Genomic DNA, 340,256 nt, shown 5'->3' on the forward strand with positions numbered 1-340,256 from the left:
TAGGTACCGGTGTAGCGCTGGTAACACCCTTTCATTCAGATTTAAGTATAGATCATAAAGCACTTAGTAATATTGTGAATTTTAACATTGATAATGGGACCGATTATCTTGTTATTTGTGGCACAACGGCAGAGAGTGTTACGCTTTCTAAGCAAGAAAAGAAAGATGTTATAGCTACAATATCGAATGCAAATAATGCACGAGTGCCTATGGTTTTAGGTATTGGTGGAAATAATACGGCTACTATTATTGAAGAAATAGAATCAACTGACCTGACTGATATTGATGCCATCTTATCGGTGTCACCATATTATAGTAAGCCAACTCAAGAAGGTATTTATCAACATTTCAAGGTTATTGCGGAAGCTTCACCAGTTGATGTTATTTTATATAATGTTCCTGGCAGAACGTCTAAAAATGTAGATGTTCAAACTACTTTGAGGTTAGCTCAGGATTTTAACAATATTATAGGAGTTAAAGAAGCTGGAAATAATATGTCTCAATATTATGAGTTATTAAAAAACAAGCCTGAAGATTTTTTAGTTATTTCTGGTGATGATGATTTGGCATTAGGAGTTACTTTAGCAGGAGGATCTGGTGTTATTTCGGTAATTGGTCAAGCTTTTCCTAAAGAATTTTCAAATATGATTCGTTTGGGGTTAAAAGGAGATGCAAAAGATGCTTTTGAGTTGCATTATAAATTAATGGATGTTATAGGTTATATTTTCGAGGAAAATAACCCAGCAGGTATTAAGGCTGTCTTTGAAGCTTTAAATTTATGTAGTGATCAGGTAAAACTACCTCTTGTTCCTGCTTCACCAGAATTAAAAGAGAAAATACATAGCTTCGTTCGAAATTTTTAGTTTTGGGAAAAAAGATTAAAGACCCTGGGATTGGTAATTCGTCGACGCAGTTTGCAAAACGAATGATAAATGAAGATGGATCTTTTAATGTTGTTCATTTAAATAGAAATAGAAGGTTTTCTGAGGCATATAATTACCTTATAGGTATTTCTTGGTGGGAGTTTTTTAGTTTGTCATTTCTATCATATGTATTAGCAAATTTTTGTTTTGCATTGATATACATGTTAATAGGGGTAGATCAAATTGCCATACCTACAAGTGATTTTTTTCAGGATTTTCTCCATGCTTTTTTCTTCTCATCACAAACGTTTACTACTCTTGGTTACGGAACAATGTCTCCCAATGGACTTTCAAGTGGAATTGTTTCGTCTATTGAAGCCTTTTTAGGTTTAATGTTTTTTGCTTTTACCACAGGATTATTATACGGCCGTTTTTCTAAGCCAAAAGCAGCAATTCGTTTTAGTAAGCATTTGGTGTTAAGGAAATTTGGAAAGCATAAGGCTTTAATGTTTAGAATTGAAAACGACAGAAAAAGTACAATGATTGATCCTACGGTATCGGTAACCCTAATGTTATCAAAAGAAAGAAAAGAGGGTGAATATCATAATGAGTTTTATACTTTAGGTTTAGAGCGTCAAACCATTCGGTTTTTACCAACTACCTGGACCATTGTACATGAAATAAACAAAGAGAGTCCATTACATGAGTTTTCAGAAAACGATCTAGCAAAGCAACATGGTGAATTGGTTGTTATGGTTAGTTATTATGACGAATCTTTTAATCAAGTCGTTCATCAAATGTATTCTTATATGATAAGTGATGTTAAGTTTAATTACAAGTTTGTTAAAGCTTACTACTACAACGAAAATGGTAAAATGGTACTTGATCACAAACTTTTTGATTGCATAGAATCAGTAAAAAGTTAAATATTACTTAAACCTTGCTATTACTGTATTTCAAGAATTATTTTCGTTATAAATAATATTTTTATAATCCATTTTATTAACTTAATTTTGCATTCTGTTTAAAAATCTATGAACAAGTTTTTTTATATATTATTTGTAGCCATCGTTTTAACAAGTTGCAGTGAATATCATAAGGTGTTAAAAGCACCAGATGTTGGTGCAAAGTTTAAGCTGGGAGAGCAACTTTATAACGAAGGTAAATATGAAAAAGCAAATAAGCTTTTTGCTCAAATTGTGCCAAACTATAGAGGGAAGCCGCAGGCAGAAAAATTAATGTATTTATACTCTTATTCTTTTTACAAAACAGAAGATTATTATGTAGCTGGTTATCAGTTTGAGCGTTTTGTATCTAGTTATCCGCGAAGTGAAAAACTAGAAGAAGCAGCTTTTTTAAGCGTGAAAAGTTACTATATGTTGTCTCCAGTATATAGTAAATCGCAAAAAGAAACTAAAGAGGCCATTGAGAAACTCCAAGAATTTATCAATTTATTTCCGGAGTCAAAATATTTGGATGAGGCTAATGAGTTGATGAAGGAATTGGTTTTTAAATTAGAGAAGAAAGCATTTGAAATAGCGAGACAATATAACACGATATCAGACTACCAAGCATCCATTAAATCATTTGAAAATTTTATTTTTGAATATCCGGGATCAACATTTCGTGAAGAAGCTTTGTATTACAGATTAGATTCTGCTTATAAATTAGCTGTAAATAGTGTAGAGAGAAAGCGTCAAGAACGTTTGGAAATAGCAAAAGACTACTATAATACCTTTAAAGGTTCATATGCCGAATCAAAACATGTTGAAGAGGCTGATGAAATGGCGGTTGTTATAGATGAAGAATTAAAAGAATATAGCCCAAAAGTTAAACAATTATAATAATGGATTTAAAGAAGACCAATGCTCCAGTTAATACGGTAACGTATGACAGAAATCAAGTAGATGAGCCAACAGAGAACATTTATGAGTCAATTTCTATCATTTCTAGACGTGCTGAACAAATTAACACAGAGATTAAAAAAGAACTAATTGATAAGTTAGAAGAGTTTGCTACTTACAATGATAGTCTTGAAGAAATCTTTGAAAATAAAGAGCAAATTGAGGTTTCAAAATTTTACGAAAAATTACCTAAACCTCATGCGTTAGCGGTTCAAGAATGGTTAACCGATAAAATTTATTTTAGAAATACTGAGGAAGACTCTCAGGAATAATTTCTTATGAGTATACTAAGCGGCAAAAATTTACTATTAGGCATTACTGGTGGTATTGCCGCTTATAAAACGGCTTCATTAGTTCGGTTTTTGGTAAAGCGTGGTGCACATGTAAAAGTTGTTATGACTCCAGCTGCTAAAGATTTTATTACACCATTAACCCTATCAACACTTTCAAAAAATCCAGTATATTCTTCTTTTACAAACGAAGACGATGATAATGCGGTATGGAATAATCACGTAGACTTAGGCTTATGGGCAAACTTATTTGTTGTTGCACCGGCAACTGCAAATACCATGTCTAAAATGGCAAATGGTGTATGCGATAATTTATTATTAGCTACATATTTGTCTGCTAAATGTCCCGTATATTTTGCTCCAGCCATGGATTTAGATATGTACAAGCACCCTACGACATTAGAATCATTTGAAAAATTAAATGCGTTTGGAAATGTAATGATTCCTGCGACTAGTGGTGAATTGGCTAGCGGATTGGTTGGGGAAGGCAGAATGGCAGAACCTGAAGATATTGTAGCTTTCATTGAGAAGGATATCTTGAATAAACTACCATTACGCGGAAAAAGAGTTTTGATTACTGCTGGACCAACTTATGAGGCCATAGACCCTGTTCGATTTATAGGCAATCATTCAAGCGGCAAAATGGGGTTTGAAATAGCTAAAGCATCTGCTGATTTAGGAGCTGAGGTTATTTTGGTTACAGGACCAACACACGAAAACATCTCTCATACGCTCGTTAAGGTTATTCCTGTTGTAAGTGCACAAAATATGTATGATGCTGTGCATAGTCATTTTAAAACTGCTGATATTGCTATACTTTCGGCGGCAGTTGCAGATTTTAGCCCTAAAGAAGTAGCTATTCAGAAAATAAAAAAGAAGTCCTCAACGTTAACTTTAGAGTTAGAAAAGACTAAGGATATTTTGGCTTCTTTAGGAGATATTAAAAAAGATCAGTTTTTGGTTGGGTTTGCTTTAGAAACTAATAACGAAATTGAAAATGCCAAAGGGAAACTTAAAAGAAAGAATTTAAATTTAATTGTATTAAATTCGTTAAATGATAAAGGTGCAGGTTTTAAAGGTAATACGAATAAAGTCACTTTTATTGATGATAAAGAAAAGATTACTGAATTTGAATTGAAATCAAAAGCAGAAGTTGCTATTGATTTATTAAATAAAATCATATCAGATATTGATGCGTAACATTTTAGTTTTAGTATTAGTTTGTTTTAGTTTTACGGGAATTGCTCAAGAGTTAAATTGTAATGTTGTAGTAGATGCTAGACAAACTGGGAATGAGAACTTCCCTATTTTTAAGACTCTGGAAAAGCAGGTAACAGAGTTTATAAATAATACAAAATGGACTGATAAAACGTATAAGTCTCAAGAGCGTATTAACTGCAGCATGGTTATAAATGTAAGTAGTTATGCAGGCGAAACTTTTAGAGCTACATTACAAGTGCAAGCTTCAAGGCCCATTTATGCATCTTCATTTAGCACACCTACATATAATTTTAACGATAAGGATTTTACATTTACATATCTTGAGTTTCAAAATTTAATATACAATCCAACGCAGTTTGAGTCTAACCTTATATCTGTTTTAGCATTTCATGTTTATATGATATTGGCGTTAGATGCCGATAGTTTTTCGCCTAAAGGAGGACTTGATTATTATAAACAAGCTCAAGTAATTACAAATTATTCTCAGCAAGGAAATTTTAAGGGTTGGAAATTAGAAGATGGTTTACAAAGCAGATTTGCGCTTATTGATAATATCTTATCTCCTACATTTAAGGAATATAGAGATGTAATGTACGATTATCATAGAATGGGATTAGATGTAATGAGCGAAAACGTAAAAACCGGTAAAGATGCTATTGCAAAGTCATTAACTAAGTTTGCCTCCATGAATAGCAGAAGACCTAATTCTTTTTTATTGCGGACCTTTTTTGACGCAAAATCTGATGAAATTGAGCAAATTTTCTCTGATGGTCCAAGCGTAAATATTACAGAGGTTAAAGAAACGCTTCAAAAAGTAGCGCCTATGTACAGTAGTAAATGGCAAAATATTAAGTATTAAAGTTTTAATGCTTTTGTCTCTCTTTCACTATATTTAACTTATCCTAATTTAAACGCTTTTAGAAGTTTTGTTAACAACATTATCAATTAAAAATTACGCTTTAATAGATAACCTTCATGTGGGTTTTAATGACGGTTTTTCAATTATTACAGGCGAAACTGGTGCAGGAAAATCTATTTTATTGGGAGGTTTGTCTTTAATACTAGGTAAGCGCGCAGATTTAAGCAGTTTAAAGAATGCGTCTAAAAAATGTGTTATCGAAGCTGTATTTAATATTTCAAATTATAGCTTAAAGAATCTATTTGAAGCTGAAGATTTTGATTATGATGATCAAACCATCATAAGAAGAGAAATATTACCTTCTGGAAAATCAAGAGCATTTGTTAATGATTCTCCAGTAAATCTTGCCAGTTTACAACTTTTAGGAGCGCGATTGATTGATATACATTCACAGCATCAAACTTTGCAACTAACAAGTAATGAATTTCAATTTCAGGTTATTGATGCGCTTGCAAATAATGCTATAAATACCCAAGAATATAAGAAAGAGTTTAAGGTTTATAAAAAACTTCAAAATGAACTTAAGGAACTCTTAGCTTTTCAAGCGGAGGCTATAAAAGAATATGATTACAATTCGTTTTTGTTGAATGAACTGGTTGAAGCTAATTTGGTAGAAGGTGAAATAGAGTCTCTTGAGGCTGAATATGAAACCTTAAACAATGTTGAGGGAATTAAAGAACATTTAGCGGAGGGCTATCAATTATTAACAGATGAACAATTAGGTGTATTAAGTTCATTAAGTTCCTTAAAAAATGTTTTTCAAAAATTATCTGGATTTTCATCTAAATATGAAGATTTATACAATAGAGTAGATAGCAGTTTGATTGATATGGACGATTTGTATAGTGAAGTTCATGATTTACAAGAAAGTCTGGATGCCGACCCCAAGAGATTGGAAGAGGTAGACTCAAAGTTGAAAGTACTGCATGATTTGATGCAAAAACATATTGCATCAAACGTTGCTGAATTAATCTCCATAAAAAACCAATTGGAAGATAAAGTGTCCATCACAGAGAATTTAGATGAAAATATTCAAAAAAAACAAGATGATATTCTTTCTAAAGCGGAGACATTAAATACAATTGCAAAAACCATTCATAAGAAACGCATAGAAGTTGTTCCAGAGTTAAAATCTCAACTAGAGAGCCTATTAGTGAGCTTAGGAATGCCAAACGCACAATTTAAAATTAGTGTTATAGCGGGTAATGCGTTTTATGTAAACGGAAAAGATGAATTATCTTTTTTGTTTTCGGCTAATAAAGGAGGGAATTTTAACGAATTGAAAAAAGCAGCTTCTGGAGGGGAGATGTCTCGAATTATGCTGGCAATAAAATCTATTTTAGGAAAATATATTCAATTGCCCACCATTATGTTTGATGAGATTGACACAGGTGTTTCGGGAGAGATTTCAAATAAAATGGGAGATATCATGTTGCAAATGAGTAAAAGTATGCAAGTGTTTTCTATTACGCATTTACCGCAAATTGCAGCCAAAGGACATTCTCATTTTAAAGTATATAAAGAGGATGTTAATCATGTAACTCAAACCAACTTAATACGCCTTAATCATGATGAGCGCATTGTAGAAATTGCTCAAATGCTAGGCGGTAAAGAAATGTCAACATCGGCGATTGCACATGCTAAAGAATTACTCAATTAATTAGTATATTTGTGCGCTGAACACACTAACGAACTAACAAAATCAAAATATATGTACAACTTATTGAAAGGAAAGAAAGGAATTATTTTTGGAGCATTAGATTCAAATTCAATTGCTTGGAAGACGGCCGAAAGAGTTCATGAAGAAGGTGGACAATTTGTGTTAACTAATGCGCCGGTGGCCATGCGTATGGGGCAAATTAATGAACTTGCTGAAAAAACAGGTTCTCAAATTATTCCTGCCGATGCAACATCTCTTGAAGATTTACAGAAATTAGTAGATCAGTCTATGGAGATTTTGGGAGGTAAAATTGATTTTGTTTTACATTCCATAGGAATGTCTATAAATGTTAGAAAAGGAAAGCATTACACAGATCAAAATTATGATTGGACGCAAAAAGGAACAGATGTTTCTGCGATGTCGTTTCATAAGGTCATGCAAACATTATATAAGGCAGATGCTATGAACGAGTGGGGGAGTATTGTGGCGTTAAGTTATATGGCTGCGCAACGTGTATTTCCTGACTATAATGATATGGCTGATAACAAGGCCTATTTAGAAAGTATTGCCCGCAGTTTTGGTTATTTCTTTGGAAGAGATAAAAATGTAAGAGTAAATACAATTTCGCAATCGCCAACACCAACCACTGCAGGTAGTGGTGTTAAAGGTTTTGATGGTTTTATTGCGTATGCCGATAAAATGTCGCCACTTGGTAATGCTACAGCTTTAGATTGTGCGAATTACACGGTATCATTGTTTAGTGATTTAACGAAACGTGTTACATTACAAAACCTTTATAACGATGGAGGATTTAGTAATATGGGAGTTAGCGATGCAGTAATGTCAACCTTTGTAGGAGAAGACGAATAGAAACAATAATATATTGAGTAAAAGCCACCCTTAAAACGGTGGCTTTTTTGTTACATTTGTGTTATGTCATTACAGTTTTCATTTATAATTCCAGTATATAATCGTCCAGACGAAATTCAAGAACTTTTGCAAAGTTTTGATGCTCTGGAAGGAGATCGTATATATGAAATTGTAATTATTGAAGATGGTTCATCAAAACCATCAAAAACGGTTGTTGAATCTTTTAGGAATAGATTAAATATTTCATACTTTTTTAAGCCAAATTCTGGCCCTGGAGATTCCAGAAATTATGGGATGCAAAAGGCAAAAGGGAATTATTTTATTATTTTAGATTCAGACTGTATTCTTCCAAAGAATTATTTAAAAGAAGTTGAAAAAAGTCTAGTAAGTTATTACGTGGATTGTTTTGGTGGCCCTGATGCAGCTCATGAATCGTTTACAAATCTTCAAAAAGCCATAAATTTTTCAATGACTTCGGTTATTACTACCGGAGGCATTCGCGGTAATAAGTCTAGTGTAAATAAATTTCAACCCAGAAGTTTTAATATGGGCCTTTCTAAACAGGCATTTGAAGTGTCTAAAGGTTTTGGTAGAATTCATCCTGGTGAAGACCCAGATCTGTCAATAAGGTTGTGGAATTTAGGGTTTAAAACGAAGTTAATACCAGAAGCTTATGTGTACCATAAACGTAGAATTTCTTGGCGTACATTTTATAAGCAGGTTAATAAATTTGGGTTAGTCCGGCCTATTTTAAATTCATGGCACCCAGATACTAAAAAGCTTACCTATTGGTTTCCATCTGTTTTTATTATAGGTTTTGTTTTGTCAATTGTACTTTTGGTATTTAGCATTAAATGGTTATTTATAGGATATATATTGTATTTTGTTTTAGCATTTGTTCTGGCTTTAATTAGTACTAAAAATATATGGGTTTCAATATTTAGCATTCCAGCAATTTTTATTCAATTTTTTGGATATGGTTATGGGTTTTTGGAATCTACAATGGCACTTTCGGTTTTAAATAAAGATCCAGAAAGGCATTTTCCTAAATTGTTTTTTAAAGTAAAATGATAAAAAGTTTAAAATCACAAATATTAGCCTCAATTAGAAATAAAAGAATCAATGTGTTCTTGTTTTTTCTGTTATCGGCATTCGTGATTTTACTATTTACAAAACTATCTAAGGAATATACGAATACCATTCCTTTTGAAATAGAAAAGCTTAATGTGCCTCAAAAATATGTGATATTAAACGATTCTGTTAAATTAAATATTACTTTAAAGACGCATGGTTTTAATTGGTTAAACTATTACATGTCTAAACCAAGTATCAAGATAGATTTTAGCAAAGATGTTTATAAAGATGGTAAAGTGTTTGTTTATAGTAAATCTAAAGCTTATTTAAAAAACACACAGTTTGATAAAAATGTTGAATTACTCAATTTAGAACCTGAAAAATTGACCTTTAGGTTTGGTGTAAACTTGGTAAAGAAAGTACCCATTGTATCCAATACAGATATTAAATTTAGTCTTGGTTATGATAAAGGAACTAAGGTTTTTTCTGAACCAGATTCCGTTGTCATAGTTGGACCTAGCAGTTTAGTATCTAACTTTGAATATTTGGATACAGAAACCTTGGTACTAAGTGATGTTAGAATAGATATTGAGGAGTATATAAAATTAAAGTTACCAGAAAATAAATCAGATTTAAAATTTTCCGTCGAAAGCGTAGTTTTAAAGGCTAAGGTTGAAAAGTTTACAGAAGGAACTTTCAAAATTCCTGTAAGCCTCATTAACGTTCCAAAAGGTTTAAATGTGAAATTTTTTCCAAAAGAAGTAACGGTTTCTTACTATGTAAGCCTTAGTAACTTTAAGGGGGTCACACCAAATGATTTTAAAGTCATTTGCGATTTTAAAAAAGTTAGTGAGAATCAAAAATTTTTAAAGCCCGAGTTGGTTGAAACATCAGATTTAGTAAAGAACACTAAAATTGATCAAAAGCATATAGAATTCATAATAACAAAGTGATTGTAGTAGGACTTACAGGAGGTATTGGCAGTGGTAAAACTACTGTAGCTAAAGCATTTAGAGCTTTGGGTATTCCAGTATACATAGCTGATGAGGAAGCTAAAGGATTGATGCTTAGATCTAAAATCATAAAAAGGAAACTTATTCAATTATTTGGTAATCAGGTGTATGCGGATGGTAATCTTAATAAATCCTTTATTGCTAGTATTATATTTAATGATAAAAACTATTTAAATAAGATGAATGCTATTGTTCATCCTAGAGTAGCGAGGCATTTTGAGAAATGGCTTATAAAGCAAGATGCTCCTTATGTAATTAAAGAGGTTGCTATTTTATTCGAAAATGGCGGACATAAGGCTTGTGATTATGTAATAACCGTTACAGCTCCTAAAGCTACAAGAATTGATCGTTTATTAAAACGCGATAATACTTCTGAAGAAAAGATTGAGGCCATCATGAAAAATCAATGGGCAGATTCTAAAAAAGTAAAGCTGTCAAATTTCGTTATTCATAATGTTTCGATTGAAAAAACTCAGGCACAGGTTGTTAAAATTCATAGCCAAATACTAGAAAACCTTAAAATTTAACATTTTTGTTAATGTAAGGTTAAAAGGAAGACCTACTAAATGTTAAAATGTTAATTTTGAATGATGAGCAAAAGAATTTTCATCTTATTAATAATATTAATGAGTTTATCTCTCATCGGTATTATTTCTATTCAGGCTTATTATATCAACGATGCCGTAAAAAACGAAAAAGATCGTTTTAAATTCAATGTGGTTACGGTATTAAACAATGTATCAAATACTATTGAGGAGCGTGAGTTTGAGAAATATTTTGCAGAATACTTAAGTTTAGATAAGGAAAAAAAAGGAGATGAAGAGGCGGTTTCACAGCTATTAATATACAGGAAGAATAATAGTACTAAAGAAATGCTTCTTTTCAAGAGTAATGTGTTTCAAGAGGATTATAAACTATCTTCTTCGCTCTTTGACATTGGTTTAGATAGTCTTGATATTACAAATATCATAACTAATTCGAGCACAGAATTTTATAGTGATGTATCGAGTTCTTCTGAAAAAGACTTAAAAAGTCCAATTTCTGAAATTATTAGAACGGGTACTATTGATGAAGCACAAAAATTGAGCTTTAAAAAAAGCTTTAAAGAAATTTTTAAAAGAAAACCTATTCATAAAAGGGTTTCTGAGAATGAAATTAAAGCCTTGTTAACTGAAAAACTTGCAAAATACGGTATTAATATTGAGTTTGAGTTTGCCATTTATAGTGCCGATTTAGCGACTAAGGTACACAGTGATAATTTTGAAAATGATTTAAAATCTACCTTTGGAGTACCTGTATTTTATGATGAAAATAATAGAAGTTTATATCGCCTTTTAGTTAATTTTCCTGATGATCGGGAGTTTATATTATCAGGAATTATCGGGATGATAATGTTATCGATAGTTTTTACTTCTATCATTATTATAGCTTATGGGAGTGCTTTGTTTCAATTAGTGAAGCAACGTAAAATTTCTCAAATTAAAACAGATTTTATCAATAATATGACGCATGAGTTTAAAACACCTATTGCGACCATTAATTTGGCTTTAGATGCTATTAAAAATCCTAAGGTTATTGATGATAAGAGTAAGGTGTTACGATATCTTACGATGATAAAGGAAGAAAATAAGCGCATGCATGCGCAGGTGGAGAATGTCTTAAGAATATCTAAATTAGAAAAAAACGAGCTTAATATTAGTAAAGACCGAGTTGAGTTACATGAGTTGATAGAAGATGCTATTACACATGTAGAATTAATTGTAGAAGATAGAAAAGGTTATATAAAAACATTTTTTAATGCCAATAAAACTTCTGTTTTAGCAAATGAAACGCACTTTACTAATGTGATAGTTAATATGTTGGATAATGCGATTAAGTATTCTCCAAACGCTCCAGAAATTGAGGTGTCTACTGAAAATGTGGGTACTAATATTATATTAAAAATAAAAGATCACGGTAGTGGAATGAGCAAAGCAGCTGCCAAAAAAGTGTTTGAAAAATTTTATAGAGAACACACCGGAAATATTCATAATGTAAAAGGTCATGGTTTAGGTTTGGCCTACGTTAAACGAATTGTAGAAGACCACCAAGGTCATGTATCAGTAGAAACAGAAAAAGACAAAGGAAGCACCTTTATAATTAAGCTTCCACTAATATCATAATTATGGAAGAATTTAAAAAAAGAATACTATTAGTTGAAGATGATCCTAATTTCGGAACCGTATTAAAGGATTATTTAATGATGAATGACTATGAAGTAACGCATGCTAAAAATGGCATGGAAGGGTTCGAAAAGTTCAAAAAAGATGATTTTGATTTATGTATTCTTGACGTGATGATGCCCTATAAAGATGGGTTTACTTTAGCTAAAGAAATACGAGAGAAAAATACAGATGTACCTATTATCTTTTTAACAGCTAAAACCATGAAGGAGGATGTTTTAAAAGGATATAAAGTAGGTGCTGATGATTATTTAAATAAGCCTTTTGATAGTGAAGTACTATTGATGAAGATTAAAGCGATTATACAACGTAAAGCCACAGAAACTATTTCTGATAGTAAGCAATTTGAATTTAAAATTGGACGTTTTGATTTAAATTCGAAATTAAGGTTTTTGAAATTTGATGGAGGAGAGCCTGTAAAATTATCTCCAAAAGAAAATGAGTTATTGCGCTTATTGGCATTACATGAAAACGATTTAATGCCACGAGAATTAGCATTGACTAAAATATGGCGTGATGATAACTATTTTACATCGCGTAGTATGGATGTTTACATCGCTAAATTACGTAAGTATTTAAAGTTGGATGAAAAAGTAGAAATCTTGAATATTCACGGTGAGGGTTTTAGACTTGTAATAAATAGTTAGAACTGTTTTAGTTTACAATTATCAAATAAAAAAATCCAGCTTTATGCTGGATTTTTTTATTTATTTAACGAGGAAATTTTTAAATTTCGTTTAACTTTTTCTAAGAGATACGCTTACTTAACCAGACTTTAAACTCATGAAAATTCTTTGGAGCCACACCATGACCAACAGGGAATTCAGAATACTGATTTTTAATATTTAAGCTATTTAAAAAAGTAGGCGTTTGTCTTGCCCAATCAACAGGTATCACTTGATCTACGCTACCATGGGAGCAGTAAAAATCAAGATTTGAATAATCTCTAGATTCTAGATCTTCTGGAAAAATATCACTAACAATATAACCGCTTAAAGCAACTACATTCTTTACTTTTTCAGGATAGGTCAATGCCACAGCATAACTTAATATACTTCCTTGACTGAACCCTAATAAAGATACATTGACGGCATTTACCGGATATGCATTTAAGGCTTCATCTATAAACTTTGAGATTAAATCTCTAGATTGTATAGCCTGTTCATTATCGTTCCATTTTCCGCGTTCGGCATCAAAATTAATGGCATACCAAGCGTTGCCATAAGGTTGCATCGGGTAAGGTGCTTTTACTGAAATAATGAATAGTTCTTCGGGTAATTCTGAAGCAAATGAAAACAAATCATTTTCATCACTACCATAACCATGCATCATAATGAGGAGTGGTGCGTTTTTTGATAAACTCGATTCACGTATAACGTGGTGCAGCGAAAGAGATGTATTTAACATTTAGTTTCCAAGGTTTGCAAATAGTTTTTGATATAGGGGACCAACGAGCGGTACAGCTTGGGCCTTTCTGCCTATGGCATTTGAAAAGCCATAAATAAATAACACAGCAAAAAACAAGTAAAAACTTGAGGTTATTAGCCAACTATTAAAACTCCCAATAATATAGCCAAGAGCAAAAAAAGTAAGCCAAAGCCCTAAAGATTGTCTGATATGAAAACTAGCGAAGTCACTCTTATTATCGTTATTTATGTAATACGCTATAATGGTTCCAAAAATGGTTATATAACTTATTATGGCGTTTTTACGGCCTTTTTCAATATCTTGCTCTGTCATGTTTATGAATTTAAAACAGCCTTATTGTTAGAAATAATACCATAAACGCCTCCCTTTAAAGTTTCGTTTTTAAAAATAGCATTCTTAGATCTAGAAACAATATTCTCTTTCGAGAAAACATATTTGGTGTCCGGATTAAACAGTGTCAAGTTTGCGATATTATCTACTTTAATCGGTGACTGTTCTAGTCCAAATCTGGCCTTGCCTTTGGTTAAAAGATCAATGGTCTTTTTGGTAGTCAATATAGATTGCAAAGCTCCAAAAGCGCTTTCTAATCCTATGGTGCCAAAGTTTGCGTGGTCGAATTCAACTTTCTTTTCTTCAATGTCAATTGGGTTGTGGTCTGTAGTCACCATATCAATCGTGCCATCTTTTAAACCTATGATAAGTGCGTCAACGTCGTCCTGCGTTCTTAACGGCGGTAAAACTTTAAAGTTGGTGTCAAATTCAGTTAGCGCTTCATCAGTAAAATATAAATTATGAATAGCTACACTACAGGTTACATCCAGTTTCTTTTGTTTGGCAGCTCTAATTAGTTCTACGGAACTTTTTGTTGAGATGGTAGGGATATGTAATTTACCTCCTGTATATTCCAATAAAAACAAATCTCGCGCAACTTGTAATTCTTCTGCCAGAGATGGAATGCCTTTTAAGCCGAGTCTTGTACTGGTTACGTTTTCATTCATAACACCATGCCCTGCAATTTTATTTTCTTGAGGAAATGAACAAACTAAACCATTAAAATTACTTGCATACTGCAGAGCAATTTTCATTAGGTTAGGGTTTGATATTGGTTTCTTGTAATCATAAAAAGCTACGGCTCCTGCAGAACTCATATCGTAGAGTTCGGCTAAATACTCACCTTTACTCCCTACGGTTAAAGCGCCTATTGGTAATAAGGTTACGGCGTTTTCATTTGATTTCGAATTAACAAAAGTAATGTCTGTATTTGAATCTATAACAGGGTTACTGTTAGGGTTTAATGCAACTGAGGTAAACCCAGATGCTGCTGCTGTTTTTAGTCCGTTGGTAATAGTTTCTCGTTCTTCATATCCAGGCTCTCCAAAACTAACACTACTATCAAACCAACCTTGTGAAACATGAAGGTTATCGAATTTTATTTCTTTATAATTCTTGGGGTTTTTAACCGTATTTCCGATCGCAGCAATCACACCATTTTCAATTAATATATCTTGAGTAGAATTATGGAATTCGCTTTTAGAATCTATTATTGTGGCCGATTTTATAAGTATGTTCATTTAAAGAATTTTAAGATGAGCATTTCAATAATCAATAACGCTAGAGCAAAAATAACAAACCATTTCCATAGGGCGTTAACTTTTGTTTCACTTTTTATAGTATCGAAAATATTGCTGATTGAATGACTAATGCTTATATTCTCAAATTGAGAAAGATCTTTATAGCTGAGTGAGCTTTCACGTCTTGAAAAATTAAAGCTTACATTTTTTAAAATTTCATTTTTATTAAGAATAGCATAGGTGCCCGCTTCCGAAGGTTCTTCGGAAGTGCTTATTTTTACTTTTGAGTTAAAATACTGCTGCCTAGGAATTATATTAATGTCATCTTTTTTCAGCGAAAGTACCGCGTCTTGTTGCATTTGTGTTTCCACTTCAAAAGTATTGTCTTTACCAATGGTATAATACAAACTAGGTGTTTTAAAACTACTTTTAGCAATATTATAGAAAGTAGGAACTATTAAAGGGGAGTTTCTAAAACTAGAATTATTCTGGTTTAAGGGCGCAGAGAATACAAATATATTATTGTGATTTCCTAGAAATTGCTTTCCATCTTCAAACTGTAAAACCGCGTTAAAACGGTTAGAGTTAAATTCATAAAACGAATTTGCTTTCGGATATTGAAAGTTTTTTACTTGTTTTTCAAATACGCCAGAATTGTATAACTGATGGGAATAATTAATTGTAGTAATACTTTTTTGATTCTTATTTACATCTGAATAGCTTCCACCGTAGTTATTTAATAATTGATTGTAAGATATGATGTTAGTTTCTTCCGATGGTATCAAAACCAGAGCGCCTCCCTGAGTAACGTATTCTTTTAAAGATGAGACTAAAGCCACGGGAATACTTTCTAATTCATTTAATATAATAAGGTGTTGCTCGTCAATAGTATTGTAATTGAGTTGTTTTTCTGAGGTAGCAGTGTAGTTAAATTCATCTTTATTGTAAAGACGTCTTAAAAAGGAATCATCAGCATTATTAATTGCTAATATTTTTGTATTTGGCGTTTTGTTGATATTGAAATACAGGGTGTTGTCAAACTTTAAACTATTATCATCAATAGATATTTTTCCATTAATCACTTGATTTACAGGTAAAGAGAACGAGGTTTCCGAAGTGTCAGAAATCGCTATTGATGTTTTTGCAATTAATTCGTCACCATTATAAAGCGCGATAGGCAAATTCTCAATCTTGTCACCGCTATTCTTTAAGCGTACTTTTAAGGTTATAACCGTTGGTGTTGTTTCGATAATATATGCACTGTCGATAGCAATATTATTTGTATTGACTGCATTTAACTTTACAAAATGTGATGTCGTATTGGTATCGGAAACTGGTTTTAAATTGGTCCCGTCTTCTTGAAAATCAGAAATAAATACTAGATTTTTTAATACGTCATTGGTTTGAGAAAATAGAGTTTTACTTTTTATAAGTGCAGCAGCATTGGTTAAAGTATTGGAGGTATAGTCTATTTTTAATAATTCATTTTTGATAGCGCCTATAGTTGTATTTTTATAAACTAGGTTATTTGTGAAAATTGTAAAGTTTTCATTTTCTGGGATATTTGAAACGATATCTTGAATAGCCCTTTTTAAGAGTTCTCCTTGATTCCCTTTAGCTTGCATACTAAAAGAATTATCTAAATAAACAACCGTTTCTTTTGGAACATTAAAGGTCTCTGTTTTCGAGATAAAAGGTTGTGCAAAAGCAAGAATTAAAGCAGCTAAAAGTAATAACCTTGTGCAAAGAATGAGCCATTTTTTTATACGCGAACTTTTTCTAGTTTGCAGTGTAGCTTCTTTTAAAAAAGCCACATTTGTGAAATCTACTTTTTGGAATTTACGTAATTGAAATAAATGAACAATTATGGGGATTAGCAGTAAAAATAAGGCGTAAAGAAGTTCTGGATGTTTAAACTGCATGTCTAATTTAGATTAAACAAACCTACATAATTTTTTTGATTAACAAAAGAAAACATAGTCTTCAATAGGCTTGCGTTTTAAGCGATTCATGTATTTTAAAATGGTTTTTTGCTCGTCTTTATTAGCCACCGTTATGATGCTTTGGGTATGCGGTACTTCTTCTAAAAAACTAAAAGGCTTTAAAACTGTACCGTAAATATCTTTTCCAATCTTTTTTGGATTATCACATACCCATTCAAAATCAACTTTTTTTTCTGAAAGCAATTTGGCGACTTTTTTTCCTTTTCTTCCAGCTCCCCAAACCACTAATTTTCTATCAGGGTTATAGTCTAGTTTTAAGAAATAATGTAGCTTTATGTCAATAAAATGATTTTCTGCATAATGCACATGTGTTCTGGAGGCTCGGGTAATATAATCCCTCCAATCATGCAGTACGGTTTCGCAAGGGATGCACTTGTAGTCTTGTTTATAAAAACGGAAAGCTAAATCATAGTCTTCAGGATATCTACTGGGGTTAAATGCATCACAAGCTATTAAATCTTCTCTATGAATCATCCAGCAGGGTGATGGAATAACACATTCTTTGTAAATTTCGGTATAGTTTGCTCCGTTTTTGGTTAGCGTGTTTAACCAGGTTTCATAACTCTTATAACCTGCCTTAATGCCATCTTTTGAAAAATAGTTAACTAAACCTAATGCCACATGACTTTTACCGTTAACTATAAGGTTTTTTGCTAAAACCTCAATTTTGTTTTTGCGCATAATATCGTCACTATCCATTCTCGTGATTAAGTTCCCTTTACTATGTTTAAAAGCAAGCTGCAGTGCATCTATAATGCCGTTTCCTAGGTTTTTTAAAATTAAAATTCGTTCATCTTTTTCTGCAAAAGCGTTCACTATATTATAACTTTGGTCAGAGGAGTTGTCATCTACCATGATCAATTCCCAGTTCAAGTAAGTTTGATTTAGAATGGATTTGATACATTCAGCTAGGTAAAGCTCCGTGTTTTTAAATGGGATTAAAATACTAACTAGAGGATTTTGCATGTTGCGAATTTAACAAAACCTTAAGAATATGCCCCGCAACATAATGGTATTTTGCAGGTCACATAAAAAAAGTAAAAAAATAGATGAATACAAGAATTTTATCCGTGTTGTGTGTGGCCATTTTAATGGCAAGTTGTAATTCAACAAAAACTACACAAAATGATTTGGCCATTAATATACCGATTGAAACGGCTATAGATTTGGTTAATATTAATGAAGATCGGGCACCTGTAACCATTAACCCTGGACGTTTTACGACCGAATCGGTTACGTATAGATTGCCTAGAGTTGTACAAGGTACATATGAGTTAAATGATTTTGGAAAATATGTTGATGATTTTAAAGCTCTTGATTATGAAGGAAATGAAATGCCTGTTGTTAAAGTTGACTTGAATACATGGACTATTGCAGATGCAAAGAAATTAGATAAAATCACTTATTTGGTTAACGATACTTTTGATATTGAGGTAGAAGGAGGTATTGGTAAAGATGAACCTTTTTCGCCTTCAGGGGTGAATATTGAGCCCAATAATTATGTGTTAAACCTACATGGTTTTATAGGGTATTTTGATTCTTTAAAAAATAGTCAATACAAATTAGACATTGCAGCACCTGCTGATTTTGTGCGTTCCTCAGCTTTACAAACTGTAGGATCTTCTACAAGTGAAGATGGAAAAACGATTACTACAAGTTACTTTGCTCCAAGATATTTTGATATTACTGATAACCCAATGATGTTTGGTGATTTGGAAGTAGAAGAGTTTCAAGTGGGAGATATAAAAATTGTATTGAGTGTATATTCCCCTAATAAAGTACATTCGGCAGCATCTCTTAAGGAAACGATATTTAAAATGATGCAGGCCCAAAAAACATATTTAGGCGATATAAATGCAACGCCTAGATACGATATCTTTTTATACTTGTCTGATGGTAAGGAAAATTCAGCAAAAGGTTTTGGAGCTTTAGAACATCATACTTCAACTGTTGTTGTTTTTCTTGAATCTATGTCCGAAGAGTCTTTAGCTGAAAATATGACTCATGTAGTAGCGCATGAGTTTTTTCATATTGTAACGCCTTTAAGTGTGCACTCTGAAGATATACATTACTTTGACTATAATAACCCAACCTTCTCAAAGCATTTGTGGATGTATGAAGGTGTAACCGAGTATTTTTCAGTACTCTTTCAGGTAGATCAAGGGTTGGATGATGATACTGAGTTCTACAAAAAGATTATGGAAAAAATAGAGTATTCTAAAAGGTACGATGATGCTATGAGTTTTACGATCATGAGCGAAAATGTATTAAAGGAGCCTTATAAAAGCCAGTATATCAATGTGTATCAAAAAGGTGCTTTAATAGGTATGTGCATTGATATTTTAATGCGAGAAGGAAGCAACGGACAACGTGGTATTTTATCACTAATGAAAGAGTTGACTAATAAATATGGAAAAAATAAACCTTTTGAAGATGATAAGATTATTGATGAAATTGTTGAGATGACTTACCCTTCATTAGGTGTGTTTTTTAGTGATCATGTAGTTGGCGATATTCCTATTGATTACAACAAGTTTTTTGAAAAAGTTGGTCTGGAAATAGGTGAGGGTAGAGTTGAAACCAATTATATTTTAATGAATGGTGCACCAATTGTAAGTGGTGATCCAGAAAATGGAACTATTTTCTTTTCAGAAGCTGTTTTGGAAAACAGTTTTTGGGCAGATCAAGGAGTAAAACCTAATGACGTAATAAAAACTGTTGACGGGTCTGAGATGACCATGGCAAATGCCAACACTATTTTGGGTGAAATGTTTAATTGGAATCCTGGAAAAGAAATTGAGGTTAAATTGGATCGAGAGGGTGAAGAAATTGTTATTAAAACAACTACCACAAAAACCTACACAAATGGCGCTGGTATTATGGAAAAAGAAGATGCCACAGATGCTCAAAAAACATTACGCGAAGCTTGGTTAAAAGGTTAGTATTATTGCTATCCTGAAATTTAAAAACGATTGATAAACGGTAAGTTTATCAATCGTTTTTTTTATCGAATGGGGTATATGTTTGGTACTTGGTTTTAAATTTAAAACCCCTCGAAAACCCCTAAGCCAAATAAAGCGAAATCGTATTTAACGGGATCATTTTTATCTAGTTTTCTTAAGGCTGTATCTAATTCTGCTAAAGCTTTGGCATCATTTTGTTTTCTTTTTAAAAGTCCTAGTTTCCGAGCAACATTCCCAGAGTGTATATCTAATGGGCATGACAATGCTTTTGGAGAAATGGATTTCCAAATGCCAAAATCTACGCCTGCATTGTCAGCTCTAACCATCCAACGTAAAAACATGTTGATGCGTTTAGCTGCAGAATTTTTTAATGGATCGCTAACATGCTTTTGTGTGCGTTGCAAATGTTCAATTTCAAAAAAATAGGATTTAAATTTAGAAATAGCAGGTTGAAGAGAATCGTTTTTAGCTTCATTTGAAAAAACGTTTTCTAAACCATTATAGGAGTTATAAATATGTCTAAGAGATTTAATGAATTGAATACAATCATCGCCATTAAAAGTGCGATGTACGAAAGGCAGAAGCTTCTCTAAATCATTTTCTGAGTGATTCATGACAAAATCAAAAGGTGAATTGTCAAGTAAATCCATCAATCTAATAGCATTATTAATAATGCTTTTACGATTGCCCCACGAAATAGTAGCTGTTAAAAAACCTGATACTTCAATATCCTCCTTTTTACTAAACAGATGTGGGATTTGAATGGGGTCACTCTCGATAAACTTAGGATTATTATAGATGTCTACTTTGTTATCTAGGAATTCCTTTAATTCAGATGTAAGCAAAATTTATACAATTTTTGAAATTCAAAAATACTATTTATTATCATCAAAAAGGACTTGTTTTATATGCATGCTGGTGCGTTCTTTTCCGTTTACGTCAAAAAGGGCAACGAATTCTTCTGATTGTTGAAGGTGCGTTTTATTGAAAATCGCCAGAGAATCAGGGTTTGTAAAGTACTCTACTGCAGCCGTTCCACCAAATCCATGATTTGAAAAAAACAGGAAGTTAACCGTGTTATTATCACCATTTAATTTTGCAACTAAAACATGTTCATGGCTATGGCCATTTGATTTTAACTCAATAATTGTGTCAATATTTTTTTGAGCATCTTTATATTGAATGTTCCTGCCTTCATTATATTCGGCATTTCTACCATCAAAGTATTCAATGTTTTTTGTTTTTGGTGTAATGTTTGAAGAGATTAATTTAACATGTTTAGATTTTAAATTGAAAAAATCGACAAAAGCATTATCTGATTTCAAAGTCCCTAGGTATATGGAGTTTTGTTCCTTAAGCTGTTGAGGTGATAAGTTGTGAAATTTATGAATTTTAAACTCATTTTTATGCCTACTAAAGTGTTTTGATAAATCGTTTACAGAATAGGCGCTTAAAAAATTAACGTAAACATTTCTTCCAGGAGAATAATCTTTTAATAAGTCAGGATGACCTTCTATAGCATTGTAAAAATCGGAAGATGAATTTAGTTCATAATCTCTATGCCAGCCTATTTTATTAAATAATGTAGGACCATAATATCCAAAGATATCATATAAGTACAATGTTGTTTCCTTGCCATTTGTAAAAAAGGCATGCCAAATAGGGTCTCTTTTACTTTGTTTTAAATAAGTAAAAAAGCCTGCAGTCAATAGTATAAAGATTCCTGCAGCTAAGGCGAACTTTACTTTTTGAATATGCCTAGATTGCGTATTTTCTTTTTTGTAAAAAGAAACGCCGTATTGCCCACGCTTTATTTCAATATGTATGGAATCATTTAATCCTTCACCTTCAAAATATTTTTTAAGTTTTTTTCTTAAATGATATATGTTTACTCGAACTGTGGCCTCGCTCTTTTCGTGCTGATATTGAGATCCAAACAATTCTATGCTGATGTCGCTTGCATTAAGATTTTTATTAACAATTGATGATTCAATTAGGTATTTAAGCAAAATATTACTTGTAGTAGATTTAGAGAAAGTTTTACTGTTTAGTAATAAGTTTAAAACATTAATTTTCTCTTCTTTTGAAATCATCAGGTATAAATCTTGGGTAAAGTAAAGAAAAATATATCCAATTGGCAATTCTATTGTTTGCACTTCTTTTAACCATTAAAACAACCGTTAAAGGGCGTTAAAAGCTAAATTTTAATATCTACTTCATTAAATTTGAAACCATAGGATTTCTTGATGTACCGCTGGATACTAGTTCAAGAGATGTAATTAAAAGCTAAATTTTAAAAGAACTAATTAGAATGAAAAGAAACATTTTTAGTGTGCTTGCATTCATGGTAATAACACTTACGATAAATGCTCAAGGAAAATCAACTCAGCTTTTTAATGGTAAAAATTTAAAAGGATGGAAAGTCTTAAATGGAACGGCTGAGTATAACGCTGTTGATAATGAAATTGTAGGTACGTCGAAAACAGGAACGCCTAATACCTTTTTGGTGACGAAAAAGGAATACACAAATTTTATTTTAGAATATGAAATGCTCCTGGGAAGTGGACTAAATTCTGGTGTTCAAATAAGAAGTCATAGCACGAAGGAGTATAAAAACGGAAGAGTACATGGTTTGCAAGTGGAGGCTGATGATTCTCCTAGGAATTGGTTTGGAGGGATCTTTGATGAAGCTAGAAAGGGGTGGCGTTATCCTTTGGAGTATAATCCAGAAGTAAAAAAGGCATATAAGAAGGGTAAATGGAATAAAATAAAGGTAATAGCTTCTGGCAATCGGATAGCAACATGGGTTAACGGTGTTAATTGTGCCAATTTGTATGAAGAAAATGTAGAAACAGGTTTTATAGGCTTGCAGGTTCATGGTATTGGTAATGATAGAAATAAAGCCGGAAAAACTATAAAATGGCGAAATATTTTATTGACCGAAATATCGGCAAATTATACTTTTGAAACAACTGTACCAGTAATAAGTTTTTTGAGAAATGAACTTACTGAATACGAGAAGCTTAATGGCTGGAAAATGCTCTGGGACGGAGAAACACCCGATGGATGGCGAGGTGCAAAAATGGATAAATTCCCAAGTAAAGGCTGGACTATAACAGATGGTGTTTTGACTGTTCACGCCTCAGGTGGAGCAGAATCTGAACATGGAGGAGATATTGTCACAACTAAACCGTATGAAAATTTTATTCTTGAATTGGATTTCAAATTTACTGAAGGTGCAAATAGTGGAATTAAATATTTTGTAGATACAAGTTTGAATAAAGGCAAAGGATCGGCTATAGGTTGCGAGTTTCAAATTTTGGACGATAAAAAGCACCCAGATGCTAAAAAAGGTGTAGATGGCAATCGTACCTTATCCTCTTTATATGATCTAATAAGGGGAGATGCTCAGGAATATATTCCGTCGTTATATACAAAAAAGTATGTTAACGTTAATGACTGGAATAGAGCGCGAATTGTTGTTAATGGAGCAAAAGTACAGCATTTTTTAAATGGATGTAAAATGGTTGAGTATACTAGAGGAAACCAACAGTGGCGTTCTTTGGTGAAATATAGTAAATATAAGGATTGGCCAAACTTTGGAGAAGCAAAAGAAGGCCTGATTCTTTTGCAAGACCACGGTGATGAAGTTCATTTTAAGAATATAAAAATTAAAGAATTAAACTAATCTATAAACTAAATCGAAAATATAATGTCGACACGAAGAACATTTCTAAAGAATTCTGCCTTAGGGGTTGCAGGAATCACTTTATCAAGTGCCGTTTCCTACGCAAGTATTATAGAGGCAAATGATAAAGTGAATTTTGCAATTTTAGGTTGTGGAGGTAGAGCACATGGGTTAGCTAAGGCCATTGCAGAATCCAAACAAGGGAAAGTTGCCGCTATTTGTGATGTAGATGCGACACGTTTAATTGGATTCAAACAATTTTGCGAAAAGGAAATAAGACAAAGCCCAGTAATAGAAAACGATTTTAGAAAATTATTGGAAGATAGGACTATTGATGCTATTGTTGTTGCAACACCTGAGCATTGGCATGCTCCCATGTCAATAATGGGAATGCAAGCTGGAAAGCATGTATATGTAGAAAAGCCATGTAGTCATAATCCACATGAGAATGAACTTTTAGTTCAGGTACAGAAAAAGTACGGGAAGGTTTGTCAAATGGGTAACCAACAGCGTTCGTCACGAACATCTGCTCTGGCTATAAGTGATATTAAATCAGGCATTATTGGAGATGTTTATGCTGGTAAAGCTGTTTATGCTAATGCTAGAAAGTCTATTGGTACTGGGAAGAAAATTCCTGTCCCAGAAACTTTGGATTGGGATTTGTGGCAAGGTCCAGCACCAAGGGAAGCTTATCGCGATAATGTACACCCTTATAACTGGCATTGGTTTAGAACGTGGGGAACTGGTGAAATACATAATAATGGTACACATGAAATAGATATTTGTCGTTGGGCTTTAGGAGTTAAATATCCTAAACGAGTGGTTTCGGCTGGAGGGAGGTTACATTATAAAAATGATGATTGGGAATGGTTTGATACTCAAATGGTAAATTATGAATTTGAAGGCGGGAAACTTTTAACATGGGATGGTAGAAGTTGTAACGCATTTAAATCTGTTGGAGGTCGAGGAGCTGTTATTTATGGAACAACAGGTAGCATTCTTTTAGATAGGTCTAAGTATGTACTTTTTGATATAAATGGAAAGGTTGTTAAAGAACAATTTGAAAATGAAAAGAAAGATTCAAAAGCGAACAAAACTTCTGATACCGTTGGTTTTGATGGATTAACGGTAAGTCATATGCAAAATTTTATAAATGCGATATTGACAGGTGAAAAATTGAATTCACCTATTGCTGATGCAGCAATATCAACGCAATTGTGTCATTTAGGAAATATAGCGCAAGATCTCGAAGAGAGTTTAAATATAGACTCAAAAACAGGTAGAGTACTAAACAATAAGGGAGCCGATATGTTTTGGAAACGTAGTTATGAGAAAGGCTGGGAACCCAAATTATAACGTGTGTTTTTATAATTGAATTAAGGTAAATTCAAGATTAAATAAAAAAATGCCTCAAATTTTATTTTTGGGGCGTTTTTTATTTAGGTTTTTAATTTAATTTCGACGGAGTATATAGAAAAAGTCAGACTAAAGCACCACAAGTTTTGAATGGGTCATAAAAAGTTAGTTTTACCTTTAATTATTATTTCACAGTTTTGCTGTACCTCTTTGTGGTTTGCTGGAAATGCAGTAATTGAAGATTTGATTATCAGTTTTAAATTGGATTTTTCAGCTTTGGGACATCTGACTTCAGCAGTGCAATTAGGTTTTATTTTTGGAACATTATTATTTGCAATTTTAACAATCACAGATCGATTTTCACCTTCAAAAGTATTTTTTTATAGTGCCATAATCGCATCAATATTTAACATACTAATCGTTTTTGATGGTCAAAATTTGAGTAATTTAATTTTATTTAGATTTTTGACTGGTTTTTTTTTGGCTGGAATTTATCCTGTGGGTATGAAGATTGCATCTGACTATTATAAGGCTGGTTTAGGGAAATCTTTAGGGCTTTTGGTAGGAGCTTTGGCATTAGGAACAGCCTTTCCTCATTTATTAAAAGGAAGTTTTAATGATATAATTTCTTGGAAAGGTATGATACTAACAACCTCTTTATTGGCTATAATAGGAGGTGTATTAATACGATTATTTGTACCTAACGGACCATATAGGAAATCTCTAAAACGTTTTGATATTTCGGTAAGTTATAAGGTCTTTAGGGATAGTAAATTCAGATCTGCAGCTTTTGGGTACTTCGGGCATATGTGGGAGTTATATGCGTTTTGGGCATTTATCCCTGTATTATTGTCTGCTTATACCAAGATACATCCTGACATAAAATATAATATTCCTTTGCTTAGTTTTGTTATTATTGCTTTTGGGGGTGTTGCTTGTGTAATATCTGGGTATTTGTCGCAAAAATTTCATTCAAAAGGTATTGCAACGGCCTCGCTTTTTTTATCGTGTACGTGCTGTTTGTTATCTCCAATAATTTTTCAGATACATTCAGAATTGATTTTAATTTTATTTTTGATTTTTTGGGGCATGGTGGTTATTGCCGATTCACCATTATTTTCCACTTTGGTAGCTCAAAGTGCAAACGAAAATTTTAAGGGTACTGCACTCACCATAGTTAATTGTATTGGTTTTACAATTACCATATTTAGTATTCAGATATTGAACAATCTTATGGTGTTTGTCAATGAAAAATACCTGTTCTTATTTTTGGCAATCGGTCCTGTTTTTGGGTTGTTTTTCCTTTTAAGGAAAACGAAAGTCAGCTCTTTGGATTAATTATTTTTCCATCAGTCATGGTCAGTTTGCGATCTGCCATATTAGCTAAATCCGCATTATGCGTAACAATTACAAAAGTTTGACCAAATTCATTACGTAGTTTAAAGAATAAGTCATGTAAATTTTTAGCTGATTCACTATCTAAATTTCCAGAGGGTTCGTCTGCAAAAATCAAATCGGGGTTATTTATAAGAGCTCTGGCTACAGCTACACGTTGTTGTTCACCTCCCGAAAGTTCGTTAGGCTTATGATCATATCTGTTAGACAAACCTAGGAAGTCTAATAGTTCTTTAGCGCGTTTTTCAGCATCACTTTTTTTTGTACCCTTAATAAATGCAGGCAAACATACATTTTCGATGGCCGTAAATTCAGGTAATAATTGATGAAACTGAAAAATAAAACCAATATGTTCGTTTCTAAACTTGGCTAAAGCCTTATCCTTTAACCCACTAACATTAGTGTTATTAATACTCAATTCAAAATCTACATGGGATGAAGCGCTGTCTAAGGTTCCTAATATTTGTAGCAAGGTTGTTTTTCCAGCTCCAGAAGCCCCAACTATAGATACTACTTCTCCTTTTTTTATGTGAAGATCAACACCTTTTAAAACCTGTAAATCACCGTAGTATTTATGTATGTTTTTTGCTAGAATCATCTTTCAAAATTGAGCTGTGAATTTAATACTTTATGTGCTCATGTACAATTATCCTTTTGACTTGTTTCTTAATGTCTTTTTTATATCATTATAGTCTATGAAATAAACAAGTCGCAAAGAGAAGGTGTTTCTATTGTCCTGCTGAAATAACTCATCAAGGCTTTCTTTATACGTGGCCATAGCGTCATCTGATTCGTTAAAAATTTGATTTCTATATAAAGCCGTTAAAAAACTTCCTGGAGCAAATTGCCAAGTGTAACTCAAATCTAAGTTCCAGGTATTGAAATTAATGTCAGGATTAAAATCTGAATCACTACCAATCGTATATTTTGTATGTGTATCTGATGTTTTTAGTGAGCCATCATTTTGTAAGTCGTAAACTTGGTTATCATAAGTCACCCGACTTAAATAGTTTCTAAATGTTAAGTTTAGTGAGTTAAAAGGATCGAATGTATAGCTGCCCGATATACTTAATTCTGTAATAGTTCTATCGCGTTGACCAAAAATAATACTGTCTTCAACATCTTGCCCGTTAATATAGCCTCGATCTGCCGTATAATCGTCATATTGAAGTCTAAATATTAATAAGAATTTATCATTAAATTTAAAACGAGGGCTAAAACCAAACCACCAATTGTTGAAATTCTCTCGTTCTTTATCGAAGAATAAGCCATAACCAAAATTAGCATCAACGGCGAAAAACCTGTTGAAATCTGAGGATAACCAAACGTTAGATTCTGTATAGTTCTTAGTTACAAAAAAACTATTAAAGTCGTCTCTAGGTTCAAAATAGTCATAACGTTTATTAATATTCCAAAAAACGTTAAAGCCGTACGAAAGTAATTTTTTATTTGTAGCACGAATTCTGAAACCCGTGTTGGCATCTGTGAATGTGCTGGGGTTAGCAAGTTGTCTATAATTAAACCAGCTATTTATTCTAAAATTATTTAGCTTTTTTGTAGGCTCGAAAATTCTATAGCTAAAGTCAGCTCCAAAATTACTAAAGTTGTTCCTAAATTGAATGCCCATGTCGTTAATATCAAAATTTTCATCAGCATACCTGTAATCTGCACTATATTGAAAATTCCCACTGTTTTTGCCTATTTCTAATTTAGCACTATACCCATTAGGTTTATCTTCAATATCGTTAAAGCTACTCATTTTTATTTCTCCATTGGTGCCGTAAATGTTTTTCTTATTATTTATGTCAAACAAAAAGCCGGTGACGTTTGAGTCTTTAAAGTCGCCATCTCTGGTAACGTTGGTATTTATTAATGTGACCGAAGAGTTTTTATTGAATTGCTGATCTAGAACCATTATATTATAATTAGTTAAGGGTTCAACAAGTTCAGTTCTTCTCGTTTTTACAGTTTCTTCTTCAGAGGTACCTTCATTTTTAATTTCAGAAGTTTCAATCGTGGTATAAGTTTCTTTTGTTATGGCATTAAAAAAACCAACTCCTAGGCCTTTTCTAGTTCGTCCAGAAACTTTAATAGCATTAATTAATTGTACTTTTTCAGGATAATCAACAAACTCTTCATTGTCTTCGAGTTCTGGAGTATAGTAAGGACTTCCTCCTACACGTCTGGAATAAAACAAATTCCCCTTATTAAAAAGGTCTATACCTTCAGTAAAAAATTGACGCTGCTCTGTAAAACGTTGCTCAAAGGGACCTAAATTTAATCTAACATTATCAAAACCAACTTGACTAAAATCGGGTATTAAGGTGGCATCTAATGTGAAATTTTCGGTAATACCATATTTTAAATCTAAGCCTGCGGCGAAATCAGTTTCTGTTTTTCCTTCAAAGTTACTTACCAATCCTGATGCATAGGGATAAAAGCTTAGTCGTGTAGGTGGTTTTATGTTTTTTAAACCTTTTAGTTGTCCATGATAAAGACCAAAATTTCCTTTAGTAACATCAATGGCATTCCATGTATATTGTTTTCGTGTCTTCCTGTAATGCCTGTGAAATTGAATTCCCCAAGTAGGGTTTTCCTGTTGCGTGAAGCGTAACGTTCTGTAGGGAATTTTCACTTCCAATGTCCAACCGTCTTTCTGGATTTTTACGGCGCTATCCCATACAGCATTCCAATCAAAATCTTCTCCTACTCCGGGGCTGTCAATAGCATCGGCCTGTGTACCCGAACTAAAAATAAAAAACTCCGTATTATTTTGGGCATCATTATTAGGATTAAAAATAATACCAAAAAAATCAGATTGTCCAAAATTATCACGTTTGGTGAATTGCCGCATCATATCCTCTGGGTTGTCATACAGATAGGCCGAAATATAAATGGCATCATCATCATAAGTCAATTTAACTTCGCTTCGTTTCTCTTTGCTTGGCGTATGACCGATATCTGGTCTAAATTGAATAAAGTTTGAAGCAACTTGTAGGGTGTCCCAAATTTTTTCATCCAATACACCGTCAATAGTAGGCGGAACTTTTGTTCTAGTTATTTGGTAAACTTTTTTGTCTTGGGAATACAAATGTAGAGATGTGCATAATAATATGAATATTATTAGATGCTTCATAGTTTTGATTTGATAGATGAAAATGTAGTTATCCAGCTTTAAAGACAAATACTAAACAAATTTAAATTTGAGTATTTTTAATACTCCCAAAAAAAAGTTAAAAATTATAGAGGTTACTTAATTTTAAGCTTAAGGTTTATTTTAAGTAACTTTATTCTATATTTAATATCTCGAAAATAAAATATTATGCCATATAAAAGCTTTGAAGAATATAACATGCAGGTAACCGATGATGTAAAGGACAGGTATAAAAGTATTATTGAAGATTTAGGAGAAAATACGACCCGAGAAGGACTTTTAAAAACACCCGAACGTGCTGCAAAAGCTATGCAATTTTTAACCCAAGGTTATGATCAAGATCCTGTTGAAATATTAAAAGGCGCTATGTTTAAGGAGTCTTATAATGAAATGGTTATTGTAAAAGATATTGAACTTTATTCGCTTTGCGAACATCATATATTGCCGTTTTTTGGCAAGGCGCATATTGCTTACATTCCAAATGGTCATATTGTGGGTTTAAGTAAACTTCCAAGAATTGTTGATGTATTTGCAAGGCGATTACAAGTGCAAGAACGCTTAACAGAGCAGGTGTTAGATTGTATTAATGATACGTTGAAACCTCAAGGCGTTGCCGTAGTTATTGAAGCTTCTCATATGTGTATGATGATGCGTGGTGTACAAAAACAAAACTCTGTTACTACAACTTCTGGATTTAGAGGGCAGTTTGAAAAAATAGAAACTCGAAATGAGTTTTTAAAGTTAATAGGGAAGTAGCATTATAACATATTTTGGTATGTTTATTGTTTATCATATAGCATCAATAAATACTTAATGAATAAATACAAAAAACTTTTAATAGGAATAGTGCTTGACGCCATTGGCTGTATTTCCTATTTCATACCTGGCATTGGTGAATTTGCAGATGTTGTTTGGGCACCAATAGCTGGTTGGCTTATGACTAAATTATATAAGGGGAAACCTGGTAAAATTGCAGGTATCGTGGCTTTTGTTGAAGAAGCTGTGCCTGGCTTAGATATTATACCAACATTTACCTTAATGTGGTTATACACTTATGTTTTTAATAAGGAAAAGTGATTTTTATGGTTTTGTTTAACAGTTTAGGTTATAAAAAATAATTACTTATAGCAGTGAGATATGAAATCATTTTAATATGTGGTGTCTAGTTTTAAATAAACGTAACCGAAAAATATACAAAATCAAGCTATACGAACCTTTATACAATCTAAAAACGCACCTAAAATCATTGTTAACAAATCACTTTTAAATAACTAAAAAACAATTCCTGAATAACTGTTTTAATTTTGTAAATTTGCCTGCGTTTAAAAGCGCAACATGACAACTACAGCAAAATACATATTTGTAACCGGTGGAGTTACATCTTCACTTGGAAAAGGCATTATTGCAGCATCTCTTGCTAAATTATTACAAGCCCAAGGTTACAGAGTTACCATTCAAAAATTAGATCCTTATATAAATGTTGATCCGGGAACATTAAATCCTTATGAACATGGCGAATGTTATGTTACCGAAGATGGTGCTGAAACAGATTTAGATTTAGGACACTACGAGCGTTTTTTAAACAGACCAACAAGTCAGGCAAATAATGTAACCACAGGTAGAATTTATCAAAGTGTTATTCAAAAAGAACGCCGTGGGGAGTTTTTAGGCAAAACGGTTCAGGTTGTTCCTCATATCACAGATGAGATTAAGGAGCGTGTTCAAATGCTTGGTAAATCTGGGGATTATGATATAGTAATTACCGAGATTGGTGGAACTGTAGGTGATATTGAGTCATTACCATATATAGAAGCTGTACGTCAATTACGTTGGGATTTAGGAGAAAATAATGGAATTGTTATTCATTTAACTTTGGTACCATTTTTATCAGCAGCTGGTGAATTAAAAACGAAGCCAACGCAACACAGTGTAAAAACATTAATGGAAAGTGGTGTGCAGGCAGATATATTAGTTTGTAGAACCGAACATAACTTACCAAAAGAATTACGCCGAAAATTAGCATTGTTCTGTAATGTAAAGGAAGATGCGGTAATTCAATCTATCGACGCATCGACTATATATGATGTTCCAAATTTAATGCTTGATGAAGGTTTAGATAGAGTAGTGCTTGATAAGTTGAATCTTAAGAGCTCTTCTCCAGATATTGAAAGATGGAATCAATTTGTACACCGACATAAAAACCCTAAATCAGAAATAACCATTGGTTTAATTGGCAAGTATGTAGAGTTACAAGATTCTTATAAATCTATTTTAGAGGCATTTATTCATGCAGGTGCCGAAAATGAGGTGAAAGTAAAGGTGGAGTCAATTCACTCTGAATATATAAATGAAGATAATGTAGAACTTAAGTTAGCGCATTTAGATGGTGTGTTGGTGGCCCCTGGATTTGGAGAACGTGGTATTGATGGGAAAATTGATGCAGTAAGATATGTGCGTGAAAATAATATTCCATTTTTAGGAATTTGTTTAGGTATGCAAATGGCAGTTATTGAGTTTGCTAGAAATGTACTTGGTATTTCCGATGCTGCATCTACCGAAATGAATGCAGAAACGGCAAACCCTGTTATTGGTTTGATGGAAGATCAAAAAACAATTACCGATAAAGGTGGGACTATGCGTTTAGGTGCTTGGGCATGTGATCTAAAATTAGGGAGTGCCGTACGTGATATTTACAAAGCAGAAAGTATTACAGAGCGACATAGGCATCGTTATGAGTTTAATGGGCAGTATAAAGAACAAATTGAAGCTTCAGGTATGATGGCAACAGGGTTAAACCCAGATACTGGCTTGGTAGAAATTGTTGAAATACCAGAGCATCCGTGGTTTGTTGGCGTACAATATCACCCTGAATATAAAAGTACAGTTGCTAATCCGCACCCATTATTTGTAGCATTTGTAAAAGCAGCATTAAATTATAGTAGAAGTAAGAAGAGTGCCACTATGGCACAAAACTAATTTTGGATAGCTTATTGATAAGTTATTGACATTCCTGCTTATGCAGGAGTCTTTTTAATAGAGATAGAATACATGGAAGAAAAGAAGTTAGACATTAATTCGATAATAGGGTTTGTTCTTATTTTTGGAATATTAGCTTATATGCTTTGGCAAAATCAACCAACGCCTGAAGAATTAGAAGCTCAAGAAAAAGCAAAACAAGAGCAGGTTGAAGCAGAGAAAAAGGCAAATACACAAAATCAGACTATGGAAACTGCTGCTGCAGATTATGGCATTGGTTCTGGTGTAGATTCTTTACAACAAATTCAACTTAAAAATAAACTAGGTGCTTTTGCTTATTCAGCAATTAATGCCACTACTGAAGAAACTGTTGTTGAAAGTGATGTATTGGCCTTAACATTTAGTGCTAAGGGAGGTTATCTTTCTGAAGTAAGATTGAAGGAGTTTGTTGATTATGATTCTATTCCTATTTACTTAGTTAAAGATAATAATGCTTCTTTTAATATCAATTTTGGAACTACCGATAGTAGAATATTAAATACTAAAGATTTACCGTTTATACCTTCGGTTTCGAAGAATGGTGATTTGACCATAGTGTCTATGAAACTTAAGGTTTCAGAGTCTCAGTTTTTGGAATACCGTTATGAGATTAAAGAAGGCGATTACATGATTAATTTCAATGTGCGTTCTCAAGGATTAAACAATGTTATTAATAGCTCCCAAGCTATTAATTTAGACTGGAAACTAAAAGGTTACCGTCATGCCAAGAGTATTTCTTATGAAAACAGATATACCGATATTCATTATGAATATGAAGGAGGAAAAGATGATTACACGGGTGCTAGAGATTCAGATGAAGAGATAGAAGATGTTTCATGGATAGGGTATAAGCAGCATTTCTTTTCTTCGGTTTTATTGACTGATAGAAATTTTAAGAAAGCTAACATTACTGCGAAAAATTTAGTTGAAGATGAAACCATTGATACGGTTTATACAAAATCGTTTGCTGCAAAAATTCCATTAGAATTACAAGCAGGTGAGATTAGCGAATCGATGGATTGGTATTACGGCCCTAGTGATTTCAAGGTTTTAGATGCATATGGAAGAAACCTAGATGAGTTAGTGCCATTTGGTTGGGGTTTATTCGGATGGATTAACCGCTATATTTTTATGCCGCTATTTAGCTTTTTAGGTGGTTTTATGCCTTATGGTATTGCTATTGTAGTGATGACTATTTTAGTAAAAATATTATTGTCGTTTGTACAGTATAAGCAGTTCTTATCTCAGGCTAAAATGAAAATACTAAAGCCTGAATTAGATGCTATTCGTGAGAAGCATAAGAACAATAAAATGAAGGCGCAGCAAGAAACTATGGCGTTGCAAACTAAAGCGGGAGCAAGCCCTATGGCAGGATGTTTACCGGCATTGGTGCAGTTACCTGTATTTTATGCCTTGTTTCAATTTTTTCCTTCAGCTTTTGATTTAAGGCAAAAATCATTTCTTTGGGTAGATGATTTGTCTTCGTATGATACTATTGCAAATTTACCCTTCAATATTCCATTTTACGGTAATCATGTAAGTTTGTTTCCAATTCTTGCTTCTATCGCTATTTTCTTTTATATGCGTTTAACGACAGGGCAAAATATACAATCGCAACCACAGCAGGAGGGGATGCCAGATATGGGAAAAATGATGAAGTATATGATGTACTTCTCTCCAATTATGATGTTGTTTTTCTTTAATAATTATGCCTCTGGTTTGAGTTTGTATTATTTCATTTCTAACGTTATTAGTATTGGAATTATATTAGTAATTAAGAATTATATTCTTGATGAAGATAAAATTCATGCTGAGATGCAGGAGAAGAAAAAGAAGCCTAAAAAACAGAGTAAGTTTCAAAAGAAGATGGCTGAAATGATGGAGCAGGCGGAACAGCAAAAACAAGCTCAAAAAAAACGTAAATAAAATATACCGAAAACATATAAAAAGCTGTCAAGACAATAATTTTGGCAGCTTTTTTGTTATTATATGTTCAGAATTTAAGTGTTTACTATTTTTAATTTTCAAATAAAACGACCTAAAAGAATATAGCAATGAAGACTCTATTTAGTTTTTTATTCATAATTATTTCTAGCAATTATTGTTTTGCTCAAGACCTGAATCAATTTGATGCCAATGGAAAACGACATGGTGTTTGGAAAAAGAATTTTGATGATACGGATGTTATTAGGTATTCAGGTCAATTTAATCATGGTAAAGAAATTGGGTTGTTTAAGTTTTATAAAAACATACGAGATAAGGCCGTTTTAAGTGCAACTAAATTATTTAATGAGAATGATAATATTGTTGATGTAAAATTTTTAGCATCTAATGGGCGTGTTATTAGTGAGGGTAAAATGGATGGTAAAACATACATAGGGACTTGGAAATATTACCAAAAGAATTCTGATACACTTCTGACCATTGAAAATTATACTACTAATGGTGAGCTTGTTGGTGAGCGCTTCGTGTATTACCCAAATGGACAAATAGCAGAAAAACAAAACTATATTAATGGGAAACTAGAAGGACCAGTTTTGGCATATTCAGTTAAAAATGTTGTTTTAAAAGAAATGCTGTATACTAATGGCGAACTACACGGTCCGGCTAAATTTTATAATCCTAAAGGAGAACTAGTTTCAGAAGGGCAGTACAAAAGAGATAAAAAAGATGGAGTATGGAAATATTATGAAAACGGAGAACTCATAAAAGAAAAAGACTTTACTTACATTCCTAAATATAAAAAGAAAACCCCCTAATAAGTTAGGGGGCCTCTTTTTCATAGACAATGTTTAGAGGGAATTGCTAAAGGGATTGCCTACAAATCAACAAACCAAACTAAAGTTTTATATATGTTATGGTAATGCTGGTAACATTACTGTATCTAATACATGTATTACACCGTTACCCGCTTGAACATCCACAGCTACTATTCCTATTCCGGTGTTTCCGGCTCCATCAGTAACGTCTGCAATGTTTGGATCCGTTCCTGGTAAAGTGATGGTAATCATTTGCCCATCTAACATAGTTGGCATAGTATCTCCTGGATTGGTTAGCATTCCTGAAGTTACATTGGCTTCGCTAATTACATGATGCAGTAAAACTTGTGTTAATACTGTTTCACCTGGTACGGCTTCTAATTTGTCAAATGCGGCGTTAGTTGGGGCAAATACTGTAAAGTCAGGATTGATTCCATCTACTGGACTACCCACTTCTGTTCTAGATAAAATTTCAAAAAAATCGGTTGCTGGAGTCAATTCTGTAAGTGCCGTTACCAATGTTGAGAAATTAGGATCAGCAGCAGCAAATGTTACTACCGTAGGAATTCCTATAACGGCATCAACGGCATGTATCACTCCATTAGTTCCAACAACATCTGCCTGAGTCACACTAGAGATACCATTAAATTTAACACCATCCGTTGCATTAAAGTAGATACTCATTGGGTTGTCTCCTGCACCAGTTGCAGATGTATTATTGTATCCTGCCTCTAAAGCTATTAAGTCGTCTGCTTTGATGTTAGCACCTAAAACATGATTTAGTAATATTTGCGATAAAACAGCAGTATCCACACTCCCTAATGAAGCTCCATCTAAAAATGTTTCAAAGGCGTTGTTGTCTGGTGCTAGAACCGTAAATGGTCCATCACCTTGTAAAACACTTACTAAACCACCATCGGCAGCACCTAAAGCTGCTACTAAACTAGAGAAGGCAGCAGAATTGTTTATAGCATGATCAACAATATCTGGTAGGCCTAGAACGGCATCAATGATATGAATTGTTCCGTTTGAAGCGCTAATATCTGCTGTCGATACTTTTCCTGTATTGTTAAATCTTACATTATCCGCAGAAGGCGCATTAAAATAGATACTTATATTGTCTCCTTGGCTGTTTTCTGAACTTCCAGAAGCATACCCTGCTCCAGCCGATAATAGATCTGCTGCTTTAACATCCGCCATAATGACGTGATTTAGTAATACTTGAGCGAGAACATCAGTTGGAACTTCATCAAGACCGGCATAACCGTTTGCATTTAAGAAAGCTGTAAAAGCCGCATTCGTTGGAGCTAATACAGTGAAAGGACCATCGCCCTGAAGAACATTTACAAGGTCACCATCTGCAGCTTGTAAAGCAGCTACTAATGCTGTAAGTTCAGGAGTTTCCAAAGCAAGTTCTACAATGTTTTTAGGACCTGGTGGAGGTGTAGTTGTGTTGTCGTCATCATTGCTACATGATGTTAGTGCTACAAATGCTAGAATAACTAGACTTAATCGTTTTAAATAATTTAAATTTTTCATGTTTTAATCTTTTTTTGTGGTTTGAATTAAAGATATATTTCATTTTGTTTAACAAAAATATGCAAAAATTAAACAAAAAACAAAATTTTGTTTCACATTTATTAAAAAAAATTAAACAAAAGTGTGGTTCGTCGATAGTTTTGGTTTGATAGGATCTACAGAAATGTTATAATATTATGTATCTTTGTGCACTAATTTTTTAAGATGGAACGTGTAGTTATTGGACTTTCAGGAGGCGTAGATTCTAGTGTTGCTGCTTACTTATTACAACAGCAAGGTTATGAGGTTATTGGCTTGTTTATGAAAAACTGGCATGACGATTCTGTTACAATATCTGATGAGTGTCCATGGTTAGATGATAGTAACGATGCCATGTTGGTTGCTGAGAAACTAGGTATTCCATTTCAAACTGTTGACTTAAGTGAACAATATAAAGAACGTATTGTTGATTATATGTTTCATGAATATGAGAAAGGTAGAACTCCAAATCCAGATGTGCTTTGCAACAGAGAAATAAAATTTGATGTTTTTATGAAAATAGCATTAGAGCTTGGAGCAGATTATGTGGCTACCGGACACTATTGTAGAAAAGGAACCATCAAAAAAGAAGGTAAAGATATTTATCAATTATTAGCCGGTGTTGACGGTAATAAAGATCAATCTTATTTTTTATGTCAGCTTTCACAGGAGCAATTGGCTAAGTCATTATTCCCTATTGGTGAATTAACAAAGCCTGAGGTTAGAGAAATTGCCGTGGAACTAGGCTTGGTAACTGCAGAAAAAAAAGATTCTCAGGGTTTATGTTTTATTGGCAAGGTAAAGCTACCGGATTTCCTTCAACAACAATTAAAACCAAAAGAAGGCTTAATAATTGAAGTTCCTAAAGAACAGGAGGTTTATTCCGAAGTTGAAACAGACTTTAGTTCAACAGAATCTAAATTAAAATACTTATCCAGAAAAATAGATTACAAGGTGGATTTTGGAAAAGTTGTGGGTAAACATCAAGGTGCTCATTATTTTACTAAGGGACAACGTAAAGGTTTGGCTGTAGGAGGAACCGTAGAACCCTTATTTGTAATTGATACCGATGTCAATGAGAATATTATTTACACGGGGCAGGGCAAAGCACATCCTGGTTTATTTAAAAAAGCACTTTTTGTTTCTAATGAAGAGTTACATTGGATTCGTGAAGACTTAGCCTTAGAGCTGGATGAAACTATGAAAGTGAAAGCAAGAATTCGTTACAGGCAAGCTTTAGAACATGCTACATTATATAAAGTAGATAGCGGATTGTATGTCGAATTTGAGAACTTGCAATCAGCAATAACAGAAGGTCAATTTGTGGCTTGGTACCTTAATGACGAACTTATAGGTTCTGGAGTAATTTCATAACTTAGCATAAAACTAAGTTAATGAAAAGGGGGTGTTGCTTCTTAATATGTCTTATTATATTTTTTGATGTTTTCCCCCAAGAAGATGCTTGGGTGTATTTTACTGATAAAGAAAATGTAGCCGCTTCCATTAATAATCCCATTAGTATTCTTACTCAAAAAGCAATTGATCGAAAAGCCAAACACGATGTGAGTATTGATGCTCGAGATGTTCCGGTAAATGAAGGCTATATAGAACAAATTAAAAATGCTACGGGCATAAGCGTAAAGGCAAAATCTAAATGGTTTAATGCCGTCCATATTCGGGGATTAAAGACCGATGTAGATAATCTAGTTTCAGATCCAGATTTAAATTTTATTGAACGCATTGTTTATGCTGATAAAAGTCTAAATTTAAAAAAGCATTCAAAAAAGAAACCTGAAATTCTACATAATAAATTTGAATTCGTAAATACTTTAGTAAATTTTACATTTGGTGATACCCAGAATCAATTAGAAATGATTCATGTAAATGATTTGCATTTTGATGGATATACAGGCGAAGGAATTACCATAGCAGTACTGGATGCAGCTTTTACAAATGTAAATACTATGAGCGCTTTTCAGCGTTTAAGAGATGCTGGACATTTACTAGGCGGTTATGATTTTGTGGACAGGACGAGTGCTATTTATCATTATAACCCGACCCCAGTTAGCATTAGTCACGGAACACAAGTTTTAAGTACAATGGCCGGGTTTATTGAAAATAGTTATGTGGGCACTGCTCCAGATGCATCATATTATTTGTTTAGAACTGAAGATAATAACGATGAGAACCCTGTTGAAGAAAGTTACTGGGTTGAAGCAGCTGAACGCGCTGATAGTTTAGGTGTAGACATTTTAAATACCTCACTAGGCTATAAAGATTACAGTCCTAATTATACACGTTACAGTTATGATGCCTCAGAGATGAATGGTAACACAACATTTATAACAAAAGGAGCAAACATTGCGTTTGAAAAAGGATTGCTTCTAGTGACTTCTATAGGTAATTCTGGAAGCTCTGGTTTAGGAGCTCCTGCTGATTCTCCAAATGTATTGTCTGTAGGTGCGGTAAATTTAAATGGAGATTATGCTCCTTTCAGTTCTATAGGAAGTGCGGTTCAGCCTTCTCAAAAACCCGATGTGGTAGCAAGAGGAGAAGCGCCTTATTTAGTTGATGTTAATGATAACATAGTACAGAATAGCGGGACTTCTTTTAGCGGTCCTATTATGGCTGGAGGTATTGCTTGTTTAATGCAAGCTTTACCAAATAAAACCAATATTGAAATTATGAACCTTGTTCGAAAGGCTGGTTCACAATACGAAATGCCTGATTATAAATTGGGCTATGGCATCCCTAATTTGTATCAGGCGTTCGAAGATGCTTTATCTATTGGTGACTTTGGAAATGAGCACATCAAAATATATCCTAATCCTATCACCGCCGAATTATTTGTCAACCTATCTTCTAATTATAAAAATGTTTCATTTCAATTATATGATACTTTAGGGAAATTAATTTTCAACTCTATAATTGAGAGTCCATTTTCTATGAATTTAAGTAACCTTCACCAAGGCATTTATGTTGCTAAAATACATTTAAATGGAGATGTTAAAACTTTTAAACTGATTAAGAAATAATGAATAGAATTACTCAATTATTTAATATTCAATATCCAATTATTCAAGCTGGTATGGTTTGGAATAGTGGTTGGCGATTGGCGGCGGCATCAAGTAATTCAGGAATCTTGGGTTTAATAGGTGCTGGATCTATGTATCCCGAAGTATTACGAGAACATATTCAAAAATGTAAAAAAGCTACAGATAAACCTTTTGGGGTAAATGTGCCTATGTTGTATCCAAATATTCAAGAAATTATGGATATTATTGTTGACGAAGATGTGAAAATTGTTTTTACGTCAGCAGGAAATCCTAAAACATGGACATCTTGGTTACAGGAACGAGGAATAGTTGTTATACACGTGGTAAGTAGTGTGAAATTTGCATTAAAAGCTCAAGAAGCAGGTGTAGATGCTATTGTAGCAGAAGGTTTTGAAGCAGGTGGTCATAATGGGAGAGATGAAACTACAACATTGACGCTTATACCTATGGTGAAAGAAAAGATTGAAATCCCCCTTATTGCCGCAGGAGGTATTGCAACTGGAAAAGCAATGTTAGCAACAATGATTTTAGGTGCAGATGGAGTGCAAATTGGAAGTCGCTTTGTTGCTAGTGAAGAAAGTTCTGCGCATCAAGCATTTAAGCAAATTGTGGTAGATGCAAAAGAAGGCGATACTCAATTAACGCTAAAAGAATTAGCCCCGGTTAGATTAATTAAGAATACGTTTTATAATCAAGTTCAGGAATTATATAGAAAATCACCATCCATAGATGAATTAAAAATACTTTTAGGAAGAGCACGCGCTAAAAAAGGCATGTTTGAGGGGGATTTAGAAAATGGAGAACTAGAAATTGGTCAAATTTCCGGACTAATTCATGATATTAAACCTGTCTCGGAAATTGTTCGAGATATTATGGAAGATTTCGAAGAAGCCAAAAATCAGAATTTAAACTTTTATTAAAAAAAAAAGGAGAAATAGAAATTTCTCCCTTTTAGATCTAGAAAAAAATAGCATTATTTTTTAATCCCTATAAAATAGTTTGCTAGTAGTTTCTGTTTGCGCTATTTATTCTTTCAAGGGTGCTTCTTAAAGCCGGACAAATGTATGTAATTTGATTTTAAAAGAATAGCAAAACATGAACAATTATTAACATTTGTTAATGAGTAATTTCTATTTGTAAAATATTCAATTTCCCTGAAAATTAGTTCTATTTTTGTTTTATGCAACTATCGGCTTATACACGTGAGTTTAAATACAATTGGCAACTGGCGGCACCAGTTATGTTAGGAATGCTTGGGCACACTTTTGTGAGTTTTGTAGATAACATTATGGTAGGTCAATTGGGTACAGCACAGCTTGCAGCAGTGTCGCTAGGAAACAGTTTTATGTTCGTAGCGATGTCTTTAGGAATTGGTTTTTCAACAGCTATAACACCCCTAATTGCAGAAGCAGATACTGCCAAAGATTTTAAAAAAGGAAAATCGGCTTTCAAGCATGGATTATTTTTATGCACCATTATAGGGATACTTCTTTTTTTACTGGTATATTTTGCCAAACCTCTCATGTATTTAATGGAGCAGCCTGTTGAGGTGGTTGAATTGGCAATGCCTTATTTAGATTTGGTAGCGATTTCATTAATTCCTTTGGTTATTTTTCAGGCATTTAAGCAGTTTGGAGATGGATTGTCTATGACTAAATACCCTATGTATTCTACTCTCTTTGGAAATGTAATAAACGTTATTTTAAATTATTTGTTAATTTTTGGAAAGTTTGGTTTTCCTGAGTTAGGTATTGTGGGCGCTGCATACGGAACCTTAGTTTCTAGAATAATTATGGTTTGGCACATCTGGTTTTTACTTAAGGGGAAAGAGAAATCAAAAGCATTCGTAACCCATATTAAAATATTTGTACTTAATAAATTGATGCTTAAAAAATTGCTTAATCTTGGAGCTCCAAGTGCCATGCAAATGTTTTTTGAAGTAGCTATTTTTACCGCTGCTATTTGGTTGAGTGGACTGTTAGGAAAGAATCCGCAAGCAGCTAATCAAATAGCTCTAAATTTGAGTTCTATGACTTTTATGGTGGCTATGGGTTTAAGTGTTGCTGCTATGATTAGAGTGGGTAATCAAAAAGGATTAAGTGCTTATTTTGAATTACGGCGTATTGCATTTTCTTTATTTTTAATGGGGACTCTTTTTGCCATGAGTTTTGCAATTATATTTTTTGTTTTTCATAATCAATTACCAAAAATTTATGTGGATTATGATGATGCCAAGAATTTAATAGACAATAAGGAAGTGGTAACCATAGCATCTAAATTATTAGTAGCTGCAGCCATTTTTCAAATTAGTGATAGTATACAGGTCTTGGTTTTAGGAGCCTTACGTGGCTTACAAGATGTTAAAATACCCACGGCTATTACATTTATTTCCTATTGGTTGATTGGCTTTCCAATTAGTTGGTTTTTGGGAAAAGAAGAGGTCTATGGTAGCTTTGGTATTTGGCTAGGTCTGTTGGCGGGTTTAACAACGGCAGCTATTTTATTATATATTAGGTTTAATTATTTAACTAAAAGGTTAATTTTGTCTAACAACTAATATTTCAATTTAATGAGTCTTCCAAAATTTATTCTAGGAGATAATACAGATTATCCAAACGCTATTTATGTGATTCATACGGAGTTTCCAAGATTTATTATCAATCTTGAAAATGATGAAGTAGAATGGTTTGAAGACTTTGATGCCGAAGACCAAAAGGAACTAGAAGCCGAAACAGAGCATGCTATAAAGTTGGCAACAGAGTTTTATGATAGTGAAGTTGAAAAATACGAAGCATAGATTAGAAAACAATGATTGAACAGCTTTTAGAATACGATACAGAATTATTTCTGTTTTTAAACAATTTGGGTTCAAGTACTTGGGATGGTTTATGGTTGGCTATAACTGAAAAACTCACCTTTATACCACTTTACGCATTGTTGTTATTTTTGCTTTATAAGAAGTTTGGAGCAAAATCATTGTTAGTTTTTGTTGTGGTAGTCGCTCTTATGATAACGTTTACCGATCAAATCACCAATGTTTTTAAACGTGGTTTTATGAGACCAAGACCCTGTGGTGAAGCTGATTTAATAGATTATATGCGTTTTATTGCTGTACGCTGTGGTAAGTACGGTTTTTTCTCTGGACATTCTTCTAACTCTATGGCAGCTGCAGTTTTTGCGGGGTTAATGCTAAAACCATATTATAAAAATTTGATTTTTATATTGCTGATTTGGAGTGTTATTGTTGCCTATAGCAGAATATACGTTGGGGTTCATTACCCTTTAGATATTATTTGTGGATTAACGTTTGGCGCATTATCTGGTTTTATGTTTTATAGAATTGCCAATTATGCTTTAAAAAAGTTCGTAAACTCTTATGGGGCTAAACTTAATAAATGATCTGCCGCTGCAAAGGGAGTTGTCTCATGGTTTTCAATAAGCTTCAGTTGGTTTTCTAACTCTTTTTTAATAGTTGGTTTATTAAAAAAAGCATATTTTAAGTGCTCCTCTATAGTTTGAATCAACCAATATTTGTTTTGTTCAATGCGCTTAGAATGAAAGAAATTGTTTTTCGAGGTGATTTCTATGTACTCCACAACTTGTTCCCAAATACTTTCTATGCCTTCATTATTTAAAGCACTGCAAATAGATACTTGTGGTTGCCAATTTGAAGTTTTTTTAGGATAGAGATGTAAGGCTCTGTTAAATTCTACTTGGGCTAGTTTTGCGCGTTTTTGATTGTCACCATCGGCTTTATTTATTACAATAGCATCGGCCATTTCAATAATACCACGTTTAATACCTTGTAATTCATCGCCTGCACCCGCAAGTTTTAAAAGTAAAAAGAAATCTACCATGCTATGTACGGTTGTTTCACTTTGACCAACACCTACGGTTTCTATAATAATCACATCAAATCCAGCAGCTTCGCAAAGTATAATGGATTCTCGAGTTTTTCGAGCTACACCTCCTAAATTTTTACCAGACGCCGAAGGTCGTATAAAAGCATTGTTGTCTTTAACCAAATCTTCCATTCTGGTTTTATCACCTAAAATACTTCCCTTAGAGATCGTACTACTAGGGTCTATAGCTAAAACTGCAATGCGCTTTCCTTGGTTGGTTAAATGTTTTCCAAAAGCCTCAATAAAAGTGCTTTTTCCAACTCCAGGAACACCAGTAATACCAATTCTAATGGATTTATTTGCATAAGGTAGACAAGCTTTTATAACGGTATTGGCATTTTGTATATGCTTAGGGTTTTTACTTTCAACTAAGGTAATGGATCTGCTAAGGGCCGTTATGTTTTTGTTGATTATTCCAGAAATAAGAGCGTCTGTGTCAACAGGATTTTTTCGCCTCGTTTTAATCCGTTTAATGGAAGTCTTATTATAAATTTCTGTATCAGAAACCCCTGATTTTTCCTGTAGAGCTGATTTCTTTTTTTTTGACACGAATGGTATAAGTTTACTAAAAAATAATGTTCCCTTGAGTGCTAATTTATTTATAGCTACTTTAAAGGTACGGCAACTTTAACATCATCCCAAGCCATGGTAAGGAATAATTTGTCTGTAGAATTGTCGAAACCTATAGTGAATTGCTCAACAACATCGTCAAGTTTCTGCACAGGTACTTCAACATTAATAACATCGTAATTAGGATCCCACATAGGTTTCATTTCTGCATTTACACCCCAAGCGTATTGTTTTGAATTAAAAATAACGGTCCAAGTTGAATCTTTTGGGACGGTCCATAAGGTATATTTACCAGCGGTTAAAGGTATTCCTTTTATATCAAGGGTGCTATTGGTTTCAAACGTAGTGGCTTCGTTTGCACCTGTTCGCCATACTTGATTGAATGGGACTAAAGCACCAAAGACCTCCCGTTCTTTTTTAAAAGGCCTATTGTAAAACACCTCTAGTTTTAAATCATTTAACTTAAACTCAACAGTATCTTTTGGACTTAAACGTTGGGCAAAAATATTTTCTATTATAACTGAATACAAAAATAGTCCTAACGCTATTACAGATAATAGAATTAAGACGCGCTTTAAAAAGGTGTTCATGAATAGCAATTTAACTTGGTATAAAGATAATTTAAAAGGGGTAACTACTAAAATTCAAACGTATATTTATTTAGCTTTGTTATAGTTGCACCAAAAAAAATATTCATTTTTTGCAACACTTCTTTTTTTTAGTCGTCTTTTAAATGAACTAATACAACCTAGAAGAACAATCAGTATGTTTCAAGTTGACATTATAGAAAAATGTAAACAGAACAACAGGAAGGCGCAAATGCAGTTGTACAACCAATACTGCGATGGTATGTATATTGTAGCTAAACGTTTTTTAATAGATGCAGCTGATGCTGAAGATGTAGTTCAAGAAGCCTTCCTAAAGGCTTTTACAAAATTACATCAATATAAAGCAGAAGTTACTTTTGGGGCGTGGTTAAAACGTATTGTTATTAATAAGAGTATTGACTTTTTAAAAACTAAGAAACAGCAATTAGTTGAGTTGGAAGAGGTGCACCTCAAGGTGGTTGATACTCCAATAGATAACAAATGGTTAGTTGATGATGCCATTACATTGGATGATGTAAAACAGGCTATTAATAATTTACCAGATAAGTATCAATTCGTGCTGATGCTCTATTTAATTGAGGGTTATGATCATCAGGAGATTTCGGAAATTCTGGATATATCGGAAGTTGCTTCAAGAACTCAATTGTCAAGAGGTAAATCAAAATTGCAAGGACTATTAAAACTTAAAAAGAATGGCACAAGATATTAGAGAGTTATTTAAGAATGATAAAATAACAGATGAAAAGATGCCTTTGGAACATGAAGATCGATTTCTCCAAAAGTTAGAAAAAGCATTACCTGAAAAACGAGATTATAATTTGGGCTGGATGAAAATAGCGGCAACTATAGTGGTGCTTTTGGGTTTAAGTTTTGGCGCTTTTAAATATTTTCAATCACCGGTAGCTGATGCTGTTGATATTCAAGTAGCGAATACTGAAAAAGAAGAAACCAAAACTTTGGGAGATATCTCTCCTGCACTTAAAAAGGTTGAGGATTATTATTTAGCCAGTATTAATTTAGAATTATCAAAGATGAGTTACACTTCTGAGACTAAAGATTTATTTGATGGATATTTGGCGCAGTTAAATGAGCTTGATAAGGAGTATCAGAGGTTGTCTCAGGAAATGACTGCTTCTGGTCCAAATGAATTATCAGTAAATGCACTAATTGATAATTTAAAACTTCGTTTGACTTTATTGTATCGTTTAAGAGGACAATTAAAGGAGTTTAATTTCAATAATACGGATTCGAAAGAGGTGCAGCAATCAATTTAAAAAAAACAAAAAATGAACAGAATAATCAAAAGAATAGGTATGTTGGTTTTAAGCTTCCTTATTATGGGTAGTATAAAGGCTCAACAAAAACTAACAAAAGTCTCACAATCTATAAAAGTAAATAAAGATGTAAAAGTAAATTTGAATACGAGCAATTGCAATGTGATTTTTGACACTTGGAATAAAAATACTGTTGAAATTGAAGCCTATATCGAGGGAGAGGACCTTAATAATGAAAGTTTACAAGATGTTTTAAAATCTTGGGATATTGATATTGATGGATCGACTAATGAGGTTTCTATAAAAACTACAGCGCACGGTGAAAATGTTTGGGTTTATAATACAGATGATCATGGTGATACAGATGCAGTAACAGCAGTATTGAATGAGCTACATTTTGAATTAGCTGATGTTCCTGATATTGTTGAGGGTTTTGAAATGGCTGAACTCGCCCCGTTAGCACCCATGCCACCAATGTCGCCGATGCCAGAGCTACCAGAATTACCACAAGGTGTTCATAAAATAAAATTTGACTATGAAGCCTATAAGAGAGATGGAGATAAGTACTTAGAGGAGTACTCTAAGGAATTTGATACCGAGTTTGGGGAGGATTTTGCTGAAAAAATGGAAGCTTGGGGGAAAAAGTTTATAGAGCAATGGAGTGATAATTATGAAAGGCAAATAGAGGCTTGGGCAGAAAGTTTTGAGGATAGATATGGTAGTGAGGAGTATGCTCAAAAAATGGAAGCATTGGGCGAAAAATATGCGGAACGAGCAGAACGACAAGCGGCAAGAATGGAAGCTCATGCAGAACGACAAGTTGCAAGAATGGAAGCCCATGCTGAACGTATGGAACATAGGGCACACGCTATTAAAGATAGAAAAACCTATATTAAAGAGCGTGATTTATTATTACAAGAACGTCAGAACAAGATAAAGAAAATGGTTCATGGAAAATCTAATTCTAAGGTTAAAAAGATCATAAAGATTAAAATACCTAAAAGTGCTAAGTTAAAAATTGATGTCAGACATGGAGAAATTGAATTTGCTACGAATATTGATAATCTGAAAGCTGATTTAGCTTATACCAAGTTTAAGGCATATAGCATTAATGGAAGTCGAACTTCCATTAATGCTTCTTATTCTCCCATTACGGTTGCGAATTGGAATACGGGTGAGTTGAACTTAAGCTATGTAAAAAGTGTGGATTTAGAGCATGTTAATAGATTGGTGTTGAATGCAAAATCTTCGAATATTAATATAGGAGATTTAGTAAATAGTGCGATTATTGATGGAGATATTGGACAGTTGAAGATTGCGCATATAGAAAATGAGTTTAGCAACTTAAATATTATTCTTCAAAATAGTGATGCGGTGATTAGTTTGCCTAAAGGAGCACATAATTTACAGTACAAAGGCACACATTCTAGATTTACGCATCCGAAAAAAACGTCTAAAGAAAATACATCAAATTTTACACTTGGAAATACCACAAGTGGTAAAAATATTGTTATTAATGCTAAGTATAGCAATGTGAAACTTCAGTAAGATTATTTCTTCTCTATTTGATTATTAATCTTGGTAACAATGTCTTCAATCTTAGTTAAATAATCAAACCACAAAGTATCCTCTTTTTTCCTAAACCAAGTTAGTTGTCGTTTTGCAAAACGTCTTGTGTTTTTTTTGATTTCTGATATTGCAAAATCTAACTCCCAATCATCATTTAAAAAGTTAAAAATTTCTTTATAACCAACCGTGTTAAGTGCATTTAAATCTTGATAAGGTAATAGGGTCTTAACCTCTTCTAGTAAGCCTTCTTGCATCATAATATCCACGCGTTGATTAATACGATGGTATATTATTTCTCGGTCTGCAGTAAGTCCTATGCTAATGGTTTTAAAACGGCGCTTGTCTTTATTTTTATTTAGAAAAGAGGAATAGGGCTGATGACTTCCAATACAAATTTCTAAAGCTCTAATAACCCGGTGTGGGTTATCAAGGGCTATAGTTTTATATGAAATAGGGTCAAGATTTTGAAGTTGTTGTTGTAAAAACTCCAGTCCTTTGGTTTCTAGTTCTTTATTTAAGGTTTCTCGAATGCTTGGATCTACTTTAGGGAAATAGTCTAGCCCTTTGGTAACTGCGTCTACATATAAACCTGAGCCGCCAACCATAATAACCACATCTTTTGTTTTAAACAGGTCATCTAAAAGGGTTATGGCATCTTTTTCAAAAGCACCTACGTTATAATTATCTTGAATAGATTTGTGGTGTATAAAATGATGCTTTGCCGATGCTAATTCGGTTGGAGACGGTGCAGCTGTTCCTATTTGCATTTCTTTAAAAAACTGACGGGAATCTGCCGAAAGTATTTCGGTATTAAAACGCTTCGCTAACTTAATACTTAATGCCGTTTTACCTATGGCGGTTGGACCAACTATGGAAATGAGGTATTTAACTTGTGCGCTAATTAGTTATTTATTTAGAATGCTTTGCAAAGTTAAATTGAAAATAGGATTGAGCAAGTGTTTGAGGTAAAATAAACTTCACAGATAATTGCGTTAAGGATTGAAGCGTTTGTTGGAGCTCCTTGCAAAGAGCGACCGCTGAAATAGTAGTATTCATGAGTTCAATAATTTTAAATAAAAATCAACTAATAAAACCTGACCTGTTCCTGAACTAAATTCAGGGACAAAAGGTAACGCCTAAATACTACTCAAACAGTTTTTCGCCACAGTTGTAGCAGTATTCTGCATGGTCCTTATGGTTTTCGGCTAAGCAGTTTTCGCAAGATTGTGAGTTTAGATGTACTTCGTCTTCAGGAGATTTGGGGTCATCATTCTTATGGCGGTTAGTATATTCGGCGGATACGATACCTGTTGGGACCGCAATAATTCCATAACCTAATATCATAATTAAAGCTGCTATAAATTGTCCAAAAGGAGTTACCGGGTGAATATCTCCGAAACCTACTGTAGTTAACGTAACAATGCACCAATAGACACTAACTGGTATACTTGAAAAACCACTAGCCTCGCCTTCGATGAGATACATAAGGGTACCAAAAATGATACATAGGATGAGTACAGCAAATAGAAACACAGATATTTTTGCTTTACTCGCTTTTAAAGCAGAGGTAAGGGTTTGCGATGCTCCTAAATAACGAGCAAGCTTTAAAATTCTGAACACTCTTAATAAGCGCAATGCTCTTAAGGCTGCTAATGCATGTATGCCTCCGAATAGTAAGGAAATGTATTTTGGAAGGGTAGATAGTAAATCAATGATACCATAGAAACTGGTGATGTATTTAATGGGTTTTTTAACCGTAATTATACGAGCAATGTATTCGATACTGAATAAAATGGTGATTACCCATTCTGATATATTTAGAAAACTATGAAACCTTTCGTCTAAGCTTTTTATACTTTCTAGCATGACCAGAATAATACTAGCAATGATGGTTATGAGCAAGATAACATCAAATAATTTACCTGCTGGTGTTTCTGCTTCATAAATAATATCATGAAGTTTTGTTTTCCAACCGGGTTTTGATGTGTTAGTCATACTTTCAAATGTAAGAAAAGATTAGATGTTTTTTTTAAGTAGGACGATTGAATTATTTTGAATATCGACTATTTTACTCATAAACTCTTTCAAATAAGGATAAAATTCTGGAGAATAAATAGCTTCTTTAAAGTTAATTTTGAAAGTTATGACTAAGGAGTTTCTGATTTGCCTTGTACTAAATGTAATTTGTCCAGCTTTATTAGGCAAACTCATGTTTATGTTTTTAGGTAGCTCTACTATGGTGTAATCATTATTTAGGCTTAAATTGACTGAATAATAGTAGGTGTCTTTATAGCCAAAATCTATAGGATATGTACGTTCTTGAAGCTTGAAAGGGTTTTCGTCAAAAAACGTTACAAAAAAAGGATTCAAATAAATAATATCTCCAGTATCTTCAGGAAGATACTCAATGTTGTAAGATTCTCTAAATTCTCTGTTGGTTTTGGTATCACAATCAATTTCTAAATCAGAGACTTCCATATCGTTATGAAGCTTTTCTAATTTCTCAATATAACCTCCTTTATTAGGGAAATATTTTTTTTGAGGTTTAAAGCATGATATCCCGTTACCTTAGATTTTATTGAAGCTATGAAAACGTCATCTTCAATATCTACGTTTACATTGTAAAGGATATTTGAAGTAGAATTAGCTTCAAGATCTACCCATTTACTACCATTTTTAAAATCCAATAATCTACCATATTGATTAAGACATCTGAAAGGAATAGTACCAAAACTTAAATATTGGTCTGTCGCATCAAGAATATATATTTTTTCGTTTATAGTTACTTGAACAATTAAATAATTAAATTCTGAAATAACTGGAAATATTTTTGTTGGAAAACCATTACTTCGAGTTGATAGGAGAATGGGTTGTGCTTCAATTCCATTTTCAATGAGCATATTATGAAGCAATATATTAATAGCAGAAACATTTCCTGATTTATTTTTAATAAGGTCTTTTACTGAAACATCTTTAAATATTTTGTACTCGTCATTCCAAGTATAATTATCTTGGACATATTTGTAAATGCCTTCAGCCTTTTTCAAATTATCAACTTCATTAATTATACTTTCACTTAAAAACTCTTTTGATTTAACTGATTTAGATAATTGCTTTCCAATACTAGGGTCTGCTCTTAATTCGTCATCAACACTTTCCCAAGTTTTTGTGTAATTATTTTTAACACCGTCAAAACCTTCAAAAGATTTGAGTTCATACTCTATTCTTGCCACATAGTTAGTCTTATTAGTCATGTAATCTTCCTCAATAAAAGCAGGAATGTCTTTCATAGCATAATGGTTAATACTGCAACCGGAGTAGGCACCACGAGCACCTTCTAAACAGTTTGGTTTAACGTCAGAAGTATTGATATCTAAAGGCTTATATCCTACAAGTTTGACATTATATTGCCAGTTTCCCGGGATACTTGTTTTGTATTCACTATATAACTTTGGAATATCATCTTGAAAATACCAACTTTTATAATTAAACATAAACTGAGAACTTGTTTCATAGCTATACGTTATTACCGAACCTACTTTGGCATTTGGTAAGGTAAATTTGACTATGGTATAGTTATTATTATATTTTTCTTTATAAATGTTATTTTTGTCCAATTTTGTTTTTGTAACGTCTTTACTACCTTTAACTAAATTGTATGTTGTGGCATTAATATCTTTGACACGCTCAGCGCTATTTTTGTTATTGTAGAGGTAAATTTTAACTGTCGCCTTTTCCAAACCTTCACTTTTTAATATTTTAATCTTACATTTTACCTCTGTTTTTAATTTGTAATCATTTTGACTTACATAGCTGTTGCCGGATTCATAAATTACTATAGCATTAGCTGTTGAGTCTTTCGTAAATGTTTTGGCTGCAATATCTCCAAGGGTAACTCTAAAAGCTTCCGAATTATAGTTTTCTTGGGCAAAAACAGAAAAAGAGGTTATGCTAATAATAAGAAATATTATTTTTCTAATCATGTATCAATTATTATGGTTTTTAATCTTTTATGTCTTCTTAAATAGCTTTGAATAATATGCTGAGTATCCCTATTATTCTGCATAGGAGTAATGATGGACTCTAAAACATCGAGATTGTTTATCTGATAATTTAAGTTGAAGAAACCAATCCCTTTAAATACGCCATTTTCTATTAATATAGCGCTGCGTTCATCTACATCTCTCCCTTTGTCAACAATAACCATATTTTTATTATTGTAGCTGTTTTTGTCTATTAAAGCTGTTACTTTTTTGTTGTATAATTCTGAGGGTTCTTTTTGGATGCAAGCACCTTCACAGGTTTTTATATCATAATTAAAACAACTTGTTTTTGTTTTATATAAACCTGTTAATTTTTGACATAGGTTAAAATCTTCAACAGCTTTGGTTATAAAGCTTTTTCCACTTTGACGATTACTAAACGTTGTAATTGGTTTTTTTCTACCGTCGGCAATATCAATTTTCAAGTTAATATAGCCATGTTCATCTTTGTAATGATATAAAGCGTGCGTAAAAATTGATCGTCGTAAAGATTTGTTTAATATAGGTTTAACGCGTTTTATTTCCTCACTTTCCTTTAAAAGAGCTACAAGTTCACTACCAGTGGCTTGGTAGGTTACCGTGTTAACTTTAGCCTGAATTTTTTTAGACTTAGCATTGGTACCCGTGAAGTGTTGATTGAGGCGTTTTTTTATATTGTTGCTCTTACCAATGTAAATAATATCTCCATCGCCATTATGAATATAATAAACCCCTGTTATGGATGGAAGGCTGGCAATAATGTCAATATGTTTAGGCTCAAGTTGATGTTTTGGATTTAAGCGTACAGAATTTTGAATAATGCTTTTATCTGAATCCTTATCCAGCAACATTTTAAATAATTTTACGGTAGCCAGAGCATCGCCAGAAGCTCTGTGTCTATCTGTTACGGGAATACCTAATGAACGCACTAACTTACCTAAACTATAAGAAGGTTGGTCTGGAATTAAATCTTTTGATAGCTCAACAGTGCAGAGTGATTTGCGTTCGTATTCAAAACCTAATCGCCTGAATTCTGTACATAAAATGCGATAATCAAATTGAGCATTGTGAGCGACCAATATGCAGTCTTTTGTTATTTCTACAATTCGCTTTGCTACCTCGTAAAATTTAGGTGCATTACGAAGCATATTGCTGTTTATTCCTGTAAGGTTCACTACAAAAGGTTGTATTTCACGTTCTGGATTTACAAGACTTATAAATTGATCGACCACTTCATGCCCATCGTATTTATAGATGGCAATTTCTGTAATTCCTTCTTCATTATACTTGCCTCCTGTTGTCTCTATGTCTAGTATTGCGTACAATTATTCGAGTTAAAAGTTAAAAACTAAAAGTGAAAAATCACTTGAGTTTAGATTTCATGGTGTTAATTGTTGGGACTAACATTTTTATAAGTTCTTTATTGAGGTTTGACAGTGAATTAAAATTATTGATTTCAATATAGTCAGTATCTTTTAGCAATAAAAGCCAATATTCAGTTTCATTTACTTCTTTTAGAGCAATACTCATTTTATTAATAAAATCTTTGCTAGATTGAACGAATTCTGCCTCTCTAATATTTGCTCCAATTGATGTCCCGCTTTTAAGTAATTGCCTTGATAAAGTATATTCTTTTTTATCTGAAGAAATAGATTTATAAGTTTTAACAACTAAAATGGGAAAACTATAACTTTTGGTTCTTAAAATAGATTTATCCATAAAACTGTTCGTTTTTCATTTTTAGTTTTTAACTTCTAGAGCCAAAAATACTACTACCTACTCTAATCATGTTGCTTCCGCAATCAATGGCTAACTTGTAATCTCCGCTCATCCCCATGCTAATGGTTTCAAGTTCTAAATTATCAAAATGAAACTCTGATAGTTGGTTAAAAGCTAATTTTAGTGATTTGAATTCTTGACTCACTTGATTGTAATCATTGGTAAAAGTAGCCATTCCCATAACTCCAGTAATTCTAATATTTGTTAATTCTGAAAACGTATCAGAATGAATAATGTCAATAGCATCTTTTGTTGTCATTCCAAATTTAGAATCTTCTACAGCTATTTTTATTTGAAGTAAGCAATCAATAATTCTATTGTGCTTTAAAGCTTGCTTATTAATTTCTTTTAATAATTTAACATTGTCTACACCATGAATTAGGTTAACAAACGCAGCCATATGCTTTACCTTGTTGCGTTGAACATGACCTATCATATGCCATTCGATGTCTTTGGGCATAGCTTCATGTTTTTCAGCCATTTCTTGAATTTTGTTTTCTCCAAAAATCCGCTGACCAGCATTATAGGCTTGCATGAGGTCTGCTATTGGTTTCGTTTTTGAAACCGCTACCAATGTAACATGCTTTGGTAGTGCTAATTTAATTTTATTAAGATTTTCTGCTATGGACATCTAGGTCTTTAATAATGTTGTAATTTGTAGGAGGACTTGGATTAATTTAGAAACTGTTTTGCAATCTTTTCTGCTTTTTTATTATTTGAATAATCATAGAAACCTTCACCAGATTTTATTCCTAATTTTCCAGCTCTTACCATATTAACTAAAAGTGGACAAGGTGCGTATTTAGGGGTTTTAAACCCGTTATACATCACATTAAGTATAGATAAACATACATCAAGACCAATAAAATCGGCTAATTGTAAAGGCCCCATTGGGTGCGCCATCCCTAATTTCATTACCGTGTCAATTTCATAAACACCCGCAACACCATGGTATAGTGTTTCAATAGATTCGTTAAGCATTGGCATTAAAATACGATTGGCAACAAATCCGGGGTAATCATTAACTTCAACAGGAACTTTGCCTAAGGTTTTGGATAACTCCATAATAGTGGCAGTCACCTTGTTACTTGTGTTATAACCCCGTATAATTTCAACCAATTTCATGATGGGTACGGGGTTCATAAAGTGCATCCCAATTACACGTTCAGGTCTTGAAGTTACTCCAGCGATTTGTGTTATTGAAATTGATGATGTATTAGTTGCGAGTATCGCGCTCTCAGAACAGGCTTCGTCTAATTCTTTAAATATTTTAAGTTTAAGCTCAAGGTTTTCAGTGGCAGCTTCAACAACCAAAGCAGCATAATCAACTCCTTCTTTAATGTTAGTAAAAGGAGTAATATTATTTAGTGTATCTAGTTTTTGTTGTGCTGTAATTTTTTCTTTAGCTACCATTCTATCTAAATTGGTAGCTATGGTCTGTATTCCTTTTTTTAAAGCTTCTTTGTTAATATCAATTAATTGTACTTTAAATCCGCTTTGAGCAAAAGTATGAGCAATACCGTTGCCCATAGTTCCTGCTCCAATTACAGCAACGTTTTTCATATTAAAAACTATTTATAATTTGAGTGGCAACTCTTAAGGCTTCGGTGCCATCATGTAAAGTTACTATTGGGGTACTGTTACTATTAATAGCATCAGCAAAGGTTTCTAGTTCGTCTAAAATTGAATTATTATCTGGAATAGAAGGGTTGTCAAAGTAAATTTGTTTTTTCACACCTTCAGCATTTTGTAATATCATATCAAAATCTCCAGGGTTTTTTGGAGCATCTTTCATTTTTACAACTTCACATTTTTTGGTCAGAAAATCAACGGAGATGTAAGCATCTTTTTGAAAGAAACGTGCTTTGCGCATTTTTTTAAGTGAAATCCTACTCGCCGTTAGGTTCGCCACACAGCCGTTTTCAAATTCTAACCTGGCATTTGCAATATCGGGTGTATCGCTAATTACTGCAACTCCGCTGGCAGAAACATGTTTCACCTTAGATTTTACGATGCTTAAAATAATATCAATATCATGGATCATGAGGTCTAAAACCACAGGAACATCTGTACCTCTTGGATTAAACTCTGCCAAACGATGTGTTTCAATAAACATTGGAGATTTAATATCGTCTTTAACTGCTAGAAAAGCAGGGTTGAAGCGTTCAACATGCCCAACTTGTCCACGTAAATCGTTTTCAGCTAAAAGTTCTCTTATGTGTTCTGCTTCTTCAACGGTATTGGTAATTGGTTTTTCAATAAAAATATGCTTTCCTTTTGCAATAGCTTGTTTTGCACAGTCATAATGCGAAAGTGTTGGGGTAACAATATCCACCATATCTACTGCATCAATAAGCGCTTCTACTGAATTAAAGAATTTATATCCAAACTCGGCTTCTACCTTTTTTCCATTGTTCTCGTCAGCATCATAGAAACCAATAAGGTTGTATTTTTCAGATTGATTAAGAAGTCTTAAATGTATTTTTCCTAAGTGCCCAGCACCAAGTACTCCTGCTTTTAGCATAATGTTTCGTTTTTACAAAAATAAGATATTTAAAAGGTGAAGTTAAGTAAAAGCTGCTAAAATTTTAGCCAATTAAATTGAAAAATTAATTCTGAATAAATAGTTTCAGTCTTAAAAATCTTTAACTAAATTTAGCTGCTAAACCCCAACCAAAATTGAAAGACACTTTTAAACATCAAGGATTAAGACAGCAGCTAGTTAATGTATTAAAAAACAAAGGCATAAAAGATGAGGCTGTTTTAAATGCTATTGGTAAAATCCCTAGGCATTTGTTTATGGACTCTAGTTTTTTAGATCATGCTTACCAAGATAAAGCATTTCCTATTGCTGCAGATCAAACAATTTCGCAACCCTATACCGTGGCGTTTCAATCAGAATTACTTAAAATTAAAAGAGGCGACAAAATTCTTGAAATAGGTACAGGGAGTGGTTATCAAACAGCGGTTCTGTGTGAGTTAGGCGCTAAGGTTTGGAGTATTGAGCGTCAAAATGAATTGTTTAAAAAAACGAGTAAATTTTTACCAAAATTGGGATACCGCGCTAAGAAACTCATTTTTGGAGATGGGTATATTGGATTTAAAGAAGAAGCGCCTTTTGACAGTATTATAGTAACCGCAGGGGCACCTTATGTTCCTAAATCTTTGTTAAGTCAGTTAAAGGTGGGAGGGAAGTTAGTAATTCCGGTTGGCGATGATGTACAGGTGATGACTATGTTTATTAGAACAGGACCAAAGGAATTTGCTCAAGAAGAGTTTGGTGATTTTAGATTTGTACCCTTGTTAGGAGATAAAAACTAGTGTTTTATCTTTTTAGATAGACTTCTGGAATAGGATTATCTTTTGATTCTTGTGACCAATATATATTTATAATCCACCAGCGCTTACCATCATTTAGAAGCTGAATACTGTTTATGCCGCGCATAAATGGTTCTTCATCTGATTCAGTATGAAAAGATTCATAAGAGCTAAAAATATGGGCAATACTTCCAAAATACTCAACGCGCCTTAAAATTTCTTTTTCATAAAATCCGTTAGATTGAAACCATTTGGTCGCTTCTTTAATATATTCATCAGGAGACATGTAATTAACCTGATAGATTCCAGCTTTGTTTTTTCCAGATGGAATTAATTTGGCGTTTGGTTTGAATAAATATTTGAATTGCTTCCAGTTTCTTTTAGCTCCTTTTTTTCCAGAAATGGTGCTATATAGCGTTTTTATTATGTTGTCCATGGTAAGAACAACAGTGCTGTCCACTGCAAAAACTTCAGGGGATTCAGGTACGCTTGTATTCGTTTTTTTTTGGGTATGCCCTAAAAAGAAAACTAAAAAGAGTATAATGAGAAGAAGCCTTTTTTGCATTATTAAAATTTTAATATTTGGTATAATCGATATAACGTAAGAACTGAAACTAATATTATTTATAGGCTTTTTTTATTCTATCTAAATCTCGTTTATTATCTCTGTCTTTAATGGTTTCGCGTTTATCAAAAAGCTTTTTACCCTTGGCTAGAGCAATATCTAATTTTGCATATCCTTTATCATTAATGAATAAACGCAGCGGTATTATAGTTAATCCAGTGTTTTGAACTTCTTTATTTAATTTCTTAAGTTCTTTTCTGTTTAATAAAAGTTTGCGCACCGCTTTAGGTTTGTGGTTGTAGTAATTTCCAAAGGCATATTCCTGAATCGTCATGTTAATTACAAAAAGTTCGCCTTGTTCATTAAATTCACAAAAACTTTCTGCTATTGATGCTTTACTACTTCTAATAGATTTTATTTCAGTACCCGTTAAAACAATTCCAGCGACGTACTTATCTAAAATTTCATATTGAAACCTAGCTTTTTTATTCTGTATGTTAATATTCTTTTGCATGAGTGACAAAACTACATAAATTTAGGAAGTTTCATTTTCAAAATGAGTAGATTCCGAAAATAAAGTAGTGTAACGATGGTTTTATTTCATTTTCATAAAGTTTTGAGGTATTCATTATATGAATTGTAATTCTATTTGATAAAACTTAATTTTTATTGCCACACAACAAAACATTCGTATTTTTGATATTCTATATTTAAAATCACAATTCAAAATAAAATATTGATATGAATTCATATGATGTAGCCGTAATAGGTTCGGGTCCTGGAGGGTATGTGGCAGCGATACGTTGTGCACAATTAGGCATGAAAACTGCCATTATAGAGAAGTATTCAACATTGGGGGGTACTTGCTTAAATGTAGGTTGTATTCCTAGTAAAGCACTTCTTGATTCTTCGCATCATTATGAAGATGCTGTAAAGCATTTTGAAGAACATGGAATTGACATTCCGGGAGATGTTAAGGTGAATCTAGAAAAAATGATTGCTAGAAAGCAAGCTGTTGTAGATCAAACTACTGGAGGGATTGATTTCTTAATGAAGAAGAATAAAATTGATGTTTATCAAGGTTTAGGTAGTTTTAAAGATGCCACTCATATTAATATAGCGGGGGACGAATCTATTGAAATAGAGGCTAAAAACACGATTATAGCAACTGGAAGTAAGCCTTCAAGTTTACCTTTTATAAATATTGATAAAGAGCGTGTTATAACTTCAACTGAAGCCTTGAAATTAAAAGAGATTCCGAAGCACTTGGTTGTTATTGGTGGAGGTGTTATAGGTCTTGAGTTAGGTCAGGTTTATAGACGATTAGGATCGGAGGTTACCGTTGTAGAATATATGGATAGAATTATCCCTACTATGGATAAAGGCTTATCTAAAGAACTGAATAAAGTTTTTAAGAAGGCGAAGTTCAAAATGAATGTATCTCACAAAGTAAAATCTGTTGAGCGTGTGGGTGATGAAGTGATTATTAAGGCAGATAATAAAAAAGGTGAAGAAGTAGAAATTAAAGGCGATTATTGTTTAGTATCTGTTGGGCGCCGTCCATATACTGATGGATTAAATATGGAAGCAGCAGGCGTAAAATTAAATGATAGAGGGCAAGTAGAAGTTAATGATCATTTACAAACAAGTGCTTCTAATATTTATGCTATTGGAGATGTTGTAACAGGAGCAATGTTGGCTCATAAAGCTGAAGAAGAAGGTGTTTTTGTTGCTGAAACTATTGCAGGCCAAAAACCACATATTGATTATAATTTAATACCTGGAGTTGTTTACACATGGCCAGAAGTTGCTGCGGTTGGTAAAACAGAAGAGCAGCTTAAAGAAGCTGGTGTAGCTTATAAAACAGGGTCATTTCCAATGCGTGCTTTAGGTAGAAGTAGAGCTAGTATGGATTTAGACGGGTTTGTTAAAATTCTAGCTGATAAAACTACTGATGAAATTTTAGGTGTACATATGATTGGTGCTCGTGCTGCAGATATGATTGCTGAAGCCGTTGTAGCAATGGAATATAGAGCGAGTGCGGAAGATGTTTCAAGAATGTCTCATGCTCATCCTACGTTTACAGAAGCCATTAAAGAGGCCGCATTAGCAGCCACTGAAGATAGAGCACTGCATATTTAGAAAAGTGTAATAAAACAAAAAAGCAGCCACTAGGCTGCTTTTTTGTTTTTGATATTTTATTGTTGTTCCATTTCCCAGCCGCCACCAAGAGCTTGGTACAATTGTATGATTGAAAGTATTTCCTGTTGGAGGGCAGCAGAAGCTCTTAATTCAGAATTAAACTGAGACTCTTGTAACGTTAGAACCTCCAAATAGCTTGTTAAACCACCATCGTATCTTACCCATGATAATTGAGCAGCTTTTGTAGCTAATTCCATTTGCTCATTACGCAAAAGATACTCTTTATTAAATGTATTTTGAGCAATCATAGCATCTTCTACTTCTTTGATGGCTGAAAGATAAGTTAGCTGATAATTGTATAATAAGGCTTCGGTTTTAGTTTTTTCTATTTCTATGCCTGTTTCAATTCTTCCACCATTAAAAATAGGTCCTAATAATTGAGCACCCAAATCAGCAAAAAGAGATGTGGGATTTAATAATTGGCTTCCCATATTCAAACTAATGGTCAATGATGGATATTTTAAGGCTTCAGCGACTCCTATTTTTATGGTTTGAGCTTCCAGTTGGCGTTCGGCTTGCAGCACGTCAGGTCTTCTGCTTATTAATTCTGAAGGTACTCCAGTAGGGACTTCAGGTAAATAAATTTGTTCCGCTAAAGGGAGACCTCTTTCAATATCTTGAGGTGTTGTGCCTAATAAAACACTAATGCCATTTTCAAGTTGAACTCTCGATCTGTTTAGAGCAGTGATTGTGGCCTGGGCTTCTATGAGTTGAATTTTAGATTGCGATAAATCTACTTCGTTCACAAAACCACCATCATAACGCGCTTGCATGATGTTGTAGTTTTCATTAAAGTTTTTAGCTGTTTTTTGAGATATGAGAAGTCTGTTATCTAAATCTCGAAGAGATATGTAGGCGATAGCTACAGAGGTTATGATACTTATTTTTAAAGATTTAAAACCTTCTTCGGTGGCTAAATATTGTTGTAAAGCCACATCATTTTGACTTCTAATCCTGCCCCAAAGATCCACAGTATATGAGGCATTAACTCCAGCATTAATAGAATTTTTGAAATCTGATGAATTCGAATTTGTTACTGAAGAGGCACCCGCGAAATAATTTACACTTGGGTATAAATCGGATTTGGACAATTCAAAATATAAATAAGATTCTTTTAAACGTGCAAGCCCTTCATTTATACTTTTGTTATTCGTTATAGCCTTATTGATTAAATCTACTAAAACGGGGTCTTTAAATAATTCCCACCATGGGATGTTAGCAATAGATTCATCACTTGAAGTGTCTTGTCTAAAATGAGTAGGTAAGTCTTGTTCCTCCCTAACATAGTCTTTGCCAACTTTACAGGATGTAAAAACTAAAATTGAAACAACAATAATCGCTATAATAGTAAATTTGCCTAGTCTCATTGTAATTTCAATTTTCTGTTTGATTTAAAATGGGCGATAATTCTAAAAGCTATCACCACATACAATACGGCTATTGAAATTTGAACAACTCTTGTCCAAACTTCCGAACCAGCTTCAGAATCTGACGAGGTAACAGATCCTAAGATTAATAGAAATGTAGAAAAGCCCGTGCCAAAAATAGGTGCTAGTTTGCTCTTTGAGAATAGCTTACTTCCAAAAATAAAGCCGACGCATAAAGTGAGTAATAGCATAAATACTAATAAAGGAACTACAACCAATAATTTGTAGGCGACAATGGCCATGATGCCTCCCAATATGTTTGCAACTATTAAAACAGCTCCAACTTTTGCATTTGCAAGGGCTGGATTCATCGATAAAATCCCAATAAATATTAATATTAATAAGCCTCCAGATAATTTAAAAATGAAGAATAAAAACAAAACTGGCAGTAGAATTAATAAAATATTTCTCGCATATAAAAAGCGATTCATCTCGTTGGATTCAGCATTGCTTTTTAATTTAACAAATACCTCATCTGCTTCAGACCAAGGAAACACCCAAAACACCAATTTGGTAAGTAAAACGGCCATAAACGCATTCATTATTAAATTAATAGCTACAAAGCCACTAACCCCCTGTGGTTCTAATGATAACAATGGAATCACTAAAAGGCTAACTAAGGCAAATAATTTAACCATGGTTGGTATTTTATTTGTGTAATACAACCATAAAATCCCTAAGCATATTAACGGCATAAAAACCAAGGGGTAGTCCTTAAAAAAGGAGCTAAATACATATGTGATTAAATTAATGATTATAAGTATTAGAATAAAAGTAGCACCTTGTTTTATTGTAATAGGTTTTGCGCCAGGTGCTATATAGCCTATAGCTAAGACTGTAGTTAAATATGACAGCGGGTAGTCTAGTATCGAGCTTATAAATAAAATAAAGGTTATTCCAAGTACATATCGCATTAAGGGTTTTGAATCTAACCAGTTATATTTAGAAATCGATAAGTAAGCTAATTTACCTAGCATAAGATAGCCATGAATTAAATTTAATTCTGAAAGAACCAATAGCGTTTAGAATCCAATTGTTGCCTGTATATGCCACAACATCAACTTGTCCTCCTAAACGAATAGGAAGTTTGTTAATGGTTTCGTTATCAAAACTAATTATAACAGGAAAACGCTGCGGATCTCTAAGCCATGAGTTTTTGCTGTTTATATTTGGCAGTCCGCCCTTATTTGTTTGGTCTGAAGTAACGCCATAACCTAAGCTTCGTACGGTGCCCTCATAAACTTCACCTGGTGCAATATCGAAGGTGTATTTTACTGGATCTCCAACTTTTAAAAGCGACAGGTTGTTTTCTTTCATATCGGCTTGTATCCAAACATCGGAGTGAGATATTAAAGTCGTTAATGGATGTCCGGCAGACGCAAAATACCCTAAATCAATATCAAAACTTTCAATGACCCCATCTGTTGGTGCGACTATGGCTGTAAAAGCTAAATCTAACTGTGCCTTTTCCAGATCTTGAATGGCTGCTCTTATTTTTGGATTATCGGGTCCTGAGTCTCCTAAAGATTGTTTTGCTCTATCTAAATTAGCCTGAGAGGAGGCTACTTGTTCCGTGGCTTGCAGTAAGGCTGTTTCCGACTGGTCCTTATCAGATTCAGATAAGGCTCCAGCATTATCTCGCATCACTTTTTCTACACGGTTCCAATTTCGTTGTGCACGTTCTAGTTGAGCTTTGGCTACACCTAATTTTCCTGCTGCAGATTTTACAGATGATGAACTTGCCGCAACAGATTGTATGGCGTTGTCTATGTTAGCTTCTGCTTTTAAAACAGCTATTTCAAAAGGGGATGGGTCAATTAAAAACAGAGTGTCCCCAGCTTTTACTTGGCTATGAAGTTTAATGCGAATATCAATAATGTTTCCTGAAACCCGAGAGGTTACAGGGGTTACTAAACCTTTTATCCTTGCTTGGTCTGTATATGGTGTATGTCTTTCAGATAAAATATACCACACAAAGAATAAGAGGGAAACAATTAATACAATTCTTGTTATTAGTTTTATAGGGCTCTTTTTCTCTTTTTTGGTTTGAACTTCTGCTTCCGTGAATTCTTTATCTACTGTTATAGGGTCTTTTTCTTCAGCCATATTATAAATTACCTTTTAAGCATGTCTTTAATAGTTAATTGAAGGACAGAAAACATAATGGCAGTGGTCCAGCCTAATAGTAAAACGCCATCCATGGCTTCAAATCCAGCTAACATTCTATTTGCAGAACTAATGGTTATTTCGCCATAGCCAAGGGTTGTAAACGTGACTAACGAAAAGTAAATAGCCTTTTCGATACTTTCAAATTCAGTCACACCTGGTAAAATATAATATGTGAACCCCCAGATAATTGCTTCAATAAAGTTTAAGGTTAATAAAAAAATGGCAGTATATATTAGCAGCCAAACGTTTTTTGTGTTTAATAAAAGGTTTTGTTTGTTTTGATACTTTTTAGCAAGGAATTTTACCCAGAAAAAGGTACCATAGCCATGAATTAAAATAGTAATTCCTATAATGAAACCCCCAATTGTTATATTTAATAGCATAGAATGTGATTGTAATTCAAATATATGAATTCGAATTAAACTAGATGATAAAGTTTAAAATGGTTTTTGGGTTTGTAATTTATATTATTAATGAGATACTCCTGAGGATTTAATCTACTATTGCCTTAATTAAGATTGACCTGATATAATTGAATAGCTTGTTTTTTTCCTCGAAGCAATAAGTTTTTAACTTTAACAAGAGAAAGTTTATCATGTTTTTCTAATTTTTCAGCCAGTTCTTCAGAAATAAGAATTTTAGAATTAAGGCTATTACATTCTTCCTGAATCCGAGCAGCAGTATTTAAAATATCACCTGTATAGATAAGCTCCTTTCGTATAATTCCAATATTGCCAACAGTAACCACCCCGGTATGGTAGCCTGCTTTAAACTCTGGAATTAAACCAAAACTGGTTATATAGTCATCTTTTTTGGAGTTTATGGTTTGGGTTATTTTACTAAAACAGCGCAAACAATTGTTTTTATACAACCCTTGTACTTCTGTCCAAGTCACCACAATTTCATCACCCACATATTGATAGACTTCTCCGGAGGTTTCTAAAATAGCGCTAGTCATATCGGCATAATAGGCTTGTAATAACTCAAAATATTTTTGGTGTCCTAAGGATTCTGCAATACTAGTTGAAGATTTCATGTCTAAAAACATGAAAATCCGTGTTTCTTGTTTTGGTTTATGGTACTTTCCAAGATAATTAGATAATACATTTTCGCCAATATAATCTTTGATTTCGGAATAGAATAAGGCAATATCTAAAATAATACCAATATATATAATAATACTCCAAAAGGAGAATTCTGTTATGAATGCATGCATGCTATTAATTACAACAGGAGCAAACAATGGAGCGTTATATAAGTAGGAGTTATTAACGAATGTTATGCTAATTAGAAAAATAAAAATAAAAAAAAGATAGAATAAGCTTTTAAGAATAAGTTTAGCCCAAAAAGAGGTTTGGTTAAATATTTTTTTGAACCAAAAAATTTCTATAACACCTTGTATGGTTCCCATAAAAAAACCTCCAAGGCTAATTGCGATTAAGGAGCTGCGCAGGCTATATTTATTTCCAGTAGATGGGTAAAACGAGGTTTCTCCCATAATGCCATACTCTATCATTATATAAACTAAACCAAAGAACACCCAAATGATTCCAAATGAGAAAATCTGCTTAAAATAGTATTTGTGTAGGGGATTAAGTTTCACAAAGTAAAGATAGCTAAATGTCTATGATTTTGCTTCCTATTTAATGAAGAGCGAAGCTTTAAAAGATTAGCCTGATCATAAACTTAAAGTTGTTTTCTTGTTATTGTAATTTTTTTATTTTCATCGTCTATCTGGGATTCAATTCAGAGAAAAACCTTCTGAATTAAAGTTTGAATCTTGTTGAAGCTTAGGGGTGGTTAATTAAGTTTGTCTTAGTATTTAATAATATAGTCGGCATGAGCCCAACTTTCAGACAAAAGTCCGTTTACCTGTGCCAAATTTTCTATTTGTTTCGTAGCGCTATAGGCTTCTTTTAATCCATGATATGCCCAACCATTTTTAGGGAATTTTATTAAATCTGCCTGATAGGTTTTTATGGCATCTTCGTATAGTCCCCCTTTTAATTGGATAGCTCCCAAATGATGTCGAATAGAAAAAAACCAGTCTGGAGGTTCGTTATAATTTAAGGCGTCTTCCGTCTCTACAGTTTCTTTTAATAAGGTTATACTTTTTTCTAAATGCCCTTCTTTTGCTAGTATTTCAGCTTCTAAAACATTTTTGGAAATTTGTACTAGAGTAAATACAGAATTGATCTCCCAGATAGTGATCTCACTTATACTTTCATCTTTTGCCAATACATTAAGCTCCGCCAATTCGACTTTAGCTTTATCCATATTATTTTTACCTAAATAGGCCATACCTTCGGCATAATGGCGAATAGCTTCAATATATTTTAAATCGTAAGTGTCTAGTTTCATTTTTAGGATATCATCCCACATTTCAAATTTAACAGCAACATAATACGGAATAGTATAATAGTGTTGTAATGTACCCCAACCAGGTTCTTTCATGATCTCGGGATATACATGCTCCGACACTTTATTGGCACCAATCATAGCCCAATGGCTATTACCTTCTAAGGTTGCAGTTGCTGCCATGAAATGATAATTATGAGGGTAATAGCCTAATGGATACGCCCCTTGTGCATGACAATTACTAACATAAGTGCTGTCTGCCTTAACTGCCGCAATATTTGATAAGGTTCCTTTGTGGTATTCTCCGGTTCGAATGTAGGTATGAGATGGCATATGTAATAGATGACCAGAACCAGGTACTAAACCGTCATCGAAGACCTTTGCAGAACCATCAGATCGCTCAGGTGTGCTAGAGGCTTCAACGGCATGAATATAAAAATGGTGTGCTCCAGGATGTTCAGGGTTTTTCCGTATCAACGATTCCAAAAGGTTTACAATTTCAGGTGTCCAAGGCTTTGGGGCTCCGGCTTTATCATATAAATCCCACGGATGTAAATTCATCATTGATTCTACGTAAAGCACACTAATTTCAGAATCTTCCGGGTATGTATTATAGAGTTTTTTTAAGGCTTTTGAATAATCTATATCTAATTGACTTCTATCTTCTGGAGGTTCTGGAGCATAGCGCATCGACATAACCTCAATAAAAGCCTGTTCTTTTTCAGTTGCATCGCTGGCAAGCGATTTAGCTTTTTTAATGGCTTCAAAGGCACGTTCATAATTATCGGGCTCCATTCCAGCATTGTAGTTGGGACCTAAAACATATGCAAAGCCCCAAAATGCCATTGCACAATTGGGATCTAGTTTTGTCGCGTAATGAAATGATCTGGCGGCTTCAGCATGATTAAAAGCATAAGCTAAAGCCATGCCTTGGTTAAAATATTGTTGCACTAAGGGATTATTGGTTGTTATGGGGTAATCTATAACATCATAACCATCTAAAAGAGGTGCTACATTGTCTTCTTTATACCAAGCGGCATCCGTTACAGGAGGCACGCAGGTATATTTAGAGCTCGAAGTTTTAGTAACGATAAGTTCTGTAGGTTGTTCTTTTTGTTTTTTACAAGAAAAACATAGACTTATGGCAATCAAAATTGTAATTACGTTTTTCATGGTGTAAATATTTGATTGTGAAAGTGTTGTTATTTTTAAATTTAGTAAATTTAAGTGATATTTTAAACTTCATAGCGCTTTTTGTTTTAAATAATTGAGGTCGTTGCTAATTAGTCTGTTTTTTAATTAACTGTAAGAAGGCTTATTTTTTAAAGAAAATTTCAATTGCGTATGTAGTGCGTATAGGTTTCTGTCACTGTTCATGGTGAATAAGAGTATTTTTATTTTTTTCGAAGACATGTGACTTTGTCATTAAAAAGGTGTCTTAACTATTAGAACCACTAAATTGGCTATTAGCTGCATTTGAAAACCCTAGAAGATATTAATAAGTTGCCAGATGAAGATTTGGTAAAGGCAATTGTAACAACAAATAATACATTGCTTTTTGAAATTTTGTATGATAGATATTCTGGATTAGTATATAACAAATGTTATGGTTTTGCGAAGGATGAAGATGAAGCCAAAGATTTAACTCAAGATGTTTTTTTGAAACTCTTTGTTAAATTGGCTAGTTTTAAGGGGAAGTCTAAATTTTCAACATGGTTATATGCATTCACTTATAATCACTGTGTAAATTATGTCACTAGAAATACGGCTAAGAAATTTGAAAAACAATCAGTAGATTATAAAGACGTAGAAAACCTTTCAGCAGAAGACGAAGATGACGATAGTTTTTTGAGTATGAAGGTAGATAAATTGAAGGTAGCTTTAGAGCTGATTTCTCCAGAAGAGAAAATGATATTGTTGCTAAAATATCAAGATTTTTTATCAATAAAAGAAATTGAAAGTGTTTTAGGCATTGGTGAAAGTGCTGTGAAAATGAGAATTAAACGCGCTAAGGATAAGTTGAGAACTGTATATAATGCTAATATGACGTAATGGATAATCCGTTTAAACAAATAAATCAGCCGCTTAAGGAAGTGCCTCATGAGCTTAAGTCTAAGGTTATGAGTGATATAGCTACAGCTAAATTGCTCATGGATTTGGCTACACTATTTTCAGTTGATATGGCAAAAATTGTAGAACACACTATTAGAAAGCGAAATAAATAACGTTAACGAAATAAATAAAGAAACATGGATAAGATATCAGCGTGGAATGAAGGTATTATAAACTCGTTATCAGCTATGACTCAAGAAGTGGCGGCTGTGGTTCCTAATTTATTAGGCGCTCTTGCGGTACTAACTATTGGATGGTTACTAACAAAACTTGTTGTTGGTATAGTTAGAAAGGCATTAAAATTAGCTAAAGCAGATAAGCTAGACGACAAGATTAACGATATTGAGCTATTTGAAACCAAGAAGCTTAACTTTAATGTTATTAAAATTACTACAAAGTTTGTTAAGTGGATCATGTATATCATGATACTTATTATAGTAACGGATATTCTAAACTTAACCCTGGTTTCGGAAGAAATTAAAAACTTTTTAGGGTATTTACCAAGGTTATTTTCTGCACTAATCATCTTCACGGTGGGGTTGTTATTGGCAAACTTTGTCAAGAAAACCATAAAATCATTTTTTGAATCTATGGATTTATCAGGAGCAAAATTAATAAGTCAAATTGTTTTTATGCTTTTGCTGGTTTTTATTTCAGTTACGACATTAAATCAAGCGGGTGTAGATACGGCCATTATTACCAGTAATATTACATTAATTCTTGGAGCCTTTTTGTTAGCCTTTGCATTAGCTTTTGGTTTAGGTGCTCAGAAGGTAGTAGGTGAATTATTAAAAACGTTTTATGCAAGAAAAACTTATGAAATTGGCCAAAAAATTGAGTTTGGTGATATAAATGGCGAAGTAGAGTCAATAAATCATATCACTGTTACGTTAAAAACTAAACAAGGTAAATTAGTAGTACCTATTAAAGATATTGTAGAGAGTCAAGTAAGTATACGGGATTAACTTTAAGTTAGGGTTAAATTTGGTTGGTTACTTTTTTCTGTATTCTGAACACTCTCTACATAGCACAATCCCTTTTCAAGTATTTGTTAAGGGATTTTTTTTATGTCGAGCTAAATAAAATGATGCTTTACTTTATATTTTTTTTGGAATAGATTATTGGATCTACATTAATTTCAATTCAATAAGTATAAATCGTAAAAGGATCGACTAATTTCTCTTGCTTCACGGTAGTTTTTCTTTTATATTTAGCCAAACTTCTTTAAATATTTACGATTTCTAATTTATACATTTTGAATGGGTTAATAGGTGTTGATAAACGCAACGCAGTAGGAGGTTATTTTTATAATTAAATAGTATTACATGACAAACAAAGGAAATGAAGCAGAACGGTTAGCAGTATCTAATCCGTACAAGAACTGGAAAAAATGGGGGCCTTATTTAGCAGAAAGACAATGGGGAACGGTAAGAGAAGATTATAGCCGGTATGGAGAAGCTTGGGAGTTTATAGATCATGATAAAGCAAGGAGTAATGCTTACAGATGGGGAGAAGAAGGTATAGGCGGTTTTACCGATTCGAGAGAAATATTATGTTTAGCACCCGCATTTTGGAATGGAAAAGACGATATTTTGAAAGAACGTCTTTTCGGTTTAACCAATAACCAAGGTAATCACGGTGAAGATGTTAAGGAATTGTATTTTCATCAAGTATCCTCACCAACACATTCTTATTCTAAATATTTATACAAATACCCAATTGGAAAATTTCCTTATAGCGAATTAGTAAGAAAAAATCAACGCAGTAGGGAGGAAAACGAATTCGAAATATTAGACACCGGATGTTTCAATAACGGCAATTATTTTGACTGCTTTATTGAATATGCAAAAGCAGGGGTTGATGATATTTTGATGAAGGTAACTGTGGTTAATAGAAGTGCCCAAGAGGCCGAAATTCATGTACTTCCGCATTTATGGTTTCGAAATTTCTGGAAGCATAATGTGCGGTTTGAGCGCCCAAGTATGAAATCAATTCAAGATAATTGTATTCAATCGAGAAGTATTAGAAATGGACGTTATTATCTTCATCATGAGGGCGGAGAACAACTTTTTTGTGAAAATGAAACCAATAATAAGCGTATTTACAATGTGCCAAATGAAGTAGAATATGTTAAAGATGGTATAAACGATCATGTTATTCATGGAAAGCCAACCGTAAACCCAAAAAAGACTGGGTCTAAGCTTGCTATATGGCATAAATTGTCATTACAGCCAGGAGAAGAGAAAAGTGTAAAAGTACGCTTGAAAAAAAGAAAAATTGCCGATCCGTGGGCAGATTTTGATACCATTTTTAATCAAAGAATTGAAGAGTGTGAGGAATTTTATGGGCATATCTTAAATGATAAATTACCTGAAGCTCAGCAAACCATTGCAAAGCGTGCTTTTTCCGGTTTGCTATGGACTAAGCAGTTTTATTATAATGATGTGTTTAAATGGTTGTTTGGAGGCCCCGGTGAGTCAAAACCAGATAGACAAAATGCAAGAAATTATAGTTGGCAACATTTAACAAATAGAGATGTTATTTCAATGCCAGATAAATGGGAGTATCCTTGGTATGCTGCATGGGATTTGGCATTTCATATGGCATCTTTTGCCGAGATTGATCCGCATTTTGCCAAAGAGCAGTTATTACTTGTGCTTCGAGAAAATTATATGCATCCCAACGGCCAAATTCCTGCTTATGAATGGAATTTTAGTGATGTTAACCCACCTGTGCATTCTTGGGCAGTATGGTCGGTCTATGAAAAAGAGAGCGAACAAAATGGGAAAGGGGATATTAAATTTTTAGAAAAAGCATTTCAAAAACTACTATTAAATTTTACTTGGTGGGTAAACCAGAAAGATAAAAATGGAACCGATTTATTTGAAGGAGGCTTTTTAGGTTTAGACAATATTGGAGTGTTTGATAGAAATCATATGCCACAAGGTATTACCAGGATGCAGCAGGCAGATGCTACCAGTTGGATGGCTATGTTTACACTTAACATGCTAAGAATGTCGTTAGAGCTGGCTAAGACTAACAAGATTTATGAGGAGTCTGCCGCTAAGTTTTTTAGGCATTTTTTAAACATTGCATGGGCGATGCACCATATTGGGAAAAAGGATATTTCGCTTTGGGATGACGAAGATAAATTCTATTATGATGTGGTTGAAATGTCGACAGGAGCAACAGATAGATTGCGAGTACGTTCTTTGGTTGGGATCATTCCACTGTTTGCGGTCGAGATTATTAATCAGGACATGTATGAGCAATTGAAAGAGTTTAAGGTAAGGGCGGCAAATATTGTGAGAACTAGACCAGATTTAGCTTCTTTAATTTCTAATATTGAGGAAACTAATGAAGATGGGAATCACCTATTTTCTATTATGCGTGGTTTTAGATTAGAACACTTATTAAAACGTTTATTAGATGAAGATGAGTTTTTATCTGATTATGGTATCAGGTCGCTTTCAAAGTATCATGAAAAGCATCCGTTTGTATTTCAGCATCATGGGCATCATCAAATTCAATATGAGCCTGGAGAAAGCAGATCGAGTATGTTTGGAGGAAATTCTAACTGGCGTGGGCCTATCTGGATGCCCTTAAATTACATGATTATTCAGTCTTTAAGAAAATACTATAAATTTTACGGACCAACGTATGTTTATGAGTTTCCAACAGGCTCTGGCAATAAATTAAACTTAAAAGAAATCGCTAACGAACTTAGTAAGCGGTTGGTTAAGCTTTTTGAAAGTAATGATGATGGTAAGTTTCAGTATCATGCTGAAGATTCAAACCAACTTTTCACAAAAGATGAACATTTCAAAAATCAGCACTTCTTTTATGAGTTTTTTGATGGCGATAATGGTAGAGGGCTAGGAGCATCTCATCAAACAGGGTGGACAGCGCTTATTGCAAACCTGATTATGGAAATGGATTAGAAATTTAAACCCTTTTCGAATTCGTGAAAAGGGTTTTAATAACGTTCTAGAACTTTTAAAACCTCTTTTTTGTAACTTCTGCTAATAGTTAGTGAGGTGTTATTAATCGTTATTTCTTCGTTGGTAAAAGAGGAAATATTATTTAATGATATGATAAAAGACCTATGAATTCTGAGAAATCTGCTTTTAGGTAGTTTGGCTTCAACAGCACTTATGGTCTCACGAGTAACTATAGTTTCGTTGGTTAAATGAATTTTAATGTAGTCACTATAGCTTTCGATATAAATAATCGATTCAAAATCAATTTTAATCATGCGTCTATCTGCTCTAACAAACATGAAATCATTCTCCTTAAATTCTTTTGTTTTATCCTGCTTGTTATCTATGTTAAGAGTGAAATAGTTGTTTATAGATTGCAGCAATCTGTCAAAAGAAATAGGTTTTAGTAAATAATCAACTGCTTGCAATTCAAAACCCTCAACGGCAAAATCTCGGTATGCAGTAGTAAAAATTATTTTCACATCTTTATTAATAGATTTAGCAAAAGAAATACCAGATATTTCGGGCATATTAATATCTAGAAAAATTAAATCGATATCATGTTCACGCAAATTATTAAAAGCTTCAATCGCACTACCGCAGCTAGCAACCATATTAATACTAGGTATTTTAGAAAGGTGGGTAGCAATAACTTCTCTAGCTATGGATTCGTCATCAACAATCATGCATTGTATATTATGGTGTTGATTCATTATTAAATGGTTTCCAGTTTTAAGTTTATTTTAAATAAATTGTCCGTATTATTAATATCTAGCTTGTAATGATTTTTGTATAATAAATCTAATCGTTTTTTTATATTAACTAAGCCAATACCTTTGTTTGTTTCATCATGTTTTAAATGGGTGTTTTTAATTTGAAAAAACACATTTTTTTCTTCACAATAAAGCTTGATGTTAATCTCTAAAATACCATTTTTAAGTGTGCCATGCTTAAAACTATTTTCAATGAACGGCAATAACAACATAGGGGCAATTTGCGTATCTTCCAATATGTTTTCTGCAGAAAAATCAATATTCAGCGTATCATGAAATCGCATTTTTTCTAATTCAATGTAATCATTAATGTGATTAATTTCATCTTGCAAAGCAACAAATGGTTTGTCTACTTGGTATAATAAGTAATCTAGAAGATTGGAAAGTTTTAATATCATTTCAGGAGTTTCATCGGCCTTCTTTAAGGCGAACCCATACATGGTATTTAAGGTGTTGAATAAAAAATGCGGATGAATCTGCATTTTTAAATAATTCAATTCCTGCTCTTTTAGTTTTAATTGGGTTTCTAAAATTTTGGTTTCTAGTTTTTTAGCATCTTGGGTGTGCTTTAAATTTAGTTTTAGTAGTTTAAAAGCACTTACAATAATGACTATGATGTATACAGCTGTTGTCACAAAAATTAAACTCCTGCTTATAGGAGCCATATTACCATATTGAAAATTTGATAGATAAATAAGCCCGTAAAAAACAGAGACTATAATCAAAAAGGCAGAAATTACAAGGGTGAAAAAGCCATACAGCGCAAAGCGTCCATAACGTTTTTTAATGAGATAATGGGGGATGAGATTGTAAATAGAAACATAAGTTGTGGCAATGGTAATAGGCATTAAAAACAGAGAAAAAGAGAATACATAGCTAAAATCGTTACTGTCAAAACCAAAAAAATAGGTGTAAAATAGGAGGACTGTACACCAGAAAATAGTATGCAGAATAATTTGACCAATTTTTCTTAAAATGAAACGCCGTGAAAACATCAATACAATAATAGGGGAAATTTGGTGTAACCAATAATTTTAGAGACAGATAACCGATTTAAAGCGGAGTTTAACATATGGTTATATCCGTGCTTAAAATGGTTGTTTATCGCTTTTCAAACTTTTCAAAAAGTAAGCTGGATAAATTTGGTGTCATCAATTATAAAACGAACAAACATGAAACAAGCACTAATTATTTACCTTTTTATTTTCTTCTGTTCCAATGCTCAAAATACCAAATTTGATGAATTGGATACCTACATCGAAACCTTAGCTGGTCAAAATAAATTTATGGGAGCCGTTGTGGTTTCCATAAATGGAAAGGTTGTTTACGATAAGCAGGTGGGTTATGCTCATATTTCAGAAAGTAACAAGGTCCCTATTACCAAGGCGACGAAATTTAGAATTGCCTCCATCACTAAAACCTATACCGCAACAATGGTGTATCAGTTGGTCGAAGAAGGCAAATTAAAGCTAAGCGACAAACTTTCAAAGTATTTTCCGCAAATACCCAATGCAGAAAATATTAGCATTAACCATATGTTGAAACACAGTAGCGGATTGTATGAAGTTACAAAGGACAAAGATTTTAATATTTGGATTAGAAAAGAATCCACCAGAGAAATGATGCTAAAAAGAATGCAGAAAAATACCAGCATTTTTGAACCTGGCTCAAACAGTGAATATAGCAATACCAATTTCATCCTTTTAGGTTACATTATCGAGGACATAGATAAAAGAACCTATGCTAACTCGCTTAAAAAACGGATTGTTAATACATTAAACCTAAAGAATACCTATTACGGGCGCAAAATAGATATTGCTAATAATGAATGTGATTCCTATGAGTTTAAAAACGGTGCATTTGTGCAATTGGAAGAAACCCATATGAGCAATCCAGGAGGGGCAGGAGCTATTGTTGCTTCACCTCATGATTTGGTTGCTTTTTATGATGCCTTGTTTACGGGCAAGTTAATTTCAGAAAAAAGCCTTGAAAAAATGCTTACAGCTAAATTCGCTAATTATGGAAGTGGAATATTTGTGGGTGACTCATGTGGTCATGGAGGTGGTATGGATGGATTTGCTTCAGAGATTTTACATAAGCCTGAAAATAAAACTACGGTTTTAGTGATTTCGAATGCTTTAGGGTATTCCATTACAGATATTGGTACTAATGCTTTTTATGCCAGTAAAAACAAGGACCTATTGAAGTTTATAACAGAAACGAAAGCAATAGAACTGACAGTTGAACAGGTAAAGGCTTGTGCAGGAGATTATGGCGGGGTATACGGGAAAGATAAAAAACCATTCAATTTTACCTTTGTTGCCGAGGCTAATATGCTAATGGGAGGTCCAAATCCTAATATGTTGATTCCTTTCAAAGCCATTACGCCTTATGAATTTGTTCATGACGACTTTGGGATTCACCTAAAGTTTGATTTTGAAAACAAGACCTTAACTTTTACACAAGCTGGCGAGTCTCATATATTAACTAAAAAACAATAAATTTACAGATTATGATTGCACTATTAATTTTAACAAATGGAAATTTTTTATCAGAATTAGGTAAACGTTTTAACGAAGGCGGTCCTTTTTTTATGTCTCTTATTTTAATATGCTTTATACTGGCATTGGCTTGTATTGTTTTAGCTTTTTTTAATGTAAAAAAGAATGTAAGTAAATCTAAAAAAATGACTGCTTTAGCGTCAGACATAAGTATCCTGGGGCTGGTATTTGGGCTTTTAGGTTCTATAATTGGAATGATTATGGCTTTTGATGCTATTGAAGCTCTAGGAGATGTAAGCCAAGGGATGATGGCGAGCGGACTTAAAGTGGCTTTTTTAACAACGGTTTTTGGATGTGTTACTTTTATTTTACCTAGAATAGGCATTATCATTTTAAAAACCTTGCAGAAAGCTTAGTTATACAATTTGTTTTAACGAAGCCTCTTTTCCATAAACAAGAAAAGGGGCTTTTTTTGTTTACAACTGTTTATAAGTCTTGTAATATAAAATTGACTTTGTAGTAGGAAAAGTATAGATTAGCTTATCGGCTGATATACGTCATTGAAATTCGGGATAAGTAAGAGAAACATTAATGAAAAAAATTGACCTACATACACACACAATACCAACTGTAAGCGATAGCGACTTTGAATTTAGCTTGCCGAAAGTCAAGGAATATGTGGAAAGGTTAGAACTTGATGCTATTGCAATAACGAATCATAATACATTTGACTTAAAACAGTATTTCGAAATTCGGAATGGTTTAACTATCACTGTTTATCCAGGAATAGAAGTTGACTTAGAAGGTGGTCATATTCTTGTGATTACTGATCTAAATGAATTTGAAATATCTGATTTTGAACAAAGGTGTAATAAAGTTTCTAGTCTAATTCGAACAAGTGAAGACACCTTATCAATCGAGGAATTCAATGAAATATTTCCAGATTTATCCAAATATATACTAATACCACATAACGATAAGAAACCAAATATAAAGCAAGAAATAATTGATGCTCTAAAGCCTCATATAACATCAGGAGAGGTTGCAAGTGTTTCTAAGTTCAAACGTGCGATAAAAGATGATGATGGTTTAGTTCCTGTCATATTTAGTGATGTTCGTTTTAAGGTTCAGTTAACTAATTTTCCATCACGTCAAACATATATTGACCTAAATGACATATCACTTTCAGGAATTAAATCTTGTCTATGTGACAGAAGTAAAATATCATTAACGAAAGAAAGTGGGAATGATTTTTTCCAAGCAACAGATGATGGACTCGTTCTATCAACAGGCTTGACAATTATATTAGGAGAAAGATCGTCCGGTAAATCTGTAACACTAAATAAAATATCTGCTTCGTCTGGTAATGCAAAATATATAAAACAGTTTTCGTTATTACATAATGATGAACAACAATTCAATGACACGAATAACGCAAGGCTTAGTTTGGTTCGTCATAACTTTTTAGGAGAATTTAGAAAAGTAGTTGAAAAAACTGTTCAAGTAGATTTAGAAAAAAATCATATAGAAATTGATAATTACCTTGATTCATTAAAAAAATTCGCATCCGAAAACGAGAAAAAAGACTTATATTCTAAATGTGTGATATTTAGTAAAAATCCTTTTGTAATTAATGACTTAAGTAATCTAGATAAAGTTATAAAAGCAGTTGAGACATTAATCAAAAACAATGAATATCAAGATATTATCCAAAAACATTTGGAAACTAAACAATTGAAAAGTTTAGCAATTGAACTAAATCAAAAGGCTTTTGATTCGAATGTTGACAACAATAAAAAAAATTGGATTAATTCCTTGACAGGCGATATAACAAGAGAATTAAGGATTAAAACTACTGGTTCCGTAATTGAGGATTTAGATTTTTACAAAATAGCATTGGATGAAGTTAGAGTGAATAAATTTAATGCAGTAGTATCTGAACTCAAAATAAGTAGAAATATTCATAGAGAAGAATTAGGTAAATTCTCAATTGTAACTTCTACAAACAAAATTGAAGGTGCATCTGACCTTGTTAAAATCGGCAGAGATAAAAAACCTTATAGTACTGCTTTTAGTCATTATAACACATCACCTTATCAATATTTATTAAAACTCAAGGAATTAGGTGTAGAAGATGCAAACCTGTTTAATTTTTTCGTAAAAATTGAATCCTTTACCTTAAATAAAGATGGTTTTATAGTTTCAGGAGGAGAGCGTTCTGAATTCAATCTAATTCACGAAATTCAAGACGCCACGAAGTATGATTTATTATTAATAGATGAACCTGAATCCTCTTTTGATAACAATTTTCTTAATAAGGAAATAAACTCAATAATAAAGCACATTTCTACTTTGATGCCAGTTGTTGTCGTAACGCACAATAGTACTGTTGGTGCTTCGATAAAGCCAAATTTTTTAGCGATAACCAAAAAAAGTATTGAAGAAGGAGAATTTATTTATAGAACTTACACAGGTTATCCATCAGATAAAGAGTTGGTAAGTCCAGACGGAAACAAAATCGAAAATCATGAAACTCTACTTAGTTGTTTAGAGGCAGGTCTAGATGCATATAATGAAAGAAAAGAACAAGCATATGATATACTTAAAAATTGACAAAAATAAAGGATATTACAGACTTAAAGGGACATCTGAAGAATGGACAGAATTGGACCAAATTAATAAAGATGATTTGCTAAAACTATTGGAAAAAGCGACAACAGAAGAATTCTCAATGGATGAATACAAAGATGAACTTCTTCAAAATCCAGCTCATAACATAATTTACAAGAATATTTATGGAAAATTCACCGAACTTTTAAGTAATAAAACTAGATTCCAAGATAGTGTGAATTTAATGTACAAATCAGCAATTGATAAATACAAAATTGAGTTAATGGAAGAACAAGAAGAGTAAGAAATTCAAATGGTTGACAATGTTCAATATAAAATTACTTCCTCTTATTCCGTTTATTATAATTCTTATCGCCTCGAGTTTTTGGTTTTTTATACTTAGCTGCGATTTTAAATTTATAAGAACCACCTAAATTCTCTTTAGAATTTTTTTCAGATTTCTCATGGAAAGCAGGTCCAGGAGCGTCTTCATCTTTTCGTTTAGTTGGGTTGTTACGCTCTCTAATTTGCGGACGCTCTTCTTCAATGAGCTCCGTTGAAATATCTACAACATCTGGGATTTCTATAACAGGAATCTCCATTTGCATTAAGCCTTCAATGTTTTCGATAAATTCTTGTTCTTTTTCAGTAGACAACACAATCGATTCGCCTTCGCGTTCAGCACGTCCCGTTCTACCAATGCGGTGCATGTAATTTTCAGGATATTCCGGCGTGTCAAAATTAATAACATGGCTCACGTTATCAATGTCCAAACCGCGTGCCATAACATCGGTTGCAATTAAAATTCGGTTATGTCCTTCTCTAAATTGCTCAATGCTTCGTAATCTGTAATTTTGCGTTTTATTAGAGTGGATAACACAAAGTTCTTCTTTAAAATAGGTGTCTAGCTTCTCAAACAAGCGGTCTGCCATCCGTTTAAAAGCTACAAAAATTAAAACTTTATTATACTGTTCTGTATCTCGAAGCAAATGCTTTAAAAGATTCACTTTAGTATAAAAATTAGGAACGTTATATCGTGTTTGCTTAATATTATCAAGAGGTGTTCCAGAAACTGCAATAGATACCTGTTCTGGTTTTTTAAAAAAATCATTAATCAGTATATCTACATCTTGAGTCATGGTCGCAGAAAACATAATGTTTTGTCTGCGTTCAGGAAGAATATCAAAAATATTAATTAACTGATGTCTAAAACCTAAATCGAGCATCACATCTACTTCATCAATAACTAATTTCTGAATAGATTTTAGTTGTAAAACGCGACTTAAGGCTAAATCATACAAACGCCCTGGTGTAGCAACTAATATATCTATACCCTGCGCAACGGCCTGCTTTTGTGTATTAATATTAGTGCCGCCATAAACTCCTAAAACACGATTATTAATATATTTAGAAAGCTTTTCAATTTCATCAACGACTTGAACCACAAGTTCTCTTGTAGGAACCAATACTAAAACTCTTGGATTGTCTTGCTTTGAGAATTTCAGGTTTTTAAGTATAGGCAGCATGTAGGCAAAAGTTTTACCTGTTCCTGTTTGCGCGATACCAACCACGTCTTTTCCCGAAGCTACGACATTAAAGGCTTGATTTTGAATAGGCGTTGGGGTTACAAATCCTAAATCGTCAAGTGCGTTATGAAGTGGCGTGTTTAAATTTAATTCTTGAAAAGTCATAGTGTTTCCTAATATGCCGCAAAGTTAAGCTTATTATTTATAGTAAATGCGCTTTGTTAATTTCAATAGTATAACTGGCTTTAAAGTCGTTTTTGGCTTCTAGTTTTATAATACCTTCTTTAGTTGTTAGGTCTTGATTGGTGTTTTCATTATCAGCAATTCCTAGCCAAGGCTCAATGCAAATATAGTTACCATTAGGTTTTGCCCAAATGCCTAAATAATCAAAATCGTTAAAGCTTACCGATAATATGGCACCACTTAACTTACTCTTTAAAGTAACTTTTCTAGATTTTAAATCTTTGAAAATAAGTGCATCCTGATTGAATAAATCATGTTTAAGAGGGAGTGTTTTTGAATGGTTAAAAACCGGTTTGATTTTGGAAGAAATAAGGCCATTTCCCATATTAATAAGATGTGTTTTTAAATTTTCGGGGTGTTCAAATTCTAAACTATTATCATGATATAATTCATTTTCAAAAACGGGGCATTTAAATGCAGGATGCCCCCCAATTGAAAAGTAAATTGGCTGCTCATCTATATTTTTAACAGTGTGACAGACTTCAAGGGTGTTATCAATAAGCTTAAATTCCAAATAAAATTCAAATTTAAATGGATAGATTTTTAATAATGATGCGTTATGAGTAAGTTTAAAAATCAAACTATTGTCCGTTTGTTTATAAAGTACAATATCTTGATTATGCCTTATAAAACCATGTTTTGGAAGTTTATAAGGTGTATTGTTAAAAACATAGGTGTTGTTTTTTAAAGCCCCAATTACAGGAAATAGGTTAGGAGCAAAACTCCCCCAAATATCGGGGTTGCCATTCCACATAAAACCCGTATTGTTTTTAATACTCTCTATTTTACAGAGTTCAGCACCAGTTTTTTTTACTGCAATTTTTAAGATGTCGTTCTTTAAAGTATACATCGCGTTTCTCTTTTAAACTTATTTACAAAAATCTTAATTTTTTAAGTATTCTAAGTAACTTTGTGTCTTATTATTTTCTATTGAGAACCACTCGTATTCATAAATTACAAGACGTTGCAAAGTTTAAGAATAAGCTCTTAACTTGGGCGCAACAGTTTGATGATGTGGTTTGGTTAGACTCTAATAATTATAAGCAAAATTACGCGAGTTATGATGCCGTTCTTGCTGTTGATGCCTTTACAAGTATTAGAACCGATTTTAAACAAGGGTTTGAAAAATTAAAAGAATATCAGACTTATTGTAACGATTGGGTGTTTGGGTATTTATCTTATGATTTAAAGAATGACGTTGAAGCTTTAAACTCTAAAAACATGGATGGTTTAGGCTTTTCAGACTTATGTTTTTTTCAGCCCAAACGCCTATTTTTAATAAAGGGGAATCAGTTAGAGCTAAATTATTTAAATGCTGTTTCAGATGAAATTAGTGACGATTTACACGCCGTTGAACACGTTAGAGAAGCACCACGAGGCACTGTACAAAAAGATATAAGAATAAAACTTCGCATTCATAAAGACGATTATTTTGAAAAAGTAGAGTATATGTTGGAACGTATTCATAGAGGTGATATTTACGAAGCTAATTTTTGCCAAGAGTTTTATGCTGAGGATACTCAAATTAACCCTTTAGAAACGTATCAAAAACTGAATAGCATATCGAAGCCTCCGTTTGCGGCCTTTGTTAAAATTGATGATAAATATATATTGAGTTCGTCGCCAGAACGTTACATTAAGAAAGCAGGGAGTCATATAATTTCTCAACCTATAAAAGGTACCGCTAAGCGCGCTATGAATCCGGATGTTGATCGAGATTTAATGATTAGTTTGAAAAACGATAAAAAGGAGCGAAGCGAAAATATTATGATAGTTGATTTGGTTCGTAACGATTTGTCTAAAACCGCCCTAAAAGGCAGTGTGCAAGTTGAAGAACTCTGCGAAATATATACTTTTGATCAGGTACATCAAATGATTTCAACAGTTACATCCAAAGTTAGCTCTGAAACGCATCCTGTTGATATTATAAAAAGTACATTCCCTATGGGAAGCATGACGGGAGCTCCTAAAATTTCGGCAATGAAAATTATTGAAAGCCTTGAAGAGTCTAAGCGTGGGGTGTATTCTGGTGCGATTGGTTATTTTGCGCCCTCAGGAGATTTTGACTTTAACGTGGTTATTCGAAGTATTCTTTATAATCAAACAAAAAAATATGTGTCATATTCGGTAGGCGGAGCTATTACAGCAAAAAGCGACGCGCTTAAAGAATATGAAGAGTGCCTAGTAAAGGCCAAAGCGATGCGTATGGTTTTGGAGAACTAAATAAGGTGTTCCTTAAAATCTTCAATTGCCAGTTCTAATACGCGTTCTACACGTTTTACTTCGATGTTTTTTACTAGTGCAATGTCTTGAAAAGATAACTTTCCAAAAACAAATAAGTCTACAATATCTGAAACCCTTAGCGGTAACCAGGTATAGTATTTTCCTAATAAATGTTTATTGCGTTTGGTGGAAATATCAGAGATTTCAAAAGTGTTCTGTAACGACATATTGTTATCATCATAAACAAAAACATGCTTTTCTTCTTGGTCTTGATGATATGATATATCGCTTAATTCATCATGCATTATCAAATCATAATCTTCGTCTACAGTAAATTGTTCTTCCAAGCCACCAAGTTCGTCCTTCAAAATAGAATCTGTACTCACAGTTTTTTGATGGAATGCTTCTTTTTTAAACAAATCATCTAAATCGGTATCAACTATTTTGAAAAGTTCAATTTTAATATAAGCGGCATCTGCCTCAATATCATAACCTTTTTCATAAAACTTGGCAATGCCTTCATCAATAAGGTCATTGGATTTATACATGTTTTTAGGGATAATTTTAGTAGACTCCGCAATGTATAATCTATGTTTAGTATATGCCTGTAAATGTTGAGTTACCGATACAACTTTGTTATTAAATGCTGTTTGGGTCGCTTTATCGTTTAATTTTTCAAGAGAACACATAGCAAACGGTTTTAAAATTAATACTTTAAAAATACGAAATACCTAGTTTTAACTTATGACATATATCATTTGATAGTATGTTTAAATAGTCAAAGTTGTATCTTTGAAAGCATGTTAAATCAATTCAAAACACATATTCAAAGTCACCTTTCCTTTTTAAATCAAGGTAAATTACTTATTGCTATTTCTGGCGGTATAGATAGTGTGGTTTTAACCCATTTATGCCATCAATTAGATTTGGATATCGCCTTGGCGCATTGTAATTTTAATTTGAGAGGTACTGAAAGTGATACCGACGAAGATTTTGTTTTACAGCTGGCAGATAGCCTAAATCTGGAGTTGTTTGTGCAACATTTTGATACTGAACAGTACGCCGCAGAGCATAAATGTTCTATTCAAATGGCGGCTCGCGAATTGAGATATAGTTGGTTTAATGATTTATCAGAACAGTTGGGTTTTGGTTATATTTTAACAGCTCACCATGCAGATGATAATTTAGAAACTTTTCTAATTAATTTCACCAGAGGAACTGGTTTGGAAGGTTTAACGGGTATTCCAGAAATTAATGATGTATTTATACGACCGCTATTGCCGTTTTCTAGTCATAATATTGAATGTTTTGCAATAGAGCAACGCATAAAATGGAGAGAGGATAGCAGTAATCAATCTGTTAAGTATTTGCGTAATAAACTACGACATGAAGTTGTTCCTATTTTGAAAGAAATAAATCCTAATTTGTTATCTAGCTTTCAATCTACTTTAAGCAATTTAAACGATACTGCCGATATTGTAGAAGAAAGCTCTAATGCGGTTTTAAAAAGAGCTATTGAAACCATCGATGATGATCATATAGCGTTTAAAATTTCTGAATTTAAAAAAGTGAATAACCCTAAAGCCTACTTATATGAAGTTTTTAAGGATTATGGTTTTACCGAGTGGAATGATGTTGAAGATTTATTGGATGCTGAAACGGGAAAGCAAGTACATTCTTCAACACATCGATTAATTAAAAACAGAGCGCATTTACTTTTAAGTGAAATATGTGAGGAAGTATTTAAGGAGGTTTTAGTTTTAGCAGATGAAAAGGAAGTTCAAACGACATTTGGGACTTTGTTTTTTGATGAGGCCGATGCCCTTTTTGATAAACAGACTAACGTGATTTTTGTAGACAAGGATAAATTGAAGTTTCCATTAACTATTAGAAAACATAAGGAAGGCGATGTGTTTTATCCTTTGGGAATGACGGGGAAAAAGAAAATTAGTAAGTATTTTAAGGATGAAAAGCTCTCCTTGCTAGAAAAAGAAAAGACGTGGTTACTTTGCTCAGGTAATACCATCATTTGGGTGATTAATAGAAGAGCAGATAACAGGTTCAGGGTTACTGAAAACACCAAAAACATTTTAAAAATCAAATTAAAATAATGTTGCATTCTCTTTAAACTAAGAATGTATAGAACAGAATATCAAATTGAAACTTCAAGGACAAATAGTAGATATCGAGAACAAGCGCATTTTTAAAGGAGAAATAACTTTTAAGAATGGAAAGATAAGTTCTATTACTGAGCAAATGCACGATGTAAATCATTATATCCTTCCAGGTTTTATTGATGCCCATATTCATATAGAAAGTTCCATGCTTGTACCATCTGAATTTGCTAGGATAGCGGTTAAACATGGCACAGTAGCTACGGTTTCCGATCCGCATGAGATAGCTAATGTTTTAGGTATTTCTGGTGTGGAGTTTATGATTGAAAATGGTAAGAAAGTCCCGTTAAAATTTAATTTTGGAGCACCGTCTTGTGTGCCAGCTACGAATTTTGAGTCGGCGGGAGCTATTATAGATTCGAAAGGCATTAAGTCACTTCTTGAAAATCCTGACATTAAGTATTTAGCAGAAATGATGAATTACCCAGGAGTACTTTTTGATGATAATGAAGTTTTAAGAAAGTTAAAATGGGCGCAACATTATAATAAGCCAATTGATGGGCATGCTCCTGGTTTACGAGGAAATGATGTTACTAAATATATTGCAGCTGGTATTTCAACAGACCATGAATGCTTTACCCAAGAAGAAGCTTTAGAAAAGCTTAAAAAGGGGATGAAAATATTAATTCGAGAAGGGAGTGCTGCAAAAAACTTTGATGCTTTAATTGATTTGTTGCCTGAGCATTTTGAAAATTTGATGTTCTGTAGTGATGATAAACACCCTGATGATTTATTGGTTGGGCATATGAATCAGCTATGTATGCGAGCTGCGGCTAAAGGCATTGATGTTTTTAAAATATTACAAGTAGCCTGTGTTAACCCAGTTAGACATTATAATTTAGAGGTAGGTTTATTGCAAGTAGGAGATGCTGCAGATTGTATTGTTGTTGAAAATTTAAAGGATTTCAAGACCCTACAGACCTATATAAATGGTGAATTGGTTTATCATCATGGTGAATCTTTAATAGAATCAATAAAATTTGAAAAACCTAATAATTTTAATTGTGATAAAAAAGATGTTTTAGATTTTAAAGTAGCATCCTCGGCAAAACAAATTAGAGTTATTGAAGCTTTAGAAGGGCAGTTAGTAACCAATGAAATTATTGAAGAGGCTAAAATTGAAAATGGGAATCTTGTTTCGAATGTTGAAAAAGACGTTTTGAAAATGACCGTGGTTAATAGATATCAAAATGAAAAACCGGCCATAGCTTTTATAAAGAATTTCGGTTTAAAAGAAGGAGCTATCGCATCATCAGTGGGTCACGATTCTCATAATATTATAGCCGTTGGTACTACCGATGAAGCTATTTGTAAGGCTGTTAATTTAATTATTGAGAGTAAAGGCGGTATCTGCGCAGTTTCCAGTTTAGAAAATAAAATAGTATCTCTTCCGGTAGCCGGCATTATGAGTGATAAAGATGGCAAGACTATAGGCGACCAATACGCTGAACTTGATAAAAATGCCAAAGCACTGGGAAGTCAGTTATATGCGCCTTACATGACGTTGTCTTTCATGGCTTTACTCGTAATTCCTTCTCTTAAACTAAGTGATAAGGGCTTATTTGATGGAACTCATTTTAAGTTTACTTCATTAGAGAACCATTAGAAATTACCTATAGCCGGACTTGTTTTAAGTATTGCGTTTAATTTTGTAGCGCAGAATTTTGTTTTTCTATGCGCTCTAATTGCTTTTTACTTAAACGGCGTTTAAAATAATCTTCTGGAGTATATTTTACACGTGGTTCTTTCATTTCAGGATCATTTAAATCTTTGCTTAAATCGCAATCAAAACGTGTTAAAATGGAATGAAAAGTATCCCATCCATTAACACCAATAAAATGTGCCATGCCCCAGGTAATGCCTCTACCATCTTTAGTGTCTGTAAAAGCATCAGGAACAAAAGGAGCTGCAGCATAAGGCATCATTTCGGTTATTGAGGCTATTTCAAAATTAACACCATCTTTTGCAAACTGTATGGTATTATGTTCATTTCCATCTTTATAGACTAAAGCAGCAATACCATCTTCAAAAGGAAAAAGTGAAGTTTCATGACCTGATGAAATAACCGGATTTAAGGGGTGTTTTGTAAATGGCCCTAATGGGTTGTCGGCAGTTGCTAATCCTTGCATTCTTATCCAATGACCTGGCTCTCCAAAATCAGATTTATAATATAGATAGATTTTACCATTATGTACCAATGGGTAGGGATCGTGAATTGAGAATTGATCCCATTCACCTTCGTCTCCGTTTGGAATGACAATCTTATTATAAGGGGTCCATGGGCCATCAGGAGAATCTGCATAAGAAACAGCTACAGGACAATCGTCACCACGTTTTCCACTGGCTTCCATAAAACCTTGGTAGTATAAATAATATTTGCCTTTCCATTCTAGTATGTCTGTAGTAGTTACAGAGCGCCAACCAACAATAGGTTTTTCAGGTCGTTTAATAGCAACGCCTTGTTCATCCCAATTAAATCCATCTGTACTTGTTGCGTACCAGATTTCAGCTAAATCCCAATCAGATGAAGGAATCGTATCATTAGATTTTGCTGCGCCTTGCGGAGGAGTTGGTGTATTTCTATAGGTGTACCAAACATAATATTTATCATCATATCTAATCACTTTTGATGGGTCTCTGCGAGAAATGGTGCCATCATGATTATTATAATCAAAACCTTTGACATCAGTATACTTAAACTGCGAAAATAGCTCGTTTTTTTGTGGCTGGTTAGCTGGGTAAGCATCATAAAGTCTTTCAATTGCTCTACTTAATTTGAAATTCGGTTTTTGATCAGGGAGCTTTTGAGGAAAAACTTCATTCTTTTTAGTTTCTTCTGACGGCGTTTGAATTTTATCCGCACAACTAACCCCAGTTAACACTAAGAAAAGAAAACATAGTATATTTTTGGTAGTCATAATAGTTTAAATAAATAGTTTATTAGTATAATTTCATGCTAAGATAGTTTAAAAAGTAAATCTTTTTAAAATCCTTTTTAACACGGCTACTCAGAATATTATGTATAAATTTAAACCTGTGAAATTTGAATTATTAATTAAGCCATTTTTAAAGTTAAATGCCTATAGTTAAATCCGCTTACAAACCCCCATTTTATTTCAAAAATGGATTTATTTCAACTGTTTATGCAGGTTTAGTTAGGCGTGTTCATTTAAACCAAGAACGCGAAAGAATTACATTACCCGATGGTGATTTTATGGATTTAGATTGGAGTTATTCCGAAAAGAAAACTAATAAGCTTATTGTTTTGCTTCACGGATTGGAAGGTAATGGCCAACGACCATATATGACAGGGCCTGCAAAACTTTTTAATAAAAATGGTGTGGATGCCGTATGTGTAAATTTTAGAGGCTGTAGTGGTGAAGATAATTTGAAATTTAAAAGTTATCATTCTGGAGCTACTGAAGATTTAGAGGCTGTGATTGAATATGCAATTACTGTTAAAGGATACTCTGAAATTTATCTAAAGGGAATTAGTCTTGGTGCTAATATGATTCTAAAATATTTAGGTGAAAAGCGAAAAGTACCAAATGAAATTAAGGTAGCAGTAACAGTATCGGTACCTTGTTATCTTTTAGGATCTGCTAAAGCTTTATTAACATTCAAGAACCGCCTATATCATGATAGATTTTTAAAACCCTTATTAGCTAGAATTAGTGTTAAGCAAAAAAAATTTCCTGATCAATTAAGCCAACAAGAATTAGATTCTATTAGAACGTTGTTAGATTTTGATGATGTTTACACTGCGAAAGCTCACGGGTTCGAAGATGCTTTGGATTATTATGCTAAGTGTAGTAGTCTGCAATTTTTGCCAAATATTAAGGTGCCTACGTTAATTATAAATGCCTTGAACGATTCATTTTTATCTGCAGAGTGCTATCCAGTTAAAGAGGCAAAAAACAATGCCATGTTATTTTTAGAAATGCCTGAGCATGGTGGACATTCTGGTCTTATTGACAAAAAGAATGTGTACTATAACGAAAGGAGAGCCCTAGAATTTGTAAAAGAAAACACCTAGTTTTTTAAGTTTTCAGGGAAACCTTCAATAACAATATTCCATAATTCGGGGAGTACAAAATACACAAAAAGGGTAAGTATAATTATGGAAACAATATTCATAATAACGCCTTTGCTTACCATGTCTGGAATACGCAAATAACCAGACCCAAAAACAACAGCATTTGGCGGTGTTGCTACAGGTAGCATAAAAGCACAAGAAGCTGCTACGGCAGCGCCAACCATTAAAATAAATGGGTGCATATCAATGGTTAATGCCATGGGAGCAAGAACAGGTAAAAGCATGGCAGTTGTTGCTAGGTTTGAGGTGATTTCTGTTAAAAAGTTAACAGCAGCAATAAGTAGCAGTATCAAAACTATGGTGCTTACTCCCTCTAGCGTGGTCATTTGATTGCCTATCCAAAGTGCTAAACCACTACTTTCAAAACCTTTTGCCAGAGCCATACCGCCACCAAATAACAGAATGATACCCCATGGTAAATTTTTAGTGTCTTTCCAACTCATTAGTTTTTTGTGTTTGGATTTGGAAGGGATTAAAAACAATATTAATGCGAAACCAATAGCAATTATGGTATCATCAATTTGAGGTAGTATTTTTTTAAGCAGAAATGAACGTGTGATCCAACAAAATGCTGTTGCTGCAAATACTATAGCTACTGCTTTTTCTTCGTAGGTCATTTTTCCTAAAGCAGATAACAACCTTTTAATTTCTTGTTTTCCACCAGGAAATTCTTTTTGATTAAAAGTAAATGCGAAAGAGGTTAAATATTTCCAGCAAATAAAAAGTAATAAAACTGAAATAGGAAAACCAAAAATAAACCATTGGGAAAATGTAATTTCATAACCATAGGTTTCCGATACAATTCCGGCTAAAACTAAGTTTGGAGGCGTGCCAATTAAAGTAGCTATTCCTCCAATAGATGCGCTGTATGCTATAGCTAGCATAAGGGCCTTACCGAAAATTAAATTTTCATCTTTTTTTGTTGAGGGATTGTTCTTTAGTTGAGAAATAATAGCTATCCCAATGGGAAGCATCATTACAGAAGTAGCTGTATTAGAAATCCACATAGATAAAAAGGCAGTAGCTATCATAAACCCCAGTATAATGTTCTTTACATTAGAACCAATAAGGTTTATAATGTTCAAAGCCATGCGTTTGTGTAAATTCCATTTTTCAATCGCAATGGCAATAATGAATCCTCCTAAATATAGGAACACAAATTTATGACCAAATGATGCAGTTGTATTTGTAATGTCCAAACTACCAGATAATGGGAATAAAACAATGGGTAAGAGGGCTGTTGCTGCAATAGGAATAGCTTCTGTTATCCACCAAATGGCTATCCATATTGTTGCTGCTAAAACACCATTGGCTGCTTCTGGTAAACCTTCAGGTGAAAAAAATAATCTGATAAGAATATATAACAATGGACCAAGAATAAGTCCAATACGTTTTGTGCTTGTCATGAAGTTCAAGTTTGCTTTCTTGCTCTAACTTACTAAAACAATGTTAAAATAGTTCGAATTCTTTAAGAGAACTTTAATTTTATTGTATTTTCAGAATTATTTATAGTAAACAATTTCAATATAACAATATGCCAACATTCAATTTGAAAATTAATAACGAAACCCATACTGTTGAAGCAGATATGGATACTCCTTTACTATGGGTGCTTAGGGATAAAATTAACCTAGTGGGTACTAAATATGGTTGCGGGATAGGGCAATGCGGTGCTTGTAATATCCATGTGGATGGTAATGTAATGCGTAGTTGTTTGTTACAGGTGTCTCAAGCCGAAGGTATGAGTATAACTACAATTGAAGGACTTTCGGAACACGGAGATCATCCTGTTCAGCAGGCCTGGAAAGAAATTGATGTCCCACAATGTGGGTATTGTCAGGCCGGACAAATTATGACGGCTTCAGCGTTTTTGGATAAGAACCCAAAACCAACAGAATCTCAAATAAGAAATGCTATGCACGGAAATATTTGCAGATGCGCTTCCTATAATAGTATCGAGCAAGCTGTTAAAGTCGCTTCAGAAAAGATGAGTTAATTAACTTATAAATTAAAAAAATGACACCTTCAAAAAAAATAACATTCAGTAGAAGATCGTTCTTAAAATCATCAGCTCTAGCTAGTGGTGGTATGATTATAGGTTTTAACTTGTTCAATGCTTGTAAACCTGAAGCAAAACTTCCTGTAGATTTAAGTCAGTTAAATTATAGTGATTTTAATGCTTTTATTAAAATTTCCGAAGAAGGAAAAGTGACTATTTTTTCACCAAATCCAGAAATTGGTCAAGGTGTAAAAACATCAATGCCAATGATTATTGCAGAGGAACTTGAGGTGGCTTGGGATGATGTGTATGTGGTTCAAGCGCCTTTAGATACCAAAAATTATACCCGGCAGGTAGCAGGAGGTAGTCAGTCAATAAGACATGGTTGGGAAGCCTTACGTCAAACCGGAGCAACGGCTAAACAAATGTTGGTAAATGCAGCCGCGGCAAGATGGGGCATTGAAACTTCAGAATGTAAGGTTAAAGAAGGCGTAATAACAAATACTAAAGATGAAACACTGGGTTATGGCGATGTGGTTTTAGAAGCTGCTTTACTTGAGGTGCCTGAAGAGGTGACTTTAAAAGATCCTAAAGATTTTACAATTATTGGTCAAGGAAAAAGTAATGTTGATATAGATAAAATTATTACAGGCAAACCACTTTATGGTTTAGATTATAAAGAAGAAGGTATGCTTTATGCGGCAGTTTTAAGGCCACCAGCATTTGGTCAGGTATTAGAATCTTTTGATGATTCTGGAGCAAGATCTCTACCAGGTGTCGTTGATGTGATAACCATTGGTGAGAAGTTAAGAGCTTTTAAAGATAGCGGTAAAACAAATTGGTCTATGCAAATGAGTACTACAGATAAAGTAGTGGTTATTGGAAAAACTACTTGGGATGCCATGAAAGGTAAAAAAGCAATTAAAGCTATTTGGAAAAAAGATTCGGAGCTTGAAAGTACAGAAAATCATGATAAAGAATTATTGGATTTATTGGATAGTAAGGATTTGACGACAAAGCGTTCTGATGGTGATGTAAAAAAAGCTTTCGCCGAAGCAGATACGGTTTTAGAGCGGATTTATGAAGCCCCTTTTTTACCACACAATTGTTTAGAGCCTATGAATTTCTTTGCTAATGTGACACCAGAAAAAGTTCATTTAGTAGGGCCAGTCCAAACACCCGCTTCGGCGCAGAAAGTAGTTTCAGAATTACTGGAGCGAGATATTGAAGATGTACATGTGGAAATGACTAGAATGGGAGGTGGTTTTGGAAGACGATTATATGGTGACTTTGTTTATGAGGCCGCAGAAATTTCTAATGTCATTCAAAAACCAATTAAAATGGTTTCTTCGAGAGAAGACGATATGACTACCGGAGTATATAGACCAGCTAGTAAATATAAAATAGCTGCCTCTATAAAAGATGGTAAATTAACGGGGTATCATTTAAAGGAAGCTTGTATTAATGTAAATATGTATGGGTTAATTCCTAACTTTTTTCCGGCGGGAGCTGTTAAAAACTATCAAGTAGATACGGCTAATTATAAAAGCAATATTACTACGGGTGCTTGGAGAGCACCTTATACAAATTTCTTAGCGAGTGCAGAACAAAGTTTTTTTGATGAACTCGCAGAGGTTTTAAATATAGATCGTGTAAAGTTACACATGGATTTGTTGGAAAATGTAAAAAACAATCCCGAACCGAATATTGAATATAGCCCGGAGCGTCTGCAAGGTGTTTTAAAACTGGCTGTTGAAAAATCAAATTGGGGTAAAGCAGCTGATGGCGTTTATCAAGGATTATCGGTTTACTATTGTCATAACACGCATGTTGCAGAAGTAGCAGATGTGATTTTGGAAAATGGTGTTCCAAATGTAAAGAAAGTAACTTGCGCGGTAGATTGTGGTATTGTTATTAATCCACTAGGGGCCATGAATCAAATTAGGGGAGGCGTTCTAGATGGTATAGGTCATGCTATGTATTCTGATTTTGGCTTTAATAATGGAGTGCCTCAATCAAGTAATTTTAACACATACCAGCTTATTCGCATGGGGCAAACTCCAAAGGTGGATGTTCATTTTGTAGAAAGTAATTTGGACCCTACTGGTTTAGGAGAACCTACGTTACCACCTGTTGGTGCCGCGGTTGCAAATGCCATATATAAGGCTACTGGTAAGCGTTTAACTAAACAGCCATATATGAAAAATATGAATGTTGAAGAAAAGGTTTTAGGATAAAATTATACAGACTTATGGTAAAAAGAGCCTTTATTATGAAGGCTTTTTTGTTAGTTTTAGCGTATGACACACGAGTTTAAAAACATTGTCGAAGAAGGAATAAACGGAAAGAAAAAAGGGCTTAAATCTGTTTTAGCTTCAGTAGTTGCATTAGATGGTTCTTCATATCGTAGACCTGGAGTAAGAATGCTTATTTTGGAAAATGATAAGATGATTGGAGCGGTTAGTGGAGGTTGTGTTGAAAAAGAAATTCTACTACAATCCCAAACCGTCTTTGAAACGGGGACGTCGAAATTAATGACATATGATGGTAGGTACCGTTTAGGCTGCGAAGGTGTGTTGTATATACTGCTTGAACCTTTTAACCCAAGCGAAGATTTTGAGGCTGTTTTTTTTAAATGCTTAAAGCAACGACAATCTTTTGAAGTGCTTTCATATTTTGAGAAAGATGAAAGTATGAATTCAAAGTATGGGTCTTTTTTAAAGGTAGGTACACATACTTTTCCTGTTAATTTCTTAAATGATAAAATAGATACAAACTCATTGCTCGTTTTTAAACAAGAAATGCAACCTTGTTTTAAATTATTAATAATTGGAGCAGAACATGACGCGGTTCAATTATGTCAATATGCATTCTTAACAGGGTGGGAGGTTACTATTGTGGCAGGTGCAACAGAGTCAAAATCTATTGAGGATTTTCGAGGAGCGAACATGTTTTATGCTATTACTCCAGAGGCATTAGATACAAATAGTATTGATGGACAAACAGCGGTAGTAATAATGACCCATAATTTTGCTTACGATCTACGCCATTTGGTTGCTCTCAAAAACACAAAACCTAACTACATTGGTTTACTAGGGCCTCGAAGACGTAGAGATGATTTATTAGACCAACTCATAGAATATTGTCCAGAGATTTCAGATGAATTTTTAGAATCTATACATGGTCCTGCAGGACTTAATATAGGATCAGAAACACCTCAAGAAATTGCAGTTTCTATTATTTCAGAAATTTTGGCCTATACACGTCAGCAACACCCCATGTCTTTAAACAAAAAGACTAGTAGTATTCATTCAAAAAGGGATTGAGTCAGATTAACTCAAATATAACCATTGTTATTTTGGCTGCAGGAGCGTCTAGTCGAATGGGGACTCCAAAACAGTTATTATCTTGGGGTGATTCCACATTACTAAAGCATACTATTCAAATAGCAAAAAATGCTGATGTGGATGAAATTGTTGTTGTTCTTGGTGCTCATTGTGAAATAATAGCTCATACTATTGAAGGTCATTCTATTTCTGTGATTGTTAACAAAAATTGGGATAAGGGATTGGGGTCCTCAATTGCCTATGCGGTAAATCATATATTAAGGATTAAAGAAAATGTTGATGGTGTCTTATTTATTCTTGCAGATCAACCTTTTGTTACCACTACTTATTTAAGAAAAATGCTTAATAGTTTCAAACATGGTGAGGCTAAGATTATTGCTTCAGCATATGATAATGGTAAAATTGGAGTACCCGCATTATTAGATAGTAGCTACCTGTCGGAATTAGCTCTTTTGAAAGGAGATTATGGAGCGAAGTTTATTTTAAAAAAACATAAAGACAGTTTGAACCTGCTCTCACCAGATTTTGAAAACATCGATATTGATACAAAAGAGGTTTACAATAGAGTTTTAAAACAATAGGATAATTTTAATTAATCTATGATCTGCGGTTACTATTTTGGTTTCGAATTAATTTTTATTTCATCACCGAGAAAAACTTGAAATTTTGTGGGATTACCGGCTTCATCACCTGTTAATAAGTAGTAAACCATTCCAGCGTCTGATATGTCTGCCCTGTGCTCTTTATGTTTTTTCATGCATGTCCAAATCCATGCTAAATCAGCATTATCATGATTTTCTAACCATTCCCAAACGCTCCAATCATATAATGAACTCCATCCTTCCGTAGGAACGTTTTTATTGTTTTGATCTTTAATTCGTTTAAACTTTAAACGATTACCACTTAGTTTTATAACTTGATCTATAGTGTGATGATTTGGCCGTCTTAAATGATTATCATTATAGTTACTATGCGATATGATATATACATTTGATAAGACTTCAGATTCACCTTTGTCAATCACAAGCTTCACAGCTTGGTAAAGAAATTCCGATGGTCCCATGTTTATAAAAAACAAAGGGTTTTCTTTGGTTGATTTAAGCAATTCCTTTTCAAGGTGTTTAACAGCTTCATTTTTATGAGTACCCACATCGAAAAAAATATCTTTGTTAAACGCCCACCTAGAAATGGATCCATCAACACCTTCTTTCATGTAATTTCTTGTTGTGGTATGTGGGGGAGATGGCATAAAATTGTTATACGAAAAATGCACCAATTGTCCTTGCAGACCTTTTTTGGCAAGCATCGCTAATGCTGCTGGAGTGGCTCCCCAATCATCAGGATCTGCATAATTATATTTGCCTTTATAATTTAAATCTGGTTGAGCATTACCATCGGCACTGCAAGCTATCCGGTTATTATTATAATTAAAATCTTGAGACTTAATAATATTGGGCATAATTATGGCAATTATGACAAGAATTTTAGCAAAACTGCTTTTCATCTGTAGTAATTTTAAAGTCGAATATGCTTTTTTTAATCGCAATTTAACGTTTCTCCTTGATTTCTAGATGCTTCTTGGGCATCATCATCAGTTATTCCCGATGAAAGTACAAGTCGATCTAATTGAAAATACTCTGATCTAGCACAAATTTTAAGGGTATATTCTCCTGCTGCAGGAAATTTTGCTGTAAGCCAAGAACTCGCTTTTGGATTATGAAGATCAAGTACACCTCCATATGCGAATTCCTCTTTCCCTCTACTTACAAATTTTTCATAATGCTCTAAATTAAGGTCTGCGTTGTTAACCCAAGCGTAACCAACATTATCAGATAAATAAATCCAAGCATCATTAGATTTATCACCCTCAGCTTCATCGGGTTGACGCATAAACCATCTAACACGGTAATGTGATGCTTTATCAACCGTAAATTTTACTGTAATCTCGTTAGATAGGTTTTGATTATTATAACTATTAGGTCCATAATATTCAATATACTTCCCTCCAGACGCTTTTTCATCTTCTTTTATTCTCCATTGTCCTTTAAGTTCAAAATTTTCAGCTTCAATAATAATCAACCCGTCCAAATTTGTGATTTTACATTCCTCGGCGTTATTCTTTTCTTCAGTTTCAGTTTCAGTTTCTGTTTTTTCGATTGGAGATTCTTTAGTGGTTATTTCTGGTTCGGTGTTATCACTTGAACAGGAAATAAATAGTAGGAGTAAAAGAAAAGTAATATAAAAATTCTTCATTAGTAAAGATTTAAATGTTTTAGATTATACTGTGTTATTAAGATTTTAAATTTCTGCTAAACTACTAGAATTGACATTTATAAAGGTTCAATAAGACTTAGCAATAACTTTACTGTTAGATAAAATATGCTAATAATAGTTTTACTAAAATCATGTTTTATATTTTTGAAAAACTTATCAAAATCATTGAATAGCTTAACATGAAAAGAGATATGCCTTTTTTTTTAATGCTTTTTTTGCTTGTAATAAATGCTTTTGGCGTAACTAAAAACAACTTTACTAGTCAATATTCTTTTCAGAATTTGAGTGCTGTTATTTTAATACAAAATCAACTACAAAAAACTACTAATAATACCATGGATACATTAGCCATGATTAATAATCATTTAAAACTGGCTGATGAAAACAAAAACAAAGGTTCTTATTCTCTTTCTTATGATCATTTATGGGATGCTCTGCTATTGGCAAATGCGTCTAATAATTACTTAAAGCTTAGTTCTATTCATGACGAATTGGGTTTGCTTTATAGTATATATATAAAAGAGGAAAAAGCGATTAAGCATAAAAAACTTAGTTTATTTTACGCAAAGCAAACAGACAAATCAAGTCATAATTATGAAGGAAATCTTACAAGAGCTTATTATGGTTTGGCCATACAGTATCGTAAAGCAAAGCAATATGATAAAAGTTTGATATATCTTGATTCTTGCTTATTTATAAAGAAAAATATATCATCGGGAATGAATAACCCTTATGTGTATGCAGAAAAAGCTAATATATTTTTAATAACTAATCAACTAGAAAAGTCTGAGAAGATTTTATTGAAAGTAGCTAAATCTTTTGAAGCGGATAAAAAGTCTTTTTTGGTTGTGGTGTATTCTTTTCTAGGAGATCTATATTATAAGAAAAATGATCTAGAAAAAGCTGAGTCGTATTATAAAGAGAGTTTAGAAATTATGGCGATTTTCGAATCTCATACTGATTTGAAAGCCGACATTTTAAAGAAAATATCGGAATTATATAAACGAAAAGGGCATATAAGTGATGCTTATTTTTACTTAAACGAATCCATAAAAGTGTCAGATAGTCTTTTTAGTATTCGCAGTAAAAATAATAATGAACTTTTTGAAATAAAGGACAGGTATAAGGAGGCAATTGCAAAGAAGGATGCTTATATAAATAAACAAGAAAGTATTATTAAAACGAAAAACCTTGTTCAGTCAAGGCTCATCATTAGTATTGCTTTTATTTTGTTTACCGTAGTTATATTGTTGATTGTTTATTATCAACTTAATAAAATGCGCAAACTTAAAGTTGAAAAAGAGAATATTGAGTTAAAAACAAAAAATGATAAGGAAAAGCTTAATATTATTCTAGAGACAAAAAGCAAAGAACTCACCGTTTCAGCCTTACAACTAATTGAGAAAGATAAAAAAGTAGATAAGTTACTAGACATTTTAAAAGATGAAGCGCCTGGTAATATATATAAAAAGGTGAAAAAAGAAGTAACACGAGGTAATAATGATATGTGGGAGCGATTTAATGTGCGTTTCACTGAAGTAAATACAGATTTTTACAATCGCTTAAGAGAAAAGCACAAGACATTAACTCCAACAGAGCAAAAGCATTGTGCATTAATTAAGTTGAATTTTGACAGTAAAGAAATGGCTGGGTTATTGAGTATATCAATAAATAGTGTACATATATCCAGGCATAGAATAAGAAAAAAAATGGGTTTGAAACGGGATGAAAGCCTGAGCAACTATATTGCAAATATTTAAATACTATTTCCAAAATATTATAAATGATTTAATGAAGCTGTTATTCAAGGAAGTGAATGCCACCTTGAATTTGGCTTAGCATTTATTATATTTGGCAAATGAGCAAAACACCTATTGACAAAGCATTAACACCTGAAAAGTTTGAGAGTTTGAAGATTAAAACTCCACCTACAAATTCTGCAGGTATAGGAGGTTTAGTAGCAGCGACTTCGCATGCTTTTAAATATATTAAACCCAGTAATATCCTAAAAATTTCTACTAATTTAAACCAAAAAGGTGGTTTTGATTGTCCGGGTTGTGCATGGCCAGATCCAGATGACGAGCGTTCAATATTAGGAGAGTATTGTGAAAATGGTTTGAAAGCCATGTCTGAGGAAATGCAAAATAAACTTATTAATCGAGAGTTTTTTGCACAACATTCTGTGGATGAATTAGGAGGATTATCCGATTTTGAAATAGGTAAATCTGGCAGACTTGCAGAGCCCATGTATTTACCGAAGGGAGCTTCGAATTATGAGCCCATTTCATGGGAAGATGCTTTTAAAAAAGTAGGAGCGCATTTGAACGCTTTGGGTAATCCTGATGAAGCTGCATTTTATACTTCGGGAAGAACAACTAATGAGGCCGCTTTTTTATATCAGTTATTTGTACGAGAATTTGGTACAGCAAATTTACCAGACTGCTCTAATATGTGTCATGAAGCCAGTGGAAGCGCACTTTCTGAAACTTTAGGTATTGGTAAAGGTTCTGTGACTTTAAAGGACTTATACAAGGCCGATTTGGTTATGATTATTGGTCAGAATCCAGCCACCAATCACCCAAGGATGTTATCTGCATTAGAAAAAACAAAAAAGAATGGTGGTAAAATAATAGCCATTAATCCGTTGCCAGAAGCTGGACTGATGAAATTTACTGACCCACAAAGTCCAATAAAAATGTTAACTGGAGGAACAAAACTTTCAGATGTTTTTGTGCCTGTAACTATTAACGGTGATGTTGCTTTTTTCAAGGCTATACTATTAAAACTTTTGGCTAAAGAAGAGGAGTTAGGTGATGTTTTTGATAAGGTCTTTATTGAGGAATATACAGATGGTTATGATGCTTTTATTTCAGATTTAAGAATTTATAATTTTGATGAGTGTTTGAAAGCCTCGGGAGTTTCAAAAGAGATTTTTGATCAAGCCTTTGAATTAATTTTAAATAATGATAAGATTATTATTTGTTGGGCAATGGGCTTAACACAGCATGAAAATGCAGTAGATAATATTCGAGAAGTTGTTAATTTATTATTACTAAAAGGAAGTATAGGAAAGGAAGGCGCAGGAACATGTCCTGTTCGCGGCCACTCAAATGTACAAGGCGATAGGACTGTTGGTATTTGGGAGGCGGCTCCTCAAGCGTTTCTAGACAAAATTGAAGCTAAATATGGGTTTAAGCCAACGGTAAAACATGGTTATTCTGTTATAGAAGCCATAAAAGCTATGTATGAAGGAAAAGTAAAGGTGTTTTTTGGAATGGGTGGTAATTTCATTTCAGCTGTCCCAGATACAGTCTATTCCGCGCAAGCTATGGCTAACTGTAATTTAACGGTTCATGTAAGTACTAAGCTTAACCGCTCACATTTGGTAACAGGTAAAGAGGCACTTATATTTCCGTGTTTAGGGAGAGCGGAGAAAGACTACCAAAAAACAGGTGTGCAAACGCAAAGTGTCGAGAATTCTATGGGAGTTGTGTCTTCAACTAAAGGCGTTTTAGAACCTTGTTCTAGTGATTTAATTAGTGAAGTTGCAGTGGTATGTGGAATTGCAAATGCGACTTTGAAAGACCGTTCAAAGATTAATTGGTTAGCTTATAAGGATGATTATGATTTGGTTAGAAATGATATTGCTGAGGTTGTTGACGGATTTACGGATTATAATAAAAAACTTAAGAATCCGTCAGGGTTTTATTTGCCAAACGGAGCACGTATAAGAAAGTTTAAAACCAAAACAGGAAAAGCTAATTTCTCAAAGAATAAGTTGCCAGAATGGACATTAAAAGAAGATGAATTAATCATGATGACCATACGTAGTCACGATCAATTTAATACAACTATTTATGGTTTAGATGATCGCTATAGAGGTGTTTTTAACGAAAGACGTGTCATTTTTATGAATAAGGAAGATATGAAACTACGTAATTTAAAAGAGCATGATGTTGTTAATCTAAAATCTGAATTTAAGGGCGTAATTCGTGAAGCCAATGCATTTAAAGTTGTGGGTTACGATATACCGAAAAACTGTTGCGCAACCTATTTCCCTGAAACGAATGTATTAGTGCCTTTAGATAGTTTTGCCCACACGGCAAAGACTCCGGCGTCAAAGAGTGTTAGAATTACTATTGAGAGTCTTTAGGTATTCAGTAAAATCTAAACCCATTATTTTGTTAATAATCAATTATTCTTATTCCAATTTATCAAATTGACAATAATGACCTTTCTACGTGAAATTCTTCTGAAGAAATAAATAAAAATACGTATAAATACTTAGTTTTGTTTTTAAATACGTAATTTATGCAACATATTATTGTAGTTGGAAATGGAATGGTTGGATACAAGTTTTGTGAAAAATTTGTAGAAAAGGCTGAAAGTAAAGACTTTAAAATAACAGTTTTTGGTGAAGAGCCAAGACCTGCATATGATCGAGTTCATTTAAGCGAATTTTTTGAAAACCAAGACGCAAAGGCTTTAGAAATGGCGCCAGCACAATGGTATGCCGATAATAGTATTGATTTAATTACTGGTGAGCGCGTTGCAGATATTAACAGAACTTCTAAAACTATAAAAACAGCAAAAGATCGTGAGTTTTCTTATGATCATTTGGTGTTGGCTACGGGATCTTCACCTTTTGTACCTCCAATTAAAGGTGTTGAGAAAGAAGGTGTTTTTGTTTACAGAACTATTGAAGATTTAGAGGGTATGCTGGCTTATGCTGCTAAGCTAAAAGCTAAAAAACCAGGTGCTAGAGCAGCAGTTCTTGGAGGTGGATTATTAGGTTTAGAGGCAGGTAAAGCTGTTATGGATATGGGGCTAGAGCCACATATTGTAGAATTTGCTCCTAAATTAATGCCAAGGCAATTAGATTCTAGGAGTAGCCAAGTACTACAACTTAAATTGGAGTCTATTGGTTTAAATATTCATTTAAGTAAGGCAACAAATCAAATTTTAGGAAATGGTGCAATAACTGGAATGGAATTTGGCGAAGATGACGTTCTTGACGTGGATATGCTTGTGGTTTCGGCTGGTATTCGCCCTAGAGATGAGCTAGGGAAAGCTTGCGGATTAGACGTTGGTGTTCGTGGAGGTATAGTAGTCGATAACAAAATGCAAACCTCAGATAATAGTATATATGCTATTGGTGAGATTGCTCTATATAATCAAATGATTTATGGTTTGGTAGCCCCAGGCTATGATATGGCTGCAGTTGCAGTAGACCAAATTATTGGTAAAACTGAAACTTTAATGCCTGCAGATATTGATATGTCAACAAAATTGAAGTTGATTGGGGTAGATGTTGCAAGTTTTGGCGAACCGTTTATGCCAGCTTCAAAAGGACACTCTATCATATTTGAAAATAAAACACAACATTTATATAAACGTATTAATGTAAGTTTAGATGGTAAGTCACTTCTTGGAGGGATATTAGTAGGTGATGCAGCAGATTATAATATGTTGCACCAAGTGTATTTAAATGGCATGGCTATTCCTGAAGATCCTTCACAATTAATATTACCTGCAAGCGAAGGCGGATCGTCTTTTGGAAGTGTATTAGATTTACCAGATACCGCTCAAGTGTGTTCTTGTGAGAGTGTGTCTAAAGGTGATATCTGTTGTTCAATTACAGATGGTGATTGTAATGATTTTGGTGATGTTGTGGCAAAAACTAAAGCGACTTCAGGTTGTGGTGGTTGCAAACCTATGGTGACAGACTTGGTTAATGAAACCCTAAAATCTTTAGGCAAGGAAGTTAAAGAGACCATATGTGAGCACTTTAATTTTAGCAGACAGGAATTATATGATTTAATTAAAATAAATAAAGTACCTAATTACCAGGAAGCGCTTAACCTATTTGGTGAAGGGCATGGATGTGAAACTTGTAAGCCATTGTTAGCGTCAATTTTTGCAACCATTACCATGGAAACACCAAATCGTCAGCCTGATATTCAAGATACCAATGATAGATTTTTAGCGAACATTCAACGTAATGGTACATATTCTGTAGTACCTCGAGTTGCGGGAGGTGAGATAACACCAGACCAATTAATAGTTATTGGTGAAGTTGCTAAAAAATACGATTTATACACTAAAATTACGGGAGGGCAACGTATTGATTTATTTGGTGCTCAGATTCATGAATTGCCAATGATTTGGAAGGAGTTAATTGATGCCGGTTTTGAAAGTGGTCATGCTTATGGAAAATCATTGAGAACAGTAAAAAGTTGTGTAGGGTCAACTTGGTGTCGCTATGGTATGCACGAAAGTGTAACCTTTGCTATCGATATAGAAAACAGGTATAGAGGTTTGCGTTCTCCTCACAAATTAAAAGGAGGTGTTTCTGGATGTATTAGAGAATGCGCAGAGGCAAGAGGAAAGGATTTTGGATTAATTGCTGTTGATGGTGGTTGGAATTTATACGTATGTGGAAATGGTGGGGCAACACCAAAACATGCCGTATTACTTGCAGAACAACTTGATGACGAAACTGTTGTAAAGTATCTGGATAGATTTTTAATGTTCTATATACGTACTGCAGGACCATTAGTAAGAACGGCACCTTGGTTAGATAAGTTAGAAGGAGGTATAGACTATTTAAAACAAGTGGTTATTGAAGATTCTTTAGGTATTGCTGAAGATTTAGAACAAGAAATGCAAGGTTTAGTAAATAGGTATGAATGTGAATGGAAACAAGCTATTGAGAATCCAGAAATGATGAAACGTTTTAAGCATTTTGTGAATTCTGATGATACGGACGATAACTTGGTTTTTGTACCCATGAGAGAACAAAAAATGCCTAAGCAGTGGGCTTAAAAGTTGTTGAACTGTTTACAGTTCAATAAACCAATACATTAACAAATCAACAAAAAATAGATTATGCAAGATATTTTAAGTCAGTACGAATCCGTTGCAGTAGATGCTGTAAAAGAATGGTTTAGAGTTGGAGAAACTTCTGATTTTCCAGAGAATAGCGGAGCCTGTATAAAACACAAAACCAAACAGATTGCGGTTTATAATTTTGCAAGAACAGGGAAGTGGTATGCTACTCAAAATTTATGTCCACATAAAATGGAAATGGTACTGTCTTTAGGTATGATTGGTGATAAGGATAATATTCCTAAAGTAGCTTGTCCAATGCATAAAAAGAACTTTTCTTTAGAAGATGGTAGTAGTCTAGGCGGGGAAGATTTGAAAATAGCTACCTATCCTGTTAAAATTGAAAATGGAAATGTGTATATTGGCTTTTCGGATTAACGATAAGTAATATACATTATGAAGCCTACACGATTTGAAACTGCTATTGCCTTAGTTGATAAAGCTAATTCTGAAGATGTAAACAGCTACGAAGTTGCTGGTTTGCGATACCCTAAAGAGTTGTTGTACTCGCAGCGCATGACTAGGACGTTGTTGCAGTTTGATCCAAATGCTTCAAAAGCACTTCAAATAGCTGCTCGTGCACAACACATCTGCCGGTGGAAAATAGCTCGTGATGAATATCCAATGGATCGTGTTGGTTATTTAAAATGGCGAGAAACCTTAAAAAGAATGCATGCTGATTTAACGGCAGATATTTTAAAACAAGTGGGTTTTGATGACCCCTTTACAGATAGGGTCAAGACTATTATCTCAAAAAAACTTATTAAGAAAAACGAAGAATCTCAAGCTCTTGAAGATACTATTTGTTTAGTATTTTTAGATTACTACTTTGAAGAGTTTGCTGCTAAACATGATGATGAAAAAATTATAGATATCTTGAAAAAAACATGGATAAAAATGTCTGATAAGGGACACGAAGCAGCCTTGAAAATACCCTTCTCCGAAAAAAGTTTAGCTTTAGTCAAACAAGCCATTTCTTAAATGTGAAGTATGACTACATCGAGTAATTCATTAGACCAAAGTACGTTTGATAAATTACGCCGTTTATACATTATCGCACTTAGTACTATTGCGGTTTCGGTTATTATTAGTCAGATATTAATTCGTACACATCTTAGTCGTCAAGAGAGTGACTCAACAGTAATTAATGTGGCTGGAAGACAACGTATGTTGAGTCAGAAATTAACTAAAGATATTGTATCTCTTTCTGCCGAATCTAATATAGATAATCGTATTCTTCTTAAAAATCGCATAAAAGAAACGCTCCACCTCTGGGAGTTATCACATAATGTACTTCAAAACGGTAATGATAGTTTAGGGTTGCCTAACAAGAAAAGTACGAAGGTCGCTACTAAGTTTATAGAATTAAATCCTGTTTTTGATACTATTAGTATGGCATCAAAATCTATTATTAATAAGATTGAAAATATACCGCCATTGCCATTATCGGCATACGCCTTAGATATTGAAAAAGTAAAAACGAATGAGGCGGAGTTTTTAAAGATGATGGATGATATTGTAAATCAATATGATTTAGAGGCAGATGAAAAAGTAGAGTGGCTTCGTCAACTCGAAACTTGGCTAACCGGTCTTACTTTACTTATTCTTTTAGGGGAGTTTTTGTTTATTTTTTGGCCAGCTGCAAAATCGGTAAAATCTATTTTGGCAGATTTATTATTAGCTGAAAAACGCGCGAAGAAAATGGCGTTTGATGCGGATGAATTAAGTACTGCTAAGGAAAAATCTATAAAGGAGCTTCGGGCTCTAAGTCGAGCTATGGATGATACGCTTTTGTTTGCTCGTATTTTACCAAATGGCCATGTCGTGCATATGGGTAATAAGTTTACCAGATTATTTAAGTTTTCTAAATTTAATGATAATGCTTTATTTTGGGACGTGCTGTCTTTTGAAGATCATGAACGCACTATAATTGAAGATTTAATTACAAAGCATAAGAAAAAAGGCTGGCAAGGTGAAGTTAAGGCGAGCACAAAAAATGGTGATGATGTTTGGTTAGAAATGGCGATTATACCATATACTCCTACAGATGATAAATCAGAGTTATTGGTTATTGCTTCTGAAATTACCAAACGTAAACGGGCACAAATAGAAATTGATAGGTTGACAAACAAAAGCTTTGAGGAAAAGATGAGTCAACAAAAAATAATTTCTAGTAAAATTATTGAGAATCAGGAGAAGGAACAAAATCGTATTGCTAAAGATGTGCATGATGGTATTGGCCAAATGCTAACCGGTTTAAAGTATAATTTAGAGAGCATTGATGCTACAGATATCAAAAAGGCTACCGCAAAAATTGAACATTTAAAAGAGCTAACGTCTAATATTATAAAGGGAGTTAGAACGGCTACTTTCAATTTAACACCGCCGGAGTTAACAGACCATGGCATTGTGCCTGCAATCACAAAACTTACTCAGGAACTTGCTCGTTTAACAGGGAAGGAAATCGTATTTTTTAATAAAACAGATTTCACACAAAGATTGGATTCGTTAGCTGAAATTAATATTTATCGTATTACGCAAGAGGCTATTAATAATGCGATTAAGTATGCGGAATCTAGTCATATTTTGGTGTCGTTATCTCACAGTAAAAATATATTAAGTTTGGTTATTGATGATAATGGAAAAGGGTTTGACCCTTCGGAGGTGAAGCATGTTAAATCAGGAGATGGAGGTATGGGAATGACCTTTATGCAAGAGCGCATCAAATATATTGATGGACGTATGTTTTTAACTTCTGAGATAGATAAGGGAACAAGAGTTACATTAAATATTCCGTTAAATAAATAATTATGGATAGAAAACTATTAAGTTCAGGGTCGACATTTGAAGCGCAAATAGGCTATTCCAGAGCAGTAGTTCAAGGCGATTGGGTTTTTGTTTCGGGAACAACAGGTTATAATTACGAAACAATGACTATTAGTGATCAGGTTATAGAACAAGCAGAACAATGTTTTATAAATATTAAAAAGACCTTAGAGCAAGCTGATGCTAGTTTATCTGATATTGTTCGCATAATTTATATTCTACCAGAAGCTGATGAGTTTGAACTATGTTGGCCTGTACTTAAAAAGTATTTGGGTAGTATTAAGCCAGCTGCAACTATGTTTTCGGCTAGATTGGCAGATGACAAAATGAAAATTGAAATTCAAGTGACTGCGCTTAAAAGTTAAATACGTAGTATTACGTAATTTTATTACTTTTGTACTTATATTATTGTTATTTATGGATATAATAAATGTTGTACTTGCAGATGACCATGTTTTGGTAAGAGATGGTATTAAAGCCTTAATAGAGGACCAACCTGGAATTATAGTTATTGATGAAGCTTCAAACGGAATAGAGGCTTTAGAAGTGATAGCGAGGAACAAACCGCATGTACTAATCATCGATATCAGAATGCCAGAAATGAATGGCATTGAGGCTGTTGGAGCCATTACCAAAGCTGGGATTGATGTTAAAACACTAGTTTTATCAATGCATGATTCTGAAGAATACGTGGTGCAAGCAATTCAAGCCGGTGCAGATGGTTATCTATTAAAAGGAGCAAGTAAAGAAGAGTTTCTAAAAGCAGTAACAAAAGTAGCCTCAGGAGGTAAGTATTTTACTGGTGATGTTTCGGCAATTATCATGAATAATTTTGTGAACGGTAATACCAATGTGGTTTCTAAGTCAAAGGTTGAAATCAAAGAAGATCCCTTTAAATTAACAAAGCGCGAAAAGCAAATACTTAGTTTAGTATTGCAATTAAAGAACAATAAAGATATTGCTGATGAACTTAAAATCAGCAAGCGAACTGCTGAAGTACATCGTTTTAACCTCATGAAAAAGCTAGAGGTTAAAAACTTAATGGAATTAAGTAATAAGGCTAAAGAGTTTGGGTTGGTATAATCGATATACTAGGGTTTTTACATGATTGTATCTTAGATTTTTTGCTATCAGTGAACGACACGTTAAGAAGTGATGCTTTTTTTGAGGGTTTAGTAAACCCATTTCATTGATCTTGTTTTATAATGATTCAATTTTTTTTAATTTCAAATACAATAAAAACCAATAAACCCTAGTTGATTATATACTTCATTTTGATAAATCCTCAAAATCAACAATCCAAAATTGTCAACCTCATAATTTTTTATAATTACGTAATTTTAAATGTTTAAATTAAGTATTAATACGTAGATTTGTACGTATAAAAGTACTTAATTATGAATACTACAGCGCAAACTAAATCAACGACTTTAAATTTATTAAACTTTAAAAACGTTTCTATACGTACATTTTGGATTACGGCCATATCATTTTTTCTGTGTTTCTTCTCATGGTTTGGTATTGTGCCTTTTATGCCAGATGTAGTGAGAGACCTAGGTTTAACACCAGATCAAAAATGGAACTCAATTATTTTGGCGGTTACAGGAACAGTATTTGCTCGTTTACTAATTGGTAAATTATGTGATAAATATGGTCCAAGGCTGTGTTACACTTGGTTATTAATGTTAGGAGCAATTCCCGTAATTTTATGTGGGTTGGTTCAAACCCCTGCTCAATTCTTAACGTGTAGATTGTTTATTGGTTTTATTGGGGCTTCTTTCGTAATTACCCAAGTACATACATCATTAATGTTCGCTCCAAATATTGTTGGTACGGCAAATGCAACGTCTGCAGGTTGGGGAAATCTTGGGGGCGGAGCCAATAGATTAGGCATGCCTATTATTGCTGCAGCTGTCATTGGTTTTGGAGTTGCTGAAGGAGAAGCTTGGAGATATTCTATGGTTATTGCTGGTGTGGTTTGTTTTCTTATGGGCTTGGTATATTACTTTTTTACTCAAGATACGCCGCAAGGAAACTTTAAAGATTTAAAGGCTTCAGGTATTGCAATTGAGAAAAAGAAGGATCAAGTAGGTTTTGGAACGGTGTTAAAAGATTATAGAACTTGGATTTTATTCTTAGTATATGCGGCATGTTTCGGTATCGAACTAACTGTTTATGGAACTATGGATGATTATCTTCAAAACACGTTTCAGTTAGAAAGAGCGACGGCAGGAAACATTGTTTTATCATTTGCACTAATGAATATTTTTGCTAGAACTTTAGGTGGTTTTTTTGGAGATAAATTTGGAAAACTTAAAGGACTAAGAGGAAGAGTATTATTCTTGTCAGGTATTTTGGCAGTGCAAGGTGCAATGTTGATGACCTTTTCTACGACAACAAGTATCGTTGTGGGGATCTGCTTTTTAATTTTATTCAGTCTTTCAGTTCAAATGGCCGAAGGAGCTACGTTTTCAGTAGTGCCATTTATTAATAAAAAAGCCATTGGATCTGTTTCTGGTATAGTTGGAGCCGGTGGTAATGTTGGCGCTTTTTTAGCAGCCATGTTATTAAAATCACAATCAGCTGTTGCAGAACAAGCTGCTATTGCTGCTAATCAAGGATTAGGAGAAGAAACAATAAAAGCTGCTCAATCGGCAGCTTCAGCTACCGCAGTCTCTAGTGGTTATTTCATAATTGGAACCATAGTGGTTGTAACTGCGGTAGTTTCTTTAGCTATTCGTTTTTCAACTGAGGATGAAGCAGTAGCAAAAAAGGATTCTAATATAAATCCTGAAGATTTAATTCCTATTAAAGTAAAGAGTTAAGTCCATTATAGAACGACAAGTTGAAAGTAAAATTGATTATATGAGGAGTTCATTTTTATGAATTCACAAATATAAAGAGCCTTTTTTATGGTATTCAAAATAATGAAGTTGAAGCATATAAAGTGGTAAATAAATGTCTTAGTTTAGTATAAAAAGTTTGTCTGAATGATTAAAAGTGAAGTAAAAACAACGTGTTCGTACTGTGGTGTAGGCTGTGGTATTATTGTTAAAAAAGACAATAACAACAAAGTTTTTGTTGAAGGCGATAAGGATCATCCAGTCAATAAAGGTATGTTATGTTCAAAAGGGATGAATTTGCATTATGTTGCAAATGATACTTCTGATAGAATTTTGTACCCTGAGATGCGCTGGAGTAGATCGCACCCAAGAGAACGTGTAAGTTGGGATGATGCATTAGATAGAGCTGCCAGCGTTTTTAAATCTATAATAAAAAAGCATGGACCAGATAGTGTGGCTTTTTATGTTTCTGGCCAAAGTTTAACTGAAGAATACTATATCGCTAATAAGCTTACTAAAGGCTTTATTGGTACAAATAATATTGATACGAATTCAAGATTATGCATGAGTTCGGCTGTTGTTGGTTATAAAAAAACATTCGGTGAAGATAGTGTGCCTATATCGTATGCAGATATTGAATTGGCCGATACGTTTTTAATAACAGGTGCTAACCCGGCTTGGTGCCACCCCATTTTATTCAGACGATTAGAAAAGCATAAGGAAGAGCATCCTGAGGTTAAAATTATAGTTATTGACCCACGTAAAACGGATACAGCTAATTTTGCAGACCTACATTTGCAATTACTACCGGGAACAGATGTTGTATTATACAATGCCATTGGAAGGTGTTTGTATAAAAGCGGATTAATAGATGAGGATTTTATAGCAAATTACACCGATGGTTTTAAAGGTTATAAAGATTTAATCTTGTCTACATCATTAAAACAAGCATCAAAAATTTGTGGTGTACCTGAAGATGATATTAAAAAAGCAGCTAAGTATATTGGGCTTTCTAAGGGCTTTATAAGTATGTGGGCTATGGGGCTTAATCAAAGCGTTGTAGGTACCGATAAAAACGTATCCCTTTTAAACTTGTCATTAATTACTGGGCAAGTAGGAAAACCAGGAGCAGGTCCTTTTTCTTTAACAGGTCAGCCCAATGCTATGGGAGGGCGTGAAGTAGGAGGGATGGCAAATTTACTAGCGGTTCATAAGGATTTAATGAATGAGGAACATCGTCGTGAGGTTGCTCAGTTTTGGGGTGTAGATAAAATAAATCCGAAACCTGGATTAACCGCTACCGAAATGTTTGATGCTTTAGAAAGTGGAAAACTAAAAGCAGTTTGGATTGCATGTACAAACCCTTTAGTAAGTTTACCAAACTTGAATAGGGTTGAAAAAGCCATGAAGAATGCTAAATTCGTCGTGGTTCAAGAGATTTCTCATAAGTCGGATACCGTAGGTTTTGCCGATTTGGTTTTACCAGCAGCAGGATGGCTAGAGAAGGAAGGAACGATGACAAATTCTGAAAGGCGAATTTCTTATTTACCTAAAGAAATAGAAGCACCTGGTGAAGCAAGAGCAGATGTTGAAATATTTTGTGACTTTGCGCAACGCATGGGCTTTAGAGGGTTTAACTTTAATAATGCGAGCGAGATTTATGATGAGTATGCTTCAATGACCAAAGGTACCAACATTGACATATCCTTTTTGAATTATGATAGACTGAAAACAGAAGGCACATTTCAATGGCCCGTACCAGAGCACAGGCATCAAGGAACTCCAAGGCTTTTTGAAGATAAAAAGTTTTATACACCATCTCAGAAAGCACAGTTTAATCTACCGAGCTCAATTCAAAATACCTCTGATTTACCAAATGATGACTTCCCTTTAATATTAACAACAGGGCGCATAAGGGATCAATGGCATACCATGACTAAAACAGGGAAGGTGTCTCGATTAAAAACGCATTATCCAACCCCAGTTTTAGAAATTAACCCAGTTGATGCTTATTTATATAAAATCAAGGATGGCGATATTACCGAAATAAAAGGTGAAAATGGTGAGGTAAGAGTACGTGCTAAAATTACCGATACAATTAAAAAAGGCGTGGTGTTTTTACCAATGCATTGGGGGAAACAACTGCAAAGTAATTTAAATAGAGCTAATAATTTAACCAATACGCATGTCGATCCAACATCAAAAGAACCCGATTTTAAGTTTACACGTGTTGCAGTTTCGAAGTATAAAAAAGCAGTAGAAAAAATTATTATAGCGGGAGCAGGAGCAGCAGCCTTTAGATTTGTGCAAAATTATAGAGAATATAATGAAGTTGATGAAATTCATGTATTTTCAAAAGAGCCTAATTTATTCTATAACAGGGTTTTATTGCCTGAATATGTAACAGAAGAATTAACATGGGAACAGTTACTAAAGATTAAAGAAAAAGAACTAAGCAAGTTAAATATTCATTTGCATCCCGAGACGTTTATCGCTAGTATAGATAAAAAGAATAAGGTTGTTATTGATAATAAGCATGAAGAGCATAGTTTCGATAAACTTATATTGGCTACAGGTAGTCGCGCATTTATTCCTAAAGATGTCCAGATAGATTTACCGGGGCGATTTACTATGCGAAACAAAATTGATGCCGATAAGTTTAAATCTTATTTAGATGCTACAGGATTGCCTCCAGAAGAGCAACATGTTGTAATAGTAGGAGGAGGGTTATTAGGTTTAGAGCTTGCAGCTGCGATGAAGCATAAAAATGCTAAAATAACTATTGTACAAAGGGCTTCACGCTTAATGGAACGTCAATTAGATAAGATTTCAAGTAAACTATTGGCTTTAGATGTGCAAGAGCGTGGTATTCAAATCTATTTTGATAATGAGGTAAGTACCGTGTTTGATGATGAGGATACTAAAGAATTGAATATTACCTTAAAGAGTGGAAAATTAATCACAGCTAACGCCATAGTTTATGCTATTGGGACGATTCCTAACGTTGAAATAGCTAGAGAAAATGGTATATTATGCAGTAGAGGCGTTAAGGTAAATCAGCATCTTCAGTCCTCCGATCCAGATATCTTTGCCATAGGAGAAATTGCAGAGTTTAATAACCAGTTGTTTGGAATAACATCGGCAGCTGAAGAACAAGCTAATATATTAGCAAATTTTATAGCTGGAGATATTAGCTGTTCTTACAGAGGTTCTGTGCTAATGAACATTCTTAAATTCAATGATTTGAACCTTTGTAGTATTGGAGAAATTAATGTTCCGGAAAATGACGATAGTTATGAAGAAATTATCTTTACAGATATTAAAAAACGATATTACAAGAAATGTATTGTAAAAGATGATTTACTCTTAGGAGCAGTTTTAATGGGAGACAAGAACGAGTTTGCCGAGTTTAAAACTATGATAGAGAGTAAAATAGAGATGGCCGATAAGCGAGATAAATTGCTTAGAGGATCTTCAAATGATGTTCCTGTTTTGGGTAAACTAGTATGTTCATGCAGTCAAGTTGGAGTAGGTAATATTGAAGAAGTTATAACAAGCGGGTGTACTGATTTTACAGAGCTTTGTAATAAAACAGGTGCTGGTTTAGGCTGTGGAAGTTGTAAAACAGAAGTTCGAGAGATCCTTCAAAATTCAAAAGTATTAGTATAATGGAAGAACCGTATAGATTAAGAATCAATGGAGGGGTGTTATCTCCTGGTGAACTAAAATATATTTGTGAGGCAGCAGAAGCTCTAGGTTTAGATGCTATATCTTTTGGTTCGCGACAAGATGTTATTTTTCCTGAACAAATAGATGAGACTAAGTTTAATCAATTTGATAAAATTAAGTTTGTAAAGCCAAAAAGAGATGGAGTAGAAAATATTGCATCGTCCTATGTGTCTTCTGAAATATTGCCAAGTACGCCATGGCTTACAAGTGATAAATATTTATACGTTTTAGAGCAATTTAAGCACAACCCAAAGTTGCGTATTAATGTGATTGATCCGAAGCAGCGCCTAGTCCCTTTATATACAGGGAACATTAATTTTATTGCTTCTGTGCACGAAGATTATTGGTATTTATACGTAAGGCTCCCTGGTTGGGAAAAGACAAGAATGTACCCTGCCCTTATTTATAGTTGGGATATGGATAAAATTGAATTGGCTATTGAAAACATATTAATTGAAGAACCTGAAACTATAGAAATGGTTTTTGATTTGGTTAGTGATGCTGTAGACACCAATAATAGAACCGTAGATAAGCCTCTGGAAGTGCCGTTTTATCCATTTCCATATTATGAGGGTATGAATAGAATTGGTCCAGATAGATATTGGTTAGGCCTCTATTGGAGGAATAACCGCTACGATATTCCCTTTTTAAAAGCCATGTGTGAGTTGTGCTCTGAAAACAAGATTGGTAAAATATCAATTACCCCATGGAAATCTTTTATCGTTAAGGGGATTCCATTAAAATCAAAATTACAATGGGAAAAGTTTTTAGGTAAGTTTGGTATTAACGTGCGTCATTCTATGTTGGAGATGAATTGGCATTTACCAGTAAATGATAAAGAAGCTCTGAGTCTCAAAAAGTATTTAGTTACCAACTTTGATCAAAATGATATCAGTACCTACGGTTTAACCTTTGGAATTACGAACTATGAAAGTGATACCTATAATTTCACGTCTATAGTTATTGAGAAAAATAAACAACCAGAATTAAAAGGAGGTTTTACAGTAAGGGATACTTATAACTTACTGTATGCTAAAAACTTTGATCCTAATTCACGAGAATATATTATGCATGTTCAAGATGTAGACAAAGTTGAATTACCTGGTTTGTTGATGGAACTTAGCCAGTTGTATTTTGAGCAATTAGGAGCAGAAAGAGACGAGGAAAGCACGAATAATGTTATTAAGGAATCTTACGAAGAGGAGGTATATCAATGTTCGCATTGCTTAACCGTATATAATGAGGTTTATGGTGATATTACGCAGGATATTGAGCCTAATACACCTTTTGAAGCGTTATCAGAAACTTATGAGTGCTCACTTTGCGAAGCACCAAAAAGTAGTTTCGAGAAGAAGGTTTTAGTAAAATCGTCTTAATCGAATAGAAAAGAAAAGAGGAACTTGCGTTCCGCTTTTCTTAATATTTGAATAATCTAGTTGAGAGTCATGTTATCAAACTCAATATGTTTATTTAGTCCGTCCTTCCTAATAACAATCATATAAACTTTTTTTAGAGTCTTAGTGTGATCGTAAGCTATCTTAAGTGTGCTTTTTTCAAGTGCCCATCCTGGGAATGATTTGGCTATGGAAACACTTATTTCATAAGGTACTTTAATATTATGGTAAATTTCATTTGAGGAAAGTATTTCTCCAGAATTGCTATAGGTTACCAGAGCTCTGGCATTTTTTCTTTTAAATTTCACTTGGTAGGAAGCAGCTTCCGTAGCATTGTAGATTGCCTCATTCTTTATTTTGTAATTTAGAATCTCCTTTTCAAGATTAGCAACATGTTTGGATGTGTTATTGTTAAATATAGTTTTGTAATAATGATTTGTGTTTGTTTTGATTACGTTCTTCTTAATGATTGAAGGCTTATATGTCTCCAATTCATTCGAATTTAAATACGCTAGGTCGTTTTGTTGCGCATAAGCTGTATTTATAATAAATGCGCTTACTATTGTAAATAATAAAGTTTTCATGATTATATATGTCTTAGTTTATAATTAATTTTTTCCTTTTAAAAAAGGGATAAGCATTGAGGTTTGTGTTTGATAGTTTTTATAAGTTTCTCCAAATTCTTTTTTTAAATCATGCTCTTCAAATAAAGTTCCTATTATAAAATATGCTGTTAGACTTAATGCGAATACAAGGTGGGTGGTGGTCATAGTGGGAGTTGCCCAAAGACCGATAATACCACCAAAGTATAGGGGATGTCTAACGTGTTTATAAAAAGATACCACCTTGAATTTTAATTTGGTGTAAGGTTTGTTTTGAAGTTCTAAGAAAGTCTGTCTTAAGCCAAATAAATCAAAATGATTAATTAGAAATGTACTAATGAAAAGAATTATCCAACCCGTAAAAAACAAGACGTATATTAAATAAAACAGGATGTTTTCGTTTTGAATATTCCATATAGTCCCTCCCATAGGTTCCCATTGAAACACGAGTAGAATAAGTAAAAGTCCAGAAACCAAAACAAAAGTGCTGCGTTCAATTGGTTTGGGGAAATATTTTTCAAAGGTATTTTTAAAAAATTGACGTGCCATAATACTATGTTGCAGACCAAATAATAATACCAGACCTAGGTTTTTAATTAAGGCATGAAAGAAAGGCTTTGTAGGGGTTTGATCAATGGATATTTCAGGAATTATATGGCTAACAGAAATTATCCATAGCAGTAACGAGGCGAAGCCAATTAGGTAAGCAATTACAGAATAAGAGAACATTAATACTTTTTTCATGACATGTTGGTTTTAAATTATATGTCAAAAGTATCACTAGAATGTCGTTTAGAACTTTCTTAAAAGTTCAATAAGTTTATTCTAAGGTTCACAGGAAGGAAGACTAATAGTTTTTAGGCTGAATGACGTTTTCTAAACTGGTTTGGGGGTAGATTAAATTTTTGTTTAAAGCTACTGTTAAAATGAGAGGTGTTTTTGAAACCACTCTCATAGCAAACCTCACTTATGTTTAATTCTGAATTCTTAAGTAATGTTTTTGAATACTCTAGTCTTTTGTTTATCAGCCATTTGCCAGGTGTTTCTTTGAAAAAAGCTTTAAAGTCTCTTTTGAAGGTAGACAGACTTCTTCCGCAAAGCCTTGCGAACTCCTCCAGCTGTAAATCGTAATGAAAATTTTTCATCATGATATCGTTGATATTCGTTTTTTCAATTTGTTTAAGCGAATGAAAAAAGGACAACAGGTCATCGTTCTTTTTATTTAAAGCGATATTGAAAAGTAATTCATTGAATTTAATCTCAACCAGTTCTTTGGGAATTTCACCGCTCATATTAAAATAACTAAACACCGATAAGAAAAGCGAGTTTAAAGAATCGGAAACGTCTATGGGGAATATTTGATTGTCCTTTTCGTATTTAGTACTTATTTTGTTAAGTAACGATTCATTTTTACTTATAAAATTTCTAATAAAATCTTCGGTTATAAAAAAAAGAATGGTACAGTAGTCTTCCTCAAAATACTGTTTTGTGTTGTAAATACCTTTTCTTATAAAGAGCGCTTCTCCAGAATGTAAAGGGTAGGTTTTATTAACAGAGGTCCAATCTTTTTTTCCACTAATAACGTAGGTTATAAAAGGAGTGTCCGTCCATAATTTAAACTTTTCAATGTCTATAGGGCATTTGTATTCTACAAATAAATAGTCATCACCAATTAGTTTATTATTCTTTGGGTCGTTTTTAAAATATTCGAAAACATCAAGTGTCATATTCAAATTTAGTAATAATCTTTTGAAAACTACCCACCAATAGTAATCATACTTCTATTATTGTTGTGCAATTTTGGCTCTTGTAGTTTTTGCAAAGTATCCATTCCGCCACGAACTTTAAATTTAGCTTGTACCGCTTTTTGTATTATAGGTTCAATAGATTTTCCAGTACGTAGCGTAGTTAATAAATCAGATTCGGCAGAAGAAAATAAACAGTTTTTTAATTGCCCGTTTGCCGTTAAGCGCAATCTATTACAAGAATCGCAAAATGGATTAGTAACTGAACTAATTATCGCAAAACTTCCTTTGTAACCTTTTATTTTATAGTTTTTGGAGGTGTCGTTTGGGGCATCTTGTAAACGTTTTATTTGATCTTTAGGAAACGATTTATTTACATATTCCATAACTTCATTATAGGATACTAGCTTACTCATATCCCATTTATTACCATCAAAAGGCATAAATTCTATAAACCTAATAGAAATAGGTAAATCTTTAGTGAAATGAATAAAATCTATAATTTCATTATCATTAAAACCTTTCATTAGAACAGCATTTACTTTTACCGTAAAGCCTTCTTTTACAAGAAGTAGAATATTGTCATAAACCTTTTGGAATTCATGACGACGCGTAATATGCTTAAATTTTGAAGCATCTAAAGAATCTAGACTTACATTGATCTTATTGACACCATTTGCTTTTAGAATATCGATAAATCTATCAATAATTACAGCATTTGAGGTGATAGAAAGCTCCACAGGAAGTGTTGCTAATTTTTCTAAAATTATTGGAATATCTTTTCTAACAAGAGGCTCTCCTCCAGTTAATCTTATTTTGGTTACCCCATGATCTACGAAGGTTTTCGCAATATTGAAGATTTCTTCATAAGTCATTAAATGACTTTTGGGAGAAAGTGGTACGCCATCTGCAGGCATGCAATAGGTACACCGTAAATTACAACGTTCTGTTAACGAAATACGTAAATAAGCATGATCTCTGCCATGTAAGTCTTGTAATATGTTTGTAGTGTCGCTCATATCTTCGCTCCGTTTAATTGTTTAATCGGTTTAACGATTTAACGATGCACAAATAAACATTTTAGTCATGTCTAGCACCTTTTAAAATTCTAAAACTGTGTAATACGGCAGGAAAAATAGCATCCATAGATTCTTTTGCACCGTTGGTTGAACCAGGTAATGCTAATACTAGGGTATCTCCTAAAGTCCCTGCTAAACTTCTCGATAGCATCGCAAATGGCATACGCCCTTGTCCATAATTTCTAATCGCTTCTTCAATACCTGGAATTCGTCTGTCTAATAAAGGAAGTAAAGCTTCTGGTGTCACATCTCTTCCTGAGAGTCCAGTGCCGCCTGTGTAAATTACTAAATCTATGCCTTGTTCTTGATACCCTTTTGCTTTTTGCTGAATATCTTCAATTTCATCAGGAATTATAACGTATTCAGAGATTTTTACATCACAACTTTCAAGTTTACTAATAATAGCTTTTCCTGCTTTATCTTCTTTATGACCAGCAGAAATAGTATCGCTACATACTACAACTGCAGCTCTTAAATCTTTTCTGAACTTATCTCTAAAATCAGATTTACCACCTTTTTTCTTAAGCAGCTTTATAGCGTGTATTTCAATACCTTTATCAATAGGTTTTAACATGTCGTACATGTTTAAAGCAACAACACTGGCGCCATGCATAGCTTCAACTTCAACTCCTGTTTTGTAAATAGTTTTTACCGTAAAAATCACAGTAATTTCTAAGCCATCAACTTTATATTCAATACCAGTAAACTCAATAGGTAAGGGGTGACAATCAGGTAATATATCCGGAGTACGTTTAACACCTAATAACCCCGCTGCCTTACTCATAGCAAATACATTGCCTTTTGGAACAGTATCATTTTCAATAGCAGTAATGGTTTCAGATTTGCTAACTTTTACAACCGCTTGGGCTACTGCTGTTCTTAGCGTCGTGCTTTTATGTGTAATGTCTACCATTTTCTAACTATTTACTTTCCATTGATGTGACTCATCTTCAAATATTTCCTTTCCAAAAACCGGAACATCTGCTTTTATAGCTTCAACTATGTATTCTAAAGCTTTAAAAACCACTTTTCTTCTAGGTGAGGATACAAAAACGAATAAGCATATTTCGCCTGCTTTTACAATTCCTAAACTATGGTAAATGTGCATGCATGTTAAATCGAATTTTTCAAAAGCAGCTTCTCGAATCTCATGAAATTTTTGGTTCGCCATGTCTTCGTAAGCTGTATAATCAATTGCCGAAACTGTTTTGCCATCTATTTTATCAGCACGAACTTGACCTAAAAAAATATTATGAGCACCAATGCTTGTTTTGGTTTGATGCTTGTATATGGAGTTACCTATAAAATCGGAAGATATAGGACCTTCTCTAAATACATTTTTTGGTTTTTTATTTGTCATTAGATAGTATTTTATGTTGTTCTTTTAAATAGTTATTTATTTCTGTGGCGCCTTCAATTAAGCTAAAACAATTATTAATATTGCGTTCTTTTAAAATTTCGACTGCCTTTTTACTTCGCATACCAGACTGGCAGAAAAGAACGGTCTTTTTAGAAGTATCAATTTGGTCTAAGTTTTTTTCTAACACACTTAAAGGTATAAGTTTGGTATTGAGATTATTAACTTTAGGTTGTTCATGGGGTTCTCTTACATCTACATATTGAATGTGATCTTCTAAATAGATGTTTTCAAATGAAACATCTTGGTCTTCATTAACGCAATTGAAACTTGTTTTTTGATCCTTAAAACTGACTTTTTCATTCAAAACAGTTTGAATTACCATATCATTTCGTTTTATTTTTAAGGTTGAAGTTTGATTATTTAAAGCATTGTAGCAGAGTAATTTACCTGAAAGTGTATTGCCTATACCAAGAATGATTTTTAATACCTCATTGGCTTGCATACTCCCTATGATTCCTGGGAGCACTCCAATAACACCAATTTCAGAACAATTAGGTACGGTATCTTTTTTTGGAGGAGAAGGAAACAGGCAACGGTAACTAGGGCCATCTTTATAATTGAAAACAGAAACCTGACCTTCAAACTTATAAATAGCGCTAAAAACTAAAGGGGTTTTAGTAATAATACAAGCGTCATTCACTAAGTAACGTGTTTCAAAATTATCTGAGCCATCAACAATAATATCGTATTGATAGAATAATAAAATAGCATTTTGATAGGTTAGTGGTTCAGGATACGCTTGTATTGAAATAGCATCATTTAAATCTTCTAACCGTTCTTTTGCGGCGAGTGCTTTGTTTTTTCCAAGTGAAGATTTACCATACAGCACCTGACGTTGTAAATTCGATAATTCTACAACATCAAAATCGATAATCCCGATAGTGCCAACACCAGCTGCAGTTAGATATTGCAAAACAGGGCAACCTAAACCACCAGCTCCAATCACTAAGACTTTAGCGTTGGATATTTTGTCTTGACCTACTTGACCAATTTCTGATAAAATGATATGTCGGTTGTATCTATTCATTTGATGTTTAATGGTTTGTGTTTATTACCCTCCTGCAAAAGGAGGTAATAAGGCAATTTCATCACCTGTTAGTTTTGTTTCAAAATCAACTAACTCTTGGTTTTGTGCGATTTGAAAATCTTTGTTTTTTAATGAATCATATTTAGAATGTAAAGCATTTACTAAGTCAGAAATGGTAGTCCCAGAAAACTCTAAACTCTCCTCTTCGGTATTTGTTACTTCAGCTATTAGACCAAAATATTTAATCGTTATAAGCATCTTCTATTTGTTTAAATTCTTCTTTTGTATTGACGTTGCTTGTTGAAATTTGATATTTTTCAGCTAAGGCAACATTTTTATAATTACAGGCTTTAATTGCTATACGTAATCTGCGTTCATCATTTTGTAAAAATGTATTGAATATGTCTTTTATCTCTTTGGGATATAGCGCAATTAAAGGCATAGTTTTGCCATTACTTTCAGCTTGAATAATTTCAGATTTATCATCAACAGCATCAATTAGTTTTTGTAATACTTCAGATGTTATCAAAGGGATATCACAACTTAAAATCAAGTTATATTCGGTTTTTGAAGCCTCAAGTCCAGAAGAAATTCCCGCTACTGGTCCAGCATCTTTGGTGATGTCATTAATACGTTTTAATCCCAAAATATCATAATCTGAAATGTCAGAAACAATGATTATTTCAGAGACTAATGGTCTCAATGCATCAATACTATATTGAACAAATGGTTTGTTATTAAGTATTAAAAAACCTTTATCTGTTCCCATCCGTGAACTTTTGCCACCTGCCAAAATAATACCTGTTATGTTTGCTTTTTCTATCATCTATGTGAAAAATAATTTAGCACAGGCTATAATTAATACAAAGGCTAAAATATATCGTAAACGTTGATTGTTAATTCTTTTACTTCCATAATATCCACCTAATACACCTCCAATAAGTGCAATTGCTACAAGTAGGAATGATTCTATTTCTAGTGTAACACCAATACTAAATTGACCAATCAATGCCGAAGCAGAATTAACCCAAATAAATAATGCCGATACAGCTGCTGCCTCTTTCATTTTACCCCAATGAAATAATAAAATAAGAGGAGTTAATATAATGCCCCCTCCAATACCAATAAGTCCAGAGAAAAAGCCAATAAGAGCTCCAACTAAGAGCCCTTGCCATATTTTTACTTGTTTAATAGCATCGCCCTCTTTCCCAAATACATTTAGCATTTTAAGTATGGCAAAGATTAATAATACCGCTAATATTTTTTTGTATAATGTTGCTTCAATATCAAAACGCCCGCCTAATAAAGAGAGAGGTACTGAGGTTACTGCAAATGCAAAAAAGAGTTTCTTGTTAAAATGGCCTGCTTTAAAATAGTAGTAAAAGGAAATACCCGCAACAAAAATATTAAGTAATAGGGCAGTAGGTTTCATGCTTTCTGGTGCAAAAGAAAACAATGCCATAAGCGCCAAATAGCCACTTGCACCACCATGACCTACACTAGAATAAAGGAAGGAGACTATGGGTAGTATAGCTAGGAAAATGTATATGTTTTCGTTTTGTAGCATTTTTTTTTGAGTGCCTAAAGTGAACTAAAGTATTTAAAGTTATAAGTTAGAGTTTGTTTGCTATTGAAGTAAAAAGTGCTAAAAGTTCTTTTACTTCTTTTACAATAGGACTGAGTTTCTCAGCTTCAATCCAATTCATATCTTTTATAATTTCCAGCCAATATTCAGTCTCACTTGCTTCACTTTCAGATATTTTGATCTTATTTTTAAAATCTCTTTTACTTCGAGATCGGTTTGCTTCACGATAATTTGCGCCTATACTAGTACCAGATTTTGTAATTTGATTTTTGATAACCTTTGCTTCAATCGAATTAGGTAAAGCACTTGATAATTTGATAATAGATATTCCAAACTGTCTCGTTCTATATTCTAATTTTCTAGCAAATTCTTTATTATCCATAACCAATTTTTTAACTGTAGGCACTTTAAGTATTTTAAACTTTAGGCATTTATAATTGTTTAATTTTCTCCAATTGTTTATCTAAAAACGACCAACAATTTCTATTAATCTCGTCAAATACTTTTACTAAAGATTTGCCATACTCAGTAAGTTCTGCACCACCGCCACCTTTACCGCCAATACTATTTATTGTCACTGGTTTTTTAGCAGATTTATTTACGGAGTCTAATAATTGCCATGCTTTTTTATAGGATATGTTTAAGGACTTTGCCGCTTTTGATAAGGAACCAGTTTCATCAATGGCTTTTAATAAATGTACGCGACCTTCACCTAAAAGCACGTTGTTTTCGGACTCAATCCATATTCTGCTTTTTATCTTGTAACTCATATGCTTGATAATTGGAAGAGTTTGTTATATTGTTTTTTGGAAATGGAAGTTGGTGTTAATTGTAATATTTTGTTTCTTAATCCGATTAGAATAGGATTAGAAATATGAGCCATTTTTCCAATAGACCAACTCGTTTTTACAACATGGTGCGCTTTAGGTAATCTTATATTTTGAAACTTTTCAAACGCTTCATCTGTTTCGTATGTCTCTAAACATTCTGAAAATACAAAAGCATCTTCAATAGCTTGACAAGCACCTTGCCCCATATTTGGAGTTGTTGCATGCGCAGCATCACCAATAAGACAAACATTATTTCTATACCAAGTAGTTGTAGGTTTCAAATCTGAAATCTCAGCAGTATTTAATTTTTCTTTTGGCGTCGCACTAATGAGGTCTTTAATACACGAATGATAATCATTAAAGTAGTTACCAATATTGGTGTGAGTTAATTCATTTTTATTTTTTTTAAATGATTTTAAGGCATACCAATATACTGTGCTATCTGAAATTTGAACAAAACCAAAGCGTTCGTCTTTTCCCCAGGCTTCATTCAATTCATTTTTAAATTCTTTGGGTAAAGTATAATTTGTAATGCCTCTCCAACAGATTTGATTTGCATGTCGGATTTCACTTTTAGGAAATAAACAGTCTCTAACAACAGAGTTTATGCCATCTGCTCCAAGTACTATTGGCGTATTATAAGTTTTATTATTGTTAAATTTTAATATATAGTCATCGTTATCTTGAACGATATCTTCTAACTTATGGTTTAATAGTATTTCAGATGACATTAATTGATTAATTAATAGTTGTTGTAATTCACCCCTGTGAATAGCAATGTTCTTCGTATTATGCTTTTTTTCAAAAAAACTTAAATCTGCTTTAGATAGCGGTTTGAGGCTAGGCTTTGTAATATTAAGAGATGAAATGGCATTACCATGACTTTCAATGATTTTGTTTAAACCCAATTTAGTGTAAACTTGCATGGCATTATTAGCGAGAATAATACCAGCACCAACCGGTTTTATTTTTTCAGATTGCTCAAAAATTCTTGTTTTAAATCCTTTTTGTTCTAAAGCTATGGCGGTTGTTAAACCTCCAATACCCGCACCAATAATATTTATTGTCTTGTCCATTTTATAGCGGTAATAAAATAGTTTCAACTAAATCATCCTTCTCTATTTTAGAAACTTCCGCAGGCACAAAAATTAAAGCATTAGATAATGCAAAGGTTTGCAACATCGATGAGTTCTGTCCATCTAAAACCTCAACAGTATCATTTTGATAAATACCCTTTAAAAATTGTGGTCTATCACCTCTTTTTTGAAAACTATTAATAGCTTTAGCATTGATTCTAGGTAATTCCAAAATATTACGATTCATGAGTTGTTGTAAAGCGATATACACATAGACATAAAAACAGGATAACGCAGCAGCTGGGTTTCCAGGTAAGGCAAAAATTTGTGTGTATTCTTTTTTACCAAAAAACAAAGGCTTTCCTGGTTTTTGTTTTACTTTATAAAACAGTTCTTTAACCTGTAGTTCTTTTAATGCTTTGCCAACAAAATCATAATCACCAACGGAAATGCCGCCCGTAATCATTACTAACTCATTATCGTTTATGGCGGTTCTTAATGTTTCAACAGTTTTGCTGTAATCGTCTTCTACTTTATAAAGTGTCACATCATAGTATTTCAAATTGTAAAGTGCACTCAACAACATTTTAGAATTGCTTTCATATATCTTTCCGTGAGGTAATTCTTGTCCGGCTTCAATCAATTCATTCCCTGTGGTAACGATGCCAATATTTGGTTTTTTAAATACCGAAACTTTTGTGATTCCTAAAGAAATTAAATAGCCAATGGCTGCTGGGGTGAGTTTTGTACCTTTTTTTAAAGCGACATCACCAGTTTTAACTTGCTCACCTAACGGGCGAATATTATGTTCTAAAGGAATTTGAGTTTCAATAGAAATTGTTGAACCATTAACAACAACTTTTTCCTGCATCATAATGGCATTTGCCGAATCTGGAACAGGAGCACCTGTAAATATTCTAACTGCATCCCCTTTTTTAAGTTGGAGTTCATGACCATCACCAGCTTTTACCTCGCCAATTAAATTATAGCTTAAGTGGTTGTGTAAATGTAATGCATAACCATCCATAGCCGATTGTCTGAATGGTGGCATGTTAATAGGGGAGTAGATGTCTTCAAACAGTATATAACCACCTGCCTTTTCTACGGTTTTAGAGGTAGGTTTTAAAAGCGGTTTGACGTTGTTTTTTACTGTTGTAATAGCGTCTAGAATGGTTGTCATAAAATAATTATCGTTATGTATATGCAAATATAACGATTTCTGTTTTTTATGATATATGACATGTGTCATAATTTACCAAATAACTATTTAGAACAATTGTAAATAACTAAAACCTGATTTTTGTCAGTTTTTTTTCTGCGATAATACAGGATATTTATGTCCGAAATAAAAAACACTAAGCATGCCAATAAAAAGTTACTTAGCCCATCCTCATGATGGTAAGAAACAGCATTTAATAAATGCCTTGTCAGAAATAAAAGAATGTGAGGTTATGCCTGCTACAAATCAAGATGTTTTGGTAGTTGTTACAGATACTTTGGACGATGCTTCCGAAGATCTACTCCAAGTGAAAATAGAAAAAATTGATAGCCTAAAGCTGTTGGCTATGGTTTCAGGTTTTAATAGTCCAAAAATTTAGTAAGCAGATGTACAATTCATTATCAACCAGAAGAAGTTTTATAAAAAAAATGGCGCAGTTATCTGCAATGACGGCTGCGGCATCCATGTTTCCGGGAATATTATTCGCTAGTGAACAAGAAGAAGGCATACCTAATGGCGCAAATTTAGATTGGAAAAAAGGGCCATGTAGATTCTGTGGTGTAGGCTGTGGGATTTTAGTAGGGACCGAACAAGGAAAGGCCGTAGCTGTAAAAGGAGACCCCAATAGTTCTGTAAACAAAGGGTTGCTTTGTGTGAAGGGTTATCATCAGACCATGTGTATCCAATCCAAAGACAGGTTAACACATGCCTTGGTAAAGAAAAACGGAAAATACGTTCAAACACCTATTAATGAAGCCTTAGATATTGTTGCTAATAAAATGAAGGAAACCATTGCAGCGCATGGTAAAGATTCTGTTGCGATGTATACTTCTGGTCAATCCACAATTCCTGAGGGGTATGTAGCTTCTAAATTAATGAAAGGAGCTATAGGGACTAATAATTTAGATTGTAATGCCCGTTTGTGTATGGCAAGTGCGGTTGCTGGGTTTTTGACCACTTTTGGAGCAGATGAGCCCATGGGTTGTTATGAAGATATAGACCATGCGGATTATTTTATTACATGGGGAAATAATATGGCGGAAATGCACCCTGTTTTATTTTCTAGAATGTTAGAGCAAAAAACAAGACGAGGTGCTAAAATTATAGATTTTGCCACACGAACATCGCGTTCTAGTACCGCTTCAAATAAATCTATTTTATTCGAGCCTCAAACCGATCTAGCCGTGGCTAATGCTATTTGCTATGAGATTATAAATAATGGATGGATTAATAAATCTTTTGTTGAAAAACATTGTAATTTCAGTAAAGGACTTACTAATATAGGTTATGGTACTGAAGATAAGTTTAAGTTTAAAGACAAACCTGAAAAAATAGATTTTGCAGCTTATAAAGAATTTCTAGAAGATTATACTCCTGAAAAAGTAGCCCAATATTCAAAAGTATCTGTTAAAGATATTAAGTATTTAGCTTCTATATATGGCGACCCAAATAAAAAAGTGGTTTCCTATTGGTGTATGGGAATGAATCAGCATACTAGAGGAACTTGGATGAATAATTTAGTGTACAATATTCATTTATTAACGGGGAAGATTTCACAACCAGGAAATGGTCCTTTTTCATTAACAGGTCAGCCATCAGCTTGTGGAACAGCTCGTGAGGTAGGAACATTTACGCACAAGCTGCCTAAAGGGGTAGTAATGAATCCGAAGCATAGAGAATTAGCTGCTAAAATATGGAAAGTTCCTGTAGAAAGGATTCCAGCAAAACCAACATATCATGCCACTGAAATGTTTAGAGCTATAGATCGTGGCGATATTAAATTTATATGGACACAAGTTACAAATCCATTAGTATCCTTACCTAAAACCAGTCGTTATCGTCCAGGAATGGAAAAGGAATCTTGTTTTGTGGTAGTTTCTGATGTATTTCCAACACCAACCTCAGATGTGGCAGACGTGATTTTACCTGCCTCATGGCATATTGAAAAAAGTGGCTTGTACGGAAATTCAGAACGAAGAACCCAACACTGGGATAAAATGGTTGAAGGTCCGGGAGAAACCACACCAGATGCGTGGATGACTATTGAAGTTGCTAAGCGTATGGGCTATGGCGATTTGTTTCCGTATAGTGAAGAAAACCATGTTGAAGAAATATATAATGAATACAGGCAGTTTCATGAAGGCGCAAAACATGGTATGGCACCTTTAGAAGTTTTAAAGAAGGAATCGGGAGCTATCTGGCCATATGTAAACGGGAAATCAACACAATGGCGTTTCAATGCTAAATATGATCCCGCATGCGCTGAAGGTAAAGATTTTGATTTTTATGGAAAGCCAGATGGGAAAGCGGTTATTTGGCAAAGACCATATGAACCTGCTGCAGAGTCGCCTGATAACGAATATCCATTCTGGTTAAATACAGGACGAGTAATAGAACACTGGCATACAGGGTCCATGACACGCAGAATTCCAGTATTGCATAAAGCTATGCCTGAAGCATACGTGGAATTTCACCCAGAAGATGCTAAAGCTTTAGGTATAAGAAATGGTGAAAACATTAGAGTAACATCTCGAAGAGGTTCATGTGTATTACCGGCATCAATTAATGAGAGAGGATTGCCTACTAAAGGACAGGTTTTTGTGCCGTTTTTCGATGAAAACATGATGATTAATGATGTGACATTGGATGCTTTCTGCCCAATCTCTAAAGAACCAGATTATAAGAAGTGCGCTGTTAAAGTAGAAAAAGCATAGGTAATATAAGCCCGTAATGGGTGTTTAATATAAAAGATCAATACCAACGTAGGTTCGTTAGATGCCTAAAAACGTGGTGAAAATTTATTTAGATGAAAAAAAGACTCGGAATCATATCACTTTTTGTGTTGTTATTTGCTGCCTTTATTATGGTCTGGAATTTTAGCTATCAAAAAGGAAAAGAAGAAGGCTATGTTCCCATAAAAGAAAATAGTTCGACTCAAACAAGTATTCCTTCGGAGAGTGGTGTTTTTGAACGTTCTGAATTTGCTTTAGAATACGAAAATATGCCTGTTGATGAAAACCACCAGCGTACCTTAGATACATATTATAACAACCGAGCTTATTATGGTGCACCGCCAAGTGTTCCGCACCCTATTAAAGATGAAAAAAGTTTGGGGGGAAATACCTGTTTACAATGTCATCAAAATGGAGGTTTTGTAGAGAAACTTAATGCATATGCTCCAGTGACACCGCATCCTGAAATGATTAGTTGCAGACAATGTCACGTAGCACAAAATAGTCAATCTCTTTTTGTAGCTGCTAATTCAACTAAAGTACATGCTCCAAAAGTGGGGGTGAACAATGCATTAATTGGAACGCCACCAATGATTCCTCATCAATTACAAATGCGAGAAAACTGTTTGTCTTGTCATGCAGGTCCTGCGGCTCCAAAAGAAATTAGAGTGTCGCATCCGGAGCGAATTAATTGCAGACAATGTCACGTACCAACAGATAAAGTGGTTACCGAAATAAAAGTTTTTGAAAGAACTAATAGTATTACAAATGAATAGAAACCTATATAAATATATTCTAGTCGGTTTGTGCCTTGTTGCTTTGTTTTCTTGTAAGCACGGAGAAGGAGAGTATCATGGTGTTACAGAACGTATTGAAGCAGAAAGTAAAAATTATCATGGAACACCTATTTCATCTGAAAAATATTTAGAAGGACTCGAAACTATTGAGATTTCTGAAGACGGACATACCTTTTTAATACCAGATCGTAAAGGACAAATAAAGTCATATGCATGTACCGAGTGTCATTCAAAACCTTTAGCACAAATGCAAAGTAAGGATTTAAAGAAAGCGCACTGGGACATCAAATTAAATCATGCAAATAGTAACACAATGAACTGTGTAACCTGCCATAATCCAGACAATATGGACGAATTAAAAAGCTTGACAGGAAACACCATAGATTTTAATAACAGTTATAATTTGTGTAGTCAGTGCCACACTAAACAGTTTGAAGATTGGAAGGGTGGTGCGCATGGTAAGCGTATTGGTGGGTGGGCACCTCCAAGGGCATCTATGACCTGTGTGAACTGTCATAATCCACATAAACCTCATTTTGAGTCGCGATGGCCAGCACGTTTTAATACAGAGAAAGTAAAAGAAAGAGAATAGGTATGAGTAGCAATGGTAAAAAATGGTTTTCATTAAATCTTGGCGCAAAGCCTAAGACATCTGGTGGTTCTTGTTCTTGTGGCAAAAACTCTGGAGGCTGCGGCGGTAACGGTTCGCATTCGCATGAGTCAAAAGAGCCACAACTAACAGAGGAGGAATTTGCAGCAGCAGCTATAAATGCATCTATTGGAGAAGAACGTACAAAGGACGGTTTTGATCAAGTATTTGATGTTAAAATGGACAGACGTTCTGCATTTAAAAAGTTAACAGCTAGTTTATTGATTGGAGCAGGAGCTGTAAGTACATCATGTAGCGTGATTAGTGGTGAAGACAGTAAAGAAAAAGCTCAGATAGATTGGGAGGAGCAATTTAAGGGTAACTATAAATTGATGAATGATGAGGAGAAGAAGGCTACTGTAGATAGATTGGTCCGCTCGTACCAATTACGAACCGGTAAAAACATTAGTATGTCTTCTAAGAATGCTGAAGAAGATGTGCTGTTTGGTTACGCTTTTAATATTTCTAAATGTCAAGGGTATATGGATTGTGTGAATGCCTGTGTTGAAGAAAACAATCAGGACAGAAATTCGCAAATGCAGTACATCCGTATTCATGAAATGAAGGATGGTAAAGGCTTTAATTTTGATGAAGCTGATGATAATTATTACCACGAAGTTCCTGCCGAAGGTCATTTTTATATGGGGACGCAGTGCTTTCATTGCGATAATCCGCCATGTGTAGAGGTATGCCCTGTACAAGCAACGTGGAGAGAAGATGATGGTTTGGTGGTTGTAGATTACGATTGGTGTGTTGGCTGTAGATATTGTATGGCAGCTTGCCCTTATGATGGTAGACGTTTTAATTGGAGTAAGCCAGAAGTGCCAGAAGCTGAAGTGAATAAAAATCAGCATTACTTAGGAAATAGAATGCGTAAAAAAGGCGTGATGGAGAAGTGTACGTTTTGTGTACAGCGTTCTAGAGCGGGTAAAAATCCTGCTTGTGTTGAGGCTTGCCCAACAGGTGCTAGAATATTTGGAAACTTACTTGACCCAGAAAGTACAATACGATGGGTTTTAGAGAATAAGAAAGTATTTAGACTGAAAGAAGATTTAGGGACCGAGCCTAAGTTCTGGTATTTTATGGACTAGATTTAGATGTTGATTTGTTGAATTGTGTAATCGTTAAATTGTTAAGTCGGTTAAACGAATAAACGTCTCAACGATTAAACAAGGCTGAAAAAGGAAGATAGCAAATAAACCCGCGTTAGGGATTGCAGAGGAAAGCCCACAGCGACGCAGGAGCGAGGACTTGTAACGTAAAGCCCGACCCTTGTGGTAACGCCCAAAAAATAAAAACTAAGAGTGATAATAAAATTTTAGATGAGACGATTAAAAGTTTTTAAAAGTTTAGTTAAAGATAGTTTAGACACCATAACGCATGGTTCTAGAAGATATCATATTTGGATGGCGGTACTAACCTTTGTTATGTTGGTTGGAATGTATTGTTATGCAATACAGTTAGATCAGGGGCTTAGTGTAACAGGGATGACTGACCGTGTAAGTTGGGGGTTGTATATTTCTAATTTTACGTTTTTGGTTGGTGTAGCCGCTGCGGCAGTTATGTTAGTAATGCCAACGTATGTGCTAAAAGATATAGATTTTAAACAGGCGGTTTTAATAGGAGAGGGACTTGCGGTATCGGCATTAATTATGTGTTTGGCTTTTGTGGTTGCAGATATGGGAGGTCCATCGGTTTTATGGCATATGCTCCCTGGTATTGGAGTGTTTAATTTCCCGAATTCTATGTTAACTTGGGATGTTTTGGTACTTAATGGGTACTTGTTTTTAAACATTACCATTCCGTTTTATATTTTGTTTAGACATTATCAAGGCAAGGAATCAAAATCTAGTGTTTATGTTCCGGGGGCTATTTTATCTGTGTTTTGGGCTGTTGCGATTCATTTAGTAACTGCATTTTTATATCAAGGTTTACAGGCACGTCCGTTTTGGAATAATGCTTTGTTAGGACCACGTTTTTTAGCTTCGGCATTTGCAGCGGGTCCTGCTTTAATTATTTTGGTGTTAGCTATTATTAGAAATTGTACCGAATTTAAAATACAAGATAAAACCATTAAAAAAATTGCCATGGTGGTTACTGTGGCTGCTCAGATAAATTTAATAATGCTGGTTTCTGAGTTGTTTAAAGAGTTTTATGCGCCAACACACCATAGTGAAAGTGCTTATTATTTGTTCTTTGGTTTACACGGGAAAGATGCTTTACTGCCTTGGATATGGACGGCTATTCCTTTAAATGTTTTGGCCACCGTATTACTAACCTTTCATAAGCTTAGAAATAATTTTAAAGTACTGTTCTTCTGTTGTTTTATTTTGTTTATTGCCATTTGGATAGAAAAAGGATTCGGATTGATTGTTCCCGGTTTTATCCCAGGGCCTTATGGTAAGATTGCAGAATATTTACCCACTAAAATAGAGGTTGGGGTCACGCTCGGAATTTGGGCTTTAGGGGCTTTTGTGTTTACCATTTTAGCTAAAACTGCCATTGGTATAGAACTAGGGAAACTACGGTATAAGAAAAAATAGTGTTACAAATTTGACATTTTAGATGTACTAAAAACACCAATTGATTAATTTCGGTTGGTGTTTTTTGCTGGTCTCGTAAAAATTATCAATGCGTTTTATAAACTAAGTATTATTACTTAATTTTGAATTGGATTTTTATAATTATGACATCAACTAACGTATATATTAGTTCTAAATCTAAGGCAAATACAGATTTGTCATGTGGGGCGTGTTTAAACAACAACTGTCTTATTAAACGTAATTTGTCCATACTTTCAGATTCCGAATTTGTAAAAAATAAGAATACCTTAAAATGTAAAAAGGGACAACAGTTTATTATGGAAGGCGCTCCGGTTAACGGATTGTTTTTTATATTAAAAGGTACTGTAAAAGTGTTTAGAACAGGCATTAACGGCAGGGAGCAAATTGTACGTTTTGCCAAAGAAGGCGAAATTATTGGGCATCGAGGTTTTGGTACAGAAGAGTATTATTCTATAGGGGCTATAGCGCTGCAAGACTCGGTATTGTGCTATTTTTCAAAAGACCATTTACAAAGTACATTGCTTGAAACACCTAAGTTTGCGTACGATATGATGCTGTTTTATGCCAACGAACTCAACCGAAGTGAAAACAAGGTAAAGTCTATTTCTCAAATGACAGTTCGCGAGCGCGTTATAGATTCCTTATTGTATATCCATAGAAAGTTTGGTGATCTAAGTGGTTTTCTTGATTTACCATTAAGTAGAAGGGAGTATGCGGATTATGCAGGTACTACAGAAGAACAAGTTATTCGAGTGTTTTCTGCGCTTAAAAAAGAAAATTTGATAATTGCCAAAGGGAAAAAAATTGGGATTAACGATGTACGGTTTCTAAAGCAAGAAATAGACGATCATAATTACTTTTTGGATTCGTAAGAATCATTTAGGCCCAAGGCCTATTTTTTATGCTTTTTTTTAGATACCTGCTTTTTCACAGTTTTTTGTATGGCATAAAAGATGCTTCACAACTGCTTATTTTCATAATTGCTTAGAGATTTACATTCTACATTTGTCACATATAAGTATTAATACTTATTTAAGTTAAGTAGACAAATCAAAATATAAAACTATGGAAGCAAAAACAGTCTCTCTTGTACAAGAATCATTCGAAAAAGTAAAACCAATAGCACCAGCAGCCGCTGAAATTTTTTATTCAAAATTATTTGAATTAGACCCAGCACTAAAACCACTCTTTCCAACCAATAAAGAAGGTGCGATGGTAGAACAAGGTAATAAGTTGATGACTATGCTTGGAGCTGCTGTAGCAGGATTAAGCAATATTGAAGCTTTAATTCCTGTGCTAGAAGGTTTAGGGAAACGCCATGTAGATTATAAAGTGGAGCCATCGCATTATGACACTGTAGGTGCTGCATTATTAGGAACACTTGAAGCAGGATTGGGAGATGATTTTACTGTAGAAGTAAAAAATGCCTGGGCAGATGTTTACGGAACTATGGCTGATGTTATGATTAAAGCGTCTTATTAATTAACCCCAAAAACTATTCATTATGAAAACGATATATAAATTCTCATTATTAAGCGCATTCGGTTTACTTCTTTTAAATGCTTGTGGAGGTGTTCCAGAAGAAAAATCAGCGACGGGAGGTGTAGAAAATGCATTTTCAGTTGAAGAAGTATTAGAAATGGTAGCCAAAGAAAACGATATTACCAGAACATTGTATACCAAAGCCATTGTTGGAAAAGGGAAGAAGCAAGGGATGAAGTTTGACGAAGATTGGAGAAAAGACGATGTTGAAGCTGGACCATTACCTGCTTTGTTTTTAAGAGGTGTAGCTACAAGCATTAGAAAAAGTCCTGTACCACTAGGTTTATATTTAGGATCTGATTTCCCTGTAAATGCAGCCAATAAATTTGAAGGTAAGCAAGCAGAATTATTCACAGAGATTAAAAAAGACCAAAAGCCGCAGTTTTTCTATGATGAAGATCAAAAATTACATACTGCCATGTTTGCAGATTTGGCAAGTGCTGGTGCCTGTGTATCTTGTCATAACGATCACCCACAAACTTCAAAAACCGATTGGAAACTAGGTGATGTTATGGGAGCAACGACATGGCAATATCCAAAAGATTCTTTATCGTATAAAGAAACTGTAGCCGTATTAAATTCTTATGCACAAGGTACAGTAGATATCTACTTAGAATACCTTGATGAAATTGAAGCATTTAAGGATAGTGAAAAACCAGAAATAGGTAAAAAATGGCCAGCAGAAGGGAACTACCTGCCAACAGCTGAAGTGTTTTTAGATAGTGTTAAGAAGTTAACATCTTACGAAACTATGAAACACTTAGTCGCGGCAAACGAATAAATAGTTTAGTGTTAAGATGGCAATAGTGCTCATTTATTTTTTATTTGGATGTGGGCATGTACAATTGCTTTTAATTAAATCGTCCTAAAATATGGTTATAAGCAATAACAAATCTACCTTAATTGGGTTGGTATTACTCGTTGCGTTCTTTTTACAATTCTTATTAAAATTAGAATGGAGTTGGTTATTTCAGTTGCAACAAGAAGAAATGTATAAACGCTGGTCTGGTTTAGGACTAGCTGTATTTATTACATTTCAATGGGTGTTAACCTTAACCAGAACCATTGGTAAATGGCGCAAACATGCTATGAGCATGCAGACTATTCATAAGTGGTTAGGTGCTATGAGTCCGTTATTGTTTTATATCCATAGTATGACTTTAGGTTACGGTTATTTATTGCTGTTATCCTATATATTCTTCGCCAATACGCTACTTGGGTATTTCAATTTAGATGTTCTAAAGAATAGTAGTGATGCTTTATTTAAAGGTTGGATGATTGCCCATGTAGCGCTTTCTATAGTGGTTACAATTATAATGGTATTTCATATGACCATGGTGTTTTATTATAAATAGATGATGTATGAAGTTAGTAGTAAAAGATATAATTAAAGAAACCAATGATGCTGTAAGTATCTGTTTTAAAAATGGTAATTTTTTTAAAAAATTAAAATACAAACCAGGGCAATTTTTAACCATACATGTACCCATGGATAGCATGGTACAAAAACGCGCCTATTCCTTCAGTAGTAATCCATACACCGATAAAGACTTAAAAATTACTATCAAGCGCGTAGAAAAAGGATTAGTTTCAAACTACGTACACGATAATTTAAAAGTAGGCGATAAGCTAGAAGTTGATGACCCTGCTGGCTCTTTTTACATAGAACCTTCTAAAAAAGCAGAAAAACAATATGTGTTATTTGCTGGCGGAAGTGGTGTAACACCTATGTTCTCCATAGTGAAATCAGTATTAACAGAAGAACCATATTCTAAAGTATTACTTATTTATGCTAACCAAAATATGGAATCTATCATTTTTCATGATGAGATAAAAGCCATCGAAAAACAATATCCAGAACATTTTATAGTAGAGCATATTGTATCTTCAAACAAAGAAGATAAAGACAATTATAACGCAGGTTTAGCCACAACAGCACTTATTAATGCCATACTTGCAAAGCACCATATAGCCTACGATGACCATAGCTATATGATTTGCGGACCATTTGGTTACATGGAAAAAATTAAAGACATTTTAAAAGAAAACGGTATTGCCAGAAATCAAATAAAACTCGAAGTCTTTAAAAGTCCAGAAGTAAAAGTTACGGGGAAAGATTTGTTGAGCGATGTTACACTAAAGTTAGATGGTAAAGCGCATAATATAAAAGTAAAAGGTAATGTATCCATATTAAAGCAGGCGATGTCAGATAATATCGTTCTACCTTATTCATGCAGGTCAGGTATGTGTTCTACCTGTAAAGCCAAATGTGTAGAGGGCGAAGTAAAAATGACGGACGGCCATTTTTTACCACCATCCGATGTCGATAATGGTGATATTTTAACCTGTATCAGTTATCCAGTAAGCGAAAAAGTGGTTATAGAGATTTAATATTTTAAAATAATTAGCACAATGTTTAAAGTAAGTCCATTACGTAAAAGACAATTTTTAGGCGGTATTATAGGTTTAGTTTTGGGCGCATTTATATGTTATATTCTAACCTTAGAGGCTACCGAAGACTACGTGTCTATTGGCCCCATGAATACAGGTCATCAAGATTTAAACTGTTTTGCGTGTCATGCCGATGCTAAAGGTAATTTACTTCAGCAAGTGCAATCTAATATTGCCCATGCGGTGGGTGCTAGGGACGAAGGTGTCGATTTTGGAACTCAAGATGTAACGGTCGATAACTGTTTACAATGTCACGACCGCCCAAATGACAGGCATCCCACTTATCGTTTTTCCGAACCTCGATTTAAAGAGGCTGTGCAGCATATCGATGCCACAACTTGTGTTACCTGTCATACCGAGCACGAAGGCGAGCGCGTTTCGGTAGCAAATATTAATTACTGTATGAATTGCCACCAAGATTTGGATGTTGAAAACGATCCTTTAGACGTATCTCATAAACGCCTTATAGCCAAAGAGCAGTGGTCAACCTGTATACAATGTCACGATTTCCACGGTAACCACAGGTACGATGTACCAGAAAAGTTAAAGGACACCATACCTATGAAATTGATTCAGCATTATTTCGAGGGAGGCGAAGATCCCTATGGCAGCAATAAAAAATACATGGCCCTATCTCAAGAAGCATGGCTTAAAACCTTAGAAAATTAAATGGGCTAATTTTTGCTTCATACATTCGTGTATGTATTCTTCAGCAACCAGTCTTTAGAGATAAAGGCTGGTTTTTTTGTGAAAGATGTTTTGGGCGTTACCCGCCTTAGGTCGGGTCGGGCTTTTATTCATGGGTTGCTATCTTAAACTATTGAATTCATGAACATAAATGTTTCGCTATATCTTTTGTTTTCTGTGCTTCCCACAAAGATAGGGCTATACCATAAAAGTCACTTTTCCTTAAGATCGGTCATCTTTTCTTGGAAAACAAAAGGATGCCGTTGCAGTCCCTAACGCGGGTGTGTTTGCTAATACCGTTTTAAAAAGCTAACACCTCTGCATTGTTGTGGGAGCAATAACCGTGCAGTATTTTAACTTTTCCTTGCGATTTCAACATGACGGATTTATTGAAAAATAAGTGTAAACATAGTTGATTTTTCTGTCATAAAACACGAACTTAGCTTATCGAACGTTATAGTTCATTAAGAACTTACTATATCTAACCGTTGGCAATATTGTGAATAAACCCAAGAACTATCAATAAATGAAAGTACTTTTAGATACTAACATAATTATTCATAGAGAAGCTAACAGAGTTGTTGAACACGATATTGGACAATTATTTAATTGGATTGATAAGCTACATTATGAAAAATACATTCATCCAATCACAATATCTGAAATCAATTCTTATCAGAATAAACATGTAGTTGAGACTTTTTCAATAAAATTAGATAGCTATAATAGAATTAAGCATCAACTTCCTTTTTCGGAGACTGTACTAAGTGTAAGTGCAGAATTTGATGTAAATGATAATGATATTAATGACACTCATCTGTTAAACGAAATCTATGAAGGCAGAATAGATTTATTAATTACGCAGGACAAAAAAATACACGCTAAAGCGTCAAGGCTTGGACTTTCTGAAAAAGTTTTTAAAATTCAGTCATTTCTCGAAAAAGTCACATCTGAAAACCCAGATTTAGTTCAATACAATGTCCTGGCAGTTAAAAAAGCTGATTTTGCAGAAGTAGATATTAGTGACAATTTTTTTGATAGCTTCCGACAAGATTATAATGAATTTGATAATTGGTTTAAATCAAAATTTGACAAAGTTTGTTATGTATGCTACAGCGATAATAACTTAACGGCATTTCTTTACATAAAAGTTGAAGAAAAAACGGAAAATTACTCTGAAATAAAACCAATATTCGACAAGAAGAAAAGACTGAAAATTGGAACCCTAAAAGTAATTAGTAACGGATATAAAATTGGAGAAAGATTCTTGAAAATTGTATTTGATAATGCTATTCAATATAAAGTTGATGAAATATATGTAACTATATTTGATAAAAGACCAGAGCAAGGACAGCTAATAGATATGCTTAAAGGTTGGGGTTTTGTAGAACACGGAATAAAATCTACAAAAAATGGGGATGAAATTGTTTTAACAAGACCTTTTGGAAAATCACAACCAATTGAAATTAATAAACCAAAACTTTCTTTTCCATTTTTTTCAAGAGATACAAGAAAGTATATAATCAAAATAGAACCTCAATATCATACGGAATTATTTCCCGACAGTATTAATACAAGAGAAGACAAAACAAAATATACAGAAAACGAACCACATCGGAATAGAATTGGAAAAGTATACATTTCACACTCTAAAGACAGGCATCTTAAGCCAGGAGATATTATTATTGTTTACAGAATGGGAGATACAAAGCCAAAAAAATATTCTAGTACAGTAACATCAATTTGTATTGTAGAGGAAGTAATCGACGGATTTGCATCTTTTGATGAATTTTATAAGGCTTGTTTCAGAAGAACAATGATTAAAAAAGAAGATTTACAGAAAGACTGGTGGAAAAAATACCCCAAATACAGACCTTTTGTTATAAAGTTTCTTTACGCTCACTCTTTTCCGACACCAAAGCCAACGCTTAATGACTTGAATATAATTGGCGTAATTCCTGATATTATGAATATGCCACGTGGATTTATAGAATTAAATAACAATCAGTTTAACAAATTAGTTAATTTTGCTTACAACCGAAAATAACCTATGAAAGTCGTTTTATCAATTAAACCAGAATTTGCTTTTAAGATTTTTGATGGCTCTAAAAAATTTGAATTTAGAAAAGCCATTTTTAAGAATAATAATGTAAAATCTATAATAGTTTATGCATCATCACCTGTTCAAAAAGTAATTGGCGAATTTGAAATCGGTAAAATCTTCAATAATGACCTTGAAACACTTTGGAACTTGACAAAAGAACATTCGGGAATTACAGAAGATTTTTTTTATGAATATTTTTCGGAGAGAGAAAAAGGGTTTGCCATTCAAGTTAAGAACAAGAAAAAATACAAAGAACCAAAATGTTTGAAAGCGGATTTTAATTTGCATCCACCTCAATCATTTGCATACGTGAAATAAAACACTATTGCCAACAATGTTTATAATTCATTACTAGTAAAAGCCTATTTACGAAAGTCCTCGCGGATTTTCTATACGGTTTTTATTTGCTAAATTCAGTCCTACGTACGAAAGCTCTACTCTTCTTATACTGGACGGATGTATCTTCATAAAGTTTTATTATTTCTTTAAATCCTATTCTTTCAATTGATGCTATCTGCCAAAAAATCAATTAGTAGTTATATAAATTATTTAAGCTAGTAGTTCGCCACTCCAAACCTTTCACTTTTCTGTTCAATTTTCCCCCTTTCAACTTAAAATTCTTGAAACTTTATCAACAAATTCCTGTTCATACGTAGTAATTTAAGTAAATCTACGTGTGTTTGTTTTGTAGTTAAATTGTTGTTTTTCAAATTGTTAATTTATAAACCTGTTTTAATACAGGTTTTTACATGGATTAAAAAGAGGTTTATACATGATCATCACCATAATCTAAAATTAATACTACTTATATATTTGCCTAAAAATAAGTAATTATACTTAGTTTAATAAAAACATAACTTATGAAATCTCTAATTAAAAAATCAATTTGGATCTTACCATTAGCAGTATTACTTGTTGCTTGTGGAGGTAAAGAAAAAAAGAAAGACGTTGTCGAAGTTGCGGTTGCCGAAACTTCAAAAACAAAAACACTAGATATTGAAAAGCCACAATTAACATTTGGATTTATCAAATTAACAGATATGGCACCATTAGCCATTGCAAAAGAAAAAGGATTCTTTGAAGATGAAGGCTTATTTGTTTCTGTTGAAGCACAATCCAACTGGAAAAATGTATTAGACCGTGTTATTGATGGTCAGTTAGACGGATCTCATATGTTGGCAGGTCAGCCCATTGCTGCAGGCGCAGGTTTTGGTCGTCAAGCAGATTTAGTAACACCATTCTCCATGGACTTAAACGGTAACGGTATCACAGTATCAAACGATGTTTGGTCTAAAATGAAGCCAAATGTACCAAAAGGTGCCGATGGAAAGCCGATTCACCCAATTAAAGCAGAAGCTTTAAAACCAGTAATAGACGAATATAAAACTAACGGTAAAGCGTTTAAAATGGGCATGGTATTTCCCGTATCTACACATAACTACGAAATTAGATATTGGTTAGCGGCAGCTGGAATTCACCCAGGCATGTATACTGCAGATAATGTTCAAGGACAAATTGATGCTGAGGTTTTATTATCTGTTACCCCTCCGCCACAAATGCCAGCAACACTTGAAGCAGGTACAATATATGGGTATTGTGTAGGTGAGCCTTGGAATCAACAAGCCGTTTTTAAAGGTATTGGTGTTCCTGTAACAACAAACTACGATATCTGGAAAAATAATCCAGAGAAAGTATTCGTAATGACAAAGAAATTTGTTGAAGAAAACCCGAATACTGCCATTGCTGTAACAAAAGCATTAATTAGAGCAGGGAAGTGGTTAGATGAGCCTGGAAACAGACAAGAAGCTGTTGAAATCTTATCGATGTCTCAATATGTAGGTGCTCCAGTGGAGGTTTTAGCAAACTCAATGACAGGTACTTTTGAATTTGAAAAAGGTGACAAACGTGAGATGCCAGACTTTAATGTATTCTATAAGTACAATGCAACTTATCCGTTTTACTCTGATGGTATCTGGTTCTTAACTCAAATGAGAAGATGGGGGCAAATTCCTGAAGCTAAGCCAGCCGATTGGTATGCAAGTACGATTAAAGATATCTACAGACCTGATATCTGGACTAAAGCAGCTAAGCTTTTAGTGGAAGAAGGTAATATTCCTGCGTCAGACGTTCCAACTACAGACGGATATAAAGCGCCAACTTCCGATTTTATTGATGGAACTACATATGATGCTAAAGACCCTATTTCTTACATCAATAGTTTTAAAATTGGAAACAAAGATAAAGCAGTACAGTAAAAAATAATTAAGTTTTGTCATTCCGTTCCGGTTTTTTCGGAATGGAATGACAAAACTACTAGAAACTAACTTAAGAAGTCATGAAGCAAAGCATAACATTAGGAAAAGTAACCAAGTTTATGGGATTAGGTTTTTTAGGCACAATAAAAGACTTATTCACTGGGAAACTAGAAAAGGAAGATTTTATAAGCTTTCTTCGTAAAGTAGTCGTACCACTTGCTTCCATTCTATTATTTATAGGACTGTGGCATATGGGTTCTCAGTCATTATATAATATAGAGGCGGAATTTAAAATTGAAAAAGCACTGGAAGATCAAGGACCAGCTGCTGCTGAGGCATTACGTGAGTGTATAGCCTCTGGGGAGTCTGGGTGTCAACCAAATACTTTGCCGTCGCCAAGTCAGGTTTGGGCCTCTTACCAATCCTTATTAAGAGATCACAATATTATTAGTGCAGATAAAGCAGCTTTTATAGAAAAAACAGCAGTGCTAAATGAAAAGCGTATTGCCGAGGGAAAAGAACCTATTACATATACTGGGAGACCATCATTTGTTGATCAAATTTTTAGAAGTCTAAAAACAGTATTTGCTGGGTTTTTATTAGCGCTATTAATTGCTGTTCCTTTAGGAATTTTTATAGGATTAAGTCCAACTTTAAAGAGTGCATTCAACTGGTTTATTCAAATATTTAAGCCTGTATCTCCTGTAGTTTGGTACTTATTAGTGTTCATGATTGTAAAAACGGTATTAATAGATTCCAATGAAGATAGCTCATTTACTATTTCATTTATTAGTGTAGGACTATGTTCTATGTGGGCAACTTTGGTTAATACGGCTATGGGTGTATCATCGGTAGATAAAGATTATATCAATGTGGCTAAAGTATTAAAATTAGGGTCTTTTCAAAAAATATTTAAAGTGGTGTTGCCATCATCTTTACCATTAATATTTACAGGTTTAAAAATTACGTTATCGGTAGCTTGGATGGTATTAATAGCGATTGAATTATTGGCTCAAAGTCCTGGTCTAGGGTTGTTTGTGTGGGAGGAATTCCAAAACGGTGCAAACGATTCCAATGCCAAAATAATCGTAGCCATGTTTGTTATTGGTATCATTGGGTTCTTATTGGATCGATTGATGTTAACGATACAGAACTGGGTGTCTTTCGATAAAACAGACGCGATTTAGAAATATGTTGAATGGTTTATTTGTGGATTTGTGAATTGAAACAAAGATTGAACAGCTGAACGAATAAACGCTTAAACAATACAAAAATGGCATACTTAGAATTAAATAATATTTATAAAACTTACGGACAAGGGGATACCGAAACCGAGGTGCTTTCGAATATAAATTTATCGATTGAGGAAGGGGAGTTTGTTGCAATTGTTGGATTTACGGGAAGTGGAAAAACAACTTTAGTAAATCTTATAAATGGCTTAATAGAACCGTCAAAAGGTGAAGTTTTATTTAAAGGACAACCGGTACAAGGCACTAGCCATGAACGCGGTGTTATTTTCCAGAATTATTCGCTGCTACCATGGTTAACTGTTGGACAGAACGTTTATATGGCTGTTAAAGAAGCTTTTCCTAAGAAGAGTAAAAAAGAGTTAAATGAGATTGTTGCCAATTATGTTGAAATGGTAAGTTTAACACCAGCAATAAATAAACGACCTAAAGAGTTGTCAGGAGGTATGCGCCAGCGTGTAGCTGTGGCTAGAGCCTTAGCCATGAAGCCTGAAATGATAATTATGGATGAGCCATTAGGGGCTTTAGACGCTTTGACTCGTGGAAACCTGCAAGATGAAATTTTAAACATCTGGGAGCAAGATAAACGTACCGCTTTATTGATTACCAATGATGTAGATGAAGGTATTTATATGGCAGATCGAATTATTCCCCTACGTCCGGGGCCAAATGCAACTTTAGGACCTGAATTTAAAATTGATATTGAACGTCCTAGAGATAAAACAGAATTAAATGATGATGCGAATTTTAAGGAAACTAGAAATGCCATTATTGAATATTTGATGGACATAGGGAATGAACGTAAATCTGAAGCACAAGAAGCTTACGTTTTACCAGAGTTAGAACCTAAAAGTTTTATTGGACGCTTTAAATAATATAGAAATATGAGTACTAATGTATTAGAACATAAAACCAGTAATTTAATAAAAGATGCAGGATCATTTCCTTCTTCTGAAGTGATGTTGGATTTAAAGAATTTAAAGAAAGTTTATCCAACACCAAAAGGGGATTATGTGGTTCTAGAAGATTTAAATCTTCAGATAAAAAAAGAAGAATTTGTCACCATTATTGGGCACTCTGGTTGTGGTAAAACGACCATGCTATCTATGATAGCTGGTTTAAATCCCATTTCTGGAGGTTATATTTCCGTATTAGGAAAACATATTAAAGGTCCTGGACCAGATAGAGGTGTTATTTTTCAAGCACCAAGTTTAATGCCTTGGATGACTTCACTTCAGAATGTATTATTAGGAGTAAATCAAGTGTTTCCTCATGCTACAAAAGCCCAACGCCATGATATTGCAAAATATTATCTGCAAAAAGTTGGACTAGAAGATGCCTTTAATAAAAAAGCGAGTGACTTATCACAAGGAATGCAGCAACGTGTAGGTATTGCAAGGGCATTTGCTATTAAACCAAAAGTATTGCTTTTAGATGAGCCTTTTGGGATGTTAGATTCCCTAACACGCGGGGAGCTTCAGGATACCTTAATTGAAATATGGAATAAAGAAAAAATCACGGCAGTTATGATTACTCATGATGTCGATGAGGCCATCTTTTTAGCAGATAGAGTTGTTATGATGACTAGTGGGCCAAAAGCAAAAATTGGTGATGTTTTAGATATTGATTTTGAAAGGCCAAGAACGCGAAAAGCGGTTTTGGAACATGATGACTATTATAAATACAGAAAACACTTAATAGATTTTTTAGAACATTAAAACAAAATTTAGAATAAATGAAGCTACTCAAAATATGAGATATATCATAAATAAGATATTTATATCCTTTTATATTTGCGGTGGTTTAAATTTTAATTAACACAAACAAAAACTCAAAAGAAAATCAAAATTTTAAAACAAGAACGTATGAAAAAACAATATGTAATACTAGGATTATTGCTTGCATGTTTACAATTTGCGCAAGCTCAATTTACTCTAGATGGTGAGTTTAAACCAAGAACAGAATACCGTCATGGATTCGGGTCATTAATTCCAAAAGATGCAGAGCCAGGGTTTGGAATTTCAACAAGAGCACGTTTAAATGCTGGATATGCAACTGAAACATATAAAGTATATATTAGTTTTCAGGATGTTATGGTATGGGGTGAAAACAGACAAATTTTACCTTATGACATGAATAACTCTTTTGCAATTTTCCAAGCATGGGCAGAATTACAATTGGGATCTGGTTGGTCAACAAAAATTGGTCGTCAAGTGTTGTCATATGATGATCAGCGTATACTTGGTGGATTAGATTGGGCACAACAAGCACGTAATCATGATGCTGGACTTATCAAGTATAAAAAGAATAAGTTCGCATTGGACATTGCATTGGCTTTCAATCAAGATTATTCACACCCAACAGGATTTATTTCTCAAGGGAATGCTTATAATACATCTGGATTCTTTTCGTACAAAACGATGCAAATGGTACATGCAACTAATGCTTGGGAGAATTTTTCTGGAAGTCTATTGTTAATGAATAACGGTTTCCAAAATGCAGCTGCCGGCTTAGGAGATATCGCTAATTTACAAACTATAGGAACGCACTTAAAATATGGTAAAAATGCATTTAGCGCAGCTTTTAATGGTTATATACAAACCGGTACAGCCATTTATGGAACATCTTATAAAGATGTAAAAGGAGCTTATTTAGTAGGCTTAGATTTAGGTTATAAGTTATCATCAAAAGTTGGTTTAGGAGCAGGAGTTGAAATTATTAGTGGTAATGATAAAACTAATACAGATGAAACCGGAGCGTTCTTCCCATTATATGGTACAAACCATAAGTTTAATGGTTTTATGGATTATTTTTACGTAGGTAACCATGCCAATAGTGTTGGTTTATTAGATGTGCATGTAGGTGCTAACTTTAAACTGGGCGAAACAACAAGTTTAATGGCAAAAGTATTAAACTTTAGCGCAGAAAAAGAATTGCCAAGTGGAGAGAAGTCATTAGGTACTGAGGTTGATTTAGTGTTTTCAAAGAAGTTTAAAGGGTATGGTTTAAAAATTGGATACTCTCAAATGTTTGCTAGCGATGGTATGTATGAGTTAAAAGGCGTTGCTGAAGCAGATGCTGCCGATTTACAAAACTGGGCTTGGGTACAGTTATTAATTAAGCCTAAGTTTTTAAATACTGCAAAAAAATAATATAATAAAACATATTAAATAATTAAGAATCCCCTTTTTAGGGGATTTTTGTGTTTGTAAATGAAGTTTATAGTTTTTTAAAAGTAAAACTTTGCCTAAGTGCAAAGTAGGTTTCACGAAATGAAATGCGAGGTTCTCTAATTATTGGTAGATATTATTTTAAAGTCTTCATAGTTTAGAGACACTAAAAAAACAATATTATGAATCAACATTTAAATCTTACAATTAGTAAACCGTGCTCAGAAAAATTTAGTCGGTTTGAAACGACACCATCGGGAAGATTCTGTAACTCATGTCAAAAAGAAGTCATCGATTTTAGAAACATGACGGACCAAGAATTAAAGGCGTACTTTATTAAAAATCGAGAGAAGCGTACATGTGGATATTTTAAGGTATCGCAATTAAATACACCATCAAAAAACCATGAAATTAGAAAAACTACAAATAAGTTTTTAAGAATTGCCGCACTAGCCGTTTTCTCTTTAACGTCATTATACCAAATTCAAGCTCAAACCATAGAACCTAAAACAGAAATTGTGCAGAAATCTCAAAATGAAGGCAGCGATAAAACCCAAAAAAATGAATTGCAAGAAAAACTCCTTTCAGGAATAGTTTCTGATGAGACAGGTGTGCTTCCCGGCACAAATATAGTTTTAAAAGATACGTCCATTGGGACAGTAACAAACTTTGATGGGGAGTTTGAATTCCCAAAACCATTAAAAGAAGGAGATGTATTGGTTGTAAGCTTTTTAGGTTATGCCACACAGCATATTCAAATAAAAGATGAGACTAGTCCATTAAATATTATCATGCAAGAAGATATATCATGTGTACTAATGGGAGAAGTAGACGTGAATGAAATATATGAGTCTAAGGTTAGTTTATGGCAAAGAATAAAGAACATATTTTAGATGAAGCAGTTGTTAATCGTCTTCATCATATTTTTAAATCTATTTGTTAATGCGCAAAAATCTGATTTTAAACATATAGATTTTGAAAAGGCAGATAGCATAGCAAAAATATATAAGGGCGCAACTTTAAAGAACATGCCTATACTGGCCTATAATCTTACAAATAGCTTGGAGTCTCAGGTTGAAAAATTTCGAGCTATTTATATTTGGGTGTGTTCAAACATTAAGAGTGATCATAGTTTTGGAGAGTTAACTTTAAGAAAACGAAAGAAATTTAAAAACGATAGCATAGCGTTTTACCAATGGAATAGTGAAGCACGATCAAGAGTATTTAAAACCTTATGGCAAGAACAAAAAACTATTTGTACCGGATATGCCTATTTGATAAAAGAGCTGTCTGCTTTTGTGGATATTAATTGTGAAATAATTGATGGGTATTGCAGAACCTCAAAAAGGAATGTCGAAAAAATAGATGTGCCAAATCACTCCTGGAATGCAGTAAAATTGGACGATAAATGGTATTTAGTTGATGCTACTATGGCAAGTGGCTATTTTGATTTAGACCGTAATAGATTCGTTAAAAATTATAATGACGGCTACTTTTTAGCCGATCCTGATTTGTTTATAATAAAGTACTATCCGTTGGTCGAAAAGTGGAGACTTCGAAGAGATAAAGTTAGCCTAAAAGAGTTTGTAAGTGCTCCGATAACCTACGGTAGTACGTTTAAGTATGGCATTATTCCTATGACACCTAAAAATCTAAAAACAACAGTTTTAGTAGGTGAAGCGTTGATGTTTAAATTCAAAATAACAAGTAATAATGCGAGTGAGGAAATGCGGTTAATAATAAGCAGTGGTTTGAGTCGTAAAACGATTAAGGTTTCTGCTTTAGATTATAGAAATGGGTCTATTGAACTGAAATACCATTTTATAAAAAAAGGTAACTATAATATTCATTTTATGGTAAACAGCGATATTGTCGCATCTTATGCGGTTCATGCAGAAAAATTAAGAAAGCAAAAACATCTAGCTCAAAATTAATTAAAATAGTATACCTGATTAAGGATAATTACTATATGTTTTAAATTACTTTTCTTACATTTATGCTGTAAAGAAAGAGTATGCTTAAAAAAGTTTTCGCTAGTGCCGTATTTGGCGTAGAGGCTTCAACGATTACTGTTGAGGTAAATGTAGATAAAGGAATAGGATATCACCTAGTAGGATTGCCGGATAATGCTATCAAAGAAAGTAATTATAGAATAGCTGCTGCGTTGCAAAACAATGGATATAGAATTCCTGGAAAGAAAATAACAATTAACATGGCACCTGCCGATTTAAGAAAGGAGGGTAGCGCCTACGATTTAACCTTAGCTATTGGTGTTCTTTCTGCTTCCAATCAAATTAAGGCTGATGATTTAGAAAAGTTTTTAATTATGGGTGAACTGTCTCTTGATGGCAGCTTACAGCCTATAAAAGGAGCTCTGCCTATAGCGGTCAAAGCAAGAGAAGAAGGTTTTAAAGGATTTATACTTCCAAAACAGAATGCCAAAGAAGCAGCTATAGTTGATAATCTGGAAGTTTATGGTGTTGAAAATATAAAGGAGGTTATTAATTATTTTGATAAAGGAGAAGTATTAGAACAAACCATAATTGATACTCGAAAAGAGTTTGAAAAAAATCTTGATTTCCCTGAGTTTGATTTTTCAGATGTAAAAGGGCAGGAAGGCATAAAGCGTTGTATGGAAATTGCAGCAGCTGGCGGCCATAATATTATTTTAATAGGTCCGCCAGGAGCCGGTAAAACGATGTTGGCAAAACGGCTTCCGAGTATTTTACCTCCTATGACCTTGCATGAAGCTTTAGAAACCACAAAAATACATTCGGTTGTTGGTAGAGTAAAAGATACAGGGCTTATGGCACAACGGCCTTTTCGAAGTCCCCATCATACTATTTCAAATGTCGCTTTAGTAGGCGGCGGCAGTTATCCACAACCTGGAGAAATATCATTGTCCCATAACGGTGTTTTATTTTTAGATGAATTGCCAGAATTTAAGCGCGAAGTTTTAGAAGTTATGCGTCAACCTTTAGAGGATAGAGAAGTCACCATTTCTAGGGCCAAATTTACGGTAACCTATCCATCATCATTTATGTTGGTGGCGAGTATGAATCCAAGCCCTGGGGGGTATTTTAACGATCCGGATGCTCCAGTAACATCTAGTCCTGCAGAAATGCAGCGGTATTTAGGTAAAATATCTGGCCCGCTATTGGATAGGATTGATATTCATATTGAAGTAACACCAGTACCTTTTGATAAATTAAGTGATGACAGAAAAGGAGAAACTTCTGTAGATATACGTAAACGCGTTACAAGGGCAAGAGGTATTCAAAGTAAGCGTTTTGAAACCTCTGAAAAAGTTCACTACAATGCGCAAATGAATGTGAAGCAAATAAGGAAGTATTGTGTGTTGGATAAGGCTTCAAAAGAACTTTTGAAAACGGCGATGGAACGTTTGAATTTATCGGCTAGGGCGTATGACAGGATCTTGAAAGTTTCTAGAACAATCGCTGATTTAGAAGGTTCGGACAATGTAAATGGCTCTCATATTAGTGAAGCGATTCAGTATAGAAGTTTGGATCGTGAGGGATGGCTGGGGTAGAAATTCCACAAAATAAATATTAAAAACTCTTTTTCAGACACCATTATAAAGTTTATGTTTAATAACCTTCAAGTAAATATTAGTAATAAAATTCTTGATTATTGATTCTTATAAAAAAATAGACTAAGTTTAAAACCTGTTAATTTTAAGATTACTAAAAATGAAAAAGTTTTTTATACTTATTATATCGCTAACCTCTTTACAACTATTTCATTCTTGTAAAGAAGAAAAAAAAGAAATTAGCAGCGCTAGCCTTACCCTACCTGCGCCAGATAAAAATAACGGAGACATTAGTTTGCCTAAAGATTTTGGAGCTCTAGTGGTTCATAATGGACTAGGAAAAATGGCAAGACATATAACGGTAAGAGATAATGGAGACATATATGTAAAAATGCTAAAAAAAGTAGATAATAATGGTATAATTGCTTTTAGAGATACTACTGGGAATGGAAAGTCTGACATTGTAAAAGAGTTTGGTAACTTCTCCGGTAGTGGTATAGATATTAACAATGGTTTTTTATACGCCTCCTCTACAACAGAAGTTTATAGATACGCCCTTAAAAAAGACAGTTTACTACCAAACTTAGAGTCAGAATTAGTAATCTCTGGTTTTCCAAAACAAAATGATCATTCTTCTAAACCTTTTACTTTTGATGATAAAGGTAACATATACGTAACTGTAGGCTCTCCTTCTAACGCATGCCAAAAAGAAGCTCGTAGTCCTGGAAAAAAAGGAATGGACCCATGTCCTCATTTAGATTTACAAGCAGGAATTTGGAGTTTTAAAACTAATAAAACAAACCAGATTCACGGCAAAGATGGTTATAAATATGCTACAGGTATACGTAACGCTATGGGACTTGACTGGAATTTTTCTACGAACAGTTTATATGCCATGCAACACGGCAGAGATCAACTACATCAATTATGGCCGGATTTATATACAAAAGAACAAAATGCGCAATTACCAGCCGAAGAATTTTTACAAGTAAATATGGGCGATGATTTTGGATGGCCCTTCTGTTATTTTGATCAAAATAAAAACAAAAAAATGTTAGCTCCTGAATATGGAGGAGATGGCGAACAACAAGGAAGATGCGAAGGAATAAAAGCCCCTATTATGGCATTCCCTGGACACATGGCTCCAAACGATTTATTATTTTATACGGGAAACCAATTTCCAAAACGATATAGAAATGGTGCTTTTATAGTATTCCATGGTTCTTGGAATAGATCCCCTTTACCTCAAAAAGGTTTCTTTGTAGTTTTTGTTCCTATGAAAGATGGTAAACCGTCCGGTAAATGGGAAATTTTCGCCGATAATTTTGCTGGTATGGAAGAGGTTAAGAACCCTGCAGACGCTATAAATAGGCCAATGGGAATTGCGCAAGGTTCAGATGGATCTTTATATGTTACTTCTTCTGCCACCGGAAAAATATGGCGAATTATGTATTATGGCGAAAATTCTAACATAAAAAAAACTGTTATTACTTATAAGAAATCCGAAGAAACTACGGAAAAAATCACAGATAATCCTAATGGAAAAAAAGTATACGATACCTATTGCTTAGCTTGCCACCAAGCTAATGGAAAAGGGGTAGAAGGCTTAAATCCTCCGTTAACAAATACAGATTGGATTAAAGGCGACAAAAACGCTCTTATTGGGGTATTACTTAATGGTATGGCTGGAGAAAAAGTAAATGGAGAAGTCTATAGTAATGTAATGGCTGCTCATGATTTTCTAACTGACAAACAAATAGCCGATGTACTAACGTATGTACGTTCTAATTTTGGGAATGACTATAATAGTATTACAAAAGATGAAGTAAAAAAATTGAGAAACAATAATTAAATTTATTGAAAAGTATGAAGGCGTAAGGTATAATACAGAAAATGATGCTAACACTAGTGTGGAGGCAACCCTAAAGAATGTATTACCATTATTTGCCATAATAAATACTGATTTATTAGAATGGGACAGTAAAGTTTCCCATCCATGGATTGCAGAATTAAATATAAAGTATGATAGATCGAATTCTAATGGCATGCCTAATTCTGAGGATTATGAATTGTTAAATGTTATTGAAGACGAAATAATGAAGGCTATGAAAGATTCTGAAGGCTATCTAAATAATGGTAGACAAACTGCAGATTCCGGTAGAACTATTTATTTTGCTTGCAAAGATTTTAGAAAACCATTCAAGATTTTCGATAATTTGAAGTCGAAACATAAAAATAGAATAGCTATAGATTTTGATATTTATAAGGATAAATACTGGAGATCTCTTGAGAGGTTTAGACTGTATTAATCTTATGTTATTAATAAATTATAAAAATATCGTAATCTACCACTAGTTTGTAACTAGTGTCGGTAAAATTTTTAGAAAAAAACTAATATGGTATAACTGTACCGTTAAGTATTCCTCACTTTTACGACTCATATTTAAAACCTAGTTTTGATAAAGAAAGTCATAGTAATATTTGTATTTACCTCACTTTTGGTTAATTGTAAAAGGGAACTTCAAGATGCAGATGAGATTGTTCAAAAATCTATTGCGGTATCTGGTGGTAATACAATTAAAAGCACAACAATTAGCTTTGATTTTAGAGATAAACATTATAGAGCAGTTCGTGATAACGGACAGTTTCAACTAGAAAGAATATTCAAGGATTCTGTAAATAGTGTTAGAGATGTTTTGTCGAATGACGGATTTCTGAGGTTTATAAATAATAAACCTTATGAGGTTTCTAAAGAGAAAGAAGAAAGTTATTCTGCTTCTGTTAATTCTGTACATTACTTTTCCGTATTGCCTTATGGTTTAAATAGTAAAGCTGTTAAGAAAAACTATTTAGGAAAAACGAATGTAAAGGGAACCGATTATCATAAAATTAAAATTACTTTTAGTGAAGATGGTGGTGGCGAAGATTTTGAAGATGTGTTTATTTATTGGATAGATACCGTGACTTTTAAAGTTGATTATTTAGCATATTCTTATGCAGAAAAACACGGTATAGGTTTGCGATTTCGCGAGGCATACAATGAACGTTTTATAGAAGGTATTCGATTTGTAGATTATAATAACTATAAACCAAAAGGGGATAATGTAGTTTTAGAACATTTAGATTCTAAATTTGAAAATAACGGTCTAGAATTACTTTCAAAAATTGACTTAGAAAATATATTGGTCAAGGATTAAACGCCATGTTTGACTCCTAGCTCACCAAAGTCTACCAACTTTGGGAACAAATATTCCTAAATCAATTTTCATTCCTGAAAGCTTTCAATTAATAATCTTATTAAAAATCGAAAAAAAAGGTCAAAATTTAAAACTTATAGTTGGCAGATAGCTGCGTTAGGGATTGAACGGCATGTTTGAAATCTCCGACGCAGGGGGAATTGAATAGAGAAATATTTATATTCATGAGTTCAATAGTTTAAAATAGAAACCTAAGAATAAAGTCCGACCTCTTTTCGAGGTAACGCTCAAAAAAACCTTCTGAAAGTATACATAACATTTTCCGACATAAATTTATAACTAATACACCAACGATGTCTTTTTCTAAAATGGCTTTATACCTTGTGCTTTTTTTGAGCATAAGTATATCGGCACAAATTTCTGGGCCTAATTTGATTTTGCATCTTAGGTTTGATGGGAATTCTCTTTCTGATAGTTCTACTTATAATCATACCGTTATTAATCATGAAACGAGTTTTACAACTGGAGTTGGAGATTCGGGGTTGTTCCTTGATGGTACAAATCAGTATTTAGAGGTATCACATTCTATAAATTTGGAAATTTCGGGTAGGTTGACAATGAGTATGTGGTATAAGCATAAAACGCAAAACAACACGAATAGTTTTTACTCTTTGGTGGAGCAAAGTGCAAATGAGGATGGCGGGCATTCTAGATACGGTATGTGGATTATTGGTGATGCTTTATGGATGTGTATTGAGCCTGATAGTTGCCCTGGTGACGGCGGACTTTGCCAGCGTTGTACTTCTGGAAATGTTTCTTTTGTAGAAGACCAATGGTACCATATTGCTGGGACTTATGATGGTCAGGTTCTGAAGATTTATGTGAATGGGCAACTTATTAGCGAGCAAGATTATGGAACGGATACTGGGATTTCGGTGAAGCCATATCCATTAACCATTGGTACAGATGTTTATGACCCAAACCCTGTTTATCTTAAGGGAAGCTTGGATGAAATTCAGTTGTATGATGTTGCTTTGACGGCGGCACAAATTAACCAGCTATACAATGAGTTTAATACGGCTAGTGTTTCGGAAAATAGTGTAAGTGTTTCTATGTATCCAAATCCAGCATCATCTATTATTTCTATTAGATCTTCGCTAAGATTTGATACTGCAAGTGTATTTAATTTAAATGGTCAGTTAATAAAAACTATTTCTATTGAAAACGAAATGGTTGATATTGGGTTTCTTAATTCTGGAATTTATTTGATGCGTTTATCAGAAGATGGCAATTCAAGTTTAGTTAAGCGATTGGTTGTTATTGATTAATTTAATAGCAAGGTGTAAAAGCTACTAATTTTGTAAAAGAATACTAAAGCTTTACTTTAATGGTGTAAGTTCTTTTTATTAAGTTATAACCGTAGGTTGTTTTGTAATATAAAGTCTCTTCTACAATAGTATCTGTAAAAGCATCTCCTTGCTTTATTATTTTTTCTTCTGTTTGCACAAACTTTCCTACTGCGCCGTCAATCCAGACTTTATCATAAATTATATGGCGCCCGTTTTTAACAATAATTACTTGTTTTCGTGTTTTAGGGCCTTCTTTTAAAGCTTTGAAAGTTCTTTTAATATCTTTAGTTAGGCTATCGATGTTTTTAACACTTTCATTTTGTATGGCTGTAACTCCCATAGGGCTAAGTCTTATGAGCGTAGTCGTTCTTTTTTCCTGCTTGGGCTGCGGCTTAGGAACCGGCTTTTTAACTTTATTAGGATTTTCGGTACTAAGAATGTTGACCTTAAAAATTTCTGAAGCTGAGTTACATAATGAATTGAGCAAATTAGTAACTCCTTCTGCAATTAATACTCTATAATAGCTTGTGCTATTTATATTATTTACCGAAACACTATTATTATTTTCTCCTTCAATATTAATCCAATCAAGACCATTACTGCTTTCTTGCCATTGATAGTAATGTTCAGAAAACACCGAGAAATCTGGGGTAGCAGAAAGCTTAGTAGAATAAGGCAGCTCATTTTTATATAATGAGATATTCGTTGTTTTTTTTACTTCATCCTTTATTATAACTGCATCTCCGCAGGTTTTAAATACGATATCGTCTATGGCCAAATCATTACCGCATCCACCTCTACCATTATTGCGCATTTTTAAAATAACAGATGTTTGTCCTGATTTGGTTTTAAATACGAGTCCGTATTCTTGCCAATTTGGCGTATTCGTTCCATATATATCGTCTGTATCTCCACTTTTTAATAAGGTAGTACCGCTACTGTCCCAAATTTCAAAAGTTACATTTATAGGTAGTGCGCTACCATTTTTAAAGAAACCACATGGTGTATTATAAGAAGGAAATATGTTAATTAACCAAGCTGAAAATTCATAAGTTGTGTTTTCACATAAACCAGAAATAGGTGTTTTAAAAAACTCCCCTGGTTTATAACTTGCATTTACTATGAGTGATCTTCCACTAATATCTCCAGATGTATGGTCTCCTTCAGAAAACCAACCAAAATAATCAGAATTAGAAGATACTTTATATGTACCATCTGCCGGCAGACCTTTAGTGAATTTATAGGTTGTAGTGCCTGATGGTATTTTTACATCTCCTTTACCAGCACCAAAGTCTTCAATAAAAATGGGGTCGCCAGAATTACCGGTGCAAAAGCCTAATTGCGCTTGTAAGGTTAAGCCTATAAAAAAGGGGAAGACTAGAAATAATATTTTTAGATTCTTTTTAACTGCTTGTAAGTTTAGTTTTATCAAAAAAATATTTTAAATGAGAGCATCCCTCTAAAAAGTCTGGTCTCATTTATGCTTATCTGTTGGACGTTAAAAACTTACTCTTGTTACAAAAGTGTCTTAAAAACTAATTGATTCTGGTTTTATATTACCACTAAATGGCACTAAGTAAAACGAATAGTTATAGTTGCCCGGTAAATTTCTATATTGCTCGTAAGCCTGAGCGCGGCTAGACCAAGTGTCATCTCCACCAAGTCCTTGTTGTTTTAAATCTACATTCACGGTATAAATATCACGCTCAATGAGTTCGTTGGTAAAATTTGCTTCTTGTAAGTTGTCTATACTGTAAGATACTACACTAAAGCTGAGTGGCTGTTCTCCCTTAACTAAAACACCGGTGTTAGATGAATTTCTGAGTTTAAACCAACTAGTTTCAGTGTGGTTTCCGTATTCTTCTGGATATACATACATGTAATTTAGGTTTTCTGGTTTTCCAGAATACATGCCTATATGAGACCCGTAATTTCTATCGGAATAGTTAGGATGCGGACCTTTACCTAAATATGTAAGATTACTATAGCTTTTAGCAATGTCAAACTGCATTCCAATTCTTGGTGCGTTAGGCGCGTCTTTGTCTATAGTAGCATCATAATCTACTTTTACTTCGCCATTTCCTAATATGGTATAGGTTAGTGCAACAGCTGTTTTTGGACTTTCAATATTACCTTTAACAGAAATCACAACTTTACTTTTTTCATCAGAATTAATTGAAATACTATCGACTTTGAACTTCTCACCAGCATGCATCCAATCTAATTCAGATTGTAAATTTAAGGAGTTTCGGTAAGCTAAATCATTTTCTGTTTCAGCTCTCCAAAAGTTTAATCTTAGAGGTGATTTTAAAACAGTTACGCCTTTTGATTTATATGTTGAAATGTATCCTGTTGTTTTGTCTACTTCTATGGAAACAGATTTATTGGTTATAGATACGATATTATTGTTTTCTGAAACATTTAAAGGTTTATTGTATTTTAGAGTAGCAGATGTTTTTACATTATAATTTAGTTTGAATTGCTCTTCAAAAACGGCATAGCCTTCCTTAGCCCATAAAGTGTTTTTATTTAGTTTTCCTGTAATATTTAAGTGGTATATGCTGCCTGGTCTTAATTTAGGTTTCTTAAAATTAATATTGAATTTGCTAGTTTCGAATGCTTTAGTGTTTAATGTGCCTAAACCTCCTTCTTGAACTATTTTTCCATTTTCTGTGATATTCCAAGATAAATTATACTGAGATAAATCGACTGCATGATGGCGGTTTAAAATTGCGAACTCACCACTTAAAGCATTTGTTGTTGATATCACTACTGGTTGATTTACCTTCTTACATTCGTAAGTAGCAGGTTTTGGTGTTCTATCAGACGCAATAATACCATTTATACAGAAACTCCCGTCGTTTGGTGTATCTCCATAAGAACCTCCATAGGCTAAAAATTCTTTTCCGTTTTGATCTTTCTTTACAAGGCCTTGATCAATCCAATCCCAAATATACCCTCCTAAAGCTCTATCGTTTTTATAGATAACATCCCAATAGGTTTTCATATTTCCTGTAGAATTCCCCATAGAGTGTGCATACTCACACATAATTACAGGTCTGTTATCAACCTTTCCAGTATGATCGATTAAACTTTGGTACTCTTCGGTACTTGGGTACATTTTACTAACCATGTCTACCCATGGTTTATCAGAAGGGTTTCCCTTTCCATGACTAAAGTAATCTTCTTTATAGTCTGGATGAGACGGCATACCTTGAGCACCTTCATAATGAATATAACGTGTTGGGTCGAAATCTTTAATCCATGCAGCCATGGCAGCATGATTAGGTCCGGTACCAGATTCGTTTCCTAAACTCCAGAATACAATGCTTGGGTGGTTTTTATCGCGTTCTACCATTCTTATAGCGCGTTGTAAATACGCATTTCCCCATTCAGGAACATTAGATAATTGTCCGCGAGTACCATGAGTTTCTAGATTAGCTTCATCCATTACATATAACCCATATTTATCGCATAAATCATAAAAATAAGGGTCGTTAGGGTAGTGGGATGTTCTAACAGCGTTAAAGTTAAACTGTTTCAAAAGTTTAACATCTTCTTCAAGGTCTGTTCTCGATAATGCTTTTCCGTTAGTTTGATGGTGATCATGACGATTAACACCAATCATTTTTACAGGATTACCATTAACTAAAAAGCGACCTCTTTCATCAATTTCTAAATCTCTAAAACCAACTTTAGTACTTGAGTATTGAATAGAATTCCCCTTATCGTCTTTAAGTTCAAAAAGTAGAGTGTATAAATATGGATCATCAGAAGACCATTTTCTTGGATTCTCAATCACAGTCTTCATTAAACCAAATTTAACATTATCACGTTGCGGATATCTTTCACCTAAAATCTTACCTAGTTTGATTGTATTTGCTTCACCAACAGATGTTCCGTTAGCATCAATTAACTGCGTAGTTAATGTCCAATCATCAACAGTCGTTTTTAAAGGTGCATTACCAAAATGACCTACTTTTTTTAAGTATTTATTAGGAATATTAGCTACTATTTCTGGTCTTACTTGTAATGATGCATTTTCGTAATTTTTATCTAAATATGTTCTTAGTGCAAAATCAGAAAGCCTCACTTTAGGCAAGGCTTGTAAATATACTTCACGTTCAATACCGCTCAGGCGCCAATGGTCTTGTGCTTCTAAGTAACTGCCATCTGCCCAACGATATACTTTTACAGCTATTTTATTGTCACCTTCTTTAAGATGCGATGTAATATCAAATTCTGAAGGTAATCTAGTGTCTTCACTGTAACCTACAAATTGCCCGTTCACCCAAACGTAATATGCCGAAGATACACCACCAAAGTGTAAAATAACATCTTTATTTTTCCACGAGCCTTCAAATTTGAAAGATTTAATATAATGCCCAACAGGATTATCATTATGGTTTATATATGGAAAATCACTAAAAAATGGATAGGTAGAATTTGTGTAAATTGGTGTGCCATAACCTCTCATTTCCCAATTGGAAGGCACATCAATAACATCCCAATTTGAGCTATCAAAATTTGTGTCTTGGAAGTTGTTTACTGCATCAGCTGGTTTTGCTACCCAATTAAATTTCCAATCTCCATTTAAAGACTTGTAATATTTCGAGTTTTCTCTATGATCTGCTTTTGCTAAATCTATGTTTTCATAAGAATAAAATGTAGCACGTGCAGGCATTTTATTGATATAATTTACATTAGGGTTTTCCCAAGCGCTTTGCTGAGCAAAAACTGAACTAATTACTAAAAAGGCTAAAAGAAAATCCCAAATCTTATATTTCATATTATTTTCTTATTTATGGTTTAATTAAGTGTACTACAAATATATTTATTAAAAAGTGGTTTTATGATGACCAAACACTTTTTGAACATAACATTTAGTTAAAATTAGGGTAACAAATGGTGTTAATTTATAATTATTTGGGAATTCTTTTAAGGTAAACTACATTTAGCAAGTATTTAGTTTAAAATTATGAAACACTATTTAATAATTGCCTTAGCCTCGATATGCTTTAATTGCACTGACTCAAAGAAAAATGGAGGAGACAATCATGATTCAAGCCTGGACGTTAAAATTAATTCTGAAATTAGTCAAGAAACACCTAAATTGGGTATTGAGGAAGCTAAAGAATTAGCTGGTTTACCACTACATTGTATTAATATAGAATACCCTAATAAATTATCTCAAACCTTAGGTGGTGATGATGATTTAAAATCTCCTACAGAATTACATCCTGCGTTTTATGGTTGTTTTGATTGGCATTCATCAGTACATGGACATTGGAGTTTGGTAAGTTTGTTAAAATTGTTTCCGCATATTGAGAATGCTGAAATTATTAAACAAAATTTACTAAATAATATATCAAAAGAAAACATAGAAGCAGAAGTCGCTTATTTCGAAAAAAAATACAATAAGTCTTACGAACGGACCTATGGCTGGGCATGGCTACTTAAATTAGCAGAAGAAATCCATACTTGGGATGACGAAACGGGGCGACAACTGGAAAGAAACTTGCAACCGCTTACCAATTTACTGGTTCAAAAGTATATAGAATTTTTACCAAAATTAAATTACCCACAACGTGTTGGTACCCATGCAAATACGGCATTTGGACTTTCATTTGCATACGATTATGCTGAAACCTTAAATAATGAAGATTTAAAAGAAGCTATTAATGAACGCTCATTTTATTTTTATAAAAATGACAGAGATTGTCCTTTAAATTGGGAGCCTAGTGGTAGTGATTTTTTATCACCATGTTTGGAAGAAGCTGCTTTGATGAAACGATTATTGCCAATTCATGAGTATAAGATTTGGTTGCATGAATTTCTGCCGCAATTAAAAGATAAAAATTTCTCAATTGAAGTTGGAGTGGTATCTGATAGAACTGATGGCTATTTAGTACACTTGGATGGAGTTAATTTTTCTCGCGCTTGGAGTCTGAATAAAATAGCTGAAGGTTTACCTGAATATGCACATCTTAGAGCTTTAGAAAATCAGCATATTAATTATTCCTTACCTAGTATTTTTGGTGATGATTATATGGGAGGTCATTGGTTAGGTAGTTTTGCTATTTATGCACTTAAGTCTAAGGGGAATGATTAAAAAATGGTTTAAAAATATGGGGCCCGGACCTCTTGTGGCTGCCGCCTTTATTGGGCCTGGTACTGTAACGGTGTGCACACTTGCTGGTGTTGGATTTGGGTATGCGCTATTGTGGGCTATGTTACTGTCTATTATAGCAACGATTGGACTTCAAGAAATGGCAGCTCGATTAGGGATTATATCTCAAAAAGGTTTGTCTGAAATTATTCGAGAGGAACTTCGTAACCCTGTTATGAAAGTTTTTGCGATTATCTTAATTCTGTCGGCTATTGTAATTGGAAATGCGGCATATGAGGCCGGAAATATAAGTGGAGGAGTTTTAGGCTTAGAAACTATATTGGGAAACGAAAGCATAGATGTTTTTGGATTTTCACTCAATTTATGGAGTGTGCTAATAGGAGGCTTTGCTTTTATATTATTGTACCTAGGAAATTATAAAGTACTTGAAAAAGTTTTGGTTTTTTTAGTGATATTAATGAGTTTGGCCTTTTTGATTACAGCGATTATGACTAAGCCTAGTATTTCTGGTATTATAAATGGCACCTTTATTCCTAGGCTTTCACAAGATAGTTTGTTAACAGTTATTGCTTTAATAGGTACCACAGTTGTACCGTATAACTTGTTTTTGCATGCTTCGTTGGTTAAAGAAAAGTGGCATAAAAGAACGGACTTGATGTATGCTCGTAAAGACACCATTATTTCGGTAGCATTAGGTGGCTTGGTTTCCATGTGTATTATTATTTCGGCTACTTCAATTGGAAATGCTGATGTAAATAATGTAGCTGATTTAGCAAAAGGTTTAGAACCTCTTTTTGGAAGTTTTGCTAAGTATTTTCTTGGCTTAGGTATGTGTGCTGCAGGCATTACAAGTGCTATTACAGCTCCATTAGCAGCGGCTTATGTTGCAACGGGTTGCCTAGGGTGGGATACCAATATGAAGTCCATTAGATTTAGATTTGTTTGGAGCTTTGTTCTTGTAATTGGAGTTTTGTTTTCAACATTAGGAATAAAGTCCATTGAAATCATCAAATTTGCTCAAATAACCAATGGTATTCTATTACCTGTTATCGCTGGGTTTTTAATTTGGGTCATGAATAAATCTTCAATCTTAGGTTCGTATAAAAATAACATTAAGCAAAATGTTTTTGGTGGTACTATTTTATTATTAAGTATCTTACTCTCATTAGCGACCTTAAATAAGGTATTTGACTTGAATATACTGTAATATGAAATCTTATATTGATCTTAATGCAGATGTAGGGGAGGGAATCGGTAATGAAGTTCAGCTTATGCCATTTATCTCATCTTGTAATATTGCTTGTGGAGGGCATGCTGGTGATTATAAGACCATGAAAGCCGTGGTAGAACTTGCTAAAAATCATAGTGTGAAAATAGGAGCGCATCCATCTTTTCCTGATAAAGAGAGTTTTGGTAGAAAGTCTATTGAAATGTCTTGTGTGGCTTTGTATACGTCTATTAAGAATCAGATAAAAACTTTAGTAAAGGTTTTAGAGGAAACTCATATGCAACTTCATCATGTAAAGCCACATGGCGCATTATACAATTTGGCAACAGTAGATGAAAAAATAGCAAACGTCATTGTTGAAGTTATGAAAGGCATGATGCTTCGAGCCAAATTATATGTTCCTTATAATTCCGTTATTGCTAAATTAGCTATTGAAAATAATGTCCCCATCATGTATGAAGCTTTTGCGGATAGAAATTACAATGATGATTTGACCTTAGTTTCTAGAACAGAAAACAACGCAGTTATTTACGATCATAATGAAATGTTTAATCATGTTTACCAGATGTTGTCTTCTAATACGGTAAAAACGATATCTGGAAATATGAAACCTATTTTAACAGAAACTATTTGTGTTCATGGCGATAACCCCAAGGCTATTGAATTGATTTCTAATTTATCAAGCAAATTAAAAGATAAAGGAATAAAAGTATCTTAATTTGTCAAAATTTAAGCCTACATACAAGCGCTTTAATGAAAAAGCTATTTTAATTGAGTGGCCTTTCGAGATTAGCGAAACTATTCTTTCAGATGTTCTGAATTTGAAGAAAAAAATTGAAAATGCATTAGGTTATCGCATCATTGAAGCGCGTTCAGCATATCAGTCGATACTGGTTTTATACACGGATTATATTTTTGATGAAATACATGCTATTAAGGAATTAGAAGAAATTTATAATTCCATGAGTAATGCTGTTCCCAGTCAGTCTAAACTATGGAAAATACCCGTATGTTACCATGCTGATTTTAGCTTGGATATAGAAGAAATTACTCAATCTAAAAATTTATCAAAAGATGATGTCATTAGGTTGCATTCTGAAGCCATTTACACGGTTTATTTTATTGGGTTTTTGCCTGGGTTCTTATATCTAGGGGGCCTTAATGAACGTTTGTTTACTCCAAGAAAGGAAATACCACGCAGGCAAATTGAAAAGGGAGCAGTAGCCATAGGAGGAAATCAAACGGGAGTTTATCCAAATGAAAGTCCCGGAGGTTGGAATATTATTGGAAATTCACCAATTGACTTTTTTAACCATCAAAAGGAAAAGCCTTGTTTTGCAAAGGCAGGAGATCGTATTCAATTTGTTTCTGTTTCGTTAAAAGAATATGTTACAATAAAGGCTTTAGTAAAGTCTGGGGTTTATAATTTAGAAAGCGAGCAGGTGGTATGATTAAAGTTTTAAAGCCAGGATTGTTTTCAACCATTCAAGATTTAGGTAGGTTTGGATATCAAGAATTTGGTGTCCCTTATTCTGGTGTTATGGATAGGCAAGCGGCAACGGTAGCCAATGCATTACTCGGTAATCATAAAAACGATGCTGTTATAGAAATGACCATGATGGGTGTTTCATTAGAGTTTAAATGTGAAACTTTAATATGTATTTCGGGTGCAGATATGTGTCCAAAGTTGAATGGTATTCCAATCTCAAATAATAAGGTTTTACAAGTAAAACCAAAAGATGTATTAGCTTTTGGAAGATTATTAAGAGGTTTTAGAGCGTATATAGCTGTTCTAGGAGGTTTTAGGACGGAAATTTCTATGAATAGTAGAAGCTTCTACAAAGGTGTTACATTGAAGAATCAATTAATAAAAGGGGATTGTTTGAGAGTTAAAACCTTTGAAGGGATATCAACGAATAAAAACGCCTTGCTGAAAGTGAACTTGGATTATTTAACAATTAATGAAATTGAGGTATATAAAGGAGCTGAATTTGATTTGCTTTCAATGGCGCAGCAGAAAAGGTTGTTTAATTCTAATTTCAGTATTTCAAATATTAATAACAGAATGGCCTATCAATTGAATGAGGCTATGGAAAATGATTTAAGAGCTGTAATTACTTCACCTGTATTGCCTGGAACTGTTCAACTCACACCTTCGGGGAAATTAATTGTATTAATGCGAGATTGTCAAACCACTGGTGGGTACCCTAGAATATTACAACTAAAAGAATCGGCAATAAATTGTTTAGCTCAGAAATACAGGGGGCAAACTATAGCCTTTAAAATAACCTAGGCTAACTCTAAAGCAATTTCAACCATATCTTTAAATGTCGTTTCTCGTTCTTTAGTTGATGTTCGTTCTCCCGTAACTAAAGAGTCAGAAATAGTTAAGATTGAAAGGGCGTTTACACGGTGCTTAGCAGCTATAGTATACAGACCGGCAGACTCCATTTCAACGCAAAGCACTCCAAATTTGGACCATTTTTTGTACGATTCAAAATCATCCGCATAAAATTCATCAGATGTAAATACGTTACCCGCTTTAATGGAGATTTGTTTTACTTTAGCAACATCCAAGGCTTTTTGAAACAATTCAAAGCTTGCTGTTGGTGCATAATCTGCACCATTAAAACGGAGTTCGTTTAACCCGGAATTTGATGAAGCGGCCATTGCAAATATTACATCTCTTAATTTTATATCTTTTTGATAGGAACCAGCACTTCCAACACGTATGAGGTTTTTAACGCCATAATCAACTATAAGCTCGTGTGCATAAATAGAAATAGATGGTATGCCCATTCCCGTTCCCATAACAGAAACACGTTTTCCGTTATAAAAACCTGTGTATCCAAACATATTTCTTACTTTATTAAAGCAAAAAGCATCTTTTAAATAAGTTTCAGCAATCCATTTTGCGCGCAGCGGGTCACCAGGAAGTAAAATAGTTTCTGCAATGTCTTCTTTTTCTGCTTCAATGTGCACACTCATAATCTAAGCTAATAATTAGATGTTGATTCTTTTCCTGTAACTATGGCTATACCTGAAGATGTTCCTAGGCGATCAACCCCTAAGTTAATATATTCTAATGCGGTTTTGGCGTCTCGTATACCACCTGAAGCTTTTATTTTAACACAGCCTTTACAAACGCTTTTCATTAGTTTGATATCGTTTATGCTGGCGCCTCTTGTTCCAAACCCAGTGGATGTTTTTATAAAATCTGCACCACTCTGTACAGCAAGCTCGCTCGCTTTTATAATTTCAATTTCATCTAAATAGCAGGTTTCTAGTATAACCTTTAAGATGTTGTTTGGCATGACGCTTTTTACAGCTTCAATATCTTTCCAAACAGTATCAAAATCTTTACTTTTGAGTAAACCAATATTGATAACCATATCGATCTCATCAGCACCATTTTTTAATGCACTTCTAGCTTCCATTACTTTAGCATCAGTACTCATGGCACCTAATGGAAACCCAATAACAGAGCAGATTTTAATATCATTATCTATAAGTTGTTCTTTGGCCAAAGCCACATAACTACTATTTACACAAACAGAGAAGAATTTATATGTTTTTGCCTCTTCACATAATTGAATAATATCGCTTTTTGTTGCTGTTGCCTTTAAAAGTGTATGGTCTATAAAGTGGCTAAATGGACTCATGTTTTTAATCTTTGATAATGAATCAATAAAAAGCCGTATGATCAAATAAATCGGCTTTTTCAAAGATATTAACAATTATCTATTTATACTATTTCAAAAAGATAAAGCTTTAGTGTTTTAATAAATCTTTACAATGGATTTAAAAAGCTGTTCTGTGTGTGGTTTTGTCTTCTTCTGTAGTATTTTCTTTTTGAGACTTTTCTAAGAATTGCTTGTAGATTTTGCTATTTCTTATTTGACGCGTATTATTAAATGGATTAATAATGGTAAAAGCACCTATTCTATCGGCTCCAACCTCCAGATATTTAATAGCAGTCTGAAAATCAAAAATTTCACCTGTTGCCTTTATTTTGGCTCTGTCTTTAATGGTTTTTTTTATAATTTTCACTGCGGTAAGAGTGGCACCACTTTTAGAAAAACCAGTTGAAGTTTCTATATAATTGGCTCCTCCATCTAGGCATATTTCAGAAGCTTTAATAATTTCATTTTTGTTTAATTCTGAAATTTCAATAATAACTTTTAAAGTTTTACTTCCAATAGCTAATTTAACATCAGTAATGTCCTTTAAAATAGAAACATAATTTTTACTTTTTAAATAACCAATATTTATAACCATACCAATTTCATCAGCACCATCTAAAATAGCTTGTCTTGCCTCAAAAACTTTTGCTTTAGTCGTGGTTGCACCCAATGGAAACCCAATAACTGTAGATATTTTTATATTGGACTCAGGTAACATTTGCTTAGCTAAAGTAACATAGCAGCTGTTTACACAAACACTATGATAATTATTTTCTTGTGCTTGTTCGCAAAGCCCCATAATATCGCGTTGTGTAGCATTTGATTCTAATAAAGTGTAATCTATTTGTTTACAAATGTTCATTGATGAATGTAGGTTTTTAAAAGTATTTTTTAATCTTTCTGATTAATTGTACCATGATTAATTTTTAAGTTTGATGCGTAGTTTGGGGACCACGTTTAAGCTAATTTATCGATTTAAATTCAAAAAAAGATATTAAAACGGCTATTTTAGATTAACTGTATATAATATTATACGATAACCAAATATTTTAAAAAATAGTATGTTGTTTCAATTTATTTTTCTAAAGTAAACAGCCTTAGCCTATTCAGGCGTTCTTCAAATGTATCAGTTTCCTGAGTGTTTACAACAGATTGGAATAATTCCATTAAATCTTTTGCATGATGCTCTCGCTTTTGCTTTAATAGATTGAAATGAACGAATTGACACCAAATAACACTTTTTAAGTGGCTTTTGTCTTTATTAAACATCCTCATTTCTACTTTTAATTCGCTTGTGTTAAAATCTATTAATTCCGACTCTATAATCACAGTTTCCGATAAAAAGGCAGGCTTTAAATATGCAATTTGATTGCTACTGGATACCCAACTTTTTCCTTCTTGTTTTGCTTTTTTGTAAATATTTAGATTATAGTTTTCAATTAGAACATCTTCACGATGATTCATGAAATAGTTTAAGTAAGCGCTATTATTAAGATGGTTAAATGGATCGCAATCTTGAAAACGTACTTTGGCTTTACTTTTAAGAATTTTAGGAAGTTGACTCATGATTTTAGATTTATATACCAATCGGTATATTGTTAAGTAAAAAAATATTAGAATTTAAGTTTGTTTGTAATTATATCATCTATATGGTCCATCGTATCTTGCATATAAAAATCGTCATCTAATGTATATGTCATAAAAATTGCACCTTGAATCATAGTGTCAAAGCGTTTGGCATATTGCATGGCATTAATCTCAGTAGTGATTTCTTCGCGTTCGATCCCCATCTCAATGATACTACATAATTTGTCCTGAATGCTTTGTATGGTTTCTTTAACCTTATTGAGCAACTGCGAATTACTGTGATTTGAATCCACTCCAATATTAAGTACCGGACAACCGCCAAGTTGCTTGCTAAAAGGATAGTAATTTCTATAAAAATCAGTTATTAAGTACAATTTTTGAATGGGAGATTCATTTTTTTTAAGATGAATAGATAAAGGTTTCATTAACGACTTTACCATAAATTTGAATGAGGCATACGCTAATTCTTCCTTGTTTTTAAAATTTCCATAAATGGAACCTTTAGTTAAGCCTGTAGCATCTGTTATATCCTTTATGCTGGTAGCTGCATATCCATTTTTATTAAATATAGGCGCAGAAACCTCTATGATATATTGCGATGTTAATTCAGCTTTTGTCGTCATAGTAAAACAAATATATAAAAATATACCATACGGTATATTTTTATATATTAAAAAAAGCAACAACCATCTTAAAAAAGAATCATGTTGCTTTTCAACTAACCAACCAACTAATAGACTATTTGTAAAGCTTTTTGTTACAAATAATCATTATTTTATTTAATATTCTTCAGCAACCAGATCACCTTGGTTTCTAAAAACTAATTTGTCATCAAAGGCATCTAGTAAAATGATACTATCAGTTGTGACCTTGCCTGCTAAAATTTCTTTGCTTAGCGCATTTAGTACTTCTTTTTGGATAACACGTTTTACAGGTCTTGCTCCATATTCTGGGTTGTACCCTTTATCTGCTAAATAAGAAACAGCCTCCTGAGTAGCATCAAAAGTTATACCTTGCTGAGCTATCATTTTTGTTACACTTTTTAATTGAAGACCAACAATATCAGTTATGTTCTCCTTACTTAGTGGAGTGAACATTACGGTATCATCAATTCGATTCAAGAACTCTGGTCTAACGGTTTGTTTAAGCAAACCTAAAACGTCTATCTTAGCCGCTTCAATAGCCGAATCTATATCTTTTGTAGCTTCAAAACGCTCCTGTATGATGTTACTCCCCATATTGGAAGTCATAATAATGATTGTGTTTTTAAAATCCGCTACACGTCCTTTGTTGTCTGTTAAATGTCCTTCGTCCAATACTTGTAATAAAATATTAAAAGTATCGGGGTGTGCTTTTTCTATTTCATCTAGTAATACAACAGAGTAGGGCTTACGTCTTACGGCTTCTGTTAATTGTCCACCTTCATCATAACCTACATAACCTGGAGGCGCTCCAACCAATCGGCTAACAGCATGTCGTTCTTGATATTCGCTCATGTCTATTCTAGTCATAGCGTTTTCATCATCAAATAAATATTCCGCTAAAGCCTTTGCTAGCTCTGTTTTACCCACCCCTGTTGTTCCTAAGAAAAGAAATGTTCCTATAGGTTTTTGTGGATTTTGAAGACCAGCACGACTTCGTCTTACCGCATCACTAACAGCTTCAATAGCCTCTTCTTGACCAACTACGCGCTTATGTAACTCATGTTCCAATTTTAAAAGTTTTTCGCGCTCACTTTGTATCATTTTGGTAACAGGTATTCCGGTCCATTTAGCAACAATTTCGGCGATATCATCATAGGTAACTTCTTCTTTTATTAAAGAGTTCTCAGATTGTTCTTGTAGTTTCTTTTGAAACCCTTCTAATCGCTCCTGAGCTTCTTTAATTTTACCATAACGCAATTCTGCCACTTTACCATAATCACCTTCGCGCTCCGCCTTTTCCGCTTCTAGTTTGTAGGATTCAATATCTTGCTTAGTATTTTGAATATTATCAACTACTTCTTTCTCGCTTTTCCATTTGGCATTAATTTCATTTCTAGATTCTTTGATGTTGGCCAAATCTGCCCGAAGTGATTTTAACTTTGTTTCATCTTTTTCACGCTTAATCGCTTCAATTTCAATTTCTAACTGCATGATTTTTCTATCTAGAACATCTAGTTCTTCTGGCTTAGAGTTTATTTCCATGCGTAATTTTGACGCCGCCTCGTCCATTAAATCAATAGCCTTATCTGGTAAAAAGCGATTTGTAATATACCTTGTAGAAAGCTCTACTGCACCAATAATAGCTTCGTCTTTAATACGTACTTTGTGATGCGTTTCATACTTTTCTTTTATACCTCTTAATATTGAAATGGCACTTTCTGTATCGGGTTCATCCACCATTACTTTTTGAAAACGACGCTCTAAAGCTTTGTCTTTTTCAAAATATTTTTGATATTCATCAAGCGTAGTTGCCCCAATAGCACGTAGTTCCCCTCTTGCCAATGCTGGTTTAAGAATGTTTGCAGCATCCATAGCGCCTTGACCGCCACCAGCGCCAACAAGGGTGTGTATTTCATCAATAAACAAGACAATGTCTCCATCGCTGGTCGTTACTTCTTTAATAACAGCTTTTAACCGTTCTTCAAATTCACCTTTATATTTAGCACCTGCAATTAAAGCTCCCATGTCCAAGGCAAAAATTTGTTTGTCTTTAAGGTTTTCAGGTATGTCACCATCTATAATTCTATGAGCTAAACCCTCGGCAATAGCGGTTTTACCTGTTCCAGGTTCACCAACCAATATTGGGTTATTTTTTGTTCTACGGGATAAGATTTGAAGAATTCTACGAATTTCTTCATCGCGACCAATAACGGGGTCAAGCTTACCATCTTTTGCGAGCTGATTTAAATTTTTTGCGTATTTATTTAAGGAGTTATACGTATCTTCTTGACTTTGTGAAGTTACATGTTCTCCTTTGCGTAATTCTTCAATTGCCGCTTTCAATCCTTTTTCAGTCACACCTTGATCTTTTAGCATCTGGGCGATTTTGCTGTTCGATTTAAAAACAGCTAAAATTAAATGTTCAATAGAAACATAATCGTCTTTCATTTTTTTAGCAACGATAGATGCTTCGTTCAAACTTTTTCCAACTTCGCGAGAAAGCATGAGTTCCGATCCTGAAACTTTAGAGAAGCTTTCAATCTGCTTGTCTAAAGCTTGTTCTAAAATAGAAACGTTAACATTTAACTTTTTAAGAATAAAGGGTAGAACGTTTTCATCAACTTCAAAAATGCCTTTAAAAAGGTGTTCGTTTTCTATTTGTTGATGTCCGAAGCCTTGAGCCAGCTGCTGCGCTTGCTGTATGGCTTCCTGTGATTTTATTGTATAATTATTTAGGTTCATATTATATTTTGTTTTAATTCCGCCTAAGCGAAAAATCTTTATTATTTTAAGAATACAAGTGATTTAAGTCAATAATCTTACCAAGATATTTTAGCAGACAAAATGTCTGTAATCAACTTATTTTTTATGACTTTTTGTCGTAATGTAAGCATTGTAATTTCTTTCGACCTACTTAGCGTTACTATTAAATACTTTTTACTTATAATTAAAAAAAATATAAATGGGATTAATAAATAAACTATTTGGAGGTTCTACAGAACCAAAAGAAGAAAAGGTATTACCTTGGATTACTTTAATTAATTTAGAGCAACTAGATACCATTAAAGAAAAATCGAAAACGAAAACTCAAGTTATTTTTAAGCATTCAACGCGTTGTGGTATTAGTACAATGGTTATGAATCAATTTGTGGATGCCTATGACTTGACTGAAAATGATTTGGATTTATATTATTTGGATTTGTTGAATTACCGAGAGGTGTCAAATGAAGTAGGATATGCATTTCAAGTAATGCATGAGTCTCCGCAACTTATAGTTTTAAAAAACGGGGTTGTCGTGGCACATGGTTCTCATGGTGGTATAAATGAGATTGACTTAAATTTATTTATTTAAATTTTGACAAGCTTGAATTCTGATTACCTCTTTGTATACGGTACCTTATTGGAAGATACTGAACATGAGATGTCAAAGTGTTTATCTGCTTATGCCTCGTATGAAGCTAGAGGATATTTTCAGGGGAAACTATATAGGGTTTCATGGTTTCCTGGAGCTATAATTAGTGATAGTAGTTTGGATAAAGTTTATGGCAAACTTTATAAGTTATCAGCTATTAATAGTCTTTTTGAAGTATTAGATGAGTATGAGGGTGTTCGTGAAAACTCACCAAAACCGAATTTATTTAAAAGAGAACAGATTACCATTAGCGTCGAAAATAGTCTTACTGTTATCAAAGCTTGGGTGTATTTATATAATCATTCAGTAGATGGTTTGAAACAAATTCCTTCTGGTAATTTTCTGAAAAATACATAGAAAAAAAAGCCTTCTACAACTAGAAGGCTTTTTATTTATCTGTTAAAACTATAAGAGTTTATAATGCTCTTTAATTGGAGTTTAAGGTCTTCTCCTGTATCATATACCATTTGTTCATTATTCGGAAATGGGACTCTTCGGTTTTCTAGATAACCAATATCATTTTGAAGTAACGCACGTTTATCTCCTCTTGAGGTGGCGTAGATGTATTCAAAAACGAATTGACTGTCAATAGGAAATTTGTTAAGAATTTGATTAGATCGTAAATCTTTAAAAACAACATCACCTATCACTTGTGATGATTTGGTTTGAATTGTTTCAAAATATCTACATTGAATATTAACAAGTTTGTCGACTTTAATATCGTTACCTAAAGTATCTTTAGCTACATTTCCTGCATCATCTAAAACATACTGCCAGCCATCAACTATTTCTTTCTCTCTTACAAATTCACGTTCTTTAATTTGTTCAGGAGAAATATTGATTTGCTTTAAATTTAACTCTAAAGTATAATCATAATTTAGATTAGAGATTTTGTTGACATGATAGGTACTCCAAAACTTATTTAGACCATATGTGTCTACGCTAAGTAAATCGTCTTCTAAACGTTTCGGAATTACCTGTTCTGTTTCATTGTTAATAGAAACTAAAATATAATCCATACCTCGTTGATGGGCTTCATTTAATAATTCATTAGTATTTTCATAATTAGGATTAATATCCTGCAAATACTCTAGGGTATTATACGCTTCACGGATACTTGTTTTATCTTCATTCTCTAAAAGCGCCAAACCTTTTTCGAACAAATAATCAGATGCTTTGTCTCTTGATTTAAGAATATGGTCGCTATAGTTGTTAAGCTTAAACGGAACCTTTTTTCCATTTACATATAAAGGTAAAATGGGTTTTATGGCTTCCTGTCTAGCATCTAAGCCCTTATATAGTTCATATACACTTACAAAAGCTTCAGGGTTGTCGTCTTTGTTAAGATGCGCAATACTGCCAAGGTCTCGTTCAACCACTTTATAATAAGCATCTTGAAGCATAATTACATAATCGTAATTACGTTTTTTGTTTTTATTTGTTCGCAACTTTCTTAGGGCTGTATTAATAGCTTGGTCATAATTACCGATATTTACAGCTTTTTCAACTTGCTTACGGGTGCTACATGCAAATACAATTACAGTTATAGCTGTTAGGAGTAGTAATTTCTTCATAGGTCAAAAGTTTTGGTTATTGGGGTAACCCTTTCAATAGTGATGCCAAAATACGAATACTACAGATAAAACGCTAATAAATACGACGAAATGTAATTAAAAAATATAATTTGTAATTAAATTATTACTTTTCATTGTAAATTGGAAGCAATTTTGTAGATACTTCTCCAAATCCAATTCTAGTGCCATCTTTTTCACAATGACCTCTCATAATCACGGTATCATGATCGTTAATAAATTTGCGTTCAGTACCATTATTCATTTTAAGTGGTTTTTCACCTCTCCAAGTTAATTCTAGCATGGATCCATAACTATCCTCAGAAGGACCTGAAATAGTACCGCTTCCCATCATATCACCAGAATTAACTGGGCAACCATTTATAGTATGGTGTGCCAACTGCTGTACCATATTCCAATACATGTATTTGAAATTAGATTTGCTAACCACCGTTTCTTTAGCGCCTTTGGGCTGTATAGAAACCTCTAATTGAATATCATAGCTTTTTTCTCCTTTGTACTGTAAATACTCTAACTGAGGTTTTATTGGTTTTGGGCTTGCAACGCGGTAAGGTTCTAGCGCATCTAAAGTAACAATCCATGGTGAAATAGATGAGGCAAAGCTTTTAGCTAAAAATGGACCTAAAGGCACATACTCCCATTTTTGAATATCTCTAGCACTCCAATCATTTAAAAGGACTAAACCAAAGATATATTCTTCAGCTTCATCTATAGGAATAGCTTCACCTAAATCATTTGCGTCGGTAGTAATAAATGCCATTTCTAATTCAAAGTCAATGAGCTTACTTGGCCCAAAAACTGGTGTCTTTGCGCCATGTGGCATGGTTTGACCTTGTGGTCTGTGCACGGGTATGCCAGAAGGAATTATGGAAGAACTCCTGCCGTGATATCCCACAGGTATGTGTAGCCAATTTGGTAATAAAGCATTATCGGGATCTCTAAACATAGTACCTACATTAGTGGCATGCTCGATGCTGGAATAAAAATCTGTATAATCACCAATTTGTACAGGTAATTGCATTTCGATTTCATCCAATCTAAATAATATGGTTTCTTTGTGTTTTGTATTGTTTTTGAGTGTATCATTTTCGGCATCAAAAACTTCTGCAATTCGATTTCTTACTGCACGCCAAGTTTTTCTACCATCGGCAATAAAATCGTTTAATGAGTCTTGAAGAAAAATATCATCCGTTAGAGGGATGCCTTCAAAATACCCCAATTGATGTAAAGCCCCTAAATCTATGGCAGTATCACCAATTCTAGTTCCAATGGTGATGATGTCATCACGAGTTAAGAACACCCCAAAAGGGATGTTTTGAATAGGGAAATCTGAATTCTTATCTACGTGTAACCACGAAGTTCTATCTGGATTGTTAGCTGATAATGGCATAACCTTAATTTTTTTATGTTATTGTATTCTTATCAAACCTACACATTTTTTTTATTTTAACGGATAAAATCACTTAAAATATAGATTAACAATAACCGTTAATAAAACCGTTAAAAACTTCATCCTTATTCTCCCTTTTTTAACACTTTTAACTAATCTATTTGCTATTTTTGCCGAATATTTAATCAGAATTTAATTTTATGCAACGCGACGAACAGATTTTTGAACTTATTCAAGCAGAAAAAGAGCGCCAATTACATGGTATTGAGCTAATTGCTTCAGAGAATTTTGTAAGCCCTCAAGTTATGGAAGCTGCAGGCTCTGTGTTAACTAATAAATATGCTGAGGGGTATCCTGGTAAGCGTTATTATGGAGGCTGTGAAGTGGTTGATGAAGTGGAGCAAATAGCCATTGATAGAGCAAAAACATTGTTTGGTGCTGCATATGTGAACGTGCAACCGCACTCTGGTAGTCAGGCTAATACAGCGGTTTACCATGCATGTTTAAAACCAGGAGATAAAATCCTAGGATTTGATTTATCACATGGTGGACATTTAACACATGGGTCTCCAGTAAATTTTTCTGGTAAATTGTACAACCCAGTATTTTATGGGGTAGAGCAGGAGACAGGTGTTTTAAACTATGATAAAATTCAAGAAATAGCAACTTCTGAGAAGCCAAAATTAATAATCGCTGGTGCATCAGCTTACTCTCGTGATATTGATTTTAAGCGTTTTAGAGTTATTGCAGATAGCGTTGGAGCCATTTTAATGGCAGATATCTCTCATCCTGCAGGGTTAATAGCTAAAGGAATTTTAAATGACCCGTTACCGCATTGTCATATTGTTACAACAACAACACATAAAACTTTAAGAGGTCCAAGAGGTGGTATGATAATGATGGGTAAAGATTTTGAAAACCCATTTGGTATCAAGCTTAAAAATGGAAATTTACGCAAGATGTCATCCTTATTAGATTCCGCGGTATTCCCAGGAAATCAAGGTGGACCATTAGAGCATATTATTGCAGCTAAAGCTATTGCTTTTGGAGAAGCATTGAGTGATGAGTTTTTAAGCTACCAATTACAAGTAAAGAAAAATGCTGCAACTATGGCAGAGGCCTTAGTTGCTAAAGGTTATAACATTATCTCGGCAGGAACAGATAATCACTGTATGCTAATTGATTTGCGTAATAAAAACTTATCAGGTAAAGACGCAGAGCAAGCTTTAGTAAAAGCCGATATTACGGTAAATAAGAATATGGTGCCATTTGATGATAAATCACCATTTGTAACTTCTGGTATTCGTTTAGGTGTTGCTGCGGTAACAACTCGTGGTTTAAAAGAAGATGATATGGGGGCAATTGTTGAGTTAATTGATGAAGTTGTTACAAATTTTGAAGATGAGGCTAAATTAGAAGAAGTAAAAACCAAAGTAAATGCCATGATGAAGGATAAGCCTTTATTTGTATAAATACTACAGTTATGCTGAACAAGTTTCAGTATGGAATTAATATAAAAAATCCTGCTTTTGAGTGGGATTTTTTTGTTTTTGGCGTTTAAACATGATTTTCGCTGCATCTTTTTGATATATCAGAATCAGGATGAAGGAACGTGATTTTGGTTCACATAAAAAAAGTATAGAGTCATAATGTTTTAAAGAAACTGCTATTGCAGTCATTAACGTAGCGAGCGACTAGAGGTATGTAAGATAAATTGTTAGTTTAACTCGAAAGATATGCGTCGTTTTTATGACTTAAATTAAACGTTAATTAAGTAAGTTTACATTTTGCACAAAGTTAAATTTAGGATATAAAAAAAGTAGTTATATAATAACGGACTAATTTTCATGATGTAAGTGTTAAATGAGTTTATTCTTCAGGAAAAACAATATTTTGATAGGCACCAATATCAGGAGAAGCTGTCCTGTTTACATTTAAAAGATCAAAGGGTACTTGAGAAGCAAACTCTATATTACCTTGATTTACTCCCGCCGATTCTGAACCAATTATTAAGGAATTAGTGCTTGGGTCTTTAAAATCTGGCTCTTCATTGAAAATAATATTTTCATACAAATCTGTATTTTCAAAATCATAATTTGGGCCTTCAAATTCGTCATTTGTATCTCTGAACTTTACTAAACAATTTGTGAATTTGAAATTAAACGCCACTGCTTCATCATCAATTTCATCTAACAAAAACTCGTTATTTTCGTTTCCGTAAATAATACAGTTATTAAAATTGGCTTCTACTAAATCTGCAATTACCAAAGTTTCATCTTCATCAATTATAAAATTATTGATTAAAAGTGAGGGTATTTGTCTGAAACCATTATTCCAATAGTTAGCAATGGTGCTATGGGTTAAATTGTATTTACCACCCAAAGTGCCTGCGAAAGACGCGAATCCCGAATTATTAATTACTAAGTTTTCACCGTTTATAGAGGTATTTCTGCCAAGAATACCAAAACTGGCCGAATTATATATTTGCGTATTGTTAATGCTAAGCTTGTCATTGGAAACACCAGGATTGAATATGTTATCGGTACCTTCAACATTTCCATCGCATAAAATACCAACGGTAGCATTTTTAATTGTAGCATAACTTATAGTATTATTAATGCTGCCTTCGAATAACCATATAGTACCCCATTGTCCTGGAACATTAGAAAACATAGGCTCTAGTCTATCGCTTTCAAATATAACCTCATTTTCCAACTTTTCTTGATCTGTACTATGGCTTCCATTTACTTTAATGGAAGCATTATCAAAAACAATAATCCCCGAGTCTTCATGAAAATGAAGTCGCGCACCGGGATCAATTGTTAAAGTTCTATTCTCCGGCACTGCGGCGTAACCATAAATTACATAGGGTTTTTCGTTGGTAAAAGTAAGTTCTTCTGGAAGTAATTCCCTTCCTTGTAAGTCCGTTTCAAATTCTTCTCCATCAATGGTTATTTTTAAAGTTTCAATAACCTTTGTAGTTTCATCTCTATCTGGATAAATAAAAACAGCATCTTTCACCAGAGTAACTAATTCTACCTTTTGAAGGTTGTTGCCTGCATCAAATTCTATCTGGTCTGTATATAAATATTCGTTATCTGGATTGGGAAAATTATTAATATCAATTGTTGATTCTACAAAAATGAATAAACTGTCTTTGGCTAATAATTCAATATCTTCAAAAGTTTTTCCTGCAATACCATCAACATTCAATCTGTAATTTGATGTTTCTCCCAAAGCTAATCTTACTGAGGGTATTGATATGTCATTATCACTTCTATTATAAACTTTTAGGTTATAAGTACTGGAACCAATATTAGAAAATATCGTGTCTAAGTAAACAGTGTCTTTTGAAAATTGTAGACTGCCGGAGCTTGGTGAAAACTCAAAGTCTTTTCTGCAAGAACTCCAAAGCATTAAAAAACCTAATGTTATTATAATGTATACGTAACGTTTCATGAATAAGTACTGATAATATGATAACCTAAATATTGGCTAAAATATAACTTTTGTAATTATCATTTAGTATATAATAAGTGTAATTAATTGAAGATTAATTTTTGCTGGCAGATTCTAGTATTTTTTTGTGTTCCTCGCTTAAAAGAACCAATTCTTCTAGCAGTAATAATTTGTTTTCTTTCGCAACTAGTTCTTTATCTAATTTTTGAGATTCGCAATAGTCGAAAAACAATTGCTGTTGAGATTCTGGAATCTTCAAATCACGAACCAATAAGCTTTTGTTAAAGAAGTTATCATTTTTAAATAGAGAATCTAAGCTTTTTGCATTCATTAATTCTATGGATTTCTTTTTAGTCTTGTTTCCTTTTATAAGCTTGCCAACAAGTCCAGCTAGCCTAATAACGTCTAGTCCGTATTCAGAGGAAGTTCCGTATAGGTGCGGGTTTACTTTAGAATCTTCGGTAATTGTTTCAGTAATACTTTGCTCTTGTTTTTTTTCATTAAAATCGGCAGGATCTATATTATTTTGTAATAAAATTTCATTGAGCCGATTTATAGTTTTAACAAGTTCGACAATTAAGGTATTTTCAAAATCGTCTTTGGTAAGCTTTATTATTTTTGGGTTATGGAATGTAGAGTGAAAGGATAGGGTGTCTCCAACAGCCGCTGAAATAGTAAAATTACCATTATCATTTGTGTAAGCTATAGTTTTCTGGCTAATATTATATACGTCTATTCCTTTAACTGTAGTTTCACTATCATAAACCTTACCTGTAATTTCTTGGGAGAAAATAGTAAAAGGTAAAAGAAAGAATATTATATATTTCATTTAGCTTGGTAAGGTTTTTAAAATTAAGGTGTTTTTTGTTTACTGGAGTAGTATTTATGATACTTTAACAATCCATTAAATAAAAAAACCTGATAAGCTTTTATTCTTATCAGGTTATATGAATACTACTATTTTTTATCTATTTTAGGATTATAATAGATCTCTAAGCATTTTTACTGCTGTTTCAGCCGTAATATCGCGTTGAGGAGAGCCGAACATTTCATAGCCTACCATAAACTTTTTAACTGATGCACTTCTTAAAAGAGGTGGGTAGAAGCTCATATGCCAATGCCAGTGTTTGTTTTCTTGACCATCAGTTGGTGCTTGATGTATACCACTTGAATATGGAAATGACGTATTGAATAATTTGTCATAAGCCTTCGTTAAAACGGCAATGGCTTCAGCATATTGCAAAGCTTGCTCGTCATTCATTTCAAGAATATTGGCTTGTTTAGTTTTCGGTACTATCATGGCTTCAAAAGGCCAAACGGCCCAAAATGGTACTAAAACAACAAAACCATCATTTTCAAAAATAATACGTTCTTGTTTTTCTAATTCTTGAGCCAAATAATCACCTAATAGATCACTTTTGTTTTTGTTATAGTAATTTAACTGTTGCGTGTTTTTCTTGTCTACTTCATTTGGAAGTGTTGATTGACTCCAAATCTGACCATGTGGATGTGGGTTGCTACATCCCATAACAGCGCCTTTATTTTCAAATATCTGCACGTAATTTATATTTGGGTTTTCTGCTAGCTCCTTGTATTCTCTTTGCCAAGCAAAAACTACTTTTTGGATTTCTACAGGAGACATGTCTGCTAAACTTTTTGAGTGATCTGGACTAAAACATATAACCTTGCAAATACCTGTTTCGCTTCGTGCAATTAAGAGACCATCATCCACAGAAAACGTTTTTGAATCGCTTTGTAAGGCTGCAAAATCGTTTGTAAAAACAAACACATCTTTATAATCTGGGTTAACTTCCCCATTAATTCTAGTATTTCCAGCGCATAAATAACATGACTCATCGTAAGAAGGGCGTTTTTCGTTGTTTACTGCTTCATTTTGTCCTTGCCATGGTCTTTTTGCTCTATGAGGTGAAACCAATACCCATTCACCAGTAAGAATATTAAAGCGCTTATGAGAGTAGTCTTGTAAATCTGTATTTTTCATTTCTATTATTATTGAGGTTGGTTATTCTACGATATGAGTTCCTTGTGAAAGCTCAATAAAATATACTGAACAATCTTTATTAAACTTGTTTTTATATGCTTTAGCGGCCACATCAGCAAAGGCCTTAGCTTCAGTTTTCGCAACAAGATTTATTGTACAACCACCAAAGCCACCACCCATCATTCTAGCGCCTAAAACGTACTTGTTTTTCTTTGCTTGATCAACAAGAAAATCTAATTCTTCACAACTCACCTTGTATTGATTAGATAAACCATTATGAGACTGGTAGATTAGCTTACCCAATGTATCTAAATCATTATCTTCAATAGCTTTTGCTGCTTTGACCGTTCTTGCATTTTCTTGAATTACGTAAAGTGCTTTTTGATAATTAGCAGGTGTTACTTTATCAATAATGGTCTCCAAATCAGCCTCAGTAGCATCTCTTAAGGCTTTAATACCTAGTAATTCAGAAATACTTTCACAAGCAGACCGCCTATCGTTATATGCACTATCGGATAAACTATGTTTAACGTTGGTGTTGATAAGCATGAGTTCATGATCTTTAAAATTAATTGTATAGGGTTTAGATTTCACAGTTCTACAATCTAAATGCAGTGCGCTATGTTTAATTCCAAACATACTTGCATATTGGTCCATTATACCACAATTTACGCCAACATAATTATGCTCTGCTTTCTGAGAAATTAAAATCATTTCTTGTTTTGATAAACCTAAATCGAAAAGTTCGTTTAAACCAAAAACAACAGAGTTTTCTAGGGCTGCAGACGATGACATGCCAGCACCTCCAGGAATATTACCTTTAAAGATGATGTTAAAATCGCCTACAACTTTATTTCTGTTTTGAATTTCGGCAACCACACCGAAAACATAATTTTCCCAAGAGCCTTCTTTTGAGGGTTTAAGTTTATCCAATTCAAATTTTATAGTACTATCTAAGTCTAAAGCAATAGCTGTGGAGTTTCCGGTGTCACTTTTTTGAACAGCTGCCGCAATTCCTTTATCAACAGCTGCAGGGAAAACGAAACCGTCATTATAGTCGGTGTGTTCTCCAATAATATTTATCCTACCAGGAGAAAATATAAGTAAGGGTTCTGTTTTAAACGTTTCAATGAAAGTTTTTTTTACATCTTGAACTAGTGTCGTGCTCATTTTAATGTTTATTTAGTTGTTTGTTATTTTTAGATCCCAAGTTATTTCGTAGGTGTCGTTCGCATTTAAAACTTGAAGACCGATTTTATTATTAAAACTATCAGAAACCCCAGTCGTAGGCTCTATAGCTATGGTGTTTAGTCTTGGTGGGGTATATACTTGTAAAAAGTTGTTTGTGTCTGAAGATTCAAAGGCCAAGTCATATTGAGGTGTATTAAAAATAACCTTGTTAGAATTTAATATCCAGCAATCATCTAGTTTTTTATCTTCAATATTTATGGACTCAATAGGTGTAATGTTTTCAATACCGGTGGTAATATTTCTATCACCAAGTCTAATTATTTTATTAGAATCAAGTTTTATAACACTTTCATGCAGATTGTCGCTTATAAAATAGGGGTGCCATCCTAAAGTAAAAGGGAAAGCTTTTGTAGATGTGTTCTTTACAAATAGATTTAAGCTTAAACTATCTTTTGTGAAAATATATTTGACTTGAATATCATAGGTGTAAGGGAATCCATTAGACTCATTTTGTTCACGATATTCTAAGACAATGGTTGCAGAGTCTTCTTTAATAATTTGTTCTAAAACATTAAACTCTTTATTATATACTAAGCCATGAAGTGCATTATTTTCTTCTTTTTGGTTGACTTCAAATTGATAATTTTGCCCGTTAAAAGAATAACTTCCATCCTTTATTCGGTTGGCAAAAGGAAATAGAATGGAGGAGGCATATGTGGTATCATAAGTTAGCGGAGATAAATCCTGAATAATTGCCTTGCCATTTAAAGTGAGTTCCTGTAAGCTTGCACCAGAACTAAGGTAGATTTTTCCGTAAACCTTACCGTTTGAGTCTTGAATTTCTAAAGTGTTTAAATTCTTGTTATGATTAATATTATACACGTAAATACATTTTTTTAATTATAAAGAGTTCCTGATTATTAGTTTGTTAGGATTTTCAACTTTGAGTTTTTCTTTATTTAAAATCATTTTAGCCAATCGCTGTCCCATCTTATTAAAATCTGTAGAAATTGTAGTTATTCCACCTTCTACAATTTCCTTAAGCAATGTATCATTATATGATATCACACCTATGTCTTTTGCTAATGTAAACTGTTGATTTTTTAATCGTTTTATAATTCTTAAAAGACTTTTATCATCTGGAGTAATATAAAGTTCTCCTTTTTCAAGGGACTTATCTTTTAATGAAGGTAAAATCTCAAAAGATAAATTATGTTGGTTACAAAAGTTTACAAAGCCTTCTCGCATGGCTCTAGGTTGTTTCTCTTCAGAAAAGACTAGGATAAGTTTATTGTACTTTTTAATAAGGTACAAAACTTTATTTAAGTTATCAAAAATGGCTTTCTCAAAATTTTGATAAATAGCTGGGTAATCCTGCAAATCATGATGTAGTTGATCTAATATGTAAACTTTATCACTCGGAAGAGTTCCTATAACACGACCTGTATTCGTTAAATTGGCAGGCATGATAATGTAACTATTGTAATCACCAGTGTTTTCATGTATCAATTTACCGAAACTGTGTTCATTAAAATGATGAAAATAAATATCTACTTGTATATTGTCTCCTAGGTGTTCTAAAAAGGAGTTATATAAATCTTCTTTAAAGGAATTTAATTCGTCAAATAATAAAAATATTTTCTGCTGAACTTCAATAGCTTCACTTGCAACATAGTAGCCTTTACCAACAACAGATTTTATAATACCGCGGTTTTTGAGCTCATTAAATGCCATAAGCACGGTGTCTCGAGAAAGCTTAAAATTATCTTTTACGTTATTAATTGAAGGTATTTGATCCCCCTTTTTTATAGTACCAGATTTTATAGCTTCTTCGATAGAACTTATTATCTGCTTGTATTTAGGAATTCCTATTTTATTTTTTACTTCAATCATCATTATGAGACTAAACATTCCGGTTTAAAACAAATGTGTTATTATACGCAACAAATGTATCAAATTTTTATCAAAAAACCAACCAGACCCTACTAGTTTGCTTTTTATTCATTAAATCATACATTTTATGGGTTTCAGAGCTACATTTTTAAAATATAAATATCTATATTTGGTTCATTAATACTAACTAAACTAAAAATTTATTATGACAGCAGGATTTGAAATGTGGGACTATATAGTCTTTATTGCTTACGCTATTTTGATTTTGGGCGTGGGATTGTGGGTGTCTAGAGATAAGGAAGGACATCAAAAAAATGCTGAGGATTATTTCTTGGCGAGTAAATCTTTGCCCTGGTGGGCCATTGGTACGTCTTTAATTGCAGCTAATATTTCAGCTGAACAATTTATAGGGATGTCAGGCTCAGGATTTGCATTGGGGATTGCTATTGCTTCTTATGAATGGATGGCGGCCTTAACCTTAATTATTGTCGGTAAATATTTCTTACCTATTTTTATTGAAAAAGGACTATATACCATTCCTGAGTTTGTTGAAAAACGTTTTTCTACAAATCTAAAAACCATATTAGCCGTCTTTTGGTTAGCGCTCTATATTTTTGTTAACCTTGCTTCGGTTTTATATTTGGGAGGTTTAGCGATTGAAACCATCATGGGTGTTGATATGATGTACGCTATTGTTGGTTTAGCTCTTTTTGCTGCTGCTTATTCATTATACGGTGGTTTATCAGCAGTTGCATGGACAGATGTTATTCAAGTTGTGTTTTTGGTTCTAGGTGGTTTAGTGACTACCTATTTGGCTTTAAATACGGTCTCTGGAGGTGAAGGTGTGTTAGCCGGATTTTCAAAAGTCTTAGAAGCTGCCCCTGAGAAATTCCATATGATTCTGGAGGAAACAAATGATAACTATGTTAATTTACCTGGTATTTGGGTATTAGTTGGTGGACTTTGGGTTGCTAATTTGTATTACTGGGGTTTCAATCAATATATTATTCAAAGAACTTTGGCTGCTAAGTCATTAAAAGAATCTCAAAAAGGCATATTATTAGCTGCATTTTTGAAACTAGTCATTCCTTTGATTGTTGTGGTTCCTGGAATAGCTGCTTACGTAATGGTAAACGACCCTTCAATAATGGCAAACCTTGGTGAGGTGGGAATGTTGAATATGCCATCGACGGATCAGGCAGATAAAGCTTATCCGTGGCTGTTACAGTTTTTACCTGTAGGACTTAAAGGTGTTGCTTTTGCGGCTTTGGCTGCCGCTATTGTATCTTCATTAGCATCAATGCTTAATTCTACATCAACCATTTTTACAATGGATATTTATAAGCAGTATATAAATAAAAACGCTACAGATAAGCAAACGGTAAACACAGGTAGAATTTCTGCTTTTGTTGCCTTAGTTATAGCATGTATTATGGCTCCATTGTTAGGAGGTATTGATCAGGCATTTCAGTTTATTCAAGAATATACAGGAATTGTGAGTCCTGGTATCTTGGCTGTTTTCCTTTTAGGTTTATTTTGGAAGAAAACAACAAACAATGCGGCTATTTGGGGTGCAGTTTTATCTATTCCAATTGCGTTGGCATTAAAGTTTTTGCCATTATATGTAGATGCTTTTGCCTTCTTAGAACCATGGATGCATCAAATGGGAATAGCTACTTTATTATCGATGCTTGTAATTATTATTATGAGTAATTTACAAAATAAGGGAGCAGACGATCCAAAAGGTATTGATTTAAGCTCTGATTTGTTTAAAACAACACCATTGTTTAATATTGGTTCGTTTATAGTCTGTATTATACTTGCAGTGCTATATGCTTTATTCTGGTAGAATATAAATTTATAAGACTAAAAAGCGTCATAATTATATGACGTTTTTTTTAGTTTAAAGCTTTTTAGTTTTGGCTAACTTATTATAAGTGTTTGGATTATTAATCATCAAAAAATATTGGCAAAATTTATAAACATTTCTTTTGGTTAGATATATAGTTAATTTTATATTTGCACACCAGAAAACAAAAAATGTTTTCTTTTAGGGCTCTTAGCTCAGCTGGATAGAGCACCTCCCTTCTAAGGAGGCGGTCGAAGGTTCGAATCCTTCAGGGCTCACGAAAAGCTTCACTAGAAATAGTGAGGCTTTTTTGTTTTTGTAGGCGATAGAAATTATCAAAAATTTCGAAATCTTTATTAGTTTTGACTTTATGAATGATAACTTTATTAATGAGTTTTTTGGAATAGGAATTCAAAATGGTAAAACCCCTGAGAATTTGGGAGTACTATGGCGTAGTGCTCAGAATATGGGTGCTAGTTTTATATTTACAATTGGTAACAGATATGCCAAACAGGCTTGTGACACACATAACGCTGTAAAATCACTTCCGTATTTTCATTATGAAACCTTTGAAGATTTTCACAATAACTTACCAAAAGGGGCTCGTATTGTTGGTGTTGAACTTGATGATGAAGCCGAAGATTTAGAAGCGTTTCATCATCCAAGACGATGCGTATATTTGCTAGGAGCCGAAGATCATGGCTTATCTAAACAAGCTATTTCTAAGTCCCATTTTTTAATTAAGTTCAAGTCTGAGTTTAGTTTAAATGTATCCGTAGCGGGTAGTATTATTATGTATGATAGAGGGCGCAATAAACCAAGATCATAGTTCCTTTTTAAGCTGGTTTAGCTAGAATTACAATTTTTTCATTGTTCATATTGGTTGTAAAAAAAAGGTAGTCTGTACCACCGTCTTTAATTTTGAATTTTTTTCGAATATCTTCTACGCGCTCTGGAAAGTTTCGAATCGTTATATTGGCTTTTTTAATGTTTAGTGCACGTACTGTCTTTTTATTATAATTAATAATTTTTTCAATTTTAAATCGCCTTCCGGGAAATTCAACGAGTTTATTATTGGTATATAGATGGGTGTGCTTATGTAACTTATTAAGTTTTAATTGTAAGGCAACATCACTAAAAGCACCAGATTTTAATATAGCAGCATTTGGTTCGTATAAAAAGTCAAGAGGTAACTGATAATTGCAGTCGCTATATAAATTAGATGATTTGACTAAACTTGTTGAAAAAGTTTCTACCTTATCTTTTTTGATATTTAAAGTTTCAACACTTAGTTCTCCGGTATAATTTTTTTCTAAAACCCAAAGCAATTCTTTTACTTCATTATTTAAGGCAACGATATGAACTGTTTTTACTGTAGATAATTCGTTTATTCCAACTGATAAATCTAACAGCGGGGAAGTTTTTATAAGGATGTTTTTTGTGTGCTCAAAGAGCAAATCAAGATGTTTTGGGACATTTGGCAGGCAGTCATTAAGAAAGAACACTTTGCCTTTAGAATCATGACGTCTAGATGGGTCCAGATAAATCCAGTCATAGGTTTTGTTAGATTTTGATAAATAAACTATACCGTCATCGCAAAATGTTTCTATGTTATTGATTATTAGTTGCTTGTAATTGTAATGTACAATGCTTGAAAGAGATTTATTAATTTCACAATGTGTAACAGTTTTAAAGACTTTTGAGAAATAAAAACAATCTACTCCAAAACCACCTGTTAAGTCGATTATGGAGCTTCCATGTATTAAGCTGCTTTTATATTTTGCTGTAGTTTCGGAAGAAGTTTGTTCAATATTTAACTTGTTTGGGTAATAAATGTTTGCCGTATTAAACCAGGTCGGAAGTTTTTTTTCACACCTTTTTTTAGCATCAATCTGCTCAATAATGTCTTTCGTTTCAACAGTATTGAAAGGAGTTCCTTTAAAAAGCAGTTTAGTAAGGTCAGACTTTAGATGGTTGTCAATGAACTCCTGAATATTGGTATTTAATATAGTAGGGTTCAAGGTGTATTAAAGATCCTTTGTGAGTTTTTTTACTATTTTATTATCAGAAAGAAACTCTTTTAAAATAACCTTTATGGCAGTATATGCAGGAACTGCCATGATGAGACCTATAACTCCAAATAAAATGCCTGTTATGAGAATAATAAGAAATATTTCTAAAGGGTGTGATTTTACACTTTTGGAGAATATAATGGGTTGACTTCCAAAGTTATCTACCAATTGACCAATACCAAATACTACTAATACCCATAAGGTTTTAGGTACTATCACTTCGCTAAATGATTCACCAAGGTGACTTGTCATGGTTAGAGTAAGCATTAGTCCGGCACCTATAACTGGGCCTACATAAGGAATTAAGTTAAGCAGAGCGCATAAAAAGGCAATTACAATTGGATTTTCTACACCAACAATAAGTAATCCTATGGTGTATATTATGAATAGAATAAGTATTTGAAATATTAGCCCAACAAAGTACCTTGATAATAAATCTTTTATCTTATTCGATGAGTTTTTCCATCGTGATTCTTTATTATCAGGGACTACCGTTAAAATTATATTTTCGAAAAGCTTACTGTCTTTTAAAAAGAAAAAGGAAATAAAAAGTACAGAAAAAAGACCGATACTAAAACTTCCTAAACCACTAATAAATGAGTTTAAAAACACAGGTATATGTGATAAGTCCAGTTCGGAAAGCCAACTGGAGGTATTCAGAGATTTTTCAATGTTAATATGGTACAAATTAAAATAGGTAACAATCTCTTTATAAAGGTTTTCAACATTTACTTGTAATTCGTTGATATTTAATAGTGAAAGGTTTTTTCCTTGCAATATTATTAATGGGATAAATAAACCAATCAAACCTAAGAATAAGCCTAGTAGTACGAACATAGTTACTACAACAGCAATAGTATTTTTAAATTTTAAGCGTTGTTCTAAAAACTTTACAATGGGTCTCCCAATTAATGAAATTACCGCTGCAATAGCTATATAGCCAATTACAGACTGAATTCTGTATAAGAAGAAAAGAAATATAGAGACACCTAAAATAATTGCTACAGATTTTAGTATGCCGTTGGTTATTGTTTTAGAATCCAATATTTATCGTTTTATAAAGTAAATCTAGTTATTTCAGATGAAAGGGAGAAATTCGAGACTAAAGTAATTGCTTAATGGCTTCATATAAAGTAATATTTGCTGCTTGAACCACATTCATACTACTGTTATGGCCATACATGTCTATATGAATAACATGGTTCGATTCTTTTAATATTGCATCTGATACTCCAAAACTCTCATCACCGATTACAATGACTATTGGTTTTTTAGTGGAAAACATAAAAGTATGCAGCGGCTTACTCGTGCTTGTGATTTCCAAAGATATAATTTGATGCCCTGATGTTTTTAAGGTTTTTATAGTTTCCAATGCCGATTCGCATATGTTATATTCAACTACTTTTTCAGTAGACCTTGCTGTTTTTGCCATTTTCCGACCCAAGGTAATATCAGAACCACAGAGAATAAGTTTTTTAATGCCAAAAGCATCTGCAATTCTAAATAAACTTCCAATGTTAGGGGCGTTCGTAACATGATCGCAAACTAAGGTTATTGGAAATTTACGTCGCTTGAAATTGGTGTTGTAGTGGGTGAGTTGCAATCTTCTATTTGTTTTACGGGTTTATAAAGCTAATTTTCAAAAGCATACTTTACAATATTGGCACCCATTTTCAATGCTTTTTCTCTCATATCAGACGGGTCATTATGTATTTCTTGATCTTCCCAACCATCTCCTAAATCACTTTCATATGTAAATAATAAGATTAGTCGTTCTTCCTGGAAAATACCAAAAGCTTGAGGCCGTTTACCATCATGTTCATGTATTTTGGGTAAGCCTTTTGGGAATTTATAAACGATACTAAATATAGGATGGTTAGTTGGGATTTCTACCAATTCTTTATCAGGAAAGACCTTTTTAAGCTCCTTAGTAATATAGGGTTGCATACCATAATTATCATCGATGTGTAAAAAACCTCCCGAGGTTAAATAGTTAGCTAAGTTTTCAGCATCAGATTCGCTAAAAAAAACATGGCCATGTCCAGTCATGTGTATTAATGGAAACTGAAAAATATCAGGGCTACTAACTTCAACCGTTTTGGGCTTAGAGTCCAATTTAGTGTTAATATTCGTATTGCAAAACTTTATCAGGTTTGGTAATGCTGTAGGGTTGCCATACCAATCCCCACCACCTTTATATTTTAAAATAGCAAGTTCTTGGCTAAAAGAGAAAAGAGTGAAAACACAAAAAACAAATAAAGAAAATATTAACTTCATTGTAAAATTTATTGCCCATTCAGGGTCTCATTTGTAAATGCTACAGAATGGCAGGCTACAATGGCAGCCGTTTCTGTTCGCAATCTAGTTTCTCCCAAAGTTACTGGAATAAAATTGTTTTTAGTTGCCAATTCAATTTCTTTAGGAGAAAAATCTCCTTCCGGACCTATCATTATAGTTATTGGGGTATTGGCTTTAATTTCTCCTTTTAAGGATTTTCTTTGCGTCTCTTCACAGTGAGCTATAAATAAGGAGCTACTAAATTCTTGGTTTATAAAAGACTTAAACGATAGTACATTATTTAATTTTGGCAAATAACAATTTAAAGATTGCTTCATTGCCGATTGCAAAATACGGTCAAAGCGTTCTGGTTTTATAAATTTCCGTTCGCTATGGTCGCAAATAATAGGGGTGATGCTGTCAATACCTATTTCTGTAGCCTTTTCTAAAAACCATTCATATCGATCATTCATTTTTGTAGGAGCGACAGCCAGGTGTAAATTGTAGCTGCGTTTTGGTTGTATTTCCTTTGAAATAATTTGAGCCGTACATTTATTAATCTTTGCTAAGATGATTTCTGCAGAGAACAACCACCCTTTCCCATTAGTGATTATTAGGGTATCACCAGATACTTTTCTCAATACTTTTACAATATGTTTACTTTCTTCTTTCGGAAAAGTGAATTGTGCTGTGTTTTCTGTGATATCAGGATTATAAAAAAGTTGCATGAAGCTAATATATAAATGAAAATTATATTTTTAATCTGGCGGAAGCCACAATATCTTGTTTAGAAAAATCATTGTTTAAGTATTTTAGGTAACCTACAATTGCAATCATAGCAGCATTATCTGTTGTAAACTCAAACTTTGGTATATAGGTTTTCCAACCAAACTTTTCCTCTCCATCTTTTAGAGCTTTTCTAATTCCAGAATTTGCTGAAACACCACCACCAATTGCAATTTGATTAACACCTGTTTTTTTTGTTGCTAATTTTAATTTATCAATTAAAATGCCAATGATAGTATACTGGATAGAAGCGCAAATATCATTTAGGTTTTCGGATATAAAATTAGGGTTTGCTTTTACTTCTCGTTGTATAAAATATAAAATGGCTGTTTTTAAACCAGAGAAACTAAAATTTAAACCATCAACTCTTGGCTTTGTAAATGTATAAGCTTTTGGATTTCCCAATTGTGCTCTTCGGTCTATTTCTGGGCCAGCAGGATAGCCTAATCCTAAAATTTTTCCACTTTTATCATATGCCTCACCAACGGCGTCATCAATGGTTTCGCCAATAACAGCCATATCAAAATAATCAGCGACTTTTACAATTTGTGTGTGTCCGCCAGAAATAGTCATTGCCAAAAATGGAAAACTAGGCTTTTCAAAACCTTCTTCGTCAATAAAGTGTGCCAAAATATGGGCTTGCATATGGTTTACATCAATTAAAGGGATGTTTAACCCAAAGGCTAATGATTTAGCGAACGATGTGCCTACTAACAAACTGCCCATAAGCCCTGGACCTCTGGTAAAGGCAACAGCACTTAACTCTGATTTATCAACACCAGCTTGTTTTAGAGCTTGAGAGACTACGGGAACAATATTTTGTTGATGCGCTCTTGAAGCTAATTCAGGTACCACACCTCCATATTCTTCATGTATTTTTTGGCTGGCCACAACATTGCTTAAAATACGACCGTTATGTATTACCGATGCTGCTGTATCATCGCACGAAGACTCAATTCCTAGAATATAAATATTTTGTGAAGACATTAATGAAATTTAGGCACAATAATTGTTAATTTTGAAAACGAATAAACGTCTTAATTTGGAGCTTTTATTTGTAAATGCAAATGTAGTTTATTCTTAATATAAAGTTATAACTTTAAGTCCTATCAAGAAGTTTTTTAAAATACTACTCAAAATAATAGGAATATTCCTGTTGTTATTCGTCATATTGGTGTTAGTACTGTCTATTCCTTTTGTGCAAACTGGACTTGGAAATTATGCAACTAAAAAGCTTAATGAAGAGTTTAAAACCAATATTAATATTGATAAAATAAGCATGCAGTTCAATGGAGATATTGAATTGAAAAAAATTTTAGTTAAAGATTATCAGAATGATACACTTATTGATATTGTTGAGTTAAATACTTCTATTCTTAATTTTAGTAATTTATCAAAAGGAGATTTAGTATTTGGCGATATTGATATCGAGGGGCTTATTTTTAATATTAAGACATACAAGGGTGAGAGAGACACTAATCTTGATTTTTTTGTAAACAAATTTGAGAGTGATAACCCTAGTGAAGAGAAAAGCACCTTTTTATTGTCATCAAGCGATGTGTCTATTTACGATGGAAAGTTTACGATGTCTGATGAAAATCTGCAGACTATTGAGTTGTTTAATTTTAGTGATTTAAATATAAATGCTACCAATTTTTTGATTTATGGAAGTGATGTAAGCATGCGCGTTAATACATTAAATTTTATGGACAGCAGGGGTCTGAAAATGAAAAATTTAATGACCGACTTTTCATATACTTTAAGTGATATGACGTTTGCTAATCTTCAATTGCATACGCCTTCATCAGTTTTAAAAGGAGATTTACAGTTTTCATATAAGCGAGAAGATTTACAGTTTTTTACAGATAAGGTCGCAGTAAAGGCGAATTTTAAAGATTCTAATGTTAAGTTAGATGAGCTTAATGTCTTTTACAACGAGTTTGGGGTTAATCAATCTGCAAAATTTAGTGTCGATATATCAGGTACTTTAAATGATTTGAAAACCAAAAATCTTAGATTAACGTCGAGTAGAAACACCAAAGTTTATGGTGATATACATTTTAAAAACCTATTTAACAAGGAGCCAGATAATTTTTATATGAACGGTAATTTTAGAAATTTATCGTCAACATATAAAGATTTAAAAGCCTTATTACCCAATGTTTTAGGTGCATCTATACCAAAGGCGTTTGATAGCCTTGGCGAGTTTGGTATTGTTGGTACAGCCCAAATTACATCGTCAACGGTTGTTGCAGATATGAATATTAAAACTGAGTTAGGTTTTATTGATTCTAATTTAGAGATTAATAAAATTAATGATATCAACAATGCGTCTTACAAAGGAAAAGTAGTTTTAGAAGAATTTGATTTTGGTACGTTTTTAAACGACCCAAAAGTAGGATTTGGTTCTCTTAATTTAGATGTTAATGGAAAGGGGTTTACCGCTGAAAATTTGGACACGAAGGTTATCGGTGATGTTTTTCAATTAGAATATAATGACTATAACTATAGTGGAGTTAAAGTTTCAGGGAACGTCATGGATAGAATTTTTGATGGAAATTTAATTGTTAACGATAAAAACCTAAGTCTAAATTTTACGGGATTTGTTGATTTTTCAGAATATGTGAAAAAGTATGACTTTGAGGCTGTGGTAGATTATGCGAATTTGAATGCTTTAAATTTTGTAAAAAAAGATAGCATATCTATTTTTAAAAGTAGTGTTAGAATGAATATGAATGCCGGAAGTTATGATGATGCCTCGGGTAAAATAATTTTTAAAAATACCGTTTACAAAAACGAAAATGACACATACAAATTCAATTCCTTTTATGCTGCCTCTAGGTTTGATGGCGATACACGATACGTCTCAATAAATTCTCCCGATATTATTGAAGGCGAACTAAAAGGTAAGTTTAGATTAAGAGATGTAAAAAAGCTTTTTGAGAACTCATTAGGTTACGTGTATTCAAATTATATTCCTAATAAAGTAGATTCGGATCAGAATATAGATTTTAATTTCAAAATTTATAATAAGATTGTTGAAGTTATTTATCCTGATATTGAGTTGGGTAAAAATACATTTATTAGAGGCCGTGTTGAAAGTGATGAAAAACAGTTTAAGTTAACTTTCAAGTCTCCCAAAATTAAAGTGAACGAATATTTTGCTAATAATATTGAGCTTCAAGTAGATAACAGCAATCCCGTATTTGATACTTATGTCGAGGTAGATAGTTTAAATACAAAATATTATAACGTTTCTAATTTTAATTTGATCAATGTTACTGTAAATGATACGTTATTTATGCGTTCTGAGTTTAGTGGGGGTAAAAGAAATAAAGATGAATACAATTTGAACTTTTATCACACGATAAATCAGAAAAACGAATCGGTTATTGGGTTTAGAAAATCAGATGTGACAATAAAAAATAATAAGTGGTTGATTAATGAAGATAATGACAGCCTACATAAACTCTCATTTGATAAAAAACTAACAAAACTTGACATCCAAAGATTTAGAATTAATCACGGAAATGAAGAAATAACAATAAAAGGTTTCCTTAAGGATTCAACTCAAAAAGACCTTAAATTGAATTTCACAGATGTTGATTTGCAAAAAATAACACCAGATATTGACAGTTTGAGGTTAGATGGAAATGTAAATGGAAAATTGGATGTTTTACAGCAAAATGGAAGTTATTTGCCTAACTCAAATATTGTTGTAGACAATTTTAAAGTGAATAAGTTCTTACTGGGGTCTTTTGATGCTAGCATTCAAGGAAATGAGTCTTTAAGCAATTATAAAGTTGATGCGACTATTAAAAATGATAATACAAATTCATTTAGTGCTACAGGAGATATTAATGTATTTGAAAACGAGTCTAATATAAATGTTACTTTGGCTTTTGATAAGTTTAACCTATTTCCTTTAAACCCTTTGCTAGATGGAGTGTTGTCAAATATACGAGGTACTGCATCTGGAGATGTTAAGGTGGAAGGTAACTTAAAAAAACCTGATATTAACGGTGAGCTGATTCTGAGTAAGGCCGGTTTAGGTGTGCCTTACCTTAATGTTGATTATGATTTTAATGATAAGGCATCTGTAAGCTTATATAATCAAACCTTTCAATTTAATGATATTCAAATTACCGATGTGAAGCATAAGTCTAAAGGTCGACTAAACGGCACTATAAGTCACATGAATTTTTCAAATTGGAGCTTAGGTTTGAATATTAATACATCAAGACTGTTGGTTTTAGATACTGAAGAATCGGAAGAATCCTTATATTATGGAACAGGATTTATAGGAGGTAGAGCAAGTATTAGTGGACCAACAGAACAGTTGGTTATTAGCGTAATAGGGGTTACTGAACGCGGTACAGTTTTTAAAATACCGCTAAACGATGCTACATCGTTTGGAGATAACACCTATATTCATTTTTTGACTAAGGAAGAAAAAAGAGCAAAGGAGGAAGGTATTGAGATTGTGGTTAATGAAATAGAAGGATTAGAACTTGCTTTTGATTTAGATCTAACTGAAGATGCAGAAGTTGAATTAATTATAGATAAAAGTACAGGGCATTCGTTAAGAGGAAAAGGAAGAGGGGGTATTCTTGTTGAAATTAATACCAATGGGAAATTCAATATGTGGGGAGATTTTGCAGTATTTGAAGGTGTTTATAATTTTGCTTATGGTGGTATTATACGCAAACAGTTTATTGTGCAACCTGGAGGTACTATTGCTTGGGAAGGAGACCCTTTAAAGGCGCAAATAGATATGTTAGCTATTTATAAAACACAAGCAAATCCATCTCCTTTATTAGATAGTCCCATTAATAGAAGTATTCCTGTTGAGCTTCAAATAGCCTTGGTTGGAGATTTAGAGCAACCAGAACCTGAATTTGATTTTGAATTTCCAAATGTGAATTCAACGATTAAATCTGAGTTGAATTATAGGTTGCAGACTCAAGAGGAAAAACAAAATCAAGCCTTGTATTTAATCTCAACCAATTCATTTTCAGGAGCAGGAACTAATTTGAATATATCTGGTACTATTGCAGATCGACTTAACGGCATTGTAAATAATATTTTTTCCAATGGTGATGGTAAGCTAAATATAGGTCTTAATTATGAAGCTGGTCAAAACAACCCAGATTATCAAACCGATGATAGATTTGGATTTACACTTCAAACCCAAATAAGTGATCGAGTTTCTATTAACGGAAAAGTAGGTGTGCCTATTTCTGGACGAGGGCAAAGTCAGACCCAAACTGTAATAGCGGGAGATGTTGAAATTTCATTTTTACTAAATGATGAAGGTACTTTAAGAGCTCAAGTTTTTAATAAAGAAAATAGCATTAGAAATTTTGGCGAAGATATTGGTTATACTCAAGGTATTGGAATTTCATATAGTGTGGATTTTGATACTTTTAAAGAGCTGCTTCAAAAGCTTTTTCAGAAACCTGATGACGATGATGAGATTGAAGAAGAAAAAACTGATAAGACGAATGAAAGTGACCTTCCTGATTACATCACAATGAAGTCTTCCACAAAGAAATAAAGCTTGTTTTTCGGTCATTTTGAGTTAATTAAGGTTTTATTTATCAACTAAAACGTTATAGTTTTTAAAGTCCTCTTAAAATATGATTTAAGTTATAGAAAAGTGGTTTTAGTTTAGTAATTTTACCCTAATAAATAAAGAAATTAATGCCAAAAACAATAAAAAAATTAGCAGTTCTAACCTCTGGAGGCGACTCTCCAGGAATGAATGCAGCAGTTCGATCGGTTGTAAGGACTTGTGCTTTTCATAATGTAGAATGTTATGGTGTTTATCAGGGCTATGAAGGATTGATTACTGGCGATTTTAAAATAATGGACGCCAGAAGTGTTAAAGGAATTATTAATAAAGGCGGAACAATTCTTAAATCTGCACGTTCTAAAGAGTTTAGAACTAAAGAAGGAAGGAAAAAAGCACATCAGCAGTTGTTAGATGCAGGGATAGAAGGATTAGTAGTTATTGGTGGAGATGGTTCTTTTACTGGTGCACTTATTTTTAATCAAGAATTTGGTTTCCCAGTAATGGGTATTCCAGGTACGATTGATAATGATATTTTTGGCACATCACATACATTAGGTTTTGATACAGCATTAAATACCGTAGTTGATGCCATTGATAAAATTAGAGATACAGCGAGTTCACATAACAGACTCTTTTTTATTGAAGTTATGGGACGAGATGTTGGGCACATTGCACTTAATACTGGAATTGCAGGTGGAGCGGAAGAAATATTGATTCCTGAAGAGGACTTAGGTTTAGATCGATTAGTAGAGTCTCTTAACAAAAGTAGAAAATCTGGAAAGTCATCTAGTATTGTAATTGTAGCTGAAGGGGATAAAATAGGTAAAAATATTTTTGAGCTTAAAGATTATGTAGATCAGAATATGGAGGGTTATGATGTTAGAGTTTCGGTTCTAGGTCATATGCAACGAGGCGGAGCTCCTTCGTGTTTTGATAGAGTATTAGCAAGTAGAATGGGAGTTAAAGCTGTTGAAGCTATATTGAATGGGCAAAGTAACTATATGGTTGGATTGTTAAATGGTAAAATGGAATTAACACCATTAGACAATGCCATAAAAGGAAAAACTAAAATAAACTTAGAATTATTGCGTGTCTCAGATATCATGAGCACTTAACATTTATAAACACGATTATGTCAAAATTAAAAATTGGAATTAACGGATTTGGTAGAATAGGTAGAATTGCTTTTAGAGTAGCAGCTTCAAGACCAGATATTGAAGTGGTAGGAATTAATGATTTATTAGATGTAGAGCACTTAGCTTATTTATTAAAGTATGATTCTGTTCACGGACAGTTTGATGGAAGTATTTCAACAAACAATGGAAACTTGGTTGTTAATGGAAATGAAATTAGAATTACTGCTGAGCGTAACCCAGAAGATTTGAAATGGGATGCTGTTGGAGCAGAAGTCGTTTTAGATTGTACAGGCATTTTTACCACTTTAGATAAAGCACAAGCTCATATTACCGCTGGAGCTAAGAAAGTTGCTATTTCTGCACCATCTGCAGATGCACCAATGTTTGTAATGGGAGTTAACCATAACGAGGTAACAGCTGCTGATACTATTGTGTCTAATGCATCATGTACTACAAACTGTTTAGCACCTTTAGCAAAAGTTATCAATGATAAATTTGGTATTGCTGAAGGATTAATGACAACAGTTCACGCTGCTACGGCAACTCAATTTACTGTTGATGGACCATCTAGAAAAGATTATAGATTAGGTCGTGCATCTTTAAATAATATTGTACCAGCTTCAACTGGAGCTGCAAAAGCTGTTGGTAAAGTAATTCCTGAATTGAACGGAAAATTAACAGGTATGGCTTTTAGAGTACCAACTGTTGATGTTTCTGTAGTAGATTTAACTTGTCGTCTTGAAAAACCAGCATCATGGGATGAAATTAAAGGCGCTTTAAAAGATGCTTCTGAAAATGAATTAAATGGTGTTTTAGGTTATACGGAAGAAGGTGTAGTATCTCAAGATTTTGTATCTGAACCGAAAACAAGTACATTCGATGTAAACGCAAGTATGGCTTTAAATGATGGATTCATCAAATTAGTATCTTGGTATGATAATGAGTTTGGTTACTCAACTAAATTAGTTGATTTAGCACAACACATTGCATCTGTAAAATAATATTAAATTATTAATACTTACTCCACAGAACTATTGTGTTTATAACACAGTTTTCTGTGGAGTTTTTTTATCTTTAAACTTATGATTTTAATTGTTGATAGTGGTTCTACAAAGTCAGATTGGTTGGCTGTAGATAATAACGGAAATAAATTAATGGAAAAGGTTAGGACAAAAGGACTTAACCCAGCCATTTTGAGTGACAAAAAGCTAGGTAAAATAATTAGAAAAAGTAAAGATTTAAAGAAAAACAGGGAGATAGTAACGCATGTGTTTTTTTATGGAGCTGGTTGTGGTACAGACAACGCTAGAGAGTTATTACATGGCGTGTTAAAAGAAATGTTTACGAATGCCCATATTGAAGTAAATGAGGATACTTTAGCTGCTGTTTATGCAACAATTAATAACCCAAAAGAAGCCGCCGTTGTTTGTATTTTAGGTACAGGCTCTAACTGCAGTTACTATGATGGTGAAAAATTACATCAACGTGTTAAATCATTAGGGTATACACTAATGGACGATGCATCTGGTAACTATTATGGTAAACAATTAATTAGAGATTACTATTTTAATCATATGCCAGAGAATGTAAAAATTGCATTCGGAGCAAAATTTAATATGGATGCCGACTTTATAAAATACAATTTATATAAGCAACCTAGTCCAAATGCTTATTTGGCAAACTTCGCAGAATTTATGTTCCTACATAAAGATTCAGAATATACTATAAACCTTATTAAAAACGGTATTAGAGTATTTGCGAAAAACATGATATTACAATATAAGGAAGAATTGAAAACAGTACCTGTTCATTTTGCGGGGTCTATTGCTTTTTTCGCCCAAAAAGAGATTAAGGAAGTTGGAGAGGAAATGGGATTTAAGATTGGCAATTTTGAGCGTAGACCAATTGATGGTCTCGTACCTTTTCATACCAGAGATTTGTAATTTTTAGATATTTAATTTTAATTTTTTGTGCAGAAGCATATAGCTGTTTATATTTCGAATAATGAAAATAAAAAGCTACTCCTACGTAAAATTAATTCTGGGGTATTAATTCCTGAACTGAAAACTTTGAAAGGAGCTGTTTTTTCCGAAATAACGTTAAATCGTTTTATTGAAGAAGAGGAGCGGCATGGACATTTTGATGTACAAACTAAAACTAATAATAGTTTAAAGAATTCGTCTGAAGGTGAACGTAAAAGAGCTCTGTTAAACCATATTTTATCAAAGAAACTTCCAGATTATATTATACTTGATAACGTCTTTGATTGTTTAGATGTATCTGCCCAATCTAAGATGACTACTAGGTTGGAAAATTTGAGACATAAGACAAAAATCATTCAAATTTCAACAAGAAAAAGAGATATTTTACCCTTTATAAGAGATGTTTATACGATTAAAGAAGGGGAACTTCAATTATTAGATACTTTAGAAAACACCAAAACTTTTCGCACCCATTTTGTTAAGGATTTACCACAGCCATTAGCGGTAAGTTCAACAAGGTATAATTGCTTAATTCATTTGAACAATGTTTCCGTGAGTTATGGTACGAGAGCCATTTTAAATCATATTAATTGGACTATCAGACCTGGAGAATTTTGGCAACTTATTGGTCCTAACGGCTCTGGTAAAAGTACTATTTTGTCTTTAATTTCAGGAGATAACCCAAAAGGATATATGGCAGATATGACTTTGTTTGGGATAAAAAAGGGTAGTGGGGAGTCGGTTTGGGATATCAAAAAAAATATGGGTTTCTATTCTTCGGAGATGTTAAGAGGGTTTAAGAGAAGGGATTCTATAGAGAGTATGATTGTTTCAGGTTTTTTAGATTCCATAGGTTTGTATACCTTTCCATCTGATAGTCAACTTAAAATTGCGAATGAATGGTTAGCACTTTTAAACATGACAAGTATCAAGAATAAAAGTTTTTCTTTTTTATCAAGTGGCTATAAAAGACTTGTTTTAATTGCAAGAGCTATGGTAAAACATCCACCTTTGCTTATTTTGGACGAACCTACAAATGGTCTTGATGATACCGATGCCCAAATGTTTGCTCAATTAGTTAACAAAATAGCAGCAGAAAGCGAAACTGCAATTATTTATGTATCACATAGAAAAGAAGAGCATATTAATCCCGATAAGATTTATGAACTTATACCAGGAATAAGCGGTTCGACAGGTAAAATCGTTTAAGCATGGTAGGAGGCGTTATAAATTATAAACTCTATTTTCTTGCTCATTCACTCTTATAAAAGTTGTTCGTTTGGTTAATTCTTTAAGCCTAGAGGCACCAACATAAGTACATGTGCTGCGTAATCCGCCTAATATGTCTTGAATAGTATGCTCAACGTTACCTTTATAAGGCACATCTACAGTTTTACCTTCACTGGCTCGGTAATCAGCAACGCCACCTACATGTTTTTCCATCGCTGTTGAAGAACTCATGCCATAGAATCTTTTAAAGGATTCATTATTCTTTTTTATAATTTCTCCACCACTTTCATCGTGACCTGCAAGCATACCACCTAGCATAACAAAATCAGCTCCAGCCCCAAAAGCTTTAGCAATATCCCCTGGTGTAGTGCATCCCCCATCGCTAATTATTTGACCTCCTAAGCCATGAGCGGCATCAGCACATTCTATTATCGCCGAAAGTTGCGGGTACCCAACACCAGTTTTTACCCGTGTTGTACAGACAGAACCAGGACCAATACCAACTTTAACAATATCTGCACCAGAAAGGAGTAATTCTTCAACCATTTCTCCAGTAACAACGTTTCCTGCCATAATGACTTTTTCAGGATATGCTGTACGCGTTCGCTTTACAAATTCTGTAAAATGCTCAGAGTAACCGTTTGCGACATCTATGCATACAAATTTTAAATTAGGATTAATACTCAGAACATGTTTTAACTTTTCAGAGTCATTAGCACTTATACCAGTGCTAATAGCAATATTGGATTTCATATTATCGGGTGAATAGTCTAAAAATTTTTGCCATTCGCTTATCGAGTAATGTTTGTGTATTGCCGTAAAAAGGTTTTTTTCTGATAAAGCTGTGGCCATATCAAAAGTACCTACTGTATCCATATTTGCGGCCATAATAGGAACACCTGACCAAAGCATTGGGCTATGCAAAAATTTAAATTCACGCTCTAAGCTTACTTCAGATCTGCTTTTAAGTGTTGATCGTTTAGGACGAATCATAACGTCTTTAAAGCCTAATTTAACATCATACTCTATTCTCATAAATAATGGTTTCGGGTTGTTTTTGATTTTAAAATTAATAAAATTTAAATCAATTATGGCCAAGGTTTAAGTATTATAGTTTCTTTAAATTAGTATATTTATAAATAAGTTAATTTAGGCGATATAAAATGAATTTAGTCCCAAAGTTTATTAGAGCCATAAAAATGAAAAAGAAATTATCTTTTTTTATTTTTATGTGCATAGCAGCTATTCTTATTATAGGTTACTTTTTTCTGGAGAAGAAAATCTATACCGAAAGTGCTGCTATATTTTTATTTGTTTTAGCCATAATTCAGGTATTTGGTTTACAGTATTTCTTAAAGAATCAACTTAAAAACGACGTTATAAAGAATAGTTTAAGACTCCGAATTGATGGGCTGAAAGATAGTCTGGAGTCAGCTGAAAAACTTGCTGATCATAAATCTATTTATTTATCAAATATGAGTTATGAAATTCGTATTCCTCTAAATACTGTTCTGGGGATGCTAAATATGTTGAATCAGACAGATTTAAATTCTGATCAAAGAGCTCAGGTTGAAATAGCTGAATATTCATCAAAGCATTTATTACAGCTAGTGAATATGGTAACAAATAATGCTGAGGTAGAACAAGGAGGCGTTAAGCTTAATCTTGAAACGGTCGATTTAAAAGCAGATTTATCAAAATTGTTTAAGATTTTTGAGTATCAAATGTTAGATAAAGGTCTGGACTTTGAGTATAAATTTTTATCAGAAGCGAATGATAAATTTTTGGTGCTTGCTGATATATCTCGGATTCAACAAGTTTTAATTAACTTAATTAATAATGCCATTAAGTTCACTAATTCAGGAAAAATTTCTGTCATTATTGATCAAACTGTAGGGATTGATGATGCTCAAATTATTACGTTTTATGTTAAAGATACAGGAGTTGGTATGAGGCAAGAAGAAGTAAAACGTGTACTGGCATCTTCACAATTAAACTATGATACTTCTATGATGAAAGATTATAGAGGAGGGGGGATTGGTCTTTCCATTTCTAATCAGCTGGTTAAGCTTATGGGGGGTGATTTAAAATTAGAGACTAAAGAAAATGAAGGTTCTGCCTTTTATTTTAGTCTTCAGCTTAAAAAAACACTTAGTCTTAAGGCAGATGTCGCAGAAACGAAGCCTGTTTTTAAAAATAGGTTTAGAGTTTTAGTTGCTGAAGATAATGTAACTAATCAAAAAGTAATTAAGTTTTTATTGGAGCGGCAAGGAGCAGACTGTACTTTTGCAAAAAATGGTGTTGAGGCCTTGGATTTATATAAAATTCTTGATTTTGATATGATTTTCATGGATATTTATATGCCTGATATGGATGGGTATCAAGCAACTAAGTATATTAAACAGACTAAAAAATTCGATTCTCGTAAAACACCAATAATTGCGGTTTCCGCAAGTGCTTTTGAAGAGGATATAGAAAAGGCCAAACGTGCTGGTATAGATGAATTTCTTGCAAAGCCAATTGAAGTAGCAAAATTAAAAGCCTTACTTATTAAGTATTCCAATACAAAAGTAAAGGCTTAGTTTTTATTTTACAGCAATAACGCTAATTTCTACATTTACATTTTTTGGTAATCTAGCTACCTGAACAGTCTCACGAGCTGGTGCACTAGCATCTTCAAAATAGCTTCCGTAAACTTCATTAATCATACTGAAATCATCCATATTGCTTATAAAAATTGACGATTTTATAACATGATCAAAATTCATATGAGCAGCATCAAGTACAGCCTCCAAATTATTCATAACTTGAGTGGTTTCCTTTTTGATATCATCTACAACAAGTTTACCTGACTCTGGGTTAATTGCAATTTGTCCAGATGTGTACAAAGTGTTTCCAGTTAAAATGGCTTGATTATAAGGTCCAATAGGAGAAGGGGCATTTTTAGTCGTTATTATAGTTTTCATATCTCGTTATATTTGATTTACTGTTTTCGGATGTATTCCAGCATTTTCTTCCAATGTTATTTACAATTGAATGTCTTGCTGTCTACGTTTTTCGTATTTTAAATCCTGAAGCATACTTGCCTTAATACCAATAAAGAAGTTCCATGACTTATATGTACCAAAAGGGGTCCAACTAAAATTCATTCTCCAACTTTGTAAATCACGAGCAAATCTAAGCTGAGTAGGTGTAAACCCCGCATTTTTAAAATCATAACCTGAAGAACCACCAATAGACCATTTTTCAGTAAGCTGAATATCTCCAGAAAACATAAGGGAATGTGATGATATTTCATTCTGCCTTCTGGTATTGGAATAATTTACGGCATAAGCTAACCTTAAACTCCATGGTATTTTATGGTTATAAAAAGCCTCAGGTTTCTTTTCATCATCATCATCTTCTTCAACATTAGTTTTTTGAGCCCTAGAAAAATCTTCAGATACACCAAATAAATCATCATCTCGTCCACCTCCCGCTTCGTTTTCTTGCATGTTTTGACGCTTACCTTTTTTGTCGCCTCCTTTATTAGAAAAAGCCCAACTTGCTGTTAAGTTACCACTAGTTAATCTAAAAAGACTTCCGCCATTATCAATATTGAAAACATCTATCTTTTTGTTGTTATTATCTAAAGCATAAGGATCTAGAGTTGCACCAAAATTAAGGCTTAATTGATTGTTGAATAGTTGAGTTCCACCAGTCATTCTTAAAGGGCTCCAATTCAAAGAATCTCCTGCAACATTATATGCTGTTGAAAAATTCAAGTTATTCAATAGTATAACTTTTTTGGCTTCGGTTGCTGTACTATCCTTATCCCTCACTTTTGCTTCAAAATTATTTGATAACGACATGCCTACAGAACTAGAAAAAGTCTTGTTTGGTGTACCAAAAATACTTTCTTCAAAACGCGTGTATTCTACTTCCCCAGAAGTATTACCATCGGCATCAATAACTTCATAGGTGTCATAATACTTCTGAAAAGAAGGATTGATATTATAACTTATTGAAGGACGCATGACATGGCGTATTGCCTTTATTTTGGTGTCTTTGCCTTCTTTTTCAAAATTAAACATACCATAAATGGTCGTTCCAACACTTGTACTGAAACCATATGTTCTAAACGAATCGAAACCGTTTACAGTTTCGGTAACCTCTTCTTCTTCGATGGGGTCATAATATTTGTTTACCGTTTTAAAGGTCCAAACTTCATTGTAGTTTGTACTGGCACTTACACTAAAATGTTTAAAAACTTTAAAGTTGGTAGTTAAAGGTACGGAATGCTGAAACCCCGCTTTAGCATCATCAAACATCCCCGGTTTAAAGAACAAAGAATCTGTGGTTTGAATTCTATTCTCTCCACGGAGGTTATATTGAAAATTCACATTTTGAATAATCCCCTTTTTCGATCCCGATTTAGAAGCAAATGGATACATTCTTCCTATGCTACCTTGAAATGTAGGGAGGGTCATGTTAATTTGCTGTGTTTGAGTGTTTTGCGAATGTGAAGCCGTAAGACTAAAGTTTACCTGCGGCTCGCCTTGAAATGTTTTAGAGTAAGAAACAGAAGAAGCTAATGTATTATTAAGTCGGTTAGGAACATTTACCTGATTATTTGATTGTCGATAGTAGTTGCTACTACCAAGATTTACGGATGCAGAAAACCTTGAGTTCGGATTGGCTTTAGAATCCTGACTATGGCTCCAACGTACATTATATATGGTGCTTTTGGCGTAATCTGGGAAACCGCGCTCACTTTGTATAAAACTTTCATATCTCAAACTAAAATTCCCTCTAAACTTATAGCGTTTTGCATAGATGTTTTCCAAACGAAGCGCCCAACTGCCGTTGGTATAATAATCTCCTAAAACGGTTAAATCTACATAATCATTTATAGCAAAATAGTAGCCTCCATTTTGTAAAAAATAACCACGATCATTTTGTTCTCCAAAAGTAGGTATGATTATACCTGATGTTTGTTTTTCAGTTTGTGGGAAAAATCCAAAAGGTAAACCAACAGGAGTAGGGACATCATATATAAAAATATTAGCTAAACCTGTTACAATTTTTTTCCCTGGTACTACTTTTGCCTTTCTTAGTTTTATATAATAATCTGGATCTTCTAAATCTTCAGCAGTGGTATATTTTGCATTTCTAACAAAATAAACCGAATCATTTTCCTTTTTTGTTATTTGAGAAATGACCGTGCCTTCTCCTTGTTCTGTTTTAGAATTATAGATTAATGCCTTTTGACTTTCCGTATTAAAAATAATAGAATCGGGCTCAACAACATTGCCGCTTTGTGTAAATACGGGTTTTTGAGTGTATGCGTCAAGCGTATCAACAATACCTTTGGCATATACGGTATTTGTGCTATAATCAATGGTAATTCTTCCAGCCTCAATTTTCATATCGCCATATTCAATCCGTGCTTGATTATACAAGTATAATTGATGTAATTTATTATTGAATAACGTATAATCTTCAGCATGATATACAACAATGTCTTCCAAAAGCTCTTTTTTAGGCTTTATGGAATCCGTAATAACTGAATCTTGTCTCTTTTCTGGGAGTTCTGGGATCTCTAAACTATCCGAACTTATAAGTATGGTTTCAGTATGAATATCAATAGGCTCTATAACCTCTCGTTCTATTATTTGTCCCCTGTTAGGGATGTCTTGGGCGTAGCTAAACGTGTTGATAAACACTGTAAAACTTAATGCAAAAAGTATTTTAAAGTTGTTTGTACGCAACGCTTTTAAATGTATTTTTGTAAAAGTATGGCTCGGTTTTTGAAAAGCCAAAATTACATATATTTTTCTGTGATTGATTTAATTATCAATTAAAAATTTAAATTAAAAATTAAGCTCATTTTAATTGAGTAACAAACCGAGTTTTTTAGTCGTTTAAACATATAATAAACAGCTCTTAAATGGAGTGGGATAACAAATGCTAAGGTTTAAAATGAACGATTAAAAAAATAATAAATTACTACATGAAAACGAACAATATATTATATTTAGTATCAATTATAATAGTATTAACATGTTCATCTTTTATTGAGTTAGGAGAAATGAACACAGGTAAAAAATTTGTTGTTGTATTAGATGCTGGACATGGAGGAAAAGACCCAGGTAATCTGGGTAATGGCTATAAAGAAAAGGATATAGCTCTTAAAATTGTTTTGGCGGTAGGTAAGGAGTTAGAAAAGAATAAAGATATAAAGGTGATTTATACAAGACAAAAAGATGAATTTATTGATCTTTTTGTTCGTGGTAAAATAGCTAATAAAGCTAAGGCAGACTTGTTTGTTTCTGTTCATTGCGATTCGCATCATACGCAGGCTTATGGGGCAGGTACATTTGTACTGGGAACACACAGAAATAAAACGAATTTTGAAGTGGCGAAAAAGGAAAACTCTGTAATATTCCTTGAGGAGGATTACGAGAAAAATTATGCTGGTTTTGATCCGAATTCACCCGAATCTGTAATGAGTATATTATTAAGTCAAGAGGAGTATTTAGATCAAAGCATCAAGCTAGCAGGGTTAATCCAAAATAATTTTGCAAATAAGCTTAAACGTAAAAACCGTAAGGTAAAGCAGGCTGGTTTTATTGTTTTGCATCAAACAGTTATGCCAAGTGTTTTAGTAGAGTTAGGTTTTTTAACCAATAAAAGGGAAGGGGCTTATTTAAGCTCTAAAAAGGGGCAGGTAGAAATGTCAACTGCTATAAAAGATGCGATTATAGAATACAAGTTAGGATTAGATAAAAATATTACCGATTATACTATTTTAAATACAACAGAAGAAACTATAGCCAATGGACAGAAAGAAATAAGAGGCGTAACGTTTAGGGTACAAATTTCAGCAAGTTCGAAATCTTTAGAGACTAAACCATATAATTTTAAAGGTTTATCTGAAATTTCAAAAATTCAGGAAGGTAGCTTATACAAATATTTTTATGGGAACTGTTCAAATTATGAAGCGGCAAACCGTTTAGTACAAGAAGCTAAAAGCAAAGGTTATGCATCCAGTTATATAGTGGCTTTTAAAGCAGGAAAGAAAATCCCTTTGTCTGAAGCTTTAAAATCAACTTCTAATTAGTCTAGTTCTTTTTAAAATTATATTAAATTTGTTTTTCAAACATAGCTATTTTGAAAATAACCAGAGAAGTTAAAACAGGTATACTCGCAATATTAGGAATCATTCTTTTTATTTTTGGGTTTAATTATTTAAAGGGTGAAAATTTACTAAATTCTTCCCGTGTTTTTTTTACAGAATATGAGAATGTTGAAGGTTTGGTAGTTTCAACGCCTGTAACAATAAGTGGTTTGCCTGTAGGTAAAGTACTTGATATTTATTTTAAAGAAGATGGTTCAGGAAAAATAGTGGTTAAGCTCTTAGTTGATAGTGATTTTGAGTTTTCTAAAAACAGTAGTGCCGAACTTTATGAAACTGGTCTTATTGGAGGGAAAGCTATTGCTATTATGCCAGCTTTTGATAACGCCGCAATTGCTAAATATGGAGATTATCTAAAAGGCGGTAAAAAAGCAGGCTTAACCGATTTGGTTAATCAAAGGTTAACGCCACTACAGGAAAAAATTGAAACCATGATGGCAAGTGCCGATGAGCTACTCCATAACTTGAATGACGTTTTTGATGAACAAACAAAAGATAATTTAAAGAAGAGTATTGCAGAACTTAGTTCAACAATGGCTTCGTTTAAAAATACATCGACATCTCTTAATAAGATGATTCAAGATAATCAAGAGCATATTGATAGTGTTTTAACAAATGCAAGTAGGATTACAAGTAATATGGCCGATATCACTAAAACGATATCCGATTCTAATATAGATGAAACTATTAAAAGTTTGGAGGAGACTTTAAATAGCTTTAATAAGACACTTACAGCCATGGATAATGGAGAGGGAACTATGGGTAAACTCTTAAAAGATGAAGAGTTATACAATAATCTTGCTGGTGCTACTAGTGAGCTTGAAGCTTTATTAAAAGATATAAAGTTGCATCCAAAACGCTATACTAGAGTATTATCTAAAAAAGAAATACCTTACGAAGAAGAGGTTGAAGACACTAAATAATCATGCAGTATCTACCAAATATTTTGTTTGCAATAATTCTAATAGTAGCTATTGGCTATTTTGCTAAAAATGTAAAAAGCCTTATTCGAAATATTAAGCTTGGAAAAGATACTGATGTTAGTGATAATAAACCACAACGTTGGAAGAATATGATAATGATTGCCTTAGGGCAAAGTAAAATGGTACGTCGACCAGTTTCGGGAATTTTACATGTTATCGTATACGTTGGATTTATAATAATCAATATGGAAGTTCTAGAAATCATTTTAGATGGTTTATTTGGAACACATAGAGTTGGATTAAGAGTTTTACCTATATCGGTTTATGGGTTTTTAATAGGCACTTTTGAAATTTTAGCATGTTTAGTTTTTGTATCCGTAATTATATTCTGGATTAGAAGAAACATTATAAAATTGGCACGCTTTTGGAAAAGCGAAATGACCAGCTGGCCTAAGAATGATGGAAATTTCATTTTGTATTTTGAAATGGTATTGATGTCTCTGTTTTTAATTATGAATGCCGCAGATTTACAATTTCAAGCCTTAGATTCTGGAAATATTATAAGCAAGCATATAGCGCTCTGGTTTAGTGGGTTTTCTGATAGTGCATTACATACAATTGAAAGAGGGGCGTGGTGGTTGCATATTATTGGTATTCTTACTTTCTTGAATTACCTGTATTTTTCAAAACACCTACATATACTACTAGCATTTCCAAATACGTTTTACGGCAACCTGAAGCCAAAAGGTCAAATGACAAATGTTGAAGCAGTAACCAAAGAGGTTATGATGATGATGGACCCAAATGCAGATCCATTTGCAGCACCAGAAGAAGGCGCAGAAGAAGATGTTCCTGAAAAATTTGGAGCTAGTGACGTGCAAGATTTAAATTGGGTACAATTGCTTAATGCATATACTTGCACAGAATGTGGGCGTTGTACAAGCGAATGTCCTGCAAACCAAACCGGCAAGAAGTTATCACCGCGTAAAATCATGATGGATACTCGCGACCGCCTAGAGGAAGTGGGGAAAAATATAGATGCCAATAAAGGTGAATTTAAAGAAGACGGTAAGCAATTACTTAATGATTATATATCTACAGAAGAGTTATGGGCTTGCACCTCGTGTAATGCCTGTGTAGAAGCCTGCCCTGTAAGTATCGATCCCTTATCTATTATCTTAGAGATGCGTCGTTATTTAGTGATGGAACAGTCAGCAGCTCCAACAGAATTAAATAACATGATGACTAATATCGAGAATAATGGAGCACCATGGCCGTATAATCAAATGGACAGACTAAACTGGAAAAACGAATAATAAGTTAATTTGGGCGTTACCCAAAGGGGGCGGGCTTTCGCAAGTCGCTTTCAAAGAAGAGCTCCAACAATTGCTCAATCCCTAACGCAAATACGAACTACAATATATCAAGCATATGAGCGAGACACTTAAAGTACCAACAATGGCCGAATATATGGCTCAAGGAAAACAACCGGAGGTGTTATTTTGGGTAGGTTGTGCTGGAAGTTTTGATGATAGAGCAAAGAAAATAACAAAAGCTTTCGTAAAACTTCTAAACAATGCCAATGTAGATTTCGCAGTTTTAGGTACAGAAGAAAGTTGCACAGGAGACCCAGCCAAACGCGCAGGAAATGAATTTTTGTTTCAAATGCAGGCTGTAACCAATATAGAAGTATTAAACGCTTACGAGGTAAAAAAAATAGTAACCGCATGTCCGCATTGTTTTAATACAATTAAAAATGAGTATCCTGGTTTAGGAGGAACATATGAGGTTATGCATCATACACAGTTTTTAAAAACATTACTGGATGAAGGTCGTTTAACTATTCAAGGAGGTAAGTTTAAAGGTAAGCGCATTACATTTCACGATCCCTGCTATTTAGGACGTGCAAATAACGTTTATCAAGCACCAAGAGATTTAATTCAGAAATTAGAGGCTGAATTAGTAGAAATGAAAAACTGCCGTAAAAATGGATTATGCTGTGGTGCAGGAGGGGCTCAAATGTTTAAAGATGCCGAAAAAGGAGATAAAGAAGTAAATGTTGAACGTACCGAACAGGCGCTAAATATTAAACCAGAAATTATTGCAGCAGGATGCCCGTTTTGTAATACCATGATGACTGATGGTGTAAAAGCCAAAGAAAAAGAAAGTGATGTTGATGTTATGGACATTGCAGAACTTATAGCAAACGCACAAGATTTATAATTCATAAAATCATAAATAGTAACCTATTAATTTAAAAATGCTAGTAGATTTTAATACATTACCAGAAGAATCAAGAGTTTGGATTTACCAGGCTAACCGTTCATTTTCAGAACAAGAACTTGAAGAGATTCAAGTCAAATTAAATACGTTTATTGAAAACTGGACAGCGCATGGTGGAGATTTGCAAGCGGGGTATACTATTAAATATAAGCGATTTATAATATTAGGTTTAAACCAAAGTATGAATGCTGCTACGGGGTGTTCTATTGACGCCTCAGTTCATTTTATTCAACAATTAGAGAAAGAGTACAACGTCGATTTAATGGATAAAATGAATGTGTCTTACAAGCAGGGGGAGTATGTAGCCTATAAGTCCTTATCCGACTTCAGAAAGATGGCTAAAGATAAAGCCATCTCAAAAAATACCATAGTTTTTAATAATTTGGTGACCAATATTTCAGAATTTAATGAAAACTGGGAAGTTCCGGCAAGCGAGAGTTGGCATAGTCGATTTATAAAATAATACGGAACCGTTTGATAAATATTAAATTTCAAACGGTTTTTTTACGATTTTTATTATAATTAAGAATTATTCTAAATAAGGTTGGTGTTTTCTTTTAAGAGAATCTAATTTAATTTCAGACAAAATAAATGAGGCGTTTAAGAAAGTATACGCTGATATTGATGCGATTGAAACAAGCTTATATGTTGCAATTGCAGATGATAAAACGAAAGTAGAATCATTGCATAATGATTTGTTTGATTTGGTAAAATACTTTTCTGTAGATGCTGCAAGTATCTTATCTGTTTCGGTATTACCTACGGATAATGATGGAGATTAATAAAGGAAACAATTCATCTTTAATGTAGTTATCTTTAGTTATATGGTTTTAAAAACTTTATAAATCTGTCTTAAAGTCTTTTTATCTTCTTTTAAAAGTGTTAATTTGGCACGGTTATTAGTATTTGTAATACTATATAATTGTCTTAACGAATTCCTTATATGCGCCAAATTTACTTATTACTATTTGTTTTAACCTCAGCGGTTTATAGCTTTAGTCAAAATATAAAAAATCCTTTATTATCTGAAGATATATCGGCTCAACAAAAATGGGTAGATAGTGTTTATGCTTCCATGACTTTGTCTGAGAAAGTAGGACAGTTATATATGGTTCAGGTCATGTCTAATCAGAGCGATGAGGATAAGAAGAAAATTAAGCAAATTATCCAAGACTATTGTATTGGTGGAATTATTTACTCGAAAGGTGGTCCTTATAGACAAGCCAAATTAAATAATGAGCTTCAAGAATTATCAAAAGTGCCTATGTTAATAGGAATGGATGCTGAATGGGGGTTAAGTATGCGTTTGGACTCAACCTATGCTTTTCCTTGGAATATGACTTTAGGTGCCATAAAAGATAATAAATTGGTTGAGCAAACCGGAAGACAAATAGGAGAGCATTGTAAGCGTTTAGGAATGCACTTCAATTTTGCTCCTGTTGTAGATATAAATACGAATCCTAAGAATCCCATAATAGGTAATCGTTCGTTTGGAGAAGATAGGGATGATGTGACAAAAAAGGCTTTAGCGTTTATGAAGGGTATGCAAAGTGCGGGTGTTTTGGCGAATGCGAAACATTTCCCCGGTCATGGAGACACAGATCAAGATTCTCATGAAACCTTACCAACTATTAGTTTTACCGAAAAACGTATTGATTCTATCGAATTATATCCGTACAAAAAACTAATCAGCGAGGGGCTTTCAAGCGTTATGGTAGCACATTTAAATGTACCAAGTTTAGAAATTAAACAGGGTTACCCTTCATCATTATCAAAGCATATTGTTACCGATATTCTAAAGGAAAAATTAGGTTTTAAGGGTCTTATATTTACCGATGCACTCACCATGAAAGGTGCGGCCGACTTTGATGAAACTGGAGCAATTGATTTAGTAGCTTTTAAAGCAGGAAATGATGTTATGCTGATGTCTGAGGATGTTGGTTTAGGTGTAGCCAAAATTATGGAAGCTTTTGAGAATGGGGAAATTAGTGAAGCACGTTTAGAGCATTCTGTTAAAAAAATTCTTCAAGCAAAATATAAGGTAGGTCTTAATAATTATGAGCCAACCTCTATAGAGGATCTATCTCATGATTTAAATAGGTTAAAAGACGATATACTTAATGAAGAGTTATTTGAGAATGCCATTACTATTGTCAAGAATGAAAACGATTTATTACCAATAAAAGATCTTGAGACTAAAAGTATTGCTTATGTAAAGTTGGGTGACGATTCAGGATCTGCATTTTTTAAAGAATTAAAAAAATATGCCAAAGTACATGCTATACAAGCGGATAACTTAGACAATTTAGAAGGAAAATTACAGCGATATAATTTGGTTATAGTGGGGTTTCATCGATCAAATGCTAATCCATGGAAATCATATGAATTTACTAAGGAAGAGTTGAGTTGGTTGGAAAAAATTTCAAAAAAGCACACGATTATTTTAGACGCTTTTGTAAAACCCTATGCACTTTCAGATTTAAAAAGCATAGATCACATTGAAAGCATTGTTGTTAGTTATCAAAATAGCCAAATAGCTCAAGAAAAATCGGCACAAATAATTTTTGGAGCGCTTTCATCTAAAGGCAGGTTACCCGTATCCATAGGAAATCATTTTCCACTGTACTCTGGAATATATAATAATGAGCTTAAGAGGTTGAGTTATACTGAGCCAGAACGTGTTGGTATGAGTTCTGAAAAATTGAAGAAAATAGATTCCGTGGCCAACTATGCTGTCAAAAAAAAAATGACTCCCGGGATTCAACTTCTAATCGCAAGAAAAGGTAAGGTTATTTATAACAAAAACTTTGGGAAACATACCTATGATGGAAAAGAAAAGGTTGGGTTTGATGATATCTATGATGTAGCATCTTTAACCAAAATATTGGCTACCCTGCCATTAACAATGGAGTTAGAAGAGCAAGGGGTAATATCTCTAGATTCAAAATTACCAGAATTACTTTCAGAGTATACGGACTCGAATAAGTCTAACATTACCGTAAAGGAAATGTTATCGCATTATGCAAGGTTAAGACCATGGGAACCTTTCTATTACCATACGTTAGATTCGGTAACCAAAATGCTTAATGAAAAGTATTATAGATTTAAAAGTTCAGATTCCTTTAATATTGAAGTCGCTAGAAATATATTTTTAAGAACTGATTATCAAGACTCTATTTCAAAGATTATAAAAGATTCTGAGTTGTTAGATAGATTGAAATATCGTTACAGTGATTTTCCTTATTATATTTTAAAGAAATTTATTGAAGAACATTACGACAGAACATTGGATCAAGTGGTGCAATCTCACTTTTATGAATCTTTAGGAGCAAATTATACGATGTATAATCCGTATCATAATATTAGCAGTAAAAAAATAGTCCCTACAGAGGTTGATGATTATTATCGACGTCAAAAAATACATGGTTACGTTCATGACATGGGTGCGGCAATGCAAAACGGCATAGGTGGACATGCAGGTGTTTTTAGTAATGCAAATGATGTTGCCAAAATTATGCAAATGTATTTACAGAAAGGATTTTATGGAGGAAAACGTTATTTAAAACCTGAAACTGTGGATAAGTTTAATACCTGTTATTTTTGTGATAACGATAATAGAAGAGGAATTGGTTTTGATAAACCGCAGTTGGGAGATGCAGGCCCTACATGTGGTTGTATTTCTATGACTAGTTTTGGTCATTCCGGATTTACGGGTACTTATGCATGGGCTGATCCCGAAGAGGAAATTGTTTATGTATTTCTGGCGAACAGAACGTATCCTAATGCTGGGAAGAATTTACTTTTGAAAGAAAATATTAGAACAGAAATACAACGTTTTATTTACGAAGCGATTGTAGACTAAAATACGTAAAGTTTCAAATTATAAGTATTTAAAGTTAAATTTTGGCCATATATAATTTAAGGCACTTAAAAAGAAATAAATGAAAATAGCTATTGTTTGTTATCCAACATTTGGAGGTAGTGGTGTTGTAGCAACAGAGTTGGGTTTAGAGCTTTCTAAACGCGGTCATGAGATACATTTTATAACCTATAATCAGCCGGTAAGGTTAGAATTGATCAGCCATAATGTACATTATCATGAGGTAAACGTTCCAGAATATCCATTATTTCATTATCAACCTTATGAGCTAGCATTGTCCAGTAAATTGGTCGATATGGTTAAGCTTCATGGCATTGAAATTTTACATGTCCATTATGCGATTCCCCATGCGTATGCCGCTTATATGGCTAAAAAGATGTTGCAAGAAGAAGATATTTATCTACCTATTGTAACAACTTTACATGGAACAGATATTACCTTAGTTGGTAGTCATCCATTTTATAAACCAGCGGTAACATTTAGTATAAATAAATCAGATGCGGTTACAGCTGTATCTCAAAGCTTAAAAGACGATACATTACGTTTATTTGATATTAAAAATGATATACATGTTGTTCCTAATTTTATAGATTTAGAGAAACATAACCTTCATGGATTTAAAGATTGCCAAAGAGGTATGATGGCACAGGATGATGAAAAAATAATTACGCATATTAGTAATTTAAGGCCTGTTAAGCGAGTACAAGATGTAATAAGTGTATTTTATAATATTCAAAAGGAAATGCCTGCAAAACTCATGTTTATTGGTGAAGGCCCTGAAAAGGAAAAGGTAGAGTTACGCTGTCAAGAGTTAGGAATACTGGATAAGGTAGTATTCTTTGGAAAAAGTAATGAAATTGATAAAATATTATGTTTTAGTGACTTGTTTTTATTGCCATCACTAACAGAAAGTTTTGGTTTAGCGGCTTTAGAAGCTATGGCATCGGGAGTTCCTGTAATTTCAAGCAACACAGGTGGGATTCCGGAAGTTAATATTCATGGAGAGTCTGGGTTTTTGAGTCCAGTAGGTGATATTGAAGACATGACTAAAAATGCTCTGTATATCCTTAAAGATGAAAAGCGATTAAAAACTTTTAAAAACAATGCAAGAAAGCAATCTTTGAATTTTGATTTGCATGCTATCGTTCCAAAATATGAAGCTATTTATGAAGATACTTTAGCTAAATGTTTAGTCTTGTAATATCGTTTAAGTAGTTACAATTCGTTGATATTCTTTTTCAGAAATGATATCTTTATTGCTATCCAATCTATCCAAAAAGACTGTGCCGTTTAAATGATCATATTCATGCTGAAAGATTCTTGCTATAAAACCTTCCAGAGTTTTTGTTACCGTTTCTCCTTGCTGAGTTGTATAAGTGACCTCTATTGATTTACTGCGGTTTACATGACCGCGAATACCCGGAATACTAAGGCAACCTTCCCAATCTTTTTCTTTGTCCTTGCTGTAATTTAATATGGTTGGATTAATTATAGCAAGAGGTTCTGTTTTGGGTGCATTCGGGTAACGCTTACTAGGTTTCGACGCCATTATAAATACGCCTAGGGAACTGTAAACTTGCGGACCAGCTATACCTAATCCATTGGCATCTTTTACAGTAGTCATCATGTCCCTTATCAGGTTTAAAAAATCTACGTCAGTAATATTTTCAACCTCAGTTGTTCTCTCTCTTAAAATGGGAGCGCCTAAATGAGCTATAGGTAATATATTAGCCATAATATTACTAAACTAGACGTGCTGGTCAATTAAAATGGTATTTCCGTCAGGATCAGTAAAAACAATACTAGCAGGACCGCTGGTGCTTGTATCTGCTTCTTGAATTAATGAAATATCTTTGTTCTTTAAATGACTTTGAATGTCTCTAACATCATCAAAATCTGTTAAAGTATTTGCACTTTCATCCCAACCAGGGTTGAATGTTAAAATGTTATTTTCAAACATACCTTGGAATAAACCTATAAGCGAATTTCCATTTTTCATTATGAGGTAGTTGTTCTCAATATCTCCAGCAAAAACAGAAAACCCTAAATTTTCATAAAATGTTTTTGATACTTTGATATCTTTTACACTAAGGCTAACAGAAAATGCTCCTAATTTCATGATTTAGTTAATTGTGATTATAATAATAAAGATATTAATAATTACCTGCCTGAAGCTCTATTGTTAGAAAAATGATTTATTCACCTTCAAGAATTTGAGTATACAAACCATAGCGTTCAAAAATGTCTTTAACATAAGACACGGGTTCAATACCGTGCACGTAACCATACTTTATTTCAGGTTTAGTATAATACTTTCTATAGGTTAATTTTAGCATGGCTTGTTCTACATGTTCGGTCCAAATATTTGGATTTCCATTTTCCAACTTAGTTAAAGTTACAGCATCTTTAACATGGCTTAGCCCTGCATTATAACTGGCCAATGTAAACTTGATGCGTTCATTATCATCTGTTATCATATCCCATTCATTCCATAATTGCTTTAAGTATCTCGTTCCAGCCTTAATACTTTCTTCAGGGTTAGATGTGTTTAGTACACCCAAATCTTTAGCCGTAGAAGGCATTATTTGCATTAAGCCGTGTGCATTTGCCCAACTTGAAGCATTGGGATCGAATCTGGACTCTTGAAAAATTTGACTGGCTAATAGTACCCAATCCCATGGTAAATTTCGCGCATATTTTTTAATTAACTCATCATAGGGGCTTAGTTTTCCTGTTTCATTTAGGAAATAATCACTGTCAATATGCTTAGTAATGCTTCTTCGGTTTTTGAAATAACGATTATAGATTACATGAAAGTCTGTAGTTTTTTTCATGCCGTCAATCCATATGTTTAATTCATTTTTTAAGTTAGACGTATTTTGTCTTAATACCCAAGATGCTTTCTGAGATAAGCTTACAGGTGTAGAAATATCTAGGTTTTTAAAATGATAGGTGTGCATTTTAGCCAGAGTGTTATCGGCTATTGTATATTTTATTTCTCCTTTGCTTACCATTCCAATTAACTCGTCGGTAGTAATGTTAGAGTCAACTTCATCAATATAAATTTCACCTCCAATTTCATCCATAAGGTTTTCAAGTCTCATTTTATATGAAGAGTAACGACGTACACTTACCGTATCGTTTATTAGTTCTATAGCGTCTTTTTTAAGCTGCTTATTTATCTCATGAAGTTTAAGCTTTCTCCAATTTTTTGGTTTTTTTTGAACCAGCACTTGTTTGGTAAGATAGAGGTAATTAGTAAAATCGAATCTTTTTTTTCTGCTTATAGTTGGTGTAAAACCGTGTGCAACAATATCGCCTTTACCAGTATTAAGCCAATCGGCTAAAACATCAAAGTCTTTAGCCACAATTATTTCTAATTTTACTCCAAGGTTTTCAGTAAAACGCTTTAAAAGTTCATATTCAAAACCCATAGTTTCTCCCCTATAAATAAAAAAACTTGTGGGGCCTCCAACTACTATAGCTTTTAGAACACCTCTTTTTTTAATGGCATCTAAGTCAAAATTAATGGGTTCGGAAATGCTTTCCTTATTAAAAGCTAAATCATCTTCAGTAATGTTTTTATCAGAATTACAAGATAATAAAAGAACAAGTATCAACGGAAATACATACTTTTTCAGGATCATATTGGCATGGTTTAATGCTTTAATATACGAAGCTTAGCATAGAAATGAAAATGAGTAGATATGTAAACGGATTAAAAACAATATTATAAAGTATAATTGTTCGTTGTATTTGTAATGAATATTATTCATAAAAAAAGCACCTTAATAGGTGCTTTATAAATTATGTTAAGTGAGTTTGTTAATTAAATCGATATCTAATATTCAAACCAAACCCTCCCCATTCAAAATCTGTATTTTCAACAATCCAGAAGGTAGGACGGTAATCAATACCTATTGAAATAGGTGAATCAAAAGTATATTCCAAGCCTATTTCTCCACTAGCTCCCAGCAAAAACTTATCGCCAAAATAAGCTGAAGGACCTACGCCTACGTACCAATTAAGGTTATCTTCACCCAATGGTTTATAAATAAGGTCCCAAAGTGCATCTAATCCAACACCGTCACCAAATGATACATTTGCATGAATTCTACCAGAGCCTGTTTCAAAAACACCATCAACGGCTACATTATTTTTACCTGAAACTTGACCAAATCGAATACCTAATTCTTGGGCATTCATAGCTATAGAGGACAGAATAAAAACACTTAAAATTAATTTTTTCATAAGTTTGATATTATCTGTGTTAGTAATGAAATATCCTTTTTTTAAAGTATATTTCAAAAATAGTTTTCTATTACAAAAATAGTACGAATTTAGCTCACAAAACAGCAGATACAGAACAAATTTTAACTTATGTTATTAAGTGCTTTACGATCGGAATTTTCCGGTGAATTGTTTTTTGATGATTTAACAAAATCCATTTACGCTACAGATGCTTCTGTGTATAGGAAGTTGCCTTATGGCGTTGCTTACCCAAAGACTGAAAACGATATTAAGCTACTTATTGAGTTTGCCCAACATAATAATACATCATTAATTCCAAGAACGGCAGGAACATCATTGGCGGGACAATGTGTAGGTGAAGGTCTTGTTGTTGACGTGTCGAAGTATTTTACTAACATTATTAAAGTAGATGAAAAAAATCAAACAGTTACTGTTCAGCCGGGGGTTGTTAGAGACGCTTTAAATAATTACCTAAAACCTTTTAATTTATTTTTTGGGCCTAACACTTCCACTTCTAATAGGTGTATGCTTGGTGGTATGGTTGGTAATAATTCTTCTGGCACAACGTCCATACAGTATGGTGTTACGCGTGATAAAGTGTTAGAGATTCAAGCGATTTTAAGTGATGGAAGTCATGCTATTTTTGGTAGTTTATCTAAAGAAGCATTTCAAGATAAATTAAAGAATGAAGACCTAGAAGGGCGTATATATAAATCTATTTTTAATGAGTTAAAACCTGATATGGTTCAGAAACGAATCAATGAGCAATTTCCAAAACCAGAAATTCATCGTAGAAATACGGGATATGCTATTGATGAGCTTATAAAGACGAATGTTTTTAGTGAATCAAAAGAGTCATTTAATATGTGCAAGTTACTTTCGGGAAGTGAAGGGACCTTGGCTTTCACTACACAAATGACTTTAAAGTTAGATAAGCTTCCACCTTCAGAAAGTATTATGGTTGCGGCCCATTTTGATAGTATTGAAGGTTGTTTAAAAGCAGTTGAGCCTGTAATGAAACATAATTTGTACACCTGTGAAATGATGGATAAAACCATATTGGATTGTACAAAGCATAATAAAACTCAGCAAGAAAACCGATATTTTATTGAGGGAAACCCTATTGCTATTTTAATGTGTGAAGTTAAAGCTGACACAAAAAGGGAGGTTGATGTACTAGCAAATCAGCTTTTAAAAGAGATTCAAGATACTAAATTGAGTTATGCCTATCCAGTTTTAAAAGGCACTGATATTAACAAAGCTGTTAATTTAAGAAGTGCAGGTTTAGGTTTATTAGGAAATATTGTTGGTGACAAAAAAGGAGTGGCCTGTATTGAGGATACTGCTGTAGCTCTGCCAGATTTAGCTGAATTTATTTCTGAGTTTACGGAGTTGATGAAAGGCTATAAACAAGATGCTATTTATTATGCGCATGCAGGTGCAGGAGAGATTCATTTAAGACCCATTTTAGATTTAAAACAAACGAAGGATGTAAATCTTTTTAGAAAAACAACTACCGATGTAGCTCATTTGGTAAAGAAGTATAGGGGATCAATGAGTGGTGAACATGGCGATGGTATTGTTAGAGCTGAGTTTATCCCATTAATGATTGGCGAGGCAAACTATGAAATTTTAAAGCGCATTAAAAATGCATTTGACCCAAAGCATATTTTAAACCCAGGGAAGATTGTTAATGCCTTTCCAATGGATGAATCTTTAAGGTATGAACCAGGTAGAGAAGAACCTGAAATAGAAACGCTTTTAGATTTTTCGAAATCACAAGGTATTTTGCGTGAGGCTGAAAAGTGTAATGGTTCAGGTGATTGCAGAAAATTGCCTGAATTTGGAGGTACCATGTGCCCGAGCTATAGAGCCACAAGAAATGAAAAAGATACCACAAGAGCGCGGGCAAATGCCTTGCGTGAATTTTTAACTAATTCTGATAAAAAAAACAGATTTAATCATACTGAACTCAAAGATGTTTTTGATTTATGTTTGAGCTGTAAAGCATGTTCCACGGAGTGCCCTAGTAGTGTTAATGTAGCTGCATTAAAGGCGGAATTTCAATATCAGTATCAGAAAAGTAATGGAGTTTCTTTAAGAACAAAGTTATTTGCTTATAACACGCAACTTAATAAATGGGGGAGTGCTGTCCCTAGTTTAACAAACTTTGTATTTTCAAATAAGGTAACCTCTAGTTTGTTAAAAAAAGGTTTTGGAATTGCTAAAGCCAGAAGTTTACCTTTAATTTCTAAAACGAATTTGAAGAGGTTCTATCGAACTTTTAGTCATGAACCTAAGAATGAGATATATATTAAGACTGTATATTTATTTAATGACGAATTTCTAAACTACCTCGATACCGAAATAGGGGTTGATGCTCTTAAGCTTTTAGAAGCTTTGAATTATGAGGTGAAAATCATAGAAAGTGAGGAATCGGGTAGAACGTTTTTATCTAAAGGCTTATTAGATCAGGCAAAGAATTGTGCGGATAAAAATATAGCTATATTTAAAGATGTTATTACTAACGATACACCACTTATTGGTATTGAGCCTTCAGCTATTTTAACGTTCAAGGATGAATATTTAAAATTAGCAGATGATAAAACTTCCGCGGAAGCGATCGCAAAAAACACGTTTTTAATAGAGGAGTTTATTCAAAAAGAAATAGAATTAGGTCATATTAAGCCAGAACAATTTACTTCAGAATCAAAAACGATTAAATTTCACGGGCATTGCCACCAAAAAGCCATGAGTAATCAGCTCTCCAGTTTTACTGTTTTAAACTTACCAATTAATTATAAGGTGACTATTATCCCAAGTGGGTGCTGTGGTATGGCAGGAAGTTTTGGCTACGAAAAAGAACATTACGAGGTAAGTATGAATATTGGCGAACAAACTTTATTTCCCGCTGTTAGAAAAGCTCCAGAACACACTATTATAGCAGCTAATGGTACAAGTTGTAGGCATCAACTAAAAGATGGAACGCAACGGGAGGCTAAACATCCTATAAGTGTTTTAAGGGAGGCATTAATTTAATTGGAACTATATATATTATTTAAATTTAATCACTTTTCCTTGAGTAAGCAATTCTTTGGCTTCATTCCAACTAGGCAATTCCTCAGCATCAATAGTGATTGTTCTAATTTCCTTAGCAATTTTTTTACTGGATTTCATGACTTCTAAATGCGCTCCTGAAAATGCAAAATCTTTTAATTCTTCCTCGTTATTCCAAAGAGTCATGGTGTAGTGCTTGGTCCAGACCCCTGTGTTTTTAAAGGCTTTACAATCTGTGACTTTTAATTGCCTTACAATTTTTAAGGCAAGCCTTGATAATAAGAAAAATTTAAAAGGGCCTTTTAATTCTATCAAAGTGATTGTTGCTTTCATAACCTAATAAGTTTTAAAGCAAATATATTCATTCTTTATTCTCTTGAAATGCGATTTGTTTTAAAACCTATTAACAATCAACTACCTATGTTTCTTATCTGGCTGATCAATAATAGTTATAGCTGCTATTAAATCTTTAGCTTCTAAATTTTCAATATTATCTTGGTCATCATCAATAATAAAAGGGGCTAATTTATCTTTACTGAAATTATAGATTTTCCAACGTTTAAACTGATATTCCAAAGCTGTGAAATTTTCTACCCAATCACCAGAATTTAAATAGGTAGTTTTGCCGTATTTATTTTCAAAAACTTTCATTTTGGGTTGATGTATATGCCCGCAGATTACATGATCATAACCATTTTCAATGGCGAGTTCTGCAGCTATTTTTTCAAAATCATTAATATATTTTAGTGCACTTTTAACTCCGTTTTTTACTTTTTTAGATATGGAATAGCGCTCTTTGCCACGTTTCTCCAAATACCAATTAAACAGCCTGTTTATTAAGGTTAATGCATTATAGCCGTAGCTTCCTAATTTGGCAAGCCATTTAGCATGTTGTATAGACATATCAAAAACATCGCCATGAAAAAACCAGGCCTTTTTTCCATGTAACTCTAGTACGGCTTTATCAACAATGGATATGTTTCCAATCGTTGTATTACTAAACTTCCTCAGCATTTCGTCATGGTTTCCAGTAATATAAATCACTTCAACACCATTGGAAGCCATGGTCATTATTTTTTTTATCACTTTTAAATGTGATTTTGGAAAGTAACGTTTGCTAAATTGCCAAATATCAATAATGTCGCCATTTAGTATTAACTTCTTTGGCTCTATACTGTTCAAATAAGTTAATAAATGCTTGGCATGACAACCATAGGTACCTAGGTGAACATCTGAGATGACTGAAATTTCTAGTTTTCTTTTTATATTCAATGTGGTTAACTTTATACTTTACAAATAACAGATCTGATTATTAATTTATCATTACGCGATAATTATATAATTATCAGGGATTTGTTAAAAAAGGGTTACCAATTCTTATTAGAATAAATAAGTAACAAGAGTCTATTTCATTTCCTTATTTCTAGGAATAGCTTTATTTTAGCCAAAAATTGAAATTATGGCTGGAAATTCTTTTGGAAAACTATTTAATCTAACCACTTATGGGGAATCTCACGGACCTGCTTTGGGGGGTGTTATTGATGGGTGTCCTTCAGGTATTGAGTTAGACTTGGATGAAATTCAAAACGAGTTAAACCGAAGAAAACCAGGACAATCTGCTATTGTAACACAACGTAAAGAACCAGATACGGTAAAGTTTCATTCAGGGATTTTTGAAGGCGTAACAACAGGAACTTCAATTGGTTTTGTGATTGAAAACACAAATCAAAAATCGCATGATTACTCGCATATCAAGGATAGTTACAGACCAAGTCATGCCGACTATACCTATGATAAAAAATATGGTATTAGAGATTACCGTGGTGGTGGACGCAGTTCTGCTCGCGAAACGGCTTGTAGAGTTGTTGCCGGAGCCATAGCTAAACAAATACTTAAGGGTATCGAGATTCAAGCCTATGTTTCTGGAGTGGGAACCATGCAACTTAATAAGCCATATACAGATTTAGATTTGACTCAAATAGAATCTAATATTGTGCGTTGTCCAGATCAAGACATGGCCGCAAAAATGGAAACTTATATAAAAGAAGTGCGTGGTAAAGGCGACACTGTCGGTGGAATTGTAAGCTGCGTTATTAAAAATGTGCCCGTAGGCCTTGGTGAGCCCGTTTTTGATAAGTTACATGCCGAATTAGGTAAAGCTATGTTGTCTATAAACGCTGTAAAAGGTTTTGAATATGGTAGCGGATTCCGTGGAAGTACCATGTATGGTTCCGACCATAACGATGCTTTTAATAATGATGGGTCTACAAAAACCAATTATTCTGGCGGTATTCAAGGTGGAATAAGTAACGGTATGGATATTTACTTTAGCGTTGCATTTAAACCTGTGGCTACACTTATTCAGAAATATGAAACCATCGATAAAGATGGAAATACGGTTGAAATGCAGGGTAAAGGTCGTCATGATCCTTGTGTTGTGCCACGTGCAGTACCTATAGTAGAAGCTATGGCTGCATTGGTTTTAGCTGACTTTCATCTTATAAATAAGCTTTATAATTAGGAGCTATTTCCCGCTTTTCACTATATCTTTTTTGTGTTGAACTTGTTTAAGTATCTCATCATAAGAGTTAAGTACATTTTAATATAGTTTACAAACTAATATTTTTGATTGGGCACAAAAAAGGATGCCGTTTCAATCGGGGCTAATTCATCTGCCATGTCTTTTTAGGCTGAATGACCTCTTTCTTTTAATCATGTCATTACAAGGATTTAGGATGTGGTAATTGAATAGGTTTTGCTTAACTTTAAACTGAAAAATATACTTATCTTGTTCTCAACTTTTATGGCATCAAAAAGCATATGAAAAAACTAGCATTGCATTGGAAGATTATAATAGGAATGATTCTAGGAATCATTTTTGGTTTTATAATGAATAACGTAGATGGAGGTAAAGGTTTTGTGGCAGATTGGATAGCTCCTTTCGGGACCATTTTTATAAACCTACTTAAGTTAATTGCGGTACCTTTAATATTAGCTTCTTTGATAAAAGGGATATCAGATTTAAAAGATATTTCTAAAATAAAAACTATGGGTTTAAGAACCATAGGTATTTATATAGGAACAACTTTAGTCGCTATTATTATTGGGTTAAGTATAGTAAATACAATAAATCCAGGCAATGGCATGCCTCAAGAGACCATAGAAAAAATCAAATTAAAGTATGAAAATGATGCCGGGGTTACAGATAAATTAGCAAAAGCATCTGCCCAGAAAGAAGCAGGACCACTTCAAGCTTTAGTCGATATTTTCCCAAGTAATATATTTAAATCGTTTACCGAGGCTTCTATGCTTCAGATTATTTTCTTTGCTTTATTTGTTGGGATTTGTTTGTTGCTAATAGGAGAAAAAAAGGCAAAACCTTTGGTAGACTTTTTTGATTCTTTAAATGAAGTCGTCATGAAAATGGTTGACCTCATTATGCTTTTTGCGCCATATGCCGTTTTTGCTCTTTTAGCCAATGTGATTATTGCTTTTGATGATACCGAAATTCTTATCAAACTATTATGGTACGCACTCTGTGTTGTTGGCGGACTCATTTTAATGATTGGTTTTTATCTTTTACTTGTAAGCTTATATGTAAAAAAATCACCATTATGGTTTTTACAGCAAATTAGTCCAGCACAATTATTAGCCTTTTCTACGAGTAGTAGCGCAGCAACACTTCCTGTAACTATGGAACGTGTGGAGGAACATTTGGGTGTTGATAAAGAAGTTTCTGGGTTTGTTTTACCAGTAGGGGCCACAGTAAATATGGATGGAACTAGTTTGTATCAAGGTATTGCTGCTGTTTTTATTATGCAAGTTATTTGGCCTGAGGGCTTAGTGTTTTCTAATCAACTCGTTATTATAGTTACGGCATTATTGGCGTCCATAGGGAGTGCTGCCGTACCAAGTGCTGGACTTGTTATGTTGGTTATTGTTCTTGAATCCATTGGTTTTCCGGCAGAGTTATTACCCATAGGAATTGCGCTTATTTTTGCCGTAGATAGACCGTTAGATATGTGCAGAACCGTTGTTAACGTTACAGGAGATGCCACCGTTTCTATGATAGTGGCAAAGTCTTTAGGGAAATTACATGAACCAAAGCCTAAAGAATGGGATGATAATTATGATGAAGTGAAATAAAATTTTTAACTTTAAACATAAGTAAATAACCTAAAACAATTTCAATATGAATGTGTGTTTTATCATGTACCCTTGGGAAGATATTGATCCTGAGAATGACACAACTTTGGCTTTAATTAAAGAATGTGTTAAAAGAAGTCATGGTGTAGCTATGTGTACACCAGCAAGTTTAACTATTAGAAATAGTGTAACAACGGCTAATTGTACTGTAGTTGGCAGGTTCGAGAAAACACCTAGTTCATTAAAATCGTTTTATAACAAGGCTAAACTAAGAGAAGAGATGCTACCTCTAGCTGGTTTTGATGTAATTTTCTTCAGAGCAAACCCACCATTAGATCCTTTAATGTTAAACTTTTTAGATTCTGTTAAGGACGATGTGTTTATTATGAATTCCTTACAAGGTATGCGTGAGGCTAACAATAAGTTGTATACGGCTGCTTTTGGTGATAATCATAGTAACATTATTCCAGCAACACACGTGTCAAAGAGTAAGCGATACTTAATAAGACAGATTAAGGAATCTACTGCAGACAAAATGATATTAAAGCCTTTAAACGGCTTTGGAGGTTCTGGTGTAATACTAATTGAAAAGTCTGCAATGAGCAATATTAACTCGCTATTAGACTTTTATATTAATAGTAGTGATGGCAAGTCTAACTACGTGATTTTACAAGATTATATTGAAGGTGCAGATCAAGGAGATATTCGAATACTTATGCTTAACGGAGAACCTGTGGGAGCAATGAAGCGTGTTCCTGGGAATGATGATCATCGTTCAAATGTATCTGCTGGCGGAAGTGTGCAAAGACATAGTCTTACTAAAGAAGAAAAGGCATTATGCAAGCAAATAGGACCTAAGCTAGTTAATGATGGACTGTTTTTTGTTGGTATTGATGTTATTGGAGGTAAACTGGTTGAGGTCAATGTTATGTCTCCAGGAGGTATCACTTATATCAATAAAGTTTATAAACTAAAAACTAAAATTGAAGAAAAAGTAATTGATTTTCTTGAAATGAAAGTACTTGATAAATTAGAGGCTTTTGATAGGCGTACTAGATTGCGCAAAGCCGTAGAAGATGCATAGTTATTTAGTTGTTTTTTATTAATTGAGTGTCGACTTTAGTTTTCAAAATGAATTTAATGATAAAATTATCTACTCCAATTGTTTCTGCAGAATGGCTTCATCAAAATAGGTATGCTGAAAACCTTATCATTTTAGATGGAACCATTAATAAAGTATTTAACAGTACTCAATTTCAAATTCCAAATGCGCGATTATTTGATATAAAGAAGAAATTTAGTGATAGCTCTAACCCTTTTCCAAGTGCCTTTCCTTCTAAAGATCAATTTCAAAGTGAAGCCAGAGCATTAGGTATAAATAATAATAGTGCTATTGTGGTATATGATGATAAGGGCATTTATTCTAGTGCGCGTGTCTGGTGGATGTTTTTAGCTTTTGGATTTAGTAATGTAGCTGTTTTAAATGGTGGTTTTCCAGCTTGGAATAAAGAAGGCTTTGCAACTGAAAGCATGACTAATTATCAAAGTAAAAAAGGGAACTTTGATGCAGTTTTACACTCTAATTATATGCAGTTTTTTGATGCTGTTAAGCAAGCTTCAGAAGATAATACACATACTATCATTGACGCCAGATCTTCGAGCAGATTTCAATGTCAAGAGCCTGAACCTAGACAAGGGCTGCGTATGGGAACAATACCAAATTCAGTGAGTTTGCCGTTTACCGACTTAATGGAAGACGGTATGCTAAAACCCAAAGGAGCATTAGAAAAAGCGTTCTATATGCTAGCACAAAAAGATGATGCTATTATCTTTTCTTGTGGATCGGGTATAACGGCTTGTGTTCTGGCTTTAGGAGCCACAATTGCCGGTTATAATAATATTTCTGTTTATGATGGCTCATGGACAGAATGGGGAAGTTTAGTAAAGGCATAGGTTGTGGAAAGACTTTCTGTAGATCATATCATTGAAAAAATAAAAAATCAAGAGGTTTTTGAAGCAGTATCTTTCGATTATGCGTTTACTATAAAAATTGAAAGCTATGTGTCGTATGCCTGTGCCGCTATTCATGACGGACATCAATTTAGAAAAGAACTCTGGGAAAACTGTATGCATACCGAATATGAACGTTGGTATGAAGAAGATCCTGAGACTAAAAACATGGTGCAGTCGCATCCCATTGTTATGGCAGGTTGCGACACCAGATTTGAATATGATTTGAATAGAGCGCCTGCAGATGCTGTTTTTGAAACAGCTTGGGGGAAACAACTTTGGCATGAGCCGCTTTCCGCAGAAATGAAAACTAAGAGTTTACATAAGCATGAAAACTTTTATAAGGTTGTTCGTGCACTTATCTCTACTTTAGAATCAAAGTTTGGCTTTTGTACGGTTTATGACATGCATAGCTATAATTGGAAACGTTGGGATAGGGAAGTACCAACATGGAATCTGGGAACGCGCAATTTAGATAATGAACGTTTTGGAGATGTTATTGAAGCATGGAGAGAAAGTTTAGGTGAAATAATATTTCCAAAGGGTATAAAATCGAGCTCTAAAATTAACGACACGTTTCAAGGCAACGGATATTTCTTAAAATTTATAACTAAAGAATTTAAAAATACTTTAGTTTTGGCAACCGAAATAGCCAAGGTGTACTGCGATGAGTATGAACAAATTATCTATCCTGAAGTGGTTAGTTTGGTTCAAGAAGAATTGAAGGAACGTATTCCTAATCATGCTCAAGAGGTTTACACGAGGTTTAAAAAGTAAGGTTTATGAAGGTTGAAAATAATGTGGCTACAACAGCACTTTTAGACATAGATAAGAGTATCGATGCTTTAGTTAAGCAAATAGAACTTTTAAGCTATGTAAATCCCATTAATATTGAAGAAGAAAAAGAACGTTTCTTTTCATCTAAATATTTAAAAGCTCCAATTTTTAAATATCCAAATATCAATTTTGATAAATTTAAGCTACATAGAAAACTGTTTACGCAACCTATAGAGCTTATTGAGGACTCAGAAATTAAAAACTTGTATGAGGATATTATTTATGCCTACTCAGGTCTTATTCAATGTATTGAAACCATAGGTGATGGCAAAAAGTTTTATTACAATTGTTTACATTGTTTTGGAACACCTACAGAAAAAGATGTAGAGAACGCTAAGTTTATTTTACATTTTGATGATGAAGATAAAAATGCATCCAAATTTCAGCCTAAATATTCAGCGTTAGAGTCCGAAGAATTTTTTAAACAATTCTCTAAAAATTACGAATTCAACTATGCTATAAAGCATTCTGATAAAATTTCGGCTATAGCTATGGTTTTGAATAGTATTAAAACTTTAGTTTTAAATTCAAACCATACTTTTTCAGATAATGAAATAGCAGTGCTTACCAATCATGAAATAGGGGTGCATATGGTTACGACTATGAATGGGATGTTGCATCCTTTAAAAATTTTTTCTCATGGTTTTCCAAATAATGAAGAAACACAAGAAGGTTTAGCCGTTTTTGCGGAGTATATGAGTAATAACTTAACCGTAAATCGTTTAAAAGAATTGGCATATCGTGTTATGGCTGTAGATAGTTTAGCTAAAGGCTATTCTTTTTCTAGAACCTTTAGGATGTTGCATAACCAATATGATTTAGATAGGGAGGAAGCTTTTTATATTACGGTTAGAGCACATAGAGGCGGCGGGTTTACCAAAGATTATTTATACCTCACTGGTCTCAAAAAAGTGTATGACTATTATCAAGAAGGTAAAGATTTGAGTTTGCTCCTTACTGGAAAAGTGACCTTAGAATATGCAGGTGAGATACATGCTTTAATTAAAAAAGGTTTGGCCGTTCCTGCTAAACATATTACAGATGCTTATGCCGAAAATAAAAATACCAATAGAAAAGTGGATTTTATTTTGAGAAGTTTGAAGTAGTCCTTGAATAGGTTCGTTTAATGGTCTCGGCTCTTGTAGTTTCGTGGGTTAGCACTTAACTTTGCAAATACATACCAAACTGAAAATCCGCAAGGATTTTTATAAGTACTCCAGAACTAGCAATTACTTAGAGCCGTTGTGAGCGACTGTTTTTATTTTTATAGAATTTACCATTAAATACTACGGAATGGACTTTAATGTCTTTAATTGATAATGGATCAACTTTTAATGGATTTTTGTCCAAAATTGTAAAATCGGCTTTTTTACCAACCTCTATAGATCCAATATTTGCCTCTTGTTTAATTGCGTAAGCAGCATCTATTGTAACTGCTTTGAGAGCTTGGTAAGGAGTTATTTTTTCTTCTGGCCCTAAAGTTTGCCCACTAACTCCAAGTCTGTTTACAGCACACCACATCAAGAAGAGTGGAGATGGTGGTGCCATAGGAAAATCAGAATGTAAACTGAACCTCACATTGTTTTTGGCAAGTGTTCCAGACCTTGAAAAATAATGAGATCTACTTTCGGGTCCAACACCATTTATTGTAAAATTTTCTCCTAATGCATGATTGTAGTATGGATTAACAGAAGCAATTATTCCTAGTTTAGCCATTTTTTCAGATTGCTCAATTCTGGAAACACCAAAGTGTTCAAATACGGTTCTATGATTTTCTCTAGGGAATTCAATTTGAAGTTTTTCCATAATTATAATAAGATCATCTATCCCCTGATCTCCATTCACATGGATATGTACGTCTATATTTTTTTTCCAAAAAGGTTCCCAAAGTTCATATAAAGCCTTTGGTTCAGTTATGTACTCACCTATATGGCCATCAGTATAAGGTTCAGTAACCATCATTTGTTGTCCAAACATGCCTCCATCAATAAAGAGTTTAATTTGGTCATTTTGATAAATGATATGTTCATTATTTCTAGAAGCATTTTGATCTATGTAGTTCAATGTAGCTTCAAATCCTTTCTCATAAAATGTAGGGCGCACGTCATAACTAAAATAACTTCGTGCCGATGCTTCACTGAATAATTCATAGGTCGCGTCGATTTGTTCTTTAGTTGCACCTAAGAATGCGCCAGGACCATGAATTGTAGTAATTCCATTTTTAAGTAACAATTGATTGACCTGTTTAATCCCAGATTTCCATTCGTCTATAGAAAATGTAGGCAACCATCTCTGGTATAAAAAATCCAATTGTTGAAAATTTTCAAGTACAATTCCTTTGTCAAAGTCGGCTTGCGGGTCGTTCATATTTTCCCTAGTGTACCCATAAAAGTCGAGTGCTGCAGAATTGAAAATATTCTCATGAAATGATCGGTGGAAAATATTTATAGGAATAGTAGTAGATATTTTATCTAAATCTTCTTTGTAAATAATTCCATGAAAATATTGACTGTATCCAAATATTTGAAGCACTTGGTCACTTTTTTTGAATTGATCTACAAGTGATTGAACTTCTTCAAGAAACTTCTCTTTTCCCACAGTAGCAGATATTGTGCGACCATTTGGCAAACCCCAATTCTCAGGTGTAACCCAATAAAGTGGTAATAAAATTGCACCCAAACCTAAATGTAAATGATTGTCTACAAATCCAGGAATCATAACATTATTATCTAAATCTACTGATTTTGCATATGGATACAATTTATTTGCCTCAGATTTAGTTCCTACAAAAACAATAATATCATCTTTCGTAACTACTGCCTCCGCAGCACTTTGCATTGTTATATCGATTGTAATTATTTCTCCACCATAATACTTTATGTAAGTGGACTCATCCTTGATGTTTTTTTCATTTCGGTTTGTACAACTAATTAATATACAAAGTCCAAAAATTAGAGTTAAAGTATTCTTCATAGTTTATTCAATTGTCACTAACTTTAATGATATGCGTCGTTTTAATGGCTTATATAAAACGTTAAAACGAAGTTAGTTTGTTTTTCTGACAAAGTCAAGAGTAAATACCTAATCCAAAAACTTACTCTTCAATTCAGGAGTAGGAATCATACAAGCATCTTTTTTGCCATACCACTTGTATCTGTTTTTGGCAATAAAATCGTAAACCCAATTTCTAATAAAAGCCGGGATAATTAAAAAAATACTTAAAGTATTTGTTGGAAAGCCTAATTGAGAGGCTACTTTTAAGGCGGCTGTACTTTTATAGTCTATAGTGTTTTTCTCTGGATTATAGAGAAGAATGGAATCTGTTTTAAACGTATCAATATTAAAATTTTTAATAATTGCTTGTCCAGTTTCACTTTGCAGAGGTGCAAACATAAAACGGTTCTTTTTATCATGTTTTATAACATATTGCACAGAGTTATTGCAGAGGTTACAAACACCATCAAAAAGAATGAGTTTTTTGTCTTTTTTAATTTTTATATACACAATACAAAGATACCACTTTATAGAGTATTTAGAAACTGATTTAAATCGGTTTCCCGGTCTAATTTAAGCTTCTTTTTAAGTCTGTATTTTGATTTTAAAACACTATCTGGCAATACATTAAGCATGGAAGCTATTTCTTTGGTAGATAGGTTCATCCGTAAAAAGGAGGCTAAGCGAATTTCTTTTTCGGTAATATCTGCATATATAGTTTTAAGTTTATTGTCAAAGTTATTGTGGACTTCAGAGAAGTAAGATTTAAAGGTTTCCCAGTCTTTATCTTCGGCCTTTTCTTTTTTAAGGAGCATGACCAGTCTCCTGAATTCTACTTTAAATAATTCGGGCGATTTCTTTATTTTTTCTAAGTTTTCTTTAAGTTCTTGAATAAAGGTGCTTTTCTGAACCAAATGAAGTGTTTGAGAAGCCAATTCCTTTTTCTTGAAAGCAATCTCTTGTTTATAAATAGCTTCCTGCTTCTCGCGTTCAATTTTGTTTTTCTTGAGGCGTTGTTTAAATCCAAAATAAAGTAAACCAGAAATGGTTAGAAACGACAGCATGCCAACACCATAAAGTGTTTTGGTAAGCTTATCATTCTTGGCTTGTATGTTTAGTGTTTTTATTTCTTCTTCTTGTAGCGCTATGGCTACTTCTTTTTTTTCGGTTTGGTATTTGATTTCTAATTCGTTAATCTGTTCAATTTTCTCTTTTTTGAAAACAGAATCATATTTTTGAAAATGAAGATCACTGTATTTGTAGGCCTTGTTGTAATCACCAAGGGCAGCATAAGTTTTTGCAATCTGCTGATAGTTGTTTAGTCCTCTTGTAAGTGTACCCGTTTCTATAGAAATAGCTGACGCTTCTTTAAAATGTTTTAATGCTTTATTGAAATCCCCTTCCTTAAAGTAGACATTCCCAAGGTTTTTAGTAGTGAGACCAACCATTTGTTTTTCACCATAATGTTTACTTAATTCTAAAGATTCCTTCAAGTATTTTTTAGCCTTGTTTAGACTGTCTTGTTTTAAATATACACCTCCAATCGAATTTAGATTTTTTGCTATTTCGAGATGGTTTTTTTCTTTTCTAAAATGCTCTAATGATTTAAAATAATATTCAAGTGCTTTATCATAGTTTTTTAATTCATCTTGATTAACTCCAATATTGTGAAGAATTTGACTACTGTAGTTTTCTATGCCAGCTTCTTTTAATATTGAATTTGCCCTTAAGTAATATTCATCGGATGCCTCGAAATTATCTAATTCGGCAAGTAAATTCCCAATATTAACGTAACTAGCTGCTAGTCCAAAACCTGTAACACCAAGCTCTTCTTTTAGGGCTAAGGACTCCATATGCGATTCCATAGACTCTTCTAATTTACCTAAATATTTTTGTACAATTCCAAGTACATTCAATGCCTTATATAGCGGCTGTTTGAGGTTCAATTCTCTATGTAGTTTAATGGCTTTAATATTATATGCCTCTGCTTTGTGGTAGTCTGAAATATAATAGTAATAGTATCCTAATCTGCTAAACGCTAGAGAATTAAACTTTTTTACATCTAGTTGTTTGGCAATTAAAACTAGACTGTCTAAATAGATTTTAGAAAGATTAGTATCGGTTTTTAGCAAAAGCCTGTTTAGAGCGCCGTATGATTTTAGTTTAACTGTATCTTTTTGAATTGGAAGCAATCGTTCGATGCTGTCAATTTTTTTTTCGTTTTGACTATGAAGGCATAGCGAAATGCAAAGAAAACTGTAGAGATAAATTGTTTTCATGGAAAATATTATAGACTATTTAAGAATGTATTAAGGTCGTCCGCTTTAGTAAGATTAAGCTTCTTTTTTAACCGGTATTTACTCTTTAACACACTTTCCGGCAATACATTTAGCATGGAAGAGATTTCCTTGGTAGAAAGATTCATTCTCAAAAAAGAAGCCAGCCTGATTTCTTTTTCGGTAATGTCGGCATAAATAGTCTTAAGCTTATTGTCAAAATTATTGTGGACTTCAGAGAAGTATGATTTAAAGATTTCCCAGTCTTTATCTTCGGCCTTTTCTTTTTTAAGGAGCATGACCAGTCTCCTGAATTCTACTTTAAATAATTCGGGCGATTTCTTTATTTTTTCTAAGTTTTCTTTAAGTTCTTGAATAAAGGTGCTCTTATGTACCAAATGCAAAGTCTGACTGGCTAGTTCTTTCTTTTTAAACTCAATTTCCTGTTTATAAATGACCTCCTGTTTTTCGCGTGCTATTTGGTTTTTCTTAATGCGTTGCTTAAAACCAAAAAACAATAACCCTGCAATGGCAATGAATGAAATCATACCTGTGCCATAAAGGGTTTTGGTTAACTTGTCGTTTTTTGCTTGAACGTTTAATGTTTTTATTTCTTCATTCTGCAGATCAATTTGAGCTTCTTTTTTTTCGGTTTCATAAATGGTTTTTAATTCTTCCACAGCATTGATTTTATCTATATTATAAATAGAATCAGTAATTTTTTTACTCTGTTTAAAATTCATTAGTGCTTTATTATATCGGTTGATTTTTTCAAGTGCAATAGATTTTTCCAAATATGCTGTTCTTAATATATTAGGATAACCATTTGTTTTAGAAATAGATATACTTTTGTTTAAGTATTCAATAGATTTCATATAATTTCCTTTTTTAAAATATGTTTTACCCAAATGTGATAATGTTGTGGCCTCGTTAGACAAAGAGCCTATAGATTTCCATAATTCATAGCTGTCATTTAAGTACTTGATAGATTGATTTAAGTTGTCTTTTTCATACGCAATATTTCCTAAATTCTTATAAATTCTGGCAATATTTGGCTTATATTTTAATCGTTTAGATAGCGTCAAAGATTCCAGAAGATTTTTTTCAGCATCTTCAAATTTTTTAAGATTTATTTGCGAATATGCCATGAAATTAAGTGCTTGAGCCTTATTTTTTAGGTTATCCACTTTATTATAATAGTCTATACTTTCTTTATAGGTTTCAATTGCTTTTTTGTGATCTTCAGTAAGATTATATATCCTTGCAATTTGCAATAAATCATCCGCTATTCTGAAGTCATCCTTTATTTGTTTATGGCCCTCTAAAGCCTTAAAACTTTCTTTTAGACCAATCTTAAAAAAACCTGCGGTCATTGAAATTTTACCACTAATAAGGTATGCATTACATAGGTGGAGGGTATCTTTATACTTTTTAAAAATGGGAATGTTTTTATCCATTATTTCTTTGGCAATCTTGGAGTTACCTTGATAATGTTCTGTTATACCTATATTGTGTCTAATCACAGCCGCACGAAGTGTATCTTTAATTTGAAGATATTTCTTTACAGAATTCCCCAAATAATATAAAGCAGAATCTATTTTCCCCATTCCATAAAAATTGTTTGCTTTTTTAGCAAAAAGTTTAGCTATTCCTCTTTCGTTTTTAGAATTTGAGTATAAATCTTCAGCTTTTTTAAGGTATTCACTTGTCTTTATTTGATCGTTGTACATGGTGAGATTAGAAAGTTCTAAATAATAGTTTGCCTTAATTGTATCTATTTTAGTGTTATTAATAATTTTAATTAAGCTATCTATTTTTTTCTGGTTTTGACCTTGTAGATTATTAAAGATAACGAGCGTTAAAAAAAGCAATGTGAATTTTGACTTCATGAAAATGATTTTTAATTACCTCTAAGATAGCCATTATATCTATTCGTAATTTAAACTTGTCTAAAGTCAAAAAAGTACTTGTCCATATAATATATATGTTTTGATTTTTTTTACTCAAAATAATATATTTTATTGTATTGATAATCAGTATGTTAAAAAAAAACACCTTCGTTTGGTTTTGTATGACGTCCATGCGGTGTTTGGGTCATTTTAGTTTAAGATGTCCATACTTTGTCCATAGTAAAAATTAGTTTTCAGGGAAGTTCGTACCTAGTTTTGAAGCGTTGAATCACAAAAAAATAGAAATTATGAAAACACAACTATTAACAAAAACCCCTTTAGTATATCTATTGGTTGTAGTGAGCATTTTACTTTCTTGTAACAGCTGTAGTTCGGAAAGTGTCGATAACGATCCCGGTGAGCAAGTTTCTGGAGATGTTTTAGCAGATGTCAATGACATGTTGGCAAAACTTAGTAATTTCACACAGCCGGAAGCATCAGGCGAAGTGCTTCAAAAAGAAGAAGAACCTGAAAGAGAAGGAAATAATAATGAATGTGTGGTTAAAACATATAAAGCAGCACCTGGTTTTAGCGAAATGATTTTATTAGATCCAACCAGTGATGTAATATATCCTGGGGCTATGCTTAAAGGGGAATCTATCCCTACAGGCGAATATATTGGTATTACAGGTGGAAGAGCTCCAATAACCTTATCGGTTTCATTAGAGAGTTTGAACGGAAAGCCTTCTACGGTAATTGAAAACCCAAATTTAAATACCGTTAGAGAAGGTGTTAAGGATATGTTACAGCAAGGTGTAACCGGTTCCGCTTCTGCAGAATTAGTTTTTACTACAGAAGAAGTACATTCGGAAGAACATTTGAGCGTAGCTTTAGGAGCAAGTTATACCAAAGGTAAAAACAGTGTGTCGGGGTCTTTCAATTTTAGCAATTCAGAAAAGAAATATAAATATGTTATTAAGTACCTTCAAGTATATTATACAATAAATTTAACCATTGAAGATAGTGAGAACCCAGGTAAATTATTTTCTGCTGTTCCAAACTTGAACTCTACAAGCCCAGTTATAGTTTCTTCTGTTAAATATGGCCGTATGCTACTTTATACGGTAGAAACGAACTCGGAATTTACTGACACCCAAGGCGCTTTTAATGCTGCCTTTAATGGTGGAAGTACTGGAATCAATGGTGAGTATCAAAGTTTTTGGAATAGTTCAACGGTTAAAGCTTTGATAGTGGGAGGTTCTTCTGGAGATGCGGCACAAGTTGTTAGCGGTCCCGAAGGCGTGTATAATTATATTAAAGAAGGTGGGGAGTATTCTGCTGATTCTCCGGGAGCTCCACTTGGATATACTTTGAGATATATTAAAGAAGGTTTTCCAGTTGCCAATGTGGTGTTATCAAGCCAGTATAACATAAGAACTTGCTATGAAGCTTATCAAAGATTTCATATTGAACTTCATGGTATTAAGCCTAAGAAGCATGAAGGTGAAAACAATCTGGAAATTTATGGCACAACGCGTATGCGCGTGGTTCAAGACGGCAAGGTTGAGTCAGAACTCAAAAAAAGTTATAACGCAGATCCCGCCTTAAACGTTGATGAAGATGACTTTGTTGGTATTGGTCAATCGGCCGAAGTGGAGTTATATATGCCAAATGTTAATGATGATTATGTAGAACTTTACGCTAATTTTTACGAAAGCAATGGATCATTTGATCCAGAACACTTTGGTAGTAAAAGTGTTAAAATGTATTTAGGAAATTTACATCAAATAACCGATGCCAATGGAGATGGGCTTTTAAATAAGGCTGACTTACCTGATAATCCACTTATTAAGGGAAAAAAATATGAGCGTGTAGATTTAACATCATTACCAGGAAGTGAATTTAGAGCCTATTATTATGTTTGGAGGATTTATTAAGGAACGGGTACTTATATAACTTAAGCAGCCGGCACCTAAAGTTGTAGATTCAACAACTTGGTGTTGGTTGTTATTTTTTTACAGCCTCCACTAGTTCCAACTGCTCTAAACTAACATTGGTAGTAAACATACCATAATTTACAACAGCTTTGTTTTTTTCTATTTTATCTACGGTACCAATGGCGCGACCATCTTCCATACGTACACGGTCGCCAAGTCGAATTATAGCTTTAGGTTTTGGAGCTTCGATGGCTTTTTGTTTAGCTATTTTTTTCTTTTTTCTAATAACCTCTACTTTTTTTTCAACTTCCTTTTTAACTTGAGTTTCCTTAGCTTTTTCCTTCTTTTTTTGTTTAGCGGTTACTTTTTTTCGTTTCGAATTTTCTATTTGCACAAGTTTAAATAGTTCATCCATTAAAGCACGTTTTTGCTTATTGTTAAAGTATTTTTCGGCAATATCATTTACCTTTTGCCCCAAGTAAATGAGACGTTGATTACTGTCATAAAGTTCCTGATAGCTTTCTAATTTCTTTTGAATCTTATTATTAATTACTTCTAACTTATCTGCTTCTTCAATTTTCTTCCTTTCGTTTTGTTTTAGAGACTGTCCGGTTTTCTCTAAACGAGAGCGTTCTTTTTGAAGTTTGGCAATGGTGGCATCAAAACGGACTTTACTGCGTTCAATTTTCTTTTTAGCACGATTTATAAGGCTATATGGTATGCCATTTTTCTGAGCAACTTCAAAGGTAAAACTACTTCCGGCTTGACCGATAACAAGTTTAAATAAAGGCTCTAGTGTTCGTTCATCAAATAACATGTTGGCATTTAACATGTTTGGCAACTCGTTAGCCAGTATTTTTAAATTAGAATAATGCGTAGTTATAATACCAAAAGCTTCACGATGGTAAAACTCTTCTAAAAAAGTTTCAGCCAAGGCGCCACCTAATTCTGGGTCTGAACCCGTTCCAAATTCATCTATTAAAAAGAGTGTGTTTTTATTGCACTTCTTTAAAAAGTAATTCATTTGTTTTAACCGGTAGCTATAGGTACTTAAATGGTTTTCAATAGATTGATTATCGCCAATATCACTTAAAATTCTATCAAATAAACAGACTTTACTACGCTCATGCACAGGGATTAAAAGCCCGCTTTGCATCATGACCTGCAATAAACCAACAGTTTTTAAAGTTATACTTTTTCCGCCTGCGTTAGGACCAGAGATAACAATAATTCTGCTATCTTGTTTAAGTGTAATGGTCTGAGGAAAAGTTGTTTCTTTATTTTCTAAATTATTTAAAAAGAGTAACGGGTGGTAAGCATCTCTTAAGAACATACTTCGATCTTCCGAAAATTCAGGAAGAATGGCGTTCATCGATTTGGCGTACTTAGCTTTCGCAGAAATTACATCTATATCTATTAAAAAGCTTTGATACTTTTCTAATAATGGTAAAAACGGTCGTATAAAATTTGTGACCTCCTTTAAAATTCGATTAATTTCTTCACTTTCTTCAAACTCCAGATTATTTAATTCTCTTGAATGTTGTAAAGTTGTTTCCGGTTCAATATAAACAATGCTTCCTGTTTTACTACTTCCCATAATAGAACCTCTAACTTTACGTCTGTACATGGCTTTAACAGCGAGTACGCGCTTGTTTTCTACAACAGACTCCCGGATATCATCTAAATATTCTAAATTATGATAGGTATTTAAAGCTGATGAAAAACTCGCATTGATTTTACCTTTTATTTTGTTTATGGATTGTCTTAATTCATAAAGTAGGTCTGAAGCAGTATCTTTTATATCACCAAAACGGTCAACAATACTGTCTACCTTTTCAATAACTATTTTTGTGACTTCAATATGGAAAGCGTGGTCATTAAGACTAGGATAATATTCTTTGAATTTTTTTAAATAGCTAACAACTTCATTAGCGGTTATAGAAATAGATATTATTTTTTTTAAACTATGTACTTCTAAATACGTGTTTTCAATCTTTAAAAGTTTAATTTCTTTGGTTATGGTGTCAAATCCATGATTAGGAATACGGTTATCATTATAAAAAGATGATAAGTATTCGTTAGTGAGGTTGAGCGCATAAATAAGCTCTTCTTTTGATTTATAAGGTGTTATGTTTAAAGCTTCGTGGTTTCCTAAAGGTGTAATACAAAGCTCGCTTACCTGTTGTAAAACGGTTTGAAACTCTAAATCTTGTAATGTTTTTTCGTGAATGTGTATCATTCTTTTTTATAGACCTTATAATTAAAGAATGGCAAAGTTAAACAATCTGTTTGAGATGTTTTGAGCTGTTTTTATCTTCTTAAAAAAGCGTTAATTAACAGTTTTAAGCTTGTGTTTAACAAAATCATAACATCTATGGGGATGAATTCTATATACCTTGAAAATTCAATCAACAAACCAAAGAAATATGAAAACTAAAATTACACCTTTTTTGATGTGTTTAATTCTGGCTTTAAGTTTAAACACACATGCACAATTAAAAACACCTCAGGGCAGTCAAAAAGCTAAAGTGTCTCAAGTTGTTGGGATTTCACATGTTACTATTAAATATTCACGACCAAGTGTTAAGGAACGAGAAATATGGGGAAAGCTTGTGCCGTATGGTATGAATAATTTAGGGTTTGGTACCGCAAAAGAATCGCCATGGCGGGCTGGGGCTAATGAAAATACAACTATTCAATTTTCTGATGATGCCCAAGTAGAGGGAAAGGCTATTAAGGCCGGTAAATACGGATTTCATATTATTGTGAACAATGATGATACGGCGACTTTAATTTTTTCGAATAATAATTCGTCATGGGGGAGTTACTTTTATAACCCAGCAGAAGACGCTTTACGGGTAGATATTAAAACTAAAGAAGTTGCGCATACCGAGTTATTAACATTTGATTTTATTGAAGTTGGAGCAAATGCAGCAGTTGTTGCTTTAAATTGGGAAAAGAAACAGTTTCCATTTAAAGTTGAATTTGCAGTTTCTGATATCGTCTTGGCTAGTTTTAGAGAAGAATTAAGAGGACAACAAGGTTTTCAAAGACAAAATTGGGAAACAGCAGCTAATTATGCCCTTAATAACGGTGGCGATTTAAATGAAGCTCTTGGCTGGATTGATGGCACAATTGCTGGACAGTTTTATAGTCAGAAAAACTTTAATAATCTTCAAATTAAATCACAGATTCTTGCTAAACAGGGTAAAAAGGCGGAAGCTGGTGCGCTTATGGATGAAGCTATGGAGTATGCCACAATTTTTCAGATACACCAATACGGAAGAACATTAATTGCTAATGGTGAAAAAGATAAAGCCATGGAAGTTTTTAAAATGAATGCAAAAAATAATAAAGATACTTGGCCTGTTCATTATGGTTTAGCCCGAGGATATTCGGCACTAGGAGATTATAAAAAAGCAAAGTCACACCTTGAAATAGCTTTAAATAACGCCCCTAATGATGCGTCTAAAGGCAGGGTGCAAGATAATATTGCAAAACTTGAAAAAGGAGAAGATATAAATTAGAAAAGTCAACATCAATCAAACTACAATCAGTTGTAAAAACTCAGTCTTAAAATTAAAGGCTGAGTTTTTTTATCCATGTATAGTTTCGCTTTTACCGTAATTCTTAATGACTTCTGCTTCAAACTCTATGAGTTCGTTCCAACGCCTTTCAACATCAACTTCTTTACCATATTTTCGAGCAAAACCTAAAAATGTTGTGTAATGACCAGCTTCGCTAATCATGAGTTCGTGATAAAACTTAGAAAGTTCAGGATCTTTAATTCTTTTTGAAAGTAATTTGAAGCGTTCACAACTTCGTGCTTCAATCATGGCTGAAAAAAGTAACCTGTCAACCATACATTGTACTCGATTTCCACCTTTATTCATGAACTTATAAAGTTCGTTAACATAGCTGTCTTTACGCTCACGTCCTAATTTATAACCTCTTTTTTTAATGATGTTATGAACCATTTGAAAGTGCTCAATTTCTTCTTTGGCAAGGGCTAATAAATCTGTAACCAGATCGGTGTGCTCAGAATTTAGTGTAATAATAGTTATGGCATTGGTCGCAGCTTTTTGTTCGCACCATGCATGATCGGTTAAAATTTCTTCGATATTAGTTTCTACGATGTCTACCCACCTTGGGTCTGTTGCTAATTTTAAACCGAGCATGTTCTTTTTTTGTAAAAGTAGTTATAAGATCTCAGTCAAAAAAAACTAGCTAATATAATTCCAGATATTCTTGTATTTGCTTAGTTGCTTATAGGTGTTTAAAATAATATTGTTCTCTGATAGTGTAAGCGTGGGGTCAATTTTTAGTACGCTTTTCGTGTGGTACCGAGCATGTTGAAGAATATCATTGTCTTTTATAATATCGGCGATCTTTAAGTTTAAAACCCCGCTTTGTTGCGTACCCATTATATCACCTGGTCCGCGTAATCGCAAATCGACTTCGGCAATTTCAAAGCCATCATTAGTACGCACCATGGTTTCAAGTCGCGTTTTGCTATCGTTGCTTAATTTGTGGCTGGTCATTAATATGCAATAGCTTTGTTCGGCTCCACGACCAACACGTCCGCGTAGCTGATGTAATTGCGACAATCCAAAGCGTTCTGCACTTTCAATAATCATAACAGAAGCATTGGGTACATTAACACCAACTTCAATTACAGTAGTTGCTACCATGATTTGTGTTTCCCCTTTTATAAAGCGCTGCATTTCATAATCTTTATCTTCAGGTTTCATTTTACCATGAACAATAGATATTTGATACTCTGGCATAGGGAAGTCTCTTGAAATGCTTTCATATCCATCCATTAAATCTTTATAATCCATTTTTTCACTTTCCTGAATCAATGGGTACACTACATAAATTTGTCGGCCTTTAGAAATTTCATCTCGAATAAATTTGAAAACATTTAGTCTGTTTTTGTCATATCTATGAACTGTTTTTATCGACTTTCTTCCGGGTGGTAACTCATCAATTATCGAGATATCTAGGTCTCCGTAAACAGACATGGCTAAGGTTCTTGGAATTGGTGTTGCGGTCATAACCAAAACGTGAGGAGGGGATGTGTTTTTATGCCATAATTTACTTCTTTGGGCAACACCAAAACGATGTTGTTCATCTATTATGGCGAGCCCTAAATTTTTAAATTTCACTTTATCTTCTAGTAGAGCATGAGTGCCAATTAGAATTTGTGATTCACCATTTTCTAAAGATTCATGAATCTCTCTTCTTTTTGAAGTTTTAGTTGATCCTGTTAGTAATTCTATTCTGATATTCAGTATTTTACACCACTCTTGTAATCCGTTAAAGTGTTGGACTGACAAAATTTCAGTAGGTGCCATTAAACAAGCCTGAAATCCGTTGTCAAGTCCTATGAGCATTGACATAAAGGCGACAATAGTTTTTCCAGAGCCTACATCACCTTGCAAAAGTCGATTCATTTGGGCATTGCTACCCAAATCAGCACGAATTTCTTTTAAAACACGCTTTTGCGCTTGAGTTAAATCAAAGGGCAAATGGTCTTTAAAAAACGAATTAAAATAGTTACCTACGTGATCAAATGGAAACCCTTTTATTTTCGATTTATGAATTAAATTTTTAATAATTAGTTGCAGCTGAATATAAAATAATTCCTCAAATTTTAATCTGAATTGCGCTCGTGAAAGTAGCTCTTGGCTTTTTGGAAAATGTACATTAAAGAGTGCCGATTGTTTGCTTATTAATTTTAACTCAGAACGCAAATAATCTGGTAATGTTTCAGTAAATTTTCCATTGGTTTCCAAAAATAGTTGCTGCATGATTTTACCAATCATACGATTTGTAACCCCTTTATTTGATAATTTTTCAGTAGAAGGGTAAACGGGTTGCATGGCAGAACGCAAGTTTTTTTCATGTTCGCTCCGTAATTCTAATTCAGGATGGGGCATATTAAATCTTCCACTAAACCAATTAGTTTTACCAAAAGCCACATAGGTTTTATTAAGTTTTAAATTTTCTTTAATCCATTTCTGTCCTCTAAACCAAACCAATTCCATAGTGCCAGTGTCATCTTGGAAGATTCCTACTAAACGTTTGCCGCGTTTTTGAGTGACTTCTTTAAAACTCGTTAACTTTCCAACTATTTGCACGTCTGCGTTGTTGCGCTGCAGTTGGTTAATTTTATAGTAGTGTGTTCTGTCGATGTATCTATTTGGGAATAAATTGATTAAATCCTGGTATGTATGGATACCAAGCTCTTTACGAAGCAAATCTGCTCGACTTGGGCCTACGCCCTTCAAATAATCAATAGGTGTTTGTAGGTTAACTGACATAAAGCGAATTTAAACAAATCCGTTAAAAATTTATAGACTTATTTAATTCGTAATAATTACTTTGATTAGGGATGCTATCATTCGATTTTCGGGTTTCTTCTTAGAAAATCTTTAAAACCATTAAAATTTAGTGAATAATTCTATTTCAATAGTTAAATTTGACATTCTTAATTGGATAATAAACGCATATTGATTGATGAAAAAGCTTAACGAATTTATTTGGGAAACACATGGCATTCACGCTGGTACAGAGCAAGATCATGTAAAACATGGAATAGATAAATTAGAAGATATTATTGATAAGGCTATTGAGGCTAATAACCCCAGTATTACGTTTATTATTCACTCACCACGATTAACTAATTTTCGTTACACTGCAGAGCGTGAGACTAACGTAAAATTCATTAGAGGTAATAAATCGTATTTAAATTACCCGAAGCGTATCGCTAGCCTTCGTAAAAAATACGAGGGGCAAATAAATATTAAGTATGGTGTTGAGTTAGAATGGATGGGGCCTGAGCTTGGTTTGCAATGGAGTAGATCTAAAATATTTCAAGCCGAAGATGCCGATTATGTTATTGGTTCAGTACATTTTGCTCCTGAAGGCTTGCCTTACGACGGTTCAAAAGAAGAAGCTCAGGAATTATTAAAGTTACGCGGTAGTCTGGAAGCATACTGGGATGGTTATTTCAATGAAATGATCCAGATGATTGAGTGTTTTGGAGATATGATTCAGATTATTGGGCATATTGATTTGCCTAAGCTTAATGTCGATATGCCAGAAGCTTTGGTGAATTTTGAAACGAGTTCGCATCCTTTAGCAAATAAATTCAGAACGCTCTTAGAGCTTATTGCAGATAGAAATTTATCTCTAGATGTTAATATGGCAGGGAAATTTAAGGGTGTTGGTGTATACCCTGTTCAAAGTATTTTAAGACGTGCTAATGAACTTCAAATACCTGTTTGTGTAGGCACCGATACACATCATGTTCGTTATTATGGTTTGAACTATAAAGAGAGTCTAGAGTATATTCAAGAGGCAGGTTATGAAAGCTATGTGAGCTATTCTAAGTTGATTCCTGAAAATAGAACTATTTATGACGACCACGAACTAAAGGTTAAATATACCGTTTTAAATAAAGGTATTGAGTTGTTAAATCAAAGGTTGAACGAATCGGAAAGACGAATTATTCCTGATTTTTCTTTTGGCGGATCTTTTTTAGAGTTTGTTGATTTATATAAGAACTCAACTGGAATGGGAGATTATAATGCCATTCGAATACGAAAATGGGGGAAATCTATTACGGTAACAGACGAAGTTCCGAAAATGTCTAAAAACATTGTGAATGGTTTGTTTTCAGAACATTTAGATAAACCTGGTGTGGTATCTTCGCTTTTTAATACCCTAGCTTCAGAAGGAATTAATGTGGAAACAGCACGGTTAAAATCTAATAAAGATGGTACGGCCGTGGCATTTTTATCCATTGATAATGATAACGGTAACGTTAAAAGTGCTATTGATTTTATAAATGGAACAGATGCAGGACTTTTTTCAAAATTAACTTACCAAGAAAATGATGTTCTTCCCAACTACTATAGAGAAGGGGTGTATTTATTAGAAGTGGACGGTGTACGATTAAATTTAGCATTGAGTGAAAAAGTAATCCTTACCAAGCATCAAAATGCACCGGGGGTTTTGCTGATTTTATTATCAGCCTTAGCGTCAAAGAATATAAATATTATTGATTTACGACTTGGTAAACTGAATAATATGGGGTATTCTGCCATTGCTGTTAATGGCGATTCTAACGTTATTAAAAGTTTGTTAGATAAACTTGGAGATCAGTATTATGAAGCGAATTTAATCGAGTTTCATAGTTTTTAATTCCAGAGTTTGTTTTTTTGGATTAATCTTTGCTACATTTAAAAGCATGAATCGTTTCTTGTTTATAATTTGTTTTGGGTTTAATTTTTTATTAGCCCAACAGGTGGATATTGTTGATTTTAAATCTGCAAAAGTTAATATTTTCTTTAATGATTTAGTCAAAAAACAAGTTATAGGAACTGTTGTTTATGAGTTTGAAATATTGAAGGATGCAGACTCTATATACCTTGATGCTAAAAATTTTCAGACCATAAACTATGTGCTTAACGGTAAGTATAAAGGTGAACTTTACAATGGGAAACAGTTAATTGTAAAGCATGAATTTAAGGCTAATACTAAATATGCACTACAGGTAACTTGGGAAACTCAACCAAAGAAAGCGCTTTACTTTATTGATTGGGAGTATGAAGAGGGTGGTAATAAACAGGTATGGACCCAAGGCCAAGGGAAATACACTAGTAATTGGTTACCAAGTATTGATGACATGAACGAGAAGATTGAATTTGATTTGTCAGTTACTTTTGATTCTAATTATCAGGTTATTGCCAATGGAAATTTGGTTGATAAAGAAGTTAAAGGCTCAACAACCACATGGCATTACGATATGCAACACCCCATGTCAAGCTACTTAGTGGGTTTAGCAATTGGTAATTATGATAAAAAGGTAGAATATTCTAATAGTGGTATTCCTTTAGAAATGTATTATTATCCTAAGGATTCATTGAAATTTGAACCTACTTATCGTTATACCAAGCGTTTGTTCGATTTTTTGGAAGATGAAATTGGCGTGCCCTACCCATGGCAAAATTACAAGCAGGTTCCTGTTAAAGATTTTCTGTATGCAGGTATGGAAAACACGAGCACCACAATTTTTTCAGATGCTTTTGTAATTGATTCGATAGCATTTGTTGATAAAAATTATGTAAATGTAAATGCTCATGAATTAGCACATCAATGGTTCGGCGATTTAGTTACCGAAACCTCAGGGAGGCATCATTGGCTGCAAGAAGGTTTCGCAACGTATTATGCTTTATTAGCAGAAAGAGAAGTGTTTGGGGATTCTTACTACTTCTACAAACTTTTTGAATACGCTCAAGAATTGAAGATGCAGGATGAGGCCGGAGCAGGTACAGCACTTCTTAACCCGAAATCGAGTAGCACTACGTTTTATAAGAAAGGCGCTTGGGTATTGGTTTTGCTTCGAGATAAAGTAGGAGATAAGGCCTTTGAAAAAGGGGTAAAGACTTACTTAAAGGCATATAGATTTAAAAATGTAAGCACAGTTGATTTTATAAAAACAATTGAAAAGACGAGCCACATGGATTTGTCTGAATTTGTAGATATTTGGTTAAAATCTGATGATTTTCATTATAACGATCTCAAAACATTTTTATCAAATAAATCTAATAACTATCGGCAGTTTTTTGAATTAGATTGTAAAAACTCAAAAGAAAGTTGTTTAAGCTACTTAGAAACAAGTGATAATAATTATTTAAGGTCGGAAGTTGTAAATATTATGCAAGGCGAGTTTCCAAAAATTTTGTATAATTCAAAAGATATTAAATTACGTCAGGCCTTAGCTCAGTCGGTTTATGATATTCCGTTTGAACAAAAATCAAGTTATGAATCTTTTTTAAAGGATGAATCTTATATGACCTTGGAAACTGCTTTATTTAATTTATGGCGTAATTTTCCGCTAGAGCGAAAAAAATATTTACATCAAACTAAGGAAGTTCAGGGTTTTAGTGATAAGAATGTTAGAATTTTATGGCTAACATTGGCGTTTATTACTAACGATTATAACTCAATCAACAAAAGAGTTTATTTTAATGAACTTACTAGTTATACAAGCCCTAAATACGGTTTTGAAATACGCCAAAACGCATTTTCTTATTTGAATCAAATTCAGGCTTGTAAAGAAGTTTGTAAAGAAAACTTGAAAGAAGCCACTAATCATCATAATTGGCGCTTTAAAAAGTTTGCAAAAGAGCTATTGAAAGCTGAGTAAATACATTTTAAGTTTCTATATTTACTTTTAAAATTATCAATTTGAAAGCATTAGTGATTTCTGGAGGAGGTAGTAAAGGCGCATATGCAGGAGGTGTAGCTCAGTATTTAATTGAAGAAGAAAGAAGGAATTATGATCTGTTTTTAGGCACTTCTACAGGAAGTCTTTTAATACCTCATTTAGCTGCCGGAAAAATAAATAAAATACACAAAGTTTTTACTAATGTAAATCAGAGGAATATATTTAGTGTTAGTCCTTTTGTAGTGCATAAAAAGGATAACAGGGAGTACGTCTCAATTGACTTTTTAAATTCCTTGTGGCAGTTTATTAAAATGAAACGCACCTTTGGCGAAAGCAAAGCGTTAAAGCGCTATTTAAAAAAGAACTTTACTTACGAAGAATATAGTTTAATCAAAGAGAGTAGGGAAGATGTAGTGGTAACCGTTTCCAATTTATCTAAAAATATTGTAGAATATAAATCTATTAAGGATTTTAGCTATGACGAATTTTGTGATTGGATCTGGATTTCTTGTAATTATGTTCCTTTTATGTCTTTGGTGAAGAAAAACGGTTTTGAGTACGCTGATGGTGCTTTTGGATGTGTGGTTCCTATTCGGGAAGCCATTTTAAGAGGTGCCACGGAAATTGACGCTATTATTTTGGAATCAGAGAGTATGGCATATAACAAGGTGTTAGGAAAAAACCCATTTTCTTTAATGATTAATTTGTTTGGTCATTTATTAGATCAGGTTGAGCGTAGCGACATACTTATAGGAAAGTTGGCCGCTAAAAATAAAAATGTAAAGCTTAATTTGTATTATACACCGTCAAAACTTACCGAAAACTCTTTGGTTTTTAATAAAAAACTAATGAGTTCGTGGTGGCAACAAGGTTACTTTTATGCAAAAAAGAAATGTCAAGAAGCCCGCTCGAATGAGCTTCGTATGGATAAATAAATTACCAAATTTCTGCGACTTCTTCTTTTATAAAGGATAAGGCAGCGTCACTAGGTGATCTGCGTTCCATCATTTCAGATAAAACAACTTCTCTTAATTTATTTGCTGTATCTGTTTTTTCAGACATACCAGCTTTTCTTATGAGTTGAATCGTTGCATTTTTAGCAGTGGTAACAATATTCCAACATTTATCACTAATATAAATTTGTTGCGATAGGTTATGTTCAAACTCCTGTTCGATACTCTGAATTAATAAGGATTCATAATCAGCTTTGTTAGCAGAAACAGGAGGGATTCTAATCAATAACTTAGATGGCGAAACACGTTCTAAAAAAAGGGCCATTCTTTCATAAGCTTGCAAGCGTAAAGGCATCGCATTAACTTGTAAATCTTTTTTTAATAAAAACCGACGCCTGCCATCTTCATTTTCAGTGTGTGCTTTAAAAAAGTAATAAGCAATAATTCCTGTTATTAATGAAGGTATAGCAAATAAAAAAAGGTCAATTATTCTTGATGTATCCATATAGGTTAATTGGTTTTAGTTGGGTTTTTATCTGGATGATTGCCCAAATATAAACAATCTTTTAAATTCTGCATACCCCTGAATGGAACGGGTGTTTTTTCATAATTATATGTTCTACGTAATTCTTTTGAAAGATTATGATCACCTACATTCATTTCAATATCACTCATTTTAAATTGGCATGGGTGCTCGTGTCCAGCTGCATGTGTAATCTCTATAAATTCTTTTCTAAATGTTTTAAAATATTGAGCTAAACGTTCAGATTTTAAGGTTGGATCAATGCCATTTTGAAGCCATTTGCTTTGCGTAGCTACACCTGCAGGGCATCGATTTGTATGGCATACCTGCGCTTGAATACATCCAATACTCATCATAGCTTCTCTGGCTACATTTATACAATCTACTCCCATAGCAAAGGCCATGGCGGCTTTAGCTGGGAACCCGAGTTTCCCACTTCCAATGAATACGATATGTTCTGATAAATTTTTCCGTTTAAACAGCCTGTAAACATCACTGAACCCATAAACCCAAGGTAATGATACATGATCAGCAAAACTAGGAGGTGCTGCCCCGGTACCTCCTTCTCCACCATCAATAGTTATAAAATCTGGGCCATGCCCAGTTTCAACCATAATTTCTGCAAGTTCTTCCCATTGTTCTAGCTTTCCAATAGCTGCTTTTATCCCGACAGGGAGCCCTGTAGCTTTTGCTATTTTTTCAATAAAATCGACCAGTTCAGGAACATTAGAAAAGGCTTTATGGTTAGGAGGAGAAAGAACATCTTTACCAATTTCTACACCTCTTATGTCTGCAATTTCTTTAGTGATTTTTGATCCGGGTAAAACCCCGCCTTTACCGGGTTTGGCACCTTGAGATAATTTTACTTCAATAGCTCGAATAAAAGGGTTTTGTTCTACAAGTTTTATGAGTTTTTCTAAAGAAAAGCCTCCATCCTCATTACGAACCCCAAAATACCCCGTTCCAAAGTGAAAAACAACATCACCACCATAGCTGTGATATGGAGATAAACCACCTTCGCCAGTATTATGATAAGCCCCTGCAATTTTCACACCTTTGTTTAAAGATTCAATAGCTTTTGCAGAGAGCGAACCAAAACTCATGGCAGATACGTTAATTATCGATGCGGGCCTAAAAGGTCTTTTCCTGTTATGGAATTCGCCAATTATTTTCGCACAAGGCAAAAAGGTCTTATCAATTTTGTTAGGATGATTTTTCGCTACTTTATAAGGCATCATGGCGTTATTAATAAATATATGTTGATGTGTATAAATATCTCTATCTGTGCCGAATCCTTCGTAATTGTTCTCTTTTTTAGCTGAAGCATAAATCCAACTGCGCTCTATTCTATTAAAAGGTAGTTCTTCTCGGTTATTCGCAACAAAATACTGTCTCATTTCTGGACCTATACTTTCCAACCAATATCGTAAATGGCCAATTATTGGAAAATTGTGGCTAATGGTATGAGCTCTTTGAATAAAAATATCTCGAATGGCAACAAGAGTCAAGAAAATTAAAATCCAACTCCACCATGGGATGTTTGATAAAAAATTGAGTATAGAATTCATATTAATTATTTAAAAAATCAAAGGTTATTTGTGTGAGTATCTTCACGCCAAGAAGCAACCCACTTTCATCAATCATAAAATCTGGAGTATGGTGTGGAAACGCTTTTGTGTTTCCCGGAGTCATAGCTCCAAGAAAAAAATAAAATCCAGGAACAACTTCTTGGAAATATGAAAAATCCTCCCCTCCAGTTGTGGCTTTTCGTAAAAGTACATTTTTAGTACCAGCAACTTTCTGTAAGGTGGGTAGTGTTTTATCAACTAAATCAAAATCATTATAAGTAATTGCTGTATTTTCTTGAAACTCGATAATGGCTTCACCTCCATAGGCTTTAGCTATAGTTTTTGTCATTTCTGTCATACGCTTAATAATTTGATCACGCATGTCGGGATCCAAAGTTCTTAAAGTGCCAATAAGTTCAGCTGACTCTGGTATAATATTGAATCGCGTGCCAGCTGTAATTTTACCTACAGTAATAACGGCAGCCTCGTCAACTAGTTTCGTTTCTCTACTGATAATAGTTTGTAAACCATCAATAATTTTGGCAGAAATTAAAATGGGGTCCACACCTTGCCATGGCCTGCCACCATGTGTTTGCTTGCCTTTTACATTAATTACAAAACGTTCTACCGCCGCCATAGTACCTCCTTTTTTGTAATGTATGGTGCCCACTTCATAGTTCGATCTAATATGCAAACCAAAAATAGCATCTACCTTTGGGTTTTCTAAAACCCCTTCTTTAATCATTAGTTTAGCACCACCTTCTTCTCCCGGGAGGGGGCCTTCCTCAGCAGGCTGAAATATAAATTTAACCGTGCCTTTAATTTTATCTTTGTTTTTGGTAAGAATTTCGGCAACTCCCATTAAAATAGCAATATGAGCGTCATGACCACAAGCATGCATAACTCCAGTCTCTGTATTAAGAAAAGTTGTTTTAACTTCAGATTTAAAGGAGAGATCATTACGTTCAGTTACTGGTAAGCCATCAATATCGGCGCGAAGTGCAATAACTTTACCAGGAAGATTGCCTTTTAAAAGTCCAACAACTCCTGTATGTGCAACACCTGTTTGAACATCTAAACCCAAGTTTTTAAGGTGGGCTGCTATTTTTTCTGCAGTTTTAAATTCTCTATTTGAAAGTTCTGGATTCTGATGAAAATCACGTCTCCATTCAATAACTTTAGATTCTATTTCGCTAAACTGTTGATTTAAATTATCCTGTCCAGACGATTTTAAAATTCCGAAGAAAACGAACGCATATAGCAGATGTTTCATAAGTAAACCTATTTTTCAAGCTTAAAGATATTTAAAATATATCAAAGCATAGCTGCTAGTTGAATTGTTTATAATTATTAATAATTACAGCTAAATAAACCCCTAACAATGGTTATTTTCACGCTATTAAAATGATGACGATTTGGAAAAGTATTTAAGCCAATTAAATGATGCTCAATTAGAGCCTACCATACAAATTGATGGCCCTATGATTGTTATTGCAGGCGCTGGATCTGGGAAGACCCGTGTGCTTACATATCGCATAGCTTATATGATGAGTAAGGGTATTGATCCCTTTAATATACTGTCTTTAACCTTTACGAATAAGGCAGCCCGAGAAATGAAAGAGCGAATAGCGACTATAGTTGGTGCAAGCGAAGCCAAAAATTTATGGATGGGTACGTTTCACTCGGTATTTGCAAAAATTCTGCGTATAGAAGCAGATAAAATTGGGTATCCTAGTAATTTTACTATTTACGATACCCAAGATTCTGACCGCTTAATAGCTTCAATAATTAAGGAGTTGAATCTTGATAAAGATATTTATAAATACAAGCAAGTACGTTCTAGAATATCGTCTTATAAAAACAGCTTAATTACGGTAAGAGCCTATTTTCAAAACCCAGAACTTAAAGAGGCGGATACTATGGCAAGACGACCAAGGATGGGAGATATCTATAAGGAATATGTAGATCGTTGTTTTAAAGCTGGGGCAATGGATTTTGATGATTTATTATTGAAAACTAATGAGCTTTTAACCAGATTCCCTGATGTTTTAGCTAAGTATCAAAATAGGTTTAGATATATTTTAGTAGATGAGTATCAGGATACAAACCATTCCCAATATTTAATCGTTAGAGCTTTATCAGATAAGTTTCAGAATATTTGTGTAGTTGGTGATGATGCGCAGAGTATCTATGCTTTCCGTGGAGCTAACATTAATAATATTTTGAATTTTCAAAAGGATTATGATGATGTGAAAGAGTTTAGGTTAGAGCAAAATTATAGGTCTACCAAAAACATAGTAAATGCTGCTAATTCAATCATTGATAAAAATCAAACGAAACTTGAGAAAGTAGTTTGGACATCTAATGATGATGGAGGTAAAGTAAAAGTACATCGTTCTTTAACAGATGGAGACGAAGGGCGTTATGTGGCTAGTACCATTTGGGAAAACAAGATGCAGGATCAATTAAATAATAGTGATTTTGCCATTTTGTATAGGACTAATGCACAATCGAGATCTATTGAAGATGCTTTGAGAAAGCGTGATATTCCTTATAGAATTTACGGCGGTTTATCATTTTATCAGCGTAAGGAAATTAAAGATGTTTTATCGTATTTACGATTAATTATAAATCCGGCAGATGAAGAAGCCTTAAAGCGTGTTATTAACTTTCCACCAAGAGGTATTGGTCAAACCACAATGGATAAGCTTGTTGTTTCGGCCAATGGTTATAAGCGTACCATTTTTGAGGTGATGAAAAACATTGATAAAACAGACGTTAAGGTAAATTCTGGTACAAAAACGAAGCTCCAAAACTTTGTGACTTTAATCGAAAGTTTTCAAGTTATGAATCAAACGGCAGATGTTTTTGAATTGGCAGAACATGTTACAAGAACTACAGGTTTAATAAAAGAATTTAATAAAGATGGTACCCCAGAAGGTGTTGCCAAAATGGAGAATATTGAAGAGTTGTTAAATGGTATGAAGGACTTTGTTGAGGGGCAAAAAGAAATTGCCGATACAACAGGATCTTTAGCCGAGTTTTTAGAAGATGTTGCCTTGGCAACCGATTTGGATGCGGACAAAGGTGATACCGATCATGTAGCGTTAATGACCATACATTTGGCAAAAGGATTAGAATTTCCAACGGTGTTTATTGTTGGCCTAGAAGAAGATTTATTTCCAAGCGCTATGAGTATGAATACACGTAGTGAGCTAGAGGAGGAGCGCCGATTATTTTATGTGGCACTCACACGAGCTGAGAAACAAGCATATTTAACTTATGCCCTTTCACGATATCGATGGGGTAAATTAGTAGATTCTGAGCCTAGTCGTTTTATAGAAGAAATAGATGAACAGTATTTAGATATTATAACGCCAATTGAAGAAAGACGAATTAACCCAATGCTTTCTGCCGATATTTTTGGTGATGTAGAGCCTAATAAAATTAGATATAAGCCTGCAAAACAGGCCGTGTTACGGAAAGGAAAAACGTCTAAAATAGAACCGGAAAAATATCAAGCGCCAACACCTAAGAATTTAAAACCTGTATCGAAAGCTAATGGGAACACTAATTTGTTTGATACGAAATTAACTGTTGGTAATTTAGTAAAACATATAAGGTTTGGAACAGGTGAGGTTCTTAAAATTGAAGGTTCTGGAGCAGATATAAAAGCTGAAATTAAGTTTCAGCATGGAGGAACGAAAAAATTATTGCTGCGTTTTGCTAAGTTGGAAGTGATAGGTTAATTATTTGACCATACAAACGGAATTAATATGACCCTTTCCGTCATACTCTTTTACGGTATTATTAGGGTCAACTATCCATTCACCATCTACAATGAATTTGTAATGGTGTTTGCCGCCTGATAAGGGCAAAACGTATTTCCACCCATAATCCATTTTATGCATTATTAGGTCCTGTTCATTCCAATCATTGAATGAGCCAGCAAGTATAACCCTTTGAGCTTCTAAATAGCCTCTTAGCTTAAATGTGGTATATACTTTTATATTTATAACCGAATTGTACTCACCATATTCGTTTTCTATTCTATCGGGATTCGTAGGATCCGCCATCCACTTTCCATCCACAATAAAACGATATTGATATTTATCCGGTTTCATTTTTAGGGTAAGTTCCCAACCAGACTCTGTTTTATTCATCTTAAAAAGATCCTCATCCCATTTGTTAAATGACCCCGCTAAAATGACTTGTTTGGCATTTTTAAAGTCTTTTAATGTAAAAAAGGCATTACCATTTTTATCAGGATGCGCCGTATACATTTTTAAATTATAAATACCATGTAATCTTCTTCCATCTTTGCGGGCTTTGGATACATTAGGATCATGCTTTGATGGTTCTGCCCAATAGCTATTGTTAATTACATATTTGAACTCCCAAGAAAATTCATCATTAAAATCGTAAATACTCTTTCTAAGTTCATAATTATAGTCATCAATTTTTTTCATTTGCCACTGATCTCTAGACCAAAGATTAAATTCTCCTGAGACCGCTACATTTTCAATATCAAAGTCGGCGAAGTCTAAAGTCTGACCTGAATACTCCTGAGTGAATTTTGAATAATCTTTAACCTTAAAAGAAAAAACAACAGTATCTCCTTCAATTCTGTAGCCTTTTTGAGTCTTACTTTGTGCAAAAACAATAAAATTTAATAAGGTAAGAATGATGAGTAAAGTATGAGAAATACCAAATTTCACAAGTGTGCTATGGGATGGTTTATAAAGTATAATTGTTCTTTTTGATAATTAATGATTGTCCTTTTTTGAGTAAAAAACTCATAGCCTAAAATGCCATCTAATGATATGCCAAAAGCCTCATTCATTTTACTTAAGTTTGTCAAAACTGTTGACATTGGTCCAAAATAGGTGCTTTCGCTCAGTTTAACACGATGCAGTTTTCCTGCCAAAACTTCAATTTTTTTATTCCCAATACCAGATAAGCGCATTCTCCTTTTTGGTATAAAATACTTTAGGGCTTTTTTATTAATGCGTTTGTTTATTTGATTGAATTCTGCGGCTGTATCAATGCCTAGCTTTACTTTCTGATTATTAATTGTGCCGTCCACCACAATTGTGTGGTTTTTTAAACTGAAACTTACAGAATCAACTATTTTCTCTAAATATACGTTTTTATTCAATTTAACTCCAAAGGCATTCACTTTGGTTAAAGTAATTTGATTTAAATACATATCAATAAAAACTTCGTAGTCTTTTAAAATGTTGTAGCCTATAATACCTAGTAATTTAATTTTTTTGCTTTTTTCAATATGCGATAAATCAATTACATCTGACGTTTTATTTTCTAAAGTAAAGTTTTTTAAAATGAAGGTTTTTATGCGTTTCTGATAATTGTTTTCTACCGTATGTAGTACTCCAGAGGTATTCTGTTTTTTAGTTTGGTGATTGTATAGATTTGAAAAATGTACTTTATTTAAAATCAAGGACTCCGAGCCCGTATCAATTATAAAATTTCCTTTTTCGTTATATAATTCAGCTTCAATAATAATCAAGTGGTCTGCCAGTTTAAAAGGTATTCTTGTTGTGTATTGATTGATAATTTCTGCATTAGAAAAAATAATAGGAGGAGAGGAGGCGTTGTTTTTAGACACCGAAAAGCCCAGTTGCGAAACAAGTAATATTATCAAAAAAGCATTTCTCATACTAAAGAGACTGGTTTAATTCATAAATGTTACAAGTTTAGAGGTTGTTTTTTATATAAACTCTAAGCTTACCCCAAAGATCAAGTATTTCTGAAACACCAAGCCCATGACCAACATCTGGGTACAATGTGAATTCATGTGGTATTTGCAATTCTATTAATTTATCTCGCATGGCAATACCTTGCGAAATAGGAACTAATTCATCTTGCTCTGCGTAAAATAGTATGGTTGGAGGGGCGCTCGATTTTACTTGGTGATAGGGGCTAACTTCTTCTAGAAATTCGATTTCAGGAGTTTTACCAAATAAATCAATTAATGGTTCAATAATTGGCGATGTATTATTTAGGTATGCAGGATCTGTGAAATTTGTAGGACCAACAATGCTACATACCATATTTACACGATTACTCACATCAAAAGCATAAGACCATAACATGGATAAATGCGCGCCAGCACTAATCCCAATAAAACCAATATTTTGGGATAAAGAATACTTTTCTTTGTTGTCTTTTAAAAACGCAATTACCGCTGTTATATCATTAATTTGCATGGGGTAAGGGGGGGTATTAGAGCCTGCCAAGCGGTAATTTATATTTGCTATGGCAACATCGGGAAAATCTTGCTTAATTAATTCTTTCACAAAATTCATATCATTTTTGTCTCCTGATGTCCATCCACCACCATGAATCAAAATAAGTATTTTAGTAGCCTGTGTTCTTTTGGCAGGTAAAAATAAATCGAAGGTTTGCTCTATATCTGTTCCGTAAGGAATGTCTAAACCTTCATAATTTATTGAGGAATCGAATTCATTAATAGTTTCAATTTCATTTTCTGATTTTGAGCAACCAATTAAAAGAAAAACTAGTGTAACATGAATTAAAAGGAATCTGATATGTGTCATTTAAAAATAATATTTAATTTGTGAACGTAAAAGGAATATAATTATTATGGCAGAATTTATAAGAATTTATGAAGAAAACCCTAATCCAAAGGAAATAGAAAAGGCTGTGAAGATTTTGAAACGTGGCGGACTTATTATTTATCCAACTGACACGGTTTATGGTTTGGGCTGTGATATTACTAATATAAAAGCTTTAGAAAAAGTTGCGAGAATTAAAGGCGTGAAATTGGAGAAATCTAATTTCTCATTTGTATGTCATGACTTAAGTAATTTAAGTGATTATGTGAAACAAATAGACACTTCTGTATTTAAAATATTAAAACGAGCACTTCCTGGGGCATATACTTTTATTCTTCCTGGCTCTAAATCGTTACCTCATCCTTTTAAGAAACGAAAAACAGTGGGTATTAGGGTGCCAGACAATAATATCGCATTAGAGATTGTAAAGCAATTGGGGAACCCAATAATATCAACATCTATACATGATGAGGATGATATACTGGAATATACTACAGATCCTGAATTAATTTTAGAGAAATGGGATAGTTTGGTCGATTTAGTAATTGATGGTGGCTATGGTGATAATGAACCTTCTACTATTGTTGATTTGTCTGAAGACAACCCCATTGTTATACGAGAGGGTAAAGGTGATTTAGAAATATTTTAAAAGGCCATTCTAAAGTTTTATTTAGGTCTGAGACGTCAAATGCTAAAGTTTCTTGAAAAATCTTAAAGCTAGAAGCCTTTTGGGTAGCACTTTAATTGATTTAAATAAGTTTATAAAAAAAGCCCAACTTAAAAAGTTGAGCTTTTAATTATTTATAAAACCTATTTTCTAGTTTGCACCAGATTCAAGGTTTTTCATTTCTTTTTCAATCATATCGTAAAACTGATCAATCTTAGGCATAACAACAACACGTGTACGTCTGTTTTTTGCTCTGTTTTCAGCAGTATCATTATCTACTAATGGAACATAAGAGCTACGTCCAGCAGCTATTAGTTGAGCTGGATTAACATCTAAATCCTGTAAAACTCTAATAATTGATGTAGAACGTTTAACACTCAAATCCCAGTTGTCTAATAATACACCTTTTTGGTATGATTGGCTATCCGTATGACCTTCAATCATGCACTCAAAGTCCGGTTTACTATTCACTACTTTTGCAACTTTAGCTAAAACCTCTTTTGCTCTAGTTGTTACATTATAGCTACCACTTTTAAACAACAATTTATCCGCAATAGAAATAAAAACAACTCCTTTTTCAACATTTACCTCAATATCAGGATCGTTAATTCCAACTTCTCTTTTCAAACTTGTAACTAAAGCTAAGGTAACACTATCCTTTTGGGTAAGTGCATCTTGTAATCTTGAAATTTTAAGCTCTTTTTCCTTAATGCTTTCTAAAGTTTTCTCAATACTGCTCGCACCTTTTGCAGATAAAACAGTTAAATTATCATTGTTTTTACGTAAATCTGCTACTTGTTCTTCTAAAGCTGTGGCTCTGGCGGTTGCTGAAGCTCTGTCTTCTAAACAAGAGTTTAATTTTACTGTGGCAGAATTAAGTAAATCTTGAGTTTCTTTTTGTTTTGCTTCAAGATCTGTAAATTGTTTTTTTGATACACATGAACTTAGTAGTACCATTGCAGATGCACCAAGTAATAAGATTTTCTTCATAATTAATTAGGATTAACTTTTCTAAAATTGTTTCACAAAAATATATAAAAAACGATGGTTTACACTATTTTAACAAAACTTTTACTAATGAGTTATAAACTATTGTAATTTGTTTTTTTATTTACGAAATAATCAAATACTACAGATGTTTTTTGATAATATTTAATCTTATCTCTTGTTTGTTTTCGTTGAACTAGTAAATGTTTTAAATGACTATAAAAACCAAAATGTGCTTTTATTATTGAAAACGTATGTTGAGGTTTAAATTCTAATAAAAATTTTAATCCGGCTATACCATCTAATACTAAACGTATGAAAATAAGACCTAATAAAAATCCTTTTGCATTTTTAGTAAGTGTAAACAGGCTATTTCTAAAGTTTAGAAACGTTTTTTTTGGGTTTTGCTCATTCAAGGTGGCTCCGCCTAAATGATAGACTTTCGATGCACCAACATATTTAATCCTGAAACCCAAGTTTTTTGCTCGCCAGCATAAATCTATTTCTTCCATATGCGCAAAAAAGGATTCGTCTAAACCATTAAGTTTATTATACACCACACTCCTTATAAATAAGCAAGCTCCCGATGCCCAAAATATTTCTGTTACATCATTGTATTGCCCCTTATCTTCTTCAATACTATTAAAAATACGTCCTCGACAATATGGATAGCCGTATTTATCTATAAAACCACCAGCAGCACCGGCATATTCAAAGTGTGTTCTGTTATTGTAATCTAATAATTTAGGTTGTATGATAGCTGTTTTTGGTTCTTTAGCGAATGTTTCGAGTACAGGACTTAGCCAGTGTTTAGTAACTTCAACATCATTATTTAAAAGACAAAATATATCAGCCTTTATTTTTTTTAAGGCGTCATTGTATCCTTTTGCGTATCCACCGTTTTCTTTGTTTTGAATAATTTTAACAGTTGGAAATGCTTTATTTATGAATTGAACAGAGTCATCTGTAGAAGCGTTATCTGCAACATAGACCGTAACTTCAGGTGAGTTTTCAACAACCGATGGTAAAAACTGTTCTAATAATTTTTTGCCATTCCAATTTAATATGACTACAGCTATTTTCATGGATTATAGTCGGGAATTTCTTTTAAAAACAGATAACGTTCATTTTTTAAATCCGTTTGGCAATAATAATGATTTAATCCATTAGTTACCATTAAATAGGACGCATTTAGCTTTAGATTGTATCGAGCAATTTGATCAAAAGTTTCTTGATTAATAATGATTTTAGGTGATTTACATTCAACAATTAAGTGAATATTACCATCAGACTTGAAAATGACAATATCATATCTTTTTTTTAATGAATTGATTGTGAGTTCTTTTTCAACATTTATTAAAGATTTTGGATAACCTTTAACATTAACGAGATATTGAACACAATGCTGGCGCACCCATTCTTCAGGTTGCAAAACCACAAATTTTTTACGAATGGGATCAAAAATAGAAACTTTATTTTCTTTATTTTTGAAGCGAAAGGTATATTTTGGAAAATTAAGTGCTTGCAAATGCGTTTATTTATTTTTCAAAGTTAAACTACAATAATCAATAACCCAAAATCCGCTTATAATTGTTGCGTTTTAGGTGTTGTTTCATTCTTTTTTTGATTTGGACGAAGTCAAACAGTTAGTAACAGATATAAAAAACAAAAACTTAAAACCTATTTATTTTTTAATGGGTGAAGAGGCTTATTATATAGATAAGATTTCAGATTTTATCGAGTCGAGTGTTTTAGCGGAAGAAGAACGCGGATTTAATCAAATGATCCTTTATGGGAGGGATATTTCTATTGAAGATATTGTTAGCAACGCTAAGCGTTATCCTATGATGGCAGAATATCAGGTGGTTATTGTAAAGGAAGCACAAGATTTGTCAAGAACTATCGAGAAATTATCAAAATATGCTGAAAACCCTCAGCCCACAACAATTTTGGTAATAAACTATAAGTACAAAAAAATTGATAAGCGTAAAGCCTTGTATAAAACTTTAAAGAAAACTGGGTTAATTTACGAAAGTAAAAAGCTTTATGAAAATCAAGTAGCTGATTGGATAAGACGAGTTCTCTCTCCAAAAAAGTATGGTATTACACCTAAAGCAGCTCAAATGCTGGTTGAGTTTTTAGGCACCAATTTAAGTAAAATAAATAATGAACTAGAAAAGCTGCAAATTATATTGCCTCAAGGTACTCAGATTTCACCTGAGCATATTGAAGAACATATTGGGATAAGTAAAGACTATAATAATTTTGAGCTTAGAAAAGCTATTGGAGAAAGAAATAGTGTTAAGGCTTATAAAATAGTAAACTACTTTTCTGAAAACCCAAAAGACAATCCCATGGTAGTTACTGTATCTTTATTGTTTAATTTTTTTTCGCAGTTGCTTCATTTTCATGGATTAAAGGATAAGTCTCCTCGTAACGTCGCATCAGCTTTAAAAATCAATCCATATTTTGTAAATGAATACATTGCTGCCGCTAGAAATTATCCAATGAGGAAAGTTAGTGGAGTAGTATCTACTTTAAGAGAGTTTGATGTTAAAAGTAAAGGGGTTGGATCAAATGCTGTTCCTCAGGGAGACTTACTTAAAGAGTTATTAGTTCGAATTTTAAATTGATTTATTCCAATGAAATTTCTTATTCATGAAAGCTGGAAACCTTATTTAAAAAAGGAGTTTTCCGAGCCTTATTTCAAGTGTTTGATTAACTTTTTGGCTTTAGAGTATAAAAACCACACTTGTTTCCCTCCTAAGGATCAAATATTTAATGCTTTTAATCATTGCCTTTTTGATGATTTAAAGGTGGTTATCCTAGGGCAAGATCCTTACCACGATTATGGACAAGCTAATGGTTTGTGCTTTTCGGTTAACGATGGTGTTAAGTATCCGCCTTCTTTAGTAAACATTTTTAAAGAGATTAAAAACGATTTGGATATTTCATATCCCGTTAGTGGTAATTTAGTGAGGTGGGCAAATCAAGGTGTATTGCTTTTAAATGCTACGTTAACAGTTAGAGCATATGAGGCTGGAAGTCATCAAAAAAAAGGTTGGGAAGTTTTTTCTGATGCCGTTATAAAAACTATTAATGATAATAAGGAAGATGTTGTCTTTCTATTATGGGGTGGTTATGCTAAAAAAAAAAATAAGTTGATCGATAAGAATAAGCACACAGTGTTAACTTCTGGTCATCCATCTCCGTTGAGTGCTAATAGGGGATATTGGTTTGGTAATAGGCACTTTAGCGAAGTGAATAATAGACTTGAAAATTGCGGTAAATCACCAATTAAATGGTAATGTATTTATAGAGGAAATATAAATAAAGTCGTTTTTAGCTGCCCGTTGGTGCTAATCGATTAGAAATAGGTTTAATAGAAATCTCTGGCTTTAACACTACAGGCTTCTTATTCTTACTTGTTGTTCTAACAACCTTGTTCGAACTAAACTTTAGAAGTAAAAAATTAATAAATACAAGAACAGAGATAATTATAGCAGTTGTTAATATCATCTTATTTATATTCTGATTTTTCGCCAAAATACACATAATTTCGATTACGTGCAATATTTGACAGATTTATTATAAATTTAAATTTATAATTTGAGCCAAAATTAATAAATAAAAGACTACAAATGAATAAGTAGTTATACTTATTTTATATTTTTTAGAGATATATAAATTCTTATAAATATTATTGAAGAATCTTTAAATTTTTAATAATATTTTTAGGTATTGCGTTCTTATGAATGGTAATTGAAATAGTTTTTAATCTGAAATAATTTTCACTCATATAGATGTAGCCTCCATGATTAACATGCTTAGAGTCAGAGCCCCAAGAGTTTTTTACTTTATAATACGTATGACCTTTTTGATCTTTTAGCAAACCAGTAATATGCATTAAATGATCATCAGTCGTATTTTGGTTTTCGAATTCCTTTTGCCTAAACTCTTGAGATATTTTTTTTTCTGACTTAATTGTTTCCAAAATAACTAATTGGTCTTCTGGTTTCTCAGGAATGACGGCAATTCCATGTTTCGCCGAAAATGTTTTTTCACTAACATCACAATCCAATTCAATAGAGTAGCCTTTTTCTAAAGCATTATTGGTAATACTCACTAAGTCATCTAGTGAAACATTGTAAAAACTGCCGTTTGAAAAATTATCTGGAATGTTTAAAATGAATTTTGAATTAAAAGGTTCATGTGTGAAAGAGGTAATACTCACGTAGTTATTAGGTGCAATTTCAGTATATTTTAAAAACGATTTAGGAGTATAAATGACACCTTCGAAACTAAACGAGTCTATTTTTTTTCCAAGATAAACATCCAATATTTTTTCTGTGACGTCTTTCCATTTAGATGAAATTTCACCTCCAGGCTTGGTCAAATAAGCGTCTATTGTACTTTTCAAAATGGCCACCACTTCCGAATGATCATGAAAGGAAGTATCTTCATGCAATCCAGAATAAGCACTATTGGGAACTAAACCATGTTTCTCAATACTATTTAGTACATCATGGGCTAAACCACCTTCGCCAAATTGAGCTTTTCCTTGTCTCATGATATAGTTCCATGATTTGTCGACATAGGCATTCCGAACATTATACATTTCAGAAAGATTGATGTTTTTACCAGTTAATCTAATAATTTCACTTTCTAAAAAAGAAGATGTAGAAAAACTCCAACAGGTACCCGTATTACCTTGGCTAATAACATTCGTAGTTTCTAAATCAATTACAGTTTTAAATTCATACGATTGACTTTGACTGTTAAACGTCAAAATAAATAGAACTAGGATTAAAATGTTATTTTTCATAATTCATCTAAGGGTTTTAATGAAATAAAATTTACTTTTGGCTAAAATTAAGAAAATGGAACAAGCTAATTGGGTTACCGTTAAAGAATATCAGGATATTACCTATAAAAAGTGTCATGGTGTTGCTAGGATAGCTTTTAATAGACCTAATGTAAGGAATGCATTTCGTCCAAAAACGACTAGCGAATTATACGATGCTTTTTATGACGCTAATGAAGATGTAAGTATTGGAGTCGTTTTATTATCTGCCGAGGGGCCTTCAACTAAAGATGGCGTATATTCATTTTGTAGTGGAGGTGATCAAAAGGCAAGAGGTCATCAAGGATATGTTGGAGAAGACGGTTATCATAGATTAAATATATTAGAAGTGCAACGTTTAATTCGTTTTATGCCAAAAGCTGTTATTGCTGTTGTTCCGGGTTGGGCAGTTGGTGGAGGACATAGTTTACATGTGGTATGCGATTTAACGCTGGCAAGTAAAGAACATGCTATATTTAAGCAAACAGATGCAGATGTAACGAGTTTCGATGGTGGCTATGGATCTGCCTATTTAGCAAAAATGGTTGGTCAGAAAAAAGCACGTGAAATATTTTTCTTGGGAAGAAATTACTCCGCTCAAGAAGCTTATGATATGGGGATGGTTAATGCCGTAATTCCACATGACGATTTAGAAAACATAGCTTATGAGTGGGCACAAGAAATATTAGCAAAATCTCCAACATCTATTAAAATGTTGAAGTTTGCAATGAATTTAACAGATGATGGTATGGTAGGGCAGCAAGTTTTTGCTGGTGAAGCTACACGATTAGCCTATATGACTGATGAAGCAAAAGAAGGTAGAAATGCTTTTTTAGAAAAGCGTAAGCCTAATTTTGATAAAAAATGGATTCCATAAATGGAAAAAATATCTACATGGATTTCTGCCATGCGCTTAAGGACACTACCTCTGTCTATTTCAGGAATTATTTTAGCATCTTGTTTAGCGCATTACAATGGTTTTTTTCAGTGGCATATTTTTGTTTTGGCTATTTTAACGACGTTAAGTTTTCAAGTACTTTCAAATTTAGCTAATGATTATGGTGATGGCGTTAAGGGCACTGATAATGATGATAGAATTGGACCAGAGCGCGCGATTCAATCTGGAAAAATATCTCCAGAAGAATTATTTCATGCCATAAAGATTAATGTTCTAATTTCAATAGGTTTAGCTCTTGCATTAATTTTTCAGGCTTTTGGATCAAAACATTTTTTATTAACGGTTACTTTTTTTGCATTAGGCATGGGTTCGATTGTTGCAGCTATTCGCTACACTGTAGGTGGTAAAGCTTATGGTTACAAGGGCTTGGGGGATGTGTTTGTTTTTTTGTTTTTTGGCCTCGTAAGTGTTATTGGATGCTATGTACTCTATGCAAGAACTATAGATCATGTTGTTTTTTTACCCGCAATTACTATTGGGTTATTAAGTACTGGTGTTTTGAATTTGAATAACATGAGGGACAGGAATTCAGATGCGAAAGCTGATAAAATAACTTTGGCCGTAAAGCTTGGAGAAACTAGAGTTAAACAATATCATTATTTTTTAATTATTTCGGCCATTACATTATCTGGATTATTCGGAATATTATATTATACCTCACCTTTTAATTTAATCTTTATAATAGCTTATATTCCGCTTTTTATTCACTTAAAAAAAGTAAAAACTAATACAGATCTTAAACTGTTAGATCCGGAACTAAAAAAACTTGCTCTAACGACTGTTTTATTGGCTGTATTGATGGGAATAGGTCATTTAATGTAGAATTTTTTCGTATTTTCATTTTTTAAATTTTTCAGGATGAAAATTACATTTTATGGTCATGCAAGTCTAGGGATTCAAGTGAATGATATTCATATATTAGTAGATCCTTTTATTTCTGCTAACCCAAAAGCTTCATGTATTGATATCAATAGTTTGAAGGCTGATTATATTTTGGTTACACATGCTCATCAAGATCATATTGTTGATGTTGAGGCCATTGCTAAAAGAACTGGATCTCTTGTTATTTCAAACTTTGAAATTGTTTCTTATTACGAAAAACTAGGTATAGAAGGACACCCAATGAATCATGGAGGAAAATGGAATTTTGAATTTGGGTCAGTTAAATATGTAAATGCGATTCATACGTCTTCATTTCCTGATGGTACTTATGGAGGGCAACCAGGTGGATTCGTTATTGAAGGTGAGCATAAGAATATTTACATTGCAGGAGATACAGCGTTAACTTATGATATGAAGCTAATTCCGCTTCAAACAAAACTTGATTTAGTTGTTTTACCGGTTGGAGATAACTTTACTATGGGTATTGATGATGCTATTTTAGCAAGCGATTTTGTTGACTGTGATAAAATATTGGGTTATCATTTTGATACCTTTGGTTATATTGAAATTGATCATGAAGCCGCAAAGCAAAAATTCTTTGAAAAAGATAAAGATTTAATGCTTCTTGAAATTGGAGAATTTATAGAATTGTAAATGGTAAAAGCTTCCTACAAAAGGTATGTTTTAGAATTTAAGCAGGCTAGTGGCACTTCTCGAGGAGTATTAAAAACTAAAGAAACTTGGTTTCTTATACTAGACTCTAATGATAAGCAAGGTATAGGAGAATGTGCTTTGTTTAGAGGGCTTTCTGCTGATGATAAACCGGATTACGAGGCTAAATTAAAATGGTTGTGTACAAACATTAATCTTGAGCAGAAGACATTACTCCAAGAATTATCAGAATACCCGAGTATACAATTTGGTTTAGAAATGGCTTTAAAATCCTTAGAAAGTCAAAATAAATTCGAACTGTTTCCGTCAAGTTTTACAAATGGGGAAGACTCTATTTCAATTAATGGATTGATTTGGATGGGAGCAGAGGCCTTTATGAAACGGCAGATCAAAGAGAAAATTGAATTGGGCTTTCGTTGTATAAAAATGAAAATAGGAGCGATAGGTTTTGAAACTGAAATTGATTTGATTAAATCGATTAGAAAAGAATTCAGTTCAAATGAAATGGAACTGCGAGTGGATGCAAATGGAGCTTATATGCCTTCTGAAGCTTTAGAGAAATTGAAACGTTTGTCAGAATTGGATTTACATTCGATTGAACAACCCATTAAGCAAGGGCAAGTAGAACAAATGGCTGAATTATGTAATAAAACCCCTTTACCTATTGCCTTAGATGAAGAGCTTATAGGTATATTTGATTTTGAAAAAAAAGAAAAGCTAATTGAAACTATAAAACCACAATATATTATATTGAAACCTAGTTTAATTGGAGGTTTTCAAGGAAGCGATACATGGATAGATATTGCAGAAAACAAAAACACGGGCTGGTGGATTACGAGTGCTTTAGAAAGTAATATTGGGTTAAATGCTATAGCACAATATACATATTCTAAGCAAAGCGCGTTACCCCAAGGATTGGGTACTGGAAGTCTGTTTATAAATAATTTTGAAAGTCCATTAGCAGTAGTAAAAGGACATTTAAAATATAAGAAAGATTTAAAATGGAATTTTAATTTATAGATATGTACATAGAACAAGCATATAAAGGGTTGCATGAGTGGTGGAGATATATAATAGGCGTGCTTATTATATTTATTGCGTGGCAAATTGTTGGTATGATTCCACTGGCAGGAACTGTAATAGCTAAATCTTTTGATGGAGAGTCAGGCATGCCTACAGATATATCTGAAATGATGGACACGTTAGGTAGCAATTTGTTTCTGTTTTTAATGTTAATTTCTTTCGCGGTAGGGCTATTAGGGGTGTTTTTAACCTCTACAAGTTTGCATAAACTTTCAATAAAAAAATTAACAACAACAAGAAAAAAGATCGATTGGAAGCGGTTCTGGTTCATCTTTATTTTATGGGGAATTGTTTCGAGTAGTTTTGTTTTGGTAGATTATTATTTAACACCAGAAGATTATGAGTTAAATTTTAATTTACAACCCTTCTTAATACTCTTGGCTATAGCTGTAGTATTAATTCCGCTACAAACAAGTTTTGAGGAGTACTTTTTTAGGGGGTATTTAATGCAGGGCTTCGGCGTAGTTTTAAGGAATAAATGGGCACCACTTTTATTAACATCAATAGGTTTTGGTTTAATGCATATTGCTAATCCTGAAGTAGAAAAGTTGGGGTACATAATTATGATTTATTATATAGGCACAGGTTTGTTTTTAGGTATTATAACCTTGATGGATGATGGTTTAGAGCTCGCTTTGGGGTTTCATGCAGCTAATAATCTTTTTACGGCGCTATTAGTGTCGGCCGATTGGACAGCACTTCAAACGCATTCTATATTAAAAGATTTGTCAGATCCTAGTGAAATGGCATTAGTTGAAATTTTTGTGCCCGTATTCGTAGTATTCCCCATATTACTTTTTATACTGTCAAAAAAATACAGTTGGACAAATTGGAGAGAGAAGCTTTTGGGAGATGTGGTTGAACAAAATGATCTAGAGGAAATTGGTAATGACGATGCTATCAGTTTTTAAAGAATAGAGAAAAAAAATTAAAACAAAGAAAAAGAAATTCATTATGGTACCAAATTATACTAAAGTACATATAAAATTTAAGTTGGATAACGTAAGCTACAATCATGAAGATTTGATGGAAGTAGCTTATAGTTATGTTAAAGAGGGGTTTAGTTATCAGCAAGAACTAGGAAACTTTTTACTGGACTGGTTGGATGATAAAGATTATATCATGGTTAAAACTTCTGGTTCAACTGGAAAGCCAAAAAACTTAAGAATTAAAAAACAGGCTATGGTAAATTCTGCTATAGCAACAGGTGATTTTTTTAAACTCAAGCCTGGAAGTAAGGTTTTGCATTGTCTGCCTTCAAATTTTATTGCAGGTAAAATGATGATGGTAAGGGCCATCGTTTTAGGGTTGGAATTAGATATGGTAGAACCTTCTAGTTTTCCTTTAATTGATTATGAAAAGGACTATGATTTTTGTGCCTTTACACCTATGCAGTTAAAGAATTTTGCTAAGTATTTAAACAAGATAAAAACAGTTATTGTAGGAGGAGGGCAAGTTTCTAACCCCATTAAAGAATCCATAAAAAATAAGAAACCACATGTATATGAAACGTATGGCATGACAGAAACGGTGTCACACATTGCCATTAAAAGGTTGAACAATTTTGAAGGCTTAGAAAACGAAGCTTATTTTAATACATTGCCTGATATTAATGTATCTAAAGATGATAGAGGGTGTTTAGTTATTGACGCCCCACTTTTGTCTGATGATAAAATTATTACCAATGATATCGTTGAAATACATTCAGACACTTGTTTTGAGTGGTTGGGCAGATTTGATAATGTTATAAATTCTGGTGGAATTAAATTATTTCCGGAAATCATTGAAAAGAAACTTCAAAGTAAAATAAATGAAGAGTTTTTTATAGCTGGAAAGCCTGATGATACTTTTGGTGAAAAATTAGTACTCGTGTTGGAAAGTGATACCAATAATTTAGATGCTTCAATTTTTGATGAGTTAGATAAGTATGAAAAGCCCAAGGAGGTGATTACAATATCTAAATTTAAAGAAACAACATCAGGAAAAATCCATAGAAAAAGAACTTTAGAACAAATTAAGTTTTAGTCGTAACAAGACTTTATTTTTATCTACCAATAGCAAATTATAGTTATGAGTTTTTTTAAACGTGTTTTATCAACCGTAACCGGTATTATTTTATTCTGCTTACTGTGTTTCTGTGGATTAATCTTTTTAGTTTTCGTTTTCGGTTCAAGTTCGGAAGAAGTTGTAACAGTAAAACCTAATTCTGTTTTGGAATTAAAATTAGATTTCCCAATAAAAGATTATGCAGGCAAAACAGAATTTAAACAGTATGCTTTTTTAAATGAAAGCAAAAAGAATGGTCTTTTTAATATCATAGACGCCATAAATTATGCTGCAACTGATGATAAAATTAAAGGGGTATCTATTCCAAATAACTTTATTAATGCAGGAATTTCTCAAACTAAAGCATTGAGAGATGCTCTAAAGAAATTTAAAACTTCAGGTAAGTTTGTGGTTGCTTACGCCGATGTTTATACTCAGAAAGATTATTATTTAAGTTCTGTTGCAGATACTATTTATCTTAATCCAGCTGGAATGATGGAATTTAAAGGTTTATATACTGAACGTTTGTATTTTAAAGACTTTCAAGAAAAGTCAGGACTTAAAATGGAAGTGGTTAGACTAGGTAAATATAAAAGTGCAGTTGAACCATTTTTGAATAATGAAATGAGCGATAATAATAGAGAACAAATCTCGGTATATCTTAATTCGCTATGGAGTTCAATTAAGCATGATATTTCTGAGTCTCGAAAAATTCCAGTTGATCGATTAAATATTATTGCAGATAGCTTACTTGCTAGAAATTCAAATTTGGCTAAAACGTCCAACCTTATTGATAAAGTGGCATTCGAAGATCAATATGTTGATGGGATGAAATCTGCAGTGGGTTTAAAAGCTAGTGACAATTTAAGGAGAGTTACTATTAAAGACTATTCTAAGTATGTTGCTAACAGACTAAAAAGCAACATAAGCACAAATAAAATAGCCGTAGTATATGCCCAAGGCAATATAATTTATGGAGAAGGCGATGAAAGTAATGTGGGGCAAATTTCTATGAATAAGTCGTTAAGACGAGCCAGAAATGATAAGAGGGTTAAGGCTGTAGTGCTAAGAATTAATTCTCCGGGAGGAAGTGCACTTGCTAGTGAGCTTATCTGGAGAGAGATTGAATTAACTAAAAAAGTAAAGCCGGTTATAGTATCCATGGGAGATTTAGCTGCTTCAGGAGGGTATTATATAGCGTGTAATGCAGATAAAATAATTGCAGAACCAACAACGATTACGGGAAGTATTGGTGTTTTTGGTATGCTACCAAATGGAAAAGAATTGGCAGCAAATATGGGTATTAATGCTGAACAAGTTGTTACAAATACTAACGCAGTAACCTATAGTTTCTTCGAACCATTAAATGAAACACAGCGTACATTTATTCAAGAAGGTATTTTAAATATATATAACTTGTTTTCAACTAGAGTGTCAGACGGACGCGGTTTAACAAGAGCTCAGGTCGAAGATATCGCTCAAGGACGAGTTTGGACGGGTACAGATGCCATTAATAATGGTTTGGTAGATGAATTAGGAGGCTTAGATTTAGCGTTGCAAAGAGCTGCTGAAGCCGCTGAAATTAAAGATTATAAAATAAAAGAGTTTCCAATTTTCGAAAAAGACCTTGATAAGGTTTTAGAACAATTTGGGCTAGCAAAAGCTAGAGAGACTATTATAAAAGAAGAACTTGGGGAAGAAAACTATAAAATCTTAAAAGAAATAAAATCAATGACCAATACTAAAGGTATTCAGTTATTGTTTCCTTTTAGCATGGAGATTAAATAGATTAGATTTAAACTGAGATTTATTTTAAAGGCTAAACTTCAAGTTTAGCCTTTAGTTTTACTGTTGCATCTTAAAATAGTAATCTGCTGAATGCTTTCCAGAACCATAAAGCAAGAAGAATGCACAAACCAATAGTGTTATTATAGCGAGGACTAAACTATTCGTATGCATTTCCCCAACAAAATTAATAACTACAGCTCCAATTAAAATAGGTAATTGCGCAATAATTGCCCAACGAGTTAATAAACCAAAAGCAATTAGGATACCACCTATAAAATGAGCAGGAGCCACATAGTGAACTGCTAACATACCTCCAGCCATACTTTGAATAGGTTCAAATAGTTGGGTAAGTATTTCAGTATTTGCCATAAAATTTATGCCTTTAATAAATAGGAAAACACCAAGTGCAACTCTAAGCAAGTCCAATGGAATATATGTGTGTGTATTAGCCCATTTGTTCAATGTTTTTATTGTTCCCATGATTGAAGTTGTTGATTTTCAGTCAATAAGATACGAAAAAATGATGAAATTCTAAAATTAGACCTGCAGTATTCCTAGATTGAAAGGTTTTTTAATAGGTGAATGGTCGGCTGCTTCTATACCCATACTAATCCAAGTTCTGGTATCTAAAGGATCAATTATAGCATCGGTCCAAATACGGGCCGCGGCATAATAAGGAGAGACTTGATTGTCATATCTTGCCTTAATTTTGTTATAAAGTGCGTCTTCTTTTTCTTTGGTGAATTTTTCACCTTGTTTTTCAAGAGATGCTTTTTCTATTTGAAGTAAAACCTTAGCGGCAGAATTTCCACTCATAACAGCTAATTCTGCACTTGGCCATGCAAAAATGAGGTTAGGGTCATAAGCTTTTCCACACATTGCATAGTTTCCAGCGCCATAGCTATTTCCTATAACAACTGTGAATTTTGGAACCACAGAGTTACTCACTGCATTTACCATTTTAGCACCATCTTTAATAATACCGGAATGCTCACTCTTGCTTCCTACCATAAAGCCAGTAACATCTTGCAGAAAAACTATAGGTATTTTCTTTTGATTACAATTGGCAATAAAACGTGTGGCCTTATCTGCAGAATCGTTATATATAACACCCCCAAACTGCATTTCCTTGGGTTTAGTTTTAGAACCTTTAGTTTTAACCAATTTCCTTTGGTTAGCAACAACACCAACAGCCCAACCATCAATTCTTGCGTAACAGGTAATTATAGTTTGACCATATCCAGCTTTATATTCGTCAAACTCAGAATCATCAACCAAACGCTTAATAATTTCATACATATCGTATTGGTCTGCCCTTGATTTTGGGATGATCCCATAAATATCTTGTGGATTATCTTTTGGTTTTTTAGAATGAGATCTATTAAAACCAGCTTTATCGTAATCACCAATTTTATCAATAATGTTTTTAATAGTATCTAACGCATCTTTATCGTCTTTTGCCTTGTAGTCTGTGACGCCAGAAACCTCGCAATGTGTAGTTGCTCCTCCTAAAGTTTCGTTATCAATACTTTCTCCAATGGCAGCCTTAACTAAATAGCTCCCAGCGAGAAAAATACTTCCTGTTTTATCAACAATTAGGGCCTCATCACTCATTATAGGAAGATAGGCTCCACCTGCAACGCAGCTCCCCATAACGGCAGCTATTTGGGTTATTCCCATACTACTCATTATGGCATTATTTCTAAATATGCGTCCAAAGTGCTCCTTGTCAGGAAAAATTTCGTCTTGTAATGGCAGGTAAACGCCTGCAGAATCGACCAAATATATGATAGGTAATTTGTTTTCAATAGCTATTTCTTGAGCACGCAAGTTCTTTTTTCCGGTTATGGGAAACCAAGCACCAGCCTTAACTGTGGCATCATTGGCAACCACAATACATTGTTTCCCTTTTACATAACCTATTTTAACAACAACGCCTCCGGAAGGGCAACCTCCATGTTCAGAATACATATCCTCTCCTGCAAAAGCTCCAATTTCAATAGATTTTGATTTGCTATCTAATAAATAGTTAATACGTTCTCTAGCGGTTAATTTACCTTTTGAATGTAGCTTTTCAATACGTGCTTTTCCACCACCCATCTTAACTTTAGCAAGCCTTTTATTAAGCTCAGAGAGCAGTAGTTTATTATGATCTTCATTTTTATTGAAGTTAATGTCCATGTGTTGTTAGTTTGATGCTAATGTACAAAAGTTTCAAATTTAAAAATTCGAAATCGTTAATGAAATCATAAAATATATTACACGGAATTATATTCCTTGGAAAATAAATTTATTTTGTATACATTTGTACCAGAATTAAAACTTATTACAATGAAAAGAGATAAAATTATTTATTACGTAGCAACAGGATTGTTATCATTATTAATGTTGTTTTCGGTAAGTATGTATTTTTTTAAGCATGAGGATGTTGCTGTAATGTTTACCGGGTTTGGGTATCCAACATATATTATTTATCCTTATGCTATGGCTAAAATTTTAGGAATATTTGCAATTTGGAATCCCAAATTTAAGGTTATAAAGGAATGGGCTTATGCCGGGTTCTTTTTCGCATTTATTTTAGCATTTTTTGCACATTACATGATAGGAGATGGAGAGCAAATGGCTTCAGTAATAGCTATTATATTGCTAATTACTTCTTATATTTTTAACAAAAGAATAAATAATTAATTATGAAAAAAATAATTGCGTTTGCCGGAACTAATAGTAAAGCATCTATAAATAAACAACTCGCTGTTTATGCGTCTAGCTTAGTAGAGCATGTTGATGTTAATGTTCTAGATTTAAATGATTTTGAGTTGCCAATCTATGGTATAGATTTTGAAATTGAACACGGTATTCCAGACAATGCCAGTAAATTTTTAAATCTTATAAAAAATTCAGACGGTATAGTATTATCTTTAGCAGAGCATAACGGTGCTTATGCAACAGTATTTAAAAATATATTTGACTGGATGTCTCGAATAGACGGAAAATTATGGAGTGATAAACCCATGTTACTAATGGCTACTTCACCAGGAGGTAGAGGAGGGGCGTCTGTCTTAGAAGTGGCTCGGGGAAGATTTCCTTACATGGGAGGTAATATTGTTTCAGAATTTAGTCTACCGGAATTTGGATCAAATTTTTCTGAAGGTAAATTAACTAATGATGAACTTAATTCGGAGCTAGTTAAAAGTGTTAAGACATTTCAAGAAGCACTATAGGGTTATATAAAATATGGGTGATATTTCAAAAGACATAAATTCGAAGTTTGCAAATGAAAAAGTGAAAGCTTTAATTAATATTATTTATACTGCAAATTGGATTAATAGTATACAAAATGAGTTTTTTAAACCTTTTGGGATTTCGCCACAACAGTATAATATATTAAGAATTTTAAGAGGAGCAGGCGAACCTTTAAAAGTACAAGTAATTAAAGAACGCATGCTAGAACGGGCTCCTAATGCTACGCGCTTAATGGATAAACTTTGCGCTAAGCAGTTAATTAATCGTTTAGATTGCCCTGATGATAGGCGTGTTGTGCATATAGATATTACTAAAGAAGGCCTTAAGTTACTAGGTGTAATAGAAAAGGATTTTAAAGAAGATTTATTAGAAAACCTAACATTTGAAGAAGCTAAAACCCTGAGTGACCTTTTAGATAAAATTCGATAAAAAAAATTTAAATATATATTTTCCATGGAAAGTAAAAATGTACAATTATGAAATTAAATACAATTAAAACAGTAGGGCGAAGTGATTTTGTAAATATGGGCCCCATACAATTAAGGCAACCCATTCCAACCCAGTATATAGATAATATAGATCCGTTTATACTATTGCATCATTATGGGCCGTACGACATATCGGAACAAAACAATCCGTTTGATTTAGGACCACATCCGCACAGAGGTTTTGAACCTATTACCTTTTTAATTCAAGGTGAACAATTACATCGCGATTCTTTAGGCAATGAGAGTATTGTAAAATCGGGTGATGTACAATGGACCACCGCGGGAAGAGGTATTATTCATGCCGAAGCGCCTACTAAAGAGTTTGTTAAACAAGGAGGTGTTTTAGAAGGTATTCAGCTGTGGTTGAATTTACCGGCAGAAAAGAAAATGATAGATGCCAATTATCAACATGTAAAACATGAAGATTTTAAAGTTGTGGTTTCGGATGATGGGAAAGTCAATGTTTTAATCATTGCAGGGGAACTTGACGGTGTTTATGGGCCCATACAAACCCAAACTCCTGTAAATGCTTTTATGATAGATATTGAATCCGGTGGTGAATATGATATTAAAGTACCCAGCCTACATCAATCTACAATATATTTAATAAAAGGTGATGTATTAATTAATGGTACTGAGAACTTGAAGTTGAATCAGAATCAACTCATTGAGTTTAATAAATACGGGGAAGGTTTTTCTATTAAAGGTAAAGAAAAAAGTAAACTGTTATTTTTATCTGGAACAGCTTTTAATGAGCAAGTGACTACTTATGGACCTTATGTAATGAATACGCAAACCGAAATCATGGAAGCTATGCGTGATTATCAGATGGGAAAAATGGGTTTTCTTCCAGCTAGTTAATGCGTTAGGGATTGAAAAGGAAAGCCCAGAGCGAGGAACGAGCGCGGACTTGTATTGAAAAGCCCTACCTTTTTAGGGTAGCGCCCAAAGCATCTTAAAAAATTTCCTGTTAAAAAAAAAGAATATTATGAAAACAATAGTGCATAAAGCAGATAGCCGTGGTTTTGCAAATCATGGTTGGTTAAAATCTTATCATACGTTTAGCTTTGCAAGTTATCAAAATAAAGAGTGCATGAATTTTGGAGCTCTTAGAGTCCTAAATGATGATATCGTACAATCAAAAATGGGGTTTGGAACGCATCCACACCAAAATATGGAAATTATCTCAATACCTTTGAAGGGAGCTTTATCTCACAAGGATAGCATGGAGAATAAGCGTTCTATTGAAGTAGGAGAAGTGCAGGTGATGAGTGCAGGTACAGGTTTGACGCATTCGGAATTTAATGATAGCAAAACGGAGGATGTGAATTTTTTGCAGCTCTGGATAATTCCTGAGCAGATGGGGGTTGAACCAAATTATGAACAGCGCAAATTTCATGCTGAACATCAAAGGAATAAGCTGCAAACTATTGTTGCCCCTAAGGATAAGCTAGATGGTGATGCCCTTCCAATAAATCAGCAAGCCTACATTTATAGAGCTGACTTAGAAAGTGGTAGGTCAATTTCATTACAAGTTAAAAATAACAACAACGGGCTTTACATTTTTGTGGTGGACGGTAAGGTAGAAGTGAATGGAAATGTATTACTTTCTAGAGATGCCATTGGTGTTTGGGAGAAAGAGCGTATTGATGTTTCTGGAAAGGAAGATTCTAAGATAATTATAATTGAAGTTCCTATGAACTAGTTTAATTATAAGGTTAATAGCTAAAAGCACCCAACTATGGGTGCTTTTTTGTTTAAAAATGCGATATTTGCTTTTACACTAACAACCAAAAATAGGATATAGATTATGGCGATGAATAAAAATACAGTATTAGCTTGGGCTACATGGATAATGATCTTTGTGGGCTTGGGACTTATAGCTATGGGGGCTTTTAAGTATGAAGAAGTAGCAGGATGGGGTTTTGCTGCAGTTGGCATTGGTTTTTTTGCAGTAGCATGGGTTTTTAATGCTTTAAAAGGAAGAGTATAATGAGTGATGATAAAAAAATAATTTTTTCAATGTCTGGGTTAACCAAGACATTTCAGAGTGCAAATACACCTGTTTTAAAAAACATACACCTAAGTTTCTTTTATGGAGCTAAAATTGGCATACTAGGGCTAAATGGTTCTGGTAAATCTACTTTATTGAAGATTATAGCTGGTGTTGATAAAAATTATCAAGGCGATGTTGTGTTTTCGCAAGATTACTCCGTTGGGTATTTAGAGCAAGAGCCTAAGCTCGATAATGATAAAACCGTTATGGAAGTAGTTCGTGAGGGTGCGGCTGAAACAGTAGCTATTCTTGATGAATACAATAATATCAATGATCAGTTTGGTTTAGAAGAAGTGTATTCTGATCCTGATAAGATGGAGAAGTTAATGAACCGACAGGCAGAGCTTCAAGATCAAATTGATGCAGCAGGCGCGTGGGAACTTGATACAAAACTAGAAATAGCCATGGATGCTTTACGTACTCCGGATGGCGATAAGAAAATAGGCGTTTTATCAGGAGGAGAAAAACGTAGAGTAGCCTTATGTCGTTTACTTTTAAAAGAACCCGATGTTTTGTTATTAGATGAGCCTACCAACCATTTAGATGCAGAATCTGTACATTGGTTGGAGCATCATTTGGCGCAATATAAAGGAACAGTTATTGCGGTAACTCACGATAGATACTTTTTAGATAATGTGGCTGGTTGGATTTTAGAGCTGGATAGAGGGGAAGGGATTCCTTGGAAAGGGAATTATTCATCTTGGTTAGATCAAAAGTCTAAGCGCATGGCTCAGGAAGGTAAGGCTGCCTCTAAGCGACAAAAGACATTAGAACGTGAGTTGGAATGGGTTCGTCAAGGAGCTAAGGGACGTCAAACCAAGCAAAAGGCACGTTTAAAGAATTATGATAAATTAATGAGTCAAGATCAAAAGCAGCTTGATGAAAAACTAGAAATATATATTCCAAATGGACCTCGTTTAGGAACAAACGTTATCGAAGCAAAAGGGGTTGCAAAAGGTTATGACGATAAATTATTATATGATGATTTAAGTTTTAACTTACCACAAGCTGGAATTGTTGGTATTATAGGACCCAATGGTGCTGGTAAAACGACCATTTTTAGAATGATAATGGGAGAAGAGACGCCTGACAAAGGTGAATTTGTTGTAGGTGAAACGGCTAAACTAGCTTATGTAGATCAGAAGCATTCTAATATAGATTCTGAAAAAACCATTTGGCAAAACTTTAGTGATGAGCAAGAGTTGATTATGATGGGGGGTAAGCAAGTAAATTCGCGAGCTTATTTAAGTCGTTTTAATTTCTCGGGAAGTGAGCAAAATAAAAAGGTAAACTTGCTCTCTGGAGGGGAGCGTAACCGTTTGCATTTAGCTATGACTTTGAAAGAAGAAGGTAATGTGTTACTTTTAGATGAGCCTACTAACGACCTTGATGTAAATACATTACGAGCATTAGAAGAAGGTTTGGAAAACTTTGCTGGTTGTGCTGTGGTGATTAGTCATGACCGTTGGTTTTTAGATAGAATTTGCACACATATTTTGGCATTTGAAGGGGACTCTCAAGTTTATTTCTTTGAAGGTAGCTTTTCTGATTATGAAGAAAATAAAAAGAAGCGCCTTGGAGGTGATTTGATGCCTAAACGAATTAAATATAGAAAATTAGTAAGATAAAAAGTAGAAGACGCTCACTTAAAAGTGGGCGTTTTTTACTTTATAGATGTGGGCTTAACCTAGTTTGAAATTTGACTCCTCATGAATCATTTCAATGCTTTAAGGTGTTTGTTAATCAAATTCAGTTAAATTATTCGCATATTGTTCTTCTGACGTGATATTGTAAAGAAGTGAGTCATTATTCTTTTTTAAGAATATAATTAATAAAATGATAATATCGAAAATAGCAATAAAAATTATCGAACTTATATAAGCAAATTTTTCCTATTTATTATCGTACATGTGGCCGTCAGTGAAATCTTTATAGTCATTCTCGTCAGGCATTTTAGTATCCATACTATTTAAACGCTCATTTTCTTTTTTAAGTTTATATGATTTTCTAACCCCAAGAATTAACAGAATAGCAAAGAAAACCACCACAATAACCAAAACGTTCACAACGTAAGACTGATCAATAAGAGCAAATGTTAAAAAAATAGTAATTAGTTGGTTGAGAAACATGAAACGTGCACATTTGGGTTAATAGCTTACCAAATATAGTGCATTTTATTCATTAGTATGTGTTAAAAATCGTATAGTTTTTTACATTAAAATGTTAATAACATGAACTAAATCAAAGTAATACATATTAGTTATATTTAAATATAAAAACGATAAGAATTATTAAATTATGAATAATGATAGAGTAAAAGAAATAAAAAGCACCTTGCTTTCTGATAACTACTATGTTTTAAAGAAATTAAATTTTAATTATTTAATGAAAAACGGTACTTGGGTGAACCAAATGCGAGAAGTTTATGATAGAGGAGACGGTGCTGGCATATTACTATATAATAAAACAAAGAAAACGGTCATTCTTACAAAACAATTTAGAATGCCAACTTATATGAACGACAATGATGACGGTTTTTTAATTGAGATTTGTGCAGGAATGCTAGATAAAGATAATCCAGAAGCTTGTATTATACGTGAAACAGAAGAGGAAGTGGGGTATAGAATAAAAGAGGTTAAAAAAGTATATGAAGCCTACTCTTCTCCAGGAGTAATGACTGAAAAAATGCATTTCTTTGTTGGTGAGTATACAGATGACATGAAGGTTAGTGATGGAGGTGGTTTAGATATAGAACATGAAGATATAGAAGTTTTGGAATGGAAATTTGAAGAAGTAATTAAAATGCTTAACACCGGGAAAATATATGATACTAGAACAATTGTTTTACTTCAATATGCCCAAATCCATCGTCTAATGGAGTAGAATATCGAGTATTTATTTTCAATTGAATTATATGCCGCAAAAATCCAAGTTTATGAAAATAGTTGTAAAGGGCTAATATTCGATCATGCCCATTGTCAAAAACCATTTGTTTTCTGAATAAAGCCTTAAATGCTTATCATGTTTATGGATTCTAATTATTTTTGAAAAAATAATAATAAAATATGATTTTAAAGAAAAAATTATTTGGACGAGGTTTTTTGTTTCTTTTGTCTTTCAGCATGATTTTTATGAATTTAGAAAGTTGCAGCAGTGATGATTCTAAGGAGGGGCCAGGACAAGAGATTAAAGATGATAAACCTGTTGCTGCAGATGATACTTTAACTGTAGAAGAAAATAGTGCAGCAGGAACTGTTAATCAAGTTACCGTTTCAGAGAATGACGATTTGGGAGATGACGGAGGCAGTACAGATAATTATGAATTACTAACTGATCCTTCAAATGGTACAGTAACGGAAATTAGTGATGGCGTTTTTGAATATATACCTAATACAAATTTTTTTGGAGATGATTCTTTTACTTATGAGCTATCTGATAAAGATGGTGATACGGACTCTGCTACAGTAAAAATCACTGTAACTGAGTATGAACCACCTGCATCTGCATTTAACAATTTAAATCCTGATTTTCCGTCATTTGTTTCTGTTGAAAACACGACACCTGCAGATAAGAAATGGGTAAAACAAGAAGCAATGTCTGACGAGTTTGATGCCTGGGATGGGTCAAAATGGTTTAAATCTACTTGGCATTATAATGTTCCAGTTTTTATGACAACAGACAATTCTAATTCGGGTGTTAATGATGGAAAGTTATGGATAAAGGCAACATTAAATGAGAGTAATGCAAATGGGAGATGGTTTCAAACGGCAAGAATTCATTCCAGAACAAAAATAAAATATCCAATGTATACAGAAGCAAGGATAAAAACGGCTCATATTTCAGCCTTCAATACTTACTGGCTAAATAATGGTAATAGTGCTAATAGAGATGAAATTGATATTATCGAAAATAATTCTAAGCCTACTTGTACAAATTGTGCGGCAGATGATTATCCTAATAAAATGAAATCTCATTATCATCAAACAGATGAAAATGAAGTTCCAAATTGGATTAGACATGGAGGTGATTTTTATAGAGAAGATTTATCATCTACAAACCCGTTAAGAGATAAAGGCTGGAACGAAGAGTATCACATTTATGGTGCTTGGTGGAAAGACTCTAAAAATGTTCAATTTTATTTAGATGGGGAGCCTGCGGGAAGTATAGTTGTTGGCGAACATTGGGATGACAACACCTATGATAGAGAGTTTACAAGAGATTTAGAAATTATCTTTGATTTGTGGACAAACGAAGCAGATTGGTTAGGAGGCTTACCTCCAAAATCTGATTTAGATGATGATTCTATCAATACAATGAGAATAGATTGGGTTAGAACCTGGGAATTAGAGGATGAATAGTTTATTATGAGTTTTTAATTTATCTAAGGGGAGTTTAAGAACTCCCTTTTTTTCTTCAAATCCAGCAAAGGTTTAAAATATGTAGGGTAATTATAGCTCCTCAATTTCAATATAGAAATTACTTTTCGTACGTGGTTATGACATATTTACGTAAATGATTTAACTAGACATAAACTAAACAGGGGAGCACTTTAACTAAAGATTAAAAGTTTTTTTGTATTTTTTTAAAATTTGCGCAAACTAAAATAATAAAGACAAAAAGCTATGTTAAAAAGAAAATTATTGTATTTGTTTGTATTCGTAATGTTTGCTAGTTGTAGCAGTGACAATAATTCTACAGATAACCCTCCAAACATCGATGATACTCCAGTTGCTGTAGACGATACTTTAACTGTTGAAGAAGATAGTGTTTCGGGAACGGCAAACCAAGTAACGGTGTCTGCAAATGATGATTTAGGTGATGACGGTGGCGACGACGATAACTATGCCTTAGTTTCTGCTCCAACAGAAGGAACAGTAACAGAAGTTAGTGATGGTGTATTTGAATATATTCCTAATGCTGATTTTTTGGGTGCTGATAGTTTCACTTATACTCTTACAGATGCAGATGGGGATACTGATACAGCTACAGTTACTATTAATGTAAACGAACGTGAGCTTACTGCAGAAGACTTTAGTAATATTAATCCTGATTTCCCTTCTTTTGTTTCAATAGATGACACAACACCTAATGATAAGAAATGGGTTAAACTAGAATCAATGTCTGATGAATTTGACGCATGGGATTCTAATAAGTGGTTTAAATCAACTTGGAATTATGGTTTTCCTGTAAACGTGGTTAATTCTAACGAAAATTCTGGTGTTGCTGACGGTAAATTATGGATTAAAGCAACATTAAGTGAATCTGATCCTGATGGCAGATGGTTTCATACTTCTAGAATTCATTCAAAAGCAGAATCAAGTTATCCAATGTATGCAGAGGCCAGTATTAAAACCGCTCATATTTCAGCTTACAATACATTTTGGATGAATAAAGGAACCGCTGGAGGGACTTATAGAGATGAAATTGATATTATAGAAAATAATTCAAATCCATCATGTACTAATTGTCAAGCAGATTTGTATCCACAACAAATGAACTCGCAATATTTTCATGCTGATGCTGACTTGGAGCCAAATGAAATAAGAAACAAAGACAACTTTTTAAGGTCAGATTTGTCTGTAGCAAATCCGTTACGAAATGTTGGTTGGAATGAGGACTACCATACCTATGGTGTGTGGTGGAAAGATGAAAGAAATATTCAATTTTATCTTGATGGTGAACCTGCTGGAAGTGTTGTTGTTGGAGAACATAATGATGGAACATCTCACCCAGATAGATTTTTTACAAGAGAACTTGAAATTATCTTTGATTTGTGGACGAATGAAGCAGGTTGGTTAGGAGGTTTACCGCCAAAATCTGATTTGGGAGATGACAGTATTAATACAATGCGGGTGGATTGGGTAAGAACTTGGAAATTAGAGGATGAATAGTTTATTATGAGTTTTTAATTTATCTAAGGGGAGTTTAAGAACTCCCTTTTTTTCTTCAAACCCAACAAAGGTTTAAAATATGTAGGGTAGTTATAGCTCCTCAATTTCAATATAGAAATTACTTTTCGTACGTGGTTATGACATATTTCCGTAAATGATTTAACTAGACATAAACTAAACAGGGGAGCACTTTAACTAAAGATTAAAAGTTTTTTGTATTTTTTTTTTAAAATTTGCGCAAACTAAAATAATAAAGACAAAAAGCTATGTTAAAAAGAAAATTATTGTATTTGTTTGTATTCGTAATGTTTGCTAGTTGTAGCAGTGACGATAATTCTACAGATAACCCTCCAAACATCGATGATACTCCAGTTGCTGTAGACGATACTTTAACTGTTGAAGAAGATAGTGTTTCGGGAACGGCAAACCAAGTAACGGTGTCTGCAAATGATGATTTAGGTGATGATGGAGGCGGTAGCGATAACTACTCATTATTATCAAATGCTTCCAATGGTACCGTAACAGAAGTTAGTGATGGTGTTTTTGAATATATCCCTAATGCTGATTTTAATGGTACAGATAGTTTTACCTACGAAATTTCGGACAAGGATGGAGATAAAGATAGTGCTACAGTGAGTATTACTGTTAATGATGTTCCTGATGGTCCTACAGCTGAAGATTTCAATAATATAGACCCAAATTTTCCGTCGTTTGTATCAATTGATGATACCACCCCTGATGGTAAAAAATGGATAAAATATGAAAGCATGTCAGATGAATTTGACGCATGGGATGGCTCAAAATGGTTTAAATCGACATGGCATTATGGTGTTCCAGTTTGGATGTCAACTTCTAATGCTAATTCAGGTGTTGCCGATGGAAAGTTATGGATTAAGCCAACAGTTAACGAATCAAACCCAGAGGGCAGATGGTTTCAAACATCAAGAATACATAGTAGAGCCAAAACAAAATATCCTATGTACACAGAAGCTAGTATAAAAACTTGCCATATATCTGCATACAATACTTACTGGCTAAATAATGGAGATAGTAAAAATAGGGATGAAATAGATATCATTGAAAACAATTCAAATCCCTCTTGTACTAATTGTGATGCTACGGCTTTTCCAACTCAAATGAATTCACAATATTTTCAAGCTGATGAGAATGAAGAACCTCAAACTATTAGAAATTATGGTAGATTTCCAAGGTCCGGTTTATCTGATACTAATCCTCTTAAAAATATAGGTTGGAATGAAGATTATCATGTGTATGGATGTTTGTGGATAGACTCTAAGAATGTTCAGTTTTATCTTGACGGAGAGCCTGCAGGTAGTGTAGTTGTAGGAGAACATTTAGATAATAATAGTTATGATAGAGAATTTACAAGAGAATTGGAAATAATTTTTGATGTATGGACTAATTCAGCTGGTTGGTTAGGAGGATTACCTAATAAATCAGATTTAGAAGATGATAGTAACAATACCATGAGAATTGATTGGGTAAGAACATGGAAGTTAGAAGATGAATAGCAATCAAGGCTAACATTATATTATTTAAAGTGATATATACGAAAAAAGGGGGGAAGCCCTTAACTCCCCCTTTTTGTATTCAATGGATGGGCTGGGGCGAATCAAATTACAGTTGTATTTTTATAACTTTAACTATATAGTGTGGATTTTACTGGACAATAATTGAATTGTTTAGGTTTTGTTGAGGTGTTTTATAAAAAAAATAAAACATTAAATTTTAATTTCGTAACAAATTGTTAAACTAAAAAAATTAAGATGTTAAAAAGAATTTCTTTAAGCTTATTAATAGCATTTACCGTTTTTATTGCTGGATGTAGCAGTGATAATGGCACTCCTCAAGAACTAAATAGCAAACCTGTTGCTGGAAATGATACTTTAACCGTTATTGAAAACAGTGTTTCTGGAACTGGAAATCAAGTAACAGTTTCGGCCAATGATAATTTGGGTGATGATGGAGGAACTAGCGATAATTATTCATTATTGTCAAACCCTTCTAATGGAACTGTAACAGAGGTTAGTGATGGGGTTTTTGAATATATACCTAATACCGATTTTGTTGGAACAGATAGCTTTACATATGAAATTTCAGATATTGACGGAGATAAGTCAACAGGAACTGTAAATGTTACTGTTAATGAGTATATACCAACTGCCGAGGATTTTAATAACATAGATCCTAACTTCCCATCTTTCGTTTCAATAGATAATACAACTCCTGATGGAAAAAAATGGACTAAAGTAGAAGCGCTTTCAGACGAATTTGATACATGGGATGATTCTAAATGGTACAATTCCTTTTGGAATTATGGTGGTACCCCTGTCTGGATGAGAAGTGAAAATTCTGGTGTTGAGGATGGTAAGTTTTACATAAAGGCTACATTACGTAATCACCCAACACAGTGGTTTCAAACCGCCAGAGTTCATTCAAAAATGAAAATAAGCTACCCGATGTATACGGAGTGTAGTATGAAAACAGCTCATATATCGGCTTTTAATACGTTTTGGATGAATAATGGCGATATTGATAATCGTGATGAAATAGATATTGTAGAGAATAATTCTAACCCTACTGCAGAATGCAGAGACCAATCAACAAAGCCAAGTAATTTTCCTTGGACACCTTGGGATTTCCCAACGCAAATGAATTCTCAATATTTTATTGCCGAAAATGGAAATACGATAAGGCATGAAGATAATTATGATACAAGATTATTACTAGATACTAACCCGAAAAAGGATAAAACATGGAATGAAGTGTATCACACTGTGGGAGTATGGTGGATAGATGATAGAAATATTCAATTTTATTTAGATGGTGAGCCAGCTGGTAAGTTAACTACTGGTAAAGCTTTTACTAGAGAATTAGAATTAATTTGGGATTTATGGACCTTTGAAGATTGTAATATAGGAGGCTTACCAGAAAAAGAAGATTTGAATGATGATTCCATTAACACCATGCGAGTGGATTGGGTGAGAACATGGAAGTTAGAGGACGAATAAGAATAAGATCAAATTATAATTTCATTTTAAAAACGGAGCACATATAGCTCCGTTTTTTTATTAATAATAGTTTGACTTAATAAATTAAAATAGCAACTCCATTTTTATGTCACTTCTCTTATAAGGGGAATTGGTTTCTAACGGTACTTCTATAAATCCATATTTCCGATATAGATAAATAGCATTTTCTAATTCTCTATTTGAATAAAGGATTAATTTGGGTAATCCTAACTCTTTCGCAAAATCAATACAGTATTGAAGTAACTGTTGGCCAATTTTTTTCCCTCTTTTTTCTGGAGATACTGCCATTTTGGTTAATTCAAACAGGCCGTTTTTACCTATGGGCATTAAGGCAACCGTACCTATAACTTGATCATTTATAAGGGCAAAAAAGATATGTCCGCCTTTATTAATAATATATTGTTTGGGCTTACTGAGTACTTCATTATCATAAGATTCAACATAAAAATAAGTTTTTAACCATTCCACGTTTAATTCGTAAAATTTTTTTGCGTACGAATTGCTAAATGGAACAATCTGAATACCATTTTTCGATTCAAGGTTTATTTTATCAATTATATTTTGGCTAAAATTTTTGCGACTAAGTTTATTTTCTAGACTATTTAAATGCTCAATTAAAGAAGAGGAACTTTCAAGTGTATATTCTTTAATGACTTCTTCAATGCCCTTCCATATAGGCTTTAAAATTTTTAGCGTGTCATGGCCTTTGGTTGAAAGTTGAATGATTTTTTTGCGCTTGTCAAGTTTATCTGCTTTATAAACAATAAGATTTTTATTTATTAATTTGTTTAAAGCTTGTGTGATTGCTGGCTGAGAGAATTGAAGTGAATTTTGGATTTCTGAATTTGTAATACCATTTTTATTGGCAATAATCTTAAATATAGGGAACAGGTAAGGATCAAAATCTACATTAAAATGATTATATACGATTTGGGTTTCTTTCATAAGATATTCACTTACTCGTTTTAATCTAGAGCCTAATCCTAATTCTCCATAACCTGTTAAAGCATCCATTGTATTTGTGTTTATATAAGTACTTATGCAAATATAGAATTATTTATTCAAGTTATGAAAATATCTAAGCTTTTATAAAATCTAGAATGAAATAGGTGATTAGTTTTCCTATCTGATCGGGCCTCTTTTTAGAAAGCTTTGCCTCACAAACATGCAAATATATTGCATTATTATGTTTTGCAAAGTGATTAATAAATTGCCTTGTCTTATTAATACTAAACCCACTTGGAGTCATTGCACTACTAGGGATGTTCTCTATAGCATCACAATCTATTTCAATACCAAAACTATTGGTTTCAATAAACTTCAAAGCATTCTCTAGTTCCTTTTTAAATTTAAGTTCATGCCTTACTTCCATACTTTCGAAAGTATTATATGCAATATATTCTTTACTGTTTAATGCTTTCAAAATTTTATCAGATGCATAATTTTCATGTAATCCAAAAATAAAATATTTGTTTAAGAACCCTTCCGCAGAAGCGTAACTAAAACCATTACCACTATGCCGACCTTCTAACGGTCTAAAATCAGAGTGTGCATCAAGATTCACAACATTGATAGGTCGGCTAAGGGCTAAACTAGACCCTTTAATATTGCCATAGGCGTTATTATGCCCACCGCCTATAATTATTGGTTTTTTCCCAGATCGAATAATTTGATAAATAAGAATAGACACTTCGTTATCAATTTGTTCTACCAATTTTCTAGACTTCAAAACATCTTTTTTCCTTTTAGAGTTTAACTTGGAAACTTGAGCCATTTCTTTAGAGAAATCCAGATGCCCCAAAATTAAAACCTGTTCAGCTTTCGTATAGGTATTACTTTGGATGTTTAATAAAATATTAAGCGTGATATCCCATGTTTTTGAAGCTCCCTTTTTTCCGTGGTTAGCAAAAACACCTAGATCTTCTGGTAAACCTAAAATCACATAGGTAACATCCAAATTTTGAAGTTGTTCGTATATATTGGAAATGCTGGTTAATGTTTGCACATGTTGACCAAATTTGGATTCACCGGAGCGTTTGTTTAATAGCTTATTTTTAATAGTATTGTTAAATAAAACTAGTTTATCCATAAGAGTAAATAATATATGATATTTAAAAATACATCATTAAATTTATTTATGGCATAATAAAACCGATAATTAAAATTAGTGCAGATTTATATTAAAACTTAAAAAGATTAAAACAATTTATTATGGAAAACAGTAAAAATAGTACAGGTCTTAAAGTGGCTTTAGGGATTGCAATAGTTTTGTTTTTAGGAACAGGATTTTATACAATGAATTTATATAGTACTAGTAAAAAGGTTCAGAGTGATTTGACTGAGCAAAAGGAATTAGTTATGAATGATTTGAATTCTATGGCTAAACAATATGATGAAGCTATAAGTGAAAATGAAGTTGCGAATAATGATTTGATTGAGGCAAGAGGCCGTATTCAAGGTTTAATTGATTCTTTGAAAATTTCAGAAACAAATGTAAAAAGTTTATGGAGGTATAAGCAAAAGTATGCATCATTACAAAAAGAGATGGATGCATTACTTGCACAAAATGATTCATTAAGAGTTGAGAACTCTTATTTAGCAACATCTTTAGATAGCACTCGTGTGCGTTTAGAGGAGCGTACTGTATTTACAGATTCTTTATTGGTACAAAATAATGCATTGGCTGAAGTTGTTGAAAATGCTTCTATTTTAAATACTGTAGATTTAAAGGGATCAGGAGTTATTGAAAGAACATCTGGCAAAGTAATACCAACAGAAAGAGCTGGTAGAGCTGATAAAATTAGAGTATGCTTTACTGTTGCTAAAAACACTTTAGTTCAGGCTGGAGATCAAGAGTTATATGTACAAGTAATAGACCCTAAAAACAATACACTAGGTTTAAACGAACAAGTTTCATTTGAAGAAAAAACTTTAAATTATAGTATAATAAGCAAGTTTAATTATGAAAACGCTAATTTGAATATATGTGAGTTTGTATCAACTGGAGCAAAGAAATTTGAGAAAGGGCGTTATATCGTAAACGTATTTAATCATAAAGACTTAGTTTCTTCATCAGAATTTACTATGAAGTAATTATTTAATAACACTTAAGGTTAAAGCCTCAAACATAACTGTTTGAGGCTTTTTTATGTTTTTTATTGACATTTGGTTGACAAATAATACAATTAAATTGATAACTTACTTGCTTAAAATATATTATGATGCATACAATTGGTTTGATTGGTGGAATAACGCCACAGTCTACTATAATGTACTATGAAGTTCTAAATAACTTGGCGACAAGGTATTTTGGAGAGAATAACTCCTGTAAGGTGATTATAAATTCAGTGAATTTTGCCGAAATTTCGGCTCTTCAAAAAGAAGATAGATGGGATAAGTTAGATGAGTTAATGGTAAACGCAGCTCTTAGCTTAGAATTAGCCGGAGCAAAGTGCATTTTAATTTGTGCAAATACCATGCATTTAACTATAGCGGCTGTACAAAAAGCAGTTAAAATACCTGTATTACACATTGCAGAAGCCACTGCCGAAAAAGTGATAAACCATAAAATTAAGAGGGTGGCTCTTTTGGGAACTAAGTATACCATGGAGAAGGATTTTTATACAAAAGTTTTAAATTCTTTTGGGATAAGCGCAGTTATTCCTTGTCTTGAAGACAGAAATACAATTCATGATATCATATATAGTGAGTTATCAAAAGGTGTTTTAAAAGATGCATCTAAACAAATATATTTGCAAATTATAGATGAATTAATAAAAGATGGGGCTGAAGGCGTTATTTTAGGATGTACTGAAATACCTTTATTGATTAAGCAAGAAGATGTTACTGTTCCTGTTTTTGATACAACCACAATTCACGCTACTAAAGCGTTTATGGATATGAAGTTAACATAAGCTATATGAATCCGAACTTAGTTTTTTTAAATTCTTTTTTAGATATTTCTGAAGAAACCTTTGCAAAGCTTTCTGATATTGCTGTATTTCGAAAACTTGAAAGAGGTGAGCTTATTGGAAAGTCGGACGAAATTCCAACAAAAATTTATATGTTAATTTCGGGAGTTATGCGAGCTTATTTAGATTCTGAATCTGGTAAGGAGTATAATAAAAGTTTTTTTATGCCTTTTAGTTTTGTTGGGGCTTTCACCGGTTTAATTAAAAAGCAGCCTTCGAAATTAGTCTATGAGGCTTTAACCTATTGTAAAGTTTACGAAGTGGAATTTACAACCTTTATGGATTTATGTAAAAAAGATATTAATGTAAGTCATTTGTATAACCGTATTTTGGAGCATGTTTTTATAAAATATGAAGAGCGTCAAATAGAGTTAATTTCTATGAATGCAACAGAACGTTATCTGAAATTAATAAGGAAAATTCCTGAAATAGAAAACCTGATTCCACAATATCAAATAGCCTCTTATTTAAGTATTACACCTGTTCAATTAAGTAGAATTAGAAAAAAATTAAAATCGAATAAAGAAAACGCACTCTAAGACGATTAATTATGATTTTCTAATGTTGCGTTAACAAATGTTAACATAAAAATGCTTGCATAGTTATATATTTGACTTGATTTCCTTTTTAAATTGAAGGATTGATAGCTAACCAACCAAAAAAACAGGTAATTAATTACCTGTTTTTTCATTTTATAGTAGTGGTTTTATTCGCTATTTTAAACTTCCAACCATGTCTTCTGGTTTAACCCAGGCATCATAATCTTCGGCAGATACGTAGCCTAATCTTACAGCTTCCTCTTTTAAGGTCGTACCGTTTTTATGAGCCGTATTTGCTATTTCTGCGGCTTTATAATAACCTATTTTAGTATTTAAAGCAGTAACAAGCATTAGAGAGTTATTTAGAAGTTTTGTAATAACATCATAATTTGGTTCTATACCTACAGCACAGTTAGCATCAAAACTTACACATGCATCACCTATTAATTGTGCAGATTGTAAAACGTTGGCAGCCATTACAGGTTTAAAAACATTTAGTTCATAATGCCCTTGTAATCCTCCAACAGATACCGCAACATCATTACCCATTACTTGAGCACAAACCATAGTTAAAGCTTCACATTGAGTAGGATTAACTTTACCAGGCATAATAGAACTTCCTGGTTCATTTGCAGGGATTATGATTTCGCCAATACCAGAACGCGGACCAGAAGCCATCATTCTAACATCATTAGCAATTTTATTTAATGAAACAGCTAGTTGTTTTAGCGCTCCGTGTGTTTCAACTAGTGCATCGTGGGCTGCAAGTGCTTCGAATTTATTTGGTGCCGTTACAAAAGGTAATTCTGTAAACTCGGCAATATATTCAGCAACACGTTGGCTATATCCCTTTGGTGTGTTTAACCCAGTTCCTACTGCTGTTCCTCCTAAAGCCAATTCGCTTAAATGCGATAATGTGTTTTCTAACGCCTTAATACCATGGTCTAATTGAGCAACATAACCAGATAATTCTTGGCCTAGAGTTAAAGGTGTAGCATCCATTAAATGGGTACGTCCAATTTTAACGACATTTTTAAAAGCTTCTGATTTTTCATTCAAAGTGTTACGCAATTGCTTAACTCCAGGAATAGTAGTTTCTACCACTTTTTTGTAAGCGGCAATATGCATCCCAGTAGGGAAGGTGTCATTTGATGATTGTGATTTATTCACGTCATCATTGGGTTGAATAGTTTTTTCTCCTTCACCAATAACTTGTCCTGCTAATTGATGCGCTCTATTAGCAATAACTTCATTTACATTCATATTGCTTTGCGTACCCGAACCCGTTTGCCAAATAACCAAAGGAAACTGATCATCGTGTTTACCTTCCAAAATTTCGTCACAAACTTGACTAATTAAGTCACGCTTTTCAACAGGTAGAACGCCTAGTTCACAATTTGTATGGGCAGCAGCTTTTTTTAAGTAAGCAAATCCATAAACAATTTCTAAAGGCATGGACGCTGGAGCTCCAATTTTAAAATTATTTCTTGAACGTTCTGTTTGTGCTCCCCATAGTTTATCAGCAGGTACTTTTACCTCACCCATGGTGTCTTTCTCTATTCTGTAACTCATGTTAGTTGTGATTAAATTTTAAGTGGCTAAGTTAAGATTTTTAGAGGCTTTTTAATTATGATTTTTGTTAGTTTTTGGAACATCTTTTTAACATTTATATAACTATTAGAATAGCTTATAAAATGTAAAATCTATTAATTTAGTGGGATATAAGAATATAGTATATAACTAAATACATAAAAATATTATGGCAACAATTAGATTAGGAGATATAGCTCCGAATTTTATAGCAGACACAACTGAAGGAACCATTGAGTTTCATGATTGGCTAGGAAATGGCTGGGGAATTTTATTTTCTCACCCTGCTGATTATACCCCTGTTTGTACTACCGAACTAGGAACTGTAGCGAAATATAAAGCCGAATTTGACAATCGAAACGTTAAAGTTGTGGCACTAAGTGTTGATGGTTTGGAGTCTCATAAGGGGTGGATTAATGATATTAATGAAACGCAGAACACATCAGTTAATTTCCCTATTATTGCTGATGAAGATAGAAAAGTATCCGAATTGTATGATATGATACACCCTAATGCAGATAGTAAATTAACGGTACGCTCCGTTTTTGTTATTGGGAATGATAAAAAAGTAAAGTTGATTATTACTTATCCAGCATCAACAGGGCGAAATTTTGATGAGCTATTGCGTGTAATTGATTCGTTACAACTCACAGCATATCATAAAGTAGCAACACCTGCAAATTGGAATAATGGAGAAGACGTTGTAGTGGTTCCGGCTATTGCCACGGAAGATATTCCGGGAATATTTCCAAAAGGTTTTACAGAAGTAAAGCCCTACTTGAGAATGACGCCTCAACCCAATTTGGACTAGTTTATAATTCTGTTAATAAAATTTAATTTGATATTGTATAAGAAATGCCTTTACATTATCTTTGTGGCAGTTTTATAACCGACACTTATTATTATGTTTGATTTTGATCAATATTTAGGCTTTTTAGCATTCTTAACCATTTTAACAATTGGATTTTGGTTAATGATTTTCTTATTAACTTTTGTAATTCCTTATTGGATTGGAGGATCTTTAATCGAAAGATTAAAAGAAATGAGAGAAGAAAAGAAGGCTAAGCGTTAAGCTAGACAATATATATTAAAAAGGGAAGCTCATGAGCTTCCCTTTTTTGTTTTATATAATATCAAGAATGCTTTCTGGCGGCCTGCCGATTACAGCTTTACTTCCGTTAATTACTATAGGGCGTTCAATTAATTTAGGGTTTTCCACCATAGCTTTGATAAGGTCAGCATCAGATAAATCTTTACCTTTAAAATTGCTTTTCCAAATGGCTTCATTTTTTCTTACTAAATCAATTGGTTTTATTCCTAGTTGATTAATAATGGTTTTCAGTTCGTTGGCTGTTGGTACGTTTTCTAAATACTTTACAACTTCAAATTCTTTACCAGAATCTTCAAGAATCTTTAATCCACAGCGTGATTTACTGCAGCGATTATTATGGTATATTTTTATCATTACAATTTAATATTATAGTTTTTCAATTGCTCTTGTAAATCTTTTGGAGATTTAAATTGAATCCCATGTATTCCTAAGTTATTGGCGGCTTCAATATTTCTTAAGTTGTCATCAATAAAAATGGCGTTTTCAGCTTTTATATTGAAACGCTTAAGGGTTAGGTTATAAATCTCGTCAAAAGGTTTTCTTGTTTTTTCTTCACCCGAAACAATAATACCTTCAAACCAATGTAAAAAATCAAACTTATCAAGAGCAATAGGAAAGGTTTCAGCACTCCAGTTGGTAAGAGCAACTACCTTATAGTTTTCTGAATCAACAAAGGCTTTAAGGATGTCTACAGTACCGTCAATAGCTTCTCCAAGCATTTCAACCCACCTTCCATAAAACATCTCAATCTCTTTTTTATATTCAGGGAATAGTGCAACGCGTTCTTCTGTAGCTTTGGCCATAGGGTAACCAGCATCTTGGTTTTCATTCCAGTCGTGGGTACATATATTGTCGAAAAACCATTGCATTTTTTTACGATCCCCGTCAAATACATCCAGAAAAACATATTCAGGATTCCAATCTATTAGTACACCACCTAGGTCAAAAATTATCGTATCTATTTTATTCATAATTGATTATCGTCTTCAACTTTTTGTCCCATCATCATTAAGTAAGATTTTAGGAACTCATTTATATTACCATCCATAACGGCGTCAACATTTCCAGTTTCATGATTAGTTCTAACGTCTTTTACCAACTTATATGGGTGCATCACATAATTTCTGATTTGACTTCCCCATTCAATTTTCATTTTACTGGCTTCAATATCTTCGCGCTGTGCTAGTTGCTTTTGAAGCTCAATTTCGTATAATTGAGATTTAAGCATTTGCATGGCTCGAGACCTGTTATCATGCTGTGAGCGTGTTTCTGAACATTGAATTTGTATTCCTGAAGGTTTGTGTAATAGTTGAACTTTAGTTTCTACCTTGTTTACATTTTGCCCACCAGCACCGCTTGAACGTGCTGTAGTAATTTCAATATCGGCAGGGTTTATATCTATTTCAATAGTATCGTCAACTAGAGGATAAACATAAACTGAAGCAAAACTAGTATGTCGTTTAGCATTACTATCAAACGGAGAGATACGTACCAATCTATGTACACCATTTTCACCTTTTAACCAACCAAAGGCAAAATCTCCTTCAATTTCAAGGGTTACTGTCTTTATTCCAGCTACGTCACCTTCTTGAAAGTTAAGCTCTTTAACTTTAAAATCACTTTTTTCGGCGTGCATTAAATACATGCGCATTAACATACTGGCCCAATCACAACTTTCGGTTCCTCCGGCACCAGCAGTAATTTGAAGAACCGCACTTAAGCTGTCTCCTTCTTCAGAAAGCATATTTCTAAATTCAATATCTTCTAACAAGTTTGCAGCTTGATCAAAACGTTTTTCCACATCTTCTAAAGAGGCTTCTTCTTCCTTGAAAAATTCATAAATAACTTCGAGGTCTTCAACTAGTGTTTTCGCTTCTTTGAAATCTTGAATCCACTTTTTCTTAACACGAAGCGATTTCATTATGATCTCTGCTGCTTTCGAGTCATTCCAAAAATTGGGGTCGAAAGTTTGTTCTTCTTCGTTTTGTATTTCTATGAGTTTGGCATCTATGTCAAAGATAGTGCCTAAGTTTATCGAGGCGGGTATTAAGATCTTTAATTTGATCGGATGTTATCATATTAGTTTTAGGTTTTAAACAAAAATAGGGTATATTCCTTAGGCTGAAAATAAAAAAGAAAATATTTAACGGAGGTAATTAAGCTGTTTAACGATTAAATTAATTAACCTTAAGAGATTACCTCTATTTTCAGCACTAATAGTATAACACTCCCACTTTTAAATGAAGTTAAGCATATGGATTCCTATGTATAATGCCAGTAAATTAATTTATAATTGTTTAGGGTTCTCACTGTCAATAGGTTTAAGTTACGATTTATATACACTATAAAAGAGGCTATTTTAGATTTTATAACGGTGTTCAACATCTATTAAAGAATAAGTCTTTCAATGTAACGGTTTGGGGGTATTTATAGAAAGAAAATATGTAAATAAAATTAGGATTTTCCTTCAATGAAGGGAATACATTTGAAGACAGGCCGTTTACGCTTCGAGCACTATATTATACTAAAAAGATTTTGAATGCTTCTATTGATGTTCACAGATATGTACAAATGCCTTCTTTAATTATGAATAATAGCCAACCAAAACATTTATATAAGGTGATTAAAGGGTATTTGGGTGTATCATATAGTTTTAATGACCTTCTGGAGGGAATAACTTAAATAAACGAGGAAAAATCTTTAAGTTGTTCGGAATAGAATTATTTTTTCTAGAGGTGTTAATGTATATTATATGTTTTTTTAGGATTTTTAAAGCGAAAATATCTGTAAGTGAAATAAATAATTTATTTTAAATAAATTAAAACATATCGAATATCTTATTTTATTGATAGTAAATTGTATAGGTTGTTAGTATTTATTTTTAATCACAAATCTTTGTTTTTAGTGTTCGTTTATTGTTGTAGACTTATTTATAGGTTTAAAATTGTGAGGTAATTTAAGATATTTATGAAATTAAGCATCATAGTACCCGTTTATAATGTCGAGAAATATATTGCTCGGTGTATTGATAGTTTACTAAGTCAAAATATAAATTTTAATGACTATGAAATACTTATTATTAATGATGGATCTGTTGATAATAGTGTGAAAATTGTGCAGGATTACTGTGAAACGTATCCAAATATCTTTATTCATTCTCAAATTAATTCAGGTGTAGGAGCTGCTAGAAATAGAGGTGTTGATTTAGCAAAAGGAGAATATGTTTATTTTATTGATTCAGATGATTATTTAGCAAATAACACTTTAAGTCATTTGATAAATTATTCAGATGTTAATAAGTTAGATATTGTTACTTTTAACTCATTAGTAACAACACGATCCGATTTAAAATTTTCGAACACAGAAAATCTTCATGATTTAGAAGTAAAAATTAAAACGGGAATTGAATATATTGGATATAAACATTACAAAAATGAAATATGGTGGTTTATAATTAAACGAGATTTTTTGACAGCTACTGGTGTTAGATTTATTAAAGGAAGGTGGATGGAAGATGCTATATTTACAACTCAATTATTTTTAAAGTCTTCAAGAATAGGTCATGTCAATATCGATGTACATAGGCATGTAGTTACACCAAATTCAGCTATGACAAGTAAAGAGCCTGTTCAATATTTAAGAGTAATAAGAGATAATGCTAACGCAGCTATTGTTTTTAACTCTATTATTGAAGAAATAAATGGTCAATTTTTAGAAAACCAATTGTGCATTAATAGATTAAAAACAAGGCAACAGTCTTTTGTTTTTTTTATGATGGTAAGAATATTACAATCTTCAATTAAACTGGCTGAAATAAGATCAATTTTAAGTCAAATGGAGTCACATGAAGCTTATCCACTAAAGGTTTTTATTGGTAAGGATTATAATAGATTAATTTATAAAATTCTAGTCAAAATATTCAACAATAAAAATCTGTTTTATTTACTTTTTATAATAGTTAATCCTGCTTATAGATTTAAACGTAAAATTGCAATTTAATGAGTAACATATTAATTACTTCTGCGGGTAGAAGAGTTTCTCTAGTTAGAGCATTTAAAAAGGAATTAATTAAATGTATACCAAAAGGAAAAGTTTATATCACAGACTTAGCCCCTAATTTATCAGCAGCTGCACAAGTAGCAGATCATGCATTCGCTACTCCTTTGGTAAATTCGAAGGATTATATAGACATACTACTTGATATATGTTTAAAGCATAACATTAATTTAATAGTGCCAACCATAGATGATGATCTGCTCATACTATCCAAGTATAAAAGTTTATTTTCTGAAAAAAGAATTAATGTGATTGTATCTGATGAGGAATTTGTTAACGTTTGTAGTCATAAGGTTAAAACTCATCAATTATTCAAGTCTTTGAATATTGATGTTGCCAAATTATATAAGAAGGATAATTACAAAATACCTTTATATATAAAACCTATTAATGGTAGTAGTAGTGTCAATAATTTTACAATAACCACTAATGATCAAATCTCCAAACACCATTTAGAAACGGATTCTCTTCAGTTTTTTGAGTATTTAGATCATGATATATATGATGAATATACATGTGATTTATATTACGACAGAAAAGGACATTTAAAATGTGGTGTTCCTCGACTTCGAATTGAGATTAGAGCAGGAGAGGTTTCCAAAAGTGTTACAAAAAATCAAGCTGTAAAGAATTTTATAGATAACCATTTATCTAAACTTGAAGGAGCCAGTGGTTGTATTACTGTTCAACTTTTTTATGATAGTCATAATAACATATTTAAAGGTATTGAGATTAACCCCCGTTTTGGAGGCGGTTTTCCTTTATCCTACTTGGCAGGTGCTAATTATCCCAAATGGATTATTCAAGAATATATCTTCAATAAAGAAATGAAATATTACGACGGATGGAAGAGTAATTTATTAATGCTTAGATATGATGATGAAATTTTAGTGCATGAGTTTGATGAATAAAAAGGTTGTAGTTTTTGATTTAGATGATACATTATATAATGAAATAAGTTATTTAAAATCTGCATTTCATGAAATAGCGCTAATAGTAAGTGATAAATTGGGGTTTGAAAAAGCTACAATTTTTAAACAGATGATGAATTCTTATTACTCTAAAGAGAATGTGTTTGAAAATTTAATTAGGACTTTTAATCTCAATTATGACAAACAATTTTTCATAGAAATATACAGAACACATAAACCTAAACTAGAAATAGCTCCTGATAGGATTAATTTAATTAAGTATTTAAAAAAACAAAACATACCTATGTGTATATTGACCGATGGAAGAAGTATTCAGCAAAGAAATAAACTAGAAGCTTTAGGTATTATGCAGTATCTTTCAGAAATTATTATTTCGGAGGAAATAGGCAGTGAAAAACCCCATAAAAAGAATTATAAATATTTTGAAAAAGTTTTAGGAAAAGCCCAGTTTTTTTATATTGGAGATAACCCCAAAAAAGATTTTATAACGCCCAATAAAATGGGTTGGATTACTATATGCATTAAGGATATCGGATTTAATATACATAGTCAGAATGTTTTATTAGAGAACGCGTGGTATTATCCCAAATATTCAGCCTCCAATTTTACTGAGATAGGAGATATAATTAAAAGCATATAGTAAAAACAGTTTTTAATTTTGTTGATTACAAAAATTAATTTAATAAGAAAATTTTAGTGAGATATGGAGATTTACTATTAAAATCTTTCAGATGTATGATATGAATCAATTCAACTTCTGCCGTAATAGTCGAATCTTGGTAATAAGTTAATTTAACGGTTATCAGTTAATTATATCAAAAAAAAGCATCTATTAAAACAATGACATAATTTGCAGAGTGAGAAGACTCGTCAAACACGACGTGATTTTTTCAAGCCTTCAATTGCTCGCAGATTTTATGTTTTTCGAATTTAGTTATTGTGATGTGGTCTCCTTACTGATCGAGGTTAACACCTCGTGGCTTTGCTCCACGGTCGTCTATTGGGTTTTATCTGAAACGTGCATGTTGTCTGTTTTTTTCTTCTTTTAGTCTTGTTTATGAACTGTTTTTAGTACGATATTTTACCTTTATTTTTTATGAGTAAAAGTTTAAAATGGATAGGTCGCTTTTTAGTTTTAGTATGCTTAATATTGGGGTGTGCTTACCTGTATGCTCATAGAGAAAGACAGGTTGTTGTTGTTGATAATCAAATGGTATTTATCAAAGGGAAAGATTCTTCAATATCCCTTTATCGAAATAATGCGCCCTTCAAGATAAGAGGAGCTAGCGGCAATGCTTCATTTGAATTATTATCAAAAGTTGGAGCTAACACGGTTAGAGTTTATGATACTATAAACCTGCTTGGAGTGCTCAATATTGCACTGAAGAATAATCTTTCCGTAATAGTTGATTTAAACTTACCAAAGTATAATGAAGCGTACAACTATTATGATGATAAGGACGAAACAGATAAATTAAAACTCAAATTAAAAAAACTTGTTAGTAAGCACAAAAATCATCCTGCACTGTTATTTTGGAATTTGGGTAATGAGTTAAATTATCCATTAGTGTTAATAAAAAACAATTTCATTAACACTTATAACGAGTTGATTGATATGATACATGAGACGGATCCTAATCATTTAGTAAGTACAACCCTTATTCCGTCTCAATCACAGACTTTAGCGATACACTGTCATTCGCCTAATATCGATGTGATAGGCTTTAATGTATTTGGTAATATTAAGAGAATACAAATGGTTTTAGATAGAGTGAAAATTTTCACCAATACTCTGCCTTATTATATTAGTGAATATGGATATAATGGGCCTTGGGAACAGCAAATGACACTGTGGAAAGCGCCGCTCGAGCCAACCAGTTCTAAAAAAGCAGAACAATACATTCAAAGGTACAACAGGTATTTAAAAAATGACAAGGAATCCCTAGGAGATTTAGTGTTTTACTGGGGGCAAAAACAAGAGAGAACACAAACATGGTTTAGTATATTGGATCAAGAAGGACGTAAATCTGAACTCTTATACGAATTAAATACACTGTGGGGCGGGCAAATGAATGATGAAAAGAGACCAGCTAAAATAAATTATATGATCATTGATGGAAAAGGGGCGCAAGACAATCTTGTTTATGATTCTAATATGGAAAAGACAGCACATTTATTTTTAACTGATTCTTTAGATGAGACATATGAATTCGTTTGGGAAATATATGCAGAAGGCTGGGATTATAACCAATCTGAAATCGAGAAAGCCCCTGTAAGAATAGCTTCAGACTCTATTGTTGGCAGATGTACATATACGTTTAGAACACCATCAAAATCTGGTGCTTACAGAATTTTTGTATTTGTATATGACCATTTTGGAAACTATGCGACCACGAATACCCCTTTTTATGTCTTAAACTAATATGATAGATCAAAATAAGATAAAACGACCAACCAAAAAAGAACTTGTTACACTTAGAGTCTTTATTATTATTGGGGTATTAAGTATTGTAAATTTCTTTTATTGGTTTTTAAAACCAGAACTTATTCAGGGCGGAATACTTTTTTGTGGCCTAGCTTCATTGATGATTTTTGATAATTTAAGACTCTTATATATATGGTATCATTATTGGGGTATTAAAATCCCTGTTAAGCCAAAATCGTTTAAGGCATTATCTGTAGATGTGTTGACTACCTATTTTCCGGGGGAGCCTTATGACATGATTATTCAAACGCTATTAGCAATTAAAAAAATAAGTTATCCACATACTACCTATTTATGTGATGAGGCCAACGATACATTCTTAAAGAACTTTTGCAATGATCATGGTATTATTCACGTTACACGAAATAATAGGATAGATGCCAAAGCAGGAAATATAAATAACGCCTTAAAACAAGCAAGTGGAGAAATATGTCTTATTCTTGATCCGGATCATGTTCCTATCTCAAACCTGTTAGATGAGGTTATACCTTACTTTTCAGATGATCAAATTGGCTTTGTTCAAACAGTACAAGGGTATTATAATGTGTCAGAATCATACGTTGCTCAAGGAGCCGCTGAACAAACATTTCTTTTTTATGGACCAGTAATGATGGGCATGAATGCCTACGGAACCGTTAATGCTATTGGTGCTAATTGTGTTTTTAGAAGAGCAGCACTAGACTCTATTGGTGGTCATGCAGCAGGTCTTTCTGAAGATATGCATACCGCCATGCGCTTATATGCCAAGGGATGGAAATCGGTTTATGTACCTGCCGTTTTAACCAAAGGTTTGATTCCTGCAACGCTCACGTCTTATTATAAGCAGCAACTTAAATGGTCTAGAGGAACTTTAGAGTTGTTGGTAACTACTTTTCTTCAGCTTTTTAGAAAATTTTCTTGGAGACAAAAGCTTCATTATGGCATTTTACCTCTGGGGTATTTATCTGGTTTGTTTTTACTCATTGGGTTTCTAATACCAATTTTGTCATTATTTAACGCCACATTACCTTGGAAAGGAAATATTATAAATTTCGGACTCATATATCTACCAGTTGTTATAAGCGTTTTAAGTATTCGGATGTATTCACAAAAATGGGTTTTAAATAAAAGTGAACGAGGCATACATAGTATTGGGGGGTTATTATTAATTTCTACATGGTGGGTGTTTTTATTAGGTTTTGTTTATACTATTTTCAGAAAAAAAATTCCTTATTTACCAACTCCGAAAGAAGATCACGAATTAACCAAATTTAAAATTTTAATTCCAAATATTCTTGTCGCAGTCATCTCATTGGTTGCTGTAGTATATGGGCTATCTATTGATTTTACACCGTTTACTATTTTTATGGCTGGCTTTGCATGTTTGAATGCTTTTTTTATGTTTTTTACATTAGTATTTGCCTATCAAAAACCAAAAACTATAAAGTTAAATTTAGAAGATACTAAGATTATATACTCCAAAAAAATTAATGATGCTGTTTTTAGATTTTTTAATAAAATTTCACTTCCGTTAGTTGTAATAGTTTCTTTTCTTTCGGTGGCAATGCTATATTACGGTGAGCATGTGAAATGGAGAGGTGTCATGCCTTCACCTCAAAACAAAACCTCTATAAACTATGTTGGTGTTTTTTATCCGAAATATGACAATGGTTTAACTCATTTAAATGAATTAGATCAAGCCGGAAACTCGCTAAATTCTAAGTTCGATTTAATCTCTTTATACCTCGCATGGGATAAGGATATTGAAAAAAGTTTTCCTAAAGGTTTAGTTGATTCTATATATTATAGACAAGCATTACCCGTTATTACATGGGAACCTTGGTTAAATACATTTAGAGAAGATTTAACAAAAGAAGATGGGCATGTTTATGATTATATTTACGAAGGCTTTTTTGATAATTATCTTAAAGATTTTGCCAATACATTAAAGGCTCTAGAGAAACCTGTGTTTTTACGTTTTGCTCATGAATTTGATAATCCATTTTATCCGTGGCATGTAAAAGGTAAGACGGGAGAAACTAAATTTAAACAGGCATGGATACATGTTTATGAAATTTTTAAAAACCAAAATGCCGATAATGTAATATGGATTTGGAATCCTTGGAAAGCCGAAAATATTAAATCGTTCTACCCAGGAAAAGCATATGTAGACTGGATAGGTGTTAATGTTTTAAATTACGGCGCGTTAAACCGAAGTGGTAAAAATCAAAGTTTTAAATCCATATACAAACCTTTTCATGATGTTTTAGTGAAGTTACCCGCTACACCCGTAATGATACCAGAACTAGGTTCATTATCTAACGATGCTACTCAAAATTGGGTGGATGAGGCTATTGAACGTATTGAGTTTGATTTTAAAGAGGTTAAGTCGATTGTCTATTTTTATAGTAAAGTTGATAATAATTGGCCAAATGAAGAAAAACCTAATCAGTACTTGGATTGGATAGCAGCATCAGAACAGTCTACTAGAAGTTTATTTGAGCAGAAAAAAGTCCCAGAATATGTTTTTAATAGTTTAAATACCCATGAAGAAAAAGAGAGTCTAAATAAGCAAAAAAAACTCCATTTAAAAAAAGTTACAGGTGTTAACCTAAATAAAGGCTACGACTGGAAAAATGATTATCATATTTTAAACAGGAAGAATCTTATTTCTGATTTTGAAAAAATGAAAGCGTTAGGTGTAAATACCATAAAATATCAGGGGAATGCTGTATACGATTATAATGTAATGCATATTGGTAAAAATTATAATTATAAAATAGCATATAGTTTTTGGATAAATGAAGATATTAAGTTTATTGAAGACACCCTGAGAACACAAGAAATATCTGATAATATTTTAGAAACCATTAGAAAATATAAATACGAGAATCAAATACTATCATGGCACATTGAAAATGATATATTATATAATCAAAAAGATTATTTTAATAAACCTGAAATTCTTTATCAAAGCGCCGCCTATATAAACTGGTTAAAAGCACTGATAATCAATATCAAATTAATTGATTCTGAGCGGCCTGTAGTTGTTGATATTGAAGTAAATAAGGAGACAATTCATAATCTTAACAAACTAAGAAATCAAATAAATACTATTGATGTTTTTGGTTTAGTTGTTAAAAACGATGGTTATTTTGATATGGTTTCAAAGTACTTAGACGACAATAAAATTAATTATATTATAAGCTCATTATCAAACGATAATCTTGAAAAGTTTAAAACTTTAGAGAAAAATTACCCAGTATTTATAGCGTCTTGGCAAGACAAGCATGAAATTAATAAATTAAGTTTTGACGGATTGATAGACCGCAAGGGACGCCTTAAATCTGCTTACTATGCTGTTTATAATCAACATGTTAATCAAGAGTTAGCGTTTAATATTCCAAAAATAAATATCTTAAAACCTGCACAATTAATTTATGATGATCAATATTACACCTATACTGCTATGGTTTTTGATAATGAAACAGGATGGAAGCCTGCTTCACTGTCAGATAAATTTCATTTTGAATGGACGCTTTTAAAATGCGATGAATACGGTAATGAAATAGCATTAAAGGAACTGACTAAAACATCAAAACTCAGGTTAAAAGTGCCTAAAAATCACGATAGCTATAAATTGCAATTATCTGTAATTAGCGGCGATAAGGTTAGACAAATGCGAACTGAATTGCATACACCTTTAATTAACATGGAGTTAGCAGAACATCACTAACTCATTTTGCCATAAAAAGTAAATGATTTTAAAGGAACATTTTTAAATGCTATACCAAGTTTTAAAGCTATTAATAAAAAGAGCTTTTTGTTTTTAATTGATAAAATACGTCTTTGTTTTAATTGTAACTGTTTTTAGAATTCTAATGAAATGAATGTTTTGAATAAATATTATTGTTTATTATGTTTTTTATGCTTCCATGCCACCTCTTTTAGCTGTGTCATTACGAGTGCTTATAATCTAAACAAGACCGTATTTGAAAATGAGATTCAAGATGTTTTAAAAGATATTGTGTCTAGTGAAGAATTAATAACTAAAGAGATTGTTTATAATGCGCCTAAATCTGGCGAGATTAATTTTTGTTGGTATTCAGAGGGGTACACTAATGCTGATATAATAAGCTGGAATAAAGGTGCAAAGGTGTTTAAAAATTTGCTTTACATGCCTATGTCGAAAAACATAAAAGGGGAATTTATGACGTCGATTACCATGCCCAAAAATTCTAATATTTCATATGGTTTCTGGATACTGAAAGATGCGTCTGGAGTGTATCAGGACTTATGGGATTGGCACAAAAACAGGATCAATTTTGATAACAACCAGCAAACAAGGTTTCAAGCGGTTTATACTCAAAATAAATCGAGTAAAACATCATTGTTGGTACCAATTGGTTGGCTTATTTTCTTAACCTTATTATTTCTTCTTTTAATACTTAATTTTTCAAAAAGATTATTTTTTAAAACTTTTGAAAACCCCTCGATAATAAGAAAAGTGATTTTGTTAGGAATAGCTTTGTTTTTATTTCATATTATAGCACGTAGCGAAATTATAAAGCTCCACCCAAAAACGTTATTTTATGACTTGTCAAAGGTTACTATTCTTTTTAAGGCTAGTTTTAGTGATTTTGTATATGTTTTATTTGTGGTTCTTATTGGTGTGATACCATTGTTTTTTATTCAAAATAAGACCTATCAAAATGTTATTTTTAAAGTATTTCAGGTTATCATATTTTTGTCAGCTTTTTTTGCTTTCACCAATATCTCGACGGTGATTTTATTGGGACAACCGTTTAACTATGAATGGTTTTATTATGCTGATTTCTTAGGGAGTGAAGATGCTCTAAACGCTTTAAAAGAAAACGTAACACTTATTGTTTTTTTTAACTTATTGGCTATTTCAATAAGTGTTTTTTTATTGGCAAAAATATTAGATTATGCTGTTCGTTTTATAGCAGGCAATAATTATTTAAAATATTCTATTGGCATCCTTGTTTTTGTAGCGCTCGTGTTTTTAGTGATTTCTTCATTGAAAATTGATAGAAAGTATGCCAACGGAAAAGTTGAAAATGCTGTTTTGGCTATGGTCACTTCTATTATAGCTAATAAAAAGACGAACTCGCTTCTTTATCAAAATTCAGGGACAAATGAAATATTTAAGCCAAACGAAGGAACACCTTTAAACCCTATTAAACATTACAGAACCAAGGTGGTTAAGAATGTTATTTATATCATATTAGAATCATCAGGAGCAAAATATTTTGATGCTTATGGAGCGAATTATAATATTACGCCTAATTTGAATGCTTATGCAGAAAAAGCTTTGCTTTTTAAAAATGCTTATGCACATGCTCCAGCCACAATGAAATCTATGGTAGCACTTCTGGGATCAATATATCCGCATGTGTCCTATAAGTGCTTAACTTATGAAAAACCAGATTTTAGCCACCCTACAATATCTTCATTATTAAAGGAACAGGGTTATAATACATCATTCTTTACATCTGCTGATTTGAGTTATTTAAAAGGTAAACAATTTTTAGACCACAGGAACTTTGATACGATTGAAGATTTTTCTAAGATTAGTTGCAATCGTAATTTTAAACAAGAAATATATAAAGAAGGAGATGCTATTGATGATTTATGTTTGACCAATCGTTTTGAAACCTGGCTTGAAAATAACAATGATGCCCCTTTCTTCTCTACAATATGGACCGTTCAGGGACATTATCCATATTTCTTTTCTTCAGAGGAAGAAGATTTTCATGTCGATAATTTGTATTTAAATCGTTATTTAAATACTATAAAGCAATGTGATAGAATGATAGGTGATATCATAGCGATTTTAAAGGAAAAACAATTATTTGAATCGACATTAATCGTAGTTACTGGTGATCACGGCGAAGCATTTAATCAACATAATAATCACGGACATGCCTCCACGATATATGAAGAGAATGTTAAGATTCCTTTGTATTTCATAAATCCATTATTTTTTAATGGAGAACAACGGGAGGATATGGTGTCTATGAAAGATATCGCATCAACTACTTTATCATTATTAGATATTGTAACACCGCCAACATGGCAAGGTAGAGATGTTGTCTCTACAACTCAGGACGAAGCTTTTTTCTTTACGACTCTCTCAGATTATTTATTTGGCTATAGAAAAGGAAATAAAAAATTTATATTTAATGAAACATCACAAACGGTTGAGGTATTTGATCTTTTGAATGATCCAGATGAAAAAGTAAATATTAGTGATAGAATTCCAGAGCCTGAAATATCTCAGGCTAAAAGGCGTGTTGCGTCTTGGATTCAGTATCAGGTTAAATTTGTGAATAAAGATTTACTAAACTAAAACAGATGTTAAAAAAGATAGTTAAACATGGGAAGAAATTATTCATTGTATTTTTCTTACTGCTTCTTTGTAGCACGTCTATTTTATATAAATATAGGTATCATTTAAAGCATTTACTTGTTATTAGATTATACAATACCATTGAGAAGGACGATGAAGATCTACTCGCTATTTTTTCGTTTAATGATATTGAGGATTCGCGCTTGGTTCAAAAATCAGTTCATTATAAAATCAAGCTCGTTTCGTCATCAGGTATTCCAATAGATAGAGCAGATATAGAAGGTATTGATAATCCCGAAATCCCCTTAATATTTACTATAGAGACATGGGGTATAAATGGCTATCTTTCTTTTAAGAATGATGAAATGGAGTCTTTATATACAGGGGAGTACGATGCATTTTTTAAGGAGTTTTGTACCTTGATTATAGGGCATAGACCCAATGTCTATTTTCGATTAAATCCTGAAATGGAGGTGTCTAGTATTACTTTTCCATGGCAAGGTCACCTTATTTCCTATCAGAAAGCGTTTGAGTATCTGTCAAGCTTAACGAATACCCACGCGCCTCAGGTTAAGCACATATTTGGCGGAGCTGGATATCCAGGGGTTCTAGAGTTTTATCCTGATTGTGATCAAGTTGATGTAGCATCGGTCGTGTTATCTCCTGAATCTGAAAAACCTATAAATTATTACCCAAAATATACCTCGACATATTACAACCTATTTAGAAGACTTCATCGGTTGCGGTTTATAGATAAGCCTATTTTTGTATTTGGCTCGTCTGATAAAGATCAAGCAACTATAAGTCCGGATATTCTCGATTCTATTAAAAATCAAGTGTATTCAGAAAGAGAAGTTGTTTATTCTAAGGCAAATTTTATAACAAGTAAAAAAACCTACAGAGCAGATCATATTAATGCCTTTGGTTTTGGTCTCTATGATCCCAATAATTTGCTTAATTCTGAAACAGCTGTTTCTGTAGAGCATCTTTTTGTCGATTTTTCTAGTTTGGAAAATGGCAATTTTGAGAAACGTTTTAAAGCGGTTTTGTCTAGAAATCATGATATTATTGTCACGTTCGAACCTTTTAGAAACCCCTTTGGTATTGAAGATATGGATGTGCTCAATAATGTATTGAAGCATAATTACGATAAAGACATTGAAAAACTATATGCAATACTTTTAAAAACATCTAATAAGGTTTATTTGCGTTATGCTCATGAAATGGAAATCCCTATTATAAGATACCCATGGCAAAGTCAAGACCCTGTAACATATATTAAATCATTTAGGTATTTTATGTCTTTTAAAGCAGAGTTGCCGCGAAATATAAAAAGAGTTTGGGGGCCAGCAGGAGATAGAGGTTCCATTGAATTTTGGCCTGGTTCTGATGTGGTAGATGTTATTAGTTTTGCGATATATGGCCTACCCGATAAAAATATAACAAACCCGAATAAACAATTGTCCTTTGAGAAAATTTTTAAAATGAAAAAAAGAAGAATGAGGTTTATAGATAAACCCATTTTTATAACCGAATTTGGAGTTAAAGGTCCAGAAGACTATCAGACGAAGTGGTTAGAAAATGCAGCAAAAATTTTAAAAAATGAAACACAGGTTATTGGAGCTAATTATTTCAACATGTCAGACACTCCAAAAGCTTGGGGAGATATTAAACCTCCAGATTGGAGTATTTCCAAAGCAACTTTAAATCTTTTTATAAATACGCTAAACGAAGAATAATATTTAAAAAGACTGCCACGATTTAAATAGTTAATAAATCAATCAATTTTCTAGCCCCAACCGTAGCCGTTTCAGGAACAAAAGTTAAGTTCATATTAGGTTTTGGATTGATAAAATAGGTGGGTGTGTTTTCGGGGGCATAGTCCATTAAGCTCGCGGCAGGATACATCTGCGGATGTACCTATAACCATCAGAATATCAGCGGTTTGGCAAATGCCTACAGCCGTTTAAATATAAGGTGTGTCTTCGCCAAACCAAACAATATGAGGTCTTAACTGATATCCTTTTTTATACACATCGTTTAAAAGGATGTCGGTTTTACAACTGAAAACATCCATTTCATTAATGCTACTTTTTGCTTTCAGCAGTTCGCCGTGTAAATGAATTACATGTGAGCTGCCTGTACGTTCATGTAAATTATCTATATTTTGATCAAGTACATAAGGAAAATTGTAACATGATATTATATTAATGAATATAAGCAGTTCAAGACTAATTGGTATTCCAAATCTATCAAGTTTTAAAAATCTGACAGGTCTCAACTTCAGAGGGATTAAGGATAAAAAGAGATTAATAACACAAAAATAAGCGCATTTGACTAAAGATGATTAAAACGAGATACAGATTACCAAAAAAGAACCAAAAATAATAAGTTTAGAAGAAGAGCTGATATTAAACCTATCATAGGTCATTTGAAGACAGATTTTGGACTGAACCGGAATTATTTTTGGGTTGAAGAATCACCACAAATAAATGCGTTTTTAACAGTAACCAGTTGGAACTTAAAGAAAATGATAAAACGGTTGAAAGAAAACTATGTAAATTTATTATCCCTGATTTTAATGCTATTTTTAAGCCAAATTATCTTTTTAAAAATTATATTCGTTAGGTTTGACTAAGTAGTCAAAGTAAATAGAAATATTAATTAGACATAGCCAGATATATGAAAATAGACCTTAGAAGTGATACCGTAACAAAACCAACAAAAGCCATGTTGGAAGCCATGATGCAAGCTAAAGTTGGTGATGACGTTTTTAGAGAGGACCCCACTGTAAATGAATTGGAATCACGAATTGCTAAAATGTTTAACAAAGAGTCTGCATTATTTTTTCCTAGCGGTACCATGGCAAACCAAACAGCTTTGAAACTTCTTACCAATCCGGGCGATCAAGTTATTTGTGATAAGTATGCGCATATCTGTAATTACGAATCTGGAGGCGCATCTTTTAATAGTGGGATCTCATGTCAATTAATTGACGGACATAGAGGCATGTTTAATGCCGATCAGGTTTTGAATGCGATAAATCCAGATGCTTACTATTACAGTAAAACAAGTTTAGTGGAAATTGAAAACACCACGAACAAAGGTGGCGGTGCCTGCTGGGATTTTGAGACCATATTAGACATCAAAAATGTTTGTAAGCAAAACCGATTAGGCTTTCATTTGGATGGTGCAAGAATATGGCACGCGCTTGTGGCAAAAAATGAAACTACAGAACAATATGGCGATGCGTTTGATACTATATCTGTTTGTTTAAGTAAAGGCCTAGGGTGTCCTGTTGGTTCTCTACTTGTTGGAGATTCGGAAATAATGAAACAGGCAATAAGAATAAGAAAAACTTTTGGAGGTAATATGAGGCAAGCAGGCTATTTGGCTGCGGCAGGTTTATATGCCCTTGATCATAATATTGCGAGACTTAGTCAAGATCACTTAAGGGCCAAAGAAATAGGGGCTGCTTTGAATAACATGGGAATTATTAAATCTGTAGAACCCATTGAAACCAATATTGTTATTTTTGAATTACATGATGTTGTTGATGAAAATGAATTCACTCAAAAGCTAGCTCATAAAAATATTCACATTATTAGTATGGGTAGTGGTAAGTTGCGTATGGTAACGCATAGGGATTACACAAATAATATGCATGAGTATTTAATGACCGAACTAAAAAAGATGGTTTAAACAGTTACTATTTAAACATATCCATCCCTGGGATATTTGGCATCCCTTCTTTAGCCACAGCGGCTAGTTCAGCATCGTTAATGCTTGTAGCTTTTTCTATAGCTTTATTTAGGGTAAGAATTAGGTAATCCTCAAGTTGTTCCTTATCATCTAGTAAATCATCAGCAATTGTAATAGATTTTATTGTTCTATTTGCTGTTAATGTAATTTTAAGTTTTTCATCATTACTAGTTTCATCAACTAAAACAGTATCTAAACGTTTTTTAGTATCCTCAACTTTCTTTTGGGTTTCTTTAAGTTTCCCCATCATATTCATCATATCTCCGAACATAATATCTAAAGGTTTGTTTTATGACAAAATTATTAAATATTGATCTAAATTTGGTAGGTTATCGTTTATTAAAATGGGAAAATATCTAATTATTTTGTTTGTAAACTTTATTTTTGACAACTCTTGTAAAGAAATTGATGAAATGACACAAAAGGTAGCAAGTATTCAGGCACCAGTAGCAAAGAAAGAAGTTAAAGAATTAAGTATCCATAATGATACTCGAATTGATAATTACTATTGGTTGAATGATAGAGATAACACTGAAGTTATTGATCATTTAAATGCCGAAAACCTATTCACAAAGCACAGTTTAAAGCACACAGAAACCTTTCAAAAAGATTTGTTTGATGAGATGAAAGGCAGAATAAAGAAAGATGATTCTTCGGTACCATATAAACTTAATGGCTACTGGTACATTACCAAATACGAATCGGGCAAAGATTACCCCATATATTTAAGAAGAAAGGAGTTTATAGATGCTAAAGATGAAGTTTTGTTTGACTGTAATGAAATGGCTAAGGAATATGCTTATTTTAATCTTGGTGGTATTTCTATAAGTCCCGATAATTCTTTAGCTGCATTTTCTACTGATACTGTTAGCAGAAGGCAGTATACCATACAAATTAAAAACTTAATAACAGGAGAAGTTTATTCTGATAAAATAGTAAATACAACAGGAAGTTCAACATGGGCAAACGACAATAAAACATTGTTTTATGCTATGAAAGATGAAGTTACGCTTAGATCTCATAAAATTTTTAAACATAAATTGCATACTACAAGCGAAGCAGACTTGGAGGTATATCATGAGACCGATGAAACCTTTAATACTTTTGTTTATAAAACAAAATCTAAAAAGTATATTGTTATAGGAGCTTCAAGCACCTTGACTTCAGAATATCGCATTCTAAATGCAGATACTCCCGATGAGGCATTTGCTGTTTTTCAAAAAAGAGTAAATGGTTTAGAATATAATATAGCACATTATGGGAATAAATTTTATATTATTTCTAATTCTAATAAAGCAACAAACTTTAAAGTTTCTAAAACAGACGTAAATAAAACAGAAAAAGCATATTGGGAGGACGTTATTCCGCACAGAGCATCTGTTTTGATTGAGGACATTGAGATTTTTAAAGATTATTTGGTTGTTAATGAAAGAGAAAATGGACTTAATAAATTACGTATAATTAGTTGGGATGGGGAAGAAGATTATTACTTGCCATTCAATTCAGAAACATATACAGCCTATATTGGTAATAATCCGGACTTTAATAGTAACGATTTGAGATATGGGTTTAATAGTCTCATATCGCCTAGTTCAATTAAAGAGTATAATTTTAAAACCAAAGTAACAGAAATTAAGAAAGAACAGGAGGTTTTAGGAGGGGCTTTTAAAAAGGAGAATTATAATTCAAAACGAGTTTGGGCCACAGCAAGAGATGGAGTTAAAGTACCTATTTCGTTAGTTTATAGAAAAGGGGTTCAATTTAATGGTACAAGCCCTTTATTGCAGTATGCGTATGGCTCTTACGGTTCTACTATAGATCCTTCATTTTCAAGTATAAGATTGAGTTTGTTAGACAGAGGATTTATATATGCTATAGCGCATGTTAGAGGCGGCGAATATCTAGGAAGAGATTGGTACGAAAACGGAAAGCTACTTACAAAAAAAAATACGTTTACAGATTTTATTGATTGTTCTAAATATTTAATAGAGCAGAAGTATACTTCCAAAGAACACTTACATGCTTATGGAGGTTCTGCGGGAGGCTTGCTTATGGGAGCTATTATTAATATGAATCCAGAGTTGTATCGTGGAGTTTTGGCTGCTGTACCTTTTGTTGATGTTGTAACAACTATGCTGGATGATACAATTCCTTTAACTACTGGGGAGTATGATGAATGGGGAAACCCCAATGAACTAGACTATTATAATTATATGAAATCATATTCTCCTTATGATAATGTTAAACAACAAGAATATCCTAATATGTTAGTAACTACAGGACTTCATGATTCGCAAGTTCAGTATTGGGAACCAGCTAAGTGGGTAGCTAAACTTAGAGAATTAAAGACTGATTCGAACACCCTGTTGTTACATATCGACATGGATTCTGGGCATGGAGGAGCTTCAGGACGTTTTGAGAGTTTGAAAGAAGTAGCCATGGAGTATGCGTTTTTATTAGATTTAGAGGGAATTCATGGTTAATAAAAAAAAATGTTTTATTTTTGTCCGGTTTTAAGCATCACTGTGTTTTGTTAAAAAACGGTGGTTTAAAAAAGCTTTTATGAAACAAAAAAATCAAGTATTTGATAGTTTGTTAGATTTAGTAGGCAACACTCCGCTTGTTAAACTTAATAAAATAGCTTCTAAGTTTAAAGGTACTTTTTACGCAAAAGTAGAATCTTTTAACCCAGGGCATTCCTCAAAAGATAGAATTGCACTTCATATTATAGAACAAGCCGAAGAGAAAGGTATTCTTTCTCCAGGTGATACTATAATAGAAACTACTTCTGGTAATACTGGTTTTAGTTTAGCTATGGTAAGTATTATAAAAGGTTATGATTGTGTTTTGGCTGTGAGTTCTAAATCGTCGCCAGACAAGATTGACATGCTAAAAACAATGGGTGCAAAGGTTTATGTATGTCCTGCACATGTGAGCGCAGACGATCCTAGATCTTACTATGAAGTAGCAAAACGATTACATTCAGAAATAAAAGGTTCAGTCTATATTAATCAATATTTTAATCAATTAAATATTGATGCTCATTATAAATCGACAGGTCCAGAAATTTGGAAACAAACAGAAGGTAAAATAACACACCTTGTTGCTTGCAGTGGAACTGGAGGAACTATTTCTGGTACTGCGAAATATTTAAAAGAGCAAAACCCTAACATTAATATTATTGGAGTTGATGCTTTTGGGTCTGTGATAAAAAAGTATCATGAAACTAGAGAGTTTGATGAAAAAGAAATTTATCCTTACAGAATAGAAGGTTTAGGTAAAAACTTAATTCCTGGCGCTACAGATTTTGATTTGATAGATGAGTTTGTTAAGGTAACAGATGAGGATAGTGCGCATACTGCAAGAGAAATAGCAAAGTCAGAAGGTATGTTTGTAGGGTATACTTCAGGTGCAGTAACACAAGCTTTGTTGCAATTGGGAGATGAAGATCGTTTTAAGAAAGATGATTTTGTAGTTGTGATTTATCCTGATCATGGGGCGAGATATATGAGTAAAGTATACAGCGATAAATGGATGGAAGATCAAGGATTTTTCGATAGCGTAAATGAAGCTGCGGCAGAGAGTATTCAGTACATAAAATAGAAAAAACGAATTGTATGGAAAGAGATTAGATTTTGCTAATACAGTAAAATTTAGTCTCTTTTTTATTTTATCGATAATTGAGGGTTAAAAATTATGCTCAATACAGATAAATAATTAATTTTGCACGAATTAACGATGGACTTCTTGAATTGTTTTTTGAACATGTTTTATGTAATTAAATTGTTCTAATTATTACCAGATTGACGTCTTAAAATTAATAGCAATAAGATTTTTAATAAATGAAAGATTTATTTGATAAAATTTACAAAGATAAAGGACCTTTAGGTAAATGGGCTTCTCAGGCTGAAGGATATTTTGTGTTTCCTAAATTGGAAGGAGAAATTTCTAATCGTATGAAGTTTCAGGGTAAGGACGTTATTACTTGGAGTATTAATGATTATTTAGGTTTAGCAAACCATCCTGAAGTTCGTAAGGTTGATGCAGAAGCAGCAGCTAAATATGGGTCTGCGTATCCAATGGGAGCAAGAATGATGTCTGGTCATACACATTTACATGAGAAGCTTCAAGATGAGTTAGCTTCTTTTGTAAGTAAAGAGGCAGCCTACCTTTTAAATTTTGGTTATCAAGGTATGGTATCTACCATTGATGCTTTAGTTGCTAAAGATGATATTATTGTTTACGATGTTGATGCTCATGCATGTATTATAGATGGTGTACGTTTACATATGGGAAAACGTTTTACTTATAAACATAACGATGTTGTTAGTTTAGAGAAAAACTTAGAGCGTGCTACTAAAATGGCAGAACAAACTGGAGGAGGTATACTTGTTATTTCTGAAGGTGTTTTTGGTATGCGAGGAGAGCAAGGGCGTTTAAAAGAGATTGTAGAATTAAAGAAGAAATTTAATTTTAGACTTTTTGTTGATGATGCGCATGGTTTTGGAACTTTAGGAGCAACAGGAGCAGGAGCTGGTGAGGAGCAAGGTGTGCAAGATGATATTGATGTGTATTTTGCAACATTTGCCAAATCTTTAGCAAGTACGGGAGCTTTCATTGCTGGAGATCAGGAGATTATTGATTACTTGAAGTATAATTTACGATCTCAAATGTTTGCAAAATCTTTGCAAATGCAATTAGTAGAAGGCGCGCTTAAGCGTTTAAATATGCTCAAAACAATGCCCGAACTTAAAAATAAGTTATGGGAGAATGTTAATGCTTTGCAATCAGGTTTAAAAGATCGTGGTTTCGATATTGGAACAACACAAAGTTGTGTGACCCCAGTATATTTAAAAGGTAGTATTCCTGAAGCTATGGCATTAGTAAAAGACTTGCGTGAGAATTACGGGATTTTTTGTTCGATAGTTGTATATCCTGTGATACCAAGAGGGATGATTTTATTAAGACTTATCCCAACGGCAACACATACATTAGAGGATGTAACGGAAACGCTTAATGCATTTGATGCGATTAGAGAAAGACTACAGAATGGAACATATAAGCGTTTGTCTGCAGCTGTGATGGCTGCCATGGGCGAATAATTTTTAGTATTGTAATAAAAAAAATCCGATTCATGATTGAATCGGATTTTTTTATACGATATCTTTTTTAAATGTTTTTCGTTTTCTATAAGTTTCAGAAGCGAAATGCCTCCAAATTTTACGCGCTGCCTCGTTGTTTTCAAGCTCAGGTGTTCTATAGCACATTTTTATACCTTTTTCAATAAATAAATCATGATACTCATTAAAAATTATGGCGTGGACTCCTTTATTCTGAAAATCAGGACGAACACCAATTAAGTAAAAAACAGCATCCTTACTGCTTTTCTTTGCACGCAATATATGCGTAAAACCAAATGGAAATAATTTTCCTTTTGATTTTTGCAAAGCTTTTGCAAAAGAAGGCATAACAATAGCAAATCCAATTAATTCATTATTACTGTCAACCACAAATTTGATGTATTCAGGATTAATGAAACTGATGAATTTTTTCTTGAAATATTCAATTTGCTCATTGCTTATTGGAACAAAGGAGGGAAGTGATGAATAGCTTTGATTAAAAAGCTCGAACATTTCATTTACATAAGGCATAACCTCACTTGTTTTTGTGAAGTTAAGTGCTCTTAGTTTATATCTTCTTTTTATGAGGTCCTGAGTTTTATAGAAAACATCTTTGTTTATATTAGTGAATGGGATTTTTGTTTCCACATATTCCTTTTCAACTTTATAACCAGCAGCTTCATAGTGTTTTGCATAATATGGATGATTGTACCAGGTAACCATAAGGGCAATGGTATCAAATCCTTCTGTAACAACTCCTACTTTATCTAAATTAGAAAACCCAACAGGACCTTCAAGGAATTCTAAATTATGGCTTTTTCCTATTTTTTCAACTTCGTTAAAAAGTGCTTGAGAAACTTCTAGATCATCTATAAAATCACACCACCCAAAGCGCATTTTCTTAACTTTTTGTTCTTTTACCTCAACCCAATTGACAATGGCAACAATTCTACCAACAATTTCATTGTTTTTGTAAGCAAGGAATATATTAGTTTCAGCATATTTAAAAACAGGGTTTTGTTCTTTATTGAAGCTGTTAATTTCCTCCGAAATTATAGGTGGTGTCCATTGCTTAGAATCTTTGTAAAGTTTAAAAGGAAACTTTACAAAACTTTTTAAATCTTTTTTAGATTCTACTTTTTTTAATGTTATCATAAATTATTTAATAGAATTTGATTAGTTCAATTTAATCATCATCAAAATCTATTTCTCGTTTTTTTCTTTTTTCAACAGGCTCATCGGTATCACCTTTGAGATCATCTTTTAGTTTTCTTTTTCTTCCTTTTTTGTTTTTTTGTCGCTCACCTTCCTCTTTAGCAGTAATACCATTGTCTATTTCCTTGTCTTTATGGAAATCAAGTCTGTAAGATGCGCCTACACCAAAATTAAAAACAGAGGGTGTATCTTTGGTATTAAATGTTAAAGCGGCGTCCAGTTGAAAATCTTTGCCAAACAAGTAGGCGCTTCCAAATCGAAAAAGATTGTCTGCATAAAAATCGCTTTTGATACCTTGTGCTTCGCCAAAGATAACCCATTTTGGACTGAAAGAATGGGTTAAAGTTAATATGTATTGAAAATCTGATTGATCGGTTCCTATTCTATCCTTTATTAAATTCATTACAAATACCCAGCCTCCTGCAAAATTATTTTGGGTCGCAATCATAAATTTAGGACTAAACCCTTCAATACCAGGAGCGGTATACGGGTTTGTATCTGAATCATAATTACCGCCTAGATAAACAGAAACAGCTGGAATTAACGATTTCCATTTAAACTGTCTGTTAGCTTTCCAGCTATACAAATTTGGCTTTTCTTCTTCTGATTTTTTTAATGGATCGTAAACTAAATATTTAGCGCCGAAAGCTAAAAATTTAAAATTAGCACGATTTATTTCTGTAGATTGATTTAAAGGAAACGATTTATTGTCGTTCTGATATGTTCCTTCAATATTTAATTCTAATTCCTCTAATAGTAATCCATAACGAGCAGTAAAATCTACACCAAACCCTGAAACTTCATATGGCGTGGCTGGGGTTCTTTTTTCTTTTACAGAATAAGGACCTATTTCTATCTGAGCCACATTGGTCCCTACTGAAAAGGCACTTCTTGAAACCCCTGGTCTATTTGAGTTTATAACATCGGTGTATTGGCTAAACCCTTGAAAACTAAATAAAAATAAAAGACAAAAGATTTTAGGTTTTAAGGAGCTCATAATTAATTGATTAAAACACCTCTTCAATTTGATTAGTTAAGGCTCTTCAAATATAGATATTTTATACTTTTTTTATAAGTTTAGAACGTTTTTTAAACATTGAGAATTGTATTTTTGTTTTAAAATTATAGTTATGTTACAATATGCATCTGCAACAGGTCTTGTTAGGATGATACTTATTATACTTTTGGTTTATTTTGGAGTTAAAATTTTAGCTCGGTTATTTATGCCATTTCTTTTAAAGTTTGTTGCTAAAAAAGCTGAACAAAAGTTTGGAGATCAGTTTGGGCAATTTCAAAAAGCACCTAGGCAAGATCATTCAAAAAAAGAAGGTGAAGTAACCATTGATAAAATACCTAAAACTAAATCTTCAAATAAAGACGTAGGAGACTATGTGGATTTCGAAGAAATTGACTAATTTCCAGCATCATTTTTTTTAAAACTTTTTCATGTCATTTCCAATAAAAAGATTACTACCTCATATTCTTGTTTTGCTGGGCTTTGTAATTATTTCATTAGTATATTTTAACCCAGTTTTAAAAGGGAAGGCTATATTTCAAAACGATATAGTTCAATATATAGGGATGAGTAAGCAACAAAAGGATTTTAAAGCTGAAACAGGTGAAGAAACTTACTGGACGAATAGTGCTTTTGGAGGCATGCCAACATATCAATTAGGAGCTAGATATCCTCATAATTATATCAAAAAATTGGATTTAGCACTTAGGTTTTTACCTAGGCCAGCAGATTATTTATTTCTATATCTATTAAGTTTTTATGTGTTTTTGTTAGTTTTAAAAGTAGATTTTAAACTAGCAGCTTTAGGGGCTTTAGCCTTTGGTTTTTCCACGTATTTGATTATTATTCTTGGGGTTGGTCATAATAGTAAAGCACATGCTATAGCCTATATACCATTGGTTTTAAGTGGTATGATTTTAGTTTTTCAAAAAAAGTATATCGGAGGTTTTTTTTTAACAACAATAGCTATGGGCTTGGAGTTGGTATCCAATCATTTTCAAATGACTTATTATCTACTGCTATTAGTTATTGTGCTAGGAGTTGCTTATTTGGTAGACGCCTACAAAAAGAAGGAGTTGCCTCATTTTTTTAGATCTATAGGAGTTCTTTTTGGCGCGGTGGTTTTGTCCATAGCTTTAAATGCGACTAACATTTTAGCTACGAATGAGTATGTTAAAGAAAGTAAACGTGGTAAGAGTGAACTGACCATAAATCCAGATGGTTCTCCAAAGGAAGCAACTTCGGGATTAGATAAGGAATACATTACACAATTTAGTTATGGTATTGTTGAAACATTTAATTTGTTTATTCCTCGATTTATGGGAGGTGGAAGCTATGAAGATGTTGGGAAAGATTCTGCTACTTATGAAGCTTTTAGAAAATTAGGAGCAACAACTACACAAGCGGCTCAAGAAGTTAAGCGCACACCAACGTATTGGGGCGATCAGCCTATAGTAGAAGCTCCAGCTTATGTGGGTGCCGTAGTTTTGTTTTTGTTTGTTTATGCATTGTTTTTGGTGAAAGGCAGATTAAAATGGTGGTTAGTAGGGGGTGCTCTGTTGTCATTATTACTTTCCTATGGGAAAAATCAGCCATTTACTTTTTTAACAGATTTTTTTATTGATTACGTACCGCTATATAACAAGTTTAGGGCGGTAAGTTCTATCCAGATTATTCTAGAATTATGTGTTCCTGCCTTAGCAATTTTTGGATTAGTAAGATTGTTTAATGATTTTGAGAAAAAAGAAGATAAACTGAAAGCTTTAAAATATACAGTGTCTATAACCGGAGGTTTGGCTTTAGTGTTTTTATTGTTTAAGTCTTCATTATTTGAATTTGTTGGTGTGAATGATGGATTTTATCGTCAAAACTATGGGCAAGGTTATGTTGACGCTATAAAAGCAGATAGAAAAACAATTTTCACCGAAGATACGATACGTACTTTAGTTTTAGTATTACTATCTGCAGGTACCATTTTTATGTTTTTGCGTGATAAGCTAAAGGAAAAGTGGGTCATAGTTGGATTTTGTGTTTTAATTCTTTTCGATTTGGTTGGTGTTGATAGGCGATATGTAAATAATGATGATTTTGTATCGGGAGTAAAAATGAGCAAGCCTTTTCAAGCAAGCGAAGTTGATAAGTATATCTTAAAAGATAAATCACATTATAAAGTTTATGACTTGGTTTCGGGGCCTTCAAAACCATCATACTTTCATAATTCACTAAATGGTTACAATGCTGCCGAATTAAGGCGTTACAGGGAAGTCTTTGATTTCTATTTGGCTAAAAATAATATTAACGTGCTTAGTATGTTAAATACGAAGTATATTGTAGCACAAGACGAAGAAGGAAACGCCTTTCCGTATGAAAACGATCAAGTTAATGGGAACGCGTGGTTTGTAAAAAAGTTGGAGAAAGTTGGTTCTGCCAACCAAGAAATATTGGCCTTGGATAGTTTAGATACCAAGCAAAAGGCTGTGTATTTTCCTCATAATAAAACTAAAAACTTCAATACTATTAAAAATAGTTATAGTGTAGATTCGTTGGCGGTAATTGATTTAGTTGAAGTTAAACCAAACTATTTGAAGTATAACACGAGGAACTCAAATGAAGGATTTGCAGTGTTTTCGGAAGTATATTATGGTCATGGCTGGAAAACTTTTATCGATGGAAAAGAAGTTTATCATATGAGAGTTAATTATATATTACGAGGCATGCCAATCCCTGCCGGTAATCATAGTATTGAATTTAAATTTGAACCTGATGTCGTGAAAACGGGAAGTAATATTGCTCTTGCTAGTTCAATTTTATTTGGAATGTTGTTTTTTTCTGCGCTTTTTTATGAATTTAAGAAAAGGAAATAGATTAGGGGTAATATTAAATGTATGCCCGATTGTTTAAAATTCAACTTTCATCGATTTAATTTTAATGAAAAAAAAAGTACTCATCATTACTTATTATTGGCCTCCAGCGGGAGGTCCGGGAGTTCAACGTTGGTTGAAGTTTGTTAAATATTTGCCCGAATTTGATGTAGAACCTATAGTTTTTATTCCTGAGAACCCTAATTATCCTTTAATTGACGAAAGTCTTGTTTTAGAAGTTTCAAATGAATTGAATGTTATTAAACATCCTATAAAAGAGCCTTATAAGTGGGCGTCAATTTTATCCAAAAAGTCATCAAACACGATCTCTAAAGGTGTTATTTCTGATCTTAAAAAGCAATCTCTAATTGAACGGCTTATGTTGTATGTTAGAGGTAATTTTTTTATACCAGATGCTCGAATTGGTTGGATTAAGCCTTCCATTAGTTATTTGTCGGGATTTATTAAGAAAGAAGGTGTTCAGGCTATTATTACAACTGGACCACCGCATAGCGTACATCTTATAGGTTTAGGTCTTAAGGAAAAATTCAACCTGCGTTGGTTGGCAGATTTTAGAGATCCTTGGACAACTATTGGTTATCATAAACAATTAAAGTTATCTAAAAGTTCAGTAAAAAAGCATAAAGCCTTTGAAGAGCAGGTTTTAAATTTTGCAGATCAAATAATTGTAACTAGTTCTAATACGAAGAAGGGGTTTCAAGAAAGAACTAACAAACCCATAGAGGTTATAACAAATGGTTATGATAATGAGTCGGTTACGGATTTCGCCATAGACTCAAAGTTTACAATTTCTCATATTGGGTCACTACTCTCAAAACGAAACCCAAAGAATTTATGGAAAGCTATAAGTGAATTGATAGTTGAGGATCCTCAGTTTGAGAAGGATTTTCTTTTGAGATTTGTTGGTGTAGTAGGCGAAAGTGTTCTTGATTCTTTGCGAGATTTCAATTTGAGTGATTGTGTTGATAATGTTGGTTATGTATCACACAAAGAGTCAATTGCGTATCAAAAAAAATCACAATTGCTTCTGTTGATTGAGATAGATTCAAATGATACTAAAAGTATTATTCCGGGTAAATTATTTGAATATATGGTTTCTGGTAGACCAATAATAGGAATTGGTCCAAAAGACACTGATGTGGAGAACATATTAATAGAAACAAACACGGGAAACTACTTCAATTACGATGATTACGAATCCCTAAAAAGTACTATCTTAGAGCATTATAAGGCTTTTAAGTCTGGTAACTTGCAGGCTTATCCAATAGGATTGCAAAAGTACCATAGAAAGGCGTTGACAAAATCACTATCAAAATTATTATAAATGGGTATAGTTGCTTCCCAATCCTTTAAAAATGTTATTTCCACGTACTTGGGTTTTTTTATTGGAGCAATTAATACGCTCTTTCTGTATACTGAATTTTTAAGTGATGAATATTATGGGATGGTAGGGTATATGCTGTCTTTGGCGTTTGTTATTATGCCTCTAATGGCATTTGGAGTTCACAATACTTTAGTGAAGTTTTATTCCTCTTTTAAAACCAGGTTGTCGCTTAATAGTTTTTTGACTTTAATGCTATTGTTACCTATGTTAATTATAGTTCCTCTAATTTTAATAACATATGTGAGTTACGATGCAATAGTTGGTTTTCTTTCCCAAAAGAATGAAATTATTAAAAATTATTTATGGCATACCATATGTGTGGCCGTAGCACTTGCCTATTTTGAAGTGTTTTTTGCATGGGCAAAAGTTCAAATGCAAACTGTTTTTGGGAATTTTTTGAAAGAAGTTTTTCATAGAGTGGGAGCAATGGTTTTACTTTTCTTGTTACATTTTAAATTAATTGATGTCGAGCGGTTTATGACTGGATTGGTGGTTGTGTACATTTTGAGAATGTTGGTAATGATGTTTTATGCATTTAGTGTCAAATTTCCAAAATTGACCTTTAAGAAAATTAATAATATGGGAGAGGTGCTAAAGTATTCCTTTCTTATAATTATTGCGGGTTCTGTAGCTACTGTTCTTTTAGATGTGGACAAGGTGATGCTCGGCTATTATATAAATATTGAGCAAATAGCTTATTATAATGTGGCTGTTTTTATTGCTACGGTTATAGCTGTGCCACAGCGGTCTATGCATCAAATTTTAATGCCTCTATCAGCAAAGTACTTAAATGATAAGGATTATAGTGCTTTAGAAGATCTGTACAAACGAAGTTCGATAAACCTTTTTATTGTTGGCGGTTTTATATTTTTATTGATAATACTTAATATTAATCAATTATATTTTATAATCCCAGATGAGTTTAGCGGTGGTTTGTTTGTGGTGTTTCTAGTAAGTGTTACGAAGCTATATGATACTGTATTGGGAAGTAATAATGCGATTTTATTTAATAGCGATTATTATAGAATAGTATTGATTTTAGGGGTTGTTTTGGTTGTTTTAATGGTTCTTCTGAATATAATCTTTATACCATGGTTAGGGATTAATGGAGCAGCATTAGCTACGTTTTTAGCAATTTTTGTTTACAATAGCATTAAGCTGTATTTTGTTTATAGGAAGTTTAAGGTATTTCCGTTTACCAGTTGTACTTTAAAAACTGGGGGGTTAATTCTTGCGAGTGTTATTGTATTTTATTTCTGGGACTTCCCATTTCATCCTATTGTAAATATTGTTTTAAAATCTTTACTAATTACTAGTGTATATGTATTTGCGATATATCAGTTTAATTTTTCAGAAGATATAAATATTGAAATAAAAAAATATCTAAGATTAAAGTAAGACATTTAAAAACGAAAAACCCCGCAATGTTGCTTTGAGGCAGACATATTGCAGGGCTTTCCAAACTAACCAACCAAAATTGTTACAATCGTCTTCTAGGAGTCGATTTTGTATTGTTTTTAGAATTACTTCTATTTTGCGAAACGCTTCTGCTGTTACTATGTATTGTTCTGGAAACTTTACCTTTTTGTATAGTTCTAGGCTTATTTACAGTGTGTTTTGCTACTTGAGTACTTCTAGTTTTATTATCATTTCTATTATATGTACGAGATTTTAAACTATTTGGTTTTTGAAACGATCGGGTTTTCTGAGTGCTTGTGTTCTGATTAGAATTTCTAAACACTTTATTTCCGTTATTAACGTTTTGTCTTTCTTTTTTAGTGTGTCTTACTTGAGTATTATTTGGAACTCTTTTTTTTATGTTGTTTTTAAACGTGTTGTTTGATGAAATAGCTCTAGAGTTTCTTTTAAAAACCTTATTACTTTGCTTTTTCAAAGAAGTAGATTCATTTGCTAGGGTTCTATTTATTGCGGTATTTACTCGTCTACCGCTTTTATTGTTGAGAGTAGGGTTGTTGTTTCTGCTCATACTAGTGTAACGTCTCTTAGTTTGAGTATTGCTTATAGTGGCATCATGCCTATTTATAGCATTGCCCTGCGTAACAGATCTTCTAGGGCTGGTATTTCTATTTATAGTAGTTGCATTTCGTTTATTTCTATTAACTGTTGCATAGTTTCTATTTCTGTAAACCGTATTCCCGCGTCTAACGCCTATTGAGGTTCTTGGTTTATAGTTATTATAGAAAGGTCTGCAGTAAGTGTATCTTACTGGGTAATAATATCTTCTATAAGGTCTGTTGTATACTACTGCATATTGATATGAGGGCGCACAATAGTAATTATGCCAAGGTCTGTAAACATATAATCTGTTATAGCTATTTATGTATCCGGTACAGTAGGTGTATCTGTTATAGCGATTATAATTCACATATAGCCCTCCAATTTGGGAAACATAGCCGTAGTTGTTATAATATAAGTTTACGCTTCCCGCTTGAATAATACGGCCATAATCATCGTAATATACAGGAATGTTTTGTATTTGAACGATGGCGCCGTACTCATCATACTGTACATAACTGTTATAATTGTATCCGGTATTAAAGCTAAAGTTTGCGTTTCGAGTGTTTAACGAAATATTTAGGTTTGCATTATTGTCGAGGATGTTAAAATCAAACTGTCCATCTCTAAATACAGAAAATTCAATACCATTTTCAATAAAAATGAAAGAATTGCCGTTTTTGTTATAATAAGAAGTATTTAAATAATTCTCTTCATAGTTGAAAGCATTAGCCTGTGTATTTAAAAAAACGTATACAAGACTTACTAGTAAATAGAATAAGTTTTTTGATATTCTATTTGTGGTAAATAGCTGTGCATGGTAGATTTGTGATGTATTCATAATAATAGATTTTATGGTGACGATTTTGTAGATACAAACAGCGTGCCATAAAATTTTGAGAATGATTTGCGTGAGTTTTTTAAGAATAAGTATAATAACATCAAAAAGAACTTGAGGAATTTAAATTATTATTTATATATGAGATAAAAGCACTTGTCTAGGTATAGTCAAGTTATTTTTTTTGTGAATTTTATAGATGATTAGTTAATGTCTAGTAGGTTTTTTGAAAACATTCCAGAAAAAAAACTTACATTTGGATAATTAATAACTAAATTTATAATAAGATTATGAAAAAAATTACTTCTTTACTTTTTACTTTAGGACTAATGGTTAGTACCTTAAGTGTAACTGCTCAGTACAGTGTTTCAATGAATAGCGGAGATGTTTATCAGGCCTCTTCTTTATCTGATAGGTTTGCTGGTTACCCATGGGGAGGTGTAGCTAACTATTCATTCGATAATTCTACCAAAACAATAAACCTTGATATTACAGATTATGATGAAACTGACCCTAATGTGGGTGATCCTTTAGAGGTGAGCTTCGCTAGAGTTGGATTTGGTAATGCTCCTCTTGACTGGGGGTCTGACAACAAGACGGTTCTTGCTACTTTAACAGCAGGTGATTTTACAGATGGAGCTGTTAATATTGATGTAACTATTCCAGCAGGATACGGACCTGTAGAAAATACGGCTGATTATGTAGCTGGTTACCTTTACATTCTTCAAATTGTAGGAACTAATGCTGATGGAGAAACATATTTAAATTATGTAGTGGAGCTTACAGAAGATATTTTAAGCTCAAATGATTTCAACAAAACAAAATTATCTGCGTTTTACAATGCTACTAGAGATGTTGTTGTTGTAAACAACCAAGTAGAAGGAGATTACTCAGTATATGATTTAACTGGTAGAAGAGTTTTAAAAGGAGCTGTTTCTAATGAAATTAGCTTATCTTCTTTAAAATCTGGTTTATATATTTTAACAACTGAGAACGGATTCTTAAAATTTGTTAAATAATAATCCAATTATACTTTATAGAAATATAAAAGATAATTATAGTTTAAGGGTACTCTGAAAAGAGTGCCCTTTTTTATTTGTCTTCTCTCATTTTATTTCATGAAAAATTTTAAGTAAGCTCAAATATTATACATATCGGTTAATGAGGATACTAGAAATATATTATTTTTAATAACTACTTTGCTTAAATAAAATATTTTATGAAAGAAAAAAAACAAACATGTAAAAACTGTGAAAAGCTTTTTAAAAAAACTTTTAAGTTTTGTCCACACTGTGGGCAACAAGCTAAAGATGAATTGACAGTAAAGGTTTTGTTTTACAATACAATTAGTAATTATTTTTCGTTTGATGCTCGTTTTTTTAAAAGTTTTTTGCCTTTATTGTTTAAACCTGGTTATTTGGCTTCTAAATTTATAGAAGGTAAACGTTTGTTATATCTGCATCCAGCTCAAATGTATTTGTTTATTGCTGTAGTGTTTTTCTTTTTGTTTTCTTTTATTCAGCGAGAACAGGTTCGTAGTGTAGATGCGCAACTGGGAAAAGTCATGAATGATGATAATTGGGTGGATAAGAATTTAGGTTTGAACAGTCAAGATTCTGTTACCAAGTTTAAGCTTAATGAAGCGTTAAATAAGGATTCTTTAGAGCAGATTAAAATAGAGCATATTATTAGTAAGTATGGTTTTGGTGATGATATTTCAGAAAAGGAATTGGATTCTTTATTGAATACTGAAAATTTTAAAAATAAAAGTTTATTCGATTTTGACTTTAGTAAAAGTACTGACTCGCTTATCAAGATTGGAGCGCCAAATAAAGTTATTTATGAAAATTTTGGAATGAGTAAGGATGCTGGTTTTTTTGAAAGACGGTTTTATGCTCAAGCTTTAAAACTTTATAAAACAAGAGGAGGAGGGAGTATTCTTCAAGCATTTTATGATGCTATTCCTATAGCGATGTTCTTTTTGCTTCCAATTTTTGCATTAATTTTAAAACTTCTTTTTTTAAAAAGAGGTTTGTACGCTCATCATTTGGTGTTTAGTTTTTATTTCTTTTCATTTCTTTTTACGGTTTTTAGTATAATTTTAGGAATGAATTTTATTTTGGATGTTCCCAATGCTCTAGATGTTTTAATTATATTTTCTACTTTCTTTTATCTATTCATTTCTATAAAGTATTTTTATAAGCAAGGTTGGTTAAGAAGCTTGTTAAAAACATCAATTACTACGTTTCTTTTTTTGCTTTTAGTAGCACCTCTAACAGTAATAATATTGGGAGTGTTTGCCTTTTTGTTTTATTAAATAATCAGTTTTGTTTTGATACTGTGAAAATGTGTCATCTACATGAGTACTAACTCGTTTATCATTATTTTTATCATATTTAGCTATAGTGATGTTCCGGCTAAATATGTGGATTACTTTAGAATTTGATTTAATTTCAACGCCAGAAATAGATGAAGGTGGTACTAGGATTATAACAGAATATAATAGATTGGATATCTGACAAAATCTAGGGACACAACTGAATACTGGCGCCATACATTGGATTGACCATATTCTATAATCATCAACTTCAATTTATTTAGAGGGCGTTATAATTTGTCTTTTAAAAAATCACCTGTTATAGAGGTTTTAATCTTAATAATATCTTCAGGAGTGCCAGATGCTACAAGATTACCTCCGTTTTCTCCTCCGGTAGGACCTAAATCAATTATATAATCTGCACATTTAATAAGTTCTAAGTTGTGTTCTACCACGATAATAGAATGGCCTTTTTCAATGAGTGCATTAAATGATTTTAAAAGTTTTTTGATATCATGAAAATGAAGACCTGTAGTGGGTTCATCAAAAATAAAAAGGGCTTTTTCTTTATTGTTTCCTTTGCCTAAAAAAGAGGCTAGTTTAATACGTTGAGCTTCACCACCAGAAAGGGTAGAGGAACTTTGACCTAAAGTGACATAGCCTAAGCCAACATCTTGAAGTGGCTGAAGTTTATTCTTGATTTTTGTCTGTTCATTAGCCTCGAAAAAAGAAATGGCGTCATCAATGGTAAAGCTTAAAATGTCATCTATATTTTTTCCAGCAAAATTGACTTCCAATACTTCTTTTTTAAATCTTTTACCTTTGCAGGTTTCACATTCTAAGTGTACATCCGCCATGAACTGCATTTCAATGGTTACTTCACCTTCACCTTTGCAAGTCTCACAACGACCACTATCTACATTAAAAGAAAAATGTTTTGCTTGATAATATCTAATAGTGCTTAGCTTTTGTTTTGAGTATAGCGCACGTATGTCATCATAAGCCTTAATATATGTTACTGGGTTTGAACGCGAAGATCTGCCAATTGGGTTTTGATCAACAAATTCTATGTGACTTACATTGTTAAAGTCGCCTTCTAATGCAGTAAATTGACCAGGCTTGTCTCCAAAATCTGTTATTTTTTTTTGGAGTGCAGGATACAAGATTTTTCTAACAAGTGTACTTTTGCCGCTACCAGAGACCCCAGTCACAACAGTTAGCATGCCTAGAGGGAATCTAACATTAATGTTTTTTAAGTTGTTTTCACGAGCTCTAATAATATCAATATAATGTTTTGATGTTCTTCGTGTTTTTGGAACTTCAATCTTTAAATTTTCGTTTAAATATTGAGCAGTCAATGATTCCGATGATAAAATATCATGATATGTACCCTTGGCAACCACGTGCCCTCCAAAAGTGCCAGCTTCAGGTCCAATATCAATAATGTTATCTGCCGCTTTCATGATATCTTCATCGTGCTCAACAACTATTACGGTATTTCCTAAATCTCGTAAAGATTTTAAAACAGAAATGAGGCGTTCGGTATCTTTAGGGTGAAGACCAATACTAGGTTCATCGAGGATGTACATAGAGCCTACTAAGCTGCTGCCTAGTGAGGTAGCAAGATTAATACGTTGGCTTTCACCTCCAGATAGGCTATTTGATTTTCTATTTAGCGTTAAGTAGTCCAAGCCAACATTTGCTAAAAAAGCGAGTCTATTATTTATTTCTTTTAATAGTCGTTTGGCAATTGTAGTATCACTAATGCTTAATTCTAGTTTTTTAAAAAAATCTGCTAGCTTATTTAAAGGCATTTCTACCAAATCTGTAATTGTAGCATTAGCAATTTTCACATAATTAGCTTCAACTCTTAAGCGTTTACCTTCACAAGTTTGGCATTTAGTTTTTCCGCGATAACGTGATAACATAACGCGATTTTGAATCTTATAAGCTTTGGATTCTAATTCAGCAAAAAATGCATCTAGTCCTTCAAAATATTGATTTCCCGTCCAGATTAACTTTTTTTGGTCTTTGCTTAGTTCAAAATATGGTTTGTGAATTGGAAAATCGAATCTATGAGAATTATTTATTAATTGATCTTTGTACCAACTCATGCTCTCACCGCGCCAAGGAAAAATGGCGCTTTCATATATTGAAAGCCCTGTGTTTGGTATAACTAAGTCTTCGTCAATTCCAATAATATCACCATATCCCTCACATTTTGGACAGGCGCCATAAGGATTATTAAAACTAAATAAGTGAACGTTGGGTTCTAAAAAATGAATACCGTCTAACTCAAATTTATTACTAAATGATTGCTGATTATTATCTTTTACAGTTTCAATGATACAATTGCCTTTACCTTCGAAAAATGCAGTTTGTACAGCATCAGCTAATCGGTTATAAAAGTCTTCTTCGTCTTTTGTGATAATTCTGTCAACAACTAACAGAATAGGCTCTTTTTTTGAAGTAAGTTCGAATTCGTCAATTCTTATAACCTTGTTTTTACTTTTTATTCTAGAGTACCCCTGTTGTTGTAAAGCTTTAAGTTTATCTTTAATAGATCTGCCTTCTTCAAGGTGAATAGGAGCAAGAAGAAGTAATTTTTCTCTATCGGGAAAGGTTTTAATATGATTTATAACATCTGAAACCGTGTTTTTTTTAACTTCTAAACCAGAAACGGGAGAATATGTTTTTCCAATTCGAGCAAACAGTAACTTTAGGTAGTCGTAAATCTCAGTGGTTGTACCGACTGTAGATCTTGGATTGGTGGAGTTTACTTTTTGCTCTATGGCAATTGCAGGGGCAATACCTTTTATATAATCTACTTTTGGCTTATTAAGTCTGCCTAAAAACTGCCTTGCATAACTAGAAAGACTTTCAACGTATCGTCTTTGTCCTTCAGCATATAAGGTGTCAAAGGCTAAACTTGATTTTCCCGAACCAGATAAACCTGTAATCACAACTAGTTTGTTTCTTGGAATAATAACATCAATATTTTTCAGGTTATGCAATTTTGCCCCTTTTATAATGATGTTTTCTTTTGGGTTAATTTCTGAAATACTAGTATTCATAGGCTTTTATGGCAGATAATTTTGCAAAGATACTATAAGTATTTGAGCCGATAAAATTGATTATAATTCAATAAATAATTAAAAAAAGCTTTAAATTCTTTCTTTTTAGGAATGATTGTTGCTATATTTGAGCATATATAAACAATAAAATAAACTTCGCCTATAGTATAATATTACTTTTAAACATGTAACCCCAAGCAAAGAAGCCCTTTTCTTCTATGCGCTAAAAGTAATTATTATGCAACACGAACTTAATACAGACTCTGTACTGGTAAGTAACTACATCAACGGTGATGAAAGTGCTTTAGAAACGCTTGTTGTAAGGCACAAGCAAAAAATTTATAGTTTTATTTATTCTAAAGTTTATGATAGGGATGTCGCTGAAGATATTTTTCAAGACACTTTTATAAAAGTTATTCGTACATTAAAAAGAGGTGCGTATAATGAAGAAGGCAAGTTCCTGCCTTGGGTAATGCGTATTTCACATAATCTTGTTATAGATTTTTTTAGAAAGAATAACAGAATGCCTAAGTTTGATAATACAGGTGAGTTTAGTATATTTTCAGTACTGAGTGATACGAGTTTGAATGCTGAAAAAACGATTATTAAAGAGCAGGTTGAAAATGACGTGAGACGCTTGGTTGACGAGCTTCCTGAAGATCAAAAAGAGGTGCTTTTAATGCGCATTTATAACGACATGAGCTTTAAGGAGATATCTGATAGAACTGGCGTTAGTATTAATACTGCTTTGGGTAGAATGCGGTATGCTTTAATAAATCTTCGTAAGATTATTGATAAGCATAATATTGTTTTAACCAACTAATGCAATAAACTAAGTTTTGCCACGTTATTCGTTTAAGTAATCCTTAAATTGAAAAAATGGCAAAAATTTACTCTGAAAATTCTATTCGTGAAATAGATGATTTATCACCGAAAGAAGAAACGGTTAAATTTCTTCTAAATTATTCTAAGGCTTTAAGTGTTATAAGTAGTAATAAATTGAAGTTTGAAGCACTTCTAAATTGAGTTTTAAAAGTCCTAATATAGCTATATTAGGACTTTTTTAGTTTAATATAGTTACTTAATACAGATTGCCTTCCTACGGTTTTAGTTATAATATCTTTTTCTAAATCCCAGCCTCTTGCGGGGGAATATTGTCTGCCATACCAAATAATTTGAAGGTGCAATTCATTCCAAAGTTCTTTTGGAAACAATCGTTTGGCGTCCTTTTCTGTTTGCGTTACGTTTTTGCCGCTGCTTAAATTCCATCTATACATTAATCTATGAATGTGAGTGTCTACGGGAAATGCGGGAACACCAAAAGCTTGAGACATAACTACACTTGCAGTTTTGTGTCCAACAGCTGGAAGTTCTTCCAGATGCTCAAAGCTTTGTGGTACTTTGCCATTGTGTTTTTCTATTAGAATTTTTGACAAACCATGTATACCTTTGCTTTTCATCGGTGACAGACCTACAGGTTTTATTATCTCTCTTATATCATCAACAGTAAGCTTTATCATATCATATGGATTATCTGCTTGCTCAAATAGTAATGGTGTAATTTGATTTACTCTTACATCTGTACTTTGAGCAGACATTAAAACGGCAATTAATAAGGTATAAGGGTCTTTATGGTCAAGAGGTATGGGGATTTCTGGGTATAATTTATTTAAGGTAGTTATAATGAACTGTACCTTCTCTTTCTTAGTCATAAATTGTATTTTTGTAAAGAAATCAAAGTTAATACTATGAAATGAGCATAGCTAATAATTTTTTATAGTGCTGAAAATTATTGTTAAGCGAATTACATTTGAACAGCTTATAAAATTACAATTCTAAATGAATACGTTAAAACAAGGTGATGTTGTGCCTAATTTTACAGCAAAAGATGATCAAGGAAATATAATTTCATTGAGTGATTATAAAGGTAAAAAGCTAATAGTTTTTTTCTATCCAAAAGCAAGCACACCCGGTTGTACAGTTGAAGCTTGTAATTTAAGAGATAATTACAAAGAGCTGCAAGCTCAAGGTTACGAGCTATTAGGGGTAAGTGCTGATTCTGAAAAAAGACAAACAAATTTTAAAAATAAATATGAATTCCCATTTCCTTTGTTGGCTGATGAAGATAAATCAGTTATTAATACATTTGGTGTTTGGGGGCCGAAGAAGTTTATGGGTAGAGAATATGATGGGATACACCGTATGACGTTTTTAATTAATGAAAAAGGTGTTATTGATCGTGTTATAGAGAAGGTGAAAACTAAAGATCATGCGAATCAAATATTGGCATAAATAAAAAAAAGTGATCATTCCTAAATGATCACTTTTTTTTTAATTAGAAAAGAATGATTGTTACTTTTTTCTTTTTCTGCTGAGTGTTAACGGTTTTCTGCTATAACCAAATAAACGATAGTCTTTTATTAATTCTGCAGTTCCTTCCGGAATCATTTCTTCCCAACCTCTTTCTCCATCAGTAATCATTCTTAATATTTCTCGCGAGAATATATTCATTATGCTTTCATCATAATCATCTATATCAATAACCTTTCCGTTGTATTTAAAAAACTTGTATAATTCTTTCATTCTTGGATAAACCTTAAGGTTTTCACTAGTTATCAATTCTCCGGTTTCAGGATCTTTCATAGGGTATAGGTAGACCTTTAAATCTTTAAAGAAAAGCTTGCCGAATGCTTCAAGTATGCCTCCGCTGATATGACGATAGTATTTTTCATCAAAAATATCAACTAGGTTGCTAACTCCCATGGCTAATCCCATTCTAGCCTTAGTGTAATTAGAAAAGTATTCTACGACTTTAAAATACTCTTGAAAATTTGAAATCATAACAGATTGCCCTAATGCGCAAAGTAAATCTGCTCTATCAATAAAGTCTTGTTCGTCAATCTTACCTTCGGCTCTTAAGTTTGAAAGTGTTATTTCAAAGACAACAACAGTTTTTTCTTCATCAACTTTATTTTCTTTAATAAACATATTGTATGATTTCTCATACATTTCCATATTTACTTTTGTTACCGGTCTAAAACTACCTCGAAGGGCAAGTATGTTTTTTTTATAGAACACTTTGGCTGGCAGGACATTGGTGCCGTCAGGACCAAACATGACGGCATCTGTCATCCCATTTTTAACAAGTTGCAAACTCATCAATCTATTGTCGATGTTTTTGAATACGGGACCTGAAAAATTTATTGTATCAATTTCAACTTGATCTTTGTCTAAATGGTCATATAGATAACGAAGTAATTTTTTGGGTTCGTTGTACTTGTAAAATGCACCATAAATTAAGTTTGTACCAAGAATACCTAAGGTTTCTTGTTGAAGTCTTGCATCTGTTTCTTTAAAACGCAAATGTAAAATAATCTCATTGTAATCACTTTTAGCGTCTATTTGATATTTAATACCAACCCAGCCATGACCTTTAAATTGCTTAGCAAAATCTATGGTCGCCACAGTATTGGCATATGTAAAAAATATTTTGTTCGGGTTTTTTTCACGAGTCAATCGATTTTCCATTAAATCCATCTCATGAGTCAGCATTTTCCTCAAACGAGCTTCTGTAACATATCTACCGTCGTCTTCAGCTCCATAAATTGCATCACTAAAATCTTTGTCATATGCAGACATAGCTTTTGCGATTGTTCCTGATGCTCCTCCGGCTCTAAAAAAGTGTCTACAAGTTTCCTGACCTGCTCCGATTTCGGCAAATGTTCCGTAAATATTCTCGTTTAAATTTATCCGAAGTGCTTTTGATTTTAAAGATGGAATATCATTAAAATCCTTATCTCCCTTTATAGTAATTTCCATACGTGTCAGGTTAAATTCAATAAAAAGTAAAGATATTAAATAACTATATCAAACGAAAAAATAAGCTTACTTTTGAACGAAAATTACGGAATTGTGAAAATAACCTTTCTTGGTACAGGTACGTCGCAAGGAATCCCTATTATTGGGAGTGATCATCCTGTTTGTCTTAGCAACAATGTTAAAGATAAGAGGTTGCGTGTTTCGGTATTGGTGGAATGGGATGGTTATACCTATGTAATTGATTGTGGGCCAGACTTTAGATATCAAATGCTTCGGGCAAATTGTAAGCGAATTGATGGCATTATTTTTACACATGAGCATTCAGATCATGTTTTAGGTTTAGATGATATTAGACCTTTTTATTTTAGACAAGGAGATATTTCAATTTATGCTCATAAACGTGTACTTAAGTCGTTAAAAAAACGATTTGACTATATATTTGCTTTAGAAAATAAATATCCGGGTGCTCCTACTGTAAATATTAATAGGGTTAGGAATAAGTCCTTTAAGCTAAAAAATCTAGATGTTTTTCCTATAAACGGAAAACATGATAAATTGCAAGTTTTTGGGTATAGATTTAAAGACTTTGCTTATTTAACCGATATGAAGACCTTGAAAACCAGAGAAATAAATAAGTTGTCAGGAGTAAGGGTTTTAGTTGTTAATGCGCTAAGGATTGAACCGCATAGGTCACACTTTAATTTAAAAGAAGCTCTTGAATTTATTGAGCTAATAAAGCCCGAAAAAGCATATTTAACACATATTAGCCATTTACTTGGGTTTCATGATGATGTTGAAAAGACACTTCCTGAAAATGTGTTTTTGGCTTATGATAATCTTCGAATAACAATTTAAAACAAAATTATGAAACAAAGAATTTTCATGTATTTATTCGTCTTTTCAATATTACTGGTGCTGTTTCAATATGTAAATGCGAAACGAGTATTTGAAGATATGGATAACAAGTTAGGGGTTTGTAAATCTCAACTTGAGACGTATAAAGATTCAGTCAAAGTATTACAAAATGATTTCTTAGAAGTTTCACATTTTAATTTGGATAGAAACGAAGATGCGATTAGTTATTTCGAAGATGAAGGCTATAAGGTAGATGAGTTAATTCCCTATATAAAAGATGAACTTTATAAACTAAATGAGGTAAAAGGAGAGCATCCTATAATTCCTTATGGGGCTAGTGAAGGAAGAAAAATGATGATTAACACCGTAAAACTGCTAAATCATAAATGGATTATTGCTGATTTTTCAGATGGTGAATATTGGGGAGAGATTTTTTTAACTTATGAAATAACTAAAGGCAGTGAATTGAAATTTAATTTGGTAGAATATTTTTTGTATCCTTTTGATTAGTTTCAATGGCTTCTATAGGCGAGTCCTTTTTGTTTTTTTGTTTCTCCTACATATGAGTATTCGTATATGTATGACGAATCTGTAGTGGCTAATATTTTTAAATGAATATCTTTTTCTTCTGCCATATTTTTTGGATTTATGGTTTTGAAGATAACTTCACAATCATTAATCCATCTTAATTTAGAAGAGTCTATTTTGTTGTTGTAGCTTTCAATTTGAAGTGTTTCGCTTCTTTCGAATGTTGATTTAACAACTTCTCCATTGATCGTAGTTTCGCTGTAAAATTTGCCAGTCCTGAAATTTTTGCACTCTCTTGAAGGTTCGTAGCAATTAAGTAATAAAAGGCATAATAAACATTGTAAAAAACGCATAATTTAAGTATTAGTTTGCAAAAGTAATGAAATAGGGTTTTAGTTCTTGAAATTTTTAAAAGTCCCATCAGTGTAGAAAACTACAATGCGCTCAATTTCTTTATCATTCTTTGGATGAATGTTTACTTTTTCTTCAATTATTTTTTGAGTGGATGTGAAAGATTCGTTATAAGTTTTGCTGTCGTCTTTTTTTTGCGAAGAAGGGAATTCTCCTTTCCCATTAAAAAGCCAATACAAATCAACTTCAGGGAAAGCAGCAAGAACTTTCAAAATAAAGTCTAAACTTGGTTTGTTTCTTCCAGATAATATATGTGAAATACTTGAACGCTGAACCCCAATTTTTTCAGCAAAAGAAGAGGCTGATTCTCCGTAATAGTCAATAACCTTTTGTAGTCTTTTTATAAAATCATCTGTGTTTATCATTGTTCTAGGGGTGAAGATCTTTTGGTGTTACAAATGTAACAATAATGTGAATAGAATTAAAATGATTTACTTACAATTAATAGTTTTATTTAAACTTAAAGTTGACATAATTAAACTTTATTAATTGATATATAGTGTTTTAATTGATACTATTGATATTTTATAATTTTAATAAAGTTCAATAAGGAAGTGTAAGCTTAGCTTGAATACAATTGTAAACAAACCTATCCATTTTCTTGTTTACAATTGTAAATTAGTAAATGTTTACATTTGTCACATAAATAAATAAAATGCAAATAGAAGATATTAAAGGCTTGTTTTTAGAACATAAAGAAAAGAGCCTATTTGGTAGATATATAACCCATAAAGATATACTGCCTTTATTGGAAAGTTTGAAAAAAAAAAATCATGTTGATGTTATAGGCAAGTCGGTTTTAGGTCATCCTATTTATGGCCTGAAAATAGGTAGCGGAAGAAAGAAGGTGTTAATGTGGTCTCAGATGCATGGAAACGAATCGACCACAACAAAGGCATTATTTGACTTATTAAATACCTTAATAAGTGCTGAATCTAATAATAAACACATTTTAGAAGCTTGTACATTATATATCATTCCTATTTTGAATCCGGATGGGGCTTTGGCTTATACTCGTGTAAATGCTAATGAAGTTGATTTAAATAGGGATGCGCAGAATTTAAGTCAACCTGAAAGTAGAGTGCTAAAATCTGTTTTTGAATCTTTCAAGCCAGATTTTTGTTATAACCTACATGGACAGCGTACCATTTTTAGCGCGGGAAAAGTTAATAAATCAGCCACGGTATCGTTTTTAGCACCCGCGCAAGACGATTCTTGTACAATTACAGATAACCGAAAAGTAGCTATGGAAGTTATTGCTGTTATGAATGAAACCTTACAAAGTGTTATACCTAATCAGGTTGGGGTATATGATGATGCTTTTAACATAAATTGTGTTGGTGATACGTTTCAAAGTAAAAATGTACCAACAATTCTTTTTGAAGCTGGGCATTATCATAATGACTATGATCGGGAAAATACACGTGAATTAATATACATATCTTATTTGACTTCGTTGAATTATATCGCTAATACTGATGTTTCTGGAAGTTTTTATAAACCTTATTTGGATATTCCAGAAAATGAAAAATGTTTTCTTGATGTTATTATTAGAAACGCGAAAATTAAAGATCGCATTGTAGATATAGGTATCCAATATCAAGAAACGTTAATTAAAAATAAACTAGAGTTTATTCCAAAAGTTCTTAAAACAGAAACTCTTAAAGGATTTTATGGGCATAAAGAAATTGATGCAAATGGGAGTGAGGTATTTGGAGAGGATGGTGGTTTATTGAAAGTTAATAACGAAAACGTTTTCGTAATATTAAATAATGATAAGATCTTGTTATAATCGAAATAAAGCATATGGATTATGAGGTTTTTTTAGTGAAAATGTATTAATTTTGCTTAATACTTAAGAATAGTTAATTATGGGGAAAATTAAATTAGACGAAATCGATCATCAAATTTTAGATATGTTAATCGATAACACAAGAATACCATTTACGGACATTGCCAAAAAATTGTTGATATCGGCAGGTACTGTGCATGTACGTGTTAAAAAAATGGAGGAATCGGGAATTATAAGAGGATCTTCACTGATGCTAGATTATAAGAAATTGGGGTATTCGTTTATTGCATATGTTGGTGTCTATTTGAATAATACCTCTCAGACTAAATTTGTTCTTGAGCGCATAAACGAGATAGCTTATGTTACAGTTGCTCATATAACTACAGGGAAGTTTAATATTTTCTGTAAAATTAGAGCTAGAAGTACAGAGCATGCAAAAGAGGTTATCTTTTTACTAGATGATATTGAGGGGGTTTACAGAACAGAAACCATGATTTCGCTGGAAGAGAGTATCAACGATAAAAAACGGTTGATGCACTCCATTTTTAATGAGATGTAGAAATCGTAAAAGTTTTAATAAAAAACCTTAACAAATATGGGTTAAGGTTTTTTTTATGATTATTTTGTATATAAATTCTTTTTTAAGCAGACTTGTAAAATATAGACTGAATAAAAGCGTTAAAAAAAAGTTAAGAATCGAACACTATTTATATGGACAGTTTTTCTTATCAATATTTTTGCATTGAATACATATTTTTTTGATACCAGTATTGCCTATTACCAAATAATTGGTTTCTGCTTTATTTTTGTAAATTTTCAATTTAGCGAGTTTCTCTTTTGAAGTGTATAAAAAATTTAGTATTTCTTCTTTAATACATGTGTATTTTTCGTTTCTAAACTCTGTTAGTTTAAATTCATTGGTTAATAAGAATTGGGGTTCTAAACTTGTAATGTAATTGTTGCACTTTACATATGGGTTTTTGTTTTTTTTATAACGTTTGTCAAAATAATAATCTAAGTTAAATGCTTTTAAATTGTTTTTAATTGTTAAAATGCCTTGTTCGATTTTTGCTTTGAGCAGAGATTTAATGTTGTTTTTTTGATATAAAATGTGGTGCTCAAAATTATAAATGCAATTACTCCAAGCTTTTTTATAGGGTAGTTCTCCGTAAGCCATATCAAGTAAATCGTATTCATTTTTTAGACACCATTCAAGAGTTTTATAGATCGATATATTACCAAGACTGAATTTTGAATATTTTATGTCAAATGAAGTGATTGTTACGAATAATTTTTTTTTAAAATGGTGATTAAGTGTAATTTGAACCGGGTCTTTGTTAACATAAATTACAAACAGCGAAGCGCGTTTCGATTTTATAAGGTCGTAAGATCTTTTTAAGTAATATTCCCAGCTTTGTATGTTTTGTGAGACCACACCTCTTTGACTAAAGCGTGTTTCTATCATTTTTTTGAGCTTACTCATTAAATAATTATACTCATCATGTCTAATCTCACCAAAATACAATTTATAAACGGGAGATAAGCAGTTTTGAAATCTATTTAAATACCTAGTCGTATTTTGAATGAATTTCTTTTTGTAATTAAGTTTTAAAAAATCAACAATTTCAATGTTTTTTTTTAGCATTATTGCAAAACCATGAATTTTTTTTTGAGGCACCTTTATGATGGTTGTGTTTTTTTTAGATGTAAAATCAGGACTTAGGTAAGACGGAAATAGTGAAACTGAAACAGTTTGTTTGTTTTTGTTGTCTTGGCTTTCTAATTGACTGTAAAACAGGCTGTTGTTTCTTTTAAAGGTTAATTTGGTATAGCAGGATAGAATACGTTGTTCTTCTTCTAATGTTTTATAGAAATTTTCTTTTTTAATGATGCTCATATTTGATTGTTAACTTTTTAAGTTGCAATTTCTACTAAACACGGTTAGATTGAATAGAATTTTACTTAATTGAATCATATACAATTAATTAACTAATGTTGACTAATGTGATTAAATAGATTTTAATAATTGTGTTTTTTGTTGATTATGTCCTATGACGTAAAATTATTAATAAAGGAAAATTAGTAAAATGATAATTGTCATTTAATTAGATTCAGCTATTAAAAGTTACGGGGTATTGAGTCATTAAAGCAGGTTTTCTTAGTCTTAGCTTTTTAAAATTAAAACATATAGGGCTTTCATTTATTATGTTTTTCGCTGAGTCTTAGAATCTACTAAGTTAGGATAGCTGCAATTGAATGATTTTTATCTATTGTAATACATTTAAGAGGAATTTGGCATTTGAAACAAATTTTTAGTGTTTGTTGATATCTTATTTTTTTAAGTGATTTAAGTCTTCTTAATATATAAATAGCTGTTTAGAGCTTCAAATAACTTCAAAAACACAATCAAAATAAGTGTTTGAACGACTTAAATCAGGTCTACGACGATTTATAAAAATTGTTTAGTTTTCTTTTTTTACATTTGGAGTTAAATATTGATTGATTAATAGCCCTAAGTTCATTTAGTATTTTTTATGGTATCTTTTATGATAATATTCTTTTATCCCTCCAAGTTAAAGTTCTTGTGGAAAGAGTATTAGATTGTATAATTTCGAATTATTTAATTCTTAATTGTAAAGGGAAATAAAAAGTTTTTTTGTCAAAATTTTAAGCAATAAATTTTTATTGCTTGGCTTAGTATTTAAAAATAATAACCGATTATCCAATTCTATGTATAGAATTAAAATTATATTGCTGATCTTGATTGTTTCCTGTGCTAATGTGGATGCTCAGAGTATTAGGAAAAATTATAATGAAATGACGCAAACCGAAAAAGATGCCCTGGTTGATGCCTTCGTTTCCCTAAAAGATGGTATTGTTGCAGATTTAGCATCTTTTCATGGGAATAATTTTACAGAAATACATTTTAACCTTCCTTATCCCCAACCTGGTAATCATTTAGACGTTTTTTTTTCATGGCACAGATATCAAATGTGGACCATGGAGCATGCCATGCAAGCTCTTAATCCAAAAATATCTTTGCCTTTTTGGAATTGGACTTTATCGGTAGACAGATCTAAATCAGGACCTTTATGGGAAGATGGAAGTGGTAACCCACAGTTCATGGGGCGCTTTGATGATCCAACAGATTTAAATTGGGGTCTAGGTAGAAGTTCAAATGCCAGCACTAGTTTATTACCGACTACTGCTCAAGTCAATTCGGTTCAAAATATTGTTTATACAGATCGAGCATCGTTTCAAAATTACTCAAACTCAGTAGAAAGAGGTCGTGTACACACAGGTGGCCATATCTGGACTGGAGGTATAATGGCGTCAGGTACTTCGCCAGCTGATCCTATATTTTATTTGCATCATACTATGGTAGACAAGTTATGGCAAGATTGGATAGTGGCAAATAATGTAACCTCTGCAGATCTTTTGTATGAAAGACCGGATTTAATTAATTGGAATGTAGATCCCAACTCTATTGTGGATTCAAAGGTGTTAGGTGTTTTTTATGCTGACGAAGACAATGATTTAGCTGTTTTACATGATTATTCAGTTACTAACAACGATCTCCCTGAGGAAGTGTTTTATTACCAATTTACAATTGAAGCCGAAAATAATTTTATCGTCCCAAATGGTAAAGTCGCTAAGATTGAATCTGTTAATGAAGTCATTCTTAAACCTGGATTCCATGCAGAAAGTGGTTCTCAGTTTATTGCAAAAATAGATTTAGACAATAATATTAATACGGCAAGAAGTACGAGTAGAAAAAAGCAATCTCGATTTGTTGCGCAGGAGTATTTATGGAATTTCAGGATTGTTGAGAATGTTTATTTAGACCAAGATATTAACGAAGATGTAAAATTAATTTTAGACCCTGATAAAAAAGATGCATTAGGTTTAGAATTTAAAGAGCCATGCATTAGTTGCCGAATTGATGTAGTTGATGTCAAAGGGAATACGGTTCAGAGTATTCAACAAAATATAAATAGTATCACTAATCTTGACTTAAAGTCATTATTACCTGGGACATACTTTTTAAACATTCGAAATTCGAATGACTTAATATTAAGTAAGGAAATTCTAAAATTGAAATAATTATTGCATTCGAAATTTATGATAAATAACGATATATCAAACATGAAAAAATTTACTAATAAATTTAGGCATATAGGATTAATAGTCATTTTAGCTTTTCTTTTCACGAATTCAAGTTTTGGGCAAGCACCTGAAAAAATGAGTTATCAGGCTGTTGTTCGTAACATTGATGGTGATTTAGTACCAAATCAGCTTGTAGGAGTTAGAATAAGTATACTTAAAGGCGGTTTAAATGGGACAGAGGTTTATGTTGAAACACAGAGTAGAGCGACAAATAAAAATGGTTTGTTGGTGTTAGAAGTTGGAGATGGAGCATCGTCTGATGATTTTTCAAGTATTGATTGGGGTGATGATACTTATTTTATAAGATCTGAGATAGATCTAAACGGAGGCAGTAGCTATAGCATTGTAGGAAGAAGTCAATTATTAAGTGTACCATATGCTTTATATGCTAAAAACAGTGGTAATTCAACAGGATTGGAAGGTCCCCCAGGTCCAGAAGGTCCTCAAGGTCCAGCCGGATTAGATGGGGCTGACGGAGCAGATTCAACAGTACCCGGTCCACAAGGTCCAATAGGATTAACAGGCCCACAAGGTCCTCAAGGCCCACA

General features: G+C 33.1%; 296 protein-coding genes, 1 tRNA gene and 1 pseudogene (1 of these 298 cut by a window edge). 176 read left to right on the top strand and 122 right to left on the bottom strand.

From position 1 onward, the window contains the following. The 13 genes from dapA to Q0857_RS07645 all read left to right on the top strand — a co-directional run. On the top strand, positions 1-863 hold the 3' portion of the coding sequence (dapA, locus tag Q0857_RS07585; protein ID WP_298533494.1) for a 4-hydroxy-tetrahydrodipicolinate synthase. It extends 13 nt beyond the left edge of the window; the window shows 863 of its 876 coding nt (coding positions 14-876); its start codon lies beyond the left edge, outside the window; the stop codon is at positions 861-863. A 2-nt stretch (positions 864-865) separates the two neighbouring features. Next, entirely contained in the window at positions 866-1,789 is a 924-nt protein-coding gene (locus Q0857_RS07590) for an ion channel (RefSeq protein ID WP_298533496.1), read from the top strand. Positions 1,790-1,897: 108 nt separating this feature from the next. Further along, positions 1,898-2,707 carry an outer membrane protein assembly factor BamD gene (locus Q0857_RS07595; protein ID WP_298533498.1) on the top strand — a complete coding sequence of 270 codons (810 nt, stop codon included), beginning with the start codon at positions 1,898-1,900 and terminating at the stop codon, positions 2,705-2,707. A 2-nt stretch (positions 2,708-2,709) separates the two neighbouring features. Next, entirely contained in the window at positions 2,710-3,039 is a 330-nt protein-coding gene (locus Q0857_RS07600; protein WP_298533500.1) for a DNA-directed RNA polymerase subunit omega, read from the top strand. A gap of 6 nt (positions 3,040-3,045) precedes the next feature. Next, complete coding sequence (gene coaBC, locus Q0857_RS07605) at positions 3,046-4,257, top strand: bifunctional phosphopantothenoylcysteine decarboxylase/phosphopantothenate--cysteine ligase CoaBC (protein WP_298533502.1); 1,212 nt, start codon at positions 3,046-3,048, stop codon at positions 4,255-4,257. Continuing rightward, positions 4,250-5,137, top strand: a complete 888-nt coding sequence (locus Q0857_RS07610) for a DUF4835 family protein (RefSeq protein ID WP_298533504.1) — start codon at positions 4,250-4,252, stop codon at positions 5,135-5,137. Before coaBC ends, Q0857_RS07610 begins: the two co-directional genes overlap by 8 nt. 67 nt (positions 5,138-5,204) lie before the next feature. Beyond that, positions 5,205-6,857: a DNA repair protein RecN gene (recN, locus tag Q0857_RS07615; protein WP_298533506.1), complete on the top strand. Its 1,653-nt coding sequence runs from the start codon at positions 5,205-5,207 to the stop codon at positions 6,855-6,857. 51 nt (positions 6,858-6,908) lie between these two features. Further along, positions 6,909-7,727, top strand: a complete 819-nt coding sequence (locus Q0857_RS07620) for an SDR family oxidoreductase (RefSeq protein WP_298533508.1) — start codon at positions 6,909-6,911, stop codon at positions 7,725-7,727. A 63-nt stretch (positions 7,728-7,790) separates the two neighbouring features. Continuing rightward, the gene (locus Q0857_RS07625) at positions 7,791-8,798 is read left to right on the top strand and encodes a glycosyltransferase (protein WP_298533510.1); all 1,008 of its coding nucleotides are present in this window, start codon (positions 7,791-7,793) and stop codon (positions 8,796-8,798) included. Next, positions 8,795-9,754, top strand: a complete 960-nt coding sequence (locus tag Q0857_RS07630) for a CdaR family protein (RefSeq protein WP_298533512.1) — start codon at positions 8,795-8,797, stop codon at positions 9,752-9,754. The genes Q0857_RS07625 and Q0857_RS07630 overlap by 4 nt, the downstream gene beginning before the upstream one ends. Next, on the top strand, positions 9,751-10,341 hold the full coding sequence (gene coaE / locus Q0857_RS07635; RefSeq protein WP_298533514.1) for a dephospho-CoA kinase: 591 nt from the start codon (positions 9,751-9,753) through the stop codon (positions 10,339-10,341). Before Q0857_RS07630 ends, coaE begins: the two co-directional genes overlap by 4 nt. Before the next feature lie 99 nt (positions 10,342-10,440). Then, positions 10,441-11,976, top strand: a complete 1,536-nt coding sequence (locus Q0857_RS07640) for a sensor histidine kinase KdpD (protein ID WP_298533515.1) — start codon at positions 10,441-10,443, stop codon at positions 11,974-11,976. 2 nt (positions 11,977-11,978) lie between these two features. After that, complete coding sequence (locus Q0857_RS07645; RefSeq protein WP_298533516.1) at positions 11,979-12,683, top strand: response regulator transcription factor; 705 nt, start codon at positions 11,979-11,981, stop codon at positions 12,681-12,683. A gap of 100 nt (positions 12,684-12,783) precedes the next feature. Here the strand turns inward: Q0857_RS07645 and Q0857_RS07650 are convergent, their stop codons facing one another. Genes Q0857_RS07650 through Q0857_RS07670 form a run of 5 tightly spaced genes read right to left on the bottom strand, consistent with a single transcriptional unit; the run spans position 12,784 to position 18,004 of the window. Further along, on the bottom strand, positions 12,784-13,443 hold the full coding sequence (locus tag Q0857_RS07650) for an alpha/beta fold hydrolase (RefSeq protein ID WP_298533517.1): 660 nt from the start codon (positions 13,441-13,443) through the stop codon (positions 12,784-12,786). Further along, entirely contained in the window at positions 13,444-13,776 is a 333-nt protein-coding gene (locus Q0857_RS07655) for a hypothetical protein (protein WP_298533518.1), read from the bottom strand. 2 nt (positions 13,777-13,778) lie between these two features. Then, positions 13,779-15,035: a dihydroorotase family protein gene (locus tag Q0857_RS07660; RefSeq protein WP_298533520.1), complete on the bottom strand. Its 1,257-nt coding sequence runs from the start codon at positions 15,033-15,035 to the stop codon at positions 13,779-13,781. Continuing rightward, complete coding sequence (locus Q0857_RS07665; protein WP_298533521.1) at positions 15,032-16,957, bottom strand: BatA domain-containing protein; 1,926 nt, start codon at positions 16,955-16,957, stop codon at positions 15,032-15,034. Before Q0857_RS07665 ends, Q0857_RS07660 begins: the two co-directional genes overlap by 4 nt. A gap of 39 nt (positions 16,958-16,996) precedes the next feature. Further along, the gene (locus tag Q0857_RS07670) at positions 16,997-18,004 is read right to left on the bottom strand and encodes a glycosyltransferase family 2 protein (RefSeq protein ID WP_298533522.1); all 1,008 of its coding nucleotides are present in this window, start codon (positions 18,002-18,004) and stop codon (positions 16,997-16,999) included. Between the two features lie 83 nt (positions 18,005-18,087). On the opposite strand from Q0857_RS07670, the gene Q0857_RS07675 reads away from it, so the two are divergent. After that, positions 18,088-19,980 carry a peptidase M61 gene (locus Q0857_RS07675; protein WP_298533523.1) on the top strand — a complete coding sequence of 631 codons (1,893 nt, stop codon included), beginning with the start codon at positions 18,088-18,090 and terminating at the stop codon, positions 19,978-19,980. A gap of 101 nt (positions 19,981-20,081) precedes the next feature. On the opposite strand, the gene Q0857_RS07680 is transcribed toward Q0857_RS07675, so the two are convergent. Further along, a complete protein-coding gene (locus tag Q0857_RS07680) occupies positions 20,082-20,846 on the bottom strand; it encodes a TIGR02757 family protein (protein WP_298533525.1) in 765 nt (254 codons plus the stop codon). 30 nt (positions 20,847-20,876) lie between these two features. Continuing rightward, entirely contained in the window at positions 20,877-22,094 is a 1,218-nt protein-coding gene (locus Q0857_RS07685; protein ID WP_298533526.1) for a hypothetical protein, read from the bottom strand. Positions 22,095-22,312: 218 nt separating this feature from the next. Here Q0857_RS07685 and Q0857_RS07690 point away from each other — a divergent pair, with 218 nt between their 5' ends. The 3 genes from Q0857_RS07690 (at position 22,313) to Q0857_RS07700 (ending at position 26,383) form a co-directional block, all read left to right on the top strand. Then, a complete protein-coding gene (locus Q0857_RS07690; RefSeq protein WP_298533528.1) occupies positions 22,313-23,689 on the top strand; it encodes a DUF1080 domain-containing protein in 1,377 nt (458 codons plus the stop codon). 24 nt (positions 23,690-23,713) lie between these two features. Next, positions 23,714-25,045, top strand: a complete 1,332-nt coding sequence (locus tag Q0857_RS07695) for a Gfo/Idh/MocA family oxidoreductase (RefSeq protein ID WP_298533530.1) — start codon at positions 23,714-23,716, stop codon at positions 25,043-25,045. 150 nt (positions 25,046-25,195) lie between these two features. Beyond that, complete coding sequence (locus Q0857_RS07700; protein ID WP_298533532.1) at positions 25,196-26,383, top strand: MFS transporter; 1,188 nt, start codon at positions 25,196-25,198, stop codon at positions 26,381-26,383. Here Q0857_RS07700 and Q0857_RS07705 read toward each other — a convergent pair. Together Q0857_RS07705 and Q0857_RS07710 are read right to left on the bottom strand one after the other, a co-directional pair. Then, positions 26,367-27,038: an ABC transporter ATP-binding protein gene (locus Q0857_RS07705; protein WP_298533534.1), complete on the bottom strand. Its 672-nt coding sequence runs from the start codon at positions 27,036-27,038 to the stop codon at positions 26,367-26,369. The two genes, Q0857_RS07700 and Q0857_RS07705, sit on opposite strands and share 17 nt — an antisense overlap. Before the next feature lie 48 nt (positions 27,039-27,086). Further along, positions 27,087-29,576, bottom strand: a complete 2,490-nt coding sequence (locus tag Q0857_RS07710; protein ID WP_298533535.1) for a DUF5916 domain-containing protein — start codon at positions 29,574-29,576, stop codon at positions 27,087-27,089. Between the two features lie 186 nt (positions 29,577-29,762). Between Q0857_RS07710 and folE the strand changes: the two genes are divergently transcribed. From folE to Q0857_RS07735, 5 genes are all read left to right on the top strand, one after another. Beyond that, entirely contained in the window at positions 29,763-30,350 is a 588-nt protein-coding gene (gene folE, locus Q0857_RS07715; RefSeq protein ID WP_298533537.1) for a GTP cyclohydrolase I FolE, read from the top strand. 57 nt (positions 30,351-30,407) lie between these two features. Beyond that, entirely contained in the window at positions 30,408-30,671 is a 264-nt protein-coding gene (locus Q0857_RS07720; RefSeq protein ID WP_298533539.1) for a hypothetical protein, read from the top strand. 258 nt (positions 30,672-30,929) lie between these two features. Then, positions 30,930-32,570 (top strand): CTP synthase, encoded by a 1,641-nt coding sequence (locus tag Q0857_RS07725; RefSeq protein ID WP_298533540.1) that lies wholly within the window; start codon positions 30,930-30,932, stop codon positions 32,568-32,570. A 72-nt stretch (positions 32,571-32,642) separates the two neighbouring features. Continuing rightward, complete coding sequence (gene yidC / locus Q0857_RS07730) at positions 32,643-34,535, top strand: membrane protein insertase YidC (RefSeq protein WP_298533541.1); 1,893 nt, start codon at positions 32,643-32,645, stop codon at positions 34,533-34,535. Positions 34,536-34,663: 128 nt separating this feature from the next. Next, a complete protein-coding gene (locus Q0857_RS07735) occupies positions 34,664-35,368 on the top strand; it encodes a toxin-antitoxin system YwqK family antitoxin (RefSeq protein WP_298533543.1) in 705 nt (234 codons plus the stop codon). 96 nt (positions 35,369-35,464) lie between these two features. Here the strand turns inward: Q0857_RS07735 and Q0857_RS07740 are convergent, their stop codons facing one another. Next, entirely contained in the window at positions 35,465-36,907 is a 1,443-nt protein-coding gene (locus Q0857_RS07740; RefSeq protein WP_298533545.1) for a fasciclin domain-containing protein, read from the bottom strand. 204 nt (positions 36,908-37,111) lie between these two features. Here Q0857_RS07740 and mnmA point away from each other — a divergent pair, with 204 nt between their 5' ends. The 6 genes from mnmA to Q0857_RS07770 all read left to right on the top strand — a co-directional run bounded on the left by mnmA (position 37,112) and on the right by Q0857_RS07770 (position 43,380). After that, entirely contained in the window at positions 37,112-38,299 is a 1,188-nt protein-coding gene (gene mnmA / locus Q0857_RS07745) for a tRNA 2-thiouridine(34) synthase MnmA (protein ID WP_298533546.1), read from the top strand. Between the two features lie 20 nt (positions 38,300-38,319). Then, entirely contained in the window at positions 38,320-39,960 is a 1,641-nt protein-coding gene (locus tag Q0857_RS07750; protein ID WP_298533547.1) for a S8 family serine peptidase, read from the top strand. Next, a complete protein-coding gene (locus Q0857_RS07755; protein ID WP_298533548.1) occupies positions 39,960-40,901 on the top strand; it encodes a nitronate monooxygenase in 942 nt (313 codons plus the stop codon). Before Q0857_RS07750 ends, Q0857_RS07755 begins: the two co-directional genes overlap by 1 nt. 260 nt (positions 40,902-41,161) lie before the next feature. Beyond that, on the top strand, positions 41,162-42,538 hold the full coding sequence (locus Q0857_RS07760) for an MATE family efflux transporter (RefSeq protein ID WP_298533549.1): 1,377 nt from the start codon (positions 41,162-41,164) through the stop codon (positions 42,536-42,538). Positions 42,539-42,550: 12 nt separating this feature from the next. Next, positions 42,551-42,778 (top strand): hypothetical protein, encoded by a 228-nt coding sequence (locus Q0857_RS07765; RefSeq protein ID WP_298533551.1) that lies wholly within the window; start codon positions 42,551-42,553, stop codon positions 42,776-42,778. 11 nt (positions 42,779-42,789) lie between these two features. Further along, on the top strand, positions 42,790-43,380 hold the full coding sequence (locus Q0857_RS07770) for a phosphatase PAP2 family protein (RefSeq protein WP_298533553.1): 591 nt from the start codon (positions 42,790-42,792) through the stop codon (positions 43,378-43,380). On the opposite strand, the gene meaB is transcribed toward Q0857_RS07770, so the two are convergent. Together meaB and Q0857_RS07780 are read right to left on the bottom strand one after the other, a co-directional pair. Next, positions 43,356-44,432, bottom strand: a complete 1,077-nt coding sequence (gene meaB / locus Q0857_RS07775; RefSeq protein WP_298533554.1) for a methylmalonyl Co-A mutase-associated GTPase MeaB — start codon at positions 44,430-44,432, stop codon at positions 43,356-43,358. The two genes, Q0857_RS07770 and meaB, sit on opposite strands and share 25 nt — an antisense overlap. Before the next feature lie 56 nt (positions 44,433-44,488). After that, positions 44,489-45,043, bottom strand: coding sequence for a DUF2911 domain-containing protein (locus tag Q0857_RS07780; RefSeq protein ID WP_298533556.1), 555 nt, complete (start codon positions 45,041-45,043; stop codon positions 44,489-44,491). Positions 45,044-45,218: 175 nt separating this feature from the next. On the opposite strand from Q0857_RS07780, the gene Q0857_RS07785 reads away from it, so the two are divergent. Genes Q0857_RS07785 through Q0857_RS07795 form a run of 3 tightly spaced genes read left to right on the top strand, consistent with a single transcriptional unit; the run spans position 45,219 to position 47,883 of the window. Next, positions 45,219-45,770 (top strand): RNA polymerase sigma factor, encoded by a 552-nt coding sequence (locus Q0857_RS07785; RefSeq protein ID WP_298533558.1) that lies wholly within the window; start codon positions 45,219-45,221, stop codon positions 45,768-45,770. Continuing rightward, complete coding sequence (locus Q0857_RS07790) at positions 45,754-46,335, top strand: hypothetical protein (protein WP_298533559.1); 582 nt, start codon at positions 45,754-45,756, stop codon at positions 46,333-46,335. Before Q0857_RS07785 ends, Q0857_RS07790 begins: the two co-directional genes overlap by 17 nt. A 12-nt stretch (positions 46,336-46,347) precedes the next feature. Continuing rightward, positions 46,348-47,883, top strand: a complete 1,536-nt coding sequence (locus tag Q0857_RS07795; RefSeq protein WP_298533561.1) for a hypothetical protein — start codon at positions 46,348-46,350, stop codon at positions 47,881-47,883. A gap of 2 nt (positions 47,884-47,885) precedes the next feature. On the opposite strand, the gene miaA is transcribed toward Q0857_RS07795, so the two are convergent. The 10 genes from miaA to Q0857_RS07845 form a co-directional block, all read right to left on the bottom strand. Beyond that, the gene (gene miaA / locus Q0857_RS07800; protein WP_298534101.1) at positions 47,886-48,806 is read right to left on the bottom strand and encodes a tRNA (adenosine(37)-N6)-dimethylallyltransferase MiaA; all 921 of its coding nucleotides are present in this window, start codon (positions 48,804-48,806) and stop codon (positions 47,886-47,888) included. Between the two features lie 7 nt (positions 48,807-48,813). After that, positions 48,814-48,960: a hypothetical protein gene (locus Q0857_RS07805; RefSeq protein ID WP_298533563.1), complete on the bottom strand. Its 147-nt coding sequence runs from the start codon at positions 48,958-48,960 to the stop codon at positions 48,814-48,816. Between the two features lie 87 nt (positions 48,961-49,047). Then, positions 49,048-49,899: an ion transporter gene (locus Q0857_RS07810; protein WP_298533564.1), complete on the bottom strand. Its 852-nt coding sequence runs from the start codon at positions 49,897-49,899 to the stop codon at positions 49,048-49,050. A 21-nt stretch (positions 49,900-49,920) separates the two neighbouring features. After that, a complete protein-coding gene (locus Q0857_RS07815) occupies positions 49,921-50,382 on the bottom strand; it encodes a DUF3858 domain-containing protein (RefSeq protein WP_298533565.1) in 462 nt (153 codons plus the stop codon). Positions 50,383-50,399: 17 nt separating this feature from the next. Further along, positions 50,400-51,887, bottom strand: coding sequence for a DUF3857 domain-containing protein (locus Q0857_RS07820; RefSeq protein WP_298533567.1), 1,488 nt, complete (start codon positions 51,885-51,887; stop codon positions 50,400-50,402). After that, the gene (locus tag Q0857_RS07825) at positions 51,884-53,251 is read right to left on the bottom strand and encodes an exonuclease domain-containing protein (RefSeq protein WP_298533568.1); all 1,368 of its coding nucleotides are present in this window, start codon (positions 53,249-53,251) and stop codon (positions 51,884-51,886) included. The genes Q0857_RS07820 and Q0857_RS07825 overlap by 4 nt, the downstream gene beginning before the upstream one ends. A 37-nt stretch (positions 53,252-53,288) precedes the next feature. Then, complete coding sequence (locus Q0857_RS07830; RefSeq protein ID WP_298533570.1) at positions 53,289-53,645, bottom strand: four helix bundle protein; 357 nt, start codon at positions 53,643-53,645, stop codon at positions 53,289-53,291. A gap of 28 nt (positions 53,646-53,673) precedes the next feature. Further along, positions 53,674-54,336 (bottom strand): YggS family pyridoxal phosphate-dependent enzyme, encoded by a 663-nt coding sequence (locus Q0857_RS07835; RefSeq protein ID WP_298533572.1) that lies wholly within the window; start codon positions 54,334-54,336, stop codon positions 53,674-53,676. A 41-nt stretch (positions 54,337-54,377) separates the two neighbouring features. Next, positions 54,378-55,268, bottom strand: a complete 891-nt coding sequence (locus Q0857_RS07840) for a 3-hydroxyacyl-CoA dehydrogenase family protein (protein ID WP_298533574.1) — start codon at positions 55,266-55,268, stop codon at positions 54,378-54,380. Position 55,269: 1 nt separating this feature from the next. Continuing rightward, complete coding sequence (locus Q0857_RS07845; RefSeq protein ID WP_298533576.1) at positions 55,270-56,229, bottom strand: Gfo/Idh/MocA family oxidoreductase; 960 nt, start codon at positions 56,227-56,229, stop codon at positions 55,270-55,272. Positions 56,230-56,384: 155 nt separating this feature from the next. Here Q0857_RS07845 and Q0857_RS07850 point away from each other — a divergent pair, with 155 nt between their 5' ends. Beyond that, positions 56,385-57,026, top strand: a complete 642-nt coding sequence (locus tag Q0857_RS07850) for a protein-L-isoaspartate(D-aspartate) O-methyltransferase (protein WP_298533577.1) — start codon at positions 56,385-56,387, stop codon at positions 57,024-57,026. A 4-nt stretch (positions 57,027-57,030) separates the two neighbouring features. Here Q0857_RS07850 and Q0857_RS07855 read toward each other — a convergent pair whose 3' ends face one another. Continuing rightward, the gene (locus tag Q0857_RS07855) at positions 57,031-57,588 is read right to left on the bottom strand and encodes a hypothetical protein (RefSeq protein WP_298533579.1); all 558 of its coding nucleotides are present in this window, start codon (positions 57,586-57,588) and stop codon (positions 57,031-57,033) included. A 55-nt stretch (positions 57,589-57,643) separates the two neighbouring features. Then, complete coding sequence (gene smpB / locus Q0857_RS07860; protein ID WP_298533580.1) at positions 57,644-58,102, bottom strand: SsrA-binding protein SmpB; 459 nt, start codon at positions 58,100-58,102, stop codon at positions 57,644-57,646. Between the two features lie 227 nt (positions 58,103-58,329). Here smpB and lpdA point away from each other — a divergent pair, with 227 nt between their 5' ends. Beyond that, positions 58,330-59,730 carry a dihydrolipoyl dehydrogenase gene (lpdA, locus tag Q0857_RS07865; protein WP_298533581.1) on the top strand — a complete coding sequence of 467 codons (1,401 nt, stop codon included), beginning with the start codon at positions 58,330-58,332 and terminating at the stop codon, positions 59,728-59,730. 56 nt (positions 59,731-59,786) lie between these two features. Here the strand turns inward: lpdA and Q0857_RS07870 are convergent, their stop codons facing one another. From Q0857_RS07870 to Q0857_RS07895, 6 genes are all read right to left on the bottom strand, one after another. Continuing rightward, complete coding sequence (locus Q0857_RS07870; RefSeq protein WP_298533582.1) at positions 59,787-61,157, bottom strand: efflux transporter outer membrane subunit; 1,371 nt, start codon at positions 61,155-61,157, stop codon at positions 59,787-59,789. Next, complete coding sequence (locus tag Q0857_RS07875; RefSeq protein WP_298533583.1) at positions 61,154-62,131, bottom strand: hypothetical protein; 978 nt, start codon at positions 62,129-62,131, stop codon at positions 61,154-61,156. Before Q0857_RS07875 ends, Q0857_RS07870 begins: the two co-directional genes overlap by 4 nt. Before the next feature lie 52 nt (positions 62,132-62,183). Further along, a complete protein-coding gene (locus Q0857_RS07880) occupies positions 62,184-63,323 on the bottom strand; it encodes an HlyD family secretion protein (protein WP_298533584.1) in 1,140 nt (379 codons plus the stop codon). A gap of 8 nt (positions 63,324-63,331) precedes the next feature. Next, a complete protein-coding gene (locus Q0857_RS07885) occupies positions 63,332-63,769 on the bottom strand; it encodes a potassium channel family protein (RefSeq protein WP_298533585.1) in 438 nt (145 codons plus the stop codon). 125 nt (positions 63,770-63,894) lie between these two features. After that, a complete protein-coding gene (locus tag Q0857_RS07890) occupies positions 63,895-64,989 on the bottom strand; it encodes an adenylate/guanylate cyclase domain-containing protein (protein ID WP_298533587.1) in 1,095 nt (364 codons plus the stop codon). Between the two features lie 212 nt (positions 64,990-65,201). Next, positions 65,202-66,917 (bottom strand): hypothetical protein, encoded by a 1,716-nt coding sequence (locus Q0857_RS07895; RefSeq protein ID WP_298533588.1) that lies wholly within the window; start codon positions 66,915-66,917, stop codon positions 65,202-65,204. 303 nt (positions 66,918-67,220) lie between these two features. Here Q0857_RS07895 and Q0857_RS07900 point away from each other — a divergent pair, with 303 nt between their 5' ends. The 4 genes from Q0857_RS07900 to Q0857_RS07915 all read left to right on the top strand — a co-directional run bounded on the left by Q0857_RS07900 (position 67,221) and on the right by Q0857_RS07915 (position 71,797). Next, positions 67,221-67,796: an RNA polymerase sigma factor gene (locus Q0857_RS07900; RefSeq protein WP_298533589.1), complete on the top strand. Its 576-nt coding sequence runs from the start codon at positions 67,221-67,223 to the stop codon at positions 67,794-67,796. Beyond that, complete coding sequence (locus Q0857_RS07905; protein ID WP_298533590.1) at positions 67,796-67,969, top strand: hypothetical protein; 174 nt, start codon at positions 67,796-67,798, stop codon at positions 67,967-67,969. The genes Q0857_RS07900 and Q0857_RS07905 overlap by 1 nt, the downstream gene beginning before the upstream one ends. A gap of 24 nt (positions 67,970-67,993) precedes the next feature. Further along, entirely contained in the window at positions 67,994-68,821 is an 828-nt protein-coding gene (locus Q0857_RS07910) for a mechanosensitive ion channel domain-containing protein (protein WP_298533591.1), read from the top strand. A gap of 360 nt (positions 68,822-69,181) precedes the next feature. Then, a complete protein-coding gene (locus Q0857_RS07915; protein ID WP_298533593.1) occupies positions 69,182-71,797 on the top strand; it encodes a glucosidase in 2,616 nt (871 codons plus the stop codon). A gap of 35 nt (positions 71,798-71,832) precedes the next feature. On the opposite strand, the gene Q0857_RS07920 is transcribed toward Q0857_RS07915, so the two are convergent. Beyond that, positions 71,833-72,549, bottom strand: a complete 717-nt coding sequence (locus tag Q0857_RS07920; protein ID WP_298533594.1) for a LytTR family DNA-binding domain-containing protein — start codon at positions 72,547-72,549, stop codon at positions 71,833-71,835. A 2-nt stretch (positions 72,550-72,551) separates the two neighbouring features. Next, positions 72,552-73,604, bottom strand: a complete 1,053-nt coding sequence (locus Q0857_RS07925; RefSeq protein WP_298533595.1) for a sensor histidine kinase — start codon at positions 73,602-73,604, stop codon at positions 72,552-72,554. Positions 73,605-73,781: 177 nt separating this feature from the next. Between Q0857_RS07925 and Q0857_RS07930 the strand changes: the two genes are divergently transcribed. From Q0857_RS07930 to Q0857_RS07945, 4 genes are all read left to right on the top strand, one after another. Beyond that, a complete protein-coding gene (locus Q0857_RS07930; RefSeq protein ID WP_298533597.1) occupies positions 73,782-75,110 on the top strand; it encodes a serine hydrolase in 1,329 nt (442 codons plus the stop codon). An 11-nt stretch (positions 75,111-75,121) separates the two neighbouring features. After that, positions 75,122-75,526: a MotA/TolQ/ExbB proton channel family protein gene (locus tag Q0857_RS07935; RefSeq protein ID WP_298533598.1), complete on the top strand. Its 405-nt coding sequence runs from the start codon at positions 75,122-75,124 to the stop codon at positions 75,524-75,526. 175 nt (positions 75,527-75,701) lie between these two features. Beyond that, on the top strand, positions 75,702-77,723 hold the full coding sequence (locus tag Q0857_RS07940; RefSeq protein WP_298533600.1) for a PHP domain-containing protein: 2,022 nt from the start codon (positions 75,702-75,704) through the stop codon (positions 77,721-77,723). Further along, entirely contained in the window at positions 77,704-78,024 is a 321-nt protein-coding gene (locus Q0857_RS07945) for a hypothetical protein (protein WP_298533602.1), read from the top strand. Before Q0857_RS07940 ends, Q0857_RS07945 begins: the two co-directional genes overlap by 20 nt. A gap of 34 nt (positions 78,025-78,058) precedes the next feature. Here Q0857_RS07945 and Q0857_RS07950 read toward each other — a convergent pair whose 3' ends face one another. Further along, positions 78,059-79,411 (bottom strand): DEAD/DEAH box helicase, encoded by a 1,353-nt coding sequence (locus tag Q0857_RS07950; RefSeq protein ID WP_298533603.1) that lies wholly within the window; start codon positions 79,409-79,411, stop codon positions 78,059-78,061. A gap of 37 nt (positions 79,412-79,448) precedes the next feature. Beyond that, positions 79,449-80,339, bottom strand: a complete 891-nt coding sequence (locus Q0857_RS07955; protein WP_298533605.1) for an aldose 1-epimerase family protein — start codon at positions 80,337-80,339, stop codon at positions 79,449-79,451. An 80-nt stretch (positions 80,340-80,419) separates the two neighbouring features. On the opposite strand from Q0857_RS07955, the gene pabB reads away from it, so the two are divergent. Then, positions 80,420-81,712: an aminodeoxychorismate synthase component I gene (pabB, locus tag Q0857_RS07960; protein WP_298533606.1), complete on the top strand. Its 1,293-nt coding sequence runs from the start codon at positions 80,420-80,422 to the stop codon at positions 81,710-81,712. Here the strand turns inward: pabB and Q0857_RS07965 are convergent. Continuing rightward, positions 81,709-82,401, bottom strand: coding sequence for a hypothetical protein (locus Q0857_RS07965; RefSeq protein ID WP_298533607.1), 693 nt, complete (start codon positions 82,399-82,401; stop codon positions 81,709-81,711). The two genes, pabB and Q0857_RS07965, sit on opposite strands and share 4 nt — an antisense overlap. A gap of 111 nt (positions 82,402-82,512) precedes the next feature. On the opposite strand from Q0857_RS07965, the gene tilS reads away from it, so the two are divergent. Together tilS and ade are read left to right on the top strand one after the other, a co-directional pair. Then, positions 82,513-83,823: a tRNA lysidine(34) synthetase TilS gene (gene tilS, locus Q0857_RS07970; protein WP_298533609.1), complete on the top strand. Its 1,311-nt coding sequence runs from the start codon at positions 82,513-82,515 to the stop codon at positions 83,821-83,823. Between the two features lie 46 nt (positions 83,824-83,869). After that, positions 83,870-85,492 (top strand): adenine deaminase, encoded by a 1,623-nt coding sequence (gene ade, locus Q0857_RS07975; protein WP_298533611.1) that lies wholly within the window; start codon positions 83,870-83,872, stop codon positions 85,490-85,492. 37 nt (positions 85,493-85,529) lie between these two features. Here ade and Q0857_RS07980 read toward each other — a convergent pair whose 3' ends face one another. Beyond that, on the bottom strand, positions 85,530-86,804 hold the full coding sequence (locus tag Q0857_RS07980; RefSeq protein WP_298533612.1) for a family 43 glycosylhydrolase: 1,275 nt from the start codon (positions 86,802-86,804) through the stop codon (positions 85,530-85,532). A gap of 158 nt (positions 86,805-86,962) precedes the next feature. Here Q0857_RS07980 and Q0857_RS07985 point away from each other — a divergent pair, with 158 nt between their 5' ends. After that, complete coding sequence (locus Q0857_RS07985; protein ID WP_298533614.1) at positions 86,963-87,922, top strand: alpha/beta fold hydrolase; 960 nt, start codon at positions 86,963-86,965, stop codon at positions 87,920-87,922. Here the strand turns inward: Q0857_RS07985 and Q0857_RS07990 are convergent. Next, positions 87,919-89,388, bottom strand: coding sequence for a DASS family sodium-coupled anion symporter (locus tag Q0857_RS07990; protein WP_298533615.1), 1,470 nt, complete (start codon positions 89,386-89,388; stop codon positions 87,919-87,921). The genes Q0857_RS07985 and Q0857_RS07990 overlap by 4 nt on opposite strands. Before the next feature lie 128 nt (positions 89,389-89,516). Between Q0857_RS07990 and Q0857_RS07995 the strand changes: the two genes are divergently transcribed. From Q0857_RS07995 to Q0857_RS08010, 4 genes are all read left to right on the top strand, one after another. Then, complete coding sequence (locus tag Q0857_RS07995; RefSeq protein ID WP_298533616.1) at positions 89,517-89,978, top strand: (2Fe-2S)-binding protein; 462 nt, start codon at positions 89,517-89,519, stop codon at positions 89,976-89,978. Positions 89,979-89,998: 20 nt separating this feature from the next. Then, positions 89,999-92,218 carry a molybdopterin cofactor-binding domain-containing protein gene (locus tag Q0857_RS08000; RefSeq protein ID WP_298533617.1) on the top strand — a complete coding sequence of 740 codons (2,220 nt, stop codon included), beginning with the start codon at positions 89,999-90,001 and terminating at the stop codon, positions 92,216-92,218. 63 nt (positions 92,219-92,281) lie between these two features. Next, complete coding sequence (locus Q0857_RS08005; protein WP_298533618.1) at positions 92,282-93,307, top strand: XdhC family protein; 1,026 nt, start codon at positions 92,282-92,284, stop codon at positions 93,305-93,307. Beyond that, entirely contained in the window at positions 93,304-93,909 is a 606-nt protein-coding gene (locus tag Q0857_RS08010; protein WP_298533620.1) for a nucleotidyltransferase family protein, read from the top strand. Before Q0857_RS08005 ends, Q0857_RS08010 begins: the two co-directional genes overlap by 4 nt. A 32-nt stretch (positions 93,910-93,941) precedes the next feature. Here the strand turns inward: Q0857_RS08010 and Q0857_RS08015 are convergent, their stop codons facing one another. After that, positions 93,942-94,832 (bottom strand): hypothetical protein, encoded by an 891-nt coding sequence (locus tag Q0857_RS08015; RefSeq protein WP_298533621.1) that lies wholly within the window; start codon positions 94,830-94,832, stop codon positions 93,942-93,944. Between the two features lie 32 nt (positions 94,833-94,864). Then, on the bottom strand, positions 94,865-95,581 hold the full coding sequence (locus Q0857_RS08020) for a hypothetical protein (RefSeq protein WP_298533623.1): 717 nt from the start codon (positions 95,579-95,581) through the stop codon (positions 94,865-94,867). Between the two features lie 200 nt (positions 95,582-95,781). Here Q0857_RS08020 and Q0857_RS08025 point away from each other — a divergent pair, with 200 nt between their 5' ends. The 11 genes from Q0857_RS08025 (at position 95,782) to Q0857_RS08075 (ending at position 113,264) form a co-directional block, all read left to right on the top strand. Then, positions 95,782-97,362 (top strand): tetratricopeptide repeat protein, encoded by a 1,581-nt coding sequence (locus Q0857_RS08025; RefSeq protein WP_298533625.1) that lies wholly within the window; start codon positions 95,782-95,784, stop codon positions 97,360-97,362. 98 nt (positions 97,363-97,460) lie between these two features. Further along, positions 97,461-99,755, top strand: coding sequence for an FdhF/YdeP family oxidoreductase (locus Q0857_RS08030; protein ID WP_298533627.1), 2,295 nt, complete (start codon positions 97,461-97,463; stop codon positions 99,753-99,755). 158 nt (positions 99,756-99,913) lie between these two features. Next, positions 99,914-102,427 (top strand): nitrite reductase large subunit NirB, encoded by a 2,514-nt coding sequence (gene nirB / locus Q0857_RS08035; protein ID WP_298533629.1) that lies wholly within the window; start codon positions 99,914-99,916, stop codon positions 102,425-102,427. Positions 102,428-102,490: 63 nt separating this feature from the next. Then, the gene (gene nirD / locus Q0857_RS08040) at positions 102,491-102,868 is read left to right on the top strand and encodes a nitrite reductase small subunit NirD (RefSeq protein ID WP_298533631.1); all 378 of its coding nucleotides are present in this window, start codon (positions 102,491-102,493) and stop codon (positions 102,866-102,868) included. Between the two features lie 18 nt (positions 102,869-102,886). Further along, a complete protein-coding gene (locus tag Q0857_RS08045) occupies positions 102,887-103,471 on the top strand; it encodes a DUF4202 domain-containing protein (protein ID WP_298533633.1) in 585 nt (194 codons plus the stop codon). Between the two features lie 9 nt (positions 103,472-103,480). Continuing rightward, complete coding sequence (locus Q0857_RS08050) at positions 103,481-105,298, top strand: ATP-binding protein (RefSeq protein ID WP_298533635.1); 1,818 nt, start codon at positions 103,481-103,483, stop codon at positions 105,296-105,298. Between the two features lie 2 nt (positions 105,299-105,300). Further along, a complete protein-coding gene (locus Q0857_RS08055) occupies positions 105,301-105,681 on the top strand; it encodes a RidA family protein (protein WP_298533637.1) in 381 nt (126 codons plus the stop codon). A 52-nt stretch (positions 105,682-105,733) separates the two neighbouring features. Further along, positions 105,734-106,399, top strand: coding sequence for a response regulator transcription factor (locus Q0857_RS08060; protein WP_298533639.1), 666 nt, complete (start codon positions 105,734-105,736; stop codon positions 106,397-106,399). A gap of 314 nt (positions 106,400-106,713) precedes the next feature. After that, a complete protein-coding gene (locus Q0857_RS08065) occupies positions 106,714-108,141 on the top strand; it encodes an MFS transporter (RefSeq protein WP_298533641.1) in 1,428 nt (475 codons plus the stop codon). Positions 108,142-108,306: 165 nt separating this feature from the next. Further along, a complete protein-coding gene (locus tag Q0857_RS08070; protein WP_298533643.1) occupies positions 108,307-111,828 on the top strand; it encodes a nitrate reductase in 3,522 nt (1,173 codons plus the stop codon). After that, positions 111,828-113,264 (top strand): rubredoxin domain-containing protein, encoded by a 1,437-nt coding sequence (locus tag Q0857_RS08075; RefSeq protein ID WP_298533645.1) that lies wholly within the window; start codon positions 111,828-111,830, stop codon positions 113,262-113,264. Before Q0857_RS08070 ends, Q0857_RS08075 begins: the two co-directional genes overlap by 1 nt. Positions 113,265-113,320: 56 nt before the next feature. On the opposite strand, the gene Q0857_RS08080 is transcribed toward Q0857_RS08075, so the two are convergent. From Q0857_RS08080 to Q0857_RS08145, 14 genes are all read right to left on the bottom strand, one after another. Then, a complete protein-coding gene (locus tag Q0857_RS08080; RefSeq protein ID WP_298533648.1) occupies positions 113,321-113,866 on the bottom strand; it encodes a hypothetical protein in 546 nt (181 codons plus the stop codon). Between the two features lie 24 nt (positions 113,867-113,890). Beyond that, positions 113,891-114,628 carry an NnrU family protein gene (locus Q0857_RS08085; RefSeq protein WP_298533650.1) on the bottom strand — a complete coding sequence of 246 codons (738 nt, stop codon included), beginning with the start codon at positions 114,626-114,628 and terminating at the stop codon, positions 113,891-113,893. 113 nt (positions 114,629-114,741) lie between these two features. Then, positions 114,742-115,611: an AraC family transcriptional regulator gene (locus Q0857_RS08090; RefSeq protein WP_298534103.1), complete on the bottom strand. Its 870-nt coding sequence runs from the start codon at positions 115,609-115,611 to the stop codon at positions 114,742-114,744. A 29-nt stretch (positions 115,612-115,640) separates the two neighbouring features. Beyond that, the gene (gene moaA / locus Q0857_RS08095; protein WP_298533652.1) at positions 115,641-116,648 is read right to left on the bottom strand and encodes a GTP 3',8-cyclase MoaA; all 1,008 of its coding nucleotides are present in this window, start codon (positions 116,646-116,648) and stop codon (positions 115,641-115,643) included. 61 nt (positions 116,649-116,709) lie between these two features. Beyond that, complete coding sequence (moaCB, locus tag Q0857_RS08100; protein ID WP_298533654.1) at positions 116,710-117,621, bottom strand: bifunctional molybdenum cofactor biosynthesis protein MoaC/MoaB; 912 nt, start codon at positions 117,619-117,621, stop codon at positions 116,710-116,712. Positions 117,622-117,624: 3 nt separating this feature from the next. Further along, positions 117,625-118,068 (bottom strand): molybdenum cofactor biosynthesis protein MoaE, encoded by a 444-nt coding sequence (locus Q0857_RS08105; protein ID WP_298533656.1) that lies wholly within the window; start codon positions 118,066-118,068, stop codon positions 117,625-117,627. After that, positions 118,058-119,155 (bottom strand): molybdopterin-synthase adenylyltransferase MoeB, encoded by a 1,098-nt coding sequence (moeB, locus tag Q0857_RS08110; protein WP_298533657.1) that lies wholly within the window; start codon positions 119,153-119,155, stop codon positions 118,058-118,060. The genes Q0857_RS08105 and moeB overlap by 11 nt, the downstream gene beginning before the upstream one ends. A gap of 24 nt (positions 119,156-119,179) precedes the next feature. Continuing rightward, the gene (locus tag Q0857_RS08115) at positions 119,180-119,413 is read right to left on the bottom strand and encodes a MoaD/ThiS family protein (RefSeq protein ID WP_298533658.1); all 234 of its coding nucleotides are present in this window, start codon (positions 119,411-119,413) and stop codon (positions 119,180-119,182) included. Continuing rightward, positions 119,397-119,981, bottom strand: coding sequence for a molybdenum cofactor guanylyltransferase (locus tag Q0857_RS08120; protein ID WP_298533659.1), 585 nt, complete (start codon positions 119,979-119,981; stop codon positions 119,397-119,399). The genes Q0857_RS08115 and Q0857_RS08120 overlap by 17 nt, the downstream gene beginning before the upstream one ends. Next, positions 119,982-120,722, bottom strand: coding sequence for a sulfite exporter TauE/SafE family protein (locus Q0857_RS08125; protein WP_298533660.1), 741 nt, complete (start codon positions 120,720-120,722; stop codon positions 119,982-119,984). 46 nt (positions 120,723-120,768) lie between these two features. Continuing rightward, complete coding sequence (locus Q0857_RS08130) at positions 120,769-121,122, bottom strand: four helix bundle protein (protein WP_298533661.1); 354 nt, start codon at positions 121,120-121,122, stop codon at positions 120,769-120,771. 49 nt (positions 121,123-121,171) lie between these two features. Then, the gene (locus Q0857_RS08135) at positions 121,172-121,510 is read right to left on the bottom strand and encodes a winged helix-turn-helix domain-containing protein (RefSeq protein WP_298533662.1); all 339 of its coding nucleotides are present in this window, start codon (positions 121,508-121,510) and stop codon (positions 121,172-121,174) included. Beyond that, positions 121,507-122,646 carry an FAD-dependent monooxygenase gene (locus Q0857_RS08140; RefSeq protein WP_298533663.1) on the bottom strand — a complete coding sequence of 380 codons (1,140 nt, stop codon included), beginning with the start codon at positions 122,644-122,646 and terminating at the stop codon, positions 121,507-121,509. Before Q0857_RS08140 ends, Q0857_RS08135 begins: the two co-directional genes overlap by 4 nt. Position 122,647: 1 nt before the next feature. Continuing rightward, positions 122,648-123,826, bottom strand: coding sequence for a molybdopterin molybdotransferase MoeA (locus Q0857_RS08145; protein WP_298533664.1), 1,179 nt, complete (start codon positions 123,824-123,826; stop codon positions 122,648-122,650). 181 nt (positions 123,827-124,007) lie between these two features. Between Q0857_RS08145 and Q0857_RS08150 the strand changes: the two genes are divergently transcribed. From Q0857_RS08150 to Q0857_RS08275, 26 genes are all read left to right on the top strand, one after another. Beyond that, on the top strand, positions 124,008-124,244 hold the full coding sequence (locus Q0857_RS08150) for a hypothetical protein (protein WP_298533665.1): 237 nt from the start codon (positions 124,008-124,010) through the stop codon (positions 124,242-124,244). A 7-nt stretch (positions 124,245-124,251) separates the two neighbouring features. After that, positions 124,252-126,579 carry a molybdopterin-dependent oxidoreductase gene (locus Q0857_RS08155; protein WP_298533667.1) on the top strand — a complete coding sequence of 776 codons (2,328 nt, stop codon included), beginning with the start codon at positions 124,252-124,254 and terminating at the stop codon, positions 126,577-126,579. A gap of 92 nt (positions 126,580-126,671) precedes the next feature. Further along, a complete protein-coding gene (locus Q0857_RS08160) occupies positions 126,672-127,373 on the top strand; it encodes a multiheme c-type cytochrome (RefSeq protein ID WP_298533668.1) in 702 nt (233 codons plus the stop codon). Continuing rightward, the gene (locus Q0857_RS08165) at positions 127,366-127,986 is read left to right on the top strand and encodes a cytochrome c3 family protein (RefSeq protein WP_298533671.1); all 621 of its coding nucleotides are present in this window, start codon (positions 127,366-127,368) and stop codon (positions 127,984-127,986) included. The genes Q0857_RS08160 and Q0857_RS08165 overlap by 8 nt, the downstream gene beginning before the upstream one ends. A gap of 2 nt (positions 127,987-127,988) precedes the next feature. After that, positions 127,989-129,134 (top strand): 4Fe-4S dicluster domain-containing protein, encoded by a 1,146-nt coding sequence (locus Q0857_RS08170; protein WP_298533672.1) that lies wholly within the window; start codon positions 127,989-127,991, stop codon positions 129,132-129,134. 231 nt (positions 129,135-129,365) lie between these two features. Then, positions 129,366-130,586 (top strand): sulfate reduction electron transfer complex DsrMKJOP subunit DsrP, encoded by a 1,221-nt coding sequence (gene dsrP, locus Q0857_RS08175; protein WP_298533674.1) that lies wholly within the window; start codon positions 129,366-129,368, stop codon positions 130,584-130,586. Between the two features lie 143 nt (positions 130,587-130,729). Then, entirely contained in the window at positions 130,730-131,479 is a 750-nt protein-coding gene (locus tag Q0857_RS08180) for a Crp/Fnr family transcriptional regulator (protein WP_298533676.1), read from the top strand. Positions 131,480-131,672: 193 nt separating this feature from the next. Beyond that, positions 131,673-132,089: a globin family protein gene (locus Q0857_RS08185; protein WP_298533677.1), complete on the top strand. Its 417-nt coding sequence runs from the start codon at positions 131,673-131,675 to the stop codon at positions 132,087-132,089. Positions 132,090-132,111: 22 nt separating this feature from the next. Next, on the top strand, positions 132,112-132,930 hold the full coding sequence (locus Q0857_RS08190) for a DUF3365 domain-containing protein (protein WP_298533678.1): 819 nt from the start codon (positions 132,112-132,114) through the stop codon (positions 132,928-132,930). Between the two features lie 91 nt (positions 132,931-133,021). After that, positions 133,022-133,504 (top strand): hypothetical protein, encoded by a 483-nt coding sequence (locus tag Q0857_RS08195; protein ID WP_298533679.1) that lies wholly within the window; start codon positions 133,022-133,024, stop codon positions 133,502-133,504. A gap of 7 nt (positions 133,505-133,511) precedes the next feature. After that, positions 133,512-134,540, top strand: coding sequence for a 2Fe-2S iron-sulfur cluster-binding protein (locus Q0857_RS08200; protein WP_298533680.1), 1,029 nt, complete (start codon positions 133,512-133,514; stop codon positions 134,538-134,540). A gap of 21 nt (positions 134,541-134,561) precedes the next feature. Then, positions 134,562-135,269, top strand: a complete 708-nt coding sequence (locus tag Q0857_RS08205) for a cytochrome c3 family protein (RefSeq protein WP_298533681.1) — start codon at positions 134,562-134,564, stop codon at positions 135,267-135,269. A gap of 544 nt (positions 135,270-135,813) precedes the next feature. Continuing rightward, positions 135,814-137,334, top strand: coding sequence for a PIN domain-containing protein (locus Q0857_RS08210; RefSeq protein ID WP_298533683.1), 1,521 nt, complete (start codon positions 135,814-135,816; stop codon positions 137,332-137,334). A 3-nt stretch (positions 137,335-137,337) separates the two neighbouring features. Beyond that, the gene (locus tag Q0857_RS08215) at positions 137,338-137,709 is read left to right on the top strand and encodes a hypothetical protein (protein WP_298533684.1); all 372 of its coding nucleotides are present in this window, start codon (positions 137,338-137,340) and stop codon (positions 137,707-137,709) included. Positions 137,710-138,251: 542 nt separating this feature from the next. Then, positions 138,252-139,646: a CmpA/NrtA family ABC transporter substrate-binding protein gene (locus Q0857_RS08220; protein WP_298533686.1), complete on the top strand. Its 1,395-nt coding sequence runs from the start codon at positions 138,252-138,254 to the stop codon at positions 139,644-139,646. 80 nt (positions 139,647-139,726) lie between these two features. Then, positions 139,727-140,833 (top strand): ABC transporter permease, encoded by a 1,107-nt coding sequence (locus Q0857_RS08225; RefSeq protein ID WP_298533687.1) that lies wholly within the window; start codon positions 139,727-139,729, stop codon positions 140,831-140,833. An 86-nt stretch (positions 140,834-140,919) separates the two neighbouring features. Continuing rightward, entirely contained in the window at positions 140,920-141,768 is an 849-nt protein-coding gene (locus Q0857_RS08230) for an ABC transporter ATP-binding protein (protein ID WP_298533688.1), read from the top strand. Between the two features lie 9 nt (positions 141,769-141,777). Beyond that, positions 141,778-142,611 (top strand): ABC transporter ATP-binding protein, encoded by an 834-nt coding sequence (locus Q0857_RS08235; protein WP_298533690.1) that lies wholly within the window; start codon positions 141,778-141,780, stop codon positions 142,609-142,611. A 147-nt stretch (positions 142,612-142,758) separates the two neighbouring features. Continuing rightward, entirely contained in the window at positions 142,759-144,045 is a 1,287-nt protein-coding gene (locus tag Q0857_RS08240; protein WP_298533691.1) for an alginate export family protein, read from the top strand. Positions 144,046-144,245: 200 nt separating this feature from the next. Continuing rightward, on the top strand, positions 144,246-144,956 hold the full coding sequence (locus Q0857_RS08245; protein ID WP_298533693.1) for a carboxypeptidase-like regulatory domain-containing protein: 711 nt from the start codon (positions 144,246-144,248) through the stop codon (positions 144,954-144,956). Continuing rightward, positions 144,957-145,997, top strand: a complete 1,041-nt coding sequence (locus Q0857_RS08250) for a transglutaminase domain-containing protein (RefSeq protein WP_298533695.1) — start codon at positions 144,957-144,959, stop codon at positions 145,995-145,997. Positions 145,998-146,077: 80 nt separating this feature from the next. Further along, positions 146,078-147,613, top strand: coding sequence for a YifB family Mg chelatase-like AAA ATPase (locus tag Q0857_RS08255; protein WP_298533697.1), 1,536 nt, complete (start codon positions 146,078-146,080; stop codon positions 147,611-147,613). Between the two features lie 160 nt (positions 147,614-147,773). Next, positions 147,774-149,465, top strand: coding sequence for a c-type cytochrome (locus tag Q0857_RS08260; protein ID WP_298533701.1), 1,692 nt, complete (start codon positions 147,774-147,776; stop codon positions 149,463-149,465). A 58-nt stretch (positions 149,466-149,523) separates the two neighbouring features. Next, positions 149,524-149,922, top strand: coding sequence for a DUF695 domain-containing protein (locus tag Q0857_RS08265; RefSeq protein ID WP_298533704.1), 399 nt, complete (start codon positions 149,524-149,526; stop codon positions 149,920-149,922). A 147-nt stretch (positions 149,923-150,069) separates the two neighbouring features. Then, entirely contained in the window at positions 150,070-150,810 is a 741-nt protein-coding gene (locus Q0857_RS08270) for a DUF6503 family protein (RefSeq protein WP_367278085.1), read from the top strand. 353 nt (positions 150,811-151,163) lie between these two features. After that, positions 151,164-152,138, top strand: coding sequence for a LamG-like jellyroll fold domain-containing protein (locus Q0857_RS08275; protein WP_298533706.1), 975 nt, complete (start codon positions 151,164-151,166; stop codon positions 152,136-152,138). Between the two features lie 43 nt (positions 152,139-152,181). Here the strand turns inward: Q0857_RS08275 and Q0857_RS08280 are convergent, their stop codons facing one another. Both Q0857_RS08280 and Q0857_RS08285 read right to left on the bottom strand, forming a co-directional pair. After that, positions 152,182-153,591: a hypothetical protein gene (locus Q0857_RS08280; protein ID WP_298533708.1), complete on the bottom strand. Its 1,410-nt coding sequence runs from the start codon at positions 153,589-153,591 to the stop codon at positions 152,182-152,184. Positions 153,592-153,687: 96 nt separating this feature from the next. After that, complete coding sequence (locus Q0857_RS08285) at positions 153,688-156,948, bottom strand: glycoside hydrolase family 2 TIM barrel-domain containing protein (protein WP_298533710.1); 3,261 nt, start codon at positions 156,946-156,948, stop codon at positions 153,688-153,690. Positions 156,949-157,137: 189 nt separating this feature from the next. On the opposite strand from Q0857_RS08285, the gene Q0857_RS08290 reads away from it, so the two are divergent. From Q0857_RS08290 to Q0857_RS08310, 5 genes are read left to right on the top strand one after another with little or no spacing between them, the layout of a single operon-like run. Beyond that, positions 157,138-158,271, top strand: a complete 1,134-nt coding sequence (locus Q0857_RS08290) for a DUF2891 domain-containing protein (RefSeq protein ID WP_298533713.1) — start codon at positions 157,138-157,140, stop codon at positions 158,269-158,271. After that, positions 158,264-159,496 (top strand): Nramp family divalent metal transporter, encoded by a 1,233-nt coding sequence (locus Q0857_RS08295; protein WP_298533715.1) that lies wholly within the window; start codon positions 158,264-158,266, stop codon positions 159,494-159,496. Before Q0857_RS08290 ends, Q0857_RS08295 begins: the two co-directional genes overlap by 8 nt. A 1-nt stretch (position 159,497) precedes the next feature. Continuing rightward, positions 159,498-160,235, top strand: coding sequence for a 5-oxoprolinase subunit PxpA (gene pxpA / locus Q0857_RS08300; protein WP_298533719.1), 738 nt, complete (start codon positions 159,498-159,500; stop codon positions 160,233-160,235). Position 160,236: 1 nt separating this feature from the next. Continuing rightward, complete coding sequence (pxpB, locus tag Q0857_RS08305) at positions 160,237-160,968, top strand: 5-oxoprolinase subunit PxpB (protein ID WP_298533722.1); 732 nt, start codon at positions 160,237-160,239, stop codon at positions 160,966-160,968. Then, the gene (locus tag Q0857_RS08310; RefSeq protein ID WP_298533724.1) at positions 160,965-161,810 is read left to right on the top strand and encodes a biotin-dependent carboxyltransferase family protein; all 846 of its coding nucleotides are present in this window, start codon (positions 160,965-160,967) and stop codon (positions 161,808-161,810) included. Before pxpB ends, Q0857_RS08310 begins: the two co-directional genes overlap by 4 nt. On the opposite strand, the gene deoD is transcribed toward Q0857_RS08310, so the two are convergent. The 6 genes from deoD to clpB all read right to left on the bottom strand — a co-directional run bounded on the left by deoD (position 161,807) and on the right by clpB (position 168,173). Next, a complete protein-coding gene (gene deoD, locus Q0857_RS08315) occupies positions 161,807-162,505 on the bottom strand; it encodes a purine-nucleoside phosphorylase (RefSeq protein ID WP_298533726.1) in 699 nt (232 codons plus the stop codon). The two genes, Q0857_RS08310 and deoD, sit on opposite strands and share 4 nt — an antisense overlap. A gap of 8 nt (positions 162,506-162,513) precedes the next feature. Then, positions 162,514-163,179 carry a deoxyribose-phosphate aldolase gene (gene deoC, locus Q0857_RS08320; protein WP_298533729.1) on the bottom strand — a complete coding sequence of 222 codons (666 nt, stop codon included), beginning with the start codon at positions 163,177-163,179 and terminating at the stop codon, positions 162,514-162,516. Between the two features lie 139 nt (positions 163,180-163,318). Beyond that, positions 163,319-164,062, bottom strand: a complete 744-nt coding sequence (gene deoC / locus Q0857_RS08325) for a deoxyribose-phosphate aldolase (RefSeq protein ID WP_298533731.1) — start codon at positions 164,060-164,062, stop codon at positions 163,319-163,321. A 212-nt stretch (positions 164,063-164,274) separates the two neighbouring features. Next, complete coding sequence (locus Q0857_RS08330) at positions 164,275-164,766, bottom strand: thioesterase family protein (protein WP_298533733.1); 492 nt, start codon at positions 164,764-164,766, stop codon at positions 164,275-164,277. Positions 164,767-164,813: 47 nt separating this feature from the next. Then, positions 164,814-165,410: a TetR/AcrR family transcriptional regulator gene (locus tag Q0857_RS08335; RefSeq protein ID WP_298533735.1), complete on the bottom strand. Its 597-nt coding sequence runs from the start codon at positions 165,408-165,410 to the stop codon at positions 164,814-164,816. Positions 165,411-165,566: 156 nt separating this feature from the next. Then, positions 165,567-168,173, bottom strand: a complete 2,607-nt coding sequence (gene clpB, locus Q0857_RS08340; protein ID WP_298533739.1) for an ATP-dependent chaperone ClpB — start codon at positions 168,171-168,173, stop codon at positions 165,567-165,569. 220 nt (positions 168,174-168,393) lie between these two features. On the opposite strand from clpB, the gene ytxJ reads away from it, so the two are divergent. Together ytxJ and Q0857_RS08350 are read left to right on the top strand one after the other, a co-directional pair. Further along, the gene (ytxJ, locus tag Q0857_RS08345; protein ID WP_298533742.1) at positions 168,394-168,783 is read left to right on the top strand and encodes a bacillithiol system redox-active protein YtxJ; all 390 of its coding nucleotides are present in this window, start codon (positions 168,394-168,396) and stop codon (positions 168,781-168,783) included. 12 nt (positions 168,784-168,795) lie between these two features. Beyond that, positions 168,796-169,200, top strand: coding sequence for a gamma-glutamylcyclotransferase (locus Q0857_RS08350; RefSeq protein ID WP_298533745.1), 405 nt, complete (start codon positions 168,796-168,798; stop codon positions 169,198-169,200). 35 nt (positions 169,201-169,235) lie between these two features. Here Q0857_RS08350 and Q0857_RS08355 read toward each other — a convergent pair whose 3' ends face one another. Further along, the gene (locus tag Q0857_RS08355) at positions 169,236-170,417 is read right to left on the bottom strand and encodes a hypothetical protein (protein ID WP_298533748.1); all 1,182 of its coding nucleotides are present in this window, start codon (positions 170,415-170,417) and stop codon (positions 169,236-169,238) included. Positions 170,418-170,541: 124 nt separating this feature from the next. Next, entirely contained in the window at positions 170,542-171,825 is a 1,284-nt protein-coding gene (fahA, locus tag Q0857_RS08360) for a fumarylacetoacetase (RefSeq protein ID WP_298533750.1), read from the bottom strand. Positions 171,826-172,025: 200 nt separating this feature from the next. Between fahA and glyA the strand changes: the two genes are divergently transcribed. Further along, positions 172,026-173,297 (top strand): serine hydroxymethyltransferase, encoded by a 1,272-nt coding sequence (gene glyA, locus Q0857_RS08365; protein WP_298533752.1) that lies wholly within the window; start codon positions 172,026-172,028, stop codon positions 173,295-173,297. A gap of 397 nt (positions 173,298-173,694) precedes the next feature. Here the strand turns inward: glyA and Q0857_RS08370 are convergent, their stop codons facing one another. The 6 genes from Q0857_RS08370 to Q0857_RS08395 all read right to left on the bottom strand — a co-directional run bounded on the left by Q0857_RS08370 (position 173,695) and on the right by Q0857_RS08395 (position 180,388). Beyond that, positions 173,695-175,284 carry a hypothetical protein gene (locus Q0857_RS08370; protein WP_298533754.1) on the bottom strand — a complete coding sequence of 530 codons (1,590 nt, stop codon included), beginning with the start codon at positions 175,282-175,284 and terminating at the stop codon, positions 173,695-173,697. A 94-nt stretch (positions 175,285-175,378) separates the two neighbouring features. Then, a complete protein-coding gene (locus Q0857_RS08375; RefSeq protein WP_298533756.1) occupies positions 175,379-176,113 on the bottom strand; it encodes a hypothetical protein in 735 nt (244 codons plus the stop codon). Between the two features lie 150 nt (positions 176,114-176,263). Continuing rightward, the gene (locus Q0857_RS08380) at positions 176,264-177,286 is read right to left on the bottom strand and encodes a UDP-glucose--hexose-1-phosphate uridylyltransferase (RefSeq protein WP_298533758.1); all 1,023 of its coding nucleotides are present in this window, start codon (positions 177,284-177,286) and stop codon (positions 176,264-176,266) included. A gap of 21 nt (positions 177,287-177,307) precedes the next feature. After that, a complete protein-coding gene (gene galK, locus Q0857_RS08385) occupies positions 177,308-178,456 on the bottom strand; it encodes a galactokinase (protein ID WP_298533760.1) in 1,149 nt (382 codons plus the stop codon). A 12-nt stretch (positions 178,457-178,468) separates the two neighbouring features. Beyond that, positions 178,469-179,359 (bottom strand): aldose 1-epimerase, encoded by an 891-nt coding sequence (locus Q0857_RS08390; RefSeq protein ID WP_298533762.1) that lies wholly within the window; start codon positions 179,357-179,359, stop codon positions 178,469-178,471. Between the two features lie 18 nt (positions 179,360-179,377). Next, positions 179,378-180,388 (bottom strand): GntR family transcriptional regulator, encoded by a 1,011-nt coding sequence (locus Q0857_RS08395; protein ID WP_298533764.1) that lies wholly within the window; start codon positions 180,386-180,388, stop codon positions 179,378-179,380. Between the two features lie 187 nt (positions 180,389-180,575). On the opposite strand from Q0857_RS08395, the gene Q0857_RS08400 reads away from it, so the two are divergent. The 3 genes from Q0857_RS08400 (at position 180,576) to Q0857_RS08410 (ending at position 183,048) form a co-directional block, all read left to right on the top strand. Continuing rightward, a complete protein-coding gene (locus tag Q0857_RS08400) occupies positions 180,576-182,219 on the top strand; it encodes a sodium/sugar symporter (RefSeq protein WP_298533767.1) in 1,644 nt (547 codons plus the stop codon). Positions 182,220-182,423: 204 nt separating this feature from the next. Further along, positions 182,424-182,497, top strand: a tRNA-Arg gene (locus tag Q0857_RS08405). Between the two features lie 92 nt (positions 182,498-182,589). Beyond that, entirely contained in the window at positions 182,590-183,048 is a 459-nt protein-coding gene (locus Q0857_RS08410) for an RNA methyltransferase (RefSeq protein WP_298533770.1), read from the top strand. Positions 183,049-183,055: 7 nt separating this feature from the next. Here Q0857_RS08410 and Q0857_RS08415 read toward each other — a convergent pair whose 3' ends face one another. From Q0857_RS08415 to tsaD, 6 genes are read right to left on the bottom strand one after another with little or no spacing between them, the layout of a single operon-like run. Then, positions 183,056-184,240, bottom strand: coding sequence for a class I SAM-dependent methyltransferase (locus Q0857_RS08415; protein WP_298533772.1), 1,185 nt, complete (start codon positions 184,238-184,240; stop codon positions 183,056-183,058). A gap of 6 nt (positions 184,241-184,246) precedes the next feature. After that, on the bottom strand, positions 184,247-185,335 hold the full coding sequence (locus Q0857_RS08420; RefSeq protein ID WP_298533774.1) for an AI-2E family transporter: 1,089 nt from the start codon (positions 185,333-185,335) through the stop codon (positions 184,247-184,249). Between the two features lie 58 nt (positions 185,336-185,393). After that, positions 185,394-185,894 carry a TrmH family RNA methyltransferase gene (locus Q0857_RS08425; protein WP_298533777.1) on the bottom strand — a complete coding sequence of 167 codons (501 nt, stop codon included), beginning with the start codon at positions 185,892-185,894 and terminating at the stop codon, positions 185,394-185,396. Positions 185,895-185,923: 29 nt separating this feature from the next. Further along, a complete protein-coding gene (locus tag Q0857_RS08430; protein ID WP_298533780.1) occupies positions 185,924-186,568 on the bottom strand; it encodes a DUF4159 domain-containing protein in 645 nt (214 codons plus the stop codon). An 8-nt stretch (positions 186,569-186,576) separates the two neighbouring features. Continuing rightward, positions 186,577-187,296 carry a 16S rRNA (uracil(1498)-N(3))-methyltransferase gene (locus tag Q0857_RS08435; RefSeq protein WP_298533782.1) on the bottom strand — a complete coding sequence of 240 codons (720 nt, stop codon included), beginning with the start codon at positions 187,294-187,296 and terminating at the stop codon, positions 186,577-186,579. A 22-nt stretch (positions 187,297-187,318) separates the two neighbouring features. Then, on the bottom strand, positions 187,319-188,341 hold the full coding sequence (tsaD, locus tag Q0857_RS08440) for a tRNA (adenosine(37)-N6)-threonylcarbamoyltransferase complex transferase subunit TsaD (RefSeq protein WP_298533784.1): 1,023 nt from the start codon (positions 188,339-188,341) through the stop codon (positions 187,319-187,321). 169 nt (positions 188,342-188,510) lie between these two features. Here tsaD and Q0857_RS08445 point away from each other — a divergent pair, with 169 nt between their 5' ends. The 5 genes from Q0857_RS08445 to Q0857_RS08465 all read left to right on the top strand — a co-directional run bounded on the left by Q0857_RS08445 (position 188,511) and on the right by Q0857_RS08465 (position 197,256). Then, positions 188,511-192,911, top strand: coding sequence for a translocation/assembly module TamB domain-containing protein (locus tag Q0857_RS08445; protein WP_298533786.1), 4,401 nt, complete (start codon positions 188,511-188,513; stop codon positions 192,909-192,911). Positions 192,912-193,057: 146 nt separating this feature from the next. Then, positions 193,058-194,044, top strand: a complete 987-nt coding sequence (gene pfkA, locus Q0857_RS08450; protein ID WP_298533789.1) for a 6-phosphofructokinase — start codon at positions 193,058-193,060, stop codon at positions 194,042-194,044. 17 nt (positions 194,045-194,061) lie between these two features. Then, a complete protein-coding gene (gene gap / locus Q0857_RS08455) occupies positions 194,062-195,066 on the top strand; it encodes a type I glyceraldehyde-3-phosphate dehydrogenase (RefSeq protein WP_298533791.1) in 1,005 nt (334 codons plus the stop codon). A gap of 81 nt (positions 195,067-195,147) precedes the next feature. Further along, positions 195,148-196,008, top strand: a complete 861-nt coding sequence (locus Q0857_RS08460) for an N-acetylglucosamine kinase (protein WP_298533794.1) — start codon at positions 195,148-195,150, stop codon at positions 196,006-196,008. Between the two features lie 27 nt (positions 196,009-196,035). Then, a complete protein-coding gene (locus Q0857_RS08465) occupies positions 196,036-197,256 on the top strand; it encodes an ATP-binding cassette domain-containing protein (RefSeq protein WP_298533797.1) in 1,221 nt (406 codons plus the stop codon). 15 nt (positions 197,257-197,271) lie between these two features. Here the strand turns inward: Q0857_RS08465 and Q0857_RS08470 are convergent, their stop codons facing one another. Beyond that, complete coding sequence (locus Q0857_RS08470; RefSeq protein WP_298533799.1) at positions 197,272-198,312, bottom strand: GMP reductase; 1,041 nt, start codon at positions 198,310-198,312, stop codon at positions 197,272-197,274. Positions 198,313-198,476: 164 nt separating this feature from the next. On the opposite strand from Q0857_RS08470, the gene Q0857_RS08475 reads away from it, so the two are divergent. Beyond that, the gene (locus tag Q0857_RS08475; RefSeq protein WP_298533802.1) at positions 198,477-199,859 is read left to right on the top strand and encodes a response regulator; all 1,383 of its coding nucleotides are present in this window, start codon (positions 198,477-198,479) and stop codon (positions 199,857-199,859) included. 3 nt (positions 199,860-199,862) lie between these two features. Here Q0857_RS08475 and Q0857_RS08480 read toward each other — a convergent pair whose 3' ends face one another. After that, entirely contained in the window at positions 199,863-200,243 is a 381-nt protein-coding gene (locus Q0857_RS08480) for a RidA family protein (RefSeq protein ID WP_298533805.1), read from the bottom strand. A gap of 60 nt (positions 200,244-200,303) precedes the next feature. After that, on the bottom strand, positions 200,304-203,078 hold the full coding sequence (locus Q0857_RS08485) for a putative LPS assembly protein LptD (protein ID WP_298533808.1): 2,775 nt from the start codon (positions 203,076-203,078) through the stop codon (positions 200,304-200,306). 191 nt (positions 203,079-203,269) lie between these two features. Between Q0857_RS08485 and Q0857_RS08490 the strand changes: the two genes are divergently transcribed. From Q0857_RS08490 to bshA, 7 genes are all read left to right on the top strand, one after another. Then, entirely contained in the window at positions 203,270-204,379 is a 1,110-nt protein-coding gene (locus Q0857_RS08490) for an N-acetylmuramoyl-L-alanine amidase (RefSeq protein ID WP_298533810.1), read from the top strand. Between the two features lie 50 nt (positions 204,380-204,429). After that, positions 204,430-205,377, top strand: coding sequence for an MlaD family protein (locus Q0857_RS08495; RefSeq protein WP_298533813.1), 948 nt, complete (start codon positions 204,430-204,432; stop codon positions 205,375-205,377). A gap of 2 nt (positions 205,378-205,379) precedes the next feature. Beyond that, positions 205,380-206,693 carry a (Fe-S)-binding protein gene (locus tag Q0857_RS08500; RefSeq protein ID WP_298533816.1) on the top strand — a complete coding sequence of 438 codons (1,314 nt, stop codon included), beginning with the start codon at positions 205,380-205,382 and terminating at the stop codon, positions 206,691-206,693. A 115-nt stretch (positions 206,694-206,808) separates the two neighbouring features. Beyond that, positions 206,809-207,600 carry a (Fe-S)-binding protein gene (locus tag Q0857_RS08505; protein WP_298533819.1) on the top strand — a complete coding sequence of 264 codons (792 nt, stop codon included), beginning with the start codon at positions 206,809-206,811 and terminating at the stop codon, positions 207,598-207,600. 37 nt (positions 207,601-207,637) lie between these two features. After that, on the top strand, positions 207,638-208,123 hold the full coding sequence (locus tag Q0857_RS08510; RefSeq protein ID WP_298533821.1) for an ABC transporter ATPase: 486 nt from the start codon (positions 207,638-207,640) through the stop codon (positions 208,121-208,123). 480 nt (positions 208,124-208,603) lie between these two features. Continuing rightward, complete coding sequence (locus tag Q0857_RS08515; RefSeq protein WP_298533823.1) at positions 208,604-211,522, top strand: glycoside hydrolase family 3 N-terminal domain-containing protein; 2,919 nt, start codon at positions 208,604-208,606, stop codon at positions 211,520-211,522. 79 nt (positions 211,523-211,601) lie between these two features. Next, a complete protein-coding gene (gene bshA / locus Q0857_RS08520) occupies positions 211,602-212,741 on the top strand; it encodes an N-acetyl-alpha-D-glucosaminyl L-malate synthase BshA (protein ID WP_298533826.1) in 1,140 nt (379 codons plus the stop codon). 6 nt (positions 212,742-212,747) lie between these two features. Here bshA and def read toward each other — a convergent pair whose 3' ends face one another. The 4 genes from def to Q0857_RS08540 form a co-directional block, all read right to left on the bottom strand. Next, positions 212,748-213,275 carry a peptide deformylase gene (gene def, locus Q0857_RS08525; RefSeq protein WP_298533828.1) on the bottom strand — a complete coding sequence of 176 codons (528 nt, stop codon included), beginning with the start codon at positions 213,273-213,275 and terminating at the stop codon, positions 212,748-212,750. A 12-nt stretch (positions 213,276-213,287) separates the two neighbouring features. Further along, entirely contained in the window at positions 213,288-213,659 is a 372-nt protein-coding gene (locus tag Q0857_RS08530; protein WP_298533831.1) for a VOC family protein, read from the bottom strand. A gap of 76 nt (positions 213,660-213,735) precedes the next feature. Continuing rightward, positions 213,736-215,187, bottom strand: coding sequence for a transporter substrate-binding domain-containing protein (locus tag Q0857_RS08535; protein WP_298533833.1), 1,452 nt, complete (start codon positions 215,185-215,187; stop codon positions 213,736-213,738). 178 nt (positions 215,188-215,365) lie between these two features. Beyond that, positions 215,366-215,791, bottom strand: a complete 426-nt coding sequence (locus tag Q0857_RS08540; RefSeq protein ID WP_298533834.1) for a hypothetical protein — start codon at positions 215,789-215,791, stop codon at positions 215,366-215,368. A gap of 129 nt (positions 215,792-215,920) precedes the next feature. Here Q0857_RS08540 and Q0857_RS08545 point away from each other — a divergent pair, with 129 nt between their 5' ends. Further along, on the top strand, positions 215,921-218,830 hold the full coding sequence (locus Q0857_RS08545) for an FAD-binding and (Fe-S)-binding domain-containing protein (protein ID WP_298533835.1): 2,910 nt from the start codon (positions 215,921-215,923) through the stop codon (positions 218,828-218,830). Positions 218,831-218,845: 15 nt separating this feature from the next. Here Q0857_RS08545 and Q0857_RS08550 read toward each other — a convergent pair whose 3' ends face one another. Together Q0857_RS08550 and Q0857_RS08555 are read right to left on the bottom strand one after the other, a co-directional pair. Then, positions 218,846-219,181, bottom strand: coding sequence for a DUF3291 domain-containing protein (locus Q0857_RS08550; protein WP_298533837.1), 336 nt, complete (start codon positions 219,179-219,181; stop codon positions 218,846-218,848). Between the two features lie 81 nt (positions 219,182-219,262). Continuing rightward, entirely contained in the window at positions 219,263-220,120 is an 858-nt protein-coding gene (locus Q0857_RS08555) for a UDP-2,3-diacylglucosamine diphosphatase (protein WP_298533838.1), read from the bottom strand. Between the two features lie 187 nt (positions 220,121-220,307). Between Q0857_RS08555 and aroC the strand changes: the two genes are divergently transcribed. The 6 genes from aroC to Q0857_RS08585 all read left to right on the top strand — a co-directional run bounded on the left by aroC (position 220,308) and on the right by Q0857_RS08585 (position 226,947). Continuing rightward, on the top strand, positions 220,308-221,369 hold the full coding sequence (gene aroC / locus Q0857_RS08560) for a chorismate synthase (protein ID WP_298533839.1): 1,062 nt from the start codon (positions 220,308-220,310) through the stop codon (positions 221,367-221,369). A gap of 299 nt (positions 221,370-221,668) precedes the next feature. Continuing rightward, positions 221,669-222,994: a dicarboxylate/amino acid:cation symporter gene (locus tag Q0857_RS08565; RefSeq protein ID WP_298533840.1), complete on the top strand. Its 1,326-nt coding sequence runs from the start codon at positions 221,669-221,671 to the stop codon at positions 222,992-222,994. Between the two features lie 46 nt (positions 222,995-223,040). Then, positions 223,041-224,078, top strand: coding sequence for a glutathione synthase (gshB, locus tag Q0857_RS08570; RefSeq protein ID WP_298533842.1), 1,038 nt, complete (start codon positions 223,041-223,043; stop codon positions 224,076-224,078). A gap of 56 nt (positions 224,079-224,134) precedes the next feature. Beyond that, positions 224,135-224,947 carry a sulfurtransferase gene (locus Q0857_RS08575; RefSeq protein ID WP_298533843.1) on the top strand — a complete coding sequence of 271 codons (813 nt, stop codon included), beginning with the start codon at positions 224,135-224,137 and terminating at the stop codon, positions 224,945-224,947. A 3-nt stretch (positions 224,948-224,950) separates the two neighbouring features. Further along, a complete protein-coding gene (locus tag Q0857_RS08580; protein ID WP_298533845.1) occupies positions 224,951-225,781 on the top strand; it encodes an N-formylglutamate amidohydrolase in 831 nt (276 codons plus the stop codon). A gap of 5 nt (positions 225,782-225,786) precedes the next feature. Next, the gene (locus Q0857_RS08585) at positions 225,787-226,947 is read left to right on the top strand and encodes a tyrosine/phenylalanine carboxypeptidase domain-containing protein (protein WP_298533846.1); all 1,161 of its coding nucleotides are present in this window, start codon (positions 225,787-225,789) and stop codon (positions 226,945-226,947) included. 127 nt (positions 226,948-227,074) lie between these two features. Here the strand turns inward: Q0857_RS08585 and Q0857_RS08590 are convergent, their stop codons facing one another. The 4 genes from Q0857_RS08590 to Q0857_RS08605 all read right to left on the bottom strand — a co-directional run bounded on the left by Q0857_RS08590 (position 227,075) and on the right by Q0857_RS08605 (position 233,000). Beyond that, positions 227,075-228,814 (bottom strand): amidohydrolase, encoded by a 1,740-nt coding sequence (locus Q0857_RS08590; protein ID WP_298533848.1) that lies wholly within the window; start codon positions 228,812-228,814, stop codon positions 227,075-227,077. A 108-nt stretch (positions 228,815-228,922) separates the two neighbouring features. Then, the gene (locus Q0857_RS08595; protein ID WP_298533851.1) at positions 228,923-229,345 is read right to left on the bottom strand and encodes a thiol-disulfide oxidoreductase DCC family protein; all 423 of its coding nucleotides are present in this window, start codon (positions 229,343-229,345) and stop codon (positions 228,923-228,925) included. 17 nt (positions 229,346-229,362) lie between these two features. After that, entirely contained in the window at positions 229,363-231,114 is a 1,752-nt protein-coding gene (locus tag Q0857_RS08600) for a tetratricopeptide repeat protein (RefSeq protein ID WP_298533853.1), read from the bottom strand. An 8-nt stretch (positions 231,115-231,122) separates the two neighbouring features. Continuing rightward, positions 231,123-233,000, bottom strand: coding sequence for a tetratricopeptide repeat protein (locus Q0857_RS08605; RefSeq protein WP_298533855.1), 1,878 nt, complete (start codon positions 232,998-233,000; stop codon positions 231,123-231,125). 308 nt (positions 233,001-233,308) lie between these two features. Between Q0857_RS08605 and Q0857_RS08610 the strand changes: the two genes are divergently transcribed. Beyond that, positions 233,309-234,937 (top strand): thiol-activated cytolysin family protein, encoded by a 1,629-nt coding sequence (locus Q0857_RS08610; RefSeq protein WP_298533857.1) that lies wholly within the window; start codon positions 233,309-233,311, stop codon positions 234,935-234,937. Between the two features lie 70 nt (positions 234,938-235,007). On the opposite strand, the gene Q0857_RS08615 is transcribed toward Q0857_RS08610, so the two are convergent. Further along, on the bottom strand, positions 235,008-237,176 hold the full coding sequence (locus Q0857_RS08615; RefSeq protein WP_298533859.1) for a DNA mismatch repair protein MutS: 2,169 nt from the start codon (positions 237,174-237,176) through the stop codon (positions 235,008-235,010). Positions 237,177-237,363: 187 nt separating this feature from the next. Between Q0857_RS08615 and Q0857_RS08620 the strand changes: the two genes are divergently transcribed. Then, entirely contained in the window at positions 237,364-238,464 is a 1,101-nt protein-coding gene (locus Q0857_RS08620) for a DUF2911 domain-containing protein (protein WP_298533862.1), read from the top strand. Positions 238,465-238,533: 69 nt separating this feature from the next. Here Q0857_RS08620 and Q0857_RS08625 read toward each other — a convergent pair whose 3' ends face one another. Both Q0857_RS08625 and recG read right to left on the bottom strand, forming a co-directional pair. Further along, positions 238,534-239,115: a tRNA-(ms[2]io[6]A)-hydroxylase gene (locus tag Q0857_RS08625; RefSeq protein ID WP_298533864.1), complete on the bottom strand. Its 582-nt coding sequence runs from the start codon at positions 239,113-239,115 to the stop codon at positions 238,534-238,536. A 45-nt stretch (positions 239,116-239,160) separates the two neighbouring features. Beyond that, a complete protein-coding gene (recG, locus tag Q0857_RS08630) occupies positions 239,161-241,263 on the bottom strand; it encodes an ATP-dependent DNA helicase RecG (protein WP_298533866.1) in 2,103 nt (700 codons plus the stop codon). 196 nt (positions 241,264-241,459) lie between these two features. Here recG and Q0857_RS08635 point away from each other — a divergent pair, with 196 nt between their 5' ends. Genes Q0857_RS08635 through Q0857_RS08645 form a run of 3 tightly spaced genes read left to right on the top strand, consistent with a single transcriptional unit; the run spans position 241,460 to position 246,112 of the window. Beyond that, a complete protein-coding gene (locus tag Q0857_RS08635) occupies positions 241,460-243,148 on the top strand; it encodes a histidinol-phosphatase HisJ family protein (RefSeq protein WP_298533868.1) in 1,689 nt (562 codons plus the stop codon). Between the two features lie 46 nt (positions 243,149-243,194). After that, positions 243,195-245,156 carry a M1 family metallopeptidase gene (locus Q0857_RS08640; protein WP_298533870.1) on the top strand — a complete coding sequence of 654 codons (1,962 nt, stop codon included), beginning with the start codon at positions 243,195-243,197 and terminating at the stop codon, positions 245,154-245,156. A gap of 41 nt (positions 245,157-245,197) precedes the next feature. Beyond that, on the top strand, positions 245,198-246,112 hold the full coding sequence (locus Q0857_RS08645; RefSeq protein ID WP_298533873.1) for a patatin-like phospholipase family protein: 915 nt from the start codon (positions 245,198-245,200) through the stop codon (positions 246,110-246,112). Between the two features lies 1 nt (position 246,113). On the opposite strand, the gene Q0857_RS08650 is transcribed toward Q0857_RS08645, so the two are convergent. Genes Q0857_RS08650 through Q0857_RS08660 form a run of 3 tightly spaced genes read right to left on the bottom strand, consistent with a single transcriptional unit; the run spans position 246,114 to position 249,494 of the window. Next, complete coding sequence (locus Q0857_RS08650) at positions 246,114-246,635, bottom strand: hypothetical protein (protein WP_298533876.1); 522 nt, start codon at positions 246,633-246,635, stop codon at positions 246,114-246,116. Positions 246,636-246,640: 5 nt separating this feature from the next. After that, positions 246,641-248,221: an FMN-binding glutamate synthase family protein gene (locus tag Q0857_RS08655; protein ID WP_298533878.1), complete on the bottom strand. Its 1,581-nt coding sequence runs from the start codon at positions 248,219-248,221 to the stop codon at positions 246,641-246,643. Position 248,222: 1 nt separating this feature from the next. Next, complete coding sequence (locus Q0857_RS08660; RefSeq protein WP_298533880.1) at positions 248,223-249,494, bottom strand: amidohydrolase; 1,272 nt, start codon at positions 249,492-249,494, stop codon at positions 248,223-248,225. Between the two features lie 142 nt (positions 249,495-249,636). On the opposite strand from Q0857_RS08660, the gene Q0857_RS08665 reads away from it, so the two are divergent. After that, positions 249,637-251,970, top strand: coding sequence for an ATP-dependent helicase (locus Q0857_RS08665; protein ID WP_298533882.1), 2,334 nt, complete (start codon positions 249,637-249,639; stop codon positions 251,968-251,970). Here the strand turns inward: Q0857_RS08665 and Q0857_RS08670 are convergent, their stop codons facing one another. The 3 genes from Q0857_RS08670 to Q0857_RS08680 are packed head-to-tail and all read right to left on the bottom strand — an operon-like array spanning position 251,971 to position 254,802. Then, positions 251,971-252,939: a glycogen-binding domain-containing protein gene (locus Q0857_RS08670; protein ID WP_298533884.1), complete on the bottom strand. Its 969-nt coding sequence runs from the start codon at positions 252,937-252,939 to the stop codon at positions 251,971-251,973. Then, positions 252,936-253,901, bottom strand: coding sequence for a hypothetical protein (locus tag Q0857_RS08675; RefSeq protein WP_298533887.1), 966 nt, complete (start codon positions 253,899-253,901; stop codon positions 252,936-252,938). Before Q0857_RS08675 ends, Q0857_RS08670 begins: the two co-directional genes overlap by 4 nt. Before the next feature lie 37 nt (positions 253,902-253,938). Further along, positions 253,939-254,802: an alpha/beta hydrolase gene (locus tag Q0857_RS08680; protein WP_298533889.1), complete on the bottom strand. Its 864-nt coding sequence runs from the start codon at positions 254,800-254,802 to the stop codon at positions 253,939-253,941. Between the two features lie 46 nt (positions 254,803-254,848). Between Q0857_RS08680 and Q0857_RS08685 the strand changes: the two genes are divergently transcribed. Next, positions 254,849-255,469 carry an L-threonylcarbamoyladenylate synthase gene (locus tag Q0857_RS08685; RefSeq protein WP_298533892.1) on the top strand — a complete coding sequence of 207 codons (621 nt, stop codon included), beginning with the start codon at positions 254,849-254,851 and terminating at the stop codon, positions 255,467-255,469. A 168-nt stretch (positions 255,470-255,637) separates the two neighbouring features. Here Q0857_RS08685 and Q0857_RS08690 read toward each other — a convergent pair whose 3' ends face one another. The 3 genes from Q0857_RS08690 to Q0857_RS08700 all read right to left on the bottom strand — a co-directional run bounded on the left by Q0857_RS08690 (position 255,638) and on the right by Q0857_RS08700 (position 258,002). Next, positions 255,638-256,477 carry an OmpA family protein gene (locus Q0857_RS08690; RefSeq protein WP_298533894.1) on the bottom strand — a complete coding sequence of 280 codons (840 nt, stop codon included), beginning with the start codon at positions 256,475-256,477 and terminating at the stop codon, positions 255,638-255,640. A 92-nt stretch (positions 256,478-256,569) separates the two neighbouring features. Then, positions 256,570-257,559 carry a glycosyltransferase family 2 protein gene (locus Q0857_RS08695; protein WP_298533897.1) on the bottom strand — a complete coding sequence of 330 codons (990 nt, stop codon included), beginning with the start codon at positions 257,557-257,559 and terminating at the stop codon, positions 256,570-256,572. Beyond that, entirely contained in the window at positions 257,556-258,002 is a 447-nt protein-coding gene (locus Q0857_RS08700) for a type I restriction enzyme HsdR N-terminal domain-containing protein (RefSeq protein WP_298533900.1), read from the bottom strand. The genes Q0857_RS08695 and Q0857_RS08700 overlap by 4 nt, the downstream gene beginning before the upstream one ends. Before the next feature lie 100 nt (positions 258,003-258,102). On the opposite strand from Q0857_RS08700, the gene holA reads away from it, so the two are divergent. Both holA and ung read left to right on the top strand, forming a co-directional pair. Next, positions 258,103-259,107 (top strand): DNA polymerase III subunit delta, encoded by a 1,005-nt coding sequence (holA, locus tag Q0857_RS08705; RefSeq protein WP_298533902.1) that lies wholly within the window; start codon positions 258,103-258,105, stop codon positions 259,105-259,107. 9 nt (positions 259,108-259,116) lie between these two features. Then, positions 259,117-259,782, top strand: a complete 666-nt coding sequence (ung, locus tag Q0857_RS08710; RefSeq protein WP_298533905.1) for a uracil-DNA glycosylase — start codon at positions 259,117-259,119, stop codon at positions 259,780-259,782. Between the two features lie 392 nt (positions 259,783-260,174). On the opposite strand, the gene Q0857_RS08715 is transcribed toward ung, so the two are convergent. Next, positions 260,175-261,299, bottom strand: a complete 1,125-nt coding sequence (locus Q0857_RS08715; protein ID WP_298533909.1) for a C1 family peptidase — start codon at positions 261,297-261,299, stop codon at positions 260,175-260,177. A 55-nt stretch (positions 261,300-261,354) separates the two neighbouring features. Between Q0857_RS08715 and Q0857_RS08720 the strand changes: the two genes are divergently transcribed. The 7 genes from Q0857_RS08720 to sppA are packed head-to-tail and all read left to right on the top strand — an operon-like array spanning position 261,355 to position 268,746. Further along, a complete protein-coding gene (locus tag Q0857_RS08720; RefSeq protein WP_298533910.1) occupies positions 261,355-262,194 on the top strand; it encodes a 1,4-dihydroxy-2-naphthoyl-CoA synthase in 840 nt (279 codons plus the stop codon). Further along, positions 262,195-263,097, top strand: coding sequence for a 1,4-dihydroxy-2-naphthoate octaprenyltransferase (gene menA, locus Q0857_RS08725; protein ID WP_298533913.1), 903 nt, complete (start codon positions 262,195-262,197; stop codon positions 263,095-263,097). A gap of 36 nt (positions 263,098-263,133) precedes the next feature. Next, positions 263,134-263,811 (top strand): metal-dependent hydrolase, encoded by a 678-nt coding sequence (locus Q0857_RS08730; RefSeq protein WP_298533915.1) that lies wholly within the window; start codon positions 263,134-263,136, stop codon positions 263,809-263,811. Further along, complete coding sequence (locus tag Q0857_RS08735; RefSeq protein WP_298533917.1) at positions 263,812-264,849, top strand: o-succinylbenzoate synthase; 1,038 nt, start codon at positions 263,812-263,814, stop codon at positions 264,847-264,849. 2 nt (positions 264,850-264,851) lie between these two features. Beyond that, positions 264,852-265,823, top strand: coding sequence for a CPBP family intramembrane glutamic endopeptidase (locus Q0857_RS08740; RefSeq protein ID WP_298533920.1), 972 nt, complete (start codon positions 264,852-264,854; stop codon positions 265,821-265,823). A 43-nt stretch (positions 265,824-265,866) separates the two neighbouring features. Continuing rightward, positions 265,867-266,937 (top strand): AMP-binding protein, encoded by a 1,071-nt coding sequence (locus Q0857_RS08745; RefSeq protein WP_298533922.1) that lies wholly within the window; start codon positions 265,867-265,869, stop codon positions 266,935-266,937. A gap of 45 nt (positions 266,938-266,982) precedes the next feature. Continuing rightward, complete coding sequence (sppA, locus tag Q0857_RS08750) at positions 266,983-268,746, top strand: signal peptide peptidase SppA (protein ID WP_298533925.1); 1,764 nt, start codon at positions 266,983-266,985, stop codon at positions 268,744-268,746. A 57-nt stretch (positions 268,747-268,803) separates the two neighbouring features. Here the strand turns inward: sppA and Q0857_RS08755 are convergent, their stop codons facing one another. Together Q0857_RS08755 and Q0857_RS08760 are read right to left on the bottom strand one after the other, a co-directional pair. After that, the gene (locus Q0857_RS08755; RefSeq protein WP_298533927.1) at positions 268,804-269,226 is read right to left on the bottom strand and encodes a DoxX family protein; all 423 of its coding nucleotides are present in this window, start codon (positions 269,224-269,226) and stop codon (positions 268,804-268,806) included. Between the two features lie 57 nt (positions 269,227-269,283). Continuing rightward, complete coding sequence (locus Q0857_RS08760; RefSeq protein ID WP_298533930.1) at positions 269,284-270,927, bottom strand: acyl-CoA carboxylase subunit beta; 1,644 nt, start codon at positions 270,925-270,927, stop codon at positions 269,284-269,286. A gap of 150 nt (positions 270,928-271,077) precedes the next feature. Here Q0857_RS08760 and Q0857_RS08765 point away from each other — a divergent pair, with 150 nt between their 5' ends. From Q0857_RS08765 to ettA, 7 genes are all read left to right on the top strand, one after another. Continuing rightward, complete coding sequence (locus Q0857_RS08765) at positions 271,078-271,434, top strand: DoxX family protein (protein ID WP_298533933.1); 357 nt, start codon at positions 271,078-271,080, stop codon at positions 271,432-271,434. Between the two features lie 2 nt (positions 271,435-271,436). Next, positions 271,437-271,967 (top strand): NADPH-dependent FMN reductase, encoded by a 531-nt coding sequence (locus Q0857_RS08770; RefSeq protein ID WP_298533936.1) that lies wholly within the window; start codon positions 271,437-271,439, stop codon positions 271,965-271,967. 13 nt (positions 271,968-271,980) lie between these two features. Then, positions 271,981-272,418, top strand: a complete 438-nt coding sequence (locus tag Q0857_RS08775; protein WP_298533939.1) for a MarR family transcriptional regulator — start codon at positions 271,981-271,983, stop codon at positions 272,416-272,418. 47 nt (positions 272,419-272,465) lie between these two features. After that, on the top strand, positions 272,466-273,338 hold the full coding sequence (locus tag Q0857_RS08780) for a pirin family protein (RefSeq protein ID WP_298533941.1): 873 nt from the start codon (positions 272,466-272,468) through the stop codon (positions 273,336-273,338). Between the two features lie 127 nt (positions 273,339-273,465). Continuing rightward, on the top strand, positions 273,466-274,182 hold the full coding sequence (locus Q0857_RS08785; RefSeq protein WP_298533943.1) for a pirin family protein: 717 nt from the start codon (positions 273,466-273,468) through the stop codon (positions 274,180-274,182). Positions 274,183-274,287: 105 nt separating this feature from the next. Next, positions 274,288-274,470 (top strand): CAL67264 family membrane protein, encoded by a 183-nt coding sequence (locus Q0857_RS08790; RefSeq protein WP_298533946.1) that lies wholly within the window; start codon positions 274,288-274,290, stop codon positions 274,468-274,470. After that, positions 274,470-276,161: an energy-dependent translational throttle protein EttA gene (gene ettA, locus Q0857_RS08795; protein WP_298533948.1), complete on the top strand. Its 1,692-nt coding sequence runs from the start codon at positions 274,470-274,472 to the stop codon at positions 276,159-276,161. Before Q0857_RS08790 ends, ettA begins: the two co-directional genes overlap by 1 nt. Before the next feature lie 264 nt (positions 276,162-276,425). Here ettA and Q0857_RS08800 read toward each other — a convergent pair whose 3' ends face one another. Continuing rightward, on the bottom strand, positions 276,426-276,662 hold the full coding sequence (locus tag Q0857_RS08800) for a hypothetical protein (protein ID WP_298533951.1): 237 nt from the start codon (positions 276,660-276,662) through the stop codon (positions 276,426-276,428). Positions 276,663-276,831: 169 nt separating this feature from the next. Here Q0857_RS08800 and Q0857_RS08805 point away from each other — a divergent pair, with 169 nt between their 5' ends. The 5 genes from Q0857_RS08805 to Q0857_RS08825 all read left to right on the top strand — a co-directional run bounded on the left by Q0857_RS08805 (position 276,832) and on the right by Q0857_RS08825 (position 283,456). Further along, positions 276,832-277,416: an NUDIX domain-containing protein gene (locus tag Q0857_RS08805; RefSeq protein WP_298533953.1), complete on the top strand. Its 585-nt coding sequence runs from the start codon at positions 276,832-276,834 to the stop codon at positions 277,414-277,416. 248 nt (positions 277,417-277,664) lie between these two features. After that, positions 277,665-278,891: an Ig-like domain-containing protein gene (locus tag Q0857_RS08810; RefSeq protein ID WP_298533955.1), complete on the top strand. Its 1,227-nt coding sequence runs from the start codon at positions 277,665-277,667 to the stop codon at positions 278,889-278,891. Positions 278,892-279,155: 264 nt separating this feature from the next. Beyond that, positions 279,156-280,424, top strand: coding sequence for an Ig-like domain-containing protein (locus tag Q0857_RS08815; protein ID WP_298533958.1), 1,269 nt, complete (start codon positions 279,156-279,158; stop codon positions 280,422-280,424). Positions 280,425-280,690: 266 nt separating this feature from the next. Then, positions 280,691-281,956 carry an Ig-like domain-containing protein gene (locus tag Q0857_RS08820; RefSeq protein ID WP_298533960.1) on the top strand — a complete coding sequence of 422 codons (1,266 nt, stop codon included), beginning with the start codon at positions 280,691-280,693 and terminating at the stop codon, positions 281,954-281,956. Positions 281,957-282,211: 255 nt separating this feature from the next. After that, entirely contained in the window at positions 282,212-283,456 is a 1,245-nt protein-coding gene (locus Q0857_RS08825; protein WP_298533962.1) for an Ig-like domain-containing protein, read from the top strand. Positions 283,457-283,540: 84 nt separating this feature from the next. Here the strand turns inward: Q0857_RS08825 and Q0857_RS08830 are convergent, their stop codons facing one another. Then, the gene (locus Q0857_RS08830) at positions 283,541-284,491 is read right to left on the bottom strand and encodes a bifunctional helix-turn-helix transcriptional regulator/GNAT family N-acetyltransferase (protein WP_298533964.1); all 951 of its coding nucleotides are present in this window, start codon (positions 284,489-284,491) and stop codon (positions 283,541-283,543) included. Between the two features lie 64 nt (positions 284,492-284,555). Continuing rightward, positions 284,556-285,566, bottom strand: coding sequence for a formimidoylglutamase (locus Q0857_RS08835; RefSeq protein ID WP_298533966.1), 1,011 nt, complete (start codon positions 285,564-285,566; stop codon positions 284,556-284,558). 122 nt (positions 285,567-285,688) lie between these two features. Here Q0857_RS08835 and Q0857_RS08840 point away from each other — a divergent pair, with 122 nt between their 5' ends. From Q0857_RS08840 to Q0857_RS08850, 3 genes are all read left to right on the top strand, one after another. Beyond that, positions 285,689-286,570 carry a chromosome partitioning protein ParA gene (locus Q0857_RS08840; RefSeq protein ID WP_298533968.1) on the top strand — a complete coding sequence of 294 codons (882 nt, stop codon included), beginning with the start codon at positions 285,689-285,691 and terminating at the stop codon, positions 286,568-286,570. Between the two features lie 125 nt (positions 286,571-286,695). Further along, positions 286,696-287,391: an aspartate/glutamate racemase family protein gene (locus tag Q0857_RS08845; protein WP_298533971.1), complete on the top strand. Its 696-nt coding sequence runs from the start codon at positions 286,696-286,698 to the stop codon at positions 287,389-287,391. Positions 287,392-287,396: 5 nt separating this feature from the next. Further along, entirely contained in the window at positions 287,397-287,987 is a 591-nt protein-coding gene (locus Q0857_RS08850) for a Crp/Fnr family transcriptional regulator (protein WP_298533974.1), read from the top strand. Between the two features lie 174 nt (positions 287,988-288,161). Here Q0857_RS08850 and fumC read toward each other — a convergent pair whose 3' ends face one another. Then, positions 288,162-289,559 carry a class II fumarate hydratase gene (fumC, locus tag Q0857_RS08855; protein WP_298533976.1) on the bottom strand — a complete coding sequence of 466 codons (1,398 nt, stop codon included), beginning with the start codon at positions 289,557-289,559 and terminating at the stop codon, positions 288,162-288,164. A 187-nt stretch (positions 289,560-289,746) separates the two neighbouring features. Here fumC and Q0857_RS08860 point away from each other — a divergent pair, with 187 nt between their 5' ends. Continuing rightward, positions 289,747-290,388 carry a peroxiredoxin gene (locus tag Q0857_RS08860; RefSeq protein WP_298533978.1) on the top strand — a complete coding sequence of 214 codons (642 nt, stop codon included), beginning with the start codon at positions 289,747-289,749 and terminating at the stop codon, positions 290,386-290,388. A 93-nt stretch (positions 290,389-290,481) separates the two neighbouring features. Continuing rightward, the gene (locus Q0857_RS08865; protein ID WP_298533980.1) at positions 290,482-290,649 is read left to right on the top strand and encodes a hypothetical protein; all 168 of its coding nucleotides are present in this window, start codon (positions 290,482-290,484) and stop codon (positions 290,647-290,649) included. 51 nt (positions 290,650-290,700) lie between these two features. Here the strand turns inward: Q0857_RS08865 and arsC are convergent, their stop codons facing one another. From arsC to prfB, 3 genes are all read right to left on the bottom strand, one after another. Continuing rightward, the gene (arsC, locus tag Q0857_RS08870; RefSeq protein ID WP_298533982.1) at positions 290,701-291,042 is read right to left on the bottom strand and encodes an arsenate reductase (glutaredoxin); all 342 of its coding nucleotides are present in this window, start codon (positions 291,040-291,042) and stop codon (positions 290,701-290,703) included. Continuing rightward, on the bottom strand, positions 291,042-291,659 hold the full coding sequence (locus tag Q0857_RS08875; protein ID WP_298533984.1) for an HAD family phosphatase: 618 nt from the start codon (positions 291,657-291,659) through the stop codon (positions 291,042-291,044). The genes arsC and Q0857_RS08875 overlap by 1 nt, the downstream gene beginning before the upstream one ends. Beyond that, positions 291,656-292,766 (bottom strand): peptide chain release factor 2 gene (prfB, locus tag Q0857_RS08880; RefSeq protein ID WP_298533986.1). Its coding sequence is split into 2 segments (ribosomal slippage): positions 291,656-292,702 and positions 292,704-292,766, totalling 1,110 coding nucleotides; the frame shifts between segments, so codons are not numbered across the junction. The genes Q0857_RS08875 and prfB overlap by 4 nt, the downstream gene beginning before the upstream one ends. 889 nt (positions 292,767-293,655) lie before the next feature. Here prfB and Q0857_RS08885 point away from each other — a divergent pair. The 7 genes from Q0857_RS08885 to Q0857_RS08915 all read left to right on the top strand — a co-directional run bounded on the left by Q0857_RS08885 (position 293,656) and on the right by Q0857_RS08915 (position 306,252). Beyond that, on the top strand, positions 293,656-294,687 hold the full coding sequence (locus Q0857_RS08885) for a glycosyltransferase (RefSeq protein WP_298533990.1): 1,032 nt from the start codon (positions 293,656-293,658) through the stop codon (positions 294,685-294,687). Beyond that, the gene (locus Q0857_RS08890; RefSeq protein ID WP_298533993.1) at positions 294,687-295,655 is read left to right on the top strand and encodes an ATP-grasp domain-containing protein; all 969 of its coding nucleotides are present in this window, start codon (positions 294,687-294,689) and stop codon (positions 295,653-295,655) included. The genes Q0857_RS08885 and Q0857_RS08890 overlap by 1 nt, the downstream gene beginning before the upstream one ends. After that, entirely contained in the window at positions 295,639-296,316 is a 678-nt protein-coding gene (locus Q0857_RS08895; protein ID WP_298533996.1) for an HAD family hydrolase, read from the top strand. Before Q0857_RS08890 ends, Q0857_RS08895 begins: the two co-directional genes overlap by 17 nt. Positions 296,317-296,772: 456 nt before the next feature. After that, entirely contained in the window at positions 296,773-298,098 is a 1,326-nt protein-coding gene (locus Q0857_RS08900; RefSeq protein ID WP_298533999.1) for a glycoside hydrolase family 2 TIM barrel-domain containing protein, read from the top strand. Position 298,099: 1 nt separating this feature from the next. Continuing rightward, positions 298,100-301,876 carry a glycosyltransferase family 2 protein gene (locus tag Q0857_RS08905; protein ID WP_298534001.1) on the top strand — a complete coding sequence of 1,259 codons (3,777 nt, stop codon included), beginning with the start codon at positions 298,100-298,102 and terminating at the stop codon, positions 301,874-301,876. A 159-nt stretch (positions 301,877-302,035) separates the two neighbouring features. Continuing rightward, positions 302,036-304,513, top strand: coding sequence for a sulfatase-like hydrolase/transferase (locus Q0857_RS08910; RefSeq protein WP_298534003.1), 2,478 nt, complete (start codon positions 302,036-302,038; stop codon positions 304,511-304,513). A 5-nt stretch (positions 304,514-304,518) separates the two neighbouring features. After that, complete coding sequence (locus Q0857_RS08915; protein ID WP_298534006.1) at positions 304,519-306,252, top strand: hypothetical protein; 1,734 nt, start codon at positions 304,519-304,521, stop codon at positions 306,250-306,252. A gap of 22 nt (positions 306,253-306,274) precedes the next feature. On the opposite strand, the gene Q0857_RS08920 is transcribed toward Q0857_RS08915, so the two are convergent. Further along, positions 306,275-306,421 carry a hypothetical protein gene (locus Q0857_RS08920; RefSeq protein ID WP_298534008.1) on the bottom strand — a complete coding sequence of 49 codons (147 nt, stop codon included), beginning with the start codon at positions 306,419-306,421 and terminating at the stop codon, positions 306,275-306,277. 58 nt (positions 306,422-306,479) lie between these two features. Then, positions 306,480-306,794, bottom strand: coding sequence for a Sir2 family NAD-dependent protein deacetylase (locus tag Q0857_RS08925; protein ID WP_298534011.1), 315 nt, complete (start codon positions 306,792-306,794; stop codon positions 306,480-306,482). A gap of 401 nt (positions 306,795-307,195) precedes the next feature. Between Q0857_RS08925 and Q0857_RS08930 the strand changes: the two genes are divergently transcribed. Further along, positions 307,196-308,215, top strand: coding sequence for a low specificity L-threonine aldolase (locus Q0857_RS08930; RefSeq protein ID WP_298534015.1), 1,020 nt, complete (start codon positions 307,196-307,198; stop codon positions 308,213-308,215). Between the two features lie 7 nt (positions 308,216-308,222). Here Q0857_RS08930 and Q0857_RS08935 read toward each other — a convergent pair whose 3' ends face one another. After that, on the bottom strand, positions 308,223-308,546 hold the full coding sequence (locus tag Q0857_RS08935) for a YbaB/EbfC family nucleoid-associated protein (RefSeq protein WP_298534018.1): 324 nt from the start codon (positions 308,544-308,546) through the stop codon (positions 308,223-308,225). Between the two features lie 73 nt (positions 308,547-308,619). Between Q0857_RS08935 and Q0857_RS08940 the strand changes: the two genes are divergently transcribed. From Q0857_RS08940 to Q0857_RS08950, 3 genes are all read left to right on the top strand, one after another. Further along, entirely contained in the window at positions 308,620-310,758 is a 2,139-nt protein-coding gene (locus Q0857_RS08940; protein WP_298534022.1) for a S9 family peptidase, read from the top strand. A 79-nt stretch (positions 310,759-310,837) separates the two neighbouring features. After that, positions 310,838-311,878, top strand: a complete 1,041-nt coding sequence (locus Q0857_RS08945; protein ID WP_298534025.1) for a PLP-dependent cysteine synthase family protein — start codon at positions 310,838-310,840, stop codon at positions 311,876-311,878. A gap of 239 nt (positions 311,879-312,117) precedes the next feature. After that, positions 312,118-313,377 (top strand): aminotransferase class I/II-fold pyridoxal phosphate-dependent enzyme, encoded by a 1,260-nt coding sequence (locus tag Q0857_RS08950; RefSeq protein WP_298534028.1) that lies wholly within the window; start codon positions 312,118-312,120, stop codon positions 313,375-313,377. A gap of 51 nt (positions 313,378-313,428) precedes the next feature. On the opposite strand, the gene Q0857_RS08955 is transcribed toward Q0857_RS08950, so the two are convergent. Both Q0857_RS08955 and Q0857_RS08960 read right to left on the bottom strand, forming a co-directional pair. Then, positions 313,429-314,550: a GNAT family N-acetyltransferase gene (locus tag Q0857_RS08955; RefSeq protein ID WP_298534031.1), complete on the bottom strand. Its 1,122-nt coding sequence runs from the start codon at positions 314,548-314,550 to the stop codon at positions 313,429-313,431. Between the two features lie 31 nt (positions 314,551-314,581). Beyond that, on the bottom strand, positions 314,582-315,607 hold the full coding sequence (locus Q0857_RS08960; RefSeq protein WP_298534034.1) for a transporter: 1,026 nt from the start codon (positions 315,605-315,607) through the stop codon (positions 314,582-314,584). A 133-nt stretch (positions 315,608-315,740) separates the two neighbouring features. Between Q0857_RS08960 and Q0857_RS08965 the strand changes: the two genes are divergently transcribed. The 4 genes from Q0857_RS08965 to Q0857_RS08980 all read left to right on the top strand — a co-directional run bounded on the left by Q0857_RS08965 (position 315,741) and on the right by Q0857_RS08980 (position 321,289). Beyond that, positions 315,741-316,025 (top strand): DUF4834 family protein, encoded by a 285-nt coding sequence (locus tag Q0857_RS08965; protein ID WP_298534036.1) that lies wholly within the window; start codon positions 315,741-315,743, stop codon positions 316,023-316,025. Positions 316,026-316,056: 31 nt separating this feature from the next. Further along, positions 316,057-318,489, top strand: a complete 2,433-nt coding sequence (locus Q0857_RS08970) for a YfhO family protein (protein ID WP_298534039.1) — start codon at positions 316,057-316,059, stop codon at positions 318,487-318,489. Positions 318,490-318,553: 64 nt separating this feature from the next. Then, positions 318,554-319,831 (top strand): glycosyltransferase family 4 protein, encoded by a 1,278-nt coding sequence (locus Q0857_RS08975; RefSeq protein ID WP_298534041.1) that lies wholly within the window; start codon positions 318,554-318,556, stop codon positions 319,829-319,831. After that, a complete protein-coding gene (locus tag Q0857_RS08980; RefSeq protein WP_298534043.1) occupies positions 319,832-321,289 on the top strand; it encodes an oligosaccharide flippase family protein in 1,458 nt (485 codons plus the stop codon). A gap of 82 nt (positions 321,290-321,371) precedes the next feature. Here the strand turns inward: Q0857_RS08980 and Q0857_RS08985 are convergent, their stop codons facing one another. Beyond that, on the bottom strand, positions 321,372-322,748 hold the full coding sequence (locus Q0857_RS08985) for a hypothetical protein (protein WP_298534046.1): 1,377 nt from the start codon (positions 322,746-322,748) through the stop codon (positions 321,372-321,374). Positions 322,749-323,035: 287 nt separating this feature from the next. Here Q0857_RS08985 and Q0857_RS08990 point away from each other — a divergent pair, with 287 nt between their 5' ends. Next, on the top strand, positions 323,036-323,764 hold the full coding sequence (locus tag Q0857_RS08990; RefSeq protein ID WP_298534049.1) for a T9SS type A sorting domain-containing protein: 729 nt from the start codon (positions 323,036-323,038) through the stop codon (positions 323,762-323,764). A gap of 200 nt (positions 323,765-323,964) precedes the next feature. Beyond that, positions 323,965-325,062: a DUF3667 domain-containing protein gene (locus tag Q0857_RS08995; RefSeq protein WP_298534051.1), complete on the top strand. Its 1,098-nt coding sequence runs from the start codon at positions 323,965-323,967 to the stop codon at positions 325,060-325,062. Positions 325,063-325,352: 290 nt separating this feature from the next. Here the strand turns inward: Q0857_RS08995 and uvrA are convergent, their stop codons facing one another. Further along, entirely contained in the window at positions 325,353-328,136 is a 2,784-nt protein-coding gene (gene uvrA / locus Q0857_RS09000) for an excinuclease ABC subunit UvrA (RefSeq protein WP_298534053.1), read from the bottom strand. Positions 328,137-328,374: 238 nt separating this feature from the next. Here uvrA and Q0857_RS09005 point away from each other — a divergent pair, with 238 nt between their 5' ends. Further along, complete coding sequence (locus Q0857_RS09005) at positions 328,375-328,959, top strand: sigma-70 family RNA polymerase sigma factor (protein WP_298534056.1); 585 nt, start codon at positions 328,375-328,377, stop codon at positions 328,957-328,959. A gap of 56 nt (positions 328,960-329,015) precedes the next feature. Then, positions 329,016-329,162, top strand: a complete 147-nt coding sequence (locus Q0857_RS09010) for a hypothetical protein (protein ID WP_298534058.1) — start codon at positions 329,016-329,018, stop codon at positions 329,160-329,162. Positions 329,163-329,188: 26 nt separating this feature from the next. Here the strand turns inward: Q0857_RS09010 and nth are convergent, their stop codons facing one another. Further along, positions 329,189-329,848 (bottom strand): endonuclease III, encoded by a 660-nt coding sequence (gene nth / locus Q0857_RS09015; RefSeq protein WP_298534060.1) that lies wholly within the window; start codon positions 329,846-329,848, stop codon positions 329,189-329,191. Between the two features lie 127 nt (positions 329,849-329,975). On the opposite strand from nth, the gene bcp reads away from it, so the two are divergent. Further along, the gene (bcp, locus tag Q0857_RS09020) at positions 329,976-330,428 is read left to right on the top strand and encodes a thioredoxin-dependent thiol peroxidase (protein ID WP_298534063.1); all 453 of its coding nucleotides are present in this window, start codon (positions 329,976-329,978) and stop codon (positions 330,426-330,428) included. Positions 330,429-330,488: 60 nt separating this feature from the next. Here the strand turns inward: bcp and Q0857_RS09025 are convergent, their stop codons facing one another. Continuing rightward, positions 330,489-331,955, bottom strand: coding sequence for a TonB-dependent receptor (locus tag Q0857_RS09025; protein ID WP_298534065.1), 1,467 nt, complete (start codon positions 331,953-331,955; stop codon positions 330,489-330,491). A 93-nt stretch (positions 331,956-332,048) separates the two neighbouring features. On the opposite strand from Q0857_RS09025, the gene Q0857_RS09030 reads away from it, so the two are divergent. Both Q0857_RS09030 and Q0857_RS09035 read left to right on the top strand, forming a co-directional pair. Next, a complete protein-coding gene (locus Q0857_RS09030; RefSeq protein WP_298534067.1) occupies positions 332,049-332,810 on the top strand; it encodes an MBL fold metallo-hydrolase in 762 nt (253 codons plus the stop codon). A 9-nt stretch (positions 332,811-332,819) separates the two neighbouring features. Further along, on the top strand, positions 332,820-333,320 hold the full coding sequence (locus tag Q0857_RS09035) for a hydrolase (RefSeq protein WP_298534069.1): 501 nt from the start codon (positions 332,820-332,822) through the stop codon (positions 333,318-333,320). A gap of 2 nt (positions 333,321-333,322) precedes the next feature. Here the strand turns inward: Q0857_RS09035 and Q0857_RS09040 are convergent, their stop codons facing one another. After that, the gene (locus Q0857_RS09040) at positions 333,323-333,691 is read right to left on the bottom strand and encodes a DNA topoisomerase IV (RefSeq protein WP_298534072.1); all 369 of its coding nucleotides are present in this window, start codon (positions 333,689-333,691) and stop codon (positions 333,323-333,325) included. A gap of 39 nt (positions 333,692-333,730) precedes the next feature. Next, entirely contained in the window at positions 333,731-334,114 is a 384-nt protein-coding gene (locus tag Q0857_RS09045) for a helix-turn-helix transcriptional regulator (RefSeq protein ID WP_298534075.1), read from the bottom strand. A 290-nt stretch (positions 334,115-334,404) separates the two neighbouring features. Here Q0857_RS09045 and Q0857_RS09050 point away from each other — a divergent pair, with 290 nt between their 5' ends. Together Q0857_RS09050 and Q0857_RS09055 are read left to right on the top strand one after the other, a co-directional pair. Continuing rightward, a complete protein-coding gene (locus Q0857_RS09050) occupies positions 334,405-335,541 on the top strand; it encodes a M14 metallopeptidase family protein (protein WP_298534077.1) in 1,137 nt (378 codons plus the stop codon). Between the two features lie 79 nt (positions 335,542-335,620). Beyond that, positions 335,621-336,100 (top strand): winged helix-turn-helix transcriptional regulator, encoded by a 480-nt coding sequence (locus Q0857_RS09055; RefSeq protein WP_298534079.1) that lies wholly within the window; start codon positions 335,621-335,623, stop codon positions 336,098-336,100. A 144-nt stretch (positions 336,101-336,244) separates the two neighbouring features. On the opposite strand, the gene Q0857_RS09060 is transcribed toward Q0857_RS09055, so the two are convergent. Next, positions 336,245-337,438 carry a GNAT family N-acetyltransferase gene (locus tag Q0857_RS09060; RefSeq protein WP_298534081.1) on the bottom strand — a complete coding sequence of 398 codons (1,194 nt, stop codon included), beginning with the start codon at positions 337,436-337,438 and terminating at the stop codon, positions 336,245-336,247. Between the two features lie 833 nt (positions 337,439-338,271). On the opposite strand from Q0857_RS09060, the gene Q0857_RS09065 reads away from it, so the two are divergent. Together Q0857_RS09065 and Q0857_RS09070 are read left to right on the top strand one after the other, a co-directional pair. Continuing rightward, on the top strand, positions 338,272-339,645 hold the full coding sequence (locus Q0857_RS09065) for a tyrosinase family protein (protein WP_298534083.1): 1,374 nt from the start codon (positions 338,272-338,274) through the stop codon (positions 339,643-339,645). A 42-nt stretch (positions 339,646-339,687) separates the two neighbouring features. Continuing rightward, positions 339,688-340,256: pseudogene (locus tag Q0857_RS09070) on the top strand (hypothetical protein); the annotation flags it as partial.

It is taken from the genome of uncultured Algibacter sp., from assembly GCF_947495925.1.
GTDB lineage: Bacteria > Bacteroidota > Bacteroidia > Flavobacteriales > Flavobacteriaceae > Algibacter_E.

What these genes read in the sequence shown, in the direction of transcription:
- Q0857_RS07595 (WP_298533498.1), top strand. Translation starts at nt 1,898, where the DNA reads ATGAACAAGTTTTTTTATATATTATTTGTAGCCATCGTTTTAACAAGT.
- Q0857_RS07600 (WP_298533500.1), top strand. Translation starts at nt 2,710, where the DNA reads ATGGATTTAAAGAAGACCAATGCTCCAGTTAATACGGTAACGTATGAC.
- coaBC (WP_298533502.1), top strand. Translation starts at nt 3,046, where the DNA reads ATGAGTATACTAAGCGGCAAAAATTTACTATTAGGCATTACTGGTGGT.
- Q0857_RS07610 (WP_298533504.1), top strand. Translation starts at nt 4,250, where the DNA reads ATGCGTAACATTTTAGTTTTAGTATTAGTTTGTTTTAGTTTTACGGGA.
- Q0857_RS07620 (WP_298533508.1), top strand. Translation starts at nt 6,909, where the DNA reads ATGTACAACTTATTGAAAGGAAAGAAAGGAATTATTTTTGGAGCATTA.
- Q0857_RS07625 (WP_298533510.1), top strand. Translation starts at nt 7,791, where the DNA reads ATGTCATTACAGTTTTCATTTATAATTCCAGTATATAATCGTCCAGAC.
- Q0857_RS07630 (WP_298533512.1), top strand. Translation starts at nt 8,795, where the DNA reads ATGATAAAAAGTTTAAAATCACAAATATTAGCCTCAATTAGAAATAAA.
- Q0857_RS07640 (WP_298533515.1), top strand. Translation starts at nt 10,441, where the DNA reads ATGAGTTTATCTCTCATCGGTATTATTTCTATTCAGGCTTATTATATC.
- Q0857_RS07645 (WP_298533516.1), top strand. Translation starts at nt 11,979, where the DNA reads ATGGAAGAATTTAAAAAAAGAATACTATTAGTTGAAGATGATCCTAAT.
- Q0857_RS07650 (WP_298533517.1), bottom strand. Translation starts at nt 13,443, where the DNA reads ATGTTAAATACATCTCTTTCGCTGCACCACGTTATACGTGAATCGAGT.
- Q0857_RS07655 (WP_298533518.1), bottom strand. Translation starts at nt 13,776, where the DNA reads ATGACAGAGCAAGATATTGAAAAAGGCCGTAAAAACGCCATAATAAGT.
- Q0857_RS07660 (WP_298533520.1), bottom strand. Translation starts at nt 15,035, where the DNA reads ATGAACATACTTATAAAATCGGCCACAATAATAGATTCTAAAAGCGAA.
- Q0857_RS07665 (WP_298533521.1), bottom strand. Translation starts at nt 16,957, where the DNA reads ATGCAGTTTAAACATCCAGAACTTCTTTACGCCTTATTTTTACTGCTA.
- Q0857_RS07670 (WP_298533522.1), bottom strand. Translation starts at nt 18,004, where the DNA reads ATGCAAAATCCTCTAGTTAGTATTTTAATCCCATTTAAAAACACGGAG.
- Q0857_RS07675 (WP_298533523.1), top strand. Translation starts at nt 18,088, where the DNA reads ATGAATACAAGAATTTTATCCGTGTTGTGTGTGGCCATTTTAATGGCA.
- Q0857_RS07685 (WP_298533526.1), bottom strand. Translation starts at nt 22,094, where the DNA reads ATGATTTCAAAAGAAGAGAAAATTAATGTTTTAAACTTATTACTAAAC.
- Q0857_RS07690 (WP_298533528.1), top strand. Translation starts at nt 22,313, where the DNA reads ATGAAAAGAAACATTTTTAGTGTGCTTGCATTCATGGTAATAACACTT.
- Q0857_RS07695 (WP_298533530.1), top strand. Translation starts at nt 23,714, where the DNA reads ATGTCGACACGAAGAACATTTCTAAAGAATTCTGCCTTAGGGGTTGCA.
- Q0857_RS07700 (WP_298533532.1), top strand. Translation starts at nt 25,196, where the DNA reads ATGGGTCATAAAAAGTTAGTTTTACCTTTAATTATTATTTCACAGTTT.
- Q0857_RS07705 (WP_298533534.1), bottom strand. Translation starts at nt 27,038, where the DNA reads ATGATTCTAGCAAAAAACATACATAAATACTACGGTGATTTACAGGTT.
- Q0857_RS07710 (WP_298533535.1), bottom strand. Translation starts at nt 29,576, where the DNA reads ATGAAGCATCTAATAATATTCATATTATTATGCACATCTCTACATTTG.
- folE (WP_298533537.1), top strand. Translation starts at nt 29,763, where the DNA reads ATGCCATATAAAAGCTTTGAAGAATATAACATGCAGGTAACCGATGAT.
- Q0857_RS07720 (WP_298533539.1), top strand. Translation starts at nt 30,408, where the DNA reads ATGAATAAATACAAAAAACTTTTAATAGGAATAGTGCTTGACGCCATT.
- Q0857_RS07725 (WP_298533540.1), top strand. Translation starts at nt 30,930, where the DNA reads ATGACAACTACAGCAAAATACATATTTGTAACCGGTGGAGTTACATCT.
- yidC (WP_298533541.1), top strand. Translation starts at nt 32,643, where the DNA reads ATGGAAGAAAAGAAGTTAGACATTAATTCGATAATAGGGTTTGTTCTT.
- Q0857_RS07735 (WP_298533543.1), top strand. Translation starts at nt 34,664, where the DNA reads ATGAAGACTCTATTTAGTTTTTTATTCATAATTATTTCTAGCAATTAT.
- Q0857_RS07740 (WP_298533545.1), bottom strand. Translation starts at nt 36,907, where the DNA reads ATGAAAAATTTAAATTATTTAAAACGATTAAGTCTAGTTATTCTAGCA.
- mnmA (WP_298533546.1), top strand. Translation starts at nt 37,112, where the DNA reads ATGGAACGTGTAGTTATTGGACTTTCAGGAGGCGTAGATTCTAGTGTT.
- Q0857_RS07750 (WP_298533547.1), top strand. Translation starts at nt 38,320, where the DNA reads ATGAAAAGGGGGTGTTGCTTCTTAATATGTCTTATTATATTTTTTGAT.
- Q0857_RS07755 (WP_298533548.1), top strand. Translation starts at nt 39,960, where the DNA reads ATGAATAGAATTACTCAATTATTTAATATTCAATATCCAATTATTCAA.
- Q0857_RS07760 (WP_298533549.1), top strand. Translation starts at nt 41,162, where the DNA reads ATGCAACTATCGGCTTATACACGTGAGTTTAAATACAATTGGCAACTG.
- Q0857_RS07765 (WP_298533551.1), top strand. Translation starts at nt 42,551, where the DNA reads ATGAGTCTTCCAAAATTTATTCTAGGAGATAATACAGATTATCCAAAC.
- Q0857_RS07770 (WP_298533553.1), top strand. Translation starts at nt 42,790, where the DNA reads ATGATTGAACAGCTTTTAGAATACGATACAGAATTATTTCTGTTTTTA.
- Q0857_RS07780 (WP_298533556.1), bottom strand. Translation starts at nt 45,043, where the DNA reads ATGAACACCTTTTTAAAGCGCGTCTTAATTCTATTATCTGTAATAGCG.
- Q0857_RS07785 (WP_298533558.1), top strand. Translation starts at nt 45,219, where the DNA reads ATGTTTCAAGTTGACATTATAGAAAAATGTAAACAGAACAACAGGAAG.
- Q0857_RS07790 (WP_298533559.1), top strand. Translation starts at nt 45,754, where the DNA reads ATGGCACAAGATATTAGAGAGTTATTTAAGAATGATAAAATAACAGAT.
- Q0857_RS07795 (WP_298533561.1), top strand. Translation starts at nt 46,348, where the DNA reads ATGAACAGAATAATCAAAAGAATAGGTATGTTGGTTTTAAGCTTCCTT.
- Q0857_RS07805 (WP_298533563.1), bottom strand. Translation starts at nt 48,960, where the DNA reads ATGAATACTACTATTTCAGCGGTCGCTCTTTGCAAGGAGCTCCAACAA.
- Q0857_RS07810 (WP_298533564.1), bottom strand. Translation starts at nt 49,899, where the DNA reads ATGACTAACACATCAAAACCCGGTTGGAAAACAAAACTTCATGATATT.
- Q0857_RS07815 (WP_298533565.1), bottom strand. Translation starts at nt 50,382, where the DNA reads ATGGAAGTCTCTGATTTAGAAATTGATTGTGATACCAAAACCAACAGA.
- Q0857_RS07820 (WP_298533567.1), bottom strand. Translation starts at nt 51,887, where the DNA reads ATGATTAGAAAAATAATATTTCTTATTATTAGCATAACCTCTTTTTCT.
- Q0857_RS07830 (WP_298533570.1), bottom strand. Translation starts at nt 53,645, where the DNA reads ATGGATAAATCTATTTTAAGAACCAAAAGTTATAGTTTTCCCATTTTA.
- Q0857_RS07835 (WP_298533572.1), bottom strand. Translation starts at nt 54,336, where the DNA reads ATGTCCATAGCAGAAAATCTTAATAAAATTAAATTAGCACTACCAAAG.
- Q0857_RS07840 (WP_298533574.1), bottom strand. Translation starts at nt 55,268, where the DNA reads ATGAAAAACGTTGCTGTAATTGGAGCAGGAACTATGGGCAACGGTATT.
- Q0857_RS07845 (WP_298533576.1), bottom strand. Translation starts at nt 56,229, where the DNA reads ATGCTAAAAGCAGGAGTACTTGGTGCTGGGCACTTAGGAAAAATACAT.
- Q0857_RS07855 (WP_298533579.1), bottom strand. Translation starts at nt 57,588, where the DNA reads ATGCAAAAAAGGCTTCTTCTCATTATACTCTTTTTAGTTTTCTTTTTA.
- smpB (WP_298533580.1), bottom strand. Translation starts at nt 58,102, where the DNA reads ATGCAAAAGAATATTAACATACAGAATAAAAAAGCTAGGTTTCAATAT.
- lpdA (WP_298533581.1), top strand. Translation starts at nt 58,330, where the DNA reads ATGAATTCATATGATGTAGCCGTAATAGGTTCGGGTCCTGGAGGGTAT.
- Q0857_RS07870 (WP_298533582.1), bottom strand. Translation starts at nt 61,157, where the DNA reads ATGAGACTAGGCAAATTTACTATTATAGCGATTATTGTTGTTTCAATT.
- Q0857_RS07875 (WP_298533583.1), bottom strand. Translation starts at nt 62,131, where the DNA reads ATGCGATATGTACTTGGAATAACCTTTATTTTATTTATAAGCTCGATA.
- Q0857_RS07880 (WP_298533584.1), bottom strand. Translation starts at nt 63,323, where the DNA reads ATGGCTGAAGAAAAAGACCCTATAACAGTAGATAAAGAATTCACGGAA.
- Q0857_RS07885 (WP_298533585.1), bottom strand. Translation starts at nt 63,769, where the DNA reads ATGCTATTAAATATAACAATTGGGGGTTTCATTATAGGAATTACTATT.
- Q0857_RS07895 (WP_298533588.1), bottom strand. Translation starts at nt 66,917, where the DNA reads ATGAAAAACGTAATTACAATTTTGATTGCCATAAGTCTATGTTTTTCT.
- Q0857_RS07905 (WP_298533590.1), top strand. Translation starts at nt 67,796, where the DNA reads ATGGATAATCCGTTTAAACAAATAAATCAGCCGCTTAAGGAAGTGCCT.
- Q0857_RS07910 (WP_298533591.1), top strand. Translation starts at nt 67,994, where the DNA reads ATGGATAAGATATCAGCGTGGAATGAAGGTATTATAAACTCGTTATCA.
- Q0857_RS07915 (WP_298533593.1), top strand. Translation starts at nt 69,182, where the DNA reads ATGACAAACAAAGGAAATGAAGCAGAACGGTTAGCAGTATCTAATCCG.
- Q0857_RS07920 (WP_298533594.1), bottom strand. Translation starts at nt 72,549, where the DNA reads ATGAATCAACACCATAATATACAATGCATGATTGTTGATGACGAATCC.
- Q0857_RS07925 (WP_298533595.1), bottom strand. Translation starts at nt 73,604, where the DNA reads ATGTTTTCACGGCGTTTCATTTTAAGAAAAATTGGTCAAATTATTCTG.
- Q0857_RS07930 (WP_298533597.1), top strand. Translation starts at nt 73,782, where the DNA reads ATGAAACAAGCACTAATTATTTACCTTTTTATTTTCTTCTGTTCCAAT.
- Q0857_RS07935 (WP_298533598.1), top strand. Translation starts at nt 75,122, where the DNA reads ATGATTGCACTATTAATTTTAACAAATGGAAATTTTTTATCAGAATTA.
- Q0857_RS07940 (WP_298533600.1), top strand. Translation starts at nt 75,702, where the DNA reads ATGAAAAAAATTGACCTACATACACACACAATACCAACTGTAAGCGAT.
- Q0857_RS07945 (WP_298533602.1), top strand. Translation starts at nt 77,704, where the DNA reads ATGATATACTTAAAAATTGACAAAAATAAAGGATATTACAGACTTAAA.
- Q0857_RS07950 (WP_298533603.1), bottom strand. Translation starts at nt 79,411, where the DNA reads ATGACTTTTCAAGAATTAAATTTAAACACGCCACTTCATAACGCACTT.
- Q0857_RS07955 (WP_298533605.1), bottom strand. Translation starts at nt 80,339, where the DNA reads ATGTATACTTTAAAGAACGACATCTTAAAAATTGCAGTAAAAAAAACT.
- Q0857_RS07965 (WP_298533607.1), bottom strand. Translation starts at nt 82,401, where the DNA reads ATGTGTTCTCTTGAAAAATTAAACGATAAAGCGACCCAAACAGCATTT.
- tilS (WP_298533609.1), top strand. Translation starts at nt 82,513, where the DNA reads ATGTTAAATCAATTCAAAACACATATTCAAAGTCACCTTTCCTTTTTA.
- Q0857_RS07980 (WP_298533612.1), bottom strand. Translation starts at nt 86,804, where the DNA reads ATGACTACCAAAAATATACTATGTTTTCTTTTCTTAGTGTTAACTGGG.
- Q0857_RS07985 (WP_298533614.1), top strand. Translation starts at nt 86,963, where the DNA reads ATGCCTATAGTTAAATCCGCTTACAAACCCCCATTTTATTTCAAAAAT.
- Q0857_RS07990 (WP_298533615.1), bottom strand. Translation starts at nt 89,388, where the DNA reads ATGACAAGCACAAAACGTATTGGACTTATTCTTGGTCCATTGTTATAT.
- Q0857_RS07995 (WP_298533616.1), top strand. Translation starts at nt 89,517, where the DNA reads ATGCCAACATTCAATTTGAAAATTAATAACGAAACCCATACTGTTGAA.
- Q0857_RS08000 (WP_298533617.1), top strand. Translation starts at nt 89,999, where the DNA reads ATGACACCTTCAAAAAAAATAACATTCAGTAGAAGATCGTTCTTAAAA.
- Q0857_RS08005 (WP_298533618.1), top strand. Translation starts at nt 92,282, where the DNA reads ATGACACACGAGTTTAAAAACATTGTCGAAGAAGGAATAAACGGAAAG.
- Q0857_RS08015 (WP_298533621.1), bottom strand. Translation starts at nt 94,832, where the DNA reads ATGAAAAGCAGTTTTGCTAAAATTCTTGTCATAATTGCCATAATTATG.
- Q0857_RS08020 (WP_298533623.1), bottom strand. Translation starts at nt 95,581, where the DNA reads ATGAAGAATTTTTATATTACTTTTCTTTTACTCCTACTATTTATTTCC.
- Q0857_RS08025 (WP_298533625.1), top strand. Translation starts at nt 95,782, where the DNA reads ATGAAAAGAGATATGCCTTTTTTTTTAATGCTTTTTTTGCTTGTAATA.
- Q0857_RS08030 (WP_298533627.1), top strand. Translation starts at nt 97,461, where the DNA reads ATGAGCAAAACACCTATTGACAAAGCATTAACACCTGAAAAGTTTGAG.
- nirB (WP_298533629.1), top strand. Translation starts at nt 99,914, where the DNA reads ATGCAACATATTATTGTAGTTGGAAATGGAATGGTTGGATACAAGTTT.
- nirD (WP_298533631.1), top strand. Translation starts at nt 102,491, where the DNA reads ATGCAAGATATTTTAAGTCAGTACGAATCCGTTGCAGTAGATGCTGTA.
- Q0857_RS08045 (WP_298533633.1), top strand. Translation starts at nt 102,887, where the DNA reads ATGAAGCCTACACGATTTGAAACTGCTATTGCCTTAGTTGATAAAGCT.
- Q0857_RS08050 (WP_298533635.1), top strand. Translation starts at nt 103,481, where the DNA reads ATGACTACATCGAGTAATTCATTAGACCAAAGTACGTTTGATAAATTA.
- Q0857_RS08055 (WP_298533637.1), top strand. Translation starts at nt 105,301, where the DNA reads ATGGATAGAAAACTATTAAGTTCAGGGTCGACATTTGAAGCGCAAATA.
- Q0857_RS08060 (WP_298533639.1), top strand. Translation starts at nt 105,734, where the DNA reads ATGGATATAATAAATGTTGTACTTGCAGATGACCATGTTTTGGTAAGA.
- Q0857_RS08065 (WP_298533641.1), top strand. Translation starts at nt 106,714, where the DNA reads ATGAATACTACAGCGCAAACTAAATCAACGACTTTAAATTTATTAAAC.
- Q0857_RS08070 (WP_298533643.1), top strand. Translation starts at nt 108,307, where the DNA reads ATGATTAAAAGTGAAGTAAAAACAACGTGTTCGTACTGTGGTGTAGGC.
- Q0857_RS08075 (WP_298533645.1), top strand. Translation starts at nt 111,828, where the DNA reads ATGGAAGAACCGTATAGATTAAGAATCAATGGAGGGGTGTTATCTCCT.
- Q0857_RS08080 (WP_298533648.1), bottom strand. Translation starts at nt 113,866, where the DNA reads ATGAAAACTTTATTATTTACAATAGTAAGCGCATTTATTATAAATACA.
- Q0857_RS08085 (WP_298533650.1), bottom strand. Translation starts at nt 114,628, where the DNA reads ATGAAAAAAGTATTAATGTTCTCTTATTCTGTAATTGCTTACCTAATT.
- Q0857_RS08090 (WP_298534103.1), bottom strand. Translation starts at nt 115,611, where the DNA reads ATGACACTTGATGTTTTCGAATATTTTAAAAACGACCCAAAGAATAAT.
- moaA (WP_298533652.1), bottom strand. Translation starts at nt 116,648, where the DNA reads ATGAGCGACACTACAAACATATTACAAGACTTACATGGCAGAGATCAT.
- moaCB (WP_298533654.1), bottom strand. Translation starts at nt 117,621, where the DNA reads ATGGTAGACATTACACATAAAAGCACGACGCTAAGAACAGCAGTAGCC.
- Q0857_RS08105 (WP_298533656.1), bottom strand. Translation starts at nt 118,068, where the DNA reads ATGACAAATAAAAAACCAAAAAATGTATTTAGAGAAGGTCCTATATCT.
- moeB (WP_298533657.1), bottom strand. Translation starts at nt 119,155, where the DNA reads ATGAATAGATACAACCGACATATCATTTTATCAGAAATTGGTCAAGTA.
- Q0857_RS08115 (WP_298533658.1), bottom strand. Translation starts at nt 119,413, where the DNA reads ATGCTTATAACGATTAAATATTTTGGTCTAATAGCTGAAGTAACAAAT.
- Q0857_RS08120 (WP_298533659.1), bottom strand. Translation starts at nt 119,981, where the DNA reads ATGATAGAAAAAGCAAACATAACAGGTATTATTTTGGCAGGTGGCAAA.
- Q0857_RS08125 (WP_298533660.1), bottom strand. Translation starts at nt 120,722, where the DNA reads ATGCTACAAAACGAAAACATATACATTTTCCTAGCTATACTACCCATA.
- Q0857_RS08130 (WP_298533661.1), bottom strand. Translation starts at nt 121,122, where the DNA reads ATGGATAATAAAGAATTTGCTAGAAAATTAGAATATAGAACGAGACAG.
- Q0857_RS08135 (WP_298533662.1), bottom strand. Translation starts at nt 121,510, where the DNA reads ATGAGTTACAAGATAAAAAGCAGAATATGGATTGAGTCCGAAAACAAC.
- Q0857_RS08140 (WP_298533663.1), bottom strand. Translation starts at nt 122,646, where the DNA reads ATGGACAAGACAATAAATATTATTGGTGCGGGTATTGGAGGTTTAACA.
- Q0857_RS08145 (WP_298533664.1), bottom strand. Translation starts at nt 123,826, where the DNA reads ATGACAACCATTCTAGACGCTATTACAACAGTAAAAAACAACGTCAAA.
- Q0857_RS08150 (WP_298533665.1), top strand. Translation starts at nt 124,008, where the DNA reads ATGCCAATAAAAAGTTACTTAGCCCATCCTCATGATGGTAAGAAACAG.
- Q0857_RS08155 (WP_298533667.1), top strand. Translation starts at nt 124,252, where the DNA reads ATGTACAATTCATTATCAACCAGAAGAAGTTTTATAAAAAAAATGGCG.
- Q0857_RS08160 (WP_298533668.1), top strand. Translation starts at nt 126,672, where the DNA reads ATGAAAAAAAGACTCGGAATCATATCACTTTTTGTGTTGTTATTTGCT.
- Q0857_RS08165 (WP_298533671.1), top strand. Translation starts at nt 127,366, where the DNA reads ATGAATAGAAACCTATATAAATATATTCTAGTCGGTTTGTGCCTTGTT.
- Q0857_RS08170 (WP_298533672.1), top strand. Translation starts at nt 127,989, where the DNA reads ATGAGTAGCAATGGTAAAAAATGGTTTTCATTAAATCTTGGCGCAAAG.
- dsrP (WP_298533674.1), top strand. Translation starts at nt 129,366, where the DNA reads ATGAGACGATTAAAAGTTTTTAAAAGTTTAGTTAAAGATAGTTTAGAC.
- Q0857_RS08180 (WP_298533676.1), top strand. Translation starts at nt 130,730, where the DNA reads ATGACATCAACTAACGTATATATTAGTTCTAAATCTAAGGCAAATACA.
- Q0857_RS08185 (WP_298533677.1), top strand. Translation starts at nt 131,673, where the DNA reads ATGGAAGCAAAAACAGTCTCTCTTGTACAAGAATCATTCGAAAAAGTA.
- Q0857_RS08190 (WP_298533678.1), top strand. Translation starts at nt 132,112, where the DNA reads ATGAAAACGATATATAAATTCTCATTATTAAGCGCATTCGGTTTACTT.
- Q0857_RS08195 (WP_298533679.1), top strand. Translation starts at nt 133,022, where the DNA reads ATGGTTATAAGCAATAACAAATCTACCTTAATTGGGTTGGTATTACTC.
- Q0857_RS08200 (WP_298533680.1), top strand. Translation starts at nt 133,512, where the DNA reads ATGAAGTTAGTAGTAAAAGATATAATTAAAGAAACCAATGATGCTGTA.
- Q0857_RS08205 (WP_298533681.1), top strand. Translation starts at nt 134,562, where the DNA reads ATGTTTAAAGTAAGTCCATTACGTAAAAGACAATTTTTAGGCGGTATT.
- Q0857_RS08210 (WP_298533683.1), top strand. Translation starts at nt 135,814, where the DNA reads ATGAAAGTACTTTTAGATACTAACATAATTATTCATAGAGAAGCTAAC.
- Q0857_RS08215 (WP_298533684.1), top strand. Translation starts at nt 137,338, where the DNA reads ATGAAAGTCGTTTTATCAATTAAACCAGAATTTGCTTTTAAGATTTTT.
- Q0857_RS08220 (WP_298533686.1), top strand. Translation starts at nt 138,252, where the DNA reads ATGAAATCTCTAATTAAAAAATCAATTTGGATCTTACCATTAGCAGTA.
- Q0857_RS08225 (WP_298533687.1), top strand. Translation starts at nt 139,727, where the DNA reads ATGAAGCAAAGCATAACATTAGGAAAAGTAACCAAGTTTATGGGATTA.
- Q0857_RS08230 (WP_298533688.1), top strand. Translation starts at nt 140,920, where the DNA reads ATGGCATACTTAGAATTAAATAATATTTATAAAACTTACGGACAAGGG.
- Q0857_RS08235 (WP_298533690.1), top strand. Translation starts at nt 141,778, where the DNA reads ATGAGTACTAATGTATTAGAACATAAAACCAGTAATTTAATAAAAGAT.
- Q0857_RS08240 (WP_298533691.1), top strand. Translation starts at nt 142,759, where the DNA reads ATGAAAAAACAATATGTAATACTAGGATTATTGCTTGCATGTTTACAA.
- Q0857_RS08245 (WP_298533693.1), top strand. Translation starts at nt 144,246, where the DNA reads ATGAATCAACATTTAAATCTTACAATTAGTAAACCGTGCTCAGAAAAA.
- Q0857_RS08250 (WP_298533695.1), top strand. Translation starts at nt 144,957, where the DNA reads ATGAAGCAGTTGTTAATCGTCTTCATCATATTTTTAAATCTATTTGTT.
- Q0857_RS08255 (WP_298533697.1), top strand. Translation starts at nt 146,078, where the DNA reads ATGCTTAAAAAAGTTTTCGCTAGTGCCGTATTTGGCGTAGAGGCTTCA.
- Q0857_RS08260 (WP_298533701.1), top strand. Translation starts at nt 147,774, where the DNA reads ATGAAAAAGTTTTTTATACTTATTATATCGCTAACCTCTTTACAACTA.
- Q0857_RS08275 (WP_298533706.1), top strand. Translation starts at nt 151,164, where the DNA reads ATGTCTTTTTCTAAAATGGCTTTATACCTTGTGCTTTTTTTGAGCATA.
- Q0857_RS08285 (WP_298533710.1), bottom strand. Translation starts at nt 156,948, where the DNA reads ATGAAATATAAGATTTGGGATTTTCTTTTAGCCTTTTTAGTAATTAGT.
- Q0857_RS08290 (WP_298533713.1), top strand. Translation starts at nt 157,138, where the DNA reads ATGAAACACTATTTAATAATTGCCTTAGCCTCGATATGCTTTAATTGC.
- Q0857_RS08295 (WP_298533715.1), top strand. Translation starts at nt 158,264, where the DNA reads ATGATTAAAAAATGGTTTAAAAATATGGGGCCCGGACCTCTTGTGGCT.
- pxpA (WP_298533719.1), top strand. Translation starts at nt 159,498, where the DNA reads ATGAAATCTTATATTGATCTTAATGCAGATGTAGGGGAGGGAATCGGT.
- Q0857_RS08310 (WP_298533724.1), top strand. Translation starts at nt 160,965, where the DNA reads ATGATTAAAGTTTTAAAGCCAGGATTGTTTTCAACCATTCAAGATTTA.
- deoD (WP_298533726.1), bottom strand. Translation starts at nt 162,505, where the DNA reads ATGAGTGTGCACATTGAAGCAGAAAAAGAAGACATTGCAGAAACTATT.
- deoC (WP_298533729.1), bottom strand. Translation starts at nt 163,179, where the DNA reads ATGAGTCCATTTAGCCACTTTATAGACCATACACTTTTAAAGGCAACA.
- deoC (WP_298533731.1), bottom strand. Translation starts at nt 164,062, where the DNA reads ATGAACATTTGTAAACAAATAGATTACACTTTATTAGAATCAAATGCT.
- Q0857_RS08330 (WP_298533733.1), bottom strand. Translation starts at nt 164,766, where the DNA reads ATGAGTCAACTTCCTAAAATTCTTAAAAGTAAAGCCAAAGTACGTTTT.
- Q0857_RS08335 (WP_298533735.1), bottom strand. Translation starts at nt 165,410, where the DNA reads ATGACGACAAAAGCTGAATTAACATCGCAATATATCATAGAGGTTTCT.
- clpB (WP_298533739.1), bottom strand. Translation starts at nt 168,173, where the DNA reads ATGAACCTAAATAATTATACAATAAAATCACAGGAAGCCATACAGCAA.
- ytxJ (WP_298533742.1), top strand. Translation starts at nt 168,394, where the DNA reads ATGGGATTAATAAATAAACTATTTGGAGGTTCTACAGAACCAAAAGAA.
- Q0857_RS08355 (WP_298533748.1), bottom strand. Translation starts at nt 170,417, where the DNA reads ATGAAGAAATTACTACTCCTAACAGCTATAACTGTAATTGTATTTGCA.
- fahA (WP_298533750.1), bottom strand. Translation starts at nt 171,825, where the DNA reads ATGCCATTATCAGCTAACAATCCAGATAGAACTTCGTGGTTACACGTA.
- glyA (WP_298533752.1), top strand. Translation starts at nt 172,026, where the DNA reads ATGCAACGCGACGAACAGATTTTTGAACTTATTCAAGCAGAAAAAGAG.
- Q0857_RS08370 (WP_298533754.1), bottom strand. Translation starts at nt 175,284, where the DNA reads ATGAAACGTTACGTATACATTATAATAACATTAGGTTTTTTAATGCTT.
- Q0857_RS08375 (WP_298533756.1), bottom strand. Translation starts at nt 176,113, where the DNA reads ATGAAATATATAATATTCTTTCTTTTACCTTTTACTATTTTCTCCCAA.
- Q0857_RS08380 (WP_298533758.1), bottom strand. Translation starts at nt 177,286, where the DNA reads ATGAAAAATACAGATTTACAAGACTACTCTCATAAGCGCTTTAATATT.
- galK (WP_298533760.1), bottom strand. Translation starts at nt 178,456, where the DNA reads ATGAGCACGACACTAGTTCAAGATGTAAAAAAAACTTTCATTGAAACG.
- Q0857_RS08395 (WP_298533764.1), bottom strand. Translation starts at nt 180,388, where the DNA reads ATGTTTAGTCTCATAATGATGATTGAAGTAAAAAATAAAATAGGAATT.
- Q0857_RS08400 (WP_298533767.1), top strand. Translation starts at nt 180,576, where the DNA reads ATGACAGCAGGATTTGAAATGTGGGACTATATAGTCTTTATTGCTTAC.
- Q0857_RS08410 (WP_298533770.1), top strand. Translation starts at nt 182,590, where the DNA reads ATGAATGATAACTTTATTAATGAGTTTTTTGGAATAGGAATTCAAAAT.
- Q0857_RS08430 (WP_298533780.1), bottom strand. Translation starts at nt 186,568, where the DNA reads ATGAAGTTAATATTTTCTTTATTTGTTTTTTGTGTTTTCACTCTTTTC.
- Q0857_RS08435 (WP_298533782.1), bottom strand. Translation starts at nt 187,296, where the DNA reads ATGCAACTTTTTTATAATCCTGATATCACAGAAAACACAGCACAATTC.
- tsaD (WP_298533784.1), bottom strand. Translation starts at nt 188,341, where the DNA reads ATGTCTTCACAAAATATTTATATTCTAGGAATTGAGTCTTCGTGCGAT.
- pfkA (WP_298533789.1), top strand. Translation starts at nt 193,058, where the DNA reads ATGCCAAAAACAATAAAAAAATTAGCAGTTCTAACCTCTGGAGGCGAC.
- gap (WP_298533791.1), top strand. Translation starts at nt 194,062, where the DNA reads ATGTCAAAATTAAAAATTGGAATTAACGGATTTGGTAGAATAGGTAGA.
- Q0857_RS08460 (WP_298533794.1), top strand. Translation starts at nt 195,148, where the DNA reads ATGATTTTAATTGTTGATAGTGGTTCTACAAAGTCAGATTGGTTGGCT.
- Q0857_RS08470 (WP_298533799.1), bottom strand. Translation starts at nt 198,312, where the DNA reads ATGAGAATAGAGTATGATGTTAAATTAGGCTTTAAAGACGTTATGATT.
- Q0857_RS08475 (WP_298533802.1), top strand. Translation starts at nt 198,477, where the DNA reads ATGAAAAAGAAATTATCTTTTTTTATTTTTATGTGCATAGCAGCTATT.
- Q0857_RS08480 (WP_298533805.1), bottom strand. Translation starts at nt 200,243, where the DNA reads ATGAAAACTATAATAACGACTAAAAATGCCCCTTCTCCTATTGGACCT.
- Q0857_RS08490 (WP_298533810.1), top strand. Translation starts at nt 203,270, where the DNA reads ATGAAAACGAACAATATATTATATTTAGTATCAATTATAATAGTATTA.
- Q0857_RS08500 (WP_298533816.1), top strand. Translation starts at nt 205,380, where the DNA reads ATGCAGTATCTACCAAATATTTTGTTTGCAATAATTCTAATAGTAGCT.
- Q0857_RS08505 (WP_298533819.1), top strand. Translation starts at nt 206,809, where the DNA reads ATGAGCGAGACACTTAAAGTACCAACAATGGCCGAATATATGGCTCAA.
- Q0857_RS08510 (WP_298533821.1), top strand. Translation starts at nt 207,638, where the DNA reads ATGCTAGTAGATTTTAATACATTACCAGAAGAATCAAGAGTTTGGATT.
- Q0857_RS08515 (WP_298533823.1), top strand. Translation starts at nt 208,604, where the DNA reads ATGCGCCAAATTTACTTATTACTATTTGTTTTAACCTCAGCGGTTTAT.
- bshA (WP_298533826.1), top strand. Translation starts at nt 211,602, where the DNA reads ATGAAAATAGCTATTGTTTGTTATCCAACATTTGGAGGTAGTGGTGTT.
- def (WP_298533828.1), bottom strand. Translation starts at nt 213,275, where the DNA reads ATGGCTAATATATTACCTATAGCTCATTTAGGCGCTCCCATTTTAAGA.
- Q0857_RS08530 (WP_298533831.1), bottom strand. Translation starts at nt 213,659, where the DNA reads ATGAAATTAGGAGCATTTTCTGTTAGCCTTAGTGTAAAAGATATCAAA.
- Q0857_RS08535 (WP_298533833.1), bottom strand. Translation starts at nt 215,187, where the DNA reads ATGATCCTGAAAAAGTATGTATTTCCGTTGATACTTGTTCTTTTATTA.
- Q0857_RS08540 (WP_298533834.1), bottom strand. Translation starts at nt 215,791, where the DNA reads ATGAAAAAATTAATTTTAAGTGTTTTTATTCTGTCCTCTATAGCTATG.
- Q0857_RS08545 (WP_298533835.1), top strand. Translation starts at nt 215,921, where the DNA reads ATGTTATTAAGTGCTTTACGATCGGAATTTTCCGGTGAATTGTTTTTT.
- Q0857_RS08550 (WP_298533837.1), bottom strand. Translation starts at nt 219,181, where the DNA reads ATGAAAGCAACAATCACTTTGATAGAATTAAAAGGCCCTTTTAAATTT.
- aroC (WP_298533839.1), top strand. Translation starts at nt 220,308, where the DNA reads ATGGCTGGAAATTCTTTTGGAAAACTATTTAATCTAACCACTTATGGG.
- Q0857_RS08565 (WP_298533840.1), top strand. Translation starts at nt 221,669, where the DNA reads ATGAAAAAACTAGCATTGCATTGGAAGATTATAATAGGAATGATTCTA.
- gshB (WP_298533842.1), top strand. Translation starts at nt 223,041, where the DNA reads ATGAATGTGTGTTTTATCATGTACCCTTGGGAAGATATTGATCCTGAG.
- Q0857_RS08575 (WP_298533843.1), top strand. Translation starts at nt 224,135, where the DNA reads ATGATAAAATTATCTACTCCAATTGTTTCTGCAGAATGGCTTCATCAA.
- Q0857_RS08585 (WP_298533846.1), top strand. Translation starts at nt 225,787, where the DNA reads ATGAAGGTTGAAAATAATGTGGCTACAACAGCACTTTTAGACATAGAT.
- Q0857_RS08590 (WP_298533848.1), bottom strand. Translation starts at nt 228,814, where the DNA reads ATGAAGAATACTTTAACTCTAATTTTTGGACTTTGTATATTAATTAGT.
- Q0857_RS08600 (WP_298533853.1), bottom strand. Translation starts at nt 231,114, where the DNA reads ATGAAAACAATTTATCTCTACAGTTTTCTTTGCATTTCGCTATGCCTT.
- Q0857_RS08605 (WP_298533855.1), bottom strand. Translation starts at nt 233,000, where the DNA reads ATGAAGTCAAAATTCACATTGCTTTTTTTAACGCTCGTTATCTTTAAT.
- Q0857_RS08610 (WP_298533857.1), top strand. Translation starts at nt 233,309, where the DNA reads ATGAAAACACAACTATTAACAAAAACCCCTTTAGTATATCTATTGGTT.
- Q0857_RS08615 (WP_298533859.1), bottom strand. Translation starts at nt 237,176, where the DNA reads ATGATACACATTCACGAAAAAACATTACAAGATTTAGAGTTTCAAACC.
- Q0857_RS08620 (WP_298533862.1), top strand. Translation starts at nt 237,364, where the DNA reads ATGAAAACTAAAATTACACCTTTTTTGATGTGTTTAATTCTGGCTTTA.
- Q0857_RS08625 (WP_298533864.1), bottom strand. Translation starts at nt 239,115, where the DNA reads ATGCTCGGTTTAAAATTAGCAACAGACCCAAGGTGGGTAGACATCGTA.
- recG (WP_298533866.1), bottom strand. Translation starts at nt 241,263, where the DNA reads ATGTCAGTTAACCTACAAACACCTATTGATTATTTGAAGGGCGTAGGC.
- Q0857_RS08635 (WP_298533868.1), top strand. Translation starts at nt 241,460, where the DNA reads ATGAAAAAGCTTAACGAATTTATTTGGGAAACACATGGCATTCACGCT.
- Q0857_RS08640 (WP_298533870.1), top strand. Translation starts at nt 243,195, where the DNA reads ATGAATCGTTTCTTGTTTATAATTTGTTTTGGGTTTAATTTTTTATTA.
- Q0857_RS08650 (WP_298533876.1), bottom strand. Translation starts at nt 246,635, where the DNA reads ATGGATACATCAAGAATAATTGACCTTTTTTTATTTGCTATACCTTCA.
- Q0857_RS08655 (WP_298533878.1), bottom strand. Translation starts at nt 248,221, where the DNA reads ATGAATTCTATACTCAATTTTTTATCAAACATCCCATGGTGGAGTTGG.
- Q0857_RS08660 (WP_298533880.1), bottom strand. Translation starts at nt 249,494, where the DNA reads ATGAAACATCTGCTATATGCGTTCGTTTTCTTCGGAATTTTAAAATCG.
- Q0857_RS08675 (WP_298533887.1), bottom strand. Translation starts at nt 253,901, where the DNA reads ATGAGAAATGCTTTTTTGATAATATTACTTGTTTCGCAACTGGGCTTT.
- Q0857_RS08680 (WP_298533889.1), bottom strand. Translation starts at nt 254,802, where the DNA reads ATGACACATATCAGATTCCTTTTAATTCATGTTACACTAGTTTTTCTT.
- Q0857_RS08685 (WP_298533892.1), top strand. Translation starts at nt 254,849, where the DNA reads ATGGCAGAATTTATAAGAATTTATGAAGAAAACCCTAATCCAAAGGAA.
- Q0857_RS08690 (WP_298533894.1), bottom strand. Translation starts at nt 256,477, where the DNA reads ATGAAGAAAATCTTATTACTTGGTGCATCTGCAATGGTACTACTAAGT.
- Q0857_RS08695 (WP_298533897.1), bottom strand. Translation starts at nt 257,559, where the DNA reads ATGAAAATAGCTGTAGTCATATTAAATTGGAATGGCAAAAAATTATTA.
- ung (WP_298533905.1), top strand. Translation starts at nt 259,117, where the DNA reads ATGAAATTTCTTATTCATGAAAGCTGGAAACCTTATTTAAAAAAGGAG.
- Q0857_RS08715 (WP_298533909.1), bottom strand. Translation starts at nt 261,299, where the DNA reads ATGAAAAATAACATTTTAATCCTAGTTCTATTTATTTTGACGTTTAAC.
- Q0857_RS08720 (WP_298533910.1), top strand. Translation starts at nt 261,355, where the DNA reads ATGGAACAAGCTAATTGGGTTACCGTTAAAGAATATCAGGATATTACC.
- menA (WP_298533913.1), top strand. Translation starts at nt 262,195, where the DNA reads ATGGAAAAAATATCTACATGGATTTCTGCCATGCGCTTAAGGACACTA.
- Q0857_RS08730 (WP_298533915.1), top strand. Translation starts at nt 263,134, where the DNA reads ATGAAAATTACATTTTATGGTCATGCAAGTCTAGGGATTCAAGTGAAT.
- Q0857_RS08735 (WP_298533917.1), top strand. Translation starts at nt 263,812, where the DNA reads ATGGTAAAAGCTTCCTACAAAAGGTATGTTTTAGAATTTAAGCAGGCT.
- Q0857_RS08740 (WP_298533920.1), top strand. Translation starts at nt 264,852, where the DNA reads ATGTACATAGAACAAGCATATAAAGGGTTGCATGAGTGGTGGAGATAT.
- Q0857_RS08745 (WP_298533922.1), top strand. Translation starts at nt 265,867, where the DNA reads ATGGTACCAAATTATACTAAAGTACATATAAAATTTAAGTTGGATAAC.
- sppA (WP_298533925.1), top strand. Translation starts at nt 266,983, where the DNA reads ATGAGTTTTTTTAAACGTGTTTTATCAACCGTAACCGGTATTATTTTA.
- Q0857_RS08755 (WP_298533927.1), bottom strand. Translation starts at nt 269,226, where the DNA reads ATGGGAACAATAAAAACATTGAACAAATGGGCTAATACACACACATAT.
- Q0857_RS08760 (WP_298533930.1), bottom strand. Translation starts at nt 270,927, where the DNA reads ATGGACATTAACTTCAATAAAAATGAAGATCATAATAAACTACTGCTC.
- Q0857_RS08765 (WP_298533933.1), top strand. Translation starts at nt 271,078, where the DNA reads ATGAAAAGAGATAAAATTATTTATTACGTAGCAACAGGATTGTTATCA.
- Q0857_RS08770 (WP_298533936.1), top strand. Translation starts at nt 271,437, where the DNA reads ATGAAAAAAATAATTGCGTTTGCCGGAACTAATAGTAAAGCATCTATA.
- Q0857_RS08775 (WP_298533939.1), top strand. Translation starts at nt 271,981, where the DNA reads ATGGGTGATATTTCAAAAGACATAAATTCGAAGTTTGCAAATGAAAAA.
- Q0857_RS08780 (WP_298533941.1), top strand. Translation starts at nt 272,466, where the DNA reads ATGAAATTAAATACAATTAAAACAGTAGGGCGAAGTGATTTTGTAAAT.
- Q0857_RS08785 (WP_298533943.1), top strand. Translation starts at nt 273,466, where the DNA reads ATGAAAACAATAGTGCATAAAGCAGATAGCCGTGGTTTTGCAAATCAT.
- Q0857_RS08790 (WP_298533946.1), top strand. Translation starts at nt 274,288, where the DNA reads ATGGCGATGAATAAAAATACAGTATTAGCTTGGGCTACATGGATAATG.
- ettA (WP_298533948.1), top strand. Translation starts at nt 274,470, where the DNA reads ATGAGTGATGATAAAAAAATAATTTTTTCAATGTCTGGGTTAACCAAG.
- Q0857_RS08800 (WP_298533951.1), bottom strand. Translation starts at nt 276,662, where the DNA reads ATGTTTCTCAACCAACTAATTACTATTTTTTTAACATTTGCTCTTATT.
- Q0857_RS08805 (WP_298533953.1), top strand. Translation starts at nt 276,832, where the DNA reads ATGAATAATGATAGAGTAAAAGAAATAAAAAGCACCTTGCTTTCTGAT.
- Q0857_RS08810 (WP_298533955.1), top strand. Translation starts at nt 277,665, where the DNA reads ATGAATTTAGAAAGTTGCAGCAGTGATGATTCTAAGGAGGGGCCAGGA.
- Q0857_RS08815 (WP_298533958.1), top strand. Translation starts at nt 279,156, where the DNA reads ATGTTAAAAAGAAAATTATTGTATTTGTTTGTATTCGTAATGTTTGCT.
- Q0857_RS08820 (WP_298533960.1), top strand. Translation starts at nt 280,691, where the DNA reads ATGTTAAAAAGAAAATTATTGTATTTGTTTGTATTCGTAATGTTTGCT.
- Q0857_RS08825 (WP_298533962.1), top strand. Translation starts at nt 282,212, where the DNA reads ATGTTAAAAAGAATTTCTTTAAGCTTATTAATAGCATTTACCGTTTTT.
- Q0857_RS08830 (WP_298533964.1), bottom strand. Translation starts at nt 284,491, where the DNA reads ATGGATGCTTTAACAGGTTATGGAGAATTAGGATTAGGCTCTAGATTA.
- Q0857_RS08835 (WP_298533966.1), bottom strand. Translation starts at nt 285,566, where the DNA reads ATGGATAAACTAGTTTTATTTAACAATACTATTAAAAATAAGCTATTA.
- Q0857_RS08840 (WP_298533968.1), top strand. Translation starts at nt 285,689, where the DNA reads ATGGAAAACAGTAAAAATAGTACAGGTCTTAAAGTGGCTTTAGGGATT.
- Q0857_RS08845 (WP_298533971.1), top strand. Translation starts at nt 286,696, where the DNA reads ATGATGCATACAATTGGTTTGATTGGTGGAATAACGCCACAGTCTACT.
- Q0857_RS08850 (WP_298533974.1), top strand. Translation starts at nt 287,397, where the DNA reads ATGAATCCGAACTTAGTTTTTTTAAATTCTTTTTTAGATATTTCTGAA.
- fumC (WP_298533976.1), bottom strand. Translation starts at nt 289,559, where the DNA reads ATGAGTTACAGAATAGAGAAAGACACCATGGGTGAGGTAAAAGTACCT.
- Q0857_RS08860 (WP_298533978.1), top strand. Translation starts at nt 289,747, where the DNA reads ATGGCAACAATTAGATTAGGAGATATAGCTCCGAATTTTATAGCAGAC.
- Q0857_RS08865 (WP_298533980.1), top strand. Translation starts at nt 290,482, where the DNA reads ATGTTTGATTTTGATCAATATTTAGGCTTTTTAGCATTCTTAACCATT.
- arsC (WP_298533982.1), bottom strand. Translation starts at nt 291,042, where the DNA reads ATGATAAAAATATACCATAATAATCGCTGCAGTAAATCACGCTGTGGA.
- Q0857_RS08875 (WP_298533984.1), bottom strand. Translation starts at nt 291,659, where the DNA reads ATGAATAAAATAGATACGATAATTTTTGACCTAGGTGGTGTACTAATA.
- Q0857_RS08885 (WP_298533990.1), top strand. Translation starts at nt 293,656, where the DNA reads ATGAAATTAAGCATCATAGTACCCGTTTATAATGTCGAGAAATATATT.
- Q0857_RS08890 (WP_298533993.1), top strand. Translation starts at nt 294,687, where the DNA reads ATGAGTAACATATTAATTACTTCTGCGGGTAGAAGAGTTTCTCTAGTT.
- Q0857_RS08895 (WP_298533996.1), top strand. Translation starts at nt 295,639, where the DNA reads ATGAGTTTGATGAATAAAAAGGTTGTAGTTTTTGATTTAGATGATACA.
- Q0857_RS08900 (WP_298533999.1), top strand. Translation starts at nt 296,773, where the DNA reads ATGAGTAAAAGTTTAAAATGGATAGGTCGCTTTTTAGTTTTAGTATGC.
- Q0857_RS08905 (WP_298534001.1), top strand. Translation starts at nt 298,100, where the DNA reads ATGATAGATCAAAATAAGATAAAACGACCAACCAAAAAAGAACTTGTT.
- Q0857_RS08915 (WP_298534006.1), top strand. Translation starts at nt 304,519, where the DNA reads ATGTTAAAAAAGATAGTTAAACATGGGAAGAAATTATTCATTGTATTT.
- Q0857_RS08920 (WP_298534008.1), bottom strand. Translation starts at nt 306,421, where the DNA reads ATGTATCCTGCCGCGAGCTTAATGGACTATGCCCCCGAAAACACACCC.
- Q0857_RS08930 (WP_298534015.1), top strand. Translation starts at nt 307,196, where the DNA reads ATGAAAATAGACCTTAGAAGTGATACCGTAACAAAACCAACAAAAGCC.
- Q0857_RS08935 (WP_298534018.1), bottom strand. Translation starts at nt 308,546, where the DNA reads ATGTTCGGAGATATGATGAATATGATGGGGAAACTTAAAGAAACCCAA.
- Q0857_RS08940 (WP_298534022.1), top strand. Translation starts at nt 308,620, where the DNA reads ATGGGAAAATATCTAATTATTTTGTTTGTAAACTTTATTTTTGACAAC.
- Q0857_RS08945 (WP_298534025.1), top strand. Translation starts at nt 310,838, where the DNA reads ATGAAACAAAAAAATCAAGTATTTGATAGTTTGTTAGATTTAGTAGGC.
- Q0857_RS08950 (WP_298534028.1), top strand. Translation starts at nt 312,118, where the DNA reads ATGAAAGATTTATTTGATAAAATTTACAAAGATAAAGGACCTTTAGGT.
- Q0857_RS08955 (WP_298534031.1), bottom strand. Translation starts at nt 314,550, where the DNA reads ATGATAACATTAAAAAAAGTAGAATCTAAAAAAGATTTAAAAAGTTTT.
- Q0857_RS08960 (WP_298534034.1), bottom strand. Translation starts at nt 315,607, where the DNA reads ATGAGCTCCTTAAAACCTAAAATCTTTTGTCTTTTATTTTTATTTAGT.
- Q0857_RS08965 (WP_298534036.1), top strand. Translation starts at nt 315,741, where the DNA reads ATGTTACAATATGCATCTGCAACAGGTCTTGTTAGGATGATACTTATT.
- Q0857_RS08970 (WP_298534039.1), top strand. Translation starts at nt 316,057, where the DNA reads ATGTCATTTCCAATAAAAAGATTACTACCTCATATTCTTGTTTTGCTG.
- Q0857_RS08975 (WP_298534041.1), top strand. Translation starts at nt 318,554, where the DNA reads ATGAAAAAAAAAGTACTCATCATTACTTATTATTGGCCTCCAGCGGGA.
- Q0857_RS08980 (WP_298534043.1), top strand. Translation starts at nt 319,832, where the DNA reads ATGGGTATAGTTGCTTCCCAATCCTTTAAAAATGTTATTTCCACGTAC.
- Q0857_RS08985 (WP_298534046.1), bottom strand. Translation starts at nt 322,748, where the DNA reads ATGAATACATCACAAATCTACCATGCACAGCTATTTACCACAAATAGA.
- Q0857_RS08990 (WP_298534049.1), top strand. Translation starts at nt 323,036, where the DNA reads ATGAAAAAAATTACTTCTTTACTTTTTACTTTAGGACTAATGGTTAGT.
- Q0857_RS08995 (WP_298534051.1), top strand. Translation starts at nt 323,965, where the DNA reads ATGAAAGAAAAAAAACAAACATGTAAAAACTGTGAAAAGCTTTTTAAA.
- uvrA (WP_298534053.1), bottom strand. Translation starts at nt 328,136, where the DNA reads ATGAATACTAGTATTTCAGAAATTAACCCAAAAGAAAACATCATTATA.
- Q0857_RS09005 (WP_298534056.1), top strand. Translation starts at nt 328,375, where the DNA reads ATGCAACACGAACTTAATACAGACTCTGTACTGGTAAGTAACTACATC.
- Q0857_RS09010 (WP_298534058.1), top strand. Translation starts at nt 329,016, where the DNA reads ATGGCAAAAATTTACTCTGAAAATTCTATTCGTGAAATAGATGATTTA.
- nth (WP_298534060.1), bottom strand. Translation starts at nt 329,848, where the DNA reads ATGACTAAGAAAGAGAAGGTACAGTTCATTATAACTACCTTAAATAAA.
- bcp (WP_298534063.1), top strand. Translation starts at nt 329,976, where the DNA reads ATGAATACGTTAAAACAAGGTGATGTTGTGCCTAATTTTACAGCAAAA.
- Q0857_RS09025 (WP_298534065.1), bottom strand. Translation starts at nt 331,955, where the DNA reads ATGGAAATTACTATAAAGGGAGATAAGGATTTTAATGATATTCCATCT.
- Q0857_RS09035 (WP_298534069.1), top strand. Translation starts at nt 332,820, where the DNA reads ATGAAACAAAGAATTTTCATGTATTTATTCGTCTTTTCAATATTACTG.
- Q0857_RS09040 (WP_298534072.1), bottom strand. Translation starts at nt 333,691, where the DNA reads ATGCGTTTTTTACAATGTTTATTATGCCTTTTATTACTTAATTGCTAC.
- Q0857_RS09045 (WP_298534075.1), bottom strand. Translation starts at nt 334,114, where the DNA reads ATGATAAACACAGATGATTTTATAAAAAGACTACAAAAGGTTATTGAC.
- Q0857_RS09050 (WP_298534077.1), top strand. Translation starts at nt 334,405, where the DNA reads ATGCAAATAGAAGATATTAAAGGCTTGTTTTTAGAACATAAAGAAAAG.
- Q0857_RS09055 (WP_298534079.1), top strand. Translation starts at nt 335,621, where the DNA reads ATGGGGAAAATTAAATTAGACGAAATCGATCATCAAATTTTAGATATG.
- Q0857_RS09060 (WP_298534081.1), bottom strand. Translation starts at nt 337,438, where the DNA reads ATGAGCATCATTAAAAAAGAAAATTTCTATAAAACATTAGAAGAAGAA.
- Q0857_RS09065 (WP_298534083.1), top strand. Translation starts at nt 338,272, where the DNA reads ATGTATAGAATTAAAATTATATTGCTGATCTTGATTGTTTCCTGTGCT.